This is a genomic window from Spirillospora sp. CA-128828 (assembly GCF_050945415.1).
Lineage (GTDB): Bacteria > Actinomycetota > Actinomycetes > Streptosporangiales > Streptosporangiaceae > Spirillospora.
In genome coordinates this window covers 942,187-1,317,500 of sequence record NZ_CP191986.1, presented here as the reverse complement: position 1 = coordinate 1,317,500, position 375,314 = coordinate 942,187, and the positions used below count along the sequence as shown (strand labels likewise).

Here is a 375,314-nt window from a genome sequence, read left to right as displayed (position 1 = left end):
ATGTCGTCGATCCGCCCGCCAACCGCCACGGAGGCGCTTCGCCACCCGTCCGACCTCGGGTTTTGTCCTGCTTCACCCCTCCCGAACCAGTCGAACAACGCATTCCAGCCCGCCAATGTTTCTTTTCGGCAACGTCGACCGCCGGCGAGGCCTCATCACGGTTTGGCCAGGTACCCGCCCACGAAGAGAACTCCCTCGGCCAGGATCCAGACGAAGGCCGCGACGGTGAGCAGGGCGTCCAGCCGGTCGGGCCGGTGCCGGATGCCGGGCATCGCCCACGCGGTCACGGCGACGGCCGTGGCGATGACGGCCACCGGTGCCGAGAACCGCACCGCGTCGTCGAATCCGGCGCCGCATCCCGGGTCGTGCCGCTCGTCCTCACCGCAGAAGGCGGCGTCGCCCCAGCCACCGAGGGCCGAGAAGGCCCAGAGACCGGCCAGCACGCAATTGGCGATCGTCGGAATGGCCGGCGAGACGCGCCAGCCGTTCGAGCGCCCGGGCATGGCCTGCACGGACAGAACGTACCTCGCCTCGTGGGAGCCGTGAAGCCCTCGCGAAACGCGTGCCGGCTCAGGTGATCTCTTTCGCCTCGTGAAGGTTCATGTCCATGACGATCGCCGTCATCACCGCCATCGTCCGCAGCGGCTCCCGGACGGGGTCGGCGATCTCCACCGAGTACTTGTCGGCCGTCGTCAGCAAGTGCGTGGCGAGCCCGGCCCATTTCTTGCGCACGTGCGCCACCTTGGCGCCGTCGCCGTCCTTCACCTCGAAGTTGTTACGCGGCACGTCCACGTCGATCGCGCCGATCAGCGTGCCGTCGTCGTCATAGATGACATAGCGGCGGCCGACTCTCTCGGTGACGTAGGACCCGACCCGCTCGCCGTCCGGCCGCAGGACCTCCGTGTACTCCCGCCCGCTCAGCTTGTCGACGATGAGCAGCGGGTCGCCGTCGGGTGTCGTCAGCAGGACCGCCCGGGCGTCGAGATTCGACTTTCCGGGGAACACGCCCCGCATGACCGCGTTGCCTCCCTGGTCGTCCGTCGGCGCCGCGATGGCAAGGACGGCGCCGTCACCGTCCAGCACCTTGTACCGCGACTTGGCGAACGGTCCCCGTCGAGGCTGCTCGACCCTGAGCGTGGAGGAACTGAAAGGGTCGCCCATGCATTCTCCTAGCCTCGTCGCCGGCGAGTCATGCCGGCCCTTACGGTACGCGAAAGTCCTTCGGCCGGCGGGCTATCCGATCGGCCAGTCCTTGCCTTCGTACAGCATGAGATCGATCGCCAGCGGCGCCGCGACCACCAGTACGCGGAGCGGATCGGCGAGGGGCTGGTAGATCTCCACCGAGTACCGGTCGGCGGTTGTCAGTATTTCGGTGGCCACGCCTTTCCATCTCTTCTCCACCTGCGCGACGTGGTTGCCGTAGGCGTCCAGTGCGGCGAACTTGCGGCCGAGCCGATTGCCGTCCAGCCGACCGACGAGACCTCCCGACGCGTCCAGAAGCGTGTACTCGTACAGCTTCTTGTTCTGCAGTGCCCCGATCTGACCACCCTCGGGAGTGCACACCCGGGTGCTTCTCGCGTTCTGCTTCTCCACCACCAGGAGCGGCACGCCCTGCGCGTTCTCGACATGGACGGTGCGGCCGGCATCACTACCACCGAATGCGGTCCTGACCGTCTGGCGGAGCACGGAGACGTCCCGCTCCTCCGCGGTCGCGAGCAGCGTGCCCTGACCGTCATACACCCGGTACCGAGAACGCGCCGCCGGGGCGCCGCGGGGCTGATCGACGCGCAGAACCGAGGAATTGAAGAGGTCCGTCATGGATCCGCATGATGGCAGGTCTCCAGGACGGGACGACCGAGTGGAAACCCCCGGCAACGCGGACGATCGGGCGCTGCCCCGGCGCCCACCGGATGGATTCCGATCCGGGCCGTGGGAGGCCCCAGACCTGGAACGAGCAGGCGCCCTTCACCGCGGCCATGGCGGGGTCGGATGGCGGACACCCGAGCATGCGAAAGGGGCGGTTCCGGTTGGAACCGCCCCTTCAGCTGCCCGTGGGAGCTGGGAACTCGCTCAGAAGTCCATGCCTCCCATGCCGCCGGACGGGTCGCCCGCCGGGGCCGGGTTCTTCTCGGGCTTCTCGGCGATGACGGCCTCGGTGGTCAGGAACAGCGCGGCGATCGACGAGGCGTTCTGCAGCGCGGACCGGGTCACCTTGGCCGGGTCGAGGATGCCCGACTCGAACATGTTGACGTAGTCGCCGGTGGCGGCGTTCAGGCCCTCACCCGGGGTCAGGTTGCGGACCCGCTCCACCACGACGCCGCCCTCGAGGCCGGCGTTCACGGCGATCTGCTTCAGCGGCTCCTCCAGAGCGCGCTTGACGATGTTGGCACCTGTGGCCTCGTCGCCCGCGAGCTCCAGCTTGTCGAACGCCTTGGTGCCGGCCTGCAGCAGCGCGACGCCACCGCCGGGGACGATGCCCTCCTCGACCGCGGCCTTGGCGTTGCGGACGGCGTCCTCGATGCGGTGCTTGCGCTCCTTGAGCTCGACCTCCGTCGCGGCACCGGCCTTGATGACCGCGACACCGCCCGCGAGCTTCGCCAGGCGCTCCTGGAGCTTCTCGCGGTCGTAGTCGGAGTCGGTGTTGTCGATCTCGGTGCGGATCTGGTTGACCCGGCCCGCGATCTCGTTGGCGTCACCGGCGCCGTCCACGATGGTGGTCTCGTCCTTGGTGATGACGACCTTGCGGGCGCGGCCCAGCATGTCGGTCGTGGTGTTCTCCAGCTTGAGACCCACGTCCTCGCTGATGACCTGGCCGCCGGTCAGCGTGGCGATGTCGCCCAGCATGGCCTTGCGGCGGTCGCCGAAGCCCGGCGCCTTCACGGCCACGGACTTGAAGATCCCGCGGATCTTGTTGACGACCAGGGTGGCCAGCGCCTCGCCCTCGACGTCCTCCGCGATGATCAGCAGCGGCTTGCCGGACTGCATGACGCCCTCAAGGACGGGCAGCAGGTCCTTGTTGGCCGAGGCCTTGCCCTGAACGATCAGGATGTACGGGTCCTCTAGGGTCGCCTCCATCCGCTCGGGGTCGGTCACGAAGTAGTGCGAGATGTAGCCCTTGTCGAAGCGCATCCCCTCGGTCAGTTCGAGCTCCAGACCGAAGGTCTGGCTCTCCTCGACCGTGATGACGCCTTCCTTGCCGACCTTGTCCATCGCCTCGGCGATCATCTCGCCGATCTGCGGGTCACCCGCGGAGATGGACGCCGTGGAGGCGATCTGCTCCTTGGTCTCCACGTCCTTGGCGAGCTTGGACAGCTCCTCGCTGACCCGCTCGACCGCGGCCTCGATGCCGCGCTTCAGCGACATCGGGTTCGCGCCGGCCGCCACGTTGCGCAGCCCCTCGCGCACCAGCGCCTGGGCCAGCACGGTCGCCGTGGTGGTGCCGTCACCCGCGACGTCGTCGGTCTTCTTCGCTACTTCCTTGACGAGCTCCGCGCCGATCTTCTCCCACGCGTCCTCGAGCTCGATCTCCTTGGCGATCGACACACCGTCGTTGGTGATCGTGGGGGCGCCCCACTTCTTCTCCAGCACGACGTTGCGGCCCTTGGGACCAAGGGTCACCTTCACGGCGTCGGCGAGCTGGTTCATGCCGCGCTCGAGACCGCGGCGGGCCTCTTCGTCGAACGCGATCATCTTTGCAGCCATAGGCTCCAGTCCTCCCGGAACAAGGTGGCTTAGACGGATCGAGCCGACGCCCGCGACGGACGGCCCCGCCGACGACTGCCATTCCGCCGCCGGACTGAGACCTCATCGCCCCGACCCAGACTGTGTGAAGTTGTCACTCTCCACAGCAGAGTGCCAACCGTTTGTTTAGCACTCTACCCTGCCGAGTGCAAGCACCACACATCCCCACCCGGGGTGTCTCCCCGCCTGCCCGGACCGGCCCTGACCAGGGTGCCGCCGCGGTGGACGCCGATGGACGCGGTGGCCCGTGCTGGACAGCCTCGTGCCGAGGCCGAGCGACTCACTTTGAAGCTGTCTCAGCCGACTCCGCAGGGGGCGCTGTTGACCGTGGAGATGTCGCTGCCGGGGAAGGCGAAGTAGTCGTGGGTCGTCATGCCGGCCAGGGCGAGGGCGAGGACGGAGAACAAGACCAACGGGAAGCAGACGAGCCGCGCCCAGAGAGGGGAACGGGCGCCGGCCACGAGGACCGCCACCGCGAGGACGAGAACCAGCGCCGAGGTCGCGAGGACGCCGATGGGGAGCCATGCGCCGTAGCCGTGGCTCCAGTGCGCGGCGGCGCGATCGTGCAGGCAGTCGAACTCGCGGGCTCGGTCGGCGCGGCCCTGAAGAGCGGACATGCCCCAAAAGCCGAGAACGCACAAGGCGGCAAGGGCCGGGGCGAGCGCGCCCAGCCAACGCCACAGGGTCCCTTTCATCATTCGGGGGATCCTAGGGGGACCGCACACCGTGGTGCCGTGGTCACGTAACGGCGGGCCCCGCGTTCCATGTACTTTGCGGGGCCCACCACCGCTGTCGAGGTGAGATGGGAAGGCCGCTCCGGATTCGATGCGCGAGTCCGGAGCGGCCGTTGTGCTTCGGTGCCCCCTAGGAGCTGCGGGTTACCGCTTGTTCGACTCCTGCTCGGACCCCGACACCGCGTTGACCACGGTGTTGCCCTTGCCGTCGTAGAGCTTGGTGGAGATGTCGCCGGTCTTCACCGACTTGTTCCCGACGATGGCGACCGCGCGCGGCGACGCGGTGAAGTTCGTGAAGATGGCGTCGCCAGGGCCTTTCTCGCTGACGCGCACGGGGCCGTTCTGGCCGACGGCCGCCTTCTTCACCGCGTGGATGTTCACCTCCTTGGGGTCCGGGTTCGAGGCCCGCCGCTGCGCCGACTGCGGGGCGGCCTGCTCCGCACCCTGCTGCGGGGCGGCCTGCTGAGCGTCCTGCTGGGGCGCCGCCTGCTCCGCACCCTGCTGCTGCGCGGCCTGCTGGGCGTCCTGCTGCGGGGCCGCCTGCTCGGCACCCTGCTGGGGCGCGTTCTGCTGAGCGTCCTGCTGCTGCGCGGCCTGCTGAGCGTCCTGCTGCGGGGCCGCCTGCTCCGCACCCTGCTGCTGCGGGGCCGCCTGCTCCGCACCCTGCTGCTGCGCGGCCTGCTGGGCGTCCTGCTGCGGGGCCGCCTGCTCGGCACCCTGCTGGGGCGCGTTCTGCTGAGCGTCCTGCTGCTGCGCGGCCTGCTGAGCGTCCTGCTGCGGCGCGGCCTGCTCCGCACCCTGCTGCGGGGCCGCCTGCAGCGTGTCCTGCTGCGGGGCGGCCTGCTGCTCACCCTGCATCGGCGCGGCCTGCTCGTGGGAGCCCTTGCCGTGACCCTTCTTGGTCGACTCCTGCTCGGCGCCCTCGATGCTGGTGACGGCCGTGTTGTGCTTCCCGCCGTGGAGAGTCGTGGTGATGTCGCCGGTCTTCACCGGCTTGTTGCCGATCACCGGCTTGGCGTGGGGCGACTTGACGATGTCCGTGAACATCAGGTCGCCCGGGCCCTTCTCGCTGACGTACGTGGGGCCGTTGTGCCCGACGTACGCCTTCTCCACCGCGTAGAAGTTGATGTCCGCCATGGCCGAGGGAGCCGCGAGGACTGCCGCCCCCATCGCTATTCCGGACACGGCCACCGTGCGCAAAATGCGCTTCATGCCTTTCCTCACTCTCGTAAGCCTGATCGACGCCCTGTGGAGCGCCACTCCGGCTTCAATCTTCCAGGAAGAAGCAATTGTGAAACACAAGCGTTGGAGAGGTCGTCACCAAGATCAAGTAGCGGCCTTCGATTTAACTAAAGCTTTTCCCATGCGTGTTTCAGGGCGATCGGCGAAACAATTAGCCAGGTCCAGCCGTCAACCGGGCATTTCCGTCGCAAGAAAGTCAGAGATTCGCCCGGTGTGCATGGAAAAGCCCCGGCACGATGGACGTGCCGGGGCTTGGGGCGAAAACGTGTCAGCCGCCCGCTACGGCGGGGATGATGGAGATCTGGACGCCTTCCGGAGTCGGGGTGTCGAGGCCGTCGGCGAAGCGGACGTCCTCGTCGCCGACGTACACGTTCACGAAGCGGCGGATCTTGCCGGCGTCGTCCAGGATGCGCGCGGAGATGCCGGAGTAACCGGCCTCCAGATCGGCGACGACGGCGCGCAGGGTGGCGCCCTCGGCCTTCACCTCGGACTCGCCACCGGTGTAGGTCCGCAGGATCGTCGGAATTCGCACGGAAACGCTCATGGTGCTCCTTTTCTCAGGCGAGGCCGGCGGCGCGGAACGCGTCCAGGGACGGGGCGATGTTCGCGCTCGGCGCGACGACCGGGGCGACGGCGTCCAGCGTCTTCAGTCCGTCCCCGGAGTTGATGATCACTGTTTCGGCGGACGGGTCGAGGGTGCCGTTCTCGATGAGCTTGCGGAGCGTCGCGACCGTGACGCCGCCCGCGGTCTCGCCGAAGATGCCCTCGGTGCGGGCGAGCAGCCGGATGCCCTCGACGACCTGCTCGTCGGTGACGTCCTCGACGGCGCCGCCGGTGCGGCGGGTGACGTCCAGGACGTAGGGGCCGTCGGCCGGGTTGCCGATGGCGAGGGACTTGGCGATCGTGTCGGGCTTCACCGGACGGATGACGTCGTGCCCGGCCTTGAACGCGGCGGCGACGGGGTCGCAGCCGGCGGCCTGGGCGCCGAAGACGCGGTACGGCTTGTCCTCGACCAGGCCCAGCTTGATCAGCTCCTGGAAGGCCTTGTCGATCTTGGTGAGCTGGGAGCCGGACGCGACCGGGACGACGATCTGGTCCGGCAGCCGCCAGCCGAGCTGCTCGGCGATCTCGTAGCCGAGCGTCTTGGAGCCCTCGGCGTAGTACGGGCGGACGTTGACGTTCACGAACGCCCAGTCGTCCTGCTCGCCGGCGATCTCCGAGGCGAGGCGGTTCACGTCGTCGTAGTTGCCGTCGACCGTCACGAACGTCCCGCCGTACACGGCCGTCGTGATGATCTTCTGGGATTCTAGGTCGGACGGGACGAACACCGCGCTGCGGATGCCGGCGCGGGACGCCGCGGCGGCGACGGCGTTGGCCAGGTTCCCGGTGGACGGGCAGGCCAGCACCTTGAAGCCCAGCTCGCGGGCCGCGGCCAGCGCGACGGCGACGACGCGGTCCTTGAACGAGTGGGTCGGGTTGCCGCTGTCGTCCTTCACCCACAGGCTCTGCAGGCCGAGGCTCTCCGCGAGGTTGTCCGCGCGGACGAGGCGGGTCAGGCCCGGCTCGGTGTTGGGCGTGTCCGCGACGTTGGACGGGACGGGCAGCAGCCCGCGGTACCGCCAGATGTTGCGGGGCCCGGACTCGATGCCGGCCCTGGTGACGCCCTCGAAGTCGTAGGCGATCTCCAGGGGGCCGAAACACTCCTCGCAGGCGTAGAAGGGCCCGAGGTCGCGGGTGGAGCTGCATTCGCGACAGACGAGGGCGGTAGCCGGTCCGAGGTCTGTGGCAGGCGTGAGTGCCATGAAGCGAGGCCTTTCTCCCCATCTTCCCTGCGCCACCTTGGTCGCAGGCCGGAGTTGGCACCATCTCCCGGCCGGCCTCGCAGGATCGCGAGCGCGCGTCAGCCGGGTGGTTGCCGGGGCTTCACAGGGCCGGTCCCTCCACCCCTCTGGATGAGCGGTATTCAGTTGTGAGAACGAGCAGTTTGAACTCGTATGCGTGACTTTACATGAACTGACCGGATGCCAGACAGGCGGGTCCACCGATTGAGACGTTACCCGGGTGAGTTCTTGATCACGCGGTCGACGCCTAGCGGGACGGTGCGCTGGGTGGGGTCGAGGAACACGTGCCGGACGATCGGGAGCCGCTCCCGGAGCCGCCGGTCGATCTCGCCGGCGACGTCCTCGGCCTGGTCGGCGCTGATGTCGTCGGAGAAGTTGACCTTGGCGGCGACGAGGATCTGCTCGGGGCCGAAGTGCATGGTGAGCAGCTCGTCCACGCCGGTCACACCGGCGGTGCGGAGGATCTCGGCGCGGATGTCGCGCTGCGCGGCCGGGTCGGCCGCCTGCCCGATGAGCAGGCCCATGCTCTCCCGTCCGATCCCGAAGGCGAGGACGACGAGGAGCAGCCCGATGAGGACGGACGCGAGCCCGTCCCAGAATTCGGACCCGGTGATCTGGCGCAGCACCAGCCCGCCCGCGGCGAGCGCGAGGCCGATCATCGCGGCGGTGTCCTCGAACAGCGCGGTCTTGAACGTCACGTCGGGCGACCGCCGGACATGGTCGACGATGTCGCGGCCGTTGTCGCGGGTCTCCTTGTGCGCCTGGTAGAAGGCGCGGATCCAGGACGTCCCCTCCAGCAGCGCGCCGAGGGCGAGGACGGCGTAGGCGAGCCACACCGTCGTCCCGGTGCCGCCGTGGCCGGTCATGGTCAGGATGCCCTCGAAGATCGAGAATCCGGCGCCGGCCACGAAGATGCCGAACGCGGCGAGCAGCGACCAGAAGTACCGCTCGTTTCCGTAGCCGAAGGGGTGGCGCGGGTCGGGGGGCCGCTCGCTGCGCTGCAGGGAGGTGAAGAGGAAGCCTTGGTTGAGGGTGTCCGCCACGGAGTGCGCGCTCTCCGCGAGCATCGCGCTGGACCCGGCCAGCAGGCCGGCGAACAGCTTGGTGATCGCGAGGATGAGGTTCGCGGCACCGGCGACGAGCACGGTCTTCGTCGTCTCGGACCTGCTCATTCCGGTCGGGTACCCGCCGCACTCCCGGCTAATCGGGGCAATGCACGCAGTGACCCGCACCACGCGGGTCACTTTGAAGCGCCTCGGCCACAACTGAGACCCTGCCGGTATGAGCCAAGTGCTGGTGGCATCGAATCGGGGTCCGGTGTCGTTCTCGCTGTCGGACGACGGCGAGCTCACCATGCGGCGCGGGGGCGGCGGACTGGTGTCCGGCCTCGCCGCCGTCACGGGCGCCCCGCGCGACCCCGGCCCGTCGCGCCCGGCCGGGACGCGTTCCGAGCCGTCCGCCGAGACCCCGGACGTACTGTGGGTCTGCGCGAGCCTGGGCGAGGCCGATCGGACGGCCGCCCGCCGTTCACCGGACGGCCGCCTGGATCTCGCGGGCTACGAGACCGGCGGCGCGGCGGTACGGATGCTCGACATTCCCGCGGCCACGTTCCACCGCGCGTACAACGCCGTTGCCAACTCGACGCTGTGGTTCGTCCATCACCTTCTGTACGACACCCCGCGCAACCCGCATTTCGATGCTCGTGCCCGCCGCGACTGGCAGTCCTATGAGGCGTACAACGCGGCCTTCGCGGACGCCCTGGCACGGGACGCCGCCCAGGGAGCGAAGGCGGCGATCCAGGACTATCACTTGTCGCTGGCACCACGGATGCTGCGCGATCGTCGCCCGGACCTGAAAATCGCCCATTTCTCACACACGCCTTGGGCGCCACCCGAGTACTACAGGCTGCTCCCAGACGACATCGGCAGGCAGATCCTTCTCGGCATCCTCGGCGCCGACCACGCGGGGTTCCTCACCGAGCGATGGGCTTTGGCGTTCCTCGACTGCTGCGAACTGCTGCCCGGCGCCCGCGTCGACCGCGCCTCCCGTACGGTCACGTGGTCGGGCCACACCACGCGCGTAGGCGTGCATGGGCTCGGCGTCGACGGGACGGCTCTGCGCCAACGCGCCGCCGAACAGGACGTCGCTGAGCGGGCGCGCGCGCTGCGGGAACAAGTGGGCGACCGTCAGCTCATCGTGCGCATCGACCGGACCGAACTGTCCAAGAACATCGTGCGTGGTCTCGCCGCCTACCGTGAACTGCTCGTCAACCATCCCGAGTGGCGTGGCCGTGTGGTGCACCTGGCGTTCGCCTACCCGTCCCGGTACGACCTGCCCGAATACCGGGAGTACACGGCGGCCGTCCAGGAGATGGCCAAGCAGATCTCCGACGAGTTCGGCACGGCCGACTGGGAACCGCTGATCCTGCAGGTGAACGACGACTATCCGCGCTCCCTCGCTGCCTACGGCTTGGCGGACGTCCTGCTGGTGAACCCGATCCGTGACGGAATGAACCTCGTCGCGAAGGAGGGGCCCGTCCTGTCGGAGCAGGGCTGCGCGCTGGTGCTGTCGCGAGAGGCGGGCGCGGCGGCGGAGCTGTCCGGGGACGCGCTGATGATCAACCCCTACGACGTGTCGCAGACGGCGGAGGCCCTGCACCAGGCCCTGCTCATGCCGCGCGCCCAGCGGGCCGATCGCTGCGCCCGCCTCGCCGCCGCCGCGACCGCACTCCCCCCGCAACGCTGGTTCGCCGACCAGCTCGCCGCCCTCGACTGAGCACCGGCCGCACCGAGAGGCGGGCGCACGGTGGGTTGCGGCGTGCCGCCCTTCGGGCGTAAGGGCGACACGCCGCGGGTCAGGTGGCGGGGCTCGGGTGCTCGGCGGCGAGGAGGGACTCGACGGGGTTCGGCTCGTGGTGCTGCTTCCAGCGTTCGCGCAGCGCGGCCTTGTGCTGGGCCATGCGGCGGTGGGCGGCGGTCCGGGTGAACCGGGCGAGCTGGGACGCGGGGGGCTTCGGCAGGCCGCTCGGCTCGTAGCCGTACTCGGCGAGCCGTTCGCCGAACGCGGCCTCGGCCAGGCTGATCTCCCACGGGTCGAGGCGTTCCGCCCACGATCCGACGCGGCTGGTCGTGACGGCGTCGTGCGTGCGTCCGTGCCACTTCTTCCGGGACGGGACGATCTGCTTCGCGAGGCCCTCGGGGCGCGTCATGGCCGGGTCGAAGTCCTCGCCGAGGAACCCGCAGAGCCGGGTCACCTCGTCGGCGGGGTCGGCGACGAGCCGTTCGTACTGCAGTTCGTAGTAGGTGTCGGGGCCGAGGCGTTCGGCGAGCCGGCGGCCGCGGTCGATCGTCTCCCGCCAGGCGGAGATGGCGTGGTGGACGTCCCCGTCGAACCAGGGCATCTCCATCAGCGACGCGACGCAGTCCCGGCCGTCCCGGACGAGGTGGACGAACTGCGCGTCGGGGAACATCCGCAGCAGCGCCCCGACGTGCTGGGAGTAGCTCGGGCGCTTGTCGCCCCAGCGCTGCTTGCCGTGCAGGCGGGCGTAGGCGCGGAACACGATGCCGACCGCCGAGCCGAGGCTCGGCGGTCCGGCGGTTATCTCGTCGACGAGGTCGGCGGCGTCCATGCCGAGCGCGTGGACCTTCGTGGACCGGTCACTCGTGATCCACTCCGCGAGCGCCCGCCTGTTCTCCCTCACCCGGAGGTCACCGAACTCGCACCGTTCCGTATAGGCGGGCAGGACGAACTTCGTCTCCGCCGGGATCGCGATTCGGGCGTGCGAGTGCAGCATCAGCCGCAGCAGCGTCGTCCCCGAGCGCGGGCAGCCGAGGACGAAGAGCGGGCGGTCGTGGCGGGAGGCCGGTCCTGGTGACATGCACCGCATGCTGGTGCAGACGCCCAGCTCACGGCACCGATACTGGACGCACCGTTGCCGCCTGATTACCGACCTTTGACGGGCCCCGGATCAGGTGTAGGACTCGCCGAGCGTCTGCCTGACCTGCTTGCGGGCCTCGTGGATACGGGACTTGACCGTGCCGAGCGGAAGCTTGAGCTGCTCGGCGATCTCCGCGTACTCCAGTTGCGAGACGTCCCGCAGGACGAGCGCCTGGATGAGGTCGGGCTTGCGGGCCTCCAGGTCCTCCATGGCGTCCAGGATGTCGACCCGGGACCCGGCGATGACGCTGGTCCGGCGCGGGTCGGGACGCTGCTGCGGAAGCTCGCCCGCCTGCTCGACCGAACGCCGCTTCAGCGACCGGTAGGTGGAGCGGGCCGAGTTCGCAACGACGACGTGCAGCCAGGTGCTGAACCGCGACCGGCCCTCGAACCGGTGGATGTTCCTCGCGACCTGCAGCAACGCGTCCTGGCACGCCTCCTCGGCGTCCTGCCGGCAGGGCAGGAACCGGGAGCTGTGCCGCAGCACGTCCGGCTCGATCCTGCGGAGGAGCTCGTTGAGGGCGCCCTGGTCGCCCTGCGCGGCCTTCACCGCCAGCTCCTCGGTCCTCTCGTCGAATGCCATGCCGCCTCAATGCTCGTTCGCGCGCTCACCCCGTTTGCTGGGATGATACGGGAGTGTCGTTCCCACCTTCAGTAGGCCGTTACCGGATCGATCGCGTCCTGGGGGCCGGGGCGTTCGCCGCCGTGTGGCTGGGGCACGACGACGCCCTGGAGTCCAAGGTCGCGATTAAGGTCCTCAACGAGAGCCTGATCGACGATCTCGACGTGCGCAACCGTTTCCTGGAGGAGGCTCGGATCCTGCGCCGAGCCGACTCCGAGCGGCTGGTCCGTGTCCACGACATCGGGGAGCTGCCGGACGGACGGCCCTACTTCGTGATGTCGTACGCGGATCGCGGGACGCTCGGCGACCGCATGCGGGAAAGACCGCTTCCGGTCAACGACGCGGTCGCGCTCGCCGAGCAGATCGCCTACGGCGTCGAGGTCATCAACACGCTGGGCGTGATCCACCGCGACCTCAAGCCGTCCAACGTGCTGTTCCAGTCGACGCCGGACGGCGGCGAGAAACTGCTCATCGCCGACCTCGGGCTCGCCAAGGCCCTCGCGCACGCCTCCGGGGCGTTCACGCTTCCGGTCGGCACGCCCGGATACATGTCGCCCGAGCAGGCGCGGTTCGGCGGCGGGCTGGACGTCCGCGCCGACGTGTACGGCCTCGGCGCGCTGACCTACCACATGGTCACCGGGCGCGCCCCCGGTCCCGCGCCGGTCAAGAAGGCGCCGAGCGAGATGCGGGAGGGGCTGCCCCCGGCGTTCGACCAGGTCATCCTGCGGGCGCTGGAGGTCGAGCGGGAGAAGCGGTGGCCGACCGCCGAGGCGTTCGCCGAGGCCCTGTCCACGTTGCGTCCGACACCCGCCCCGAGCGGGCCCGCGGCGCCCGGCCCCGGCCCCGCCCAGCAGCCCGGACCCGCGCCTGCGTACCCGCCGCAAGCGCCGCGGGTCGACGCGGACGCGACCGTCCAGGACTTCTACAGCGAAGGCGTCCAGGCCCAGCAGCCCGGACCCGCCCAGCAACCCGGCCCAGGGCAGCAGCCCGGCCCAGGACAGGCGGGCCCGGGACAGCCCGGCCCAGGGCAGCCCGGTCCGGCGCCGCAGGGCGTTCCGCCGGGGATGCGGACGCGGTTCGAGCAGTCCGGCGAGGACGACGTCCACACGTCCGAGATGCAGGTCCCGCCACGGATGCCGGAGGGCGGCGCGACGGTCGTGGACTCCCCGAGCGGTCGCGGCACGCCGTTCGGTCAGGTCGAGGGCCCCACCGCCCCGGACAACGACAATGACCGGACGATCGCGTACCGGCCGGAACAGCAGCAGCCCCAGCCGCAGGACAACGACAAGACGGCCGTGTTCGCGCCCCAGCCGGGCCCGCAGAACGCCGGACCGCAGAACGCCGGACCGCAGAACGCCGCACCGCAGGGCGCTCCCATGCAGCCGATGGGCCCCGGCGGCCAGCAGCCGTACGGAGCCCCGCCCACCGGATTCCAGCCTCCGCCCCAGGGGCCCGTCCAAGGCGGCGGGCAGGGCGGCAGGAAGGGCGGCGGTGCGCCGAAGAAGTTCGCCACGCCGCTGATCATCACGGCGGTCGTGCTGGTGGTCGCGGTGGTCGGCGGGCTGGCGCTCGGCCTGATGTTCTCCGGCGGCGGCAAGGACAAGAAGGACAAGAAGGCGCCGGCGATCCCGAAGGACTTCGTCGCGATCTCCGACAACGCCGGCAAGATCAAGGCCGCGGCGCCGAAAGCCTGGCCGAAGCAGCAGCAGGAGCAGACGTGGACGCCGTCCACCGTCAACCTGAACGACGGCCAGCCGCGGCCGGTGCTCCGCGCGACCCCGGACAAGGCCGCGTTCCTCGGCAACGGCAAGGGCCCCGGAGTCTTCATCGGCGTGACCACGGATCTGCGCCAGGGCCAGCTTCCGCCGCCGAGCGCGTCCGTCCACCCGCAGTGCACGAAGGCCGCGCCGGAGAACTACACCACCCCGGACGGTGCCCTCAGCGGGACGATCACCCGCTTCACCGCCTGCAAGACCGGCACCGCGTCGGTCACCGAGGTCGGCCTCAAGGACAAGTCCGGCAAGTTCGGTCTGTGGATCCGCGTCAAGGAGACCGACAACCGCAACGCCACCAAGGACATCCTCGACAACCTCAAGGTGACCGGCCCCTAACCCGCCCGAATCGGCGAGCAACCCCCCACCCGACGTCCGGCAGCGGACGCCGGGACATCGGCATGCCCGACCGGGGGTTGCATTGCGACATGTTTCCGATATATCGTTAATGCATCGCAACCGATCACCAACGAAGGAGTATGCGATGCACGAGCACACGAAGACAAGGCGCGGCGGCTTCCGCGGACCGCAGGAGCGCGGCCGGCGCGGCGATCCGTTCGGCCCGTGGGGGCCCGGCGGTCCGGGGTTCGGCCCGGGTCCCGGTCATCGCGGCCGCGGTGGCCGCGGACGGCGGACCCGGCGCGGCAACGTCAGGGCGGCGCTGCTCGCCCTGCTCGCCGAGCGGGCCATGCACGGCTACGAGATGATCCAGGAGCTGGACGGCCGAACCGGCGGTGTCTGGCGGCCGAGCCCCGGCTCGGTCTACCCGACACTCCAGATGCTGGAGGACGAGGGCCTGGTCAGCAGCGAGGAGGACGGCGGCAAGCGGCTGTTCTCCCTCACCGACGCGGGCCGCGAGGAGGCGGCGGCGCAGACCACCGCCCCCTGGGACGAGGTCACCGAGGCCGCCGGCGAGAACGTCCTGCGCGGACGCGAGGCGATCGGCCAGCTGATGGTCGCCCTCCAGCAGGTGATGGCCGTCGGCAGCGAGACACAGAAGGCGCGTGCGCTGGACGTGGTCAACGACGCCCGCCGCCGCCTCTACGGAATCCTCGCCGATGATCCCGAAGCCGAGTGAGCCGGAACGACCGGAACCGCCGTGGCCGACCCGGCCACGGCGGTTTCACCTTCCGCTCGGGAAGGGCGCCTGCTTGGCGAGCCGGTCTGCCATGTAGAGCTGTTTCCACACGTACAGGCCCATGTCCGAGCGCCTGACCGTGCGATTGACGGGGACGTCGACCGTGGCGCGCACCAGGTACGAGGCGCCCGGCGCGAGGTACTTGTCGCCGCCGTCCCCCGGAATCAGCGAACCGCCCGCGAGACGACGCACGATCTGGCTCTTGGTCGGCGGCGTGCACATGACCTCGGGGACGCCGGCCTGCGGCATGCAGCGTCCCCGCGCCTCCGGCGTGACGAGGTCGCGCTTGACGAACACATCGCCGGGGAAGTCGAGCAGGACCTTCTGGTCCGTCGGGTTGCCGAGGATGTACTCGATGTAGGGGAACGCCGTCCCGGACGGGGGCGAGGTCTGGAACGTCGTCACCCCGTCGCTCACCCCGGCCGTCACCGCGGCGATCCGGTACTTGGAGCCGTCGGCGGTGCCCACCGTGATGGGCGATCCCGCCAGGGGCAGCCCGCCGCCGTTCGGCGCCTGGTCACCGGCGGCCGGCGGTGCGTCCGCCGCGTCCTCGTCGCCGGAGCCGGGCGTCAGGACGAGCCCGATCGTGACCAGCCCGGCGAGGACGAGCACGCCCGCCGCGACGAGACCGCCGCGGCGTCCCGCGCGCCGGCGCGCGGCCCGGCGTTCCCGCTCGCGATCCCGCGACCCGAGCCGCACCTGGACGCCGCTGGTCTCCCGGACGCCCATCGGCTCCGGTGTGGACGGCCGCTCCTCCCGCCCGGAGTAGGCGTCCTGCGCCTCGGGGACGGCGGCCCACTCCGCGGCCCCGACCCGCGCCGCCCGGTCGGGAGCCGGCGACCGCGGAGGCGCACCCCAGACCCGCGGCGGCCCCTGCTGGGGCGGGTGGGCACCCGGCGCGGGACGGGGGGCAGGAGTCGCCTGGACGATGGGGCTGGTCGGGGCGCTCGGCGGGATCGGGGCGCCGGGCGGCTGGACGGGTGTTCCCTCTCTCGGGGTGACCTTCGGGATGCCCTGGGCAGGCGTGTGCCTGATCTCGCCCGGACGGCGCGGAAGTCCCCGTTCCGTGTCCACCGTCTAGCCTCCCGATGTCCATTGTGTGACTCCCCCGTGAAGCCACACTTACCGCAATTCACCATATTTTGGCTCAATTGGACGTCGCGTCCATGCGGACCACCGGAGTCTCGCGAGATACGACAAGTCCGGCTGTGACTCTTGTCACTTGGGCGACAACACCGACGGCGCGGGCGGCGCGGTCAGGAAAGAGAGTCAGGAGAGGGAGCCGGCGAGTCCGTCGAGGAGGCCGACCACCCCGGCCGGGCCATCGACCACCATGTCCGCCCGCTCGGCGAGCGCGGTGACCTCCGTGGACCCGCTGCACACCAGCACGCCGGGCACGCCCTGCGCGCGCAGCGACTCGACGGCGTCGAACGCGGCCAGGTCGCCGAGGTCGTCCCCCGCGAACAGCACGGCGGACGGGCGGGCCCCGCGGTCGTCGATGACCGAGCGCAGCGCCTTCCCCTTGTCCATGCCGTGCGGGCGCAGTTCGAGGACGAGCCGGCCGGGCTCCACGGTCAGCCCGGTGCGTTCCGCGAGCGCGGCCATGATGCTCCGCAGCCGTTCGAGCGCGACCTCGGGTTCGGCGCACCGCCGGGTGTGCACGGCGAGCGCCTGCCCCTTGTCCTCGACGAAGGTCTCGGGCGGGGCCCCGGCCGCCGCGAGGACGCCCGGCAACTTCGCGCGGGCCTCGGCGACGCCGGGCGGCGGCTCCGGCTCGGTCAGCACGCCGGACTCCCACCGTTCGAGCCCGTACTGGCCGAGGACGACGAGCCCGTCGATGCCCTCGAAGCCGCCGTACTCGACGGCCACGGCCGCGGGACGTCCGGTGATGATGACCAGGGCGCCGACCAGCGGGGCCAGCCGGGCGAGGGCCGGGGCCGCGCCCGGATGGGCCCGCGCCGAGGCCGGATCGGCCACGATCGGCGCCAGCGTGCCGTCGAAGTCGAAGCCGAGCACGGCCCCGGCGGGGTTCTTACGGATCGCGTCAAGGCCGTCGGCACCGGCGGCCGTCACAGGGCGGGGAGAGTTCACGTGACCAGTGTTGGTCAGATCAGGGCCGGATGCCGAGTCGGCGCGCGGCGCGGCTGCGTTGCCGCTGTGTCCGCATCCGGCGAAGGCGCTTGACGAGCATGGGGTCGCACTCGAGCGCCTCGGGCCGGTCGATCAGGATGTTGAGAAGCTGGTAGTACCGCGTCGCCGACATGTCGAACATCTCGCGGATGGCCTGCTCCTTGGCGCCGGCGTGCTTCCACCACTGCCGTTCGAAGGCGAGGATCCGGCGGTCGCGCTCGTCGAGCCCGCCTGCGCGGAAGGCGGCGCCGTCCACCCCGCCCTCGTCGTCGGCGGCGGGCTCGGCCGGGGGGCTCGGGGGTGGTGCGTCGTCCGTGGTCGCGTCCTGCGGGGGGACGTCGCCGCGGGGGTCACCGGGGGCGTTCGCCGCTCGCATCAGGTCCCCTCTGTGGTTACTGATCCCGGGTCGTCCGGGTTCGGGCGGGTGCCATGCTACGCGTCCGGGACGACAAGTTCCGGTGGTTCGCGGGGAAGGAATGCAGGTGGTCCAGTGCATCACATCCCCGTTCACCTGGGACTCTTTCGCGCCGTGTGTCACATGGAGAACGCCGGTCCCGGTGGCGTGCAAACATATGCACACTACATGCGTTAGAGTGGGTGGTTCGCGGCGTCCGGAACGGCGAACACGGAACGGAGACCTTGCATGGCGACGGAGACCTCCGCCACGGGACCGCCCGGCGAGCCGGACGCGTCCCGGGACGGGAGCCATTCCGGCACCGCTCTCTCGGAGATCGCGATGGCGCTGTTCCATCTGCGCCGCGTCTGGGCCAAGCCGGAACTCGTGAAGCGGGTCCGCGCCCAGACCTCCGCCGGGACGGACGGACGCCCGCTGCAACTGTCGAACCTCATGGTGGTGAACGCGGTCGCCGCCCTCACCAAGGCGGAATGCGCGGACGACCCGTCCTGCGAGGTGACCGTCGGCGCCGTGGCGGAGCGGCTGGAGATCGACCCGTCCACCGCGAGCCGGCTCGTCGGGCACGCGCTCGACGCCGGGCTGGTGTCCCGGCGCCCGTCCCCGGTGGACGCGCGCCGCGCCAACCTCGGGCTGACCGACGCCGGACGGCGCGTCAAGCAGGTCTCCGACCGGTTCCGCCGCGCCTACCTCGACGAGCTGATGATCGGCTGGTCGGCACGGGAGCGGGCCGAGTTCGCTCGGCTGCTCACCCGGTTCGCCGACGCGGCCGTCCAGGCACCGATGTACCCGGACGGCATCGGCCGCATCTTCGAAGAAGCCGCCGCCGACTAAGCCACCCCCGGCCCAGAGCACCAGCCGAGCAAAAGGCGCCGCTTGATCGGCCCTTGCCGGGGTTTCGGGGGCCGGCCCCCCAAGAAGGACACTGACCGGCGCCCGGAGCAGAGCACCTGCGGAGCGGCAGGCGTCGGTTAGTCGGCCCTTGCCTTGGGGTCCATGGGGCGGCCGGCAGAAAGGGCACTGACCGGCGCCCCGGTGCAGAGCACCAGCCGAGCGGAAGGCGCCGGTCGGTCGGGGTTTGCCGGGCCGGCCGGCGCCTTCGGGGGATGGGTCAGGCGCCGTTGCGGAGGGCGGACATGCGCATGAGGTACTCGTCCTCGTCGATCTCGCCGCGGGCGAACCGCTCGGCGAGCACCGACTGCGCCTTGGCCATCGGGTCGGCCGCCGAAGCGGCCGCCGCGGCGGTCGTGTTCATCCGGCGGCGGATGAAGTAGAAGGCGGTCCCCAGCACGGCCAGCCAGAACAGGCCGAACGTGATCGGGAAGACCGGCCAGAAGGCGGGCGCGTCCCCTCGGTCTTGCCAGCCGTCGTGCCAACCGCCCGGGTGCATCGCCATCGCCTGCGTCGCCAACGTCGTCACCATGGCTCATCGACCCTTCCTGTGTTCGGATACGTCGATGCTCGGCGACGGGTACGGGGGGCCGCATCGTCTGGCCGGAGTCACTCGCGCTACGCCCGCCGGAGTACCGCGATCACCACCAGGGCGGCCGGTAGTCCTCGTCGTCGGCGGGGCGCGAGTGCCGTCCGCGCGGCTCGTCGCCGGGCTGGTCCGGCGGTGGGACGGGCCACTCCGGCGGTTCGGGGTCGGCGGGACCGGCCGGCGGGACGATGGGGATCGCGCCGGTGGACAGCTCGTCCGCCGGAGGTACGGGCGGGAGCGGCGGCTCCGCGGGCGGCTCCGGGAATACGGCGGCGGGCGGAGCGGGCGTCTCGCTCTCGGGGACGTCCGGCGTGTCGAGCACGCCGCGGCGGAACGCCTCCCAGGCGTCGTCGTCCAGGGCGGGCGGCTCGTCCCGCGCCGAGCCGTTGAGCCCGGAAACACCGTCGCCGTCGCCGTTGAGGACGTCGTGCCCGTTCGTGCCGTGCCCGTTGACGCCGTTCCCGTTGGTGCCGCTGCCGCCGGCGGTGAACTCGCCGGGGACGAACGGACGCAGCTCGCTCGACATGACCGGGGGCTGCTTCGGCTCGACGGGGGCGAGCGGCGGCTCCCCGTCCCGCCCGGGACGGTCCGATGCGGCGTCCCAGACCGGCGCGTCCAGCGGCGAGGGTTCCGGCTGCGGCGCGTCCCAGAGTGAGGCGGTGTCCTGCGGCGGGACGTCCTCCCCGAAGGCGGGCCCCTGGTACACCTCGGTGTTCTGGAAGAGCGGCGTGCTGACCGGCGCGACCGTGGGCGCCGCGTACACCGCGGACGGTGCGGGCGTCCCGGACGACACCGCGACGGCGGGTTCGCGCGGCGCGGACGGCGCGGACGGAAGCCCGTAGTCGGCGACGGTGTCGGTGTCGCCGGTCTCCTCCTCCGGGCGCCGCCGCTGCCGCCAGCCGAGGATGAGCCCGACGACGACCAGCAGCCCGCCGCCGCCGAGGACGAGCGGAAGCAGGAAGCCGGAGTCGCGGGCGGACGACCGCGCCGCGGGCGCGGGCGCGGGCGACGAGGGCGGCGGCGTCTCCACCGGCCCGCTGGACGTCTTGTTGATCGTGTTGGCGGCGACGAGCGTGCGGGCGGCGTCGACCGTCCCGCGGCACTCGGTGGAGCCGGTCGGGTGGCCGGGCCGGGCCGGCGATCCCTGCACGAGCGCCCGCCTGACCTCCTCCGGGCTCAGCCGCGGGTAGCGCGAGCGGACGAGCGCGGCGACCCCGGCGACCATCGCCGACGACGCGCTCGTGCCCGTGCCGACGACGTAGCCGTTGCTGGCGTCGGCGCTGACGATCTCGACGCCGGGCGCGCAGACGGCGGCGTTGGAACGCCGGTTGCTGTCCTTCCAGAGGCGCAGCCTTCGGTCGAGCGCCCCGACGGCGATCACGCCCGGGTAGGCGGCGGGGAAGTTCTTGCGGTTCGCCCCGGAGCCGTCGTTGCCCGCCGAGGCGATCAGCACGACGCCCTTGCCGAGCGCGTACCTGATCGCCTTCTCCTGCGACGGGGTGCCGTTGTAGGACTGCCGCCCGCCGCCGAGGGACATGTTGATGATCTGGGCGCCGTGGTCGACGGCGTAGCGGATGCCCTGCGCGACGGCGTCGCGGTCGCCGGTGCCGGCCTGCTGCCCGTTGTCGCGCCGCAGCGGGTCGTCGTTCTCCAGCGTGACGCGGATGGACAGGACGCGGCTCAGCGGCGCGACCCCCATCATCCCCTGCGACAGCCCCGGACCATGGCCGTGACCTGCGATGATGCTGGCCATCGAGGTCCCGTGCAGGCCCCAGTAGCGGCTGCCGGGGCGGCGCAGCCCGCCGGTGAGGTCCGGGCCGGTGATCACGCGCCCGGTGAGGTCGGGGTGGCGCTTGTCGACGCCGGTGTCCAGGACCGCGACGGTGACGCCGCGCCCTCTGGAGTACCGCCACGCCTTCTGGGCGCTCAGGACGTCCAGGTGCCACTCGCGGGAGCGGATCTGGTCGGTCGGCGCGCCCCGCAGCGGCGCGGCCACGGCCCCGGCCGCGGCTCCGCGCACGGTCCGCCGTTCCGCCGCGGCGCCGTCGATCATCGCCGCCGGCACGACGACGGCGGCGCCGAGCGTCAGGACGGTGAGGGCCGCGGTCGTCCGGGCGCCGAGCCGGTGCGGCGGCAGGGCCGGACGGGCACGCGCCGGACGGCGTCGACCGGCTTCGGACACGCCGCCCCTCCCTCCGGCAGACCGCCGCGCTTCACGGCGGCTGACATTCTGCCACGCGAACCGGCCTTGGCCCGGGCACTCGGCACATTAGGGCACGTCCGGGACAGCGCGGATCTTCCTCTCGTGCGCCACGCCTGCATACTCACCGGTAACCCTAGGCGACACGGAATGGTAACCCGCGCGCAGGGGTCAGCGTTCGTAGCGGCGGTGGGGCCTGCGCCGCGCGCGCAGGCTCGCCACGATCGCGACGCCGATCACCGCCAGTCCGATCTGGAAGACCAGCTCGATCCAGTCGATCCCGTTGGTGGTGTCCACCCCGACCCGCTGCGCGATCGCCGTGCCGGCGATCGCCGCGACGATGCCGACGATCACCGTGAGAATGACTCCGATGGGCTGGCGGCCGGGCAGCACCAGCCGGCCGAGCGCCCCGATGATCGCCCCGATGACGATCGCGGAGATGATGCCTGTGATGTTCATTCCCTGCCTGTGCCCACTCCGTGCAGCTCATCACGCGGCCGGGCACGTCACACGGGCGGCTCAGGTGGCCTGGTCGTCTCGCATGGAGCGCAGGTCGTCGAAGGTCAGCGCGGGGCCGCCGAGGTCTCCCGGCCGCCCGGCCCGCAACCCGTCGATGATCAGGTCGAGGTGCCGGTGCGCCAACTCCTCGCCCAGTTCCCGGGGGAGCGGGCCGGGCATCGGGCGGGACAGCCGGACGAGCAGCATCCCGACGTCGCCATGGGTGACGTCCGGGCGCAGGTCGCCCTCCTCCTGGGCGGTGGCGACGAGTTCCTTCATGATGCCGACGCCTTCATCGCGTGCGGTGGAGATCTCCTCGTCGTCGAACGGGATCTCCTCCAGGAGGACGGGGAACACGGCGCCGATGCGGATGTCCAGGACGCGGTGCATGTAGCGGACGAGGGCCGCGAAGGCGGTCGGCTCGTCGTCCCGCGCGCGCTTGACCTCATCTCGGGTGCGCTGAAGGGCGTCCAAGGCGACGGCCCTGGTCAGTGCCTTCCGGTCGGGGAACCTCCGGTAGAGGGTGGCGATGCCGGTGCCCGCACGCCGTGAGATGTCCTCCAGCGGGGCACCCGGCCCCTGTTCGACGAACACCTCCCGGGCTGCGGCGAGGATCCGGTCGCGGTTGTCTCGCGCGTCGGCCCGCAGGGGACGCTCCTTCGTTGCCATGAGCCAAGCGTAGCAATCAAGTGGAGACAAATCCTCCGGTCGGTGTTACGGTGTGAGTAAGTGGAGAAAAAACCTCCGGAAGGATCGAGATCATGAGCACCGCGACCGCCACCCGCACCGCCGGTCCGCTGATCGTCGAGGCCACCGGGCCCGCGGACGTCCGCGCCGCGATCCTCGCGTCCCGCGAGCTCGGAGTGCCGCTGACCGTCCAGGCCACCGGGCACGGCACGGTCGTCCCGCCGGACGAGGGGATGCTGCTGAAGACGTCCCGCATGACCCGCGTGCTGGTCGACCCGTCCCGCCGCATCGCCCGCGCCGAGGCCGGCGCCCGCTGGAGCGACGTGATCGCCGCCGCCGCCCCCCTCGGGCTGGCGCCGCTATCGGGGTCGCACGCGTCCGTCGGCGTCACCGGCTTCACCCTCGGCGGCGGCGTCGGCCCGCTGTCCCGCCGGTTCGGGTTCGCCGCCGACCACCTGCTCCGCGCCGAGATCGTCACCGCCGACGGCCGGCACCTCACCGCCGACGCCGGCCGCCACCCCGACCTGTTCTGGGCGCTGCGCGGCGGCAGCGGCAACTTCGGCGTCGTGACGTCGCTGGAGTTCCGGCTCCACCCCGTCTCCACGGTCTACGCGGGCGTCGCGATGTTCCCGGTCGAGCGCGCCGCCGACGTGCTCACCCGTTTCCGGGACGAATCGGCCACGCGTCCGGACGCGCTGACGGTCTCGGTCGCACTGGCGAACCACGCTTCGCACGGCCGGGTCGTCATCGTCCGGGGCGTCCACACGGGGCCCGCGGCGGACGGCGCGCGGGCGCTGCGGTCACTGTGGCAGGCCGCCGGCCCGCCGCTGCACGACGACTTCCGGACGATGCCGTACGCCGAGACCGAGTCCCTGGGCGGCACCGCGCCCCACCACTTCCACCTCTACGCCGATCTCCCCGACCCTCTGATCGCCGCGATCGCCGCCGGCGACGCGTCCGGGATCGAGGTCCGGCACTGGGGCGGTGCGATGGCCCGTCCCGGCGCGGACGCCGGCCCGGTCGGGCACCGCGACGTCCCCTTCTCCCTCACCATCGACGGCTCCGACACGGATCTCGCGCCGTACGCGACCGGCGGCTCGTTCCTGAACTTCCTGCACGACACGTCCAGGACGGCCAGCGCCTACACCCCGGAGAACTTCCGGCGGCTGCGCGAGGTCAAGCGCGCCTACGACCCGCAGAACGTGTTCCACCGCAACCACAACATCCAGCCCGCCTGAAATGCGAGGTAACCGCCATGGCAACGCTCACTTCCGCTCCGGCCCCGTCCCAGAAGCTCGACCGCAGGCTCGTCACGATCGGTGTCGTGGTGGTGCTCGGCGCGATCATGTCGATCATCGACGCGACCGCCGTCAACGTCGCCACCCGCACCCTCGCCGAGGACTTCGGCGCCTCGATCACGTCCGTCCAGTGGGTGCTGACCGGCTACATGCTGGGCCTCGCCGCCGTCATCCCGGTCACCGGCTGGGCCACCGAGCGGTTCGGGGCCCGCCGCGTCTGGATCAGCGCGCTGCTGCTGTTCCTGGCCGGCTCCGTGCTCGCCGGGCTCGCCTGGTCGATGCCCGCGCTGATCGCGTTCCGGGTCGTGCAGGGCATCGGCGGCGGCATGATCATCCCGGTGGCGCAGACGATCCTCGCGCAGGCCGCGGGCCCGGCCCGGATGGGACGCGTCATGGGCTTCATCGGGCTGCCCATGCTGCTCGGCTCCGTCGCCGGCCCGATCGCCGGGGGCTTGATCATCTCGACGGCCGGCTGGCGGTGGATCTTCCTCGCCAACCTCCCGCTGGGCGTTCTCGCCGTCGTGGCCGCGTTCCGCCTGCTGCCCTCCTCCCAGGGCCGCCGGACGTCCCTGGACGTCCGGGGCCTGCTGCTCCTGTGCGGCGGCGTGACGGCGTTCGTCTACGGCACCACCGAGGCGGGACGTCCCGGCGCACTGGACGCGCCCCGCACCTGGGCGATCCTCGGCGCCGCCGCCGCGCTCATCGCGCTCTACGTGCTGCACGCCCGGCGGGGAGAGGCGCTGATCGACCTCGCGCTGTTCCGCGACCGGGGCTTCGCCGCCGCCGCGATCACCAACGTCGTCGTCGCCGTCGCGCTGTTCGGCGTCCTCGTCCTGCTGCCGCTGTACTGGCAGGTCGTCCGCGGCCACGGCCCCCTCGCCACCGGCCTCCTCCTCGCACCCCAGGCGCTGGGCGCCGCGGTGGCGATGCCGCTGGCCGGACGGATCACCGACCGGGTCGGCGCCGGCGTCGTCGTGCCCACCGGAATCGTCCTCGGGCTGCTGGGCACGGCCGCCTACACCCAGATCCACGCGGACACGTCACCCCTGCTGCTGGCCACGGCGCTGTTCGTGATCGGCCTCGGCCTGGGCGCGACGATCATGCCGTCCATGGCGGCCGCCTACCAGGCCCTGCCGCCCGCGCTGATCCCCCGGGCGACCAGCGCGATCAACACCCTGCAGCGGATGGGCGCGTCCGTCGGGACCACGGCCCTCGCGGTGATCCTGCAGCACGAGATCACCGCCCAGGCGCCCGGGCTCGGCGCCGCCGCCCTGGCCCCGCTCCCGGATTCGTCGCGCATCGCCGTGGCCCCGCTCCTGGCGACCGCCTTCGGGCACGCCTTCTGGATCGCCCTGGCCATCGGCGCCCTGGCCGTCGTCCCGGCGCTCCTGCTGCCGCGGAACGCGCGGTCTACCTCCGGATGACCCTCATGGGCACGGGCCCGGCCGGGCGGTAGGTGATCTCCGCCCGGCCGGGCACCGTCACACCCGGCACCAGGTCGAGCCGATGAGTGCGGCTGATGGTCGCGAGGACCAGGGTCGCCTCCAGCATCGCGAACCCGGCGCCAACACAGATCCGGCGCCCGCCTCCGAACGGCAGGTACGCGTACCGTGAACGGCGCTGCTCCCCCATGAACCGTTCCGGCTGGAAGCCCTCGGGATTGGGCCATATCTCGGCGTTCCGATGGATCAGGTAGGGCGGGATGGCCAAGGTGGACCCGGCCGGCACCTCCACCCCGGCGACATCGTCATCGTCGAGGGCGTCGCGCTCGATCGTCCAGGCCGGCGGATACAGCCGCATGGTCTCCGAGAGGACGGCCTTCGTCCACGGCAGCTGATCGACGTCCTCGGCTTTGGGCTCCCTCCCGCCGAGGACCTCGTCCACCTCGTCCTCCAGCCGCTCTCTGGCCGCCGGGTACCGCGACAGGACCATGAACGTCCAGGCCAGCGAGGCCGCGGTGGTCTCATGGCCGGCGAGCAGCAGGGTCAGAACCTCGTCCCGCAGTTCCGCCTCGCCGAACTCCCCGCTCTCCTTGAGGAGATTCAGCAGTTCCCCACCGGACGATCCCCGGACGACCCGCTGCACCATTCCGTCAAGATGATCCAGCGCCCCGGCGAGCCCCGGCACGCGCCGGTACACCCCTCGTTTCGCCGTGGCCGCGGGCAGGAACGTCCCGGCGACGGCGCCCCGCTGGAGCGCCTCAAGCGATCGCCCGGTCCGTTCCGCCTCCGCGCCCAGCTCACTTCCGAACAGCGCGCGCCCGACAATGCCCAGCGTCAGTTTCCGCAGTTCACCGGCCGCGTCGAGCGCCACTCCGTCCGGCCATCGCCGCACGACCTGCTCGGTCGTCTCCACCATTTGCGGCGCGAACCCGACGACGTGCCGCTGGGAGAAGACCGGCTGAACCACCCGGCGATGCCGCCGCCACGTCTCCCCTTCGCTGGTCAGAAGCCCGTCCCCGAGAACGGCCCGCAACGGCCGATACGTAAACGCCTTCACATAGTTGTCCTGGTTGGCCACCAGTACCCGCTCGGCATGCTCGGGCCGCGACAGCAGAAAGAAGGACCGCCCCACCCCGAACGGCACCCGGACGGCATCTCCATACCGCCGGGAGAGCCCTCCATAAGTCCGGAGCGGATCCCGAGCCATCCGCCCCCACCACCGAAGAGCCTCGACGCCCCACGGCCCCGCAACACCCGTCTGCCCCATTCCCCCACCGTAGGAAGCGCCACGCCCCCCGACAACCCCACCGCCCCCCGACCGGGAACGAACCGGACAATCTGCCGCCCCCCGGATCATCCCCGGCTGTTCGGTGGGGCTCCCCCGCGTCATGGTGATGCGCCGACGCGGGGCGAATCCCGTAAGTGCACTTAAAATGGGATTGTTGCCTGTTGGCTTGAGTGGCATCGCCGACACAATTCCGTCCGTCCATGGCAACGTGGAAGCTTCGCGGCGCATGCACTCATTAAATCTTTCCTTGCCGGTCATGCATCTTTGCTATACCGGTCGCCAGGTACCGTTGAAATATGGAGGACGCCGCGGAACCCGATCGGATCATCGGCATGGCCACCCGGCTGTTCGCGAACCTCGGCTATGACGGCATGTCCCTCGGAATGATCGCCGACGCATTCGGCGTCCCCGTATCCACGGTGACCACGGCGGCCGGAGACAAGCGCCGGCTGTATCTGACGGTGATGCAGCGTGCCTTCGAGGCCGAGCGGGAGGCATTGCAGTCCGCGATGGACACCTGCCCGCCGGGACGCGCGTGCGTGCACCACATCCTCGACGCCTACATCGACTTCCACGTCGGGCACCCATACGTCAGGGCGCTCTGGGCGCACCGCTGGGTGTCCGACGCCGCCGACATCCCCGACCTGGAGAATCACTATCCCCGCCTGCTGTTCCGGCTGGTGGGCAGCAGAATCAAGGACGAGGTCCCGGCGGGCGTCAACACCTACTACCTGCTGGGCATGATGGTCTGGTGCGTCCACGGCTTCCTGGGCTCCGGAGTACTTGCGGCCGATCAGGGAATGCTGCCCGCGGACGAACCGAAAGTATTGGCGGAGTTCAGATCCCAAATGCACCTGATGTTCGAAGGCATGCTGACCGCGCGCCAATGAATACCCAGGGACCCGAGCACCATCGGGCCCTTTCGGTGCCGGTTCTGATCTTCAGCACCTTGCGCGCGGAAAATCCCGCGGCTCGAGTGAAGCAATTGCCAGGGCTCTGCGGGCCTCGGCCGGACACAGAAGGCGGCCTCCGGGCCGCTTTTTTGTGTACTTCCGTGCCGTGCTTCTTCCTGCGCGGAGCGCATAAGACCAGCCCGGGCTCCGTTGTTCAGCGGGTTCGTGCCGGCGGCACGATCTCGCCGACGGCACCCGAAGTCTCCAGCCGGACGACGGTGGGACCACGCTCGCACTCCCACGTGGTGACGTTGGCAAATGTCGTCTCCCCGTGGCGCCAGAGCCCCCCATCCTGGTGGATGTGACCGAACATGTGCAGCTTGGGACGGACCTGCCGCACCCGGGCCAGCAGGTCCTCACAACCGTGGCGTCCGGGGTAGGCGTTCGCGTCACCGATTCCGAGCGGAGGCCCGTGCGTGACCAGGACGTCGACGCCGTCCGGAATCATGGCCCATTTCTCCGCGAGGGGACGGCCTCGGGGAAGGTTGAACGCCCACTCGTTGAACTCCGGCTGCCAGGGACTGCCCCAGAACGTGACGCCGTCGATATCCGTCCCGCTGTCCTCCAGGTAGCGGATGCCGCGGTCGGCCAAGACGGCGCGGGCACGTTCGGGCTCGTCCAGGAACATCCAGTCGTGGTTGCCGGCGACGACCACCTTCGTCCGATGCGGAAGGTCGCGCATCCAATCCGCGGCGTCCTTGAGCTCATTGAGGTCCTTGCCGTGCCGGCACAGGTCACCCGCGTGCACGAAGACATCCCCATCGGGGACAGCAAGCTCGCGATGATAGGTATGCGTATCGGCGACCGCAACAATTCGCATAACGCAAGCGTACTGAGCCTCTATACCACCATTAACCCGCCCGGAGTGTCCGGCTGTGGCGGTCATGGCCTGCTTAGAGCGTCGCGCGAGTCCGACGCCGGTAGTAGGCGAGGGTGACGGCCGCGAGGAGAGGGCCCCACGCGACCAGTGGCGCGTAGGCGACGATGGCCAGGGCGCCCTGCCAGGTGTCGGGGCTGAGAGGAGCGTCGGCGGCCAGTGGACGCCCCGCCAGGTTTCGTCCGATCACCAATGCCACCGCTGCCCACGTCCACAGGGCGGTCAGGACGGTCGCGCCGAGAGCCCCCGGCACCACGGCCACGAGCGTCGGCACCCGACGTCCACGCAGGAAGGGAACCCATCGGGGGAACACCTCGCCCCATGTCGAGACGAGCCCGACAGCGGTGAACGCCAGCAGCTCCGAAACCACCGAGAGCAGCACCACGTACAACTCCAGCGGCATCCAGGACGGCAGATCGCCACTGGCGTCGGGCCCCACGTCCCGCATGATCGGCAGATGGAGGGTGACGGCCGAGATCCGCCACAGGCTGGACGGCAGCACCGTGAACGGGACGATCAGCGCGGCCGTCCGCGCCCAGCGCGGTACCCCGGCGACGGGTGCGTGCGCACCGGCCCAGGCGGCACGCAGCCGAGGCAACCGCGGTGCGGGGGAAGCGACAGCGAAATCGGTCATGGCTCGAAGATCGCGCACAGGATCACGACCTCACATCCCCCACCGGCACGACCGGCATCCCCCGCCAGGGGGAATCGCCCTCGAACGCCTCACGCGCCATGCCCTGGAGGTAGGCACGGCATGTGCACAGGCAGAGGCGATCAGGTCAGGCTTCGAGCCCCGTCAGCAACCGCGCTACATCGAGTCCAGTGTTCAGGTAGTCCACGAACAAGGAGTTGTTCAGCGCCCACTTCGATCGGCGGTAGCGGACCAGAAAGATCGCGTCATCGGTGCTGTAACCCAGGAGCGTGAGGGCATGGGCCATGACAAGACCGGACCGGTTGTAGCCGGAGTGGCAGCGGACCAGCACACGCCGGCGTTGCTCGATCGACTCCGCCGCCAGTTCGGCCGCCCGAGCGACCGCCTCGATCTGCTCAGCGGTCAGCGGCCCGTCGGGTATTTCCACACACCTGTGCTCGACGCCGCTGTCTGGACCGTGCCCCTCCTGAACGTACAAGCTGATCACTAGATCGAACTCACGACTCACGATGACCGGTGTCCGGATTCCCGACGGATCCCGGTAGTAGTGGCCGCCCATCCACAGCAACGGGACGATCTCATCCCAGGGCGTCCCGGCGTCAGGCGCTCCCCGGCCCTCGGTCCGCATGGCCTCGCTCCTTGCAGTGCCGCCCAACCACCGCAAGGCCGGGCAAGATCAACTGATCACGCCATCACCGTACAACGCGAACTGCCGATCGCGGCATGACATGAGAGGGCGGCCAGGAGTGGCCGGTAGGGCACCGATCCCACCGGGGTCACGTCTCCTCGAGTTGCCGCAGGTTCTCGGCCAGTTCGGGGACCGTCGGCAGCACCTGCGGGTCGACGCTCTGCCGGATCAGACCCGCCTCCTCGTCCCCGCGTTGCCCTTCGAGGATGAGGACGACGAACCCGGGGGGAAGCGAGCCGTGGATGCCGCCCTGCCGCGCTGTCGTGGTCATCGCTTTGCAGACACGGGCCATCGCGGCGTCGTGTGCCGCCTCAAGCGCGTCTATCGCCGCATCCGTTTCGGCCTCGGTGGCGGCGGCCGCGAAGTACTCCTCAGTGAGACGGTGATACCAGGGCGACATCGCATCGCTCGCGGCGTCCAGGACGTCCCACCGCCACTCCGGCGGAATGAACCGTGTCGAGTACCTATGGTCCTCTCCGCCTGGGCGCACCTCGTTCACCGCTGCCTCAGTGTTGGCGGCCAGGGCCGGCGAGAGGATCTCGGTACCGTCCATGTAAAAGAGATGGAAGGCCGCGGCGTACAGCCGCTCGCCTTGGTGCGCTTCTGCGAGAGCGGTCAGGGTGCGGCATCCGCTGTCGTGCCAAGCCGTCTCGAAGGCGCCCCAGTCCATCGCCGCATGCTATCTCAGCCCTTCAGTCCCGAATTCTGAGGCCAGGGCGCGAGCCGGGGCTCTGGTTGACTTGTTCGCTGGTCTCGTAGCGGCGGCGCCATGCTTCGCAGCGGACGACGAAGGCGGGAAGGTGGTGAGCCTCGAAGTCTTCGGCCGACCAGTCGTCGGGGCCGACCTCAACGCCTGCGTCCCATACGTAGGTCCAGCCATGACGGCCGTCGGCCAGGTCGATGCGGAGGAGTTCGTATCCCGAGTCTTCGAAGGCGTCCAGAACGCGCCATTCTTGGATGGTGAGGCCGCTCAGGAGAAAGCCGCGTGCGGTAGTGCTGCCGGGGACGAGTCCGGGGTAGACGCGCTCAGGCAGGGTGGCGACGCGCCATCCCTCGGCGGCTGCGGGTTCGCGGTGGGGAACGCGGTCGATGAGGGCGAACAAGACCTCAGGAAACTGGAGGCTTCCGTAGACGAACAGGGCCTCCGGGCCCACCGACAGGCGGTCCCGATCCCCAGAGGGCGACAAGGTCGGTTGGGGCGAGCGGGGCACGGTACGCGGCATGGAGCACCTCCCGGGACACCTTAACGTCGGCCTCGGAGAGGGCCGCGACCAGTCGAACCCGACCGGACAGGCCCACATCCTGGTCACGCCATAAAGTCACCATGGCTTGCCGTGCGGTCCGATCCCTGGCCTCCTTGCCGTGTCGAAGCTGGTCTGGGCTCGGATGGCACCCGATCGCCCTACCGGCACCCCGGCGCTGCGCTTCACAGTGCTCGCGGCGACATCTGTCCGGTGGGTTCGGTGCGGCCCCGCTGCCCGGTGGGCGGAGGGGCCGTGAGCTGCTGGGGACCGATCTATCCGAGCACCGGGTAGTTCGCGCGGAACACGTTGTGCGGGTCACGGGCCCGCTTGATCTCCCGCAGCCGCGCGAGCGCGCTGCCGGAGAAGGACTTCGCCGCCGTATCACCGGGGGACAGCAGGGTGTACGGCTTGCGGCCGCTGATGTAGGCCCCCAGGTCGGCCACGACCTCGGCCTGCTTGGCGTGCGTCGCATCGGCGGCGTGCGGCAGGCCGAGACCCAGCAGGCCGAGCAGGTACGGCTCAGCCACCGCGCCGCTCGCGCCGGCCCCGCCGCCCGGCTCGGCGAGCGCCCCGCCCAGGTGCCTGATCTGCACGTTGATGAGCGGTTCGACCGGCTTGGCCAGCAGGAGCTCCACCGCGTCCGCGTCCAGGCCGGTGAGCAGCTCCGAACGAGCGATGGATGGGACCGGATCGGTGGGTTCGGCGGTGATGTCACCCAGGTCGGCAACCGGGACGACGCCGCGGCTGTCGGAGATCGCGCCCTCGATCTTGTCGATGCGCGCCAGCAGGCCCTCCCCCTGAGCCGCCTCACCCATGTAGGCCAGATCCAGTGTCACCATCGGCGACGCGCCGGGGGGCTGGAGCCGGTTGATCCAGACACTGAGTTCACGCGGCGCCTCGGCGGTGATCTCCAGGAACGCGTCGTACACCTCCCTGGTCCGGTGCTCCGGCCAGATCACGCGCCCGCCGTACAGGACCGGCGCGGGATACAGCTCGAGTTCGAGGGCGGTCACCACCGCGAAGTCCCCGCCACCGCCGCGCAGCGCCCAGAACAGCTCGGGATCGGAGTCGGCGGTCACCCGGCCCGGCTCGCCATCGGCGTCCACGATGTCGATGGCCCGCACGCTGTCGGAGGCGAAGCCGTACTTGCGGCTGAACCAGCCGACCCCACCGCCCAGGGTGTAGCCGGTCACGCTGACCTCCGGCGCGCTACCGGACAGACCGGTCAGACCCAGCGGACCGGCCGCCGCCAGCACCTGCCCCCACTTCACGCCCGCGCCCACCCGGGCCACGCGCTCCTCCGCGCGTACCTCCACCTCGTTCAGCAGGCCGGTACGCAGCAGGATCAGGCCTTCCACATCACCCGAGGCGCCATGCCCGCTCGGCTGCGCGGTCACCGTCATACCCGCCCGCCGCGCGTAACGCACGAGCGCCGCCACGTCATCGGCATCCGCGGCCTCCACCACGGCCGCCACCGGCTGCCTGACAGTCAGGTTCCACGCGGTGGCCGCCTGTTCAAAGCCGTCGTCATCGGCCAGGAGCACGCGCCCTTTGAGGACACCACGCAGATTGTTGATCGTCATCGTCGTCTCCTTGTTTCGAGTTCTCAGAAAATGCGAAGGAATACCGCTTCGGGGCGTGCGGCGTCAGGCGGGCTGCGCGGCGGGCGCCGGGGCGCCGGCCTCCTGGGCCTTGCCGGTCTCGCGGAGGATCAGCAGGCCCGTGACCGCGATCAGCGCCGAGGTCAGGCCGTGGATGCCGAACGCGGCGGCCGTGGAGCCGTGGTGGGTCAGAACGCTGATCATGTCGCCGAACGGGGCGACGGCCATCATCAGCAGGACCCAGCCCAGGGCGCGGCGGTGGCCCGTCACCAGCAGGATGCCCATGCCAAGGCCCATCGCGAGTTCGCGGCTGCCCTTCAACATAGGAAAGCCGCTGTCGTCAGAGGGCCAGTTCGGCAGGCCCGGGAAGGTCGTCCCGAGGGGCAGGACGAAGGACAGCCCGAGGTAGAGGGTGAACAGGACACAGGCGGTGGCCAGGACGGTGTTGACGTTCTTCAGCGACATGGTTTTTCTCCTTATGACGTTCAGACTGGGTCGGGCAGGGTTCAGCCGCGGACGCGGCGGATGTGGCGTGCGTAGCGGGGGCGGCCGATGACGTGCCAAATGACGCGGACCGGGGCGGGGAGGCCGCGCAGGACGAGGGCGCGCTCGGCAGGGTTCGCGTCTTCCAGGACGGCGCCGAAGAGCGTGAGCAGGGTGAGCTTGGGCGTGTTGTTCACCATGTGGCCGCCCAGGGAGGCCCACTCCTGCTCGGTGAGGTGCTCGGCCGCGAGCGGGAGGAGGGTGGCCTCCTCGTCGTCGATGTGTTCCAGCACTACCGCACGGTGCTCGGCGAGGGCGGCCACGAGGGTGTCGCGTTCGTCGGCGCCCGCGGTGGCCTCCCAGGCGGGGACCGCGGCGTCCAGCCTGGTCAGGGTGGCCGCAATGTGTTCGTGCTGGGCCTGCATACGCAGGACGATGTCGGCCTCCAGGTCGACGCGGGAAAGGAGCGGCGGCCACAGCAGCTCGTCCTCGCCCTCGTGGTGGTTGTGCAGGCCCATCCGGTAGATGCGGAAGTGGTCGGCGATCGCCTTGGCGCGAGCGGTGTCACCCGGGGCCACGGCCGCGACGAGCTCCATCAGCAGCCGTGGCTCGCGGCGGAAGACGCGGTGGACGATCTCCATGTCCTGGGTGTCGACGCTCATCTGGTCCTGCCTTTCATCGGTTGCGACGTGTTCAGGTTGCTCCCAGGTGTTTGGAGGGGACTTGGAACCGACTTGGAACCGTCCACGTACGATGTGCGGATCATGGCCTTCATCCGGGTGCTGGGCTCGTTCGCGGCCGAGGTGAACGGTGCGGCCGTTCACCTCGGCGGGCCGCGGCAGCGGGGCGTGCTGGCGCTGCTGGTGGCGGCGCGTGGGCAGGTCGTGCCGGTCGACCGGATGATCGAGGATCTGTGGCGCGGGGAGCCGCCCGCGCGGGCGCTGATGTCCTTGCAGGCGTACGTGTCGAACCTGCGCCGGCTGCTGGAGCCCGGACGTCCGCCGCGCACGCCGGCCCGTCTGCTGGTGAGCGCGTCGCCCGGTTATGCGCTGCGGCTGCCGCCGGAGTCGGTGGACGCGTGGCGGTTCGAGGACCTGCTCGACCAGGCCCGTACGGTCACCGACCCGCGCGTCGCCCGGTCTCGGCTCGCCGAGGCGTTGGGGCTGTGGCAGGGACCGGCGTTCGCCGAGGTCGCCGACGAGCCGTGGGCCGCCGCCGAGACGGCCCGGCTGAACGAGCTGCGCCTGGTCGCCACCGAACTGCACGTGGCGGCGGGTCTGCGAATCGGCGACCCCGCCGCGGTGGTTCCCGAGGCCGAGCGGCTCACCCGCGACGAGCCCCTCCGCGAGGAAGGCTGGCGGCTGCACGCCCTCGCACTGTGGAGCAGCGGCCGCCAAGCCGACGCGCTGGCGGCGCTCCGCCGTGCCCGCGGCATCCTCGCCGATGAGCTCGGGCTCGACCCCGGCCCGGACCTGACGGCGTTGGAGGAGGCGATCCTCACCCAGCGCACGGACGTCCTGCGCGAGACCGTGCCCCCGTCACCGCCGACCGCACCGCTGCCACGGCCGGCTCCGATCATCGAGGCGCCGTTCGTCGGACGCGAGGCACAGCTGTCGGCACTGGTCACGGCCGCCGCCGAGGCCGCCACCGACGGAGCCCGCATCGCCCTCGTCACCGGTGAGGCCGGGCTCGGCAAGTCGACGCTCCTGGAACACCTCGGCAGGCGGCTCGAACGGGACGGATGGCAGGTCGCCGCCGGCCACTGCCCCGAGGTCGACAGCGCGCCGCCCGCCTGGGCCTGGACCGAGGCGCTGAGAGCCGTCGCCGCGACCACGTCCCCAGGCGAGTTCACCGACGACCTCGCGCCGCTGCTCACCGACAACGAACCGGTGAACGCCGACGCCACCGCGGGACGGTTCCGCCTGCGCCAGGCCGTGTGGAAATGGCTCGCGGCGATCGCCACGGAACGCCCGGTCGCCGTCGTGCTGGACGACCTGCACTGGGCGGACGCCGCCACACTGGAGCTGCTCGGCGGCGGCCTCGGAATGCGGGCCCCGATCCTGGTCGTCGCCGCGTACCGCGCGGACGAGAGCGGGCACCTCACCGAAACGCTGGCGTCCCTCGCGCGCGCCACACCTCTCCGCCTGGCGCTGCCGGGGCTTAACGACGAGGCCGTCGCGCAGCTCGTACGGACCGAATGCGAGGCCGACGACGAGACCATCGCCGGGATCGCCGAGCGCACCGGCGGCAACCCGTTCTACGTGCGTGAAAGCGCCCGGCTGCTGAACGGCGAAGGCGCGCTGGTCGCCCTCTCCGAGGTCCCCGAAGGCGTACGGGACGTCCTCCGCCGCCGGCTCGCGCGCCTGCCCGAGGGAGGCGTGTCCATCCTCCGGCTGGCCGCGGTCGCAGGCCGGGAAAGCTCGGTGGACGTCCTCGTCAAGGCCGCCGACACCGACGAGGACGGCGTGATGGACGCGCTGGACGCGGGCGTCATCGCCGGGCTCCTCGACGAGCCCGGCCCAGGCCTGATCCGCTTCGTCCACGCCCTCGTCAGGGACACGCTCGTCGCCGACGTCAGCAGATTGCGCGCCACCCGGATGCACGCCCGGATCGCCGACGCCCTGGAAGGCACCGACGACATCGCGGCGCTGGCCCACCACTACGCGCGCGCCGGCTCACCGAAGGCCGTCGGCTACTGCCTCCAGGCCGCCGAGCTTGCCGAGGCCCGCTACGCCCACGACGTGGCGGCCGACCTCCTCACCGACGCCGTCACCAACTCGACTGGACCGGACGAACGCGTCGAACTGCTCGGCAGGCTGCTGCGCGCGCAGATCCGGGCGGGAGCCGTCGTAGCCGCCCGCGAGACACGCCGTGAAGCCGTGGAGTACGCAGAGTCCCTGGGCCGCGACGACCTGATGATCGCCGCATTCACCGCGTGGACAGAGCCGACCCCCTGGCAGGCCCGTACGTACGGCACGGTCGACCGGCCCATCGTCGACCGCCTGAGCCGCCTGCTGAAGCGCGAACTGACCTCTTCGGTGCGGTCCCGGCTCCTGACGGCGTACGCGAACGAGCTGATCGGCGAGGACGACCCGACCGTTCTGGAGGCGGCACAGGAGGCACTCGACCTCGCCACCGGACCCCGGCTGCGGGCCGCGGCGCTCGAGATCCTGGCCGAAGTCCATGGCGACGCCGATCTCTGCCGGGAACTCGTGGAGATCGGCACCGAGCACGACCTGCCGGTCTACCGCGTCACCGGGCTGCTCAACCATGCCGCCGTCGCCGCCGCCGCCAACGACCCGGTGACCATGCACCGGGTGACCACCGAGGCCCTGGAACTCGCGCGCACCTACCGAATGCGCGAGGCGATCGCCGTCACCGAGATCACGCTGGCGGCCCTGGCGCTCATCGAAGGCCGATTCACCGACGCCGAAATCCTCTACTTCAAGGCCGACGAGGGCATGCGGCGCGCCGGATCGGTGCACGCCACGGGCTTTCTCCAACTCGCCCTGGCCACGATCTGGCTGAACGACGGCACCCTCGGTGCGCACCTGGACGACGTGCGCGCCCTCCACGCCGCGCTCGGCCCCATGACCTCCGACCTGCTCGCGCTCGCCCTCCACGCCAACGGCCTGGACGCCGAAGCCCGCGAACTCCGCGCCTCACCCGGCCCGATCCGCCCCGACTTCTTCTTCACCTTCCTCACAACGTTGCGCGCGATGGCCATCGTCGCCTTGAACGACCGCGCCGCGGCCGAGGAGATCTACGCGACGCTGCTTCCGCACCGCGACGGCCCCCCGGCGGGCGCCACGAGCCTGGCGGTGGCGGTGCGCCCGGTCGCCCACACCCTCGGCGAGCTGGCCGTCCTCCTCGGCCGCGACCACGAGGCCGCCGCCCACTTCACCCGGGCCGCCGCCATCGCCGACCAATGGAACGCGCCCCACTGGGCCGCCGAGGCCCGGTCACGAACGACCAAGCCCCTGCCCACACCCCGCGGATCCGGGCGCCCTCGCGTCGACTGATTGCCGATCTTCTGGAAGGGCACAGAAGACGACCACGTGTTCACCACGGGATGGGGCGAACCAATCCACCCGGATACGACCCCGTCCCTTATGGCAATGCTGATCGAGGCGCACAACGAGGCAGACGACGTCGAGCCGCTCCCCCCACGCTCGGCTTCACGACCTCCGGCACGTCCACGCGACGACACTGCTCCTGGCGGGCGTCCCCGTCCACTTGGTGGCCGCGCACCTCGGGCACACTGACCCGGCGATCACCCTCCGCGTCTACGCCCACTTGGTCAACGAGCAGCTCGCCGAAGCAGCGACGATCTTCGCCGGCCGGGTCGACGGGGTCGCGTAGGCGCCGCTGTTAGCAAAAAGGCCTCTTCCTTGATCGGAAGGGGCCTTTGACGTGGGAGCCGGCGAGGGGACTTGAACCCCTAACCTTCTGTTTACAAGAAACCGGCCGCCCTGTGTTCGTCTCCGTTGTCCGAGGTAGACCCGTGTGCGCATGGTCTCCGGTGCCAGCAGTCGTGAGCCTCTGTTGCGGTACTTCTGTGCTGTACTTCCCGGCTCATCGCACCCTGGCCAGACGACGTCCTCACCTAGGAACGCGGCGTCTCTCACACCCAACCACCTTTTTTGACACACGCCGCGAACTTTGAATCCGGAAGCATCACGACATGGCAGCCAGGACTGTCTGGATCACGCCGGCAATCGTGGCGATGATCGTCAGAGCAGTTATGAGGGTTTGCTTTGACTCGATGGTGGCTGGCTCGGACGGGGCTTCTGGAGCGGAAGAATTGGACTGAGACTCTGATGAACGACCAGGCCGCGGTGCAGGCGCAGCGAATTGCCGAGGGGCACGTCGGAAGCCAAGCATTCGTAGAAGCGCATCGTTCTTATACACGGCGTGTGAGGGTTCACGCTTGCACGCCACCAGACGCCCATAGGCGGCATTCTTGCAAGGCCACCCTTTGCTCGTCTCGACACCACAGAGGGTAGGCACCGCACACAATTCGTAGTAACCCCAGGTCAGAATTGGAAGAATCCACAGCTCCGTTATGCCGGACTGCCACGCAAGTACAGCCAGTAGAACAACAGCACCCCACCAGGACAAGGTCGTGTTCCGCCGCTTCTCTGCCTGAGTCTGTCGACGAGCCATGCTCTCCGCCCCACTAGCCCTGATCGTGGGAGGCAGTTTAAGCATCAAGGTTTAGGCCGTAAATGCACTTTGACACACTCGACATTTCCAATGCGAGATGCGCAAAAGAATCTTGATTTCGTTTATACACTCTCTCTCCTGTATCCGTGTAGGCCTTCGCAGGGGTGGTGAGAGTGTCGTTTCGACGGCCGTGAGGACCCTCTCTGGTCGTGACGGCGCAGGCGGGCAGGAATCCTAGCGGCGCGAGGTCGATGCGGGTGGAGAGGGTACGACTTGCGTGATCAATCAAAACCCCCTGAGGCCCGCCGATCAGAGGGCATGCGGACCAGGAGTACGGGGCCGGCTGCGGCCCAAGCAGTCGAAAGCGTGCGCGTCAGCGATCGCTCTGCCCCGGGTGGCCCCCACTATCCCTGCATGATCGTCACGGCCTGCGTCTAATCATCTGATTACAAGCAAGATCAACGCCGTCCAGGAGTGTCCCCACACACCCCCTGACCAGCGCCGCAACCTCCCGCACGTCCACACCCATCCAAGCCCATCCGACCCCGTTGTTAGCACGGCCGTTAGCACGCACACCCGTCCCGGAGGGTGCGCCCGCGCGAACGACGAGACGATATGACAGACAGACTCGCGCGCGCGTTCCCTCCGGCCCGCGGGGGGCTGGGGGCCGCGGCCCCCGCTTCACGATCGCCCAGCCGCCATAGCCACCCTGGCCGACTTCGCGTATCAGCATGTGCCTTCCGAACGGTGCTGAGCACGCGGACGGCACGACGGGATCGGACGGGACAGGACGCAAGCCCGACGCGACGGGGCGGGCAGCCGTCGGCAACCGTTTGGTTCTTGCCCAATGGTTCGGCCGGCTCCCTGGTGCCCGTGACTCTAAATCGGTGGGGCACCCCTTGAGGCAGCTGCCACCATAGCCTGCAGGGTCACCTTCCACCTACGCACCTAAGTGGAGAATCTAGCGCAAATCTGATTCAGATCGCCGATCATGCGCGTTTGATCCACGGCTTCGAGGTACACCTTTTGCATTCCCAATGAAGTATAGAATTGAACCAAGCAATCGACTTCTTTTGGAGAGCCAGCCATTACATTCAAGCCAATTGCGCTCAACCTTTCCCGACGGGCCCTGCGAACAAATTCGACCACGAGTCCCCTCCCGATACCCTCGCGACGCCTGGTTGGTTCAACGACCATCTCCATAATGGATGCATGCGGCGACGGATAGCCCTCATCTATCAACTCTCGATAGGACGCTTCCAGTTGCCCTTGGAGCCAACCGACGATTCCGCTTCCGTCGACAGCAACTAGATCAATAAAGCGATAGATCAGACTTTCCCGGAAATCGACTGAAAAAGGTAGGCCTGATCTCCGAGCCAGATGAACCATGTCCGGATAGTCGCCTCCTACTGCTGTACGCACTTCGGTAGGGCATTGACCTGAACTCATAATTCCCTCCGAACGACGCACCTCGTCGAGGTGGAACTAAAGTGAGCTCGCCTGGCATCTAGACCCCGCCTAATATTAGCCCTCCCGCCTCCTCCATCACGGACGAAACCGTCCACTTGCCATCTGTTTACAAGAAACCGGCCGCCTCAAGAGCGCAACCATCATCGCAGGTAGACCAGTGTGCGCACCGTCGCCGATGCCAGCAGTCGTAAGCCTCTGTTGCGGTACTTCCGTGCTGTACAGCAGCCCAGAGCGAACCCGCCCGCTGTCAGCTTGGGGACCTTCCGGATCTGGTGCCCAAGCCTGTTCATCTGCTCTCCTCCCGCGCTCAAGTCACCTGGCGAGCAGCCTTCAGCACTGGCGGTTCTTTCCGATCCCGCGTCGCTTCATGACAGCGAGCATCGCAGGCGAGTACGGCCCTTCGATCGCGAAGTGGCCGTAGTTCGCCTCCAGGCCGTCGAGCATCCAATCCACGTTGATTTGGTGCATGCGCCTGTCACCGCGAGCGAGGGGGTGCAGCCAGATCCAGGCAAGGTTCACCGCCGAGTCCCGCCGTTGCATGCCGGCGCATCCGAGTACGTACCCGGTCACGCCATCGTCGGTGGTGACGGCGAGCCACGGTGTCTGCTCTCCGCCGTCGCTGGCAATGTATGGCGCAAAGTCGTACGCAGACTCTCGGTGGAAGTACCGGGCAATTTGCTCGGCGGCCTTTCGGGTGGCAGGAGTGCTGGCGGGCACCAGAGACGGGCCGGTCAAGCTGATCTCCAAGTGCTGTGTTTCAGCGTCGGGGAGTATGGGCGGGCTGATAGTCCAGGCGTCGGCTACCCGTTGCCGGTTGTCGCGCCGTTGGCGTTGGGCGAGCCATCGGTCATGCGTGTGGTCGGGCTTGCGGTCGGCGAGCTGAGTGAGGATCGCATCGGCCGCGGCCAAGTCTCCGTGCCACAGGTGTCGAAGGCAGAGGGCGGTGGCGCAGGCGTCGGCGGCGCGGACTGGGTTGATGGTGATGAAGCTCGATTCGAAGGTGCAGCCGGTCATGCGGGCCTCACGGGGCGGCGCGGACCACCCGACCGCACGGAACAGGGCTTCTAGCCGAGTGTCGGCGTCCTGGATACTGCCGGTGACGGGGCGAGCGTAGGCCCAAGGTGGGCGGGTGGCCAGCTTCTTCTCGGCGTCCAGGGTGATGCTGGCGGCCCGGTCGGCGTAGCCGTACAAGGTAACGGATATTTGCGGTTCGTCTCGATCGTGTCCGCCGACGCGGCTGCCGTCGTCCCCTCGCCCGACCGTGATCCCGGCTGCTGTCGCCGCCTCAAGTCCCGGAAGGTCCAGGATCGGGCGCAGTGGGCCGCGAGAGCGCGAGGCCCATTCGGGCCCTCTGCCATGGCTCCAGGCGTCCAGAAGCGCAACGGCGGGTTCAGGCTCGTCATTGTAGAGTGCGAGCGCGGCGGCGTAGGTGCTTCTGGCGTCCTGGACCGACAACCACCACGCGCCCTCTTTCCGGCTGAACCTGCTGCCGTCCCGCCGCCAGCTCGCTCGAATCAGCAGTTCAGCAAGCAGTGGTCCACACCGCTCGACCGCCCCGTTCATCAGGACGACGCTCCCTGACCCATCGGAGTGGTCGACGAAAGTAACGGTTTCCGAGGCAGAAGGCTTCTCGGCCATCCTCAATCGCTCTCCTCTGCGAGATGTCGATCGCTGTAGGTGCATTCTGGGCTCTGGCTAGGCAGCGTCTCCGACCGATCTCCGGCCCACCAACTGAGCCCAACAGACGAAGGTACGCCCAACCGGGACCGAGGGCCGGCACCGGCCTGAGTACCGGACACCGTGCAGCGGCATCTGGGGTACAGGAAACAGTTCGCAGGCACGCCAGCGGATTTACAGTCCCGCCGCCAAACTCCCCTGACCTGGCACGACACCCAAGATCGGCCGTGCTTCGGCACGCATTCGGCACAGAGTGACAGCCTCGCTTCACCCCATCCCTAGGACCTCGATACCTCGCTGTCGACGGCTCGCTCGACCTCGGTGTCCGCATCGGCGATCCCTAGGTCGGACCGCATCACCGAGCGCAGTTGCTCGTTAAGACCCCAGAATCGCTCGCCATAGCCAAAAGCGGCATCGAGAGAATCGCCTTCCCGCATGTCACCGGACTCCAGACGCTTGGCCAACGAGTACCACTTACCAAGGTGCCATCTCACTTCCCCAGCGGCCCTAAGCACGTGCCCGGGCACAGTCATCTGTGCTTCGGCGTGGTGCTCGATGTACAGACGCCGGGACTCCTCGAGCTCGGCCCGCACACTTTCGCCGACCTCCCCCTTGCGGAGAGCGAACAGAAGATCATTGATGGCGGCGCGGTACCGCCGGATGGCGATGTTCAACGCCACGTAGCAAGCCCTTCGCTGTTCAAGATCGGCCTTGCGCTGAGCAAGTTCATACTCCTCTTGCCGCTGAATCCTGGCCAGGTCGAACGCTTGTCGACTGCTGCGAAGCGCCGTTCGCTGGGAGTAGGTCGATCCCACCACCGTCCCTATCACGGCGATGACGGCGGCAAGTAGCGTCGTGACGTAGGCCATAGACGGAGCCTAGCCGCCCAGATGTAGCGATATCTGGATGAAGAGGTTCTTGCGAGATCGCACAGGCACCTCTGAACTGTGAGCCGGCCAGGACGTGAGCGCTTCTCTGCTTACAAGCGAGATCAACGACGTCCAGGAGTGTCCCCACATGCCTCCTGACCAGCGCCGCAGCCCCCCTTGTCCGCACCCGCCCAAGATCATCAAACCCTGTTGTTAGCAACGGCATTAACAACCACACCCGTCCTGGAGGGTGCGACCACGCGAACGGCGAGACGCTGTGACGGCCGGACTCGCGCGGGCGCGCCTCCAGTCCGCGGGGGCCGCAAGGTCCCCGCTTCGGACGCGGTCAGTCGATATGTGATCGTTTCCACTCTCAGAACATCTCGGCAGGCCGACAAAAGGACAAGCAGCACAAATAGGACACATGGCGATCGGAGGAGTGGGCTACCTGCAGGCGTCATGTGCGCCATCCATTGGCCAGCGAGGAGGTTCGCGATACGGGCCAGCTGGGGTATGCTGGACCTACCTTCCCCCCTTCCAGGGGTTGGGAGGTGGCAGCCCCCCTGTTGGACGAGTGGCGCCAAGCGTTCCCTATTCAGGGACGCCCATTATCTATGGGTGATGCTTGGCGTTTTTGTGCTTTCTGGGGGAACTTTATTATAAAGGCGGTAACCACAAAGAAGGAAGGGGGCGAAAATGAGCGATATCTCTGCTGAAGTTGGGCGGACGGTGCGGCTTGCCATTGGCACGTGGGGCCGTACCGTCCGCCTCATGGCTCTGCTCGTGTGTACAGCACTTGCAGTGGCCATCTTCCTAGCGGTGCACCGTCAGCCACTAATCGCCTGGTGAGGTGACCCTCTTCGGAAGAGTGATGTGGGCTTGTACAGGGTGCCCTCTGTGCAAGCCTACACGCTCACGCAATCGTGATCATGAACTAAGGTCGCATCGAACTGTCGGCGGACGGGCGTGCTGCGGCGGGGCAGGACGCATGCCCGGCGCGCCGGAGTGGGCGACCGTCGGCGGCGCGTAGCGGTGCCTTTGATGCCTCGTCCAGGCGGAGCACGACCAAGACGACGACGAGGAGGCCGGCGGAGGCCCTTCGGGCTGCCCCTCGATTCAACCTTCGGCCAGGCCCGCCCAGACCTGCCGTTAGCATCCGCGTTAGCATTCCGACCCGACGCGGATCGGAGGTCTCGCCCCCGCCTCGCACTCACCCGGCCCTGGCTCCGCGACCGTCAGCTTTTCAGAGGTAGCAATCCCTGTACGGCCGTGGCGTCTGGCGAGGTCGGACGGTGCCCGACGTGTGACTGTGGTGCTCGTCCGTTGCCCTCTCTGCCGTCAACGGCATGGCTGTGACCTAGTGGTTCGAAGCCGCCGGCCGTGCTGGCTTGAGGGCGCGGTTGAGGAGCAAGGACCAAACTGCCACTGCGCTATCGTTGGCATGTACTGACAGTTGCCATTAAGGCGTCATCTTCTAACAATTGAAGCCATCACGGCCTCGGTTCCACCAAGCGACGGCGGCCTATAGGCTTTCCACATCCATTGAAGAACGTTGCCCGTCGTCACTACTCCAAGAGTTACGAGCGGTTTGCCCGTCCCGAACAGTAGCGGTGCGGCTACTGCTGGCGTTCCCGTCAGAATGGCGGTGGCGGATTGTTCTTTTATGGCTGAAGACATGACCTTGCTTCGCTTTGTCTTGTTGCGAATTCGATTGAGCACTGGAACGAATTCGTCTTCAACTCGTTGACGAAGTTCGGTGGGGCCGTCTTCCCTGCTTTCACGTGCGAGGCGAGACAGGTGCCGCCGCCACTCGTCGAAGCTGTCTTCCGATTGACGCATATCGACGGCAGTCTTAGCACTCAGTTGAAAATCGGGGACCAAAAGTCGCGCAACCTCACTGAGAAGCGACAACGGCTGACGGACTCCGACATTAGCCTGTCCAAGGGATTCCAACTTGATTTGCAGGAGGCGCAGGTCCGACTCTGCCGATGGCACGTACTTCGCTCCCGCACTGTCTGCCAATGCAAGAGTCTTGGCCAGATAGAAAAACTCGTACTGGTTCTCCCAGCGGCGATCGACTTTCCAGACCCCGTCCGAGGGCGTGGCTTTGAGCCCGCGAAGATGATCCCATATGAGCAGGGGATCATCAGATGCACTAGCCTGATTGGCGAACTCTTGCATTCTTCGCGAGTTAACGTCATGCCGCATGGAGGTCAGAACTTGATGCTTTCTGTCCACAATTATCGGCCATTGAGACCTCATAGATATGACAGACTTTTTGATCAACGGGGCCATATTAAATATGGCCTCAATCATTTCCCAGAGATATTCGCGGACCATCTCAGTGTTGTCGCGCAAGCTGGAGTACGTACTCCCGTCCATCCATTCACGCGGCCCGGCAGACATCGTCATTGACTTGTTGCCGCTGCGGATCGATCTAAGCTCTGGCACTTTGGTCATATCTCTGAAGAAGAATTCGGCGACGGGATCGTGGACCAAAATTCTCGGATAATATAGAAGCAGAAGATTTAGGTCACCCCGCGCGACCTGGTATCTCCAGTTGCCTGCTACCCAACCCCCAGGGTAGTAGCTTCCTGGTGGAACTGGGGTGTCAACCTGGGCATCAGAAGATGAGAGGACTAGTCTGGCAAGCTCATCAAAGTCGCGGCTACGCATCGCGTGGAGATCTTCGCGCCTTGGTGTTGACCCGAAGTAATTTTCAAGCACCGTCAGGGTTGATATTGGCTCGCCTGGAGGAGCGAACTCGGCATCCGTTTCTTCAGTGCTCTTGTCCACGTACTCATACTACAGAACACGAGAGCACGGAGAAGGTTTAAGTAGGTCAGAACACCAGTTCTCCCTTAAGGCGACGCGTGCGATGGCGCTCCGCGCCAGCCCCGCCAACGTTTCGGACGTTGTTATCACCCACGCTCGTCCCGGAGGGTGCGCCCGCGCGAACGGCGAGACGGTGTGACAGACCGTTTCGCGCGGGCGTGCCCTCCGGCCCGCGGGGGGCTGGGGGTCGCGAGACCCCCGCTTCAGGCTCGCTCAACTGAGCCAAGGTCAGGTCAGGGCCACCATCCGATATTCAGGCGTACCAATCACCCTGGTTGGTTGCGGCTTTAGCCTTCTCCAGAAGAATTTCCTGGCTGCGTCTGTTCCGCACGTCGTCCTTGCGCAGGCTTCGCCCCTCGGAAAGTGCATATTTAAACGCGTCGGCGGCAAGTTCGGCGGCCGTTACGATGGCCACTTCAATCTGTTCAGACAACGGCTTTTCCGTAACGCGGAACTTGAACTTCTTAAGCTTCTTGAGCTTTTTACTTGTGCCCTCTATGTCCGCATCTTCAAACATTGCAATGAACTCAGGGTTCATTAACACCGATACGACCATCGCGAGGTGGTACTTTGCAGCCTTCAGGATGGCGGACTCAGGCGTCCTCGCAAAATACCTATCGATCCGATAAATGATCCACGCGGCATAGTAGTAGATCTCGACAGGATATTCGCCCCACACGAACGAGCCCTCGACTTCGAGGTCCTTAGGCGACCCGATCGCGCGAGATGACTCCCCGAATATTGTTGCGGCAACAGCACGATTAAGTTCTGGCGTCGTGACGACGCGTGTGCGAGGGAATTCAAGTGCCGCGCCACGGTTTTGTCGTTCATAGCGGAGGCCATCCGCGCCGGACTGCGTGAAGTACTCTTCGACGTCCTTCGCGACTTGCGTACTCGCTTGGATATCAGTTGAGCCGATCGCGGTCTGAAGGTTAGTCGCTATCGCGACGCTCGTTCGAACACCGGGATCACTGGAGCTGACAATCTTTACAGGGATCCACAGGTCAACCATGAGGTTTGGCGTGTCCCTTACCTCGTCGGATTCAGCCCACCGGATCAACTGGTGACTCGTCTGGCCACCGTTCACGATCTGATAGCCGGAGATAAAGAACCGGTCTCCGAGTCCACGCAGTTCGGTCGCGATGATTGTCAAGCCGTTATTCAGGAACGGAAAGTGCTCGCGCTCATCCGACTGTAGGGTGCCCAGGATTCGACGGTTCACGGGATTCTGAGGACCGAGGTCCAGGCGCACATTGTCATCAAATATGCCGGGCCGAACATCGCCAGACTCATCCTTGAGGAGCTTCATCACCTCGATCGCTGAGACCAGACCGATGTACGCCTCGCTTACTCGCTCCGTGGCAGGGATCGTCTGACGCTTTTCGAAGTTGAACTGAATGTTTTGCGGGCCATAGCGCTCCTTCTGTTTGGCCGCAAGTTCTTCACGACCGTGGGTTCGGAGCTTGAGGTCTTCAGTGTAAGCGCCGATACCGCGAATGCGGTCAAGAGCCTCAGTGACCTGAAGCTCCCCCTGCACGCTCTTTCCATCGTTTGAGCTGGTCGTTACATAGTAGATTTCGCAAGGAATCCGGCTGTCCTGAAACTTGTCGCCATTCTCGGCAATCTTGTCGATCAGGCTCGCAAGATCGACGAGTCGTGGAGGTAGTGCGATGCTCCCCGGCCTCATAGCCAATTTGGTAACGGCCTCGACACCGTGGAGGAACTTCGCAATGAGCTTCGAGTCATATGATTCGCTCGTCTTGGCTTGAATGAAGATCACTTTGGCAGAATTCGCCGTTTGGTCAGAGATCAGCTCATCGACTTCCTCAGGCTCGAACACGAGTCGCCCGTTCACGATTACTGCACCGATATCGATGCCTTCATCGTTGCCGCCACCGAGTGTAGAACGCTCGATAGACTCCACATCGTCTCGGAGGTACTGGAAAAGATAGTTCGCTGCGACATAGCGCTCGAACAGGTCAGATTCAGGGCCCTCAAAGCCGAAATCACGGGCGAACTTCGCAACGCGTTTGCTGGTTAGGGTGTGCACCGCATCCTCCTGTTGCAGCCGCAAGGCGGTCTGGATGTCGCGAACGGTTCGAAAGCGATGGTCGCCCTGCTGGGACACTACCGCCTCGACGCTGCGGTCACTCCAACGCCGAACTCATTTCATTGCACTTCTGGGCATGTCCTCCACATTATGAACACAGATCATGATCGATGTGGGAAGACATCTAGATCGTTCGGCGGTGGTGCGAGTTGCGTGGTGGCGTCGGGAGGTCACCTGGGAAGTTGGCGGACGGGCGAACCGGCGCGGCGGGACCGGACGGGACAGGCCGCACGCCCGGCGCGCCGGGGCGGGCGGCCGCCGGCGGCCGCGTAGCGGGCGCCCTTGAAGACGTGGAGAAACTCCTCATCCGGCAGGAGTCGAATCGCTCTGACCTACGGGTTTGCACGGCTCTGCTGGTCGTGGCCATGGGTGAGGGTCTGGGGTGGTAGAACGCTCGGTTATGGGTGAGGAGCGGCTGCGGGAGATCGGTCGGGAGCTTAGGCGGCTGCGTACTGCGGCGGGGTTGTCCGGTGTTGGCCTGGCTTCGCGGGCTGGGGTTCCTCAGCCGACGGTGTCTCGGGTGGAGACCGGGCGGCGGGTTTCTGATCCGGATGTGGTGGCGAGGTTGTTCCGAGCTCTGGAGTTGGGGCCTGGTGAGGTCGAGCGGCTCGCCGGGCTCGTGCGTGATGCGTACGCGGAGACGGCTCCTCGTCGTAGCGATGCCGGGGTCTCGTTCAGGACTGCGGCGAGCGTGGAGCTGGCGCGTGGGGCTCGGTCGGTGCGGGCCTTCGAAGCGATGGTCGTTCCGCGGCTGTTGTGGACGGCGGAGTATGCGGCTGCTGCGGGGGCCGGCGACTCGGCGGGGCCCTCGTTGGAGGGTGACGGACGGCGGTTCTCGTTCGTGGTGAGTGAGGCTGCGCTGCGGACCTGGCCGGGGTCGGGTGAGTGCATGGCGGGGCAGTTCGCGCATCTGCTTGCGGTGTCGGGGTTGGAGGGGGTTCGGCTGGGTGTCGTGCCTCGGGAGATCGCGCCTCGTGTGCCCTTGCACGGGTTCACGGTGTACGACGATGCGGCCGTGACGGTGGAGACCTTCACGCGTGAGATGACGCTGACCGACGCCGATGAGGTGCGGGCGTACGTGGAGATCTTCGAGGGGTTCGAGCGGGCGGCGGTGTTCGGGGACTCCGCACGGGCGCTTGTGGAGGACGCTGCCCGTGATCTGCGAGAGACACTAGGCTTTATTCACTGAGCGTATTGAATAGCCCCCTAGATCTGTCATACGCTGCGTCTCCGTTGGGGTGTGTAGCCCCCTAGACGCGCGGATGGTGATCGACGTGGAATGCTTGTCCCGTCTGTTCGCGGGCCGACGCGAATCGATCAGCGACGCTCGGGCCTTCACCCGGGCGTTCGTGGTCGACCGCAGCCCGGATGACCTGGTCGACACGGTGGAACTGGTCGTCAGCGAACTCTGCACGAACGCCGTTGAGCACACGGCGAGTGGCGAGGAGGGCGGCCAGTTCGTTCTTGAACTGGCGGTCCACAGCGAGCATGTTCGGGTGGGCGTCGTCGACTTCGGTGCGCACACTGAGCCGACCCTCAACGATGAACCGTTCGGCGTCGATGCCGTGTCGGGTCGTGGCCTGCTCATCGTGGAGACGGTGTCCAAGGCTTGGGGAAGCGAGCGGCTCAGGGTCGGGCGGCGTGTCTGGGCGGACGTTGTCGGCGCGTCCATGTGAGCGGGCCTCCGATCCCCCGGCGGCGGCGACGCCTGCGCGTTGTCAGCTCCTCAACCGGCCATGAGCTTCCCGGCGTAGTGTCTAGGGTCCTAGACTCCCTGGTGAAGGCTGGAGGAGGTGTCATGCCAGGCGAGTTGGAGCGCATCGCGCAGATCGACGACCCTTACGAGCTGCTGCGTGCTGCGACCGAACGCCTGGCGGAGGCACAGCAGGAGGTCACGGAACTGGCCCGGCTGCGGCGGCGGCTGATTCAAGATCTGCACGCGCAAGGGATGTCTTACGCGCAGATCGCGCAGGCTGCAGGTCTGAGCCGCGGGCGCATCCATCAGATCAGGCACACGGGGCCGGCACCTGAGGGCGCGTTCCTCGGCTCCGGTGAGGTGACCGTGGTGACCCCCCTGCGGCCCGACCCTGCGAGCGACCGGACGTATGTCGCGCTGGACGACCTTCGGACCGGCCAGCGGCTCGAAGATCTGGCCCGGACGTTTGACCTGTCGGTGGCGTCCGACCATGTGGCGCTCGATGGGGGCATCGATCTCAACCGGGCCGGGCTGCTGGTGATCTGCGGCCCCCGGATGTCTCCAGCAATGCAGGAGGCCTACGACAAGGATCCCGTGATCGAGTGGGAGCGGGATGACGCCGGTTGGCTGCTGCGCGACAAGCGGACCGGGGAGGAGATCCGGTCTGGGCAGGAGGACGACCCGCCTCGTTCATATGACGTGGGGTATCTGGGGCGTCTGCCTCGGCCGGACGGCAACGGCAGTTTCATCGCCATCGCGGGTATTCACCCTGAGGGGTCGCTGGGTGTGGTGCATCTGCTGACGACCGATATCGGCAGCTTGTGGGGGCAGGTCGGCAACGAGCGGTTCTCGGTCGTGGTCGGTACTGAGTACGCCTCCGATACTCATGAGCCGGTCCGTACGGAGCTGCTCACTCCGATCTACCGGCATGACGAGGCGTCGGCCTGACGGAGGACCAATGCGGATGCTGATCGCCAGCGAACCGGGACGTCCCGACCGGGACAACGAGGACTTCGCGGCGGCGGCACCGGGCCTGCTGCTGGTCGTCGACGGGGCGGGTAGCCCGGCGGGCGTGGAATCGGGGTGTGTGCACTCGGTCGCCTGGTACGCGCGCAACCTCGGCGGGCTGCTGCTGGCTGCTGCCACGGACAAGCGCCACGGCCTGGACGAGGCGCTTGCGGTGAGCATCGAACGCGTCAACGCGATGCACGCGGCGACCTGCGACCTTCGGCATCCCGGATCGCCTTCGGCGACCGTAGCTCTTGCGCGTGTACATGACGAGAGGCTGGAGCACCTGGTGCTCTCGGACTCTGTTCTCGTTCTCGACCGGCCAGACCAGGGGCCGGCGGTCATCACTGACGGCCGGCTGGCTGAGGTGGTCGCGCGGCTGGACGAGCCGGACCGCCCCTCCCCCGGCGACTCCGACGAGCACGCGCGATTCCTGCGGAGTCGAGTCGAGCAGCTCGCCTCGTTCCGCAATCAGCCCGGCGGCTTCTGGGTCGCCAGCACGAAACCGGAAGCGGCGAGTGAGGCGCTGACCGGGTCGACACCGCTCATGGGCCTGGGCGCGGTCGCGTTGCTGAGTGACGGCGCCAGTCGGCTGGTCGACCGCTTCGGTCTGATGACCTGGCCTGACCTGCTCGCGATCCTCGGCAAAGACGGGCCGGATGAGCTGATCGCACGGACGCGAGAGGCCGAGTCGACCGACCCCGACGGGGCCCGTTGGCCGCGTGGCAAGGCTTCCGATGACGCCACCGCCGTCTACTGGGCCGTCCAGGGCTAGATCTTTCGAGAATTTGTGCACCCCCCTAGACAGTCACCGCGACATCGCTTACCTTGATTGTGTACCCCCCTAGACAAACGGCTCTCGGAACGGGCTGGATCGTACTGTCTAGGGGGGTCGACGACAGGAAGGTTCTTCATGCGCAACATCCCGGTGGACGTGTCGGCCATGACGTTCGTGTGCGTGTCGCCGCCGCGTCCCAAGCTCGTCAACCAGGACACGGGCGAGGTCAAGACCGACCGCAACGGCCAGACCGTGTTCACGGTTGGCCTGTCGGCCGCCGACGCGATGGGGCGGGTTGACCTGCTCAACGTCGCGGTGACCGGCGACCAGACGGTGACGATTGGAGAGGTCGTCACGCCGGTCGGGCTGACGGCGTTCCCGTGGGAGGCGGTTCTGGGCGGTGAGAAGCGCTGGGGCGTGGCCTTCCGCGCCGACCGCATCGCCCCCGTCTCGGCCGCCTCGGCGTCGGGGTCATCGGACTCGTCCGCTGCAGCGGGCGTGGCCTGAACAGCGGCCCGGTCATGACTGACCTGCTCCTGGTGCTCGGGGTCCTGGCCGCTGCGGCGGCCGGGCTCTGGGCCTGGCGCCGATACCACCCGGTGTCGTTCTGGTACGGCGTCGGCTTCCCGGCCCGTGCGGTGCTGGTGTACCTGAGCTGGCATCACGTCGCCTCGGGCTGCAAGCTCACCCGTCAGCGGCGGCGGTTCCGGCTCACCCTCGACGCCGTCCCGGTCCTGGGCCCGGCGTCCCGGTCGGCGGCCACGGTGGTGGAGCACAAGCGGCGGGTGCGGCGGGTCGACGTCGAACGCTCCCCCCGCCTCGGCCTGCTCCGCCCGACCCGGCTGGGCTGGCGGATGCGGCTGCGGCTGCACGACGGGCAAGTCCCGGCCGACTATGAGAAGGCGGCGGAAGGGATCGCGCACGCCTGGCGAGTCCACTCGGTTCGCGTGGTCGATGTCCGGCCCGGCTACGTGACGCTGTGGGCGACCATGCGTGACCCGCTGGTCGACGTGGTCGCCGAACCCGAAACCGGCGAACTGCTCACGGTGCGGCCCGGGAAGCTGGAGAACGGGCACGACTGGTTGATCGACTTCCGCACGGTGCCGCATTGGCTCAACGCCGGGGCGACACAGTCCGGCAAGTCCAATCTCGCCAACGCCCTCATCAAGGGCCTGGCTCCGCAACCGGTCGCCCTGGTCGGCTTCGACCTCAAGGGCGGGGTGGAGTTCACCCCCTACGCCCCTCGGCTGTCGGCGCTGGCCACCACCCGCAAAGAGTCGGTGGATCTGCTAGCCGATCTGGTCGGCGAGGTCGAGAACCGCATGGCGACCTGCCGCGCGAACGGTGCCCGCAACATCTGGACGCTCCCGGAGGACCTGCGACCGGTGCCGGTCGTGGTCCTGGTGGACGAGGTCGCCGAACTGTTCTTGATGGCGGACAAGTCCGAGAAAGAGGAGGTGTCCAAGACTGCTACCGCGCTGCTGCGGGTGGCGCAGCTCGGACGGGCGTTCGCGGTGTACCTGATCGTCTGCGGGCAACGGATCGGCTCCGACCTTGGGCCCGGAGTCACCGCCCTGCGAGCGCAGTTGTCGGGGCGGGTGTGCCACCGGGTCAACGACCCGGAGACGGCCAACATGACCCTCGGCGACCTGGACCCGGCCGCCCTGGACGCGGCACGCGCCATCCCCGCCGAGACTCCCGGCGTGTGCGTGGTCGCCGGGCAGGACGGGACGTGGCACCGCGCCCGGTCGGTGTTCGTCTCCGAGCACTCGGCCGAACGCGCGGCCCGTGACTTCTCCCACCTGACCCCGGACTGGGATGCGCTGATCGGCTCCGTCCCCGCCGTCAACCCGGCCGCATAACCGGCCGCGCTCCTCCCTCCCCCTCTCTCGCCTGCGGCTCGGCGTGAGCCCCGATCACGCCACGTCCCTACCCGACCCATGCCGAAAACGCCCTCGGAGGCTTCCCGATGATGATCGTCCTGCGCCACCGTCCCCGTCCTCTCCCCTCCTCGTCCTCGTCCTCGGTCGTCCTGCCGCAGGCGATCGGCTGGGACGGGCTCCGGGAACTGCACGTGGCGATCTGCAAGCAATGCATCCGCTCGTTCGCCTCCTCCGACGCGGCCAAGGTTGACGCCTGGACCGACGCGCACTCGTGTGGCGGCGAGCAGGACGGGCTGCCGGACGAGATCCCTGGGCGGGCGGCGTGACACGGCGCCTGGTCGGGGCGGTGGCCGACTCCGGGCCCGTCGTCGTTCTTGCCGGGATCGCGGCGGCGGGGTCGTTCACCCACATCCGCGACACCGCCACCGAACACGGCCAACGCGGGTGGATGGCCTGGGCAATCGCGGTGTGCATCGACCTGACGTGCGTGATGGCGGCCGGAGAGCGCCAGCGGGACAAGAACACCGGACGCCACACCGGGCGGTTGTCGTGGCCGACCGTGGTCCTGGTCGGCGGCATCCTGCTGTCGCTGGCCGCCAACCTCGCCCAGGCCGACTCCTCGGTCTGGGGCTGGATCACCGCCGGCACCCCCGCGGGCGCGTTCCTGGTCGCCGTCTCCATGCTGGAACGCCGCAAAGCCGGCACCCGCACGGCGGCTCGATCCTCGACCGTCCCGGCGTCCTTCGGCCGTCCGGACCCGTCCCCGTCCTCGTCGCCGTGGGTGGTGTGGGAGGACGACCGTCCCACCACCGCCGATGCCGTCCCGGCCGTCCAGCCCGAGCGGGACGACACCGGCCGGGACGAGGACGAGCAGGACGGACAGACCTTCATCCCAGTCCCGGCCGACCAGACCGCCGCGCCCTCGCCGTCTCCGTCTCCGTCAGCCTCCTCCTCGGAGGATTCCCCTTCGGGGCCGGTGGGGCCGCTGGTCGACTTCGCGCGCCGCGTCGCCACCGAGCACGAGACCAAGCACGGGCGGCCAATCACCCGGGATGCGCTGCGCGCCCGGCTCGGAGTGTCCAACCAGCTCGCCTCTGACCTGCTCCGCCAGATCCGCACCGAAACCGCGCCCGTCTCCTAACCCTGCTGGAGGAACCCGCCATGGCCACTCACGCCAACCCCGCCGACCTGACCGGCCCGGCCGCTGCGGCGCCGGTGGTGCCTGGTGACCTGTTCGCCCGGCACCAGACCATTGCGGGCCTGCGCGCCCTGGCCGATTTCCTGGAGGCCAACCCGGCCGTGCCGGTCAACGAGTACGGCGAGACCTTCCACATGTTCACCCGGACCGGCGACGACGCTTCGGCGGCGGCGCTGGTCGACCAGGTCGCCGCGCTCCTGGGTGTCCCGGTCATTGACGACCGTCCGGACGGCGGGCACTACATCGCCGAAAAGACCTTCGGCCGCGTCAGCTACCGGATCGTGCACATCCCCGAACGGCAGAAGCGCGACCACCGGGCCCGCGCCAGCTACCGGGACAACATCGTCCTCGGCACCGACCGGGCCACCGGCGATGACCAGCACGGGCACCTGACCAACGGGCGGGTGGCCTGATGCGCCACGCCCGGCCCCTGCGAACGCCGCTCACCCGGCCCGCCCGGCCTGTCGTCGGGTGGGTGTGCGGGACCTGCGGCGGGGGCGGGGTCGCCTCCGATGGGTCCACCTGCGCCGACTGCACCGGCCACGGCCACACCTGACAGGGAGGCACCGATGTTTCTGCGCCGCTGCGCCTTCGGCTGCTTCTGGATCGTGCTGGGGCTGTTCGCCGTCCGCCATCCCGAACGCGCCGCCGCTGCCGTCCGCGCCATCGCTCACGGCCTGGCGCTCGTCGCTGACGGGCTGGCCCGGTTCACCTCGGCGTTCTGAGTTCGCCCGGCGTGGCCGCCGTCGCCGGCAAGCAGTGCGGCCACGCCGGGCCCATCCCCCCACCCATCCCTCAGACAGACAGGAGACCCGTACATCGTGCCCGATCCCGCCCCGGCCCCGCACATCACCGGCCCGGCTGCCCGTGACATGGCCGCCCGCTACAACCGGGCCGACTTCCAGGCCTGGGCGCGCCGCGCACACTCCACCGGCGGCTGCGCCCAACCGGTCCACCTGCGCGGCCGCGTCACCCACCTCGACCCACAAACCGGCCAGATCCTGCACCACTACTCCACCGCCCGGGAACCCGGCGGGGTCCTGCGGGTGGCGTGCAAAACCCGCCGCGCGTCCCGCTGCCCAGCGTGCGCCGAGACCTACCGCGCCGACACCTACCAACTCGTCCGCGCCGGACTCGTCGGCGGCAAAGGCGTCCCTGCCTCGGTGACCTCGCACCCGGCCGCGTTCGTCACCCTCACCGCACCCTCGTTCGGGCCGGTCCACACCCGCCGCACCGGCAAGAGCGGCGCCCTGGTCGCCTGCCGCCCTCGACGGGGCGGCGGGACATGCCCACACGGGCGGCCGATCTCCTGCACCATCCGGCACGCAGAGGGAGACGCCCGGCTCGGGCAACCCATCTGCCCCGACTGCTTCCACTACGCCGGGGCCGTGCTGTGGAACGCCCACGCCCCCGAACTGTGGCGCCGATTCACCCTCGCCTTCCGTCGCTACGTCGCACGCTCGGCCGGGCTACGGGTCGCTGACCTCCGTGAGGTGCTCACGGTGTCGTTCGCCAAGGTCGCCGAATATCAGCGGCGCGGCCTGGTCCACTTCCACGCCGTTATCCGCCTCGACGGACCCGACGGCCCCAGTGCCGAACCGCCCGCCTGGGCCACCCTCGACCTGCTCAAGGCCGCCGTCGACCACGCGGCGGGCGCGGTGACCGTGACGAGTCCGGCGGCGGGTGACGTCCCAGCCATTGAGCACGTGTGGGGCTCACAGATCGACGTCCGACCGATCACCACGACGGGGGAACTGACCGACACGGCCGTGGCGGGCTACATCGCCAAATACGCCACCAAAGCCGCTGAGTGCGTCGGCACCCTCGACCGACGCATTCGCCCTACCGATGACCTCGCCGACCTGCCCGTCAGCACGCATGCGCGACGGCTGATTGCTGAGTGCCTTCGGTTGGGCGCGCTGGAGGAATACAGCGGGCTGCGGCTGGCCGAATGGGCTCACATGCTCGGCTTCCGCGGCCACTTCTCCACCAAGTCTCGCCACTACTCGACCACCCTCGGCCGTCTCCGCGCCGACCGCATCGACCACAACCGCCGCGAACACGACGACGTCACGACCGGTCGCCTTCCCTTCGACGACGACCAGGTCCTCGTTATCGCGCACTGGCGCTACCTGGGCCAAGGCATGACCCCCGGCGAAGCACTGCTCACCGCCGCCCTTACCGGCAAACCGCTGCCTGCTCTCAGCACCTACGAACGGAGTTCCGCGTGACCAAGCTCCTGCTGACCGTCCCCGAAGCTGCCGAAACGCTGGCCATCTCCCGCAGCAAGCTCTACGAACTGCTCGCCTCCGGCGCCGTCCGATCGATCCGCATCGACGGCTCACGCCGCGTCCCGCTCAAAGCCCTGAACGACTACGTCAACGCCCTGATGGAAGAGGCTGCTTAATGACCGACTCCGCCAGCTCCGGCAAGGCGCGCAAGCCGTCCAAGAGCAAGCCCAAGCTCCGCGACGGGGTCATGAAGCGAGGCAAGACCTGGTGCTACGTCATCCGCGTCACCGATCCCGAAACCGGCGTCTCCAAGCCGAAATGGGTCGGCGGCTTCCTCGACGAGGACGCTGCGAAAGAGGCTCGGGACGAAGCACGCGTGAAGGCACGGCGCGGCGAGTACATCGACCGCAACGCCATCACCGTGGCCGACTACCTAGACGAGTGGCTCGACGCTCACGCCGTCGAGATCAAGCCCAAGACTCTGTCCAACTACCGCTACCTCATCGACCGCCACGTCAAGCCCAACATCGGCGGCCTGCGGCTCCAGGCCGTCCGGCCTGGCCAGCTCACCAAGCTCTACCGCGACCTCGTCACCACCGGCGGGCGAAACGGCAAGGGAGTGTCTCCCCGAACGGTCGCGCATGTGCACTCGGTGCTTCGGAAGGCGTTCGGCGACGCTGTCCGAGTAGACGAGCTGATCGCGTCCAATCCCACGGAGCGGGCGAAGCGGCCCCGGCTCCATCACGACGAGCCCGGAAAGGTCTGGACGCCCGAGCAGCTGCGGGCCTTCCTCGCATCTTCTGAGGGGCACCGGCTCTCGGCGTTCTTCCGTCTGGCCGCGTACACCGGAGCTCGGCGCGGGGAACTGCTCAACCTGCGGTGGCCGGACGTCGACCTCGACGGCGCGGCAATCCATATCAAGGGCTCAGTGGCCTTCGTCGCCGGCGAGCGCATCGAGGGGACGACCAAGAGCGGCCGGTCCCGCGTCGTGAGCCTCGACCCCGGAACGGTCGACGTCCTCAAGGCACACCGCAAGCGCCAGCTCGCCGACAAGCTGAAAGCGGGCGAGTTCTGGAAGGGCGCGGAAGACGGCCACGTGTTCACCACGGGATGGGGCGGACCAGTCCACCCGGACTCGGTCTCATCCCTTATGGCAACGCTGATCAAAGCGCACAACGAGGCGGACGACGTCGAGCCTCTCCCCCACGCCCGGCTTCACGACCTCCGGCACGTCCACGCGACGACGCTGCTCCTGGCGGGCGTCCCCGTCCACGTGGTGGCCGCGCGACTCGGCCACGCTGACCCGGCCATCACCCTCCGCGTCTACGCCCACGTGGTCAACGAGCAGCTCGCCGAAGCAGCGGCGATCTTCGCCCACCGGGTCGACGGGGGGTATCTCTTCTCGCGTGGAAATGATCTTGGTGGGTAGATGATCGAGCAGGAAGATCATCCATCGAATTCGGGGGGATTCGAAGCCATGACCGTGGTCGAGGGAAATGGGAGTGTCGCCCAGTCTGGGGCCGGTGCCGGTGGGATGGTGCCGATGTCGGCCGAGAGCCTGGATGTGCCGATCCGGGAACTGCTGAGCGATGAGGTGCTGGATCTGCTGGCCGAGCGGTCCCGCGACGAGGCGGGGCAGTTGCGGCTGACCGGTGAGGGGTCGATGCTCGGCGAGCTGGTCAAGGCCGTCCTGGAGCGGGCGTTGGAGGGCGAGCTGACCGCGCACCTGGGCTATGACAAGCATGATGCGGCGGGGAACAATTCGGGCAATTCCCGTAACGGGCGGGGCAAGGGCAAGACGGTGCAGACCGGGGTGGGCCCCGTCCGGTTGTCGGTGCCGCGGGATCGGGCCGGGACGTTCGAGCCGGTGCTGGTGCCCAAGCGGGCCGGGCGCATCGCCGGCGGCCTGGACGACATGATCATCAGCCTGTATGCGCACGGCATGAGCGTGCGCGACATCCTGCACCACCTCAAGCAGGTGTATGGCACCGAGCTGTCGCACGAGCAGGTCTCCCGGATCACCGATCAGGTGATGGACGAGGTCAAGGCGTGGCAGACGCGTCCGCTGGACCCGACCTGGGCGGTGGTGTTCCTGGACGCGATCGTGGTGAAGGTGCGCGACAACCATGTGGTGCAGAACAAGCCCGCCTACATCGCGGTCGGGATCGACACCGACGGGCACAAGCATGTGCTGGGCATCTGGCTCGCGCGCACCCCGGCCGACACCGCCACCGCCGGGGAGAGCTCGCGGTTCTGGACCTCGGTGACCACCGACCTGCGCAACCGCGGGGTCCGTGACATCCTCATCGCCTGCTGCGATGGCCTGAAGGGGTTCGAGGACGCCATCAACGCCGCGTTCCCGGCCACGGTGGTCCAGACCTGCGTCGTCCACTTGATCAGGAACGCGCTTCGGCCGGTCGCACGCAAGGATGCCGGGGCGGTGGCCAAGGAGCTGAAGAAGGTCTACACCGCCGTGGACGCCGACGCGGCGCTGGAGGCCCTGGCCGAGTTCGCCGACACCGACCTCGGCAAGAGGTATCCCCAGAGCGTGCGGGTGTTCGAGGACGCCTGGGACCGGTTCACGCCCTTCTTCGCCTTCACCCGCCCGGTCCGCAAACTGCTCTACACCACCAACGGGATCGAGTCGCTGAACTACCAGCTGCGCAAGGTCACCAAAGCGCGCGGGCACTTCCCGACCGACGACGCCGTGGTCAAGCTGCTGTGGCTGGCCATCATCAACATCGAGGACAAACGCGCCCGGGAACGCGCCGCCAAGCGCCACAACGGCGACAAGCACGCCTTCTCACCCGCACGCCTGGTCGAAGGACAACGCGCCGCCGGATGGCGCGAAGCACTCAACGAACTCGCCGAGGCCTATCCAGGACGCATCAGGTAAAGCCGACTTCACCTTCTACCCGCAAGGTCTTTCCACACCTGAAGTTACAAGCTCGGTCGACGGGGTCGCGTAGACGCTGCTGTTAGCAAACCCGTTAGCAAAAAGGCCTCTTCCTTGGTCGGAAGGGGCCTTTGACGTGGGAGCCGGCGAGGGGACTTGAACCCCTAACCTTCTGTTTACAAGACAGATGCTCTGCCAATTGAGCTACGCCGGCGGGCTCGTCCCGCATCGTAGTCGACTTGGGGTGGGGCTCGCTCGGGAGGGTCGGGGGAAGTTTTCCGGGTGGGGTGTCGATCCTCGGGGAGTGCGTTCGTGTAGGGGGTGAGAGGTCGGCGATGGGCCGGCCGGTAGTGGGAGGGATCGGCATGGGGAAGCTGGTTCTGGTCGAGCATCTGTCGCTTGACGGGGTCATGCAGGCTCCGGCGGCGGCGGACGAGGACACGCGGGGCGGGTTCTCGCGCGGTGGGTGGGCCGCCGCGGGGAATGACGAGGTCATGGGCTCCGTGATGGCGAAGGGCATGGCCAGGGACGGGGCGATGCTGTTCGGGCGGTGGACGTACGAACAGTTCTACGGGTTCTGGCCCGGGCAGACGGACGGGAACCCGTACACGGACGCGCTCAACCGGGTCACGAAGTATGTGGTGTCGAGGACGTTGCGGGAGCCGCTGCCCTGGGAGAACTCGGTGCTCATCGGCGATGTGGGGGACGTCGCCGCGGTCAAGGAGCGTACGGGGCTGACGGTGCTCGGGAGTGGGGGGCTCGCGGGCGGGCTGATGCGGCGGGGGCTCGTTGACGAGTGGCTGCTGATGATTCATCCGGTGGTGCTCGGGACGGGACGCAGGCTGTTCGGCGAGGCGCGCGAGGACCTGCGGCTCGTGGACTCGGTGATCACGACGACCGGGGTCGTGATCGCGACGTACCGGAAGAGGGAGGACGCATGAAGCTGTACGCGCTCAACATGATCCAGCCTGTGGGCGACCCCCCGCCGCCGGAGGTGCTGGGGCCGGTGATGGCGGAGATCGCGGAGATCCGGCGCGATCTGGAGCGGCAGGAGAGCTGGGTGTTCGGGAGGGGCCTGCACGGTCCGGAGGCGAGCACGATGGTGCGGCTGCGGGACGACGAGGTGATCGCGACGGACGGGCCCTGGACGGAGGGCAAGGAGCACATCGGCGGCGTCACGATCATCAAGGTGGAGGATCTGGACGCGGCATTGAAGGTGGCGGCCAGGTTCGTCCGGGTGACGGGGCTGCCGATGGAGGTGCGGCCGTTCCAGGGCGAGGTGTGATCGAGGAGGTCTTCCGGGCCGAGCACGGGCGGGCCGTGGCCGTTCTGATCCGCGTCTTCGGTGACGTCGACGTCGCCGAGGAGGCGGTCCAGGACGCGTTCACCGAGGCGGTGCGGCGGTGGCCGGCGGACGGGGCGCCGCCCAGCCCGGCCGGGTGGATCATCACGACGGCGCGGAACAAGGCGATCGACCGGCTGCGGCGGGACGCGGCGCGGCCGGGGAAGCACGCGCAGGCGGTGATGGTGAACGTGGTCGAGACGGCCGAGGTCCACACCGTGGAGGACGAGCGGCTGCGGCTCGTTTTCACGTGCTGCCATCCGGCCCTGGGGATGCAGGCGCGGGTCGCGTTGACGTTGCGGCTGCTGGGCGGGTTGTCGACGGCGGAGATCGCGCGGGCGTTCCTGGTGCCGGAGTCGACGATGGCGCAGCGGCTGGTCAGGGCGAAGACGAAGATCCGGGACGCGAGGATTCCGTACCGGGTGCCGGAGGCCGCCGATCTGCCCGGGCGGCTTTCCGGCGTGCTGGCGGTCATCTATCTGGTGTTCAACCAGGGGTACGGCGGGCGTCCGGAACTGGGAGCCGAGGCGATCAGGCTGGGGCGGGTTCTCCGGGAGTTGATGCCGGACGAGCCCGAGGTGCTGGGGCTGCTGGCGTTGATGCTGCTCATCGAGTCGCGCAGGGACGCCCGGCTCGTCCGAGGCGAGCTGGTTCTGCTCGATGAGCAGGATCGTGGGTTGTGGGATCGGGGGCTTGTCGAGGAAGGGCGGGCGCTCGTCCGGCGGTGTCTGGAGATCGATCGGCCCGGGCCCTATCAGATTCAGGCGGCCATCAACGCGGTGCACAGTGACGCCGGGGACACGCAATGGGGGCAGATCATTGAGCTGTACGACCAGTTGATGGTCGTGGCGCCGAGTCCTGTGGTCGCGCTCAACCGGGCGGTGGCGGTGGCCGAGGTCGAGGGGCCGGAGGCCGCGCTGGGCCTGGTGGATCGGCTCGACCTCGGCCGTTACTACCTGTTCCACGCGGTCCGTGCCGATCTGCTGAGGCGGCTGGGGCGGGAGGCGGAGGCCGCCGGCGAGTACGAGGAGGCCGTCGGGCGCACCGAGAACGAGGCCGAGAAGGCTTTTCTCCGGCGACGGAGGCGCAGTCTGGACGGGTCACGGCCTCCTGCTGAGGGTTTGGCCGGCGACCAGTGCGCCGAGGGCGATCGTGAAGCCGGCCACCTGCCATGAGGTGAGCGTCTGGCCAAGGATGAACAGGCCGGCCAGGGTGGCGACCATCGGGTTGGTGAGGCCGAGCAGGGACACCGACGTCGGAGGCAGCCGGTCGATGCCGCGGAACCACAGCGCGTACGCGATCGCGGTCCCGACGATGCCAAGGTAGCCGAAGCCCAGGACGTTCTCGCCGGTCACGGAGGAGGGGACGCCCTCGGCCGCGAGGGTGAGCGGCAGGAGCAGGAGCCCGCCGACCGTGAGCTGCCAGCCCGTCATGACCAGCGGCGATTCGGGGCGTCCCCACTTCTTCGCCAGGACGATCGCGGTCGCCATGAGCGAGGTGGCGGTGAGCATGGCCGCGATGCCGAGCGGGTCGAGCCGGGCGTCGGAGCTCAGGGTCAGCAGCGCGACGCCCCCGGTGCCGGCGAGCGCCGAGTACAGGACGGCGCGGGCGGGACGGATCCGCAGGACGCCGAGCGACAGCAGCGCCACGACCAGCGGCTGGACCGACCCGATCGTCGCGGCGACCCCGCCCGGCAGCCGGTAGGCGGCGAAGAAGATCAGCGGGAAGAAGGCGCCGAAGTTCAGCAGGCCGAGCACGATCGACTTCCACCACCACTCGCCGCGCGGGAGGCGCCGGGTGACGGCGAGCAGGACGAGCCCGGCGGGCAGGGCGCGCATCGTGGCGGCGAGCAGCGGGCGGCCGTCGGGGAGCAGGGTGGTGGTGACGACGTAGGTGGTGCCCCAGCTCGCGGGTGCGAGGGCGGCGAGGGCGAGGTCGGACGCGTAGCGGGTCCGCAGGACCTGCGGTAGCGCGATGGCGGTCATCCGGGTCACCTCACATTAATAATCTCAACGTTGAGATAACAACATGGCAGGTACGCCAACGTCAAGTCTCTGAACGTTGAGATTATTTCCGTTAAGGCAACCCGGCAACGCCGGCCGGGGATCAGGAGCGCAGGCGGCTGACCTCGTACAGGGCGATGCCCGCGGCGACCCCGGCGTTGAGCGACTCGGCCTTGCCGGGCATCGGGATCGTGACGAGCATGTCGCAGGTGTCGGCGACGAGCCGTCCGAGACCCTTGCCCTCCGAGCCCACGACCAGCACGAACGGCCCGGACGCGACCTCCAGGTCGGCGACGGTCACGCCGCCGCGCGCGTCCAGCCCGGCGACGAAGCAGCCTGCCTTCTGGTACGCCTTCAGCTGCCGCGTGAGGTTCGTGGCCTGCGCGACCGGGACGTTCGCGAGCGTCCCGGCGGACGACTTCCAGGCCCCCGCCGTGATCCCCGCCGCGCGCCGCTCCGGAACGACGACGCCGGTCGCGCCGAACGCCGACGCGGACCGGACGATCGCGCCGAGATTGCGCGGGTCGGTGATCCCGTCCACCGCGACGATCAGCGGGGCGGTGCCCGTGAGCAGGTCGTCCGGGTGCGCGTACCGGTACGGCTTGACCTGGAGCGCGATGCCCTGGTGGACGGCGCCGTCGGTCAGCCGGTCGAGCTCGTTCTTGCCCGTCTCCAGCAGCGGGATGCGGCGGTCCGCGGCCAGCTGGATCGACTCGCGCACCCGCTCGTCCGTCCCGGACGTCACGTACAGGGCGGTGCCCGGAACCCCGGCGCGCAGCGCCTCGACGACCGGGTTCCGGCCGGTGACCAGCTCGGGGACCTCACCGGTGGCGCGCCGCGCCCCGGCGGGACGTCCGGACGTGGGCCGGCCCTCCGACGCGGCCTTGGCGCGTGCGCCCGGCCCCACCGTCGGGGTGCCGGTGCGCTTGGAGTTCTTGACGGCGCGGGCCTTCTGGCGCTTGCCGTGCCAGTGCCGGTCCTCGGCCTTGGGGGTGGGCCCCTTGCCCTTGCGCTTGGCCATTGTCGTTTACGCCCCTCGCGACGATTGCGTGCTCGCTCGCCCTCGCGGCTGCCGGGCGGCTCAAGATCTCAGCGGGACGGCGACGAACCCCCGCGAACGTCTGATTTTATCCGGAACTAGCCGCGCTTCAGTTCCCAGCGCGGGCCTTGCGGAGTGTCCTCGACGACGACGCCGGCGTCCGACAGGCCGTCGCGGATGGCGTCGGCCGCCGCGTAGTCCTTGCGGGCGCGGGCCGCCTGCCGCTGCTCCAGTGCCACGGCCACCAGGGCGTCCAGGACGGGACGGAGATCGTTCTCGCCGGACGAACGCCACTGCGGCGACAGCGGGTCGATGCCGAGGACTTCCGCCATCGCCCGGACGGCCGCCAGATGGCCCCGCACCGCGTCATGGTCGCCGGACGCGAGGGCGCTGTTCCCCTCCCGGACGTTCTCGTGCAGCACCGCCAGCGCCTGCGGAACACCCAGATCGTCGTCCATCGCGGAGGCGAACGCGGCCGGCACAGGGGAAGGCGAACCCGCCCCGACGACCTCCGAGGCGCGCGTAACGAACCCCTCTATCCGCTGGTAGGCGGAGACGGCTTCGGCCAAGGCGGCATCGGTGTAGTCCATGAGCGAGCGGTAGTGCGCCGAGGCGAGGTAGTAACGCACCTCCACTGGACGGGCCTTGCCCAGCAGATCGGGCAGGAGAACGACGTTCCCGACCGACTTGCTCATCTTCTCGCCGTCAACGGTGAGGAGCCCGTTGTGAAGCCAGTAGCGGGCGAACCCGTCGCCGGCGGCCCGGGACTGGGCGATCTCGTTCTCGTGGTGGGGAAAGATGAGGTCGACGCCACCGCCGTGGATGTCGAACGTCGATCCCAGGTACTTGGTCGCCATCGCCGAGCACTCCAGGTGCCAGCCCGGGCGGCCGTCCCCCCACGGCGTCTCCCAGGACGGCTCCCCCGGCTTGGCGCCCTTCCAGAGCGCGAAGTCGCGCGGGTCGCGCTTCAGGTCCTCGTTGGGGGTGTCGCCGGCCGACCGCATGTTCTCCAGCCGCTGGTTCGACAGCGCGCCGTACTCGTCCGCCCACGACTTGACGTCGAAGTACACGTCGCCGCCCGTCGCGTACGCGTGTCCCTTCTCGACCAGCCGCCGCATCAGCACGATCATCTCCGGGACGTGCCCGGTGGCGCGCGGCTCGATCGTCGGGGGCAGGCAGCCGAGCAGGTCGTAGCCCTGCGTGAACACGCGCTGGTTGCCCTCCGCGACCGCGAACCACGGCACGTTCTGCTCCGCCGCCACCGCGATGATCTTGTCGTCGACGTCGGTGACGTTGCGCGCGAACGTCACCTCGTACCCGGACGCGCGCAGCCAGCGCAGCAGCACGTCGTAGATGACGCCCGAGCGGAGATGCCCGATGTGCGGTGATGCCTGCGGAGTCGCACCACACACGTACATCCCCACGCGGCCCTCTTCCAGGGGCTCGAACGCGCGAACGCTACGGGTACCGGTGTCGTAAAGGCGCAAGCTCACAGGCACAGGCTATTGGATCCGCGTCCACCCGCGCGGCTGTTGCCGAACACGAAGGCCGACCCGTCCGCGACCTCGTAGTGCAGGCTCGCGCCGGGAACGTCAGGACTTCCCATCGTCATCTCCTCCGTTGAGCCGGGCGGCGCGGGACTCCAGGTAGCGCTGCTCGGGCAGGCTGGTCGTGGTGCGCGCCGCGGCCCGGTACGCGTCACGTGCGGCCGGCAGGTCGCCGGCCATCTCCAGCAGATGGGCCCGGACGGCGGCGAGCCGGTGATGCCCGGACATCCGGGCGTCGCCGTCCAGCGGCCGCAGCAGGTCGAGCCCGGCGGCCGGACCGTCCACCATCGCCAGCGCCACCGCCTCGTTCAGCGTGACCATCGGGTTCGGGGACAGGCGCGCCAGCAGCCGGTACAGCGCGAGGATCTGCGGCCAGTCGGTGTCCTCCGGCCGCGCGGCCTCGGCGTGCACGGCGGCGATCGCGGCCTGGAGCTGGTATGGGCCGGGCGGCGACCAGGTGAGCGCGTCGGTGACCAGCGCGGTGCCCTCCTCGATCGCCGCGGCGTTCCAGAGCGTCCTGTCCTGTTCGGTGAGCGGGACCAGCAGCCCGCCGCCGCCCGTCCGGGCCGCGCGCCGGGCTTCGGTGAGCAGCATCAGCGCGAGCAGCCCCGCGACCTCGCCGTCGTCCGGCAGCAGGTCGTGCAGCGCCCGCGTGAGCCTGATCGCCTCGGCGGTGAGGTCGCCGCGCTGCAGGTCGGGACCGCTGGACGCCGTGTAGCCCTCATTGAAGATCAGGTACAGGACGTGCAGGACGGCCCGCAGCCGCTCGTCCCGCTCGTCCGGAGGCGGCGGGACGAACCGGGCCCCGGCCGACTTGATCTTCTGTTTGGCGCGGCTGACCCGCTGCGCCATCGTCGCCTCCGGGACCAGGAACGCGCGGGCGATCTGCGCCGTGGTCAGCCCGCCGACCGCCCGCAGCGTCAGCGCGACCTGCGAGGACGGCGACAGCGCCGGATGGCAGCACAGGAACAGCAGGGTGAGGGTGTCGTCGCGTTCGCCAGGCCGGCCTTCGTCCGGGCCCGGCTCGGGCACCTCCTCCGCGAAGACGGCGGCCTCGCGGTCGCGGCGGGCGCGCTCGCTGCGCCACTGGTCGGTGAGCCGCCGGGACGCGACGGTCAGCAGCCAGCCGCGCGGGTTCTCCGGAACACCGTCCCCCGGCCACTGGACGGCGGCGGCGAGCAGCGCCTCCTGCACGGCGTCCTCGCACGCGTCGAAGGCGCCGTGCCGCCGGACGAGCGTGCCGAGGACCTGCGGAGCGAGGGTGCGCAGCAGGTCCTCGACGGCGGCGCCGTCCGGGCCGGGGAACGTGCTCACATCTCCGTCCCGGCCTCGCTCATGATCGCCCGGACCTCCATGTGCCCGCCGTACCGGACGTCCGGCCAGCGCTTGGCGATCTCGACCGCCCGCTCCTCCGACTCGCAGTCGACGGTGAGGTAGCCGGCGAAGTGCTCCTTGGCCTCCAGGAACGGCCCGTCCGTCACGGCCGGCTGCCCGCCCCGCTCCCGCACGGTCCTGGTGGTGGACGGGTCCGCGAGCGCCTCCCCGCCGACCCACTCGCCGGACTCGGTCAGCTCCTTCATGATCGCGCCGACCTCGGCGAACAGCGCGTCGCGCTCGGCCTCCGCCAGTTCCTCGACGAAACCGGGGCGGTTGAAGATCAGCAGCATGTACTTCATGTGGTCTCTCCTCATCGTCGGGCGGCCCCCGTTCGCGGGCCGTCACAGAAGGATCGGAGCGGCCCGCCGGTTCTCGACATACCCGGCGGAGAATTCTTCACGAAGATTCGGTCAGCTCTCTGACCTGGTGACACAGCACGGTGAAGGCGAGCGCGTCCGGCATCTGGGAGGCGACCGTGATCAGGTCCATCCGGCCGGGACGCGCGTGCACGGTCACGAGGCCGTTCTCGATCGCCACATCGCGGACGGCGTTCCACGGCAGCCGCTCGCCGTCCTTCTCGACGCCGCCCAGACGCACGGTGAACGGGCCGAGCCGCACGGGCTCCCCCGCCCGCACCGCCGCCAGCCGCCGCGGGACGATCCGGGCGGTCACCTCCTCCGCGACCGTCACGCCGAGGGTTCGCACGTCCGGAATGTCGTCGCCGAGGCGCAGCACGCTTCCGTCGTCCGCGACGATCGTGAAACGCCACCGGATGCGCCCGCCCGGGCCGCCCGGAACCCCGGCGACCGTCACGGAGACGAGCTCGTCCCAGGTGTAGCCGGCCTCACCGCCCGGCCCGCTGACCGCGAGGCCGCCGGTGTAGAGGCAGGCGACGCGGCCGCGGACGCGCGGGCGGTCCCGTCCGGCGATCCATCCGACGGCGCCCGCGTATCCCATCGAGAGGACGAGCGCCGGGACGCCGACCCACCACACGCGGTCGTTCAGGTACGCGATGGCCGCGGGGACGAGCGCCAGCGCGGCCAGCCCGAGCAGCGCGAGCCACGCCCACGTGCGGCGGCTCGCGGCACGTCCGTCGAAGGTCCGGACCGGCTCGCCGAGCCGGTCCCGAGGCAGCGCCACCGCGCGCTACCCGGCCGTGCGGGCCCGCGTCGCACTCACGAACCTGCCGTACGGCATCGCTGCCCTCCCTGCCCTGTGGTCACCAATACCGTACGTCTCCCCACTTATCGTGCGCAGCGACATGGTGATCACCAAGAAGTTGCGGTTCGGTGCGGCCCGGGCTGGTTAATCTCGGCGGAGGAACCCTCCCTTCCGGAACGAGAGCCATGCCATCTGATCCCACCCGGCCCGGCGGCCCCCGGTACACCCTCGCGCAGCGGCGGCTGCTCACGGCCGTCGCCGGCCTCGTCGTCGCCGCTCTGGCGGGCGCGGCGTTCGCGCTGACCTACGCCATGCTCCGCGAACTCGCCGTCGCCGGCCGGGTGAGCCGCCGCTGGGCGCCGCTGTACCCCGTCATGGCCGACACCCTCACCGCGTTGACGATCCTGTCGCTCGTCGTCACCAGGAACGCCCGCTGGTGGACGCGGCTGCTCCGCTGGACGCTGCTGCTGCTCCTCGTCGCCGGGGGTGCGGCGATCTCCGTCCAGCACTCGGTCCGGGGGTTCGGCTCGCTCCCGGACGACCCGGTGCGGGTGGGTGTGGCCGTGGCACCGCACGTCATGCTGGTGATCGCCGTCTGGCTGTGGCTGACGATGTTCAAGCAGATCCGCGTGACGCGGCCCGCCGACGAGGAGGCCGCGCCCGTCGACACGCAGCGCGGCCACGTCAAGGTCCTGGAGCCCACGCCGCCCCCGCTGGCGCTGGAGGCGGCGGCCGAGGAGGCGGAACCGGAGTCGCCCCTGACCTTCCTGGACGAGCCCGAGCCCGAGCCCGAACCGGAGCACGAGCACGAGCCCGAACCGGAGGACGAGCGCGAGCCGATCCTGCCGTTCCAGGCCGAGGAGCCCGAACCGGCCGCCGAGGAGAGGTCGCCGCGCGGGTTCGAGCCCGCCGCGTACGGAGAGGGCCTGTCGTCCGAGCCCGCGCCGCCGCTGGACCCGTTGCCGGAGCCGCGCCCGCCGCTGGATTCGCCGCCCGCGTTCCTGCCGACGGACGTCGAGCTCGTCCGGGGCCGCGACCACGGGCCCGCGGAGGAGCGCCCGGTCGCGGCGACGACCCGTCCGGACATCGTGATGCCCGTGCCCCACGGCACGGACGAGGACGACCACGACGACCCGCCCGCCGACCGCGCCGAGGACCCCGACGCCGGCGACCGCCCGGACAAGGACTGGAACCCGCCGCCGTCCAGCAACTTCCGCAGCGGCCCCACCCCGCCCGCCGACTAGGGGCGGGACGGCTCGCGCGGGGATCCCATAAGAGGCGGGTCCACGGGTAGTGGACCGGCATGAGTGCCCTATTAGCCCGGCTCGTCGACGACGCCGCACTCCTCCCGCCAGGCCATGCCCCCATGGACGAGGCGCTGCCCGCCTACCGGGAGGCCGCCCAGGACCCTGGCGTCGGGCGGTTTCTGTGCCCCGCCTCCTGGTTCCCCCAACTGCGGACCCATCTCGTCCCGGAAGACCTTCTGGACCTCGTGCTCGTCGCGGACATAGGGATCGATGAGGTGCCGAAAGCGCTGGACGCCATGCGCGCGGAGCCCCGCGTCCGGCCGGCGTCGGTGCGGCTCGCCCTCCCTGAGGACGCCGACCAGGCGCGGGCCGCCGCCGTCACGCTCGCCCGGCTCCCGTCCGGCGTGCCCGCGCACATCGAGGTGCGCCGCTCGCCCGGCTGGCGGGACGCACTGGACCGCATCGCCGCCGCCCGGGCCCACGGCGCACCACTGGGCGCCGACTTCCGGCTGGACGGCCCGGCCTCCGCAACGGCGGCGTTCATCTCGGCCTGCGCCGAGCGTGACCTGCCGATCACCTGCTCCGGTCCCGTTCGGAGTCTTCCGACCGTGCTGTTGGCCACGGCGCAGGCCGTGGCCGGTGACGGCGACGTCCAGCGGACGCTCGGACGCCGCGACGTCACCGGCGTGGCCGCCGACCTGGGGTCGCTCACCGGGGACGCGACGCAAGCCGCCCGCCGCCTGCTGACCGCGTTCGCCGTTCCCGGCCTGGGCACCGCATTGAGCACCCTCGACCTGATCAGGAAAGCCCCCTTTTCCACCCGGGTGGGGTGACCACCGCAGGCCCCGGCACGCACCGGATGAAAGGGAATCGCCGGGGAAGATAAGTCTCCATGACGACCGTTTCGTGGGTTGAAGGCAGTGCGGACGGCGGCTTCGGCGTCGAGAACCTGCCGTACGGGATCTTCTCCCGGCCCAGGGAGCTTCCGCGCGTCGGTGTCGCCATCGGCGACCGCGTCCTCGACCTCGCAGAGCTGTCCGCCGCGGGCCTGGTGGAGGACCGCCGGTACTTCGCGTCCGGGTCGCTGAACGCCTTCATGGTCGCGGGACGTCCGGCCTGGCAGGCGAACCGGGACCGGCTGACGGACCTGCTCACCGACGAGTCGTACCGCGACCGGGTCGAGCCGCACCTGATCCCCGTCGCGGACGTGGAACTGCTGCGGCCGTTCGAGGTCGCGGACTACGTCGACTTCTACTCGTCCGAGCACCACGCCACGAACACGGGCCGGATCTTCCGGCCGCACGACGAGCCGCTGAGGCCCAACTGGAAGCGGCTGCCGGTCGGCTACCACGGCCGCGCGGGGACCGTGTACCCGTCCGGGACGCCGATCATCCGCCCGTCGGGGCAGCGCCGGACGCCGGGCGATCCCGAGCCGTCCTACGGGCCGTCGCTGCGGCTGGACTTCGAGGCGGAGGTGGGATTCGTCGCGGGCGTCCCGTCCAGCGCGGGGCGCGGCGTCCCGGCGGGCGCGTTCCGCGATCACGTGTTCGGGTTCGTCCTGGTGAACGACTGGAGCGCCCGTGACCTGCAGGCGTGGGAGTCGCAGCCGCTCGGCCCGTTCCTCGGCAAGTCGTTCGCGACGTCGATCTCCTCGTGGGTGGTGCCGGTCGCGGCGCTGGAGCCGGCGCGCGTCTCCCCGCCCGTCCAGGATCCGGCTCCGCTCCCCTACCTGAGGTGCGACGAGCCGTGGGGCCTGGACCTCTACCTGGAGGTCCTGATCAACGGTCAGGTGGCGACGCGGCCGCAGTTCGCGTCCATGTACTGGACGCCGCCGCAGCAACTGGCCCACGCCACGGTCAACGGCGCCCCGCTGCGCACCGGCGACCTGTTCGCCTCCGGGACGGTCTCCGGGCCGGAACGCGATCAGCGCGGCTGCATGCTCGAACTCAGCTGGAACGGCCGGGAGCCCCTGGAACTGGCCGACGGAACGGAACGCACGTTCCTGGAGGACGGCGACACGGTCACGATCCGGGCCCAGGCTCCGGGAGCCTCCGGTTCCCGCATCACCCTCGGCGAGGTGACCGGCACGGTCCACCCCGCCCAGCCCTAGCGACCGCGGACGGAACCCGTCAGGCGGGCGGGAGGACCAGGGCGTTGGCGATGGCGGCGAGGCCCTCGCCGCGGCCGGTCAGTCCCAGGCCGTCGGTGGTGGTGGCGGAGACGGTGACCGGAGCGCCGCCCAGGGCCTCGGTGAGGGTCTTCTCCGCTTCGCCGCGGCGTTTGCCGATCTTCGGGCGGTTGCCGATGATCTGGACGGCGACGTTGCCTATCGTGTAGCCGGCCTCGTCCACCCGCCGGGCCACCTCGCGCAGCAGGTCGACGCCGGACGCGCCGGACCAGCGCGGGTCGGCGGTGCCGAAGACCGCGCCGAGGTCGCCGAGCCCGCAGGCCGACAGGAGCGCGTCGCAGGCGGCATGCGCGGCGACGTCGCCGTCGGAGTGCCCGGCGAGGCCGTGGCCTTCGCCCGGCCATTCGAGCCCCGCGACCCACAGCGGGCGCGGGGAAGACGAGAACGGGTGGACGTCGGTGCCGACGCCCACCCGCGGAAGCCGTTCGTTCAACTCGGCCGGCCGCTCAGCTGGCCAGGACCTCGTCGAGCAGGGCCTCTGCCTTGTCCTCGTTGGTCTTCTCGGCGAGCGCGAGCTCGCTGACCAGGATCTGGCGCGCCTTGGCGAGCATCCGCTTCTCACCCGCGGACAGGCCGCGCTCCTTGTCGCGCCGCCAGAGGTCGCGGACGACCTCGGCGACCTTGTTGACATCACCGGACGCGAGCTTCTCAAGGTTCGCCTTGTACCGGCGCGACCAGTTGGTGGGCTCTTCGGTGTAGGGTGCGCGAAGAACCTCGAAAACCTTCTCCAGCCCATCCTGGCCGACGACGTCCCGGACGCCCACGTCCTCGACGTTCTCGACCGGGACCCGCACTGTCAGGTCACCCTTGTCAACCTTCAGAACCAGATAGGTCCTGTCCTCACCCTTGATGGTGCGAGTCTCGATGGCCTCGATCCGAGCAGCCCCATGGTGGGGGTAGACGACGGTGTCGCCGACCTGGAAAGTCATGTGACAAGTACCCCTTCCGCTAGAACCAGGGTAGCACGGAAACGAGCGTGTCCGAACCGGCCTTCCCGACAAATGCGCAGGTCAGCCCGCATATTGGGGTATTGACAAAGCCCTTTATTGGTGCATCGGCGTCCAGTTCCCCACACTCAGCGTAGCCGACAGGGCACCGTGCTTCCGCCGGGACGCCATTACCGGTCATCCGTCCCCGGTTACAAGCATCCGCCTCCCGGAAGGCGCGGGCGGGTTCCATACTGGGATGTGAACATGCCAACCCGTGTGGGTACCAAAGCGGCTGAATAGGACGGCGTCCCGAGGGAACCCGGATCCGCGAGGGAGGTGCGGCGTGAGGCCGGACGGCGGCGACCCGGAGCCCGACGACTACGGGCTTCCGCGCGTCGACGTCGTGGTGCCCGACGACGCCCGCGAGCTCGAACGGGACGTGGTCGCCTACCGCCGCGAGGAGCGCCGGCGGCGGCGCAGGGCGCGGACCCGGCGGCTGGCCGGCCCGCTGACCCGGTTCGGCGTCGCCATCCCGATCATCGCGGGCGCGCTGCTCGTCGCGCTGCTCAGCGGCGTGCTGATGACCGCGTTCGGGCCCCGTCCCGCGCCCCGTCCCACCGGCGCCCAGCTGGCGCCGCGCCCCTCCGCGAGCCCCGGCAGGGTCGGCGGGCTCCTGCCGGACGGGAAGGTCGACCTGGTGACGGGCGACCGCACGCCGGCGAGGCTGCGCGACCTGCGTCCGGGCGTGATCGGCATCGTCCCGCCCGCGTACCGGTGCGAGAACGTGGTGGCCGAGCTGGCCGGCAGGACGCAGCAGTACAAGCTGAACTTCTGGCTCGTCGCCGACCCGCGCCCGGCCGGCGGCAAGAAGCCGACCTCCCTGAAGGACCTGAAGGCGTGCGCGGGCACCGCCCACAACGGGGCGCCCTTGATCCTTGAGGACCGCGGCGGCGTCCTCGCGGGTGCCTACGCCCCCGCGCCCGGGACGCCCGGCCCGACGGGAACCGGGCTCACCGCCGTGTTCGTGGAGCCGGACGGCGTCGTGACCGAGGTCGCCCGCGGTCCGCAGCCGGGCCCGGAGCTCACGGGAAGGGTGGAGTCGCTCCGGTCCGGCTGAGCGACGGGCCGCCCCGGCGGGCGTGTCGGCGACCCCGGGGAGGGGTTGACGGCAGTACCTCGCTACGCTTCCCCTGGCGTGTCTCACGCCGCGCCACAGCTTTCCGATCGATGCCACGTCTGTTATGACATTTCGCGAGGAGACCGACGCCGTGATCCGAAACAGCCGTCGAGTGGTCGTGCTCGCCATGGCGGGTGCCGTCGCCATCGCGCCGGTGATCTCCGGCTGCGGCGCCGGCGAGCAGCCCCAGTCCGCCCGCCCGACGCAGCTCACCGAGGGCGTCAACGTGACGGTCCCGAAGAACCGGCCCTCGGCGGCGCAGATCGACCTGCGCCAGATGTTCCTCCTCGGGCCGGAGCCGGGGCAGCCGATCCCGGCGGGCACGTCCATGGCCCTCTACGGCGTGATCATCAACCAGGTCAAGGGCCGGCAGGACCGCCTCGTCTCCGTCACCTCCCCCGCGTTCGGCGGCAAGGCGAAGATCGACGGCGGCGGTATCGTCCTCCCGCCCGCCGCGCCGGACGGGACGGGCAGCTTCAACCGGCTGCTCGGCACGCCGTCGGCCACCCCCACCCCGACGGCTCCGGCCAAGAAGAAGACCCGGCAGCCGGCCACCGGTGCCACGCCGGAGCCGACCGGTGCGGGCGCGACGCCCAACGTTTCGGAGACCCCCACGTCCGGCAACACGGCCGGGCCGCAGCAGAGCACACCGCCGGCGACGCAGGGCACACCGTCGGCTACGCCGGGCGGCGAGCAGCCGCTCGTGGTGCTGCCGAACCTCGGCAAGGAGCTGATCGCCGGGGCCTCGGTTCCGCTGACGATGCAGTTCGAGAAGGCCGGGTCCGTCGAGTTCCAGGTCCCGGTGGTGTCGCGGCAGGGCGAGTTCGCGACCTACCCGCCGGTGCCCAGCACCCCGACCCCGACGCCGCAGAGCCCCGGCGCCCAGACCCCGGGTGCCCAGACCCCCGGGAGCGAGACGCCCGGCGGGGCCGCGACCTCCTCACCGACCCCCGGCACCGAGCCGGGCGGGGCCGAGTCGTCCCCCACGACGACGGAGACCCCCGCCGCCGGTCACTGAGCCACCGTCCTCCAGCCCCCACCCACCACCAATCAAACGACGAGCTCCGCTCGGCCTGAACGCAGAGAACGGCCCGTCCCACCCCCGGACGGGCCGTTCTCCGGTTCAGGCTCGCCTGCCGGACCGCGGCGATCAGGGCTCGAACTTGTAGCCGAGGCCGCGGACGGTGACGATGTAGCGCGGTGTGGAGGGGGCTTCCTCGATCTTGGCGCGGAGCCGCTTGATGTGGACGTCCAGCGTCTTGGTGTCGCCCACGTAGTCGGCGCCCCACACGCGGTCGATCAGCTGCATCCGGGTGAGGACGCGGCCGGCGTTGCGCAGCAGCACCTCCAGCAGCTCGAACTCCTTGAGCGGCAGCTGGACGGGCTCACCGCCGACGCTGACCACGTGCCGCTCCACGTCCATCCGGACCGGGCCGGCCTCCAGCGTCGCGGGCGCCAGCTCCTCCACCTCGCCCTGGCGGCGCAGGACGGCGCGCATCCGGGCGATCAGTTCCCGGGTGGAGAACGGCTTGGTGACGTAGTCGTCGGCGCCGAGTTCCAGCCCGACGACCTTGTCGACCTCGCTGTCCTTCGCGGTCAGCATGATCACCGGGACGCTGGACTTGGCGCGCAGTTCCCGGCACACCTCGGTGCCGGGCAGCCCGGGCAGCATCAGGTCGAGCAGTACGAGGTCGGCACCGTTGCGATCGAAGATGTCCAGCGCGTCGGGGCCGGTGGCGGCGACCGCCACCTCGAAGCCCTCCTTGCGCAGGTTGTACGACAGTGCGTCGCTGAACGACTCTTCGTCCTCAACGACGAGCACGCGGGTCACGGTGTTGCCTCCCGGGCGGTGTTCTCTTGGGCTTTCCCTACGGTCCGTGCGGCGGACGCACCGGGGCGGCGCGGCGTGTCGAGCAGCGGGAGCCGGATCGTGAACGTCGACCCGTGCCCCTCCTTGCTCCACACGGTCACGTCGCCGCCGTGCTTGCTGGTGACGTGCTTGACGATGGCGAGGCCGAGCCCGGTGCCGCCCGTCTGGCGGGAGCGGGCGGGGTCGACCCGGTAGAACCGCTCGAAGATCCGCTCGATCTCGCCGTGCGGGATGCCGATGCCCTGGTCCGTCACGTTGATCTCGACGTGCCACTCGTCGCTCTTGCGGGTCGACACCACGACCCGGGTGTTCTCGGGGCTGTAGGCGACGGCGTTGTCGACGAGGTTGCGCAGCGCGGTGACCAGCAGCTCGTGGTCGGCGCGGACCTGCAGGCCGTCCTCGCCGCCGGACGCCAGGTCGATGTCCTTGGAGGACGCCTTGATCTGGCAGCGGTCGAGCGCCTCGGCCATCACCTCGTCCAGGTCGACGGGGTTCAGCGCGGGCAGCGGCTCGTCCCCCTGGACGCGCGACAGCGTCATCAGGTCCTGGACGAGGTTGGTCAGCCGCACCGACTCGTACTGCATCCGTCCCGCGAACCGGCGGACGGCCTCGGGGTCGTCGGCGGCGCCCTCGACGGTCTCGGCGAGCAGCGACAGGGCACCGACCGGTGTCTTCAGCTCGTGGCTGACGTTCGCCACGAAGTCGCGGCGGATCGCCTCGGTGCGGTGCATCTCGGTGAGGTCCTCGGCGAGGACCAGGACGAGCCCGTGCGAGCCGAGCGGCGCGACCCGGACCGCGAACCAGCGGCCGTCCGCGCGGCTCCGCGCTCCGGTCGGCCCGACCTGGATCTCGGTCTCCCGGATCTCCCCGTCCCGGCGGACCAGCCGGGCCATGGCGAGCACCTCGTCCACCACCAGCCGGTCACCGCTGACCAGGCCGAATGCCCGCGCGGCGGAGCTGGCGCGCAGGACCCGGTCCTCGCTGTCCACCACTACGGCCGAGGACCTCAGGACGCTCAGCACCGAGGCGACGCCGGGCGGCAGGGTGCCCACCGAAGCCGTCGTAACCGCCGTCCGCTGGGCTCGCTCGCTCACGCGCACCGCCAATCCAGTCGCGAGCCCGATCGCGAGCCCGGCGAGCCCGGTCAGGCTCGCTACTATCTCGACCTCCACACCTCGGATCGTAAGCGGCGTTCGGAGTAACGCTTCCCCTCGGCCCTGGTCAACACGGTCTCGTTCCCCGAAAGTTCACCTTGTTATCCGGACACGTTCACGGCCATGGGGCAGGCTGTTGCGTGGGCGAGTCCGCCCTGCCCCGCCCGCCCCGTTCACTTCGAAGGACTTGAATTGCGCGACGCCTACCACGAGGAACTCGACTCACTCACCGACCGTCTGGTGGAGATGACCCGCCTCGTGCGGTCCGCGATGGCCCGCGCGGTGACCGCCCTCCTGGACGCCGACCTGCGACTGTCGGAGGAGGTCATCAGCGGGGACGAGCACGTCAACAAGATCGACGCGGACATCGAGGCGACGGTGTTCGACCTGATGGCCCGCCAGCAGCCCGTCGCCGGCGACCTGCGCACCCTGATCACCGCGCTGCGGATGAGCGGCGACCTGGAGCGCATGGGCGACCTCGCCGTGCACATCGCCAAGACCGCCCGCCGCCGGCACCCCGAGTCGGCCGTCCCGCCCGAGCTGCAGGCGACCGTCCTGGAGATGGGGCAGATCGCCGAGCGGATGATCGCCAAGACGGGCAGCGTGATCGCGTCCCAGGACGTCGAGATGGGCCTCGAACTGGACGCCGACGACGACCAGATGGACCGCCTGCACCGGCGCCTGTTCGACATCCTGCTGTCCCCCAAGTGGAAGCACGGCGTCGAGCCGGCCGTCGACATCACGCTCGCCGGCCGCTACTTCGAGCGTTTCGCCGACCACGCCGTCCACGTGGCGGAGAACGTCGTCTACCTCGTGACCGGCCAGCGCCCCGAAGAGATCAACGACCCGGCCTGATCCGGTCCCGCCCGAAACGCCCGGCGCTGTCGCGCCCGGGCGTTCGCGGGTCTGGACGGCCTGATCATCGTTCGTTAGCTTGCGCCTCATGAGACCGATGCGGGCGCTGGTCCGGAAGATGTCGTTCGCCGGGATGTGCGGGGCGGTGGTCGCGGCGTCCCTCGCCGCGCCGGGCACCGCGCGGGCCACGCCCGGCGGGCCGGCGTGGCGGCTCACGCCGACCGGAAGCGAGGCGCGGCTCCGCGGGCTGGCGGCGGTCGACCGGAGCGTCGCCTGGCTCGCGGGCAGCGGCGGCACGGTGCTGCGGACGACCGACGGCGGCGGCACGTGGCGGAACGTCGCCCCGGCCGGCGCGGCGGGCCTGGAGTTCCGCGACATCGAGGCCTTCGACGCGCGGCGGGCCGTCGTGCTGGCCATCGGTGAGGGCGACGCGTCCCGCGTCTACGCGACCTCGGACGGCGGCCGCACCTGGACCCTCGGCTTCAGGAACGACGAGCCCAAGGCGTTCTACGACTGCATGACGTTCTTCGACTCCCGGCATGGGCTGGCCATGAGCGACCCGGTCGACGGCCGGTTCCGCCTCATCGCCACCGGAGACGCGGGACGCAGCTGGCGCGTGCTGCCGTCCGCGGGGATGCCTCCCGCGCTGGAGGGCGAGGCCGGATTCGCCGCGAGCGGGCAGTGCCTCGTGAGCCACGGGTCCCGGGACGTGTGGCTCGCCACCGGCGGCGGGTCCCGGTCACGCGTCTTCCACTCCGGGGACCGCGGCCTCACCTGGACCGTCGCCGACACGCCGCTGCCGGGCAGCCCGTCCCAGGGAGTGTTCGCGCTGGCCTTCCGCGACTCACGGCACGGCATCGCGGTCGGCGGCGACTACCGGCCCGGTGAACCGTCCCCGACGGCGGCCGCGACGACCGGCGACGGCGGCCGGACGTGGCAGGCGGCGCGCCGTCCTCCGGCCGAATACCGGTCGGGAGTCGCGTATTCGGGCCCGGCCGCGCTGGCCGTGGGCCCGACCGGCAGCGACGGCACTCTCACCGGCGGCCGCACCTGGACCCGGTTCGACACCGGAAGCTTCGACACGGTCGACTGCGCCTCCGGCGGCGCGTGCTGGGCCGCGGGCGAGAAGGGCCGCGCGGCCCGTCTCGTCTTCACCCGCGCCGGCTAGCGGCGTCAGAGCCATTCGGGGGCGGCGGCGAAGGCGACCAGGTCCGCCAGGACCGGGACCACGAGCGCCATCGCGATCAGCACGAAGCGGGCCGCGGCACGCGCCGGCCGCAGGGTGAACGCGGTGGCGACCGCCGACCCGAAGGAGAACACCGCGATCCCGGTGAAGATCGCGGCGAACGAACCGCTGCCGGAGCAGGAGACCTCTCCGCAGGAGTCCGGCCCGGCGGAGGTCAGCGCGGCCACGGCCAGGTTGCCCAGCGCGAGCACCCCGCTCAGCAGGATCACCACGGGCAGGGCGAGCACGGCCCCCAGTGACACGTTTCCGGTGCGCTGCTGATTCATCCTCGGCCTCCCCGACACGCGTTCGCGATCAGGTTCATCGTCGCCTTGGCAGGGCCGGCGCGGCAGCGCGCATCTACTCAGTCGGGGCTGCCGCGACTACTCAGGTTTCCCGAGGAGGGCCTGGAGGAGGTCGCGCAGGGATTCCTGCTGGTCCGGCGTGAGCGGCGTCAGCGGCGAGTGGGTGTCCAGCCGTTCGAGTACGTCGGCGCGGGCCCGTACGCCCTCCGGGGTGAGGACGATCTGCTTGGCGCGCCGGTCGCTCGGGTGCGGGCGGCGCTCGACGAGGCCCTGCCGTTCGAGGCGGTCGATGACGAAGGTCGCGTTCGACGCTTCGCAGACCATGCGGTTCGCCAGCTCGCGCGCGGTGATCGGCTCGGAGAGCTCCCGGAGCGCGACGACCTGGGTGGCGGTCATGCCCACGTCGTCGGCGATGTGACGGACGTTGACGTCGAGCCGTTGCGCGAACTTGTGGACGAGCTTGCACACGTCCCGCTCCATCCGCTCGTCCATGCCCCGAGTGTAGCCCATGTGCTTCGAACCATGATATTGCTAGTTCGAATCATCCGAGTTCGAAGTAAATGGAGCGCCTCGTGCCCCTTCCCGTCCTGTCCCTCATGCTGGTGGTGTTCAGCCTGACCACCGGCGAGTTCGTGATCGCGGGCATCCTGCCGGACGTCGCCGGCGACCTGTCGGTGTCGGTCCCCGCGGCCGGACGGCTGGTGACCGCCTACGCGCTCGGCATGATCGTCGGCGGGCCGGTCGTCACCGCGCTCACCGCGCGACTGCCCCGCAGACCGCTGATCATCGGCCTCGTCGCCGTGTCGATCGCGGGCAACCTCGGCTCCGCGGTGGCGCCGAACTACCCCGTGCTGCTCGCGGCGCGCTTCCTCGCGGGGCTGATCGTGGCCACGTTCTTCGCCGTCGCCATCGCCACCGCCGTCTCGATGGCCGCACCGGGCAGGGAGGCGTCCACCATCGCGAAGGTGGCACTGGGGCTGAACCTCGGCATCGTCCTCGGCACCCCGATCGGCACACTGGTCGGCCAGGACCGCGGCTGGCGGGTCACCTTCGCGGCGGTCGCCGCCGTCAGCGCCGTGGCCCTGCTGATGGTGCTGCGCTTCGTCCCCGACGGGGAGGCCGCGACCGGGTCGCTCCGCGGCGAACTGCGCGTGTTCGCGGGCCGGGACGTCCGCCTCGCGATCGTCCTCACCGCCCTCGGCAACGTGGGCGTCGTGACGGTCTTCACCTTCATCGCGCCGCTGCTCACCGAGATCGCCGGCTTCGGCGAGGGCGCCGTCCCGGTGCTGCTGCTCGTGTACGGCGCCGGCGCGGTGGCCGGGAACCTGCTCGGCGGCCGGCTGTCCGACCGTGCCCTGATGCCGTCCCTGATCTGGTTGCTCGCCGCGCTCGCCGCCACCCTGGCGATCTTCTGGGCGGCGGGCGGCAGCAAGCCGCTCGCCGTGGTGCTGACGTTCGCGCTGGGTCTGCTGGCCTTCGCGATCATCCCGGGCATGCAGGCCCGCGTCCTGACCGCGGCGGGCGCGGCGCCGACCCTCGCCGTGGCCGTCAACGCGTCCGGCTACCAGGTCGCCGCCGCGGTCGCCGGCTGGCTGGGCGGGACGCTCATCGCCGGGCCCGGGCTCCGCTCCCTCTACCCGGCCGCCGCTCTCCTCACCGTGGCGGGCCTGGCCACGGCCGTCCACATCCACCGCCGGGACCGCCGCCCCGCCCCGGCGAAGGTCTGACCACGGTGTCAGCGGCGGAGGGCGGTCTCCCGCTCCATATGCGACAGCTTCCGGGGATTGCGGACGGCGTAGAGGCCGGTGATGAGCCCGTCGTCGATGCGCACCGCCATGACGGTGTCGACCTCGCCGTCCACCCGGACGATCAGCGCCGGGCAGCCGTTGACCTGGGCCGGCTGCAGCGACGCCGCGGCGGAGATCCGGCCGAGCACGCGGGCCACGGTTCCGTCCCCCACGACGGGGGCCAGCGCCGCCTGCACGACTCCGCCACCGTCGGTCAGCAGGACGACGTCGGGCGCGAGGATGTCGAGCAGGCGTTGCAGATCGCCCGTTTCGACCGCCCGCTGGAACGCCTCGATGACGCCTCGGGTCTCGTCCGGGGAGACGACCGCGCGCGGCCGGCGCGCGGCGACGTGCGAGCGGGCACGGTGCGCGATCTGGCGGACCGCGGCCGCGCTCTTGCCGACGGCCTCGGCGATCTCGTCGTAGGCCAGGTCGAACACCTCGCGCAGCACGAACACCGCCCGCTCGGTCGGCGTGAGCGTCTCCAGCACCAGCAGCATCGCCATCGAGACGCTTTCGGCCAGCTCCACGTCCTCGGCCACATCAGGCGCGGTCAGCAGCGGTTCGGGCAGCCAGGGCCCGAGGTAGGACTCCTTGCACCGGGCGAGCGTGCGCAGCCGGGTCAGTGCCTGCCGCGTGACGATCCGGACCAGGTAGGCGCGCTGATCCCGCACTGTGCCGAGGTCGACGCTCGCCCACCGCAGCCAGGTCTCCTGCAGGACGTCTTCGGCGTCCGCGGCCGAGCCGAGCATCTCGTAGGCGACGGTGAACAGAAGGTTGCGGTGCGCGACGAACGCCTCCGTGGCGGAATCCATGAGCACAAGACGCCGGTGTCCGCCGCTCTGTGACAGCCGCGTTCGGTGGCGCACGTCACATGACGGCGCCGTCACAGGGATCGGGCCGCCGGCATCTCTTGGTCGTCAGGACGCCGCGCGGACGATCGGCGCGGCACGCCACTCCACCAGCGAGGACGTAGTCATGGAACAACGTTTCGACATGCTCGGCAACGAGCTCGGCACCAGGTTCTCCAAGCGGTTCGCCGCCGCCAGCACGGTGATCGTGCAATCGACGCTGCCGAAGGCCACCCAGGAGCTGGTGCAGCTGCGCGCCAGCCAGATCAACGGCTGCGGATGGTGCGTCGACTTCCACACCAAGGACGCCGCGGCCGCCGGAGAGACCCCGGTCCGGCTCAACCTGGTCGCCGCCTGGCGTGAGTCGACCGTGTTCACCGAGGCGGAGCGGGCCGCACTGGCACTGGCCGAGGAGGGCACCCGGCTCGCCGACGCCGCCCAGGGCGTGTCCGACGAGACCTGGGCCCAGGTGTGCGAGCACTACGACGACGAGCAGATCGCCGCGCTCGTCGCGCTGGTCGCCCAGATCAACGCGGCCAACCGGCTCGGCGTGATCGTCCGTCAGAAGGGGGGTTCGTACGAGCCCGGCGTGTTCGCCGGCCTGTCGAGCTGATCGGCGGGCGACTCGGCGCCCGGGCAGGGGTCGTCCGATCCCGGCCCGGGCTGGGGACCGCCGCATGGCGGCGGTCCCTTCCGGTCATTTCTTGCGGCCGCGCTTGGCCTTCGGGTCGTCCTTCGGGGCGGCGGCGGGGGTCTTGCTCGCGCCCTGGTTCTTGACGGCCTCGATGGCGGCCTTCGCGGCGCCCGGGTCGAGGTACTCGCCGCCGCGCTTGAGCGGGGCGAAGTCGTCGTCGAGCTCGTAGACGAGGGGGATGCCGGTGGGGATGTTGAGGCCGACGATCTGCTCGTCGGAGACGTCGTCGAGGTGCTTGACCAGGGCGCGGAGGGAGTTGCCGTGCGCGGCGACCATGACGGTCTGGCCGGCGGCGAGGTCGGGGACGATCGCGTCGTACCAGTACGGCAGCAGGCGGTCGACGACGTCCGCGAGGCATTCGGTGCGCGGGATCAGTTCGGACGGCAGCTCGGCGTAGCGGAGGTCGTTGACCTGGGACAGGGGGTCGCCGTCCTTGATGGGCGGCGGCGGGGTGTCGTAGGAGCGGCGCCAGGTCATGAACTGCTGCTCGCCGAACTCCTCGCGGGTCTGGGCCTTGTTCTTGCCCTGGAGGGCGCCATAGTGGCGCTCGTTCAGCCGCCAGGAGCGCTTGACGGGGATCCAGAGCAGGTCGGCCACGTCAAGGGCGATGTTGGCGGTGCGGATGGCCCGCTTCAGCAGGGAGGTGTGCACCACGTCGGGGGTGATGTCGGCGTCGAGCAGCAGGTCGCCGCCCTTGGTCGCCTCACTCTCGCCTTTCGCGGACAGGTCGACGTCCACCCAGCCGGTGAACAGCCCTTCCGCGTTCCAGACGCTTTCGCCATGCCGGAGCAATACCAGGGTCGCCATGGCACCAGAGCCTATCGGCCCTCTGGAGGTCACTCGCGGTTGGCCGGGTCCGCGAAGGAGGAGAACGCGCGGAGGTTGGCGAGGCTCTCGCCGCGCTTGACGCGCCAGTCCCATTCTCGCTGGATGGACGACTTGAACCCGCGTTCCAGGGCCTTGTCGAAGTTCTCGTCGGAGTAGGTGAGGACGCAGCCGAGAAGGCGGTCGATCTCGTCCGGCGAGACGGAGTCGAGCGAGACCCTCCCGACGAGGTGGACGTCGCCGACGTCGTCCAGGGCGAAGGCGACCCCGTACATGCGGCCGTTCTTCTCCAGGAGGAAACGGTAGAAGTCCGCGTAGTTCTCGTCGGGGCGGCGGCAGAAGAACGCCTCGACGTGGAGGGAGTGGTCGCCGACGATCAGCCACGTCATCGTGGCGAGCTTGCGCTGCCCCGGGAGCTTGACGAAGAACGCGTCCTCACGCGGCTCGTCGAACTCCAGCTCGGCGGCCTTCAACGTCTCCCTGATCGTCTCGACAACGCTCATGCCGTGACATCCGCGGTCACATTGGGGGCGATCGGAAGGGCCGGGATGGTCATGGCACCGGTATACACGTCGAGGAGGCGGTCGACGGTGGCGTCCCAGCCGAAGCCGTTCGCGTGTCGGACGGCGCCGCGGGCGAGGCGGGCGTGCAGGCCGGGTTCGGCGTGCAGGTGGCGCAGGACGGCGGCGTAGCCGGCGGGGTCGTGACCGGAGATCAGCACACCGGACTCGCCGTCCGCGACCGCCGTGCACAGACCGCCGACGCGGGACGCGACGACGGGGGTTCCGCACGCCTGCGACTCGACGGCGACGAGCCCGAACGACTCGCTGTGGGACGGCACGACGGTGACGTCCGCCGCCCGGTACCAGTCGGCCAGTTCGGCCTGCGGCGCGGGCGGCTCGAAGCGCATGACGTCCGAGATGCCCAGGTGCGCGGCCAGCAGCTGCAGCCCCTCGGGGCGGCACAGCCCGGAGCCGCTGGGCCCGCCGACGACCGCGACGACGAGTTTCGACCGCAGGGAGGGGTCGTCCGCGAGCATCCGCGCGACGGCGCGGAGCAGGACGTCCGGCGCCTTGAGCGGCTGGATGCGGCCGACGAACAGCAGCACGTAGGCGTCCCGGGGCAGGCCGAGGCGGCGGCGGGCGGGACCGGTGCGGTGCGGGAGAAGGCCGGTGCCGCGGGCCAGGAGCGGCGACTCGGGGCGGAACAGCGACAGGTCGACGCCGGGGCTGACGGTCGCGACCCGCGAGGGGTCGGCGTCGTAGAGGCCGACGAGCTCGTGGGCCTCCTCGGCCGTGTTGGCGACGAGCTGGTCGGACGATGCCACGACCTGTTCCTCGCCGAGGACGCGTTCGGCGGGCTCCGGCTTGTCGTCGTCCGCGAGGGCCGCGTTCTTCACCTTCGCCATCGTGTGCATGGAGTGGACGAGCGGGACGCCCCACCGCTGCTTCACCGCCCAGCCGGCCTGACCGGACAGCCAGTAGTGCGTGTGCAGGAGGTCGTAGTGGCCGGGCTCGTGGGACGCCTCGACGCGCAGCACGCCGGACGTGAAGCCGCAGAGGTGCCGCGGCAGCTCGGTCTTGTCGAGTTCCTCGAACGGCCCGGCGACGACGTTGCGGACGAGGACGCCGGGGGCGAGCTCGACGACCGGGGGCAGGGCCCGCGAGGTGGCGCGGGTGAAGATGTCCACCTCGACGCCCCTGGCGGCCAGCCGCTTGGCGACCTCGACGATGTAGACGTTCATGCCGCCCGCGTCGCCGGTACCCGGTTGATCAAGAGGGGAAGTATGAACACTGACCGTCGCAACCCGGTTGATACGACGCGACACCGGACACCACCTCCGGTAGTGCAACCTATCCACCGGGTCGGGTGTTCCCTCAGCAAGGGGGCCAACCGTGACTTCCCGCCATGGTGACCGACCTCACGGGTGAGCGCCGCCGCGGAAGACCTGGGAGGCGCGGAACCTGAGAGGCTGGGCGCATGCGTAAGACCGCGATAGTGACCGGAGCAAGCAGCGGGATCGGGGCGGCCACGGCGAAGCGCCTGGCGGCGGAGGGGTTCAATGTCGTGCTCGCAGCGCGGCGGCGCGACCGGCTCGACGCCCTCGCCAAGGAGATCACCGAGAGCATGCCCGGCGTCGGCAAGGTCGTGGCGGTGACGCTGGACGTGACGTCGCAGGAGTCGGTGGACGAGCTCGCGGCGGCGGTCGGCGGCTGCCACGTCCTGGTCAACAACGCCGGAGGCGCGCTCGGTCTCGACAGCGTCGCGACCGCCGACCTCGCCGACTGGCAGGCGATGTACGACACGAACGTGCTGGGCCTCGTCCGCGTGACGAAGGCGCTCCTGCCGAAGCTGATCGAGAGCGGGGCCGGGCACGTGGTCAACATCACCTCGCTCGCCGCGCACGTCCCATACGAGGGCGGTGGCGGATACAACGCGGCCAAGCACGCCGCCTACGCGGTCAACGACGTGATGCGCCTCGAACTGGTCGCCGAGCCCGTCCGCATCACCGAGGTCGCGCCGGGGCTGGTGAAGACGGAGGAGTTCTCGCTGGTCCGGTTCGGCGGGGACGAGGAGAAGGCCGCCAAGCCGTACGAGGGCGTCCCGGAGCCGCTGGTCGCCGAGGACATCGCGGACTGCGTCGCCTGGGCCGTCACCCGTCCGCCGCACGTCAACATCGACCGGATCGACGTCCAGCCGCGCGTCCAGGCCGCCCCGCACAAGCTTCACCGCGAGTAGGGCGCGACCGCACTCCAGGGAAGCGTCACCTCGCCGAGGCGCCAGCGGTTCCGACCGCCGTACGGAGGTCGCGCCAGGACGGGATGAGTCTGCGCCAACATCGCCACAGCCTCGACCCAGCGCGCGCGTGGACCGAATGCCGAATGGGGGGCGGCGGCAGCCCAGCACCGGTCGAACGCCGTCAGCAGTTCGTGGACGGGTTCGCCTGGCACATTGCGATGGATCAGCGTCTTCGGCAGCCGTTCGGCCAGGGCCGACGGACGTTCGAGCGTGCGCAGATGGGCGGCGAACGTGATCGTCTGTGGCCCGTCCTTGGTCAGGGTCACCCAGACGGCACGCCGCCCGATCTCGTCACATGTGCCCTCCACCAGGACACCGGACGGGGCCAGTCGCTCGCGCAGGTCGTCCCAGGCGCGCCAGGCGGCCTGCTCGTCGTACTGCCGCAGGACGTTGAGCGCCCTGACCAGCACCGGCGGGCGCGGCACCGGCAGCTCGAAGCCGCCCCGCCGGAACGACAGCCCATCGAAACGCCTCCCCGGGGACGCCTCGCGGGACCGATCCTTCAGCGCCGCGAGAACGGCGAGCCCGGCGGCGACCCGCTCGGGCTCGATCTCGATCCCGACGACGTCGAGACGCGGCGAGACGGAGCGGAGCCGGTCGTACAGCTCGACCGTGGTGACCGGGGACGCGCCGTAGCCGAGGTCCACCGCCAGCGGGCGGGCGGCCGAGCGGAGCGCGCGGGTCTGGGTGGCGGCGATCCAGCGGTCGATCCGGCGCAGCCGGTTGGGGGCGGTGGTGCCGCGGGTCACCTCCCCCCGCGGCTTGTGGGCTGGGGGCACGGGGTAATTGTTCCTTGCCACCCTGTATGCCCCGTACGTCATGCCCCGTACGTCAAGGAGCCCCACTGAACGAGATTCGGTAAGTCATCGGTTACGGTGCTGCCGACGCCGTCCCTGAGGAGTGCCGATGCTCGACCTGGCGACCCTGCACGAGGCCATCGCCGCCGCCGTCCCCGACCGCGAGTGCCTGGTGTGGCGTGACCGCCGGATGACCTGGCGCGAGATCGCCGACCGGACGCGGCGGCTGGCGAACGTCCTGCACGCGCACGGGCTCGGCCTGCGGGGCACGGCGTCCGAGCCGTGGGAGTCGCCCCACGACCACCTCGCCCTCTACCTGCACAACGGGCCGGAGTACCTGGAGGGCCTGGTCGGCGCGCACAAGGCGCGGGTCGCGCCGTTCAACGTCAACTACCGGTACGTCGACGACGAGCTCGCTCACCTTTTCGACGACGCCCGCCCGGCCGCCGTGATCTACCACGCGCGCCTGGCGGACGCCATCGCACGCGTGGTGGACCGGCTCGGCGACCGGCCGCTGCTCCTCCAGGTGGCGGACGAGTCGGGCGCCGCCCTCCTGCCCGGCGCGCTCGACTACGAGGACGCCCTCGCCAAGGCGTCCGCCGACCCTCTCCCCGACCGTCCCGACGCCCATGACCTGCACATCCTCTACACCGGCGGGACGACCGGGATGCCGAAGGGCGTGCTGTGGCGGGTCGGCGACCTGATGCTCGGGCCGCTCGGGATGCGGCGCCGCGACGGCGGCCCGCTCACCGATCTCGGCGAGGCGGTCGAGCGGGCCGTCCGGAGCGACGTGCGGGTGCTCGTCGGCCCGCCGCTGATGCACGGCGGGGGCACGTGGTCGGCGCTCGGCGGCTGGTGCGGCGGCGGGTGCGTGGTGTTCCCCCACCGGGTGGACGGCCTGGACGCCGCCGACCTGATGGCCACGGCCGAGCGCGAGCGCGTCACCCGGATGCCGCTGGTCGGGGACGCGTTCGCCCGTCCGATCGTCCAGGCCCTGGAGGCGCGGCCCCACGGCCTGACCTCGCTGCGGACGATCATCAACTCCGCCGCCGGCATCAGCCCCGGCGTGAAGAGGCGGCTCACCGAACTGCTTCCGCACACCCGGATCGTGGACGTCCTGGGCTCCTCCGAGAGCGGGTTCCAGGTCACCCGGCAGGGCCCGGCCGCCCCGGCGTTCGCGATGGCGGCGGGCACGGCCGTGCTCAGCGCCGACCGGTCCCGGCGGCTCGCACCCGGCGAGGACGAGCTGGGCTGGCTGGCCAAGGGCGGCTCGATCCCGCTCGGCTACCTCGGCGACCCGGTGAAGACGGCCGCCACGTTCCTCACGGTGGACGGCGAGCGGCTGGTGGTGGCGGGCGACCGGGCGCGGCTCCTCGCGGACGGCACCGTCGAGGTGCACGGACGCGAGGCCACGACGATCAACACCGGCGGCGAGAAGGTGTTCGCGGAGGAGGTCGAGACCGTCCTGCGCGGGCTGCCGGGCGTCGCGGACGCGCTCGTCGTCGGCCGGCCGAGCGAACGCTGGGGCACCGAGGTCGTCGCGGTGATCGGCCCGGCCGGCGCCCCGCCCGACGACGAGCTCCGCGCGGGCTGCGCCGCCCACCTCGCCGGCTACAAGATCCCGAAGGCGTTCGTCCGGACCGGCACCGGGCTGCGCCTGCCCAACGGCAAGGCCGACTACGCCGCCGCCCGCGCCCTCATCGACTGAACGAAATTCCGTTCTGGACGAACCCCCGGACCACGGGCCATTCTTGCGAAATGCCGGATCTGCACCGTTTGCTCTCCGACCTCGCCGCCGAGGGCGACTCCGTCGACGCCCTGGTCGGGTCGCTGCCCGCCGCGCGCTGGGCGGACCCGACACCGGCCGAGGGCTGGACGATCGCGCACCAGATCGCCCACCTCGCCTGGACCGACGGGCAGGCGATCGTCGCGGCCACCGACGCCGGCGCGTTCGCGAAGCTCGCCGCGGAGGCCCTGGCGAACCCCGCCGGCTACGTCGAGGCCGGCGCCCGCGAAGGCACGGCGGAGGACCCGGCCGCCCTGCTCGGCCGCTGGCGCGACGGACGGCACCGCATGGTGGACGCCCTCGCCGCCGTCCCGCCGGGCACGCGCCTCCCCTGGTTCGGTCCGCCGATGGGCGCCGCGTCCATGGCGACCGCGCGGCTCATGGAGACGTGGGCGCACGGCGAGGACGTCGCCGACGCGCTCGGCGAGCGACGCGAGCCCACGCACCGGCTCCGGCATGTCGCGCACATCGGCGTCCGCACCCGCGACTTCGCGTTCCGCAACCGCGGCCTGGAACCGCCCGGCGAGGAGTTCCGCGTCGTTCTTCAAGGGCCCGGCGGCGAGGAGTGGACCTGGGGCCCGCCGGAGGCCCGCCAGTCCGTCACCGGCACCGCGCTCGACTTCTGCCACGCCGTCACCCAGCGCCGCCATCGCGACGACCTCGCCCTCGTCGCCACCGGCCCGGACGCCGGCCGCTGGCTGCACGTGGCGCAGGCGTTCGCCGGCCCGCCCGGCCCCGGCCGCACCCCGTCCGACGCCTGAGACGTTGGACACTTCGCCGGTCACGGGCGTTCCGGTGGCCGCGGGGTGGACATGGTGTCCGTATGACAGTTCTCATCGCATTCGACGGTTCTGACGACGCGCGGGCGGCGGTGGAGTACGCCGCGCGGCATCTGCGGGCGGAGCCGACCGTGATCATGACGGTGTGGGAGCCGCTGCTGGCGCAGCTCGGCTGGGCGCCGCTCGCCGCCGCCGCGCCGGTCGCGGAGCCCGGCGACAAGTACGAAGAGGAGAAGCAGGCCGAACGGCTCGCCCAGCAGGGGGCCGAGATCGCCGGCGCCGCCGGGCTCACCCAGGTGACGACGCGCGCCGAACGCGGCGGCGGACCCGTGTGGGCCGCGATCGTCGATGTCGCGGACGAGCTGAACGCGTCCGTGATCGTGACCGGCTCACGCGGTCTCGCGGGCGCGCGGTCGGTGATCCTGGGCAGCGTCTCGACCCGCGTCCTGCACCATGCCCACCGCCCGGTCCTGGTGGTCCCGCCACCGAAGCAGGACTGACCGGTGACTGGAGTGGAGCGCCAGCGGAGCGGAAGGCGCCGGTCAGTCCTGCCCCCGCGGGGGTCTGGGGGTCGCCCCCAGAAGGACAGGACTAGGGCAGGCCCACGGCGCGTTCGAAGGCGTCGTAGGCGTCCGCGCTGAACAGGACGAAGCGGGCGTCGACGACCTTGGTCGGGGTGGAGCGGACGGTGCCGACGGCGATGCGGGCGGCGTCGTCCATGGGCCAGCCGTAGATGCCCGCCGACACGGCGGGGAAGGCGATCGATTCGACGCCCAGCTCGTCCGCGACGCGGAGGGACTCGCGGTAGCAGGAGGCGAGCTGGTCGGAGCGGTCCTCGGAGGAGGAGTAGACGGGGCCGACGGTGTGGATGACCCAGTCGGCGGGCAGGCGTCCGGCCGTCGTCGCGATCGCCTGGCCGGTCGGCAGGCCGCCACCGTAGTGCGAGGCGCGGAGCTTGCGGCATTCGTCCAGGATCTCGGGGCCGCCCCTGCGGTGAATCGCCCCGTCCACCCCGCCACCGCCCAGCAACGACGAATTGGCCGCGTTCACGACCGCGCCGACCTCCTGCTCGGTGATGTCGCCCCGGACAAGAGTGATCTTCATCTGCGCCGTTCCTCCGCATCTGCCGAACCTCATCAGAAGAGAAGAATTCTCCCCCGGGGCGGACGCGAAACGCGTTCGGGCGCTTCCCGGCGGTACGCTCATGGCGGACGAGACTACGGGGAGGTATGGCTCGTCCGCTTTCGTCCGGCCGGACGCAGGGGGGTTCCATGCCGAACGCCGGGCGCGACCAGTGCAGACAGACACCACAGCAGACGATTCACAATGGCGTGACAGTCGCGGAGGTACCCCCTTGAAGATTCTCCTCGCCGGAGCGACCGGAGTCGTCGGTCGCCGGCTGATCCCGCTGCTCGTCCAGGCGGGCCATGAGGTCGCAGGGACGACACGCCGACCGGAACGCGCCGGTATGCTGCGCGAGCTCGGCGCGGCGCCGGTCGTCACGGACGTGTTCGACGGCGCCGCGGTGCGCGACGCCGTGGCCGCCGAACGCCCTGACGCGGTGATCCACCAGCTCACGGATCTCAGCGCCGAAGACTTCGAGGCCAACTCGCATCTGCGGATCGAGGGCACCCGGAACCTCGTCGAGGCCGCGAAGGCGGCGGACGTCGAAATCATGATCGCGCAGAGCATCGCGTGGCTGTACGTCCCCGGCGACGCGCCGGCCGTCGAGGCCGACCCGCTCGACTCGCGCCTGCCGCCGTACTCGGGCATCGCGGCGCTGGAGGCCAAGGTCGGCGAGATGCCGCGCGGCGTCGTCCTGCGGTACGGGGCGCTGTACGGGCCGGGCACGTGGTACGCGCCGGACGGCGCGATCGCGCAGCGGGTGCGGGCGGGCAGCCTCCGCCAGGCGCCGTCCTGGACGTCGTTCGTGCACGCGGACGACGCGGCGGCGGCGGCGCTCGCGGCGCTCGACTGGCCCGCCGGGCCCGTGAACATCGTCGACGACGAGCCGGCGACCACGGCGGACTGGCTGCCCGTCTACAGCGCGGCGATCGGTGCCCCGACGCCGGGCAGCGCGGGCAAGCACGCCGCCGCGACGGGCCGTCCGGTCTCCAACGCCAAGGCGCGGAGCCTCGGCTGGAAGCCGCAGGTCGCGTCCTGGCGCACCGGCTTCGCGGAGATGGACGCGTCCGGCGTCACAGACTGACCCCCCAGACTGTGCGATTTCCGGACGGAACGTGACAATCAGCCGCGTTCTGCCGGTCAACCGAACTGGAACGAGCGCTTCGCCAGCCCGAGCCAGTACCCGTCGATGACCGAGCGCCGCTCGGACGGGTCGTCGGCGTCGGCGCCGAGCGCCATGAACAGGGGCGCGAAGTGCTCCGTGCGCGGGTGCGCGATGCGCGCCGCAGGGGCCTTGGCGCGGAAGTCGAGGAGGGCGTCGATGTCGCCGCCCGTCACGGCCCGGTCCGTCCACTCGTCGAACTCCGCCGACCACGCGGGCGGCGCGGCGTCCGGATCCGGCCGCATCTCGCGCAGGTTGTGCGTGGTGAAACCGCTCCCGACGATGAGGACGCCCTTGTCGCGCAGCGGCGCGAGGCTCCGCCCGATCTCGAAGAGCCGTCCCGGTTCCAGGGTGGGCATCGACATCTGCAGCACGGGGACGTCGGCGTCCGGATACATCTCCACGAGCGGGACATAGGCGCCGTGGTCCAGCCCCCGCTCCTCGTCCCGACGCACGCCCGGGATGAGTTTGCGCACGTCGTCAGCCAGTTCCGGGGCGCCGGGCGCGTCATACCGGACGGTGTAGTACCGCTCCGGGAATCCCCAGAAGTCGTACACGAGCGGCACCTGGCGGGTCGCGCCGACGCTGAGCGGCGCCTCCTCCCAGTGCGCCGACACCATGAGGATCGCCTCCGGCTTCGGCAGCCCGGCCGACCAGCGGGCCAGTTCTCGGGTCCACCGCGCGTCGTCGGCCAGCGGCGGGGCGCCGTGGCTGAGGTAGAGCACGGGCATCCGGGCCATGTCATCATCCCCTTTTACTTGAGACTTCAACACTACCCCATATAGTTGAAGCTTCAAGTCTTGAGACTTCAAACGTTTGGGTAGACTGACGGCATGACGGAAACGACGGGGGCGGCGAGCCCGGGGACGCACTGGCTCGACGACGAGGAGCAGGAGACCTGGCGCGCCTTCCTGTGGACGTCCCGCCTGCTCGGCGAGGCCCTCGACCGCCAGCTCCAGCGCGACTCGGGCCTGCCGCACACCTACTACATGATCCTGGCGATGCTGTCGGAGGCGCCGGGCCGCGCCCTGACGATGACCGAGCTCGCCGAGATCGTCTACTCGTCCCCGAGCCGCCTGTCGCACGCCGTCAACCGGCTGGAGGAGGCCGGCTGGGTGAGCCGGTGCAAGCACGACACCGACCGCCGCACCACGATCGCACGGCTGACCGACGCGGGCTTCACCGTCCTCGCCGAGGCCGCCCCCGGCCATGTCGCCGAGGTCAGGCGTCACCTGTTCGACCCGCTGACCCGCGAGCAGATGCTGGAGTTCCGAGAGACGCTCCGCGCCCTCCTGGGCTCCCTGGACCCGAACCAAGAGGCGCCGTGTGCGCGCGGCGAGGGCTAGGGCGCGAACACCACCGCGTGTGACTTCGCCTCGGGGTGGGCGGCGGCGAGGAGACGCATGCCCTCTTCCTCCAGCGCGGTCCGATCCGGTTCGGGGACCGGGTCGAAGGGGTCGATGCGCAGCGTCGCCTCCCCGCGTTTCTTCTCGATCTTCCACATGCCGTGGACGAAGCCGTCCACGAGGAACGTCGCCCGGATGATGCCGTTGACGGTGAAGACGCGTTTGCGGTGCTCCTCGGTGATGATCCGGGCCCGGTCGGCGTGGGACAGCAGCAGGTTGTCGAAGTCCGGGACGAACCGGACCGGCGCCGGCGTATCGGGATCGGGACGCGGCGCCTCCGGAAGGTCGTACAGCGTCCGGCCCTTCTCGTCCTGGAACGTCACGAGCCCGGGCCGGAGCCGCTCGACGACCTCGCCGAGCCGAGTGAGGCCCGACCACTGCTGGACGTCCTGGACGCTCGCCGGCCCGAACGCGCCAAGATAGCGCCGCACCAGGTCGTCCACGGACGGGTCGGGCACCGCGGGCCCCAGCCAGTTCTCCAGCGTCGTGTGCCGGGCGATCCCGGACGCGCCCCAGATGCCGCGCGGCGGGACCTGAACGAGCGGCAGGCGGCATCGGACGGCCCAGGCGAGCATGGCCGCGTCCTCGTCCGGCCACCGTTCGGCGAGCCGGGCCCGCAGCTCCTTGTCGGTGCGCGGCTCGTCCTCCAGCAGGGCACGGGCCCAGGCGGCGACCTCCGCGAGGTCGACGCCGTCGAGTTCGCCCATCCGCGTCTTCAGGTGGTTGTCAAGGATCACTTGGGTGAGCGGCCGAAGCGCAAGAGCGTCGCGGGCGCTGACCAGGTGCAGCGTGCCGCGCATCAGCACGATCCGCAGCACCCGGCGCTCGGTCATCAGCTCCCCGACCTCGTCGAACGCGTGGTCCGCGAGCCTGGTCCACAGCCCGATGTGCGGCGGGTTCGGGGCCTGCGCCTGCATGCCGACCAGATGCTCGATCGCCTCCAGCACGGACATGGAATGCCGTTTCAGGAGCATCTGCCGGGCCAGCAACGCCCGGTTCAACGTCCGCCGGTCAGTCTTCATAGCGTGTCACCAGTTCCTGCCAGGTGGGAGGAGGGCCGGGGAGCTCCTGCTCGCCCGTCAGGTGCAGGGCGTCCAGCATCAAGGCCAGGTAGCGGTGCTGCAGCCGGTTCATGCGCTCGTCGTCGCCGATCCGGATGCCGTGCAGGTACTCAAGGATCACCGAGATGTCGCCGACCTCGATCTCGGGACGCAGCGCGCCCGCCTCCTGGGTGCGTTCCAGCAGGCGCGTCGTCGCGAGGTGGATCTCGCGGCCCTTGCGGCTCATGTCCTCGGTGACCTCGAACGTGCCCGCCAGGCGCATGGTGAGAGAGCCGGCGCCGATGTCCAGGCAGCGGCGCATGAACGCGGCGAACGCCTCCCAGGCGTCGCCGTCGTCGTCCAAGGCCCGCTCCACCTCGGCGAGATAGCGGTCCATCCCATCGTCGGCGAGCTTCTGGAGCAGGTCCTCCTTGCTTTTGTAACGGCGGTAGAGGGCACTGATCCCCACCCCGGCGTGCTCGGCCACCGCGGAGATCGGCGCGCCCGGATCGGCGGTGAACACCGCGCGGGCCGCCTCCCGGATGAGCTCGTCGTTGCGTGCCGCTTGCGCCTTGCGCCCGCTCATGGGCGCCCGTGCCGTCGTCTCCATGCGCCCATAGTAAGGGAACGAAGAATTCCGTTCTACATTGTCGGACGGATTTCGGCGGGTTCGAACAGGCGCAGGCGGTGCGCGAGCGCCGCCGCCTCCGTCCGGGACGAGGCGTGCAGCTTCGCCAGGATGTTGGACACGTGGACACCGGCCGTCCGGGTGGAGATGAACAGCGTCTCCCCGATCTGCCGGTTGCTGCGGCCTTCCGCCACCAGGCGCAGGACCTCGGTCTCACGCGGCGTCAGCCCCAGCCGGTCGCCCGGCCGCGGGTCCTGCCGCTCCGTTTCCGGCTCGTCCAGGCTGACGCGGGCCCGTACGGCGAGCAACTCGACCTCCCTGACCAGCGGCTTCGCACCCAGCCGGGACGCGATGCCGGCCGCCTCACGGCACAGCGCCGGATCGGCGGACGCCTCGGCCGCGTGCCGCAGTGCACGGGCCAGCGAGTGGGGGCGGTCCAGCACGCGCCAGGCCGCCACCGCGTCGTCCCATGGCGCGTCACCGGCCTCGGCGAGGAAGGTCCACCGCTGGGCGGCCTGGACGGGGCCGACCACCGGCAGGCGTCCGGCCAGCTCGCGCAGGGCGGCCAGGCGAGCTGCGGCGGCCTTCACCTCGTCCGGATCGCCCAGTGCCCGCGCGGTTCGCTCCCGCGTCAGCCGGGCGCCCGTCACCAGCACGGGCCACGCATGGCGCGGGAGGCCGGCAAGGCCCGGTCCGGCGAGGACGCGGCCGAGGATCTCGTCGGCGCGCGACAGGTCGTCCTGCGCGAGGGCCACCTGGCAGCGCAGGTCGTGGAGCGGCAGGCGGAACACGGGGCCCCAGCTCGACGGACTCATGATCGAGTCCGCCTCGTCCGCCGCCGCGGCCGCGGCCGCCGTGTCGCCTTCCGCGAGAGCGATCAGCCCCAGTTTGGTGTGGGCGAGCGCGCGGAAAAGCGGCGGCGGGTCCAGCGCGAGGGTGTCGCGCAGCAGGTCGGTGGCCTCCGGCCAGCGGCCGAGGGCGAACAGCGGTTCGGCCAGCTTCGTCGCGAGCCCGGCGCCCTGGTCGCGGGCCAGCCCGGCACGGCGGGCGATCTCCAGGCCGCGGCGTCCGCATCCGGCGGCCTCCTCGTCCAGCCCGAGGCCGTGCAGCGCCTCCGCCTCGGCCATCGCCGCGATGACCAGCGGGACGGCCGGTTCCCCGGCGGCCCGGGTGATCTCGCGCGCCGCCGCGAACGCCGCACGTGCCGCGTCCAGATCCCCGCCGAGCCCGTGGACGGAGCCGAGCGTGAGCATCGCCGATGCCTGGACGCGGGCGTCGGACGCGGTCGCGCGCGCCTCGGCGGCCTTCTCGGCCGCCTCCGCCGTGTGCGACAGCAGAAGAAGCCGGTTGGCGAGCGTGGCCAGCAGCCGCCCGCGGCCGGGCGTCCCGTCCGGGAGCAGCTCGACGCCGGCGCGGAGGTCGACGATGCCGTCGTCGCCGAGGCGGTGGCGCAGCATGCCGCGCAGTTCGAGGAGGGCCGCGGCCCGTTCCGGCGCGGGGCCGAGGCCGAGCGCCTCGGTCGCCAGCTCGGCGCCGCGTGCGGCCTCGCCCGCCGACAGGCACGCTTCGACGGCGTGGTGCAGGACGTCCACGCGGTCGGTGCCGAGCAGGCGTTCGGGGTCCTCGATGCCGTCCCACTGACGGAGGAGGCGGGTCAGGATCCGCAGCCGTTCCGGATGGGCGTGCACGGACCGGGCCGCCAGCGCGGCCCGCCACAGTGCCTCGAACGCCCGCTCCCGCTCGCCCGCCCGGCACCAGTGCGCCGCCTCCTCGGCCGCGGCCCGCCCGTCCGGGACGAGCCCGGGATCGTCGCACAGCGCGGCACCCGACCGCGCGTGCAGGCGGGCCCGCGCGCCCGGCAGCACGTCCTCGTAGATCGCCTGGCGGAGCAGCGCGTGCCGGAACGCGTAGCCTCGCTCGGCCGTCCGCAGCAGCCCGCGTTCCACGGCCGGACGCAGTGCCGCCTCCAGCGCCGGATCGTCCAGGCCGCTCACCGAGGCCAGGAGCCCGTGCGCCGGCCCTCCGCCGCACGTGGACACCACGGACGCCGCGCGCAGCACGTCGCGGGAGTAGTCCGGCAGGGCGCGGAAGCCGGCCAGGAGCAGGTCGCGCAGCCGGACGGGCGTGCCGCCGCGCGTGCCCGCGTCCGCGAGGGCCTCCACGAACAGCGGGTTTCCCTCGCTGCGCCGGCGGATCTCCGCCGCATCGCCCGGTTCCGGGACCCGGCCGAGCCGGTGCGCGATCAGGACGCCGACCTCCGCGCAGGTCAGCGGGGCAGGTTCGAGGCTCTCGACACGCGGGGAGCGCACCAGTCCGGCGAGCACCGGACGCAGCGGATGCCGCTCGCCGAGATCGGTCGACCGGTAGGTGCCGAGCACCAGCACACCCGGTCTGGACAGGTTGTGGACGAGGAAGACCAGAAGCTCGCGGCTGGAAGGGTCGGCCCATTGCAGGTCTTCGAGGACGAGCACCAACGGGTGCTCAGTGGTGGCCGCCTCCAGCAACGTGAGGACGTCCTCGAACAACCGGGCCCGCCCATGCATCGGGTCTGGGACGTTGTCAGGGATACCTAGGACCGGCAACCACTGCGCCAGGCCATGCCGTCCCCGCCCGGGGAGAAGCCCTGCCGCGCGCTCAGCGCCCAGTTCGCGGACGAGGGCGCGCATGGCGGCCGTGAACGGCGCATACGCGAGGCCATCGGCGCCGACCTCCAGGCAGTCGCCCTGGACCACACGCGTCCCGGACGGGAGCCGGGCCGCGAACTCCGCGACCAGTCGGCTCTTCCCGATTCCGGCCTCGCCGCCGATCAGGACCGTCACCGGCTCGGTACCGCACGCCCGCGCATACGCCTCCGACAGCCTGCCCAGTTCGGCCGTGCGCGCGACGAACACCGGACCTCCTGAACACCGACCGCCGGAATCTGAAGAACCCGCCGCGCCGATCTACGTATTCCTCTCCATGCGGGCGAGGGCCGTGCGGGACGAGCGTGGACTCCATGATCTCCGAAACGCGGAGCCGGCTCGTCCTGCCCGTCATCCTCTGCGCCACGTTCATGGCCTCGTTCGACTACATGGTGGTCAACGTCGCGACCCCGTCCTTCGAGCGCGACCTCCACGCCGGGCCGATCGCCCTGGAGCTGGTCATCGCCGGTTACGCCTTCACCTACGCGGGCGGAATGGTGACCGGCGGACGGCTCGGCGACCTGTTCGGCCACCGCCGCCTGTTCGTCCTCGGCATGGCCGCGTTCACCGTGGCGTCGCTGCTGTGCGGACTGGCGCAGTCGCCGTCCCAGCTGGTCGCCGCGCGACTGCTCCAGGGGCTGACCGGCGCGGCGATGGTCCCGCAGGTGCTCGCGCTGATCACCGCGTCCCTGCCGGCGTCGGCGCGGACCCACGCGATGGCCTGGTACGGGGTGGTGCTGGGCGGCGGCGGCATCGCCGGGCAGGTGCTCGGCGGGCTGCTGCTCCAGGTGGACGTCCTCGGCCTCGGCTGGCGGGCGATCTTCCTGGTCAACGTGCCGGTGGGCGCCGCCGCCATCGGCTGCGCGCTCCGCGTGCTCCCCGCCGCCCGGTCGGGCCGGCGTCCCCGCCTCGACCCCGTCGGCGCCGTGGGCGTCTCCGGCGCCCTCGCGCTCGTTCTCGTCCCGCTGGCCATGGGGCGCGAGCAGGGCTGGCCCGCGTGGACATGGGTCTCGCTCGCCGCGTCCGTCCCCGTCGTGGCCGGGACGCTCGGCTGGGAACGGCGCCTCACGCGGGCGGGCCGCGACCCGCTGCTGGACCTCGGCCTGTTCCGGGCCCGCTCGTTCACCCTCGGCCTCGCGATCAACGTCACGTTCCTGGCCTCGTTCGGCGGCGTCAACCTCGTCCTCACCCTGCTCCTGCAAGGCGGCCTTGGGCTGACGCCGTTCGAGGCGGGCCTGACGTTCGGGCCGATGGCGCTGCTGACGATGGTCTCCTCCCTCCTCGGGCGCCGCCTCGTGGACCGGTTCGGGCCGAGGGTTCTCGTGTGCGGGGCCATCGTCAACGCGGTCGGCGTCCTGACGTTCGCCGTCGAGCTGGACGTTCTCGGCGGCGGCGTGACGGCGGCCTGGCTGCTCGTCCCGCTCGGCCTCCTCGGGCTGGGCGGCGGGCTGACCCTGCCGTCCGTGATCGGCGCCGTCCTGTCCGGGATCGAGCCGTCCCGGGCGGGCGCGGCGTCCGGCGTGCTGACGACCGCGCAGCAGTTCTCGGGCGCGGCCGGGGTGGCGGTCCTGGGCGCGGTGTTCTTCGCGTCGCTCGGCACGCACCCGGACCGGGCCGCCTTCGCCGCCGCGGCCGAGACCGCCGCCTGGGCCGGCGTCGCACTGGTCATGGCGAGCGTCCTGCTGACCCTGCTGTTCCCGCGTCCGGCGGTCCCGGCGCCTGGACCGGAGCCCGTCCGGCTGGAAGAGCGTGGCGAAGTAGCCCCTTCTTGACGCTCGGACCCTTCCACGTCCATTATGAACACGGGTTCATGAACACAGGTTCATAATGAGGAGGGCTCATGACGGAGATCGTCAACACGCATCAGGCGGAGGCGTGGAACGGGTACGAGGGCGAGCACTGGGCCGAGCGGTACGACCGGTACGACGCCATGAACGGCGGGTTCAACGAGTTCCTGCTGGACGGCGCGGCGATCGGCCCGCGCGACCGCGTGCTCGACATCGGCTGCGGCAACGGGCAGGTCACCCGGCTCGCCGCAGGACGGGCCACGCTCGGCGGCGCGACGGGGGTGGACCTGTCCGGCCCGATGCTCGCCCGAGCCCGGTCCCTCGCGGAGAAGGAGGGCGTCGCGAACGTGACGTTCGAGCAGGGCGACGCGCAGGTGCACCCGTTCCCGGACGCGGCGTTCGACGTGGCGGTCAGCCGGTTCGGCGTGATGTTCTTCGCCGACCCGGTCGCCGCGTTCGGCAACGTCCGGCGGGCGCTGCGGGAAGGCGGGCGGCTGGCGTTCCTGTCGATGACGCCGCTCGGCGAGACCGACATGGCGACGATCTTCGCCGCCCTTCCCGCGCTCGCCGAGCCCGCGGTCGGGCACGACGGCCCGCTTTCGCTGTCGGATCCCGAACGCGTCCACGAGGTCCTCGAAGGCGCCGGTTTCCACGGGGTGACCGGCCGGAAGGTGGAGGCCGAGCAGATCTGGGGCCGGGACGCACGCGACGCGGCGGAGTTCTTCGCCGGCTGGGGGCCGATCCGTTACAACTACGGCGCGGGCGAGGAAGTGCGTGACACCATCGCAACGGCGATGCGCCCGTTCGAACGCGACGGCGCGGTCCGGCTGCGCAGCACCGCCTGGCTCGTGACGGCGCGACGATGAGACGGGTCGTGGTGCTCGGCGGGTACGGGGCGTCCACTACGTCGACGTGTCCGCGTCCCGCGAGGTGCTCGCCGGGATCGCGAGGCTGGACCGGCTCGCCACCGAGCGGAGCGCCACGGCGGTGCTGAGCGTGGGCCTCGCGCCGGGCGTCACGAACCTGCTGGCCCGCGAGTTCGGCGGCCGGGACGTGGACATCGGCGTGTTGCTCGGATCCGGCGAGCGGCACGGCCCGTCCGCCGTGGAATGGACGCTCGACTCGCTCGCCGATCTGGGCGAGTCGTGGCGGATGCAGTTCCCCGCGCCCTACGGGATCCGGACCGTGCACCGCTTCCCGTTCCCCGACCAGCACACTCTTCCAGGACGCGTCCGGACGGGTCTCTGCCTGGACTCGCGTGCCCTGACCGCCCTGCTTCCCCGCCTCGTGCGGTTCCGTGACGCCCGCCCGCTGCGGGCTATGTTCCACCGCGTCCACGTCGGCGGCGACGGGTTCGCCGTCGCGGTCGCGTCCGGCGGGACGGTCCGGGCGTTCACGGGACGGCGGCAGAGCCGCGCGACGGGCCTGGTCGCCGCGATGGTCGTCCGGCGGCTGGCCGGGATGCCGCCCGGCGTCCGGCATATCGAGGACGCCGTCGGCCCCGGCTTCCTGCCGGACCTGGCCGGGCACGGGTTCGAGCTGACTCAATACGATGCCGGGTGATGTCACCTAGAAGAGCGGCCGCGCTGCGCGCCGGGGACCGGAGCCTGCGCGAGCACCTGATCGCCACGGCCGAGCGGATGATCGCCGAGCGCGGGGCGGCGGGCCTGACCGTCCGCGCGATCGCGCGGGAGGCCGGCGTCGCCGACGGCGTCCTCTACAACCACTTCGCCGACAAGGAGGAGCTGCTCGCGCACGCGCTGCGGGCACGCGCCGACGCGATCGGGCGCGCACTGGACCCGCTGCCCGAGCCCGGCACCGGGACGGTCGAGGAGAACCTGCGCGCGTACGTCGCGCACGGGCTGGTCCTGCACAACGGGCTGCTCCCGGCGCTGACCGGCCTGGTCGCACAGCCGGACGTCCTCGCCCGGTTCGCGGCGCTGAGCGGCGGGGGCGAGGACTGGAACCAGCGGCTGTCCCGGTACCTGCACGCCGAGCGCGGCCTCGGCAGGCTCGCGCCGGACGCCCGGGTGGACGCGGCCACCTCCATGATCGTCGGCGCCTGCCACGAGCCGGTGCTGTCGGTGCTGTTCCAGGGCCAGGGCATCGCCCACGAGGTCTCCCTGGACGTCGCCGACGATCTCGTGGCCGCCGTCCTCCTGGGCCTCGCCGCGCGCTGACGGCCACCGTCGCGCCACGAGGCGATCGCGCTACGAGGCCATGAGGCTACGAGGCCATGGCCGCCCTGACCTCGTCCAGCGTGCGGTCCGCGACCGCGTTGGCGTGCTCGTCGCCCGCGGCGAGCACGCCGCGCAGGTACGCCCGGTCGGCCATCAGCTCGGCGCGCCGGGCGCGGATCGGGCGGAGGAACTCGTTCACCGAATCGGCCACGACCTTCTTCAGCGCGGCCGCGCCGCCGTCGCCGATCTCCGCGGCGACGGCGTGCGGGTCCCGGCCCTGGCACAGCGCGGCGAGCTGCACCAGGTTGGAGACCTCGGGGCGCGTCTCGGGCTCGTAGGCGATGTGCCGGTCGGCGTCGGTCACCGCACGCTTGATCAGCCGGGCCGTGTCGTCCTCGGTCGCGGAGAGCGCGATCGCGTTGCCGCGGCTCTTGCTCATCTTCTGGCCGTCCGTCCCGAGCAGGGTCGGCACGGCCGACAGCAGCGCGTCCGGCACCGGGAAGACGGGCCCGTAGCGCTCGTTGAAGCGGCGCGCGATCGTCCGGGTGATCTCCTGGTGCGGGAGCTGGTCCTTGCCGACGGGCACGAGGTTCGCCTTGCAGAACAGGATGTCGGCGGCCTGGTGGACGGGATAGGTGAACATCAACCCGCTCACGGACGTCTGCCGGGACGCCCCGATCTCGTCCTTGACCGTCGGGTTGCGGCTGAGCTCTGAGATCGAGACCAGCGACAGGAACGGGAGCATGAGCTGGTTCAGCGCCGGGACGGCGCTGTGCCGGAAGATCGTCGCCTTGGACGGGTCGATCCCGGCGGCGAGATAGTCGGCGATCAGGCCGTCCACGTGCTCGGCCAGGTTGTCGGCGACCTCCCGGTCGGTGAGCACCTGGTAGTCGGCGACGATGACGAACAGCTCGACGCCGGCCCGCTGGAGCCGGACGCGGTTCGCCAGGGTGCCGAAGTAGTGGCCGAGATGCAGCGGGCCGGTGGGCCTGTCCCCGGTCAGGATGCGGAAGGCTCCGGGTTCGCCCGCGATGCGTGCTTCGAGTTCGCGGCTGCGGTCTTCGAGCGTGGTCTCCATGGGTCTCTCCTCGTGAGGTCCGGCCGTCCCGCCGGACCCGGCCGCGTCATCGAGGAAAGAGAAGGGCCGTCCAGCGGACGGCCCGATGCGTGCGTAGGTGTCGGCCGTCCTAGGACGGCCACCAACCCAGACACACGGTGCGGTTCATGAGCCCGAGCATAGCCCACGGAATGCACCTGCTCACAGATAATCTAGAACGAAACCATCTTGGGTAGGCTGGACGCATGACCTCGATGGCCCCCGCGCGCACGCAGACCGACCTGTCGTTCCTGCTCGACCACACCAGCCATGTCCTGCGCACCCGCATGACCGCGGCGCTCGCCGAGATCGGGCTCACGCCGCGCATGCACTGCGTCCTGGTGCACGCCCTGGAGGAGGAGCGCACCCAGATCCAGCTGGCCGAGATCGGCGACATGGACAAGACGACGATGGTCGTGACCGTGGACGCCCTGGAGAAGGCCGGACTCGCCGAACGCCGCCCGTCGTCCAGGGACCGGCGCGCCCGGATCATCGCCGTCACCGAGGAGGGTGCGCGGGTCGCCGTCCGCAGCCAGGAGATCGTGGACGGCGTCCACGCGGCCGCACTCGGCGCCCTGCCCGAAGACGAGCGCGATGCCCTCGTCCAGGCCCTGAACAACCTGGTCAGCGGACACCTGGCCGCACCCGTGGAGAGCGCCCAGCCGGCCCGCCGGGCTCGCGAGCGCGCCAAGTAAATCCGTCAGAGATAGTCTGCAACAAAACTATCTGCTACGGTTCCTCCTGTGCCTCTGAAACAGGAGATGACCATGTCCTCGTCGATCCGGTCCTTGTCGCTCCGGTCCCGCTGGGCGGCGCTCGGCGTGCTGTCCGCCACGATGCTGATGACGATCCTGGACGGCAGCATCGTCACCGTCGCGACCCCCGCCATCCAGCACGATCTCGGCTTCTCGCCCGCCGGGCTCAGCTGGATCATGAACGCCTACCTGATCCCGCTCGGCGGCCTGCTGCTCCTCGCCGGACGGCTCGGCGACCTCGTCGGCCGCCGCACGCTGTTCCTCACCGGCAACGCGGTGTTCACGGCGGCATCGCTGCTCGCCGGCGCCGCCACCACGTCCGGCCTGCTCATCGCCGCCCGGTTCCTGCAGGGCGTCGGCAGCGCGCTCGCCTCGGCCGTCGTCCTCGGCATCCTCGTGACGCTGTTCACCGACCCGCGCGAGCGGGTGAAGGCGATCGGGGTGTTCAGCTTCACCGGCGCGGCCGGCGCGTCCATCGGGCAGGTGCTCGGCGGGGTGCTGACCGACGCGCTGAGCTGGCACTGGATCTTCCTGATCAACCTGCCGATCGGCCTCGCCACGATCCTGCTGGCACTCCCGGCGCTCCCCCGCGACCGCGGCATCGGACTGGCGGCCGGGGCCGACGTCCCTGGTGCGCTGCTCGTCACATCCGGGCTGATGCTCGGCATCTACACGATCGTCAAGGTGGAGCGCTACGACTGGATCTCCCCGCACACCCTCGGCCTCGGCGCCGTGTCGCTGCTGCTGCTCGCCGCGTTCACCGTCCGGCAGGCCCGCGCGGCGACCCCGCTGATGCCGCTGCGGATCCTGCGCTCCCGCAACGTGTCCGGCGCCTACGCCGTCCAGTTGCTCACCCTGTCGGCCATGTTCTCGTTCCAGGTCATCGTCGCCCTCTACATGCAGCAGGTCCTCGGGTACGGCGCGCTCGAAACCGGCCTGGCGATGCTCCCGGCGGCCGTGGCGATCGGCGCGGTGTCGCTGTTCGTCTCCGCACGGCTGTCCAACCGGTTCGGGGAGCGGTTCGTGCTCATGGCCGGGCTGGTGCTGCTGATCGGCGCGATGGCCTGGCTCACCACCGTCCCGGTGGACGCCGCCTACGTCACCGACCTGCTGCCGGTGTTCGTCCTGGTCGCGGGTGCGGGGCTGGTCCTGCCGTCGCTGACGGGACTGGGCATGTCGAGCGCCCGGCCCGAGGACGCGGGCATCGCCTCCGGACTGTTCAACACCGTCCAGCAGGTGGGGATGGCGCTCGGCGTCGCGGTCCTGACCACGCTCGCCGCGTCCCGCACCGAGAACCTCCGGTCGGACGGGCGGGACGGCGCCGCCGCGCTGACCAGCGGCTACCACCTCGCCTTCGGCGTCTCCGCCGGCCTGCTGGTCGCCGCTCTCGCGGTGTCCCTGCTCGTCCTGCGCCGCCCGAAGCCCGTGACCGGCACCACCGCGCCGGTCGAATCCGTCCCCGCCAACGCCTGACGGCCCCCACACGACCAGCCGGAAGGACATCACGATGACCGAGTACGGCCCCGGACAGGGACCCGGTCCCAAGCCCATCAGCGAGGACGACCTCTCCCGCCTCCTCGGCGAGCAGCAGTTCGCCGTCCTCGCCACCAACAAGAAGAACGGCCACCCGCACGTGTCGACCGTCGTCTACGCGTGGGACCCGGACGAGCGCGTCGTGCGGATCTCCACGACCGACGGCCGCGCGAAGGTGAAGCAGCTCCAGCGCGACCCGCGGGCGGCACTGCACGCGTCGAGCGCCGACCACATGTCCTTCGCCGTCGCCGAAGGCAGCGCGGAATTGTCGGACGTGACCGAGAAGCCCGGCGACGCGATCGGGCGGGAACTGCTCGCGATGACGCCCGGGTTCGACGACCCGGAGGACGAGCAGGCGTTCCTGGAGCAGATGGTGAAAGACCGGCGGCTGGTGATCCGCCTGCGCGTCACCCGCCTCTACGGAACCGTCCTGTCCGACTAGTCGTACTGACCGGAGACATCGGTTGAGCGTCGCCCCGGGGGCTGGTCCTGTTCGAGGACCAGCCCCCGGCGGAGTCTGGCCGCCAGTTGGCGAAACGCGTCGACGAGCCGGCCGGGTTCGATGTCGTGCAGGTCGGCATCGAAGGTGGCGAAGAGGCCGGCGACGCCCATCCAGGACCAGCCGCCGATGGTGAGCCGGCACCGGTGCTCGTCGATGTGCTCGACGACGGACCCGCCCGGTGCCCATCGAGCGACGATGCCCGCAGGCAGGTCGATGGTGGCACTGCCGAGGCACTGCCACTGGGCGGAGGTGTCGCCGCGGTCGGGATTCTGGATGACAAGTCGCGTGAGGTCCTCGTCCGTCAAGGGCATCAGCGTGAAGGGCGCGCCCGCGGGGTCGCGTGGGGCGATCCGGTCGACGCGGTAGGTGCCCCATTCCCGGGTGCGACGGTCGCGGGCGACGAGGTACCACCGGCCGGCCCACACGACGAGGTGGTGGGGCTCGACCTCGAGCGGCGGCGTGAAACCCCGCTCGCCCAGGTCCGGGGCGGCGCCGTCGGGTGAGCGGTAGTCGAAGCGCAGCACATGCTGGGTGCGGATCGCCGACCCGACGGCCCGCAGCGTCCCGATGTCGATCGGCGGCGCGGCGAACTCCCAGTAGTTGCGCAGAGCCGTGAGCTCGAAGGCCTCGGACGCGGCGCACAGGCGCGCGGGCATGACCTGGCGCAGCGTCGTGAGCGCCCGGGAGACGGCGTCGTCGATTCCGGTGACGGTCGCGGGCGCGGTCTGCAGGGCGATGGCGATCGCGATCGCCTGGTCGTCGTCGAGCATCAGGGGCGGCAGCTTTCCGCCCGCTCCCAGCCGGTAGCCGCCGCCCGGCCCCTTGACGGCTTCCACCGGGTAGCCGAGCTCGCGCAGGGTATCGACGTCCCGCCGCAAGGTGCGGACGCTCACGCACAGACGCGCGGCGAGCTCGCTGCCGGGCCACTCGGCGCGCGCTCCGAGCAGCGACAGCAGCCTCAGGATCCGCGCCGACGTGTCAGCCATCCCCGAAGACTGCCAGACATAGCGGCCATTCTATGACCGCTACCGATGCGACGGTGCGGGCATGCGTACCGAGAAATCTCCTGTCGCACCACCCCAGGCGCCGCCGTCGACCGTGACCGGCGGGCGCGCCTCCCTGGCCTTGATCGTGGTCCTGTTCGCCGCCTTCATGGATCTGCTGGACGTCACGATCGTCACCGTCGCGGCGCCTTCCATCGCCACGGACCTGGACGCCGGCGAGGCCCAGCTGCAGTGGATGCTCGTGGCCTACACCTTGGCCCTCGGATCCGGACTCGTCACCGGCGGCAGGGTCGGCGACGACCACGGCCGCCGCAAGGTCTTCCTCGTCAGCCTCGCCGGGTTCGCGATCGCGTCCGCCGCGTGCGCGCTGGCTCCGTCCCCGGGTGTGCTGATCGCCATGCGGGTCGTGCAGGGTCTTGCGGGCGGGTTCATGGTCCCGCAGGTGTTCGGCATCATCCGCTCTTCCTTCGACCCGGCCGGGATGGCCAAGGCCTTCGGCGCGTACGGCGCCGTCCAGGGGTTGGCCGCCGTCGCCGGCCCGCTGCTGGGCGGGGCGCTGGTCGACGCCGACCTGTGGGGCCTGGGGTGGCGCACGATCTTCTGGGTCAACGTGCCCGTCGCCGTCCTCGCGCTGGCCGTCGGGATGCGGGTGCTGCCGGAGTCCACCGCCGATCGGCGTGCGCGCCTTGACGTGCCCGGGGCCGTGCTGTCCGCTCTGGCGATCGCGCTGATCCTTCTGCCCTTGGTGCAGGGGCGGGACTGGGGTTGGCCCTGGTGGGGATGGGTCCTGCTCGCCTCCGGGCTGGCGCTCGTGGCCGTCTTCGCCGGCCATGAGCGCGGCCTCGCGTCCCGCGGCGGTAACCCGGTGCTTGACCCCGAGCTGCTTCGCATCAAGACCTTCACCGCGGGACTGGCCGCGTCAGTCCTGTTCTTCGGCGCGCTCGGGTCGTTCTTCCTGGTGCTCTCGCTGTACCTGCAGACCGGGGCCGGACGGTCCGCGTGGGGCACGGGCCTGGTGATCCTGCCCTATGCGATCGGGTCGATCGTCACCTCCGGCGTCGGCGTCAACCTCGCGGCCAAGGCCGGACGCGTACTCCTCATCACCGGGTCGCTGATCCTCGCCGCCTCCCAAGCCGTGATCTGGGCCCTGGTCCGTGACGGTGGCCAGCCGGGCTACTGGCCCCTGGCGGCCGCGCTGTTCCTCGGCGGCCTCGGGCTCGGCCTGGCCGCCCCGATCCTGGTCAACGTCGTCCTCGCAGGCGTTCCCGGCCGGCACGCCGGAGCAGCCGGCGGTGTCCTCTCCACGGTCAACCAGATCGGCAACGCCGTCGGCATCGCCGCACTGGGCACCGTCTTCTTCAGCTCACTCGCGCCGGCGCACTCGCCCGCCACGGTGTTCGGCAACGCCCTGGCCACCGTCATGCCCTGGCAGGTCGCCGCCTACCTGGCCGCCGCGCTGCTGATGCTCGCGCTCCCGAAGACCGCCGGCGCCCACCCGTCCTGAGTCACCCGGCGCCCGCCGGTCGGCTAGTGGGGCAGGACGAGGAGCAGGAGGGGGAGGCCGGCGATGACGGGCACGGCGACGGTGGCGGCGACGCGGGTCTTGCGGGGCAGCGGTTCCGGCTCCAGGAGCCGGTTCACCCGCGCCATCACCGGGATGTCGCTGTGCGAGGCGACACCGAGCGTGCCGGACGGCGCGGCGGCCGGGCGGGCGGCCGCGAACCGCAGCAGCGCGGTCGCCAGCTCGCGCGCCGGCCGGCCGTGCCTGGCCCGGTCGTCGGCGGCCATCTCGATCAGCAGCTCCACCGCGTCCAGGCACCGTCCGACCAGCCGGAACTGCGGGAACACCTGGCGCAGCGACGCGAACGGCAACAGCACCAGGTCGTGCCGCTCGCGGGCGTGGGCGCGCTCGTGCGCGAGCACCGCGGCCAGCTCGCCGCGGTCGAGCAGCTCCATCGTCCCGGCGCTGACGACGACCTTGGACGAGCGGACGCCCGGCACGCAGTACGCGGCGGCGCCGGGGTGGTCGAGCACGAGGGTGCCGGGAACGGAGGAGTCGCGGCGCGACACGAGCGCGAGCAGCGCCCGGTGCCGCCGCCGGGCCCGCACGACCCGGACCACCGCGAACATCAGCATGACCAGCAGCACCCCGGTCAGGCTGACCGCGGCGAGCAGCGCCGCCACCTGGACCGCGTTGAGCCGGGCCGCCTGGTCGTCGTACAGGCCGGGCAGCCCGCCGAGGACACCCTTGCGGTACGGGAGCAGGGCGAGACCGAGCAGCGCGCCGATCGTGGCGACGCCCCAGCACAGCCCGAGGGCCTGCCAGAGCGCGATCCCGATGCGCGGCGTCCGCCACGTCCACTGAGCGCGGGACAGCAGATGCGCCCCGCCGACGGTCCCCAGGGAGATCAATGCGAGCAGGGCGGTGCCGGTCATGCCGGTGGTTCCTTGCTGGTGAGTCCGGCGAGGGTCTGGCGGATGACGTCGATCTCGTCCCGCGACACGGACCGGACGAAGTGCGCGAGCGCCGCGTCACGGTCGCCGGTCTCGTTCAGGGCGCCCAGCATCAGCTCGGTGACGTACACCTCGCGGCTCGCCACCGGGTGGTAGCGCCAGGCGCGGCCGTCGCGCTCGCGCTCAAGGAAGCCCTTCTTGGCGAGCCTGTCGAGCACGGTCATGATCGTGGTGTGCGCGAGGTCGCGGTCGCCGGCGAGCGCGCGGCTCACGTCACGGGCGGTCGCCGCGTCGTGACCGGCGTCCTCCCGCGCCCAGAGGATCTCCATGACCGTGCGTTCGAGCTCTCCCAGACCCTTCACGACAGCCAGGTTATCCGACGGTCCCGCAGGGGCCCACGTCAGGTAGTACTACCGCCCGTAGGGGGCGTGACCAGTCCCAGTTCGTAGGCGATGATGACGAGCTGGACGCGGTCGCGGGCGTCCAGCTTGGTCAGCAGCCGCGCCACGTGCGCCTTCGCCGTGGCCACGCTGATGAACAGCTCCCCGGCGATCTCCTGGTTGGACAGGCCGCGTCCGACGAGGGTGAGGACCTCGCGCTCACGCTCGGTGACGCCGTCCACCGGCCGCGTTCGCTGGATGGCCGGATCCGGGCGCGCCGCGAACTCCTCGATCAGCTTCTTGGTGACGCTGGGCGCGATCAGGGCCTCCCCCTTCGCGACGACGCGGATCGCCGCGAGGATCTCCTCCAGCGCCATGTCCTTGACGAGGAAGCCGCTGGCGCCCGCCCTGAGGGAGCCGTAGACGTACTCGTCGTCGTCGAACGTGGTGAGCATCAGGACGTGCGCGGTCTCGATCCGGCGGGTGGCCTCGATGCCGTCCATGTCGGGCATGCGAATGTCCATCACGACCACGTCGGGTTCGACCTTCTCGACCAGGCCGACCGCTTCGGCGCCCGTCCCGGCCTCGCCGACGATCTCCATGTCCGGGGTGTCGGCGATGAGGACCCGCAGGCCGGCGCGGATCAGCGGCTGATCGTCGGCCAGGACGATGCGGATCGTCATGCCGCCGCCGGTGCGGGGATGCGCGCCGCCACCCGGAACCCGCCCTCCGGACGGGGACCGGCGGTGAACTCGCCGCGCAGCAGGGTGACCCGCTCCCGCATCCCGACGATGCCGTACCCGGTGCCGACCACCCCGCCTGCCCCGTCGTCCTCGACCTCGATGGCCAGTTCCTCGTCGCCGTAGCCGACGGTGACCCGGCACTGGCCGGTGCCCGCGTGCCGGACGACGTTCGTGACCGCCTCCTGGACGATCCGGTAGGCGGAGAGATCGACGTCCGGCGGGAGCGGCCTGGGCTCGCCTTCCGTCCGGATGTCGACCTTGACGCCGGCGTCCATCGTCGCCTCGGCGAGCCGGGCGAGGTCGTCCAGGCCGGGCACCGGGCCGAGCGGGGCCGTTCCCGGGTCATCCTTGCGGAGCGCGGTGAGCATTCTCCGCAGACCGGACAGGGTGTCGCGGCTGGTGGCCTCGATCGCGTCGAGGGCGTTGCGGGCCTCCGCCGGCTGCGTGTCGATCACCCGTCCGCCCACGCCCGCCTGGATCGCGATGATGCCGATGCTGTGCGCGACCATGTCGTGCAGCTCCCGCGCGATCCGGAGCCGCTCCGCCGTGACCGCCTGCGCCGTGGCCTGCTCGCGCATCACGTCCGCGTGCGCCCGGCGCACCTGGACCGAGTTGCCCACCATCCAGGTGACGGCCATCGCCAGCATGACGGTGATGAGGAACGAGCCGTTCGGGGAGACGAACGCGGCGACGGACAGGGCCTGCAGGACATAGGTGACCACGGCGACGGAGATCGACAGGGCGCGCGGACGTGTGGCCGCGATGTAGCCGACCGCGAGATCGGTGAGCAGGATCTGCAGCCCCGCGACCGACCCGTTCGGCATCTCCGTGAGGGCGAGGATCCAGGAGAAGAGCAGGATGCCGTGGGCCGGCAGCGGACGGCGCCTCAGCAGGGCCAGGACCCACACGGTGAGACCGGCCGAGGCCAGGATCTCCAGCTGGTCGAAGCCGAATCTCCCCGAGGTGACCGTGACGAACAGGACGCCGGGATAGAGGAGGGCCCCGGACCAGGCCAGGACCGCCCCGGCGGTGAGAGGGGGCTTCCGGGTCCCCGGCAGGGCTGACATGCGCCGATCGTAACCGGCGCCGCCCCTCCCGCACATTGGCCCGGAGGCGTAATCCCACGGGCTACAAGCGCCTTTCCCGAATGTGTCCGGCGGCCCGATGTCCGCCGCCGGCGGCCACGACACCGTTATCCGCATGAAGCGCTGGGTGTCATTGTTTCTGGCTCTCGAAATCCTGGCGATCGTGGTCTTCTCCGCCGCCTACGACTCGCTGGACTTCCGTATCTACTGGCTGGGCGGAGACGCCGTAACGCACGGCACGCGCCTCTACCAGGAGCAGCTCGCCGACCATTGGTACACCAATACGCCTTTCATGGCGGCGCTGTTCACTCCGCTGGCCGCCCTGCCGCTCACTCTGGCCCGGATGCTGTGGCAGCTGGCATCGCTTGCGGCTTTCATCTGGGCCTGTCGGGCGACATTGAAACTGACCGGCCGCCACGTTCCCCTGGTGGCCGTCGTAGCCGCGGGCCTACTCCTGCAACCGGTCTGGCAGTCGTTCTTCCTGGGGCAGGTCAACCTTTTCCTGCTGGCCCTCGTCCTCGCGGACCTCCACCGCGTCGCACTCGGCCGCCCGGCCGGGATCGGCATCGGCATCGCGACCGCGATCAAACTGACCCCGGCCGTCTTCGTCGTCCTCCTCCTGCTGACACGGCGAACGAAGGACGCGGTCACCGCCGCTGCCACCTTCGCCGTCTGCACCTTGCTCGCCTACGCCATCGCCCCGGACGCGTCCCGCCTCTATTGGCTGCACACCTTCTACGACACCTCTCGCGTGGGCGTCCCGTACATCAGCAACCAATCCCCCTACGGCGCCCTGACCCGCATATTGCGGGGAACGGCCGAGGTAGGCGACTGGTACACCGCCATCCCGCTGACGATCGGCGTCTCCGGCCTCACGGTCGCCACCATCTGGGCCCGGCGCGGCGACTGGCTGAGCGCCACAGCGGTCACTGGTGTGACCGGCCTGCTCGTCTCCCCCATTTCCTGGGCGCACCACTGGGTCTGGATCGTCCCGGCCCTGGCGGTGCTGCTCCGAAACGGCAACCGGAGAGCCGCCGCCTGCACCTACACCCTCTTCGCCCTGTCTCCGTTGTGGTGGACGCCCCACAACGGAGACCCGCGCGAGTACGGCGTCAACCTCCTGACCCCCGTCGCCAACTGCTACCTGATTGCGGGCCTGTTCTTCCTGACCCACATGACGATCCGCCTTCGGATCACCACCAGTCGTGGTGGACGGCGGCTTCCAGAGCTCGTCGGTGCCGCCAGCCGTGCCGTTCCAGATCCGGAGTCGGTTCGAGATGGGTGACCGGGCCCAGGCAGAGCCACGCGACCGGACGAATCCCCGTGGGAATGCCGAGCAGGTCACGAAGGTACGTCTCCCGATAGAACGACACCCAGCCGACGCCCAGGGCCTCGGCGGTGGCGGCGAGCCACAGGTTCTGGATGGCCAGGCAGACCGAGTACAGTCCCGCGTCGGCGATCGCGTGGCGGCCGAGAACCGTCGGACCGCCGCGCTCCGGGTCATAGGTGACCACGACCGACAGGCTGGACTCCAGCACCCCGTCGATCTTTATCCGGGCGAAGCCCTCGGCGGCGGCCCCGGTCAAGGTGGCGGCGAAGGCGGCGCGTTCGGACTGGACGTGGCCATGAAAGGCGCGCCGGATGGCAGGGTCGCCGACGAGGATGAAATCCCAAGGCTGCGACAGCCCGACACTCGGCGCGGCGTGCGCGGCCGTCAGGACCCGGTCGAGGACGTCCTGCGGAATCGGTGCACCGGTGAATTCGGCGCGCACGTCACGGCGGCGGTGAATGGCGTCGTAGATGTTCATGGGCAGGCCCCCGCTGCGTCGGGCCGCCGCGAACGGCGGCCGCGTGGAGCGAGGCCGGTCTTCGGACTCCCGGATCGACGCTCGACCGCCCGCCTTCCCGGCCGTACGGCCAGTGGCTGCGCGAACGCGCCTGGGCGGCAGCTCCCCGGTCACCGCGGCGGGCCCGTGCCGGATTCCCACCGGCTTCCCGATTCTCCCCACATGGGGGCACCCCGCGTCAGTTCATGCCGCCCGCAACCCTACCCGGGCGACCGCTCCTCAGAAGGCGGCCACCTTGGGATAGTGCCGGATGAAGTCCGCCCGGGTGATGTCCGCCTCGGACGCGTCGATCGCGATGGCGATGTGTCCGCGGCTCGCATGGAGGGACCAGTCACCGCCCGCGTCGCGATAGGCGCTGAAGGCGGCGGCGAACTGCTCCGCCGTCCCGATGACGGCGTCGGACAGGTAGGCGGCCGAGCCCTCGTCGGAAAGCGGGGAGGCGCCCAACCTGCCGACCGATTCGAGGACGCCCGTCTCCCCGGCCGCTGAGAAGAACTCCGCGAGTTCGTCGCCGCTCGCGGCGTCGGGGGCGATGAGGTGCACACCGCCCGCCCCTTCCGGCTCGCCGTCCTTGCCCCGCGACCAGAGCGCGCAGTACACGCTCAGCAAGAACAGGACCGCGATCCTGTCCCGGCCTGTCAGGTGCCGTATCAGCATGGTCTTGCCGTCCGACAGCGCGAATCCGGCGGCGACCTGCCTGTCGTCGACGTCCAGACCGAAGGCCCTCTGCATCGCCTCGGCGCCCAGGCTGAACGCTTTGACCTGATGGTCGGAGTGGTCGCGCGGCTTGAGCTTCTGCGTCTCCGGTGCGTACGAGACGGAGACGAGCGGCGCCTGCGCGAACGCCACCCCGCCCGCCGCCATCAGATCCATCAGATGCCCGATCTTGAACGGCCTGCCGACGTCCATGAGCGTGGTGACCGCGACCAAGATGCTTCCCCACCTGTGCGTCACCCTGGCGATGTCGTACTCGACGGGGACGTCGCGCCAAGCATGAATGACCGCGCCTTCATGCCGGACGTCGACGCCGATGCGGTCTCCGTCAATCGACGCCGCCAGGGCCGGAAGCGGAGGGAGCGGCCTCGACGGGAACTCCAGCCCGAACCCCGACAGCGTGAACGGCTCCAGGTTCGCGACGCGCCAATCGCGGTCCTCGCGCAGGAGGGCGTACTCGTACGAGGGGTTGACCAGGAAGAGGGGCACTTCGCCGGGCGGCAGCCGGAAACAGCCCGCCCGCCACGTGAGGTTCGGCCGCCCGGCGGAGCGGAGGCCGCCCTCGACCCACGCGGGCGGACGGCACCGCTGGTGGTGCAGTGACGCCGTCGCGAACCCGTCCTCCGCCCGGACCTCCAGCGCGGCCTTTCCCCATCGCCCGAGCGACCGCCCGCAGGTCTGACAGTCGACCGGCCGGAGGTTCACGTCCAGCTCGGCCAGTGCGCGCGGGCCGAGCCTCTCCTGGGTCGTCGGGTCGATCCGAATCCTGGGAGCGGCCATCGTCCAGCCTCGTCCGTGTCGGGGGCACCACTGACAGTGCTCAACGATCACAGGGTTCGCTGTGGATCACCACCCCTCCACGACCACGAACGAGCCGAGCAGCCGCCGCAGCGGGCCACCGCGGGGCCGCCGCTCGATCCGCCTCGCCCGCGCCTGACGCCGGGTCGGGGGCCTGGAGTGCACGGCCGGACGGGAAGGTGGGGGCGCCCCGTCCGGCCGTGCGGTTCTGGAGAGACGCGTACCGGCCGGCGTGAGCGCGGCGGGTCAGCTCGTGCAGCAGGCGCCCGAGCGTGGCCGGGTCGGGGGCCTCGACCAGGCGGTCACCGGTCATCGCCCACCAGCTCCCCGTGTACTCGCCCAGCCAGACGCAGCAGCCGGGGAACCGGCGCGCCAACTCGGCCGCGACCCGCTCGGGGTCGAGTTCCGCCGCCGCCCACGGCGTCACCGCTCGCCCCCGGACAGGTAGCCCAGCACGAACACGGCCGCGTCCGTGACCCGGTCGGCGGGCGCGATCGGCTCGCCCCACGACGTGAAGTACCAGAGCCGCCCGCCGTCCTCGTCCCGGGTACGGCAGGAGATCGTGTCGCCCGTGTGTTGTGTGCAGCAACTCTTGACGTGCGGGTTCCTCACTCGGAGCCCGTTGGAGTCCAACTGGACGTCGAGCTTGCGCGCGGCCAGATGCGCGGCAAGCGCCGCGAGCCGCACCTCGGGGGTCATACCATCGTCCACAGCCAGGACCTCTTTCCTGGTCAGGCCCCGACCCACATGGTGTGTCAGCACCGGGTCGGGGCCGCCTTCGTTTCCGGGGGACGGGACGCACCTCAACTCATCCCGCGACTCTGAGTAAATAGGCGTCACAGGGCGCGAGAAAAGATGAGAATGCGGAGACAGACCTGGAGACACCCGGAGACTCGAAAGTCTCCGGGTCCACAAAGGGGGCACATGCCAATGACTGCCCAAAATCCCCCAACATGGGCAGCCCGCCTGAAGGACGAACGTGAAGCACGAGGCTGGGGTAAACAGGAGATGGCCAGGCGCCTTCTCCTCGCGGACGGCCTGAAGCAGGGAAACGTCCCCCATCTCGCGCGCCAGATCTACGACTGGGAGAAGGGCCTGCACTACCCGCGCGACTGGGCGATCACCTACGCAAAAGCGTTCAAGTTAGACCCTTCCGACCTCTTCTCAACCGGGGAGGCGCAAGGGGCATCCTCTACCTATGACCCCGACCGCGATTTCGAGGACGACGAAGTGAAGCGCCGTGCCCTTCTTGGCCTCCTCGCCACCACCGCCGCAGCGGCACCCTTCGTCCGCGACGCCGAACACCTCCGGGCCGCTCTCACCGGAACCCTCACCACCGAGGCCACGACCCGCGACGCCGACGCCTGGGAACGGGTCGCCTTCGACTACGCCCACGAGGCCGGTTTCCTCCCGCCCGAGCAGGTCCTCCCCGAGATGCTCGCCGACCTGTCCGAACTCGACCTGCTGATAGCTCGCGCGACCGGCAGCGTCCGGCCACGCCTCATCCGCACGGCGGCGCAACTCTCCATGTTCACCGCCGTCTCTCTGACCGGCCTCGGCGACGTGCGGGGCGCACGCCGCTGGTGGCGGACCGCCGTCCGTGCCGCAGACGGATCCGGCGACGCTCTCATCGCTTCCCACGCCCGCGCACGAGAGGCGGTGTACGCGCTCTTCGACAACCGCCACGAGCAATCAGTCCTGGATCTCGCCGATGAGGCGATCGCGATAAGCGGCAACACGCCCTGCCCGGGACTGGCGGACGGACACGGGGCAAGAGCACAGGCACTCGCTCAGACGGGTCGTCACGCCGAAGCGCTGGAGGCCCTGGACGACCTCAAGCGCGTGTTCGAGCGGCTTCCCGACCGCATCCGGGATGATCAGGAGACCCAGCTCGGCTGGTCGATCAAGCGGATGCATCACACCGCCAGCTTCGTGCACACCCACATCGGCGATCACAAGCGGGCTCGCCAGGCCCAGGACGAGGCTCTGGCCGCCTACACGTCCAAGAGCGTGCTCGGGCCCGCGCAGGTCGAGATGTACCGCGCAACGACGCTCATCCAGGAAGGCGACGCCGACGCGGGGGCGAAGCACGTGATGAGCGTCCTGGACCGGCTACCCACCGCCCACCGCGATTCCCAAACCGTCCGCAAGAACGCCGTGACCGCGCTCGCGATGGCATCGCCCAAGGATGCCCGGAGACCTGCCATGCGGGACGCCTACGCGATGCTCGCCACCGCTGCGTCCTAGCGAACCGACGCCCAGCCGACGATCGGTCAACGAGAAGTGCGGCTGCTCCAGAGTGGGTCGACGTGATGACCGGTAGCGCCTTCGGCGCGAGCTTCCACACCGTGCGGCAGGAAGGTCCGTCAAACTATCCCTTGTACCCGGAAAATGTCCGGGCTTCGCCGCGTCGCGGCGAACACAACCCAAGGGAGAACCTCGTGGCCGAGGACTGGGTGCAAAGCAAGGAGCGGCAGGAGATCGACCCCAGTGGAGAGGTTGCGAACCTCCGACAGGACGTCGCCGTCGCCCGCCAGCAGGCCACCGGCCATTACCGGGATGCCAAGCGCGAAGCCAGGTACATCCACAACTAGTCAGAGGTCCGCCTGACGCGCGACGTCCGTGCGAGGCGGTCTCTTTTTCCGCAGCCCTCCCCCTCCGGGGGGAGGGCTGTCCCTTTGATGTCGCTCCTCTTCTGCGGCCTTGAAGACCGGCCGCCCGTCCGGATCGCCGACTGGCTGATCGAGTCGGCGCGTGCCGGACCGTCCGCAAGAACGCCGTTACACGCTCGCGATGGCATCACCAGAGTGGGTTGATGTGGCCCAGCCATGTGTCCTGGTCGTCTGCTAGAGGTCCCTTCAGGGGCAGCGGCAGGAAGCGGCAGCCGAACGTCATTCCCTCGTCCTCCCCCTGACCCGATACAAGGTGCTCCCACGCGTCGGGCGTGGTCGCAGGTGCTTGAAGTTGAAAGAACATCGTTCTCCGTGGCCGGCGTGTGTGGGGATGCGGCTTGTCCTCCGTGATGATTCGCCGGATCACGGAGGCGGTGCGCAGGCCGGTCTCTTCGGCGACCTCTCGTAGGACGGCTTGCTCCGGCTCCTCACCAGGCCGGACGCCGCCCGCAGGGACCTGCGTACCGGCTTCGGGCATGCCGACATGATCGAAGACGAGCAGCTCGGGAACGGCGCGACACCTGATCACGTAGGCGGCGACCCGAAGCCTGGGCGAGTTCACCCGGCCATTCTCGCGTCCACGAGTCTCAGCGGGTGTAGACCTCCAGGGTCCACTTGCCCGCCGGTTTCACGCCATTCATCAGCTTCGCCAGCGCGGCGTCGCCGGTGCCGTGCACCTTGCCCGCCTCCGCCGGCAGCACGGCCATCTCGATCCCGTTCGTCCCGCCTTCGACGTCCTGGTCCCAGACGACACCCATGGACTCGGCGCTCTCACAGTCGACGATCTTGGTCCGCCCGCCGATCCGGACGACCGCCACAGCAGCGCCGTCCACACACGTCACCCGCATCCGCGTCGACTTCCCCGGCTCCTTGAGCGGCACCGTCCGGAAGTTGCCGTCGGCGGCCCCGGTCACCCGCGCCAGCCGCTTCAGCCCCGCTACCGGGAGCCGCTTCGGCTGCTCCGGCGGACGCGTCAGCATGGTGCAGGCGTCGGAGTCGCACCGGCCGCTGTACACCCGAACGCTCCAGTTCCCCGGCATCGGTCCGTGGCTGCCCAGATACCGGTCGATGCCGGCCATCGAACTCAACGCGTTCGGGCTCTGTTCGCCGTCCTTCAAGGGGACGGCCACGGCGTCGATGGTGATCGGCACGCCCGGCGTGACCTTGGAGACGGAGGTGGAGTTGCCGTCAGGCGAGCCCTTGCCGCAGCCGCCGCCGTCGAAGACACCGCGCTCCCGCTCCTGGTAGACCATGAAATCGCCCGAGCACCGCAGGGTGATGCCGATGAACGGCCCGGTCGGCGTGACCGTGAACCGGCCCTTGGCCCGAAGCTTTGAGAACCGCACCTCCTTCAGCGGCTGCATGCCGTCCCGCCCCGCGGAGTCCGGGAAGTCCTGGTCGACGACGCCCGTCATCGTCGGCGCCGGTCCCAGCGCATGCCGCCCGCGGGCGCTCCCGTCCTGCTGCTGGACGATCCCGAAAGCCGCCCCCGCCACCAGCACCACGCCGAAGGCCGCGGCGGCGGCGCGCAGCCGGTTGCCGCGCCGCACCCGGCGGCGGACGCCGTCCAGCAGATCCGGGGACGGAACGCCGCGCGCGCTCTCGGCCTCCATGACCTCGGTGAGGTCCTTCAGTTCGCGTGCCATCGCTCACTCCCCTCCCTGCGGTGCGGCGGCCAGGACGCCCGGATCGATACGGAGCTTGGCAAGGGCCTTGCTGGTCTGGCTCTTCACGGTCCCGACCGAGCAGCCGAGGATCGCGGCCACCTGCGGCTCCGACAGATCCTCGAAGAAGCGCAGCACCAGCGTGGCGCGCTGCCCCCGCGGGAGCCGGCCGAGCGCCGACCACAGGACCGCCTTGTCCTCGACCGCGCCGATGCCGTCCGCCGGGTCGGGGCCGTCCGGCAGCCGTTCCGTGGACCGCTCGCCCCGCCAGCGCCGTTTCGCCCACGACGCGTGCGTGTTGACGAGGATCCGGTAGACGTAGGGATCGGGGTTGTCCCCGATCCGCCGCCACGCCCGCCACGCCTTGACCAGCGCCGTCTGCAGCAGGTCCTCCGCCTGCGCCCAGTCTCGGCACAGCAGGTAGGCGGTCCTGAGCAGCCGCGGCGACCGCTCCGTCACATACGCCGCGTAGTCCGGTCGCTCCCGCATCCGACCTCCCAGTAGATCCCTCGCCGATATCTACCGGTTGGCCCCCCGAAACGGTTGCCCGCCCTCGCGGGCGTCACCCGTCAAGCGTGCAGGTCCACGGAAATGTGCGGGGAGAGCGCGCGGAGGAAGTCGGGGGCGTCGAAGATCTCGCCGGCGGAGGCGACACCGGTCGTCCTGGTCCGGCCGGCGAGGATGCGGTCGACCGCTTCCACCGCGAGCGGCGCGGTGATCGCGTAGATGTCCTGGCCGCGCGCCACGGCGCGCCGTTCACCGCCTCCGGAACGCACGACGACGTCGACGACGAAGGTCTGCGCGGACCGCCCGTGCTCGTCGGCCGCGACCGGCGTCGGGGTGTCCGGGGACGAGAGGTCCCCGGCCGCCTCGACCGTCATGTAGTTGTGCACCTCGGGGATGGCCAGGTGACTGGGGACGGTGACGACGTCGGCCATCGTGAACTCCCCGATGACGGTCCGGGTGCCCATCGGGGCGGGGAAGGGCCACTCCAGGGTCGGCGGCTCGTCCTGGCGGTACTCCAGCCGTCCGTTCGCGTATCGGACGCGCCGGCCGTCCCGCCGGTGCCGGGAGACCACGCCCGCGGCCCGCGTCCCTGCGGTGGGGTGCCAGCTGTTCAGCCCGTAGGCGATGTGCGCCTCCTCGGCCGCCGTCCAGTCGCCCATCGCGGCGGTGGTGAGCAGGTCGCCGAGGCCGCCGAAGAAGGCCATCGCAGGGACGATCACCGCTCCGGCGCTGCGCGCACGGTCCCTGAAGTGCGTGAACGTGTCGGCGTTGGCCTCGATCTCGGCCGCCACGTCCACGTACGGGATCCCGGCGCGCAGTGCCGCCTCGATCACCGGGGCGGCCGTCGTGGCGAAGGGCCCGGCGCAGTTGATCACGGCCGCGGCGCCGGCCAGTGCGCGGTCGAGCGAGGCCGGGTCATCGACGGACGCCGGGCGGACGTCCAGTCCGGGTCCGGACGCCGCCAGCGCCTTCAGCTTGACGGCCTCGCGGCCGGACAAGACGGGGACGAATCCGCGCTCCAGCAGTTGGGCCACCACGAACCGCCCGGTGTGCCCGTATGCGCCGAACACCGCCACCGTGCGTCCCGATCCCATGGGTTCTCCTCGTGCTCAAAGGGTGTCAACGGACATCCTGTCCAGGGTGGGTAAAGCGCGCGAGCGTCCGGAACGCCAATGCCCGTACAATTCCGGACATGCATACTGTCGCGCTGGCCGTCACCGACGGGATGCTGCACTTCGAGCTGTCCTTGGCGTCGGAGGTTTTCGGGGCGCCCCCGGCCGGTGTGGACGTCCCCTGGTACAGGGTCGCCGTCTGCGGGCCCCGCGCCGTGCGGGTCGGCCGGTTCCTGCTGGAGCCCGACCACGGCTTCGACGGGTTGGCGCGCGCCCACACCGTGATCGTCCCGGGCTGGGCCGATGTCGACGTGGACCCACCCGCCGCGCTGGTCGACGCGATACGCGCGGCCCACGAGGCAGGCGCACGCGTGGCCTCGCTCTGCACGGGCGCTTTCGTGCTGGCCGCCGCTGGCCTGCTGGACGGCCGCCGCGCGACCACGCACTGGGCGCACACCCGGGACCTGGCCGCCCGCTATCCCCAGGTGAAGGTGGACCCGGACGTCCTCTATGTGGACAACGGCAGCGTCCTCACCTCCGCCGGCAAGGCCGCCGCCATGGACCTGTGCCTCCACCTCGTCCGCCTCGACCACGGCTCGTCGATCGCCAACGCGGCCGCCCGCCGCCTGGTCGTGCCGCCGCACCGGGACGGCGGCCAGGCGCAGTTCGTCACCACTCCGGTGCCCGCTCCGGGCAACCATCCGCTCGGCGAACTGTTCCCCTGGGTGATCGAACGTCTGGACCGGCCGCTGACCGTGGAGGACCTGGCCCGGCAGGCGAACATGAGCTCGCGCAACCTTGGCCGCCATTTCAGGTCGGTGACCGGTACCACCCCGCTGCAGTGGCTGCTGACCCAGCGGATCCGCCACGCCCAGGAGCTACTGGAGACCACCGACGACGGCATCGACTCCATCTCGGCGGCCACCGGCATGGGCACCGCCACCACACTGCGCCGGCACTTCAACCGCACGGTCGGCGTGCCCCCGGACACCTACCGCCGCACCTTCCGCGCCCAACGACCGACCCCCGCCGCTTCAGCAACGACCTGACGTCCCGCGGGCGGCGACTGGTCAGTGAGGATCGCGATTCGGCTACGGCCTCACAGTGGATTTCCGTTGACCTCCAGGGAGACGGTGATGTTGTCGCGGGTGGCGTTGGAGTAGGGGCAGACCTGGTGCGCTGCTCTGACCAGGTCTGCTGCCTGGTCTGGGGTGAGTGAGGGCAGGGAGATCCGCAGTTCCGCGCCGAGTTCGAAGCGGCCGCCGTCGATCGGGATCAGGGAGACCGACGCGTCGATCTCCGCGTCGTCGGCCTTGAGGTTCTCGCGGCCGCCGATCAGGGCGAGGGTCGTGCCGAAACAGGCCGCGTAGCCGATCGCGAAGAGCTGTTCGGGATTGGTCCCCTCGCCGTCTCCGCCCAGTTCCTTGGGCAGCCGCAGGTCCAGGTCCAGCCGGCCGTCGGACGTGCGGCCGCGGCCGTCCCTGCCTCCGGCGACATGTGCTTCCGCGGTGTAGAGCGCCTTGGACACGATGAGCTCCTTTCCTTATTTAGAACCTTGCACTTCAAAAATAGGAAGTCAATCGCTAGGGTCGGAGAACCACGACGAACCAGGGAGGCCGGATGGTGGAGGTCGGGTACCTGCTGCCGACCCGCGACCAGGACGTTCTGGGCGAGCACGACCTGGGGCGGCTGGTCGCGCAGGCGCGGCGGGCCGAGGAGGCGGGGCTGGACTCGGTCTGGGCGGGCGACAGCCCCGTGACCAGACCGCGCGCCGATCCGCTGCTGCTTCTGGCGGCGGTGGCCGAGGCCACCGAGCGGGTCGCGCTCGGCACGGCGGTGCTACTGCCCGCGCTGCGCCATCCGATCCTGCTGGCCCATCAGCTCGCCACGCTCGACCGGCTGTCGGACGGACGGGTGATCGCGGGCATGGGCGGCGGGTTCCCGAACCCGGCCACCGAAGCCCAGTTCGCGGCGGTCGGCATCGGATTCGCCCGCCGCATCGGGCGCATGGAGGAGTCCATCGAGGCGATGCGGCGACTCTGGTCGGGGGACGCGGTCTCCTTCGCGGGCGAGCACTTCGCGTTCGAGGACGTCCGGCTCGCGCCGCCGCCGTCCCGTCCCGGAGGGCCGCCGATCTGGCTCACGGGCAGCGGCGAGACCGCCGTGCGGCGGGTGGCCCGGATCGCCGACGGGTGGCTGCCCTACCCGCCCGAGGCGGCGACGTATGCGAAGGAGCGCGAGGCCGTCGGAAAGGCGACCCCGGCCCTGTACGCGACGCTCTGCCTGGACGACGACCCGGAGAAGGCGCGCCGCCGGCTCCGGACGAGCATCGAGCGCTATTACAACGCGCCATTGGAGTTCGTCGCGTCCATCCAGGCCATGTTCGCCGGGACCGCCCAGGACGCCGCCGACTGGTTGAACGGCTACGTCGAGGCGGGCGCCCGCCATCTCGTGATCCGCCTGGCGACCGATGACCACGACGCCGGCCTGGAGGAGTTCGCCGACCGGGTGCTGCCCATGATGAAGGGAGACCAATGACCACGTTCGTTCTCGTCCACGGGGCCTGGCACGGTCCTTGGTCATGGGACGAGGTCGTCCCGCTGCTGAACGCCGCCGGGGCGCGCACGCTCACCCCGGACCTCGGCGGAGACCACGGGCTTCACGACCACGCCGAGGCGGTCGTCGCCGCGCTCGACGACGTCCAGGATGAGCTGGTGCTCGTCGGGCACAGTTACGCGGGCCTGGTCGTGCGGGAGGCCGCCGACGCGCGGCCCGGCGCGGTCGACCACATCGTTCTGGTCGACGGATGGGCGGGGGCCGACGGCGCGAGCCTGTTCAGCCTGGCCCCCGACGCCTTCGCCGAGGCGGTCAGCGCGGCGGCCGAGGCGCGCGGGGACGGCCACATCCCGCCCCCGCCTCCGGCGATGTTCGGCATCACCGACCCCGGTGACGCGGAGCGGCTGGCGCCGCGTCTCGTCCCGCAGCCGCTGCGCACGTTCACCGAGCCCACCCGCCTCACCGGGGCCGTCGACAAGATTCCCGGCACGGCGATCTGCTGCAGTGGGTCGCCCTACCCGTTCGACCGGTTCGCCGAATCCATCGGATACCGGACGCTCGCGCTGGACGGCCCGCACAACGTGATGATGACCGACCCGGAGCCGCTCGCCCGGATGCTCCTGGAGGCCGTTCAAGAACCGGAAGCGCGAAGTCTAGAGTGATGAAGTGGAACAGCGAACGTACAACCAGTACTGCGCGACCGCGCGCACCCTCGACCTCGTCGGCGAGCGCTGGACGCTGCTGCTGGTCCGCGAACTGCTGACCGGGCCGAAACGGTTCGGCGACCTGCAGGCGAGCCTGCGCGGCCTCGGCACCGGGCTGCTGGCCGCCCGGCTGAAGCATCTGGAACGCGAGGGGCTGGCGCGCAAGATCACGCTTCCGCCGCCCGCCCGCACCCCCGCGTACGCGCTCACCGAGGCCGGCGAGGAACTCGGTCCGGCCGTCCTGGCGCTGGCACGGTGGGGGCTGAAGTGGGCGATGGGCGAGCGGCGCGAGACCGAGACGTTCCACCCCGGTTGGACGGTCCTCGGCCTGCGTGCCTGCTTCGATCCCGAGGCCGCCGCCGGGCTACGCGCCGTGTACGAGTTCCGGATCGGTGACGAGGTCTTCCACGCCCGGATCGACGACGGGACGATCGAGGCGCTGCACGGTCCCGCCCAGCACCCGGACGCGACCATCACCATCAGCGAGGACGCGTTCCTCGACCTCACCGGCCAGGGCAGCACGTTCGCCGACGCCATCGAGAACGGAACAGCGACGGCGACCGGCGACCGGGAGGCCCTGCGCAGGCTGAAGGGCCTGTTCCGCCTCCCGCCCCCGCACTCCCGGCCGTTCACCGGAAGCCCCTGAGTCACGGCCGCCCGGCGCCCGGCACGCCGACCCCGACGGCGAGGAGTCGGCCGCTGCCGGGCGCCACCATCTCGGACTCGGTCATGCCGCGCCATTCGGCGGCCGTGACGAACAGCGTCGTCCCATCGGGGCCGCCCAGCACGCAGGCGAACGCGCCACGGTCGAGATCGACGGTCTCCAGCGCCTCTCCGCCCTCGGCGACCCGCACGCATCGCCGATGGGGGACGTCGGCGTACCAGACGGCGTTCTCAGCGTCCACGCAGATGCCGTCCGGGACGCCGTCGCCCAGCTCCGCCCAGACCCGCCGGCCTGACAGCCCGCCGTCCGCGCCGATGTCGAAGGCGACCAGCCGACTGCGGTACGAGTCGGCGACGATCAGCGTCGAGTCGTCCGGCGTCACCGCCATCCCGTTGGGGAACGCGATCTCCTCGGCGACCTGGCGGGCCGGGCCGTCCGGCGGCACCAGGAAGACATGTCCGGGCCTGAACTCCTCCCCGGCCATCGGGTCGAAGCCCGCTCGGTTCACGTAGACGTTGCCGCGGCCGTCGGCGACGATGTCGTTCCACCCCGGACGGCCGAGATCCGCGTGGGTGACCAGCCTCCCGTCGGGTTCAAGGCGGAGCAGCCGCCCGTCCGCCGACGCGACGATGACCAGCCGGTCGTCCGGGAGCCATGCCGTGCAGAGCGGCAGCGACTTCACGCGCGCGACGACCTCGCTGGATCCGTCCAGGCCGGCCGCGACGACCTCGCCCGCGGACCAGTCCGAGAAGTACAGCCTGTCACCGTGCCACCGCGGCGACTCGACCAGCCCGCGCCCGGTCACAAGGATCCGCACCTCGCCCATTGCCCTCACCATCCCTCTCCGCCGCCGGCTCGTCGTCTGGCGCTCCGGCGTCCCGTCCTCCATACGAACGATCCCCGCATGAATCGACACGCCGGGGTGACGAAACTCGTCGGCCGTCCGGCCGGTCTCCTCGGCCATGCGAGTACACACTGGAGGGGGTGAAAGTGTGTATTGTGTGGCCCATGGCGAGACTCAACATCACGCTGCCCGACGAGCTTGCCGCCACGCTCCAGGGGCTCGCCGAGGACAAGAAGATCGCCTCGGTGTCAGGCTTCCTCGCGGACGGGGCGCGCCTCAAGCTCGCCTACCTGCGCGACGCGTCCACCATCGACGACCTGTTCGGGCCGCCGAGTCCCGACGAACAGGCCATGGTGGACCGCCTCGTCGAGGGCGGCGCGGCCCGCCGGGACGTCGCGTGATCACCGGTCACGTCTTCGACGCGACCGCCCTTCTGGACCTCGCGACCGGCAAGACCATCTACGTCCGCGCCCGGCTCCGCGCATCCATCGCCCAGCACGCGACCATCGTCATCCCCGCCACGTCCCTCGCCCGGGCCTGGCAGCTCGTCCCCGACCACGGCCGCGCCCTGCTGGAGCGGCTGCCCGGCATGCAGGTCGTCCATGTCGACGACCTCGACGACGTGATCGCCCAGCAGACCGGGCTCCTCGTCACCACGATCCCGAACCTCGGCATGGACGCCGCGCAGGCCGCCTGGTCCGCGCGCTGGCGCCGGTGGCCGCTGATCACCGCCGACCCGAACGTCTACGAGGCCGTCCCCGGCGTGCGGGTGGAACAGATCCCCTGACTCAGCCGGTCAGTTCCAGTTCCAGCTGCTCCGCGACCGGTGCGGGGGGTGTGGGCGGCGGGACGGCCGGGCGGCCGCGGCCCGGCCACCACCAGTTGGCGTGGCCCAGCAGGCTCATCAATGCCGGGACCAGGACGAGCCGGACGATCGTGGCGTCCGTCGCGACGGCCACGGCCAGCCCCAGGGCCATCATCTTGATCGTTGGGTCGGGCTGCGGGACGAAGCTGGCGAACACGAAGATCATGATGAGCGCGGCCGAGGTGATGAGGCGGGCGGTGGCGCCGATGCCGATCACGACGGACTCGTGCGGGTCGCCCGTCCGCTCGTACTCCTCCTTGATGCGCGACAGGAGAAAGACCTCGTAGTCCATGGACAGCCCGAATATCAGGGCGAACATGAACAGCGGGATGAACGACATGATGGGAATGGCCTGGTCGACGCCCAGCAGTTCGACGCCCCATCCCCATTGGAAGACGGCCGTCACGACGCCGAATGAGGCGCCGATCGACAGCAGGTTCATCAAGGCGGCCTTCAGCGGGACGATGACCGAGCGGAACGCGATGACGAGCAGCAGCAACGCGACGCCCACGACGGCGACGACGACGGCCTGCATCCGGTCGCCGACCGTTGTGGCGAGGTCGATGATCGCGGGGTTCTCGCCGCCGAGATAGATCCGCGAGCCCGGATGCGCGTCCCGCACGGATCTGATCTCCACGTTCCGCAGCCGGTGGACGAGATCGGTGGTCGACTGGGCGTGCGGTGCGTCCCGGGGAATCACCTGGACTATCGCCGTCGTCCCGGTGACCACGGGCTCCCCCACGAACACGACGCCGGGGACCTCGGAGATCTTCAGCCGCAGTTCCTGGCCGATGAGGGTCGCGCGCTTGTCGGGCTTCTTGCTCGTGTCCGGGGCGCCCTTGGGACGCTTGGGCCGCGCGGGCGGGGAGGGCTCCGCCGCCGCGGGCCCGGTGAGACCGGTCAGCCCGGCACGCCCGTCGACCGTGGGCACGACCCGCTTCGGTCTGACGCGCTTCTCTTCGCCCGGGACCTTCGCGACCACCACGAACGGGCTGTAATGCCCGGCGCCGAATTCCTGGGCGACGATGTCGTACGCCTGCCGCGCCTCCATTTTCGGGGACGACATGCTGTCCGCCATCACGCCGAACCGGAGGCTGAGCGTGGGAATGGAGAGGGCCAGCAGCACGAGGGTCGCGACGATCGCGTAAGGCCAGGCGTGCCGGTCGACGTGCCGTCCCCAGGCCATCCATCGGCGGGAACTCCGATCGGGCCGGACGCGGGGCATCCTGTACCGGTCGATCCGGGGCCCGAGCGCTCCGAGAACGGCGGGCAGAAGGGTCAGCGCGGCGACGACCATGACGGCGACCGCGAGGGCGGCCGCCAGCCCGATCCGCCCGATGAAGGCGATCCCGGAAAGGAACAGGCCGCAGATCGCGAACACGACGGTGCCGCCGGCGAAGACGACCGCGTGGCCCGAATGCGCCATGGCGCGTCCGACCGCGGTCTCGACGTCGTCGCCGTCGGCGAGCTGCTGCCGGTAGCGGGTCACGATGAACAGGGCGTAGTCGATTCCGGCCCCGATTCCGAGCATCGCCGCGACCATCGGTGCGGTCGGCGCGAGCTGGAACAGCGACGCGGAGAAATGGATGAGCGAATAGGCGACGACCATTCCGCACAGCGACACCACGATTGGAATGCCCGCGGCGAGGAACGACCCGAAGGCCAGCAGCAGGACGAGCAGCGCGAGCAGGATTCCGGTGCCCTCCTGCGGCCCGCCCTTCGGCTGGTTGAGGATCATCGCGACGATGCCGCCGAACCTCACCTCCAGCCCGGCCATCCGGGCGGGCTCGACGGCCCGGTTCAGCGCGTCGAGGTCGGCATGGCCGACGTCGCTCATCGTCCCGGTGAAGTTCAGCCGGACAACGACGGCGTTGTCGTCCTTCAGCCCACCCATGCCCTGGACGTAGGGGTTCTCGGCGAACGCGACCCGGTCGAGCTTCGTGATGTTCTCGATCGACCGGCCGATCGCGAGCGCGACCCGCCAGTCCGCGGGACTGGCCTCGGGCGTCTCGTGGAAGACGACGGTCGCGGTCGGCCCGGTCAGCGCGGGGAAGTCCTGGTGGAGGGTGTCGATGGCGCGCTGCGTCTCGGTGCCGGGCAGCGTGCTCTGCTGGACGAACATGCCCCCGTGCACGAGCCCGAGGACCCCTGCACCGAGCATCACCACGGCCCACAGCTCGAAGACCGCGCGCCGCCGCCGCACGCAGAGCCGCCCTAGTGCGTCCAGGAATCGCGCCATCCTCGCAGAGAACACCCACTACATGCAGTTTTGCAATAGATGCAACTTTGCAGTCATGGTAATGTCCGTCACATGGTGGACGACGCCGGCCGGCCGAGCCTGCGGGAGCGCAAGAAGCAGCGCACCCGGCAGGCCATCGCGACCGCGGCGCTGCGCCTGTTCGCCGAGCGCGGCTACGAGGAGACCACGATCGCCGACATCGCCGCCACCGCCGACGTGTCGCCCCGCACGTACTTCAGCTACTTCCCGTCCAAAGAGGACGTGATCTTCGCGGAGATCGACGACCGTCTCGCCGAGGTCTCCGAACGGCTGCGCCGCACCCCGGGCGAATCGCCCATGGAGACGATCCGGCGCAGCATCGTCGACGTCCTGGAGGCGCTGGTCGCGGAGCACCGCGACTACGGGCCCGTCCAGGTCGCCCTCGTCCTGGAACGCCCCGGGCTCCGCGCCCGCGCGCTCCAGCGCATGATGGACGCCCAGGAGGCGATCGAGGCGCTGCTCCGCGAACTGTGCCCCGGCATCTCGGAGATCGACGCGGTGGCCGCGTCCGGCATCGCGATCGGCGGCATGCAGGCGGTCGTCGCGCACTGCCGCCGCGAAGGCTACGACCCGGTGTCGATGCGCACCGCCCTCGACCGCGCCGTCGACCTCGTCGAACACGGCCTCATCTCGGTGGACGCGCTCTCCCGCCCGTCCCCCTAGACCGTCGGGCACCGGCGCGGCGGAGGCGCCCGCCGCACCGGTGCCCGGCTCAGCGTCGTCGACGTCAGTCCGTGATTTTGATGCGGAGGCGGCGGAAGCCGCGGCCCTTGTTCTCGACCTTGGCGACCGTGATGCGGCCGATCTGCTTCGTGGAGCCGACGTGGGTGCCACCGTCGGCCTGCGTGTCGAGGCCGACGATGTCGACGATCCGGACGTCCTGCACTTCGGGCGGCACCAGGTTCGTCGCGGTCCGGATGATGTCGGGGATCTCGAAAGCCTCGGCCCTCAGCGCTCTCAGTCGTTGACGACGACCTGCTGGAGGATGATCGTGCCGGTTTCGTAGGCGTTGTAGTAGATCGTCACTTGATCCAGTTCAAGCCAGTACATGTCGGCAACGCCCTCGTAGGCGTGACTACCGGGCGGGTGAGGCTGCTCCAGCAGCAGGAGGATGACGTCGAAGACCAGCTTGCGGAGCCCTTCCGAAAGGGCTGCCATCTGCCGGCGGACCGGTGGTGAAATCATCAGATGGTCAGGCATCGAGCTTGCCTGTCGCCCATTCCTCCGGGGTGGCGTCACGCCACCGGTCAAGGTCGTCTCGGTGGATGACGAGCGTGCCCTCGGGGATGGTCCCCTCCTCAAGGGCCTTGCGGTACTGCTCTGCCTGCCAGCGCAGGTGGTCGGTGAACATCACGTCGTACATGCTCTTGGAGACCACTACGACCGGAGCGGAACCATGACGGGTGATCTCTACGGGCTGCCCGTGGGCGGCTGCGGTGTGAATCCTGCCGAGCCGTGTACGGGCATCCTTCAAAGGAACACTTTCCATGCCCGAAGTGTACACTTCACGAGGTCACCAGGGGCCGTAGGGGCCCGATCGGGAGCCGCCGCGGCCGCCCTTCTTCTTGTACGGGCCGACGGCCGGGCGGACGTCCGCCAGGTAGACGGCGGCGGCGATGAACGCGGCGACCGGGAGGATGCCGAGCAGGAGCGCGATGGGGCTGGCGCCGAGCGCCGCCGGCGCGACCGCGTACGCGGCGCCGACCACCGTCGCGACGATCAGGATGATCATCCAGAGCTTCTTGCTCTGCTTGCTCGCCGCGGAGAACGCGCCGACGGGCACGGTCAGCGAGTCGATCAGCGCCCACGCCTCCATCGCGAACGCGATGATCAGCAGCAGCCAGAAGAAGTAGTCCAGCACGTTGAAGCCCGACATCGGCGATCGCTCCTGCTCGTCTCGGACGGCGACTCCTCGTCGCGCACACGGGTCTCCTTACCCAACCCTATGCGCACCGTCTGGTAGGAATCCTTAACCCACCTGGAGGAAAAGACGAAGGGGCCCGGCCGGGTGTTCCCGGCCGGGCCCCGCCGCGAAACGCGCTCGGGCGCCGTTTACTTCTTCGTGGTGGACCGGGACTGCCCGGTGGCCTTGGCCTGCGTCGTCCTGCGCGGCTGCGCGGGGCGGGTCTTCGGGGCCGGCTTGGCGTCGGCCTCGGTGATCTCGGCGACCTGGACGGCCTCGCGGTGGACGACCTTCTTGCCGCGCTCGGCGAGCTCGTCGAGGAACTCGAACGCGCGGGTGCCGAAGTGCGTGGCGTACGCGACGGCCGCGCCCGGCAGGTCCCTGGCGTCGACGCGCTCCTGGTACCGGGAGACCTCGCCGCGGTAGCGGTCCACGGTCTCGCGCACCTGCACGCGGTACTTGGCGGCGGTCTCGCGCACCTCGCCCTGGTACTTGGTCGCGGTCTCGCGGGCGCGGTACTGGTACTTGGTCACCTGCTCGGGGACCTCACGGATCTTCTCCACCGCAAAGTCGCCGGCGCCGGCCACGGCGTAGACGGCCTTGTTCTCTCGGAGGTTGCTGGCCAGCGTCATCCGACCTCTTCCCTTCCATTGCTTTCTGGTCCGGTCTGGTGCGATTCGGCGTGCACTGCGGCATCGGTGCCGAGGACGCCGGTGGCTTCGTTCTCCTTGAGGAACGACGCGTAGATGTCGAGCAGAACCTGCTTCTGCCGTTCCGTGAGGAGGAGGTCGGCCCGGACCGCGGCCTGGACGTCGGTGTCGGCCTCGCGGTCTTCGAGGAAGCCGGCCTGCACGTACAGCGCCTCGGCGGAGATCCGCAGACCCTTGGCGATCTGCTGCAGGATCTCGGCGCTCGGCTTGCGCAGGCCGCGTTCGATCTGGCTCAGGTACGGGTTGGATATCCCGGAGACGTCCGCGAGCTGCCGCAGCGAGATCTTCGCCCGCGTGCGCTGCTCCCGGATGTACTCCCCGATGGAGCCGACCTTCGAACTCGCCATGTCTCCACCCTGCGTCATCGTGCTTGCAATTGCAAGCAGTCTAGCTAGCACTTCGCGGTGAAACGCCTCACATGCCAGAAACGCCGGGAGAAGAGGGCGGGTCACAGGTTCGGGGTGGCGTACGGGTCGTGCTCGGCGAGCAGCTTGTCGAGCCTGGCCTGGTCGACGCGGCTGCTGATGGCCTGGTTCTCCTGCCTGTCGCGGACGCACTTGGCCAGCGTGAACGTGGACGTGATCACGTACAGCAGGCCGAGCGCCAGGAAGGCCCTGACCCACGCGCTGACGGGCAGGTACACGACACCGGCGGCGACGCCGACGCTGGACACGACGAACGAGATCGCGGCCTGGATGAAGAAGGCGGTGGAGCCGGCAGGCGCCGGCGGAGGGGAGGTCGTCATGGCACGAGTCTGGGATCCAACGGCGTCGAGGTCATGAGTACCCGTGCTCAGACCCGCGTGGGTAAAGGACTCAACCTCGGTGCGGAACCCGGCCGGTCAGCTCACCTTGGCGGGCGAGACGATCCAGGTGTTGCAGACGGTGAGGTTCCTGCCGTTGAAGCCGGTGATCACCCAGCCCGCGTAGTGCCGGCCCGAGCCATGGTCGCGCTTGTCCGGCGGCTGGTGCTCGTCGCCCCGCCCCCGCACATCCGTGATCATGGCGACGTACTGCTCGCGCGTCATGGGGAGGGTGGAGCGTTCGGTGCCGAGGAACGCGCCGGCGAAGCACTGCGCCTGCAGCTCGATGCGGCGGCTCGCCTCGGTGCGGGTGGCGGTGTCGCCGGTCTCCATCTGGCGGTCCCCGTAGAGCAGGATCCCGGCCCGGTCCTGGACGTGGTGGCCGTACTCGTGCGCGATCACCCGGGCGTAGACGGCGTAGTGGGACAGCGGTTCCCCGCCGGACGTCTCCACGACGTTCTGGAGCCCCACGTACATCGTGTTGTTCGCCGGGCAGTAGAACGCGGACGCGCCGGGAGCCGGGTAGGTGCCGCAGGGGCTGTGCCCCGGTTCCAGCCAGAACACGCGGTTGGGCTTGTCGAACGGGATCCCGGCCTTCGCGAACTGCTTGGACCATGACGTGTCCAGGCAGTCGCTCAGCGTGTTCATGAAGGTGCGCATCGACTCGGCCGACGGCACGATGCGCGGCAGCCGGCAGCTCACCGGTGTCAGCGCGCCCGTCTTGTACAGCTTGCTGTTGGTCGCCTTCTCCCGCGGCGTCGTCGGACCACCGGACGAGATGGACGGCCCGCCGCCGGTGGAGCCGCTCTGTCCCCCGCCGTACAGCGAGAGCCCGAGGATCGCGAGGACGACGACGGACGTGAGGCCGCCGAAGATGCCCGCGATCGTCCCGCCGGCGCTGCGGCGCGGCGGCGGACGCATCGGGACGTACCGGTACTGCGGCTGCCCATAGGCAGGAGGCCCGTACCCCGGCCGTCCGTACGGCGGCCCACCCTGGGGCGGTCCACCGTAGGGCGGCCGGCCGTACGGCGGTGCCGGAGGCCGCGGCGGAGGGGGCGGCGGGGGGTAATGACCTGCCATAGCGCAGAATCATCGCACGCGTTCCCGATACCATTTGCGGCCATGTCTGCTATTGCGGCGGTGCTGCGGTCGCGCCCGGTGGTCCTGATGCTCTCGGCGGCGCTGGTCATACCCGCGCTGACCTGCACTTCCGCGGCGGCGGACGAGCGGTTCGCCGCGGCGGAGCGGGTGCTGAAGGACGACGTCGTCCTCACCGCGGGCCAGGGCGGGACGATCAAGGTGAAGGAGACGATCGTCTACCGGTTCGCCGGGCACGACGGCTTCCAGCGGACGTTCCCGACCCGGACGCACGAGAGCCTCACCGAGGACCGCGTCTACCGGCTGGAGAACCTGCGCGCGAGCAGCCCGGACGGCGGGCCGGCGAGGGTCGCCTCGTCCAGCGCGGGCACGAACACGACGGTCAAGGTGTCGGGCGGCAAGAAGCTGACCGGCGACCACACCGTATTGCTGGAGTACGGCCTGCGCGGCGCGATCACGCGGATGGGCGCGGCGGAGGAGCTGCGCTGGCCGGTGATCGGCGGCTGGAAGGTGCCGCTGGACGAGGCGAAGGCGACCGTCGACGCCGGCACGATGATCCGCAGCGTCAACTGCTTCACCGGGCCGATCGGCAGCACGATCGGCTGCACGCAGTACTACACGAACCACACGCACACGCAGGGCATATACGCGCAGCAGGGGATGCTGCCGGGCGAGTACCTGACCGTCGTCGCGGGGCTGCCCGCCGGCACGACGGGCGGCCGCGCCATCTACGAGCGCCGCCACACGCTCGCGACCGCGTTCTCCGTCAACGCCGTGACGGGCGGCGCGCTCGGCGGCCTGCTGGCGCTGCTGGTGGGCGGCGTCGTCGCCCTCTACCTGCTGCGCGGGCGGGACGCCCGGGTCGTCGGCAGGAAGGCCGCCGAGGGCGACCAGCCGCCGGTCGCCGGGACGGAGTTCGAGCCGCCGAACGGGGTGCGTCCCGGCCAGATCGGCACGCTGATCGACGAGCAGGCCGACGTGATCGACGTGACCGCGACGATCGTCGATCTCGCCGTCCGCGGCTACCTGCTGATCGAGGAGGAGGACCGGGCCCGGACGGGCCGCCTCGACTGGACGCTGCGCCGGCTGAACCGTCCGCAGGCCGACCTGCTCCCTTACGAGCGGATCCTGCTGGACGCGCTGCTGACGGCGCCCGACGGGTCCGGTCGCGAGGCCGTCAAGCTGTCCGAGCTCGGCGGGACGTTCTCGACGAAGCTGGCGCAGGTCAGGTCGGCCATGTACGACGACGTGGTGAAGCAGGGCTGGTTCGCGCGGCGCCCCGACACCGTCCGGTCCCGCTGGACGATCGCGGGCATTCTCGTCACCCTGCTCGGCATCGCCGGGACGGTCGCGCTGGCGCTCACCACCGAGTGGGCGCTGGCCGGGCTCGCGCTGATCATCGCCGGCGCGGCGCTGGCCTATGGCGGCCAGTACATGCCGGCGAAGACCGCGCGCGGCGCCACGGTCCTCGCGCACACGATCGGTTTCCGCGCGTTCCTGGAGCGCGGCGCCATCCCGGACGGCGACGAGACGGCCGCGCGCCAGCGGATCGCGCTGTTCTCGCGTTTCCTGCCGTACGCGGTGGTGTTCGACGCCGTCCCGAAGTGGGCGGAGACGGTGAAGGACGCGGGCGAGCGGGCCGAGGGCGCCGACAACCTCTACTGGTACGAGGGCCCGGCCGAGTGGGACCTGTCGAAGTTCGCCGAGTCGATGCGCACGTTCACGCTGGCCACCTCGGGTTCGATCTCCCAGTCGCGCGGTCTGTGAGCGGCGCGGGCGGTCACCGGACGGTTAACCGCCTGACGCGGGGTAAAGGCGGGGGCGAGGAGGTGTCGCCCCATGTTCGCCGACCTGGCGCTCGCCGGCTCCGTCCGGCTCGGGGACGCCTATTTCATGGCCATCGGCCCGGCTGTCATCTTCTTGGCGCTCATCGCCTGGATCGGCGTGACGCTCACGGCGTCGCGCAAGCAGCACCGCTACCACGGCGGTGACGACGGACTGTCGCATCGCGGTCCCGTGATGGGCGGTGTCATCGAGGGCAGCCCCTCTCAGCGGACGCGCCGCGACCCGGCCCCCTCGGTGACGCACCGGGAGGCGGTGGCCCACGTCGAGTCCGGGCGGGCCGACGAGGAGGCCGCCCGCGAGAAGGAGCGCGAAGAGGCCGCGAGGAGCGAGGCCGGACGGCGGGGCAAGCCGCGCCGCCGGTTCGGCCTGCGCAGGCTCCACTGACGCGACGCCTGCCGGATCTCCCGCCCACACCCTTGTCCGGCGGGCGTTGTAGAAGCCCGTGGTGATCGCCGAGACCCCTCCCGGTGGTCACCACGGGTCAGGCCCTTCGTAAGATGTCTGACATCTTACTTTGGGGAGGGTTTGTGGGCTTGAGTCCGGTACCGGGCCGATCGACGGTGGACGCCGTGCTCGACCAGCTCCAGGCACAGGTCAGCGACGGTTCCTGGGCGGTCGGCGAGCGGATCCCGGCGGAGCTGGACCTGGCCGCGCAGCTCGGTGTGAGCCGCCCGGCCGTCCGGGAGGCGATCCGGGCGCTGTCGCACGTCGGGGTGCTGGAGGTGCGGCGGGGCGACGGGACGTACGTGCGCAGCAGCGCCGACCCGCGTCCGCTGCTGCGCCGGGTGTCCCGCGCGTCCGCCCGGGACGTCTTCGAGGTGCAGCTCGCCTACGACGTCCAGGCCGCCCGGCTCGCGGCGCGCCGCCGCACCGACGCCGACCTGGCGCGGTTGGAGGAGCTGCTCCGCGCCCGCGACGAGGCCACCGAGCCGGACGCGTTCGGCGCCGCCGACGCGCGATTCCACCTCGGCGTCGCGGAGGCGTCCGGGAACCCGGTGCTGATCGAGGCGATGCGGTACTTCATCGACCGGGTGCACGAGTCGATGCGCACGATCAGGCTGGACCGCGAGGTTCCGGAGGCGGGCCCGGCCCGGCACCGCGCCGTGCTGGACGCGATCGCGGCGGGCGACCCGGAGGCCGCTGCGGCGGCCGCGGCCGCCGTCGTCGAGCCGATCCTCGCCGTCCTGGAGAGCCTGCTCGGCCGCGAGGAGGCCCGATGACCGCAGCGAAGCGAGGATCGTCGGGCCTCCGGGCCCGGGGGTCTGGGGGTCGCCCCCAGAAAGGTAGGACGCGGTGACGGGGCGGCGCGCCGGCCTCGCCGGCTCCCTGCTGATGATCGTCCTGGTGGCGGTCAACCTGCGGCCGGCGATCGCGGTCGTCGGTCCGCTGCTGACCGAGATCAGCGACGCGTTCCACCTGTCCGGGACGGCGGCGGGCGCGCTGACCACGCTGCCGCTGGTGTTCTTCGGCTCCTACGGGCTCGTCGCGCCGTTCCTGCGGCGCACCCCGAACGGCGAGACGCTGCTGGTCAGCGCGATGGCGCTGCTCGTGGCCGGGTTGCTGCTGCGGCTGCTGGACGCCCCGTTCCCGCTGTTCGCCGGGTCGCTGGTCGCGGGGATCGCGATCAGCATCGGCAACATCGCGATGCCGACGATCATCAAGCGGGACCACCCCTCCCGGATCACGACGGTGACGGCGATCTACACCGTCGCCGTGACGGTGGGCGCGTCCCTGTCGTCCGGGTTCGCCGTGCCGGTGGAGCACCTCTTCGACGCCACGTGGCGGCTGCCGGTCGGCCTGCTCGCCGTCCCGGCGGCGCTCGCCGGGCTGCTCTGGGTGCCGAGGGCGCGGCGGGCCGCGCATGCGGCACGCTCGGCCCCGCCCCCGGCGGCCCCGCGCGGTGTCGCCGCGCTGGTGTGGCGGTCCGGTCTGGCCTGGCACGTCACCGTGTTCATGGGCCTGCAGTCGCTGCTGGCGTACGTCGTGCTCGGCTGGCTGCCGACGATCTGCCAGAGCCGCGGGATGGATGCGGCGCCGGCCGGCTACGTCCTGGCCCTGTCGGCGGCGATCCAGGCGGTCGGGTCGCTGGCCGTCCCGGTGCTCGCCCGGCGTACCCGCGACCAGCGCCCGCTGGTGGTCGCCACCACGGCGCTGACCGCGATCGGGTTCGCCGGGGTGACCTGGGCTCCGATCGGCTCGGTCTGGGGCTGGACGGTGATCCTCGGTTTCGGCCAGGGCCTCGGGTTCGCGACCGCGCTGTCGTTCATCGGGCTGCGCGCCCATGACGCCGACGTCGCGGCGCAGCTGTCCGGGATGGCGCAGGGCATCGGGTACGTCATCGCGGCGCTCGGCCCGCTCGCCATCGGCGCGCTGCACGACGCCACCGGCGGATGGACCGTTCCGATGATCGGCGTCCTGGCCATCTGCGCCGCCCTGAACGTGCCCGGCCTGTCGGCGGGACGGCTCCGCTTCGTCGGAGCGCCCGCCGAACCGGCCGCCCAGGGGGTTAATTCGGGAATTAGCGGACACATCCCTAACTGACCCCCTCGCGGGGCCGATTACCGCCATCGGGAGGTGGTCCGTCATGCTCTCCACGATCGTCGCCGACCCGGCCCTGGCGAACACGGCTCCGACCGGTGCGCTGGCCTTCGCCTGGATCATCCCGGCCCTCGCCACCATCGCGTTGCTCGCCTGGCTGTACCTGACCATCGCGGCCTCGTCCAGGCGGGTGCACCCGGAGCGCCGGAACGACCAGGACAACCACCGCGGCATGGAACAGGGCGGCCTGTACACCTACGCGCCCGGCATGTTCTCGCACAGCTACCCGCCCTCCCGGGACGGTCAGCCGGTGGAGTTCCGGCGCGACAATCCCCAGCCGGGACGGGAGCCGAGGAAGCCCTGGCCCGACGGCATCATGTACGAGCAGACGGTCTTCAAGGAGGAGTTCGAAGAACTCAAGCGCTCCAAGGAGACCGAGACCCGGTAGGCCCACCACCTGGTCGGTCAGCGCTAGACCGCTTGGTCGAAGGCCTCCGGAGCCGGGCGGATCGCGCCGACGACGCCGTTCCCGCCGCGCACCTGGACGATCGACAGCTCGTCCAGGACGGCCTCGTCTGCACCGTCGCCCACGCCGAGGGCCCGCAGCATCGCGACGGTGACGGGCGTCCGGGCCCGCATCGCGCCGTCGTCGATCTTGACGGCGCCGGCGCGCCCGTCGGCGAACGCGAACGCGTCCACGCCCTCGGCGCCGCACTTGACGAGCAGGCCGGGGACGGCGTCCATCAGCTGCCGCTCCTCGCGCCGCGTCCCGGACGTCCACTGCGGGTGCGTCCGCATGGCCTCCGCGACGCGCCGCTCGGGCGTGCCCGGCCCGGCGAGGACGAGAGCCCGGAACGCCCGCGCGACCCCGGTGATCGAGACGGCGAACAGCGGTGCCCCGCAGCCGTCGACGCCGGCCGCCGCGACCGGCTCGCCGGCCAGCTCTTCCACGGTCTCCCGGACGGCGAGCTGCAGCGGGTGATCGGCTTCCAGGTAGGACGCCGTGGGCCAGTCGGCCGTGACGCAGGTGGCCAGCATCGCGGCGTGCTTGCCGGAGCAGTTCATCCGCAGCCGGGACGGCCCGCCGCTCGTCCGCGCGACCTCCTGCTGGGTCTCGGGGTCGAGCGGCCAGGCCTCCGGGCAGCGCAGGTCGCCGGCGACCAGCCCGGCGGAGGCGAGGATCTTCTCCGCCCCCTCGACGTGGAAGTCCTCGCCGGAGTGGCTGCCGGAGGCGAGCGCGAGCAGCTCGCCGTCCAGGTCCAGGCCGCACCGCAGCATCGCGACCGCCTGCATCGGCTTGTTCGCCGACCGGGGGAAGATCGGCACCTCGGGGTCCCCGGCCCGCACCGCGACCGCCCCGCCGGCGGCGAACCCGACCGCGGCCCCCCGATGCCGCGACTCCACGAACCCGGACCGCTCGACCTCGACCAGCACAGGATTGATCATGCGCGCATCCTGCCCGGTCAGCGGCGCTTGATGCCGAACAGCGCCCGGGCGTCCGCGGACGGCATGGGGGGACGCTGGGCCAGGTGGGCGGCCTGGGCGGCGCGCTCGACCAGCTGGACGTTCGCCGTCACCGGGCGTCCCTTGGCGAAGGTGATCGTGTCCTCCATGCCGACGCGCAGGTGCCCGCCCGCCGACAGGGCGGCGAAAAGGACCGGGAGGGACGTCCGGCCGATGCCGGTGGCCGACCATGTGGCGCCGTCCGGCAGCGCCCCGACGGCGGCCACCAGGGTCCGCGCGTCGCCCGGCATCCCGCCCGGAACGCCCATCACCAGGTCGCAGTGGACGTGGCCGCCATGCGGGAGCCCGTGCTTGTCCAGGAGCCGGTTCAGCGCCGCCACATGGCCCAGGTCGAACAGCTCGAACTCGGGGACGACCTCAAGTTCCTGGGTGCGCTTGTAGAGCTCCACCATGAACGACCACGGGTTCATGAACACGTCGTCGCCGAAGTTGACCGTCCCGCAGGTGAGCGAGCACATGTCGGGCTCGGCGTCCAGGACGCGCAGCCGGTCCTCGTACGGGTCGGTGACCGCGCCGCCCGTGGACAACTGGACGATCAGCCCCGTGCTCTCCCGCAGAGCCGTCACCGTGTCCCGCAGCAGGAACGAGTCGAGCGTGGGCCGAGCGTCGTCGTCGCGGATGTGCACGTGGATCACGGCCGCGCCGGCCGCCTCGCACTCCTTGGCCGTCTGGACCAGTTCATCCAGGGTCACGGGAAGGGCCGGGACGTCCGACTTCGCGGACTCCGCGCCCGTGGGCGCCACAGTGATGAGCGTCGTTGCTGCCATAAGCGGCAGAATGCATGGTCATGCGTGCTGTAGTCCAGAGGGTGAGCCAGGCCAGCGTGTCCGTGGACGGGCGCGTCGTCGGCGCGATCGAGGGGCCGGGGCTGCTCGTCCTGGTCGGCGTGACGCACGACGACGACGCGGAGAAGGCCCGCAGACTGGCCTCGAAGCTCTGGGGGCTCCGCATCCTGCAGGACGAGAGGTCGTGTTCGGACGTGAACGCGCCGCTGCTGGTCGTGAGCCAATTCACCCTCTACGGGGACGCGCGGAAGGGGCGCCGCCCCTCCTGGACGGCCGCCGCCCCGGGTCCGGCCGCCGAGCCCCTGGTGGACGCGGTCGTCCACGAACTACGCGCACTGGGCGCGAAGGTCGAGACAGGCGAGTTCGGCGCCGACATGAAGGTCGCCCTCACCAACGACGGCCCGATCACCCTGATCCTGGAAATCTGACCGCCCCCTGATCATCACGGGCGGCAGAGTGTCGGGCGGTTCGGCGGCTAGCGGAAGCCGTAGATCATGCCCACCAGGGCGATGACGGTCCCGGCGGTGGCGAGGAGGATGAGGGCGCGGTCCTGCGGTGTGAGGCGTCCGCGGACGTCCGAGGAGACGACCACGACCTTCTTGTCGCTCTCCTCCCGCGGGACGTCCCGCTGGAACGGGTTGCGGAGGCCGGCGAGGCGCCACAGCGCGTCGGTCCTGAGCCGCTGGTGGTCGGGCCCGCAGGCGAAGAGGCGTCCCCTGGTGCGTTCCGTGCAGGCGGCGCCCTGCTGTGACAGGACCCGGCACATCGTCGGGACGAGCATGAACTGGTACAGGCACCACGCCAGCAGGACGAGCAGCGCGACACGCCACGAGTGCAGCCACCACGCCGCCCCCGCGACGACCGCGAACAGGGCCCACCACACCAGCGCGGACTCCCGGGCGGGACGGCGCCGGGTCCCCCGCCTGGCCGCCGGCGGCCCCTCTTTCCCCAGGTTCGCGACCATCGGTAGGAATCCACCTTCCCCGGGCGGCGGCGGTCAGAAATCGTCTCAATCCGACGATATTCGCCCGAGGGGCGGGCTGCTACCCGTGTTTCGCCGCCCGGCGCCGCAGAGCGATCTGCGCGTTCGCGCCCGTCTCCGGCGAGACGACGACCTCCTGCGCCGCCGCGACACCGCCCGCGAGCAGCTCCGCGTCCACCGGGACGTTCCGCTTGACCAGCGCAAGCGCGATCGGGCCCAGCTCGTGATGCCGGGCCGCCGACCCGACGAACCCGATCGTGCGTCCGCCCGGGATTTCGACCGGGTCGCCGTGCGCGGGCAGGCGGTCGACGCTGCCGTCCAGGTGCAGGAACACCAGGCGGCGCGGCGGCCGGCCCAGGTTGTGGACGCGCGCGACGGTCTCCTGCCCCCGGTAGCAGCCCTTGTTCAGGTGGACGGCCGTCTCGACGTAACCCGCCTCGTGCGGGATCGTCCGGTGATCGGTGTCGAGGCCGAACCGGGGGCGGTGCTCGGCGATGCGAAGCGCCTCGTAGGCCCAGATCCCGGCCGGCCGCAGGTCCGCGGGGAACTCGCCGCGCGGGACGATCCGCGTCGTGGTCCCGGCGACGTCCGGCCAGGCGAGAGAGCCGTCACCCGCGCCGGGGCCGGTGATCACCATGTGCTCGTCCGACACGTCGGCGACCTCGACGCGCAGCATGAACCGCATCCGGTCGAGGAACTCCACCAGCGACGGCGCCGCGCCCGGCTCGACATGAGCCCACACGGCCGTGCCGTCGTCGATGACGGAAAGATGATGTTCGATGTGCCCGTTGGGGCTGAGCAGCAGGGCCTCGGTCGGCTCGAACGGCTTCAGATCGTCCAGCCGCTGGCTCAGCAGGCTGTGCAGCCAGCTCAGCCGGTCCGGCCCGGAGATCCTGACGACGCCCCGGTTGCTCCGGTCGGTGAACGCCGCCCCCTCTTCCAGGGCGCGTTGCTCCCGCGCGGGGTCCCCGTAGTGCGCGGCGACCTCCTGGTCGGGCGCGTCGGCGGCGACGGCTCCGGGCGACTGCAGCAGAGGGCTCTCCATGCCGTCCAGACTATGTGGCGCGGCAGTCCTTGCATCGCCCGTAGACGGTGAGGTGGTGCACGTCGGTCTCGAAGCCGAAGTCGCGCTGCAGGACGTCCGCCAGACCGGCCGCCGCGCGCGGATCGACGTCCTCCACGGTGTGGCAGCCCCGGCAGACCAGATGGATGTGCTCGGCCTCGGCGGCCAGGTGGTAGTTCGGCGGCCCGTGCCCGAGATGCGCGTGCTTGACGAGCCCGAGCTCCTCCAGGAGTTCGAGCGTCCGGTACACGGTGGAGATGTTGACGCCGCGGGCGGTGCGCTGCACCTCGGTGCAGATCTCCTCGGGGGTCCCGTGCTCCAGGTTGGTGACCGCCTCAAGGACCAGCTGGCGCTGGGGGGTCACCCGGTACCCCTTCGCCCGCAGCTCCTGCTGCCACGACTCGACCATGCACCGAGTCTAGGTCCGGGGGCCGGTGTTCAGCCCACGGAAAACTCGCTTGCCTCGCCGCGCGGGCCTCACATACGTTCGGGGTACGCGCGAAAGGAGGTGGTCCAAGAAATGGTTGATTCTAGGACTCGCGAGGTGGCTGTCCGCTAGTCGCCGTTCCGCCTCGGCGCCGCCGCCCATCGGGCGGTGGCAACCGGTCGCGACGGTGACCGGCGAAACCCAGGCAGTTACCCGGTCCCCGGACCGATGGGCCCGTCCTGTCCATCGTCCCGCCACCCGGCGGGGAGGTCCGGGGATCGTTCATTTTCCCGGCGTTCAGGACACCTTCTTGAGCTGCGCCGACAGGTGCGACTGGAGTTTCTCCCCCATGGCCGCCATGTCGTAGGCCCAGCCGAGGTCCTCGCCGATCAGCCCGTAGAGCCGGTGCCCGCCGGTGACCTCCTTGGCCGACTCCGTCCGGGCGACGACGTCCGTGTGCAGCTCCACCCGGTTGAACGCCACGTCCCCGACGTAGATCTCGATGATGCCGGTGGGGTGGGCCAGCGTCACCTCGACCTGGTGGTCGGGACGCGGCCGCCAGTATCCCGTCTCCATGCCCAGCGGCCGCCCTAGCGTGCCGTCCTCCTCGATCTTCCAGGTCCGGCTCGCGTAGATCAGGAAGGGCTTGCCGATGTGCGTGAAGGACAGTTCCTGGCCGAAGTTGAACGACTCGATGGTGGGGTAGCCGCCCACGCCGGCGCCCTCCCAGGTGCCGAGCAGGAACTTCAGGGGCTCAAGGTCCGGGTGCAGCTCAGGATCCATGGACACCGAGCGTAGCGGCGTGCGCGCCGCTGCGCGTCCCGTGGTCTGGACGCCCTACTTCAGGCGGCCAAGCCGGATCACGAGCAGCACGGCGGCGACCGCCATCAGCCCGAGGACGACGACGAGAATCCCCGCATTCACCAACCCGGCCACATCGCAGGATGCTACGCGGTACGCCCGGACTAGAGTGCGGTTATGGCCCGACCACTGGTGATCAAGGTGACGGCGGGGGCGGACGCCCCCGAACGCTGCAACCAGGCGTTCACCGTCGCGGCGGCCGCCGCGGCGAGCGGCGTCCCGGTCTCCCTGTGGCTGACCGGGGAGTCGGCCTGGTTCGCGCTGCCGGGAAGGGCCGCCGGGTTCTCACTGCCGCACGCCACTCCCCTGGACGACCTTCTCGGCGTCATCCTCAGCGCGGGTCGCGTCACCCTCTGCACCCAGTGCGCCGCCCGCCGCGAGATCGGTCCGGACGACGTCCTCCCCGGCATCCGCATCGCCGGCGCCCCCACCTTCGTGGAAGAGATCACCCTGGACGACGTCCAAGCCCTGGTGTACTGACCCGTCCAGGCTGAGGTGGACGGTCGTGTCCAGGCTCAGCGACGGCCGCTGAAGGCCGGGAAGGCTCTTCGGCAGGCGGCGACGCGCGGCCCAGGCGGCGGCGAGACCCGCGACGGTGGAGCCGGCGAGGCCGAGCATGAGGTCGCCGATGGTGTCGCGGTAGATGCTGACGGTCTCAGGGGTGTCGAGGATGAAGAGGCGGTATTCCAGGTACTCCCACAGGATCGCGGCGATGGCGCCCATTCCGGCGCAAGCCAGCGCCAGCGTCCACGACGTGAGCCCGCCCCAGCGGCGCAGCGCGAGACCGGCGGCGGCGCTGAGCAGTGCCCAGTTCCCGAAGTGGCAGGCGTCGTCGAACCAGCCGATCGTGTCGTAGAGGTCGGCGGCGTTTCCGGCGACGTCCACGACGAAGGGCAGCGTCACGAGGAGATCGATGTCCCACGGGAACCGCCCGCCGCGCCCGCGCAGCGCCCAGATGAGCGTGACCAGCATGACGGCGGCCGGGTAGGCCGCCACGCGGGCCCCCATCGCCTTGTCCGCGAACCGGTCCCATTCCGGGAAGGCGACGACGAGCGAGAGGAGCACGGCGAGGGCCGCCTTGGCGGTGAGGGCGAGCGGACGCCAGCGAGAAGTATCCATACCCGGCAGCCTCGCCGTCCGCCCCGCCCGGCCGCATCGGCGCAACTACTCAACCCCGCCTGAGCACATCCCCCTCCGATCCGGGCGGCGGTAGAAGCGGCGGAGAACGGTTATAGGTCTGCCGACGTCCCGACGAGAGTGGAGCCGCCGGATGTCCGACATGCCCGCCTGGGCCTGGGGCGCGACGATCGCGCTGATCATCGCGCTCTTCGTCTTCGACCTGCTGGTCGCCGTCCGGCGGCCGCACGCGGTCGGGATCCGGGAGGCGACCTTCTGGTCGGTGTTCTACATCGCCGCCGCGCTCCTGTTCGGCCTCGCCGTGTGGCTCCTCGGCGGGTCGACGGCGGGCACCGAGTACTTCTCCGGCTGGATCGTCGAGAAGAGCCTGTCGGTCGACAACCTCTTCGTCTTCGTGATCATCATGGCCCGGTTCGCCGTCCCGGCCGAGTACCAGCAGAAGACGCTGCTGTTCGGCATCGCCGCCGCGCTCGTCCTGCGGACCGTCCTCATCGCGATCGGCGCCGCCGCGATCAGCCTGTTCTCCTTCACCTTCCTGATCTTCGGGCTGATCCTGATCTGGACGGCGGTGCAGCTCATCCGGCACCGCGACGAGGAGCCGGACGTCGAGGACACCTTCCTCGTCCGGCGGGCGCGCAGGATCCTCCCGGTGAGCCGGGACTTCCACGGCGGGCGGATGCTCGCCCACGAGGACGGAAACCGCGTCATGACACCGCTGCTCCTGGTCTTCGTCGCCATCGGCAGCACTGACGTCCTTTTCGCCCTGGACTCGATCCCCGCCGTGTTCGGCGTGACCGACGACGCGTTCATCGTCTTCACCGCCAACGCGTTCGCCCTGCTCGGCCTGCGCGCCCTCTACTTCCTCATCGAGGGCCTGCTCGAACGCCTCGTCTACCTGTCGATCGGCCTCTCGGTGATCCTCGCGTTCATCGGCGCCAAGCTGATCCTGGAGTTCCTGCACGAGGACGTCACCCACTCCGTCCCCGAGATCCCGACGCCGGCCTCCCTCGGGGTCATCCTTCTGATCCTCGTCGTCACCACGGGGGCCAGCCTGGTTCGCGTCCGCCACCATCCCGAGGAGAAGGCCAAGGCCGGCTCGCTGCGCAAACGCCGTGAGAAGCCTCGGGAGGAGGAACCCGCCGCGAGGCCGCCGCGATAGCCGGCGGCCTCGGGCCGGTCTTCCCGCGCGGTGACGGGTCAGCCCATGCTCTTGGCGCCGTCCAGGGACTCGCGGATGATGTCGGCGTGGCCGGCGTGCTGGGCCGTCTCGGTGATGACGTGCAGGAGCACCCGGCGGTTCGACCAGTGCGTCTCGGTGTTCCAGGGCGCCTTCGGCAGCGGCCGGACGGCGTCCAGGTCGGGGAGGGCGGCGACCAGCTCGTCGGTCCGGCGGGCCACCTCGCTGTAGTCGTCGAGGACGCCGGCCAGCGTCTCGCCGGGCAGCATCCGGAACTCGTCGGCACGCCGGGCCCAGTCCTCCTCGGTCATCTCGGTGAAGTCGCCCATCGTGGACGGGTCCACGATGAAATCGGCCCAGTTCCGCTCGACCGCGGTGACGTGCTTGATGAGGCCGCCCAGGCACAGCTCGCTGGCCGTGGTCCGCAGCCCGGCCTGCTCGTCGGTGAGGTCTCGGGTGGTGAACCGCAGGAAGTGCCGGTGCTTGGCCAGCATCGCCAGCAGGTCGGCCCGTTCCCCGGTGACGCCCTGCCCGTCATTGATGTCCATGGTCCTCCGCCTTCGAACGTGTCCCGCTCCGGTCGACGACAAACGGTAGAGGCCATCGCGGACAGATTCTGACCTAAATTGCTTGGCGATAGATGATACGAAATCGTACAATCCAAACTCGTGAAGTCCGAATCCGTGCCATCTGGGTGGTCGGCCTTGCTCGCGTTGCAGCGGGCCACCCACGCCACTCTGCAAGTGCTCTCCGCGGAGCTCGTCGACCTGGACCTGACCACCTCCGAGATCAACGCGCTGGCGAACCTGGCCGACGGCCGAGGCAGGACCGTGTCCGAACTCGGCGCGGCCGTGGGCACCCGCCCGACCACACTGACCAGCGTGCTGGACCGCCTGGAACGACGCGGCCACATCACCCGCGGCACCCGTCCCGGAGACCGCCGGGCGGTGCTCATCGAACTCACCTCGTCCGGGCGACTGGCCGCCACCACGATCCGGCAGGCCATCGCCGACCTGGAGCATCGCGCGCTCGACGGTTTGCCGGACGATGCGATCGCCCACCTGCGCGCTGCCCTGCAAGCCCTGACGGAGGTTCCCTCATGACCATGCGTCCCTCCGACGAGCACGTCGTCGGCGCCGCCGACTTCGATGCGTTGATGGCCGAAGTGATGGCGACCGCCGAGCGGTTCGGCCATCGGGAACATGTCCATCTGACGTGGCTGGCCGTGCGACGAGTCGGCGTGTCCGCGACGGTCGGCCTGGTCAGCGACGGCATCCAGCGCACCGCCCGCTATGCGCGGGTGCCCCAGAAGTACCACGCGACCATGAGCCGGGCCTGGGTCGAACTGGTCGGTCACCACGCGGCCGAACGCGGCGAAGACAACTTCACCGCGTTCGCCGACCACCACCCCGCCCTGCTCGACAAACGCCTTCTGACCCGCTTCTACCGTCCGGCGACGCTGGCCTCCTCACAGGCCAGGACCGACTGGGTCGAACCCGACCTCGCTCCATTCCCGTGGCAGGACACAGGCCGGCCGCAACCCCGAAAGGAAGAGGCACGCTGACCGTGACCGGGCAATGGCCGCACGGGGCACCGCCCGCTGCCTGACGCCTATGGGCGCGGGAGGGCGGCGTGGGCTGCCTTGAGGTGTTCTGCGTGGGTACGGGTCGGGTCTGTCGGCGGGACTTCTTCGGCCCATTCGAGCAGGCGGTGCAGGCGGGGGTCGGTTTGCCTGGTCGTGGTGATGTGGGGGGTGCCGATGACGACTTCCCCGCCGGTCCCGTCGATGGTGATGAGCGTACCTTCTGGGAGGGTGCGTCCGGCGGCTCGCACGGAGGCGGTGGCGGTGTCGACGGTGAGGTCCGCGGCTCCCACGACCGCGGGTTTGCCCATTGCCCGCGCGACGATCGCGGCGTGACTGGTCGGCCCGCCGCGGGCGGTGACGACCCCTGCGGCGACGGCCAGGCCATGCATGTCGAGTGGAGAGGTGTGCGGACGCACCAGGACGACCGGACCACCGGTCGCCATCTGGGCCGCCCTGTCGGCACTGGTCGCCACTCTGCCGACCGCGACCCCTGGGCAGGCGCCCTGGCCCCGGGTGAAGAGGTCGAGCGTGCCGGGGGTCGCTATTCGGGGCCTACGAGCATGGTGCAGATCCTGAGGGCGGACGCGGAGCAGGGCCTCGCGGCGGCTGATGAGACCCTCGTCGGCCAGGTCGACCGCCACGCGGACGGCGGCCCGTCCGACGAGGCCGCCGGCGCGCACTTGGAGGAGCCATAGCCTGCCTGCCTCGAAGGTGAACTCCATATAGCAGGCGTCTCGGTAGTGTTCCTCGATTCGCGGCATGGCTTCCAGGAGGTCCGCCCACACTTCCGGTTCTCGTTCGGCCAGGTCGGGCAGTGGCCGGGTCAGGGATTTTCCGGACACGACGTCCTCGCCTTGGTGGCCGAAGAGGACTTCACCGAATGGAGCGCTGTCACCGGTGTCAGGGTCGCGGCTGAATGCGACTCCGGTACCGCTGTGGTCGCCGCGATTGCCGAACACCATGGCTTGGACGGTGACGGCCGTGCCGGCCTCGTGCGGGATGCCGTGCAGTTCGCGGTAGGTCTTGGCGCGCGGTGTCTCCCACGAGGAGGCCACGGCCCTGACCGCGAGTTCCAATTGCCGCATCGGCTCGTCCGGGACCGGTTCGCCTGCTCGTTCGCCGATGAAGGCCTCAACGCCTCGGATTGTCTCCGCAAGGCGTGTCGTCTCGGCGCCGGCCGCGGCAGTTTCCAGGCTTTCCGGGCTCAGGCCGTAGACCGCTGAGGCGATGCCGGACAGGAACCGCAGGCGAGAGTCGAGCGCGAACCGCAGGTCGCCGGTCTCGGCCGCCAACCCCGCCGCAGCCTCGGCGGTGAGCCCGAGGTTGAGGATCGTGTCCATCATGCCGGGCATCGACACGCCGCCGCCTGAACGGACGGACACCGTCAAGGGCCGCTCGGGTCCGCCGAGGCGTCGTCGCGTGGCGGCTTCGAGGTCGGCGACGGCGGTCGCCAGCTCGGTACCTAGGCCGTCGGGGAACCGCCCGTCGCGGAGAAAGGCCCGGCACGCCGCGGTGCCGATCACGAAACCCGGGGGCACGGGCAGTCCGAGACGTCGCAGTACGACGAGGCCGTGCCCTTTTCCGCCGAGGACGTCCGCGCCTTCCTCGACGTCCGCCGAAATCGGATGGATCCAGGTCATCGGTATCGCGGTTCAGTGCCGTGGAATGCCCAGAGTGACCAGCAGGTCTTCGTGAAGTTGGAACCAGATGGCGTGGTAGGACCCGATGTCGTCCGCCAGGTACTCCAACGCACCGGATCTGGCTCGGGTGAGTGCGCCGGTGAGCCTCGGTCGGTATCGGCCGAACCGGAGCAACTCCGCGGACAGGGCTGCGCAGACGGCATCGGCCCGCATGTCGAAGTCCGTGAACCGGTCCAGGACCCGGGAGTCATAGGCGGCGTCGGTGTGGTCGTTGACTGCCATGGCTCCGTCGACGGATCGCATTTGCCATGCCGTACACAGATCGAGCAGCTCCGGGTTGAGCACGAGAAAGTCCTCGAAAGCCTTGGCCACAGCAGATCGGGCGTCGGCGGCGTCCAGCTCGTCGGAGATCCGCTGGGCGTCGACGGCCCGGCCGGCCTCGGTAAGGCCCCACCCGCCGAAGTCACCCCGGACATGCGTGACCAGCCCGGAAGCGGCGAGATCGAGCAGTTCGGACTCCACGTCGTGTGCGGGGAGCCCTGTCGCCTCGGAGACGCGGGCAAGGCCGACGAAGCCGATGCAGCGAAGGGTGTGCAGGGCGAGCAAGTCGGTGCTGGTCGAGTGGGGCGAGTTCGGCACCTCGACGGGGCTCACCGTCCGGCCTCGCCGGCCCGCGTGGCGGTCGACGTCGCGGCGTGGGCGGCGCCTCGTCCGTGGGCTCGGGCGGAGATCTCGCCTGCCCTGATGCGCACCGCGGCCTCGGTGGTGTCGTCCGGATCCGGGATCCCGATGGCCGAGGCGAGGGCGGCGCCGTCGTCGATGACGAGTCGGAGGTCCGGCAAGGCGTCCTGCGCGAAGACACGTCGCAGGCACCCGGTGAGGTCGCTGATCCTGAGCAGCACGAGACGCCCGATCTCGGCCGGATCGCTCGTCACGACGGCCACGGTGATCTGGTCGCCGGGACGGGCGGCGCGCACGGCCTCCTCGGCCGCCTCCAGCCGGCCGGCCCCGAGGACCACGATCACGCCGTCGGCGTCGAAGCCGGCTTGGCGACCGGTGATCTGGTCCTGCACCTCCGCAGGCGGCTCCCAGGCGTCCCGGACGGGTCGCGCGGGGGCGATGTGGGGCAGGTACGGCGGATCCCAGGTGTCGGCGAGGTCGAGCTCGGCCAGGTGCCCGCAGGCGCGTGCCACGTCGAAGGGGTCGCCGAATCCCGGTGCCGTCTCGGCCAGATGGCCGGCCCCGTCCAACACCGTGAGGACCAGTTCGGCCAACCGCACCCGCCGCGCCCCCGCGTGGCGGGGCGCGTGTGTTTCCAGGGCGAGAGCGAGCAGCAGAGCCTCCATCCTGGTGATCTGCGCCAGTGCCGTGCGGCCCGGTTCGTCGTCGAACAGCCCGGTCAGCGAGCGCATTTGCAGCTTCCCTCCGGCGGGGGTGTCGCCGGTCAACGGCAGCCGTTCGAGCCAGACGCGGGCGAACGCGCTCACCGCCTCGGCCAGGCCGGGCGGCGGCGGCGCCGGGGCGGCGCTCGCGTGCTCGATCGAGTCGCCGAGGACCGCCAGGTAGAGAGCACGCTTGCCCGGGAAGTTCGAGTACACCGCGCCACGCGTCAGTTCGGCCCGCTCCGCGATCCGGTCGACCTTGGCGTCGGCGTATCCGCGCTCGGCGAACTCCTCCCTCGCCGCGGCCAGCACGGCGGCTCGGGTGCGTTCCTGCTGCTGCGCCCGGGTCAGCCTGACCATCGCGCCTCCTTCGTCCTGCGGATGGCTTTAAGATACCACCAACATCCAGATGTTCATGACATCTGAATTTCTAGAACATGGGAACTGGTGGAGGAGGGTGGTCGGTGAGCGAGCACGGAGTCGAAGTAGAGGATCTGGCCAAGCGGTTCGGCAAGACCACGGCACTCGACGGCGTGAGCCTGGCCGTCCCGCGTGGACGCATCCTGTGCCTGCTGGGGCCGAACGGCGCAGGGAAGACGGATACAGGATTGTGACACTTCTTTGCGGGCGGCTGACCTGCGCTGTTGTGGGAAGACGGGCGCGGGCTTGGGTGGGGCGGCGGGCTGCTAGCCTCGTCCGGCTCCGGGCTGCCACCCGGCTGCCCGACCTCAGGCCGGGGGCAGTCCGCCGGAGGGGTCCCCGCCCAAGCCCGCGCCCGGCGTCCCGTCACGTGCCTTGCCCCGTGGGGGTTTGCCTGAGTGCGCACGGTGCTTGGTCTGCGCGACGGCGGCTTAGCGCGCTAACCGTGCCGCACACGCTCTTTTGGGTAGAGCCCAACGCCGGAGGCGGGTCGTTGTAAGGGGTGGGGGTCGGGGTCGGTTGGGAACCGAAGTAGCCGAACCTTGCGCGCCTGCTGGGGCGTTGAGCGGACGCCGGGTGTCGGTTGCCGTTTGGCTGGTTCGGGTGGCTGCCAGGGCCGGTTTCGAAGGTCGGCGGCTTCCTCATAGCTCACGCGAAGAAGCGGCCCCGGGGGGCCGCTCCTGTTGGGGGGCTACGCCCCAGGTTGGGCTGCGGCTCAGTGGGTTCGGTTCCAGTACACACGCTTCCAGTACTGGCGGGACGCCCGTGCCGCTTCCCGGCGCATGGCTGCGTCTTTGGTGTTCTGCGCAGCCACGCGTAGCTTGTTCTTCTTGTTGATCCTGGCGGCGTCCGGGACGCTCACAAGGATCGCGATGGCGACGAAGAGAACGAGGACGCCGATGATGGCGCCCTTCATCGCGCCGTCCTTGATGGGGTCGTTGAGACCGCCGTTCAGCATGTCGATGCTGCTGCCGAACATGACCCCAGCGAGAAGAGCCAGGGCAACGCACACGATGGCCTGCGCGACAGTCAATACGGCGTCCACAAGCTTGCCAAGCTTGCGCATGAAGATCACGACCTTCGGTCTTTGGTTCCGGGCTCCCGCATGCTCGGAGCAGCCCTTGGTGACCAGGGCTCTGGCAGGGACCGTCCGCTATCGAAGGTTGACGGCCACACCTTGATCAGCGCCCGGGCGCCCTCATCATCGGCCGGTGGGCACGGTGCGGAGCAGCCGGCGGCCGTGCCCGCGTGCCGAACCTGAGGCTGATCAGGGTGATGGCACGGCTGCCGGTCGCGGAACTTGGCGCGGTTCGCCGATGGGGGCAGGGCGCAGTGCCCGGTGTGTGTGACGGTGGGCAGGTCGGCGGGAGGGCCGTCACGGCGTCGGCGGGCCGAGCCAAGCGGCCGGAGGCCGTCTTGGTCTCGTGCCCGTCCGCACGCCCGGTGACGGTCCCGACCCGACCGAATCTGTTCCGCCCGGGTAGCGTCACCCGAGTCGATCCCGAACCGGCGTGCATCGGCTCACCACGCGCGAAGGCGCGCGGCGAACGGCCGCGCGCCTTGACCTACGTAGGGAAAATCCTCACACGACGGCACTGAGCACAGCCCGTCGCCGCGAGCCTTCCGAACCCTGGTAGGCGCGTGGCCCCGTCCAATGAGGACGAGGCCACGAGCTTTGCGGGGTGGTCAGACGTCTAGCTCATCCCGCTTGATGCGGGTGAGTAGGTCGGCGAAGTATCGCGGCGAAACGCTCAGGTGACCAGCTTCGGGGGCTTTGCTGTCTCTGATGCCGACGTCTGTCCCTAGATCGGCCAGCTCGACACAGGTGCCTCCGCTGCTCTCTCCTGAGTAGCTGCTCTTACGCCACCTCGGGCTGTGCATTGAACATCTCCATCTTTCGGAGGATCAGCTCCCGGGACAGGTCCTCGGGGAGGGCCTTGGCGTTGATCCGATCGAACCGATTCCGGAAGCCGTCCACATCGTCTTCCTCCGAGACTAGCCGTCCTTCCACGGCGGCTTCGACGAAGGCCAGAACCTCTTCGGGTGTCCTGACTACCTGGAACGGCCCGTCAAGGGCCTCGCTCGCACCTGACCTCCGAGGGACGACCCTCACGACGACGTTCGGGAGCCTGGACAGCTCTAGGAGTCTGGTGAGCTGCGCCACCATGACGGCAGGGCTACCTACGGGCCAGTCAAGCACGTTCTCAGTGACCGTCACCCAGAGATCCGGCGGAGTGGGCCTGGTGAGTACCTCCTGACGCCCCATACGGCTCTCCAAGGACCGCTCAACATTCTTGTTCCGCCCACTTTCCAGCAGGGCACGGGCGTACTCGGGCGTTTGTACGAGGCCAGGGACATGGAGCGCGCCGAAGATGCGTAGTTCGGTGGCTTTCTGCTCATGCTTCGTGAGGTTCTTAAACCAGTCGGGATCGGACGCTCTGCGCGCGTAGTAGATCAGGAGCTCGAACAGGTTGCCGGTCTTCCATGCTTTGTCGATCTTGGCCGCTTGCTTCTCGGTGATCCGCTGCTCGCCCGTCTCGATTCTGGAAATCGTGGAGGTCGCGCACTCTGCCAAGCGCGCCACGTCGGCGCCGTTCAAGCCTTTGGACTTGCGAAGAAACCGCAGGTAGTAACCGACGAGATCCCAGACTGAAGATCGCGGATTTGCTGGTTCCCTCTCAGGCACGTGACTACCTCTCGCGTCTTGATCATTTCCATGAATTCCATGGAAACCCCTTGGTTGGTGGACACCATAGCTCCCACAAGTGCAGTCTGACTAGCGCCCGGGGCACACGCCGAAGGGCAGTGAAAATGACCACGGTGCCCACTGGGAAGCGCTCAGGAGGCGAAGGCGAGATGATCTATCTCGATGCGGAACCGGCCAGCATCAAGGCCGCCCGTGACTACGTCGGGAAGGTCGCCGCCGAGAGCTGGCCGGTGGACAACTACACGGTTCGGCTGGTCGCTTCCGAGTTGGCCACCAATGCCGTCCGGCACGCCAAGACAGCCCTGATCAGGGTCAACGCCTACTCGGTGGGCAGCGTGTATGTCGTCGACGTCTGGGACGGCGACGAAACCGTTCCGACTGTGCGCGACCCGGGGCCGTCGAGTGAGGGCGGTTGGGGACTGGTGGCCATAGCCGAGGTCGTCACCTGCTGGGGAGTCCACCGCGACGGGACCGGAGGCAAGACCGTTTTCGCGGAGTGGACGGCGCCATGAGGTCCCCCGAACAGATCGCCGCTGAGTCGCTGTATCAGCGTGCCGTCCTGCGCGTGTACGGCCCGTGGCTGTCCTCCGACGTGCCGCCGGGCCCGGAACGCCGCAGGGCTCTCGCACGGGTCCGGCACGCCCGGCTCATCCTGACCCTGCGGGGTGTGGAACTCCTCCCGCGCCCACCTGCCGAAGTCACCTTCAACAAGATGGAACCCGCTTGTGAGCAGCAAACGAACGATCAACAAGCCGTTGATCATCGACGGTTGGGACTTCAGTCCCGGACAGCTTCTCGGCCCGAGTGACGTAGCGGCCATGTTCCGCGTGGACCCCAAGACCGTGAGCCGCTGGGCCGATGACGGGAAGCTCGCCAGCACCCGCACGCTGGGAGGTATCCGCCGGTTCAGCCGCCAGCAGGTCGAGCACCTCATGTACGGGGGTAACACGCGGTGACGTTCGACGTCCCAACGCAGACCGGGTCCAGGAGCGAACAGATCAACAGGAAGGGAGATTCAGGGATGGCGCGGAGTGTGGTTGAGGCGGTGGGCCGCTCTCGGGTGGTGCTGGAGTGGCGGACGTTGCGGGGCCATGAGTTCGCGGTTCAGCGGCTGGAGTTGTTGAAGGTGGTGCTCCGGCCGATGGGGTGGGCTGCTGGTGACGGCGTGCCTGCGGCTTTCGGAGCGGCCGGAGTGCGCGGGCTGGCGGCTGGCCGAACGGCCGCCATCATGACCACGGTCGCCGGGCGCGCCCCGGAGCGTTCCACCCGGGAGGAGCTCGTCGTGCCCGTCACCGGCGGCGACGAGCTCTTCGAGATCACCGCCCGCTTCCGTGACCACGGCATCGGCGTCACCGAGCTGTCGCTGCGCCTGCCCAGCCTCGACGAAGTGTTCCTCGCCCTGACCGGGACGCCCACCACAACGTCCGACGACACTCCCAACCCCACGAAGGCCACGCGATGATCGCCACCGCGCCCGCACCCGAACGGCCGCGAACCCGACCGCTGGGCCCGCTCCGGCACAGTCTCGTGCTCGCCCGCCGGAGCCTGGCCAAGACCAAACGCAACCCCGGCGCCGTGATCAACGGGGTCATCACACCGACCGTGTTCCTGGTGCTGTTCCTCTACCTGTTCGGCCGGTCGGTCGCCGGCTCCACGACCGGCTACCTGCAGTACCTCTTCCCCGGCATCCTCGTCATGGGCGCCGGGCTGGCCGGGATGATCTCAACCGGTACGAACATCAACCTCGACCTCAAGAACGGCGTCACCGACCGGTTCCGCAGCCTGCCCATCAGCCGCCTCGCACCGCTTCTCGGCTCGGTGCTGGCCGACATCGTCCGCTACCTGCTCGGCGTCGGCATCCTGTTCGCCACCGGCACGCTCCTCGGCTTCCGCGCCCACGGCGGCCCGGCCGCGGGTCTCGCCGCCGCAGGTCTGGCCATCCTCTTCGGGTTCTGCCTCAGCTGGGTCACCGTGCTCATCGGCGTGCTGATCAAGGACGCCAACGCCGTCCTGGCCTTCAGCTTCATCACCTTCCTGCCGCTGCAGCTCGGCACCAGCCTCGCCGCCCCCACCGACTCCCTCCCGGGGTGGCTCGGCGCGTGGGCCGGCATCAATCCGGTCACCCACGCGATGGACGCCTGCCGGGCCCTGCTCAACGGCACACCCGTCGATGGCACCGTCACCACCACTCTGGTCTGGTGCGCCGCCCTCTTCTTCGGCTTCTGCCCCCTGGCCGTCCGCGCCTACAGTCGCCAGCAGTGACGCGGGCCTGTTTCATCATCCGCTTGGCTCAGGAGCCAGCGAGTCCAGCCACGTCAGTACGGCACGTAGGGCGGCACCCAGGTTGCCGATCTGGCAGTGGTTGTGCGCCTGCTCGGCTGCGGTGAACGTCCGGGTGCTCACCGACCGGGCACGGGTGAGGGCGGCGGCTTGGCGATGGAGCTGGTGCGAGGGGACGTAGTGGTCGTCGGTGCCGGCGAGCAGGAGCACGTCCGCGGTGACCCGCGCGGACACCGATCGGGTGGTCAGTGCGCGCGCCGCCTGGAAGAAGCCGTAGGGGGTGGAGGTGGCGGTGACGTGCATGCCCTGCCGCAGGCCCCAGTCGGCCAGCGGCTTGCGGGCGGCGGCCAGGCGGGCGGCCAGGTTGACGAGAGGCCGAGCGCGGGCCGCGAGCAGAACGCGCAGCGCCGGCGCGGCACCGGGGACGGCCTGCCGGGCCAGGCACTCAAGGAAGTCGTCGAGGACGTCCGCGGCCACCACCCGCCGCACCCGGTCGTCGAACGCGGCGGCGCGTATCGCCAGGCCACCGCCGAGAGAGATCCCGATCAGGGTCACGTCGGTCACCTCGAAGTGGTCGAGCAGCGCGCCGACCGGTTCCTCCCAGGCCGGGGTCAGGGGCAGCCGGGCGTCTTCGAGCGCGCCGCCCTGGCCGGGCCCGTCGAAGGCGATGACGCGGTACCCCGCCCGGCGCGTGGCGGCCAGCAAGGGCAAGCCCTCTTCGACGTACTCGTCGAAGCCGCCGGTCACGACGATGGTGCCGCGGGGCGGCCCATCAGGTGCCAGGTCGTAGGCGGGGAATGCGGCATCGCCGTACGGGACGTTCACGGGGGTCACGCCGTACAGGGCACGGATGTCGCGCAGGAACCGGGCCCGCGCGGGAGCGCGCCGCGCATCGCCGGGCCGCATGAAGAACTCGGCCGCGCGGTCGTAGTAGGCACCGGCCAGGATGCGCTGCTCTTCGCGTGCTCGCGCGGCCAGGGCCAGGAAGGTCTCGATCCACTCGGCGTAGGTTCCGATCGCCGACGCCGCCGTCCTGATCTCCGCCAGCGCGTCCGGGCCGATCAACTGCAGGAACCGGTTGCACTGGAAGTTGATACCGACATCGGGGTGGAGCCGGTGGTAGCCCACCGGCGTCGACCCGGGCTCGTACTCGATCACCGGAGCCTGCGTCATCATCATGCCCACCTCCATATCGCAAGAAAACTTGCGATACGACGGTACAGCTCCGGATCCAGGCAACGCAAGTTTTCTTGCGATAGCGTGAAGCGGTGACCGAATCCCACCCATCCCGGTCTCCGCAGGAGCCGGCGCGTCAGCGGCGCGGCGAGCGGATGCGTCAAGCCGTCCTGGAGGCGACCGTTGAGGCGCTGCTCGAACACGGCCCCGATGAGGTGAGCATCGGCGACGTCGCCGAACGGGCCGGCGTGCACGAAACCTCGGTGTACCGCCGGTGGCGGACGCGGCAGAACCTGATCGTCGACGCCTTGCTGACCCACAGCCGCCAGGTGCTGCCGATCCCCGACACCGGGTCGGTGCGCGGCGATCTCGTCGGGCTCGCCCGGGCTTTGGCCGCGTTCCTGTCGACACCGATCGGCACGGCGTTCATCCGGACCGCCGCGCTGACCGTCGACGACCCCGAACTGGCCGCCGCCCGCGCCACCTACATCGCCTCGCGGCTCGACCACGCGAGCGTCATCATCGAACGCGGCATCGCCCGGGGCGAGATCCCCGCCGCCACCGACTCCCGTCTGGTCCTGGAAACCCTCGTGGCGCCGCTGCACCTTCAGGTTCTGCTCACCCGCGAACCCATCGCCGATGACCTGCCGCAGCGACTGGCAGACCTCCTCATGGACGGGCTGACGCGCAACTGACGCATGCGCCAGATCAACGGCCGCAACCGCAATTTAAGGTACGTAATCGCGAACTGCGGAATCAGCGTCAAAGCTTACACGGGGGGTTCAACGATAAAGTTGAAGTGAATTCGCCCCCCGCACAAAAGGACGACGCCATGGCGGATGATTCCGCGACGATCGAACTCAGCCGGTCCGAACTCCGCGAGGTCACCGGCTACGCGGTGGCGTGCGCGCGGCCCGCCCTGGTGATCTTCGAACGCGAACGTCCTGACGATCATCGTCCGCGAGCGGCGATCGACGCCGCGCAGGCTTTCGTGGACGGAGCCGAGCGCACCAAGGCGCTGCGCGACAGCGCGTGGGCGGCGCACCGGGCGGCCCAGGAGACCCGCGATGCGGGACTGGCCGCGGCGAGCGACGCCGCCCGTGCGGCCTTGGCGGCGGCCAGTGCGGCGTTCCTCCATCCCCTGGCGAAGGCCACCCAGGTCAAGCACATCCTCGGATCGGCCGCGCATGCCGCACGAGCGTTCGAACTCTCCGTCGGAGACGACCCCACCGTCGGGGCCGACCACATCGCGCAGTCGCGGATCCTCGCGCGTCCCGTCGTGGTGGACGTCCTGAGGCGCTACCCGACCGCCCCACCCGGCGGCGGCCGAGTCGGAGAACTGATACGCCAACTCGACGCCTCACTCCGCTGATCCGCCACGTCCGCTGCTGCCCGGTGTTCATCACCCCGCAAGCCCGGCCCCAGCGCTTCTTCGCCTCACCTGGTCCGGTCTTCCTTGAAGCGAGGGGGCCGGACCGGTTGCTCCAAGAGGCCGGCCAGGTGTGTGTGAAGGGCGTCGTGTGCCTCTTGCGGGGTGAGATGGCCGACGAGGACGTGCGTGGTGAGGCCGTCCGCAAAGGCGAGGAGGGTGCGGGCCTCGTGTTGTGGATCGAGCGGAACGGCGCGGTCGGTGCCCTCGGCGACTTCCGAGATGAGGCGGGTGAACATCTCGTGCAGGGCTGCGTAGTTCACCTTCAGCGTCCTGGCGAGCGTCTTGCTGACAGCCGCCTGCGCGACGAAGGCGAGCCAGACCCTGGCCTCGGCGTGGTGCTCTTCCTTGAGTAGTGAGATTTCGCTCGCCGCGTGGCCCAGGGCGGTGCCGGCCGACTGGGCCGGGCTTCTGACGAGGCGGGCCTGTACGCGATCGCTGATCCGCTCGCCGATTTGCCCGAGAGCGAATACGAGCATCTCTTCCTTGGTACGGAAGCACCGCTGAACGGCGCCCATGGACACCTGCGCGCGGGCGGCGACGTCGCGAAGAGTCACGCCCTCAAGGCCGCGTTCGTCGGCGAGGTGGCAGACGGCGTCGGCGATGAGGCGGCGCCGGCTCACGTGATCCACCTGCCTGGGCATGCCCACTCGCCTCCCTGCTCCACGGCGCTCTGCTTCGCAGTGCACCCTATGCGATGCGCTTGTATCGGTTCCAGGCTACGGTTGCCGTTCCGATGCAGGCGCATTGGTACGTAGGGGAGGAAGGAAAGGCCATGCGGGACGCCCTGTGGAAGATGTCGGCCGCGGCCCAGGCGGAGGCCGTGCGCGGCGCACACGTCTCGGCTGTCGAACTGGTCGACAGTCACCTCGATCGCATCGCCGAGGTCAACCCCCAGGTGAACGCGGTCACCCAGCTCCTGGCGGAGCGCGCACGCGAGGCCGCGACACGAATGGACCGTCGGCGGGCCGCCGGCGAAGCGCTGGGGCCGCTCGCGGGCGTGCCGTTCACCGTGAAGGAGAGCACCGCGATCGAAGGCGTGCCGACCACGTTCGGCACGGGGCGCTTCCGCGACCTGGTGGCGTCGGCCGACGCGCCACCGGTGGCGCGGCTGCGCGCGGCCGGGGCCATCCCCATCGGGCACAGCAACATCCCCACCCTGATCCTGGCGGGAATGCACACGCGCAGCGAGCTGTTCGGCGACACGGTCAATCCGTGGGACGGCAGCCGGACCCCGGGCGGCTCCAGCGGGGGCGATGCGGTGGCCGTGGCCACGGGCATGGCTGCGCTCGGACTCGGCAACGACTCCGGAGGATCGGTGCGCGTGCCGGCCCAGTTCTGCGGCGTGGCCGGACTGAAGCCGTCCACGGGCCGGTTTCCGGCGGACCACCGCGTTCTCGGTCCGGACGACCCAGGCCCGGCGTCCCAGATACTGGTCACCGACGGCCCGCTGGCGCGGAGCGTGGGCGACCTACGGCTGGCTTACGAGGTGCTGGCCGGGACCGATCCGCGAGACCCACGGGCCGTACCGGTGCCCACGTACGGCGAAGCGCTTCCCGGGCCGGTGAAGGTCGCGGTCGTGGCTGACCCCGGCGGGCACGGAGTCCACCCCGCGGTTCGCGGAGCCATCGAGACCGCGGCCGACGCACTCCGCGACGCCGGATACGACGTGCGCGGGGTACGGGACGTACCGCGGATGGACGAGGCTCTCGAGGCGTACGGCCGGATCACCGTGACCGAGTTCGCCCCGACCTGGCCTGTGGTACGCGGACTGCTCGGGAAAGGCGGGGACCGCTACATCGAGATGGCGATGGAACGGACCCCGCCCGCGAGCGCGGACGAGTTCATGAAACTGATGGGTACCTGGATGACCATTCGCCGCTCGTGGGCCGAGTTCCTCGACGCATACCCGCTGTTGCTCGGCCCGTCGTTCACCGAGCCACCGGTCGAGCCGGGGCTGGAGTCGCGCGACAGGGCAGGCCGGGACCGGGTCGGGTCCGGAATGCGCTTGTGCACCGTGACCAGCTTCGTCGGCGTGCCCGCTGTGGCAATACCGACCGGTGTGGTCGACGGGCTCCCTTCCGGAGTGCAGATCGTCGGGCGCGCGTTCCGGGAGGACCTGTGTCTGAGCGCGGCCCAGGCGATCGAGGACCGGCTCGGAGTCCTCACGCCGATCGACCCGCGCGCCCCGGAACGACGACCAGAATGGACACCATGAACACGGCCCCCGCCGAGGACCATCCACCGTCCTGCCGCGACTTGGTCGGTCTCCTCGCGCAGACCGACCGGCGTGCCGCGTACGCGGCCCTCGCCCTCGGCGCGACGTCCGTGGCCGAGGTCGCCGAACTGGCCAAGCTTCGCCCACCGGCCGCCGCCGCGGCGCTGCAGAAGTTGACGGACGGCCGGATCGCGGCCTTCGACGGCGAAAAACGCACGTACACGCTGCTCGACGACACGTTCCGGCTGGCGGTCCAGGCCGAGGTCAGGGTCTCCGGCCGGGGCAGCGGCGACGGGGCGGGCTCCTACTTCCGCCGTGGTCGGCTCACGTCCATTCCAGGTAGGGCGGAAGTACGCAGCCGTGTTCTGGGTGTCGTGAAGGACTCTTTCGAGCCTGGCGTAAGTTATTCCGAGGCCAAGGTCAACGCGATCTGCGGCGAATGGTTCGACGACTGGGTGAGCCTGCGCCGTGCCCTCGTGGACGAGGGTCTGTTGCGCAGAAACGATTCCGGCACCACTTACAAGCGCTTCTGAAGGCGGCACGAACCAAGAAACGGAGGCGCGGACGGGTCGTCGACCCGCTCGCACCTCCGCTTATTGTTGGCCTACCTCGTCAGGCGAGGCGGACCGGATGGGCGGATGACCAGCCGTCAGGCCAGGTCATCGAAGATGATCGCGACGACCCTGCCGGCCTCCACGTCGGGAGCCACGACCGGGTATCCCTCGTCCGCCTCCCCCACGGGCGTGATCCTCCCGGAGACGTCGTACTCGGCCCAGTTGACCATGTACTCGTCCGGCGACTCCACGGCCTCGCGGTAGAACCTGTCGAGTTGGGCCTGCTCGGCTTCACTCAGCATGCCGGCCCAGCCGAACTCGATCTGAGTGGCCCAGCAGCCGGCGCCTCGGTCGACCCGATAGACCCGCAGGTCGAAGACGCCCTGGCCGGCCCAGGTGAACAGGCACTCGACGACGGGCTTGATCTTGTCGGTCAGACGGGGGGCCTCGAAGAGCGGCACCGCCACGTCGAGGAGACCAGCGACGTGGTGGGCATTCCCGCCCAGCCGCAAAAGCGGCTGCCGGGGGTCCGGAATTGCGGACATTGTTTTCTCCCTTGGGGGATTTGGGTTGTTCGGTACATCACTGGACCGTCACCGACTGCCGCCCCCCGGCAACTCCTTCACCGCAAGTCGAGCTCACGTCCTGCCGGGGTACTCCGGCGGCATGCGAGCCGATCGCCGGAGGCAGCCGGAATACCGCCCGCTCAGGCGGGGCGTCTGTTCTTCGAGCACTGGCTAGGCTGGGCCGATGCCGGACACCGTCGAGTCCCTTGTGCACGCCCTCGGGGATAGGGACCGCGGTCGCCAGGCCGCTGCAGAGGACGGCCTGGTGGCACTCGGCGCCGAGGTCGTCGACCACCTGCTGCCCACCCTCAGCAGCGGTCAACCGAGGCGTTGTGCACTCCGGGCGGAGTCCGTCCTCAGGCGTTTGGGCGATGAGGCGGTGCCGCGGCTGAGGGAGATCCGAAGCCACGGGCCCGGGGCGTCTGCGGCGAGTGGCTCTGCGACTCATCGCCGATTTGAGCGGCGAGCAAGGACTCGACCTTGCCGACCGTCGAGCGGTCGAACGGCTCGTACGGGTGAGACTGCAGTCCGAACGCCCGGTGATGCTGCCGCCGGAAAGCCGGTGGCTGGCCATCCCGGCGGACCGGTTCGACGGGCTCGTGGCGACGCTCGGGCTGCATGATCTACGGGCGGCCACCACGGTCATGGGACTGGCCGCCACAGAGGCCGGCAGCGCCCACGACTCGATGCAGATCAAAACACCGAACGGCGACAAGGAGACGGTATATCGCGTCTTCATCACACCTCAATTCGGTGCCTGGCGTCTCCTTTACGGCAACGCGTTCTTGGACGCGTTCGGTGGCGAGTACCTCACCGAGAAGGCCAGTGGGCAGTGCGGCGAGGCCCACTTCTACCGCATCGATACCTACCACGACGCCCACGTCTGGTGTGTCGCTCGGAATGGCCACATGGTGCGCCGCCACGCCTCTTGGGGAGATCCGGAGTGGGTGGGGGATCCGCTTCCCTCGAGGTCGACTACCTCGAAGACAGAATGTGGATCGAACCCCTCACTGATCAGCCCACAAGGTGTGACCGGCGCGAACGTCGCGGCCCGTCACCTGTCCGTCGATGTCGGCTACATGCCCGAGAGCGAGACACACGGGCACGGTTGGCTGGCCACGACGCACCCCGGATCGCCCAACGCGCACTTCAAGGGCGCCTTGCCTATTTGATCTTCGTATTCGGCCACCACAGGCGTCGAGGGTCGTGGACAGATCCACCCCGATCGGGGTGGAGGGCTGCACCCGGAACGTAGCCCCGAGCCCAGGTCGCACATGCCCAAATCATTCGGACGCCCGGCATCGCTTGCTCCTGCGCCCGGTGGCCTTGCACGACTGCTGCGCGGGCGCGCAGCAGGGCATCTGGGACTTGCCGCCTGTGCTGGCCCCGGCTGATTGGTCACGGCGGCTTCTGGCCGCTTCGAGTGGCACACCGGACGAGCGCCGTGCCTGAGCCGAAGAGAGCTTGATCAAGGGCCGCGAGGTGTTGACTCGGGGTCCATTTCCAGGACTGTCCGCAGGTAGATGCAGCTCAGCTCTTCACCTACCCAATGGGATGGGAGACAAATCATGGCCAAGACCTTTACCCCTGGTGACATGAAGATTCTGCTCGAAGACAAGCGTCGCCGGGAGGACGAGTCGCACCAGCAGGCGATGGCGGCAGCCGGCGTTGTCGAGCCGGCGGACGTCGATCGTCTGACGGAGCTCATCCGCCTCCTCCGGGAGATCTCCCATGACGGGTGGATGGGCTTTGAGGAGGAGGACCAGGTACGGCGCCTCATCGGGGCCACCCGACGGAGGCTGGACAACATCGCTTGCGTCTGCGACAGGGATGACCCGATCTGGGGAATCACGGATCAATGGCGCAGCCTCCTCCATCACGACAGGCCGCGTAAGGGGCGGCCCAGCTTCCAAAGGCTGATCGAGGACAACATCCGTCTCGCCATCAGCCTCGCGGAGCAGACAAAGTCCCTGTTGGGAGCCAAGTGCCCCGACTGGGTGGAAGACGCCCCGCAGGACAAGGCGGCAGCCGCCGTCGTCCAGCCGGAGGACGTCAACCATCCGGCGGTGCTCGTCATGCTCCTCAACAAGGTCGCCGACTCGCAGGCCATGAGCCCGGCCCGCGAGCAGGAAATTCACGACCTCGTCTCCCTCATCTGGGGGAGGCTGCAAGCAATCGCCGCAGGTGATGACGATGACGCCCCGATCCAGGACGTCGTCGACCAGTGGCGGACGTTCTACCAGCTCGACCTGCCGCTCCACAGCCGGAAAGGCATTCGGCAGCTGGTGGAGGCGGACGTCCAGTTCGCCATCGGCCTCGCCCAGGCCACACAGATCAATCTGGGCCTCAAGTGCCCCACTGGGGCGACAGGCGCCCTCCTGCTGGAGCTTTTCCTCAGGTAGACGCCGCACACCTGGAGCGCGGCACGGGACCCCCCGTGCCGCGCTCCACCGTTTCGCGCGGCCACTACTCCTCCGAGCGCAGAGCTGAGGCACGGGCCGTTAGATGAGCAGCAGGGTCTTCCCGACGGCGGTGCGGTTCTCGATCGCAGCGTGCGCGTCGGCAGCGCGTTCCAGTGGGAAGGTCTGCCCGATGACAGGCCGGACGAGTCCGGCGGCGGCCTGGGACATCATCCGCTCCGCCCACGGCACCACGTTCGGCCCGAAATCGAAGAGCTGCTCAATGCCGATCACGTCCACGCCCTTGAGCCGAGCCTCCGCGGAGTCGATGAGCGTCACCTCGCCGCTGGAGGCACCGTGCACCGAGAACCGGCCACCGCGTGCTGTCACCCCGAACGCGGCCCGCCCGATCTGTCCGCCGACGCCATCGAAGACGACGTCCGGTCCCGCGCCGCTGGTCACTTCGAGCACCCGCTTGGTCCAGGCCGGCTCGGAGTAGTCGACCGCAGCTTCGGCGCCCAGTTCCCGGATCAGGTCGAGCTTGCGCGCTCCGCGGGCAGCCCCGATCACCCGAGCACCCGCCGAACGGGCGAGCTGAACCAGCAGGCTGCCGACCCCACCGGCCGCCGCCTCGACCAGCGCCCAATCACCGGGGCCGATGCCGGCTTTCTCGGTCAGTCCCTGCGCGGTACTGCCATCGCTGTGCAGGGCGATGGCCTCAGGCAGGCCCAGTCCGTCCGGCACCGGAAACAGTTCCTGGACCTCAGCTACAGCACGCTCGGCAAAACCGCCGGTCTCCCCGGTGCCGGCGATGACCCGGCGCCCAGGCCAGGCCGGATCGACCTGCGGCCCAATCGATCTCACACGACCGGCCACCAGACCGCCCGGCACGTAGGGCAACGACGGCCTGGCATGCCATTTGTCGACGCCACGCCGGATCTGCGTCTCGACGAACGTCACACCCGCGACCGCCACGTCAACCACGACCTGACCCGCCCCGGCCACCGGATCCGGCGCCTCACCGGCCACCAGCACCTCCGGCCCCCCGAATCGCATTACCCGGACTACCCGCATACCGCCCCTTATCCGTTCGCCGACGTGGACCCCAAGCCTGCAACCTCGACCACGCTTGAGATCAAGACGCCCGTCCCCCAGGCGGCAGCCACACCCGCGCGATTATCCGTATCGCGCCCTGTACGCCGTCACCCGGACGTCTGCACCGCTGCACTCCGCGGTGTCTTTCTGCCGTCTTTCGGCCATCCCCCTTGAGGAGCCGCCCCTTCTCGCGTGGTCGAACGTCCGCGCGTCTCGGCGCTGACCTCATCTGGCACTGGACGGTCTCGGCCGTCTCCAGTGTCGGCGACGGCGTCATCGGTCGGCCGTCGCGGCCAGTCCTCGGCGTCACGGGTGGCCTGCCGGCGACGCTCGGCCCGCCGCCCGGTCCTCTCCCCCGTCAGGTATCCGAGCGCGGCGGCACCGATGACGGTCACGGCGGCCCAGATGATCCAGAACCACATCTCGCCGGTGGTGAACACGAGGAAATGCATATCGTCCACGGTCAGCCCCACTTTCCAATGTCGATGCGATTCAGGCCGGTTTTTTCGGCGGGCTCAACGGCCGTTCCGGTCGATCAGAATGCACACGCTATGGAACTGTGGAATTGAGCGGTAGAGCCCTAGGGCCCCAGGCCCGGCATCAGGGGGCCTCAATCGGCCACGAATCGCGATGATCATTGATAGAGGAAACGAGAAGGTTCCGAGAGGGGGGCTGAGAATGCCAGTTGCCACTGTAACCTTGAATATGGCGCGATCACGGGCTGTTTCCATGCCGAGCTTGCGGAACGAGGAGAGTGTGACGTTGTACCGGTCCCGCCGACTGATCCTTAAGGAGTACGACTGCGCGGAGCGGTTCGCCGTGAAGGCGGCCGAGGCCGGCTGGCCGTCCGCTGGAGAAACTGCCCGCCGAGCCCTCGAAGGGCGCGCCGCGGCGGTCGTCATGGGAGCTCGCCCCAGGGGTGTTCGTCACCTTGTTCCAGGTTCCTGAGCGCCGGCTCGCATACGTGGCCGTGCTGAGCATGCTCGGCCGGGAGGTCGCCGCCCACCTGTTGAGTCTGCCGCTGGCGAGTCTGGAGCTGGCCGGGCTTGAGGTGTGGACCGACGAGGAACTGATCGGCGCGATGTCCGCCGCGTCGGACCCGGATGAGCACGCCAACGCCCTGATCCGGGCCGGGCTCGGCGCCCCAGCGGAGATCGCTGAGCCATGGGTACGGGCCTTCTTCGCCGCCGTTCGGCATCCATCGGGGGAGGTGCGCACCGCCGGGATCGAGGCGATCATGCACGCGGGCTGGCCACGTTTCGCCGAGCTGCTCCGGGCCATGGCCAAGGAGGATCCCAGCGGAAGGATCAGGAAGCTCGCGAAGCGAAACGCTTCCGCCCTAGAGGCCCGGGCCGTCTGATATTCAGCTCAAATATGAGCGCTAGAGGTTCCTAATGATCTTAACGAAGTGCCGGAAGTCGCTCCGAGCCAAGATGATCTTGGGTCCGTCGGGGTCCTTGCTGTCCCGAAGAGCCACGACCGTCACAACTGCAGCGAGTTCGACGCAGTTATCTCCAGACTCATTACTGCGTGACGACTTCCGCCAGTCCAAGCTACTCAGATCCATCTTTCTTCGATTACCTTTCTTATCAGCGTTCGCGTATCTCTCACATTCAGGGCTTCTGCCTGCAACGTGGACATGACCTCGTTGGCAAACGCCACATGTGGTGGGCTGGTCGAAGTCTCACCGCCGTAAGCTTTGGCCGTGTAGACCACCTCACGTTGATCCGGCAGCGTGGCGATCGTGAACGTCGCCCAGACGTTTCTGATGTAGCGAATCGGTGCCACCTGAAGGTTGATCTTTTCCATTTCGGAGAGTTCAAGGAGGCGTTCTAGCTGCGCCTTCATCACTGCCTATCGCCAACCTCTCGGTGGAGAATCGTCTCATCCATGACTGCGGTGATGGTCGGCGCAGGATTACGACTCAGAATCTCTTGTCGCCTAATTCTGTTCTTGACCGCATCGTCGTCATTCAAGAGAACGCGAGCATAGGCTTCATTCTGGAAGAGCCCATAGACCACCCTGTCCTCATAGGAACGGAGCATGGTCGCCGACTGCTCGGCCTTGGGGAAGTTGGCGAAGAACTCGGGGTACTTGTCGGACTTGATCGATTCTAGTAGCTCGTCCCAGGCTTCGACGAGAGTCGTGCCGGACTTGAGTGCTCGGTCGAGTCGCAGAGCCAGGTCCCGGCGGCAACGTGTCCGGCCGGCCTCGATCTGCGTGACGTAGCTGCGGGTGACGTTCACCAGGTCGGCGAGCCGTTGCTGGTTGAGGTCAGCGGCCTTGCGAAGACGCCGAACCTCCGCACCGAAGCCCTGAAACTCGGGCTTGATCCTCTGCATCGACATGACGCCTTCCAGGGGCACCACTCACGGCAGTGAATGTGAGTGTTTTGGTACTGCATGCCAGCTGCCCAGGAACCTTACGCCATCTTGTGGCTTCATGGTGTTCGTTCGATAACAGAGGGTGATTACGGCGGGATCTTCCGGTTTTCGATGAAGGGTCCGTTCGAGGTCACTCGCCGTCCGGGGCTGGAAGGGGTCGCCCATGTCAGCAGTACTGCTTGCGCCCGAGGCGCCGGCCTTGGTGCTGGAGCCGTCCGACCAAGCGCCCTCGCTGGCGCGTCGTTATCTGACCGAGCGGTTCCGGGAGCTGGGGCATCCCGACGACTTCGTCGGTCGGCTCGTGGTTACCGAGTTGGTTACCAACGCCTACAAGCACGTCGGGTTCGGGCACATCGTCGTCCGGGTGCTGGCGGACGAGCGCGACGATCTGAGCGTCATCGAGGTCTGGGACGAGGGAGCGGCTCTGCCCGTCGTCCGGGGTGAGGACCACGACGCCTTGAACGGGCGTGGGCTGCTGCTGATGGCGGAGCTCGTCCACGACTGGGGCGTCCGGCCGCTCAATGAGGAAGGCAAGATCGCGTGGGCCCGATGCGTCCGCTGAACGTAAGGGCGGAGCGTCATTCGCCGCGCCTGCGGACTGGGCGGGGGCGCAGCACCTCAGTCCGCCACCCGGGCCTGCTCACCATCGCCGTCCAGGCCGTCCTTGGCGGCGGCTGGGGCTACCACCAAGCCAGATACTGGCGCCACGACTGGCTCGCGCCATGCGGTGACATCAAGCACGCCACCGAGCAGTTGGACGACGTCCTGAAGCACCGCATCTTCCCGTCCGCCTGGGCCGGTAGTCGACCCCAATGACGGGGAGGTCCCCGCAGCATGAAGGATGCCAGGCAATAACGGCAAAATATGGCTTTTGCCTGATAAATCCCGCTCTCGGATTCGCAGATCCGAAATACCTTCACTTCACCCTTCTCCAGTTTGCATCTGATGTGAGGAATTCTCGCGTCCGACGCTGACCCATGACGGTGGAAAAGAAACTTCTGACCTGCATAAAGATGCGATCACCGCAGGTCAGAGTAACTCAGTGGATTTACCGCCGTTACTACCGTGACCCCAACATCGGGTAATGCCTTCTTCGCCAGCACGAGGCTGGCGAAGCTCAACTCGACGAAAACGAGGTGAATGGCTAATGACCACGCCGATTCCGATCCCCGGCCCGCGGCCCCCGTCGGAGCCGAATTCCTGATGAACAAGTCGATCGCGATCTGATCGCGGTCTGACCAATACGCTGGCCCCTTGTACTCGCGTACGGGGGCCAGCTCTTTTCCATATCCTGTGGGCCGTGGACATAAAGGATCCAGGGCCGATATTGGATCGACTAATGTTGAGCGCCCTGGAGCGATCAACCGGGCCGTAGCAGTGCCCTGCTCGCATCACCACGGACTCTGGCCCCCTTACCGCCGACTCCGCGCTGCCCTTGGCCGCCCCAGACCGTCACGCGCCGTCCGGGTCCGGCCGCGCCCCGGACCGATGGGACCTGGCACGTACCGGCCCGACACCCGGCCACATGTAGATCAGCCCGGCGTGTGCTCCGCCGGCTTCTGGCGAATGTCGAGCTGCGGTATCGGCTGCCTAGTGCCGCATCAGGCAACGTTCGCCCCGTTGGTGTGGTTAGTCCCGTCGGCGGTGCGCTGTATCTTGGCGCTGTGGATTACCTGGCCGCTCTCCGGCGCGAACTCGACGCGTTCGGTGCCGCGCTGGACAGCGACTTGTCCGCTCCTGTCGAGCATTGCGGTGACTGGACGCTGTTCGATCTGGCTGCCCATATGGGAGCAGGTAACTTGTGGGTCGTCACGGCCGTGGAAGAGGGGCACGGCAACGGCTATGACGAGGGGGCCGCGCCCGGCGACCACGTGGCGCTTAAGGCCTGGTACGCCGAAACGGCGGACACGCTCGTGCGGGCGCTGTCGGTCGATGTCTCGACCGATGCGTGGTCGTTCTTCCCGCCGCACTCGGTCGGGTTCTGGCGTCGGCGCCGCAGCCAGGAGACGCTGATGCACCGCTGGGACGCCGAGAACGCGCTCGGCTCGGCGACACCGATGGACGTGGCGCTCGCCGCCGACGGTGTCGCCGAGGTCTTCGACACCATGGCGCCGCGAATGATTGCCAGGGGGGTCGCCGCCGAGCCCGAGCAAGCCGTCCGGATTACCGCCACCGATTCCGGCGGGTCCTGGGTCTACGGGCCCGGCGAGCCGATAGCCGAGATCTCGGGCAGGGCCGAGGACCTGCTGCTGATGCTCTGGGGCCGGAAACCGCAGGATACGGATTCGGTGGCCTGGATCGGGGATCGCGCGGCGGGGCTGCGCGTCTTGGCTGGACCGCTGGTGCCCTGACCGGCTCGGATCAGGCGACGTTAGCCCTGGCGATGATTTGGCGTAGCCGGGTGTCGTCGGCGTGGCGGTTTCGCCAGGCGATGTAGCGGCGGATCATGCTGCCCTGTTCGCAATGGTTGGCGTGGTCGGTGCCGTCCAGGGTGAAGTAGCGCGCAGCGCAGCGAACTGGGCCTCGATCCTGTTGAGCCAGGATGAGTTGGTCGGCGTGTAGGCGATCTCGACGTTGTTGGCCTCGGCCCACTGGCCGACCCGTTTGTCGGTCTGGGTGGTCAGGTGCGGGCTGAAGTTGTCACACACGATCGCGATCCGCACATCGGCCGGGTAGAGCGAGCACAGGTAGCGGCAGAACTCCAGGAACTGGGACCGCTTCTTGCGCTTCTTGATGTGCCAATACATCTTGTCGGTGCCCAGGTCCAGGGCGGCGAACAGGTGCCGGACGCCGTTGGTTCGGCGGTAGGTCGCCCGGCGCCGGGGCCGTGGCCTCCTGTCGGGGCTGGTGTTGTGCTTGCCGCTGCGGTCGGTCCACTGCCGACCGGGGTGAGGCTGGATATTCAGCGGCCCGAACTCGTCCATGCAGAAGATCACCTCGGGCTCGCCCTCGTCCGGGACGACCTCCCCGTCGGCGGTGGCGTACAGGTGCTCGATGCGGGCCTTCTTGGCCTCGTAGTCGGGATCGCGGGAGGTCTTGAAGGTCTTTATCCGTTGAAACGAGACGTTCTCGGCGCGCAGGCCCTCGTGGGAGATGTCGTTCGACCACCCCCTCGGCGACCAGGAAGTCGGCCAGCTTGGTCAGGCTCCATGTGGAGAACGGCAGCCCATGCTCGGCCGGCTTGGACTTGGCGATCTTCTTGATCTCCCGCCGCTGCGGCAGCGTGAACGTCGGCGGGCGGCCGCCCTTGTACTTGGGGTACAGCGAGGCGAACCCGTCGGCGTTGAAGTTGTGGATCACATCCCGCGCCCGGTCTTGGCTGGTGAAGGCCACCTCGGCGATCCTGGCCACATCCATGCCCGCAGTCTCGGGCGATCACGCCCGCCGGCACAGGAAGCCGACGGGCGTGTCGAAGGCGCCTGGCGTCAGTCGAGGACCGCGGTCGCTTCGACCTCGACCAGCAGGTCGGGCTCCCCCAGCGCCGCCACGCCCAGCAGCGTGATCGGCTTGACCGGGTCGACCCCCAACTTCGCGGCCGCCCGGGCGACGCCCTCTCCCAGCAGCGGCATCTTGTCGGGAGTCCAATCGACGACGTAAATGGTCAGCTTCGCCACGTCATCGAAGCATCCGCCGACCTCGGCCACGGCGGTGCCGATGTTGAGGTACGCCTGTTCGACCTGAGCGGCCAAATCCCCCTCCCCGACCCTCCGTCCCTCAGCATCGCGGGCCACCTGACCCGCCAGGAACACCAGCTTCGACCCGGTGGCGATCGACATCTGACGGTAGACGTCGGGCTTGGGCAGTCCGTCGGGGTTGACCAGCGTCACGGTCATGTCCACTCCTCGCATCAAAGGCACGTAATCGACATGGCTCAATACATAGCAAAGCTATGTATTGTGGTGCCATGGTGAGGGTGAAGGACCCGGCGGTCCGTTCCCTGCTGCTCGACCGGGCCGCGCACATGCTCGCCACCCGGCAGCCGGTCACGCTGCGCTCGCTGGTGGCGGGAACCAGCGTCTCAACGATGGCCGTCTACACCTACTTCGGCGGCATGGACGGACTGTGGAAGGCGATGCGGCAAGAGGGATTCACGCGCCTGGCGGCCAGGCTCGCCGCGGTTGCGCCATCCGCGGACCCCGTGCGGGACCTGGCCGCCCTGGGCGCCGCCTACCTGTCCAATGCGCTGGCCAGCCCCGATCTCTACCGGGTCATGTTCGACGCCAGTGTGGAACTGGAGGACATCGCGGCCGCCGACCAGACGCTGCACTGTCTTGTTCGGGCCGTCGACCGGGCGCGGGCCGCCGGGCGCTTTCGCGACGACATCGACCCGCTGGAACTGGCCACGCAGAGCTGGACCATCGGTCACGGACTGGCCTCACTGGTCGGCACGGGACCCCTGCCGCACCAAGCGCTCGCCCATGGCGTGCCGCTGCTGACCGCCCTGTTCACCAGCGCAGGCGACGACCCCGATCAGTGCCGCCGGTCAGTCGAACTTGGTTGGCACCCCTGACGTCCGATCACCGCCACGAGATCACCGACACGGTGTCGACGGATGCCGCGCCCTCGACGACGACTCGAACCTGCGGGCAAACAACAGCATGACCACGAGGACAGGGCGAACGTTGCCTGATGCGGCACTAGCTCGCTCTAGAGATCCGCCGGGGCGCGGGCGTGACCGGCCTGGCGCGCGCGTCGAGTCCGACGGCGCGGCAGACTTCTGGGTGTTGGTTCTCGGGAGCCTGAGGAGAGATATGTCTGCACCCGTGTATGTCGTTCTTGGGGCCGGGCCCGGTCTGGGGCTCGGGGTCGCTCGGCGCTTCGCTCGCGAGGGATATCTCTCGGTGCTCGCCGCGCGTCTGGCCGAGCCTGCCGAGGCCCTCGCGACGACCCTCCGGGACGAGGGCCACGAGGCGGACGGCGTTGGGGTGGACCTGACCGATCCCGACGACGTCACCGAGGTGGTTCGCGGGGTCGGTGAACGGCACGGCCGGATCGACGTCCTGCATTTCCACCCCAGCGCGTGGCGGGAGAGGGACCCGCTGCACCTGAGCGTCCCCGAACTCCTCGAAGACGTCGCGCTCGGGGCCGGTGCTCTGCTTCCCGCCGTCCAGGCCGCGCGGCCGTTCATGCGGAACGGGGCCCGCGTCCTCGTCACCGGGTCCGCGGCGGCGGACACGCCCTGGCATGGGGCCGCGTCGCTGGGCGTCCAGAAGGCCGCCGTGCGGAACCTCGTCACCAGCCTCGACGCCACCCTCGCCCCGGACGGGATCCGCGCGGTGGCGGTGCAGATCAACGGTGTGCTCGACAAGGAGGGGCCGTTCTCACCGGTCCCGATCGCCGACGCCATGTGGCACGCCGTCAGCCGGGCCGACGAGGGCTGGACCCCGCACGTCCCCTACGACGGCTGAACGTCCCGGAGGGCCACCGGCGCCGCGCACCGGTGGCCCTCCGCATCTGGTGACGCGTCAGCGGAGGTAGACGAGGCCGTCGATGCCGACGGTGGGACGGCCCGAGGTGCCCGCTACGACGATCTTGATGGTGTGCTTGCCGCTGGTGCTCCAGGTGCGCGTCCACAGCAGCTGGCGGTAGGCGGTGGTGGACGCCCGGGTGTCCAACGTGCCGATCTTGGCTCCGTCCACGTAGACCTGCACCGCGCCGAGGTTGGAGGCGCGCTTGAAGATCAGCCCCGCGGTGCGGCCGGCGAACGTCCAGCTCGCGCTCGCGCCCCGGGAACTGCTGTAGAGGCCGCGTCCGCCCAGGTAGTACTGGGTGGTCGTGAGCTTCCACGTGCCGGTGCGGTAGGCCGAGGTCTCACTGAGGCCGCCGGTGTAGCGGCTGATGGCGGCGGTGGTGGCGTTGCCCGCGGCGTCCGCGGCGCTCAGCGTCCACGACTGGGTCGTGGACGGCTTGGCGACCGCGGCCCACTGCGTGGTGGTCGTCGCGAACGTCTTGGCGGACGGCGTGGTGGCCTTCAGCGAGCTGAGAAGGGTGTTGTCGGTCGCTTTCCAGGTGAGCCAGACGGGCCACGCGCCGCTGTTGACGGGTCGACCTGCGCAGGGAGAGTGCCTGGGAGGAGATGACCGGGCGGATCGTGTCCGCGATGACGGTGAAGACCGGGGACGCCGATGTGGTGCCGTCGGCGAAGGCGGCGTGCAACTGGACCGAGTGCGTGCCCGGAGTGAGGGTCACCGTGGCGGACGCCGCCCCCGTGGCGGCCGTCGCACCGTCCACGCTGACGTGGTAGGTCGCGCCCTCCTCCGGCGTCCAGTTCACGCTCGCGGTGCTCTTGGTGTAGTAGCGGCCGCCCGCCGCCGCCGCGCCGGTCACGGTGGCGGTCAGAGCCGGGACGGTGATCTGCTTGGCGGCCGTCCGGATGGCGGGGAGCGCGCTGTAAAGCTGCTCGCCGGGGCACGCGGTCGCGAACCCGTCGCGGTGGCCGGAGATCGTGTCGAACTCGACCTGCTGCCCGTAGGGGTACTTGCCGCCCGTCCCGTCCGGGGCGGCCGAGGTCAGGGTCGTCTTCGCCGTCGGGTCGACGCCGGTGAGCCCCAGCTTCCACGCGGCGATCTTCGCGACGCCGTCGAGGGCCTCGCGGGTGGGCGCCACACCGGGGACGTCAGGGTCGTCCGCGGCGGTGTAGGTGCCGAGGACGGCGATCCCGGTGGTGTCGGTGTTGAACCCGTAGGTGTGGGCGCCGTGGACGGGACGGTCGACGCCCCCGGCCCGTCCCTCGAAAACGGTGCCGCACTTGTCGACCAGGCGCTGTCGTAGGTCGGCGGGTTCCGGACGATCGACTCGTCCGCACCCCATCCGGCGCGCGACACGATGGCCGGCTTCGGCGCCGTGACCGGCTCGGCGAGGAGCGCGGCGAGCGGTGTGGTCGCCGCCATCAGCCGCATCTCCGGGCCCGTGGCGGGACCGGCCGCCCGCGGCGTGGGCGTCACCGCGCCGGTGCCCGGGTCGACCAGGTCGACGCGGAGGCCCTCGGGGAGGGCGCGACCCTGCCCGGTCACGCGCACGTCGATGCCGTTGGACGGCCCGACCCACAACCCGTTCGTGCCGCCGCGCCCGCCCCGGTCGGGGGCGTCGGCGAGTTCCGGCTCCAGGGCGCGCCACCCCGACCAGTGCCCGGTCCGGGCGTCCCGCGTGCGGAGCCGGACCGTCCCGCGGAGGTCCTCGCGAGGCTTGTCCCAGGTGACCCCGACGAGGCTGAACGGCTCGGTCGTCGCGGCGGGCAGCCCCTCGGCCCTCCGGCCGGCGTCGGCACCGGGAAGATCCCGGAGTTCGCGTGCGTGGACCCGGCCGGGATCCGGCCGGTCCGCGGACGACATGGTCGCCGTCGACTTCGAGGAGACCGTCCAGGTCACCGCGCCGGCCACCACCACGGCGGCGACCGAGGCCCCGATCAATGTGCGCTTCGGCATCGTTCTCCCGTTCATGACCGAGCCCGGGAAAAGACCCGGGCTCGTGCATGTAGAGAGCGCTGCGGCGACCTGAAACGTCACACATCCGTTCGAGTGCGCGTGACGCTACCGGCGGTCACCCGCCAGCCGCACATTCCCGCTGGTCACCCGAGGTTTGCCCCAGGGCAGAGGGGAGATTGATCGAGACAGTGCCGGGTCGCAGGGAGCGCGGACGGGGGTCGCGCCCGGCCCGGGGCACACGGGGGGGAAGAGCGCGATGAGAGTCATGCTGAGGGCGCAGATGGACACCCAGGTCTCGAACGAGTTGATCAGAAGCGGACGGCTTCCCGAGATCATGAAGTCGATGATGGAGCGGCTCAACCCCGAGGCGGCCTACTTCGGCCCCAGCGAGGGCGGCCGGGCCTGCACCATGGTCTTCGACATGCAGGACAGCTGGACGCTGCCGACCATCGCCGAGCCGCTCTTCCAGGAGATGGGCGCGAAGATCGAGATCCAGCCGGTGATGACCCGCGACGACCTGGACAAGGGCCTCTCCGCCCTACAGCAGGGCTGAACGTCCGGCGGGCCGGCCGAAGCCACTCCCAGCCGACCTGGGAGTGGCCCGGCGCCCGCCCGTCAGGGTGTCATGATGCCGGGGAGGCGGGACTTGAAGTCCAGGACGCCGACCCAGGTGGGACGCAGGGCTATGCGGGCCATCCGGGTTTCGGGGTGATCCGCCCCGGCGACGTAACCCGCGCCCCCCTCCTCGCCCAGAAATCGGCGGGCCGACCGGGCCTGTTCGGGGACCATTCCGTCCACCTCCGTGATCGAGACTCGGCCGCGCAGCATCAGGACCTCCGGAGGCTGCGGCTCGGTGTCGATCGTGATGGCGACGTCCGGACGTTCGCGGAGCGCACGGAGGCGGCGCGCCGGACGCAGCATGCCCAGGGGCGGGCAGCGGACGAACGTCGCCATCACCAGTTCCTCGCCCGTCCACGTGAACCACGTCGCCATCACGCGCGGCGTGCCGTCGGTCGCCGTGTAGGCGAGACGGGCCGGGATCGTCGAGTGCAGCAGGCGCTGGGCGATCTCGGTTTCGAGCAGGCGTACATCGCCCTGGGGATAGTCCACGGTCATCTCCTTCAAAGGGTTCAGAGGAGATGACCGCGGGCGTCGGCCGGATTCATCGCTGCGAGGCGAATTCCAGCGTCGGGTAGTCGGTGTAGCCGGTCGCGGCGCCCGTGTACATCAGGTGCTGGTCCTGGACGGGGTTGAGCGGGGCGCCGACGCGGAGGCGGTCGATGAGGTCGGGGTTCGCCAGGAAGGGACGGCCGAGGGCGACGAGGTCTGCGCCCGCCGCGACGAGGCGGCCGGCCTCGCGGGTGACGTCTCCGGTGGTGACGTCGGGCAGTTTCGGGTTGGCGATCAGGGTTCCGGGCCATGTCCGGCGGATGGCGTGGAAGAGGTCGCTGCCAGGGTCGGCGTAGACGATGTGCAGGTAGGCCGGGGAGATCTCGGCCAGGGCCTGGACGAGGGCCGGGTAGAGGTCGTCGATGTCGTCCTCGTGCATGCCGTTCGCGGTGACGCCGGGTGAGATCCGCACGCCGACGCGGCGAGGGCCGATGGCCTCGGCGACGGCACGGGTCACCTCGACCGTGAAGCGGATGCGAGCCGCGATCGAGCCGCCGTACTCGTCGGTGCGGCGGTTGGTGTCGCGGGACAGGAACTGGTGCAGCAGGTAGCCGTTGGCCGAGTGCACCTCCACGCCTGCGAAGCCCGCGGCGACGGCGTTGCGGGCGGCGGTCACGAAGTCCGCGGTGGTGGAGCGGATGGCGGCGGCGGTCAACTCGCGCGGGACGACGGCGGGCTGGGGCCCCAAGGGCGTGTGGATCGTGTCCGGGAGCGGGACGGGCGACGGCGCCACCGGGTGCAGGCCGCTGTTGTCGGGGTGACCGACACGGCCGCCGTGCTGCAACTGCAGGAACATCCGGCCGCCCGCATCGTGCACGGCGTCCGTGACGCGCCGCCATCCGGCCACGTGCGCCGGGGCATGGATCGCCGGAATGTTCGGGTACGTCTGGCCGACGGCGTTCGGGGTGGCGGCCTCGGCGATGATCAGCCCGGCGGTGCCGCGCTGCGCGTAGTAGGTCGCCATCAGCTCGCCCGGGACGCCCTCGGCGTCCGCGCGGTTCCGCGTCATCGGTGCCATCACCAGGCGGTTCGGCAGGACGAGTCCGCCGAGGCGGGCCGGTTCGAGAAGACCGTGAAGCTCCATGGTCGTGTCCTTACAGCGGTGTGAGGGGAATCCGTGGGTCCGGGCGCCGAGGACGACCGCCAGGACCGGCGCGAGGAGCGCGAGGGTGCTCCACGCGAACGAGGCCGAGCCGAACAGGTGCAGGAGGGCGCCGCCGGCGATGCCGCCGCCGGCCATGGCCGCGTTCCAGAGGGTGACGAGCATGGCCTGCGCCGCGTCCGCGGCGTCGCCGCCCGCGTCACCGGCAGCGGTCTGCAGCAGGGTGGGCGCGCCGCCCCACCCGAGGCCCCACAGCGCGACGGCCGCGTAGACGAGGGCGGGGCCGTCGGCCCACAGCGCCAGGACGGCTGCGGCGGCGGCGACCAGCAGCGTCCCGGCGACGGTCAGCGCACGCAGGCGGCGGTGGATGTGCGTGCCGACGATCCAGATGCCGGCCAGGGACGCCGCCCCGAACACCAGCAGGACCAGGTCGGTGGACGAGCCCATGCCGAGCGCGTCGAGGAACGTCGCGATGTAGGTGTAGAGGATCGTGTGGGCCAGGACGAAGACGAACGTCACGAACAGCACCGGCGCCACCCCGGGGACGCGGAGAACGTGCTGACGGGCCGCCCGCTCGCCCGCACGGCGTCCCGGGAAGTCCGGGACGGACGCGGTGATCCAGCCCAGCAGGACGAGGCTCAGCCCGGTCATGATCAGGAAGGCGGCCTGCCAGCCGAGCGCCGTCCCGAGGAACGTGCCCGCCGGGACGCCCAGGGACAGGGCGACGGGGATGCCGGCCATCGCGATGGCGATCGCCCGTCCCTCCAGGTGGGGCGGTGCGAGACGGCGGGCGTAGCCGGCCAGCAGCGCCCAGGCGAGACCGGCCGCGACCCCGGCCGCGAAGCGCGCCGTCATGGTCAGCAGGTAGTGCGTCGACAATGCCGTCACCGTGTTGGCGATGGCGAACCCGGCGACGGTCGTCAGCAAGAGGCGACGGCGGCGCCATGCCGCCGTGGCGGCGGTCAGCGGGACGGCCGTCAACGCCGTCCCGAGCGCGTAGACCGTCACGGTCTGCCCGGTCGCGGACTCGCTGACGTGCAGGTCGCCGCTCATCGCGGGCAGCAGTCCGGCGGGCAGCGTCTCGGTCAGGCTCGTGATGAAGACCGCCGTCGCCAGCGCCAGCAGCGCGGGCATGGGCAGTCCGCGGGCGGACGGCGTCTCTTCGCCGGTGGAGGTCAGTTCCGCGGTAGGCATGGAGCCGACTGTGCCGGGGGACGCTTCGGAAACACTGATGGTCCGCTGACGGCCGCCGAAGCACCGCCGGGTACGGTGCGGACATGCGGTTTGGCGTGCTCGGTCCGCTGATGGTGTGGGACGGCGCTTCCGGGGAGTCGTCCGGGAAACCGGCCCGGTTCCCGGAGCGGAGCGCCCGCGGAGTGGAGGGGGCCGGGCCGGTTGACTCATCCGGGGGGTGTGGGGGGTCGTCCCCCCACGGGCGACCCGTACGGATCCCGGAGGCGAAGGTCCGGGCACTGCTCGCTGATCTGCTGGTGCACGAAGGGCGGCCCGTCTCCGTCGACCGGCTCGCCCATGACCTGTGGGGCGACGACCTGCCCGGCAACCCCGCCAACGCCCTGCAGGCCAAAGTCTCCCAGCTGCGCCGCGTCCTCGGCCGGGACCGCGTGGTGCGGCAGGCGCCCGGGTACCGGCTCCGCCTCGACGGGCCCGGAGACGAGGTGGACGCCGACCGGTTCCGCGCACTGGCGGACCGAGCCCGCACGGTGGCCGAGCCGCGTACGCGCGCCGACCTGCTCACCGAGGCGCTGAGCCTGTGGCGGGGCGCGCCGTTCGCCGACTTCGCGGACGAGGAGTTCGCGCGGGCGGCGGCGGACCGGCTGGCCGACGAGCGGCTGGCCGTGCTGGAAGAGCAGGCCGAGGCGCGACTCGAAGCCGGCGAGCACCTCCTGCTCGCCGGCGAACTCGCCGCCCTCGTGGCGCGCCACCCGCTGCGGGAACGGCTGCGCACCGTCCAGATGCGGGCCCTGTACCGGGCGGGACGCCAGAGCGAGGCCCTGGCGGCCTATGCCGACCTGCGGAAACTGCTGGCGGACGAGCTGGGCCTCGATCCGGGCCCGGAGATCGCCGCGCTGCACGAGGCGATCCTGCGGCAGGACGAACCGCTCGCCCCCGAACCGGGCGCCGCACCGCGGTCGCACCTCCCGGTCCCGCTGACCGAGCTGATCGGCCGCGACCCATGCATGGACGACGTCGAGCGGCTCCTCGGCACGGCGCGCCTGGTCACGCTGACCGGGCCGGGCGGTGTCGGCAAGACGCGGCTCGCCGTCGAGGCGGCCCGCCGGCTCGACGGGACCGGCTTCCCGGACGGGGTGTGGCTCGTCGAGTTCGCCGGTCAGCGCGGCGGCGCGGCCGAGCTGGCGCAGGAGGTGTCGGCCGTGCTCGGGCTCCGCGACGACGTCCCGTCCGGAACGCCGGGTACGTCCGCAGGTCCCGCGGAGCGGCTCGCGGCGGCGCTGCGCGACCGGCGGCTCCTGCTCGTCCTCGACAACTGCGAGCAGGTCGCCGGCCCCGCCGCCGAACTCGCGGATCTGCTGCTGCGTTCCGCCGCCGGGCTCCGGATCCTGACGACCGGCCGCGAGCCGCTCGGCCTGACGGGCGAGACCGTCTACCTGGTGGAGCCGCTCCAGGAGGCCGACGCGGTGCGGCTCTTCGCCGCCCGCGCCACCGCGTCCGCCCCCGGGTTCTCGCTGGACGACGGCCGCGAGGCGGTCGCGGAGATCTGCCGCCGCCTCGACGGCATCCCGCTCGCGCTGGAGCTGGCGGCGACCCGGGTCCGGGCGCTCGGGGTGCGGGAACTGGCGGCGCGGCTCACCGACCGGTTCGGGGTCCTCACCACGGGACCGCGCGGCGCGCCCGCCCGCCAGCGCACCCTCCGGGCGATGATCGACTGGAGCTGGGAGCTGCTCGCCCCGTCCGAACGCATCGTGCTGCGCAGGCTCGCCGTGCACGTGGACGGCTGCGGCCTGGACGCGGCCGAGGCCGTCTGCTCGGGGGACGGCGTGCGCCGCGACGACGTCGTCGACCTCCTCACACGGCTGGTCGACAGGTCCCTTGTCGTGATGGCGGACGGAACGTCAGGCCCGCGTTACCGCCTGCTGGAATCCGTGGCGGCGTACGCGATGGAGCGCCTGGAGGAGAAGGACGACCTGACCGGCACCCGCGACCGCCATCTGCGCCATTACCTCGACCTCGCCGAACGCGCCGAGCCGCAACTCCGCGGGGCGGACCAGCGGGCATGGCTTGACCGGCTCGACACCGAGGCGGCGAACATGCGAGCGGCGCTGGACGAGGCGATGGGACGGCCCGATGCGCCGCGCCTCGCCACGGCCCTGTGCTGGTGGTGGCTGCTGCGCGGCCGCCTGCACGAAGCGCGCCGCACCCTGTCGGCGGTGCTCGACGCGGCCCCGCGGCAGGACGCCGAACTCCGGCTGCTCCGCGACGCGTTCGCGCTACTGACAGGAGACCGGAGCGGACCCCCAGCGGAGCGGAAGATGCCTGGCCGGGCCCTCTGGCTTTACGCCTACGGCCTGTTCCACATCGGTGATCCCGATGCGAGCGAGAAGACCAACGCCCGCGCGCTGGACCTGTTCGGCGAGGCCGGCGACCGCTGGGGCACCGCCGCCTCGCTCAGCCTGCGGGCGATGCTGGCGCTCGTCCGCGGCGACCTCCGGACCATCGGACGGGACGGCCCGGACGCCGCCCGCCTCTTCCGTGAACTCGGCGACCGCTGGGGCGAGTTGCAGACCGTGTCGCCGCTGGCCGTCCTCGCCGAGATCAAGGGGGACTACGCGGAGGCCGAACGCCGCCAGAACGAAGGCCTGCGCATCGCCCGGGACCTGGACCTCCGGACGGAGGTGTCCGCCCGGCTCTCCGGCCTCGGCAGGCTGGCGCTGCTCGCCCGCGACTGGGACCGGGCGCGCGACCTGCACGAGAGAGCGGGGCGGCTGGCCGTCGAGCAGGGCTACATGTACGGCGAAATGCACGCGCTGATGGGGCTCGCCCTCGGCGCCCGCCGTTCCGGCGACCTCGACGCGGCGGAGACCCTCCTGCACCGCATCCGCGACGAGTACGACTCGTCCGAGATAGGCGAACACCTACTGGAGGCGGAACTCGGCTTCACCGCCGAACTGCGCGGAGACACCTCGCGGGCTCTCGCGCATCACCGCCGCGGACTGGAGATCGCCCGATCGATCGGGGAGCCCCGAGCGGTGGCCCTGTCCCTGGAAGGGCTGGCGGGCGCGGCGGTCCTCGGCGGCGACGCGGAACGCGCCGCACGCCTCCTCGGCGCGGCGGACGCGTTCCGCCGCAGCGTGGACGCCCCGCTCCCGCCGGCCGAACGCGGCGACGTCGACCGGATCACCGCCGCCGTGACCGCCGCCCTGGGCAGGGCCCGCCCTCACTCCTGATGACGGGACGCGTACAGCTCGGTGTAGTCGATCATCTCCTGAACGTACTGGGCTATGCGGCGCGGGCACCGGCCCTGCTCGTCGGCATCCCCGGGTGAGGAGACCAGGGCGCGTGCATGGCGCGGGGTGTCCCGGATCTGGACGTCATGACGGTTGGGATGCGGGCATGGCCGGTCGAGGGCGGAGAGGTCGAACGTCTTGAGGGCCTCGTTGTAGAGGGCGCCCACGGACGGAGCGGCCGAGCCCCAGAAGCAGTGCTGGGCCAGGTGCGCCACGGCCAGGGCGAGCGGCGCGCGCTCTTCGGGGAGCGCGTCCCCCAGCAACCTGCGGGCGGCCCAAACGGCGGCCTTCTCTGCGGTGGGATCGATGCTGCTGTACTTCTGCCGTTCGATGTCGGAGAGAACGGCGTCGAGGTTCGTCCGGCCGTCCCCGGTCAGGTAGCGCTCGTCCAGCTCGGGATCGGCGGTCGGGGGGTCGAACCGCTCCTTCCGGGCCTCCGTGAGGTCCGCCACCGTCTGGGCGGCCAGCCCCGCCAGGAATCCGGGGCAGCTCATGGCGTCGAGGTCCACGTCCTCCTCGGTGAGGAACCTGTCGTAGTCCTTCCACCTCTCGGGATCGCCGATCAGAGCCATGACCTCGGCCGCCCCCTCGGGGTCCTCGGAGAGGATCTCGGGGTGCTTGTGGTCGCCGGGGGACGGGCAGACCGCCTCCCCGTAGACCTCCCCGGCCCGGGAGGCGGCGTCGATCAGGTGGTCGAAGACGTCGACCTCGGTGATCTGCCACTTGGTGTACCAGCGGCTGGCGTACGCGGCGACCATCATGGCGCGGCCCTCCCGGCCGCCGGGGTCCCTCATCAGGTTGTAGGCGATCATGCCCAGCGTGTCCGGCGGCTCGCCGTACGGATAGCCGTGGAGCATGTTGGCGAGTTCGCTCGCCAGCTCCTTGAAGTCGATCGAACCGTCGTCCGCGTAGTACACCAAGGCTCCGAATCACGAGGAAATCAGGTGATCATCAGACGACCCCGGCCGCACGTCAGTTCCAGCCGGGTGGTCGGCACGTCGAGTGGAACAGGCCGCCGACGGCCTTCGTCTCGGCCGGGGGTTCGCGTCAGGTACGCCGTAGGCCGGAGAGGTCGCGGGTGATGACCGTGTTGCGGTCGGTGGGGCGGTTTCCCAGGGACAGCTGAGGCCATTGGCCGGAGAGTTCCTGGCGGCTGCGTTCGCTCCAAGCGCGGGCCTCGTCACTGCGGGTCTTGTAGAAGTTGAGGGCGTAGCCGCCGGTATGGACGCGGAGAAGTGTGAAGCCGCCCGGGTACTCCTTGACGGCGCCGACTTCCTGCTGAACGACCCGGGGTGCCAAGGGAAAGACCGAACGCTGGTTCCGGTGGGTGTGACCGGCGTGGTGCAGGAAGACGCCGGGCGCCCGGTTGTAGGCCGCGAGGATTCTCAGTGACTGGCCCGCGTCCAGGGAATGGGCCCCGGTAATGGAGAGCGGGTCGTTCTCGGTGAAGAGCGGATGGTGCCCGAAGACGAGCGTGGGCCGCTCCGGGTCCTTTCTCAACTCCGCTTCGAACCAGGCTTGCTGGTCTGCGGACAGCCCGCCGGAATCCCCGCCGTCACCTGGCTTGTCGTAGGTGTCCAGGCCGATGACGCGGAGCCCTTGGAGGTCGTGCGAGAAGTACGTCCGGCCGGAGGGGAAGAAGGCGTCCTTGAAGCAGTCGCTTCCCTGGTGCTCGCCGGGAGTGCAGGCACCGTAAGGCGCCCCGGAGTGGGCTCGGTCGTGGTTGCCACGAGCTATCAGATAGTCGCTCCCCAATGTGCCGAACGTGTCGAGGATGCTTCTGGCATTCGCGAGGTCGGCGGGAGCGGCTTCGCTCGATATGTCGCCGGCGGCCAGGAGGTGGCCCGCGCCCCGGCTGCGGGCGTCCGCGATCAGGGCCTTCGCCATGACCTCGGGATAGGGCGGGTGGCCGGGAACCTGTTCTACGCCTTTGATCCAGGGCAGCTGGCCGACCAGACCGGCCACGGTCTCCCCCAGGTGCAGGTCATTGCAGAGGGCGACCGAGAAGAGGTGACGGCCCGGCGGTGGTTGCGGCGTCGTGAAAGCGAAGACATCACCGTTCGGAGTGCCTGCCGCCTGGCCGGCGGCCAGCCAGGTGGGCGTCGCGTCCCGTCCTCTGGAGCGGGCCCTGTAGTAGTACGTGCGGCCGGGCTCCAGATCGGTCAGCTCGACATAGTGGTACGGCGTGCCGGACGAGCCGTGCGCCGTCGACGTCAGACGAGACGGATGCGTCCCGTAGAGCACCTCGGCGTCGGACGGGGCGGGGAGCATGCGGCCGAGACCGTCGTCCGTCCCGGGGACGCCCGTGTACCAGGTCACGACCGCCGACGTCTCTGTGACGGTCACCAGCTCCAGGTTCACCGGCTGGACGTCGCCGGCCGCGAGCGCGGACACCGAGCCGATGGCGGGCAGGACGGAGGCGCCCGCGACGATGGCGCTCCAGCGGAGGAGGGCCCGGCGGGAAGGCCGGCAGCAGATCACGACCGCCACGGTCGCAGCGGCCGGACCCCCGCGCCAGACCCAAACGCGGAAGGTCAGCCGGCGGCGACGGCCTGCAGGCGTTCCTCACGGAGACGGCCCGCCCAGGAGTCGTCCAGCGGCTGCAGCTCGGTGCCGACCGCCCAGCGGAGCAGGAGGTCGGCCAGGCCCGGGTTGCGGACCAGGGCCGGGCCGTGCATGTAGGTGCCGAGGACACGGCCGCTGTACGCGCCCTCGAAGCCGTCGCCGTTGCCGATGCCGTGCATGACCTTCGCGAACGGTCGCGCGTTCTGCCCGAGGTGCGTGACGCCCTGGTGGTTCTCGAAGCCGGTGATGCGCGGCACGTTCAGCTCGCCCGCGACGTCCCCGACGATCTCGCCGACCGCGCGCTGCTCGCCGCGTCCCGACCGGATGTCGAGCAGGCCGAGACCCGCGACGGGCTGCCCCTCCTCGCCGCCGAACTCGTGGCCCAGCAGCTGGTAGCCGGCGCAGACGGCGAACACGACCGCCCCCGACTGGACGGCGCGGGCGAGCCCGCCGTCGCCCCGCAGGCGCTGCGCCGCGAGGATCTGCGGCCGGTCCTCACCGCCGCCGAGCAGGTAGATGTCGCCGTCGGCGGGGACGGGCTCGTCCGACCGGAGGCTGACGGTCTCGGTCGGGATGCCGCGCAACGCGGCCCGCCGCTCCAGGACGATCGTGTTGCCCTGGTCGCCGTAGGTGCTGAGCAGGTCCGGGTAGATCCAGACGATTTTGATGCGGTCAGACGACACGGCCGTACCTCGTTCGGATGTTCTGGAAGGCGGTGTAGTTGGCGATCACGTCCAGGTGCCCGGGCGGGACGGCCATGACCGCCTGGTCGATGTCGTCCACGAGCGTGAAGGACACCTCCGCGGCCTCCAGCCGGGCGGCGAGGTCGATGCGGCGCTCGCCGCTGATCCACACGGGCCGGCCCCGCAGGATGCGGTAGTCGACGTCCCACAGCCAGGAGGTGTCGCGGCCGTCCGGCCCCTGCGCGTTGATCGACAGGGCGACCGGGCCGGGCGCGGGCTGCAGGACGTCGAACGCCTCCAGCCAGCCCGCCGGGTTCTTCGACAGCAGCAGCCGGATCGAGCGGCCCTCGTGCTCGACCGTCGTGTACCGGCCGGCGACCGACGTGACCTGCGACAGCAGCGGCAGCGCCTGCTCGGGCGCGACCCCGAACTGCGCGACGACCGCCAGCGCGATCAGGGCGTTCGAGCGGTTGGCCCGCCCGGGCAGGGAGAGCCCGGTCAGCGAGAACGTCCGGCCGTCCGGTCCGGTGATCAGGTCGCCCTTCAGCGCCCAGTCGGGGCGGGGACGGGCGAAGTGGCACTGGCGGCAGCGCCAGTCGCTGTCCTCGTCGGTGTCCTGCCGGTCGAGGGGGCCGCCGCACTCGGGGCAGCACCAGGAGTCCTCGCGCCAGTGCTGGCCGGCGGCGACCCACGTCACGCTCTTGGCGGTGGACGCGCCCCAGGTGACCAGCGGGTCGTCGCAGTTGGCGATGACGTGGCTGGTCGGGGACGCCTCCAGCGCCTTGCGCCACTTGCCGGCCAGCAGCCAGATCTCGGCGGCGCGGTCCATCTGGTCGCGGCTGAGGTTCATCAGCGCGACGATGTTCGCCCCGGTCTCCTTCAGGACCATCGGGACGTACTTCTCGTCACACTCCAGCACGCCGTAGCGGGCGGACGGCGCGGACGCGAGCGCGGACACGTGCCCGGTCGGCATGTTCGCGCCGAACGCGTTGGTGGCGACCTCGCCCAGCGGCGTCATCGCCGAGGTGATCAGCCGGGTCGTCGTCGTCTTGCCGTTGGTGGCGCTGACGAGGACGAGCTTGCGGTCCTTGGCGAGCCTGGTCAGCAGCTCGGGGTCGAGCCGGAGGCCGACCCGCCCGCCGATCACCGAGCCGTCCCCGCGGCCCGCCATTCGGGACATCTTGGCGGCCGTACGACCGAGCGCGACGGCCAGCTGCGAACGCAGCGGAAGATCGCTCATGAACTCCGTCTTCTCTGGATGCGCCGGGAAACCGCTCCCGAGCCTAGCCGGTGAGCGCGGCGCTCGCGGCGTGCCGGCGGGGTTGGGGGGCGTCCTCGGCGACCGGGACCCGAATTGTGAGCAGCATCACAGCATTTCAGGTAAACCACCTGCGGCAATCTTGACCATTGCCGACATGTCGTGATTCGGTGCCACCTCCGACTGCGGTGTGCCAGATTGACAACCACGCGTCCGAGAACGGCGTCACCCACTACTTTTGTCGGGAGCCCTGCTGGATCGCGGGGAGGCGGTGCCCGCCCCGGCCGGCGGGCCTGGATCGCAAGCGTGGGCAAGCGGCTATAAGGCGAGGTCAGAGCGATGCAGTGTCCGACGTGCGGTAATGACACGCCTGGGACGCTCGGCAAGTGTTCGCACTGCGAGGCGCCGATCGACGTGTACTCGGTCGGGCCCGCCGTTCCCATGGGGGCTCCCGTCGCGGACACCGCCCCGGCGGGCGTCGCCGCCGAGGTGCCCGGCGACCGGACGATGATGACGCCGCCGCCCACCCCGTCCTGGGGCACGGGCGCGCAGCCGGCCGTAAGCCCGGACCTGGCGATGCCGCCCCAGCCGTCGCCGCAGCAGACGGCCCCCGAGCCTCCGGCGCGGCCGCCGCTGCGGCTGTCCGTGGAGCCGTCGGACCCGACGCCCGCGGCCGCGTCGCCGCTGCCGCCCGTCGACCCCGAGGACACCGCGGCCTGGACGTTCAACCCGGACGAGGACGACTCCGGCGGCTTCAGGCCCCCGCCCGCGTGGGGGAACGAGCAGCCGGCGCCGCCTGCGAACGACAAGCCCGCCCCCGAGGCCGGTCCCCCGCCCTCGAACCCGTTCGGGCTGGGCGAGCAGGCCTCGCCCGGCGAGTCGATCGTCCCGGACTCGTGGTTCGCGCAGCCGCGCAGGCCCGAGGGGCCTGAGGCCGAGCCGACGCAGGTGTGGGGACAGCAGCCTCCCGCCGGGCAGCCGGCCACCATGCTGGACGCCGACGTGACCCAGTTCGACCCCGGCCCGGGGTCGGCCCCCGGCGCCGAGGGGTTCGGCGAAGACCTCGACCGGACCCGGATGGACCCGGGCTCCCCCATGGGCGCCCCTCACCTCATGGGCCCGATGAACCAGCCGCCGATGGGGCAGGGTCCGATGGGGCCGGGCCAGATGGGGCCGGGCCAGATGGGGCCGAGCCAGATGGGCGCGCCCCCCATGGGCCCGGGGATGCAGCCCATGGGCCCGATGGGGCCGGGCGACCCCGCCTTCGGCTACCCGCCGGGCCAGGTGCCGCCGGGACCGAACAAGAGCGGGACGAGCAAGCCGCTCATCGCGGCCGTCGCCGCGCTGGTCACGGTCGCGGCCGGCGCCGTCGCGTTCGTCGCATGGCCGTCCGACGGCGGCTCTCCCGGGGACACGAACCCGTCTCCGGCGGCGTCCCAGAAGCAGGTCGCGCAGAAGAACGCGATCCCCCCTGAGACCAAGCAGCAGGCCGCGACGGTGAACAAGCTCATCAACGACAGCGTCGCCACCCGCCGCGTCCTCGCCGGGGCGCTCGGCCGGGCGGGCAAGTGCAAGACGCTGCCGCAGGCGATCCAGGGGTTCCAGACGGTCGCGCAGCGGCGCACGAACCAGCTGAACCGCACGCGGGCCCTCAAGGTGGACAAGCTCGCGAACGGCGAGCGGCTGCGCGGCTCGCTGTCCCAGGCGCTGACGGCGTCGCTGCAGGTCGACCAGGTCCTGTTGCAGTGGGCGCAGGCGAACCAGCGCAAGTGCAAGGGCAAGCCGCGTCCCAGCGCGGCGCACGTTCCGGGGCGCGCCGCCGGCGAGCGGCGCGCGACGACGGCCAAGAAGCAGTTCGTCGTGCTGTGGAACCCGGTCGCGAAGCAGACGGGCCAGCCGCTGCGGAGCTGGAAGCGCGTATAACGGGCGGTAGCGCAGTATTCTCTGACCGTTCGTATTCACGGGGCCAGGGGGGCCGTCATGCGGTGTCCGAACTGCGGAACCGAGACCTCTTCGGCGTCGCCCAGATGCCTGCGCTGCAACGCGCCGCTGCCGCCGTCCGGCGCCGACGACGCGACGGTCCGCGACCCGGAGGACGGCATCCCCGTCCCCCGTGAGCCGATACCGCCGCCGTGGGCCGGGCAGGCCCCCGCCCATTGGGGGGCGCCCCCGGACCACACGACCCCCATGGCGCCGTCCGACGACCGGACGGCGGCCATGCCCTCGGAGGAGCGGACGGCACAGATGCCGCCCTCGGAGGAGCGGACGACTCACATGCCGCCGCCCGAGGAGCGGACCACGCAGCTCTCCCCCGAGCCGTGGTCCGAGCCCTGGTCCGAGCCCGCGATCTGGCAGCCGCCGCCCCCGCCGAAGCGCAGCAATCTCCCGTACTTCCTGGCGGCGGCGGGCGTCGTCCTCCTGATCGGGCTCGCGGCGGGCATCGTGCTCTGGCCGAGCGGCTCGGACACGCCGCCGGCCGCCGCCTCGCCGTCCGCGGGCGAGAGCCAGGGCGTCTCCCCCGCGACCGAGAACACCTCGACCGGCACGAACGGCGATCTCGAAGCGCAGGCCGGTGCGGTGGACAAGCTGCTGGCCGACATGGGGGCGACCCGCTCCGAACTCGGCACGGTCGTCACCGGCGGCTGCCCCGTGGACGGTCTGCAACGCATCCTCGACGCGCGCAAGCACCAGCTGGAGCAGGCCCGAGCCCTCGACGTGAGCGCTCTCCTCAACGGCACCGAGATGAAGGACGCCCTCGTCCGCGCCCTGGAGGCGTCGACCGAGTCGAACCAGCGCTACCTGGACGGCGCCCCCGGCTGCCCGTCCGAGGGCGAGGTCGCCGACGTCAACCAGCGGGCGAGCTCCGCCAAGAACGAGTTCATCGGCTACTGGACCCCCATCGCCGAAAAGGCCGGCCTCCCCGCCCGCGGCGAAAGCGACATCTGAGTCACGCCGGGGGGTTGAGGAAGGGAAGACCCTTGGACGGGTCCTCGAACGGGGTTATGAAGCGGTCGAACCAGCTCAGGACGGGCTCCAGCCATTCGGTCACGCGCATCGTCTCGGCGACATGGTCGATCTGCTCGTCCTCGTCGAAACCGATCGCGACGATCGAGAGGTCCTGGAAGAAGCCGGACTGGTCGTCGTCGCCGTAGAGCGCGGTCACGGCGATGGGGCGGTTGCGTTCCAGTTCCATCGACAGCGGGTGGCGGCGCAGGGCGCGGAGGCGGTGGCCGAGTTTGGCGTCCGGCGGCTGCTTGAGGCCCGGGAGCTGGTAGTCCATTCGCGGTGCGAGGGCGTGCTTGTCGGGGGCGCCGCCGCCGTAGGGGAAGAGGCGGTCGAGCTCGTGCAGCCACTTGACCTGCGGGATCACCCACTGCGGGCCGGGGGCGGTGGCGGGGGCGCCGCCGCCCAGCAGGCGCTGTGCGACCTCGGCGACGGCGGCGGTCAGGTCGGCGGGAAGGTAGGCGTTGCGCAGCGACCGTGACCGCCGGCTCACGGCCCGTTCCAGGACGGTCGCCAGCGCGCATTCGCGGAGCCGGGGGGCGAGCCGCGACCAGGCGCGGCCGAGGTCGGGCGGGACGGCCGGCATCGGGCGGTTCACGACGTGCGCCAGCACGAGCGTGTCGGCCCACAGTCGGAGCCAGGCCCAGTCGGCATGGACCGCGATCAGGTCGGCCTCGCGGAGTTCCCAGAGGGTGCAGGCCCGGCCCGAGCGGCATTCGCAGCCGCAGGCGGCCGAGCGGCGTCCGTCCACGGGCGGCGGCGGGCCCGGCAGCTCGGCTTCGCGGCCCTCGCCCAGCGGGACGCGGACGCGGAGCGGGCGGTCCATGCCGTCGGCGAAGACGGCGGCGACGCCCGGGCGCAGCGACACCACCTCGCGGGACTGGTCGGCGTCCAGGTTCATGGCCGCGCCGACCTGGTGTCGGTCGTCGTACGCCGGCAGCCGGTGGACGACCTTCAGCGCGGTGTTCTTGATGACGTCCGGGACGAGCTTCGTCGGGATCTGCTCGGCGACGATGATGCCCTCGCCGTAGGCGCGGATCTCGGCGAGCATCCCGGCGAACAGCTCGACGGCGTGGGAGCTGCCGCGTTCCGGGCCGCGGTTGCGCAGCAGGCGGTGCGCCTCCTCGATGACGATGACGTGCCGGAGCGCGGAGCCGGCGGCGCGGTCGCGGTTCCGTTCCCGCATCCGCAGGTGCTCGACGATGCGGATGATGAGGGTGCCCATGAGGAACGCCTTGTCCTCGTCGTTCGCGACGTCCTCGATGGCGAGGACGATGTTGTCGCGGAGCATCCCGCCGATGTCGGCCGGGTGGCCGCCCTCGAAGAACCGTCCGGCGGAGCCGATCCGCAGGGAGCGGAGCCGGACGTCGACGAAGCCCTGCACGTCGGCCATCAGCTCACGCCCGTACCCGACGTCCTGGATGACCTGGAGCGCCGCGTTCTGGAGCTGCTCCAGCGTCGGGACGGCGGGCTCGATCAGCGAGCCGGGCACGCCCGCGCCGGTCACGACGTCCCACCCGTTGTTCTCGTAGACGCGCTGGAGCGCCTGGGCCATGATCTGCGGGAACGGCTCCTCGGCGTCGAACGCGGCCTGGAACAGGGCGCGCACCATGTCGATGTGCGCCTGGACGGGGTAGCCGGGTTCGGGCGCGAGCGGGTTCACCGACAGCGGCACCGAGTCCGGGTCGGACGGGTTGACGACCGTGACGGGCCCGCCGAGGTCCTGGATGCGGCCCGCCATCGCCGCGTACTCCGACTTCGCCGGCTCGATCGCCAGCCACGGGACGCCGGCCCGGGTGAGCTGCTCCAGCAGGTGCCGGACGGTCTGCGACTTGCCCGCGCCGGTCGCGCCGGTGACGAACACGTGCCGGTTGATCGTGGAGCGCGGGACGGTGAACCGGCCGACCTCGCGGTCCTGGCCGTCCAGGATGGCGCCCAGCTCGATCTGAGCGTCCCCGGCGCCGGGCGCCGTCTCCGACGTGACGTCGAAGTACCCGGCGTCCAGCACCCGCAGGCCGGGGACCTCGCGGCGCGGCAGCCCGGCGAGCGCGGCCAGCGCCCCGGCCGTCGCGACGAACGGGAACCGCTGCTCGGACTCCACCATCGGGCGGACCGGCGCGGGCGCGGTCCCTGGCGTCAGCATCTCCGCGAACGACCCGCTGCCCTGCCCCGACCTCAGCCGGTACGGGTGGTGGCCGAGCTCCATTGACCCGACCAGCACGGGCGCGATCTGCCCGAGCTCGTCCTGCGACGCGGCCCCGGCCACGACCCGGACCTGCCACAGCCCGGCCTCGCGGAACGCGTCCAGCTCGGCGAGCCGCCGGTCGGCGCGGGCGACGGCGAGCCGGGCGTTCTCGTCCTCGCCGCGCCGCAGCATCCGCAGCTCGTGGTGCAGCTCCCGCATCTCGGTGTCAATCAGCCGCTCGTCGCACGGCTCGGCGACCACGAACCAGCCGAACGGCCGCTCCATCAGCGTGACGAGCGTCGCCTCGAACAGCCCGGGGCCGCCGTCCGCCCCGGCCCCCTGCGGCGCGAGACGGCCGGGGCAGCGCGTCCACGCCATCCGCTCCGCCCGCCGCAGCCACCCGTCCCCGACCGGGACGCCGCGCGCGCCGCTCGGGAACAGCAGCCCGTGCGTCTCCGCGTCGGGCTCCGGCGTCCCGATCGGCCCGGCGTTGGTGATCAGCTCCAGCGGGGCGCCGCCCCCCGCCGACAACCAGCCGACGACGAACGGCCTGCCCAGCCGCGCGGCCGAGAGCGCGGCGGGCAGCACGCTGACGAAGTCCCACTCGGCGGACGCGTCCCGCTGCGGAGCCGGAATCGCCTGAATCCGGTACCAGGGCCCCGGCAGCACGAACGGCTCCGCGGCGCGCATGGCGGGCGGCGGCCCTCCCGGGGGTGGGCCCGGCGCCCTTCGGTAGGGCGGCATCCCGGGCGGCGGCGATCCAGGGGGCGGGGTCACGTCAGCATCCTTCCGCGCCCCCGGCCCGCACGCCAATGCCCCGTCAGGAAGCGGACGGGGGGTCGGCCTTGTGCCTGCCGTTGGGCTTCAGTGGCGGGACGATCCGGGCCGGGCGCGACCCGGCGCCGCGCGGCAGTGCGTGGCGGGCGCGCGGAACCCGGGGCGCGGGCATCTCCTGCGGCGCCTCGGGTGGCTCCGGCGTCTCGTCGTCCGCCTGTTCCGGGGCCCGCTGCTGTTCGCGGAGGTACTCCTCGAACTCCATCGAGTGCGCGGTCGGCAGCGTGATGATGCCGGGGTTGGCGTCCACGAGCAGGGTGCGGCGGCCCGTCGCGCCCGAATGGGTGAAGACCATCGCGGTCGGCGGCAGCTCCTGCAGTTGCGGCGGCTCGACGAGCAGTTCCCGGAACCGCTGCTTGTCGGGACGGCGGCGGTCGGCGACCGTCCGGCCCCACGCGGTCGCCGAGCTGATGCCCTCCACCAGGACGGAGTCGTCGGCGGCGGGCGCGGGCAGCGGCGACCAGACCGGGTCGGTGAGGCCGTCGCCGCGCGGCCGCGCGAACGCGACCGTGCTGGCGTAGCTCTCCCCCGCCACGTCGAACAGCGTCTCCCCGGCCGCGTCGGTGATCTCGGCGACGAGCAGCGGCTGCCCGGCGCCGATGTGCTCGGCGGCGACCCGCGCGTCCTCGGGGTTGCCGAGCCGCATGAACCCGACGGCGGCGTGCCCGCGCCGGCCGAGCCGCTCCCGCACGTGGCCGGGGATCGACCGGTACATCAGGACGAGCCCGGTCCCGGTGGCCTCGCAGGCGTCGATGAGCCGGTCCAGGACGTCGCCGCGCAGCTTCTCGGCGCCGCAGAGGAAAAGTGTGTGATCCCAGCGGCCGCCGGGCGGGGCCTCGCGGATGCGGTGCGTGAGCGCGGTCGTCACGTACGTGCCGAGGATGCGGTTGGTGAGGACGCCGGCCCGCCGGTCCATCGACACGACGTGCAGCCGGGACGGCGGCAGCCGCACCGGCTCGGTGGCGAGCTTCTCCAGCTTGCGGAGCTGCGCCTCAAGCGCCCACGCGCGGCGGACGACGATCCGGTCGGTCGCGTCCCGTCCGAACAGCGTCGCGATGCGTTCGAGCTGCTCGTCGTTGAGGAGGCCCTTCCGCAGGTCGTCGCGCGGGTCGCCGACCTGGGCGAGGACGCGCAGCGCCGCCGTGATGCGCGGGATCGTCGTGTCCGGGCCGAGCACCTCGATGAGCCGTTCCAGGATCGAGTTGTCGAACGACAGGTCGCGGGTGCCGCCCTCCTCCTCGCCCGCGCTGACGACGAGCGACAGCACGTCGGCGAGCGCCTCGGGGTTCAGGCCGCGGGTGACGTCCAGGCGCGGGAGGTCGGCCGGCAGCACCCAGACGAGCGGGTCGTCGCCGCGGTCGGCCGCGAGCCGGAGCAGGTCGTGCGCGACCGCGCCCTCGGACAGGTCGATGACGGTCAGCCGGGCGCCGACGGCGAGCCGGGCGGCGCCCATGGTGGTCACCGCCGCGGACCACCCGGCGAGCGTCCCGCCGACGACGTCCACCCGGTCGACCCCGGGCGGGACGGCGACCGGGTACCACTCGCGCTGGCTCTCGTACGCCGAATGGCGGCGCTCCCACTCGGCCCGTTCCTTCGCGTACGCCTTCTCGGCCGCCTCGCGCTTGCGTTCCCGGGCGGCCCGCTCGCGCTGCTCCGCGTCCCGCTCCTGCGCGAGCCTTTCCCGGACGCTCTTCTCGTCCCGCCACAGCCCGCCGCCGGTGATGGCGAGGACGACCGCGCACGCGAGCAGCGCCACCCCGGCGAACGCCCACGGGATGATCCCGGCGATGCCGCACAGCAGGAACAGGCCGACGAACACGAGCGCCCCGCCGAACGCGATCCGCAGCGGCCGGCCGGCCATGTCCTCGCCGGGGCGCCGCGCGGGGGGCGGCAGCGGGGCCCGTTCGGGCTCCTCAGGCCGGCTCGGGGGCGGCCCCGGATCGGGGTGCACCTGCGCGTAGCGCCAGCCCACATGGACGCGGTCGGCCTGTGTGAGCCGCGCCGTCGCGGACCCGCTCGCCATGTCCGTCACGTCGAGAGACCCCTGGGAGTCGCGGGAATGTAGGGAACGCCTGGGGGTTGCCTGTTCGGTTGCTTACGGTCGGTTTGCTACATGCACAGGGTAAAGAGCTTCCCGCGTTCCCGCGCCGCGTTCAATGGAACAGCACCCCGAGCACCCGACTTCTCCCGTCAATTCGGTCACCAGGTCAGCCCGTAGGAAAGATCGGACACCCCACGTCCGCGGGCTGTCCGCATCCGGCCACCATCAGGCAGCGGGGGCCGCCTTCACCGGCATGAAGGTCTCCAGCTCCATCGTCGGGTGCGGGTACTTCCACTCGACCCCGTCGAACGGGACGTACATCCCCTCGGGCGTGTCGGCCAGGAAGTAGTTGCCGTTCCACTGGTTGGGGTTCGTCACCGGCGAGCCCTGGGGGTACCGCGAGCCGAGGGCCTCGTACTTCACGCCGACGCCGAACATGGCGTAGACGGCGGCGTCCACGAAGTTGAAGTACGAGATGTCGCCGCGCAGGTGGGTGTCCTGGAGCGCGACGCCGTGGATCCGGTCGCGGGCGAAGTAGAGCGAGCTCAGGTCCTTGACGACCTGGTTGAAGTCGTGCGCCCCGTCGTGGTGGATCAGCGCGCGCGTCCCCTGCTCGGCGCGCAGCACGTTCGCCACGTAGGTCGGCAGGTCCCCGTGGAACATGCGGACCCGCGTCATGGCGCCCGGGAAGATGCGGCGCACCCGTTCGCGTGCGAACCGGAGGAACACCGGGTTGACGTCGACGAGGTCGAGTTCGAGTCCCATCGGCTCGACGCAGCCGGCGAGGACCGCGGCGGAGCCGCCCATGAAGACGCCGACGTCGACGAGCCGGGTCAGCGCCCCCCGCTCGCGCTCGACGCAACCGAAGACGTCGTAGTAGTGCTGCGCGCTGCACTGGTCCTCGTAGGCGAGGTTCACGTCCTGGGACCGGGACGCGATCCGGTCGAAGACCGTGTTGCGTCCCTTGAAGACGGTGAGGTCGGCGTGGTGCCCGCTGAGGATGGGGATGCCGAGCCGCTCGTGCAGGTTCTCGGCGTCCTCCAGGGCCGGGTCAGGTTCGAGGAACGTCCCCCACGTGGCCTCGTGCATCGCCACGGTCGCGACGTAGTCCGTCATTGTCGGCTCCCTCTGCTGGAGATGTGGTCATCGCGGCCGGCCGGGCGTCCTGCGCAGCCGGGCGGAGAGCGCCCGCCCGAGATGCGACACCGCCTCGCCCAGTTCGGGCTCCCCGGCGGGAGGCGCGACGCTCTGACCCGGTTTCTCTGCCGGCTCCTGCGGTTCCCGGCGCCTGGCCGCGAGCTCGGTCCTGGACCGGTCGAGCTCGGACCGCAGGCGGGCGATCTCCCGCTGCTGGGCGGCGACGGTCTCGGTCAGGCGGTTCGTGTCGTCCGTGCGCGCCTCCGCCTCGTACTGCAACTGCAGGATGCGGGTGTAGGAGGCGATGCGGTTGTTCTCCATCGCCGCGAGCAGGCGCGAGGACGTGAAGGGCCGCAGCGCCTCGAAGATCTCGTCCGCCCCGGGCGCGCCCGCCCTGGCCAGCACGCCGAACCCGAACACGGCCGGGACGATCCGGAACCTCCAGTCGCCTGCCTCGTCCAGCGCGTCCTCGACGGCCGTGAGCACGCCGTTGCGCGGGCCCCCCGCGTGCTCGGCCACCGTGAACGCGCCGCCGCCGACGAAGCCCGCGGGGGTGAGGTCGTCGTGCCACACCGTGGGGCCGTCCGCCGTGGCCGGGTGCAGGTCCTCCGGTTCCAAGGGCGACGGCTGGTAGTAGAAGTCGCGGCGCCCGCACGGCCACAGCACGTCGTGCAGGACGACCACCGCGTCCGGCGCGTTCGCCATGATCCAGGCGAGCTCATCGCGGACCACCGCGTAGTTGTGGTCGCCGTCCAGGACGTAGAGGTCCGCCACCGGGAGTCCGGGGAGCACCGCCGGGGACAGGCCCTCCACGAGGTTCAGCCGCGGGTCCTCGGCGAGGACGGCGCGCAGGTCGTCGGCGGGCGCGGGCTCGACGCAGTGCACGGTCGCGCCCAGATCGGCGTACAGCGAGCTGACCTGCCCCGACTCCACGCCGATCTCGACCACCGTGGCGATCTCCCGGCAGCCGGAGATCGCCTCGAACAGTTCCCGGAACACCGACATCGAGTGCAGCAGCAGCGGCTGTTCGCGGGCGGCGCGGGCCTGCTCGTGCGGGTCGCCGGGAGACCCCGCGGCGGCCGCCCCGAAGTCACGTCGTGTCACCGAGCTTCCTCCTGGCCACTCGTCCCGCACCGGCGGCGACGCCCTTGACGCCGGCCGCCCGGTACTCCTCGCGGAGCCGGTCGGTGAGCCGCGCGGCCCGGGCGGACCGCTCCGCCTTACGGTCGACCGGCATCCGCGGCGCCATGCCGGTCATCGACTGCGGCAGCATCGCGAACGCGATCGTGATCTGTCCCGACGACACCGCCGGCACCCCGGCGCGGCGGGCGAGCGGGAGCCACACCGCCGCGTAGAAGGTGTCGAACTCCATCAGGTTCCCGCCGAGGTAGCGGCAGTCGGCGTAGTGGAGGCCGACGAAGTCCTCGGGCTTGTCCCAGCGCAGCACCCGCTCGCGCTGCCGCCCGCCGGCGATGACCTTGGCCTCGATCCAGTCGACCCGCACGATCGCGGGACGGCCGGGGATCGCGAGCGAGATGTCGACCGTGTCGTGGTGCTCGAACGACAGCCGGGAGAACGACAGCCCGTTGTGGTTGATCCGGACGCGGCGGCGGATGGGCTCGTGCCACCGGTCGTCCGCCGTCCGGTACCGCAGCCGCGTCTCGTACTTCTCCCCGGACGGGTCGAACGCCGCCGCGTCGATGGCCCCGTCCGCGACGGCCCGCGCCATGGCGCCGAGCCCGGTGTCGGACGCGGCGAGCAGCCCGGGCCAGAACGAGTCGCGCATGTTCAGGTCGTCGAGGTCGCCCGGCGACAGGTAGGGGACGGCGGGTTTGAGGTCGCCGGGCAGCAGCGTCGTGACCAGGGACGAACCGAAGTTGTCCTCATGGGTCCAGTTGCCGAAGACGGCGGCCTCGTCGGCGGTGGGCGACTCCAGCGCGGCCACCAGGATCCGGGCCAGCCGGTCCCGCGCCGCGCGCGGGCGGGCGAGGTCCGGCCACGCCCCGCCGGAGGCGGCGACGTATCTGTTCCACATCCGCTGGAACGCCAGGACGCCGTCCTGCACGGTCCGGCGCTCGGCGTTCTGGGACGGCGAGTCGGCCGTCTGGCCGAGGACCGGCGCGCCCTCCTCGGTGTAGCCGATCAGTGATCCGCACAGCGCGTTGACGCACTGCTCCACGATCTCGGGGCTGCGCGTGACGGTCGCCGCGACGTGCGCCGGGTGCCCGGCCTGCGCCAGATAGCCCTCGGCGCGCAGCCCGGCCATGTAGACCCGCTCGGCCCGGTTGTCGGTGGCCAGGTACAACCCGGCCGGCCTGACGTCGATGCGGGCGATCTCCAGGGCGCGCGCGAGCTGGCGCTGGATCGTCCCGCCCCAGCCGAGGTCGACAAGGGTCAGCTCGCCCGCGGCGAGCGCCTCGTCGTCCAGCGCGCCCGCGTCCCGCAGCGACTTGATCATGCGTTCGCGGGCGGCGGTCACGGTCACCGCGAGCCGGTTGCACAGGTGCGGCGTCTCGGTCAGCGCCCGGGCGACCCGGTCGGCGATGTCGCCGTTGTCGATGACGGTGTCCAGCTCCGTCGCGAGGCCCGGCACGTCGCCGGGCTGCAGTTCCAGGACGGACAGGGCCTGCCGGACGGTCAGCCGGTAACCGGTGCGGACGAAGGCGTGCACCGCGGCCGTGTCGTGCGGGTCGAGCCCGGCGAGCGAGGTCACGAAACGGGACAGCCACACGGGGGCGGCGTGGACGTCCCAGCCGCGCGCCGCGGCGGCCTCGTTGATCAGCCGGGAGAGCAGCTCGCCCTCGCGCATCGAGCACCAGAGCCGGCGGGTACCGGCCTCGTGCGCCTTCCACGCCGCCCACTCCGCGAAGCCGGTCAGCACCGGGCCGAGGACGCCCGCCCCGTACCGCCACGCGACGTCGAGCGCCGAGGTGGTGAACGGGACGCCCGAGTGGACGGCCTTGGCGCGCAGGCTGGTGAGGCCGAAGTCGCCGTGCCGGTCGTCCAGGTCGGGCGCGTGGTCGCCGAACGGCTGGACGGGCTCCTTCTCCCGCTTCAGGACGTCCAGGTAGTCGTCGTCGAGCCTGCGGTAGTGCACCGTGCGGATGCCCAGCTTGCCGGGGACCTCGTGGTCGGCGACCTCGTGATCGCCGATGTGCACGATCTGCTCCGGGCTGCGGCCGAGATCGCGCAGCACGATCTCCCAGAGGCCGGACGCCTTGGCGGTGCCGTGCTGGTTCGACCGGAAGATCCGGACGCCCTCCATCGGGCCCAGCTCCGGCCGGTCGAGGAGCCGGGCGAGCTGGTCGTCGGTGAAGTAGGTGTCGGAGACCAGGACGACCTGGATGTCCTGCTTACGTGCGGCCTTCACGATCTCGGCGACGTCCAGGTCCACGACGGTCAGTTCGCGCTCCAGCAGGAGCTCGGCCTCGACCAGCTTCTCCAGGGGCGCGGCGCCGAAGACGCCGTCCGGCATGGCGCGCCAGACGTCGAACAGCGAGACCTCGGTGCCGAGGGCGTCGCGGCCGCGGCGGGCTGTGTCCTCGGCGGCGATCCGCATCCGGCGGAGCGTCGCGTCGGTCACCCACTGCGGGCTGAGCCCCGAGTCCCGCATCCGGGACGCGAGCAGCGCGAACGCGTCGGCGGGCCGCGGTACCCGGCGCCAGAGCACGGTGTCGAAGATGTCCAGGGACAGGACGGTGCACGCCTTGTCGGCGATGATTCGGTGGACGTTGTCGAGCAACGGACCGCCGGATACCTGCTTGGTCAACGCCGCACCTCTCCCCTGGTCCTGCACGCGCTCCCGGCGGCCCCGGCCGCGGTCCGGGACACCTTATCCACCGAAAGCTCCCGATCCACCGAAATCTCCCGGTGCGGCCCCCATGCGGACGCTTGCATCGGTGGCGGCTTCGCGGGCGGCGGCGCGGCGGGCGGCGCGGTCCTCGCGCACCAGCCGGCCGGCCTCCTCGGTCGGCCCATCGAAGATCACCCGGCCCTGCCGCATGGTGACGCCGCGGTCGCAGAGCCCGACGAGCATCTTGATGTCATGCGCGACGATGACCATGGTGCGTCCCTCGCCGCGCAGCTCGCGGATGCGCGCCAGGCACTTCTCCCGGAACGGCGGGTCACCGACGGCCAGCACCTCGTCGATCAGGAACACGTCCGGTTCGGTGTGCGCGGCGATCGAGAAGGCCAGCCGCATGAACATGCCGGACGAGTAGAACTTCACCTGGTCGTCCAGGAACCGCTCGACCCCGGAGAACTCGACGATCGCGTCGAACTTCCGGGTGATCTCGGCCTGCGACATGCCGAGGATCGCGCCGTTGAGGAAGACGTTCTCCCGGCCGGTCAGCTCGGGGTGCAGGCCGGCGCCGACGTCGATCAGCCCGGCGATCCGGCCGCGGACGAGGACCGACCCGGCGTCCGGGCGCATCACCCCGGAGATGAGCTTGAGCAGGGTGCTCTTGCCGGAGCCGTTGAGCCCCATCAGCCCCACGGTCTCGCCCTGGCTGATGGTGAGGCTCACCTCGTCCAGCGCCCGGAACCGGTCGGACAGGCTCTGCCCTCGGAACGTGCGGACGCTCATCTCCTTGATCGAGTGCGCGTGCCGCAGCGTGAAGTTCTTCGTGACGCGGTCGATCACGATCGAGGGGGTGGACGGTGCCGACGGTACGGAGGTCAACGGTCACAGCTCCTGGGCGAAGCGCGTCTGCATGCGGGAGAACGCCGCGTGGCCGGCGACGAACACGAGCACGCTCACCGCAAGGGAGACGGCGGCGTGGGCGTACAGGTGGGGCGGGAATGCGAAGTCGCCGCGGGTGCCGGAGAACCAGAAGGCCCGCTGGAACAGCGAGACCGCGCTGACGAGCGGGTTGGCGAGGTAGACGTCCAGCACCCAGCCGGGCGCGTGCGTCTGGACGTGGGTCCACGGATAGATCATCGGCACCGACCAGGTGATGACGATCATCGAGATGTCCACGACCTGCTCCAGGTCGCGGAAGAAGACGTTCACGGCCGAGCACAGCAGCCCGAGACCGAACCCGAAGACGAGCACGATCGCGAAGCCGAACGCGGCCGCGCCGAGTTCGGCCGGCGACGGGCGCCACCCGGCGGCGACGGCCCCGCCCGAAAGGATCATGAGCCCGGGCAGGAAGTGCACCAGCGAGACGAGCACCGAGGCCGCCGGGAACAGCTCGCGCGGCAGGAACACCTTCCGGACGAGCGGCGCGTTCCCCGTCACCGACCGGGTCGCCGAGTGCAGCGTCTCGGTGAACAGGTTGATCAGGACCATGCCGGAGAACAGGTAGACCGGGAAGTCCTCGACCCGGTCGTCCATGCCGAGGAAGATCCCGATGACGTAGAAGTAGACGGCGAAGTGCACCGCCGGCCGCACATAGGACCAGCCGAGACCCAGCAGCGAGCCCTTGTAGCGCGCCCTGAGCTCACGGCGGACCAGCAGCCGCAGCAGGTACTTCTCCCGCAGCGTCTGCCGCAGGCCGCCGGCGCCTCCCGGCGCCCGCAGCCCCTCGTCCGCGCGGATCGGCGTGACGGTCATTCCGTCTCTTCCCCCGCCGCCTCGAACGTCGCGCGCCACGCCTCGGGGGAAGAGATCTCCGCCATGGCGGCCCGGTAGCGGCGGCTCAGCTCCGGCCATTCACGGCTCAGCCTCGCGTGCAGCAGCGACGTGCGCCTGAGCAGCGTCCGGAAACGCTCCGGGTCGCGCTGGTACCAGGCGACCTTGGTGCCGTCGGCCGAGGAGACGAGCGCGCTGTCGACCTGCGACAGCAGGCTCCAATGCCGGTCGATGTGCGGGACGACCACCTGCGGGTTCCCCTCCGAGCCGGAGTCCACCGGCCGGAGCTGCCTGAGGGTGCCGAGCATCGCGCTCGTCAGCACGTTCACCTTGCCCTTCGGCGGCTTGAACCCGCGCCCGCGCTTGGGCGGCTTGTTCCTGCGGACCTGCGGGAACTCCTCGTGGCTGGTGCGGTTCTGCGCGTCCGGGAACGCGGCGCGGAACGCCAGGATGTCCGGGAGCTTGGTGGAGATCCCCGCGTGCATGTGCTCGGGGCCGCTCAGCACGTCCTCGATCGCCGACAGCATCAGCTCGGCGGTGGAGTACTGCATGGCGAGAGCGTGCTTCACCGAGATGATGTAGCTCTCCTTGACCAGGTTGCCGCCCCGCTCGTACGGCGAGTGCATCAGCGCGGTGACCAGGCGGTTGCGCTCGTGGAAGTACGCCTGCCAGTCGATGCCGTCGTCCTTGTCCTGCCAGGGGACGTGCCAGGCGGCCATGCCGGGCAGCGACACGGTCGGGAAGCCCGCCTCGCCCGCGCGGACGCAGTACTCGGCGTCGTCCCACTTGATGAACATCGGCATCGACAGCCCGACCTTGCGGACGACGTCGGTGGGGATGAGACACATCCACCAGCCGTTGTAATCGACGTCCACGCGCCGGTGTAGCCACTTCGTCTTGCGGAGGCTGCCCGAGCTCGTCTTCGCGCGCGGGTTCGGGTCGGGCGGCAGGGCGAAGTCGTGCTCGCGCTTGGTGTGCGGGGCCTCCTCCCACCACCAGCGGTACCGGCCGATGGTCTCGCCGTAGGCGTGCAGCTGCGAGCGGACGAACAGGTTGAACATGTGCCCGCCCACGATCGTCGGCGTGCGGGCGAAGTCCCCGAACGCGACGGCGCGCAGCACGCCCTCGGTCTCGGTGACCACATCGTCGTCGAGGAGAAGGACGTAGTCGCTCGTCCCGGCCTTGAGGGTCTCGTCCATGGCCCGGGAGAACCCACCGGATCCGCCGAGGTTGCCCTGCTCGATGACGCGCAGCTTCGGGCCGAGCGCCGCCGCGGCGCGCTCGTAGTTCGCGTCGTCCCGGACGCGGTCGCTGCCCTGGTCGACCACGTAGACCGCGTCCACCACGTCAAGGACCTCCGGGGCGCCGCCGAGCGCGAGGAGCTGGTCGACGCAGAAGCCGGGACGGTCGAACGTGGTGATGCCGAGGCTGACCCGCCCCTGCCGGACGGGCCCGGACGCGCTCATGCCCGCGCACCAGTCGGCACGCTCCAGGACGGCGTTGCCCTCCCCGGCGAGGATGTCCATCCAGTACCAGCCGCCGTCGATGAACGGGCGCAGGGGCAGCCGGAACGTCTCCTCGCGGGAGGTCCCGGAGTCGATCCGGACGGAGTCGACGCGCTGGATGTGTCCCTTCGCGCTGGACCGGTAGACGATCACGGTGCCCTCGCCGCGCATCCGGACCCGGAGGACGACCTCCTCCACCGACGTCCAGCGCCGCCAGTAGCTGGCGGGGAAGGCGTTGAAGTAGGTGGCGAACGAGACCCGGCGCCCCACCGGCACGACCACGCTGCGGCGGCCCACGTCCTCCGCCAGGCCCGTGACGATGCCGTCCTCCGCGGCGGCCTCGGCGGCGACCGCCTCGGCGCCCCGGGCGATCTCGCCCTCGACGTACAGCTTGAGGACGTCGAGGTCGCGGTCCACCGGCATCACGACGCGCTGCAGGACCCGCAGGCCCGTGGCGTCGCCGGACTCGCCGGACGTCTCGGCATGCTCGGTCACTCGTCCACACCTCCACGTAGCCCGGGCCGGGGCGACGACCCCCGAGGTCCTCCGGGTCTGTTACTAAGACGCGAGCCCTCGCTGAAATGGGGACGCAGCCTGTTGTCGACCATGCTGAGCGCGCTCGCGATGGCCATGTGCATGTCGAGGTACTTGTAGGTGCCGAGCCGCCCGCCGAACAGCACGCCGTCCTCGCGCCCCGCCAGCTCGCGGTAGGCGAGCAGGCGGGCCCGGTCGGCGGCGGTGTTGACCGGGTAGTACGGCTCGTCGCCGCGCGCCGCGGCACGGGAGTACTCCCGCATGATCACCGTCCGGTCGGCGGGGTACTCGGCACGCTCCGGGTGGAAGTGGCGGAACTCGTGGATCCGGGTGTACGGGACGTCCTCGTCGGCGTAGTTCATGACCGGTGTGCCCTGGAAGTCGCCCGTCGGCACGACCTCGGTCTCGAAGTCCAGCGTCCGCCAGCCCAGCTCGCCCTCGGCGTGGCCGAAGTAGCGGTCCAGGGGGCCGGTGTAGACGACGGGCACGTTGCCGACCACGTCGTCCCGCAGGTCGAAGAAGTCGGTGTTCAGCCGGACCTCGATGCCCGGATGGTCGGCCATCCGCTCCAGCCAGGCGGTGTAGCCGTCGACCGGGAGCCCCTCGTAGGTGTCGCTGAAGTACCGGTTGTCGAAGGTGTACCGCACCGGCAGCCGCGTGATGATCTCCGCGGGCAGGTCGCGCGGGTCGGTCTGCCACTGCTTGGCCGTGTACCCGCGGATGAACGCCTCGTACAGGGGGCGGCCGATCAGCGAGATCGCCTGCTCCTCCAGGTTGGCCGGGTCCGTCACCTCGGCGGCCTGCCCGGCGATCAGCGCCCGCGCCTCGTCCGGGGTGAAGGCCCGGCCGAAGTACTCGCAGATCGTGCCGAGGTTGATCGGCATCGAGTAGACCCGGCCCTTGTACGTGGAGTACACGCGGTGCCGGTAGCCGGTGAAGGCCGTGAACCGGTTCGCGTACTCCCACACCCGCTCGTTGGAGGTGTGGAAGAGGTGCGCGCCGTAGCGGTGCACCTCGATGCCCGTCTCCGGTTCCAGCTCGCTGTAGGCGTTCCCGCCGATGTGGTCGCGGCGGTCGAGCATGAGCACGCGCAGGCCGAGCGCGGCGGCGCATCGTTCGGCGACCGTGAGCCCGAAGAACCCCGAACCGGCCACCACGAGATCAACGTTCACCTAGTTCTCCGAAGGGTGCCTCGGCCTTCAGGCTGGTGAGGAATGCTGACTCCACAAGCGGCCCGGCGCAGCCGGGATCCTCCTGCGTCGAAGTTTGCTGGCACACGATCCGCGTCCTCCGTACACGCACGGTTGCGTTCTGTAACGTGCTGGTCATGCGGACGGCGTACAAGTGCCGGGCCTACCCGGACTCCGAGCAGGCGGCCATCTTCGGCCGCACGTTCGGCTGCGTGCGCCTGGTCTGGAACAAGACCCTCGCCGAGCGGCACCGCGCCTACCACGTCGAAAGCAGGCGCATCTCCTACAAGGAGACCGACGCCGCGCTGACCGCGTGGAAGAAGACAGAAGAGCTGGCGTTCTTGTCGGAGGTGTCCAGCGTTCCGCTGCAGCAGGCGCTGCGGCACCAGCACGCCGCGTTCGCCAACTTCTTCGCCGGACGCGCCCGCTACCCGCGCTTTAAAACCCGCAACTCCCGCCAGTCCGCGCACTACACCCGCTCGGCGTACCGCATGCGCGAAGGCGAGCTGTGGATGGCCAAGACCACGGCACCCCTGGCCTTCGCGTGGTCCTTCGAGGACATGGACCTGGCCACGCTGAACCCGACGACGGTGGTGGTCTCGCGGGAGCCGGACGGCCGCTGGTATGTGACCTTCGCCGTCGACACCGACACCGACACCCCCGAGCCCATACCGGCCGCCGGGCACGCCATCGGCATCGACCTGGGGGTGAAGGACTTCGCGGTGACCTCTGACGGGGAACGCATCCCCAACCCCCGCCACCTGGAGAAGAAGCAGCGCAACCTGGCCCGGTACCAGCGGCGAATGGCCCGCAAGCAGCCCGGTTCGGTCAACCGCCGCAAGGCCAAGACCAAGGCCGCCCGCGCCTGCCGCAAGGTCCGCAACGCCCGCTCCGATTTCCTGCACCGCACCAGCACCGGCATCGTCCGCCAAGCGGACGTGATCGTGGTCGAGGACCTCGCGGTCGCCAACATGGTCCGCAACCGTAGCCTGGCCAAGGCGATCTCCGATTGCGGGTGGGGCGAGTTCCGGCGCCAGTTGGAGTACAAGGCCGAACGCGCCGGACGCACTCTGATCGTGATCGACCGCTGGTACCCCTCGTCCAAGACCTGCTCGCACTGCGGGCACCTGCTCGCGAAGCTCAGCCTTTCTACCCGGGCATGGACGTGCCCGGGCTGCCGCACCCGGCACGACAGGGACGTCAACGCGGCCAAGAACATCCTTGCGGCTGGTCGAGCCGTAGCCGGGGGCATCCCCGGCGAGGTCTGTGGAGCTGATGTCAGACGGCAAGGGTCCTCCCTTCCGCAGTCGGCCGTGAAGCAGAAACACCCACGGCGCGAGCCGTAGGAATCCCCTCCCTTCAGGGAGGGGAGGAAGTCAAAGAGCGGTGTCCATCCCGTCTCGTGCGGGGAGCGAAGGACCTGGCCGCGCGCGGGCACCGCCGATCCATATGTACGGAATGCGGCTAAGATACCCGGGGTTCGATCGGTACCGGCGCAGGAATCCCAAGGATCGCGGTGGCCCCACCCACTCCCGGCAGTGCGGCACAGAGTGCGCGCCCCGCCGTCTTCCTGCATGTCGGGGCGGCCAAGAGCGGCACGACGTTCCTCCAGCACGCGCTGTGGCACAACCGGCACCGGCTGCGCGAGCACGGCGTCCTCTACCCGGGCAGCGATCTCGCCGCCCATGTCCGCGCCGCCTTCGACCTGCGCCGGACGTTCTTCCGGGAGGCGTCCGACCCGGCCACCCGGGGGGCGTGGCGGGACCTGGTCGCCGAGGCCCGCGACTGGCCCGGAACCGTCATCATCTCCCAGGAGCTGTTCGCGCCCGCCAGGCCCAAATGGATCCGCCAGGCCATGGCGGATCTCGATTTCGCCGATGTTCACGTGATCTTCACCGTGCGCGACCTCGGCCGGCAGATCCCGGCGCACTGGCAGGAGGACGTCAAGAACCGGTTCACGACCCCGTTCGGCGAGTTCGTGACGGCCCTGCGGCGGCAGGACTGGCGTGCCTACGAGAGCGCGCGCCTGTTCTGGGGGCTGCAGGACCCGGTCGGGGTGCTCGGCCGCTGGGGCGCGCACCTGCCGCCGGAACGCGTCCACGTCGTCACGCTGCCCCCGCCCGGGGCGCCCCGCGACCTGCTGTGGAAGCGGTTCTGCAAGGCCACCGGCCTCGTCCCGGACGCCTACGACCTGTCCCGGACGTTCGGCAACCCGTCGCTCGGCCTGTCCGAGACGCAGTTCCTGCTGCGCCTCAACGAGGCGCTCGGCGGCCGCCTCGGCTGGCACGTCTACAACGAGGACGTCAAGCTCTTCCTCGCCCAGCACGTACTGGCCGGGCGTCCTCATCCGGTCAAGATCGAACTGCCTCGCGAGCACGTCCGGTGGGCGACCGAGCGGGCCATCGAGACGGCCGAGGCGCTGCGCGCCGCCGGATACGACGTGGTGGGCGACCTGTACGACTTGATGCCGGCGCCCGCCTCCGGCCCCGCCCTCGGACGCGCGGTCGCGCCCTCCCCCGACGAGCCGCGCTGGGCGGAGATGGCCGACGTCGGCGTCGATGCCATCGCGGCTCTGCTGCGGCGCGTCCAAGAGAGGCGGGAACGCGGCGACGCGGTCCCGGGCGCGGAGATCCCCGTCCGGGACCAGATCGACATGCTGCGGGCGGGCTCCGCCGATCTGCTGGACACGACCGGCCGGCTGGTCCAGGACGCCGCGCCGCTCGTGGAACGGGCCAAGCGCAACGCGAAGGAACGCTATCCGGCGGCCGGGCGCCTGCGCGGCGCCTACCGCAGGATCCAGGGCCGGCCGGGACGGCCCGACGCCGACACGAGAACGAGGTGAGCGCCCGCATGGGGGACCGCGGAAAGTCCGTCTACCTGCACGTGGGAGCGCCCGCCGCCGAGGCGGCCTTCCTGCACCGCGCGCTGTGGCTCAACCGGCGGCGCCTGGGCGACGCCGGGGTCTGCTACCCGATCGCCGGTCCGCAGGAGCACTTCGCGGCCGTGATGGACCTCCGGGAGATGAGCTGGGGCGGCCACCGGGACCCCAGCTGGGACGGCGCCTGGGACCGGATGGCGCGCCGCGCCCGCGACTGGGACGGCCCCACCGTCGTCTTCTCCCAGGCCCTGCTCGGCGGTGCGACCGAGCAGCAGGTGCGGCGGGCGGTGAAGGCGCTGGAACCGGCCGAGGTGCACGTGGTCTACGCCACCCTCGACCTCGGCTGGCAGCTGATCCTCGACTGGCAGGAGCAGATCCGGCACGCGCACACCATCACCTTCGAGCGCTTCGTCGACGATCTCGTCGCGCGCGGCATCGACGCGCCCGAGCCGTACGGGGAGATGTTCTGGGGCCTGCACGATCCTGTCCGGGTGCTGGGGACGTGGGAGCGGGCGGTGCCGAAGGAGCGCGTCCACGTCCTCACTCTGCCGGCGCCCGGTGTGGGGGGGCGCCCCCCCACAGGAAACTCGCCCGGCGTGCTGTGGGAGCGGTTCCGGACGCTGATCGGCGTCGACGACGGGGTCTGCGATCTCGGCGGCATCGCCGGGGACGAGCCCATGCCGGCGATCGAGGCGGAGCTGCTGCGCCGGCTGAACGAGCGGATCGGCCCGGCGCTCGGCGGCGACTACGAGCGCATGGTCCACGAGCACCTCGTGGGGCAGGGCCTCACCAGCGGGACCGCCGACACCGGACGTACCCGGATGGGCCTGCCCGCGCGGCACGCCGAGTGGGCCGCGGAGCGGACCCGCGAGCTCGCCGGCTCGCTGCGCGCCTCGGGCTACGACGTGGCCGGCGACCTGGACGAGCTGACGACCTCCCGGGCCCCGGAGGCCGCCATGCTGCCCGGCGACGTCCCCGAAGAGCTGGTCGCGACCGCGTCCGTCGGAGTGGTGGCGCACCTGCTGGAGGAGCTGGCGCTGGCCCACGAGCGCGTCGGCCTCGCCCACCTGAACAGCGAGATGGAGGGCGTCCGCGAGAACCTGGAGCGGCTCATGGACGCCGCCGCGTCTCCGTCGCCGGCGCTGCAACGCGCCGCCCGGCGCGCCACGGGCAGGCGGAACGCGTGAAGCGGGGCCCGAAGACCCGCGGCGGCCCGTCCGTCACCGCGGTCGTCGTCACCTACAACCGGCGGGACCTCCTGGACGAGTCGCTGACCGCGCTCGGCGCCCAGACGCGCGTCCCGGACCGGATCATCGTCGTGGACAACGCGTCCGCCGACGGGACCGCCGCGATGGTCGCCGAACGGTTCCCTGACGTGGACCTGCTCGTCCTGTCCCGCAACATCGGCGGGGCGGGCGGCTTCAGCGCCGGAATGGCCCGGGCGCTCGGCAGCGGCACCGCGCTGCTGTGGCTGCTGGACGACGACACGGTCCCCGAACCCGGGGCCCTGGAGGCGCTGCTGTCCGCCCGCGAGAAGGCCGCGACCGGGGAGGACGGGCCGCCCGCGCTCCTGGCCAGCCGGGTCGTGTGGACGGACGGCCGGGACCATCCGATGAACACGCCGCGCCCGAAGCCCCGGGCGACGGTCGCCGAGGCGCGGATCGCCCGCGCGGCGGGCTGCGTGCCGATCCGGTCCGCGTCCTTCGTGTCCGTGCTGGTGGACGCGGCGGCGGTGCGGGAGCGCGGGCTGCCGGTCGCCGACTACTTCCTGTGGAACGACGACTTCGAGTTCACGACCCGGCTGCTGCGGGGCCGCCGCGGGCTGCTCTGCCCGGCGAGCATCGTGGTGCACAAGACCAAGGAGTTCGGCGGGGCGGACGCCGACCCGGGCGACCGGTTCTTCTACGAGGTGCGCAACAAGATCTGGCTGTTCACCGGCAGCCCCGGGCTCGCGCCGCCGGAGCGCGCCCTGTACGCCGGTTCCACGGTGCGCCGCTGGGCCCGCACCTTCGCGGGGTCCTCCGACCGGGCGGTGCTGCGCCGCGCACTGGTCCGCGGAGTCAAGGACGGGCTGTTCACCCGGCCGAGACCGACCGCGGCGGTACTGCGGGAGACCGGGGTCACATCGCCCTCGGGCAGCGGCGGCTCCGATGGTCGAGACGACTAGCCGCCCCCGGGACGACACGGCCCGTCCGGCACGGTGGCTCGCCGGGCCGGCGCTGCCGCTCGCCCCGGCCGCGCTGACGCTCGCCGTCTGCCTCGTCGGCATCGGCACGCCGTCACTGTGGCTCGACGAGGCCGCCACGATCAGCATGACCACGCGGTCGTACGGCGACATGCTGGCCGTCTTCCCGCATCTCGACCTCGTCCACGCCCTCTACTACATGATCATGAAGCCGTGGGTGGCGGCGTTCGGGACGAGCGAGCTCTCCTTACGGTTGCCGAGCGCGCTCGCCATGGCGGCGGCGGGCGCGGGCGTCGCGGTCATCGGCCGGCGCTGCCTCGGGACGTCCGCCGGGCTCCTGGCCGGGCTGGCGTGGGCCGCGAACCCCCAGACCAGCCGGTGGGCGCAGGAGGCGCGCTCCTACGCCCTGACGGCCGCGGTCGCGGTCCTCGCGACGTACCTGCTCATCCGCGCCGTGGACCGTGAAGAGCGGCACCCTTGGCGCTGGTTCGCCGGCTACGTCCCGGCGGTCGCCGCGCTGGGGTTCCTGCATCTGGACGGGGCCCTGCTGGTGGCGGCGCACGGTGTCACCTTGCTGCTGACGCGCCCCAAGGCCGGGACGTGGGTGCGCTGGCTGGTCTCGACGGCGGCGGCGACGGCCCCACTCGTCGTCCTGGCGGTCGCGGCGCAGGATCAGAAACGCCAGGTGAAATGGCTCCCCCGGCCGTCGTGGGACGTCGCCTGGACGCAGGTGCAGTTCCTCACCGGGGCCACCGCGCTCGTCGCGCCCGTGGTGATACTCGCCCTGATCGGCATCGTCGCGGGCGTCATGAAACGCTCGCGTGAGCCCGGCGAGGCCAGCTTCCGGGTAGCGCCCTCCCTGCCCGCCGTCGCGCTGCCGTGGGCCGTGCTACCGACCGTGCTGCTCCTCGCCGCCAGCGTGCACGAACCGATCTTCTACTACCGGTACACGACCTTCTGCCTGCCCGCCGTGGCGCTGCTCGCCGGCGCGGGACTCGCCGCGATCTTCACTGCCCCGCCCCGCCCCGCCGTGCGGACCGCGCTGACGGCGGTCGCGGTCGTGGCGCTCGTCGCCCCGTCCGTCCACGACCAGGTGTACATCCGGCGGCAGGACAGCCGTCCGGAGAACATGCACAAGGTCGCGGACGTCATCCGCGCGCACGCCCGGCCGGGCGACGCCGTCGTCTACCTCGCAGGGGCCGTGCGGTGGAGTGCGGCCACCTACCCGGACGTCTTCGGGCGGCTCCGCGACGTCGGCATGGAGGTGGACCCGGTGACCGACGCCAACCTCAAGGGCCGCGACGTGCCCCCGCGAGACCTGCCGCCGAGGCTCGCCGGCGCGGACCGGGTGTGGGTGATGAACCACCGGTCGCTCAACCCGCACGGCCCGGTCATCGAGCGGCGGGAACTGGCGGTGCAGGCCGCCGGGCCCTGGCGGCAGGCCGGAGTCTGGACGTACCGGGGCGGCTGGCTCGCCCTGTTCGAGCGGACGGGCCCCTACCGCAGTTCCAGGTAGTCGAGCTGCCCCTGCCCGCCCAGGCGGCGCAGGCCGACCGTGTTCCAGCCCGCGGCGAGGTCCACCGTCACCGTGACGGACGCCCAGCCGGCGACCTCCGTGGCGTCCAGCCGCAGGGACGTCGCCGCATAGCCGTTCACCGACACCTCCAGGTCCGAGGCACGCCCCGACCGGTTGGCGTACCGCGCCAAGACCGGGTACCGCCCGGCGGAGGGCGCGAACACGGGCACGTCCACCCGGCAGCCGTCGCGGGCGAACGGGCCGATCGCCCTGCCGCCGGACGCGCCCCGCCGGCCGAACGCCGGGACGCAGCCGTTCAGCCGCGCCCGCTCCGCCTCGTAGCGGACGGGGACGCCCCGGACGACCGGCCGCGCGCCGTCCCAGCCGAGGCGGGCGGCGTACATGCCGCGGGTCACCTTCGAGCCGCCGTGATGGTCGAGGATGCCGTGGAAGAACAGGTAGTCGCCGGTCTCGTCGGCGAACACGTCCGCGCTGCCCGGCCCCTCGATCCGCCTGCCGTACATGCCGGTCGACTGGACCGGGCCGCCCTTCCGGTACGGGCCCTCGATCGAGGACGCCACCGCGTAGCGGGTCTGGTAGTTCGACGTGAAGTACCAGCCCGCCGAGTACAGCAGGACGTACTTCCCGCCCCGCCGGACGAGGTCCGGCGCCTCGACGAGAACGGGTTCGCCGGCGGCGCGCGTCATGATCCGCTTCGCGGGCCCGGCCAGGCCGAGCCCGTCCGGGGTCAGCCTGACCAGGTAGATCGCCGCCGTCTTCCGGGCGTCGCTCTTGTACAGCAGGTAGCGGGTGCCGTCCGGCTCGATGAAGGACGCCGGGTCGATCGCGCCGCCGAGGTTCAGCGGGCAGACCAGCGGCGCGCCCTCCCGCGGGACGAACGGTCCGGCGGGCGAGGACGCGGTCGCCACCCCGATGCACTGCTCGTCGCCGCCCTTCCGGCGAGCGGAGAAGTACAGCACGTACGGGCCGCTTCCGCGTGGCGGGACGACCTCGGGCGCCCATGTCCAGCCGCCGGACGCCCACGCGGGGAGCCGGGCCAGGCCGTCGCCCGGCGACACCGTCCACGGCCCGGTCGGCGACGGAGCCGTCGCGACCGGCAGCTTCGTGTCCGCGCTGTTGGTGCCGTACGCGAAGTACGTCCCCCCGACCTTGATCACGGCCGGGTCGGCGAAGGCCCCGTCGATCACCGGCTTGACGGGCGAGTACCCGGCCGGGTCGAGCGCCGCCGGCGCCCCCGCCGGGCTCGGCAGCGGCGCACCCGGCATCCTGCCGGCGCCGGGCCGCGGCGCGGGCCGGCCGGAGACGGCGAGCCCGACGACCAATGCGACCAGAGCACTGATCGCGACCCCCGCGACCAGCGGCATCAGCGTTTCGAGCACCCGCAGGCCCCGGTTCGTCCTCCTCATGGCACCCGCATCATGTCAACAACCCAGGCAGAACGGCCAACCTCCCCGGCTACGCGGAGCGGCGTCCAGATCGTTACGCTTGCCCGGCGATGGCATCACGGAGGGGACACGGACGTTGATCCGACATCGGCGGCTGACGGCCGTGCTGTGCCTGGTCGCCGCCCTCGGACTGAGCGGTTGCCTCCTCCAGCCGGACAAGCCGTCCGGTCCGGGGGCGGGCAAGGCGCCGAAGAAGCCGAACATCGTCTTCGTCCTCACCGACGACCTCTCCTGGAACCTCGTCGCACACATGCCGCAGGTGCAGCGGATGCAGAAGGACGGCCTCACGTTCAGCGACTTCATCATGGCGGACTCGCTCTGCTGCACCTCCCGGGCCACGATCTTCACGGGCCGGTACCCGCACAACACCGGGGTACGCACGAACTTCCCGCCCGACGGCGGCTACGAGGTCTTCAAGGCCAAGGGCGGCGAGCAGGCGTCGTTCGCGCCGTCCCTCCAGAAGGCCGGCTACCGGACGGCGCTGCTCGGCAAGTACATGAACGGCTACCAGCCCAACGACACCCAGGGCTCGACGCAACCCTACGTGCCGCCGGGCTGGGACGAATGGCACGTCAGCGGCAACGGGTACCCCGAGTACGACTACAACCTGAACGAGAACGGCCGCCTCGTCCACTACGGTTCCAAGCCGCAGGACTACCTGACCGACGTGCTGGCGAACAAGGGTGTGGAGTTCCTCAAGCGCTCCAGCGGGTCCGGGCCGTTCTTCATGCAGATCGCGACCTTCGCTCCGCACGGCCCGTTCGTGCCCGCGCCGCGGCACGCCAAGCTGTTCGGCGACCTGAAGGCGCCCCGGCCGCCGTCGTTCAACGAGGCGGACCTCCGCGACAAGCCGTCCTGGCTGCGGTCGCATCCGAAGCTGCGCGGGCCGGGGACCGACCGCATCGACGCGGGCTTCCGCGACCGGGTCCGGATGGTCCAGTCGGTCGACGAGATGGTCGGCCGGATCCGGACGGCGCTGAAGGACCTCGGCATGGACCGCGACACGTACCTGGTGTTCGGATCGGACAACGGCTTCCACATGGGCGAGCACCGGCTCGCCGGCGGGAAGATGACCGCGTTCGACACCGACATCCGGGTGCCGTACGTCGTCGTCGGCCCTGCCGTCCCCACCGGCCGAGAGGTCGGCGAGATCGCGCAGAACACCGACCTGGCCCCCACGTTCCAGGAACTGGCGGGCGCGCGCCCGGCGGTGGCGGCCGACGGCCGGTCGCTCGTCCCGTTCCTGCGCGGCGCCAAGCCCGCGGACTGGCGCGAGTCGGGGCTGGTCGAGCACGTCAAGCCGGCGCCGTCCCCGCTGGACCCCGACCGGCAGGACTCCGCGCCCGGCTCGCCGACGACCTACAACGCGCTCCGCACCGATGACATGCTCTACGTGGAGTACGCCGACGGGGAACGCGAGTACTACGACCGGGCCCGGGACCCGCACGAGCTGACCAACATCGCCGCCGGGCTCCCGGAGGAGCGCCGCCGGCATCTGTCGGCCCTGCTCTACGCGCTGACTCACTGCGCGGGAGCGGGCTGCACCTCCGCCGGCCGGAGCCGCTGAGGGATTTCGTTCCGATATGCGCCGCTATCATCGCTGACGACTGCGGAGCACAGGGCCTGGTGCGGTGTGAGACGCGCAGTGAGAGATGTGCAGAGTGATCGGATGCTGGGAGAGCGGGTGTGACTGCAACCGGAAAGCCGGATGACGACCACGAGGGTGAGCGTCCCGAACCCGGGCAGACGGCCGAGAACCCGCCCCCCCAGCGCTGGCTGGAGGAGGACCAGGATTCCTGGTCCGGTGCGCTGCTTCCCGAGGACGACCCGGAGGACGACCCCGAGGAAGAGGACGTCTCCGCGGACGCGCCCGAGGACTACCCGGAGAGCGACGATCCAGAGAGCGACGACCTGGAGGCCGACGCTCCCGAGGACGACGTCCCCGTAGACGACGTCCCCGTGGACGATGCGGAAGGCGACCTCGCCGAGCGCACCGTCATGGATCACGCCCTCGAAGAGACGTCGCACACGATGATCCTGCCGAGGGCCCGCAAGCCCGCGACGGGCGGCCAGGCGGAGGACGCCGAGAAGACGGTGATCGACGAGGAGGGCGCGGCCCCGTCCGCCCTCCCGGCTCCCGTCGTGGACGCCCCGGCGACGTCCACCGACATCCCGGTGCCGCCCGCCTTCTTCGGGCAGGACCCGGAGATGACACGGGTGGAGTTCCCCGTGCCGCCGCCGTCGTCCTACCGGCCGGAGGACCCGGAGGTGACGCGGGCGGAGTTCGGCGCCCCGCCGCACTTCTCCAACCAGCAGGAGGACCCGGAGGCGACCTGGGCGGAACCCTCGCCGCCGTCGCCCTTCCCCCACCCGCAGGAAGAGCCGGACGTGACCAGGGCGGAGCCCTTCGCGCCGCAGCCCTTCGGGGCGCAGCCCCCCGCGCCGCCGCAGCCCCCGCCCGCGCAGAACCCTCCGGCCGCCGAGCCGTTCCCCTACGCCCAGCAGGTTCCGGGCGCCCAGCAGATCCCGGGCGCGCACCAGCTGCCGAGCCCGCCGAGCGCCCCTCCCCCGGCCGCGGAACCGTTCCCGTGGGCGCAGCAGATCCCGGGCGCACAGGCCGCGGGCCCGCAGGCCCCAGGCCCGGAGGCCGCCCACCCGGCGCCGCCGCCGCCGGTGATCGAGGAGCCGTGGCGGGCCGTTCCGCCCGGCGGCTCCGGCGGACGCCGGCGGAGCCTCAAGAAGCCGCTGCTCATCGGCGCGGCCGGGCTGGCCGCGGCGGCGCTGGTCGCGGCGGCCGTGCTCGTGGTGCCGGGCCTGCTCGGCGACGACGACAAGGGCGGTGGCGGCGGCGCCAAGCTGGCCGGTGCGCTGTTCCCCGTGGACGGCGCGGCCCGCACCGACGGCCGCGACCAGCAGATCACCGGCGTCGCGGCGCGCGGCTCGACGGTGGTCGCGGTCGGCGGCGAGAGCGACCCGCTCGACTCCCGCGGCATGTTCCTCGTCTCCTCCGACGGCGGCCGCACGTTCAGATCCGTGGCCCAGCAGGACACCGACGGCGGCGTGGCGCCGCCCGGCGGGGTGCCCGTGGCGGTCGGCGCGTCGCCCCGCGGCTGGGTCGCGGTCGGCAACCGGACCGGGGGCGCGGGCGCCGTGTGGACCAGCGAGGACGGCAAGGAGTGGCGCAGACAGCCCGACGCCGTCGGCGACGTCTTCCACGCGAACGACCGTGTGAACCGGATCGTCGGCACCCGCGACGGGTTCCTGGCGATCGGCGAGAACTCCCCGAAGGGCGACTTCAGCGACTCCCGGCCGGCGGTGTGGCTGTCCGAGGACGGGCGCCGCTGGGAGGCCAGGACCGACGACCAGATCGGCCTGCAGGTCGAGAACGGCGGGTTCTCGCTGGTCGAGGCCGCCGCGAGCGGTGACGCGATCCTGCTGGAGGGGCTGATCACGCCCGACTCCAAGAAGCCGGGTCCCTACCGGAAGGTCTGGCGGTCCGACGACGGCGGCCGGTCGTGGTCGACGTCCGACGTGCCGGTGCCGGGCGGCAGCCGCGGCCTGATGATCGGCGGCGGCGGATCCGGGTTCATGGCGATGCGCGAGATGAAGGCGTCCGGCAAGCTCTTCGGGCAGGCGTACACGTCCAAGGACGGCCGGTCGTGGAGCAAGGCCGGGAAGCTGACGTCGTCCGGCTACCAGCGGACCGGTGGGATCATCTCCGACGGCCGGGGCTTCACCGCCGTCGTCGTCCGGGGCGGGGACGTGCTGCTCGCCCGCAGCGCGGACGGCGCGACCTGGAAGGACGCCGGCACCGCCGAGGCGAAGACGGGCCGGGAGATGCTGGGCATGGCCGCCGCCGGCGGCCAGACGATCCTCGTCGGCCGCGAGCCCGGCGGCGGCGACATGGACCCGATGCTCGGCGTCTGGGACGAGAACGGCGGCGCGGTCCCCGTCGACCTGTCGAAGGTGCCCGGCGCCATCCGTCCCGACCACGCGGTCAGGGCCGTCGGCGCCACGGGCGACCTCGCCGTCGCGGTGGGCAGCGCGAGCGGCGACGCCGCCGTCTGGTCCTCGCGGGACAGCGCCTCCTGGAAGCCCGCACAGGGCCTCGGGGCCGCGTTCACCCGGCCGGGCCCGCAGCAGCTGAACGACGTGGCCGCGGGCGGCGCGGGCTGGCTGGCGGTCGGCTACGACCAGGCCACGCCGCGCCGGCCCCTCGTCGTCACCTCGAAGGACGGCGCGACGTGGCAGGCCGCCGACTCGGCGTCCGCCTTCGCGGCCGGCAGGGACGGCGTGCCCGTCACCTACGCCGCGGCGGCCGGCTCCGCCGGATACGTCGTCGTCGGCACGCAGGGCTACTCCGTGGCGGCCTGGTTCTCGCCCGACCTGAAGAACTGGACGCGCGGCGCCGGGACGGACCCGAAGATGATGGCGGGCACCAAGTCCGCCAGCCGCTGGATGCTGGACGTCGCGTCCGGCTCGTTCGGATACGCCGCGGTCGGAGGCAGCCGGGACGGCAAGGGCAACCACCCGTCCGTGTGGCTGTCGCCGGACGGCAAGCGGTGGACGCTGCAGGAGCTTCCGGTGCCCGGCGGCGTGACCGAGGGGCACCTCACCCACGTCGCCGTCAAGGGCAGCACCCTGGTGGCCGCGGGCATCGGGGCGACGTCGAAGGGTCTGGACTGGCTCGGCTACGTCTCCACCGACGCCGGAAAGACGTGGCGCCCGCTGGAGTCTCCGAGCGGCGGCTCGCCTGCCACCGTCACCGCGCTGACCGCGACCCCGAAGGGCTTCGCCGCGACCGGCACCACCGGGCGCGCCGGCTCGACCGACGTGGTGTCGTGGACGTCGCGGGACGGCTCGTCCTGGCAGTCCTCGACGCCCGGCGGCACCGGGCTCGGCGGGGTGGGCGACCAGCAGATCACCGGGCTCACCGCGCTCGGGAACACGCTGCTCGGGGTAGGCCGCAGCGCCGACTCGAACGGCGGGCAGCCCGTCCTGTGGAGCCGCCCCGTCCCGTGACGGCGTGGACCGTGACGGCGTGGACCGTGACGGCGTGGACCGTGACGGCGTGGACCGTCGCGGTCTACGCGTCGGGGTGCGGCGGGGCGGTGTCGAGGCCCGGGAGCCTCTCGGGCCCCTCCGCGGCCGGGCGGGCGTGGCGGGGCGTGTACGTGGCGGGCTGCGGCCGCCCGCGGGCGTCGTCGCGGTCGCGGGAGCGGTTGCGCCGGGCGCCGTAGGGGGCGACGAGGGCGCGGTAGAAGGGCTTGCGGATCATGGTGGGGACGAGGCGGTAGCCGCCGCGGACCATGACGTTGCGCCAGTACTGCGGCTGGGAGATGAAGCCCTCGCGGCGCATCTCGCGCTGCAGCCGCAGTTCGGAGCGGAGCAGGTCGCGGCCGCCGCGGCGCTCGTAGGCGCCGTCCCCGACCCGGTAGTAGACGAGGGGTTCGGCGACGTTCACCATCCGGGCGCCGTTGGCGATCATCCGGACGAACAGCCAGTAGTCCTCCATGAGGGGGAGGTCTCCGTAGCCGCCGGCGGCGACGACGGCGCTGCGCCGGTAGACGACCGTGGGGTGGTTGAACGGGTCGTGGAGGCGGGAGTAGCGGGCGATGTCGGCGGGGTCGCTCGGCGGGGTGCGGCGGCCGACGACGTCGGTGATGTCGGCGCGGAACTCCAGCAGCCCGGCGCCGACGAGGTCGGCGCCGGAGCGGACGAGCGGCACCTGGGTCTGGAAACGGTGCGGCATGGCGACGTCGTCGGCGTCCATGCGGGCGACGATGTCGTGGCGGGCGGCGTGCAGGCCGGCGTCCAGGGCCGGGCCGAGGCCGCGGTTGTGCTCCAGGTGCACGAACGTCACCTCGACCGGGCCGGCCGTGACCAGCTCGCTCAGACAGGCGGCCAGGTCCGGCGGGACCGGGCCGTCCTGGACGAGGACCACCTGGTCGGGGCGGAGCGTCTGGTCGTGCACCGCGCTGCGGAAGGCGTCCCGGACGTGCTCCGCACGATCACCGCCGTAGACGGTCATCAACAGGGTGAAGGGTTCGGGCTGCATGCGTCCGTCCGGGGGGCGTGGCGGCCGTGGAGCCTCGTGCGGGGTGGGCGGCTCCGGGCCAGGGTCGGGGGATAGAGGTGCGCCGTCCTACAAGGGACGCTTTAGTGGGGTTAGTGGTTTGCGCGGGCCAAGATACCGGTGCGATGCGACCACATCAGGTCTGGGCGCAAATATCGCGGTCAGCACGGATTTCTCCCGCAACTTTCGGTACCGCCGGGTTCAGCCCGCGCAGCGCGGCGCCGTCCCGGCCGATGACCAGGTAGACATAGCCGGGCCGGGCGGACGCCCAGGGCCGCGGCTGGTGCCCGGGCACCGCGATCGCCATGCGTGCCGCCTGCCGTTCGGCGCCCGTCCCGTAGAGGATCTGGGTCTGGGCGTAGCGCTTCGTGCTGGTGCCGACCTTGACGACCTGGTAGCCGCGCTCGGTGAGCTGGTCGGCGGTCCGCTGCGCGAGGCCCTCGGTGCCGGACGCGTTGAAGACGCCGACCCTGACCTGCGCGGGCGGGACGGGCTGGACCTGGTTCTGCGCGGGTACCGGCGCGGGCTCGGGCACCTTGTTGTCCTCGCGGATCGACTTGAACAGCGGCGCGGCGAGCGCCTGGTCGAACTGGACGCGGTTCTTGTCCTGCGGGAACGCCTGCACGGGGACGGTGACGAACCGCACCTTCCCGGCGCTCATCCCGCGGAGCGACCCGGCGAGCTTCTGCATCACCGACAGCGTGAGCTTGTCGTCCGCCTTGATGGACTTCGTGGCGGCGGAGAGGAAGCCGTAGGTCCGGCCCGGGTCGGTGAGCATGCCCTTGCCGGTGGCCTTCTTGACCACCGACGCCATGAACGCCTGCTGCCGCTTGATCCGGTCGAGGTCGGAGCCGTCGCCGAGGACGTACCGGGTGCGGACGTAGCCCAGCGCCTGGTCGCCGCGGACGGTCTGCCTGCCCGCCTTGAGGTGCAGTTCGGCCTTGGGGTCGTCGATGCGCCTCGGCACGCAGATCTCCACGCCGCCGAGTGCGTCCACGACCCGTTTGAAGCCGGCGAAGTCGACCTCGACGTAGTGGTCGATGTGGATCCTGGTGAGCGACTCGATCGTCCGCCAAGTGCAGGCGGGGCCGCCGTTGGAGAACGCCGCGTTGATCATCCCGAACTGGGCCGGGACGGTGCTGCCGTCCTTGCGCTCGCAGGCCGGCATCTGCACCATCGAGTCGCGCGGGAAGCTGATGCCGATGGCGCTCTCCCCGCCGGGCGAGATGTGCAGCAGGATCGTGGTGTCGGAGCGCTGCCCGGCCTCCGTGCCGTAGCGGGCGTTCTCCCCGGCGCGGCTGTCGGAGCCCATCAGCAGGATGTTCAGCGAGTTGTTGAGCTTGGCCGGACGGTTCTCGCCGAGCCTGCCGTCGACGTTCTCGCGGTCGATCTGGCCGTCCAGCCGCCGCCAGAACCCGTAGAAGGTGAGGCTGCCGCCCACCAGGACGACCGAGAGCACGATCGACACCCAGCCGAGCACGCGCCAGAGACGCCCCCGCACCGGCGGTTCCGGTGGCGGCGGGGCGCTGACCGTGAAGTACACGGGTGAGGGCGCGGCAGCTGACTGCATCCGTAACATTTCAGCACAGATTGGACATGCGCCACCCGGGTCACGGGAAAAGACCCAGGCCATGACCGGCCCCGGCGGTGACATTTGTCCTGCCGAGCCGTGGACGCATGAATCTGCCGCGCCGCCGCGGTTCTCGCGACGCTGGAGTCACAGCGAACGAGACCGAGGAGAGGTCGATGAACGAACTGGCAGAAGCGCGCATGAAGGCCCTGTCGCCGCTGGTGGTGGACGTCGCCATCCCGCTGGGGATCTACTACGCGGCGCACAAGGGCCTCGGCGTCGACCTGGTGACCTCTCTCGCGCTCAGCAGCGTGTTCCCCGCCGCCCGCACGGTCGTCGGCTTCGTCCGGGAGCGGGCGCTCAACGCGCTGGCCGGCCTGATGCTGGCGGTGAACGCCGTCGGCATCGCGCTCAGCTTCGTCACCGGCGACCCCCGCCTGATGATCGCCAAGGACTCGGGGATCAGCAGCGTGATCGGGCTGGTCATCCTCGCCTCGGCGCTGCGCGGCCGGCCGATGATGACGGCCGGGCTGAAGCCGTTCATCACCGGTGGAGACGCGGCCCGCGAGGCCGCCTGGAGCCGGCTGCTGGACGGGTCGCGGCGGTTCCGCACGCTGGAGCGGCGGTTCAGCGCGATCTGGGGCGCCGCCCTGCTCGCCGAGTGCGTCGCCCGGATCGCCGGCGCCTACACGATCCCCGTCGAGACGATGGCCTGGCTCGGCGCCGTGTTCCTCATCGCCGCCCTCGCCGTCGCGGCCGTCGTCAGCGGCGGCGCCGCGACCGAGAAGATCAAGGCGATGGTCGACGCCGAGGCGGAGGCCGAGCGCGAGGCCGAGCGCGAGGCCGCCGCGATGCCGGCCGTGGCCGCCTGAAACCGCATCCCGAGACAAGGAGAGAGAGCATGCGACGCCACGGGATCAACTACGACACCGGCTTCTTTCCGGGCCACGTGAACACCCGCCCGCACTTCGACCGGGCCGACGTCCGCCGCGACATGCGGGCCATCGCCGAGGACCTTCAGTGCGACGCCGTCCGGATCAGCGGCGGCCGGCCGGACCGGCTGAGCGTCGCCGCCGAGGAGGCCGCCGCGGCGGGGCTGGAGATCTGGTTCGCGCCCTTCCCCTGCGAACTGGTGCCGGCGGAGATGCTGGAACTGTTCACCGAATGCGCCGAGCGGGCCGAGGACGTGCGGCGCGGCGGCGCGGAGGTCGTGCTCGTCACCGGCTGCGAGGTCAGCCTGTTCGCGGACGGGTTCATCCCCGGCGCGGACACGCACGCCCGCATCGCGGCGATCCTGTCCGGGGACCCGGCCGTCTACGCCTCGATGCGGGACACGCCCCGCCGGGTCAACGCCTTCTTCGCCGAGACCGTGGCCGCCGCCCGCGCGCGCTTCGGCGGGAAGATCACCTACGCGGCCGGCCCGTGGGAGGACGTCGACTGGGGCCCTTTCGACATCGTCTCGGTCGACGCCTACCGTTCCGCCGAGAACGCCGCCGCCTACCGGGAGGAGGTCCGGCGGCACTTCGCGCACGGCAAGCCCGTCGCCGTCACCGAGTTCGGCTGCTGCACCTATTCGGGCGCGGCCGACCGCGGCGGGACGGGCTGGATGATCGTTGACCGCGACACCGAGCCGCCCGGCCTGGACGGGACGTACGAGCGCGACGAGCGGGAACAGGTCCGCTACTTCCGCGAACTGCTGGACGTCTTCGAGTCGGAGGGCGTCGACAGCGCGTTCTGGTTCACCTTCGCGGGCTTCGGGCTGCCGCACGACCCGGACCCGGCGCACGACCTCGACCTGGCGTCGTACGGCGTCGTCAAGATGCTCAAGGACGGAACGTGGCAGCCCAAAGAGGTTTTCCACGCCATAGCCGCCGCATACGGCGCACACGGCCGATGATCTACCCGTAAGGGATGATGTACGGTCCTGCCCATGGGAGAGGCCGGTCAGCTCGACGCGCTTGAGCGGGCCGTCGAGGGGACACTCGCCGAAGGGTCGTTCGAGTTCGACGGCGACGAGGCGGTGCTCCGCATCGAAGGGTCTCTGGTCCTCACGACCGGCTGGTTCCTCGGGCTCGGCGCGGGCGGCGTGGCGCTGCTGCTCGCCGGGGCGGTGCTGTCCCTGACCGGGCTGCCGGACGAGGCGCGGTGGGCGCTCGCTCCCGGCGCCGTCCTGCTCGCCCTGGTGGGGGGATTCGTCCTCCTGCTGCGCTTCACCCCGCTGGCCCGGCTCTGGTCCGACCTGGAACTGCGGTTCGCCGAGCAGGCGATGGTCCACCGGCGGACACGGGTCCCGTTCGGCGAGCTGCGCCCCGAGCATCTCGTGTGGAAGAACGGGCGGTTCTTCCGGCGCCTCTACGTCCGGCACCCGGCGCTCCGCAAGCAGCTCGCCGGGTTCTTCGGCAGCGAGGAACGGCAGGCCACGGAGTTCCGGCAGCGGCTCTGGGAGCTGATCTCCGCGCCCGACCTTCCCGGCGTCCTCGCCCACGGCGGCGCCCTCACCCCGGTGCAGCGCTGGATCATCGCGGCCGGCGCCCCGTACGGCGCGATCAACGGGTTCCAGGTGGACCGGCTCGGCGCCGCCCCCGGCACGGCCGCGACCGCCGACCGCCGCGCCGCGCACGACCTGCTCCAGGACCCGTGGGGCGCCTACGACCTGGAGCAGCTCCTCGGCGCCGTCAACTGGCTCGTCCAGGACGGGCACCGCGCCGACTTCACGCAGGACGCCCGGCTCGCCGCCCGGCCCGCCGCCGCGCAGGAGGAGTACGGGTCGCTGCTCCGCGAGGTCGACGGCCTCATCGCCGGCGACCGGCTCGAACCGCCGTTCGTCGAGCGGCTCATCGAACTGGTCCGGGTCCGCTACGGGGACGAGGGAGGCTCGTACGCGCGGCTCGTCGCGCCGCTGCTGCGGGACGAACCCGGCGCGGACGCCAGCGAGGAGGGCGCCGAACTGGCGCTGTTCCTCCACCAGCTCTTCAACGACCGCAACCACGCGGCCGAGGAACTGCACCGGCTGAGCGCGCTCGCCGACCCGGCGCTGCGCGCCGACGTGGGCCGGTTCCTCATCTGGGACTACGGGCGCGCGCTGATGCTCTACCGCTGGGGCCACATCGTGGGGTGGCTGGCCGAGGAGTACTGCTGGGACCGGATGCTGCCGCTGGCGCTCGACATCCAGCGTCGGTACTCGTCCTGGCGCGACATGGCCACCTGCTACCTCCAGGGACGGCTGCTCTGGTCGGGCGGCGGCGGGAAGACGCAGGCCGAGTACGAACGCCTCATCGAGGAGCTCGCCACCGAGCCGCGCAGCCCCTGGAACCTCGTCCCGTGGGACCTCGAACTCACCCGTGACTGGGCCTGACACGCCAGGAAACCCCCGAAAACACCGAGAGTGACGTATCTCTCACACTCCAGGAACCTTGCGGCACAAGGGCTCACCGACACGGTCCCTTCTACAAGGGAAATCTCCCCTGAAATCACCGCGAGCCTGCCACTAGTCTGGCCGCACCTCAATCGGCACCCCGCCTGTACACCCGCCCGGAGCGACCATGAACCCCCCACCTTGGCCCGGTCAGCAACCACCCGGCCAGCCGGGTTTCCCGCCGCCGGCGACGCCTGCCGTACCCCCGGCCGGACCGCCGCTGCCCGGCGGTCCCGGATTCCCACCCCCCCGGCGCAGCGGCGGCGGCGGCGCGCTCGTGTGGCTGCTCATCGTCGGCGCCGTCCTGGTGCTGGCCGTGGTCGGCACGGGCGCCGTCCTCGTCCTCGGCGGCGATGACGACGACTCGGACCGGACGTCGACGCTGCCGTCGACCAGCGTCCCGACCTACCAGTCCACGACGGAGCCGAGCCCGACGTCCAGCGGCGGCGCCGTCGACCCGTCCGGCGTCCTCGGCAGGACGATCCGGACGGCGAAGGGCAACACGTTCACGCAGGCGGGGACGCGCACCGAGTCCTGCATCACCCGCGCGAACTCCGTGCTGCTGCCTGCGCTGCGCACTCACCCGTGCGTCGGCAGCATGTACTCGGCCGTGTACGCCAGCCCGTCCAGGCAGATCATCACGTCCGTCTCGATCCTGAAGTTCGCCACGTCGACGGACGCGTCCATCGTCAAGGGCTACACGAACCAGGAAGGCTGGCCGAAGCTGCTGACGCCGTCCGACGCCAGCGGCCTGCCGCAGCCCCGGGCCGACCCCGCGTACTGGACGCGGACCTGGACGCAGGGCGCGAACGTGATCTACGCCCAGTCCTACTGGTCCAGCGGCGGCCCGACCGGCGGTCGCGACGGAAGCATCTTCGCCACCGCCGGCGAACTCGGCGTCGAGGTCACCAACACCCTCCTCTGGAGCAACTGACCAGTCACCAGCAAGCACGAACAAGGGCCCGGAAACCACCGGGCCCTTGTTCTGTCTTGTCACACACCTGACACAGCCCAGGTGCGTTCACCTCTCCTTCGCGGACGGTCTTCACCGTGATGTCCCCTTGCGGGACCGAATCGAAATCGAAGGAGAAGAACGTTGCAAAAGCTGGTACTCCAGAGCAACGACCCCGCCGCCGCCGCCGAAGAGGGCACTCTGGCCCTCCGCGGAGAGGCGTGGGCGGCCGACAAGGATCGCCTCTCCGCCGACGACAAGGTGACGGCGGTGTTCAAGGGCGAGGTCAACGGCACCCACCACGCGGAGCTGACCTTCCAGGTCAGCCAGAGCAGCTCGGCGCCGGAGATCAAGGCCGCCATTCTGGCGGCCGCGGCCGAGCGCCAGGGCGCCACGGACGAGCACCCGGACGAGCAGCGGTAACACAAGCCGCAGCTCTGAAGGGACGGCCGCATCGGTGACGGTGCGGCCGTACAAGTGGAGCGGGCCCGGCATCACCGGGCCCGTTCTCATCTCGTCCGCTCGCGCAGTACGGACATATGACGAACCCCGCCGTCCACGGTGGGGTGGGACGGCGGGGTTCGGGGACGCGCGGTCTCAGGTCAGATGGCGACCTGGAGCCCGGCGACCTCGCCGGTCTTCGCGGTGACGGTGTTGTCGATGCTCACCCCGCCGGCCGCGAGGACGCGCACGGTCCAGTCGCCGTCGGCGGCGAAGAACCGGAACACGCCCTCGTCGCCCGTGACGACCTCGGCGGTGAACTCGCCGGTCGAGTCGAGCAGCCGGGCGTAGGCGCTGGACACGGGGGTGCCGTCACGGGTGACGGTCCCCTGGATGACTGCCTCGTTGGTCAGGTCGACGGTCGCAGGCAGATGCGCCGTCTGCTCAGGCGCTGCGCAGCCCTGGGTCATTTCTCCTCCATCTCCGTGTGCACGGAATAACCGCGTGGACTTACTTGGCGGCGCCGAGCTCGATCGGCACGCCGACCAGCGAGCCGTACTCGGTCCACGAACCGTCGTAGTTCTTCACGTTCTCCAGGCCGAGCAGCTCGCGCAGCGCGAACCACGTGTGCGAGGAGCGCTCGCCGATGCGGCAGTAGGCGATGGTGTCCTTGTTCAGGTCGACGCCGGCCTCGGTGTAGAGCTCGCGGAGCTCCTCGTCGGACCGGAACGTGCCGTCGTCGTTGGCCGCCTTCGACCACGGGATGTTGGCCGCCGTCGGCACGTGGCCGGCCCGCTGCGACTGCTCCTGCGGCAGGTGCGCCGGGGCGAGCAGCTTGCCGCTGAACTCGTCCGGCGACCGGACGTCGATCAGGTTCTGCTTGCCGATCGCGTCCACGACCTCGTCGCGGAAGGCGCGGATCTTCAGGTCCTGCTCCTTGGCCTTGTACTCGGTCGCGGGACGGGACGGGACGTCGGTGACCAGCTCGCGGGAGTCCAGCTCCCACTTCTTGCGGCCGCCGTCCAGCAGCTTCACCTTGTCGTGGCCGTACAGCTTGAAGTACCAGTACGCGTAGGCGGCGAACCAGTTGTTGTTGCCGCCATAGAGGATCACCAGGTCGTCGTTGGCGATGCCCTTGCCGGACAGCAGCTGCTCGAACCCGGTCTGGTCGACGAAGTCGCGGCGGACCGGGTCCTGCAGCTCGGTCTTCCAGTCGATCTTCACGGCGCCACGGATGTGACCCTTGTCGTACGCGGACACGTCCTCGTCGACCTCGACGAGGACGAGACCGGGGTCGTCCAGGTGCGCATCGACCCAGTCGGTGTCCACCAGGACGTCTGAGCGGCTCATGCGGGAACCTCCCTCTCGGAGCGGAATTTCGCGGTTGTACGTCGGATGAGGAGATACATCTCGCAGCCGAGGCAGAACCCGAACACCGCGTTCAGGAACGCCGCCGCCAGCGCGAGGGCGGTGGCACCGATTCCGAGCCAGGTGATCCCCGTCGCGTACCCGGCCGTTCCCACCAGGGCGAACGCGAAACCGACCCCCTGCGCGAAGCGGGGCGGTGCCGCGTCCTCCAGTTCCCTGGGCGGAGCGAGCCGGGGACGGATCAGCACTTTGAACACCAGTCCGTACGGGGCGTACCGGAGGCCGAGGAGGGTCGCGATGGCGAACACGACGGCCTGAGCGGCGAGCAGTGCCCAGCTTCCGGTCGCCAGCACCGCGACGAGGACGACGGTCGTGACATACGCGCCGAAACGCGGCCCACGCGGATCAACCTGCATCGGGGTGCTCCTGGCGGAGTGGAAGCGTGCGTACGAGCTGGAAGCGGAAAGGTGCTCGGGGGCGGACGGGCTCGATGCCTCAGGCCATGCGACAGAGCGAGGCGGCCACGCGGCAGAAGTCCACCGCGCGGCGCTTCGTGAGCATCTGCTCTGTCCAGTAACGCACGGACACGATGTTAAGCCGACAATCCACGCGCTGTCACTTCCGTCTCGCCTTCCGAGACAGTGACATTCGTCTTCGCCCAGGTCATCCGGTTATGGCTCACGGAATGGCCTCGCCCAGGGCAGCGATGACGTCGGGTTTGCGGGGCGCGCCGGTGGCGCGGCGGACGACGCGGCCGGCCTCGTCCAGGACGAGGACGGTCGGGGTCCGGACGATTTTCAGCCGGCGGACGAGATCGAGATGCGCCTCGGCGTCGAGCTCGACGTGCGCGACGCCCTCGACCATGTCGCTCACCTCGCCCAGGATCCGGCGGGTGGCGCGGCACGGCGCGCAGAACGCGCTGGAGAACTGCAGCAGCGTGGCCTTCTCGCCCAGGTCGGCCCCCATGTCGTCCGGCCGGACGGTCTCGCCCATCTCGCCGCCCTTCTCCCGGCGGGCGCGCAGCACGCCGTCACGGTGCCGCCTGACAAGGCCGAACACCGTGGCCGCGATGAGGACCGCCGCCGCGATCAATGCTCCGGTCATCGCGCGGAACAACCCCGGAGGCCCGCGACTTCTTCCACAGCCGTCCCGTCAGGTGGGGATGGTGAGCAGCGGCCGTCCGTCCAGACCGACGATCTCGAACGAGAACAGCTGGCCGCGCGGGAACATCGTGGACCCGCGGTACTCACCGTAGCCCTCGTCGTACGGGACGTACCAGCTGCCGAGCGCGTCCCGGCGGCCGTCCCGCGCGATCACGAGCAGCTTGCAGTGCGACCCCTTCTTGACCCCGGCGAGGTGCAGTTCCACCTCCGTGCCCCACTGCTTCCGGTGAAGCACCACATAGCCCTTGATGTTGGACCTCGGGTTCTCGGCGGTGATCCGCTCGCCCGCCGTCGTCGGGGCCGGCGTCGACGTGGCGGACGGCGGCGGTTTCGCGGCGGTGCCGTCACCCGTCCGGGACGGGAACAGCAGGCCGCCGAACAGGCCCCCGACGACCAGGAGCAGGCACGCGGCGGCGGCGAGCGGGGCCCACCCCCGGCCCCACCCGCCGGCCGGCCGCCCCAGCGGTCCGAGCCATCCCCTCCGTCGTTCGGCCGCCTTGACCAGCAGCCCGTCCAGGAGCTCGGGCGGCGGCCCGGCCACCTGTTCGAGCTGCTCCTCGTCGACCCGCCCGAGCAGCGCGGGCAGGCCGGCCAGCCCGGCCAGCTCGTCCCGGCAGGCGGGACAGCGCTCCAGGTGGGCCTCCACCTGGCTCCGCTCCCCGGGATCGAGCGCGCCGAGCACGTACACACCGAGCGCGGTGCGCACGTCCGTGCAGTCGTTCATGGCGCCAACCCCCGCTCCTCCAATGCGAGTTTGAGCGCCCGCAGTGCGTAATAGGTGCGGGACTTCACCGTGCCGGGCGGGATGCCCAGCGTCTTCGACGCCTCCGCCACGGACCGGCCCTTGTAGTACGTCTCGACCAGGACCGCCCGGTGCGAGGGGCTGAGTCCGGCCAGCGCCTCGGCGACCGTCCAGGACTCCAGTGCCCTGTCGATGTCGTCCGAGCCCGCGGCGGTCATCATGACCTGCTCGTCGATGCCCGTCTCCGGGGGACGCGCACGTCTCGCGCGATGCGCGTCCACGACCAGGTTCCGCGCGACCGTGAACAGCCATGGCCGGACGGGACGCCCCGCCAGCGCCTCCGGGTGCTTCCAGGCGCGCAGCAGCGTCTCCTGCACGACGTCCTCTGCCTGGGTTCGGTCCCCGCCGGTCAGCCGCAGGACGTATCCGAGAAGAGGACCCGCGTGTTCGCTGTACAGGGCGCGAAGCAAACCCTCATCCGCGGTCGGACCCACACCACTGACACGTACGCCCCACCGGACCGGTTCACCGGGCTCGCGGCTACTTCTGCTGGAGATCGTTCAGCCGCACGTTCTCGGCGGTCGCGCTCACCCGCAGCCCGTCCGGGGTCGGCTGGATCTCGCTGATCCGCGACCCGACGGGCAGATCGGCGACCGGGACGACCCAGGTCAGCTGCTGCTTCACCAGCGCCAGCGGAATCTGCTGGGCACCGTTCGACCCCACCGACACCGGCGTGACCGCGATGCCCTTCGAAGTCGGCTTGACCTGCACCACCGCGGTGCCGTTCACCGGGACGCCCAGGACGTTGCCGGTCATGTCCACGGACAGGTCGTCGCCCTTCGGCCCGATCCGCTTGACCTCCTTCGGCGCCTCCTTCTTGATCACGTCGTAGGGGACGACGGCCGAGGCGGTCGCGGTGCGCGCGGTGACGTTCGCGGCGTTGCCCTTGGTGACCTCCGACAGCGGCGCGCTCACGCCCCGCATGTCGACCTTGACGCCGCTGACGGTGACGCCCTGCTCCGTCCAGTCGCCGATCGCCACCTCGATGTGCTTGTACTCGCCGCCGATCGCCTGCGTCAGGAAGGGGATGCCGTGAATGGTGACCTCGGGCCGCTCCTGCAGGTTGTACTGCGCGGCCACCTGCTCACCGATCTTGTTCTCCGCGGTCCGGACGCCGAACCGGTCCGCGAGCACCAGCACCACGGCCGCGAGCACCAGCAGCCCCAGCAGCACTTTCCGCATGTCTCTCCTTCGGACTCCGGCACGCAATCGCCACACCTTATTGCGCAAACGGGCAGCAAAGGGTCGCGCTGGAGAATGACCTTGCGAGGCGGAGAATCACTCCCCTGTGAGATCAACCACCGGCGAACGGCGGGAGCACCTCCACCACTCCGCCCTCCGGCAGCGCCACGGAATCGTGCGGACGGGTCCCCACCGGCTCCCCGTCGACCAGGAACGAACTCCGCCCGACGACCCGCGCGAACTCCCCGCCGCGCCCGTCCCGGGCCACCGCGATCGCCTCCGCCAGCGTCCCGGCGTCGTACGGCTCCTCATGCGTCCCCGCGGCCGCCTTCGCCGCCGCCCAGTACCGCATCGTTCCCTTGGCCATGATTCAAGCGTCTCATCCGCCGCCGGCGGGGCTTGGCCAGGTCGCGCCATGGCCGCGCCGGGTGACTCGGTTATGCTCTTGGGTGAGGGATCCGGGCGACGAGGCCATGGAGTTCATCCGAAAGCCCCTTCATGGCCACCTCGTCTTCGAGCCGCTGGCCGTTCGCCGGGGCTGGAGGGTGAGCCGCCTGGGTCCTACGTCTTTTGAGACGGGAGGCGGCACTTGAGCAGCTTGCTCTTGCTGACCAACGCGTTGGAGCCCTCCGACGAGGTCCTGCCCGCGCTGGGGCTTCTGCTGCACTCCGTGCGCGTGGCGCCCGCCGAGGCGTCCGCGCTCATCGACGCGCCACCGGCCGACATCGTGCTGGTCGACGCCCGCCGCGACCTGGTCCAGGCCAAGAGCCTGTGCCGGCTGCTGCGCACCACCGGACTCGACTGCCCGCTGCTCGCCATCGTGACCGAGGGCGGCCTCGCCGCGCTCAGCCCCGAATGGGGCCTGGACGACGTCCTGCTGCAGACCGCGGGCCCCGCCGAGGTCGAGGCCCGGCTCCGCCTGGCCGTCGGCCGTGCCGCCGCGGTCGCCGACGCCGACGAGGCGCCCGGCGAGATCCGCAGCGGCGACCTCACCATCGACGAGGCCACCTACACCGCCCGCCTCCGCGGCCGGGTCCTCGACCTGACCTTCAAGGAGTTCGAGCTGTTGAAGTACCTCGCCCAGCACCCGGGCCGGGTCTTCACCCGCGCCCAACTCCTCCAGGAGGTGTGGGGCTACGACTACTTCGGCGGCACCCGGACCGTGGACGTCCACGTCCGGCGCCTCCGCGCCAAGCTCGGCGCCGAGTACGAGTCACTGATCGGCACGGTCCGCAACGTCGGCTACCGCTTCGTCCCCGACCACCGCCCCGGCGAATCCGAAGAGAAGACCCCCGCCCGTACTTGAGGCATTTTTCTCCTCCTTCGGGCCTGGCGGCCCTCCATCGTCGATAAATGCGGTGCGATCGCTGCATCGCTCCGTCTCGCCTAGCGGCTCGCTGCGCGATCAGTTTCTTACTTCGCTCGAAACTGCCTTCGGACGCGATCGCGATGATTGAGGTCGTCGCGTGGTTGCGGCCGCCAGGGCTCGCCATCGAGCAACCTGAACTGGCAACATAGTGGCTTCGATGGGCTACCGACGTGAAACGGTGGGTAGCGTGAGTCCGTGCGAGCCAGGGAAGGTTTCTTAGTGCCGATGGCAGCAGCGGCAGCACCGCCTTGGTATACGAATATCTTCTTCGTCATCGGCGCGGTTCTGGTCGTCGTATTCGTCCTCATCGGGATCTCCCTGGCGATCCAACGCCGCCGCCTACAACGTGCTCATGAAGCACAGCCTCGCGCCGCCTCAGCGCAGCGAACGACAGAAGCGACCATCTCGGAACCAACGCAGCCGTCAGCGGACCGGTTCACTCCGCTGGAAGAACTCGGCCGCGGCGGCATGGGGGTGGTCTGGCGAGCCAGGGACAGCGTTCTGGGCCGGCAGGTGGCGATCAAGCAACTCCTTCCGCCCTCCGGACTCTCTCCCGACGCCAGCAGGAACATGCGAGCACGCATGCTCCGCGAGGCCAGAGCCGCCGCACACCTCAACCACAGCAACGCCGTAACCGTCCACGATGTCCTGCTGGATCAGGACTCCGTGATCATCGTCATGGAGTTGGTCAAAGCGCTGACGCTGACCAAAACGGTGGAGCGCGAGGGGCCGCTTCCTCCTGCACGGGTCGCCGCAATCGGCATCGACATCCTCGATGTGCTGGCGGAGGCGCACGAACTCGGAATCATTCATCGTGACCTCAAACCCGCGAACGTCCTCGTCCGCCAGAACGGCTCGATAAAGCTCGCCGACTTCGGCATCGCCCGGTTCGAAGGCGACCCCACGCTCACGGAAGCGGGTGCCATCATCGGCACCCCGGCCTACATGGCACCAGAGCAGATCCGAGGGCTGGAGAGTTCACCCGCCACCGACCTGTGGGGGCTTGGGGCCACGCTCTTCTACGCCGTTGAAGGACAGCCCGTCTTCGGCGGGCCGAGTCCGACAGCGGCAATGGCCGCCGTCCTGACCGACCCGCCGCTCACCCCACAGCGCGCAGGCACGTCTCTGGGCCCCCTGCTGATCAGCTTGCTCGCGAAGGACCCCGCCGCCAGGCCGCTACCACCCCAGATACGTTCCGAACTCTCACAACTCACGCAACACGTCTGACGGATCACCGGAGGCAGGCGAGAGGGCCGGGGGCGCCATCAGCTAGGGGGCGGGACGCGGGCTCGGCGGTTTGAGGTGTGCCGGCTCAGGCGGCGCGGCGGTAATCGCGCAAGGGCCGGGTGTTCCTGGCCTGCAGGCGGCGCTCGACCGCGCCGACCGCCTTGAGCAGCGGGAGCCGGGCGAGGGCGTCGCGGACGCACCGGCCTCCTCACCCCGGCAGTGTCGGCGCACCTTCGCCGCGCCATCCGCACCGACGAAGCCGCCGCCGTCGCACTCACCCTGCACGCGGGCGAAAACCCCAACTACCTGAGCCGGATCGCGCCAACGACGAGATCTAGGGTTACTGCCACCCGCCCGCCGAGGAAGCACCGGTGGACCGGGCGGCTTTGCGCGGGGGACATCGCCGATCAGCATGTCGTGGATTCCTTCGAAGACCCCTGCTCGCGCAGGATGAACGGGCGTCATCGGCGGCTCGCCCATAGCTGCTAAGAAGGCGGCGGGCAGCCGACCGCATGACGACCACGCCCACGATCGCGGTGATCCAAGGTAGAGCGTTTCGTCGCGCAGCGGGATATCGCGCCGCGACAGCAGCCGCTCCAGCCGTGTCTTGGAGACGGCTTTTGGTTGGTCACTGCCTACTCCGTGGAGATCGTCCGGAACCGGAACACGACCGCAAGCCGGTTGCTGGTCAGAGTCTTCGCCCGGCCTGCCTGTGCTGGTCACTCGATCAGGGGGTGACCTTAACCGCAGCTGGCTGCATGTCCCAGGTCAGAGTTCGCCGCCTCCCCCAGTGTGGTCGGTGTCAGGGAGCCAGTCGCGGCCTGGGAGGTAGTCCAGCCAGCGGCGGGTTCGGCCGATGTCGGTGAAGGCCTGCAGCAGTGTGCCGAGGAGCGGGTGGCTGTGAGCCTCCCGCCAGGCCAGTGACCAGGCGTACAGCGGGGTGGGGGCGGTCAGTGGGATCGAGCGCAGGTGCGCGTGGTCGGGGAGCGGGGCGTCGGCGGGGAAGAGCGTGAAGCACGACGCGTCGCCCTGGATGTGCTGGACGAGGTGGTCCAGGCCCAGGTTGGGGCCGTCCTGGCGGCGGGTGACCCCGAACTGGTCGGCGAAGCGGCGCAGGAAGTCCAGGCGTGTCAGCTCCGCTGGGCACCACAGGATGTCGTCGCGAAGGTCGGCTGGGCGTAGTTCGTCGGCATCGGCGAGCGGATGGGCCGTGCTGACCAGGGCGTCAACGGGTTCCAGGCGGATCAGCCGATGGGTGAGTCCGGTGGCGGCTCCGCCGGGTAGCGGGTGCACCCGGCCGAACCCCAGGTCGGTGTCGCCGCTCAGCAGCGCGTGCGCGACCGACGGCCAGTCCCGTCCCGGGCCGGGTTCCAGACGCACCCCCTCAAGCGCCTCCGCCGTCTGGGCGACGGTGCGCAAAGGCGCGTAGAGGTGACCCCACGTGTCGAGCCGTACGACCTGTCCAGCGCCCGTTGCGGCCGCGACCGCCTGCTCGCCGGCCGCGAGGGCCTCCCGTGCGGCGGGCCGGAACCGCTCACCGGCCTCGGTTAGCCGGACGCCGCCCTCGCGTTCGAAGAGGCGTACGGCCAGCAGCTTCTCCAGCCGTGCGATCCGTTTGGACAGCGCCTGCTGACTGGTGCCGAGCCGTTCGGCGGCGCGCCCGAAATGCAGCGTTTCTGCCGTCTCGGTGAACGCGCGGACCAGCACGAGGTCGAGATCCATGCCGCTGACCATAAGCGACAACTCGGTGTTGTCGGTGGTGGGGCCGTGTTGTTGGCTCGCTCACTGCCTTGTGCGGTGAAGTCGCTTCAGAGGCAAGGAGGTAATGAGATGAAGGCGTACATCCCAACGGGAGACCCCACCGAACCTGTCGCACTCGCCGATGTGCCCATGCCGGTACCCGGCGCGAACGAGGCGCTGGTGAAGGTCGAGGCGTTTTCGGTCAACCGGGGCGAGACGTTCAAGCTGGAGGCGCCCCGGGCCGGTGACCGGCCCGGCAAGGACATCGCCGGGCTCGTCGTCCAGCCGGCCGCCCGCGGGAGCGAGCCGGCCGGCATCACGCGCGTCGTCGGCCATCCGATGGCGGGTGGCTGGGCAGAGTACGTGGCGGTTCCGACGGATGCGCTCACCGTGCTGCCCGATGGCGTATCTGCGGTCCAGGGCGCGGCACTCCCGCTCGCCGGGCTGACCGCGCTGCGGCTGCTGCGTACGGCGGGGCCTGTGGTGGGACGGCGCGTACTGCTGACCGGTGCGTCGGGAGGTGTGGGGCACTACGTCACCGAGCTCGCCGCCGCCGCTGGGGCCGAGGTCACCGCGGTCACCAGGGACGCCGAACGCGGCGTGCGGCTCGCTGAACTCGGAGCGGCCGAGATCGTCCACGACGTCGCCGACGCACGCGGACCGTACGACATCGTGCTGGAGTCGACCGGAGGCCGTTCCCTGTCCTCCGCTCTCGCGCGGCTGGCCAAGCGGGGCACGCTCATCTGGTTCGGGCAGGCCAGCCGCACCCCGGCGACGCTCGACTTCTTCGACTTCTTCACCGGACCCGAGTCGGCCGTCATCCGGCACTTCCACTACCTCGACGCCGGCACCTCGATCGGCGCCGACCTGGCGGCACTGGTCCGGCTGACCGCCGCCGACCGGCTGCACCCGGAGATCGGGCGCGTCGCCGACTGGGCCGACACCGCAACCACCCTCACCGACCTGCGCGATCGCCGCATCCGCGGCAAGGCCGTCCTCACCCTGGCCTGAACGACCTCCATCACTGGAAAGCAACCGAAGGAGCATCACCATGACCGTCATCGACCCCCGTGCCGTCGTCATCCGCTACGTCGAGGCCGTCCGCGACGGCGACGCCGACGTCGTCCACGACAGCTTCGCCGCCGACGCGACCTGGCACTACCCAGGCGACCTGCCCATCTCCAAGGTGTGGCACGGCCGCGACACGATCATCAACGACTTCCTCGGCGGCATGGGACCGCTCATCGTCTCTGGCACCATGCGGATCGAACTGACCGGCACCCTCGCCGAAGGAGACCAGGTCGTCGCCGAATGGACCGCCAAGGCCAAGACCATCTACGGCACCGCCTACGACAACCGCTGCCTCGGCATCTTCACCGTCCACGACGGCAAGATCACCTCCGTCGTCGAGTACACCGACACCCGGCACGCCGCCGCAGCCCTCTTCCCCGATCACGCCACACCCTGAACGATCAGCGCGATCACTCGCACGGCCATCCAAGTGAGGCCATGACCATCGACCTGATCGCCCAAGTCTCTATCGCCGCAACCGACACCCCCGACACCGGAACCCTGCGCGGCGATGTTCTGGCCTTCCTGACCGCAGTCGACGCGGCGCTCCGGCATCCGCTGGTGTCGCGAATTCTGCCCGACCTGTTCGCTGCAGGCGTCCACCACCCCAACATCGCCGCCTCCCTGCGCGACAGGGTCGGCGGAGCCCGACGCGAGAAAGCGGTCAACGTCCTGCGGCGGGCCGTGGAACGCGGAGAACTCGCCCCCGGCACCGACGTCGAACTCGGCCTGGACCTGCTGGTGGGCCCCCTCTACTGGGGCACACCATCCGCCAGCTCCCGCCGCCCCGACCCGCCTGCAGCGGCTCGCAGACAAGGTGGTGGCCGCCCTCGCGGCATAGCGAGCGCTCCATCACACCACTTGGGTCACGGTCGGCCGCCGTGACCGGACCCCGCTCCAACTCGTCGACCAACCGAGCACCGAACCGCCGCCAGTGGCTATGCAGCGTTACCGGCAGGGCGGGTGTGGCCGCAGGGGGTTGTGCTGGCGCAGGGAGGTGGGTCGCTCTGCCGGGTTTGCCGCCTGGTTCCACTGCTCGTGACCGGGAGCGGGACGCGGGCTCGGCGGTTTGAGGTGTGCCGGCTCAGGCGGCGCGGCGGTAATCGCGCAAGGGCCGGGTGTTCCTGGCCTGCAGGCGGCGCTCGACCGCGCCGACCGCCTTGAGCAGCGGGAGTCGGGCGAAGGCGTCGCGGACGCACCGGCCTCCCTCGGTCTTGGGGACCATGAGGCGTACGTTCGGTCCGATCTGCTGCTTGCGCTCCACCAGCGGCCGGTGGACGGCGTCGTAGCGGGCGAAGGCGACCCGGTGGTCACCGCCTGCGGCGGCCAATTCCCCCGCCAGCCGGTACGCGCCGACCAGGGCCAGCTCGGCACCCGCGCCCGAGGCCGGGGAGGCGCACCAGGCGGCGTCCCCGACCAGCGCGATGCGGCCAGTGGACCAGGAGTCCATCCGCACCTGCCCCAGGGCGTCGAAGTAGAAGTCGGGGTCGGCCAGCGCCGAGTCGAGCAGTTCCCTTGTGCGCCAGGAGGTGTCGGCGGCGAAGGCCGCGCTGACCAGACGCTTGTGTTCGGCGACGTCGCGGTGGTCGTGGTCCAGCGGTGTGGAGCGGAACATGAAGTACGCCTTGGCCTGGGCGTGGTTGCCCGACCGGTAGATCCCGGTCATCTTGCCCGGGGTGTTGAACATCGTCACCCAGCGGTCCTCGCCCAGGGCAGCGTCGGCGTTGGCGAACGCGAAGTAGTGGTCCTTGAACGCCACGAACCGCTCCTCGGGGCCGAACGCCAGCCGCCGCACGCTGGAGTGCATCCCGTCGGCCCCGACCACCAAGTCGAAGCGGCGGGCGGGCGCGTGCTGGAAGGTGACCGTGACGCCGTCCTGGTCCTGCTCCAGGGCGTGGACCGAGTCGCCGAACAGGATCTCCACGTCCCCGGTGACCTCGTGCAGCAGCGCGACCAGGTCACCGCGCATGATCTCGACCGAGCCGGGGTCGCGGGTGTCGATCCGGGCGATCGCGCGGTCGGCGGCGTCCACGAACTTCATGCCGTGCACGTCAGTGGCCAGTTCCCGCACCTGCGGCATGAGCCCCATGCGCTCGACCACCGCGACCGCGTCGTCGCGCACGTCCACCCCGTTGCCACCGGCGCGTAGGGCCGATGCGCGCTCCACGACGGTGGGCTGGAAGCCGTGCCGGGCCAGCCAATGGGCCAGGGTGAGACCGGCGATGCTGGCTCCGGAGATCAGGATCCGCTCGTTCATGGGGCTCCTCGCGCTAGGCTTAACTGAAACGTGCATTCCAGTTGATTATGTGGAAGAGGCATTCCAGTTGTCAACGCCCGCGCCCAGACGCCGCGCCGACGCCGTCCGCAACCGCCGGCTCGCGCTCGACGCCGCCATGGCCTTGCTCGCCGAACCGGACGCGACGCTCACCGTCGAGGCCATCGCCCAACGCGCCGGACTCGGCGCCGCCACCGTCGTACGCGCGTTCGGCGGCAAGGACGCCCTGCTGGACGCCGCCGTCTCCCAACTGCTCGAACCCGTCGTCCAACGCGCCCGCGACCTCCTCGCCGAGACCGCGCCCTACCAGGCCTTGCGCACCTTCCTGCGCGAACTGATCGCCTTCCAGACCGCCCACCACGCCATCAGCGACCAATTCGGCGGCCTGGCCCTGCCCGCCACCACCGCCCTGCGCGCCGAACTGGTCGCGGCGGTGGAGGAGATGATCGAGGGTGCGCGACGCGACGGCGAGGTCCGCACCGACCTCGATTCCGCCCTCGTTACCACGCTGATCGGCCACACCGCCCTGGCCGTCGCTCGCGCCCAGCCGTCTTCGTCCGCTCTGGCCGACGCTTACCTCACCGTGATCCTGGACGGCCTCAGCCCACACCCCTCCGCCTAGCTGTACTTGGTCATGATCTTGGTGTCAGTCGTGTGATGGGTGGGTGGACGCAACCGCCGAGTGGGGGCGTTGGGTGTTGTAGTGCTCGAGCCAGGATTCGAGGGCTTGGGTGCGTCAGGCAGGACCTCGGCGTAGGCCAGCCGTGTGTGGTCGTCGATGGCGGTGTGGACGTGGTCGTAGCCGATGCCGCGGCCGCGGACGGGTTCGCTGCGGCCGTGGACGCGCCATCCGCCGCCGTCGGGGATCCGGCCGAGTTTCTTGACGTCGATGTGGATCATGTCGCCGGGTGCCGGGTGCTCGTAACGCCGGTCGCTGTTGCGGGACGCCCGGATCTGCTGGCCGGTCAGCGGGTCGCAGGCCGCCAGCACCGGAACGCCGTGGCGGCGCAGGATGCGGGTGACGGTGCGGGCCGGCACCCCGGTCGCGGCGGCGATGTGGTCGGGGCCGGCACGAAGGCGTTCGCGGGCGGCCAGCACCCGCTCCTCCACCACGGCCGGGGTCCGCGACGGGCACGAGCGGGGACCGCTGCGGCGGTCGGCCAGCCCGTCCCAGCCCTGGCCGCGGAACCGTCCCACCCACCGGTGCGCGCACTGCCGCGAGATCCCCAGCTCGGACGCCACATGCGCGACCGGGCGGCCATCGAAGACGACGCGGCGAACCAGCAGGCATCTGCCATGAAACGTCAGCCGCGCGTTAGCGTGACCCATCAAGACCTCCGGGCGTCGGTGAAGTCGGTGAAACTCCACTACGCCCGGAGGTCTTCTTGCTGATCAAACACCTACCGGTCAGGTGTCACCAAGATCATGACCAAGTACACCTAGCGCTCCGACAACGACGAGTCGATCCCCTTGCGCCCCGAACCAGCCCGGCAATCAGCAGCCGGCTGGTAGTGGGCTCGTGCGGGTTCGTGGTCGGTCGAGGCGTCGGCCGGAGGCACGGGTGACGGGCGCGGAGCCGGCGTGGGCCTCGAGGGACCAGCGTCGGCGAACCGGCCGCGGCCGTCGCCGATCGCGGCCAGGACCCGGGCGCCGAGTTGGTCGCTGAGGCCGGGGAAGCCGGTGATGACCTGGTGGCTGCAGGGCCTGGTAGAGCTGCTCGGCCAGCTGCTCGATACCGCGGTCGAGGCCCGCCCGGCGCAGCGCCACGGAAATGCGAATGCGCATCAGCTTGGCGGCGGCTTTCGGGGTGAGGGCGATGGCAAGGATTGGCGCGCGCCTGGCGGCCGGCCAGGGTTGGTCGTCCGGCTGGCGAAGGCGCCCAGGAAGGTGAGGGATGTACTCGCGCAGCTCGTTGGAGGCCTCGGTGCGCTGCCAGGTGGCGTCCTGGTGGGCCCGGGCCAGCACCCGCGACCGCGCGGGCAGGCTCGGTGTCGTCGGGCAACGGCCGGTGCCCGTGGGCGTCGGTGCGCAGGATGTTGCCCGGCGTCATGGCGTCGACGCGGTCGGACTTTTGCGGGACACGATGTGGCGTTCGGGGTAGCACGCAACTGCCATCGGATTGGTGGAGTAGACCTTGCCGCCAGTGGCGCACAGCGCGGCCGCCGGCAGACCACGCAGGGTCTCGATGGCGACCGGGTCAGGTCGGCCGGGTCGTCGCCAGCGTCGGCGAGCATCTGCAGCAGCTCGCCGTATCCCTTGGCGGTGCCCTCGATCCGGCGTTTGGCCACCAGGTCACCGGTTTCGTCGACCAGCGCGATGTCGTGGTGGGATTCGGTTCAGTCGAACCCGCAGAACACTTTCACGTGGGGCTCGATCCTCTGGACGCCGTCGTTACTGCCCGACTATGGCTCTGACCTGCGGGGAACGCGCCGCGCTCTAATTACAGGGCTCGTGGCCTGGCGTCTGCTGGAGCCGTTCGCGATCCCAGCGACCCGCACGGGCTACCGGTCCGGACCGTGCGGGCGGCTCGAACCACGATCGACAGCCTGCCCGATGCCGCCGCGGTGGCGGACCCGATTCCTCGGAACCTCCCACGGCGGCGGCTGTGTCCGCACGGTCTTGCTCCAGGTCTCAACCGGACCAGATAGGCGACGGGCGTTCGACGTGACAACCCTTATTAGACGAGGCCGCGGCGATGCCGACGAAGGCCAGGAAGGGTTCGGGTGCCGCGGCACGCGGCCGCCGCTCCGATCGCCCGCGAGGACACGCCAGCGCCTCGCTGCCCCGCCGTGCCGACAGGTCGCCGAGGGCACCCGCGCCCGCCCGATCCCGGTCGGGCTGATGGTCCGGCGACACCGTGCGCGGCGACGGCGGCCGCCGGGCGGCCGGACGCCCACGAGGAGCGGCTGGCGCGGCACCGAAGTCCCGGCCGACGGGGATGTGCACGGCGCGTTCGGCGGGCGGGCGGGTGGCGGTGCCGTGACCCTGCGGCGCCCTCCTGTCAGGCATCGCCCCGGGTCCGCATTCGATGCCGCCTGCGGTGCGAACGACGGTGCCGCGTGAGCGTAGCCAGCAGTGCAGGTACGGGTAGCCGTAGCCCTGCCCTTGTCGCCGTGCAACTTGCCGGGTGGGGACGGCGCGGTCCACGGCGCGAGCGGATCGGCGGGACGCCGATCCGCTCGACCGGTTCCAGGCCCTGGCTGTCGTGGTACTGGCCACGGAAATCCGACAGCCAGTGACAGTCCGGTCCGCTAGGTGGGCAAGTGGATCTTCGACCCACGCTTTGCCGCGGTCGAAGGATTGGGACCGGTCGGCTCCCCCGGTGTCGCGGCTCGGACGCTGACCGGGTCGGTCGCGCACCGCGACCAGTCCAGTTCCCTTGCGGCGCCGAGCTCGTCCAGCACGACTCGGTGCAGCTTGACCCCCGCCCGGGCACCGCCCCACTCGGCGAAGCAAGGGTAGATGGTCTGCCAGGAGGCGGCGAGCACTGGCGGGGCCTGGCGCCAGGTGCAGCCGGTGGTGGCCACTAACTCGATCGCCGCCAACACCTCGCGGTCGCCGACGCGGCGTCGCCCATCGCCTGCGGGTGCGTCGGCGCAGGTGGCACCACCCGCTGGAACAACTTTCGCGGCTCGTCTGGAACCAGCCGCTCCGCCATCGTCACGGCGAAACATCGCCAATCACACCAAACGAAACGATCTATTAGGCGGCGCGTTGCCAGGGAGGTGGATGACTGGTCGCCGTGGTCCGGGTTGGTGGGGCAGCGAAGGTGAGTTCGCCCCTGTCGGGCGGGCGGGTGCGGTAGGTGTAGCGGCCGTCTTCGTCCTTGGTGATGCGGAGCCGCTGTGGGTTGGTGTGTTTGTAGCGGTTGTGCCAGCCGCAGCAGAGGGCGAGTTTGTCGATGTCGGTGGGTGAGCCGAGGGCCCATCCGTTCACGTGGTCGATTTCGCACAGTGTCCCGGGGACTTCGCAGCCTTGGACGGCGCAGGTCGGGTAGAGGGTTTCCAGGACGCGGCGTTGGGCGGGGGTGGCGAACCTTTCCCGATGGCCGAGGTAGAGCGGGATGTTTCCCTTGCCGAGCAGGAGGGGTGAGACTCCTGCGTTGAGGGCGATGCGGCGGGCTTGGGCGGCGGGGATGGGGGTGCCGTCGGTGAGGCGCGCGGGGGTTTGGCCGCCGGTGAGGGTGTCCAGGTCGCAGATGACGGTGACCTTGGTGGCCCGGTGCCCGCCCGACAGGACGCAGGTGAGGGCCGCCGCCGTGCGTTCGGACAGGTCGCGCTGGTCGTCGGTTCCGGCGGGTTTGGCGAGCGGGCCGAGCGTGCCGTCCCAGATCGCGGCGTCCTCGGCGTTCAACCAGCCTTTGATGTAGCGGCCGCCGTCCAGGGAGCGGGCCGAGTCGATCCAGGACCGCTCGTACCCGCGCTTCGCATCCCGGGGGGCGGCTTCGGTGCCGTCGCGTTCGGTGATCACATCCCGGATGCGGCGGCCGAAGGTGGCGACCTTCCCGGCGGAGAAGCCCTGATCGACCATCCCGAGGAGGATTTCTTCGGCGGCCTGGCAGTCCTGGTCGTCCAGCCGGGCGACCGCGCCCGCGATGGTCGCGGCGTATCCGAACGACAGCTCGCCTGCGGCCCACCGTTCGGTCACCTCGGTGAGGCGGTGCCGCTGGCGGGCCAGGGCGAGGCGTTCTTTGGCCCGGCTGTCGCGCATGCCGAGCCGATTACGCAGCCACGACTGGGTGGACGGGAATCCCCACCGCTGAACCTCGCGTCCGGTGTCGACCACACCGATGAATCCGGCGAGGGCGGCTTCGTGCATGTCGGTGGCGGCGGCCAGGGTCTCGGCGAGTTCCAGGCACGCCGCCGCTGATTCGGGAGCGGCGCGGCGTGCGAGTTCGGCCGCGATCGTGGACGCGGCGTTCACCAATTCCATGGTGGACGCCGCATCAAGCTCGACCGCGATTGAACTCATACTGACATGATACCCGCTTAACTCTAATTTCATGCCCTGAAGACCAATAATTGGAGCCCGAATATTTGCACCGAGAAGGAGATCGACAAAGGTCAAACAATACTCAGATCTGACATTTCTAGCCCTCTACTCCCGCTCCGTGGACAGGGCTTCTTGTGCAGAACTCCTTGTGCCCGGGGCTTCTTGTGCGGGACTCCTTGTGCGGGTTTCCTTGTGCCGGGGCTCCTTGGCGGGCGAATGTTCCCTCGTGGCTGGGTGGGGGCGGCGCGTCGGGCAGAGGGCAGGCGGAGCCTGCCCGACGAAAGCTGCACTCAGGGGCCGCAGAGGCTCCAAAGTCAAGGGTGGGACGAAGTCCCATCGCGAAGCGACGCCGAAGGCGCCCTTGACTTTGGAGGGGCGGCCCCGTACGCAGCGCCGCCCCCACCACAATTAACCGCTAGGGGTACCGACCATGGACGGCTAAGCCGACACAGCTTGGACAGGCTCGAAACACAGGAGACCTGGATGTGCTCGAAAGAAGGAAGGACATCTGCTCACCGATGGGCCTGCGCCCACACCGTCCAAACCACCGTCTGACGCTCTGCCACCCGTCCCGGTGATCTTCCAAGCGACAATTGGCCAGGCTCCACCTGGTGGTTGCTCAAGAGTGAGAAACAACCGCCCCAGTTTTGGGGTCTAGGAGGACTCGGTGGGCGCGCGGGTGCTGGAAGGCGAACATGTGGGTCAGGGTGCCGGCGCGGGTGTCGAAGGAGGCGTCGCCAATCCGCGCGGTGGACCAGTTGTCCTCGATGAAGCGCAGGATCGACGCCTGTTCCAGCGGGTGATGATCCACGTGGTTCACCCTTGCGTAAGGAGAGATCACGAGCATCGGGAGACGCTGGCTGGGGCCGCAGCGGTCCCGGTATCCCCCGGACGCCTTGACCCGGCGGCAGGCGGGCTCGTCCTGGTCGGGATCGTCGGAGCCGTTGGTGATGCGCGGGCGGGCGTGGTCGTACCAGCCGTCGGAGTCGTCGTAGGCGAGGATCACCGCGGTCGACGACCATTCTGGTGACTTCTGGATCTCGTTGACGGTGGAGGCGACGAACTTCTGCTCGTCCAGCGGGTCGGAGTAGCCGGCGTGGCCGTCCTGGTACGCGGGAGCCTTGAGAAAGGACACCGCGGGTAGGTTGTGCGCGCCCAGAGCGGCGTCGAAATCGGCTAGGTCGTACTGATGGTTGGCCTGGTCGGTATGGCCGATCGCAGCAACGGACGACGGTGGCAGGTGCTTCTCGTTCGCCGTCGACCTGTAGTACTGGAACGGCTCATGATGCGGGCTGTAGTCGATGACCTGGTTCTTGCCTATATTGGCGTGGACCGAGCCGCAGACCTTGTAGCCGTTCTCGGTACCGGTCGGCCGGAAACCGCCCTGGAACCAGCCCCATGTGACGTTCTTCTCGTTGAGGAGGTCGCCGATGTTCCGGCCGGTCATCACCGCGAGATTGTTCTCGGACGTGTGGTTGTTGCCGGAGCAGTCGTCGAACGCGGGATCCGGGTCGTTGATGACCGTTCCGATGCCCTTACCGTCCGGGGAGGCCACCACCGACGGGTCCGAGACCTTCTTGTGCGTCTTCGGGTCGACCGCGTAACCGCCGTGAGTCTGCCCGGAGATGAGGTCGAGGGCACCGGGGGTGGACGGGCCGAACACCGAATCCCATGAGTTTGTCGCTCATGGTGTAGTTCTGGGCGTAGTTCCACATGGCGGTGACGGTGTTGCCGTCGTAGTAGTCCATGACGAGGCCGGGTTCGCCGAACAGGATCGGCTGCCCGGTGCATTTGTCGTGCTCGGTCGACTCGACGAACTTGTCCATGCGGCCGCCGTTGACGGCCTTCTGCTCGGCGGCGTAACCGTGGTTCTGGTCGCAGGTGAGGGCCTGGGACGGGCTCAGTCGCTTGGGGTTGTACCGGTTGGGGTTCTTCGTCAGCAGCCTCCTGGTGAGCCCGTCCACCCTCGGGGTGCGCTTCGCCGCGCGGAATGGCGTGCCGTCGGTGTTCGCGGCCCTCGGATACGTCCCGAAGTAGTGGTCGAACGAGATGTTCTCCCCGTAGATCACGACCACGTGCTTGATCGGGGTGCGGCTCGAAGCGGGCTTTCCCACTGTGCGTTCGGGGGGCGGCGTCCCATCGACTCCCTTCCCGGAGGCGCAGCCGCCACCCAGGGCCGCGAGCGCTCCGGCCATGACCACCGAACCGGCCATCACCGTGGCCTTGCGCATATCTCCTCCTCCGCCGCCTGCACGGCTCCCTCGCCGTCTACACGAGCAATGCCCTGCCGAAGTGGTCCGAGCCGTCCACGACACCCGGAAGTGCGAAGAAATAGCCTCCACCGAACGGAGAGATGTAGTCGCTGAGCGGTTCGTCCTCCAGCCGTTCCTGGACGGCCTCGAACTGTCGCCGCGGGTCCTGCTGGAAGCAGGTGAAGACCAGGCCCATGTCGAGGTTCCCGGCCTCGTCCACACCCCGGTCGTAGTTCCACGCGCGGCGCAGGATGCGGCTGCCCTCCGTCTCGGGAACGCGCGGGTTCGCGCGCCGGATGTGACTGGTGAGCGGGATGGCGTCGCCGATCGGGTCCTCCGCGTAGCGCGGGACGTCCTTCTCGTGGGCGCCGTCGAGGGGTGCACCGGTCTCACGGACGCGGCCGAAGATGCGCTCCTGCTCGGCGAGACCGACCCGGTCCCAGAACTCCACGAGCATCCGGATCAGCCGGACGACCATGTAGGTGCCGCCCGCCGTCCACCCGGGTTCGGAGCCGTCCCGCGCGGCCCAGACGAGGCGGTCCATGTCGGCGGCGCGGGTCACGTCGGGGTTCGCGATGCCGTCCTTGAATCCCATGAGGTTGCGGGGCGCCCCGGACGGGCGCGGCCGGCTGCTGAAGCCGTTCGCCCGCCAGCGGATCTGCATCGCGCCGCGCGTGTGCCGGCAGACGTCCCGCAGCGCGTGCAGGACGGTGTCCTCGTCGGGCGCCCCGAACCGCAGCAGCAGATCGCCGTGGCACCAGGCGGAGTCGAGATCGTCGTTCGGGAACGTCCGCATCCTGGTCAGCCGGGCGGGACGACGCGAGCCCAGCCCGAAGCGGTCGTCGAACAGCGACCCCCCGACGGCCACCGTCACCGTGAGACCGCCCGCCGGGACGTCCGGGCCGAGGATGCCGGAGTCTGGCGGCGGCCCTGCGACGCCGACCTCGGACGGTGCGCCACCGCCGGTCAGCGCCCTGGCCCGGTCCGTCAGCGCGCGGAACAGCTCCCCGAGCTCGTCCCGCTTCGCGGCGGTCACGTCGAACGCCACGACGATCGCGCGGGCCTGCGGCTCCTCCAGAATCCCGGCCTGACGGACACCGTGGAACGACCGGAACGAGCTGGACCGTTCCATCGGACAGCCTCGGGCGACCCCGCCGGCGACCGGACCGCCTCGGGCCACCGCACCCGCGACCCCGGCGGCCAGCGCGCCGCGCAGAATCGACCGGCGCCCCGGCCCGCTCACTCCGACACCCTCATCACGATCTCCGCACCGCCGCGACGGTCGCGACCGACGCCAGCCGCTCCACGAGTTCGCCGACGGCGCCGTCGATGTGTTCCCGCTCCATGGTGCTCAGCCGGTCGAGCGGCGCCCACTCCCCGTGCCGGTGCTGCGCCCGAAGCAGCCGGGACGTGCGGTCGAGCCAGGAGTCGATCCCGTCGAGGCCAGGCATCCGGTCCTTCAGCAGCGGACGCAGCGGGTCGAGCACCGCCCGGGTCCCATCGAGGTTCGCCGCGGCCGTGGCGAGCGTCGTCCCGCTCCCCTGGTCGGCCTTCCCGGTCAGCTCGAACTGGAGTGTGTCCTCCAGAATCTCGTGGGCGCGGAGCCCGAGATCGCCGGGATCGATCTCCTGCCGCGGAAAGTCGTCCCGCAGCGCCTTCACATCACCGGCCAGCCGCTCGGACGGCCTCCGCAGCGAAGCCGCGGACTCCCCGTGCCACAGCCCCCACTCCACCCGGTGGAACCCCGTGAACGTCGGATCGCGCACGCCCTTCGGCAACCCGGCCGGACGCCCGTCGATCTCGTCCGCGAAGTCGCCGAACGTCCCGTAGGCGGCGCCGAGCCGCTCATAGGCCAGGTGCGCGGGCAGCCAGGCCTCCCGGGCCGCGTCCAGGTCCCCCGCCCGGACCGCGTCCCGCAACGAGTCCGTGCGTTCCGCCACCCGAGCCCCTTGGCGACGTATGCCCGATAAGCAAGCACCGCCGGATACAGATCGTTCTGGGTGAACGGCCGGACCCCTCGCGCTCCCGAACCCGCCCCGGTCACCCGCAGACGGGGCCCGGTGACGGCGTTCCCATCCTCCGGCCGGCACCTGACCGCGTACGTCCCGGCACCGAGGCTGACCCGCATCGGCCGGGTCGCCCCCGGCCCGACGTCCTCCAGCTCGGCGAAGATCGCCCCGTCGGACGGGTCGACGATGGTGACGTCGACAGCCGAAGAGTCGCCGTTGTGCACCACCAGCGTCCGCGTCCCGGCATGCACTCGCCCCCAGCCCTGCCCGCAGTGAGCCCGTCCAGCCTGGACGGTGGCCGCCCCCTGACGGGAATCCCCCGCACATCCCGCCACCAGCACGACGCCCGCGATGCCCGAAGCCACGAACACACGACGAACCCCGCCCACGGCATTCAGGCCGACACCCATACCGCCTCTCGCCACACAACCCGGGACACCGACACGACGACATCAGCCATCATCCTCAGCCAAGCGCCGCCCTCAAGTCCTCAACGACGCGCCGACCAAGCCACCGAGATCAAGAGATCACGGATCAGCCCCCCACCACCACAACCACCCAACCCACTACGAGCCCTAGCGGCGAGCGACCAAGGCGACGCGGAAGCCCTCAGCGGCAACGCGGTGTTCCAGGGGCCACGCTGGCGCGAGCCAGGCCGCCACCGCCCTGACCCACCCAACCCACCACCGCGCGCCGACAGAGCCCTTGCGTCGGGCCCAGGACGACGCGGAAGCCCTAAGCGGCAACGCGGCACTGCAGACCACGCCGGTGCAAGCCAGGCCGCCGCCCTGACCACCCACGCCACCACCGCGAGTCGAGGGAACCCTTGCGTCGGGCGACCAGGCCGACCATGCCGACGCGGAAGCTCGGCGGCGAGGCGGCGCTGCCGACCGCGCTGGTGCGGGGCCTGGTCGCCGTCGCGCCGTCCGCCTAAGCCATCACCGCAACAACCTCAATCGTCGCGATCGCGTCCGAAGGCAGTTTCGAGCGAAGCAAGAAACTGATCGCGCAGCGAGCCGCAAGGCGATCCGGAGCGATGCCAGCGATCGCACCGCGTTTCTCGACGATGGAGGGCCCCCGGGCCCGAAGGAGGAGAGAAATGCCAACAAACCTAGCCGAAGCGGCCGGTGATGTAGTCCTCGGTGGCCTTCTGCTCGGGGTTGGCGAAGATCTTGCTGGTGTCGTCGATCTCGATGAGCTTGCCCGGCTTGCCCGTCCCGGCGATGTTGAAGAAGGCGGTGCGGTCGCTGACCCGGGCGGCCTGCTGCATGTTGTGGGTGACGATGACGATCGTGTACTGCGTCTTCAGCTTCTCGATCAGGTCCTCGATCGCGAGGGTGGAGATCGGGTCGAGCGCGGAGCACGGCTCGTCCATCAGCAGGACCTGCGGCTGGACGGCGATCGCGCGGGCGATGCAGAGCCGCTGCTGCTGGCCGCCGGACAGGCCGGCGCCGGGCTTGCCGAGCCGGTCCTGGACCTCGTTCCACAGGTTGGCGCCGCGCAGCGACTCCTCGACGATCTCGTCGAGCCGGGCCTTGCGGCGCACCCCGTTCAGCTTCAGGCCGGCCGCCACGTTGTCGTAGATCGACATGGTGGGGAACGGGTTGGGCCGCTGGAACACCATGCCGACGACGCGGCGTACCGCGACCGGGTCGACGGACGAGTCGTACAGGTCCTCGTCGTCCAGCATGACCTTGCCTTGGACGCGGGCACCCGGGATGACCTCGTGCATCCGGTTGAGGGTGCGCAGGAACGTGGACTTGCCGCAGCCCGACGGTCCGATGAACGCCGTCACCGAGCGCGGCTCGATCGACATCGAGATGTCCTCGATGGCGTGGACGCCGCCGTAGTAGGCGTGCAGCCCGGAGACCTCGATCCGCTTGGCCATTGGGTCAGAGTTCCTTTCTCTGTCAGCGGCCCGTGGGGGCCTTGCGCCGGGCGACGAACCGGGCGACGAGGTTGAGCAGCATGATGATCCCGATCAGCACGAGGGCGCCCGTCCAGGCCCGGTCGATCGAGTTCTGGTTGGGGTCGGCGGCCTGCTCCCAGATGAAGGTGGGCAGCGACGCCTGCGGGCCGTTGAGCGGGTCGCTGTTGATCGCCTTGGTGAAGAAGATCGTGAGCAGCAGCGGCGCGGTCTCTCCCATCACCCGGGCGACGGCCAGCATCACGCCGGTGATGATTCCGGTCATGGCGGTCGGCAGGATGACGAAGCAGATCGTCCGCCAGCGCGGCACGCCCAGCGCGTAGGACGCCTCGCGCAGGTCGTTGGGGACGAGCTTCAGCATCTCCTCCGTCGCCCGCACCACGGTCGGGATCATGAGGATCGTCAGGGCGAGCGACCCGGCGAGCCCGGAGAAGTCGAACCCGAACGTCAGCAGCCACAGCGCCAGGACGAACAGGCCCGCGACGATCGACGGGATGCCGGTCATGACGTCCACGGTGAAGCTGATGATCTTGCCGAGCCGCCCGTTTCCGGCGTACTCGACGAGATAGATCGCGGTGAGCACCGCGATCGGAACGGCGATCAGGCTGGTGATCGCGACCTGCTCCAGGGTGCCGATGATGGCGTGGTAGGCGCCGCCGCCCGGGTCGCTGCCGCTGACGGCGTTCATCGAGAACTGGAAGAACGTCGGGTCGAGCCGCTTGACGCCGTTCACGACGACCGTCCACAGCACCGACACCAGCGGAATGAGCGCCAGCGCGAAAGCGAGGTAGACGAGCCCCTGGACGACCCGGTCCTTGATCTTGCGGCCGGCCGACACCGAGGAGAGCCTCGCGCCGGGCGCGGGCTTGCGGGTGGAGACGGTGGTCACGCGAACTCCTTCCGGCGCGCGACGACCGCGCGGGCGGCCATGTTGACGAGCAGGGTGATCACGAACAGCACCAGACCGGAGGCGATCAGGGCGCCGCGTCCGGTGGTGGACGCCTCGGCGAAGCTGTTGGCGATGTTGGACGCGAACGTGGCGCCGCCGTTCTCCAGGATGTGAATGTTGATCCCGGGCACGAAGGTCAGCACCATCGCGACCGCGATCGTCTCGCCCATCGCGCGGCCGAGGCCGAGCATGGCGCCGCCGATCATGCCGGAGCGCCCGTACGGCAGTACCGCCAGCCGGATCATCTCCCAGCGGGTGGCGCCGATCGCGAGGGCGGCCTCCACGTTGGCGCGCGGCACCTGCAGGAACACCTCGCGGGAGATCGACGAGATGATCGGCAGGATCATGATCGCGAGCACCACCGAGGCGGTGAAGATCGAGTTCTTGCCCGGCGAGTCGCCGCCGAACAGCGGGATCCAGCCGAGCGCCCCGTTGAGGAAGGTGCTGATGCCCTCCATGTGCTTGGACAGGAAGGCCAGGCCCCACAGGCCGTAGACGATGCTCGGCACCGCGGCGAGCAGGTCGACGACGTAGCCGAGGCCCGACGCCAGCCGCCGCGGCGAGTAGAAGGAGATGAACAGCGCGATGCCGACCGCGACCGGCGTCGCGAAGAGCATCGCCAGCAGCGACGACACGACGGTGCCGAACGCGAGCTGCGCGATGCCGAACTTCGGCGGCGTCGCGTTCGGGTCCCACTCCTCGGCGGTGAGGAAGTTCGCCTTGTTGTCCTGGAGCGCCGGGATCGCCTTCCACACCAGGAAGGCCGCGATCGCGACCATGATCAGCAGCACCAGGATGCCGGAGCCGCGGGCCGCCGAGACGAAGATCTTGTCCCCGGCCCTGCCGGTGCTCATCCGCACCCCGCTCGCGCGGTGTTTGACGCCGGCGGCCGTCGCGGCGCCGGTCTCGCTCGTCACGGGACGTCCTCCTTTGATCATGTCGGCGGAACCCACGTCGGCCCCGCCGCCGAATCGCTCGGCGGCGGGGCTGTCGGGGGTCCCGTCGTCTGTTGTCAGGACAGGGCCTTCACGGAGGTCTGGACCTTGGTCAGCACGCTCTGCGGGAGCGGCGCGTAACCCTGGTCGGTGAGGATCTTCTGACCGTCCGCGCTGGAGGTGTAGGTGAGGAAGGACTTGACGAACCCGGCCTGCTCGGACGGCAGCCCCTTCTCACACGCGATCTCGTAGGTGACCAGGACGATCGGGTAGGCGCCCGCCTCCTTGGTCGAGTAGTCGATCTTCAGCGCGACGTCGTTGCCGGTACCGACGATCTTCGCCCCGGCGACGGCCTTGGACGCGCTGTCCGGCGACAGTTCCGCGAACTCGCCCGCGCCGTTCTTCACCTGCGCGGTCTGCAGCTTGTTGTTCGTCGCGTACGACATCTCCACGTAGGAGATCGCGCCCGCGGTGCTCTTCACCTGGCTGGTGACGCCGTCGGACTTGGGGGCGCCCTGGCCGGTGGAGTTCGGCCACTTCTTGGCCTTCTCCCACGTCCAGATCTTCGGCGAGGTGGTGTGCAGGTAGTTCGTGAAGTTGTCCGTGGTGCCGGACTCGTCCGAACGGTAGATCGGCTTGATCGGCTGGGCCGGCAGCTTGGCGCCCTCGTTCTCCTTGGCGATCGCCGGATCGTTCCAGGTCTTGATCTTGCCGGAGAAGATGCTCGCGAGGGTGTCGGCCGAGACCTTCAGCCCGTCCACGCCCTGCACGTTGTAGACCACCGCGATCGGGCCGACGACCATGGGCAGGTTCAGCGCGCTGCTCCCCTGGCAGCGCTTCTGCGCGGCGGCGGCCTCCTCGGGCTTCAGGGACGAGTCGGACCCGGCGAACGCCACCTGCCCGCTCGTGAACGCCTGGATGCCCGCACCCGAGCCGCTCGGGTTGTAGTTCAGGTTGGCGCCTGCGCACTTGGAGGAGTAGAGCTTCGTCCACTCCTCGATCGCGTTCTTCTGCGCACTCGACCCCGCCGCGTTGACGCTGGCCTTGGCGCAGTCGATGTCGCCGGTCGGCGCGCTGCTCGAACCCGCCGTCGTATTGTTGTCGCTCCCGCAGGCGGAGAGGGCCAGCGCCCCCGCTACGACAACACCGCCCAGGGCGGCGAGTCGGGAACCGTTCTTCACCGGAGAGTCTCCTCGTCAGTTCGTCGGGCGGGTCCCCCTGCCCGCCCTGGCCCACGTCGGCCGGACGACGGGTTCGCCGTCGAATGCGACGCTAAGCAGGCGAGGTGACCAGCCACCCCGATCCAGGTGAACGAGAGATGAACGAGAACGAGCACCCTTGGGAAGAATGTCCCGATTTGACGTGGACGCCCGGTTAACATCGCAGCTCAGGCGTACAAAATCCCGGTCGGGACACGTCCGCAGAGGTTTGGGCGCCCTGGATCCGGTCAGGCGTGGCCGGTGCCGTACATGACGTCGACGGCGTACCGGGTGAAGCCCAGCGACTCGTAGAGGCGGACGGCGGCGGCGTTGGACTCGTCCACGTAGAGCATGATCTGGCCGACGCCGACGTCGCGCAGATGACGCAGGCCCTGGAGGGTGAGGGCGCGGCCGAGGCCGAGGCCCTGCGCGGCCGGGTCGACGCCCACGACGTAGACCTCGCCGAGCCCGCCCGGATGCACCTTCGTCCAGTGGAATCCGGCGAGCCGGCCCGCCCGCTCGGCGAGGAAGAAGCCGGCGGGGTCGAACCAGTCCTCGGCCTCGCGCTCGCGGACGTCGTCCATCGTCCAGGCGCCCTGCTCCGGGTGGTCGGCGAACGCGCGGGCGTTCACCTCCAGCCACGCGCCCTCGTCCCGGCCCGGCTCGAAGGCGCGGATCGACACACCCTCCGCGACGCGCGGCTCCGGCAGCGGACCGGATGCGGGACGCCGCATCTGGAACAGCGCGCGAGCCCGCGTCATCCCCTCGGCGGCCGCGAGCGCGGCGGCCGCCGGAAGATCACCATGCGCCCATACCCGCAGCGGCCCGCCGGCCTCGTCCCGCAGGGCGCGCAGCAGCGTCCGCCCGTGGCCCCGGCGCCGGTGCTCCGGATGGACGACCAGCTCCCCCGCCGCCGGCTCCTCCCCGGTCGCCGGGTCGAGGTGCGCGTACGCCACGATCACGCCGCCATCGGAGATCGCGATCCCGGACCGGTTTCCGGCGGCGGGACGGCTCCCCGCAGGACCGGCTCGCAGCGCCAGCAGGGCGTGCTCCGACAGCGGTCCGACGCCGTCGGCCTCCGCCGCGGCCTCGGCCAGTGCCAGCGCCCCGGCGATCTCACCGTCCGCCAGGGTCCCGCGCGCCCGCAGTTCGCTCACGGCCACACCCTATGCGGCCGGACGAACCGCATGATCAGCACATCCCCTGATCAATTTGTCACAAAAACGTCATCGCGCCGCTGGGAACCGTATGCCGGGCGAATCTACCGTCCACAGAATGACTCGACGACGCACCTTCCTGGCCTGCGCCGCGGCGGGGCTGACGGTCGTGGGCGTGGCCGCGCAACCCGCCGCGGCACGTCCCGTACCGACCGCGTCCGTACGGCTGCTCGCCCTCAACGACTTCCACGGCAACCTCGAACCGCCGTCCGGAAGCTCCGGGACGGCCATCGACGAGAACGGGAACTCCGTCCCCGCCGGTGGCGCCGCCTACATCGCGACCCACCTCAAGCAACTGCGGAACCGCGACACGCTCACGGTCGCCCAGGGCGACCTGATCGGCGCCTCGCCGCTGATCTCCGCCGCCTACCACGACGAGCCGTCCGTGCAGTTCATGGGCGACATGGGCGTCACGGCGTCCGCGGTCGGCAACCACGAGTTCGACGAGGGCTACCAGGAGCTGCTCCGCATCCAGAACGGCGGCTGCCACCCGGTGGACGGGTGCTCCCCGGCGGGCCGGTGGCGCGGCGCCGAGTTCGACTACCTCGGCGCGAACGTCCTGCTGAAGAAGAACGACCGGCCGGCGATCAGGCCGTGGACGATCCGCCGCATCAACGGCGTGCGCATCGGCTTCATCGGCGTCGTCACCAAGACCACCCCGAGCATCGTCACCGCCGAGGGCATCAAGGACCTGAAGTTCGACGACGAGGTCGCCGCCGCGAACCGGGCGGCCCGCGAGCTGAAGCGCCGGCACGTCCGCGCGATGGTCCTGCTCGTCCACGAGGGCGACCAGGTCAAGTCGGGTGAGCGGCCGGACGAGTGCGGCGTCGTCCCCGGCGCCGGGACCCGGATCGCCCAGGAGGCCGACCCCGAGATCGACATGGTCCTCTCCGGGCACACCCACCAGCAGTACCTCTGCTCGGTCAAGGACCCGAACGGGAACCCGCGGCTGTTCTCGTCCGGCTCCTCCTTCGGCCGCGTGATCACCGAGGTGAACCTCAAGGTGAACCGGCGGACCGGCGACATCGTCCGGTCCTCGGTGAAGGCCGACAACCACGTGGTGACGCGGGACGTCCCGCCGGACCCGGCGACGCAGGGGTTCGTCCAGACCTGGAAGGACCGGGTCTCCACGATCGCCGACAAGCCCATCGGCAAGATCACCGCGGACCTGACCCGCACCCCGTCCTCGGCCGGCGAGACCGCGCTCGGCGACGTCATCGCCGACGGCCAGCTCGCCGGGACCAAGGACCTCGGCGCCCAGGTCGCGCTGATGAACCCCGGCGGCGTCCGCACCGACCTCGTCTACAAGGCGAGCGGCTCCGAAGGCGACGGCGTCGTCACCTACGGCGAGGCGTTCGCGGTCCAGCCGTTCAGCAACGTGATGGGCGTGACGTCGCTGACCGGCGCACAGCTCGACGCGCTCCTCGAACAGCAGTGGACGTCCGCGGGCGAGAAGATCCTCCAGCCGTCGGCGAACCTGCACTTCACCATCGACCGCTCGAAGCCCGTCGGCGACCGCGTCTCCGCGATCACCATCGGCGGCACCCCGGTCGCCCCGGCCACCACCTACAAGGTCGCGGCGAACAACTTCCTCCTCGGCGGCGGTGACGGCTTCACCGTCTTCACCCAGGGCAAGGACCAGGTCCTGGGCGCCATCGACCTGGACACCTTCGTCGCCTACTTCGCCGCCCAGGGCACCATTGCCCCACCACCCCTCGACCGTATTTCCCAGGGGTAGCGACCCCCCTGGAACCCCCCGTCACGGGCGGCGAACCGTTTCCCGATCCGCTCCGCGTCTCACGAAACGGCCCGCCGCCCGCCAAGGGCGGCGGGCCGTCGCACGGTCACGCGCCGAAGAAGTGGACGATGTAGTAGACGACGGCGGCGACGGCCGCGGCGGCGGGCATGGTGAGGACCCAGGCGATGAGGATGTTGCCGGCGACGCCCCAGCGGACCGCGGAGATCCGCTTGGTGGCGCCGGAGCCCATGATCGCCGAGGTGATCGTGTGGGTGGTGGAGATTGGAGCGTGCCAGACGAACGCGGTCACGTAGAGGACGACGGAGGCCGTCGCTTCGGCGGCGAAGCCCTTCGGCGGATCGACCTCGATCACCTTGCGGCCCAGCGTCCGCATGATGCGCCAGCCGCCAGCGTAGGTGCCGGCGGACAGCGCTCCCGCGCACAGAATGATCACCCACCACGGGACCGTGTCGCCGTCCGAGTGCCCCGTCGTGACGAGCGCGAGCACGATGATGCCCATGGTCTTCTGGGCGTCCTGCAGCCCATGGCCGAGCGCGAGGGACGCGGCGGACATGGTCTGCGCGATGCGGAAGCGGCGGCCGACCCGGCTCGGGTTGGCATGCCGGAAGATCCACAGGATCGCCACCATCACCAGGTAGGCGAGGCAGAACCCCACCACCGGGGACACCACCATCGGGATCGCGACCTTGTCGACGACGCTGTGCCAGTTGACCGTCGACAGCGAGGCCAGCCCGGCGCCGACGACGCCGCCGATCAGCGCGTGCGAGGACGACGACGGCAGCCCGAAGTACCAGGTGATGAGGTTCCAGGTGATCGCGCCCAGCACGCCGGCGGCGACCACTGTAAGACCGTGCAGACCGGACGGCGGGCTGATGACGTCGCTGATGGTCTTGGCGACGCCGACGCCGAGCAGGGCGCCGATCATGTTCATCCCGGCGGCCATGCCGAGGGCGACGCGCGGAGTCAGCGCCCGGGTGGAGACCGCGGTGGCGATCGCGTTGGCCGCGTCGTGGAACCCGTTGGTGTAGTCGAACACCAGCGACACGATGACGACCAGGACGAGGACGGCCATCTGCGCGTCGGACCGCAGCCCGAGCGTGCCCGCGATCATGACGACGAGCACGCCGGCCAGCAGGAGGAGCCAGGCGCGGCCGGTCACCCGGCGGGTGGCCTGCTCGCTCAGCGTCTCCTCGGCGTCCGCCGTGGGCTCGCGGATGAGGGTGGCGCCGGATTCCTCGGCCGCGCTCATGATTCCTTGACCGCGATGGTCTCGACCGTGTGGGCCACGTGCTCGAACGCGTCCGCCGCGTCCTCCAGCCGGTCGATGACCTGCTTCAGCTTCAGCACGGTCAGCGTGTCGTACTCACCGCTGAACAGCTGTGCGAGCAGCTTGCGGTAGACCTGGTCTCCCTGGTTCTCCAGCCGGTTGATCTCGATCCAGTACTCGTTGAGCTCCTTCATCGAGCGCAGCCGCGGCATGGCCTCGGCCGTCAGTTCGGCCGCCCGCTCCAGTACCTCCACCATGTTGACGATGCCCTTCGGGAACTCGTCGATCTTGTAGAGCACGACGAGATCCGCTGCCTCTTCCATCTCGTCCATCACGTCGTCGATCGTCGAGGCCAGCCGGTAGATGTCCTCGCGGTCGAACGGGGTGATGAACGTTTCGTTCAGGCGGCGCATGATCGCATGGGTGCATTCGTCGCCCGCGTGTTCGCAGGCACGCATCTTCTCCGCGATCGCCGCCCGGTCGGCGCCGTCGCTGATGAGTTCCACGAGCAACCTGGCGCCGGTGACCAGGTTGTTCGCCGAGTCGGCGAACATGTCGTAGAAGCTGTCCTCACGCGGCGTGAGACGCAAGCGCACGTCGTTCTCCTGGGGTGCCGGAACAGTCCGCAGAGGATCGTAGGCGCAACCAGCCGTAAAAAGAACCTTTGCCCCAGCTTCGGCTGGTGTCCCCCATCCTCTCATCTACAAGATTGCCCTAGATCAGGAGGTACATACCCCTCACGACAGCCCCTATCTGGCGGAACGTCCATCGGTTCGGCCACGAAGGGCGGCTGCCTGCGCGGGCGGCGCGGATCGGGAGTGAGATTCGTTACAGTGTAGCCATCCGGTTACAGGGCTACGGCGCGGCTGAAAAGACGAACCGGGGACGCCCTGAATCGGCGTCCCCGGCAGCGGTGTTCAATCCCGTGGCGTCAGCTCACGACGACCGGCTTCGTCGGACCGCACTCCGAGCACCATGTCGATTTCCGCGATGGTCAGCGGCCGCTCCGCCGCCGCCACCGCACTGAGCATCTCGGCATAGAGTTCGATCTCGTCCAGCGCAACACGGTCGTGGACGCGCAGATCGAGGTCCTGGCGCACCGCGTCCACCTCCGTTCGTCCCCACACCCAAGTCGAGGCTACGCGTCCCGCCCCGACGGGCACATGACCCATGAGGACCATTCGAGGGCCACTCCGACCCTGTCCATCCGGGGGACGTCACAGGCCTCCGACCACCGCACCAACCGGCTTCCAGGGGCCCGTTCCCCGGACTGTCTAGTCCTTCCCCGGTAGCGCCCATCTGATGCGTGTGTCCCGGTCGTCCCGGGACACACGGACGGTCGGTGAGCCGTGGAGCCTGTTCAGCGGCCCTGGTGGAAATCGCCGAGCATCTGCTCCAGCGGCGACTCGGGGAGGTCGCGGGCCGTCAGCCGGGCCACGGTGGCGGCGTTGACGTCGGCGCCCGCGAGCCGGGCCGCCTGCCGCGCCACCGTCTGCTCGAACAGTGCCCGGACGGTCCGCGCGTAGGCGAACTGCGGGTCCTCTCGCATCCGCGCGAACCGGTTCAGCAGCTCGACGCGCAGCTCCTCGTCCAGCATGTAGAGGTCGCGCTCGGCGTAGCCCTGGAACAGCTGGACCATCTCTCGGTCGCCCATCCCGGTGAACTCCAGGATCCGGCCGAACTCGGCGCGGAACGCGGGGCTGCCGGCGAGGAAGCCCTCCATCTCCGCCGCCGGGCCGGAGCACACCACGACGAACCGGGCGCCGCCCTGGTTCATGCGGCGGAGCAGCTCGTCCACCACGGCAGGGCTGCGGTCGAGGCGGTGCGCCTCCTGGATTAGCAGGACGCCGCCGAGCGCCTGGTCGACCATGCCGGCGACGCGGTTCTCGGTGTCGAGCCGGTCGCGTCCCGCCAGATGGACGGGGCGGCACGCCACCACGTGCCCGGACTCCAGCAGCCCGAGCGCCGCGTAGATGCCGCCGACCAGCCCGGCCACGGTCGTCTTCCCCGTGCCGGGCGGCCCGACGAAGACCAGGTGCCGCGCGTCCTGCTGGGACACCCCGTACCGGGCCCGGTCGGCGGCGAGTCCCGCTTCGTCGGCCAGCTCCAGCACGGCCGCCTTGACGTCGTCCAGGCCGGTGAGCTGGTCGAGCTGCCGCATGTAGCCGTCGATGTCGCCGGGCGGGCGCAGCGCGGGCTCGATGCCCTCGGCGACGCCCGCGAGGTCGTCCGGCGTCAGCACCAGGCGGTCGTGGGACGCGCCGGCGCGCTCCATGTTCCGCTGGGCCGCCTGGTCCAGGTACGCCTCGACCAGGCGCGCGTTGACCAGGTCGCCCGGGCCCCGCAGCCGCCCCAGGTCGGCCCGGACGACTTCCAGCGCCGACGCCCCGATCGTCACGCGCCGCTCGTCCGCCAGCAGGTGCAGCAGCGTCATCCGGTTGTCCAGGTCGCTGAAGTCGGGCAGCCGGTGGACGCGGAACGACTGCACGAGCTTCGGATGGTCCTGCAGGAGGCGCTTGTACGCGCGCGGCTCGCACGTCGCGATCACCGGGGTGGTGTTCACCGGGTCGCGGCGGGCGCGGCGCACCGCCCCGACGACCGCCACCGGGTCGGCGGCGCTGGTGACGGCCACGTCCAGCCGCTCGAAGAGGATCACCGGGCCCGGCTGCCCGAGGAGCTGCCCGACCCGCTCCGGCGGCGCGTTCCGGACGTCCTCGGCGTCGTGCGCGCGGATCGACCCGTCGCCGAGCCCCGCGTTCGCGAGCGTCAGCGCGATCATCCGGGACAGCCGGCGCTGCCCCGAGTGCGGGTTGCCGACCAGCAGCACGCCGGGAACGCCGGACTTCATCGAGCTGGGCGCGCCGTCCACGCGGGTGCGCTCGGCGTCGTCGCCCGCCGGCGCGTTCCAGGCCTGGGCCTGCTTCTTCAGGTCGCCGAGGAAGGCGGCCGCGTCGTGCTCGCCGTACATGAAGCCGAACCCGAACCGCTCCAGGACGCGGCGGGTGCTGCGGTCGCTCGGCGGCGGGATCTCGTGGACGGGCTGTTCCGGGGACGGCGTGTCGTCCAGGAAGTCGAAGTCGCCGACCATCGTCTGGGACATGACGGCGGTGCCGGGGCCGGCTCCCGGGACTGGCGGCGGCGGGCCCGGCTCGTCCTCAAGGTCTCCCGGTCCGAGGACGCGCGTGCCGGGCGGCTGGTTCGGCTGGGGCGCGGGGGGCACCGGGGGCCCGGCCGGCTGCGGGGATCCCGCCTTGTCCTCCACGCGCGTCGCATACGGGTCGAACGCCTGCGGCTGGGGCTGGGGCGACTGCTGGGGCGGCTGCGGCTCCGGAGGCGCGACGGGGTTCGGCGGCCCCGGCTGGACGTTCGGCTGGGGTGCGGGAGCGGCGCCGGCGGGCTGGTAGCCCAGCTGCGTGTACGGCGGGACGAAGTTCTCGTCCTGCTTCTCCTCCTCCGGCGGGGAGAAGCCGCCGAGCTCCTGCTGCGGAGCGGGCGCATGGCTCGCCTGAACCGGCGCAGGCTGAACCGGCGCAGGCTGGGGCGCAGGCGGCGCGGGCTGGGGCGGCGCGGGCTGGGGCGGCGCAGGCGGTGGGCTCTGCATGGGCGCCGGTGCGGGGTTCTGCATCGGCGCAGGCGGTGCCGCTCCGGAACGCTGGAACCCGAGCTCGGTGTAAGGCGGCGCGGCGTTCCCCTCGTCCTTGTCCTCCTCGGCGGGCGAGTGACCGCCCATCCCCGGATCCGGGGCGGCGAACCCCGGGGAGTTGAACGCGGCCTGCTGCCCCTGGCCGACCGGCTGGTTCGGGCCCTGCCCGGCGGCGGGTCCGGGCGCGTTCTCCCAGCCGGGCTGGGCGGGCGGCTGGACGAACGGGCGGTCGGGCTCGGGCGGCGCCCCCTGCGGCGACGCACCGGGCGCGATGCCGGGCTGGCTCTGCATGCCGAGCGGGGACGGCTGCGACGGCGACGGGTCGGGCGACGGGGTCGACGTCGAGGTCGGGGCGGCGGCCGTGGCGCGGGCCCGGTTGCGTCCGATGATCCCGGCGATGACCGCGGTCGGGACGGGGAAGCCGCGGGGCCGGGCGGGCATGCCGCCGAGCCGGCACCATGCCAGGTCGACCTCGTACATCGCGGCGAGCAGCGACTCGGCGCCCGGGCCGGACCCGGCGGCGGACCGCAGCGGCTCGGGGAGGCGCATGTCCTGCGGCCAGAGGCGGCGAAGCGGGTGTCCCTTCTGCCGCGACACGGCCTCCACCGTGTAGCGGATCTCGGGGTCCAGCCAGGGGACGATGGTGCCCACCATGTCCTTGCGGACGACGTCCAGGTCGGCGGCGAGCAACGCGGCGGCCACCAGCCGCGGCTCGATGTAGGCCGGTTCGGAAGGGTCGCCCGAGAGGTCGGCTATCAGCTCGCTGAGCGTGTAGAAGGCGTGCCTGAAGTTGTCGCCTGGCGAACTCTCGTTCCGCAGCGCCGGCACCAGGTTGGGCGGGCACCGGGTGAGCCACTGCTGGACGATCGCCTGGTCCCCGTACGGCAGCGCCCCGTAGTCGACCGTCGGGTTCGCGAGCGTGGTGCCGAGAATGGCGAGCAGCGCGTCCGCCCTGACCTGGTACCGGACGTCATCACGGAGCGCGCTCGCGACGGCCCACATCGTCCGCAGCACGACGACGGCCGCGTCGACCCGGCTGGCCCGGAGCCGTTCGGAGTAGAGCGCGACGAGCGTCTCCAGGGCGGGCGGGGTGAGCCAGCGCGGGCCGTCCACGTCCGGGAGGGGCTTGGCGCGGTAGGGCTTCCAGAGGTCGAGCATCTGCTTGTCCAGCCGCGAGTCGAACGCGGGCGCGGCCGAGCACCACAGCATCACGCCCCACGCGACGGCGACGGTGGACGGCGTCTCGTTCGTGAACTCCCGCCACCAGTGCGGATAGTCCGGCGCGGGCAGCGTCGCCGCGGACTCGACGGTCGACCGGACCCGCGAGGTCAGCTCGGTCGCGAACCCGTGCGCGACGAAGGGCAGCCCGGACGGCGGGTCATAGGAGAAGTCGGGCCCGGCCGGGATGACGTGCGGGGGCAGCGCCGGCACCTGCCCGGGCGCCTGCTGCGCGGGCCTCGCCGCCATCCGGACGGCGGGGACGCGGGGCGGCGGGCACAGGTACCACTGGCCGTCGGACGGGTGCAGCCGGTACCAGCGGGCCCACGCGCCGAACAGCCACCACGTCCCGTCCGGTAGGACGAGCATGCGGCCGCCGATGGCGTGATGGCGCTGCTGCGGAGGCGCCGACGGCCACCATGCGGCGGCCACCATCGCCCTCGTGTCGCGCTCTGCCTCCGTGAACGGATCCTGCCCCTGCTGGGGGCTGGGCGGCGGAGCACTGTCATAGCCCGGTCCCCACACCACGATGGTCATGGTAGTCAGCCGAAACCGGCCGGGGTGCCGCCCACCGGCCCATTCGCCGCGTCGTCGCAGGTCAGGGAATTATCAACAGGACCTTGACGTCAGTCCCAGCGGACGTCGCGGTGCCGTTCCGCCTTCTTCACGTACACCTCGGGCGTGTACTGGAGCACCAGCCGGTCGTCGTCGGTCAGCTCCCTGACGATCTTGCCCGGCGTACCGGCGACGAGCACCCCGGACGGGATCCTCTTGCCGGGCGGGACGAGCGCGCCGGCGGCGATCAGCGTCCCGGAGCCGATGCGGGCGCCGTTCAGCACGATCGCGCCGATGCCGATGAGCGAGCCTGTCTCGACGTGCGCGCCGTGCACCATCGCCTTGTGGCCGAGGCTTACCCTGTCCTCCAGGATCGCGGGCATCCCGGGATCGGAGTGCATGCAGCTCAGGTCCTGGATGTTGCACTCGTCGCCGACGACGATCTCCTCGTCGTCGCCGCGCAGCACCGAGCCGTACCAGACGCTGGACGCGCGGCCCAGCGTCACCCGTCCGACGACGACCGCGCCGGGCGCGACCCACGCCGTGGGATCGATCGACGGACGGTCCGCACCCAACGCTCCCAGGTAGCTCATGGCGCCGATGGTAGCCGCCCCTCGGGACGCGATTTCTCCGGAGATTGGGGGGTTTGTCGCGCCCGCCCAGATGAAGAAACGGCAGCGAGAAGTGCGTTCCGGTTGCGCGAATGGGGTGGACCGGACAAGAGTCGTCCTGACGTCTCCCCACCGTGGGCCGCTCAGCGGCGGGCGAGGATCGCATCTCAACCGACCCTGACGGGGTGTTGATCCCCGCCAACGACCCCCAAGGCATCATGAGCAACGAAGCCGAAATCCTGCCGAACCTCCTCCAAGAAGAGTCCTTCGAGATCGTCATGCGCGGCTACAACCGCCGCCAGGTCGACGACTACATCGCCCGCGCCCAGCAGAAGCACCGTGAACTGGAGGCCCGGCTCGCCCGGGCACAGGACGAGGTCGAGCGGATCCGCCGCGAGATGGCCGAGGTCCGGGAGGCCCGCAAGCCGACCGGCGACGACCTGAGCGACCGGCTCCGGCAGATCATCAACCTCGCCGAGGACGAGGCCCAGGACAAGGTCGCCGAGGCGGAGGCCAAGGGCACCGAGATCCGCAAGGACGCCGAGCAGGAGTCCAAGCGGATCGTCGACGACGCCCGCGCGCACGCCGACAAGAACCTCGGCCAGGCGCAGGAGAAGGCCGACCACATGCTGGCGGCGGCCAAGAAGGAGTCGGAGAGCGTGCTGTCGGCCGCCAAGCAGGAGGCCGAGCAGACGGTGACCAGCGCGCGGCTGGAGGCCGAGCGCACCCTCACCGCGTCCGAGCGGCGGGCCAGCGTGATCAACGAGGGCGCGACCCAGCGGCTCACCTCGCTCACCAAGAACCACACCCAGGCCCTGCAGCGTCTCACCGAGATCAGCGACACGCTGCACCGGCTCCTGACCGCCGAGAACGAGGCGGGGCCACTGGAGAAGATGGTCGAGGACGCCGTCCGGCAGAGCCCGCCGCCGCGCGCCCAGGCCAAGCAGGCCCCGCCGGCGAGCCCGGCCCCCGCGTCCTCGTCGTCCTCGCCCGCGTCCTCGTCGTCTTCGTCGACCTCGACCGGCCCGAAGCCGATGCCGGCCGCGTCCAAGCCCGCCGCCCCCAAGCCCGCGCAGGCGGCGCCGGCGGCACCGGCGCCCGCCCCGGCGAACCCGCCGCAGACCGCGGCCCCGCTCAAGAAGCCGGAACCGGCCCCGCCCGCCGACACCCCGGCCCCGCCCGCCGCCCCGCAGCAGGCCAAGCCCGCCCGTCCGGCCGAGGACTCCGGCGGCCCCGCGACCGCCCCCCTCCCGCCCCAGCAGCCCCGCGGCCCCATCGAGTTGTAGAACGGCCGCTCTTCCGTCAGGCGGTGCGCCCGGTGCCTCCAGCAGGCCCGGGGCACCGCCGCGCTCGTTCTATAGGATCTCGGGTGTGAGAAAACGGACCCACTCGCGCCGCGGAACCGCCCGCCCGGTCAGGCTTCTCGGGGACCCGGTCCTGCGCACGGAGTGCGACACGGTCCGAACGCTCGACGTGTCGCTGGAACGCCTCATCGACGACATGTTCGTCACCATGTACGAGGAGGACGGCGCCGGGCTCGCGGGCAACCAGATCGGCGTCAGCCTGAGGCTGTTCGTGTACGACGTCGAGGACGACAAGGGACGCCGCCACATCGGCCACGTCGTCAACCCGGAGCTGGTCGCCGCCGACGGCGAGCTGCTGGTCGAGTCGGAGGGCTGCCTGTCCGTCCCCGGCCTGCGCTTCGACACCCCCCGGTACGAGCACGCCGTCGTCGAGGGGGTCGACATGAAGGGCAAGCCCGTCCGCGTCGAGGGCACCGGGTACTTCGCCCGCTGCCTGCAGCACGAATGCGGGCACCTGGACGGCAAGGTCTACATCGACGTCCTGTCGGGAGACGCCCGCCGCGAGGCGATGCGGGCGATCCGCACACTCCGCGAGTAGAAACGGTGGAGACCGTGCTGCGCGGGCACTCAACCCATCCTCTGCGCGCATTCAGGGGACATTCAGGTTGAGGTGGCAACCTCTGCGAAGATGTGGAGGGGGACTGTTCAGTGGTTGAACGTACGGTGAACGGCGGCAGGGCGGCGGAGGCGACGCTGCTCGTCGTCGAGGACGAACCCAACATCCTGGAGCTCCTCGCCGGCAGTCTGCGCTTCACCGGGTTCGACGTGGTGACGGCCACCAACGGGGCGGACGCGGTGCAGTCGGCGCGGCGGCACCGCCCGGACCTGATCGTGCTGGACGTGATGCTGCCCGACATCGACGGGTTCGACGTCGCACGGCGGCTGCGGTCCGGCGGCGACCACACCCCCGTGGTGTTCCTGACCGCGCGGGACGCCGTCCAGGACCGGATCAAGGGGCTGACGATCGGCGGCGACGACTACGTCACCAAGCCGTTCAGCCTGGAGGAGGTCATCGCCCGCATCCGGGCCGTCCTGCGGCGGTTCCGCGGCGGGGTGACGGAGCCGCCCCCGCGCATGGTCTTCGCGGACGTCGAACTGGACGAGGACAGCCACGAGGTGTGGCGCGGCGGCAGGGCCGTCCAGTTGTCGCCGACCGAGTTCAAGCTGCTGCGCTACTTCATGGCCAACGCGGGACGGGTCGTGTCGAAGGCGCAGATCCTCGACCACGTGTGGAACTACGACTTCCGCGGCGACGCGGGGATCGTCGAGTCCTACGTGTCCGCGCTGCGCCGCAAGGTGGACAACACCGAACCGCGGCTCATCCACACCCTGCGCGGCGTCGGCTACGTTCTGCGCGAGCCGTCGAAGACGGGCTGATGGCCACGCGGGTCCCGGCGGTCGCCACGGTGGCGGGCGCCGGTGGTGGCACCCCGCCCCGGCGGCCGTTCCGAGGCATCGAGCACCTGTGGGGCCGGACGTCGCTGCGGGTCAAGCTGCTCGCCGGCATGCTCGTCCTCGTCACCCTCGGGATGACGGTGATGAGCGCGGCGGGCGCGTCCGTCCTGCGGCAGTACCTGGTCGGCCGGACCGACGACCAGCTGCGCGCGTCGGTGGGGCGGGCGGTCGACCAGGTCGTCCCGCAGCTGCGCGACGGTGCCGCGCAGATCACCGTGCGGATCCCGAGCGAGATGTACGGGCAGATCCGCACCAGCGACGGCCGTTCGCTCGGGCAGAACCCGGCGTGGAGCGAGACCGGCCATCCGCGGCTTCCGGCGGATCTGAGCGGGCGGATCGACCGTCCGTTCACCGTGTCCGGGACGGGCGGCTCGCAGTGGCGCATCCTGGCCGAGCCGCTCCCCGGCGGCGCCGTGATCGTCCTGGCGTTCAGCCTGGACGAGATCGACCGCACCGTCCGGCGGCTGGTGGCCATCGACGCGATCGTGGGCCTGCTGGTGCTGGCCGTCCTGGTCGTCCTCGGGGTGTGGGTCGTCCGGGCCAGCCTGCGCCCGCTGTCCGCGGTGGAGGAGACCGCCGGCGCGATCGCGGCCGGCGACCTGTCCCGGCGCGTCCCGGAGGTGGATCCGCGCACGGAGATGGGCCGGCTCGGCCGGTCGCTGAACACCATGCTCGGGCAGATCGAGGCGGCGTTCGGGGGGCGCGCCGAGTCGGAGGCGGCGGCGCGCCGCTCGGAGGAGACGGCGCTGCGCTCCGAGGAGCGGATGCGGCGCTTCGTCGCCGACGCCAGCCACGAGCTGCGCACCCCCCTGACCGCGATCCGCGGGTTCGCCGAGTTCTACCGGCAGGGCGCGGCCCGCAGCCCCGCTGAACTGGACCGGCTGATCGGCCGGATCGAGGAGACCGCGGCCCGGATGGGCCTGCTGGTAGAGGATCTCCTGCTGCTCGCCCGGCTGGACCGGCAGCGTCCGATCGAGCGGCGCCCGGTGGACCTGCTCGCCGTCGCCGCCGACTCTGTCCAAGAGGCCAGAGTTCTCGCGCCCGAACGCAGGATCGACCTATCGGTGGAGGGAGGTCTGGCGTACCAGGTGCGGGGGGACGAGCCGCGGCTGCGCCAGGTCCTGGGAAACCTGCTCGCCAACGCGATCGCGCACACCCCGGAGGGCACGCCGGTCGAGGTGCGGCTCTCGCCGGGGACGCTGCGCGGCGCGCCGGCCGCGGTCGTGTCGGTGTCGGACGAGGGCCCCGGCCTCTCCCCCGAGCAGGCCGAACGCGTCTTCGAGCGCTTCTACCGCGCCGACCGGGCCCGCTCCCGCGACGACGGCGGCGCCGGCCTCGGGCTGGCCATCGTCGCGGCCCTCGTGGCCGCCCACGAGGGCACCGTCGAAGCCGACTCCACCCCAGGCCAAGGCGCCACCTTCAAGGTCACCCTCCGCCTGGACGACCACTGACCGGCGACCGGAGCGGAGCTCCAGCGGAGCGGAGGGCGCCGGTCAGTGCGTCCTTCCGGGGGGTCTGGGGGGGCGCCCCCCGGAAGAGACACTGACCGGCGCCCGGTGCCGCTTGCAGGGGAGAGGGTGGGGGCGTTCAGGGAACGTTCAGGTGTGTGCGCTTAGGTGGGTCGCACAGGGCGCGCCCCGGTCTCGACGGGGAGCGGGAGTCCGCGCCCTGGCCAGCCGTTCGGCGGAATCCGCCGGGACCGCGGCCGAGGGAGTGCCCCTCGGCCGCGGTTTTTTATGACATTTCGGCGTTCAGCACACTTTCAGGTTGGCTCCAGGCGCCCTGCAGGCCCGGGACGCATGCTTAGTGGTGAGTGGACGACAGGGGGTCCAGATGAACGCCGACCGGCCGCAACAGCCGCAATGGGAGCCCGCACGACCGGACTTCGCCCCGCACGGGATGTGGACGGGGAACGTCCCGCCGCCGCCACCGGTTCAGCCGGTGACGCCGCGGCCCGGACCGTTCGGCACCGCCCGGCGCAAGCTCGCCGCCATGGGGGCCGCCGCCGCGCTGGCCGTCGGCGCGGGCGGCGCGGGTGCGGCGATGACGCTGGCGCTGACGCACCAGAGCACCGTGTACGCGAGCCCCACGGCGGTGGCGGGCGTCACGTCCAAGAGCACGACCGCGCAGGTGGCCGCCGCCGTCCAGCCGAGCGTGGTGTCGATCCAGGCCCAGACGGCGTCCGGTGTGTCCGGAGGGTCCGGCGTGATCCTGCGCTCGGACGGCGTGATCATGACGAACGCGCACGTCGTGTCGGGCGCCCAGCAGGTCTCGGTGAAGTTCAGCGACGGCCGGACCGCCTCGGCGCGGGTCCTCGGCGCCAACACGGGCCAGGACATTGCGGTGATCAAGGCGGCGGGCGTGTCGGGCCTGAAGCCCGCGACGCTGGGCGACAGCAGCGCTCTCGCGGTCGGGGACCAGGTGCTGGCCGTGGGCAGCCCGCTCGGGCTGGACGGCTCGGTGACGTCCGGCATCGTCAGCGCGCTCGGCCGCCAGATCCAGGAGAGCGGCGACGACCAGCAGCAGCTGCCGCCGGGGCTGCGCGGGCAGCTGTCCCAGCAGCAGCAGACCGTGATCAAGAACGCGATCCAGACGGACGCCGCCATCAACCCGGGGAACTCCGGCGGCGCCCTGGTGAACGCGTCCGGCCAGGTGGTCGGCGTCAACACCGCCATCCTCACGGCCGGCAACAGCGAGGGGAACATCGGAGTGGGTTTCTCCATCCCGGTCGACTCCGCGAAGAAGGCCGCCGACGCGATCATCGCCGGCGCCTCGCTCTGACCGGGACCGCCGTCCGTCCAGGGCTCTGGGGGAGCGGGCGGGCGGGCGGCGGGCCCGGGCAGAAGGTCCTCCCGGCCGGGCCGGGTGTGGGAGGACCGTGTAAGGAGGAGCGGCCGCGTGACCTGCCTGTGGGTCACGCGGCCGCTCATCTTCGTGCCCCGCTCAGCTCTGCACCCTGATCGCGGGCCGCCGCTTCACCTTCGCCAGCATCCGCCGCGTGGTGAACAGGTAGTAGGCCCGGGGCAGCGTGCGGATCCTCAGCGGAAGCCGCGGATAGACGCGCGCGAGCGTCCCGACGAGCAGCCGGAACCGGCGCTCCCGCGCCGCGTCCCACTTCCAGCCGTACTGCTCGCGGATCGGGGCCGGCATGAGTCCCGCGGTGAGCAGCCGGATCGCCATCAGCCCGGGCGCGTTGAGCGGCCCGCCCGGCAGCCGCGGGTGCAGCACCTGTTCCGCGATCGCCCGCGACGCCTCGGTGATCTCCAGGGTCCGCACCATGCCCGCGTAGTACTCGCGGAACTCCTCGTACGTCCCCGGCATCCGCTCCTCGGGGCATCCGAGGATCGTCGCGTAGACCTTGGTCTGCCGGTAGAACTCCTCAAGTTCGCCGTCGTCGAACGTCCGCCGGAAGAGCAGCTGGTAGAACTGCACCGCGACCGCGAACAGCGTGGACGCGACCCAGACCTGCAGCTCGGGGTCGTTCGCCTCGTAGTCGGGCCCGGTGACGCTCTCATGCCCCTTCGTGACGAGCGCGCTGAGGGTCTCGGCCTCCTCGCGCGTCCCGAACTGCACCGTGTAGAGCCACCCCATCGTGTTGCGCAGCCGGCGCAGGGGATCGTCCGCCGTGTAGCTGTGGTCGTACACGCCCTGCGCCACCTTGGGATGCGCCGTCTGCAGCAGGGACGCGGCCCCGCCCGCGGCGATCAGCGCGCCCTCCCGCGTGATGACGCGGATGAGGTCCTCGTCCTGGAACAGTCCTTCGGTCATGACGATCAGTGTAAGTAAGTACTTGCGATCTCCGCAGCCCGAGGGTTAATCAAGCGACAAGATCACTTCTACCCTGCGACAATGGGGACATGTCCGCCCCCATCCATGTCCGCGGCTCGGTCTCCGTTCCGGAGTCCGAGCTCAGCTGGCGCTTCTCCCGCTCCTCGGGCCCGGGCGGGCAGCACGTCAACACCAGCGCCACCGCCGCCGAGCTCTCCTTCGACGTGGCGAACTCCCCGTCCCTCCCCGGCCCGCTGAAGGCCCGCGCCCTCGAACGCCTGGCCGGACGCCTGGTCCGCGGCGTCCTCACCATCCGCGCCGAGGAGTACCGCTCCCAGCAGCGCAACCGGGACGCCGCCCGCACCCGCCTCGCGACCCTCCTGGCCGAAGCGACCGCCCCGCCGCCCAAGAAGCGCATCCCGAAGAAGATCCCCCGCGGCATCAACGAGCGCCGCCTGGAGAACAAGAAGCGCCGCTCGGCCGTGAAACGGCAGCGCTCGTCCCGCTGGGACTGACCAACCGGTCACGCAGCGCGGGCCAGGCGGTTCAGGACCGGAACACGGCCTGGCGCGTCCCCATGATGATCCGGTCCCGCGGGTGCAGCGTCCGCATGACGGACTCCAGCTCAGCCCGGGCCATCGAGACGCAGCCCGCGGTCTGCCCCGCGCCGACGTGCATGAAGATCGCCGAACCGTTCCCCTGGACGACCGGCGAGTCCGGCGGCCGGTTGTAGTTGATCACCACGGCCTGCCGGTAGGGGCCGTCCTTCATGATCTGCGAGAGGTTCTCGTCGGCCGGCTGGCAGGCGCCCCGGTAGTAGCGGTTGTAGCGCTCGTCGCCGATCGTCGATCCCCAGCAGTCGCCGCTCTCCTGGAGCGTGCGGTAAGGAAGCCGGGTCCCGGGGTCTCCTTCGCCGAACGCCTCGGTCAGGCTGAACGAGCCGGTCGGCGACTTGCCGTCGCCCTCCCGTTTGGCGCCCGGCTCGGCGTAGCCGTTCCGGCCCACATGCCCCGGGGTGGTCAGGACCGTCCTCCAGAAGCGGCCCTTCCTGACGCACTCGGTGACGGTCACCTCGGTCGTCCCGTACTGGGCCGCGATGGCGAAGACCACATGCCGGGCCCCGCCGGGCCCGTAGCGCGACTCGCCCCGGTTGAGCGCCTGGCAGGGATCGATCGCCCGCTCCTCCCGGGCGTACGCCCGCGGAGTGTGGACGACCGCCGCGGCCAGCATCACCACGGCGAACAGCGCAGCGACCCGCGTGGCACCCGACTGCATTCGCACGCTCCTTCACTCGTGCGCCCGAGCCGAGCCGACCCGTGTCCGCACTCCGATTCGATCTCCACCGCGTCAAGATCATCTCACTCGGGCGAAGGCGCCGCCAGCGTCCCGGACGCGGAAGGCACCGCGCCCGTCCGCCGACCGGGCGGGACGGGCGCGGGCGGTCGACCTTGTCGAGGCTGCCGCTGTAGCTCAGCGCCGAACCGCCGATGTTCTTCCAGCCGGCGGCGTGCGCGGGCGCGGCGACGCGGCGGCCGGATCAGGACGCTCCGCATATGACAAAACGCCCAGAACCGGGAGATTCTGGGCGTCTTGCGTGCCGTCTCGGTGGCGGAGGGTTACTCGCCCTTCCAGTTCGGCTTGCGCTTCTCGGCGAAGGCGGCCGGGCCCTCCTGGGCGTCCTTGGACATGAAGACGGGCAGCGTGATGTCCTGCTGCTCCTTCCACGCCTCGGCGGAGGTCCAGTCCGCGGACTCGACGATGATCTTCTTGGTCGCCGCGAGCGCCAGCGGCGCGTTCTCGGCGACCTTCAGGGCCAGTTCCTTGGCCGCGGCCAGCGCGCCGCCCGGCTCGGTGAGCCGGTTGACGAACCCGAGCTCGGCCATCCGCTCCGCCGGGTACTTGTCGCCGGTGAGGGCGATCTCCATGGCGATGTGGAACGGGATGCGCTGCGGCAGGCGGAGCAGGCCGCCGCCCGCGGCGACCAGGCCCCGCTTCGGCTCGGGCAGCCCGAACTGGGCCTCCCGGGACGCCACGATCATGTCGCAGGCCAGCGCCACCTCGCAGCCGCCCGCCAGCGCGTAGCCCTCGACGGCGGCGATCAGCGGCTTGGCCGCCGGACGCTCGGTGATGCCGGCGAACCCGCGCCCCTCGACGGTCGGGTTGTCGCCCGTCAGGAAGCCCTTGAGGTCCATGCCGGCGCAGAACGTCCCGCCCGCGCCGGTGAGGATGCCGATGGACAGGTCCCTGCGGGAGTCGAGCTCGTCGGCGGCCGCCGCGATCCCCTTCGCCACCTCGCCGTTGACCGCGTTGCGGGCCTCCGGGCGGTTGATGGTGATGACGAGGACGGCGCCGTCCTCTTCTGTGAGTACAGCGTCGGTCATTCGGGCCTCACTTCGGCTGGAAGCGGATACCGCCGTCGAAGCGGATCGTCTCGCCGTTCATGTAGTCGTTCTCGATCAGGGACTTGACGAGGTGGGCGAACTCCGACGCCTTGCCCATCCGCTTCGGGAACGGGACGGGGGCGGAGAGCTTGGCCTTGAACGCGTCCGCGGCCTCGCCCTCGCCGTAGATCGGGGTGTCGATGATGCCCGGGCAGATGGTGTTGACCCGGACGCCGACCGCGGCGAGGTCGCGCGCGGCGGGCAGGGTCATGCCGATGATGCCGCCCTTGGAGGCGGAGTAGGCGATCTGCCCGGTCTGCCCCTCGATGCCGGCGATGGACGCGGTGTTGACGACCACGCCGCGCAGGCCGTCGACGTCGGCGGGCTCGGTCTTGGCGATGGCCGCGGCGCCGATCCGCATCAGGTTGAAGGTGCCGATCAGGTTGATCCGGATGACGGTCTCGTAGGAGGCAAGGTCGTGCGGGCTGCCGTCGCGGTTCACCGTCCGCGAGGCCCAGCCGATGCCGGCGCTGTTGACGATGACGCGCAGCGGGGCGCCGGTGTCGACGGCGGCCTGGACGGCGGCCTGCACCTGCTCCTCGTTCGACACGTCCGTCTTGACGAAGACGCCGCCGACCTCGTCGGCGACGGCCTTGCCCTTGTCCTCGTTCAGGTCGGCGACGACCACCTTGGCGCCTTCGGCGGCCAGCGCGCGGACGGTGGCCTCACCGAGGCCGCTCGCGCCACCGGATACGACGGCGGAAACTCCGTTCAGGTCCATGAGCGACACCTTACGTGAGGGACCGAATGTGGTTCGGGGTGGGCGGGGTGTTTGCTCCGCGCGGCTCCGGGCACCCGCCTCCCCATGAGCGAGCGTCCCGCACAGAGCCAGTCCTACCCCGGGTGGACCGCGGACATGACACCCGAGCCGCGTGACGAGATGCGCGACTACACCGGCAGCGGCCTGCTGGACGGACGCCGGGCACTGATCACCGGCGGCGACTCCGGCATCGGGCGCGCCACCGCCGTCGCGTTCGCCAAGGAGGGCGCCGACGTCGCGATCACCTACCTGGAGGAGGACGACGACGCGCGGCACACGGCGAGCCTCGTCGAGGCGGCCGGACGGCGGTGCGTGACGTTCGGCGGCGACCTGGCCGAGGAACGGCACTGCCGCGAGGTCGTCGAGCACGCCGTCCGCGACCTCGGCGGGCTCGATCTGCTCGTGCTGCATCACGGCACGCAGACGCCGGTGAAGGACGTCCGGGAGATCGACGACGCGCAGCTGCGCCGGACGTTCGAGGTCAACGTGTTCGCGTTGTTCTGGACCGTCCAGGAGGCCCTCGACCACATGGGGCCCGGGTCGTCCATCATCATCACGGGCTCCATCAACGGGCTGCGCGGCAACAAGACGCTCATCGACTACTCCGCGAGCAAGGCGGCCGCGATGGCGCTGACCACGTGCCTCGCCCAGAACCTCATGGACCGCGAGATCCGCGTCAACTGCGTCGCCCCGGGCCCGGTCTGGACACCGCTCATCCCGGCCACGTTCGAGGACGAGCGCGTCGAGAGCTTCGGGCAGCAGGCACCGATGGGACGCGCCGCCGATCCCGACGAGATCGCGCCGTCCTATGTGTTCTTCGCCTCGAACCGTCAGTCGTCCTACTACACCGGCCAGACGCTGGTGCCTGCCGGCGGCGAGATCCATCCAGGCTGATGGACCTGCAACGGAGTGACCTGGGCGAGCCTGGCTTCGCACGGCGGAGGTGCGGGAAGGGCTGGGTGTACCTCGGCCTCGACGGTCTTCCGTTGGACGACCGCGCCGAGAAGGAACGGATCAGGTCCCTCGTCATACCGCCCGCCTGGAAGGACGTATGGATCTCCCCTGACGCGGACGGCCACATCCAGGCGGTGGGGACGGATGCGGCGGGACGGCGTCAGTACCTCTATCACGACGCATGGCGTGACCAGCGCGACCGGGAGAAGCACGAGCACGTCCTGGAACTCGCTGAACGGCTGCCCAAGGTCCGCGCCGCGCTCGACAATTACCTCGCCGGACGAGGATATTCCCGCGAGCGGGTGCTCGCCGCCGCCGTCCGCCTCATCGACCTCGGCTTCTTCCGGATCGGAGGGGAGGAGTACGCGGCGGAGAACGGCACCTTCGGGCTGGCGACCGTGCTGCGCGAGCACGTCACCTGCCGCCGGGACCAGGTGGCGTTCGAGTACCCGGCCAAGGGGGCGAAGGAGCGTTACCAGGCGGTCGCCGAGGAGAACGTGTGCAAGGTCGTGAGCGGGCTCAAGCGCCGCGGCGACGACTCCCCCGAACTGCTCGCCTACCGGACGCGGGGCGGCTGGCACGACGTCACCGCGTCCGACATCAACGACTTCGTCCGGGAGATCGCGGGCGGTGACTTCACCGCCAAGGACTTCCGCACCTGGCACGCCACCGTTCTCGCCGCGGTCGGGCTCGCGGTGTCCGTGCGGGCCCCGGACAGCGACGCCGCCCGAAAGCGCGCCATCGTCCGCGTGGTCAAGGAGGTCGCGTCCTACCTGGGCAACACCCCCGCCGTGGCGCGGGCGTCCTACATCGATCCGCGCATCATCGAGCTGTACGAGGAGGGCACGACGGTCGCGCCCGCACTCGGCCGCCTCGGCGTGGAGACCGAGGAGGGCGAAATGGCGACCCAGGGCCCCGTGGAGCAGGCCGTCCTGGACCTGCTCCGGGCCTGACCGTCACCAGGCCGGCCCCCTGCCCGAGCACGCCGCCGGCCGACGGCCCTCGGCGTGTCCAGTCGATTCGACGCCCTCCCGAGCGCCGCTGGTCGGTCGTGTCCGGGCTACCAGGCCGAGACTCGTTCCCGGGCTTGCCGCCTGGTGGTGGTCTCTGGCGTGTCCAGGCAGTAGAGGGCGTAGACGTGCTGGATGACCGGGAGCGCCACGTTCCGCACCCGCACCCCGCCGGACGTCATGCCCCGCTCGGTTCCCTTGTGCGCGTGGCCGTGGACGGCGAGGTCGGCGCCGGCCTCGTCGATCGCCTCGCCGAGCAGGTAGCTGCCTAGGAACGGGTAGATCTCCGGCGGCTCGCCCTCCAGGGTGTCCTCGGCGGGCGAGTAGTGCGTCAGGCTGATCGTCACGTCGGCGTCCAGACTCAGGAGGGACGCGCCGAGGCGTCCGGCGAAGTCCTTGGTGTGGCGGATGAACGCCTTCATCTCGGGCTCGCCGAAGTCGCTGGCGCACCTGCCCTCGAACCCGCCGCCGAACCCCTTTCCTCCCGCGACGCCGAGGCGTGTCCCGTCGACCTCCAGGACGGTCCCGTCGCCTTCGAGGACGGTGACGCCGGCGTCCCGCAGCAGGCCGGTGATCTCCTCCTCGGCGTCGGAATGGTGGTCGTGGTTGCCGAGGACGGCGATCACCGGGACGCCGAGATCGCGCAGCTCCCCTGCCGCGACCCGGCCCTCCTCGGCCGTCCCGTGCCTGGTCAGGTCGCCTGCGACCAGGAACACGTCCGCCTGGTCGGCGAGCGCGGACAGCCGGTCCCGGTACGCCCCGGCCGCCTCCACCCCGAGATGCAGGTCCCCCGCCGCGGCCACACGGATCATGAGAGCCTCTCCTCTCCCTCGGGCGCCGCGACCGCGACGACGTGCAGTTCGTTGCAGATCTCGTGGCCCTCGGCGGCGACGCGGGCGGCCTCCTCGACCTCCCGGCTGCGATCCTCGCTCATCACCTCGCCGCGCAGATGCACCACGTCGCCGCGGACGTCCACCCGGATGCCGAGCTCGTACGCCTCCTCCGCGAGCCTCTCCTGGATGTGCGCGGACAGGTATCCCGGCAGATCGGTCATCGCCCGCCCCCCTTCGGTCGCGTCCGGTCTCGTGTGCGGGAAAGCCCCCCGCAAGGGCGGGACGGTCCCCTCACGGCACGTCCCCCTCGATGACGTCCAGCCTGGCCAGCAGGGTCAGGAACGCGTAGGCGTACGGGGAGCCGGCGGTCTCGGCGGCGACCCGCCGCCAGTCCACCTGCTCCCGCAGCGCCCGGCTCACGTGCAGGAACCCGCTGAAGTCGCAGGCCGTCTCGGCGAACGCCAGCAGCCGCATGATCATCAGGTCGGTGGCGGGCAGGACCGGCATGAACACGGCTCCGACCGTCAGCTCCCCGGACCGGCCGAGCAGTTCGTCGTCCACCGGGTGACCGGACGGTGTGTGGATCAGGTCGATGACGTGCTCCCCGTCGCTCGCCTTCTCCAGCCAGTTCTCCGGGCTCTCCAGATGCGTCATGCCCGCGCCGGCGAGCGCGTCCAGAGCCGCTTGGACTTCCCGCGGCCGCACCACGAAGTCGACGTCGTGCGTCGACACGGCGGCGCCGCGCGCGTACGCGGCGAAGCCGCCCGCCAGCGCGTAGCCGATCCCGGCGTCGCGGAGCGCGGCGGCGGCGCGTTTGAGCGCGGTCAGCAGGCCCTCCGCCATGCCGCCGTCGCCGGGCGCCGGCGCCGCGGTGCCCGATCCGCGTGGCGTGGTCGCCTGCGGCTGTGTCCGCACGTCCCCCACGAGTACCCCTGGTCGTTAGCGGTACCCGGGGACGGGCAGGTCATTCCCGATCGATCACCCCGCGCGCCGGTATGAGGCGGGTGGGGTCGGCGTCGTGCCGAGGCAGGTGGCGACGGGGTCCTCGATGGAGCACCAGCCGGGCCTGCGCACCGGCAGGTACCCGGACGGGACCCCGCGGCTCGCGATGATCGACCGGTATGCCGGGACGGCGTCGGTCGGCCGGCGCGCCAGGGAGGGGTCGGTCAGCGCGTCCACCGTGTACAGGCCGAACCGTGGCCGGTAACTGCCCCACTCGTAGTTGTCGGTGAGGCTCCAGTAGTTGTAGCCCATCATCTTCACGCCGTCGGCCATCGCCCGCTGGATCCAGTAGATGTGGTCGCGCAGGTGGTCAGTGCGCGTGTAGCCGTCCTGGCGCGGCTTGCCGTTGTCGGTGGACGTGCCGTTCTCGACGACGTAGACCGGCAGGTTCGGCAGGCGGCGCTGGTAGTTCCTCAGGACGTAGTACAGGCCCTCGGGCTCCGGGTCGATCTTCCAGAACTCCCCGGTGAGCGCATACGCCGCGGTGAAGTTCTCCAGGTTGGCGCCGTAGTAGTAGTCGATGCCGATGAAGTCGAGCTTGTCGGTGACGTCGTTGAACAGGGCCGCGTCGAAGATGCCGTTGATGGGCGATCCATAGGCGACGTTGCTCGACACAGGGGCGCCTGGGTCGACCGCATGAATCATGTCGTAGGCGGCGCGGTGCGTCCTTATAAGGGCGTCGCGCATCTTCATCATCTGCGCGAGGTCCATCGGACGGGTGGTCAGCTCCTTGTAGATGTAGGCGCTCGCCTCGTTGAACGTGATCCAGATGACGCCCTGGTTCTTGTAGCGGTTCACGACGAAGCGGGCGTTGCGCAGCCAGTCGTCCTGGGTCCGGGGGTTGTCCCAGGCGCCCTGGTCGGCCACCCACCCGGGGTACACCCAGTGGTCGAGGGTGATCATGGGACGCATCCCGTCCGCCTTGATCCGCCGGATGAGGTCGTCGTAGTAGCCGACCGCCGCCGGGTCGCGGTGGCCCCGGCGCGGCTCGATGCGGGCCCACTCGACGGACGTCCGGAAGACGTTCACGCCGAGGCCCCGCGCGAGCTTCAGATCGCTCGGGTAGCGGTGCCGGAAGTCGACGGAGTCGCCGTAGGGGTCGGTGACGCCGGTCGCCTTGCGGTCGGCGTACCTCGTCCAGTTGCTGTCGGGGAAGGAGCCTTCGCTCTGGAAACCGGACGTGGCGACGCCCCAGAGGAAGCCGTCCGGGAACTTGGCGGTGGCGCCCCCGGCCCGCACGGTCTCGGCGGCGGCGGGGGACACGGCGGTGGACACGGCGGTCAGCGCGAGGGCGGCCGACAGCGTGAGGGCCGAGAGGACGTGGACGGAACGTGCTCTGCCGGATCTGCCGAACACGGCGCTCCCTCCGGACGCGGGACATGAATCTGCTTCGCACTACAGGCGGCGTCCCCGGCCCCGTCAATGGCCGGACGTGGCCGGATCCGGCACCCCGGCCGCACCCCGGCGCTGTGCCGCAGATCACAGATCAATAAATGAACCACCGTCTTAAGGATGATCTGTGAGCCACTTCACAATTGGCGAATTGCGCTGCGGATCGATGCTGGCAGGGCGGTAGACCGCCGTCTCATCCAGGCCAGGCGGACGCCGGAGAAATGGCTTCGTGATTTGCCACGAACGCCCCGCCCTGGCTAGCTTCCTGCCCGGTTCATGCGGCACATCAGCCGCCCCGATAACAGAACACGCACCCCGACGCGCGGCGGCGACGCGCAGGGCCGGCTACGGACGGTCCGCGCGGCCCCCCCAGGTCGTCCCCCCAGGGACCTCGCCAGGAAGCCGCCGTCGGACGCCGAATCCGTGCAGTCGAGAGGCACGGAACCGGAAGCGGCCGCCATTTCCCACGTCCCGACAAAGACGCTGCGGAATCGGCCGCGGCATCTCGAACCCACGATCAGGACCGGTGGGTGACGGCTGCCCGGTAGGCATCAACCGCGAGATCTGGAGTCATTCTGCATACCCCCCGAAACCCCCTGAAGACCGGAATCACCATGGGTGGCCTCGTGCTCACCACGACCGCCGCGCTCGGTGTGTCCGTCCTCGCGGCCGGGTCCGCGCAGGCGGCCGTCCCGCGGCAGGCGACGCTCGTCGCCGCGCCGGTCGCGAAGGCCACCACCGCCAAGCAGGCCAGGGCCGCGAAGCAGCGCAAGCGCGCGGCCTACGCCGTGAAGTACGCGGCGAAGCAGATCGGCGACCCGTACCGCTACGGCGGGACCGGCCCGGGCTCGTGGGACTGCTCCGGGCTGGCCGGCGGCGCCTGGCGCAAGGCCGGGGTGAAGCTGCCCCGGACCACGCAGCAGATCTACAAGGCGGTCAAGAAGAAGGTCTCCTGGAAGGGCGCCGTGAAGGGCGACCTGCTGTTCTTCTACGGCGGCAGGACCCACATGGGCATCTACGCCGGGTACGGCTACATGATCCACGCGCCGAGCTCCGGCCAGCGGGTCAAGAAGATCAAGCTGAACGGCTACTACAAGCACAACTTCCGCGGCGGCGTCCGCCCGGGTCTCTGACTCCCGGCGCCTGCGGGCCCCGCACCGGCCATCCGGTGCGGGGCCTCCGCTCGTTCAGGCGAGCACCGGGTAGTCGGTGTAGCCGCGGTGGTCGCCGCCGTAGAACGTCGCCCGGTCGGCCTCGTTGTAGGGGCCGCCGGCCCGGATGCGGGCGGGCAGGTCCGGGTTGGCGAGCCACAGCTGCGCGAACGCGACCGCGTCGGCCACCCCGTCCCGCAGCGCCTCGACGCCGTACTCCGGCTTCGACGGGAACGACTCCGGCGTCGGGTGCGGGTTCAGGATCAGCGTCCCCGGCCATCCGGCGCGGATCCGCCGCGTCGTCTCCCGGTTCCCGAGCTCCATGACGTGCAGGTACGCCAGGCCGAACGGCGCGATGGCGCCGACCAGCGCCGCGTACAGCTCGGGGGTGTCGCTCTCGCTGACGCCGTTCGCGGTGCCGCCGGGCGACACGCGGAGTCCGACGCGCTCGGGGCCGATCGCGTCCGCCACCGCCCGCGCGGCCTCGACGGCGAACCTGATGCGGTTCTCGATCGTCCCGCCGTAGGCGTCGGTCCGCGTGTTGCTGCCGTCGGCGAGGAACTGCTGGATCAGATAACCGTTCGCGCCGTGCAACTCCACCCCGTCGAACCCGGCGGCGACCGCGTTGCGCGCGGACGCGACGAACTCCTCCACGGCCTGTGCGATGTCGTCGAGGGTCATCTCGCGGGGGACGGGGTGGTCGAGCATCCCGTCCGGGGTGAACAGCCGCTCGCCGGACGCGATCGGCGACGGGCCGAGCGGCAGCCCGCCGTCCGGGTACAGCACCGGGTGGCCGACGCGCCCCGCGTGCATCAGCTGGGCGAAGATCCGTCCGCCCTCGGCGTGCACGGCGTCGGTCACCGCGCGCCACGCCGTCACCTGGTCGTCCGCGTGCAGGCCCGGCGTGGCGGTGTAGCCCTGCCCCCGGACGCTCGGTTGCGTGCCCTCGGTGATGATCAGCCCGGCGGCGGCGCGCTGCCGGTAGTACTCGACGGTCAGCTCGGTCACGGCGCCGTCCGCGGTGGCCCGGCTGCGGGTCATCGGCGCCATCACGAGGCGGTTGGACAGCTCCAGCTTCCCGGCCGACAGCGGCTCGAACAGTTCCTGCATGACGTCCTCCAGTGGCGTTATCGCTGGTCATGAACCTAGGAACCACCGGCTACGGGGCGAATCCGTAAGGTTTCGGTATTCGGCCCCGTAGTTTGGACGGGTGCTCTACGGGCGGAACGACGAACAGGCGCGGATCTCCTCGCTGCTCGACGCGGCGCGCGACCACCGGCGCAGCGGCGCCCTCGTGCTGCGCGGCGAGGCCGGCATCGGCAAGTCGGCACTGCTCGCCGAGGCCGCGGACCGCGTCCCACGCGTCCTGCGGGTCACCGGGATCGAGGCGGAGTCCGGCATCGCGTTCGCCGGCCTCAACCAGCTGCTGTGGCCCGTCCGGGACCGGCTGGACGCCGTCCCGCCGCCGCAGGCCGCCGCGCTCCGGTCGGCGCTCGGCGAAACGCCGCCCGGCCACGACCGCTTCACCACCGGCCTGGCCGTGCTGACGCTGCTCGCCGAACTCGCCGAAGCGGAAGCCCCCGTTCTGTGCATGGTGGACGACGCGCAGTGGATCGACACCGCGACCACCGACGCCCTCCTTTTCGCGGCGCGGCGCCTGGCGGCCGAAGGGGTGGTGATGCTGTTCGCCGCGCGGGACGACGCGTTCAGCGCCACGGGCCTGCCCGAACTGCGCCTCGGCAGGCTGCCCCGGGCGGACGCCGAACGGCTGCTGAGGGCGCGCGGCCTGGCGCCGACCGTCCGCACCCGGGTCATCATGGAGGCGGCCGGCAACCCCCTCGCCCTGCACGAGTTCGCCGCCGCCCGGGACCGCCCGCACGACGGCTCCAGGCCGCTGCCCGTCGCCGACCGCGTCCTCGGGGCGTTCCAGGCCCAGATCACCCGGCTCCCGGAGAACACCCGGCTGATGCTGCTGATCGCGGCGGCCGAGGGACGCGGCTACATGCCGAGCCTGCTTGCCGCCGCGAGCACCTTCGGGGTCGGCCTCGCCGACCTGGAGGAGGCCGAACGCGCCCGGCTGGTCGAGGTCACCGGACGCAGCATCACGTTCCGGCACCCGCTGATCAGGAGCGCCACGTACCAGGGGGCGGTCGCCGCCCGGCGCGTCGCCGTCCATCGGGCCCTCGCCGAGTCCGCCGACGACCTGGACTGCCGGGCCCGGCACCGCGCGTCCGCCGCCCTCGCACCGGACGAGGACGTCGCCGCGGAACTGCAGGCCGCGGCCGACCGCGCCCGCGACCGGTCGGGCTACGGGACGGCGGCGGCGCTCTACCGGCAGGCGGCGGAGCTGACACCCGATCCGGAGGCGCGGGCCGCCCGCCTCGGCGCCGCCGCCTCCGTCATCCTGCAGGCGGGTCGGCTGGACGAGGCGGAGGACCTCGCCGTCCAGGCGGAAAAGCTCGGCCCCGCTCCGCCGGACCTCGCCCGGCTCGGTCGCGTCCACGCCGTCATCGAGTACGAGCGAGGCGACCCGCGCGCCGCGTCCCGCATGATGGTCGACAACGCCGCCGGGGACGAGCGCGCCGCGATGCTGCGGACCGGCGCCATGTACGGGTGGACGTCCGGCGAGCTGCCCGCCGTGCTCCGGGCCGCCGAGCTCCTGCCGGACGACCCGGCCGTGCGGGGCCTGGCGCTGCTGGCCGGCGGCGGCCACGCGGACGGATCGCCGCTGCTCGCGACCTTGGTCCGGGAGGCGCGAGACGGCGCCGGGGACCGCCTCCGGGCCGCGCAGCTCGCGCTGGTCATCGGCGACGACGACGCCGCGCTGGAACTGGCCGCCGCGGAGGCCGCGCACTGCCGCCGGCACGGCCGGGTCGGCGAGCTGCCGAACGTCCTGCAGGTCCAAGCTCAGACGCAGATCGCGGCCGGGCGGCACGCGGACGCGGAGGCGACGGTCGCCGAGGCGATCGCCCTCGCCCGCGACACCGGCCGCCCGCACCGCGAGGGGCGCCTCGGCGCCGTCCTGGCCCGCATTCCGGCGATCGAGGGCGACGAGGCCCGGCTCCGCGAGCTGATCGCGCACGCGCCGCCGCCGCAGGGCGGCCTCGCCGACAGCGCCCTCGCCCTCCTCGACCTCGGCCTGGGCCGCAACGACGACGCGCTGCGCCGCCTCGAAGAGATCGCCCGAGGGCCGCGGCGGCACAGCACGGGCGCCATGGTGTCCGCCGCCGACCAGGTCGAAGCCGCCGTGCGCGCAGGAGATGCGGACACCGCCCGCGCCGCCTTCACCCGTTTCCGTGCTTGGGCCGACGCGGTGAAGCAGCCTTGGGCGCTCGCCGTGGCGCTGCACTGCGAAGCGCTGATGTCCGACGAGGAAGAGCCGTACGTGAAGGCCATCCGGCTGCATGAGCGGTCGTCACGGCCGTTCGAGAGGGCCCGCACGGAACTGCTCTACGGCGAGTTCCTGCGCCGGAACCGCCGACGTGCCGATGCCCGTGTTCCTCTCCGCTCGGCGGCGTCCGTCTTCGAACGCCTACGCGCGACCCCCTGGCTGGACCGCGCGCGCGCCGAACTCCGCGCGACCGGCGAGTCAGGGGCGTCCGTCCCGACGGCCCCGGACGTCGTCGACCGCCTCACCCCGCAGGAGCTCCAGGTCGTCCGGCTGGCGGCCTCGGGGACAAGCAGCCGGGAGATAGCCGCTCAGCTCTTCCTGAGCCCGCGGACGGTCGAGTACCACCTTTACAAGGCGTATCCCAAGCTCGGCATTTCGTCCCGCAGGGAACTGTCCCGTCTCACTTTGGAGCCCGTGTAAGGACGGTCTCTACGAGAGGGTCCGCTGGAGGAACTCCTCGGTAAGGCTCCAAGCGCGCGCTGCGGACTCCGGCTGGTAGAACATCGGCGCCTTCCGGTTGTGGAATGCGTGCCCGCCGTCCTCCTGGACGTGGATTTCCATCGTGTCCCGGCCTTCGACGGCCCGCTCGACCTTGGCGACGTCATCGCGCGAGATATACGGGTCGGAACCGCCGAAGTGGAACTGCGCCGGTGCCCGGATGGAGTCGAGATGCTCCAGCGCGCCCGGCACACCGGACCCGTAGAACGACACCAGGGAATCGGTCTCCGCGTTGGCGGCCAGCAGGTACGCGAGCGTCCCGCCGAAGCAGAACCCTAGGACGCCTACCTTGCCCACCTCTGGAAGACCCTTGAGGACGGACAGCGCCGCCACCGCGTCCCCGACGCCCTTCTCCCAGTCGAACTGGGAGACCATCGACATCCCTTTGGGGAGGGCCTCCTCGTTGTGCTGGGTCGTCCAGTTCGGCTCGATGCGCCAGAACATGTCGGGCGCCCCCACGACATACCCGAGCGCCACCAGATCCTCCGCTACCGCCTCCATGTAGTCGCCCACACCGAAGATCTCCTGGAGGAGCAGAACCCCCGGCCCGCCGCCTTCGGGCGACCACACGTGCAGGTCGAACTCACCGTCCGGAACGACGACCTTCTCAGTTCGCGTCATGTCACCCGATGATGGCGTAGACGGCGGTCGCATGCGCGACGATCTTGCTGTCCGACGTCATGTCGATCTCCGCGAACGCCAGCGTCCGGCCGAGCTTGGTCAGCTCGACCTCGACGAGCACGTCCCGCCCGACCACGGGCCGCTGGAACGACGTGCTCAGCTGAACCGTCGTCATCGGCACGAACGAGCCCTTGGCCCCGGCGACCGCCAGAACCACCGCGGTGTCCGCCGCCGCCATCAGCGCCTGGCCGGACAGCGCGCCGCCCTCCCGCGCCAGCCGGTCGGACCAGGGCAGCCGCAGCACCGCCGTCCCGTCCCCCACGTCCTCGGGCACCAGCCCGAGGTCCAGCACCCAGGGGGCGAAGTTGTCACGCAGGATCTCTTCAGGCTTCAACGTCACCCCGACATGATGCACGCTGAGGGCATGCACGAGGAGATCTTCCTGCCCACCACCTACGCTGCCGATGTCCCCTACGCGACCTTCGCGAGGCTCCGCGCCGAATCGCCGGTCACCTGGGTCCCCGAACCGGCCGTCGGCCCCTGGCCCGCCGGCCCCGGCTACTGGGCGGTCTTCCGGCACGCCGACGTGAAACACGTCCTGCGCTCCCCGGACCTCTTCTCCTCCAACCTCGGCGCCACCCAGATCCGCGACCCCGACACGCCCGAGGACCTGGCGTTCGTCCGCGCGATGATGCTCAACCAGGACCCGCCGGACCACTCCCGCCTCCGCCGCATCGTCGCCGCCGCGTTCACCCCCCGCGCCGTCCGCGCCCTGGAAGAGACCATCAACGACCGGGCGCGCACCCTCGTCGCCTCGGCCCTCGGGTCGGAGACCGACTTCGTGGAACTCGCCGCGGACCTCCCCGTCTGGACGCTGGCGCACATCATGGGCGTCCCCGACGCCGACCGCCGCCTCCTCTACGACTGGGCGTCGCGCGTCATCGGCTACCAGGACGACGAATACGCCGGCCTGTCCACCGCCGACGCCGCCTCGATGAGCCCCATGGCGCAGAAGGCGATGGACCACCGCCCTACGACGTCCACCCACCCGGACGGCCGCCCCATCAACCCGCGCTCCTACACGGCACTGGCCGACATGTTCGCCTACGCCCATGCCCTCGCCGCCGAGAAACGGCGGAACCCGTCCGGCGACATCATGTCCCGCATGCTCGAAGGCGGCCTCACCACCCACGAGTTCGAGAACATGTTCTTCCTCTTCGCCGTCGCCGGGAACGAGACCCTCCGCAACGGCATCCCGGGCGGCCTCCTCACACTCCTGCGGCACCCCGCCGAACTGGCCCGCCTCCGCACCGACCCGGCCCTCCTCCCGTCCGCCGTGGAGGAGATGCTCCGCTACTGGCCCCCGGTCATGGACTTCCGCCGCACCGCCACCACACCCCTCGAACTCGGCGGCCAGAAGATCAACACCGGCGACAAGGTCGTCGTCTACCACGCCTCGGCCAACCGCGACGAAACGGTCTTCCCGTCCCCCGACCGCTTCGACGTCGCCCGCGCCCCCAACGACCACGTCAGCTTCGGCTTCGGCCCCCACTTCTGCCTGGGCGCACACCTGGCCCGTACCCAGATGCGCGCCCTGTTCCGCGAACTCCTCCCCCACACCGTCACCCTCACCGGCGCCCCCGTCCGCCTGGCCTCCAACTTCCAGAACGGCCTGAAGCACCTCCCCGTCCACCTCGCCCCCGCCGACTAACCCCGTCGCGAACCCCCCGTCGATCTCGGTACCCTTGCGGGACGGGTCGCTAGCTCAATTGGCAGAGCTCCGGACTTTTAATCCGTAGGTTGTGGGTTCGAGTCCCACGCGACCCACCCATCTTGACCAGCGTAAACACGGCTTCGACAGCCCGCCGGTGATCATGCCTGGGGCCGGGCTGAGGCCGCCCTGGGGCCGCCATACACGCAGGCCAAGCCCAACACCCGCGCGTCCGCCCAATCCTGACGGCGGGCAACCGCATTCGCGCGCCGAACTGCTCGCAGCCGCCGCGCCTCCGGTATGCGGTTAGTCCCTTCGCAGGTCGACGGCCAAGGACGGGGAGCGGATGCTCTCGATTACGCCGCAGAAGCCGTGTTACCGACGCGAACCCGGACAGCAGGCCGAGCCCGGGTGCGAGGCCAAGGCGGTTCGGAGCGCGAAGCGGTCGACCGGCGCCGCACCAGACCCGCCCGGGTACGGCTCGCCGACGGCCGTCGACGCCGGGCCGGAGCACGGCCCCGGCGCCGGGTGGTGCCGGGCACCATGCCAGCCGCGCGGAGCAGGTACGCGGCGGTCTGCTCGGCAGCGCGGTGCGCGACCTCGGGTAGGACGGAGGTGTAGGTGTCGGCGGTCAGCACGATGCTGGAATGCCCCAGCATCTCCTGCACCACCTTCAACTGCACCCCCGCCGCCAGCGCCAGCGTGGCGGCACCGTGCCGCAGGTCGTGCAACCGGATCGGCGGCACCCCGTGGGCGGCGATCAGCTTCTGGAACACGTGGGTGAGCCGGCCCGGGGCGACCGGGTCACCGTTGAGGTTGGTGAACACATACCCGCTGTCGCGATAGCCCTCGCCATAAGCGGCCGCTTCGGCCTGCTGCCGGGAGCGGTGCGCGCGCAGCGCGGCAATCGTGGTGCGGTCCAGCGCGATCACGCGGGTGCTGCGCGCGGTCTTGGGCGGGCACACCATCAGCCGCCCATCGCGTCGTTGGAGCTGGCGGCAGATCACCGCAGTGCCCTCGTCCAAGTCGACATCGCACCACCGCAGGCCCGCCGCCTCTCCGCGCCGCAGTCCCCGCAGCGCGATCAGATGGTAGGCCGCGTACAGGCGATGCGCGGCGATCGCGTCGAGGAACTGCGCGGTCTGCGCCGCCGTCCACACCGCCACCGGCGGCCGCTCCCCGGTCTTACGCCAATGCCGGACACGGGCGGCGGTCCACACCACCGCGCGGGGCCGCCGCGTCGGCGGCAGCGCCACGAGGGACGCGGGGTTGTCCTCGATCAGACCTTGACGGAGCGCGGCGTTCAGCGCCGCGCGTAACGTGGCTCGAATCCGGTCGAGAGTCGCCGCCTTCAGCCGCCGTCCCGCTTCCTGGTGCTCGCGGGTGATGACTGCGAACATCTCCTCCACGTGCGCCACCGACACCTCCGCCAGCAACAGATGACCCAGCGGCGGGGTCAGATACCGCCGCACGTGATCGGCGTAACCGGCCACCGTGGACGACGCACCCGGATGGTTCTCCAGCCACCGCTCCAGCCACTCGGCCACCGCCAGCGGACTCCCAGCCGGGCCACGCAGCCGTACCAACGCCTCCAGCGCGGCCTTGCGGGTCGGGAACCCGCCCCGGCGGACACGGCGCCGACGACCGTCCGTTCCGGTTCCCAGTTCGAGGCGCAGGTACCAGCTGCCGTGGCTGCGCTCGGCCACCAACCGCGGGCACCTGCGGCCTATCGCCCTGCCACTGTCGGGATCCTCGCAGCCGCATCGCCGGTACACACCGCCGGCATTCCTCGCTCTTCTCATAAGGGCAGGGTGGGTCTGCAGCGGATGCATCGACCATCACGGACGGCGACAGACTGGCCTACCGAGCACGCCAGCGCAGCTGTGCCTCCCCTCGTAGCGTGGAGACCTGAACCAGAGAGATGGTTGGGTCGTGGGAGACAAGAGACGCCGGTTCGATCCGGAGTTCCGTGAGGGAGCGGTGCGGATCGTCAAGGAGACCGGCAAGCCCGTCGCGCAGGTCGCGCGGGATCTGGGGATCAACCCCTACACGCTGCACAACTGGATGAAGGTCGACCGTGAGCGGGAGGCCGCGGGCGAGGCGTTGCGCGGGTCCGAGCGTGAGGAGCTGGCTCGGCTGCGCCGGCAGAAGGCCGAGTGGGCCAAGGAACGCGCTGAGCTTGAGATGGAGCGTGAGGTGCTCAAGCGATCAGTGGTCCTGTGGGTGAAGGACTCGATGAACCGGTGATCGTCGCGGAGTTCATCGCGTCCTGCAGGACCGAGCACGGCATCCCGCACGCGATCGCCTGCCGGGCCCTTGAGGTCTCGCAGTCCTGGTTCTACAAGCACATCAACCGCGCCCCGACCGCGCGCGAGCAGCGGCGGGCCCGGCTGGACGAGGCGATCAAGCGGCTGTTCACCGCCTCGGGCGGCACCTACGGCAGCCCGCGGATCACCGATGATCTGCGGGAGGAGGGCTGGAGGGTCTCGGTCAACACCGTTGCCGTGCGGATGGCCGAGCTCGGTCTGGCCGGGCGTCCGCCGGGGCGGCGGCGGTCGTTGACCCGGCCGGGACGTCGGCCGGCCGCGCCCGACCTGGTGCGCCGCAGCTTCACCGCCGTGGCGCCGGATCTGCTGTGGTGCGGGGACGTGACGCAGATCGACACCGACGAGGGACCGCTGTATCTGGCCACGGTCGAGGACCTGTTCTCGCGCCGGATGCTCGGCCACGCCATGAGCGAGCACCACGATGCGGCCCTGGCGGTGGCGTCGCTGCAGATGGCGGCCGCGACCAGAGGCGGTGACGTGGACGGGGTGATCTTCCATACCGACCGCGGATCGGAGTACACCGCGGCCCGCACGGCCGCGGCCTGCCGCGCCCTGGGCGTGGTGCAGTCGATGGGCCGGGTCGGCTGCGCGCTGGACAACGCCGCCGCCGAGGCGTTCAACAGCACTCTGAAGGTCGAGTTCGTCCACCGGCACCGCTTCACCACCCGCGCCGAGGCCCGCATCAAGGTCGCGACCTGGATCGCCGACTTCTACAACACCAGCCGCAGGCACAGCGCCAACGACGGGCTCGCCCCGATCACGTTCGAGCGTCAGATGGCAGAAACCCGCAGAGCATCAACGGCCCAGCTCAGGGCCGAAGTGGCATAACACCGTCTCCACGCTTTGAGGGGATTGACACAGCCTCGGGCTAGGGACCCATCCCACCTACACAAACTCGTCCCGATCCGCACGATTCGGCAGGCGGGACCCACGGTTTCGTCGACTGGGCCGCCAGCCAGCCACCGAAGTACTCGATCGGGTTCAACATGGCCGACGACCTCTGCGCCGTGACCTTCGCGCCACCCGAGCATGTGTGGCAGTGCGCCTACGCTCCGACCAGCAGTCCTTCCCTTGGGGAAGGACGGCGGAACGTCAGAGAGGTCAGGAGACTGTCCGACCCAATACGTAGGCTCATCCAGAACGCATCCAATCTCGCCTGCCGACTCCGGCCTCCCTGAAGCAGACAGCATTGGCAAGTCATACGATCGGTTTCGTCTACGTCCTCAGCAACGGCGCGATGCCGGGGATCGTCAAGGTTGGCATGACCACCAAGCTTGCCGAGGACCGCGCGAAGCAGCTCCAAGAAACGGGCGTCCCTCTCCCCTTCAATGTGGAGTTTCGTTGTGCAACTTCGCATCCCAGAGCTGTCGAAGCAGAGGCCCACGCCCGGCTGGCTTACTACCGGATTTCTCCTAATCGGGAATTCTTCAAATGCCCTCCGTCGCTGGCTATAGAGGCGGTCAAAGCTGCCCTGCTGGAGACTGCCAGCCTCCCCGTCTGGAATGCTGATCACCAGCACTATGTCAAGCATGGTGATCGCATCGCGGTTACCATGAAGGCCGACGACCTCTTCGTTGTCCTGTCCTATCCGAGCCTCTTCGCGCAGCAAGCTGAGCCAATCGACTTCTGGCAGGCGCATAGCGACGGCGATCTCTTGGAACTGATGGGTGCGGATGACCCTGGGCATGTTGCCGGGTTCAGTGACGGTGACCCCGGCGGCGAGGCAGACCCTGTTCCGTTCCTCGACCGTGCAGGCACAACGCCCAACGGTGCCATCAACGGTCGCGAACGCCTGATGTCCGGTGAACGCCTCCTATGGCTTCGGTCAGCGGCTGTGTGCCTCCCCTCGTAGCGTGGAGACCTGAACCAGAGAGATGGTTGGGTCGTGGGAGACAAGAGACGCCGGTTCGATCCGGAGTTCCGTGAGGGAGCGGTGCGGATCGTCAAGGAGACCGGCAAGCCCGTCGCGCAGGTCGCGCGGGATCTGGGGATCAACCCCTACACGCTGCACAACTGGATGAAGGTCGACCGTGAGCGGGAGGCCGCGGGCGAGGCGTTGCGCGGGTCCGAGCGTGAGGAGCTGGCTCGGCTGCGCCGGCAGAAGGCCGAGTGGGCCAAGGAACGCGCTGAGCTTGAGATGGAGCGTGAGGTGCTCAAGCGATCAGTGGTCCTGTGGGTGAAGGACTCGATGAACCGGTGATCGTCGCGGAGTTCATCGCGTCCTGCAGGACCGAGCACGGCATCCCGCACGCGATCGCCTGCCGGGCCCTTGAGGTCTCGCAGTCCTGGTTCTACAAGCACATCAACCGCGCCCCGACCGCGCGCGAGCAGCGGCGGGCCCGGCTGGACGAGGCGATCAAGCGGCTGTTCACCGCCTCGGGCGGCACCTACGGCAGCCCGCGGATCACCGATGATCTGCGGGAGGAGGGCTGGAGGGTCTCGGTCAACACCGTTGCCGTGCGGATGGCCGAGCTCGGTCTGGCCGGGCGTCCGCCGGGGCGGCGGCGGTCGTTGACCCGGCCGGGACGTCGGCCGGCCGCGCCCGACCTGGTGCGCCGCAGCTTCACCGCCGTGGCGCCGGATCTGCTGTGGTGCGGGGACGTGACGCAGATCGACACCGACGAGGGACCGCTGTATCTGGCCACGGTCGAGGACCTGTTCTCGCGCCGGATGCTCGGCCACGCCATGAGCGAGCACCACGATGCGGCCCTGGCGGTGGCGTCGCTGCAGATGGCGGCCGCGACCAGAGGCGGTGACGTGGACGGGGTGATCTTCCATACCGACCGCGGATCGGAGTACACCGCGGCCCGCACGGCCGCGGCCTGCCGCGCCCTGGGCGTGGTGCAGTCGATGGGCCGGGTCGGCTGCGCGCTGGACAACGCCGCCGCCGAGGCGTTCAACAGCACTCTGAAGGTCGAGTTCGTCCACCGGCACCGCTTCACCACCCGCGCCGAGGCCCGCATCAAGGTCGCGACCTGGATCGCCGACTTCTACAACACCAGCCGCAGGCACAGCGCCAACGACGGGCTCGCCCCGATCACGTTCGAGCGTCAGATGGCAGAAACCCGCAGAGCATCAACGGCCCAGCTCAGGGCCGAAGTGGCATAACACCGTCTCCACGCTTTGAGGGGATTGACAGCTGACGGCCAGTCCTGCACCAGCGCCACGTTCGAGATGCACAGCCACTGTCAGGCCATAAGCCGCACCTGGGACGTGAAGCTGACTCCGGATGGTTTCCCCCTTCTGCTGAACATTCCAACCTTTGAGGAACTGCCTCCAGATTTTGTCCGCACAGTCCGGGCAGCGATGCAGATGGGCATCCCGCGCAACTGGGCACCGCGCAACCCAAATCCGGCATATGGATGGGCGACAGTAGCCGATGATCCTCAACCTCCCGAATACTGGCTCACCCAACTAGAGCCTCCGAAACGCCGCCGCAGGAGCCAAAAGTGACCGACACCATCGTGGGATGTTGGGCCGAGCGGAGTTCCTGCAGGTGATCACAAGGTTCATGCGAGGAGCCGAACCGCTCACCTCAGGAACTGGGGCGGAGCTTCACCCGCACGTCGCCGAACTGCGCACAGGTCGAGACGTTGACGGTCAGCCAGGCGAATGGGGCCGACACCCCAGCCAGCTAAGGCCCACACCCGGGGGTCGCCCTCGGACCCACCTTCGATGCGGACCGTGGGGCCGATGGCTGCGGCAGAACCTCGGCCGTTGAAGAGAGATCAAGCGTATGGGGTCCGGCGTGCCTGGTAGAGCCGGAAGCCTTCCTCGACCATCCACATGGCGGCGAAGGTGGTCCAGTACAAATTGCTGATGTTGCCGGTGACCCGGGTCATCGCCATGTCCCGGCCCCGCACGGTGGCGCGGGCCATGACTTCCTTGTCCAGCAGGCCCAGCGTGCCGTACTGGTCGCCGTGGGCCAGCGAGCTGCAGCCGCTCCAGACCACCTCGGCCAGATCGGCGCCGATTCCGGCAAGGTCGCCGGCTTCGCGGACGATGAGACTGTAGGTGGGCGCCTGCTTCAGCTTCTGGTGAGCCTCATCCGCCGTGGTGCCAAGGGCGGCGGCGAGCAGGTCGTTCACCCGCGTGAGCGCCTCCTCTTTCGTTCTGGTCGCTGGCTGGTTCACCAACTCCCGCATGCGGTAGGAGCCCTTGACCTCCTTGCGCTGGAGCGCGAGACGGCGGGTCACACGGGTGGGCCGGTCCTTAGGACCGAGCAGCCACACCGCGCGGGCGCCGTTCTCGATCGCACCGCGCACCAAGGAGGACTGGGCGTGGGTCTGGATGCGGGCTTCGATGCGGCCGTTGACGGGCGGGCCGAAGACCGAGGTTCGAAGGCACTCGAGGTGGTCGGTGGCGACCGTGAGGGCGTGCCAGGCGTAGCCGGACAGCTCGAACGGATGGGTCTTGGCGTCGTCACCGGCCAGCGGGCTGCGAGCGGCCACGTTGGAGGCGTTGGGGTCCGCGCCCGTCTGCTCGCCTCGTTGCTGGACTCTTTCGAGCAGGGTGCCGAGTTTGCGTAAGTCCCGCTCTTCGTCGGTATCCACAGAAAGTAACCGTACGCAGGTCAAGACCAGCACAGCGACCCCTTTCCCGTCCAAGTGGGATCCGGCGTGGACAGCCCCTTCAGTCGCGCGGCGGGCCTCACCGGAGCCGGGTTCTTCGACCTCGCGGGGCCACAGTCCCGACCACCCATGGTCCCCCCGGTAGTGGGGGCAGGGGTTCCCATCTGCGGGGACTGTTCCCCGATCATGAAACCCTAGCCCTGACGTGGCCGGGGGCCACCCGGGACCCGGCCGGAGAACGGGTCCGGGGAACCGCACCGCTGCCGCCGGAACCAATCTGGGAACCCGGCACCCGGATCGCGCACAGCCGGGCTCTACCCGCCTCGCCGTCGAGGATCGTTCTCGTCGTGTTAGCACCGAAGCGCGGCAGCGTTTGCGCAGGTCGATTCCCCCGCTCCCGGAAATAGTTGGTGGCCATCTCCGGCAACTGTTGGGCGCCCGGCAACCCGCCTTCGCCGTTCCACCGGCATCGCAGCCACCGGCTCCGCGCAAAGGAGATGACGTTAAGATCGTCGGCCTGCCAGGGTCGCTGCCCATGTATGTGAGTCTTACCGGGGGCAACCTCGGACGATCTTTTCGACCGGCTGGGCAAGGTCCGCACCAGCCTCGGGAACCTGTCGAACGGGCACCACTCCTCGGCCAACGACCGCCGCAACGACTACATCCGGTGGGTCAGCGAGTCGGTCGCCCAGCTGCGGCACATCCTGCCGCCCGAGGAGCTCAACCGGCTCTTCATGACGCCGGCGTTCTGGCACATCCACACGATCGGCGCCGTCGACCTCAACGTGAACACCGCGACCATCAAGGTCGAGCTCGACTTCCGCAGCCGCGAGCTCGAACTCATCCACAACACGCTCGAGACCCAGAAGGAACGCTGGGCGACACCGCGGATCGTCATCCCGGACAGCTCGATGTTCTGCGAGCACGTCGACAAGCTGGAGGAGTGGGACCTCGCGGTTCCCCTTTGGTTGGCCGAGCGCGAGCCCCTGCACATCGCCATCCCGCTCGTGGTGGTCGAGGAGTTGGACCGCCTCAAGGAGAGCAGCAAGAAGCACACCCGCTGGCGCGCCGGGTACACCACGGCGGTCATCAACCGGGTGCTGCCGGACTCCAACGAGACCGGCGTCCTGCGGGAAGCGGGCTACGCGCCCGGCCGCGGCACGATCACCCTCGAAGTCCTGATGGACCGGCCCGGCCACGTCCGCCGCGCGAATGAGGACGCCGAGATCGTCGACCAGGCATTCGCCGTCAATGGGCTGGCGGGGCAGGCCGTGACGGTGCTGACCTACGACACGGGCCAGACCAGGCAGGCTCGGGTCCGGGGGCTGGACGTCCTGAACCTGCACACCGAACCCGCCGAGGCAGAGCCGCCTCGCGAGGCGAAGCGAAGGTAGCTCCGCCGGGCGCCGCCCGGGGTGGCGAGCGCCGCCGTACTCGTCACCCCCACCGGCTGAGCGGTCTCCGCCTCCGAACCAGTAGGCGCGACCCGATGTTCCCACGGACATCTGTACATGGTCGCTGACGTAACCGCCGGGCTGACCGGATACCTCGCGGACGTCGCCATCGACTGGCCGCTGACCTCGCGGAGCCTGGGGGCGCGCACGCGCGCGCCCGTTCGTCCTGCTGGTGCGCTGTCGGCGCGGCCGCGCCTGTCCGTTGCGCGGGGCGCACCACTTGCGGCGGGTCGGTCCTTTGCTGCGGCGGCGGTTGGTGCCGGGCACGATGCCGGCGCCGTGAATGAGTAGCGCGGCGGTCTTCTCGGCTGCGGTGTGGGCGACCTGGGGTAGGACGCTGGTGTAGGTGTCGGCGGTCAGCACGATGCTGGAATGCCCCAGCATCTCCTGGACCACCTTCAACTCCACACCCGCGGCCAGGGGTGGTGGGGCGCGTGGGACTCGAACCCACAACCTACGGATTAAAAGCGGCTGCTCTCGTATCAGAACAGTGCTCTCAGTATCGGACTGTACCGCTCTGTCCACATCCAGCACCATCACCCTGCGGCTACGTTCCGCTTCGTGCCGGTCCGGTTCGGAACCGCCGAGCAGACAACGAGCCGGCAGGAAGGACTTCCTCGCGATGACCAGGAGGGACGTGCCGACCGCGGCGGGGATGGTACGACCCGCTTGGGCCTCATGGCGTGGTCATGCCCGCCGAAGCAGGTGCCGTTCCGAGGCGCTCGCAGCATCATGAGCGGTCGCAGGCGTTCAACTCCTTGAGCAGGGACTCCGGGGACATGGAGTAGTCAGGTTTGGTTGTCCGGTGCTGGCGGCTGAGGTCCTCGATCTCGTCGTGATGAGCCTCCAGGACTGACAGGAAGGCTTGGACCATGTCTGGATCCATTGAGCTGCCCGCGCACTCTTGGAGCACTTCCACGGCTTCGGGGATGGTCCGCGCCAAGGGGGCGCAACGTGTGGTGATCATGGCGTCGAAGGCGTCGACCACGGCGACCATGCGAGCAACTTGGGGGATGTCGGGGCCGGCCAGGCCTTGGGGGTAGCCGCTGCCGTCGAAGCGTTCGTGGTGATGCAGGATTCCGGTGATCGTGTCGCGTGCGAGCAAACCGGCGCTTTTCTCGGGTCGGCTCCCAGCAAAGAACTCCGGCAGTTCCTGCACGATCGCCGCGCCGTGCTGGACGTGGAGCTGGATGAGCCGGTACTCCTGCTCGGTCAGCGCTGCGGTCTTGAGCAGGACGGTGCTGGGGATGGCGAGTTTGCCGATGTCGTGCAGCAATCCCGCCAGACGAGCCGCTTCAATCTCCGCGGCCGGTGCCCCCAGTTCTTGGCCGAGGAGCAAGGTGAGACGAGAGATCCGCTGGCTGTGCTGACGGGTGTGGGAGTCCTTGGTGTCCATGGCGGCCATGAGCACCTCAGCAAGATCATCCTTAGTTACGGTCTGTCCAGGCGACGCAGGCGCCGGTGGCTTCGACGGCGTTGCCTCCGCGTCGGCGGATGAGCCTGTGTTCCTGCGGTAGGCCGCCTTGAGGATCGCGCGATGGGCACGGGTCTCGGCGGCTCGTCGGCTGAGGTCCAGGCGGGGTGAGGTGCCGGGGTCTTGGCTCAGGAGTTCGGCCAGGATGTCGGCGGGGTCGGGATAGCCGGCGTTGGCTGCGTGCAGCAGTAACGTCTCCGCCGTGCCGGTATCGCCGTGGTCGAGGACGGTCAGTCCTTGGTCGTAGGCGGCGAGGTCGATGTCGATCAGCTCGGCCAGAGCGCGGATGCGTCGGGCCTGGAGCGGATCGCGATCGGTCTGTTCGGCAGTGGCTAGGAAGGAGCGCAGCGCGGCGTGGTCGTCGGTCTTTCCGGCGCTGGCCATTTCGCGGATCAGGTCGTCGATGCTCATCGGCGCTCACCTTCGTCTCGGGGGCGGTCGCGGCCGTCGTCTTGGTCTTGATCTCGTAGCTGAGAGAGTCTCTTCCTGGCCGCGTTGAGCTGAGATTTCACCGTCCCCAAGCTGATACCGAGAGCTTCGGCGGTCACGACCTCCGGTAGGTCGGCGATCAGGCGCAGTCCAGCGACGTTGCGCTGCTGGACGGGTAATTGCCGGAACCATCTGTTGAGGGTGTCGGCGAGTTCGACCTCTTTGAGGATGTCGGTCCGGTCGGGGATGGCCTCCAAGAGGCTGTGCTGGTCGCCGTGACTGCTTTTCCTTCGCCGGCGCACCGTGTCGCGGTGCCAGAGACGGATGGCGACCTTGTACAGGTACGCCTTGGGATTGTCGTAGTAGGCGATGGTGTCCCACCGGGCACGGATGATGAGGAAGGCGTCCTGGACGATGTCATCGCTGTCGCATTCAGGGCACCCTTGCGCCACGAGATAACGACGCAGCAGAGACCGGTGCTCTAGGAAGAAGGCAGCCAGCTCCTGTGTCCGATCCTCAGCCTTCGCATCGGCCAAGACCGCACCGTCCGCGCTCCGGAGCCCCCCGGTCATGACTCAACGTCCGATACACCGTCAGCACTTGGCCCTGGCAGCGCACGGCCGCTGCCAGTTTCCCCTGGGCTAACCTCACTCTGCCGTGTTGCACGTCTCTGCGTGAGCACGCGAGCCAACTCCATGCCCGCGGCAACACACGCGAGCGCCGCAGCCGCGACACGCGGAACTTCCACCAGCAGCGACATTCAGGCCGCCTCCTTTGCGAGGGCCGTACACCTCACCCCCTAAAGGCAGTGGCGCCGCAGAAGGTTGGGAGACACCGCCCAAGAACCGTAAGAGGTCCTCATGACTCACTCGATTGAGCTGGGCTCGGTGCTGCGGCAAGTTGTGGCCATGTGGCGCTCTGCCTGGTCAGGTGGTGGGAGACTCCGGTGCGGGAGGGATCATGGGGTTCGGCTTTCGTGTCGGTGTTCCCGGGATGAGTGTGCGGGTGTCGACCCGCGGGGTGCGTACTTCGGTGGGTCCCCGGGCGGCGCGGGTCAGTGTGGGGTCCGGTGGAACACGCGTGTCCAGTGGCATGGGCCCGTTCTACGCCTCCACCTCCCTTAAGGGCGGGCGGAAGCGAGCGACGACGACACGGCGTGCGCCGGCCCGCCGCTCCACGGCCCCGTCCGCGGCGCAGTTGGAGCGGGCCCGGCGGCAAGCCGAACGCGCTCAGCAGGAGGCGGAGCGGGACGCCGCGATCGCGCAACTGCAGGAACTGCGGCGTCAATCCACCAGCGTCCACCTGCAGGAGTTCCCCAAGGCCGCGCCTCCGGTCGTCCCCGCTCCCCCGCAGCTCGGGCTCGCGTGGGCGCGCGCGGAGGCGTTGGCGTTCCATCTGCAGGGCATCGGCCGGCTCGCGCGGACCGCACGCTCGGCCGCCAAACAAGCCGCCGAGCAGGACGCGGCCGCCTACCTGGGCGCCGAGCAGGCCCGCCTGCAGCGCCTGCACCAGCAGCTGGCCGCCGAAGCGGCGCACTGGTGGCAGGCGCTGCTGGACAACGAGGAGGCGACCGTGTGCGAGGCGGTGAACACCGCTTTCGCCGACAACCCCGCCGCGGGCTGCGCCGTCGGCGTCCAGGACGGGATCCTGTCGGTGGTGATACGCCAGCCGGACCCGGACTCCCTGCCCGACCAGACCCCCGGTATGACGCCCGCCGGGCGACCCACGTTGAAGAAGCTGACCCAGCGCGACCGAATGCTGTGGTGGCTGACCACCCTCGGCTCCAACATCATCGCCACCCTCAAAGAAGCCTTCGCCACCGCACCCGCCATCACCGCCATCGACCTGGCCGCGCTGACCCGCATACCCGACACCCAGCGGCTCGGCATCATCGCCTACGGCCGCTGGACCCGCCAGGCGGTCGAAAACGCCCCTTGGCGCCAGCCGCAAGACGCGCTGCGCTTCCTGGATATCGGGCAGGACGTGGCCTGCTCGATCACCACCACCGCGTCCGGCAACTTGTCCACCAAGGTAAAACCTCTGGACACCGACAGGGTCGCAGGACTGCGCACTCTGCTGGAGAGCCTGCAGGACGAGGCCGAGCCCGCCGCCGCATCCCTGGCTCGCATCGACACCGACATGGCCGCCGCTTCCGCGCCGCCTCAACCGCCCGGCGACCCTTACCAGCTCACGCCCTTCGCTCAGTGGAAACAGCAGACGGCCCCACCACCGCCCCAGCCACCGCCCTCCCCGATCCCGGCCGCACCGAGCCCTTTGCCGTCTCCCTCGCAATCACAACCTCCAGCACCACAGCCGCTCATGCCGCAGCCGGCGGCGCTGGTGCCGGGGCAGACGGTGGTGCTGCCGGAGGCCGCTCACCAAGGGCTGCTGGTCACGTTCGGGTTCACCGGTCCGGACGCCGACCTGACCCTGCTGCTCATCGGCGAGAACGGGCTCGTAGCCGGCGACGAGGACTTCGTGTTCTACAACCAGCCCATCGCGGCGAACGGAGCCGCCCGCCTGCTCGGCAAACACACCGCCGGTCCACGGGTCACCGAACGAGCCGCGCTGCACCTAGCGGCCCTGCCACCCCACGTCCACCGCGTGGTGGTCTCGGTCAACATGGACGTCGACACCGGCCTCACCTGTGCGGAACTCACCAACGCCTACCTCGAAGCCAACTGCATCACCGGCGCCGCATGGCATTTCCCCGTGCCCGCCGACCCGCACATCAGGGCCATGGTCATGGCCGAGTTCTACCGGCACACCGACAACGGCACCCCGGTTTGGAAGCTACGCGCCGTAGGCCAAGGCTGGTCCGACGGCCTGGACGGACTGGCCCTTGCCTACGGAGTCGCCGTGGACTGACGGTGCACCGGTCAGACCAGTGCCGATCTCCGCGTTTCGTAACGGCGCATCAGGATGTACCGAGCGTGCCGTCCACAGCGGCTGTCCCGGGGGCCTTGTGGTGTTGCGCTCACCGCGCGAGCGCCAGCGTCCTATGGAACACGGCGGGGGCAGGCAAAGGAGCCAGGCGAATTCGTCACCAGCCCAGCGGGGATCAGGCAAGCATCTCGCAGCGGGTGACTCGGCCATGGTCGTCGGTGTCGCCCCGCCCTATCCACCATGCAGCACCTGGGCCTTGAGGTTGAGGAACTCCTGCTCGGACAGCACACCTGCATCCCGCAGGTCAGCAAGCTTCTTCAGCTCGTCGGCTCTCGTTGAAGGACCAGCCGCCGACTGCCCGCCTGGACCCTCAGCAGATCGGTGTGCCTCTTCGATGAGCTGGCGAAGCCGCGCCACGCCCGCCTGCGCTTGATCCCACGGGCGGCTGATCGGGATCGCGTTGGGCGCCTTGTAGGGGTCTTCTTCTCCGCTCTTCCAGTAGCTGGTCCGCACACCGGATTGGCCTGGAGCCTGCACGATGACGGCGCCGGTCATCATCCCGGTGTGGATCTGCACACCCGCCACACCCCGGTAGTCCCATGAGGTGATCTCGGCTCCGAAGGAGGCACCTGCCATGAACCCCTTCTTGTACACGAAGACACGACGGTCGGTACCGATGATCGCCTGGGAGTTCGGGCCCGTAATGATTGCTTGCACTGTCTCGCCGGGACTGAGGTTCTGATCGAGAGCCGCATTCGCCTTGCGATGCAATCGCTGCCGATCCGTAAGTGACTCAACGGAGATCTTCGCCAACGGACTCCCCCCATTCCGTCTTGTGGGCTACATCCCCTGGCACCCATCCTAGTTTCCACACGTCGACGTCCTCCGGGAGCCCGCCTCGTGCCCCCAAGTCCACGGCGCCATGCGACAGCAAACTCTGTGCGTGAGGCCACCGTGGAAACACCAACGTCGAGCCTGAGGCAACCAGGGAAGTCTGGACTCGACCACCTCACGGTCCCGAGGAGGAGGCGATGGCCCCCGGTCACGCCCGCGGCACCCATCGGCAACCGCGACCTCAACGACGCCGGAGTCCTCCCATCCCCCTCCCCGCCACAAAGCCACCGACATCAGCACCGCCCAACTCCTCGTCCCTCCCCGCGAGCTGACCTCGGCCTTAGCCTCACCGCAGGGTTCCCCGCACGTCCCCGCTGCCGTCGCTGCCGGGCATGTTTGCTCGTTGTCTGCTCGGCGGTTCCGAACCGGACTGGCACGGAGCGGGACGGAGCGGCACGGGGATGGTGCTGGATGCGGACAGAGCGGTACAGTCTGACACTGAGAGCACTGCTCTGATACGAGAGCTCCGGACTTTTAATCCGTAGGTTGTGGGTTCGAGTCCCACGCGACCCACCACATCTGACCAGGGCAAACGTGAGATTGCCCGGCTTGTCCGCCGCCCGGCATGTCCCGGTTCGTCTCCGTGGCAGCTCGGTGGCGGCTCGGCGGCTCGATCCGGGCCCTGCGTCCACCCTGGTAGCGCCTCGAAACCGGTTACTCTTACCCGCTCAAGCCGGTCATGTCGCCCCACGGAACCGGCGGCCAGGTCCGCCAGAGCAGTCATCAACGCACTTCCACAGGAGCGAATCCGCAGGCTCGCATCCCTGCGCCGGCCGCACCATCGAGCACTCCCCGCCGAGGTGGTCGTGCGTAGCAGGTCGCGATCAAGAGCGCGACACGGCGAAGGCCTGCCTCCAGCCCATGGCCAGATTGCACGCTCCCACTACCCCATCCATCTCCACCATCGCCGACAAGGTCCTGCGAAGTTCAGGTCGGCGGCGCTTTCGCCCCAGTGGGGACAGCATCGCCGGTGAGGTCGCTGTTGCTCAGATGATGCGGGATCGCAGGAGCAGAGCGAGGACCGTGCCGGTCGGTAGCAACGGCAGCCAGACCGTGATCAGCCGGTACCCGAGAACAGTGGCGAGCGCGGCGGTGGACGGCACGCCGCTCACGGCCAGCCCGGCGACCAGGGCGACGTCGAGACTCCCGATGGCCCCCGGTGAGGGAACCACCGCCGATACCGCCGAGACCACCACATAGATGAGCAGCACGGTCCCCACGGTGACGGGCACGTCGAGGCTGCGCAGCACGGCGAACAGAATCACCGCGTGCAACAACGGCGCTGCCAAAGACCCTCCCCACAGCGCAAGGGCACGGCCTGGATGACGCAGGACGACGCCGAGTTGCCGTAGTTCGCTTGCCAGCCGAGAGACCCCGGCGGCGCTACGTGCGCGAGAACGCCGCCCTGCGCGCCGTAGGAGCACCGTTGTCAGCGCCACCAGGGCAATGGATGCGGCGGCCATGACGATCCCTACTGCCGCGGATGAGAGGTGGGAAACAGCCGGCCAGTGCACCCGCCGGTCGATCGACGCAACGGTGGACGGAGCCGAGATCATGATGAGCGCCAGCAGTGCCCCGTGAGTCAGGAATCCGGCCAGCGCGTTCAACCCGACCGCCCCGGCGGCTGCGTCGGTGCTCATGCCCAAGCGCCGCATGAAGCGCATGTTGACCGCTATCCCACCCGACCCGGCGGGGAGTACGTGATTGGCGAAACTCGCGGCGAGTTGCACTGCGAACAACCGGCCCACCGGCGGTGGGAGCGGCATCGACCCCAATTGCGCGAATGCGCCGGCCACCCACATCAGAACGGTCGCCGAGACGGCGATGACCAGCCACTCTCCGTCGGCCGCGGCGAGACTGTCACTCCCGGCGTCGACCGCGGTGCGGTGCACGAATCCGATGACGAGAACCGCGACCGCGACCCCCAAGCCTGGCAAGAATCGCAGAATCGAACCCCGCGTCGGGACCTCCTCAGAGATCACGGAGGACGCTCAGGGGCGGGCGGCGGGCGGCGTGTAGTGCGATGAGGGCCGCGGCGAACATGGCCGCGACGGCTGTGCTGGCGACGGCGGCGAGATAGGCCCAGGGAACGGCGAGGTGATCGGGTGGTGGGTCGAAGACGCCGGTCAGGACCTTAACGAGCATGTGGGACAGGGCCCAGCCGATGAGAGTGCCGAAAGCCGCAGCGCCGGTCAGGATCAGGGCGACCTCGGCCCAGACGAACGCGCCGAGCTGGCGTGGCCGTGCGCCCAGTGTGCGGACGAGCGCGAAGGTGCGGCGGCGTTCGGTGAAGCCGAGTGCCAGGAGCAGGCCCGTGGCGAAGGTGACCAGGGCGAGGGCGTAGCCCAGCTCGATGCGGGTGAGGCCGCCGAGGTCGACGGCGGTGAGGCTGGAGCCGACGACTGTGCGGGTGGTCTGCAGGTCGGTGATCTGTGCCTGCGGGCCGAGGCGGGTGCGGAGCGCGCTCGCCACGGCCGGGGGCGAGGCGCCGTTCTGTGTGCCGACCAGGAAGGAACCGACGGTGTCGGTGCCGGTTTGCCGTGCGATGTAGCTCGCGTTGGCGACCAGGAAGCTGTCGCGCGGCGCGGTGGGGAACTCCTTGACGACGCCGGCGTAATGGAACGGGACATTGCGGTACTGCTTGGTCCGGCCGTCCTGGAGCCGCAGCCGCAGCAGATCGCCCGGGTGCAACTGGAAGTCGTGCACGGTCTCCTGGCTGACCAGCACGGCGTCGGGGCGCTGCGCCAGTCGGCTGATCAGGTCGTGGGCGGTTCCGCCGCTGAAGTAGGCGTCCTGGAGTTGGGTGGTCCGGGTGATGGTCGAGGTGCGCACGCCGTAGAGGTCCTGGAGGTCGGAACCGACATAGGCGAAGCGGTGCTGGAGCGGTTCGACCGTGGAGACGCCGCGGGCGGCGGCGATCGTCTTCTCCTGGGCCGGCGGCACGTAGGCACCGGGTGACTCGGTGACGGTGACGTCGGCGCCGTTGGTGAGCTGGGCGTCCGCGACGGCCTGCTGCCGGTAGGTCGCATCGAACACGGCGGTGGACGCCGCGAACACCACTGCGAGGGCGGCCAGGGCCATCGTGCGGGCGAGCAGGTTGCGCTGACCGCCGAGGGTGGCGGTGACGGTGCCCGACAGCGGCCCGGCGACGGGGCGCAGCAGGCCGGTGACGAGACGTCGCCGCAGCGGCTCCGCGTTCCGCTCGGCCTTGCCGGTGTCGTCGCTGAGACCGGGCACGGGTCGCCGGCGTGGTGCGAGCAGCATGTGAACGACGCGCCAGGCCAGCAGTCCTCCACCGAGCCAGAGCAGCGCAGGGCCGGCGAAGGCCCAGTAGCTGACGGAGATGGTGGGCAGGCCCTCCGGTACGAGGACGACGGAGTAGTTGTTGCGGCCGGTGATCCAGAAGACGAGACCGGAGCCCGCCAGCAGCCACAGGTCGAGCCCGTACCGGAGCCAGGCGGGGTCGCGGCGGGCGGGGCCGATCGCCCGGCGGGCGGTGACGACCCCGACGGTGCGGGCGTCGCGGACGGCGGGCAGCAGGACGGTCAGCGCGGCGATGAGCAGCCCGGTCACGGCGGCGATCGCGCCCCACAGCACCGTCGTGCCGGTCGTGGTGCCGAACCTGGTGGTCCCGAAGGCGAGCCGTCCGGTGAGCGCGGCCAGCGCCAGTCCCGCGGCGGCGCCGGCCACGCCTGCCACGGTCGCTTCGGCGAGGGCGAGGCTGAGCAGGGTACGGCGGGACGCTCCCCGTGTGCGCAGCAGCGCCTGTTCGGCTCGGCGCCGCGGTGCCCCGGAGCCGGCGACGAGAGCGGTGAGCATCGCCGCGAGTGCCGCGCCGGGCACGCCGAGGAACAGGAAGAGCATTTGCGCGTACGCGGCGTCTTCGCGGGCGGCGCCGAGTGCGGCGCCCAGATTGTCGCCGACCAGCCCGGCGCCGGCCAGCCGCGCCTCAAGGTTGCGGGCGGCGCCGCTGTCCTGGACGTAGGCGGCGGCGGGGTCGGCGGGCAGGTCGTGCCGCAGCCGCACGTGAACCTGGGTGTGGGCTTGGGTGCGGGCGGCGTTGTCGAACAGCCCGTGCCAGGTGGCGGCGGGCAGCAGCACCACGTTGTCGGGAGGGGCTTGCGGCTGCGCACCCACGGGCGCGCCGACCTTCTGGAAGAGGGAGTCGGCTTCGGGAAGGTCGGCGACTCCGTCGACCTTGACCGTCGTGTCCGTGAGCCCGGCCCGGTGGATCGTGACGGTCGAGCCGGGAACCGCGTGCAGGTTGGCGGCGGTCTGCTGGGCCAGCAGCACCCCGTCCGGCCGTCCGGTCAGTGCACGCAGTTCCCCGGGGAAGGCGGCCGGGTATCCAGGGGGCAGGCCGAGCACCTGGCCGGGGCCGGTGTTGAGGACTTGGCCCTGTGCGCGTGATTCGAGTCCGCTGGTCGCGGCGAACCCGACGGGGAGGGCTTCGGTGATGTGCGGGGCCACTGCCCGCAGGTCGGGCAGGGCGGCGCCGTGTTGCAGTTCGACCTGCCAGTCCACCGCGACGCGGGAGGCCGAACGCTGGGTCATCGTTGACTTGGCGGAGGCCAGGAACGTTCCGAGCGAGGCCAGGAGCGCCACCGCGACGGCGATGCCGGCGGCGGTCATGATCAGCCGTGCGGCGCGGCGGGCCAGCAGCCCGCGCAGCCACATCAGGACGAGCATGGCTCTCCTTCCAGGAGCGCGCCGTCGGCCATCCGCCAGCGGCGCGGCAGCCGTTCGGCCATGCGCGGGTCGTGAGTCGCCACGACCAGCCCGGCGTTCAGGTCGTCGGCCGCCTTCAGCAGCAGGTCGAGCACCTGGACGGCGTGCGCTGAGCCGAGCTGCGCGGTCGGCTCGTCGGCGACGATCAGCGCCGGTTCGGCGGCGAGCACGCGCGCGACGGCCGCACGCTGGGCCTGCCCGCCGGACAGCTCCTCGGGGAGCCGGGGAGACAGGTCCGCCAGGCCGACGGCGTCCAGCGCCCGCCGGGCCCGGTTCAATGCTTCGCATTCCGCCACGTCCGCCAAGACCAGCGGCAATGCCACGTTGCCCACCACGTCCAGCTGGGCGATCAGGCTGGGCCCCTGGAAGACCATCCCGACGACGCCCGGCCTGCCGAACGGCCGGCCGCCGAGCCCGGGCCAGTCGATCCGCCCGGCGGTGGGGTCGTCCAGGCCGCTGATCAGGTGCAGCAGGGTGGACTTGCCCGACCCGGATGGGCCAGTGATCGCGACACGGTCCGTCCGGCCGAGCGTGCAGGTCACCCCGTGCACGGCCACGACGGCATCGGGACCGCGCCCGTAGGTCCGGGCGACGTCGCCGAGCCGGACGAGCCGCTCCCCGGGGTCCGGGTCGGTCATTGCAGCCGCCCGCTTGCGAGCGCGATCGTCCTGTCCGCAGCGACGGCGACGGCCGGGCTGTGGGAGGCCACGACCACGGCGGTGCCCTGCCCGGCCCGTTCACGCAGCAGGTCGAGGACCTGCCGCTCGGTGCGCCGATCCAGTTCGCCGGTGGGCTCGTCGGCCAGCAGCACCGCCGGCCGGTTGGCCAGCGCCACCGCCAGGCCCGCCCTGGCTGCTTCGCCACCGGACAGCTGGGCCGGACGCGCCCGGCCCCTGCCCGTCAGCCCGAGCCCGTCCAGCAATGTGTTCCGCCACGCGGTGTCGGGACGTCCGGCCAGCCGCTGGACCATGTCAATGTTGGCGCGAACGGTGAGATGCTCCAGCAGATTTCCCGACTGGAAGAGCATTCCGATCAGGCGTGCGCGCAGTGCGGTCCGTTCGGCCTGCGGGCGGTGGCTGATGCGGACGCCCTCGACGCGCACGGTGCCGCCGTCGGGTTCGTCCAGGCCGCCCAGGCAGGCCAGCAGGGTGGACTTGCCCGATCCGGACGGGCCTGTCACCGCGACGAACTCCCCCGCCGCGACGGTCAGGCTGATTCCCCGCAGCGCCTTCGTCTCCTCGTCCCCGGCCCGATAGAACCGGTAGAGCTCGTCGGCCTCCAGTGGCGGCACGGGCGCGGTCACGGCAGCCACCGGAACGAGTCCGATACCGTGCGCCACGGGTCGACGTTGTCGGCGCCGACCGGCCCGGACAGGGTGAGCACGGCCTCGTGGCCGGCCTTGAAGAACTCGTACCGTTCGGCCTCGTCGCGGATCAGCTTGCCGGTCACGGGGTCGGGCGCGCTGTCGAAGCGGTAGACCAGCCGGACGGCGGTGCCTCCCTTGCGCTGGACGCTGTCGGCCTTCAGCACGGTCATCTTGGTTGCCTTGATCTTGGGGGCCTCGCTGTCACGCGCGCTTCGCACGGTGGGCGCGGTGGACGCGGGCACGACCTCGACCCGGACCGAGTTGAGTTTGTCGGTGAAGCTCGCCCCCGTGGGCAGGCCGGTACGCGCCCAGCCTTCGGGCACCTTGACCTCGTATCCGGCGCCGGACGGCCGGAAGGGCACGAACGCAGTGTTGTCCGGTATGTCGCCGGGCGGATTGGACTCGGTCTCCACCGGGGCCGGGGCCGCGGACCCGCCGGTCGCCGGCGTACGTCCGGAGGTGGCGGGCGACAAACCTTTCTGCGACGACGCGCCGCCGCCTCCGCAGCCGGCCGCCGCGATCGCCACCACGGCAGCGGACGCCAGCATGCTCCTCACTCGCATCGATTGCTCCTCACCTCAGCGCCGATCCGGCTCTGACCAGGACATCTGCCATCACGCTAGGAGCAACCGGGTGAGCGGCCGGCTAAGCGCGGTTAACGCGAGACAAGCGCGGCCTCACAAAGTCGCTTGCCTTGTCCCGGTGCGGGTCGCCCCCGCGTTGCCCGCACCTCGGATCGTGACGCCTGGAGCTACCCGTGAACGGCGAGGAGTACGTTCTTCTCGTTGCCTCCCTTGACGGTGACCTCCTTCACCGTTCCCAGGCCCTTGACGTAGTACTTGGCGTCGATGACGCCGGGCTCGAGTGGCGTCCACTCGTTCGTCTCCAGGGCGTGGTCGAAGGACTTGTAGGGGACCTGCACCTTCGTGTCGACGCCGATGACCTTGTAGTGGTCTTCTGCCTGGCCCTTGAAATACTCCTGGCGGCCGCCGTCGCCCATCTTCGGATGTGAGGTCATGAAGACGCCGGGCTCGGCCCCGGATCGTCCGGCGTGCCAGGTGCCGTCGGTGGAGACCATGTTGCCGTGGTGATCGAGTTCGGCGGTGTCCTCGCCGAAATACCACACGTTTCCCTGGGAGTCCTGGGTGTAGTAATCACGCGTGGTCTCCACGAGGTCGCCATGGGAGAACAGTCGGTCCAGCACCACCCGGCACGGCGCGCCGTCGATCTTCTGGGTCTCATCGGAGACGGTGAGGTACTCCTTGGTCTTCTGCCCGTCCTTGACCCCTTGGTACACCAACGTCCGGCCGGGCGGCAGCGGGAACCATGGGTTGTTCACCTTGGCGCTGAAGTGTCGGGAGGAAACGCTGCCCGCGGCGGCGGCCCCGCGCTGGGCGCTCCCGGTGGGGTGGTCGGAGTGTCCGGACCCCCCGGAGCTGCACGCCGTCGCGGCGAAGGCGACCCCGATGAGCGCGAGGGCGGGTTTCCTCATCGTCGGCATGCCACGTTCCTTCCGCTCCGGTCGGCCAAGTGCCGGCTTCTGCCCTCATGGTGTGACCCGGCAGCTGAGAGGAGGCTTAAGCGTCCACCTGGAGGCCGACAGGGCGTCTCAGGCTGCGCTCATCTTCGGGCTAATAGTCTGGCCGCACCGGTGAGGAGGCGGCATGCGGGTTCTCGTGGTCGAGGATGAGATGCGGATGGCCGATCTGCTGCGCCGGTGTCTGGAGGAACACGGGTTCGCCGTCGACGTGGCGGTCACCGGAGAGGACGGCGCCTGGTACGCGCAGGAGATCGACTACGACGTGATCGTCCTCGATGTGATGCTGCCGGGCATCGACGGGTTCGAGGTACTGCGCAGAACCCGTGCCGCCGGCAGGTACGCCCCCGTACTGCTGCTCACCGCGCGGGACGCGGTCGAGGACCGGGTGCGCGGCCTGGACACCGGCGCGGACGACTACCTGACGAAGCCGTTCTCGCTGGCCGAGCTGCTGTCCAGGTTGCGCGCCCTGATGCGGCGCGGGGCGCGGGAACGACCGGCCCTGCTGTCCGTCGGTGACCTGACGCTCGATCCCGCCACCCGCTCGGTCGCCCGCGGGCAGACGCCCATCTCCTTGACCGCGAAGGAGTTCGCTCTGCTGGAGTACCTGATGCGGCACCCGGGGGAGGTGCTGTCGAAGACCCGGCTGGTCGAGCACGTTTGGGACTTCACCTTCGAGTCGTCGTTCAATGTCGTCGAGGTGTACGTGGGATACCTGCGCCAGAAGATCGACCGCCCCTTCGGGCGCCGGTCGCTGGAGACCCGGCGCGGGGCGGGCTACCGGTTGCGAGACGACCGTGCGGATTAGGCGGCTCGCCCCGAGATTGCGCAGGCTGCCGGTGCGGCTGCGGCTGACCCTCGCCTTCTCGTTCGGGATGGCCGTCGTGCTCGCTGCGCTCGGCGCCTTTCTGTACATGCGGTTGGCCACGGATTTACTGAAAGCGACCGACCTCGACCTCCGCGCACGGGCCGGCGTGATCGTCACATCGCTGAATATGCGAGAGCACGCGCCTCTCGACGCGGGCCGGCGGTTGATCGATCCGGACGAGTCGTTCGGGCAGATCCTCACCCCCTCCGGCGCCGTCGTCGAGACCACGCCCGCCGTCTCCGGAGCGCCGATGGTTCCACCGCGCTCCGTCCGCTCGGTGGACGGCCCCACCTTCTTCACCCACCGTGTGCAGGGCGTCGACGACCCCGCACGACTGCTCGCCGTCCCCGTGAATCTGCCCGGCCCGCACCACGACCGGGCGGTCCTAGTCGTCGGCGCACCGCTCGGCGACCGCCACGAGGCACTCACCAGCCTGACGCTCCTCCTGCTCATCGGTGGCCCGGTCGCCCTCGTCGTCACCTCGTGCGCCGGCTGGCTCCTGGCCGGGGCGGCGCTGCGGCCGGTCGAGCGTCTCCGCCGGGAGGCGGCCGCGATCACCGAGTCCGAACCCGGTCGGCGGTTGACCGTGCCGGAGACCGGTGACGAACTGACCCGGCTGGCCACCACGCTGAACGCGATGCTGGCCCGGCTGCAGGAGGCCTTGGACCGCGAGCACCGCTTCGTCGACGCGGCGAGCCACGAGTTGCGCACTCCGCTGGCGCTGCTGAAGGCGGAACTGGAGCTCGCGGGTTCCCGGCCGCGCGACCGGGAGGAACTGGCGGCCGCGGTCCGGGCGGCCGCCGCGGAGACGGACCGGCTCGTCGGTCTGGCCGAGGACATGCTGGTTCTGGCCCGCACACGGCAGGGACGGCTGCCTCTGCGCCGCTCCCCCGTCTCACCGCGCCGGCTGCTGGAGGAGGCGGCAGAGGCGTTCCGGGTTCGGGCCGAGGGCGTCGGCACCGTCATCGAGGTGACGGCCGAGGAGACAGAGGTCCGGGCCGACCCGGTGCGGCTGCGCCAGGTGCTGCACAACCTGCTCGACAACGCGCTCCGGCACAGCGGCCCGGCGGGACCGGGCCGTATCACGCTGCTGGCGGCGAGAGTTGACGAGGGCCTGCGGGTGACCGTACGGGACCACGGGCAAGGCTTCCCGGAGGAACAGCTCGCACAGCCACCGGAGCCGGCCCGCGTCGGCGCCGGCCTGGGCCTGTCCATCGTCCGCACGATCATCGAGGGACACGGCGGGACGCTGCGGCTGGGAAACGCCCCCACCGGAGGGGCGCGCGTCACCCTGACGATGCCGTGACCCGCGCCGCCCGCGCGCGGGCGCGGGCGGCGTGAACGGTGGATCACCCGTCAGTCGTCGAGCTGATCGCTGACGACCTTCCCCGTCTGTGCGTCGATCTGCACCTCGTGAACGTGCTTGCCGTCGTCGGGCTTGACCTCCCAGCGCAAACCGTGGCCTTCGTCCTGCAGATGCACATCCACCACTCGGCCGGAGTGCGCCCTCTGCGCGGTGCCGACCGCGTCGTCGCGGCTGACCTTGGCCTGACCCACATGCGCGGCCGTGAAGGCGGCCTCCTGCTTCCGCTCCTTGAGCGGGTCCGCATGACCGGGCCCTGCCGCGAACGCGACACCGCCTCCGGCCGCCGTCAGCAGTACGGCCGTGGTGGCCGCGATGACCACATTCTTCACCGGACGTCTCCTTCCCTCTTCGCGGACGTGCCTTGTGGCACGAGGCCAGCATCCGCGAGAGCGACTGAGAGGGCGCTGAGTGCGTCACAGCCGGTGCCTCCCCCTTGCCTCGCGGCGAGCAGCCGAGACAGTCGATCGCCTCGCCCGCACGGATATGTCGCCCGAGTGAGCCGTCTTGCGGGGCCGGCGTGAGGGCTCGCCTGCGCACGTCGTAGTCCGATATCGACCTCAAGCAGTGGGAGTGCTCTAGGGTTCCCCTTACCTTGCCGGTGGCAGGCTGGCGTTCGTGGACGATTCGCGTGCCGCTGAAGGCCGGCCGCTGCGCCGGCAGGTACTGGTCGCGATCGTCGGGGTCACGGCCCTGGCCATCGTGCTGTTCGCCATGCCGCTGGCTTTTGTGGTGCAGCGGCTCTACCGGGACGAGACGGTCACCCGGCTCGAACGGGACGCCACGCGGATCGCCGCCGTGGTCCCCGACGACCTGGCCCAGAGGCCGCGGAGCGTGCGGCGGCCGGCGGGACTCTCGCCGCGGCTGACCATGGGCGTCTACCGGCTCGACGGCACCTTGCTGACCGGAGACGGACCGTCCGGATCCGGGCTGGCCGCCCAGGGACGCGACGGGCGGGTCCATGATCGGGTCGAACACGGTCAGATCGCGGTCTCGGCCCCGGTCCCCTCCGACGAGGGCGTCGCCGTCATCGTCCGGGTCAGCGCGCCCTACGATCTGACCACCGACCGGGTCGAGCGGGCACTGCTCGCGATGGCCGGGCTCGCCCTGCTGATCATCGGCTTGGCCGCGCTGCTCGCCCGCTACCTCGCCCGGCGGCTGGCCACCCCGCTGGAACGGCTGACGGACGCGGCCCGCCGGCTCGGCGGCGGCGACTTCAGCGTCCAGGGCCCGCGCTCGGGCGTGCGGGAGGCCGACGCGGCGGGCCTGGCCCTTGAGGCGACCGCCCGCCGCCTCGGCTCGGTCCTGGAGCGAGAACGCGCCTTCAGCGCGGACGTGTCGCACCAGTTGCGGACACCGCTCACCGGTCTGCTCCTCGGCCTGGAGTCGGCTCTGGAACGGCCGGGCGCGGATCTGCCCGCCGCGATCGGCACGGCGATCGAGCGGGGCCGCCGTCTCCAGCGCATCATTGACGAGTTGCTCGACCTGGCCCGGGACAGCGCGCCGGAACGCAGGCCGCTCAATGTCCCGGCGTTGCTGGAAGACATCCGGCTCCGCTGGCACGGCCCGCTGGCCGGCCGGGGTCGTCCACTCACCATCGAAAGTCAGGAACCCCTGCCCGAAGTGCGAGCGGCGCCCGCGGCGGTGTCACAGATCCTGGATGTCCTGCTCGGCAACGCCCTGGAGCACGGCCGCGGCGAGGTCACCGTCCAGGCGGGTGATGTCGGCGGCGGCCTGGCCATCGACGTCACCGACCAGGGAGCAGGCATCCCCGATGACGCTCCCGATATCTTCGCCCGCCGCCATGCTCATCCTCCCGGTGCGGGGGCCTCTCCCGCAGGGCGCGGGATCGGGCTCGCGCTGGCGCGTTCCCTGGCGGAGGCCGAGGGCGGCCGGCTCGTGCTGCGCCGCGCCCGCCCGCCGGTGTTCACACTTCTGCTGCCCTCTGCGGACGACCCGGCAGATCCGCCGGCTCACACGTCGAGCTCGTAGCGATAGCCGCGCCCACGCAGGGTGGTGATGCGCCCGGGATCCTCGCCGAGCAGGGCGAGCTTGCGGCGCAGGGCCGAGACGTGCACGTCCAGCGTCTTGGTGGAGCCGAACCAGTTGACGTCCCAGACCTCGTCCATCAACTGCTCCCGGCTGACGACCTGGCCGGCCCGGGACACCAGGACCGCGAGCAGGTCGAACTCCTTTGGGCGCAATTCCAGTTCGACACCGCCAAGGAACGTCCGCCGGGCCGCCAGATCCAGTCGCAGCCGGCCCACCTCGACGGCACGGTCGTCGGGCAGCACCCTCTGGCGGCGCAGATGAGCCCGCAGCCGGGCCAGCAGTTCGGTGAGGCGGAAGGGCTTGGTCAGGTAGTCGTCCGCACCGGCGTCCAGGGCGACGATCACGTCGAGTTCTTCCGTACGGGCTGTCAGCACCACGATGACGGTGTCCGGCAAGGAGCCGCGCAGCCGCCGGCACAGGACCGGGCCGTCCATGTCCGGCAGCCCGAGATCGAGGAGGATCAGGTCAGGAGGGCACGGCCCTGCCGAGTCGATGGCCTTCTGTGCGGTGGCCGCGAGGACGACGCCATAGCCGTGGCCGGTCAGCGCCTCGGCCAGTTCCATGCCGATGACCGGGTCATCCTCGACGATCAGTAACTGAGCGGCCACATGTCCCATGCTAGATACGCCACCGCGAGGCGCAGGTCCGGCAGCATTCATCCGGCAGCGGGCCGGGCGGCGAGCAGGGGACGGAGCCGGCCTGCGCGGGCGCGCTCCACAAGCGGCGCCGTCCTTCCGGCGGCCAGCACGAGGGGCGCCGCGAGGACGAGGCCGACGAAGGCACCGGCGCCGACATCGTGCGGGTAATGGACTCCTACCCACACCCGCGAGGCGGCCATGAGGACGGCCGCCACCATCACCGCAGCGCCCAGCCGCCGGTTGACCGCCCAGAGTGCGGTGGCCGCCGCGAATGCGATGACGGCGTGATTGCTGGGAAACGACCAGTCGCCGGCCGGCGGACAACTCTCCAGAGTGAAGCTTCCCGAGATGGCCTGGCACGGGCGTATCTCATGGAAAGCCACCTTGACCATGGTGTTCACCCCATAGAGCACGACCACCACCAAGGGGGCGGCCAGCGCTCGGGCCATCGTGATCCCGTCGGCGCGGCGGGCCCGCCACCAGGCCGCCGCCATGGCGACTGCGAACAGGACCAGCCCGGTGGCCGAGTAGAAGGCGATCATGTCGTCCAGGAGGTCCGGGCTGTGCCGGGCCAGCCGGGTCACCTCGGTGTACAGCCCGGCGTCGAAGGAGGCGGGACCGAGCAGGGACACGGCAGCGCTCATCAGGTCGTCCGATCGTGTTCACAGGACGTTCGTCTACAGTCCTGTAGTCGTCTACAGAACTGTAGACGCTCGTATGGGAGTATCGGCTCGTGACCTCTGCAGCGCGCCGGCCCGCGGGTGAGCTCGAGTCCGCGGTGCTCGAAGCACTGTGGGCCGCAGCCGAGCCCATGACCGTGCGCGATGTCCGGACGGCCCTGGGCGGGAACCTGGCCCGGACGACGATCACCACGATCCTTTCCCGGCTGCACGTCAAAGGCGTCCTGCGCCGCACCCGGTCCGGCCGCGGCTACGCTTACAGCCCCGTGGTGGAAGATCAGGCCGCGCTGTCCGCCGGCCGCATGCACAAGGAACTGGACAAGAGCGGCGCCGAACGGCCGAGCGTGCTGGCGCGATTCGTCTCGGACCTCAACGCGAACGACGAGCGGTTGCTGCGTGTCCTCCTCGAACAGGCCGGGCACGCGGACGAGCCCACGTCCTAGGTACGGGCGCCGGACACGCGGACGTCCCTAGCCTGCCTGTGCGTGCTCGATGAGCTGGTGGAGGTCGATCGCCCCGTCGTTCGCCGACAGGACCGACAGGACGACCAGGACCACGGTGGCCGCGACGAGCAGGCCGCGCCGGCGCGGCGGGGGCGCGAGAAGCGCAGCGACCCTGCGGGGCAGCGGTCCGGGGCGCGCCCGACGGCGGGTGAAAAAGGAACCGATGCCGAGCGCGGACGGGTGGCTCAGCCCTGGACGCCCGTTGCGGGCAAGGGCCGCCTTGCCGATCGCGCGTGCCGCCCGTGCGCGGTCGGTTCCGGCGGCGGACTCATCCGCCCACCGCTCGGTGGTGTAGGTCACGGCGCCGCGCAGCGGCCACAGCAGCGGGTTGGCGGTGGCGGCGATGTGCGCGGCCGTCCGGAACAGGTGGTGGCGTCCGGCCAGGTGCGCATGCTCGTGGGCGAGCAGGACGTCTCGCTCGGCGGAATCCAGGGCCGCCAGCATCCCGGTGGAGACCACGATGCGTCCCGGACGTCCGGGAAGCGCGAACGCGTCGGCCGCGTCGTCCTCGACGACGGCCAGCATTCCCTTGCCGGGAAGCCCGCGGGCGGTTCGCGCGCCGTCCAGTAGCGCGCGGATGTGTGTCGTCGCCGCGTGTCCCACCGCGACCAGGCTTGCGACCAGCGCCAGGCCGGCGACCGTGGCCAGGGCGGGACTGGTCTCGGCGGCGTGGTGAAGCACATGCTCGGACAGGTGCCCGAGCTTCGCGATCAGCGGCAGGCGCAGCGCCCCGCCCAGGGCGAGGACCGCCAGCGTGGCGGTGCTGGCCAGGGCGAGAGCGACGCCCGCCGCGGTCAGCAGCCAGGTGGCCGTGCGAGGCGGCAGCAGCCCGGACAGCGGGCGCGCGGCGCCCGCCATGACGGCCGGGAGCACCAGGGGCAGGAGACCGTCCATGTCCATCATGTCTCACCGGCCTTCGAGGAGTTCGCGCACCCGCCGCTCGTCCTCGTCGGACAGGGTCTCGACGAAGCGGATCAGGACCGTGTCCCGGTCAGACCGCCCGTTCAGAACCTGGTGCATGCGGTGCGCGGCGAGCCCCGGCTCGTCGCTCACCGGCGCGTACCGGAAGGCTCGCCCAGCCTTGGTGCGGACGAGCAGGCCCTTGTCATGCATGCGAGAAAGGATCGTCACCACTGTGGTGTAGGCGAGTTCTCCGCCCAGGCGCTGCCGTACCTCGGCGGTGGACAGCGCCTCACCTGCGTGCTGCAGGACGGTCATGATCTCCGATTCCAGCGCGCCCGGCTCGCGTCGCCCGTCGGCCATGGGCGCCCCCTCGCTATGCCTGCCACCGCCCTCCGATGACCAGTGTGTCACGGCACCGGGTCGTCGCGCCGCCGGCGGCCATCGCCTGCTCCGGAAGCCCGATCACGGCGCGCCGTCCGACGCCGCGCCTTGAGGAACTCGATGCCCACCGGGAGGAGCGAGAGCACCACGATCACAGCGACGGCGGGAAGCAGATAGGTGTCGATGCTCGGGATCGAGGACCCGAGGAGGTAGCCCGCGAGCACCAGCCCGAGGCTCCACAGCAGTCCACCGGCGACCTGCCACAGTGTGAAGACCCGGACGGGCACGTCCAGGGCGCCGGCAAGCGGATTGAGGACGGTCCGCACGACGGGGACGAACCGCGCCAGCACGATCGCCTTGGCATGCCCATAGCGCCCCAGGAATTCTTCCGCGCGTGCCACGCCGTCCAGCAGGTGCCGGTTCCGGCTGCGGGCGAGCAGAACGCGCCCGCCACGGCGTCCCAGCACGAAACCGCATTGGGCTCCGACGAGCGCCCCGGCCGCGGCCGCGAACATCACCCAGGGCAGTGACAGCCGCGTGTCCCCGTGGGCGCCCGCCGTGCACAGGAGCCCGGCGGTGAACAGCAGCGAGTCGCCCGGCAGGAAGAACCCGATGAGCAGCCCGGTCTCGGCGAACAGCACCACGGCGATGCCGACCGTCCCGAATACCGCCAGCAGCGACCCCGCGTCCAGAGGGTTCACGGCCGCGGGAAGGGCACCGAAACCTTCGATCATCGAATCCCCCCGTTTCCAAGGACCGGGACCGTACCCGTTCCCGGCATTTCGAAAATCTACATGTTTGTAGATATTTTCGTTGGACCAAGTCGCCTTGCGTCGCTACCCGCGCCGGTCGACGGCCGGGCTCGGGCCGCTCACCGGCGTCCGCGCGTCCTGCCCGGTCTGGGACCGCCCGCGCCGGGCCAGCCGACGCCGCACGGCTCGCGCAAGGTCGGTCCCAGCGGCTCGGCGCAATGTCGGCAGGAGGACCATGCGGGCCGGCCATCGGCGGGCCACGATGCGCAGGGCAAGCTCGCCGTTCCCTGCGATGTAGGGCTCCAGGTGGTCGCCGACGGCCCGTGTCAGCCGCGGCCGGACGGGGACGGCGAGGTCGCAGTGGGCGGTCCCCTCGGAGGTGAGGCGTGCCATGACGGTGGTGCCGCCGGCCTTCAGGCGCAGCCACATGCCCCACGTCTGGTCGACGAGCCCGAAAGGCCTGATCGTCCGGGACGGCACGAACGCCGCCTCCCACGCGATCCGGCCGTCCTCGTGCCGGAAGCTCGCCTGGACGTGGAAGGCGCGACTCGCGCGGCGGCGGTCGCGGATGTCCAGGGTTCCGCTCAGCTCCTGACCGGGCTTGATCCGCCCGAGCGGATTCACCATGGTGCCCGAGACCCGCAGCACCTTGCCTTCCGGCCGCATCGCGGTCACGCGGCCGCCCAGATGGAGAGCGTCAGGCGGAAGCGTCGACAGGTCCATGTCCGTGACGTCCAGCACGCTGCGGCCGAGCTCGGTGCCGATATGGGCACCAGACCAGTAGACGCGCCCATCCTGTTCGGCCGGCTCGATGGACAGCACTGGAACACCGCTCCTGGGCGCCAGGTCGACGGCGGCCATCGCCGCCTCGATGTCGCCTTCCCGGATCATCAGGGCGGCGATGGCCGGGATCCGTCCGGAGGCGAGGAACACCGTGTCGTCCATCTCGGCGAGGTAGGACCGGGCCAGGTCCGTGAACAGCTGGCGGTGGCCTGGATCGCGGCTGCGCAGCTCGCGCAGGTAGAGCAGCAGGTCGTGGTCGATGAACTTGGCGTCCTTGCGGCGCGCCAGTTCCGCGGCGCCATGATCGCGCAGCTCCACGTCGATCCGCCGGTGGATCTCCAGCCGGTCGGCGAAGTTCCGCAGCTCGGAGCGCCGGTTACTGATCGACGGCGTCCGGCCGCGCGGGTCCACCAGCCAGTTGTAGACCCGGTCGGGGACGACCGCGATACCGTCCGCGGCGAGGTACGCCTGCGCGCTGAACAGCAGGTCCTCGTAGTGCAGCCGCTCCGCGAATCGCAGCTTCGCCCGGTCGAGGAACGTGCGCCGGTAGCACTTGTTGGTCGCCAGGGTGTCGTACAGCAGATCCGGCTGATCCAGAACGCTGCGGAAGACCCCCGGCTCCTGGTACAGCCACGGGCACCAGTCCTTCTCTCGGTCGGGAAGGACGCGAACGCAACGCCCCGCGACCAAGTCGGCGCCGGTCTCCTCGGCGGCCGCGACCATGGTGCCGCAGGCATGCGGCGGAAGGGTGTCGTCGCTGTCGAGGAACATCACGTACCGGCCCCGCGCCATCTGGAGGCCGAAATTGCGGGGAGCGCCGCACCCGCCCGAGTTCACCTGGAGCGGGAAGGCGCGCACTCGATCCGGATGGCTCTCCGCCAGAGTGGCCGCGACCCTTGGCGTGGAATCGGTGCTCGCGTCATCGACGATGACGACCTCCACCCGGGCGAGCGACTGCTCCAACGCCGAGCGGACGGCTCGGGGGAGGCGCCGCGCGTCGTTGTAGGCGATCACGACAACGGTCACATCGGGTTCTGGTCGCAAACGGTTCCACCACCCTCATCCGCATCCAAGGATCTACTATCGCGATAGTAGAAACTGACGGGTTAGCGGAACGTAAGCGCGAGCGGATCTACCGCCGTCCTGCCATCCACACATCGGTGACGGGACCGCGGGCTCCGCTCGCCCCGGCGTGAGCAAGCCGGAAGGCGTCCTCGATCGTCCTCAGGACGCTGTAATGGTCGATCTCCTCCGGATACCGGCCGGGTTTCACGAACGCCCCGGTGAACACGGTGGCGATCCTGTTGCCGGACGAGCCGTCGTTCTCGTCGAAGGTGACGATGAGCAGGCTGCCGTGCGCCCGGGCCCAGCGCGCGTAACCGCCGAGGTTCGCCCGCACCCAGGAGTCACCGGCCGCAACGGAGCAGTCGTGCATGTCATGACACAGATCCGGAATGACGAACGCCACCGTCGGCAGCGCGGCGTAATCGCGCGGGAAGTCGGTGAAGGGTCTGTTCGCCGAGGCTGGCAGGGCGGGGAAGTTCACCCAGGGGACGTGCTTGCGGGCGTAGCGGCCATCGCTGCAGACACCCGAACCGGTATGCGGAAGGCCCTCGGAGTACCCGGTGAAGGTCAATCCGGCGGCGCGCAGTTCACCGGCGAGGTTCGCCGAGCGGTAGGCGTGCGGGCAGGAGTCGTCAGTCAGACCCTGCGTCGACCCGGAGAACAGCGCCAGGTAGTTCGGCTGACTAGGATGCCGGATCGCAAAGGAGTCGGAGAACCGGGCGCCGGATCGCGCGAGCGAATTCAGATACGGCGCCTTCTCCGCGCCGATCACCTGGCGCACGGCCTTGTTCTCCAGCACGACGACCACGACGTGCCTGAAACGCGGCACCGACCCGCTCGTCGGATGCGGGCGGACGGCGTGCGTGGTCCCACCCGCGCACCCGGCGGCCAGGCACCCCGCCAACAGCAGGACCGCCTTGGCGCGCGTGAGCGTCCTCAATCGAGCCTCCAGGCCGCGAGTATCTACTAATCCGATAGTAGACAGGGGTCCGCGCCGCACCTCAGGACGGTGTCGCGACCGAACCCCGCGGTCGCCTGACCCGCCCCCGCCTCGCCTGATAGGCGATCAGGATCAGCAGGACGGTGGTCAGGATGAGTGAGGCGCCGATCGTCCCGTACCCTAGGCCGCCCTTGGCGACGGGTTTGCTGAAGAGGTCCCCGGTCGTGGCGCCGAGCGGGCGGGTCAGCACGAAGGCGACCCAGAACAGCAGGGTCACGGAGACCGGAGTGCAGTACCGGGCGAGAACGATCAGGATCATCAGGCCGCCGATGACGGTCGCACCGCCGCCGAAGCCGAGCCGCGTGTCGTCGGCGAGGAAGTCCCCCAGCGAGGTGCCCAGAGTGTTGGAGAAAAGGATCGCGGTCCAGTACAGCGACTCGCCTCGCAGATCCGTAACGCGGGTGACGTCGAAGGGCCGGCCACTGAACCTCCAGACGGCGAACACCGCCCCGAGGGCACTGATCAGGACCAGGGCACCCCGGAGGTATCCGAGGCCTGCGGTCCGGTTCATGAAGTCCGACATCGTGGTGCCCGCGGTGCTGGTGGACAGGATGACCGTCCAGTAGAGCACTGGATGGAACCGCTTCACGCAGAGTTGGGCGGCGAGACTCGCCAGGAAAACTGTGAACAGGACGACCGAACTGACCGCGTATCCGACCCCCATCGTCTGGGCCAACAGGTCGCCGCCCGTCTCACCCAGAGTCGTCGCCGCGATCTTCATGATCCAGAAGACCAGGGTGATCTCGGGAAGTTTCTTCACGACGGCCAACTCCGCCCCTGTCAACTACGAAGCGTGACCAGTCAAATACTACATGCATGTAGAAGTTAACGTGCGTCCCGCGCGGGCGTGGCGACTTCAGTGGCGATCAGGGGATCTCGCCGGCATCGGTGCCGGCGTCACGGAGCAGGCTGTGCAGCAGCGCCTCGTCCCCGGGGACGAGTTCGGACACGAACCGGGCGAGCACCGCGGCGCGGTCGCTGCGGCGGGCCAGCAACTCGTGCATCGCGGCGGCCGTGTGACCAGCCTCGTCGACGCTCGCGGAGTACACGAACCCGCGCCCTTCGCGCCAACGTGTCGCGAGCCCCTTGCGGGCCAGCCGCGCCAAGGTGGTCATCACGGTCGTATAGGCGGGCGAGCCGTCGAGAACGGCCTGGACGTCGGCAGGACTCATCGGCCGCGCCCCATCCCACAGGACGGCCAGCACCGCGTCCTCCAGCATCCCTGCAGGCCGGCGTCCCCGCTCGTCCGCACTCGCCATCGGCCCACTCCGCACTCGTGAGATCACTATGCCGATAGTAGAAGACGGCGACTCCCGTCGCCCATCATGCCGACGGGCACGAGTCGCCGTTGGCGCGGCGCCACGCCACCAAGGGCCGATCTCGCAGGTTGCCGGGCCAGACCGTTGGCCGGCTTGCTGTAGTCACGTCCCCGCCACTCGGTGAGTAAACCCCAGCTTATTACTGTATGCTTCCAATTTGTCGCTATCTGTGACACGAGTATCTGAGAGTCACTTCCCCCAGATCAGTCGAGGCACATGTCTGGGGGACAAATCATGGTGGATCGGCGGCCGACGATCACGCGCGGCTTTGGGCTTGCCCTCCTCGGCTTTCTGATCTTCTCGGCGGCGTGCAGCACGTCCGGAAAGGCCGGTTGGTCGTCAGCGCGACATGGGGTCCGCAGGACAGTGCTTGCGGGCAGGTCCGTCCAGGGACGTCCGATCGTCGCGGTCGAGCTGGGGAACCCACGTACGGCTCGACGAGTGCTGGTCGTCGACTGCGTGCACGGGGACGAGCCGGCCGGCGTGCCGGTGGCGAGTGCCCTGGCCGCCGGAGCCGGGCCGACGAACACGGACCTGTGGGTGGTCCCATCGTTCAACCCCGACGGGATGGCAGCACGGACGCGGGGCAACGCGCACGCGTCGACCTCAACCGCAACTTCCCGGCAGGGTGGCGGCCGATCGACTCGCCCGGCTCGGTTCACTATTCCGGTCCCAGGCCGCTCTCTGAACCGGAGTCGCGGTACGCCGCCGAACTCGTCCGGCGGATTCGGCCGGCCATCGGGCTCTGGTTTCACCAGCACATGGCCGTCATCGACGACTCCGAAGGACCCAGGGACGTCGAGCGGCGCTTCAACCGCGACGTCGGGCTTCCGCTGCGCACGCTCACCCGCTATCCAGGGAGCATCACTGGGTGGGAGAACACCGTCGTCCGCGACAGCGCGTTCGTGGTCGAGCTCCCCGACGGGCGGCTCCCGGCGCAGGCGGTCCGCCGATACGCCGACGCCGTCCGCCGGATCAGGGGGCCGTGACCGCGCAGGAACCCGGGATTGCAGTGACGGTCCTTGCCGGCATTGTGTTCGCCGAGTGCCCCGTCGATCGGCTCCCATGCGTGAGACAGGACATCGACCATCAGGAACAGCAGGATCCCGATCGCGACCGCGCTGAGCAGCGTGCGCACCCGCGGCCGCGGATCACGCAGGCGCCCGAGCGGCAGCCCGAGAAAGATCGTGAAGCCGGCGATGGCCCCGAGCAAGGCGATCTTCTCGCCTGACATGTTCGGCTCCCGTCATCCCGTCCCGGCTGCTTAGCTGAGGCTAACCTCACTTCGGCAGTTCGTCTACATGGCTGTAGAAATTCGACCAGAGCGGTGCTGCCTGCTGCATGCGCGTCCCCGGCTGTATGCGCCGGCGTTCCGGATGGGGACCGCCACGTTCAGCGGAGAACGCCGGTGTGCCCAAGGGAGTAGCGGCCGGGCTGCGGATACACGCAGAGACCGTGCGGGCCATCGCCGACACGGATGCGGCGGATCAACCTGCCGGTGGCCGTGGAGATCGCGTACACCTCGCCGTTGTAGCGGCCCGACAGCCAGAGCACCTTCCCATCGGCCGACACCCCGCCCATGTCGGGCGAACCACCGCCGGGCAGCCGCCAGCGCCGCACAACCCGCCCCGACTTGAACGAGATCAACGAGATGGAGCCCTCGCCGCGATTGGTGACGTAGAGGATCGTCGAGTCGCGGCTCACGTATAGACCGTGCGCACCCTTGCCGGTACGGATGAAGCCGGTCTTACGGAACGTTGACGCATCGATCGTCCAGACACCGTTGGAGGCCATATCGGCGATGTAGAACGTCCGGCCGTCGGGAGAGATCTTCACGTCCTGCGGCATCGCGCCCTTCGCCAGTTTGAGCCCACCGGTGACCTTCTTAACGCGGGTGTCGAGGCGCAGCACGTCGCCGGAGAACTCACACGCGGTGAGGAAGAAGTCTCCCGAGGCCGAGAAGTCGGCGTGGTTGGGGCCGCGGCACGGCACGTTCACATGCTTGCGCAGCCGCATCGAGTGGGCGTCCCGGAAGCCGATGCGCTGCAGCCGCTCCGCCATGATGATCGCGAACCGGCCGTCCGGCGTGAAGTACATGTTGTACGGGTCGTCGACCGGCACCGGCTTGCCCGGCTTCCCAGTGCGCGGGTCGATCGGGACCAGGTCGTTGGAATCGTTGTCGTTGACCCACAGCGTCCGCAGATCCCAGGACGGGACGACATGCTGCGGCTTGCGGCCGACCCGAAATCGCCCGACCTGCTTGAACGTCTTCTGATCTAGCACGATCACGTCGTCGCTCTGCGAATTGGGCACATATACGTGGGACGGCAGGTCCCGCACCTGCGGGCTGAGCATGCCCTGCCGATCATGGCTGTAGAGATCTACCGGCGACTCCAGCGGCTCGGCGACAGGGTGGCCCGACGGCTGTGCCGGAGCGTCGTGATGCGCGTGCCCGGATGAGGAGCACCCCGCGAGCAGCAGCCCGGCGGCCGCTGCCGGCGCCCACCGGCGCTTCATGCTCGCATCAGCTCAGAGACGGTCACCGCCCGCAGCCCACGTCGGCGCAGGCCATCCAGAATCGCGGGCAACGCCTCGACCGTCCCGGCGTGACCGAGGTGCATGCTCACCACGGACCCGCCGCGCGCCTCACCGAGAACCTTACGGATGATGGCCGACTTGCCTGGATCGGCGAAGTCCAGGGAATCCACGTCATAGGACAGGCAGCCGCGGTAGCCGAGTGCCGCCGCCTGTGCCCGGACCTGCGCCGACGCGTGCCGGGCCTGCGATGGCCGAAACCAGGTCCCCGCCGTGCCGGTCAGCCTCCGCAGCCGCCGAGCGCACTGTGCGATCTCCGCATACGACGCCGCCGCGGGCATCGCGTCGATGTCGCGATGGTTCTGCGTGTGATTACCGAGTTCGTGGCCACCGTCCAGGAACGACCGCGCCGTCCGTGGCTCCTCGTCCAGCCACTGTCCCACGGCCATTACGGTGACGCGCGCTTCCGCTGCATCCAACTCGTTCAGAACGCGCCGCGCCAGCTTGGGGTCACCCGCACCGTGGAACGTCAGCGCCACTGCTCGGACGGCTCGCGGGCCATGGACGATCTCGCCCGGCCGCGGCCATCCAGATTGTGCCGTCGTGGCAGGTACGGCGGATTGCGGGACAGAGCTCCGACCTGACGGCAGGCGACGGCCGGACGACCCACCACACGCTGCGCAGATCCCCAAACCCGCCAGGCCAGCGACACGCACGAGAACAGTACGTCTCTGGATCGTCACAGTCTGTAGCCCATCTTCGCCGCATCATGCCGAGGTCAACCATCGCGGCGCAATCCACCAAGAAGCGGGGGACTTTGAGCTATCCACGCCTTGGACGCGCTGGCCGCTGCCGCCGACTGATCACGGGACCGGGTGAGTTGGGCCGATGGTCACCGCAGTGAACGCGCGCCACCTCGACTGGCCGGCGCGCTCGACAAGGGTCAGGCCATTTTGCGTGGGCGTAGATCGTGGCCGGCGCGGATCGTCGCGGCGGCCAGCAGGCCGAGCGTCAGGGTCACGGCGATGGGGCCGGCGTGGGGCGCGGTCCGGGTGATGGTGAGAAGGCTTTGGCCTGTCGCGAGGGCCAGTCCCGTCCCGATGAGCAGGAGGGCCGCACACAGCCGGCGCGTCGGCGGGAGGGTGGTGGCCGGGGTGGCGCGGGCGACGAGGGTGCAGAGCTGGAGCGCGGTGAAGGCGAGGGTGGCCCAGTAATAGATGAGCAGGGCGGCGTTGGTGAATCCTGTGGGGTGTTCGATCAGGCCGCTGTTCGCTGCCAGCAGCATGGTCAAGACCGCGGCGGTCGGGGCGGCGAGGGTTCGGATCGTCACGGTGGCAAGGCGCCTGAACGCGTGCCATCGCGGGAGCGGCGAGGCGAGGCCGATCCCGAGCAGGATGGGTGCGAGCCACAGGCTCGTGATGGGGTGGCCCAAATCCGCGGTCAGCGTGTCGGAGGGCTCGGTCGCGCGTAGCAGCAGAGCGGTGACCGCGACGACGGCGAACAGCGCTACGGCCAGGACGCGGCGGGTCTGCCCGGTGAGCGTCTCGGGCCAGTCGCTGGGGTGGAGCCAGAGTCGTACCGCCCCGGTGAAGGCGTTGGGCCAGGAACGGATTCCCGATTCGGACACCTCGTAGCTGATCTCTGTGCCCCATCGCTCGCGGACGGCGGGCGGGTACAGGCCGGCGATGAGCGCGGCGGCCCTCATGCCGGCGCGATTCCGAGCGCGCTCAGCCCGGCCCGGGAGACCCGGGCCATCTGCTCCAGCTCGACGCGCAGCGTCTCGCGGCCCGGCCCGGTGATCTGCATCGTTCGATGCCGTTCCCGGGCCTCGGGCACCTGGTCGGCGGGCTCGATCAGTCCGCGCGCCTCCAGCCGGGACAGGGCGCCATAGAGGCTGCCAGGGCCGAGTTTGCGGCCGGTGAGCTCTTCGATCGCGGTGTTGATGGCGTACCCGTGCAGGGGGCGCTCCGCCAGGACGGTGAGCACGAGCATCTGAGCGTCGTTGCTGTGCATGAGTCTCCTTGCCTCCCACTCATGATAGTACGAAGCACGATGCTACTTGCCACGTACTACGAGATGCGTACTATGTGCGTCATGGGGAAGGACGAAGAGAAGAGACGATCGTCGCCGGCCGTGGTTTGGGCGAGCCTGGGCACGGCGGCTCTGTTCGAGGCGCTGACCGTTCTGGCGACTCAGGACAGGGCGGTCAGGGCGGTCAGCCCATGGCAGGACGACCAGTATGACGTGGCGGTGTCGCTGAGTCAGTTCACGGTCCCGATACTCGCGCTGGTCATCGTTCTGCGGCTGCCGGCCTGGCGGATGCCGGATGGTCCGGACCGCCGGCAGCAGACGGAGCGAGCGGCGGGAGCGATGACCACGCTGATCGGGCTCACTCTGATCTTCGAGTGGTCCGCGGTCATCGGCAGGGCACACGACTCCGCTTGGAGCACGTGGACCATGGTGCTGATCGGCGGTCTGGTCATGGCCTCGATCCTCACAGTCGTGGTGGCGGCGATGCTGATGCGATGCCGCCGACCACGCGGTTCGTCCCGCCGGTGGCATCATGACTGGCTCGGCGACGTCATCATGATCTGCCAGCGGATTCCCGCGCTGCGGCGCTGGGCCGAACCGAAGGCGGCGGAGTGGGTACGCCGACGCGCGATGACCGTGTTCATCACGCTGAGCGTGCTGGCCGCAGCCGGGATCACCGGCGCGCAGGCCATTGGGGAACGATGGACGAACCCGCTGCTCATAGCCTGGATGCTGGTCGTCGAAACGACCTCTTGCCTCGCGTTCTGCCTGATCGGCAATGCGATAGCCGGATTCATCGCCCGTCCGGCCGGTACCGGGCCCCGCCGCCCGGCCGAGACATCGGTGGTCGCCGGATGCGTCGCCATTCTCGTCACAACCGCATTCCGCGACGTGCTCTGGCCCGGCGCGGGGCCATTGACCTCGGTACCAGCGCTGGTCGCCCTCACGCTCGGGGCCGGGTTGATCACCTCTCTTGCCGTCACCGGGATGCAGCTCGCACGCACCCCGTCGCCCGGTCCCGCGAACGGGTCCAAATGACACCTCGGCCCCCTGACTCGGACGGCTCAGGCCATCCGGTCCGCATGTGACCGGTCCTCACCCTGTGAAAGGCACGCGATGGAACCCTCAACCGATCACGGGACGGCGATGATCCGCGCCCGCGAGCTGTCCAAGCGGTACGGGCGCACGCAGGCCGTCAGCGAACTCGGCTTCGTGGTGAACTCCGGCGAGATCTGCGCGCTGCTCGGCCCGAACGGGGCGGGCAAGACCTCCACCATGCGGATGCTGGTCGGCCTCTCGCCCCCCGATGCCGGCCGCGCGCAGATTCTCGGCCGGCCGGTCGCTCTCGGCGCCAAGGTGCTCGGCCACGTCGGTGTGCTCATCGACGGGCCCGCGTTCGTACCGCACCTGACTGGCACCGGCAATCTCAGGCTCCTCTGGTCGGCCACAAGACGTGCCTGGCCACCGCCCGCCTTGAGCGACGCCTTGGACCTCACCGGTCTCGGCGCCGCGATCGACCGGAAGGTCAAGGGCTACTCCACCGGCATGAAGCAACGGCTGATGCTGGCACAGGCACTGATGCGGGCACCGGACGTGCTGATCCTGGACGAGCCGGCCAACGGTCTGGACCCCGCCGAGGTCCGGACCCTGCGCGAGCACCTCGGGGCACTGGCCCGGCAGGGAGCGGCGGTACTCGTGTCCAGCCACCAACTGGCGGAGGTGCAACAACTGGCGACCCACATCGTCGTCATGAACCTCGGCCGACTGGTCACCGCCGGCCCGCTTCCCGAACTGCTCGGCGACACCGGCACCTACCGCATCCAGGTGGAAGACAGCGAACAGGCAGCCGCTGTGCTGCGTCGGATGGCAGGCGTCGCCATGGTCACCGCCCATGGCACCGAGGTCGTCGCCGCAGCCCCGGGCGTGCCGTCTCGCGACCTCATCCATGCGCTGGTCACCGCGGACATCGGCGTCACTTCGGTACAGCAGGCGAGCCGATCCCTGGAAGAGGTCTTCTTGACCATGACCGAAGGAGACGCCAAGCATGCTGCGCGTTGAACTGACCACCCAACTGCTCCGGCTCCGTACGCTCATCACCTTCGCCTGCCTGGCCGCCGTCCCGGCCATGGCCGCACTGGCCACCGCCTCCAATGCCGGGCACCGCAACGGCGACCAAGGCGGTCTGTTCGGCACGTCCACCTGTTCCGCGCTCAACCACACGATGGCGAGCCTGCAATTCATCGCGCCACTGCTCCTCCCTCTTGTGGTGGCGATGCTGGCCTGCGCCATCGCATCCGCCGACCGTGACTGGGGAACACTGCGCTACCTCTACGTCGCCCCGGTCACCCGATCACGCCTGCTGGCGGGAAAACTCGGTGCCGTCGCGATCACCTCCCTCACCGCCACCGGATGTGTCCTGGCCGGAGGGCTCCTCAGCGGCCTCGCATGGTTCGGATGGCACCCGTTCCGCATCATCGACGCGCCCACCCTGACCTCCGGCGAGACGGCCGGCCGCGTCCTGGCCGCCAGCGGCTACACCCTGCTGTGCATGCTGAGCATCGCCGCGATCGCCTTCACCCTTGGGCTGCTGCTGCCACGCGGCGCCGAAGCCCTGGGCGCCGCCGTCGCCTTCGTGGTCCTGGCCAGCATCCTCAACGGCCAGTCCAGCCTCCACACGGTCGCGGTTCTCCTACCCGTGCATTACTGGCAGAACTGGACACACCTGTTCACCCCCACAGCAACCACCCACCTGGGCACCGGCATCCTGGCCCAGATCGCCACCATCACCCTGGCCACCGGCATCGCCGTCCTCGTGCTCAAACGACGCGATCCTGCCGCGTGACAAGCATCAATGACATCTGGACGCTCAACGCGGAGGAGAGGCTCGAGAAGGCCGAGAAAACGGGTCACTTGTCGACGATGATGCCGCGCGTCACCAGCTCGAGGGTGAGGAATGTGGCGATCGCCTCGATGGCCAGCAGCGCGATCAGGACGAACAATTGCACCGCCCCGGCGGCGATCGGGGACGCGCCACCGAGCATCATGCCGACGAATGCGCCGGGCAGTGTGACCAGGCCCACGGTGCGTGTCTGGTCGATGGCCGGGACGAGGGCGGTGGCGGCTTTGTCGCGGGCGACAAGCAGGCGCGCTTCACGATCGGGAAATCCGAGTGACATTGCGGCTTCGACTTCACCGAACCGTTGCGCCAGTTCGTCCAGAGCGCGGCGACCGGAGAGGTAGGTAGCGCTGAGCGCGCCTCCGATGAGGATCCCGGCAACGGGGATCACGCTGATGCCCTTTGGCGGCAGCAGTCCCGTGGCCAACAAAAGAGTCACCACAGGGCCGACGCCGGCACCGATGGGCAGCGCCGTCCACCACCAGGTGGAACCGCTGGTGAGGCGACGGCCGCTGGTGCGTACCGCGACCACGTACATCATGACTACGAACAGGGAGAGCAGCGAAACGAATCGGACGACGACGCCAATGGCCAGCGAGACGGCGGTGAGCTGCACGGCAGCGCGGAGCCCGGCCAGCAGAATAGCACGAGCGTGTCCAAGCCGTCCGAAGTGGCAGACCGCCACCGCAACCACCAAGAGCACCGCCATGGCCACGGCAAGAACAAAATTGACGGGTAACAGACTCGCCCCAGATGAGACCGCACGGACGGATCGGGTCATTCGCGCAGCGTAGATGAGACCCTCACCAGACCTGGCGTTCAGGTCAGGCCGATTATTCCGTGGTCAGGGCGTCGTGGACGCGGTGCCGATGTCCCAGGTCCAGCCGGGAAGAACGAACATCTCGCCCGGCCATCGGCGCCTCCGTTCAGGTGGTGGGTCTGAAGGACACGGTCGGTGGTGCTGGGCCAAGCCGTCCTGGTGAGGCCCTTGAGCGGGACCTGTGTCCGGCGGCGCGGGAACGTGCCGCCGGACCGTCTGAGCGAACGGTTCGGCGGTCCGGGTCGGCGCACGCCAGCGTCGGCGGCCAATGCGCCACGCATGCCGAGCCGTCCGGGTGGGGTCGGCGAGGTGTGGCCGGCGGTGACACGGTCGCGGTGTGGCGGCGGGTGTGGCATCACCCACGATCAGTAATGACACATGAAGGCCTCGGTGGTGCCGGCTTTCGTGCCCGCGCCGGTTGCCTGCTCGACACCGATCACGGTTGCGGGTGCGGTGTCGCCAAGGCACCCCCTTTTCTCGAGGAAGACTCCCTTCGGGTCAGCGTTGGAGATGGCACCCCACGCGTTGACCGGGACCGGGTTCCCGATGGTCGCGAGCTCCGTCGGCCGCGTCGGGCGGATCGCATAGAACCGGATGACATTGTTCGGGCTGAGATTGTTCCCCCACACCCAGATGTCGACTCCGCCGTTGTATTCGTAGATCACATCGGTCACCCGCAGGGTGCCCTGCGGGACCGACGCCGGCTCCAGCAATCGGTAGGGGGCGTAGTAGTTGTCGTCATGGGCCTGGGTGCGGCTGCTGGGAGGGACGCAGACCAAGTCGCCGGGCCTGGCCAACCGCCAGACGAACCCCGCCTTGCAGGTCTCCGGCCCGTAGACCCCGCCCCCCGGTTGTCGGCGGGACGCGGCCAGAGCATTCTCGGTCGCCGCCTGGTCGCGGACTTGTGGCGTCACGCACACCCGGTCGTTCGGCATCGCATCCCGCCACACGAAGCCGGTCTTGCAGGTGTACGGCCCGTACGGCGCCGCGCTGGCCGAAGACTCGACCGCCGCCATGCCGGCGGCTGCCATTGCCACTACCGCGACCGATCCGCCCAACAACCGGCGCCGGATTCCTCGGGCGACGCTGGAGTTCGCGGCCCCTTGCACCGGAAAGTGGAGCTAATGGTGCGGTTCGGCGGTCCCGATGACCTGAGCCACACAGAGCATTTCCTCCCAGCAAGATCCCGTAAACAACTGCTCCACGAACGTTCCGTGTTGAACCCGGCACGTCTTCAGACTCACCAGGCGGGCATTGCGACCAGACAACAGAGAAGGTGTCCACATCCGGCTCACGGCCGATCTGGCACGGGGATTCCGACGTCTAACAAACCCACTTTGAGGACCGTCTGCACCTCAGGTGTTCGGCGCGGCGTTGTCGGATACTCGTTGGGGCGTCGCCGAGGGCGTGGCTGCGGACGTGGCGACGGGAGCCGAGGGGTAGAAACTCCAGCACCAGGAAGTCTGTGGGTCACGCCCGTTCCCGGAGGTTGCCGGTGCGCAGGACCTGTGGGGTCGCGCCGCTGCAGATGAGCCCGAGAACCGCCAGGGCGGTCCATCCAAGGGACGGGTGGGGAGGCACTGTCGAGGGCTCCGGCGAAGACGCCGGTGGACATGTAGGCGGGTGCGGGACGTTTACGCAGTCCCCGGGAGCTTCGTGATCAATATCGGTGCCCTGATGGCGCTGTGGACCGGCGGACGGTCGGTCTCGACCATGCACCGAGTAGTCAACCCCGACCCGACGGACGCCTCCTCGCGGCTTTCCATACGGTGCTCGATGGCGCTGCGGTGGACGGGCCACCTCGTCAAACGACCCCAGCGGCTACGGCGACACCGGCATCGGGGCTCGGTGGCCGCGGAAGGCGGCCTCCAGCGCGATGCGCCAGTAGCGGTCGGCCTGGGCGCGGGGGCCGAGGGAGCCGAGAAGTTCGAGGCTGGCCAGGCCGTGCACCAGGGCGTTGAGGTGCACGGCGACGTCATGGGGGTCGGCAGGGGCGAACCAGCCCGAGTCGATGCATCGCGCGACCGCGCGGACCAGTGTGTCGAACGTGCCCTGGATCTGGGCCAGGGCCGCTTCGTCCGGCCGGAAGTCGGCGATGGGGCGACCGAACATCAACTCGTACAGGTGTGGGTTGGCCAGGGCGGCGCTCCGGTAGGCCTGTCCGAGGGCCATCAGGTCGGTCTCAGGGTCGCCGTCGGTCGGTACCGCTGCGAACGTGTCGGCAAGCCGGGCGAACCCTTCCAAGAACATCGCGCGCAGTAGGCCGGCCTTGTCGCCGTAGAGGTTGTAGACGGCTGTGGTGGAGGTACGGACCTCTCGGGCCAGGCGCCTGGTGCTCAGCGCGTGCGGGCCTTCCCGGGCGAGTAGGCGTCCGGCGGCGTCCAGGAGGGCCTGGCGCAGTTCGTCGTAGTCGCGGGTACGTGGGCGGGCCATTTGACAACCATATCGCAACAGTGTTTCATAACAGCGTTCTCAAATTCGTCACATGGGAGGCCACCGTGCCCGCTGAAACCGGTCTGCATGTCGTCCTCGGCGCTGGAGGGGCCATCGGCGGCTCCGTGGTTCGCGAGCTCGTCTCCCGGGGGCATCGCGTCCGCGCGGTCAACCGCAGCGGCCGGGTGCCGGCGCTGCACGGCGTCGAGGTCTATCAAGGCGACATCACCACTGTCGTGGGCGCCAAGGCCGCCTGCGCCGGGGCCGAGATCGTCTACCACTGCGCCGCCCCTGCGTACGACCGATGGGTGGAGGACTTCCCCCACATGACCGAGGCGGTGCGCCAGGGCGCGGCCGCCGCCGGCGCCAAGCTGGTTTTCGCCGACAACCTGTACATGTACGGCCCCGTCGACGGGCCCCTGACCGAGGACCTGCCCTACGCCGCCCGCAACCCCAAAGGGCGGGTACGTGCCGCGATGGCCGAGGCGCTGCTGGCCGCCCACCGTTCCGGCGAACTGCGCGTCGCCCTCGGCAGAGCCTCCGACTACTACGGCCCCGGCGGCGTCAACACCATCGTCGGCCCGACGGTGTTCGCCGCGGCGCTCGGCCGGAAGACCGTCCGCTGGGTCGGGTCGCTCGACGAGCCTCACACGCTCAGCTACCTGCCCGACATAGCAAGGGGCCTCGTGACGCTCGGCAGCGACGCGCGGGCGGACGGCCAGGCCTGGCACCTGCCGGCGGCGCCGGCCGTGACGGGCAGGGAGTTCCTCGACCTGGTGCTCGCCGGGCTCGGCCAGCCCGGCAGGACGGCGGCGCTCGGACGCCCGATGCAACGCCTGATCGGCCTGTTCGACCCGACTGTCCGAGCCCTCGGCGAGACCTGGTACCAGCGCGACCGGCCGTTCGTGAGCGACACCTCGAGGTTCACCGCCGCCTTCGGTCCGTTCGCTACGACACCGCACACCGACGCCATCACCGCCACCCTCGACTGGTTCCGCGCCAACCCGACCCCGTGACCGGCCAGACGGTCAGTCCCCGCCGCCCACATCAAGGTCAACCCCTCGAACGACGAACTTCGACAGGGACCGGGAAGCCGGGCACCGCTCTTCACCTGCTAGGCACCCTGACCAGGGCCTCGCCCGTTGCGGGAGGGCCGGCACCGGCGACCTCGCGCCCCCGCCCTCGAAGCCGGCACGGCGTGGCTGGTGGCGGTCACCGTTCCCGGGGCGCCCCCGGAACACGGCGCTGCTCGCGGGCGGCTCCAGCTGGGGTTGTTCGAGGAGATCGCCGCGGGCCCGCACCGATTGTCCACGGCCTTGCTCGGCTTCTTCCCCGACCTGCCGAGCGAGCGGGCTGCCGACTTCACCGACGGCGGTCACCGCCTGCTGCGCCCCGAGGCCGTCGAAGGCATCGCCAGCAGCGCCGCCGGGTTCTCGCTGATCAGGCCGTCTCGCAGCGCGGTGTTCAGTGCGCTGCGCAGTGTCGAGCGCATCTGGTTCAGCGTCGCCTGCCGAATCCGCCGCCCCTCGGCCTGATGGTCGTGCACGATCGCGGCGAACATCTCCCGCCGGCCGGTGTTCACATGGCGTGGCGGATGTGGCGGCGTCGTCGTGAGCGGGCGAGTCCGTTCGCTCAGTGGTTACAGGACGGCGGTGAGCAGGCTTACGGCGGACTCCTGGCGGGCGATGTCGGCCTGGTCGAACGGGCCGGTCCAGCGCAGGCCGTACTGGTCGGCGTTGTTCCGGTCGTAGGTGAAGGCGGAGCGGGCCTGGGTCGTCAGGTAGTTCCGGTACGGGTGGCCGGGGAGCGCGCGGTCGAGTTCGGCGAGGTTCCGCGCGAAGATGCCCTTGAACGCCGCCTGGTCGGAGTTGCACGTGGCGGCGGCCTCGCAGGGTTCGGTGAGGATTCCGCGCGGTGACAGGCCCGGGTCGGTGGTCACGGCGTCGGCGATCCGCCGGGCGGTGGCGAGCAGGGACGGGTCGCCGGTGGCGCGGTGCAGCTCCGTCAGGCCGCCCAGGATCACGCCCTGGTTGTACGTCCAGGTGGTGCCGCCGTTGTTGCCGCAGTTTCCGCTCTGCGTCGCCAGGCCGTCGTTGACAAGGTGGGATCCGTTGATCATCCCGCTGCGGGCGAACCAGCGCCAGGCCTGGCGCGCGTGGGCGAGGTACTCGGTGTCGCCCGGGATCCGGTTGTGCAGGGAGGCGGCCAGTTTGAGGTAGAGCTCGTTGCTGATGGCGTTCTTGTAGGTCTTCCCGGGCAGGTCCCACCAGATGCCGCCGCCGCAGGTGTCGTCCCAGTACTGGCGCATGTACGCCTCGTCGGTCTCGGCGATCTTCAGGTACCTGGTGTCGCGGGTGAGGTCGTACATGCGGACCATCGCCAGCGCCCACCAGCCGGTGTCGTCGGTGGAGTCCGCGCGGAACTCGCCGCCGCCCTGCGGCCACCAGGGCAGCGGCTTGCGCTGGAGCTTGATGGTGTTCTTCACCTGGGGCAGGTAGCGGGTCGAGCGGGTCCGCGCCATGTAGTCGAGGAGCGCTTGGAGCGCGTTGCCCGACTGCCACCAGGGGCTCTCGGGCTGCCAGCGTCCGCTCGCCTGGTCGTAGAACCCCATCATCGCGTCGACGGCCGATGTGGCACGGGCCCGCGCGGTCCTGTCCTCGCCCGCGTCCGCGCTTGCGGCGGACGTGCCCACGACGAGCGCCAGCACGGCGCCCGTCACGAGGGAGACCAGACCCTTTCCCGTACGTCGCTTCAGTCCGGTCATCGCGCACCCTCCATGGCAACGAGGCGTCCCAGCCCATGGCCTCCGCCCGGGCGGGCAGTGCGCCGAATTGTGCCCCGGGCGGGACGAGACACGCAAGGGTCGGCAGGATCGTTCACATATGTGAGCGCTTTTGCTTGAAATTGACGGAGGCGTCGGTTGGTTCGCCGCGACGGCGGGCAGGTGGGGAGCGCACGTCGGCTCGTGCGCCCACGAGAGCCGACGCGCAGGAGTGTGATGGAGAATGTCTGGTGGTGATCGGTCTTGCGCGAGTACGGTCGACGCATGCTCCGGGACCGACGGCATGAGCTGATCCTCCGCGTCCTGCGCTCCGAAGGGCCGGTGACGGTGGAGACGCTGACCGAGCGCTTGGCGGCGAGCCTCGCCACCATACGCCGCGATCTGCAAAAGCTCGACGAGGAGGGCCTGCTCAAACGGGTGCACGGCGGTGCGATGCCGGTCGAGGGCCATGACGACCCCTTCACGGACGTCGCCGGGGTCCGGCCCGCCGAGAAGGACGCCGTCGCGCTGCGCTGCGCCGAGCTGATCCAGGACGGCGAGACCGTGCTGCTCGACATCGGCACGACCGCGCACATGGTGGCGCGGCACCTGCGGGGCCGGGCGCTGACGGTCGTCACCAGCAGCCTCCCGGTGGTCGATACGCTGGCCGACGACCAGCACGTCCAACTCGTCGTTCTCGGCGGCATGCTGCGCCGTGACTACCGGTCGCTGGTGGGCTACCTGACGGAGGACAACCTGCGGCAGATCCACGCGGACCGGCTCGTCCTCGGCACCAGCGGGATACGGCCGACCGGAACCGTCATGGACACGACGGTGGTCGAGGTGCCGGTCAAACGAGCCATGATCGCGGCCAGCGGGCAGGTGGTCCTCGTCGCCGACGCCGGCAAGTTCCCGGGCACCGGTATGGCGAAGGTCTGCGATGCCACCGACCTGGACGTGGTCATCACGAACGCTCCGGTCGATCCGGACACGGGGGCGGCCCTCGCGGATGCCAGAGTGCAGGTGCTGGAGGTGTGAGGTGCTCGGCGTCCGCTGAACCGCTGCGGCTGTTTAGACGTCGCTTTCTGGGAGTGCGCTTGCCGAAAACTCCATCCATGCTGGTCAGGCAGGGTTGCCGACGAGCATCCCACAAGATCGCCAACGGCCTATGTCGGCTCGTTGTCGGCTCGCCGGTTCCGAACCGGATCGGCACGCGGCGGCACCGTGCGGCACCGTGCGGCACGAATATCGGGCTCGATGCGGACGGATCGACACAGGCCGACACTGAGCAGGCCGCTCCGATACGGCAGTTTCGGACTTTTAATCCGTAGGTTGTGGGTTCGAGTCCCACGCGACCCACCACCCTTGACCAGGGCAAACAGCTGTCCGCGTGGACGTCCGGGATCATGTCTGAGGCCGCCTGGGGCCGACCTGGGGCCACCAACACCATGTTGCGGTTACGCCGCGCCGACTCCCACAGGCGTCACCCTCGGGCCGCCGACCAGGCAACGGCGATCCGGCACCCAACCACCGCCTCGGCGCCGGACGCGGTCTGATGTTCAATTAGTCCTTTCTCTGGAGACAGCACAGGACACGGAGCGGACGCTCTCAATCACGCAGCAGGCATTGCGGCGGACCGACCGCCAGCCCGCGCGGCACCGGGTCGCTTGAGCACCGCCGGTCGTCGGCGCCGTTTGGTGCCGGGCACCCGCCAGCCGGCCCGCAGTACATGCGTGGCGGTCTTTTCGGCGGCGGTGTGCGCGACTTTGGGGAGCACGCTGGTGTAGGTGTCGGCGGTCAGCACGATGCTGGAGTGCCCGAGCATGTCCTGCACCACCTTGAGCTCCACTCCCGCGGCCGACGCCAGCGTGGCCGCGCCGTGCCGAAGGTCGTGCAGCCGCACTGGTGGCAGACGATGCTCTGCCACTGGAAGACGTGGGTGAGCCGCCCCGGACTCACCGGATCACCGTTGAGGTTGGTGAACACATACCCGCTGTCGCGGTACCGGTTCCCATACGCCGTGGCCTCAGCCCGCTGCCGGTCGCGGTGCGCCCGCAGCGCCGCGATGGTCGTGCGGTCCAGCGCGATTACGCGCGCACTGTGGGCGGTCTTGGGCGGACACGCCTGAAGTCGACCGTGTCTTCCTGGAGCTGCTGGGAAATAGTCGCGGTGCCGTGTTCCAGGTCCACGTCCATCCAGCGCAGCCCAGCCGCCTCACCGCGCCGCAGCCCGCGCAGCGCGATCAGGTGGTAGGCGGCGTTCAGCCGAGACCGCGGATGGCGTGCAGGAACGCGGCGGTCTGCTCGGCGGTCCACACTGCCACTGCCGGACGCTCCCCAGTGCGTTCCCAGTGCTCAACGCGGGCGGCGGTCCACACCACCGCCCGCGGCCGCCTCGCCGTCGGCCTCGCCAGCAGCGCCGCCGGGTTCTCAGTGATCAGGGCGTCCCGCAGCGCGGCGTTCAGGGCGCTGCGCCAGGTGGCCCGGATCCGGTTCAGCGTCGCCTGCCGGATCGGCCACCCGTCCTGTTGGTGCTTGTAAACGATGGAAGCGAACATCTCTCGCACATGCTCCACCGTCAGTTCGCCCAGCAGCAAACCGCCCAGGTGCGGGCTCAGGTACAGGCGGACGTGATTGGCGTACCCGGCCACGGTCGAGGCGGCACCCGCATGTTCCCGGAGCCACCGAGCCAGCCACTCCCCCACCGTGATCGCCGTACCCGTTGGGCCACGCAGCCGTACCAAGACCTCCTCAGCAGCCTTGCGGGTGCGGTAGCCGCCCCGCCGGTACACCCCACCGGCACTCCTCGAAATGCCCATGCGATCAGGGTCGGACGCCTCAGAGAGCCGAGGGACTGCAGGAACGAATGAGTCACGCCATGGCCAATGAAGCCTCCACTCCCAGACAGTTCTCGCAGCCGTTAAACCCTCCCTGTCGGTGCATCAGCCGCCCACCGATACGCCGGTGTCGTCGCACGGCCAGGTTCCCGGTTCCGGGTCCAAGCTGGATGCCCGTGCTGTGGCGGGGCAGAGTTGACGCGATCAACCGCCGCCAGAAGCAATCCAACTGGTCAGCGATCTAGAACTTACACTCCTGCCAACAGTGCTTCATCACACACCACATGCTGGTTAAATGGTCGGGTGACGTCCTATGAAATGCTTCGGAAGCCGAGCGCCACAAGCAACCCCACCAAGCCCACCTCAAAGAAGTCGCCAGATCCTCGATGGCTCCGTTATGAGAAGGAGATCTACCAGCTAGTCAAAGATGGCGATCCTGCGGCCAAGGTAGAACACAATCAGCGAACCGTTTTCAACGTGCGTTGGGCTCGCGGTTCTGGAGGACGTGGATGGCCTTGGCCAGATGACCGGCCCGGTGGGGGCAGCAACGTAGCTTGGTCAGGATCTTCCAGTGCTTGAGCTGGGCGTTGGCGCGTTCACCGGGGCCGCGGAGCTTGGCGTGGGAGCGGTTGGCGTCCTTGCAGGACTCGGGCTTGTCCTTGCCCTTGTAGGGCGTCTTGACGTGCGGGCCGGCGCCGACGTAGCCCTTGTCGGCCAGCACCAGGATCCCAGCGGCGGCCAGTTCGCGGACCAGGCCCCAGATCCGGGCGGCCTTCAGGTCGTGCACTGAGCCGGGCAACGGCCCCGACACCCACACGATGGTCCCGTCCGGTGACGCGAGCACCTGCAGGTTCACGCCGTGCTTCTTGTGTTTGCCCGAGTAGAACGGCCGGTCGGCCTTCACTCGGTCAATCGGGATCAGCGTGCCGTCCATGACCAGGTAGAGCAGGCCGTCCTTCTTCGCTTTGGCCAGCGCCCGGCTGAGTTTGGGGGATCGGGCCGACAGCAGCGTGACCGTCTCGTTGACGTACCGCCAGGCGGTGGTGGTTCCGACCCCGAACCCGGCGCCGAGCTGCGCGAACGTCTCCCCGTTCTTCAAGTAGGCCAAGGTCATCAGCGCCTGCATGCCCGCCGGCAGTGCCCGGCCCTTGCTGCCGACCTGCTTGCGGTGCCGGCCGACGACCCCGGCCACGTACTGCAGCGTCTGACGCGACAACGGCAGCGAAGAACGATAGAAAAGCATGTGAAGCCTCTGGTTGGGGCGGAGGGTTGTGAGAGATCACCCGTCCTACCAGGGCTTCTTCATGTTTCAGGGCCCGCCACACCGCCCGCGATCATGCTGTGATCACCCGTCCCTGGTCGCTGGTGGAAAACGTTCAGCGCGTCCATGGCCAGTTGAGTGGCAAGGTGCGTCAGATTGATGTTCGCGCAACAGGCAAGCTAGCGGGCAGCGAGATCCTCATCGTTGTTGAATGCAAGCGACGAAAGACCCCGGTTGGAATCGGAGTTATAGACGAATTCATAGGAAAACTCTTGGACGTCAGAGCAGATCTGGGGATTCTGTTTTCCTTCACCGGGTTTACCGAACCTGCAATTGCTCGAGCAGACGCTGCAAGTCACCCAAAAGTCGGGCTAGTAATTCTCGGTGAGCCAGAGAAAGAGATTGATGAATTTGTGCCTCCAAGTGCGGTCTACGCACCAGAGGATGCAACGTATGACGCGATGAGACAATGCCGTTTAGCTAAGCTGCCGGATGCATTAGATGGATCGTGGGTGGTGAGCTGTGGGATTCGTTCTTGTCAGTTGGACGCTTCGCTCGGTATGAATTGTGTCTGACTCTCTTTAGGGCGCGCGGGCAGGAGCGTTGACGTCGTTCGGGATTGGGGCGTTCGAGGATCTCTTCAACTGCTTCAGCGAGGTTCTCTGCCAGCCGGTGAGGGGGAAAAAGCCGCCTGGCCGGAGACCTGGCGGCGGACCACGCGGAGGGAGCGGATGAATGAGAGCCTGTCGGGATCAAGATCTGCTTGGTCAGCGGCCTCGCGCATGAGGTGGCGTATCCCATAATGTGTTAGCAGTAGCCCCCAAATCTCCTGCTCTACGAGCTCCGGCTTTCGCGACCGCAGGACAACGGTACTGCCCCGCTGATGTGTTTTGATCTCTCCTATGACCAGCTCGACCTCCCACCGCTCGTGATAAGAAATGGCGAGGTCGACCGCGTTGAGGTCATCCGGGTCAATGATATTGCTGATCAGTGTTATCAGCTCGCCGTCATCGTCGCCTCGGTCGGGCACCTCGTATTCAACGACTCGCACGTAGAATCCCGGCAGATCGGTGATCTGAATCTTGCCGGCGCGGATTTTGACTGATGCGCGCGCCTTCTCGGCGGAGTCGGCCACATAGGATAGGTATGAGCCGTCTGGAAGCCATTTTAGGAGGGGAAGCCCGACATTCGCCCCAACGCGGAAGAGTGCCTCGGCTCCCGCGTCTATTACCATGCGGAGATGATTATAACTGTAAAGGCCAGAGTCGACCATGACGAGCATGCCCGGCTCGATCGCTCCTGACTTCAGAATGCGGCTGGCCAGCGTCTCCTCGCCCTCGCCCTTGCGTCCGATCTCGGCCGCGACGAGGGCATGGGTTCCGCATTCGGCCAGGCCGGCGAGCCGAACGAAAGGCAGGGAACATCGTTCTTTCTTCCCTGCATAGCCGAAATATTCAGCATTCTCTGGACTGTCCGGAACGTCCATCCCGAATCCATCCAACGACATCAGCCTGCGGCCGCCGGTCCAAGCGCCCTTCGTCGACTTCATCGCGCACGGAACAGCCACACGCTCGTAGAGCTCGCGCATCACCTCGGCACCAAGGCGCTGCCTGGCCTGGCACAATGCTCCCGGGGTCGGCATGCCCCATCCTTGGCGCCACGTCCCCATAAAGCGTAGTCCATCGACGAGCTTCCGCATGACTTCTTCGTAAGCCTCACCGTAGAACAGCGCCATGGCCATCACGAAATAGACCATCACGCGAGCAGGAAGCTTACCGCTCCGCTGTTCTTTGCGGCCCAGGTCAGCAACGACCTCATCTACCAGTTCGCGCGACACCAGACGCGTCAAAACGCCGATCCCGATATGATCAACCATGGAGGAACGCGGAAAAACCGTGTTGCCGGAATCATCAGTCACGCGGAGACAAGATAGTCCTCCAGTGTACTTGATTCAACGGGTTCCCAGTTATCCACAGACATGCGGTGCCACCCCTGTGGAAATGTGGATAGATGAATACCACAACGCTCAGCTAAACGGCATTGCGCGATGAGAGAATCTCCATACCAGTACCCCAGCCAACGTCGACGCGGAGCGACCGAGCATTACAGGGAGTTTATGGAGAACGAAGATGTATCCCTAGTTCGCTACGCCTATTAGAGGGCTGCGAGGCGATGTACTAGCACACATGCGGCACCTAGTCGGTTCGACGAGTAAGGCCACATTCGAGCCGGCACATCTGGTCAGGTGCTGAGTTGGAAGCCCGAATCATCTACCTCACAGGTTGAGATCGCTGGAGGAATCGAGTGAGTGACATCGACCGCAGCATCGACGGCGTCGCTAAGACGATCGCCGAGGTACTGGAGAAGAAGAAATACTCCATCGATTATTACCAGCGGGAGTACAAGTGGGAGTCCAAGCAGATGGCCGAACTCGTGGCCGATCTCACCACGAAGTTCCTCGAACTCTACGAGCCTGACCATGCACGCAGGGACGTCGCAAAATACCGCGGCTACTACCTTGGATCGATCATCGTCTCCCAAAAGGGCAGCCAGCCTTTCATCGTCGATGGCCAACAGCGCCTGACCAGCTTGACACTCCTGCTCACTTATCTGCGACGGCTGCAGCAAAACCGTGGGGACGTGGTCGACATCGACCAGTTGATCTTCTCTGAGAAGTTCGGCGAGAAATCCTTCAACCTCGACGTTCCTGACCGCAAGGACTGCATGGAGTCGCTTTTCGAGCACGGCGAATACGAACCTCCACTAGACGCGCCGGAGTCGGTCCACACTTTGGTGGGACGGTACACCGAGTTGGACGGACTCTTTCCTGAAGAGCTGAAAAGCCGCGCGCTGCCGTTCTTCATCGACTGGCTCAAGGATCGGGTTCAACTCGTTCAGATCACTGCCTACACCGATGAGGACGCCTACGCGATCTTCGAAACGATGAACGACCGTGGCCTCAAGCTCGCCCCATCCGACATGCTCAAAGGCTATCTGCTGGCCAACATGGAGGACGGTGAGCCGCGCACCAAGGCCAACGACCTTTGGCGCAAGCGGCTCCGGGCCCTGAATGAGCGTACCGAGGACGCCGGCTCGGACTTCCTCAAGACGTGGCTGCGCAGTCAGTACTCCACCAAGATCCGTGAGCGCAGGAAGGGCGCACGTCCGGAGGATTGGGATCGCATCGGCACCGAGTTCCATCGTTGGCTGCGCGGCGCTCACGAGAAAATCGGTTTGAATTCCCGCACAGACTTCTACCGTTTCGTTACCCGGGACTTCGACTTCTACAGCCACCAGTATGAGCGGATCCTTGAAGCGTTGTCAGGCACCCTTCACCCCGACAGCCCACGACGGTACATCCGCTACAACGCTGACCTGGGATTCACACTGCAGGACCAACTGCTGCTTGCACCATTGCGAGTCGAAGACAGCCAGCAGACCATCGAACAGAAGCTGGAGATCGTCGGCAGGTTTACCGACATTCTACTCGCCTGGCGCATCTGGAACTTTCGCGCCACTGCCTACTCGACGATGCAGTACGCCATGTTTAATGTCATGCGCGACATCCGTAGCTTGAGCGTCGACGAGTTGGCGAAGACGCTTCGCGACTACCTGCACAAGATCGACGAGACTTTCGACAGTAACGACGACCTATATGTTCACCAGCAAAATCGCGGTCAGCTCCACAAGATTCTCGCACGAATCACCGACTACATTGCCGTCAATTCTGGCCAGGCGTCCCTATACATCGAACTGACCAACGGCACGAAGGTGAAGCACGAGGTCGAACATATCTGGGCCGACCGCTACGAGCGCCATACTAATGAGTTTACACACGAGGCCGACTTTGCTCGCCACCGAAATCGCATCGGAGACCTACTGTTGCTCCCCAAGCAGTTTAATGCGAGCTACCGTGACGACCCTTATGAGCAGAAGCTGCCCCACTACTACGGGCAGAACATCCTCGCAGCCAGCCTCAATGAGCTGAGCTACCAAAAGAACCCCGGCTTCGTCTCTTTTATCAAGTCCAGTGGACTACCGTTCAGGCCATACGAGGAGTTCAAGGTTGCCGACGTCATCGAGCGAGGCAACCTGTACCGCGAGATCGCTAAGAAGGTCTGGAACCCCGACGACCTCCTCGCCGTTGCGAAGGGCAACGGCTGATTCGGCTCATCCGGCCTTCCCTGGTTATTGCTTCATTCCTTAAACGATCCTTTTGCAGCAGCATTTTTGGCACTCTGATCGAGGTATGATCAGTCGCAGCGTGGTTCCTGAGTCAAGAGGCCCCTGTAGGACGGTTACTCTTTCACAACCCCGTCCGCACTAGTGGCGTTCTCCTTGATCATCAGATCCGCCGTTAATTGGACACTCCCGGCCGATGGACCGAGGTCCGCCGCTACACGGGCCTGGAATTCCTGGCCAAAGCCCGACCGCGCGTGGTCGACGGCACCACACCCGACCCCGAGATCGACAACCGAGAGCTCACCGCCTAACCTGTAGAAACAGGATCACGCGGAGATCAACTCTTACACCACTCCGCTGGACGTGACCCAGGCGCCCAGGTCCGCCGCAGTGATTCTACTTGCGGCCACGCCTGCTCTTTCCAGACCTGCACGGCATGATCGTCGCGTTCGATGGCGCGGCGTCCGGGGGCCTGCACCGACCACCCGTTGCGGCGCAGCAGCAGCGACACCCCCGGCAGGGTGTAGTCGATCCCGAACAGCCGGCGGATCAGCCCGGCCACCCGGCCCAGCGTCCACCGCTGATCATCGGCATCGCCGTGCGCAGCCGGCCCGTGGTTCAGCTAGGCCGCCAACCGCGCGAAGGCCGCATCGTCCAGCCGCGGCCGCCGGTGCGAGCCCCTGGACCGCAGCGCCTCGGCCCCGCCCTCGCGCCAGGTCCGCCGCCATTTCTCCACCTGCCGAAGCCCGACCCGCAGCCGTAGCTGCGCGACAGCACCGTCCGGCCCCGGTGCGACAGCAGCACCACTCCGGAGAACTTGTCCTCGGCGGCCAGCTTCGCGATGTACCGGTCGTAGGCGCCGCCGGGACGGATGTCCGGCGGGATCGGGCCGAGCTGTGCACCTCTGCCGGTTCGTGCCGTGGCCACCTCGCCCAGCAGCGGCGTGACCGCGGTGGCACCGGCCACCACGGCAGCGCCCCGCAACAGTGAACGCCGGTCCGTTCCTCCGTCATCAGTCCGAGGTTTCCCAGCCACGGCCTTCTCCTTCCGTGGTGATCATTCGCTGCAGACTTTGTAGCGACTGAGGAGTCACAGCACAGTGCCAAAAGCTGTGACCCGGCTGTGACACGGGTCTGCGGCCAGAATCGGGGTTGCCGACTCCACGGTGGCCTCCGAAGCCGGCGGCGGTTGCGACGGTCTTTGAGCTGACACGTCCCTTAGAGGCACCCCATCAGCAGCAGTGCACCGCAGCTTCGGATGCCGCACGCAACGGCGTACCCGGCCGGTCTGCTGCTCCACGTGGCGATCGCCGCCCGCCGTGGGGATCTGCCCGACGAGATCTGGTGGGACTTGGAGAGCGCCGTCTTCGGCCACTTGCCCCACCGCAGGCGCGGCCATGACGCAAGCGGCCTTCCCGACACCGTCTGCCGGTACGGGGTCCGGTTCCCGGACGGCGCCAAGGCCGCCACGGTCGCCGACGACCCCGTCGTCTCCGACGCCGAGCCGTCCGGGCCCGTCCGCACCTCGGCGGGCGGCGGAGGCGGCAGCGGCTCGGAGGACACCCTCGAATCCACCATGGACCTCTGGCCGTGGCCGCTGCCGCCCGAGCCCTTCGACTTCGTGGTGGAATGGCCGGTCGCCGGGCTGCCCGAGACCGGATGCGGCTGGACGGCGCGCGACTCGCCGCCACGGCGTCCGAGGCCCGGCTTCTCTGGCCGGCGGCTCAGCCGAGCCCCGCGTAGCGGCGGCACGCGTCACGGTCCGATAGCGCCACAGAACCCCCCGACCAGCCCCACGGCTCCTCTTGTCGGAGAAGGCCCGTTAGTCGGCTATGGGCTCTCCCTCCCAAGAAGGTTGCGCGTCGCATCAAGCGCATCGTGCGTCCTGGCTCGGAAGCGCGCCCGTGTCCCCTAGCCCGACACCCTCACCGTCGCCCAGCGGGGCGCCGTCGAGCGCACGGCCGCCCGCCGCGGTGTTCGCGACGCGGCGATCATCGCGGTGCCGCTGGACGCCCTGGGGTCCGGGTGGAAATGCGCCCGCCTGGAGCTGGAGGACGTCGCCATCACCGTCCGTACCGGCACCGTGCGTCTGCACGGCAAGGGCGACGAGGTCCGTACCGTCCCTCTGCCTGTGTCTCCGGCACCACACAGGCCGTCCTGCCGTCGGCAAGGCCGCGGGTATCGCCGGCCTGCGGCCGCACGGGCTGCGCCACATCTTCGCTACCCGTCTCCGGCATGGCGGCGACGAACCGCCCAGGTCCAAGCATCGCTCGCTCATCTCTGGACATCTCCGCGCGGTACCTCAGAGCCGGGACCGCCGAGACCGCTGCCGGCGAGCGAGTCTTCTGCTCGACACCATCCTCTTCGGCGGCCACGGCCGTCCTCTCCCCTCGGTGCGTGGCGTCGGTCAGAGCACGGATTCTGCGGTTGGCGCGCTGTCGGGCGATGGCCGACCGCGTCGGCGCGTCGGGTCTGCCCGCCTCAGCTCACTCCGCAGCGCGGCGAGGGACACGGCTCCAACGAGGACGGTCCCGTCCGGAAACCGGAAGACCGGGACTCGCGGGCCGGACGTGCCAGCGGACCGCGGACGTTCGGCGCGGGGCCTCTCGCCCCCCTTCTCGCTGTTCCACCGGGCGCCGGTCGCGGACGCCAGGCCCCGCAGCACGGTCGCGTCAGCAATATCCAGACCGTCTGTGAAGTACGCGCGGTACAGGCGGGCGGTCATCGCCTCGGCGGTGCCGTGCGCGGCCGCCAGCGCGATGAGCCGGTGGGCGTGGGCGGTGTGGGCGGGCACGATCCGATCGAGGTTCACCACCAGGCCATCGGCCGCCGCTGCCCGTGCGATCTGCGCGGCCAGCGCGGCGGGGCCGGGCTGGAGACGGTCGCGGCTCGGCGGCGTTCCCGCTGACGAGACCGCGGTCCGGTACGGCCTGAAGATGACTTCCAGTTCGCCGCCACCTGCCCGGTGCTCCTCGGCGGCCCGCTGGAAGCGGGCGTAGCCGAGCGCCGACCACAGGCAGGCGATGTCGTGGGTGAACTCAACTTTCATGGGTTCGTCCTTAACTGGCGGCACGGATCGTTCCGTGCCGCCTCAGCATGCCCGCCGTCGCAGCTCGCGTCAATACGGAACGTTCCGTGCCGTCTGAGGGTTATGCTGTCCGCATGTCACCCAGACGTCCTGAGCGCCGAAGTGAAGAGGCCGCCAACGCCGTCATCAAGGCCGCCATGGACCTGTGCCAGGAGGTCGGGTACAGCAAACTCAGCATCGAGGGCATCGCCGCCCGCGCCGGCGTCGGTAAGAACACGATCTACCGATGGTGGCCGTCCAAGGCCGCCGTGCTTCTGGACGGCCTACTGTCCACATGGAAGATGGACGCGACCTTCCCCGATACCGGTGACTTCATCGCCGATATCAAGACACAGATGGCTGCAGCTTCTCGCATCCTCGGCGACCCGCACGTCTTTCCGCATTACCGCGCACTGATCGGCGAAGCCCAACACGACCCCGACCTCCACCGGGCCCTGTGGGACAACTTCATCGGACACCTGGCGGGCGCCGCCGCCGAACGCATCCGCACAGCGCAGCGCGAAGGCCAGGTCCGCTCCGACGCCGACCCGGTCCTCGTCACCGAACTGCTCTATGGCGCCGCCTATTACCGCCGACTGCTCACCCCGCGCATAGCCGACACCGACCACATCAACGCCATCGTCGACCTCGCATTCACCGGCCTCGCCCCGTCGGCCGGCACACCCACCTGACGTAGGGGGCAGGGCCGGCGACCACTCGGACCTGATAGCTGGAGGCGGCCCGGCTAGCGTCGGCAGCCGACCATCTGTCGGCCTGGAAGGCTTCGGCGATTACGGCACGTGCGGCGGCCTTGGCCGCGGCGGCGGTGGCACCCGGGGCACGGTGGCCCCCGCCGTGCCGATTGGAGAGATCAGCCTTCTTGCGCGGGTCACTGGGCGGCTCGCAGACTTGGCGGTCATCAGAACTCCTGCCGTCCAGAAATGACTACATTCTGGACCCGCTAACGGGCGAATACTTCTTGTGCGTGCGGTACTCGGCGGCCGGACCGCGATTCTGTCCCTCTTCGGTGCGATGGGCGGAAAAGGTTCAGGGCCGTCAGACCTGTTGGTCTGACGGCCCTGTTCGGCGGGTTCATGGTCAGGCTTTGTTGAAGGTGTGCTTGGCCCACAGGTAGGAGAGGGCGGCGATGCCGGTGCACCATGCGGTGGCGATTGCGGCGTTGTTGCCGATGGGGGTGCCGAGCAGGAGTCCGCGGATGGTTTCCATGATGGGGGTGAAGGGCTGGTATTCGGCGAACCAGCGCAGGAGGGTGGGCATGGAGTCGGTGGGGACGAAGCCGCTGCCCAGGAAGGGCAGCAGGATCAGGGGCATGGGTGCGTTGCTGGCGGACTCGGGGGTCTGGGCTTTGAGGCCGAGGGCGACCGCGAGCCAGGTGATGGCCAGGGCGAACAGGGTGAGCAGGCCGGCGGCGGCGAGCCATTCGACGGGGGTGGCGTTGGGGTTGAAGTCGATGGCCAGGGCGACGCCGAGCAGGGCGGCGATGCCGAGCAGTTGCTGGATGACGGCGCCGACGACGTGGCCGGTCAGGACCGAGGCGCGGGAGATCCGCATGGTGCGGAAGCGGGCGATGATGCCTTCGGTCATGTCGGTGGCGACCATGACGGCGGTTCCGGTGGCGGCGGTGGCCACGGCCATGAGCAGGATGCCGGGCAGGACGTAGTTGACGTAGGTGTCGCGGCCGCCGCCGATGCCGGCGCCGAGGGTGCCGCCGAAGACGTAGACGAACAGCAGTAGCAGGATGACGGGGGTGATGACCAGCTGGATGGTCATGGAGGGGTAGCGGATCAGGCGTTTGAGCTGGCGGCGGACCATGGTGGAGGAGTCGCGCACGGCCAGAGAGAGGGTGAGAGTGCTCATCAGAGGGCCTCGGCGTTCTGGTCGGTGTTCTGGCCGGTGTGCTGGCCGGTGTGCTGGCCGGTGTGCTGGCCGGTGTTCTGGCCGGTGTTCTGGCCGGTGAGGGTGAGGAAGACGTCGTCGAGGTCGGGGGTGTGGATGCTGAGGTCGGCCGGTTCGATGCCGGCGGTGTCCAGCCGGGTGAGCAGTTGGCGTAGTGAGGCGACACCGACGTCGGAGGGGACCTGCAGGGTGAGCCGGTCGTCGTCGGCCGGGTCCAGGAAGCCCTGGCCGAGCGTGTCGAGGGCGGTCTTGAGTGAGTCGTCGTCGGTGAACCGCAGGGAGACGTGGCCGCCGGGGATGAGGCGTTTGAGTTCTTCGGAGGTGCCTTGGGCGATCAGGCGTCCGTGGTCCAGCAGGGCGATCTGGTCGGCGAGTTCGTCGGCTTCTTCCAGGTACTGGGTGGTCAGGAAGATGGTGACGCCGGCGGTGACCAGGTCGCGGATGATCTGGTACATGGCGCGGCGGCTGCGCGGGTCCAGGCCGGTGGTGGGCTCGTCCAGGAAGATCAGGCGGGGGTCGCCGACCAGGGTCATCGCCAGGTCCAGACGGCGCTGCATGCCGCCGGAGTAGGTGGAGGCGGGCTTGCCGGCCGCCTCCACCAGGTCGAACCGCTCCAGCAGTTCGGCGGCCTTGCTCCTGCCGTCCTTACGCGACAGGTGGTGCAGGTCGGCCATCAGCAGCAGGTTCTCCTGGCCGGTGAGCAGCTTGTCGACCGCCGAGTACTGCCCGGTCACCCCGATCGCGCCACGCACGTCGTCGGCCTGCCGGTCCAGATCGAACCCGGCGACCTGGACGGTGCCGCCGTCGGCGCGGATCAGGGTGGACAGGATCTGCACGGTGGTGGTCTTGCCGGCGCCGTTGGGGCCGAGCAGGGAGAAGACGGAGCCTTCGGGGACGGCCAGGTCGACACCGTCGAGCACGACCTTCTCGCCTTTCTTGTCGGGGTAGGTCTTGCGCAGCCCGTTCGCTGCGATGGCCAGGTTCGTCATGATGGATGCTCCTCGGGGGGCTGGGGGTCGGGGGGCTGGGGGTCGGGGCCTGCTGGTCAGAGGCTGCGGGCGGTGATGTCGCCCTGGGAGGTGGTGGCGCGGATGTCCAGTTCGGCGGCGCCGTCGTTCTTCAAGCTGTTGGTGATGCGGCCGTAGGAGGTGCCGGCATCCAGCGAGGATGAAACTCCGGTGGCGGCGGAGATGGTGATGTCGCCGGACTGGGTGTTCAGCACGACCTGGCCGCCCATGGCCTCGGCGATGGTGATGTCGCCCCGTGCGGTGCTGATCTGGGCGGGGCCGCGCAGCCGTCCGACCTCGACGTCACCGTCGGTCGCGGTGAGATGGACGCTCTCGGCCTCGTCGATCTTGATCTGGCGGTAGGCGCCGTCGAACGCGACGTCACCCAGGCGCCCGACGGCCCGCAGTTCGGTGGCGGTCGCCTGGGCCTCGACCCGGGAACCGGCGGGCAGCTTGACCGTCACCTCCACGCTGCCGGACGGGCCGAGGATCTGGTTGCCCGCCGCGGCCACCACCCGCAGCACCCCGTCGCCGTAGTCGACGGTGGTCTGCTCGGCGGCCTTCACGTCGCGGCTCTTGGCGGGGTTGGCGGGCCGGACCTCGACCGCGGTGTCGGTGCGGTCGGCGGCGATGACCTGGATCCGGCCGGCGGGCAGGGCGAAGGTCGCGGTGATCGGGGCGGGGGTGGCGAAGGTGTTCATCGTGTGCTCCTTGTGCTTGCGGCTCGTTGTTTCGAACACTGGAAAAGCTACGTTGCTTTCCAGTTTCACACAACAAGATCTTTGCCCTAGACCGCTATCTATGCAGGTAGAAGCACTATAATCATTGCAACGGTCTGTCGTTTAACGCAACAATGAGAGCATCTTCCGTTGCAATGTGTTGAAGGTGAACGCTATGGTCGAGGTGTCGAGCAACACCGAGCAGCACCTACGGCGGCACCCGTGGGGCAGGAAAGGGGTCGTGATGCCGGGAGGCAGGCTCACCCAGCAGGAGCGCCAGCAGATCGCGGCCGGGCTGGCCGACGGCCTGGCCTACGCCGAGATCGCCCGACGTCTCGACCGTCCGACCTCCACGATCACGCGTGAGGTGATGCGCAACGGCGGCCCCACCGGCTACCGCGCAGAACTGGCCCACCGCGCCACACAGCAGCGCACCCAACGGCGCAGGCAGCCCACCCCCAGGGGATCACAGGCGGCGGCGCAGCCCTACGGACGCGACGCCCAGGCCGTACAGGAGTACGAAGAGACCCTCACCACCGTCATGATGACCTCGGGCCTGCCCAAGATGATGTCCCGGGTGCTGGCCTGCCTTTACACCACCGACAGCGGCAGCCTCACCGCCTCCGAGCTCGCCCAACGACTCCAAGTCAGCCCGGCGTCCATCTCCAAAGCGATCACCTTCCTGGAGAGCATGGAACTGGTCCGCCGGGAAAGCGACGCACGCCGCCGCGACCGCTATGTCGTCGACGACGACCTGTGGTACCAGTCGATGATCCGCAGCGCCCGCGACAACGACCAGTTCGTCGAGACCGCGCGCCAAGGCGTCGCCGTTCTGGGCGCCGGCACCCCGGCAGCCACCCGCCTGGAGAACGCCGCCCGCTTCCTCGACTTCGTCGGCGAAAGCATCATCCGCGCCGCCGAACAGGCCCGCGAGGTCCTCTACACCACCACCGACACGACCTCAGCCGACACGACCTCAGCCGACGCGACGACGGGCAACACGACCTCAGGCGACACGGCCGAGCCAAGTTCAGATCGCGGATAGACAGTCGTCTCGATGGTCACAGCCATGGGACGAAGCCGGATGTGTACCCTTCAACCCCCTCTTCGGCTGAGCGCGGGAGACTGGCCATGCACCGCTCCGTCCCTGTCCTGACCGTCCTCGCGTTCGGTGGAGCACTACTGCTCGGCGGCTGCCAGTACTCCTCCTACACCTGCCACCACCACCGGTGCCATGTGACCGTTTCCGGCGCCGGCCAGAAACTGGAGGTGGGCGGCACCACCGTCACGGTCTCGCAGATCTCAAGCCAGGGGATGACGGTGGCCGCCGACGGTTCCGCACCGACGGCGATCGGCGTCGGGCAGAGCATCCACCTCGGCCATGTCACGATCAAAGTGACGTCCGCCGACCACGACAAGGTCAAGTTCGACATCGAAGGAACCTCGATCAGGCAGCCGACAGTGATGTAACCGGGAACGAAGACGTCGACGCGGTCCCACCGACAGACGCCGACCGCCCAGGCCAGACCACTCGGGACACCGGGCCCTTGGCCCGGCACACTCCAGCACTCGGCCGGGACCCATGACCACACCGGATCTCTACGCGGCGCTGGCCCGCCCCCCGCACAGGACGACCTGCGCACTGTCCTGCACAGCGGCGGACCTCCTCCAGAGCCGCGAAGGCCGGATGGGGGCGGGCCCCCATCCGGCCTTCGTGCGGGTCAGCCGGTGTGGCGGGTCTGGTCGGGGACGTTGAAGCCGTTGACGCGGACGTCGGGCTTGGCGGACGTGGCGGAGTAGCGGGCGGTGAGGGTCTGCTGCTCGCCGGGCCAGAGCGTGACGTCGTTGTCGCTCCAGCGGATCGGCAGCACCTGCTTGCCGCCGGCGAACAGGTCGGCCCGGGTGAACAGGGCCGGGGTGCCGCCGTTGCCGACGTTGCGGACGGTCACGCTCGTCACCATCTCGCGGCCCTCGCGGCGGGTGGTGACCTGGACCTTGATGTCGGCGGGCTTGAGGGCGCGCAGGCCGGTCAGGTCGGCGTAGCCGTCCTTCTGGAAGACCGCGAACCCGTTGGACGGGGTGTACTGGCCGGGCGCGTGCGTCTTCGGCCAGTCGACCTGGTCGGCCTTCGTCGACAGCCAGTACACGTTGCGGCTGACGACCTCGGTGCCACGGGTGAGGGTGAGCTTCTCGAAGTAGGTCTTGGAGATCCCTGCCGGGACCTTCGGGTGCAGGACGGTCCGGACGTCCTGGCTGCCCAGCGCCCCGACGGGCGCGGTGGCCGTGGCGCGGACCTTGCCGTTGATGTCGATGATCTGCGCGGTGGCGCGCAGGCCGTCCTGGCGGGCGCCGGTCAGGTTGGCGACCTTGATGGAGCCGTCGTCGTAGGAGTACATGACGTGCACGGGCTCGTTGGCCTTCTTCGCGCCGAAGTAGACGCCCGGCTGGTCGAAGTCGGAGCCGTACATGCTCCACTGCAGCGACGGCCACGCCTTGTTCAGCATCCAGTAGATGATCCCGGTGCTGGGGTTCGCCTTGTCGGTGGAGTTGCCGATGTACGACTCGAACTGCGCGCGCGTCACCTCGTACTCGCCGAGCTGGACGGTCTTCTGGTACGAACCGGCGTCCTTCCAGGGGCCGTATCGGTGCCACAGCGGGGTGTTGTAGACGCCCATCCGGGACAGGCGCGTGTAGTCGGCGTAGAAGAACGTGTGGTACATGTCCTGGCCGGCGGTTTGGCCCTGGGCGGTCGCCGGGTCCCAGATCTTCTTCTGCTCGTCCGGGGTAAGGAAGCGGTTCAGTGAGTCCTGCGTCGGGATGGTGTTGCCGGTGCTGACCTCGGTGTCGAACCCCCAGGCGCTGCCGGTCATGCTGAGCGTCGGGTCATTGGTGTTGACGGTCTCTCGCCTGTTGTTCCAGAGGGCGTTGGGCGGGAAGTAGTTGTAGCCGCCCTCCTTGGTGCCTGCCGGGCCGAGCTTGGGCGACGACTTGTACTCCGCCGCGGCGACCTGCGGGAGCCGGAAGTCGGCCTGCGCGAACGCCTTCAGGTAGAGGGCCTCCTTCTCCGGGTCGGGCGCGTCGTCGCTGCCTTGGAAGAAGGTGAAGACGCTCGGGTGGTCGCGGAGCCGCTCCGCCATCGTGCCCGCCTGGTTGGACGCGTTGGCCTTGACGTCGTCCGACCAGGTCGACGACTTGCTCTCCCAGAGGGCACAGCACTGCCAGCCCGGCATGGCGAGGACGCCGGCCCGGTCGAGTCGGGCGAACATGTCGTCGGGCGGGAAGTTGCCCTCGAACCGGACCGCGTTCAGGCCCATGTTCCGGATGTAGGAGATCTGGTCGGAGACGTTGGACGGGGAGTAGCGCAGGAAGAGGTCCGGCGACCAGCCGGCGCCGCGGATGATCAGCGGCTTGCCGTTGATGATGAACTGCCGGTAGCCGTCCTTGCCGTGGGTCTTGCCGGGGACGGGCTTGGTGAGCCGCGACGTCACCGTCCGGATGCCGAAGTCCTCGGCGGCGCTGCTGGAGACGGTCCCGCCCACGGACGCGTCCAGCGCGAGGTGGTACATCGGCTGGTCGCCCATCTGGTAGGGCCACCACACGGCCGGGTGCTTCAGGTGCAGGCCGGGGCAGTCCGCCTTGGTGATCGCAACGGTGCGGGTCGTGTGCGCGGGCACCGTGACCGTGGCCTTGCAGGCGACGCGGGTGGAGCCGTGCGACACCGTGCCGGACACGACCACCCGCTGCGTCGATCCGGTGTTGTTGCGCACGTCGGCCTTGACGGTCAGGTCGGCGGTGGACAGGTCGGCGGCGTCGTCCTGCAGCACGTGCGCGTTGCGGACCGAGACCGGGCCCTCCTGGACGATCTGCGGCGCGTACTGCAGCCCGGTGTTCTGGTCGGGCGCCATCGGGTTCCAGTCGACCTGGTTCTGGGTCAGATACCGCATGGGCGTGTCGAACTTGGTGATGTCCTCGTCGTTGCGGGAGACGTCGAGCGCGATGGCGTTCGCCCCGTCCCGGACGTAGGGCGTGATGTCGTATTCCAGCCGGGTGTACGAGCCCTGGAGCTGCGCGCCTGCCGCGATCCTCTTCCCGTTGATCCAGAGGTCGGCCTTGCCGGAGACGCCGTTCATCACCAGTGACGTGCGGCCGCCTTTCCGGGGGTGGACGGTGATCTGCTCGCGGTACCACCAGTTCACGTCGAACTGCTTGGCCGGCACCTTCGCCATGTTGTCGTTGTGGAAGATGTTCGGGTACCGGCCGTTCTCCAGCAGACCCGCCATCAGCGTCTCGGGCCGGGACAGCGGCAGCCAGCCCTTCGTCGAATAGTCCGGCTTGGAGATCTCAGCGCCGGTGTCGCGGGTGTCGGCGGAGGACCGGATCGCCCAGCCGGAGGTCAGCTCCGTGGTCCCGGAGGACCGGATCCTCTGCACGGCGGGCCGGTGCCCGGCGAAGGCGTGGGCCGGCACCGCGGGGGCCAACGTCCCGCCGAGGGCGAGCAAGGCGCACAGCGCCGTCGTTCGAGTCCTGGACCCGCTCATGTGTCCATCCCTCCTTCGTGCGGCCGGAGCCGGGCGCTTCCCGGCGGCCGATGCCACCAATGCTCGGACCGGGGGCACCCGGCGGGCCGTAGGGCCAGGACGTCAATGGGGGTAGTGCTAAGCCCACTTCACGGTGAGGACGGTGGCGTTTAGGAGCCGCCTGGTCTCGGGACGCCCGCGCACTGCGTCGGCCGCCCCCAGGAGTTCACTATGTCGCCGCCGTCAAGAGCGCAGGCATCACAGTGATGAAGAGCGATTCTGGACGTCCAGCGCCGCGGCGCAGGGCGTCGCGAATTGCGTCACCGACTACAAACAACTGATGCGGCCGCAGATCTCATCAGCGCGGGATCGCCGTTTCGGGGCGGGTGCAGCCGACAACAGGCGCAGCGGCCTCGGATGACGATCCCCGCGGAGGCAAAGCCTGCGAGCTTGCGCCTACCAGCGCCGGAATCGCCCAGTTCACCGTCGCGGAGCGCCGTGACGGCGGCGCATTCGTCGCAGACGGTGTGGGCATGGGGATGGTCGGCTAGGCCGTAGGTGACACGTCCGCCGATCGCCAGGTGTGCACGATCTGGAGCCGCTCGAACAGCGCTGACGTCCCCGTAGACGGTGGACATGTCCAGCCCGTGGCGGCGGCGCGAGGCTCTTGGGCGAGGGCCCGGGCGATGCCCACGCGCTGGCGTTCACCACCCGGCAGTTTGACTGGACGGCGTTCCGCCATGGCAGGGTCGGCCTCTGTGTCGCCATCGTCGACCGGCTCACCTTCAACGCCACCATCATCGAGACCGGCATTGATTCCTACCGGTTCGCCCAGACCCGCGCCCGGCAGGCCGCCGGGCACTCCTGAGCCTGAACGTCCCGCCCTGGCGCCTCGGGGCGGGACATTCCCCGGGCTCAGCAGCAGTCAGCGCAGCACGAGCCGTCACAGGTCGGGTCCTCACAGCATGGGCACATTCCTGGTCTCACCTCCCTTCGCGTCTGGAAGATCGGGCGGGCACCAGGTCCCCGGCGCCGGATCAGGGCAGTCCGGTCCGGGCATCCGCGTCAGCATGCCGACCAGCTCGGACCGCAGCGCCGCCAGCCGCGCCATCTCCGCGTCGATCTCGGCGACATGACGGCGCAACAACCCCTCGGCCGGCTCACACGCGCAGACCCCGGTGTCCCGCACCGCCAGCAGCTCACGGATCTCGGCCAGCCGCAGCCCAAGCCGCTGCGCACCGCGGATGAACAGCAGCCGATCCACCGCGCTGGGGCCATAGCGGCGGTGCTCGCCACTGGTGCGCTCGGCGGCCGGAAGCAGTCCCTCCCGCTCGTAATAGCGCACCGTGTCGGCACGCACTCCCACGCGGGCAGCCAGCCGCCCCACCGTCAACCACTCGCTGACATGGTCAACCATCATGCTTTTGAGGCTAAGACTTGGACCCCACTCCAAGTTCAACCCCTTCCGGGCCGCCAATCCCGGACCCTGAGCGACCACATCGTGATCGCGTTCTGTAGACGCTTTCCCCTAGATATCCGGTCGAGAAAGTAGGCGAGTGAGCGGCCAACAGACCGTCATACGGTCCGGTGCGGCGCGACGCCCCTGGGTCGTGTTCGCCGCCGGGGCGGCGGTCGGCGTGCTGGGCGGGATGATCGGCCTGTCGGAGTAGTCCGGGCCCCAGACGGTGGCGAGGAGTTGTTCGCGGGGCTGGACCTTCCCGGCGTTCTCCATCAACGTCTGCAGGGGGTCGAGCTTCGCCTTCGTGCGGCGAAGGGCGTTCGAGCATTGAGAAGTCGCTGCCCCGTCCGCCGACGGGCCCGGTTCGCGCGCCGACCGCCGCAAGGATCATCAGTTCCGGCCGAGCAGCGACATCCGGTCGTCGCATTTCGAGGCCGCCATCGAACAGGTGATGGCGGCCGCGGCCGAGGCGGCCGTGCCCGGGGTGTCCATGCACGCGGTGGTGTTCGCGGCCCGGAAGGCGTCGGTGCCGCTGCACGCGGTGATGGCGCCGCTGGACCGCGCCGCCCGGCTGCTGCTGGACCGCCCGGACCGGAGCGAGGTGCTGCGGCCGCACCTGACCTCCCGCCGCGGCCTGACCGTGCTGGACGGCGCGAGACAGCGCCTGGACGCGGCGCTGACGGCCGCGGTGGGCGGGCCCCGTGGGCGACGTGGTGGCCATGGCCGACGGCGGCCTGGCCGTGGTGACCGGCGCCCGATGGACGCCCGGCCCGCCGGCGGATTGGCCGCCCGCCGCCTACCGGGGCACCCCCGCCACCGGCGGCCCGCGCGAACTGGAGATCCCCGCCGAGTCCCTGACCGCCGTCCCCACGAAGACCGACGACCACGGCAACGACGGCCGGCGCGGCGACGATCGGCCCGGCTTCACGTTCGCGCTGGCGCTGGCCGAGCCGCGCGCCGAGCACCAGGCCCGCCAGGACGCCGAGAACGCAGCCGGCGGGCCCGTTGGGAAGGCAGTTGTCGAAGGCTCCGATGCGCCCGCTAGATGTACTCGGTCATGGCGAGCATGTAGAACTCGAAATGTCGCGGTCGGCGTCCGCGCGCTAGGTCCCGGCGTCCTGCTCCTGCCGCTTTCGGCGGGGCGCTCCGATCGCCGACCGGCGCTTGCCCGAGTAGGGGTTCGGTCCTCCCCTGCGCGGCGTGTGCTCGGCGACGTCCAGACCCGCCAGGCGTGCGAACGCGTGCCGGATGAGATCGGAATCGTTGACCGTCTCGGGTAGTCCGAGCGCGAGCCGCGCACCCTCGTACAAGGGGTCAGGGACACGACCGCCGATGACCCTGGTCTCTGCCATATAGGGAAAACCTTCCGAACCAACATTGTTGACGCAAACCACGCTAGACCCGCAGCGCCCGACCACCCCCACCAGGCGAACGAGCACGTTCACGAACGCCCAGTTCAGCGGCACCGATGCGCGTCAACGATCACCCCTGATGAGACTTTTCTCTATATTTCGAGTGCGGCGGTCTGGCGGCCGCCGTCGACGCCCGGCCCACGCGCCGCTAGACGTCCCCGGACGCTAGAGGACGTCTCAGTGTGTCTCTCAGACGTCCCGGAGCGTGGCCGAAAAGACGCAGCGACGGCAACGGCGACGAGCGCGGGGGCTTCGCCGAGAGAACTCCGGCAGGCCAACCGCAGATCGGTCGGGACGGTCATGCTTGCAAATCCCTACGAACCAGACCAGACGGCAAGGCCTCGCCATGTCGTCCCCAATAGTCAGGAGTGCCTGATGGCAAAGGAAACGCAGGTCACCGTCCCGAACGTTCCTGGAGCCGAGTCGACCGCCGCCCGCAAGGGGGCCGAGGAGCTCGGACTCTGCGTGCGAGAGGTGGAGACCGCACCCGTGGAATACCAGGTCGGCCTGGGCGCCGGTATCACCTACCAGGTGACCGAGCGCGCGAGAACTGTTATCGCAGTTCGGGGAGGTGATCCGAGGTTGAGGAACCTACGGACGGCCGTTGACGGTACCCGCCGGTAGCCACCCAGGCCCTTGACGCCGGATGATCGGCGAGTGGACGTAGCGTCAGAAGCCAACGGCCCTCAAGACGCGCGGCCGCCGCCGGACCTCACCCTGACCATCCTGGGTTTCAAAGATCCGGCCGTGTCCGAGGTGTCGAGCAGGTCCCGCAGGTAGCGGCCGTACAGCGAGCGAGTTTGCCCTCCTTGGCCGCCATCGCGAACGCGGCCCGGAGCCGACAGGCTCGTCAGCCGATCGGTGGTGCGAGGTATTCCAGCGCATAACCGTCGCCGGACGGGGTTACGCGGGCGATGCCGGGTGAGTCGAGGTGGGCGCCGGCTACGAAGTGGTGTGGTTGGGTCAGTTGTTCGAGGAGGGCCGCTCGCGCGGCGCGGGCTTGGGACTGGTTGCCGTCGAGCTCCCAGGACACGTTCGGCTGATCGAATTGGAGCGTGGGAACGTGAACGGTGTCGCCCCAGACGAGAAGGCGGCCGGCGCCGTTCCTGACCTCGTAGACGGTGTGACCGGGTGTGTGGCCCGGTGTCGGGATCGCGGTGGTCCAGTCGTTGATCGCGGCCTTCTCCGACACGGGTACGACCCGGTCGCGGATCGGCTCGAGCCGCCCCGTGAACACCGAGGTGTCGCCCGCGCCGATCCACACGCGCTCGAGTCTGGTGAACGCCTCTGAGCCGTCCGGCGCGATCAGGCCGCTCACATGGTCTTCGTGTTTGTGGGTGATGGCCACATCGGTGACCTGCGCGCGGTCGATTCCCGCCTCGTCTAGCGCGTCGTAGATCAATCCCATGGTGGGGTCGTGCCAGGCGTTGGACGCGCCGGTGTCGATGAGAACCGACCGCGTGCCGTCGGTGACGAAGAAGGCGTTGACCGACAGCCGCAAGTTGTCGCCGGCCAGCGGGACGGCGGCCGGCAGCTCATCGAGCGTGTGCCCGTCCTCGTCGCGGAGCCGTGTCGGCGGCATGTCGATGTATCCGTCTCGCAACGAGATCACCTGCAGATCGCCGAATTCGAACCTGGCATGGTGCTGGCCACTCGAGATCAAACGCATGGAACCTCCGTCGGGTTGGGCGCACATCGCATGTCTCCGATAGAAGAGTACATCTTCTTTAGGAGAAACCCCTACGCTGTGGGCAGTGAGGTACCCGTCGATCGAGGAGCACGGTGGTCGAGCAAGACGGAAACGCGGCCGAACCACAGCACAGTGACGACCTGGCCGGCGCGTTCGGCGGCAACGTGCGGCGACACCGCGAGGAGGCGGGCCTGACACTGGAGCAGCTGTCCACACGGTCGTCGGTCAGCCGGGCGATGCTGTCCAAGGTCGAACGCGGTGAGAAGAGCCCGACGATCGGCGTCGCGGCTAGGATCGCCCACGCGCTCGACGCGTCGCTCTCGGACCTGATCGGTGCGCCGGCCGCTGCCGCGTCCGGTGTGGCCATTGTCATGCGCCAGAACGATCGACCCGTTTTCCGTGACCCGGAAACCGGCTTCGAGCGGCACATGGTGTCAGCGGCCCCGGGCGCGGGAGGAGCCGAGATGATCGTCCACTACCTCCCCGCGCAGGTCTCTACCGGGCTGCTGCCCGCGTATCCGCCGGGTACGGAGAAACAACTCGTGGTGCTCGAAGGCACCCTCACCGTCGCGATCGGCGGGATCAGCGAGACCCTGAACACAGGCGACTCCCTGTTCTTCCAGGCCGACGCGGACCACGGCTTCGCCAACCGAACGAACGCTCCCTGCGAATACATCATGGTCATCTCGCGCAGAACCTGATCGGCCGCAGCTTGCGGGCCTGACAAAGCCGGCTAGGTGTACTGCCCAGGCAGGACGCTCGGGACCGTCTGAAAGTTGGGTCTGTCCCGTAGTCGGTGGTGACGCTGGGCGTGCGTCTGTGATCACCAGGCGTGTTCGACGCGCCGGTGTTTTTCGGGTCTTGCGGCTGTGGTCGTCGAGGGCGTGTCGGACGGCGAATGCGGTGCTCGTCGCAGCACGCACCAGGGACGATCCGGTGCCCTGTCCGTTGTGCGGGACGCCGACGGCGAAGGTCCACGCCTATCACGGGCGGGCGGTAGCGGACGCGCCGGTGGACGGCCGTCGGGTCGTATTGCACCTGCGCGTGCAGCGGCTGGTCTGCCAGGTTCTGGGATGCCGACGGCAGTACGCCGTGCTCTGCCCGACGCGGTGCAGGTCAGTGACCGGTGGCATCTGTGGCGCAACCTCTGCGACAAGGCCTTGCTCGAGGTCCGCGGTCGAGCTGTTCACTGCCGTCGACGGTGACCCTTGCCCGGCGCAGCATTTCACGCAGGGTCAGCGGTTCGGTGACAAGGACGATCTGGGCCTCAGGCGGGCGGGGCGACGGGCGGTGGGGCCGGAGTAGGAGCCCGTGGCGGGACAAGGCGTAGCGGCCCGGGAAATCAGAGCCGCTAACAAACCCAGGGCGCTTCACCCGGGTGGTGGTGATCTCTTGTGGAACCTTCGTTACGGCGCCCATACCGGTTCTTGAACAACTCGATTCGGGGGTGAACGCCGGTGGCCGGAGCGAGCACGGCATGGACGGTCCCCGGCGAACGACGTCCGGCCAGGTCAGCAACCGGACGTGACCAATCGAGAGAACCGGAGTCGACCATGAAACCGATCACGCGGTCACCGCTCTTCAGGACCGTGAGGGCGTGCCTCGCCCAGGTCGCGCTCGCGCTCGCACTGGCGGCGCTGCTGCTCTGGGACGTGCAGTCCTGGCAGTACGACAGCCGCCAGGAGACCTGCGTGCACGGGTTCCTGTGGGTGTTCACGTGTGTCATGAACCTCATCCACTGGAATCACAGGTCAGGCAGCCTCTACCGCCAGCGGGAAGAGCACGCCAAGAACCGGAGCGACATCTGGGACAAGGTCAACAGGGGCATCTTCACCGCCACGCTCATCTCGGTGGTGATCTTTGCTCTCCTGTTCGTCCTGATCCTCGGCGTCCTCGTGCAACACCCGGTGGCCTGACGCCGCCTGTTCCCGACACCGCGACCGTCACCTCACCCCGGAACCGCCGATTCAGGGGCAGACGCCAGGAATTCGATCAAGATAATCGGCGAAGGCCCAGCCGAAGGATCTATCCAGGAGTGCCCACCGCTCCGGAGTCCGCGGTTACGCCCAGGATTCGATCTTCCGGGACTGCCCGGCTTTCTCGGCCCCGGATCGCTCGGAGTCGTCCGCGCCGGACATGCGGCCCCGCATTCACAGTCGGCCAGCCACGACTTCGGCAAATACAACCCGGCATCGATCAACGCGCGGCCTCGCGCCGAGGCATAGGCCAGGAAGACCCCGAGCTGGCAGCTCTCCACCCGACCCGCGGTGCCGGAATACTGCCGCTGCACCCCGGCCGATCCGATGCCCTCCTTGATGAACCCAGTCTCGTCCACGATCAGCACCCGGAGTCATATCCCCGAGTGCTTCAAACACATACTCCCGCAGGTCATGACGCATACCTCGGGGATGCGGCCTCGCCTGTCGACTCGCGGTTGTTGTCCTCGTATTCATCTCTAGATTCACGGGCGGTAATCGCTTCTTCTCTCTTGCTTCATTTTGATCGTAGATACGCCGCAAATGCGTTGGCTGGACGGTGATTTGAGGCTTGCCGCACTCCGAGGGGACCGGACGGTACCGATTGCGGGAACCAGGATCTCGCAATTCTGTAAACCAGAGAAGGGAGAGTCCCCATGACTGGGAACTCGGCAGACCAGGGCCCCCCGGAGTGGCCCCGGTTCGACAAGCGTGGGCCCGAGCCCACCGATGTGAGGGAGCTGATCGAGCGAGTGATCGGCGAACTCCACCCGCCAGTGCGACTCAGGGCCACTGCCATCAACAACGTCGGCAAAGTGGCGAAGGCGTTGCTGGCGAACGCGTACCAGCACACGACCGGTTCGTTGTGCCGGGACACCGTCCGGCTCGTGGTCCAAGTCGACCTCATCGACGGAGAGCGAGGCGTGCGTGTAGCGGTCCACGACCCCGGAGAGGCCCTGGACCTTGACTGGTCAAAGGGCCGCACCGGGTTCTGGACCATCAGGCAGTTCGCCTACCTCTACGGCGTTGACAGGGACGGCGAGGCAGGGAAGGTGGTGTGGACCGCCATCCTCCTCGACCGGGTGCCTGGCCTCGTCCGCGATCCGCACGAGCCGCCCCAGTAGCCTGGGGTGGCAATCACCAGCAGACGATGCCTGGGCCGGCGCCTGCGCTGAACTGCGCCGGTGCCGTTCAGTCCAGTAGTTGAGTTTCTGACTGGCAAAGTGGACCGGCCTCCATCCATTGGGTGGAGGCCGGTTTCTTCAGCGCAGCTGTGAGCTGCTTCGACGTAGGCGCGTACGGTCTCAGCAGCAGGTCATCCCCAACCTGCGAACGTTGACGTCAAATCGCGTGGACAGCCCAGAAGCGAACGTCTCCGCCCCTGCCGTCATGTCCACGACGACGTACTCTCCGGGACCGTCGACGAGGTGGCGGTTGCGATGCCGACACCGAACGCCGCCAGGACGGCGAAGACATCCGACCTGCCGAGCGAGTACGAGTAAGCGTTCCACCGGTCCGCGGCCCAGCAACCCAGGCCCGCTGAGAACCAGCGACCTGAGCCTCCAACATCGCCGGCCGTCCAGTTCACCCAGACGTTGCAGGGCGGACCCGTGATCCCAGCAGGAGGTGGCGTGGCGCCCCGAGAGACCACGCGCAGGATACCCGTCGAGCCACGAGCCGAACGGTGGTCTCGCAAACGGCAGGAAGTTGTAGGCAAATTTGCTCTTCCACGACCAGTCGGCCTGGCGAAGACGCTGCTCGCGGCATCACAGATCCGGTGCGCGCCCCGGCGGAGCGCACACAATATGGGCCTTCACGAATCCCGAGCTGTCTTCAGATGCCACAACGGCATAGATCCACGAAGAGTCCCTAGGTCCTAGGGGCTACAGGAACTGCGGAGGGCCCAGGGAGCTCCGGGGCGATTTCTTAGTAGCCTCGGAAAAGAAGTTGGTCCTTGCGCTCGGAAGAGAGCAAGGACCAACAGTTGGTGCTGTCAGCAGCAGCCTCAGCCGCTGCGGCTGATCTCGAAGGTCAAGGTGGCCTTCTTCCCGCCGGCCCGCCCTCGGTGACCCGTGCTCGTCACTCGCTCATCAGCGGCAATGGTGTCGTGAACCTGCTCCATGGCCGCCCAGCCGAGCCGATTGGCTTCCTCCTGGCTTCCTGCGGAGATCTTGATCTTGATCTTCCTCATCAGGTTTCTCCTGACCTCGTGAGAGAACACACCCCTTGGGGCCGCGTCCTCTGATCTGGGTTGTGAACTGCAGAAGAAGACCGTCCACGACACGCCTATCTCGGCAGAATCAGGCGGGTGAATAATGCGAGAACAGTCGGTAGGAATACAATAAACAGGACGTGCCATGGGCCGCAGCTTCATCGCCCCCTGCCTCCCTGAGCAGGTGAACGGTTCGCCGGCACCGAAACCGGTTTCAACCAACGCCACCGCGTAGGCCCGAAACTCTGCCTGGCTACTTGAACGACCCCAATATCGCACGGGATCTGCGGGCGGCTCGCCCGCTGGAGGCGTTGGAGACCGACGTGCTGGCCGGGTTCGTGCCCGCGCGGGCGGGCCGCCGAGACGTCTTGGATCTCCAGCTCATAGGCGCGTGACCATGCCGGACGTCGAGTCCTGGCTCGCCGAGCGATCAGTCCGGGGTGTCAAGGCCGGTCTGGCCCGCGGAGTGGTGACCCACACAGGAGGCGATCCGCCGATCGGCCAGGACGACACGCAAAGCCGCCTCCAACGTGAGGTGCACGGAGATGTCCCAGGCCGGCTGCGTCACCTCCAGCGTCCGGAGCGCCTGGGGGCGCAGCCCGGCCATCCTGATGATCGTTCCGTGGTCGCGGGCGTACCGATGGGCCTCGACCAACACCTGGACGCCGCTGCCGTCGATGTACGGCACGTCGGTCATGTCGAACACCAGCTGCTCGCCGGGGCAACGCCGAACCTCGTCGAGATAGCCGCGCAGGCGCCCGCAGCTGTGCAGGTCCACCGCTCCCGCCACGGCGATCATCGTGACCTGGCCGGGAAGATGGCGGTGGGACAACTGAAGGCGGCGCACGGCAGGAATCCTTCCTCAGCCCCTGGCGCCGAGGTGTTCAGATGGCGGCCGGTCGTCAACGAACCGTGAAAGAGTTGCACCGCAACACCGCCGGGCTGATCGAGGCAGAAACTGCGCGCCGGCGCGGCAGTGATCGTGGCCGTGAGGCAGATGGGCGCGGTCCCTGCCCGGCGGACGGCGTCACGATCTCGGGTGCTGCAACGCCTCAGCCTGGGCGATCGGACGGTCTCGGCTTCGGCCGCCTCTTACGCCCATCGTCTTGACTCTGGTCCGCAGGTTATGAGGGCGCCACGGCAAAGGTTCGGGGTCGGCACGGCTGTAGGCGAGGAGGGAACGCCTGCGGGCCCAGCAAGGGGGACTCGGCCGTGCGCGGGTAACAGGCCTTGCAGAAGGTGATCGACCGGCTGCGACGGTCGATCGATGGCGCGGATTCCGACGATCAGGTCAGCGATGAGGTGACCGCGGTGCTCCGACACCAATCGACCATGTGCTGATCACAGCCGGCGGACCACACTACGGGCCGCTGCTGGAAATGGACGCCGACCAGGTGCACCAGGCGGTCAGCGGACACATGGTGCGGGCCCTCGAGATCGCGCGCAGCTCGGCCGCCACCGCCGCCCTAGCGCCATTCACAGCGACATTGGCGCTGGAACTCGCGCCGGTTCGCGTCAACCTCATTGCCACCGGGTTCGTCGATACGCCGCTGTCGGCGTCGTTGCTCGGAGATCAACTCGACGAGCGCCGAACCGAGTTGCGAGCGACGCTACCGATCGGACGCGTACGCTCACTTGATACCCGCGCAGAAGCGGACGGAGAAGATCGCCGACGATGTCCTGGCCTGGGCCGTCGAGCATGCTCGTTGATCATCAACGGCAGGGTCGCCGGGCGCAGTCGCCGACCCGGTGACCTTGTCCGACGACCTGCCCAGCCGAAGGACGGGAGCCTGCAGTAGATAGCGGTGTGGCCCCCGGCCTACCTCCTGGTTCATGGTCGGTGAGGGAGACCGCACAGGTCTGCCATCAGGCCCATCTGGTGGTCGAAGTAGTCCCGCCGGGCGTGGATGATCGTTTCCAGCCGGCCGAAGACTTCGAAGCTGATCAAGCCGAACAGGTGGGTCCATCCGGCGAACACCCGGTTGAGCAGTTCCTCGGAAATGTCGACGGGGTGTTGGTCGATCAGCTCTTGAAGGTCTTTGCGGACCGGTTCGGGCATTGGAGCCGACGGCGGAAGGGTTTGGCCCCGGGCGGCGCCCTCGGCGGCGATTTCGACGAGTAGGAGGATCACGGTGGCTGCGGGGGCCACCGTGTCCTGTGGTGCCGCGTATCCGGGTACCGGGCCGCCGTACAGCAGGTTGTACTCGGCTGGATGGTCGAGTGCCCATTGGCGGACGGCGTGGCTAACGGCCAGGAAGCGATCGCGAGGACGCGCCGATTGCGCCTGTGCCGCGGCCTGCCGCGCCGCCTCGGCGAGCGCCTGGTACGCCTCGATGATCAGTGCGGTCAACAACTGGTCCCGGCTGGAGAAGTATCGGTAGAGCGCTGACGGGACGATGTCGAGATCACTGGCCACCCTGCGCAGCGACAGGTCGGCGCCGTCGGCGGCCAGCCGCCGGCGGGCGGCCGCCTTGATCTCCTCGATCATTTCCGACCGGATCCGGGCGCGCAGTGACGGTGCAGGCATACCCCAAGTCTGCCACATCCGAGAACATCGATTCCTATCGAGAACACTGTTCTTGACTTGGGTCGGCGTACTCCCTATTCTCTGAGAGAACACTGTTCTCTGAAGGAGTGCTTCATGTCCTTGCACGTTGTCCTGGGAGCCGGGCCGATCGGCTCCACCACCGCGCTGATGCTGGCTGAGCAGGGTAAGGAGGTGCGCCTGATAACGCGCGGCGGAGGCGGCCCGGACCACCCTGGCATCGAGCGCGTTCAGGCCGAGGCGTCCGACCCGGCCGTGCTGACACCCCTGACCGCCGACGCCAGCGCGCTCTACCAGTGCGCCGGCCCGCCCTACCATCTCTGGACGACCGAGTTCCCCCCGCTGATCGAGAGCGCCATACGCGCCGCCGAAGCGAGCGGCGCCGTCCTGGTCAGCGTCGGGAACCTCTACGGCTACGGCCTGGTAAGCGGTCCGATGACCGAGGACCTGCCCGCACGCCCCAATTCCGAAAAGGGCCGCGTCCGAGCCGGACTGTGGGCCAAGCAGCACGCCGCGCACCAGGCCGGACGGATCCGCACAGCCGAGGTCCGCGGGTCTGACTACCTGGGAGCCCGCGCCTCAACACCCTTCACCATCATGCTCCTGCCCGCCCTTCTACGCGGCCGGCGCGCACTCGCCCCTGCCGACATCGACGCCCCGCACAGCTGGACCTACACCGGTGACGTGGCCCGAACCCTGATCGCCGTCGCCGCCGACGAATCCGCCTGGGGCCGCCCCTGGCACGTTCCGACCCCGCCGCCTGTCTCCATTCGTGAACTGGCTGAGCTGGCGGTGACCATGGCCGAAGCACCCAGAGCACGAATCGGCCGGATGCCAAACGCCCTGCTACGGGCGGCCGGCCTGTTCAACGTGGCAGCCAGGCAGCTCCCCGAAATGCGCTACCAGTTCGACCACCCGTTCGTGCTGGACTCCAGCGCAGCGCAAAAGGCATTCGGTCTCAAGCCCACCTCGACCACCGACGCACTCCGCGAAACCATCTCCGCATTGCAGTCCACCGCCCAATAGGCCGCATTCAGTCAGCGGGGCAGCGTGTCAGATGTCTCGGGCAAACCGAACCGCAGCAACGTGGCAGGGTTCCACAACTGGGCTTTGGCGGCGGGGATCGTCTCACCTCCACGGACGTAGTTCTCGGCAGGCACAGGGCACAACCGTGTGGGTCGACTGCTTCTTCGTCCGCGACCTGCGCGCCCATTTCGAGCACGGCCACCTACCCGAAACCCGGTGAGAGCACCTCACTGTCAACCACGTGAAGCACTCATCACCAAGTCCGGGACGATTACTTGGCCGACGTGCCGAACGCCGAGCGGGAGGGACGCCTCGGGAATCAGAACGCGTTCTTGTCAATGGCGGCGGTGTCGAGCAAGCTACGTCGCATGGATCTGAACGCCCTGGAAGAGATCCGTCAGGTGAAGTACCGCTACTTGCGCTGCCTGGACCTGAAGGACTGGGACGGGTTCGCCGGCACCCTCACCGAGGACGCCCTGGGTGCCTACGGAACCCGCGCGGTCGGCGAGCCGCTGCGCCTGGAAGGCCGCGATGCCATCGTCGACTACATGCGCGGCAATCTCGGTCCCGAGATCACCACGGTGCACTTCGCGGGCCAACCCGAGATCCGGGTCGACGGCGACAAGGCCGAGGGCACCTGGTGCCTGGAGGACACCGTCATCGCCAAGGCGTTCCGGGTGCTGATCCGCGGATCCGCCTTCTACGAGGAGACGTATCGGCGCTGCGCGGACGGCGGGTGGCGCATCAGTGGCATCGGCTATGAACGGACCTACGAATACTCGATATCGCTCGATGATGTGCCCAGCTTCAGGCTGCTGGCAGACCGCTGGGCGTCCCCGCCCCCGCAGCCGGGAACTTGACCCTGTATCAAGAGCCAGGCTTGATGAGTGCCGTCGCCCGTCGCCAGCGCGCCGTGGACGAGGTAGTGGCCGTCAGTGGAGTCGGCGGTGGAGGGGCATGGCCAGATCGGTGGGACCAGGACGACGGTGTAGTCGATGAGGTGGTCGCGCAACGGCTGCGGCGCCGGCACGGCCATCCGCCCGAGCGCGACCGCCTGTACGAGGTGTACGCGCCTCGGGCGCTGCGCTTGCTGAGAATGCAGGGCGCCTTGACCCACGCGGCCTATATCGCGAGCAGCGGGGCGGCGGTGTGCGCGGCCGAGGGCATCACGTGAGTCAGGCCTTGGCGCGCTGCTGCTTGAGGCGCAGTTCCTCCCTGCGGACATCGGCGTGGACGGCTTGCTCGCGTTCCAGCCAGTCGGGCCTTTCGGCCTTCAGGTTCTCGATCTCGGCCGTGGTGAGGGGGCCCGTGATGCCGGCGCGGGCCAGACCTGAGACGGAGACGCGGAGCTTGGCGGCGGCGACTTGGCGGGGGTGGGGGCCCTCACGGCGCAGGTTCGCCAGCCATGAGGGCGGGTCGGCTTGGAGCGCGTTCAATTCGTCCCGGGAGACAGGACCTTCCTGGAACTCGGCGGGTGCTGCCGACAGCAGGATCCCCAGCTTCTTGGCCGCGGTCGCGGACTTCATGGTCTGCGGGGTCTTCGCTTTGGACGTGGCCATGACCTCAAGGGTAGCCAGCGAGAGGGAACTGTCTGGACGTGACTAGGGTGGCGGAGTGACCGATGGTGAGTTCCGGCTGGCCTACGTGCCGGGGGTGACGCCCGGGAAGTGGGCCGGGGTGTGGGCCGAACGGGTCCAGGACGTGCCGCTTCGCCTGCTGCAGATGCCGGCGACCGAGATCGTCCCCCTGCTGCGGAACGGTGGCGTGGACGCGGCGTTCGTACGCCTGCCCGTCGACCGAGAGGCCCTCCATGTGATCCCGCTGTACCTGGAGACGACCGTGGTCGTGGTGCCAAAGGATCATGCGGTGGCCGCAGCGGAGGAGGTGGAGCTCGCCGATCTCGCCGACGAGGACGTGTTCGAGCCACTCGACGAGGTCTTGACCTGGGACGACCGCCCCGGGCAGCCCGCCTTCACCCGTCCTGAGAGCACCGCCGGCGCGATCGAGTTGGTGGCGTCGGGAGCCGGCGTCCTGCTGCTCCCGCAGTCTCTGGCCCGCCTCCACCACCGCAAAGACCTCACCTACCGAACCGTGACCGACGCTCCTCAGTCCCAGATCGGCCTGGCCTGGCTCGAGGCCGTGACGACCGACCTCATGGAGGAACTGATCGGCATCGTCCGCGGCCGCACCCCCAATAGCTCCCGCGGCCGCAATCCCCGGCAACAGCCCACCCGTAAAAAGCCACCGCAACAACGCCCCGCCCCCAAGCACCGCCGCCAGAAGCGCCGCCGAAGGTGACGAGTGCCGCGCTCACCGACAACACCCAGCCATACCACCCCAATATGGTGTTGGCCCTCCGCCAGTTGACGCTGCGGCAAGCGACTCGCTCGGGTCACGTCGCGGACTACTCCGTCGAACCGCGCCTTCCCGTCCGAGCCGGCGAGGTGGCACCGGGCGGCGAGACAGGTGATTCCGAACGGCTAGAAGAGGCCGGCGGAGGGAGCGGGAAGAGGCGGCGGGGCGGTGGCCGATACGGCGAGCGCTGACGGTCTCCATCACCGCGTTCATCCTCGGCATCGCACCCCGGTCAGCACCGTCGGGATGCCGGCATCGGTCAGGACGACGTCGAACAGTTCGGGGAACTTGCCGCCCCGGTCACAGATCAGGAACCGTGCCCGGCAGCCGGCGTCCTCCAAGTCCATGACCAGGTTCCGGACCGCCTGGGTCACCCATGGGCGGTCGGGTGAGCGGTGGCGCCCAGAACGCGGATGCGGCGGGTGTAATGCTCGATGACCGCCAGCACTTACCTGCGGGCGCCGGTGAGGGTAACGGTCAACCGATGACCCGCCACCGAAACGAAGAGTCGGTTGGTCGCCCCGCAACCCAACCGACCTCAGAAGGCCTCACGAGGTCGTAGAGCCCGACATGTCATTTGCTCGGCTGGGGAACCTTGCAGTTGGCGGTGGGGTTGAGACCGATGTAGTTGAGCGGACCGGAGGCCAAGGTGATTCCGATCGTGGCGATGCTGGTGCAGCTACCGTCAAATTGGGCGTAGTAGTGGCGCTGTCCCCCGGCGAGCGCTCCTACGATCAGCCAGGCGACGAGCATCCACCGTCCGGACCTCATCGCTACCTCCGGTGACCGCTTTGCCGACCCTGGGGTACGACAGTAACGACAAGATCGTCCATAGTTAAGCAAGTCGGGCCGGGTGTGTCATGTCACCAGCGTCTCGCGCGGCCGCTGTGTTCTCGACGACGCTCTGCCCACCACCGGAAAGTCTCTCGACGACCCGACCGTGCACAACCCCGCTCGAATCCCCCGACTGACACCAGCGTCCGGCCGCCGACGGGCTCGCACTCCCCACCGAGGTGGTCGTGCAGAGCAGGTCGCGATCAAGAGCGCGACACGGGTGAAGATCTTGTCTCCAGGCCGGGCACAGCGTCCGGACCCGGCACGGCCTAGATCGTTGACGGCACGGCCGCTGTCCGCTCCCACATCCCACCGCGAGTGACTGTGGCCCACTCTGCCCATCCGCTCCACGCACGGCCCGTCGGGAATCGTGTGGTGACCCGGTGGGCGTTCGGTTGTCGCAAGGGCCGAGCCTGTCAGACACGAGTGTTTATCTGTCATGCTTTTGGTGTGGTCGAGATGATCGGGCGGTATCGCGTTGTCCGCAAGCTGGGCCGCGGCGGGATGGGGACGGTATGGCTTGCCGAAGACGGCGACGGACGGCGCGTCGCGGTGAAGGTCATCAACGCCGAACTGGCCCGCGAGCCTGAGTTCCGTGAGCGGTTCCGGCAGGAGGTGGAGGCTGCGCGGCGGGTGCGGCGGTTCTGCACGGCGCCGGTGCTGGACGCCGGTCTTGATCAGGAGCCGCTGTGGGTGGCCACCGACTTCATCGACGGCCCGACCGTGCAGGAGGCTGTGTCCGCCAACGGTCCGCTGCGCGGAGCCGATCTCGACGCGCTCGCGGTCGGCATCGCGACGGCCCTGACCGCCATCCATCAGGCCAGGTTGATCCATCGGGACCTCAAACCCTCCAACGTGCTGCTGTCACCGGTCGGCCCGCGAGTCATCGATTTCGGTATCGCCCGCGCTCTGGACGCCACCGGGCAGCTGACCCGCTCAGGGACGGTGATCGGCACTCCCGGCTACATCGCGCCTGAGCTGCTGGCCGGTGACCGGCCGCTCCCGGCCGCCGACGTGTTCTGCTGGGGCGCTGTCGTCGCCTACGCCGGCACGGGCCGTCCTGCCTTCGCCGGGGCCGGCGGCGCCGAGATCAACGACCGTGTCCAGAATGCCGAGCCTGATCTGGACGGCCTTGAGCCGCACCTTCGCCAACTCGTCGCCCGTGCCCTGGCCAAGGATCCCGGCGCCCGCCCAGCCGTTCCCCAGGTGGTCTCCGAGTTGACTGGCTCGCCGTCCGCTCCACCCCAGGACGGGCACTTTCGCACCCGCCGGCTGACAACGCGGTTCGACTCTCACGTTTCCCGGCGACTCGCCCCGTACGCGGCTCTGGGTGCGGTCGTGCTCGTCGCGGCCGGCGCCGCGGCGGTGGCCCTGTCCGCATCCAACGGACATGCCGGAGCAGGACACAGGGGCCTGGCCACGACGGCGACCTCGCCCGCCACCAGCGCCACACCCTCGGAATCACCCACGAGCCCTCAGCCGGCCACCACACCTGCACCCGACCCGCAGCCCAGCACGCAACCACTCCCTCCGGACCGGGGTCCGATCACCAACAGCGCCAGCGGACTGTGCATCGACACCGACGGCCCGCAGGGCCCCGGTATCCACGTGCAAGTCCGTGACTGCGGGAACTACAGCGGCCAGCGATGGAGCTACGACCAAGGCACCTATCACCTCGTCAACCCGCCCAGCGGCCTGTGCCTGGACACGGACGGAGCCCCCGCCAAAGGAGTCAACGCCGTGCTGAACCCGTGCGGGAACTACAGCGGCCAGCAGTGGCGCTACAACCCCAGCACCGGCCAGATCACCAACCTCACCAGCGGCTTGTGCCTGGACACGGACGGGCCTCCCGCCAACTACGTCGCCCTGGTGGCCAACCCCTGCGGGAACTACACCGGCCAGGGCTGGCGCCGGTAAAGGGGGCGCTCCACGTTGAAGTGCAGCCCCGGCGAACGGCAGGTAGTGCGGCGATGAAGAAGACAGGACGCCCAGGACCTGATCGCGCGACGCCGAGTCTCACGCGAACACGAATACGCCTCTTACATCCGCGGCGAGTACGGCGCGATGCCCCGCGAGTGCCGCAGGGGACGGTGGGCCGTTCAGGAGTTCGGTGTCCAGCCGTGGACGCCGAAAAGTCTCCCCGCGGCCGATCGCCACGAGGGCTTGCGCGCAGTGGGGGATCAGGTCGGCCGGTGGTGCCGTCGGCTCGATCCACAGCGCCTCCGAAGCCTTGTCGGGCTCGGCTGCGCGTGGTTCGCCCACCCAGTGGTGGAAGGCGAACCAGTAGTCGCTGACCGCGTGGCAGGGGCCGGGCAACGATACGGCGGTGCGGTGCATGATGTGGCAGAACTCGGCATCGTCGCGGTCCAGCGTCACGCCGGCTTCCTCTCGTGCTTCGCGGATCGCCGCGGCCAAGACGTCTTCGCCCGGCTCGATCCGTCCGGCGGGCGGGCAGAGCCAGCCGTCGCGGTAGCCGGTGTTGTGGCGCCGCAGCATCAGCACCTTGCCGTCGTCGCGTTGCAGTAGAACGTGTGGTGCTATGAAGGATCCGTACCAGCCGTTGGTGTTGGTGTGTGCTGCGGCGGTGTCACGGGCGGAGACGATGCCGAGCCGTCGGGCCAGGTGCCGGTTGGCGTGGTCGGGGCCCCCGGCCAGGTCGAGCATGGGGACGGCGGCGGTGAGGATCACGTCGGCCAGTTCGTCCAGCACGTCCGTCGTGGTTTTGTGGATGCCCTTGCGGGGATTGCCGCCGTTCATCCCGATGTAGGCTTCGGCGACCTCGCCGACTTCCTCGGCGAGCTTCATCACCAGCAGATGTGTCGGCACGTCGGCCAGGTAGCCGGTCCGGATGCGGGCGGTGTCGGCCCAGAACCCGGTGCAGGGTTCCGCATTTTCGGGGTTCACCACGATGTGACCTTAGAGCCCGCAGCGGCGCCGGACCCGCGTTTCTCGAACATTTGGACGAACCACCGGCCGCCTGGCTACGCGACGCCGCCATCCAGGGCGCAATGAGTGACCTGGCGATCGCCGGGATGCGGCTGGTGGCTGAGATGGCGATCCCTCCAAGGGTGATGAGCGACGGCCGGGCAATCCCCGGCGGGAAGGCGTTGCGAACCCTCCAGGGTGATGAGCGATCCCGCAACTTGATCGACGGTGCCTACGAGCGCACGATCTGGTTGCAAACCCTCCGGGAGATGCACCGACCGCACAGCCAGGTGGACCATCGCTACGCGGCCGCAGTGAATGACAGTGCAGCGCATAGGGGAATTAGGTGTGGGCTTTCGGCCTCACTCCGACCACCGACACGAAACTCCCATGGCTGTCACACACGGCCGGTGGCCGAGCATGTTTGCTCGCCTTTTGGAACTGCGCCAGCTCCGCTATTTCGTCGCCGTTTCCGAGGAGCTCAACTTCGGCCGCGCGGCGGCCCGGCTGGAGCGGGAGTTGGGCGTGCGTCTGCTTGAGCGCACCACTCACTATGTCGCCCTGACCCCGGCGGGGGCGGCGTTCCTGGTCGAGGCTCGGCAGATCCTCGCTCACGTGGAGCGTGCCGCCCAGGTGGCCAGGACCGCCCAGGGCACCTCGCCGGCGCTGCGGGTGGGCATCATCGATGCCAGCTATGACTCCATGCCGCAGATCCTGCATGAGGCTCAGGCGCTCTACCCGGACCTGGTGATCCACCAAGTGGAGGCCGGTGTCCCAGAGTAGTACCAGCAACTCCTCGACGGCCGTCTCGACGTGGGCATCGGCCGTGCCGCACTGGCATGAGCGGGTCGCCTCACACCTGTTCCGCCTGGACCGTCTCAAAGTCCTGGTCCCTCACGGACACCGGTTCGCCGAACAGGGCGCGGTGCCGCTCGAGGCCCTGGCCCGAGAACCGCTGCTGCCGGCCGGGGAGATGAAGGCTCCGGAGTTCAACCAGTTCACCGTCGAGATGTGCCGCGCCGCCGGCTTCACCCCTACGGTGTACGAGGGCACCGTCGACAGCGTCCACGCCGCGTCCGCTCTGGTGACCCGAGGCCGCTGCCTGTATTGCGTGCCTCCTCCTGCATCTCCGCGCTCCCGAGCACGATCTGGCGGCCGCTCACCGAACCCGTCTCTTGCTATCCCTGGTCGATCCTGTGGGAGTGCGGCAGACGACTCCGATCATGTGCGCGCTGTGGTCGCCTGCGCCCGGAGCATGTCCGAACGGCTCGGTTGGCTCGTCGCTGCGGACCAGGCGACCGGCTGACCACCAGGACCCCGATTGGGCCGGCCGCGCTCGGTGATCGGTGCCGGTGATCGGTTCAGCACGTATCGGCGGTATCCCGGGCGGCCGCGCGAGGTAGGCGCGGCCATTGGGATCATGCGGCGATTTCAGCATGGACGTCCGCGGTCGGGTGGACGATGAGGGCGCGGTCCAGCCCGGTGACGCGGAGCAGCGTGGCAACCTGCGGGCATGGGGCGGCGACTCGGAGGATGATGCCGAGTCCGGCGGCGCGGCGTTGGATACCGATCAGCACGGCCAGCCCCGCCGCGTCGGCGGACGCCACCTCCCTCAGGTCGAAGATCAGCAGACGGCCGCTGTGCCGCAACACGGCGATCAGATGCTCGCGCAGCGCCGGAGCGGCGGCTCCGTCCAAGGTGCCCGTCAACGCGACGATGGTGTGGCCGGGACGCCGGTGAGCGGGCATTCTCACTTCGTCGGGAACTCGGACGAGTTCCGCGGCGCTGGCCGCGGCGGTGGTGAACGTGGTCACGGTGATCTCCGATCACAGGTAGGCGGAAGCGCTGTACCCGGACGGTCTGATGATGGGCCGACCGGCCGGTCGGCCGGGCTCGGCGTCTCGCGAGGGCTCTCCCTGCCGGTCGCCACGGAGACCGGGACGGTGAAGAGGCCGAGGCTCCGACGGCCGGCGTGGATCGCCGTGAGCAGCCCGGATGGAAGGGGGCCGGGCCACCAGGCACCGTCCAACGCGGTCCGAGCCGAGCCGGGTGGGGACGCGGGGCGCAGCAGCAGTCGCGGAGTGGAGGGTGATGGCAGGCTGATCGTCGTGCCTTGTTCGCCGGTGTTTCGCATGGCCGGCGCCTTCCTTGAAGTTTCGATCTGTGCGGCGAGTGGATTTTCGTCGGGGATGTTCGCCGGATACTCGGATCCTACCTGAACAATTTTCAATATGAAAGAAAAGCGGGAAATATTTGCTAGGCGAGGCGCCGCGACGTCAGGTATATCGGCGCCGGAGCGCAAAAAACCGTTCCGTCTCCAGCCGAGTTCCATCGAGGCAACGGTTATCAGGGCAAGTGATGGGGTGTGCGCAAATCGCCTGTGTCCGCAGGCGGGTCGCCGGGCTTGGCTGGAGTGGCGGCCGGTCACTGCTCGGGGCCGCGCCTGCTGGTCCAGGGCCGCCCGCTCCTCCCCGGGCCGGACGGCCCTGTATCGGCAGCCGTCCGCCCGTCCACGAATCCGCCACAGGTGCGTCGGCCGGGTGCCGTGCGGTTCAGCGTGCCGCCGGATGTCCGCACAGTCGTCCGCCTTCGGACTCCCAGGCGCTTTGGGCAGCCGATTCGGTCCAGGCCGGGTCGTGCGGGTCTGCAGGTACGGCGAGCGCCGCGAGCAGGTCGGGGGCGGACAGATGGTTGGCGGGGTGGGCCGCCAGTTCCAGGGCCGCCCGGGCCGCCGCGCGGCCGGTAGGGGCCGGGACGGTGAGCAGGTCGATGCGGTGGCCGTCGGCGTAGATCGCGGTGAGCAGCCCGGCGGCGGGGTTGTGGAACCAGCTGAGCCGAACCTCCCTTGTGTCGTTCGGGCCCTCGACGCGGAGCCGGCGGGGGTGGGTCTCCCAGTCGGCCGTCCGCAGCATGATGTGGGCGATGGGCCGGTGCCCGTCTGGCGGGCCGTGGGCCTGCAAGGCCAGAACGAGCCCGGGCAGTTCGGCGACCGGATCGGCCGAGCGGGGCCACCAGCCGCCGTCCAGCGGCGTGCGGCCCGGGCCGGTGCGGTCGGCAGGCGCGGACGGCCGCAGGGTCAGCCGGGGAGTCGAGTATGGAGAGAGCCTCATGGTCGTTCTTCGTTCAGCGGCGATTCGCATGAATCTGTGCCCCTTCCCCGGAAGCCGCGGATGGCGGCCCCAGGGGGAGTTGTTGATCAGGACGGACCGACCCGATGGGTCAGTGGTGTCCCCGCAGATGCGGGGCGAGGTGACGGGGTTATGGCACAAGGAGCCTTGTTCGAGGTGAGCCGGCAAGGCGGATCACCCCCAGAAGGGGGATGTCATTGTTTGCCAGATATCTTTGCCTTACCCTCGAACGTCCGATATTACCGGTATCTGAAGTAAATTTTGATTGCCTTCCCTGTACCTTTACTTCACTTCGGCCGGGGCCAGGCACCCACATTCCGCGTCCGGTGAATGGGCGAGGTCTCCGCTCCCGGCGAGGATTTCGGTTTCCGGATGGACACTCTCAGTCAGCACCAATTCCCGTCGAGGATAGGAGGCCCCTCGGGCCCCGAGGACGGGGCGCGCCGGCGCTGGTCAGCCGGGGGTGCGAAGGGCGAGAAGCGCCACGTCGTCCTCGCCGCCGGGCTCCACGCGCTCCAGGAGCTTGTCGCACAGGTCGGTCAGGGGGAGCTGGGCCAGGTGGGAGCCGTGGCGGCGCAGGCTGGTGAGACGGTCGGCGAGGTCGGTGCCACGGGTTTCGACGAGGCCGTCGGTGTAGAGCACGAGGGTGGACAGCGGCGGGAGGAGGCGGATGCCGTCGGGGCGTGTCCCGGTGAGGTCGGGCTCGCCGAGGAGCGGTCCGTGCTCGTCCAGGAAATGCGTGCCACCGTCGCCGGTGATCAGCAGGGGAGGGGGATGGCCGGCGTTGCACCAGCGCAGGCGCCATGGTCCGGCCGGGCTCCCCTCGACGCGGCCGAACACGGCGGTGGCGAGTTCGGCGTCGCTGACGGCGGCCATGACGCGGTCCAGGCGCGCCAGCACGCCGCTGGGGGGTTCGGCCGTGTCCCAGGCCAGGGCTCTGAGCATGTTGCGGACCTCGGCCATGCGGGCCGCCGCGTGCAGGTCGTGGCCAACGATGTCCCCGATGACCAGTCCGGTGGCGCCGTCGGGCAACAAGAAGGCGTCGTACCAGTCGCCGCCGACCCAGCTGGCCTGGGCTGCGGGGACGTACCTGGCCTCCAGCCGCAGAGCGCCAGGCTGCGGGAGAGGCGTGAGCAGGTTGCGTTGCATCGCCTCGGCCGTGTTGCGTTGCTCGGCGTACAGGCGGGCGTTGGCCAGAACCAGCCCGGTCCGGCGCGCGACGTCCTCGACGACGAGCTTGTCGTCCGGCCCGTAGCCGTGTCCAGGACGGGAGTAGCCCAGCGTCAGCGCGCCGTAGGTCTCACCACGGGCGGCTAGCGGGGCAATGATCGCGCTCTGGGCCTTCATGACCTGGAACAGCTCGTACTGCGCCGCACCCAGCGGTTCGTCGGAGTGCACATCGGCGCCGCCGCCGACGACGATCGCGGCGCCGCCGCGCAGCACTTGGGCCAGCGGTCCGCGCGGCGTTCGCGGGACAGGCGGAAGCGGCCCCTCCAGCCCGGCGATGTCGGCGGCGGACATTTCACGGTGCGTCGCGGTGACCCGCTCGACGCGGCCGTCGGGGATCAGCAGGTCGACCTCGGCCCAGTCCCCGAGCGCGGGCACCACGAGCCGGACCAGCCGCCGCAGCAGGTCCTCTTCGTTCAGCGTGGACGACAGCACCGTCGTGATCTCGGCCACCAGCGCCAGCCGGGAGTTGGCCCGCCGCACCTGGGCCAACCGGTCGCGCCGCTCGCGCTCGACCGCGACCCGGTCGGCGGCGTCCTGGAAGACGATGACCAGCCCGGCCACCGCCCCCGTCGCGGATCCGGTCCCGGCCTGGTCGCCGGTGTAGATCGGCGCGGCCGACCAGGAGCACAGCACCAGCCGCCCGTCGCGATGGGCGAATCTCTCACCGTCCCCGTGGGCGGGAACACCGGTGCGGAGCGCACGCAGGAGGCGGCAGTCCCGCTCTGGCGGGACATGCCCAGCGGCGTCCCGGTGCAGAAGCAGGTGCATCCGCCTTCCCAGAACCTCGTCGCGGGTGTAGCCGAGAAGCCGCTGCGCCCGGGGGTTCCACGCGGTGATCCGACCGGACTCGTCAGTGGCGAGAACTCCGGAGTTCATCGCCTCCACCAAGCGACCATGAGTGGCGCCTGGCCGATCGTCGACGTGCCCGGTCATGGGTGAGGGATCACCGGTCGGCGGGGACCGAGTCCGGCCGCCACCACGTGAAGGAGTGGATGTACCGGTTGCCATTGCGGCTGCGGCGCTGTCCGTAGGTGAGGGCGACGACGCCGGAGCCGCCCGTGTCCTCGCACACCTGATGCCCGCGCTCGGCCGGGCCGGAAGTGGATCTCACTCAGCAGGAGGCGGGCGGACGCTCGGAGCTCCAGCCGCAGATCGATCGGACCGCGCGTACGGGTGGCGGTGCGGGTGAGGAATTCGTGGACGAGTGCCGTCAGATGGTCGGTGAGATCACCGGCGGCCGGCCCCAGACCCCACCGTCGCAAGGCGCCGTGGACCTTCCGGCGGACCTGGCCGGTCGCCGCGCGCCCGCCCGGCAACAGCCATCGGGCGGTGCGCAGCGCCGATCCCGGGTCGTTTTCGGCGTTGTGCTGTGTGGGCGCGGTCACTGGACTCTCCTCAAGAAGTGGCCTGGCCGGGACAGGCCACACGACCGGCCTCACGTGATCATGTGCGGTTTGCCGGCCGGCTTGTTCGCCTTATGCCCGGTTGCCCTGTCGGACATTCGGTGAGCAGGGCTTCGACGCGAATCACCTCCGGTCACCGGCGAGGTCGTCGGCGTCGCGGGCGGCTCAGCCGCGGCGGGTGGAGATGTCGCAGGAGGCGAGGATCTCCTGCGGCCTCGCGGCACCGGTCTCGACCGCGGACCTGGCCAGAGCGGCCTCCGCCGAAGACGGTGTCGCTTCCGGTGGGATGACGAGAAGCAGGATCGGGTCCGCGCGACCATTGGTGACCGCGACCATGTGATAGCGGTGGGCCAGCCAGCCCACCCTGACCTCGCGTCCCAGGACGGTGATGCGGAGCGGGATGGCGTCCCAGTCGTCGAAGTCGATGTTCACGCGGGTGACCGTGTCCCCCGGCTCGGTCGAGGCCGCCACCAGTTCGGTGAGTTCGGCGGTGGTGTCCCGGGATCGGGGCCACCAGCCGCCGTCCATGACTCCGCGTCCCGCGCGGCCGGGGGCCAGCCGCAGGCGTGGCGCCGGCGCCGTCGCGCTCTCGGCCGACGAGGGTGTGGCGGGCGCTGGGTCGAGCTGCGTGGTTTCGCGGGCCATTGGGTTCGTAGGCTTGCCAGTGACTGGCAAGCCCACCGGCGCCTCGACGGCTTGTGGATAGCACCGCGATGGCGCACCAAGAGCGTAAACTCACGGCGACGAGGGATTTCTCGATGCGGGCGGCCAAGCCCGCGTCCCCTGGTTTCTCGAATCGCAGGCCCTTTCGGGGCCAGACAGTCCGGCGCTATGACGCCGCAATACCGCCCCGTCCAGACGGTCTGCCGCCCTGCCGGGGCGGCCGGCCTGACCCTTGAACGGCTCGCCGACCACATCGTCAGCGGCGAACTCGACGTCTCCTCCACCCCGTCCTTGCGGGAGCGCCCGCATGTCGCGCTGCAGGTCGCCGGCCGGGCGGCTGAGGAGAGCGGGATGACGACATGACAGGCGACGATCTGCGGGCGACCGTCTGGGGGCCGCCCAACATGTCCCGAGGTGCCGCCGACGAACGGCGGCTGGCCGCGTCGTTCGGCCTCATGGCGGCAGTTCTGGACGGGGTCGCCCTGCCCAGGCTGCTGACGCTCGTGGCCGAGCGGGCCCGCGCCATGGCGGGTGTTCCGCTCGCGTTCATCGCCCTGCCCGGCGAAGAAGCCCACACCTTGCGGATCGATGTCGCGGTTGGCGCCGGCAGCGACCGGATACACGGGCTGACGGTGCGCCGCGGCCGGTCGATGCTCGGCCGGGCGTTCAACTCCCGCCGCGCCCTGTCCGCGCGGATCGTCGCCGACCAGACGCTCAGCGCCCTGCCGGCCGGCCCGATTCTGATCCTGCCGCTGGACACCGGGGAGGCCGCGCGCGGTGTGCTCGCCGTCCTCGGACGGCCGGGCGCGGAGGCGTTCAGTTCATCCACCGCCCGCCAGTTGCTGCTGTTCGCCGACACCTCCGCCCGCCTGGTCCAGCTCGCCGAGGACCGTCGTGCGACCGTCCCTCCGGACCCCGCGGCCGCACAGATCATCGCGCTGCACCCGGCGCGGGCCACGCAAATGTGACAAGCGCGAGCGCGGATTCACCGGGCGCAAACCAGCCCAGGTCGTTCCGGAAACACCCAGCTATTTCCGAGATGAACACCCGACCCGGTCGGAGGGCCCAAGATTTTCATCGGCATTCCGTGCGGGCTCGGTACGGGTTCAAAGTTTGAAGAGCTGCATGTACGGGGCGAGAATCCTTACCTCCCCCGTCCCGAAATCGACCAGGACGGCGGTTCCAGGCTCGATCGCCACCACCCGTCCAAGCCCGTGCTTGTCGTGGGTGACCTGGTCGTGGAGCGCGA

The 375,314-nt window shown here is 70.0% G+C and carries 375 protein-coding genes, 2 tRNA genes, 9 pseudogenes and 2 riboswitches (1 of these 388 running past the window's edge); of the genes and pseudogenes, 168 read left to right on the top strand and 218 right to left on the bottom strand.

Annotation, left to right across the window (positions count from 1 at the left end; translation table 11 throughout):
- Window positions 1-155: 155 nt before the first annotated feature.
- The 9 genes from ACQPXG_RS06845 to ACQPXG_RS06805 all read right to left on the bottom strand — a co-directional run bounded on the left by ACQPXG_RS06845 (window position 156) and on the right by ACQPXG_RS06805 (window position 8,730).
- The gene (locus tag ACQPXG_RS06845) at window positions 156-512 is read right to left on the bottom strand and encodes a hypothetical protein (protein ID WP_433466766.1); all 357 of its coding nucleotides are present in this window, start codon (window positions 510-512) and stop codon (window positions 156-158) included.
- 58 nt (window positions 513-570) lie between these two features.
- The gene (locus tag ACQPXG_RS06840; RefSeq protein ID WP_433466765.1) at window positions 571-1,161 is read right to left on the bottom strand and encodes a phospholipid scramblase-related protein; all 591 of its coding nucleotides are present in this window, start codon (window positions 1,159-1,161) and stop codon (window positions 571-573) included.
- Window positions 1,162-1,233: 72 nt separating this feature from the next.
- Window positions 1,234-1,818, bottom strand: coding sequence for a phospholipid scramblase-related protein (locus tag ACQPXG_RS06835; RefSeq protein WP_433466764.1), 585 nt, complete (start codon window positions 1,816-1,818; stop codon window positions 1,234-1,236).
- A gap of 252 nt (window positions 1,819-2,070) precedes the next feature.
- Entirely contained in the window at window positions 2,071-3,702 is a 1,632-nt protein-coding gene (gene groL, locus ACQPXG_RS06830) for a chaperonin GroEL (protein WP_433466763.1), read from the bottom strand.
- Window positions 3,703-4,037: 335 nt separating this feature from the next.
- Window positions 4,038-4,439, bottom strand: coding sequence for a hypothetical protein (locus ACQPXG_RS06825; RefSeq protein WP_433466762.1), 402 nt, complete (start codon window positions 4,437-4,439; stop codon window positions 4,038-4,040).
- Window positions 4,440-4,619: 180 nt separating this feature from the next.
- The gene (locus tag ACQPXG_RS06820; protein ID WP_433466761.1) at window positions 4,620-5,687 is read right to left on the bottom strand and encodes a hypothetical protein; all 1,068 of its coding nucleotides are present in this window, start codon (window positions 5,685-5,687) and stop codon (window positions 4,620-4,622) included.
- A 298-nt stretch (window positions 5,688-5,985) separates the two neighbouring features.
- Window positions 5,986-6,261, bottom strand: a complete 276-nt coding sequence (locus ACQPXG_RS06815) for a MoaD/ThiS family protein (RefSeq protein ID WP_433466760.1) — start codon at window positions 6,259-6,261, stop codon at window positions 5,986-5,988.
- A 13-nt stretch (window positions 6,262-6,274) separates the two neighbouring features.
- Window positions 6,275-7,519 carry a threonine synthase gene (gene thrC / locus ACQPXG_RS06810; RefSeq protein WP_433466759.1) on the bottom strand — a complete coding sequence of 415 codons (1,245 nt, stop codon included), beginning with the start codon at window positions 7,517-7,519 and terminating at the stop codon, window positions 6,275-6,277.
- Between the two features lie 15 nt (window positions 7,520-7,534).
- Window positions 7,535-7,676: riboswitch (SAM riboswitch) on the bottom strand.
- A 94-nt stretch (window positions 7,677-7,770) separates the two neighbouring features.
- The gene (locus tag ACQPXG_RS06805) at window positions 7,771-8,730 is read right to left on the bottom strand and encodes a cation diffusion facilitator family transporter (RefSeq protein ID WP_433466758.1); all 960 of its coding nucleotides are present in this window, start codon (window positions 8,728-8,730) and stop codon (window positions 7,771-7,773) included.
- Between the two features lie 109 nt (window positions 8,731-8,839).
- On the opposite strand from ACQPXG_RS06805, the gene ACQPXG_RS06800 reads away from it, so the two are divergent.
- Entirely contained in the window at window positions 8,840-10,333 is a 1,494-nt protein-coding gene (locus tag ACQPXG_RS06800) for an alpha,alpha-trehalose-phosphate synthase (UDP-forming) (RefSeq protein ID WP_433466757.1), read from the top strand.
- 79 nt (window positions 10,334-10,412) lie between these two features.
- Here ACQPXG_RS06800 and ACQPXG_RS06795 read toward each other — a convergent pair whose 3' ends face one another.
- Together ACQPXG_RS06795 and ACQPXG_RS06790 are read right to left on the bottom strand one after the other, a co-directional pair.
- Entirely contained in the window at window positions 10,413-11,435 is a 1,023-nt protein-coding gene (locus ACQPXG_RS06795; protein WP_433466756.1) for a sulfotransferase family protein, read from the bottom strand.
- Between the two features lie 90 nt (window positions 11,436-11,525).
- A complete protein-coding gene (locus tag ACQPXG_RS06790) occupies window positions 11,526-12,077 on the bottom strand; it encodes an RNA polymerase sigma factor (RefSeq protein ID WP_141578537.1) in 552 nt (183 codons plus the stop codon).
- Between the two features lie 53 nt (window positions 12,078-12,130).
- On the opposite strand from ACQPXG_RS06790, the gene ACQPXG_RS06785 reads away from it, so the two are divergent.
- On the top strand, window positions 12,131-14,227 hold the full coding sequence (locus ACQPXG_RS06785) for a protein kinase domain-containing protein (protein WP_433466755.1): 2,097 nt from the start codon (window positions 12,131-12,133) through the stop codon (window positions 14,225-14,227).
- A 145-nt stretch (window positions 14,228-14,372) separates the two neighbouring features.
- On the top strand, window positions 14,373-14,966 hold the full coding sequence (locus ACQPXG_RS06780) for a PadR family transcriptional regulator (protein WP_433466754.1): 594 nt from the start codon (window positions 14,373-14,375) through the stop codon (window positions 14,964-14,966).
- A 45-nt stretch (window positions 14,967-15,011) separates the two neighbouring features.
- On the opposite strand, the gene ACQPXG_RS06775 is transcribed toward ACQPXG_RS06780, so the two are convergent.
- The 3 genes from ACQPXG_RS06775 to ACQPXG_RS06765 all read right to left on the bottom strand — a co-directional run bounded on the left by ACQPXG_RS06775 (window position 15,012) and on the right by ACQPXG_RS06765 (window position 17,532).
- Window positions 15,012-16,100, bottom strand: coding sequence for a hypothetical protein (locus ACQPXG_RS06775; protein ID WP_433466753.1), 1,089 nt, complete (start codon window positions 16,098-16,100; stop codon window positions 15,012-15,014).
- A gap of 195 nt (window positions 16,101-16,295) precedes the next feature.
- Window positions 16,296-17,117 carry a trehalose-phosphatase gene (otsB, locus tag ACQPXG_RS06770; RefSeq protein ID WP_433466752.1) on the bottom strand — a complete coding sequence of 274 codons (822 nt, stop codon included), beginning with the start codon at window positions 17,115-17,117 and terminating at the stop codon, window positions 16,296-16,298.
- Between the two features lie 19 nt (window positions 17,118-17,136).
- Window positions 17,137-17,532, bottom strand: a complete 396-nt coding sequence (locus ACQPXG_RS06765) for a DUF3263 domain-containing protein (RefSeq protein WP_433466751.1) — start codon at window positions 17,530-17,532, stop codon at window positions 17,137-17,139.
- A 267-nt stretch (window positions 17,533-17,799) separates the two neighbouring features.
- Here ACQPXG_RS06765 and ACQPXG_RS06760 point away from each other — a divergent pair, with 267 nt between their 5' ends.
- Window positions 17,800-18,402, top strand: a complete 603-nt coding sequence (locus ACQPXG_RS06760; RefSeq protein ID WP_433466750.1) for a MarR family winged helix-turn-helix transcriptional regulator — start codon at window positions 17,800-17,802, stop codon at window positions 18,400-18,402.
- A 277-nt stretch (window positions 18,403-18,679) separates the two neighbouring features.
- Here ACQPXG_RS06760 and ACQPXG_RS06755 read toward each other — a convergent pair whose 3' ends face one another.
- The 4 genes from ACQPXG_RS06755 to ACQPXG_RS06740 form a co-directional block, all read right to left on the bottom strand.
- Window positions 18,680-18,991, bottom strand: coding sequence for an SHOCT domain-containing protein (locus ACQPXG_RS06755; RefSeq protein WP_433466749.1), 312 nt, complete (start codon window positions 18,989-18,991; stop codon window positions 18,680-18,682).
- Window positions 18,992-19,100: 109 nt separating this feature from the next.
- Window positions 19,101-21,230: a S8 family serine peptidase gene (locus ACQPXG_RS06750; RefSeq protein ID WP_433466748.1), complete on the bottom strand. Its 2,130-nt coding sequence runs from the start codon at window positions 21,228-21,230 to the stop codon at window positions 19,101-19,103.
- A 189-nt stretch (window positions 21,231-21,419) separates the two neighbouring features.
- Window positions 21,420-21,707 carry a GlsB/YeaQ/YmgE family stress response membrane protein gene (locus ACQPXG_RS06745; protein ID WP_433466747.1) on the bottom strand — a complete coding sequence of 96 codons (288 nt, stop codon included), beginning with the start codon at window positions 21,705-21,707 and terminating at the stop codon, window positions 21,420-21,422.
- 60 nt (window positions 21,708-21,767) lie between these two features.
- A complete protein-coding gene (locus ACQPXG_RS06740) occupies window positions 21,768-22,415 on the bottom strand; it encodes a TetR/AcrR family transcriptional regulator (protein WP_433466746.1) in 648 nt (215 codons plus the stop codon).
- A gap of 92 nt (window positions 22,416-22,507) precedes the next feature.
- On the opposite strand from ACQPXG_RS06740, the gene ACQPXG_RS06735 reads away from it, so the two are divergent.
- Window positions 22,508-23,671: an FAD-binding oxidoreductase gene (locus ACQPXG_RS06735; RefSeq protein ID WP_433466745.1), complete on the top strand. Its 1,164-nt coding sequence runs from the start codon at window positions 22,508-22,510 to the stop codon at window positions 23,669-23,671.
- 17 nt (window positions 23,672-23,688) lie between these two features.
- Complete coding sequence (locus ACQPXG_RS06730; protein ID WP_433466744.1) at window positions 23,689-25,155, top strand: MDR family MFS transporter; 1,467 nt, start codon at window positions 23,689-23,691, stop codon at window positions 25,153-25,155.
- Here the strand turns inward: ACQPXG_RS06730 and ACQPXG_RS06725 are convergent.
- Window positions 25,142-26,380 carry a cytochrome P450 gene (locus ACQPXG_RS06725; protein WP_433466743.1) on the bottom strand — a complete coding sequence of 413 codons (1,239 nt, stop codon included), beginning with the start codon at window positions 26,378-26,380 and terminating at the stop codon, window positions 25,142-25,144. The two genes, ACQPXG_RS06730 and ACQPXG_RS06725, sit on opposite strands and share 14 nt — an antisense overlap.
- 377 nt (window positions 26,381-26,757) lie before the next feature.
- Between ACQPXG_RS06725 and ACQPXG_RS06720 the strand changes: the two genes are divergently transcribed.
- On the top strand, window positions 26,758-27,351 hold the full coding sequence (locus tag ACQPXG_RS06720) for a TetR/AcrR family transcriptional regulator (RefSeq protein WP_433466742.1): 594 nt from the start codon (window positions 26,758-26,760) through the stop codon (window positions 27,349-27,351).
- A gap of 217 nt (window positions 27,352-27,568) precedes the next feature.
- Here ACQPXG_RS06720 and ACQPXG_RS06715 read toward each other — a convergent pair whose 3' ends face one another.
- The 8 genes from ACQPXG_RS06715 to ACQPXG_RS06680 all read right to left on the bottom strand — a co-directional run bounded on the left by ACQPXG_RS06715 (window position 27,569) and on the right by ACQPXG_RS06680 (window position 33,621).
- A complete protein-coding gene (locus ACQPXG_RS06715; RefSeq protein WP_433466741.1) occupies window positions 27,569-28,234 on the bottom strand; it encodes a metallophosphatase domain-containing protein in 666 nt (221 codons plus the stop codon).
- 73 nt (window positions 28,235-28,307) lie between these two features.
- Window positions 28,308-28,925: a hypothetical protein gene (locus tag ACQPXG_RS06710; RefSeq protein ID WP_433466740.1), complete on the bottom strand. Its 618-nt coding sequence runs from the start codon at window positions 28,923-28,925 to the stop codon at window positions 28,308-28,310.
- Between the two features lie 145 nt (window positions 28,926-29,070).
- On the bottom strand, window positions 29,071-29,571 hold the full coding sequence (locus ACQPXG_RS06705; protein WP_433466739.1) for a protein-tyrosine phosphatase family protein: 501 nt from the start codon (window positions 29,569-29,571) through the stop codon (window positions 29,071-29,073).
- Window positions 29,572-29,719: 148 nt separating this feature from the next.
- The gene (locus tag ACQPXG_RS06700; protein WP_433466738.1) at window positions 29,720-30,301 is read right to left on the bottom strand and encodes a DUF4303 domain-containing protein; all 582 of its coding nucleotides are present in this window, start codon (window positions 30,299-30,301) and stop codon (window positions 29,720-29,722) included.
- Window positions 30,302-30,323: 22 nt separating this feature from the next.
- Window positions 30,324-30,854 (bottom strand): gamma-glutamylcyclotransferase family protein, encoded by a 531-nt coding sequence (locus tag ACQPXG_RS06695; protein ID WP_433466737.1) that lies wholly within the window; start codon window positions 30,852-30,854, stop codon window positions 30,324-30,326.
- Window positions 30,855-31,147: 293 nt separating this feature from the next.
- Complete coding sequence (locus tag ACQPXG_RS06690) at window positions 31,148-32,458, bottom strand: FAD-binding protein (protein WP_433466736.1); 1,311 nt, start codon at window positions 32,456-32,458, stop codon at window positions 31,148-31,150.
- Between the two features lie 63 nt (window positions 32,459-32,521).
- Window positions 32,522-32,941 carry a DUF4267 domain-containing protein gene (locus tag ACQPXG_RS06685; protein WP_433466735.1) on the bottom strand — a complete coding sequence of 140 codons (420 nt, stop codon included), beginning with the start codon at window positions 32,939-32,941 and terminating at the stop codon, window positions 32,522-32,524.
- A gap of 41 nt (window positions 32,942-32,982) precedes the next feature.
- A complete protein-coding gene (locus ACQPXG_RS06680; protein WP_433466734.1) occupies window positions 32,983-33,621 on the bottom strand; it encodes a hemerythrin domain-containing protein in 639 nt (212 codons plus the stop codon).
- Window positions 33,622-33,723: 102 nt separating this feature from the next.
- On the opposite strand from ACQPXG_RS06680, the gene ACQPXG_RS06675 reads away from it, so the two are divergent.
- Both ACQPXG_RS06675 and ACQPXG_RS06670 read left to right on the top strand, forming a co-directional pair.
- Window positions 33,724-36,981 (top strand): BTAD domain-containing putative transcriptional regulator, encoded by a 3,258-nt coding sequence (locus tag ACQPXG_RS06675; protein WP_433466733.1) that lies wholly within the window; start codon window positions 33,724-33,726, stop codon window positions 36,979-36,981.
- A gap of 187 nt (window positions 36,982-37,168) precedes the next feature.
- Window positions 37,169-37,321 (top strand): hypothetical protein, encoded by a 153-nt coding sequence (locus ACQPXG_RS06670; protein ID WP_433469909.1) that lies wholly within the window; start codon window positions 37,169-37,171, stop codon window positions 37,319-37,321.
- 1,752 nt (window positions 37,322-39,073) lie between these two features.
- Here the strand turns inward: ACQPXG_RS06670 and ACQPXG_RS06665 are convergent.
- The 5 genes from ACQPXG_RS06665 to ACQPXG_RS06645 form a co-directional block, all read right to left on the bottom strand.
- On the bottom strand, window positions 39,074-39,514 hold the full coding sequence (locus ACQPXG_RS06665) for a GNAT family N-acetyltransferase (protein ID WP_433466732.1): 441 nt from the start codon (window positions 39,512-39,514) through the stop codon (window positions 39,074-39,076).
- 411 nt (window positions 39,515-39,925) lie between these two features.
- The gene (locus tag ACQPXG_RS06660; protein ID WP_433466731.1) at window positions 39,926-41,233 is read right to left on the bottom strand and encodes a hypothetical protein; all 1,308 of its coding nucleotides are present in this window, start codon (window positions 41,231-41,233) and stop codon (window positions 39,926-39,928) included.
- A gap of 317 nt (window positions 41,234-41,550) precedes the next feature.
- A complete protein-coding gene (locus ACQPXG_RS06655; protein ID WP_433466730.1) occupies window positions 41,551-42,141 on the bottom strand; it encodes a hypothetical protein in 591 nt (196 codons plus the stop codon).
- Between the two features lie 1,467 nt (window positions 42,142-43,608).
- Window positions 43,609-44,937 carry a hypothetical protein gene (locus ACQPXG_RS06650; RefSeq protein ID WP_433466729.1) on the bottom strand — a complete coding sequence of 443 codons (1,329 nt, stop codon included), beginning with the start codon at window positions 44,935-44,937 and terminating at the stop codon, window positions 43,609-43,611.
- 292 nt (window positions 44,938-45,229) lie between these two features.
- Window positions 45,230-47,104 (bottom strand): AIPR family protein, encoded by a 1,875-nt coding sequence (locus ACQPXG_RS06645; RefSeq protein WP_433466728.1) that lies wholly within the window; start codon window positions 47,102-47,104, stop codon window positions 45,230-45,232.
- Between the two features lie 382 nt (window positions 47,105-47,486).
- On the opposite strand from ACQPXG_RS06645, the gene ACQPXG_RS06640 reads away from it, so the two are divergent.
- The 14 genes from ACQPXG_RS06640 (at window position 47,487) to ACQPXG_RS06575 (ending at window position 58,776) form a co-directional block, all read left to right on the top strand.
- Window positions 47,487-48,275, top strand: a complete 789-nt coding sequence (locus tag ACQPXG_RS06640; RefSeq protein WP_433466727.1) for a Scr1 family TA system antitoxin-like transcriptional regulator — start codon at window positions 47,487-47,489, stop codon at window positions 48,273-48,275.
- A 73-nt stretch (window positions 48,276-48,348) separates the two neighbouring features.
- Window positions 48,349-48,762: an ATP-binding protein gene (locus ACQPXG_RS06635; protein WP_433466726.1), complete on the top strand. Its 414-nt coding sequence runs from the start codon at window positions 48,349-48,351 to the stop codon at window positions 48,760-48,762.
- Window positions 48,763-48,884: 122 nt separating this feature from the next.
- Entirely contained in the window at window positions 48,885-49,730 is an 846-nt protein-coding gene (locus tag ACQPXG_RS06630; RefSeq protein WP_433466725.1) for a sigma-70 family RNA polymerase sigma factor, read from the top strand.
- A 10-nt stretch (window positions 49,731-49,740) separates the two neighbouring features.
- Window positions 49,741-50,565: a protein phosphatase 2C domain-containing protein gene (locus ACQPXG_RS06625; protein WP_433466724.1), complete on the top strand. Its 825-nt coding sequence runs from the start codon at window positions 49,741-49,743 to the stop codon at window positions 50,563-50,565.
- A 138-nt stretch (window positions 50,566-50,703) separates the two neighbouring features.
- Entirely contained in the window at window positions 50,704-51,075 is a 372-nt protein-coding gene (locus ACQPXG_RS06620) for a hypothetical protein (RefSeq protein WP_433466723.1), read from the top strand.
- Between the two features lie 14 nt (window positions 51,076-51,089).
- Window positions 51,090-52,430 carry an FtsK/SpoIIIE domain-containing protein gene (locus ACQPXG_RS06615; RefSeq protein WP_433466722.1) on the top strand — a complete coding sequence of 447 codons (1,341 nt, stop codon included), beginning with the start codon at window positions 51,090-51,092 and terminating at the stop codon, window positions 52,428-52,430.
- A 107-nt stretch (window positions 52,431-52,537) separates the two neighbouring features.
- Window positions 52,538-52,777 (top strand): hypothetical protein, encoded by a 240-nt coding sequence (locus tag ACQPXG_RS06610; protein WP_433466721.1) that lies wholly within the window; start codon window positions 52,538-52,540, stop codon window positions 52,775-52,777.
- Window positions 52,774-53,592, top strand: a complete 819-nt coding sequence (locus ACQPXG_RS06605) for a DUF2637 domain-containing protein (RefSeq protein ID WP_433466720.1) — start codon at window positions 52,774-52,776, stop codon at window positions 53,590-53,592. The genes ACQPXG_RS06610 and ACQPXG_RS06605 overlap by 4 nt, the downstream gene beginning before the upstream one ends.
- A 20-nt stretch (window positions 53,593-53,612) precedes the next feature.
- Window positions 53,613-54,062: a hypothetical protein gene (locus tag ACQPXG_RS06600; protein WP_433466719.1), complete on the top strand. Its 450-nt coding sequence runs from the start codon at window positions 53,613-53,615 to the stop codon at window positions 54,060-54,062.
- A 156-nt stretch (window positions 54,063-54,218) separates the two neighbouring features.
- The gene (locus ACQPXG_RS06595) at window positions 54,219-54,374 is read left to right on the top strand and encodes a hypothetical protein (protein WP_433466718.1); all 156 of its coding nucleotides are present in this window, start codon (window positions 54,219-54,221) and stop codon (window positions 54,372-54,374) included.
- Between the two features lie 96 nt (window positions 54,375-54,470).
- Window positions 54,471-55,880 carry a replication initiator gene (locus ACQPXG_RS06590; protein WP_433466717.1) on the top strand — a complete coding sequence of 470 codons (1,410 nt, stop codon included), beginning with the start codon at window positions 54,471-54,473 and terminating at the stop codon, window positions 55,878-55,880.
- Entirely contained in the window at window positions 55,877-56,056 is a 180-nt protein-coding gene (locus tag ACQPXG_RS06585; protein ID WP_433466716.1) for a helix-turn-helix domain-containing protein, read from the top strand. The genes ACQPXG_RS06590 and ACQPXG_RS06585 overlap by 4 nt, the downstream gene beginning before the upstream one ends.
- A complete protein-coding gene (locus ACQPXG_RS06580) occupies window positions 56,056-57,309 on the top strand; it encodes a tyrosine-type recombinase/integrase (protein WP_433466715.1) in 1,254 nt (417 codons plus the stop codon). Before ACQPXG_RS06585 ends, ACQPXG_RS06580 begins: the two co-directional genes overlap by 1 nt.
- Before the next feature lie 105 nt (window positions 57,310-57,414).
- A complete protein-coding gene (locus tag ACQPXG_RS06575; protein ID WP_433469908.1) occupies window positions 57,415-58,776 on the top strand; it encodes an IS256 family transposase in 1,362 nt (453 codons plus the stop codon).
- A gap of 141 nt (window positions 58,777-58,917) precedes the next feature.
- Here ACQPXG_RS06575 and ACQPXG_RS06570 read toward each other — a convergent pair.
- Window positions 58,918-58,990: transfer RNA gene (locus ACQPXG_RS06570), tRNA-Thr, on the bottom strand.
- A 151-nt stretch (window positions 58,991-59,141) separates the two neighbouring features.
- Here ACQPXG_RS06570 and ACQPXG_RS06565 point away from each other — a divergent pair.
- Genes ACQPXG_RS06565 through ACQPXG_RS06555 form a run of 3 tightly spaced genes read left to right on the top strand, consistent with a single transcriptional unit; the run spans window position 59,142 to window position 61,293 of the window.
- Window positions 59,142-59,717 carry a dihydrofolate reductase family protein gene (locus ACQPXG_RS06565; protein ID WP_433466714.1) on the top strand — a complete coding sequence of 192 codons (576 nt, stop codon included), beginning with the start codon at window positions 59,142-59,144 and terminating at the stop codon, window positions 59,715-59,717.
- Window positions 59,714-60,061: a YciI family protein gene (locus ACQPXG_RS06560; protein ID WP_433466713.1), complete on the top strand. Its 348-nt coding sequence runs from the start codon at window positions 59,714-59,716 to the stop codon at window positions 60,059-60,061. Before ACQPXG_RS06565 ends, ACQPXG_RS06560 begins: the two co-directional genes overlap by 4 nt.
- A complete protein-coding gene (locus tag ACQPXG_RS06555; protein ID WP_433466712.1) occupies window positions 60,058-61,293 on the top strand; it encodes an RNA polymerase sigma factor in 1,236 nt (411 codons plus the stop codon). Before ACQPXG_RS06560 ends, ACQPXG_RS06555 begins: the two co-directional genes overlap by 4 nt.
- Here ACQPXG_RS06555 and ACQPXG_RS06550 read toward each other — a convergent pair.
- From ACQPXG_RS06550 to ACQPXG_RS06525, 6 genes are all read right to left on the bottom strand, one after another.
- Complete coding sequence (locus ACQPXG_RS06550; protein ID WP_433466711.1) at window positions 61,219-62,103, bottom strand: EamA family transporter; 885 nt, start codon at window positions 62,101-62,103, stop codon at window positions 61,219-61,221. The genes ACQPXG_RS06555 and ACQPXG_RS06550 overlap by 75 nt on opposite strands.
- Window positions 62,104-62,224: 121 nt before the next feature.
- On the bottom strand, window positions 62,225-63,142 hold the full coding sequence (gene rlmB, locus ACQPXG_RS06545) for a 23S rRNA (guanosine(2251)-2'-O)-methyltransferase RlmB (RefSeq protein ID WP_433466710.1): 918 nt from the start codon (window positions 63,140-63,142) through the stop codon (window positions 62,225-62,227).
- Between the two features lie 116 nt (window positions 63,143-63,258).
- Complete coding sequence (gene cysS / locus ACQPXG_RS06540; protein ID WP_433466709.1) at window positions 63,259-64,653, bottom strand: cysteine--tRNA ligase; 1,395 nt, start codon at window positions 64,651-64,653, stop codon at window positions 63,259-63,261.
- Window positions 64,654-64,752: 99 nt separating this feature from the next.
- A complete protein-coding gene (locus tag ACQPXG_RS06535; RefSeq protein WP_433466708.1) occupies window positions 64,753-66,021 on the bottom strand; it encodes an RNA polymerase sigma factor in 1,269 nt (422 codons plus the stop codon).
- Window positions 66,018-66,383, bottom strand: a complete 366-nt coding sequence (locus tag ACQPXG_RS06530) for a YciI family protein (RefSeq protein WP_433466707.1) — start codon at window positions 66,381-66,383, stop codon at window positions 66,018-66,020. The genes ACQPXG_RS06535 and ACQPXG_RS06530 overlap by 4 nt, the downstream gene beginning before the upstream one ends.
- Before the next feature lie 97 nt (window positions 66,384-66,480).
- Window positions 66,481-67,224 (bottom strand): DUF6585 family protein, encoded by a 744-nt coding sequence (locus tag ACQPXG_RS06525; protein ID WP_433466706.1) that lies wholly within the window; start codon window positions 67,222-67,224, stop codon window positions 66,481-66,483.
- Window positions 67,225-67,430: 206 nt separating this feature from the next.
- Between ACQPXG_RS06525 and ACQPXG_RS06520 the strand changes: the two genes are divergently transcribed.
- The 3 genes from ACQPXG_RS06520 to fahA are packed head-to-tail and all read left to right on the top strand — an operon-like array spanning window position 67,431 to window position 70,602.
- Entirely contained in the window at window positions 67,431-68,489 is a 1,059-nt protein-coding gene (locus ACQPXG_RS06520; protein ID WP_433466705.1) for a DUF2637 domain-containing protein, read from the top strand.
- Window positions 68,490-68,548: 59 nt separating this feature from the next.
- The gene (locus ACQPXG_RS06515) at window positions 68,549-69,325 is read left to right on the top strand and encodes a hypothetical protein (protein WP_433466704.1); all 777 of its coding nucleotides are present in this window, start codon (window positions 68,549-68,551) and stop codon (window positions 69,323-69,325) included.
- 59 nt (window positions 69,326-69,384) lie between these two features.
- Window positions 69,385-70,602 (top strand): fumarylacetoacetase, encoded by a 1,218-nt coding sequence (fahA, locus tag ACQPXG_RS06510; protein ID WP_433466703.1) that lies wholly within the window; start codon window positions 69,385-69,387, stop codon window positions 70,600-70,602.
- 19 nt (window positions 70,603-70,621) lie between these two features.
- Here the strand turns inward: fahA and ispF are convergent, their stop codons facing one another.
- Window positions 70,622-71,092: a 2-C-methyl-D-erythritol 2,4-cyclodiphosphate synthase gene (ispF, locus tag ACQPXG_RS06505; protein ID WP_433466702.1), complete on the bottom strand. Its 471-nt coding sequence runs from the start codon at window positions 71,090-71,092 to the stop codon at window positions 70,622-70,624.
- A 34-nt stretch (window positions 71,093-71,126) separates the two neighbouring features.
- The gene (locus ACQPXG_RS06500; RefSeq protein WP_021599843.1) at window positions 71,127-71,609 is read right to left on the bottom strand and encodes a CarD family transcriptional regulator; all 483 of its coding nucleotides are present in this window, start codon (window positions 71,607-71,609) and stop codon (window positions 71,127-71,129) included.
- A 343-nt stretch (window positions 71,610-71,952) separates the two neighbouring features.
- Here ACQPXG_RS06500 and ACQPXG_RS06495 point away from each other — a divergent pair, with 343 nt between their 5' ends.
- Window positions 71,953-72,726 carry a hypothetical protein gene (locus tag ACQPXG_RS06495; protein ID WP_433466701.1) on the top strand — a complete coding sequence of 258 codons (774 nt, stop codon included), beginning with the start codon at window positions 71,953-71,955 and terminating at the stop codon, window positions 72,724-72,726.
- Window positions 72,727-72,877: 151 nt separating this feature from the next.
- Window positions 72,878-73,804: a hypothetical protein gene (locus tag ACQPXG_RS06490; protein WP_433466700.1), complete on the top strand. Its 927-nt coding sequence runs from the start codon at window positions 72,878-72,880 to the stop codon at window positions 73,802-73,804.
- Between the two features lie 132 nt (window positions 73,805-73,936).
- Here ACQPXG_RS06490 and ACQPXG_RS06485 read toward each other — a convergent pair whose 3' ends face one another.
- Both ACQPXG_RS06485 and ACQPXG_RS06480 read right to left on the bottom strand, forming a co-directional pair.
- On the bottom strand, window positions 73,937-74,617 hold the full coding sequence (locus ACQPXG_RS06485) for a winged helix-turn-helix domain-containing protein (RefSeq protein WP_433466699.1): 681 nt from the start codon (window positions 74,615-74,617) through the stop codon (window positions 73,937-73,939).
- A complete protein-coding gene (locus ACQPXG_RS06480; protein WP_433466698.1) occupies window positions 74,614-75,828 on the bottom strand; it encodes a sensor histidine kinase in 1,215 nt (404 codons plus the stop codon). Before ACQPXG_RS06480 ends, ACQPXG_RS06485 begins: the two co-directional genes overlap by 4 nt.
- A gap of 174 nt (window positions 75,829-76,002) precedes the next feature.
- Here ACQPXG_RS06480 and phoU point away from each other — a divergent pair, with 174 nt between their 5' ends.
- Window positions 76,003-76,665: a phosphate signaling complex protein PhoU gene (phoU, locus tag ACQPXG_RS06475; RefSeq protein WP_433466697.1), complete on the top strand. Its 663-nt coding sequence runs from the start codon at window positions 76,003-76,005 to the stop codon at window positions 76,663-76,665.
- An 88-nt stretch (window positions 76,666-76,753) separates the two neighbouring features.
- Window positions 76,754-77,833: an oxidoreductase gene (locus ACQPXG_RS06470; RefSeq protein WP_433466696.1), complete on the top strand. Its 1,080-nt coding sequence runs from the start codon at window positions 76,754-76,756 to the stop codon at window positions 77,831-77,833.
- 5 nt (window positions 77,834-77,838) lie between these two features.
- Here ACQPXG_RS06470 and ACQPXG_RS06465 read toward each other — a convergent pair whose 3' ends face one another.
- Together ACQPXG_RS06465 and ACQPXG_RS06460 are read right to left on the bottom strand one after the other, a co-directional pair.
- Window positions 77,839-78,177: a hypothetical protein gene (locus ACQPXG_RS06465; RefSeq protein WP_433466695.1), complete on the bottom strand. Its 339-nt coding sequence runs from the start codon at window positions 78,175-78,177 to the stop codon at window positions 77,839-77,841.
- A gap of 96 nt (window positions 78,178-78,273) precedes the next feature.
- Window positions 78,274-78,687, bottom strand: a complete 414-nt coding sequence (locus tag ACQPXG_RS06460) for a MarR family winged helix-turn-helix transcriptional regulator (protein WP_433466694.1) — start codon at window positions 78,685-78,687, stop codon at window positions 78,274-78,276.
- Window positions 78,688-78,767: 80 nt separating this feature from the next.
- Between ACQPXG_RS06460 and ACQPXG_RS06455 the strand changes: the two genes are divergently transcribed.
- Window positions 78,768-79,922, top strand: coding sequence for an MFS transporter (locus ACQPXG_RS06455; RefSeq protein ID WP_433466693.1), 1,155 nt, complete (start codon window positions 78,768-78,770; stop codon window positions 79,920-79,922).
- Window positions 79,923-79,930: 8 nt separating this feature from the next.
- Here the strand turns inward: ACQPXG_RS06455 and ACQPXG_RS06450 are convergent, their stop codons facing one another.
- Window positions 79,931-80,797 carry an RNA polymerase sigma-70 factor gene (locus tag ACQPXG_RS06450; RefSeq protein WP_433466692.1) on the bottom strand — a complete coding sequence of 289 codons (867 nt, stop codon included), beginning with the start codon at window positions 80,795-80,797 and terminating at the stop codon, window positions 79,931-79,933.
- Window positions 80,798-80,960: 163 nt separating this feature from the next.
- Between ACQPXG_RS06450 and ACQPXG_RS06445 the strand changes: the two genes are divergently transcribed.
- Window positions 80,961-81,446 carry a carboxymuconolactone decarboxylase family protein gene (locus ACQPXG_RS06445; RefSeq protein ID WP_433466691.1) on the top strand — a complete coding sequence of 162 codons (486 nt, stop codon included), beginning with the start codon at window positions 80,961-80,963 and terminating at the stop codon, window positions 81,444-81,446.
- 84 nt (window positions 81,447-81,530) lie between these two features.
- On the opposite strand, the gene ACQPXG_RS06440 is transcribed toward ACQPXG_RS06445, so the two are convergent.
- From ACQPXG_RS06440 to mshA, 3 genes are read right to left on the bottom strand one after another with little or no spacing between them, the layout of a single operon-like run.
- On the bottom strand, window positions 81,531-82,334 hold the full coding sequence (locus tag ACQPXG_RS06440) for a phosphoglyceromutase (protein ID WP_433466690.1): 804 nt from the start codon (window positions 82,332-82,334) through the stop codon (window positions 81,531-81,533).
- Window positions 82,335-82,363: 29 nt separating this feature from the next.
- The gene (locus ACQPXG_RS06435; protein ID WP_433466689.1) at window positions 82,364-82,855 is read right to left on the bottom strand and encodes a YbjN domain-containing protein; all 492 of its coding nucleotides are present in this window, start codon (window positions 82,853-82,855) and stop codon (window positions 82,364-82,366) included.
- Window positions 82,852-84,180, bottom strand: coding sequence for a D-inositol-3-phosphate glycosyltransferase (gene mshA / locus ACQPXG_RS06430; RefSeq protein WP_433466688.1), 1,329 nt, complete (start codon window positions 84,178-84,180; stop codon window positions 82,852-82,854). Before mshA ends, ACQPXG_RS06435 begins: the two co-directional genes overlap by 4 nt.
- A gap of 152 nt (window positions 84,181-84,332) precedes the next feature.
- Here mshA and ACQPXG_RS06425 point away from each other — a divergent pair, with 152 nt between their 5' ends.
- Window positions 84,333-85,091: an SDR family NAD(P)-dependent oxidoreductase gene (locus tag ACQPXG_RS06425; protein ID WP_433466687.1), complete on the top strand. Its 759-nt coding sequence runs from the start codon at window positions 84,333-84,335 to the stop codon at window positions 85,089-85,091.
- Here ACQPXG_RS06425 and ACQPXG_RS06420 read toward each other — a convergent pair.
- Complete coding sequence (locus ACQPXG_RS06420; RefSeq protein ID WP_433466686.1) at window positions 85,079-85,930, bottom strand: class I SAM-dependent methyltransferase; 852 nt, start codon at window positions 85,928-85,930, stop codon at window positions 85,079-85,081. The two genes, ACQPXG_RS06425 and ACQPXG_RS06420, sit on opposite strands and share 13 nt — an antisense overlap.
- A gap of 127 nt (window positions 85,931-86,057) precedes the next feature.
- Between ACQPXG_RS06420 and ACQPXG_RS06415 the strand changes: the two genes are divergently transcribed.
- The 3 genes from ACQPXG_RS06415 to ACQPXG_RS06405 all read left to right on the top strand — a co-directional run bounded on the left by ACQPXG_RS06415 (window position 86,058) and on the right by ACQPXG_RS06405 (window position 89,013).
- A complete protein-coding gene (locus ACQPXG_RS06415; RefSeq protein WP_433466685.1) occupies window positions 86,058-87,656 on the top strand; it encodes an AMP-binding protein in 1,599 nt (532 codons plus the stop codon).
- Between the two features lie 50 nt (window positions 87,657-87,706).
- Window positions 87,707-88,495 carry a TIGR03084 family metal-binding protein gene (locus tag ACQPXG_RS06410; RefSeq protein WP_433466684.1) on the top strand — a complete coding sequence of 263 codons (789 nt, stop codon included), beginning with the start codon at window positions 87,707-87,709 and terminating at the stop codon, window positions 88,493-88,495.
- A gap of 62 nt (window positions 88,496-88,557) precedes the next feature.
- Window positions 88,558-89,013: a universal stress protein gene (locus tag ACQPXG_RS06405; protein ID WP_433466683.1), complete on the top strand. Its 456-nt coding sequence runs from the start codon at window positions 88,558-88,560 to the stop codon at window positions 89,011-89,013.
- Between the two features lie 91 nt (window positions 89,014-89,104).
- Here ACQPXG_RS06405 and ACQPXG_RS06400 read toward each other — a convergent pair whose 3' ends face one another.
- Entirely contained in the window at window positions 89,105-89,617 is a 513-nt protein-coding gene (locus ACQPXG_RS06400; protein WP_433466682.1) for an O-acetyl-ADP-ribose deacetylase, read from the bottom strand.
- A 250-nt stretch (window positions 89,618-89,867) separates the two neighbouring features.
- Between ACQPXG_RS06400 and ACQPXG_RS06395 the strand changes: the two genes are divergently transcribed.
- On the top strand, window positions 89,868-90,722 hold the full coding sequence (locus ACQPXG_RS06395) for an NAD-dependent epimerase/dehydratase family protein (RefSeq protein WP_433466681.1): 855 nt from the start codon (window positions 89,868-89,870) through the stop codon (window positions 90,720-90,722).
- Window positions 90,723-90,778: 56 nt separating this feature from the next.
- On the opposite strand, the gene ACQPXG_RS06390 is transcribed toward ACQPXG_RS06395, so the two are convergent.
- Entirely contained in the window at window positions 90,779-91,540 is a 762-nt protein-coding gene (locus tag ACQPXG_RS06390; protein WP_433466680.1) for a dioxygenase family protein, read from the bottom strand.
- Window positions 91,541-91,633: 93 nt separating this feature from the next.
- On the opposite strand from ACQPXG_RS06390, the gene ACQPXG_RS06385 reads away from it, so the two are divergent.
- Window positions 91,634-92,146, top strand: a complete 513-nt coding sequence (locus ACQPXG_RS06385; RefSeq protein WP_433466679.1) for a MarR family winged helix-turn-helix transcriptional regulator — start codon at window positions 91,634-91,636, stop codon at window positions 92,144-92,146.
- Here the strand turns inward: ACQPXG_RS06385 and ACQPXG_RS06380 are convergent.
- From ACQPXG_RS06380 to ACQPXG_RS06370, 3 genes are read right to left on the bottom strand one after another with little or no spacing between them, the layout of a single operon-like run.
- Window positions 92,143-93,228 (bottom strand): winged helix DNA-binding domain-containing protein, encoded by a 1,086-nt coding sequence (locus ACQPXG_RS06380; protein ID WP_433466678.1) that lies wholly within the window; start codon window positions 93,226-93,228, stop codon window positions 92,143-92,145. The genes ACQPXG_RS06385 and ACQPXG_RS06380 overlap by 4 nt on opposite strands.
- Complete coding sequence (locus ACQPXG_RS06375) at window positions 93,218-93,856, bottom strand: TetR/AcrR family transcriptional regulator (RefSeq protein WP_433466677.1); 639 nt, start codon at window positions 93,854-93,856, stop codon at window positions 93,218-93,220. The genes ACQPXG_RS06380 and ACQPXG_RS06375 overlap by 11 nt, the downstream gene beginning before the upstream one ends.
- Window positions 93,857-93,888: 32 nt before the next feature.
- Window positions 93,889-96,765 (bottom strand): ATP-binding protein, encoded by a 2,877-nt coding sequence (locus ACQPXG_RS06370; RefSeq protein ID WP_433466676.1) that lies wholly within the window; start codon window positions 96,763-96,765, stop codon window positions 93,889-93,891.
- Between the two features lie 104 nt (window positions 96,766-96,869).
- Here ACQPXG_RS06370 and ACQPXG_RS06365 point away from each other — a divergent pair, with 104 nt between their 5' ends.
- The 4 genes from ACQPXG_RS06365 (at window position 96,870) to ACQPXG_RS06350 (ending at window position 100,522) form a co-directional block, all read left to right on the top strand.
- Window positions 96,870-98,327 (top strand): MFS transporter, encoded by a 1,458-nt coding sequence (locus ACQPXG_RS06365; protein ID WP_433466675.1) that lies wholly within the window; start codon window positions 96,870-96,872, stop codon window positions 98,325-98,327.
- Between the two features lie 68 nt (window positions 98,328-98,395).
- The gene (locus ACQPXG_RS06360) at window positions 98,396-99,208 is read left to right on the top strand and encodes a class I SAM-dependent methyltransferase (protein ID WP_433466674.1); all 813 of its coding nucleotides are present in this window, start codon (window positions 98,396-98,398) and stop codon (window positions 99,206-99,208) included.
- A 46-nt stretch (window positions 99,209-99,254) separates the two neighbouring features.
- Window positions 99,255-99,905 (top strand): hypothetical protein, encoded by a 651-nt coding sequence (locus ACQPXG_RS06355; RefSeq protein ID WP_433466673.1) that lies wholly within the window; start codon window positions 99,255-99,257, stop codon window positions 99,903-99,905.
- The gene (locus tag ACQPXG_RS06350; RefSeq protein ID WP_433466672.1) at window positions 99,905-100,522 is read left to right on the top strand and encodes a TetR/AcrR family transcriptional regulator; all 618 of its coding nucleotides are present in this window, start codon (window positions 99,905-99,907) and stop codon (window positions 100,520-100,522) included. Before ACQPXG_RS06355 ends, ACQPXG_RS06350 begins: the two co-directional genes overlap by 1 nt.
- 46 nt (window positions 100,523-100,568) lie before the next feature.
- Here ACQPXG_RS06350 and trpS read toward each other — a convergent pair whose 3' ends face one another.
- Complete coding sequence (gene trpS / locus ACQPXG_RS06345) at window positions 100,569-101,600, bottom strand: tryptophan--tRNA ligase (protein WP_433466671.1); 1,032 nt, start codon at window positions 101,598-101,600, stop codon at window positions 100,569-100,571.
- Window positions 101,601-101,824: 224 nt separating this feature from the next.
- Here trpS and ACQPXG_RS06340 point away from each other — a divergent pair, with 224 nt between their 5' ends.
- The 3 genes from ACQPXG_RS06340 (at window position 101,825) to ACQPXG_RS06330 (ending at window position 104,348) form a co-directional block, all read left to right on the top strand.
- On the top strand, window positions 101,825-102,313 hold the full coding sequence (locus ACQPXG_RS06340) for a MarR family winged helix-turn-helix transcriptional regulator (RefSeq protein WP_433466670.1): 489 nt from the start codon (window positions 101,825-101,827) through the stop codon (window positions 102,311-102,313).
- A 72-nt stretch (window positions 102,314-102,385) separates the two neighbouring features.
- Entirely contained in the window at window positions 102,386-103,846 is a 1,461-nt protein-coding gene (locus ACQPXG_RS06335) for an MFS transporter (RefSeq protein ID WP_433466669.1), read from the top strand.
- A gap of 34 nt (window positions 103,847-103,880) precedes the next feature.
- Window positions 103,881-104,348, top strand: coding sequence for a pyridoxamine 5'-phosphate oxidase family protein (locus ACQPXG_RS06330; protein WP_433466668.1), 468 nt, complete (start codon window positions 103,881-103,883; stop codon window positions 104,346-104,348).
- Here ACQPXG_RS06330 and ACQPXG_RS06325 read toward each other — a convergent pair.
- Window positions 104,345-105,394: a helix-turn-helix transcriptional regulator gene (locus ACQPXG_RS06325; protein WP_433466667.1), complete on the bottom strand. Its 1,050-nt coding sequence runs from the start codon at window positions 105,392-105,394 to the stop codon at window positions 104,345-104,347. The genes ACQPXG_RS06330 and ACQPXG_RS06325 overlap by 4 nt on opposite strands.
- 61 nt (window positions 105,395-105,455) lie before the next feature.
- Here ACQPXG_RS06325 and ACQPXG_RS06320 point away from each other — a divergent pair, with 61 nt between their 5' ends.
- Entirely contained in the window at window positions 105,456-106,916 is a 1,461-nt protein-coding gene (locus ACQPXG_RS06320; RefSeq protein WP_433466666.1) for an MFS transporter, read from the top strand.
- A 23-nt stretch (window positions 106,917-106,939) separates the two neighbouring features.
- On the opposite strand, the gene ACQPXG_RS06315 is transcribed toward ACQPXG_RS06320, so the two are convergent.
- The 4 genes from ACQPXG_RS06315 to ACQPXG_RS06300 are packed head-to-tail and all read right to left on the bottom strand — an operon-like array spanning window position 106,940 to window position 110,056.
- A complete protein-coding gene (locus ACQPXG_RS06315) occupies window positions 106,940-107,848 on the bottom strand; it encodes a M56 family metallopeptidase (protein WP_433466665.1) in 909 nt (302 codons plus the stop codon).
- Window positions 107,845-108,228, bottom strand: a complete 384-nt coding sequence (locus ACQPXG_RS06310; protein WP_433466664.1) for a BlaI/MecI/CopY family transcriptional regulator — start codon at window positions 108,226-108,228, stop codon at window positions 107,845-107,847. Before ACQPXG_RS06310 ends, ACQPXG_RS06315 begins: the two co-directional genes overlap by 4 nt.
- 38 nt (window positions 108,229-108,266) lie before the next feature.
- Window positions 108,267-108,929, bottom strand: coding sequence for a response regulator (locus ACQPXG_RS06305; protein ID WP_433466663.1), 663 nt, complete (start codon window positions 108,927-108,929; stop codon window positions 108,267-108,269).
- Window positions 108,926-110,056, bottom strand: a complete 1,131-nt coding sequence (locus tag ACQPXG_RS06300; protein WP_433466662.1) for a sensor histidine kinase — start codon at window positions 110,054-110,056, stop codon at window positions 108,926-108,928. Before ACQPXG_RS06300 ends, ACQPXG_RS06305 begins: the two co-directional genes overlap by 4 nt.
- A gap of 133 nt (window positions 110,057-110,189) precedes the next feature.
- Here ACQPXG_RS06300 and ACQPXG_RS06295 point away from each other — a divergent pair, with 133 nt between their 5' ends.
- Window positions 110,190-111,359, top strand: a complete 1,170-nt coding sequence (locus ACQPXG_RS06295; protein ID WP_433466661.1) for a glycosyltransferase 87 family protein — start codon at window positions 110,190-110,192, stop codon at window positions 111,357-111,359.
- On the opposite strand, the gene bluB is transcribed toward ACQPXG_RS06295, so the two are convergent.
- The 4 genes from bluB to ACQPXG_RS06275 all read right to left on the bottom strand — a co-directional run bounded on the left by bluB (window position 111,268) and on the right by ACQPXG_RS06275 (window position 114,132).
- Entirely contained in the window at window positions 111,268-111,882 is a 615-nt protein-coding gene (gene bluB, locus ACQPXG_RS06290) for a 5,6-dimethylbenzimidazole synthase (protein ID WP_433466660.1), read from the bottom strand. The two genes, ACQPXG_RS06295 and bluB, sit on opposite strands and share 92 nt — an antisense overlap.
- A gap of 35 nt (window positions 111,883-111,917) precedes the next feature.
- Window positions 111,918-112,112: riboswitch (cobalamin riboswitch) on the bottom strand.
- 28 nt (window positions 112,113-112,140) lie between these two features.
- Entirely contained in the window at window positions 112,141-113,415 is a 1,275-nt protein-coding gene (locus ACQPXG_RS06285; protein WP_433466659.1) for a hypothetical protein, read from the bottom strand.
- A gap of 40 nt (window positions 113,416-113,455) precedes the next feature.
- A complete protein-coding gene (locus ACQPXG_RS06280; RefSeq protein ID WP_433466658.1) occupies window positions 113,456-113,860 on the bottom strand; it encodes a hypothetical protein in 405 nt (134 codons plus the stop codon).
- Window positions 113,857-114,132, bottom strand: a complete 276-nt coding sequence (locus tag ACQPXG_RS06275; protein ID WP_433466657.1) for a hypothetical protein — start codon at window positions 114,130-114,132, stop codon at window positions 113,857-113,859. Before ACQPXG_RS06275 ends, ACQPXG_RS06280 begins: the two co-directional genes overlap by 4 nt.
- A 309-nt stretch (window positions 114,133-114,441) precedes the next feature.
- Here ACQPXG_RS06275 and ACQPXG_RS06270 point away from each other — a divergent pair, with 309 nt between their 5' ends.
- Both ACQPXG_RS06270 and ACQPXG_RS06265 read left to right on the top strand, forming a co-directional pair.
- Complete coding sequence (locus ACQPXG_RS06270; RefSeq protein WP_433466656.1) at window positions 114,442-115,680, top strand: hypothetical protein; 1,239 nt, start codon at window positions 114,442-114,444, stop codon at window positions 115,678-115,680.
- A 62-nt stretch (window positions 115,681-115,742) separates the two neighbouring features.
- On the top strand, window positions 115,743-116,027 hold the full coding sequence (locus ACQPXG_RS06265; RefSeq protein WP_433466655.1) for a hypothetical protein: 285 nt from the start codon (window positions 115,743-115,745) through the stop codon (window positions 116,025-116,027).
- 205 nt (window positions 116,028-116,232) lie between these two features.
- Here ACQPXG_RS06265 and ACQPXG_RS06260 read toward each other — a convergent pair whose 3' ends face one another.
- The 4 genes from ACQPXG_RS06260 to ACQPXG_RS06245 all read right to left on the bottom strand — a co-directional run bounded on the left by ACQPXG_RS06260 (window position 116,233) and on the right by ACQPXG_RS06245 (window position 119,370).
- Entirely contained in the window at window positions 116,233-116,667 is a 435-nt protein-coding gene (locus tag ACQPXG_RS06260; protein ID WP_433466654.1) for an NUDIX hydrolase, read from the bottom strand.
- Window positions 116,668-116,692: 25 nt separating this feature from the next.
- Window positions 116,693-117,751, bottom strand: coding sequence for a hypothetical protein (locus tag ACQPXG_RS06255; protein ID WP_433466653.1), 1,059 nt, complete (start codon window positions 117,749-117,751; stop codon window positions 116,693-116,695).
- A gap of 3 nt (window positions 117,752-117,754) precedes the next feature.
- On the bottom strand, window positions 117,755-118,258 hold the full coding sequence (locus tag ACQPXG_RS06250) for a SigE family RNA polymerase sigma factor (RefSeq protein ID WP_433466652.1): 504 nt from the start codon (window positions 118,256-118,258) through the stop codon (window positions 117,755-117,757).
- Between the two features lie 80 nt (window positions 118,259-118,338).
- Entirely contained in the window at window positions 118,339-119,370 is a 1,032-nt protein-coding gene (locus ACQPXG_RS06245) for a saccharopine dehydrogenase family protein (RefSeq protein WP_433466651.1), read from the bottom strand.
- A 98-nt stretch (window positions 119,371-119,468) separates the two neighbouring features.
- On the opposite strand from ACQPXG_RS06245, the gene ACQPXG_RS06240 reads away from it, so the two are divergent.
- Window positions 119,469-120,437: a helix-turn-helix domain-containing protein gene (locus ACQPXG_RS06240; RefSeq protein ID WP_433466650.1), complete on the top strand. Its 969-nt coding sequence runs from the start codon at window positions 119,469-119,471 to the stop codon at window positions 120,435-120,437.
- 50 nt (window positions 120,438-120,487) lie between these two features.
- Here ACQPXG_RS06240 and ACQPXG_RS06235 read toward each other — a convergent pair whose 3' ends face one another.
- On the bottom strand, window positions 120,488-120,919 hold the full coding sequence (locus ACQPXG_RS06235; RefSeq protein ID WP_433469907.1) for an organic hydroperoxide resistance protein: 432 nt from the start codon (window positions 120,917-120,919) through the stop codon (window positions 120,488-120,490).
- 89 nt (window positions 120,920-121,008) lie between these two features.
- Between ACQPXG_RS06235 and ACQPXG_RS06230 the strand changes: the two genes are divergently transcribed.
- Genes ACQPXG_RS06230 through ACQPXG_RS06220 form a run of 3 tightly spaced genes read left to right on the top strand, consistent with a single transcriptional unit; the run spans window position 121,009 to window position 123,294 of the window.
- Window positions 121,009-121,926, top strand: coding sequence for an LLM class flavin-dependent oxidoreductase (locus tag ACQPXG_RS06230; RefSeq protein WP_433466649.1), 918 nt, complete (start codon window positions 121,009-121,011; stop codon window positions 121,924-121,926).
- The gene (locus tag ACQPXG_RS06225) at window positions 121,923-122,606 is read left to right on the top strand and encodes an alpha/beta fold hydrolase (RefSeq protein WP_433466648.1); all 684 of its coding nucleotides are present in this window, start codon (window positions 121,923-121,925) and stop codon (window positions 122,604-122,606) included. The genes ACQPXG_RS06230 and ACQPXG_RS06225 overlap by 4 nt, the downstream gene beginning before the upstream one ends.
- A 4-nt stretch (window positions 122,607-122,610) precedes the next feature.
- Window positions 122,611-123,294 carry a winged helix-turn-helix transcriptional regulator gene (locus ACQPXG_RS06220; protein WP_433466647.1) on the top strand — a complete coding sequence of 228 codons (684 nt, stop codon included), beginning with the start codon at window positions 122,611-122,613 and terminating at the stop codon, window positions 123,292-123,294.
- Between the two features lies 1 nt (window position 123,295).
- On the opposite strand, the gene ACQPXG_RS06215 is transcribed toward ACQPXG_RS06220, so the two are convergent.
- Entirely contained in the window at window positions 123,296-124,138 is an 843-nt protein-coding gene (locus tag ACQPXG_RS06215; protein ID WP_433466646.1) for an SMP-30/gluconolactonase/LRE family protein, read from the bottom strand.
- Window positions 124,139-124,320: 182 nt separating this feature from the next.
- On the opposite strand from ACQPXG_RS06215, the gene ACQPXG_RS06210 reads away from it, so the two are divergent.
- Both ACQPXG_RS06210 and ACQPXG_RS06205 read left to right on the top strand, forming a co-directional pair.
- A complete protein-coding gene (locus ACQPXG_RS06210; protein ID WP_433466645.1) occupies window positions 124,321-124,557 on the top strand; it encodes a hypothetical protein in 237 nt (78 codons plus the stop codon).
- The gene (locus ACQPXG_RS06205) at window positions 124,554-124,943 is read left to right on the top strand and encodes a hypothetical protein (RefSeq protein WP_433466644.1); all 390 of its coding nucleotides are present in this window, start codon (window positions 124,554-124,556) and stop codon (window positions 124,941-124,943) included. Before ACQPXG_RS06210 ends, ACQPXG_RS06205 begins: the two co-directional genes overlap by 4 nt.
- Window position 124,944: 1 nt before the next feature.
- Here ACQPXG_RS06205 and ACQPXG_RS06200 read toward each other — a convergent pair whose 3' ends face one another.
- The gene (locus ACQPXG_RS06200; protein ID WP_433466643.1) at window positions 124,945-127,260 is read right to left on the bottom strand and encodes an MMPL family transporter; all 2,316 of its coding nucleotides are present in this window, start codon (window positions 127,258-127,260) and stop codon (window positions 124,945-124,947) included.
- A 72-nt stretch (window positions 127,261-127,332) separates the two neighbouring features.
- Between ACQPXG_RS06200 and ACQPXG_RS06195 the strand changes: the two genes are divergently transcribed.
- Window positions 127,333-127,962, top strand: coding sequence for a TetR/AcrR family transcriptional regulator (locus ACQPXG_RS06195; protein WP_433466642.1), 630 nt, complete (start codon window positions 127,333-127,335; stop codon window positions 127,960-127,962).
- 64 nt (window positions 127,963-128,026) lie between these two features.
- Here ACQPXG_RS06195 and ACQPXG_RS06190 read toward each other — a convergent pair whose 3' ends face one another.
- From ACQPXG_RS06190 to ACQPXG_RS06155, 8 genes are all read right to left on the bottom strand, one after another.
- On the bottom strand, window positions 128,027-128,197 hold the full coding sequence (locus ACQPXG_RS06190) for a hypothetical protein (RefSeq protein WP_433466641.1): 171 nt from the start codon (window positions 128,195-128,197) through the stop codon (window positions 128,027-128,029).
- Window positions 128,198-128,256: 59 nt separating this feature from the next.
- Window positions 128,257-128,457 (bottom strand): hypothetical protein, encoded by a 201-nt coding sequence (locus ACQPXG_RS06185; RefSeq protein WP_433466640.1) that lies wholly within the window; start codon window positions 128,455-128,457, stop codon window positions 128,257-128,259.
- A gap of 34 nt (window positions 128,458-128,491) precedes the next feature.
- A complete protein-coding gene (locus ACQPXG_RS06180; RefSeq protein WP_433466639.1) occupies window positions 128,492-128,788 on the bottom strand; it encodes a type II toxin-antitoxin system prevent-host-death family antitoxin in 297 nt (98 codons plus the stop codon).
- A gap of 24 nt (window positions 128,789-128,812) precedes the next feature.
- Window positions 128,813-129,175, bottom strand: coding sequence for a DUF2516 family protein (locus ACQPXG_RS06175; protein ID WP_433466638.1), 363 nt, complete (start codon window positions 129,173-129,175; stop codon window positions 128,813-128,815).
- 176 nt (window positions 129,176-129,351) lie between these two features.
- Window positions 129,352-129,834 (bottom strand): hypothetical protein, encoded by a 483-nt coding sequence (locus ACQPXG_RS06170; RefSeq protein ID WP_433466637.1) that lies wholly within the window; start codon window positions 129,832-129,834, stop codon window positions 129,352-129,354.
- Window positions 129,831-130,259, bottom strand: coding sequence for a helix-turn-helix domain-containing protein (locus ACQPXG_RS06165; protein ID WP_433466636.1), 429 nt, complete (start codon window positions 130,257-130,259; stop codon window positions 129,831-129,833). The genes ACQPXG_RS06170 and ACQPXG_RS06165 overlap by 4 nt, the downstream gene beginning before the upstream one ends.
- Before the next feature lie 101 nt (window positions 130,260-130,360).
- Window positions 130,361-130,657, bottom strand: coding sequence for a YiaA/YiaB family inner membrane protein (locus ACQPXG_RS06160; RefSeq protein ID WP_433466635.1), 297 nt, complete (start codon window positions 130,655-130,657; stop codon window positions 130,361-130,363).
- 96 nt (window positions 130,658-130,753) lie between these two features.
- Window positions 130,754-131,635 carry a neutral zinc metallopeptidase gene (locus ACQPXG_RS06155; protein ID WP_433466634.1) on the bottom strand — a complete coding sequence of 294 codons (882 nt, stop codon included), beginning with the start codon at window positions 131,633-131,635 and terminating at the stop codon, window positions 130,754-130,756.
- Between the two features lie 201 nt (window positions 131,636-131,836).
- On the opposite strand from ACQPXG_RS06155, the gene ACQPXG_RS06150 reads away from it, so the two are divergent.
- The 5 genes from ACQPXG_RS06150 (at window position 131,837) to ACQPXG_RS06130 (ending at window position 136,643) form a co-directional block, all read left to right on the top strand.
- The gene (locus tag ACQPXG_RS06150; protein ID WP_433466633.1) at window positions 131,837-133,579 is read left to right on the top strand and encodes a DUF2207 domain-containing protein; all 1,743 of its coding nucleotides are present in this window, start codon (window positions 131,837-131,839) and stop codon (window positions 133,577-133,579) included.
- A 72-nt stretch (window positions 133,580-133,651) separates the two neighbouring features.
- Window positions 133,652-134,041, top strand: coding sequence for a hypothetical protein (locus ACQPXG_RS06145; RefSeq protein WP_433466632.1), 390 nt, complete (start codon window positions 133,652-133,654; stop codon window positions 134,039-134,041).
- Between the two features lie 149 nt (window positions 134,042-134,190).
- Window positions 134,191-134,877, top strand: a complete 687-nt coding sequence (locus ACQPXG_RS06140) for a FadR/GntR family transcriptional regulator (protein WP_433466631.1) — start codon at window positions 134,191-134,193, stop codon at window positions 134,875-134,877.
- Between the two features lie 73 nt (window positions 134,878-134,950).
- Window positions 134,951-136,198, top strand: a complete 1,248-nt coding sequence (locus ACQPXG_RS06135; protein ID WP_433466630.1) for a CynX/NimT family MFS transporter — start codon at window positions 134,951-134,953, stop codon at window positions 136,196-136,198.
- 43 nt (window positions 136,199-136,241) lie between these two features.
- Window positions 136,242-136,643: a hypothetical protein gene (locus ACQPXG_RS06130; protein WP_433466629.1), complete on the top strand. Its 402-nt coding sequence runs from the start codon at window positions 136,242-136,244 to the stop codon at window positions 136,641-136,643.
- Window positions 136,644-136,666: 23 nt separating this feature from the next.
- Here ACQPXG_RS06130 and ACQPXG_RS06125 read toward each other — a convergent pair whose 3' ends face one another.
- Together ACQPXG_RS06125 and ACQPXG_RS06120 are read right to left on the bottom strand one after the other, a co-directional pair.
- Entirely contained in the window at window positions 136,667-137,641 is a 975-nt protein-coding gene (locus ACQPXG_RS06125; protein ID WP_433466628.1) for an asparaginase, read from the bottom strand.
- Between the two features lie 17 nt (window positions 137,642-137,658).
- Window positions 137,659-138,486 (bottom strand): 3-keto-5-aminohexanoate cleavage protein, encoded by an 828-nt coding sequence (locus ACQPXG_RS06120; RefSeq protein WP_433466627.1) that lies wholly within the window; start codon window positions 138,484-138,486, stop codon window positions 137,659-137,661.
- A gap of 20 nt (window positions 138,487-138,506) precedes the next feature.
- Here ACQPXG_RS06120 and dtd point away from each other — a divergent pair, with 20 nt between their 5' ends.
- On the top strand, window positions 138,507-138,932 hold the full coding sequence (gene dtd / locus ACQPXG_RS06115; protein ID WP_433466626.1) for a D-aminoacyl-tRNA deacylase: 426 nt from the start codon (window positions 138,507-138,509) through the stop codon (window positions 138,930-138,932).
- 47 nt (window positions 138,933-138,979) lie between these two features.
- Here the strand turns inward: dtd and ACQPXG_RS06110 are convergent, their stop codons facing one another.
- The 4 genes from ACQPXG_RS06110 to ACQPXG_RS06095 form a co-directional block, all read right to left on the bottom strand.
- Window positions 138,980-139,468, bottom strand: a complete 489-nt coding sequence (locus ACQPXG_RS06110) for a hypothetical protein (RefSeq protein ID WP_433466625.1) — start codon at window positions 139,466-139,468, stop codon at window positions 138,980-138,982.
- A gap of 79 nt (window positions 139,469-139,547) precedes the next feature.
- Window positions 139,548-140,531, bottom strand: a complete 984-nt coding sequence (locus ACQPXG_RS06105; RefSeq protein ID WP_433466624.1) for a YgfZ/GcvT domain-containing protein — start codon at window positions 140,529-140,531, stop codon at window positions 139,548-139,550.
- 10 nt (window positions 140,532-140,541) lie between these two features.
- Window positions 140,542-140,958 (bottom strand): Fur family transcriptional regulator, encoded by a 417-nt coding sequence (locus ACQPXG_RS06100; RefSeq protein WP_433466623.1) that lies wholly within the window; start codon window positions 140,956-140,958, stop codon window positions 140,542-140,544.
- A gap of 315 nt (window positions 140,959-141,273) precedes the next feature.
- The gene (locus tag ACQPXG_RS06095) at window positions 141,274-141,759 is read right to left on the bottom strand and encodes an FABP family protein (protein WP_433466622.1); all 486 of its coding nucleotides are present in this window, start codon (window positions 141,757-141,759) and stop codon (window positions 141,274-141,276) included.
- Window positions 141,760-141,954: 195 nt separating this feature from the next.
- Here ACQPXG_RS06095 and ACQPXG_RS06090 point away from each other — a divergent pair, with 195 nt between their 5' ends.
- Together ACQPXG_RS06090 and ACQPXG_RS06085 are read left to right on the top strand one after the other, a co-directional pair.
- A complete protein-coding gene (locus ACQPXG_RS06090; protein WP_433466621.1) occupies window positions 141,955-142,317 on the top strand; it encodes a DsrE family protein in 363 nt (120 codons plus the stop codon).
- A gap of 790 nt (window positions 142,318-143,107) precedes the next feature.
- Window positions 143,108-144,133, top strand: coding sequence for a TerC family protein (locus ACQPXG_RS06085; RefSeq protein ID WP_433466620.1), 1,026 nt, complete (start codon window positions 143,108-143,110; stop codon window positions 144,131-144,133).
- Between the two features lie 38 nt (window positions 144,134-144,171).
- On the opposite strand, the gene ACQPXG_RS06080 is transcribed toward ACQPXG_RS06085, so the two are convergent.
- Entirely contained in the window at window positions 144,172-144,699 is a 528-nt protein-coding gene (locus ACQPXG_RS06080; RefSeq protein WP_433466619.1) for a DinB family protein, read from the bottom strand.
- A gap of 120 nt (window positions 144,700-144,819) precedes the next feature.
- Here ACQPXG_RS06080 and ACQPXG_RS06075 point away from each other — a divergent pair, with 120 nt between their 5' ends.
- Window positions 144,820-145,254, top strand: a complete 435-nt coding sequence (locus tag ACQPXG_RS06075; protein ID WP_433466618.1) for a MarR family winged helix-turn-helix transcriptional regulator — start codon at window positions 144,820-144,822, stop codon at window positions 145,252-145,254.
- On the top strand, window positions 145,251-145,715 hold the full coding sequence (locus tag ACQPXG_RS06070; protein ID WP_433466617.1) for a hypothetical protein: 465 nt from the start codon (window positions 145,251-145,253) through the stop codon (window positions 145,713-145,715). Before ACQPXG_RS06075 ends, ACQPXG_RS06070 begins: the two co-directional genes overlap by 4 nt.
- Before the next feature lie 47 nt (window positions 145,716-145,762).
- Here ACQPXG_RS06070 and ACQPXG_RS06065 read toward each other — a convergent pair whose 3' ends face one another.
- The 3 genes from ACQPXG_RS06065 to ACQPXG_RS06055 are packed head-to-tail and all read right to left on the bottom strand — an operon-like array spanning window position 145,763 to window position 149,118.
- Window positions 145,763-147,376, bottom strand: coding sequence for a pyruvate, phosphate dikinase (locus ACQPXG_RS06065; RefSeq protein ID WP_433466616.1), 1,614 nt, complete (start codon window positions 147,374-147,376; stop codon window positions 145,763-145,765).
- A gap of 12 nt (window positions 147,377-147,388) precedes the next feature.
- On the bottom strand, window positions 147,389-148,030 hold the full coding sequence (locus ACQPXG_RS06060) for a transcriptional regulator (RefSeq protein WP_433466615.1): 642 nt from the start codon (window positions 148,028-148,030) through the stop codon (window positions 147,389-147,391).
- Window positions 148,027-149,118 carry a TetR family transcriptional regulator gene (locus ACQPXG_RS06055; protein WP_433466614.1) on the bottom strand — a complete coding sequence of 364 codons (1,092 nt, stop codon included), beginning with the start codon at window positions 149,116-149,118 and terminating at the stop codon, window positions 148,027-148,029. The genes ACQPXG_RS06060 and ACQPXG_RS06055 overlap by 4 nt, the downstream gene beginning before the upstream one ends.
- A gap of 104 nt (window positions 149,119-149,222) precedes the next feature.
- On the opposite strand from ACQPXG_RS06055, the gene ACQPXG_RS06050 reads away from it, so the two are divergent.
- Window positions 149,223-149,372, top strand: a complete 150-nt coding sequence (locus ACQPXG_RS06050; protein ID WP_433466613.1) for a hypothetical protein — start codon at window positions 149,223-149,225, stop codon at window positions 149,370-149,372.
- Window positions 149,373-149,893: 521 nt separating this feature from the next.
- Here the strand turns inward: ACQPXG_RS06050 and ACQPXG_RS06045 are convergent.
- The 3 genes from ACQPXG_RS06045 to ACQPXG_RS06035 form a co-directional block, all read right to left on the bottom strand.
- On the bottom strand, window positions 149,894-150,253 hold the full coding sequence (locus ACQPXG_RS06045) for a hypothetical protein (protein WP_433466612.1): 360 nt from the start codon (window positions 150,251-150,253) through the stop codon (window positions 149,894-149,896).
- Between the two features lie 611 nt (window positions 150,254-150,864).
- On the bottom strand, window positions 150,865-151,059 hold the full coding sequence (locus ACQPXG_RS06040) for a DUF397 domain-containing protein (RefSeq protein ID WP_433466611.1): 195 nt from the start codon (window positions 151,057-151,059) through the stop codon (window positions 150,865-150,867).
- Entirely contained in the window at window positions 151,037-151,864 is an 828-nt protein-coding gene (locus ACQPXG_RS06035; protein ID WP_433466610.1) for a helix-turn-helix domain-containing protein, read from the bottom strand. The genes ACQPXG_RS06040 and ACQPXG_RS06035 overlap by 23 nt, the downstream gene beginning before the upstream one ends.
- A gap of 170 nt (window positions 151,865-152,034) precedes the next feature.
- Between ACQPXG_RS06035 and ACQPXG_RS06030 the strand changes: the two genes are divergently transcribed.
- The 4 genes from ACQPXG_RS06030 (at window position 152,035) to ACQPXG_RS06015 (ending at window position 154,147) form a co-directional block, all read left to right on the top strand.
- The gene (locus ACQPXG_RS06030) at window positions 152,035-152,397 is read left to right on the top strand and encodes an ATP-binding protein (RefSeq protein ID WP_433466609.1); all 363 of its coding nucleotides are present in this window, start codon (window positions 152,035-152,037) and stop codon (window positions 152,395-152,397) included.
- Between the two features lie 249 nt (window positions 152,398-152,646).
- On the top strand, window positions 152,647-152,841 hold the full coding sequence (locus ACQPXG_RS06025) for a BldC family transcriptional regulator (RefSeq protein ID WP_433469906.1): 195 nt from the start codon (window positions 152,647-152,649) through the stop codon (window positions 152,839-152,841).
- Entirely contained in the window at window positions 152,838-153,347 is a 510-nt protein-coding gene (locus ACQPXG_RS06020; RefSeq protein WP_433466608.1) for a hypothetical protein, read from the top strand. The genes ACQPXG_RS06025 and ACQPXG_RS06020 overlap by 4 nt, the downstream gene beginning before the upstream one ends.
- Window positions 153,344-154,147: an ABC transporter permease gene (locus ACQPXG_RS06015; RefSeq protein ID WP_433466607.1), complete on the top strand. Its 804-nt coding sequence runs from the start codon at window positions 153,344-153,346 to the stop codon at window positions 154,145-154,147. Before ACQPXG_RS06020 ends, ACQPXG_RS06015 begins: the two co-directional genes overlap by 4 nt.
- A 15-nt stretch (window positions 154,148-154,162) precedes the next feature.
- Here the strand turns inward: ACQPXG_RS06015 and ACQPXG_RS06010 are convergent, their stop codons facing one another.
- Complete coding sequence (locus tag ACQPXG_RS06010; protein WP_433466606.1) at window positions 154,163-155,344, bottom strand: alpha/beta fold hydrolase; 1,182 nt, start codon at window positions 155,342-155,344, stop codon at window positions 154,163-154,165.
- Window positions 155,345-155,433: 89 nt separating this feature from the next.
- Here ACQPXG_RS06010 and ACQPXG_RS06005 point away from each other — a divergent pair, with 89 nt between their 5' ends.
- Window positions 155,434-156,036, top strand: a complete 603-nt coding sequence (locus ACQPXG_RS06005; RefSeq protein ID WP_433466605.1) for a TetR/AcrR family transcriptional regulator — start codon at window positions 155,434-155,436, stop codon at window positions 156,034-156,036.
- 137 nt (window positions 156,037-156,173) lie between these two features.
- Complete coding sequence (locus ACQPXG_RS06000) at window positions 156,174-156,713, top strand: putative immunity protein (protein ID WP_433466604.1); 540 nt, start codon at window positions 156,174-156,176, stop codon at window positions 156,711-156,713.
- A gap of 65 nt (window positions 156,714-156,778) precedes the next feature.
- Here ACQPXG_RS06000 and ACQPXG_RS05995 read toward each other — a convergent pair whose 3' ends face one another.
- Window positions 156,779-157,414: a TetR/AcrR family transcriptional regulator gene (locus ACQPXG_RS05995; protein WP_433466603.1), complete on the bottom strand. Its 636-nt coding sequence runs from the start codon at window positions 157,412-157,414 to the stop codon at window positions 156,779-156,781.
- Window positions 157,415-157,545: 131 nt separating this feature from the next.
- On the opposite strand from ACQPXG_RS05995, the gene ACQPXG_RS05990 reads away from it, so the two are divergent.
- Window positions 157,546-158,988 carry an amidase gene (locus ACQPXG_RS05990; protein ID WP_433466602.1) on the top strand — a complete coding sequence of 481 codons (1,443 nt, stop codon included), beginning with the start codon at window positions 157,546-157,548 and terminating at the stop codon, window positions 158,986-158,988.
- On the top strand, window positions 158,985-159,521 hold the full coding sequence (locus ACQPXG_RS05985) for a DUF2087 domain-containing protein (RefSeq protein ID WP_433466601.1): 537 nt from the start codon (window positions 158,985-158,987) through the stop codon (window positions 159,519-159,521). Before ACQPXG_RS05990 ends, ACQPXG_RS05985 begins: the two co-directional genes overlap by 4 nt.
- Window positions 159,522-159,637: 116 nt before the next feature.
- Here the strand turns inward: ACQPXG_RS05985 and ACQPXG_RS05980 are convergent, their stop codons facing one another.
- On the bottom strand, window positions 159,638-160,087 hold the full coding sequence (locus ACQPXG_RS05980) for a hypothetical protein (protein WP_433466600.1): 450 nt from the start codon (window positions 160,085-160,087) through the stop codon (window positions 159,638-159,640).
- 452 nt (window positions 160,088-160,539) lie between these two features.
- Between ACQPXG_RS05980 and ACQPXG_RS05975 the strand changes: the two genes are divergently transcribed.
- The gene (locus ACQPXG_RS05975) at window positions 160,540-161,280 is read left to right on the top strand and encodes a hypothetical protein (RefSeq protein WP_433466599.1); all 741 of its coding nucleotides are present in this window, start codon (window positions 160,540-160,542) and stop codon (window positions 161,278-161,280) included.
- Between the two features lie 396 nt (window positions 161,281-161,676).
- On the top strand, window positions 161,677-162,510 hold the full coding sequence (locus tag ACQPXG_RS05970; RefSeq protein ID WP_433466598.1) for a hypothetical protein: 834 nt from the start codon (window positions 161,677-161,679) through the stop codon (window positions 162,508-162,510).
- 99 nt (window positions 162,511-162,609) lie between these two features.
- On the opposite strand, the gene ACQPXG_RS05965 is transcribed toward ACQPXG_RS05970, so the two are convergent.
- Complete coding sequence (locus tag ACQPXG_RS05965) at window positions 162,610-163,536, bottom strand: zinc-binding dehydrogenase (RefSeq protein WP_433466597.1); 927 nt, start codon at window positions 163,534-163,536, stop codon at window positions 162,610-162,612.
- Between the two features lie 985 nt (window positions 163,537-164,521).
- Here ACQPXG_RS05965 and ACQPXG_RS05960 point away from each other — a divergent pair.
- Window positions 164,522-164,962 carry a hypothetical protein gene (locus ACQPXG_RS05960; protein ID WP_433466596.1) on the top strand — a complete coding sequence of 147 codons (441 nt, stop codon included), beginning with the start codon at window positions 164,522-164,524 and terminating at the stop codon, window positions 164,960-164,962.
- Window positions 164,963-164,983: 21 nt separating this feature from the next.
- On the opposite strand, the gene ACQPXG_RS05955 is transcribed toward ACQPXG_RS05960, so the two are convergent.
- Window positions 164,984-165,169 (bottom strand): DUF397 domain-containing protein, encoded by a 186-nt coding sequence (locus ACQPXG_RS05955; protein ID WP_433466595.1) that lies wholly within the window; start codon window positions 165,167-165,169, stop codon window positions 164,984-164,986.
- Window positions 165,160-165,944 (bottom strand): annotated as a pseudogene (locus tag ACQPXG_RS05950) (helix-turn-helix domain-containing protein). The gene ACQPXG_RS05955 and the pseudogene ACQPXG_RS05950 overlap by 10 nt, the downstream one beginning before the upstream one ends.
- A gap of 205 nt (window positions 165,945-166,149) precedes the next feature.
- Here ACQPXG_RS05950 and ACQPXG_RS05945 point away from each other — a divergent pair.
- The 3 genes from ACQPXG_RS05945 to ACQPXG_RS05935 all read left to right on the top strand — a co-directional run bounded on the left by ACQPXG_RS05945 (window position 166,150) and on the right by ACQPXG_RS05935 (window position 168,337).
- Entirely contained in the window at window positions 166,150-166,548 is a 399-nt protein-coding gene (locus tag ACQPXG_RS05945) for an ATP-binding protein (protein WP_433466594.1), read from the top strand.
- Window positions 166,536-166,802 (top strand): hypothetical protein, encoded by a 267-nt coding sequence (locus ACQPXG_RS05940; RefSeq protein ID WP_433466593.1) that lies wholly within the window; start codon window positions 166,536-166,538, stop codon window positions 166,800-166,802. Before ACQPXG_RS05945 ends, ACQPXG_RS05940 begins: the two co-directional genes overlap by 13 nt.
- An 848-nt stretch (window positions 166,803-167,650) precedes the next feature.
- Entirely contained in the window at window positions 167,651-168,337 is a 687-nt protein-coding gene (locus ACQPXG_RS05935) for a maleylpyruvate isomerase family mycothiol-dependent enzyme (RefSeq protein WP_433466592.1), read from the top strand.
- A gap of 93 nt (window positions 168,338-168,430) precedes the next feature.
- On the opposite strand, the gene ACQPXG_RS05930 is transcribed toward ACQPXG_RS05935, so the two are convergent.
- From ACQPXG_RS05930 to ACQPXG_RS05920, 3 genes and pseudogenes are all read right to left on the bottom strand, one after another.
- The gene (locus tag ACQPXG_RS05930) at window positions 168,431-168,910 is read right to left on the bottom strand and encodes a transposase (protein WP_433466591.1); all 480 of its coding nucleotides are present in this window, start codon (window positions 168,908-168,910) and stop codon (window positions 168,431-168,433) included.
- 196 nt (window positions 168,911-169,106) lie between these two features.
- A pseudogene (locus ACQPXG_RS05925) lies at window positions 169,107-169,343 on the bottom strand (helix-turn-helix domain-containing protein); the annotation flags it as partial.
- A gap of 68 nt (window positions 169,344-169,411) precedes the next feature.
- Entirely contained in the window at window positions 169,412-169,819 is a 408-nt protein-coding gene (locus ACQPXG_RS05920) for a RidA family protein (RefSeq protein WP_433466590.1), read from the bottom strand.
- Between the two features lie 71 nt (window positions 169,820-169,890).
- On the opposite strand from ACQPXG_RS05920, the gene ACQPXG_RS05915 reads away from it, so the two are divergent.
- On the top strand, window positions 169,891-170,496 hold the full coding sequence (locus tag ACQPXG_RS05915; RefSeq protein WP_433466589.1) for a TetR/AcrR family transcriptional regulator: 606 nt from the start codon (window positions 169,891-169,893) through the stop codon (window positions 170,494-170,496).
- Window positions 170,497-170,737: 241 nt separating this feature from the next.
- Entirely contained in the window at window positions 170,738-171,394 is a 657-nt protein-coding gene (locus tag ACQPXG_RS05910; protein ID WP_433466588.1) for an SDR family oxidoreductase, read from the top strand.
- Between the two features lie 57 nt (window positions 171,395-171,451).
- On the opposite strand, the gene ACQPXG_RS05905 is transcribed toward ACQPXG_RS05910, so the two are convergent.
- Together ACQPXG_RS05905 and ACQPXG_RS05900 are read right to left on the bottom strand one after the other, a co-directional pair.
- Window positions 171,452-171,637 (bottom strand): hypothetical protein, encoded by a 186-nt coding sequence (locus tag ACQPXG_RS05905; RefSeq protein WP_433466587.1) that lies wholly within the window; start codon window positions 171,635-171,637, stop codon window positions 171,452-171,454.
- Between the two features lie 160 nt (window positions 171,638-171,797).
- The gene (locus ACQPXG_RS05900) at window positions 171,798-172,796 is read right to left on the bottom strand and encodes an N-acetylmuramoyl-L-alanine amidase (protein WP_433466586.1); all 999 of its coding nucleotides are present in this window, start codon (window positions 172,794-172,796) and stop codon (window positions 171,798-171,800) included.
- Between the two features lie 384 nt (window positions 172,797-173,180).
- On the opposite strand from ACQPXG_RS05900, the gene ACQPXG_RS05895 reads away from it, so the two are divergent.
- Window positions 173,181-173,483: a hypothetical protein gene (locus tag ACQPXG_RS05895; RefSeq protein WP_433466585.1), complete on the top strand. Its 303-nt coding sequence runs from the start codon at window positions 173,181-173,183 to the stop codon at window positions 173,481-173,483.
- Between the two features lie 183 nt (window positions 173,484-173,666).
- Window positions 173,667-173,963 (top strand): hypothetical protein, encoded by a 297-nt coding sequence (locus ACQPXG_RS05890; RefSeq protein ID WP_433466584.1) that lies wholly within the window; start codon window positions 173,667-173,669, stop codon window positions 173,961-173,963.
- A 62-nt stretch (window positions 173,964-174,025) separates the two neighbouring features.
- On the opposite strand, the gene ACQPXG_RS05885 is transcribed toward ACQPXG_RS05890, so the two are convergent.
- Window positions 174,026-174,520, bottom strand: coding sequence for a pyridoxamine 5'-phosphate oxidase family protein (locus ACQPXG_RS05885; protein WP_433466583.1), 495 nt, complete (start codon window positions 174,518-174,520; stop codon window positions 174,026-174,028).
- Window positions 174,521-174,572: 52 nt separating this feature from the next.
- Window positions 174,573-176,876 carry an MFS transporter gene (locus ACQPXG_RS05880; RefSeq protein ID WP_433466582.1) on the bottom strand — a complete coding sequence of 768 codons (2,304 nt, stop codon included), beginning with the start codon at window positions 176,874-176,876 and terminating at the stop codon, window positions 174,573-174,575.
- A gap of 296 nt (window positions 176,877-177,172) precedes the next feature.
- Here ACQPXG_RS05880 and ACQPXG_RS05875 point away from each other — a divergent pair, with 296 nt between their 5' ends.
- The gene (locus tag ACQPXG_RS05875) at window positions 177,173-180,106 is read left to right on the top strand and encodes a BTAD domain-containing putative transcriptional regulator (protein ID WP_433466581.1); all 2,934 of its coding nucleotides are present in this window, start codon (window positions 177,173-177,175) and stop codon (window positions 180,104-180,106) included.
- Here the strand turns inward: ACQPXG_RS05875 and ACQPXG_RS05870 are convergent.
- From ACQPXG_RS05870 to ACQPXG_RS05855, 4 genes are all read right to left on the bottom strand, one after another.
- Entirely contained in the window at window positions 180,097-181,083 is a 987-nt protein-coding gene (locus ACQPXG_RS05870) for a hypothetical protein (protein WP_433466580.1), read from the bottom strand. The two genes, ACQPXG_RS05875 and ACQPXG_RS05870, sit on opposite strands and share 10 nt — an antisense overlap.
- 130 nt (window positions 181,084-181,213) lie before the next feature.
- The gene (locus tag ACQPXG_RS05865) at window positions 181,214-182,647 is read right to left on the bottom strand and encodes a fibronectin type III domain-containing protein (protein WP_433466579.1); all 1,434 of its coding nucleotides are present in this window, start codon (window positions 182,645-182,647) and stop codon (window positions 181,214-181,216) included.
- Between the two features lie 53 nt (window positions 182,648-182,700).
- A complete protein-coding gene (locus ACQPXG_RS05860; RefSeq protein WP_433466578.1) occupies window positions 182,701-183,414 on the bottom strand; it encodes a type 1 glutamine amidotransferase in 714 nt (237 codons plus the stop codon).
- Window positions 183,404-184,654, bottom strand: coding sequence for a MurT ligase domain-containing protein (locus ACQPXG_RS05855; RefSeq protein WP_433466577.1), 1,251 nt, complete (start codon window positions 184,652-184,654; stop codon window positions 183,404-183,406). The genes ACQPXG_RS05860 and ACQPXG_RS05855 overlap by 11 nt, the downstream gene beginning before the upstream one ends.
- A 357-nt stretch (window positions 184,655-185,011) precedes the next feature.
- On the opposite strand from ACQPXG_RS05855, the gene ACQPXG_RS05850 reads away from it, so the two are divergent.
- Together ACQPXG_RS05850 and ACQPXG_RS05845 are read left to right on the top strand one after the other, a co-directional pair.
- The gene (locus ACQPXG_RS05850; RefSeq protein WP_433466576.1) at window positions 185,012-186,595 is read left to right on the top strand and encodes a hypothetical protein; all 1,584 of its coding nucleotides are present in this window, start codon (window positions 185,012-185,014) and stop codon (window positions 186,593-186,595) included.
- Window positions 186,596-186,652: 57 nt separating this feature from the next.
- Window positions 186,653-187,618 carry a hypothetical protein gene (locus tag ACQPXG_RS05845; protein WP_433466575.1) on the top strand — a complete coding sequence of 322 codons (966 nt, stop codon included), beginning with the start codon at window positions 186,653-186,655 and terminating at the stop codon, window positions 187,616-187,618.
- Between the two features lies 1 nt (window position 187,619).
- On the opposite strand, the gene ACQPXG_RS05840 is transcribed toward ACQPXG_RS05845, so the two are convergent.
- The 9 genes from ACQPXG_RS05840 to glf all read right to left on the bottom strand — a co-directional run bounded on the left by ACQPXG_RS05840 (window position 187,620) and on the right by glf (window position 202,655).
- Window positions 187,620-190,550, bottom strand: coding sequence for a helicase HerA-like domain-containing protein (locus tag ACQPXG_RS05840; RefSeq protein WP_433466574.1), 2,931 nt, complete (start codon window positions 190,548-190,550; stop codon window positions 187,620-187,622).
- Between the two features lie 130 nt (window positions 190,551-190,680).
- Window positions 190,681-192,717, bottom strand: a complete 2,037-nt coding sequence (locus ACQPXG_RS05835) for a hypothetical protein (RefSeq protein ID WP_433469905.1) — start codon at window positions 192,715-192,717, stop codon at window positions 190,681-190,683.
- Between the two features lie 243 nt (window positions 192,718-192,960).
- Window positions 192,961-193,851, bottom strand: a complete 891-nt coding sequence (locus ACQPXG_RS05830; RefSeq protein WP_433466573.1) for a class I SAM-dependent methyltransferase — start codon at window positions 193,849-193,851, stop codon at window positions 192,961-192,963.
- Between the two features lie 27 nt (window positions 193,852-193,878).
- On the bottom strand, window positions 193,879-194,976 hold the full coding sequence (locus tag ACQPXG_RS05825; protein WP_433466572.1) for a class I SAM-dependent methyltransferase: 1,098 nt from the start codon (window positions 194,974-194,976) through the stop codon (window positions 193,879-193,881).
- The gene (locus ACQPXG_RS05820; protein ID WP_433466571.1) at window positions 194,963-197,641 is read right to left on the bottom strand and encodes a hypothetical protein; all 2,679 of its coding nucleotides are present in this window, start codon (window positions 197,639-197,641) and stop codon (window positions 194,963-194,965) included. Before ACQPXG_RS05820 ends, ACQPXG_RS05825 begins: the two co-directional genes overlap by 14 nt.
- A gap of 63 nt (window positions 197,642-197,704) precedes the next feature.
- The gene (locus ACQPXG_RS05815; protein ID WP_433466570.1) at window positions 197,705-198,553 is read right to left on the bottom strand and encodes an ABC transporter ATP-binding protein; all 849 of its coding nucleotides are present in this window, start codon (window positions 198,551-198,553) and stop codon (window positions 197,705-197,707) included.
- 3 nt (window positions 198,554-198,556) lie between these two features.
- Window positions 198,557-199,426, bottom strand: a complete 870-nt coding sequence (locus ACQPXG_RS05810; protein WP_433466569.1) for an ABC transporter permease — start codon at window positions 199,424-199,426, stop codon at window positions 198,557-198,559.
- Window positions 199,423-201,444, bottom strand: a complete 2,022-nt coding sequence (locus tag ACQPXG_RS05805; RefSeq protein WP_433466568.1) for a glycosyltransferase — start codon at window positions 201,442-201,444, stop codon at window positions 199,423-199,425. The genes ACQPXG_RS05810 and ACQPXG_RS05805 overlap by 4 nt, the downstream gene beginning before the upstream one ends.
- Window positions 201,441-202,655: a UDP-galactopyranose mutase gene (glf, locus tag ACQPXG_RS05800; protein ID WP_433466567.1), complete on the bottom strand. Its 1,215-nt coding sequence runs from the start codon at window positions 202,653-202,655 to the stop codon at window positions 201,441-201,443. Before glf ends, ACQPXG_RS05805 begins: the two co-directional genes overlap by 4 nt.
- Window positions 202,656-202,810: 155 nt before the next feature.
- Here glf and ACQPXG_RS05795 point away from each other — a divergent pair, with 155 nt between their 5' ends.
- The 5 genes from ACQPXG_RS05795 to ACQPXG_RS05775 all read left to right on the top strand — a co-directional run bounded on the left by ACQPXG_RS05795 (window position 202,811) and on the right by ACQPXG_RS05775 (window position 209,252).
- Window positions 202,811-204,019, top strand: a complete 1,209-nt coding sequence (locus ACQPXG_RS05795) for an RNA-guided endonuclease InsQ/TnpB family protein (RefSeq protein ID WP_433466566.1) — start codon at window positions 202,811-202,813, stop codon at window positions 204,017-204,019.
- Window positions 204,020-204,189: 170 nt separating this feature from the next.
- Window positions 204,190-205,515 carry a hypothetical protein gene (locus ACQPXG_RS05790; protein WP_433466565.1) on the top strand — a complete coding sequence of 442 codons (1,326 nt, stop codon included), beginning with the start codon at window positions 204,190-204,192 and terminating at the stop codon, window positions 205,513-205,515.
- 8 nt (window positions 205,516-205,523) lie between these two features.
- The gene (locus ACQPXG_RS05785; protein ID WP_433466564.1) at window positions 205,524-206,738 is read left to right on the top strand and encodes a hypothetical protein; all 1,215 of its coding nucleotides are present in this window, start codon (window positions 205,524-205,526) and stop codon (window positions 206,736-206,738) included.
- Window positions 206,735-207,718, top strand: a complete 984-nt coding sequence (locus tag ACQPXG_RS05780) for a glycosyltransferase family 2 protein (RefSeq protein WP_433466563.1) — start codon at window positions 206,735-206,737, stop codon at window positions 207,716-207,718. Before ACQPXG_RS05785 ends, ACQPXG_RS05780 begins: the two co-directional genes overlap by 4 nt.
- The gene (locus tag ACQPXG_RS05775; protein ID WP_433466562.1) at window positions 207,702-209,252 is read left to right on the top strand and encodes a glycosyltransferase family 39 protein; all 1,551 of its coding nucleotides are present in this window, start codon (window positions 207,702-207,704) and stop codon (window positions 209,250-209,252) included. Before ACQPXG_RS05780 ends, ACQPXG_RS05775 begins: the two co-directional genes overlap by 17 nt.
- On the opposite strand, the gene ACQPXG_RS05770 is transcribed toward ACQPXG_RS05775, so the two are convergent.
- Window positions 209,234-210,679, bottom strand: a complete 1,446-nt coding sequence (locus ACQPXG_RS05770) for a family 43 glycosylhydrolase (RefSeq protein ID WP_433466561.1) — start codon at window positions 210,677-210,679, stop codon at window positions 209,234-209,236. The genes ACQPXG_RS05775 and ACQPXG_RS05770 overlap by 19 nt on opposite strands.
- Window positions 210,680-210,794: 115 nt before the next feature.
- Here ACQPXG_RS05770 and ACQPXG_RS05765 point away from each other — a divergent pair, with 115 nt between their 5' ends.
- Both ACQPXG_RS05765 and ACQPXG_RS05760 read left to right on the top strand, forming a co-directional pair.
- The gene (locus tag ACQPXG_RS05765; protein WP_433466560.1) at window positions 210,795-212,285 is read left to right on the top strand and encodes a sulfatase family protein; all 1,491 of its coding nucleotides are present in this window, start codon (window positions 210,795-210,797) and stop codon (window positions 212,283-212,285) included.
- Window positions 212,286-212,404: 119 nt separating this feature from the next.
- Entirely contained in the window at window positions 212,405-215,740 is a 3,336-nt protein-coding gene (locus tag ACQPXG_RS05760; protein WP_433466559.1) for a hypothetical protein, read from the top strand.
- Window positions 215,741-215,804: 64 nt separating this feature from the next.
- On the opposite strand, the gene ACQPXG_RS05755 is transcribed toward ACQPXG_RS05760, so the two are convergent.
- Both ACQPXG_RS05755 and ACQPXG_RS05750 read right to left on the bottom strand, forming a co-directional pair.
- The gene (locus ACQPXG_RS05755; RefSeq protein ID WP_433466558.1) at window positions 215,805-216,776 is read right to left on the bottom strand and encodes a glycosyltransferase; all 972 of its coding nucleotides are present in this window, start codon (window positions 216,774-216,776) and stop codon (window positions 215,805-215,807) included.
- A gap of 154 nt (window positions 216,777-216,930) precedes the next feature.
- Entirely contained in the window at window positions 216,931-218,364 is a 1,434-nt protein-coding gene (locus ACQPXG_RS05750; protein WP_433466557.1) for an LCP family protein, read from the bottom strand.
- Between the two features lie 176 nt (window positions 218,365-218,540).
- Between ACQPXG_RS05750 and ACQPXG_RS05745 the strand changes: the two genes are divergently transcribed.
- The 5 genes from ACQPXG_RS05745 to ACQPXG_RS05725 all read left to right on the top strand — a co-directional run bounded on the left by ACQPXG_RS05745 (window position 218,541) and on the right by ACQPXG_RS05725 (window position 223,154).
- Entirely contained in the window at window positions 218,541-219,236 is a 696-nt protein-coding gene (locus ACQPXG_RS05745; RefSeq protein ID WP_433466556.1) for a VC0807 family protein, read from the top strand.
- Between the two features lie 29 nt (window positions 219,237-219,265).
- Window positions 219,266-220,261 (top strand): hypothetical protein, encoded by a 996-nt coding sequence (locus ACQPXG_RS05740; RefSeq protein ID WP_433466555.1) that lies wholly within the window; start codon window positions 219,266-219,268, stop codon window positions 220,259-220,261.
- A 33-nt stretch (window positions 220,262-220,294) separates the two neighbouring features.
- Window positions 220,295-221,719: a DUF1266 domain-containing protein gene (locus ACQPXG_RS05735; protein ID WP_433466554.1), complete on the top strand. Its 1,425-nt coding sequence runs from the start codon at window positions 220,295-220,297 to the stop codon at window positions 221,717-221,719.
- A gap of 187 nt (window positions 221,720-221,906) precedes the next feature.
- Window positions 221,907-222,713, top strand: coding sequence for a hypothetical protein (locus ACQPXG_RS05730; RefSeq protein ID WP_433466553.1), 807 nt, complete (start codon window positions 221,907-221,909; stop codon window positions 222,711-222,713).
- A 162-nt stretch (window positions 222,714-222,875) separates the two neighbouring features.
- On the top strand, window positions 222,876-223,154 hold the full coding sequence (locus ACQPXG_RS05725; RefSeq protein ID WP_433466552.1) for a hypothetical protein: 279 nt from the start codon (window positions 222,876-222,878) through the stop codon (window positions 223,152-223,154).
- A 179-nt stretch (window positions 223,155-223,333) separates the two neighbouring features.
- Here ACQPXG_RS05725 and ACQPXG_RS05720 read toward each other — a convergent pair whose 3' ends face one another.
- From ACQPXG_RS05720 to ACQPXG_RS05680, 9 genes are all read right to left on the bottom strand, one after another.
- Window positions 223,334-223,642: a DUF1416 domain-containing protein gene (locus tag ACQPXG_RS05720; RefSeq protein WP_433466551.1), complete on the bottom strand. Its 309-nt coding sequence runs from the start codon at window positions 223,640-223,642 to the stop codon at window positions 223,334-223,336.
- 40 nt (window positions 223,643-223,682) lie between these two features.
- Window positions 223,683-224,522, bottom strand: a complete 840-nt coding sequence (locus ACQPXG_RS05715) for a sulfurtransferase (protein ID WP_433466550.1) — start codon at window positions 224,520-224,522, stop codon at window positions 223,683-223,685.
- Window positions 224,519-224,956 carry a DUF4395 domain-containing protein gene (locus tag ACQPXG_RS05710; RefSeq protein WP_433466549.1) on the bottom strand — a complete coding sequence of 146 codons (438 nt, stop codon included), beginning with the start codon at window positions 224,954-224,956 and terminating at the stop codon, window positions 224,519-224,521. Before ACQPXG_RS05710 ends, ACQPXG_RS05715 begins: the two co-directional genes overlap by 4 nt.
- A gap of 79 nt (window positions 224,957-225,035) precedes the next feature.
- Window positions 225,036-225,101, bottom strand: a complete 66-nt coding sequence (locus ACQPXG_RS05705) for a putative leader peptide (RefSeq protein ID WP_353819285.1) — start codon at window positions 225,099-225,101, stop codon at window positions 225,036-225,038.
- A 117-nt stretch (window positions 225,102-225,218) separates the two neighbouring features.
- Entirely contained in the window at window positions 225,219-225,533 is a 315-nt protein-coding gene (locus ACQPXG_RS05700) for a TlpA family protein disulfide reductase (RefSeq protein WP_433469904.1), read from the bottom strand.
- 159 nt (window positions 225,534-225,692) lie between these two features.
- Window positions 225,693-226,427 carry an anti-sigma factor family protein gene (locus ACQPXG_RS05695; RefSeq protein WP_433466548.1) on the bottom strand — a complete coding sequence of 245 codons (735 nt, stop codon included), beginning with the start codon at window positions 226,425-226,427 and terminating at the stop codon, window positions 225,693-225,695.
- Window positions 226,424-226,915, bottom strand: coding sequence for a sigma-70 family RNA polymerase sigma factor (locus ACQPXG_RS05690; protein WP_433466547.1), 492 nt, complete (start codon window positions 226,913-226,915; stop codon window positions 226,424-226,426). The genes ACQPXG_RS05695 and ACQPXG_RS05690 overlap by 4 nt, the downstream gene beginning before the upstream one ends.
- Before the next feature lie 70 nt (window positions 226,916-226,985).
- Window positions 226,986-227,687, bottom strand: a complete 702-nt coding sequence (locus tag ACQPXG_RS05685; protein ID WP_433466546.1) for an LmeA family phospholipid-binding protein — start codon at window positions 227,685-227,687, stop codon at window positions 226,986-226,988.
- Between the two features lie 112 nt (window positions 227,688-227,799).
- Window positions 227,800-228,054, bottom strand: coding sequence for a MoaD/ThiS family protein (locus tag ACQPXG_RS05680; RefSeq protein ID WP_433466545.1), 255 nt, complete (start codon window positions 228,052-228,054; stop codon window positions 227,800-227,802).
- A gap of 222 nt (window positions 228,055-228,276) precedes the next feature.
- Here ACQPXG_RS05680 and ACQPXG_RS05675 point away from each other — a divergent pair, with 222 nt between their 5' ends.
- Window positions 228,277-228,993 carry a winged helix-turn-helix transcriptional regulator gene (locus tag ACQPXG_RS05675; RefSeq protein ID WP_433466544.1) on the top strand — a complete coding sequence of 239 codons (717 nt, stop codon included), beginning with the start codon at window positions 228,277-228,279 and terminating at the stop codon, window positions 228,991-228,993.
- 288 nt (window positions 228,994-229,281) lie between these two features.
- Window positions 229,282-230,283, top strand: a complete 1,002-nt coding sequence (locus ACQPXG_RS05670; RefSeq protein ID WP_433466543.1) for a serine/threonine-protein kinase — start codon at window positions 229,282-229,284, stop codon at window positions 230,281-230,283.
- 768 nt (window positions 230,284-231,051) lie between these two features.
- Here ACQPXG_RS05670 and ACQPXG_RS05665 read toward each other — a convergent pair.
- Window positions 231,052-232,005 carry a LysR family transcriptional regulator gene (locus tag ACQPXG_RS05665; RefSeq protein WP_433466542.1) on the bottom strand — a complete coding sequence of 318 codons (954 nt, stop codon included), beginning with the start codon at window positions 232,003-232,005 and terminating at the stop codon, window positions 231,052-231,054.
- A 108-nt stretch (window positions 232,006-232,113) separates the two neighbouring features.
- Here ACQPXG_RS05665 and ACQPXG_RS05660 point away from each other — a divergent pair, with 108 nt between their 5' ends.
- From ACQPXG_RS05660 to ACQPXG_RS05650, 3 genes are read left to right on the top strand one after another with little or no spacing between them, the layout of a single operon-like run.
- Window positions 232,114-233,034, top strand: a complete 921-nt coding sequence (locus ACQPXG_RS05660) for a zinc-binding dehydrogenase (RefSeq protein ID WP_433466541.1) — start codon at window positions 232,114-232,116, stop codon at window positions 233,032-233,034.
- A 40-nt stretch (window positions 233,035-233,074) separates the two neighbouring features.
- Window positions 233,075-233,491: a nuclear transport factor 2 family protein gene (locus tag ACQPXG_RS05655; protein WP_433466540.1), complete on the top strand. Its 417-nt coding sequence runs from the start codon at window positions 233,075-233,077 to the stop codon at window positions 233,489-233,491.
- A 41-nt stretch (window positions 233,492-233,532) separates the two neighbouring features.
- On the top strand, window positions 233,533-233,979 hold the full coding sequence (locus ACQPXG_RS05650) for a TetR-like C-terminal domain-containing protein (protein WP_433466539.1): 447 nt from the start codon (window positions 233,533-233,535) through the stop codon (window positions 233,977-233,979).
- Between the two features lie 199 nt (window positions 233,980-234,178).
- Here ACQPXG_RS05650 and ACQPXG_RS05645 read toward each other — a convergent pair whose 3' ends face one another.
- Window positions 234,179-235,351: an FAD-dependent monooxygenase gene (locus ACQPXG_RS05645; RefSeq protein WP_433466538.1), complete on the bottom strand. Its 1,173-nt coding sequence runs from the start codon at window positions 235,349-235,351 to the stop codon at window positions 234,179-234,181.
- A 49-nt stretch (window positions 235,352-235,400) separates the two neighbouring features.
- On the opposite strand from ACQPXG_RS05645, the gene ACQPXG_RS05640 reads away from it, so the two are divergent.
- Window positions 235,401-235,991: a TetR/AcrR family transcriptional regulator gene (locus ACQPXG_RS05640; protein ID WP_433466537.1), complete on the top strand. Its 591-nt coding sequence runs from the start codon at window positions 235,401-235,403 to the stop codon at window positions 235,989-235,991.
- 113 nt (window positions 235,992-236,104) lie between these two features.
- Here the strand turns inward: ACQPXG_RS05640 and ACQPXG_RS05635 are convergent.
- The 7 genes and pseudogenes from ACQPXG_RS05635 to ACQPXG_RS05605 form a co-directional block, all read right to left on the bottom strand.
- A pseudogene (locus tag ACQPXG_RS05635) lies at window positions 236,105-236,698 on the bottom strand (helix-turn-helix domain-containing protein); the annotation flags it as partial.
- Window positions 236,699-238,405: 1,707 nt separating this feature from the next.
- Window positions 238,406-239,033 (bottom strand): annotated as a pseudogene (locus ACQPXG_RS05630) (transposase); the annotation flags it as partial.
- 38 nt (window positions 239,034-239,071) lie between these two features.
- Complete coding sequence (locus tag ACQPXG_RS05625; RefSeq protein WP_433466536.1) at window positions 239,072-240,340, bottom strand: DUF222 domain-containing protein; 1,269 nt, start codon at window positions 240,338-240,340, stop codon at window positions 239,072-239,074.
- Window positions 240,341-240,980: 640 nt separating this feature from the next.
- The gene (locus ACQPXG_RS05620; RefSeq protein WP_433469903.1) at window positions 240,981-241,988 is read right to left on the bottom strand and encodes a phospholipase C; all 1,008 of its coding nucleotides are present in this window, start codon (window positions 241,986-241,988) and stop codon (window positions 240,981-240,983) included.
- Entirely contained in the window at window positions 241,897-242,592 is a 696-nt protein-coding gene (locus tag ACQPXG_RS05615; RefSeq protein ID WP_433466535.1) for an alkaline phosphatase family protein, read from the bottom strand. Before ACQPXG_RS05615 ends, ACQPXG_RS05620 begins: the two co-directional genes overlap by 92 nt.
- 37 nt (window positions 242,593-242,629) lie before the next feature.
- Window positions 242,630-243,856, bottom strand: coding sequence for an iron uptake transporter deferrochelatase/peroxidase subunit (gene efeB / locus ACQPXG_RS05610; protein ID WP_433466534.1), 1,227 nt, complete (start codon window positions 243,854-243,856; stop codon window positions 242,630-242,632).
- Between the two features lie 13 nt (window positions 243,857-243,869).
- Window positions 243,870-244,553, bottom strand: coding sequence for an EfeM/EfeO family lipoprotein (locus ACQPXG_RS05605; RefSeq protein ID WP_433466533.1), 684 nt, complete (start codon window positions 244,551-244,553; stop codon window positions 243,870-243,872).
- Between the two features lie 120 nt (window positions 244,554-244,673).
- Here ACQPXG_RS05605 and ACQPXG_RS05600 point away from each other — a divergent pair, with 120 nt between their 5' ends.
- Entirely contained in the window at window positions 244,674-244,898 is a 225-nt protein-coding gene (locus tag ACQPXG_RS05600; protein WP_433466532.1) for a hypothetical protein, read from the top strand.
- Between the two features lie 835 nt (window positions 244,899-245,733).
- On the opposite strand, the gene pstB is transcribed toward ACQPXG_RS05600, so the two are convergent.
- From pstB to mshD, 5 genes are all read right to left on the bottom strand, one after another.
- The gene (gene pstB, locus ACQPXG_RS05595) at window positions 245,734-246,510 is read right to left on the bottom strand and encodes a phosphate ABC transporter ATP-binding protein PstB (RefSeq protein ID WP_433466531.1); all 777 of its coding nucleotides are present in this window, start codon (window positions 246,508-246,510) and stop codon (window positions 245,734-245,736) included.
- 22 nt (window positions 246,511-246,532) lie between these two features.
- On the bottom strand, window positions 246,533-247,438 hold the full coding sequence (gene pstA / locus ACQPXG_RS05590; RefSeq protein ID WP_433466530.1) for a phosphate ABC transporter permease PstA: 906 nt from the start codon (window positions 247,436-247,438) through the stop codon (window positions 246,533-246,535).
- Window positions 247,435-248,415 carry a phosphate ABC transporter permease subunit PstC gene (gene pstC, locus ACQPXG_RS05585; protein ID WP_433466529.1) on the bottom strand — a complete coding sequence of 327 codons (981 nt, stop codon included), beginning with the start codon at window positions 248,413-248,415 and terminating at the stop codon, window positions 247,435-247,437. The genes pstA and pstC overlap by 4 nt, the downstream gene beginning before the upstream one ends.
- 95 nt (window positions 248,416-248,510) lie before the next feature.
- Complete coding sequence (gene pstS / locus ACQPXG_RS05580; RefSeq protein WP_433466528.1) at window positions 248,511-249,614, bottom strand: phosphate ABC transporter substrate-binding protein PstS; 1,104 nt, start codon at window positions 249,612-249,614, stop codon at window positions 248,511-248,513.
- Between the two features lie 266 nt (window positions 249,615-249,880).
- Window positions 249,881-250,780 (bottom strand): mycothiol synthase, encoded by a 900-nt coding sequence (mshD, locus tag ACQPXG_RS05575; RefSeq protein WP_433469902.1) that lies wholly within the window; start codon window positions 250,778-250,780, stop codon window positions 249,881-249,883.
- A gap of 127 nt (window positions 250,781-250,907) precedes the next feature.
- On the opposite strand from mshD, the gene ACQPXG_RS05570 reads away from it, so the two are divergent.
- Window positions 250,908-252,587, top strand: a complete 1,680-nt coding sequence (locus tag ACQPXG_RS05570) for a bifunctional metallophosphatase/5'-nucleotidase (protein ID WP_433466527.1) — start codon at window positions 250,908-250,910, stop codon at window positions 252,585-252,587.
- 106 nt (window positions 252,588-252,693) lie between these two features.
- Here ACQPXG_RS05570 and ACQPXG_RS05565 read toward each other — a convergent pair whose 3' ends face one another.
- From ACQPXG_RS05565 to ACQPXG_RS05545, 5 genes are all read right to left on the bottom strand, one after another.
- A complete protein-coding gene (locus ACQPXG_RS05565) occupies window positions 252,694-253,857 on the bottom strand; it encodes an anion permease (RefSeq protein WP_433466526.1) in 1,164 nt (387 codons plus the stop codon).
- A complete protein-coding gene (locus tag ACQPXG_RS05560) occupies window positions 253,854-254,471 on the bottom strand; it encodes a DUF47 domain-containing protein (RefSeq protein WP_433466525.1) in 618 nt (205 codons plus the stop codon). The genes ACQPXG_RS05565 and ACQPXG_RS05560 overlap by 4 nt, the downstream gene beginning before the upstream one ends.
- A gap of 321 nt (window positions 254,472-254,792) precedes the next feature.
- Window positions 254,793-254,984 carry a hypothetical protein gene (locus ACQPXG_RS05555; protein WP_433466524.1) on the bottom strand — a complete coding sequence of 64 codons (192 nt, stop codon included), beginning with the start codon at window positions 254,982-254,984 and terminating at the stop codon, window positions 254,793-254,795.
- Window positions 254,985-255,235: 251 nt separating this feature from the next.
- A complete protein-coding gene (locus ACQPXG_RS05550) occupies window positions 255,236-259,273 on the bottom strand; it encodes an AAA family ATPase (RefSeq protein ID WP_433466523.1) in 4,038 nt (1,345 codons plus the stop codon).
- Between the two features lie 89 nt (window positions 259,274-259,362).
- Window positions 259,363-259,884, bottom strand: a complete 522-nt coding sequence (locus ACQPXG_RS05545) for a gamma carbonic anhydrase family protein (RefSeq protein WP_433466522.1) — start codon at window positions 259,882-259,884, stop codon at window positions 259,363-259,365.
- Between the two features lie 236 nt (window positions 259,885-260,120).
- On the opposite strand from ACQPXG_RS05545, the gene ACQPXG_RS05540 reads away from it, so the two are divergent.
- From ACQPXG_RS05540 to ACQPXG_RS05520, 5 genes are all read left to right on the top strand, one after another.
- A complete protein-coding gene (locus tag ACQPXG_RS05540; RefSeq protein WP_433466521.1) occupies window positions 260,121-261,188 on the top strand; it encodes a DivIVA domain-containing protein in 1,068 nt (355 codons plus the stop codon).
- A gap of 85 nt (window positions 261,189-261,273) precedes the next feature.
- A complete protein-coding gene (def, locus tag ACQPXG_RS05535; RefSeq protein WP_433466520.1) occupies window positions 261,274-261,804 on the top strand; it encodes a peptide deformylase in 531 nt (176 codons plus the stop codon).
- A gap of 110 nt (window positions 261,805-261,914) precedes the next feature.
- Window positions 261,915-262,643, top strand: a complete 729-nt coding sequence (locus tag ACQPXG_RS05530; protein WP_433466519.1) for a response regulator transcription factor — start codon at window positions 261,915-261,917, stop codon at window positions 262,641-262,643.
- Window positions 262,643-264,172: a sensor histidine kinase gene (locus ACQPXG_RS05525; RefSeq protein WP_433466518.1), complete on the top strand. Its 1,530-nt coding sequence runs from the start codon at window positions 262,643-262,645 to the stop codon at window positions 264,170-264,172. The genes ACQPXG_RS05530 and ACQPXG_RS05525 overlap by 1 nt, the downstream gene beginning before the upstream one ends.
- 382 nt (window positions 264,173-264,554) lie before the next feature.
- Window positions 264,555-265,502, top strand: coding sequence for a S1C family serine protease (locus ACQPXG_RS05520; RefSeq protein ID WP_433466517.1), 948 nt, complete (start codon window positions 264,555-264,557; stop codon window positions 265,500-265,502).
- A gap of 162 nt (window positions 265,503-265,664) precedes the next feature.
- On the opposite strand, the gene ACQPXG_RS05515 is transcribed toward ACQPXG_RS05520, so the two are convergent.
- Window positions 265,665-266,489 (bottom strand): oxygenase MpaB family protein, encoded by an 825-nt coding sequence (locus tag ACQPXG_RS05515; protein WP_433466516.1) that lies wholly within the window; start codon window positions 266,487-266,489, stop codon window positions 265,665-265,667.
- An 89-nt stretch (window positions 266,490-266,578) separates the two neighbouring features.
- On the opposite strand from ACQPXG_RS05515, the gene arfB reads away from it, so the two are divergent.
- Entirely contained in the window at window positions 266,579-267,004 is a 426-nt protein-coding gene (gene arfB, locus ACQPXG_RS05510) for an alternative ribosome rescue aminoacyl-tRNA hydrolase ArfB (RefSeq protein WP_433466515.1), read from the top strand.
- Window positions 267,005-267,035: 31 nt separating this feature from the next.
- Here arfB and ACQPXG_RS05505 read toward each other — a convergent pair whose 3' ends face one another.
- The 3 genes from ACQPXG_RS05505 to ACQPXG_RS05495 all read right to left on the bottom strand — a co-directional run bounded on the left by ACQPXG_RS05505 (window position 267,036) and on the right by ACQPXG_RS05495 (window position 269,651).
- On the bottom strand, window positions 267,036-267,764 hold the full coding sequence (locus ACQPXG_RS05505) for a L,D-transpeptidase family protein (protein ID WP_433466514.1): 729 nt from the start codon (window positions 267,762-267,764) through the stop codon (window positions 267,036-267,038).
- Window positions 267,765-268,105: 341 nt separating this feature from the next.
- Window positions 268,106-268,870 (bottom strand): crotonase/enoyl-CoA hydratase family protein, encoded by a 765-nt coding sequence (locus ACQPXG_RS05500; RefSeq protein ID WP_433466513.1) that lies wholly within the window; start codon window positions 268,868-268,870, stop codon window positions 268,106-268,108.
- Between the two features lie 7 nt (window positions 268,871-268,877).
- Complete coding sequence (locus ACQPXG_RS05495; RefSeq protein ID WP_433466512.1) at window positions 268,878-269,651, bottom strand: SDR family oxidoreductase; 774 nt, start codon at window positions 269,649-269,651, stop codon at window positions 268,878-268,880.
- 84 nt (window positions 269,652-269,735) lie between these two features.
- Here ACQPXG_RS05495 and ACQPXG_RS05490 point away from each other — a divergent pair, with 84 nt between their 5' ends.
- On the top strand, window positions 269,736-270,584 hold the full coding sequence (locus ACQPXG_RS05490) for an SDR family oxidoreductase (protein ID WP_433466511.1): 849 nt from the start codon (window positions 269,736-269,738) through the stop codon (window positions 270,582-270,584).
- Window positions 270,584-271,597 carry a DNA topoisomerase IB gene (locus ACQPXG_RS05485; protein WP_433466510.1) on the top strand — a complete coding sequence of 338 codons (1,014 nt, stop codon included), beginning with the start codon at window positions 270,584-270,586 and terminating at the stop codon, window positions 271,595-271,597. The genes ACQPXG_RS05490 and ACQPXG_RS05485 overlap by 1 nt, the downstream gene beginning before the upstream one ends.
- A 107-nt stretch (window positions 271,598-271,704) precedes the next feature.
- Here ACQPXG_RS05485 and ACQPXG_RS05480 read toward each other — a convergent pair whose 3' ends face one another.
- The 4 genes from ACQPXG_RS05480 to ACQPXG_RS05465 all read right to left on the bottom strand — a co-directional run bounded on the left by ACQPXG_RS05480 (window position 271,705) and on the right by ACQPXG_RS05465 (window position 274,845).
- Window positions 271,705-272,466 carry a metallophosphoesterase family protein gene (locus ACQPXG_RS05480; protein ID WP_433466509.1) on the bottom strand — a complete coding sequence of 254 codons (762 nt, stop codon included), beginning with the start codon at window positions 272,464-272,466 and terminating at the stop codon, window positions 271,705-271,707.
- Window positions 272,463-272,708 carry a BON domain-containing protein gene (locus tag ACQPXG_RS05475; protein ID WP_433466508.1) on the bottom strand — a complete coding sequence of 82 codons (246 nt, stop codon included), beginning with the start codon at window positions 272,706-272,708 and terminating at the stop codon, window positions 272,463-272,465. The genes ACQPXG_RS05480 and ACQPXG_RS05475 overlap by 4 nt, the downstream gene beginning before the upstream one ends.
- Window positions 272,709-272,778: 70 nt before the next feature.
- Complete coding sequence (locus ACQPXG_RS05470; RefSeq protein WP_433466507.1) at window positions 272,779-273,411, bottom strand: hypothetical protein; 633 nt, start codon at window positions 273,409-273,411, stop codon at window positions 272,779-272,781.
- Window positions 273,412-273,465: 54 nt separating this feature from the next.
- Complete coding sequence (locus tag ACQPXG_RS05465; protein WP_433466506.1) at window positions 273,466-274,845, bottom strand: family 1 glycosylhydrolase; 1,380 nt, start codon at window positions 274,843-274,845, stop codon at window positions 273,466-273,468.
- 650 nt (window positions 274,846-275,495) lie between these two features.
- On the opposite strand from ACQPXG_RS05465, the gene ACQPXG_RS05460 reads away from it, so the two are divergent.
- Entirely contained in the window at window positions 275,496-276,014 is a 519-nt protein-coding gene (locus ACQPXG_RS05460; RefSeq protein WP_433466505.1) for a C40 family peptidase, read from the top strand.
- 54 nt (window positions 276,015-276,068) lie between these two features.
- Here ACQPXG_RS05460 and ACQPXG_RS05455 read toward each other — a convergent pair whose 3' ends face one another.
- Window positions 276,069-277,142 carry an alkene reductase gene (locus tag ACQPXG_RS05455; protein WP_433466504.1) on the bottom strand — a complete coding sequence of 358 codons (1,074 nt, stop codon included), beginning with the start codon at window positions 277,140-277,142 and terminating at the stop codon, window positions 276,069-276,071.
- A 100-nt stretch (window positions 277,143-277,242) separates the two neighbouring features.
- Here ACQPXG_RS05455 and ACQPXG_RS05450 point away from each other — a divergent pair, with 100 nt between their 5' ends.
- Window positions 277,243-279,843 (top strand): AAA family ATPase, encoded by a 2,601-nt coding sequence (locus tag ACQPXG_RS05450; RefSeq protein ID WP_433466503.1) that lies wholly within the window; start codon window positions 277,243-277,245, stop codon window positions 279,841-279,843.
- 9 nt (window positions 279,844-279,852) lie between these two features.
- Here the strand turns inward: ACQPXG_RS05450 and ACQPXG_RS05445 are convergent, their stop codons facing one another.
- Entirely contained in the window at window positions 279,853-280,542 is a 690-nt protein-coding gene (locus ACQPXG_RS05445) for a dienelactone hydrolase family protein (protein WP_433466502.1), read from the bottom strand.
- Between the two features lies 1 nt (window position 280,543).
- Entirely contained in the window at window positions 280,544-280,942 is a 399-nt protein-coding gene (locus tag ACQPXG_RS05440) for a PaaI family thioesterase (protein ID WP_433466501.1), read from the bottom strand.
- A gap of 6 nt (window positions 280,943-280,948) precedes the next feature.
- Here ACQPXG_RS05440 and ACQPXG_RS05435 point away from each other — a divergent pair, with 6 nt between their 5' ends.
- Window positions 280,949-282,253 (top strand): cytochrome P450, encoded by a 1,305-nt coding sequence (locus ACQPXG_RS05435; RefSeq protein WP_433466500.1) that lies wholly within the window; start codon window positions 280,949-280,951, stop codon window positions 282,251-282,253.
- A 43-nt stretch (window positions 282,254-282,296) separates the two neighbouring features.
- Window positions 282,297-282,369, top strand: a tRNA-Lys gene (locus ACQPXG_RS05430).
- Window positions 282,370-282,609: 240 nt separating this feature from the next.
- Here the strand turns inward: ACQPXG_RS05430 and ACQPXG_RS05425 are convergent.
- A complete protein-coding gene (locus ACQPXG_RS05425; protein WP_433466499.1) occupies window positions 282,610-283,959 on the bottom strand; it encodes a tyrosine-type recombinase/integrase in 1,350 nt (449 codons plus the stop codon).
- Window positions 283,960-284,185: 226 nt separating this feature from the next.
- On the opposite strand from ACQPXG_RS05425, the gene ACQPXG_RS05420 reads away from it, so the two are divergent.
- From ACQPXG_RS05420 to ACQPXG_RS05400, 5 genes are all read left to right on the top strand, one after another.
- The gene (locus tag ACQPXG_RS05420; protein ID WP_433461962.1) at window positions 284,186-284,500 is read left to right on the top strand and encodes a transposase; all 315 of its coding nucleotides are present in this window, start codon (window positions 284,186-284,188) and stop codon (window positions 284,498-284,500) included.
- Window positions 284,497-285,408, top strand: a complete 912-nt coding sequence (locus ACQPXG_RS05415) for an IS3 family transposase (protein ID WP_433464066.1) — start codon at window positions 284,497-284,499, stop codon at window positions 285,406-285,408. Before ACQPXG_RS05420 ends, ACQPXG_RS05415 begins: the two co-directional genes overlap by 4 nt.
- Window positions 285,409-285,769: 361 nt before the next feature.
- Complete coding sequence (locus tag ACQPXG_RS05410) at window positions 285,770-286,432, top strand: GIY-YIG nuclease family protein (protein ID WP_433466498.1); 663 nt, start codon at window positions 285,770-285,772, stop codon at window positions 286,430-286,432.
- Window positions 286,433-286,465: 33 nt separating this feature from the next.
- Complete coding sequence (locus ACQPXG_RS05405; protein ID WP_433461962.1) at window positions 286,466-286,780, top strand: transposase; 315 nt, start codon at window positions 286,466-286,468, stop codon at window positions 286,778-286,780.
- Window positions 286,777-287,688 carry an IS3 family transposase gene (locus tag ACQPXG_RS05400; RefSeq protein ID WP_433464066.1) on the top strand — a complete coding sequence of 304 codons (912 nt, stop codon included), beginning with the start codon at window positions 286,777-286,779 and terminating at the stop codon, window positions 287,686-287,688. The genes ACQPXG_RS05405 and ACQPXG_RS05400 overlap by 4 nt, the downstream gene beginning before the upstream one ends.
- 620 nt (window positions 287,689-288,308) lie before the next feature.
- Here the strand turns inward: ACQPXG_RS05400 and ACQPXG_RS05395 are convergent.
- Entirely contained in the window at window positions 288,309-289,133 is an 825-nt protein-coding gene (locus ACQPXG_RS05395; protein ID WP_433466497.1) for a hypothetical protein, read from the bottom strand.
- Between the two features lie 752 nt (window positions 289,134-289,885).
- Here ACQPXG_RS05395 and ACQPXG_RS05390 point away from each other — a divergent pair.
- On the top strand, window positions 289,886-290,545 hold the full coding sequence (locus ACQPXG_RS05390; protein ID WP_433466496.1) for a PIN domain-containing protein: 660 nt from the start codon (window positions 289,886-289,888) through the stop codon (window positions 290,543-290,545).
- Between the two features lie 790 nt (window positions 290,546-291,335).
- Here ACQPXG_RS05390 and ACQPXG_RS05385 read toward each other — a convergent pair.
- Window positions 291,336-292,490, bottom strand: a complete 1,155-nt coding sequence (locus ACQPXG_RS05385; RefSeq protein ID WP_433466495.1) for an HD-GYP domain-containing protein — start codon at window positions 292,488-292,490, stop codon at window positions 291,336-291,338.
- Entirely contained in the window at window positions 292,487-293,044 is a 558-nt protein-coding gene (locus tag ACQPXG_RS05380; protein WP_433466494.1) for an RNA polymerase sigma factor, read from the bottom strand. Before ACQPXG_RS05380 ends, ACQPXG_RS05385 begins: the two co-directional genes overlap by 4 nt.
- Before the next feature lie 544 nt (window positions 293,045-293,588).
- Here ACQPXG_RS05380 and ACQPXG_RS05375 point away from each other — a divergent pair.
- A complete protein-coding gene (locus ACQPXG_RS05375) occupies window positions 293,589-295,376 on the top strand; it encodes a TerD family protein (protein ID WP_433466493.1) in 1,788 nt (595 codons plus the stop codon).
- A 249-nt stretch (window positions 295,377-295,625) separates the two neighbouring features.
- Here ACQPXG_RS05375 and ACQPXG_RS05370 read toward each other — a convergent pair whose 3' ends face one another.
- From ACQPXG_RS05370 to ACQPXG_RS05340, 7 genes are all read right to left on the bottom strand, one after another.
- The gene (locus ACQPXG_RS05370) at window positions 295,626-296,207 is read right to left on the bottom strand and encodes an SHOCT domain-containing protein (RefSeq protein WP_433466492.1); all 582 of its coding nucleotides are present in this window, start codon (window positions 296,205-296,207) and stop codon (window positions 295,626-295,628) included.
- 1,067 nt (window positions 296,208-297,274) lie between these two features.
- Window positions 297,275-298,216, bottom strand: coding sequence for a lysylphosphatidylglycerol synthase transmembrane domain-containing protein (locus tag ACQPXG_RS05365; protein WP_433466491.1), 942 nt, complete (start codon window positions 298,214-298,216; stop codon window positions 297,275-297,277).
- Window positions 298,217-298,259: 43 nt separating this feature from the next.
- Window positions 298,260-300,977 carry an ABC transporter permease gene (locus ACQPXG_RS05360; RefSeq protein WP_433466490.1) on the bottom strand — a complete coding sequence of 906 codons (2,718 nt, stop codon included), beginning with the start codon at window positions 300,975-300,977 and terminating at the stop codon, window positions 298,260-298,262.
- Window positions 300,965-301,654, bottom strand: a complete 690-nt coding sequence (locus ACQPXG_RS05355; protein WP_433466489.1) for an ABC transporter ATP-binding protein — start codon at window positions 301,652-301,654, stop codon at window positions 300,965-300,967. Before ACQPXG_RS05355 ends, ACQPXG_RS05360 begins: the two co-directional genes overlap by 13 nt.
- Window positions 301,651-302,319, bottom strand: a complete 669-nt coding sequence (locus ACQPXG_RS05350; protein WP_433466488.1) for an ABC transporter ATP-binding protein — start codon at window positions 302,317-302,319, stop codon at window positions 301,651-301,653. Before ACQPXG_RS05350 ends, ACQPXG_RS05355 begins: the two co-directional genes overlap by 4 nt.
- On the bottom strand, window positions 302,316-302,945 hold the full coding sequence (locus ACQPXG_RS05345; RefSeq protein WP_433466487.1) for a hypothetical protein: 630 nt from the start codon (window positions 302,943-302,945) through the stop codon (window positions 302,316-302,318). The genes ACQPXG_RS05350 and ACQPXG_RS05345 overlap by 4 nt, the downstream gene beginning before the upstream one ends.
- A gap of 188 nt (window positions 302,946-303,133) precedes the next feature.
- On the bottom strand, window positions 303,134-303,883 hold the full coding sequence (locus ACQPXG_RS05340; RefSeq protein WP_433466486.1) for a hypothetical protein: 750 nt from the start codon (window positions 303,881-303,883) through the stop codon (window positions 303,134-303,136).
- A gap of 163 nt (window positions 303,884-304,046) precedes the next feature.
- Here ACQPXG_RS05340 and ACQPXG_RS05335 point away from each other — a divergent pair, with 163 nt between their 5' ends.
- On the top strand, window positions 304,047-304,727 hold the full coding sequence (locus ACQPXG_RS05335; RefSeq protein ID WP_433466485.1) for a response regulator transcription factor: 681 nt from the start codon (window positions 304,047-304,049) through the stop codon (window positions 304,725-304,727).
- Window positions 304,717-306,093 (top strand): HAMP domain-containing sensor histidine kinase, encoded by a 1,377-nt coding sequence (locus tag ACQPXG_RS05330; protein ID WP_433466484.1) that lies wholly within the window; start codon window positions 304,717-304,719, stop codon window positions 306,091-306,093. Before ACQPXG_RS05335 ends, ACQPXG_RS05330 begins: the two co-directional genes overlap by 11 nt.
- Before the next feature lie 50 nt (window positions 306,094-306,143).
- Here ACQPXG_RS05330 and ACQPXG_RS05325 read toward each other — a convergent pair whose 3' ends face one another.
- A complete protein-coding gene (locus ACQPXG_RS05325; RefSeq protein WP_433466483.1) occupies window positions 306,144-306,482 on the bottom strand; it encodes a PepSY domain-containing protein in 339 nt (112 codons plus the stop codon).
- A gap of 286 nt (window positions 306,483-306,768) precedes the next feature.
- On the opposite strand from ACQPXG_RS05325, the gene ACQPXG_RS05320 reads away from it, so the two are divergent.
- Window positions 306,769-308,142, top strand: coding sequence for a sensor histidine kinase (locus ACQPXG_RS05320; RefSeq protein WP_433466482.1), 1,374 nt, complete (start codon window positions 306,769-306,771; stop codon window positions 308,140-308,142).
- On the opposite strand, the gene ACQPXG_RS05315 is transcribed toward ACQPXG_RS05320, so the two are convergent.
- Together ACQPXG_RS05315 and ACQPXG_RS05310 are read right to left on the bottom strand one after the other, a co-directional pair.
- Window positions 308,124-308,810 carry a response regulator transcription factor gene (locus ACQPXG_RS05315; RefSeq protein ID WP_433466481.1) on the bottom strand — a complete coding sequence of 229 codons (687 nt, stop codon included), beginning with the start codon at window positions 308,808-308,810 and terminating at the stop codon, window positions 308,124-308,126. The two genes, ACQPXG_RS05320 and ACQPXG_RS05315, sit on opposite strands and share 19 nt — an antisense overlap.
- A gap of 47 nt (window positions 308,811-308,857) precedes the next feature.
- Window positions 308,858-309,484, bottom strand: a complete 627-nt coding sequence (locus ACQPXG_RS05310) for a phosphatase PAP2 family protein (protein ID WP_433466480.1) — start codon at window positions 309,482-309,484, stop codon at window positions 308,858-308,860.
- Between the two features lie 89 nt (window positions 309,485-309,573).
- On the opposite strand from ACQPXG_RS05310, the gene ACQPXG_RS05305 reads away from it, so the two are divergent.
- Complete coding sequence (locus ACQPXG_RS05305) at window positions 309,574-309,963, top strand: BlaI/MecI/CopY family transcriptional regulator (protein WP_132198497.1); 390 nt, start codon at window positions 309,574-309,576, stop codon at window positions 309,961-309,963.
- Window positions 309,964-309,990: 27 nt separating this feature from the next.
- On the opposite strand, the gene ACQPXG_RS05300 is transcribed toward ACQPXG_RS05305, so the two are convergent.
- From ACQPXG_RS05300 to ACQPXG_RS05270, 7 genes are all read right to left on the bottom strand, one after another.
- Window positions 309,991-310,926, bottom strand: a complete 936-nt coding sequence (locus tag ACQPXG_RS05300; RefSeq protein ID WP_433466479.1) for a M56 family metallopeptidase — start codon at window positions 310,924-310,926, stop codon at window positions 309,991-309,993.
- A gap of 3 nt (window positions 310,927-310,929) precedes the next feature.
- Entirely contained in the window at window positions 310,930-311,286 is a 357-nt protein-coding gene (locus tag ACQPXG_RS05295; protein WP_433466478.1) for a BlaI/MecI/CopY family transcriptional regulator, read from the bottom strand.
- Window positions 311,287-311,333: 47 nt separating this feature from the next.
- Window positions 311,334-312,041 carry a DedA family protein gene (locus ACQPXG_RS05290; protein ID WP_433466477.1) on the bottom strand — a complete coding sequence of 236 codons (708 nt, stop codon included), beginning with the start codon at window positions 312,039-312,041 and terminating at the stop codon, window positions 311,334-311,336.
- Window positions 312,042-312,143: 102 nt separating this feature from the next.
- Window positions 312,144-313,868, bottom strand: a complete 1,725-nt coding sequence (locus ACQPXG_RS05285; protein ID WP_433466476.1) for a glycosyltransferase family 2 protein — start codon at window positions 313,866-313,868, stop codon at window positions 312,144-312,146.
- 106 nt (window positions 313,869-313,974) lie between these two features.
- Entirely contained in the window at window positions 313,975-314,907 is a 933-nt protein-coding gene (locus ACQPXG_RS05280; protein ID WP_433466475.1) for an alkaline phosphatase family protein, read from the bottom strand.
- Between the two features lies 1 nt (window position 314,908).
- Window positions 314,909-315,667, bottom strand: a complete 759-nt coding sequence (locus ACQPXG_RS05275; protein ID WP_433466474.1) for a COG4705 family protein — start codon at window positions 315,665-315,667, stop codon at window positions 314,909-314,911.
- Between the two features lie 106 nt (window positions 315,668-315,773).
- Window positions 315,774-316,166 carry a BlaI/MecI/CopY family transcriptional regulator gene (locus ACQPXG_RS05270; RefSeq protein ID WP_433466473.1) on the bottom strand — a complete coding sequence of 131 codons (393 nt, stop codon included), beginning with the start codon at window positions 316,164-316,166 and terminating at the stop codon, window positions 315,774-315,776.
- 276 nt (window positions 316,167-316,442) lie between these two features.
- Here ACQPXG_RS05270 and ACQPXG_RS05265 point away from each other — a divergent pair.
- From ACQPXG_RS05265 to ACQPXG_RS05255, 3 genes and pseudogenes are all read left to right on the top strand, one after another.
- Window positions 316,443-316,955 (top strand): annotated as a pseudogene (locus tag ACQPXG_RS05265) (M14 family zinc carboxypeptidase); the annotation flags it as partial.
- A gap of 32 nt (window positions 316,956-316,987) precedes the next feature.
- Window positions 316,988-317,215 carry a hypothetical protein gene (locus tag ACQPXG_RS05260; RefSeq protein WP_433470193.1) on the top strand — a complete coding sequence of 76 codons (228 nt, stop codon included), beginning with the start codon at window positions 316,988-316,990 and terminating at the stop codon, window positions 317,213-317,215.
- Window positions 317,212-317,457 (top strand): hypothetical protein, encoded by a 246-nt coding sequence (locus ACQPXG_RS05255; RefSeq protein ID WP_433470192.1) that lies wholly within the window; start codon window positions 317,212-317,214, stop codon window positions 317,455-317,457. Before ACQPXG_RS05260 ends, ACQPXG_RS05255 begins: the two co-directional genes overlap by 4 nt.
- Before the next feature lie 161 nt (window positions 317,458-317,618).
- Here the strand turns inward: ACQPXG_RS05255 and ACQPXG_RS05250 are convergent, their stop codons facing one another.
- The 4 genes from ACQPXG_RS05250 to ACQPXG_RS05235 all read right to left on the bottom strand — a co-directional run bounded on the left by ACQPXG_RS05250 (window position 317,619) and on the right by ACQPXG_RS05235 (window position 320,774).
- Window positions 317,619-318,743 (bottom strand): beta-propeller fold lactonase family protein, encoded by a 1,125-nt coding sequence (locus ACQPXG_RS05250; protein WP_433466472.1) that lies wholly within the window; start codon window positions 318,741-318,743, stop codon window positions 317,619-317,621.
- Window positions 318,740-319,300, bottom strand: coding sequence for a polysaccharide deacetylase family protein (locus tag ACQPXG_RS05245; protein WP_433466471.1), 561 nt, complete (start codon window positions 319,298-319,300; stop codon window positions 318,740-318,742). The genes ACQPXG_RS05250 and ACQPXG_RS05245 overlap by 4 nt, the downstream gene beginning before the upstream one ends.
- A gap of 404 nt (window positions 319,301-319,704) precedes the next feature.
- A complete protein-coding gene (locus ACQPXG_RS05240) occupies window positions 319,705-320,466 on the bottom strand; it encodes a hypothetical protein (RefSeq protein ID WP_433466470.1) in 762 nt (253 codons plus the stop codon).
- Window positions 320,463-320,774, bottom strand: coding sequence for a PadR family transcriptional regulator (locus tag ACQPXG_RS05235; RefSeq protein ID WP_132205123.1), 312 nt, complete (start codon window positions 320,772-320,774; stop codon window positions 320,463-320,465). The genes ACQPXG_RS05240 and ACQPXG_RS05235 overlap by 4 nt, the downstream gene beginning before the upstream one ends.
- Before the next feature lie 81 nt (window positions 320,775-320,855).
- Here ACQPXG_RS05235 and ACQPXG_RS05230 point away from each other — a divergent pair, with 81 nt between their 5' ends.
- From ACQPXG_RS05230 to ACQPXG_RS05220, 3 genes are all read left to right on the top strand, one after another.
- Window positions 320,856-321,830 (top strand): hypothetical protein, encoded by a 975-nt coding sequence (locus tag ACQPXG_RS05230; protein WP_433466469.1) that lies wholly within the window; start codon window positions 320,856-320,858, stop codon window positions 321,828-321,830.
- 108 nt (window positions 321,831-321,938) lie between these two features.
- Entirely contained in the window at window positions 321,939-322,850 is a 912-nt protein-coding gene (locus ACQPXG_RS05225; RefSeq protein ID WP_433466468.1) for an ATP-binding cassette domain-containing protein, read from the top strand.
- Window positions 322,837-323,634, top strand: coding sequence for an ABC transporter permease (locus ACQPXG_RS05220; RefSeq protein WP_433466467.1), 798 nt, complete (start codon window positions 322,837-322,839; stop codon window positions 323,632-323,634). The genes ACQPXG_RS05225 and ACQPXG_RS05220 overlap by 14 nt, the downstream gene beginning before the upstream one ends.
- A 64-nt stretch (window positions 323,635-323,698) precedes the next feature.
- Here the strand turns inward: ACQPXG_RS05220 and ACQPXG_RS05215 are convergent, their stop codons facing one another.
- Window positions 323,699-324,397, bottom strand: a complete 699-nt coding sequence (locus ACQPXG_RS05215) for an ABC transporter permease (RefSeq protein WP_433469901.1) — start codon at window positions 324,395-324,397, stop codon at window positions 323,699-323,701.
- 476 nt (window positions 324,398-324,873) lie between these two features.
- On the bottom strand, window positions 324,874-325,539 hold the full coding sequence (locus ACQPXG_RS05210; protein ID WP_433466466.1) for a hypothetical protein: 666 nt from the start codon (window positions 325,537-325,539) through the stop codon (window positions 324,874-324,876).
- Window positions 325,540-326,077: 538 nt separating this feature from the next.
- Between ACQPXG_RS05210 and ACQPXG_RS05205 the strand changes: the two are divergent.
- A pseudogene (locus tag ACQPXG_RS05205) lies at window positions 326,078-326,281 on the top strand (2OG-Fe(II) oxygenase family protein); the annotation flags it as partial.
- Window positions 326,282-326,329: 48 nt separating this feature from the next.
- Here ACQPXG_RS05205 and ACQPXG_RS05200 read toward each other — a convergent pair.
- Window positions 326,330-326,941 (bottom strand): TetR/AcrR family transcriptional regulator, encoded by a 612-nt coding sequence (locus ACQPXG_RS05200; protein ID WP_433466465.1) that lies wholly within the window; start codon window positions 326,939-326,941, stop codon window positions 326,330-326,332.
- 65 nt (window positions 326,942-327,006) lie between these two features.
- Between ACQPXG_RS05200 and ACQPXG_RS05195 the strand changes: the two genes are divergently transcribed.
- Window positions 327,007-327,957, top strand: a complete 951-nt coding sequence (locus tag ACQPXG_RS05195) for an NAD-dependent epimerase/dehydratase family protein (protein ID WP_433466464.1) — start codon at window positions 327,007-327,009, stop codon at window positions 327,955-327,957.
- A gap of 255 nt (window positions 327,958-328,212) precedes the next feature.
- Window positions 328,213-328,476, top strand: a complete 264-nt coding sequence (locus ACQPXG_RS05190) for a hypothetical protein (RefSeq protein WP_433466463.1) — start codon at window positions 328,213-328,215, stop codon at window positions 328,474-328,476.
- A gap of 104 nt (window positions 328,477-328,580) precedes the next feature.
- Here ACQPXG_RS05190 and ACQPXG_RS05185 read toward each other — a convergent pair whose 3' ends face one another.
- Window positions 328,581-329,705, bottom strand: a complete 1,125-nt coding sequence (locus ACQPXG_RS05185) for a glycoside hydrolase family 76 protein (RefSeq protein WP_433466462.1) — start codon at window positions 329,703-329,705, stop codon at window positions 328,581-328,583.
- A gap of 282 nt (window positions 329,706-329,987) precedes the next feature.
- On the opposite strand from ACQPXG_RS05185, the gene ACQPXG_RS05180 reads away from it, so the two are divergent.
- Entirely contained in the window at window positions 329,988-330,740 is a 753-nt protein-coding gene (locus ACQPXG_RS05180) for a DeoR/GlpR family DNA-binding transcription regulator (protein WP_433466461.1), read from the top strand.
- Window positions 330,741-331,314: 574 nt separating this feature from the next.
- Here ACQPXG_RS05180 and ACQPXG_RS05175 read toward each other — a convergent pair.
- The 3 genes from ACQPXG_RS05175 to ACQPXG_RS05165 all read right to left on the bottom strand — a co-directional run bounded on the left by ACQPXG_RS05175 (window position 331,315) and on the right by ACQPXG_RS05165 (window position 333,781).
- Window positions 331,315-331,605, bottom strand: coding sequence for a tyrosine-type recombinase/integrase (locus tag ACQPXG_RS05175; protein ID WP_433466460.1), 291 nt, complete (start codon window positions 331,603-331,605; stop codon window positions 331,315-331,317).
- A gap of 357 nt (window positions 331,606-331,962) precedes the next feature.
- Entirely contained in the window at window positions 331,963-332,520 is a 558-nt protein-coding gene (locus ACQPXG_RS05170) for a hypothetical protein (protein ID WP_433466459.1), read from the bottom strand.
- Window positions 332,521-333,010: 490 nt separating this feature from the next.
- The gene (locus ACQPXG_RS05165) at window positions 333,011-333,781 is read right to left on the bottom strand and encodes a transposase family protein (RefSeq protein ID WP_433462399.1); all 771 of its coding nucleotides are present in this window, start codon (window positions 333,779-333,781) and stop codon (window positions 333,011-333,013) included.
- 98 nt (window positions 333,782-333,879) lie between these two features.
- Here ACQPXG_RS05165 and ACQPXG_RS05160 point away from each other — a divergent pair, with 98 nt between their 5' ends.
- Complete coding sequence (locus ACQPXG_RS05160; RefSeq protein WP_433466458.1) at window positions 333,880-334,374, top strand: restriction endonuclease; 495 nt, start codon at window positions 333,880-333,882, stop codon at window positions 334,372-334,374.
- Between the two features lie 74 nt (window positions 334,375-334,448).
- On the opposite strand, the gene ACQPXG_RS05155 is transcribed toward ACQPXG_RS05160, so the two are convergent.
- The gene (locus ACQPXG_RS05155; protein ID WP_433469900.1) at window positions 334,449-335,675 is read right to left on the bottom strand and encodes an IS4 family transposase; all 1,227 of its coding nucleotides are present in this window, start codon (window positions 335,673-335,675) and stop codon (window positions 334,449-334,451) included.
- Window positions 335,676-336,103: 428 nt separating this feature from the next.
- Between ACQPXG_RS05155 and ACQPXG_RS05150 the strand changes: the two genes are divergently transcribed.
- Window positions 336,104-337,963 carry a DUF262 domain-containing protein gene (locus ACQPXG_RS05150; protein ID WP_433466457.1) on the top strand — a complete coding sequence of 620 codons (1,860 nt, stop codon included), beginning with the start codon at window positions 336,104-336,106 and terminating at the stop codon, window positions 337,961-337,963.
- Between the two features lie 355 nt (window positions 337,964-338,318).
- On the opposite strand, the gene ACQPXG_RS05145 is transcribed toward ACQPXG_RS05150, so the two are convergent.
- Both ACQPXG_RS05145 and ACQPXG_RS05140 read right to left on the bottom strand, forming a co-directional pair.
- Complete coding sequence (locus ACQPXG_RS05145) at window positions 338,319-338,603, bottom strand: helix-turn-helix domain-containing protein (RefSeq protein WP_433469899.1); 285 nt, start codon at window positions 338,601-338,603, stop codon at window positions 338,319-338,321.
- Window positions 338,600-338,965: a hypothetical protein gene (locus ACQPXG_RS05140; RefSeq protein ID WP_433466456.1), complete on the bottom strand. Its 366-nt coding sequence runs from the start codon at window positions 338,963-338,965 to the stop codon at window positions 338,600-338,602. The genes ACQPXG_RS05145 and ACQPXG_RS05140 overlap by 4 nt, the downstream gene beginning before the upstream one ends.
- Window positions 338,966-339,238: 273 nt before the next feature.
- On the opposite strand from ACQPXG_RS05140, the gene ACQPXG_RS05135 reads away from it, so the two are divergent.
- Entirely contained in the window at window positions 339,239-339,895 is a 657-nt protein-coding gene (locus ACQPXG_RS05135) for a hypothetical protein (protein WP_433466455.1), read from the top strand.
- Between the two features lie 492 nt (window positions 339,896-340,387).
- Here the strand turns inward: ACQPXG_RS05135 and ACQPXG_RS05130 are convergent, their stop codons facing one another.
- Window positions 340,388-341,029: a DsbA family oxidoreductase gene (locus ACQPXG_RS05130; protein WP_433466454.1), complete on the bottom strand. Its 642-nt coding sequence runs from the start codon at window positions 341,027-341,029 to the stop codon at window positions 340,388-340,390.
- Window positions 341,030-341,142: 113 nt separating this feature from the next.
- Between ACQPXG_RS05130 and ACQPXG_RS05125 the strand changes: the two genes are divergently transcribed.
- On the top strand, window positions 341,143-341,739 hold the full coding sequence (locus ACQPXG_RS05125) for a TetR/AcrR family transcriptional regulator (protein ID WP_433466453.1): 597 nt from the start codon (window positions 341,143-341,145) through the stop codon (window positions 341,737-341,739).
- A 406-nt stretch (window positions 341,740-342,145) separates the two neighbouring features.
- Here the strand turns inward: ACQPXG_RS05125 and ACQPXG_RS05120 are convergent, their stop codons facing one another.
- From ACQPXG_RS05120 to ACQPXG_RS05110, 3 genes are read right to left on the bottom strand one after another with little or no spacing between them, the layout of a single operon-like run.
- Window positions 342,146-342,925 (bottom strand): ABC transporter permease, encoded by a 780-nt coding sequence (locus ACQPXG_RS05120; RefSeq protein WP_433466452.1) that lies wholly within the window; start codon window positions 342,923-342,925, stop codon window positions 342,146-342,148.
- Window positions 342,925-343,953 carry an ATP-binding cassette domain-containing protein gene (locus ACQPXG_RS05115; protein ID WP_433466451.1) on the bottom strand — a complete coding sequence of 343 codons (1,029 nt, stop codon included), beginning with the start codon at window positions 343,951-343,953 and terminating at the stop codon, window positions 342,925-342,927. Before ACQPXG_RS05115 ends, ACQPXG_RS05120 begins: the two co-directional genes overlap by 1 nt.
- 56 nt (window positions 343,954-344,009) lie before the next feature.
- A complete protein-coding gene (locus tag ACQPXG_RS05110; protein WP_433466450.1) occupies window positions 344,010-344,672 on the bottom strand; it encodes a DUF4097 family beta strand repeat-containing protein in 663 nt (220 codons plus the stop codon).
- 262 nt (window positions 344,673-344,934) lie between these two features.
- Between ACQPXG_RS05110 and ACQPXG_RS05105 the strand changes: the two genes are divergently transcribed.
- Both ACQPXG_RS05105 and ACQPXG_RS05100 read left to right on the top strand, forming a co-directional pair.
- Window positions 344,935-345,735: a helix-turn-helix domain-containing protein gene (locus ACQPXG_RS05105; protein ID WP_433469898.1), complete on the top strand. Its 801-nt coding sequence runs from the start codon at window positions 344,935-344,937 to the stop codon at window positions 345,733-345,735.
- A gap of 86 nt (window positions 345,736-345,821) precedes the next feature.
- Complete coding sequence (locus ACQPXG_RS05100) at window positions 345,822-346,160, top strand: hypothetical protein (protein ID WP_433466449.1); 339 nt, start codon at window positions 345,822-345,824, stop codon at window positions 346,158-346,160.
- A gap of 251 nt (window positions 346,161-346,411) precedes the next feature.
- Here ACQPXG_RS05100 and ACQPXG_RS05095 read toward each other — a convergent pair whose 3' ends face one another.
- Window positions 346,412-349,228, bottom strand: coding sequence for a glycosyl hydrolase 2 galactose-binding domain-containing protein (locus ACQPXG_RS05095; protein ID WP_433466448.1), 2,817 nt, complete (start codon window positions 349,226-349,228; stop codon window positions 346,412-346,414).
- 646 nt (window positions 349,229-349,874) lie between these two features.
- Here ACQPXG_RS05095 and ACQPXG_RS05090 point away from each other — a divergent pair.
- Window positions 349,875-350,075: a hypothetical protein gene (locus ACQPXG_RS05090; RefSeq protein ID WP_433466447.1), complete on the top strand. Its 201-nt coding sequence runs from the start codon at window positions 349,875-349,877 to the stop codon at window positions 350,073-350,075.
- A 90-nt stretch (window positions 350,076-350,165) separates the two neighbouring features.
- Here the strand turns inward: ACQPXG_RS05090 and ACQPXG_RS05085 are convergent, their stop codons facing one another.
- Window positions 350,166-350,627, bottom strand: coding sequence for a heavy metal-responsive transcriptional regulator (locus ACQPXG_RS05085; RefSeq protein ID WP_433466446.1), 462 nt, complete (start codon window positions 350,625-350,627; stop codon window positions 350,166-350,168).
- A 740-nt stretch (window positions 350,628-351,367) separates the two neighbouring features.
- Here ACQPXG_RS05085 and ACQPXG_RS05080 point away from each other — a divergent pair.
- Window positions 351,368-351,946 (top strand): hypothetical protein, encoded by a 579-nt coding sequence (locus ACQPXG_RS05080; protein ID WP_433466445.1) that lies wholly within the window; start codon window positions 351,368-351,370, stop codon window positions 351,944-351,946.
- A 507-nt stretch (window positions 351,947-352,453) separates the two neighbouring features.
- Window positions 352,454-352,702, top strand: coding sequence for a hypothetical protein (locus ACQPXG_RS05075; RefSeq protein ID WP_433466444.1), 249 nt, complete (start codon window positions 352,454-352,456; stop codon window positions 352,700-352,702).
- A 226-nt stretch (window positions 352,703-352,928) separates the two neighbouring features.
- On the opposite strand, the gene ACQPXG_RS05070 is transcribed toward ACQPXG_RS05075, so the two are convergent.
- Window positions 352,929-353,774, bottom strand: a complete 846-nt coding sequence (locus ACQPXG_RS05070) for an MBL fold metallo-hydrolase (protein ID WP_433466443.1) — start codon at window positions 353,772-353,774, stop codon at window positions 352,929-352,931.
- 86 nt (window positions 353,775-353,860) lie between these two features.
- Here ACQPXG_RS05070 and ACQPXG_RS05065 point away from each other — a divergent pair, with 86 nt between their 5' ends.
- The 3 genes and pseudogenes from ACQPXG_RS05065 (at window position 353,861) to ACQPXG_RS05055 (ending at window position 355,684) form a co-directional block, all read left to right on the top strand.
- Window positions 353,861-354,469, top strand: coding sequence for a helix-turn-helix domain-containing protein (locus ACQPXG_RS05065; protein ID WP_433466442.1), 609 nt, complete (start codon window positions 353,861-353,863; stop codon window positions 354,467-354,469).
- A gap of 168 nt (window positions 354,470-354,637) precedes the next feature.
- Window positions 354,638-354,952: pseudogene (locus tag ACQPXG_RS05060) on the top strand (transposase family protein); the annotation flags it as partial.
- A 369-nt stretch (window positions 354,953-355,321) separates the two neighbouring features.
- On the top strand, window positions 355,322-355,684 hold the full coding sequence (locus ACQPXG_RS05055; protein ID WP_433466441.1) for a hypothetical protein: 363 nt from the start codon (window positions 355,322-355,324) through the stop codon (window positions 355,682-355,684).
- A gap of 221 nt (window positions 355,685-355,905) precedes the next feature.
- Here ACQPXG_RS05055 and ACQPXG_RS05050 read toward each other — a convergent pair.
- A pseudogene (locus tag ACQPXG_RS05050) lies at window positions 355,906-356,170 on the bottom strand (transposase); the annotation flags it as partial.
- 230 nt (window positions 356,171-356,400) lie between these two features.
- On the opposite strand from ACQPXG_RS05050, the gene ACQPXG_RS05045 reads away from it, so the two are divergent.
- Complete coding sequence (locus ACQPXG_RS05045; protein WP_433466440.1) at window positions 356,401-356,868, top strand: hypothetical protein; 468 nt, start codon at window positions 356,401-356,403, stop codon at window positions 356,866-356,868.
- A 213-nt stretch (window positions 356,869-357,081) separates the two neighbouring features.
- Here ACQPXG_RS05045 and ACQPXG_RS05040 read toward each other — a convergent pair.
- Together ACQPXG_RS05040 and ACQPXG_RS05035 are read right to left on the bottom strand one after the other, a co-directional pair.
- Window positions 357,082-357,177, bottom strand: a pseudogene (locus ACQPXG_RS05040) (ATP-binding protein); the annotation flags it as partial.
- A 572-nt stretch (window positions 357,178-357,749) separates the two neighbouring features.
- Window positions 357,750-357,935, bottom strand: a complete 186-nt coding sequence (locus ACQPXG_RS05035; RefSeq protein ID WP_433466439.1) for a hypothetical protein — start codon at window positions 357,933-357,935, stop codon at window positions 357,750-357,752.
- Window positions 357,936-358,213: 278 nt separating this feature from the next.
- On the opposite strand from ACQPXG_RS05035, the gene ACQPXG_RS05030 reads away from it, so the two are divergent.
- On the top strand, window positions 358,214-358,351 hold the full coding sequence (locus ACQPXG_RS05030) for a hypothetical protein (protein WP_433466438.1): 138 nt from the start codon (window positions 358,214-358,216) through the stop codon (window positions 358,349-358,351).
- A 35-nt stretch (window positions 358,352-358,386) separates the two neighbouring features.
- On the opposite strand, the gene ACQPXG_RS05025 is transcribed toward ACQPXG_RS05030, so the two are convergent.
- Window positions 358,387-358,803 carry an STAS domain-containing protein gene (locus ACQPXG_RS05025; protein WP_433466437.1) on the bottom strand — a complete coding sequence of 139 codons (417 nt, stop codon included), beginning with the start codon at window positions 358,801-358,803 and terminating at the stop codon, window positions 358,387-358,389.
- Window positions 358,804-359,290: 487 nt separating this feature from the next.
- Between ACQPXG_RS05025 and ACQPXG_RS05020 the strand changes: the two genes are divergently transcribed.
- Complete coding sequence (locus tag ACQPXG_RS05020) at window positions 359,291-359,755, top strand: SDR family oxidoreductase (RefSeq protein WP_433466436.1); 465 nt, start codon at window positions 359,291-359,293, stop codon at window positions 359,753-359,755.
- Between the two features lie 32 nt (window positions 359,756-359,787).
- Here the strand turns inward: ACQPXG_RS05020 and ACQPXG_RS05015 are convergent, their stop codons facing one another.
- The gene (locus tag ACQPXG_RS05015; RefSeq protein ID WP_433466435.1) at window positions 359,788-360,444 is read right to left on the bottom strand and encodes a WHG domain-containing protein; all 657 of its coding nucleotides are present in this window, start codon (window positions 360,442-360,444) and stop codon (window positions 359,788-359,790) included.
- A 159-nt stretch (window positions 360,445-360,603) separates the two neighbouring features.
- On the opposite strand from ACQPXG_RS05015, the gene ACQPXG_RS05010 reads away from it, so the two are divergent.
- From ACQPXG_RS05010 to ACQPXG_RS05000, 3 genes are all read left to right on the top strand, one after another.
- The gene (locus tag ACQPXG_RS05010; RefSeq protein WP_433466434.1) at window positions 360,604-361,527 is read left to right on the top strand and encodes an NAD-dependent epimerase/dehydratase family protein; all 924 of its coding nucleotides are present in this window, start codon (window positions 360,604-360,606) and stop codon (window positions 361,525-361,527) included.
- 284 nt (window positions 361,528-361,811) lie between these two features.
- Window positions 361,812-362,387 carry a nuclear transport factor 2 family protein gene (locus ACQPXG_RS05005; RefSeq protein ID WP_433469897.1) on the top strand — a complete coding sequence of 192 codons (576 nt, stop codon included), beginning with the start codon at window positions 361,812-361,814 and terminating at the stop codon, window positions 362,385-362,387.
- A 23-nt stretch (window positions 362,388-362,410) separates the two neighbouring features.
- Window positions 362,411-362,701, top strand: coding sequence for a hypothetical protein (locus ACQPXG_RS05000; protein ID WP_433466433.1), 291 nt, complete (start codon window positions 362,411-362,413; stop codon window positions 362,699-362,701).
- A gap of 1 nt (window position 362,702) precedes the next feature.
- Here ACQPXG_RS05000 and ACQPXG_RS04995 read toward each other — a convergent pair whose 3' ends face one another.
- Entirely contained in the window at window positions 362,703-363,086 is a 384-nt protein-coding gene (locus tag ACQPXG_RS04995; protein ID WP_433466432.1) for a DUF5997 family protein, read from the bottom strand.
- Window positions 363,087-363,141: 55 nt separating this feature from the next.
- Between ACQPXG_RS04995 and ACQPXG_RS04990 the strand changes: the two genes are divergently transcribed.
- The gene (locus ACQPXG_RS04990) at window positions 363,142-363,825 is read left to right on the top strand and encodes a LysR family substrate-binding domain-containing protein (RefSeq protein WP_433466431.1); all 684 of its coding nucleotides are present in this window, start codon (window positions 363,142-363,144) and stop codon (window positions 363,823-363,825) included.
- Window positions 363,826-364,091: 266 nt separating this feature from the next.
- On the opposite strand, the gene ACQPXG_RS04985 is transcribed toward ACQPXG_RS04990, so the two are convergent.
- Window positions 364,092-364,229 (bottom strand): hypothetical protein, encoded by a 138-nt coding sequence (locus ACQPXG_RS04985; protein WP_433466430.1) that lies wholly within the window; start codon window positions 364,227-364,229, stop codon window positions 364,092-364,094.
- Between the two features lie 226 nt (window positions 364,230-364,455).
- Window positions 364,456-364,635 (bottom strand): hypothetical protein, encoded by a 180-nt coding sequence (locus ACQPXG_RS04980; RefSeq protein WP_433466429.1) that lies wholly within the window; start codon window positions 364,633-364,635, stop codon window positions 364,456-364,458.
- A 540-nt stretch (window positions 364,636-365,175) separates the two neighbouring features.
- Between ACQPXG_RS04980 and ACQPXG_RS04975 the strand changes: the two genes are divergently transcribed.
- Entirely contained in the window at window positions 365,176-366,633 is a 1,458-nt protein-coding gene (locus ACQPXG_RS04975) for a serine/threonine protein kinase (RefSeq protein ID WP_433469896.1), read from the top strand.
- A gap of 99 nt (window positions 366,634-366,732) precedes the next feature.
- Here the strand turns inward: ACQPXG_RS04975 and ACQPXG_RS04970 are convergent, their stop codons facing one another.
- Window positions 366,733-367,623: an NUDIX domain-containing protein gene (locus ACQPXG_RS04970; RefSeq protein ID WP_433466428.1), complete on the bottom strand. Its 891-nt coding sequence runs from the start codon at window positions 367,621-367,623 to the stop codon at window positions 366,733-366,735.
- Window positions 367,624-368,076: 453 nt separating this feature from the next.
- Here ACQPXG_RS04970 and ACQPXG_RS04965 point away from each other — a divergent pair, with 453 nt between their 5' ends.
- Both ACQPXG_RS04965 and ACQPXG_RS04960 read left to right on the top strand, forming a co-directional pair.
- Entirely contained in the window at window positions 368,077-368,424 is a 348-nt protein-coding gene (locus tag ACQPXG_RS04965) for a LysR family transcriptional regulator (RefSeq protein ID WP_433466427.1), read from the top strand.
- The gene (locus tag ACQPXG_RS04960; protein ID WP_433466426.1) at window positions 368,411-368,947 is read left to right on the top strand and encodes a LysR substrate-binding domain-containing protein; all 537 of its coding nucleotides are present in this window, start codon (window positions 368,411-368,413) and stop codon (window positions 368,945-368,947) included. The genes ACQPXG_RS04965 and ACQPXG_RS04960 overlap by 14 nt, the downstream gene beginning before the upstream one ends.
- Before the next feature lie 112 nt (window positions 368,948-369,059).
- Here the strand turns inward: ACQPXG_RS04960 and ACQPXG_RS04955 are convergent, their stop codons facing one another.
- From ACQPXG_RS04955 to ACQPXG_RS04935, 5 genes are all read right to left on the bottom strand, one after another.
- Window positions 369,060-369,455: an STAS domain-containing protein gene (locus ACQPXG_RS04955; protein ID WP_433466425.1), complete on the bottom strand. Its 396-nt coding sequence runs from the start codon at window positions 369,453-369,455 to the stop codon at window positions 369,060-369,062.
- Between the two features lie 738 nt (window positions 369,456-370,193).
- Window positions 370,194-370,751, bottom strand: coding sequence for a DUF5994 family protein (locus ACQPXG_RS04950; protein ID WP_433466424.1), 558 nt, complete (start codon window positions 370,749-370,751; stop codon window positions 370,194-370,196).
- Window positions 370,752-371,222: 471 nt separating this feature from the next.
- Window positions 371,223-372,932: a SpoIIE family protein phosphatase gene (locus tag ACQPXG_RS04945; protein ID WP_433466423.1), complete on the bottom strand. Its 1,710-nt coding sequence runs from the start codon at window positions 372,930-372,932 to the stop codon at window positions 371,223-371,225.
- Window positions 372,933-372,942: 10 nt separating this feature from the next.
- On the bottom strand, window positions 372,943-373,110 hold the full coding sequence (locus ACQPXG_RS04940; RefSeq protein WP_433466422.1) for a hypothetical protein: 168 nt from the start codon (window positions 373,108-373,110) through the stop codon (window positions 372,943-372,945).
- 457 nt (window positions 373,111-373,567) lie between these two features.
- Window positions 373,568-374,047 (bottom strand): DUF5994 family protein, encoded by a 480-nt coding sequence (locus tag ACQPXG_RS04935; RefSeq protein WP_433466421.1) that lies wholly within the window; start codon window positions 374,045-374,047, stop codon window positions 373,568-373,570.
- 186 nt (window positions 374,048-374,233) lie between these two features.
- Here ACQPXG_RS04935 and ACQPXG_RS04930 point away from each other — a divergent pair, with 186 nt between their 5' ends.
- Together ACQPXG_RS04930 and ACQPXG_RS04925 are read left to right on the top strand one after the other, a co-directional pair.
- Window positions 374,234-374,428 carry a hypothetical protein gene (locus ACQPXG_RS04930; protein ID WP_433466420.1) on the top strand — a complete coding sequence of 65 codons (195 nt, stop codon included), beginning with the start codon at window positions 374,234-374,236 and terminating at the stop codon, window positions 374,426-374,428.
- Window positions 374,425-375,033 (top strand): GAF domain-containing protein, encoded by a 609-nt coding sequence (locus ACQPXG_RS04925; RefSeq protein WP_433466419.1) that lies wholly within the window; start codon window positions 374,425-374,427, stop codon window positions 375,031-375,033. The genes ACQPXG_RS04930 and ACQPXG_RS04925 overlap by 4 nt, the downstream gene beginning before the upstream one ends.
- Window positions 375,034-375,171: 138 nt before the next feature.
- Here ACQPXG_RS04925 and ACQPXG_RS04920 read toward each other — a convergent pair whose 3' ends face one another.
- Window positions 375,172-375,314, bottom strand: the 3' portion of a protein-coding gene (locus ACQPXG_RS04920) for a hypothetical protein (protein ID WP_433466418.1). The gene runs 85 nt beyond the window's last position; only the last 143 of its 228 coding nucleotides appear in the window; its start codon lies off the right edge, out of view — the gene reads right to left on this strand; it ends in the stop codon at window positions 375,172-375,174.

Excerpts from the sequence above, each read along its gene's own strand:
- ACQPXG_RS06710 (WP_433466740.1), bottom strand. The coding sequence starts at position 28,925 with ATGACCGATTTCGCTGTCGCTTCCCCCGCACCGCGGTTGCCTCGGCTG.
- ACQPXG_RS06820 (WP_433466761.1), bottom strand. The coding sequence starts at position 5,687 with ATGAAGCGCATTTTGCGCACGGTGGCCGTGTCCGGAATAGCGATGGGG.
- ACQPXG_RS05515 (WP_433466516.1), bottom strand. The coding sequence starts at position 266,489 with ATGACCGAAGGACTGTTCCAGGACGAGGACCTCATCCGCGTCATCACG.
- ACQPXG_RS05390 (WP_433466496.1), top strand. The coding sequence starts at position 289,886 with ATGACGCCGGCGTTCTGGCACATCCACACGATCGGCGCCGTCGACCTC.
- ACQPXG_RS06015 (WP_433466607.1), top strand. The coding sequence starts at position 153,344 with ATGATCGCCACCGCGCCCGCACCCGAACGGCCGCGAACCCGACCGCTG.
- ACQPXG_RS05735 (WP_433466554.1), top strand. The coding sequence starts at position 220,295 with ATGGGAGAGGCCGGTCAGCTCGACGCGCTTGAGCGGGCCGTCGAGGGG.
- ACQPXG_RS06595 (WP_433466718.1), top strand. The coding sequence starts at position 54,219 with ATGTTTCTGCGCCGCTGCGCCTTCGGCTGCTTCTGGATCGTGCTGGGG.
- ACQPXG_RS04925 (WP_433466419.1), top strand. The coding sequence starts at position 374,425 with ATGACAGGCGACGATCTGCGGGCGACCGTCTGGGGGCCGCCCAACATG.
- ACQPXG_RS05970 (WP_433466598.1), top strand. The coding sequence starts at position 161,677 with ATGGCCAAGACCTTTACCCCTGGTGACATGAAGATTCTGCTCGAAGAC.
- ACQPXG_RS05810 (WP_433466569.1), bottom strand. The coding sequence starts at position 199,426 with ATGACCGTCACGCCGATCCGCGCGGACGAGGGGCTGCGGGCGCCGGGA.
- ACQPXG_RS05115 (WP_433466451.1), bottom strand. The coding sequence starts at position 343,953 with ATGACGAACCTGGCCATCGCAGCGAACGGGCTGCGCAAGACCTACCCC.
- ACQPXG_RS04950 (WP_433466424.1), bottom strand. The coding sequence starts at position 370,751 with ATGAGGCTCTCTCCATACTCGACTCCCCGGCTGACCCTGCGGCCGTCC.
- ACQPXG_RS06740 (WP_433466746.1), bottom strand. The coding sequence starts at position 22,415 with ATGGCAACGAAGGAGCGTCCCCTGCGGGCCGACGCGCGAGACAACCGC.
- ACQPXG_RS06230 (WP_433466649.1), top strand. The coding sequence starts at position 121,009 with ATGGTGGAGGTCGGGTACCTGCTGCCGACCCGCGACCAGGACGTTCTG.
- ACQPXG_RS05980 (WP_433466600.1), bottom strand. The coding sequence starts at position 160,087 with ATGTCCGCAATTCCGGACCCCCGGCAGCCGCTTTTGCGGCTGGGCGGG.
- ACQPXG_RS05385 (WP_433466495.1), bottom strand. The coding sequence starts at position 292,490 with ATGAGCATCGACGACCTGATCCGCGAAATGGCCAGCGCCGGAAAGACC.
- ACQPXG_RS05710 (WP_433466549.1), bottom strand. The coding sequence starts at position 224,956 with ATGCAGGTTGATCCGCGTGGGCCGCGTTTCGGCGCGTATGTCACGACC.
- ACQPXG_RS06245 (WP_433466651.1), bottom strand. The coding sequence starts at position 119,370 with ATGGGATCGGGACGCACGGTGGCGGTGTTCGGCGCATACGGGCACACC.
- ACQPXG_RS04975 (WP_433469896.1), top strand. The coding sequence starts at position 365,176 with ATGATCGGGCGGTATCGCGTTGTCCGCAAGCTGGGCCGCGGCGGGATG.
- ACQPXG_RS06185 (WP_433466640.1), bottom strand. The coding sequence starts at position 128,457 with ATGGCAGCCCTTTCGGAAGGGCTCCGCAAGCTGGTCTTCGACGTCATC.
- ACQPXG_RS05095 (WP_433466448.1), bottom strand. The coding sequence starts at position 349,228 with ATGAGCGGGTCCAGGACTCGAACGACGGCGCTGTGCGCCTTGCTCGCC.
- ACQPXG_RS06285 (WP_433466659.1), bottom strand. The coding sequence starts at position 113,415 with ATGGCCGCTCCCAGGATTCGGATCGACCCGACGACCCAGGAGAGGCTC.
- ACQPXG_RS04980 (WP_433466429.1), bottom strand. The coding sequence starts at position 364,635 with ATGCTCGTCGCCTGGCTGATCGTAGGAGCGCTCGCCGGGGGACAGCGC.
- ACQPXG_RS06800 (WP_433466757.1), top strand. The coding sequence starts at position 8,840 with ATGAGCCAAGTGCTGGTGGCATCGAATCGGGGTCCGGTGTCGTTCTCG.
- ACQPXG_RS05750 (WP_433466557.1), bottom strand. The coding sequence starts at position 218,364 with ATGCAGTCAGCTGCCGCGCCCTCACCCGTGTACTTCACGGTCAGCGCC.
- ACQPXG_RS05940 (WP_433466593.1), top strand. The coding sequence starts at position 166,536 with ATGCGTCCGCTGAACGTAAGGGCGGAGCGTCATTCGCCGCGCCTGCGG.
- pstB (WP_433466531.1), bottom strand. The coding sequence starts at position 246,510 with ATGGCCAAGCGGATCGAGGTCTCCGGGCTGCACGCCTACTACGGCGGC.
- ACQPXG_RS05655 (WP_433466540.1), top strand. The coding sequence starts at position 233,075 with ATGACCGTCATCGACCCCCGTGCCGTCGTCATCCGCTACGTCGAGGCC.
- ACQPXG_RS06825 (WP_433466762.1), bottom strand. The coding sequence starts at position 4,439 with ATGATGAAAGGGACCCTGTGGCGTTGGCTGGGCGCGCTCGCCCCGGCC.
- ACQPXG_RS05955 (WP_433466595.1), bottom strand. The coding sequence starts at position 165,169 with ATGGATCTGAGTAGCTTGGACTGGCGGAAGTCGTCACGCAGTAATGAG.
- ACQPXG_RS06565 (WP_433466714.1), top strand. The coding sequence starts at position 59,142 with ATGGGGAAGCTGGTTCTGGTCGAGCATCTGTCGCTTGACGGGGTCATG.
- ACQPXG_RS05085 (WP_433466446.1), bottom strand. The coding sequence starts at position 350,627 with ATGATGGTTGACCATGTCAGCGAGTGGTTGACGGTGGGGCGGCTGGCT.
- ACQPXG_RS05435 (WP_433466500.1), top strand. The coding sequence starts at position 280,949 with ATGATGCACGCTGAGGGCATGCACGAGGAGATCTTCCTGCCCACCACC.
- ACQPXG_RS05845 (WP_433466575.1), top strand. The coding sequence starts at position 186,653 with ATGCGGTGTCCGAACTGCGGAACCGAGACCTCTTCGGCGTCGCCCAGA.
- ACQPXG_RS04945 (WP_433466423.1), bottom strand. The coding sequence starts at position 372,932 with ATGACCGGGCACGTCGACGATCGGCCAGGCGCCACTCATGGTCGCTTG.
- ACQPXG_RS05920 (WP_433466590.1), bottom strand. The coding sequence starts at position 169,819 with ATGACCGTGACGCTGGTCAACCCCGACGGACTGCCCAAGCCCGACGTC.
- ACQPXG_RS05155 (WP_433469900.1), bottom strand. The coding sequence starts at position 335,675 with ATGGTTGATCATATCGGGATCGGCGTTTTGACGCGTCTGGTGTCGCGC.
- ACQPXG_RS06305 (WP_433466663.1), bottom strand. The coding sequence starts at position 108,929 with ATGACGATCCGCATCGTCCTGGCCGACGATCAGCCGCTGATCCGCGCC.
- thrC (WP_433466759.1), bottom strand. The coding sequence starts at position 7,519 with ATGGCACTCACGCCTGCCACAGACCTCGGACCGGCTACCGCCCTCGTC.
- ACQPXG_RS06085 (WP_433466620.1), top strand. The coding sequence starts at position 143,108 with ATGTCCGACATGCCCGCCTGGGCCTGGGGCGCGACGATCGCGCTGATC.
- trpS (WP_433466671.1), bottom strand. The coding sequence starts at position 101,600 with ATGGAGACCACGCTCGAAGACCGCAGCCGCGAACTCGAAGCACGCATC.
- ACQPXG_RS05755 (WP_433466558.1), bottom strand. The coding sequence starts at position 216,776 with ATGCAGCCCGAACCCTTCACCCTGTTGATGACCGTCTACGGCGGTGAT.
- ACQPXG_RS06575 (WP_433469908.1), top strand. The coding sequence starts at position 57,415 with ATGGTGCCGATGTCGGCCGAGAGCCTGGATGTGCCGATCCGGGAACTG.
- ACQPXG_RS05835 (WP_433469905.1), bottom strand. The coding sequence starts at position 192,717 with ATGGCGAGCGGGTCCGCGACGGCGCGGCTCACACAGGCCGACCGCGTC.
- ACQPXG_RS06390 (WP_433466680.1), bottom strand. The coding sequence starts at position 91,540 with ATGGCCCGGATGCCCGTGCTCTACCTCAGCCACGGCGCCCCGCCGCTG.
- ACQPXG_RS05525 (WP_433466518.1), top strand. The coding sequence starts at position 262,643 with ATGGCCACGCGGGTCCCGGCGGTCGCCACGGTGGCGGGCGCCGGTGGT.
- ACQPXG_RS06155 (WP_433466634.1), bottom strand. The coding sequence starts at position 131,635 with ATGCGTCCGCCGCCGCGCCGCAGCGCCGGCGGGACGATCGCGGGCATC.
- ACQPXG_RS06335 (WP_433466669.1), top strand. The coding sequence starts at position 102,386 with ATGTCCTCGTCGATCCGGTCCTTGTCGCTCCGGTCCCGCTGGGCGGCG.
- ACQPXG_RS05730 (WP_433466553.1), top strand. The coding sequence starts at position 221,907 with ATGAACCCCCCACCTTGGCCCGGTCAGCAACCACCCGGCCAGCCGGGT.
- ACQPXG_RS05660 (WP_433466541.1), top strand. The coding sequence starts at position 232,114 with ATGAAGGCGTACATCCCAACGGGAGACCCCACCGAACCTGTCGCACTC.
- ACQPXG_RS06375 (WP_433466677.1), bottom strand. The coding sequence starts at position 93,856 with ATGGAGACGACGGCACGGGCGCCCATGAGCGGGCGCAAGGCGCAAGCG.
- ACQPXG_RS05715 (WP_433466550.1), bottom strand. The coding sequence starts at position 224,522 with ATGAGCCGCTCAGACGTCCTGGTGGACACCGACTGGGTCGATGCGCAC.
- ACQPXG_RS05775 (WP_433466562.1), top strand. The coding sequence starts at position 207,702 with ATGGTCGAGACGACTAGCCGCCCCCGGGACGACACGGCCCGTCCGGCA.
- ACQPXG_RS06780 (WP_433466754.1), top strand. The coding sequence starts at position 14,373 with ATGCACGAGCACACGAAGACAAGGCGCGGCGGCTTCCGCGGACCGCAG.
- ACQPXG_RS06720 (WP_433466742.1), top strand. The coding sequence starts at position 26,758 with ATGGAGGACGCCGCGGAACCCGATCGGATCATCGGCATGGCCACCCGG.
- ACQPXG_RS05505 (WP_433466514.1), bottom strand. The coding sequence starts at position 267,764 with ATGCAGTCGGGTGCCACGCGGGTCGCTGCGCTGTTCGCCGTGGTGATG.
- ACQPXG_RS05930 (WP_433466591.1), bottom strand. The coding sequence starts at position 168,910 with ATGGACGAGTTCGGGCCGCTGAATATCCAGCCTCACCCCGGTCGGCAG.
- ACQPXG_RS06635 (WP_433466726.1), top strand. The coding sequence starts at position 48,349 with ATGGTGATCGACGTGGAATGCTTGTCCCGTCTGTTCGCGGGCCGACGC.
- ACQPXG_RS06295 (WP_433466661.1), top strand. The coding sequence starts at position 110,190 with ATGAAGCGCTGGGTGTCATTGTTTCTGGCTCTCGAAATCCTGGCGATC.
- ACQPXG_RS05230 (WP_433466469.1), top strand. The coding sequence starts at position 320,856 with ATGGGGAAGGACGAAGAGAAGAGACGATCGTCGCCGGCCGTGGTTTGG.
- ACQPXG_RS05665 (WP_433466542.1), bottom strand. The coding sequence starts at position 232,005 with ATGGATCTCGACCTCGTGCTGGTCCGCGCGTTCACCGAGACGGCAGAA.
- ACQPXG_RS06840 (WP_433466765.1), bottom strand. The coding sequence starts at position 1,161 with ATGGGCGACCCTTTCAGTTCCTCCACGCTCAGGGTCGAGCAGCCTCGA.
- ACQPXG_RS06215 (WP_433466646.1), bottom strand. The coding sequence starts at position 124,138 with ATGGGCGAGGTGCGGATCCTTGTGACCGGGCGCGGGCTGGTCGAGTCG.
- arfB (WP_433466515.1), top strand. The coding sequence starts at position 266,579 with ATGTCCGCCCCCATCCATGTCCGCGGCTCGGTCTCCGTTCCGGAGTCC.
- ACQPXG_RS05855 (WP_433466577.1), bottom strand. The coding sequence starts at position 184,654 with ATGAGCGATCTTCCGCTGCGTTCGCAGCTGGCCGTCGCGCTCGGTCGT.
- ACQPXG_RS06145 (WP_433466632.1), top strand. The coding sequence starts at position 133,652 with ATGTTCGCCGACCTGGCGCTCGCCGGCTCCGTCCGGCTCGGGGACGCC.
- ACQPXG_RS06815 (WP_433466760.1), bottom strand. The coding sequence starts at position 6,261 with ATGAGCGTTTCCGTGCGAATTCCGACGATCCTGCGGACCTACACCGGT.
- ACQPXG_RS05445 (WP_433466502.1), bottom strand. The coding sequence starts at position 280,542 with ATGACGCGAACTGAGAAGGTCGTCGTTCCGGACGGTGAGTTCGACCTG.
- ACQPXG_RS05995 (WP_433466603.1), bottom strand. The coding sequence starts at position 157,414 with ATGCCCAGGCAGGTGGATCACGTGAGCCGGCGCCGCCTCATCGCCGAC.
- ACQPXG_RS06195 (WP_433466642.1), top strand. The coding sequence starts at position 127,333 with ATGGTGGACGACGCCGGCCGGCCGAGCCTGCGGGAGCGCAAGAAGCAG.
- ACQPXG_RS06530 (WP_433466707.1), bottom strand. The coding sequence starts at position 66,383 with ATGAAGTACATGCTGCTGATCTTCAACCGCCCCGGTTTCGTCGAGGAA.
- ACQPXG_RS05625 (WP_433466536.1), bottom strand. The coding sequence starts at position 240,340 with ATGAGTTCAATCGCGGTCGAGCTTGATGCGGCGTCCACCATGGAATTG.
- ACQPXG_RS05295 (WP_433466478.1), bottom strand. The coding sequence starts at position 311,286 with ATGGCCGACGGGCGACGCGAGCCGGGCGCGCTGGAATCGGAGATCATG.
- ACQPXG_RS05120 (WP_433466452.1), bottom strand. The coding sequence starts at position 342,925 with ATGAGCACTCTCACCCTCTCTCTGGCCGTGCGCGACTCCTCCACCATG.
- ACQPXG_RS06090 (WP_433466621.1), top strand. The coding sequence starts at position 141,955 with ATGGCCCGACCACTGGTGATCAAGGTGACGGCGGGGGCGGACGCCCCC.
- ACQPXG_RS06690 (WP_433466736.1), bottom strand. The coding sequence starts at position 32,458 with ATGACGATCAACAATCTGCGTGGTGTCCTCAAAGGGCGCGTGCTCCTG.
- ACQPXG_RS05850 (WP_433466576.1), top strand. The coding sequence starts at position 185,012 with ATGCAGTGTCCGACGTGCGGTAATGACACGCCTGGGACGCTCGGCAAG.
- ACQPXG_RS06275 (WP_433466657.1), bottom strand. The coding sequence starts at position 114,132 with ATGACCCCCGAGGTGCGGCTCGCGGCGCTTGCCGCGCATCTGGCCGCG.
- ACQPXG_RS06460 (WP_433466694.1), bottom strand. The coding sequence starts at position 78,687 with ATGGACGAGCGGATGGAGCGGGACGTGTGCAAGCTCGTCCACAAGTTC.
- ACQPXG_RS06175 (WP_433466638.1), bottom strand. The coding sequence starts at position 129,175 with ATGTCGGGCTTCAACGTGCTGGACTACTTCTTCTGGCTGCTGCTGATC.
- ACQPXG_RS05125 (WP_433466453.1), top strand. The coding sequence starts at position 341,143 with ATGTCACCCAGACGTCCTGAGCGCCGAAGTGAAGAGGCCGCCAACGCC.
- ACQPXG_RS05550 (WP_433466523.1), bottom strand. The coding sequence starts at position 259,273 with ATGACCATCGTGGTGTGGGGACCGGGCTATGACAGTGCTCCGCCGCCC.
- ACQPXG_RS06835 (WP_433466764.1), bottom strand. The coding sequence starts at position 1,818 with ATGACGGACCTCTTCAATTCCTCGGTTCTGCGCGTCGATCAGCCCCGC.
- ACQPXG_RS06515 (WP_433466704.1), top strand. The coding sequence starts at position 68,549 with ATGAGTGCCCTATTAGCCCGGCTCGTCGACGACGCCGCACTCCTCCCG.
- ACQPXG_RS04935 (WP_433466421.1), bottom strand. The coding sequence starts at position 374,047 with ATGGCCCGCGAAACCACGCAGCTCGACCCAGCGCCCGCCACACCCTCG.
- ACQPXG_RS06150 (WP_433466633.1), top strand. The coding sequence starts at position 131,837 with ATGTCTGCTATTGCGGCGGTGCTGCGGTCGCGCCCGGTGGTCCTGATG.
- rlmB (WP_433466710.1), bottom strand. The coding sequence starts at position 63,142 with ATGGCCAAGCGCAAGGGCAAGGGGCCCACCCCCAAGGCCGAGGACCGG.
- ACQPXG_RS06425 (WP_433466687.1), top strand. The coding sequence starts at position 84,333 with ATGCGTAAGACCGCGATAGTGACCGGAGCAAGCAGCGGGATCGGGGCG.
- ACQPXG_RS06600 (WP_433466719.1), top strand. The coding sequence starts at position 53,613 with ATGGCCACTCACGCCAACCCCGCCGACCTGACCGGCCCGGCCGCTGCG.
- ACQPXG_RS06685 (WP_433466735.1), bottom strand. The coding sequence starts at position 32,941 with ATGTCGCTGAAGAACGTCAACACCGTCCTGGCCACCGCCTGTGTCCTG.
- ACQPXG_RS05500 (WP_433466513.1), bottom strand. The coding sequence starts at position 268,870 with ATGACCGACGCTGTACTCACAGAAGAGGACGGCGCCGTCCTCGTCATC.
- ACQPXG_RS05165 (WP_433462399.1), bottom strand. The coding sequence starts at position 333,781 with ATGCTTTTCTATCGTTCTTCGCTGCCGTTGTCGCGTCAGACGCTGCAG.
- ACQPXG_RS05290 (WP_433466477.1), bottom strand. The coding sequence starts at position 312,041 with ATGATCGAAGGTTTCGGTGCCCTTCCCGCGGCCGTGAACCCTCTGGAC.
- ACQPXG_RS06170 (WP_433466637.1), bottom strand. The coding sequence starts at position 129,834 with ATGACGCTGGCCAGCAACCTCCGAGAGAACAAGGCCGTCTACGCCGTG.
- ACQPXG_RS06500 (WP_021599843.1), bottom strand. The coding sequence starts at position 71,609 with ATGACTTTCCAGGTCGGCGACACCGTCGTCTACCCCCACCATGGGGCT.
- ACQPXG_RS06240 (WP_433466650.1), top strand. The coding sequence starts at position 119,469 with ATGCATACTGTCGCGCTGGCCGTCACCGACGGGATGCTGCACTTCGAG.
- ACQPXG_RS06160 (WP_433466635.1), bottom strand. The coding sequence starts at position 130,657 with ATGACGACCTCCCCTCCGCCGGCGCCTGCCGGCTCCACCGCCTTCTTC.
- ACQPXG_RS05105 (WP_433469898.1), top strand. The coding sequence starts at position 344,935 with ATGCCGGGAGGCAGGCTCACCCAGCAGGAGCGCCAGCAGATCGCGGCC.
- ACQPXG_RS06765 (WP_433466751.1), bottom strand. The coding sequence starts at position 17,532 with ATGCGAGCGGCGAACGCCCCCGGTGACCCCCGCGGCGACGTCCCCCCG.
- ACQPXG_RS05225 (WP_433466468.1), top strand. The coding sequence starts at position 321,939 with ATGATCCGCGCCCGCGAGCTGTCCAAGCGGTACGGGCGCACGCAGGCC.
- ACQPXG_RS06400 (WP_433466682.1), bottom strand. The coding sequence starts at position 89,617 with ATGAAGATCACTCTTGTCCGGGGCGACATCACCGAGCAGGAGGTCGGC.
- ACQPXG_RS06625 (WP_433466724.1), top strand. The coding sequence starts at position 49,741 with ATGCGGATGCTGATCGCCAGCGAACCGGGACGTCCCGACCGGGACAAC.
- ACQPXG_RS06465 (WP_433466695.1), bottom strand. The coding sequence starts at position 78,177 with ATGAATCAGCAGCGCACCGGAAACGTGTCACTGGGGGCCGTGCTCGCC.
- ACQPXG_RS05945 (WP_433466594.1), top strand. The coding sequence starts at position 166,150 with ATGTCAGCAGTACTGCTTGCGCCCGAGGCGCCGGCCTTGGTGCTGGAG.
- ACQPXG_RS06705 (WP_433466739.1), bottom strand. The coding sequence starts at position 29,571 with ATGCGGACCGAGGGCCGGGGAGCGCCTGACGCCGGGACGCCCTGGGAT.
- ACQPXG_RS05235 (WP_132205123.1), bottom strand. The coding sequence starts at position 320,774 with ATGCACAGCAACGACGCTCAGATGCTCGTGCTCACCGTCCTGGCGGAG.
- ACQPXG_RS04995 (WP_433466432.1), bottom strand. The coding sequence starts at position 363,086 with ATGGCCACGTCCAAAGCGAAGACCCCGCAGACCATGAAGTCCGCGACC.
- ACQPXG_RS06655 (WP_433466730.1), bottom strand. The coding sequence starts at position 42,141 with ATGGCCTACGTCACGACGCTACTTGCCGCCGTCATCGCCGTGATAGGG.
- ACQPXG_RS06180 (WP_433466639.1), bottom strand. The coding sequence starts at position 128,788 with ATGGAAAGTGTTCCTTTGAAGGATGCCCGTACACGGCTCGGCAGGATT.
- ACQPXG_RS06410 (WP_433466684.1), top strand. The coding sequence starts at position 87,707 with ATGCCGGATCTGCACCGTTTGCTCTCCGACCTCGCCGCCGAGGGCGAC.
- ACQPXG_RS06270 (WP_433466656.1), top strand. The coding sequence starts at position 114,442 with ATGGCCAGGCGCCTTCTCCTCGCGGACGGCCTGAAGCAGGGAAACGTC.
- ACQPXG_RS05685 (WP_433466546.1), bottom strand. The coding sequence starts at position 227,687 with ATGCGGAAAGTGCTGCTGGGGCTGCTGGTGCTCGCGGCCGTGGTGCTG.
- ACQPXG_RS05565 (WP_433466526.1), bottom strand. The coding sequence starts at position 253,857 with ATGAGCGCGGCCGAGGAATCCGGCGCCACCCTCATCCGCGAGCCCACG.
- ACQPXG_RS05335 (WP_433466485.1), top strand. The coding sequence starts at position 304,047 with ATGCGGGTTCTCGTGGTCGAGGATGAGATGCGGATGGCCGATCTGCTG.
- ACQPXG_RS05615 (WP_433466535.1), bottom strand. The coding sequence starts at position 242,592 with ATGCGCAAGGCCACGGTGATGGCCGGTTCGGTGGTCATGGCCGGAGCG.
- ACQPXG_RS05910 (WP_433466588.1), top strand. The coding sequence starts at position 170,738 with ATGTCTGCACCCGTGTATGTCGTTCTTGGGGCCGGGCCCGGTCTGGGG.
- ACQPXG_RS05520 (WP_433466517.1), top strand. The coding sequence starts at position 264,555 with ATGAACGCCGACCGGCCGCAACAGCCGCAATGGGAGCCCGCACGACCG.
- ACQPXG_RS06040 (WP_433466611.1), bottom strand. The coding sequence starts at position 151,059 with ATGCACAGCCCGAGGTGGCGTAAGAGCAGCTACTCAGGAGAGAGCAGC.
- ACQPXG_RS05180 (WP_433466461.1), top strand. The coding sequence starts at position 329,988 with ATGCTCCGGGACCGACGGCATGAGCTGATCCTCCGCGTCCTGCGCTCC.
- ACQPXG_RS05840 (WP_433466574.1), bottom strand. The coding sequence starts at position 190,550 with ATGCGCGCCGCGGAGCCGTTCGTGCTGCCGGGGCCCTGGTACCGGATT.
- ACQPXG_RS06735 (WP_433466745.1), top strand. The coding sequence starts at position 22,508 with ATGAGCACCGCGACCGCCACCCGCACCGCCGGTCCGCTGATCGTCGAG.
- ACQPXG_RS05745 (WP_433466556.1), top strand. The coding sequence starts at position 218,541 with ATGAACGAACTGGCAGAAGCGCGCATGAAGGCCCTGTCGCCGCTGGTG.
- ACQPXG_RS05100 (WP_433466449.1), top strand. The coding sequence starts at position 345,822 with ATGCACCGCTCCGTCCCTGTCCTGACCGTCCTCGCGTTCGGTGGAGCA.
- ACQPXG_RS06660 (WP_433466731.1), bottom strand. The coding sequence starts at position 41,233 with ATGGCCGAGAAGCCTTCTGCCTCGGAAACCGTTACTTTCGTCGACCAC.
- ACQPXG_RS05770 (WP_433466561.1), bottom strand. The coding sequence starts at position 210,679 with ATGAGGAGGACGAACCGGGGCCTGCGGGTGCTCGAAACGCTGATGCCG.
- ACQPXG_RS06730 (WP_433466744.1), top strand. The coding sequence starts at position 23,689 with ATGGCAACGCTCACTTCCGCTCCGGCCCCGTCCCAGAAGCTCGACCGC.
- ACQPXG_RS06365 (WP_433466675.1), top strand. The coding sequence starts at position 96,870 with ATGATCTCCGAAACGCGGAGCCGGCTCGTCCTGCCCGTCATCCTCTGC.
- ACQPXG_RS05310 (WP_433466480.1), bottom strand. The coding sequence starts at position 309,484 with ATGAGCGCTGCCGTGTCCCTGCTCGGTCCCGCCTCCTTCGACGCCGGG.
- ACQPXG_RS05740 (WP_433466555.1), top strand. The coding sequence starts at position 219,266 with ATGCGACGCCACGGGATCAACTACGACACCGGCTTCTTTCCGGGCCAC.
- ACQPXG_RS05830 (WP_433466573.1), bottom strand. The coding sequence starts at position 193,851 with ATGACGGACTACGTCGCGACCGTGGCGATGCACGAGGCCACGTGGGGG.
- ACQPXG_RS05490 (WP_433466511.1), top strand. The coding sequence starts at position 269,736 with ATGAGCGAGCGTCCCGCACAGAGCCAGTCCTACCCCGGGTGGACCGCG.
- ACQPXG_RS06665 (WP_433466732.1), bottom strand. The coding sequence starts at position 39,514 with ATGGTTCATCTGGCTCGGAGATCAGGCCTACCTTTTTCAGTCGATTTC.
- ACQPXG_RS04930 (WP_433466420.1), top strand. The coding sequence starts at position 374,234 with ATGACGCCGCAATACCGCCCCGTCCAGACGGTCTGCCGCCCTGCCGGG.
- ACQPXG_RS05035 (WP_433466439.1), bottom strand. The coding sequence starts at position 357,935 with ATGAGGAAGATCAAGATCAAGATCTCCGCAGGAAGCCAGGAGGAAGCC.
- ACQPXG_RS05570 (WP_433466527.1), top strand. The coding sequence starts at position 250,908 with ATGACTCGACGACGCACCTTCCTGGCCTGCGCCGCGGCGGGGCTGACG.
- ACQPXG_RS05070 (WP_433466443.1), bottom strand. The coding sequence starts at position 353,774 with ATGTGCGCCCAACCCGACGGAGGTTCCATGCGTTTGATCTCGAGTGGC.
- ACQPXG_RS06795 (WP_433466756.1), bottom strand. The coding sequence starts at position 11,435 with ATGTCACCAGGACCGGCCTCCCGCCACGACCGCCCGCTCTTCGTCCTC.
- ACQPXG_RS05485 (WP_433466510.1), top strand. The coding sequence starts at position 270,584 with ATGGACCTGCAACGGAGTGACCTGGGCGAGCCTGGCTTCGCACGGCGG.
- ACQPXG_RS06680 (WP_433466734.1), bottom strand. The coding sequence starts at position 33,621 with ATGAGCGTCGACACCCAGGACATGGAGATCGTCCACCGCGTCTTCCGC.
- fahA (WP_433466703.1), top strand. The coding sequence starts at position 69,385 with ATGACGACCGTTTCGTGGGTTGAAGGCAGTGCGGACGGCGGCTTCGGC.
- ACQPXG_RS06165 (WP_433466636.1), bottom strand. The coding sequence starts at position 130,259 with ATGGCGAGTTCGAAGGTCGGCTCCATCGGGGAGTACATCCGGGAGCAG.
- ACQPXG_RS06350 (WP_433466672.1), top strand. The coding sequence starts at position 99,905 with ATGTCACCTAGAAGAGCGGCCGCGCTGCGCGCCGGGGACCGGAGCCTG.
- ACQPXG_RS06580 (WP_433466715.1), top strand. The coding sequence starts at position 56,056 with ATGACCGACTCCGCCAGCTCCGGCAAGGCGCGCAAGCCGTCCAAGAGC.
- ACQPXG_RS06745 (WP_433466747.1), bottom strand. The coding sequence starts at position 21,707 with ATGAACATCACAGGCATCATCTCCGCGATCGTCATCGGGGCGATCATC.
- ACQPXG_RS05210 (WP_433466466.1), bottom strand. The coding sequence starts at position 325,539 with ATGGCAGCCGCCGGCATGGCGGCGGTCGAGTCTTCGGCCAGCGCGGCG.
- ACQPXG_RS06695 (WP_433466737.1), bottom strand. The coding sequence starts at position 30,854 with ATGCCGCGTACCGTGCCCCGCTCGCCCCAACCGACCTTGTCGCCCTCT.
- ACQPXG_RS06225 (WP_433466648.1), top strand. The coding sequence starts at position 121,923 with ATGACCACGTTCGTTCTCGTCCACGGGGCCTGGCACGGTCCTTGGTCA.
- ACQPXG_RS06675 (WP_433466733.1), top strand. The coding sequence starts at position 33,724 with ATGGCCTTCATCCGGGTGCTGGGCTCGTTCGCGGCCGAGGTGAACGGT.
- bluB (WP_433466660.1), bottom strand. The coding sequence starts at position 111,882 with ATGAACATCTACGACGCCATTCACCGCCGCCGTGACGTGCGCGCCGAA.
- ACQPXG_RS05260 (WP_433470193.1), top strand. The coding sequence starts at position 316,988 with ATGGCCGTCATCGACGACTCCGAAGGACCCAGGGACGTCGAGCGGCGC.
- ACQPXG_RS05495 (WP_433466512.1), bottom strand. The coding sequence starts at position 269,651 with ATGGACCTGAACGGAGTTTCCGCCGTCGTATCCGGTGGCGCGAGCGGC.
- ACQPXG_RS05700 (WP_433469904.1), bottom strand. The coding sequence starts at position 225,533 with ATGGGCGAGACCGTCCGGCCGGACGACATGGGGGCCGACCTGGGCGAG.
- ACQPXG_RS05915 (WP_433466589.1), top strand. The coding sequence starts at position 169,891 with ATGGTGAGGGTGAAGGACCCGGCGGTCCGTTCCCTGCTGCTCGACCGG.
- ACQPXG_RS05130 (WP_433466454.1), bottom strand. The coding sequence starts at position 341,029 with ATGAAAGTTGAGTTCACCCACGACATCGCCTGCCTGTGGTCGGCGCTC.
- ACQPXG_RS06520 (WP_433466705.1), top strand. The coding sequence starts at position 67,431 with ATGCCATCTGATCCCACCCGGCCCGGCGGCCCCCGGTACACCCTCGCG.
- ACQPXG_RS04985 (WP_433466430.1), bottom strand. The coding sequence starts at position 364,229 with ATGGACTTGGAGGACGCCGGCTGCCGGGCACGGTTCCTGATCTGTGAC.
- ACQPXG_RS05015 (WP_433466435.1), bottom strand. The coding sequence starts at position 360,444 with ATGATCGAGGAGATCAAGGCGGCCGCCCGCCGGCGGCTGGCCGCCGAC.
- ACQPXG_RS06095 (WP_433466622.1), bottom strand. The coding sequence starts at position 141,759 with ATGGATCCTGAGCTGCACCCGGACCTTGAGCCCCTGAAGTTCCTGCTC.
- ACQPXG_RS06630 (WP_433466725.1), top strand. The coding sequence starts at position 48,885 with ATGCCAGGCGAGTTGGAGCGCATCGCGCAGATCGACGACCCTTACGAG.
- ACQPXG_RS06315 (WP_433466665.1), bottom strand. The coding sequence starts at position 107,848 with ATGACCGGCACCGCCCTGCTCGCATTGATCTCCCTGGGGACCGTCGGC.
- ACQPXG_RS06070 (WP_433466617.1), top strand. The coding sequence starts at position 145,251 with ATGACCATGCGTCCCTCCGACGAGCACGTCGTCGGCGCCGCCGACTTC.
- ACQPXG_RS05650 (WP_433466539.1), top strand. The coding sequence starts at position 233,533 with ATGACCATCGACCTGATCGCCCAAGTCTCTATCGCCGCAACCGACACC.
- ACQPXG_RS06300 (WP_433466662.1), bottom strand. The coding sequence starts at position 110,056 with ATGTCAGCCCTGCCGGGGACCCGGAAGCCCCCTCTCACCGCCGGGGCG.
- ACQPXG_RS06620 (WP_433466723.1), top strand. The coding sequence starts at position 50,704 with ATGCGCAACATCCCGGTGGACGTGTCGGCCATGACGTTCGTGTGCGTG.
- ACQPXG_RS05220 (WP_433466467.1), top strand. The coding sequence starts at position 322,837 with ATGCTGCGCGTTGAACTGACCACCCAACTGCTCCGGCTCCGTACGCTC.
- ACQPXG_RS05000 (WP_433466433.1), top strand. The coding sequence starts at position 362,411 with ATGAGTGCCGTCGCCCGTCGCCAGCGCGCCGTGGACGAGGTAGTGGCC.
- ACQPXG_RS06435 (WP_433466689.1), bottom strand. The coding sequence starts at position 82,855 with ATGAGCGTTGTCGAGACGATCAGGGAGACGTTGAAGGCCGCCGAGCTG.
- ACQPXG_RS06340 (WP_433466670.1), top strand. The coding sequence starts at position 101,825 with ATGACCTCGATGGCCCCCGCGCGCACGCAGACCGACCTGTCGTTCCTG.
- ACQPXG_RS06055 (WP_433466614.1), bottom strand. The coding sequence starts at position 149,118 with ATGGTCAGGCTGACCCGGGCGCAGCAGCAGGAACGCACCCGAGCCGCC.
- ACQPXG_RS05185 (WP_433466462.1), bottom strand. The coding sequence starts at position 329,705 with ATGACCGGACTGAAGCGACGTACGGGAAAGGGTCTGGTCTCCCTCGTG.
- ACQPXG_RS05460 (WP_433466505.1), top strand. The coding sequence starts at position 275,496 with ATGGGTGGCCTCGTGCTCACCACGACCGCCGCGCTCGGTGTGTCCGTC.
- ACQPXG_RS06100 (WP_433466623.1), bottom strand. The coding sequence starts at position 140,958 with ATGGTCGAGTCGTGGCAGCAGGAGCTGCGGGCGAAGGGGTACCGGGTG.
- ACQPXG_RS06255 (WP_433466653.1), bottom strand. The coding sequence starts at position 117,751 with ATGGCACGCGAACTGAAGGACCTCACCGAGGTCATGGAGGCCGAGAGC.
- ACQPXG_RS05645 (WP_433466538.1), bottom strand. The coding sequence starts at position 235,351 with ATGAACGAGCGGATCCTGATCTCCGGAGCCAGCATCGCCGGTCTCACC.
- ACQPXG_RS05045 (WP_433466440.1), top strand. The coding sequence starts at position 356,401 with ATGACTGGGAACTCGGCAGACCAGGGCCCCCCGGAGTGGCCCCGGTTC.
- ACQPXG_RS06210 (WP_433466645.1), top strand. The coding sequence starts at position 124,321 with ATGGCGAGACTCAACATCACGCTGCCCGACGAGCTTGCCGCCACGCTC.
- ACQPXG_RS05250 (WP_433466472.1), bottom strand. The coding sequence starts at position 318,743 with ATGAAGCGCCGGTGGGCGCCGGCAGCGGCCGCCGGGCTGCTGCTCGCG.
- ACQPXG_RS06450 (WP_433466692.1), bottom strand. The coding sequence starts at position 80,797 with ATGGATTCCGCCACGGAGGCGTTCGTCGCGCACCGCAACCTTCTGTTC.
- ACQPXG_RS06200 (WP_433466643.1), bottom strand. The coding sequence starts at position 127,260 with ATGGCGCGATTCCTGGACGCACTAGGGCGGCTCTGCGTGCGGCGGCGG.
- ACQPXG_RS06725 (WP_433466743.1), bottom strand. The coding sequence starts at position 26,380 with ATGGCTCGGGATCCGCTCCGGACTTATGGAGGGCTCTCCCGGCGGTAT.
- ACQPXG_RS06790 (WP_141578537.1), bottom strand. The coding sequence starts at position 12,077 with ATGGCATTCGACGAGAGGACCGAGGAGCTGGCGGTGAAGGCCGCGCAG.
- ACQPXG_RS06360 (WP_433466674.1), top strand. The coding sequence starts at position 98,396 with ATGACGGAGATCGTCAACACGCATCAGGCGGAGGCGTGGAACGGGTAC.
- ACQPXG_RS06250 (WP_433466652.1), bottom strand. The coding sequence starts at position 118,258 with ATGCGGGAGCGACCGGACTACGCGGCGTATGTGACGGAGCGGTCGCCG.
- ACQPXG_RS05990 (WP_433466602.1), top strand. The coding sequence starts at position 157,546 with ATGCGGGACGCCCTGTGGAAGATGTCGGCCGCGGCCCAGGCGGAGGCC.
- ACQPXG_RS05880 (WP_433466582.1), bottom strand. The coding sequence starts at position 176,876 with ATGCCTACCGCGGAACTGACCTCCACCGGCGAAGAGACGCCGTCCGCC.
- ACQPXG_RS05360 (WP_433466490.1), bottom strand. The coding sequence starts at position 300,977 with ATGCTCGTCCTGATGTGGCTGCGCGGGCTGCTGGCCCGCCGCGCCGCA.
- ACQPXG_RS06065 (WP_433466616.1), bottom strand. The coding sequence starts at position 147,376 with ATGACCTGGATCCATCCGATTTCGGCGGACGTCGAGGAAGGCGCGGAC.
- ACQPXG_RS05890 (WP_433466584.1), top strand. The coding sequence starts at position 173,667 with ATGAGAGTCATGCTGAGGGCGCAGATGGACACCCAGGTCTCGAACGAG.
- ACQPXG_RS05345 (WP_433466487.1), bottom strand. The coding sequence starts at position 302,945 with ATGCGAGTGAGGAGCATGCTGGCGTCCGCTGCCGTGGTGGCGATCGCG.
- ACQPXG_RS05540 (WP_433466521.1), top strand. The coding sequence starts at position 260,121 with ATGAGCAACGAAGCCGAAATCCTGCCGAACCTCCTCCAAGAAGAGTCC.
- ACQPXG_RS06700 (WP_433466738.1), bottom strand. The coding sequence starts at position 30,301 with ATGGACTGGGGCGCCTTCGAGACGGCTTGGCACGACAGCGGATGCCGC.
- ACQPXG_RS06550 (WP_433466711.1), bottom strand. The coding sequence starts at position 62,103 with ATGACCGCCATCGCGCTACCGCAGGTCCTGCGGACCCGCTACGCGTCC.
- ACQPXG_RS05300 (WP_433466479.1), bottom strand. The coding sequence starts at position 310,926 with ATGATGGACATGGACGGTCTCCTGCCCCTGGTGCTCCCGGCCGTCATG.
- ACQPXG_RS06385 (WP_433466679.1), top strand. The coding sequence starts at position 91,634 with ATGACGGAAACGACGGGGGCGGCGAGCCCGGGGACGCACTGGCTCGAC.
- ACQPXG_RS06715 (WP_433466741.1), bottom strand. The coding sequence starts at position 28,234 with ATGCGAATTGTTGCGGTCGCCGATACGCATACCTATCATCGCGAGCTT.
- ACQPXG_RS05900 (WP_433466586.1), bottom strand. The coding sequence starts at position 172,796 with ATGGGGTGCGGACGAGTCGATCGTCCGGAACCCGCCGACCTACGACAG.
- ACQPXG_RS05670 (WP_433466543.1), top strand. The coding sequence starts at position 229,282 with ATGGCAGCAGCGGCAGCACCGCCTTGGTATACGAATATCTTCTTCGTC.
- ACQPXG_RS06380 (WP_433466678.1), bottom strand. The coding sequence starts at position 93,228 with ATGAAGACTGACCGGCGGACGTTGAACCGGGCGTTGCTGGCCCGGCAG.
- ACQPXG_RS06405 (WP_433466683.1), top strand. The coding sequence starts at position 88,558 with ATGACAGTTCTCATCGCATTCGACGGTTCTGACGACGCGCGGGCGGCG.
- ACQPXG_RS06110 (WP_433466625.1), bottom strand. The coding sequence starts at position 139,468 with ATGGTCGCGAACCTGGGGAAAGAGGGGCCGCCGGCGGCCAGGCGGGGG.
- ACQPXG_RS05695 (WP_433466548.1), bottom strand. The coding sequence starts at position 226,427 with ATGAACGACTGCACGGACGTGCGCACCGCGCTCGGTGTGTACGTGCTC.
- ACQPXG_RS06470 (WP_433466696.1), top strand. The coding sequence starts at position 76,754 with ATGAGACCGATGCGGGCGCTGGTCCGGAAGATGTCGTTCGCCGGGATG.
- ACQPXG_RS05215 (WP_433469901.1), bottom strand. The coding sequence starts at position 324,397 with ATGGCGGTGCTCTTGGTGGTTGCGGTGGCGGTCTGCCACTTCGGACGG.
- ACQPXG_RS05785 (WP_433466564.1), top strand. The coding sequence starts at position 205,524 with ATGGGGGACCGCGGAAAGTCCGTCTACCTGCACGTGGGAGCGCCCGCC.
- ACQPXG_RS06760 (WP_433466750.1), top strand. The coding sequence starts at position 17,800 with ATGGCGACGGAGACCTCCGCCACGGGACCGCCCGGCGAGCCGGACGCG.
- ACQPXG_RS05475 (WP_433466508.1), bottom strand. The coding sequence starts at position 272,708 with ATGACCGATCTGCCGGGATACCTGTCCGCGCACATCCAGGAGAGGCTC.
- ACQPXG_RS06325 (WP_433466667.1), bottom strand. The coding sequence starts at position 105,394 with ATGGCTGACACGTCGGCGCGGATCCTGAGGCTGCTGTCGCTGCTCGGA.
- ACQPXG_RS06030 (WP_433466609.1), top strand. The coding sequence starts at position 152,035 with ATGATCTATCTCGATGCGGAACCGGCCAGCATCAAGGCCGCCCGTGAC.
- ACQPXG_RS05075 (WP_433466444.1), top strand. The coding sequence starts at position 352,454 with ATGGCAAAGGAAACGCAGGTCACCGTCCCGAACGTTCCTGGAGCCGAG.
- groL (WP_433466763.1), bottom strand. The coding sequence starts at position 3,702 with ATGGCTGCAAAGATGATCGCGTTCGACGAAGAGGCCCGCCGCGGTCTC.
- dtd (WP_433466626.1), top strand. The coding sequence starts at position 138,507 with ATGCGTGCTGTAGTCCAGAGGGTGAGCCAGGCCAGCGTGTCCGTGGAC.
- ACQPXG_RS05240 (WP_433466470.1), bottom strand. The coding sequence starts at position 320,466 with ATGAGGGCCGCCGCGCTCATCGCCGGCCTGTACCCGCCCGCCGTCCGC.
- ACQPXG_RS05455 (WP_433466504.1), bottom strand. The coding sequence starts at position 277,142 with ATGCAGGAACTGTTCGAGCCGCTGTCGGCCGGGAAGCTGGAGCTGTCC.
- ACQPXG_RS05135 (WP_433466455.1), top strand. The coding sequence starts at position 339,239 with ATGCCGCACGCAACGGCGTACCCGGCCGGTCTGCTGCTCCACGTGGCG.
- ACQPXG_RS06320 (WP_433466666.1), top strand. The coding sequence starts at position 105,456 with ATGCGTACCGAGAAATCTCCTGTCGCACCACCCCAGGCGCCGCCGTCG.
- ACQPXG_RS06105 (WP_433466624.1), bottom strand. The coding sequence starts at position 140,531 with ATGGAGAGCCCTCTGCTGCAGTCGCCCGGAGCCGTCGCCGCCGACGCG.
- ACQPXG_RS06130 (WP_433466629.1), top strand. The coding sequence starts at position 136,242 with ATGCTCTCCACGATCGTCGCCGACCCGGCCCTGGCGAACACGGCTCCG.
- ACQPXG_RS06640 (WP_433466727.1), top strand. The coding sequence starts at position 47,487 with ATGGGTGAGGAGCGGCTGCGGGAGATCGGTCGGGAGCTTAGGCGGCTG.
- ACQPXG_RS06415 (WP_433466685.1), top strand. The coding sequence starts at position 86,058 with ATGCTCGACCTGGCGACCCTGCACGAGGCCATCGCCGCCGCCGTCCCC.
- ACQPXG_RS05340 (WP_433466486.1), bottom strand. The coding sequence starts at position 303,883 with ATGCCGACGATGAGGAAACCCGCCCTCGCGCTCATCGGGGTCGCCTTC.
- ACQPXG_RS06610 (WP_433466721.1), top strand. The coding sequence starts at position 52,538 with ATGATGATCGTCCTGCGCCACCGTCCCCGTCCTCTCCCCTCCTCGTCC.
- ACQPXG_RS06440 (WP_433466690.1), bottom strand. The coding sequence starts at position 82,334 with ATGGCGACCCTGGTATTGCTCCGGCATGGCGAAAGCGTCTGGAACGCG.
- ACQPXG_RS05720 (WP_433466551.1), bottom strand. The coding sequence starts at position 223,642 with ATGACCCAGGGCTGCGCAGCGCCTGAGCAGACGGCGCATCTGCCTGCG.
- ACQPXG_RS05795 (WP_433466566.1), top strand. The coding sequence starts at position 202,811 with ATGCGGACGGCGTACAAGTGCCGGGCCTACCCGGACTCCGAGCAGGCG.
- ACQPXG_RS06615 (WP_433466722.1), top strand. The coding sequence starts at position 51,090 with ATGACTGACCTGCTCCTGGTGCTCGGGGTCCTGGCCGCTGCGGCGGCC.
- ACQPXG_RS05545 (WP_433466522.1), bottom strand. The coding sequence starts at position 259,884 with ATGAGCTACCTGGGAGCGTTGGGTGCGGACCGTCCGTCGATCGATCCC.
- ACQPXG_RS06010 (WP_433466606.1), bottom strand. The coding sequence starts at position 155,344 with ATGATGATGACGCAGGCTCCGGTGATCGAGTACGAGCCCGGGTCGACG.
- ACQPXG_RS05110 (WP_433466450.1), bottom strand. The coding sequence starts at position 344,672 with ATGAACACCTTCGCCACCCCCGCCCCGATCACCGCGACCTTCGCCCTG.
- ACQPXG_RS05355 (WP_433466489.1), bottom strand. The coding sequence starts at position 301,654 with ATGACCGACCCGGACCCCGGGGAGCGGCTCGTCCGGCTCGGCGACGTC.
- ACQPXG_RS05055 (WP_433466441.1), top strand. The coding sequence starts at position 355,322 with ATGAAACCGATCACGCGGTCACCGCTCTTCAGGACCGTGAGGGCGTGC.
- ACQPXG_RS05680 (WP_433466545.1), bottom strand. The coding sequence starts at position 228,054 with ATGGCCAAGGGAACGATGCGGTACTGGGCGGCGGCGAAGGCGGCCGCG.
- ACQPXG_RS06560 (WP_433466713.1), top strand. The coding sequence starts at position 59,714 with ATGAAGCTGTACGCGCTCAACATGATCCAGCCTGTGGGCGACCCCCCG.
- ACQPXG_RS06080 (WP_433466619.1), bottom strand. The coding sequence starts at position 144,699 with ATGGACATCAATGACGGGCAGGGCGTCACCGGGGAACGGGCCGACCTG.
- ACQPXG_RS05200 (WP_433466465.1), bottom strand. The coding sequence starts at position 326,941 with ATGGCCCGCCCACGTACCCGCGACTACGACGAACTGCGCCAGGCCCTC.
- ACQPXG_RS06330 (WP_433466668.1), top strand. The coding sequence starts at position 103,881 with ATGACCGAGTACGGCCCCGGACAGGGACCCGGTCCCAAGCCCATCAGC.
- ACQPXG_RS05480 (WP_433466509.1), bottom strand. The coding sequence starts at position 272,466 with ATGATCCGTGTGGCCGCGGCGGGGGACCTGCATCTCGGGGTGGAGGCG.
- ACQPXG_RS06120 (WP_433466627.1), bottom strand. The coding sequence starts at position 138,486 with ATGGCAGCAACGACGCTCATCACTGTGGCGCCCACGGGCGCGGAGTCC.
- ACQPXG_RS06000 (WP_433466604.1), top strand. The coding sequence starts at position 156,174 with ATGGCGGATGATTCCGCGACGATCGAACTCAGCCGGTCCGAACTCCGC.
- ACQPXG_RS06755 (WP_433466749.1), bottom strand. The coding sequence starts at position 18,991 with ATGGTGACGACGTTGGCGACGCAGGCGATGGCGATGCACCCGGGCGGT.
- ACQPXG_RS06445 (WP_433466691.1), top strand. The coding sequence starts at position 80,961 with ATGGAACAACGTTTCGACATGCTCGGCAACGAGCTCGGCACCAGGTTC.
- ACQPXG_RS05270 (WP_433466473.1), bottom strand. The coding sequence starts at position 316,166 with ATGGCGAGTGCGGACGAGCGGGGACGCCGGCCTGCAGGGATGCTGGAG.
- ACQPXG_RS05985 (WP_433466601.1), top strand. The coding sequence starts at position 158,985 with ATGAACACGGCCCCCGCCGAGGACCATCCACCGTCCTGCCGCGACTTG.
- ACQPXG_RS06125 (WP_433466628.1), bottom strand. The coding sequence starts at position 137,641 with ATGATCAATCCTGTGCTGGTCGAGGTCGAGCGGTCCGGGTTCGTGGAG.
- ACQPXG_RS06805 (WP_433466758.1), bottom strand. The coding sequence starts at position 8,730 with ATGAGCAGGTCCGAGACGACGAAGACCGTGCTCGTCGCCGGTGCCGCG.
- ACQPXG_RS05170 (WP_433466459.1), bottom strand. The coding sequence starts at position 332,520 with ATGGGCATTTCGAGGAGTGCCGGTGGGGTGTACCGGCGGGGCGGCTAC.